Genomic DNA, 461,373 nt, shown 5'->3' with positions numbered 1-461,373 from the left:
ATAATCGATCCATCACAGCGTGTTGTTACTGATTCTAACCGGATTAAATTCTAAATCAATCAATGCGTGCTTTTTCATAATCAAAGAGGATCTATGCATGTTGCTACTTGCTAAATTTGCCGGAATTCTGGTGTTGGTATGGTTTTATCTCAGCGGGAAGAAGATAGGGGAACCGCCCATCAAGTGGGCGATCATCGGTTTGATAGGTTATTGGATAACCTGGTGGCTGGCTAACAAACTGATTCTTTCTTCGTTAACCGGCATGTTCGCCAAAAGTGCGGTAGCGGTTTTTCTAGTCACTCAGATTCCAGTCGTTTTTGCACTAGTGGCAGCTTATTTTATCAGAAAGAAATTGATCGGCAGCGCGGCGGCAAGCGAATAACAGGGCTCCCTCATTAAAAAATACCTGAACCAACACATTGGTTAATATCGCGTCATCCCTCTCGGCGGGGCGGGTTATTTAACCCGCCCCAAACGTTTAACTTACTCTAGTCACGGTTGAATCGTTCAGGACCTCATTGACCTGCATTTCGCATAGCGACATGCGGCTACTTGCGCCGCGGCTCCGCCAAAGTTTGCCCGTAGGAGGCCCGCCCTCGGGCCGAATGGCTCTTTTCGTGCCGGGGGCGGCGCTCCTACACAAAGCAGCGTCTTGCCTTCGGATGTGCTGAACAACGTGAAGTGCATCAAAAACCGTTGCGCTTCCTATCGTCAGCACACCCTCGCACCGTAGGGCGGCTTCGCGAAGCAAGCCGCCAAAAACCGCCACCGGGGCAAAATTGGCCTGTACGCGGGGCGGGTTATTTAACACACCCTAAACGTTTAACTTACTTTAGGCGTATTTATTCAGCAATTCCCACTTTGGCGTTCAAAAAGGGCATGGGGTGTGTTTGGCGAGGATGTCGGCAGCAAGGACGCTGCCGTCAAGCCCCCAGGGATGGGTTTACCCAGCACCTAAATACCATAGACTATTGGCTATGATTTATTATCGTCGTTTATTTAGGTGCTGGGTGAACGGCACTCCTCGACAGACACACCTCATGCCCTAAACCCTGCAAAAATACTTAAACTGAGAATTACTGGTATTTATTGTTAATTTTCTGTTTTGCCACTCATTCATTTAATGAGGTAGCCCTGAAGCGAATAAGTCCAGCGCTTCGCTTGTTAGCGGCTGTTTCTCGGACTACCGAAAGCGATACCCACTTCGAATCGCAGATCTGTTTATGACAGATGGCCGCGTAATAAAAAAGGCGCATTGCCGAAACAATGCGCCTTCTGGCTAAAAACCGACAGCCTAAAAATGCTTACAATTTGTCGGCATTGGCGCCTAGGTATTTAGCGACCCCTTCAGGACTTGCATCCATGCCGCTATCGCCTTTGTTCCAGCCGGCTGGACAAACTTCACCATGTTCTTCGTGGAACTGCAGCGCATCAACCATACGCAACAATTCGTCGATGTTGCGACCTAATGGCAGATCGTTAACGACTTGATGACGCACCATGCCGTTTTGGTCGATCAAGAAGCTGCCACGATAAGCAACCGACGGCGCCTCGGCTTCTACATCGTAATCTTTGCAAATTGTATGGCCGATATCGGCGGCCATCGTATAACGAACCGGACCGATGCCGCCTTCGTTGACAGGGGTATTACGCCACGCATTGTGAGTAAAGTGTGAGTCGACCGATACGGTAATCACTTCAACGCCACGGCTTTTGAACTCATCGAGACGATGGTCCAGCGCAATTAACTCGCTAGGACAAACGAAGGTGAAATCCAAGGGATAGAACACAACTACTGCATATTTTCCTCTGGTGGCGTCAGAAAAATTGAAGGAATCAACAATTTGACCGTCGCCTAATACCGCAGGAACTGTAAAATCAGGTGCTTGTTTGCCTACTAGTACGCTCATCGTTTTTCTCCAGAAAATTTTGCTAAAACAAAAGATTACGTTAAAGATATTGCCACTCGTTCAAGTGGATCTCAACTATTCTACACTAAATTACTCGGAATTTATTCACTATTTATTAAAATTCTACTTGATTTAATTTTTACTTTAGCGATAATTTGTAATCATAAACCTACACAAATAACAACAAGGCTATATCCCTTGTTATGTTAATAACACTATCCACTACCGCGGTAGTCACACCCTTCAGGTTTAAAAATTATGGCAAAAGTAAAACATATTACCGAACCCGATGCATTCGGATATCAAGTACGCATTGTAAGACGGGGGAAGGAGAGCAGTCGTTATTTTTCTCACAAACTTTGGGGAAACAGAAACAAATCCCTGCAAGCCGCCATCACTTGGCGCGACCAGATGTTGGTGGTGCTGAAAGGCAGCAAGACTCGCTTTCTAAAACCGCCTAAAAATAAAACTACAACCGGCGTTACCGGTGTTTCCAGAACGATTAAATACGATCACAGAAAAGATAAAAGCTATCTGTGTTACACCGTGTTCTGGGTCAAAGACGGCAAATCACGCAACAAGACCTTCCAAGTGGGTAATGTCGAAACGGTTAGCGCCGATGACGAATTACACGCTTTCAGAACGGCGCGCTTGTTCCGCAGCTGTTATGAACACGCGATCGATCACGATATTTACTTCGACGACAGTAAATTTGCCGGTTGGAAAAAACGGCGCCTGTATGAAGAGCCGAATCTGAACGCCGCTGTCTAGTACAGCACCATATTCTAAATGGCGGGTAAAGACATTAAAAATACCTAAGAATTCATGCGCTTGCGAAAGGCGATAACTCGTCAGATGAAAATGGATGCTGTACTAGGTTGAAACTGGCGAGTGATGAAAGCCGGTCAGTGTCAGTTGTACGTGATTTTAACTGTCTTGATTACTGATATAATCCAGCCACTGCAACGCCGACTTTTTTTGCTTTTTGTAGGCTTTGGCCTTATTGAAAGCTGAGCGCGCCTGTTTGACATTTCCTAGTTCATAGTAGCTCATGCCCATTAACAGGTAGGCGGTTCCTGGATGTTTCAGTCCGCCTTTGTTGACGGCCTTGTTAAAGGCGTCAATGGCTTTTTGCCATTGCTCCTGTTCCACATAGATCTGTCCCAATTGCTGATACAGGCTGCCTTTTTCGTTCAGTTTTGACGCCGTCTCCAATGCTGAGATCGCCTTGTCGAATTCTTTCGCCTGTAGCCAAGCGTTAGCCAGCGTTTCCCAATTACGAGAATTACTGCGCACCCGTTTATTGGCGATCGTTTCGCTCAGCAACTTCGCGCCTTTGTAAGGCGAACCGACATAGAGAAATAAATTGGTTAACGCCAATATCTCTTTTTCCGAATTCAGTAAACCCTTTTCATAGGCTAGGTGCTGAATGCTGACCGCTTTTTGGTATTGCTTTAATTGCTGGTAAACGGAAGAAAGTTGCTCCCAGTATTCTTTTTTTTGCGGATATCTGTTTAACAGTCGATTCAACAAGGTGGCGGCCGACGCGTAATCGTTCAATTCATAATAGAGCGCCAAATTGAGTTGATACCACGATTCGCTCGGCTTGTTGCTTGCCGCAATCGCTCTCTTGATATGCGGCAAAGCCTGGCGATATTGTTTCAGCTGAGCATAGGCATTAGCCAGCAGAGCACTGAGCTCGGCATCCGGCTTCGGGTTCTTAGCCAGCCAGGGTTGCAGCGTTTTTACCGCCAGGGCGTACTGTTCGCTGGCCATATATAATTGGCCCAGGTTCAGGATGGCCTGTTGTTCCTGCTGTTCCGGCAATACCTGCAAAGCCAGGCACTGCTTCAGCAGCTGAGCCGCTTTGCCATATTGGCCTTGTAAGGCATGGACCGAGGAAAGCGAACGCAGCACGGCGGCCTGTTCATAGCTACCCTGATCCACTTCGCCGAGCAGTTTCTGCAAGTCTCGCTGTGCACTGCTATAGGATTTCTGCTCGATCAGTTTTTCGGCCTTGGTCAGTTTCTTATATAACCAAGGCGAAACGGTGGCGCTCTTTTCTTGATCGGCCGCCAGTAGCGACAGACTGATGACACAGCAAAGGAAAAACAATATTACACGCATCATTTTGACAACTTGAATTGCAGAACCTGAACGGCGCGCTGTTCAAAGGCTTCGCCATCGATAATTTTAGCCTTGAACTTCCATTTGCTAATGGCGCGTAGCGCGGCTTGGTCGAATATGTTTCCCGGCTGCGAGTCGACGACAACCGCGTCCTTGACCGTACCGCTCTCGGTGATGGTGAATTCAACCTTGACCCAGCCTTCGATACGGCGCCGTGCCGCACGCATCGGATAGCGGGGCGGAATACGCACCAACGGGATGACATTGCTGCTGATTTTACCTTTGCCCATTTTCACGCCGCCAACGACGGAGCCGGCAAAGCGACTGCTTTGTAACGGAATGTCCAGGTTCGGCATGTCCATATCCGGTAATTCAGTCTGAGTGACTTGGCTTTGCCGCATCTCAACCTGCGGCGGCGGAGGCGGGCGTTTCTCCGGCGGAGGCTCTTCCGGCATCTTGCGCTCCTTCGTTTTCAGCTGGGCTTCCCGTTTCAGGCGCACGAATTCGGTCATCTGAAGACTGTCTGTTTTCTCGAACGCCTGCTGATTATTGCTGATCATGAATTGCATGAACCAGAACAGCACCAGCGAAACCAATAGGCCGCTCAGCAACGAAATCCCCAGCCGCATCACCGTGATTCGCTCTCGGTGGCGATGGAGGCATTGGTGATGCCGGCCAGACGGATCTGATCCATCACCTGAGTCAACACTTTCACCCTGGTGTCCCGATCGGCGGCGATCACCACCGAACCTAAGGGTTGTTCGGCATGCAGCCTGGCGACATTGGCGCGAACGGCGCGCACATCGACTTGGCGTTTATCGATCCAGATTTCACCGTTGGCTCTAATCGACACGATGATATTGCCTTGCTCCTTACGGGTCGCGGTCTGGGCGGTCGGACGATTGACGTCGATGCCGGATTCCTTGACGAAAGAGGTGGTCACGATGAAAAAAATCAACATGATGAAAACGATGTCCAGCATCGGTGTCATGTCGATGTCGGAACTGTGTTCGGCGGTTGAGCGACTGGATCTTCGGCGCATAAGCAATATTCAATTAATGATTTTGTAACAAATCGCTCAGATGATGGGTTTCATCACTGACGCGTTCTTCTATCAATTTGCTGAAATATAAACCGGCAATGGCGATCACCATGCCGGCCATAGTCGGTATCGTGGCCTGGGAGACGCCGTCGGCCATCGCCCGGGCATTGCCGCTGCCGGTCACCGCCATCACGTCAAACACATGGATCATTCCGGTGACGGTGCCCAGCAAGCCCATCAACGGGCAAATGGACACCAGCATCTTGATCACCGCTATGTTTTTGCTCATCGTGATTTGGGCCTCGGAAATGATGCCCGTGCGAATGTGGCGGGCATGCTGCGAACGTTTATCGGAGCGTTGTCGCCATAGGCCCAGCCAATGCTCCCGCAATTGCGGATAACTGAATCTAAAAAACAACAGCCGTTCGATAATCAAACACCACAAGCCGACCGAAACCAGTAAAATAAACCACAACACCGACCCGCCGGCATGCAGGAAGCGCTGGATCAAATCGAGTTGTGTCGTGATGATATCCATTATTTTCCGGCGCGGCGACTGACGATGCCAGCCGACTGTTCATCCAATATTTGCACCAACATGCGGCTGCGTGAAGCCACCAGGCTGTGTAGAAACAGCAGCGGAATCGCGACGCACAACCCCAGCATCGTCGTGACCAAGGCCTGAGAAATACCGCTGGCCATCAGTTTTGGATCGCCGGTGCCGAACAGGCTGATCGATTGGAACGTCGAAATCATCCCGGTCACCGTGCCCAACAAACCTAACAACGGCGCGACCGCGGCCAACAGCTTGATCATCGACTGGCCTTTTTCCAAGGCCGGGACTTCGCGGGTAATCGCCTCATCGAGCAACAGCTCCAGTGTTTCGTTATCCTCGCTGCCGGCCTGTTCTCCGGCGGCGATGACCCGACCCAGCGGATTGTCTTCGCTAATCTGATCGGAACCGACCTGGTTTTGCATTTTACGCCAGGTCAAGGTCAACATCACCAACCTGACGATCGCATACACTAAACCGAAAGCGCCCAAAAACAGAATGATATAGCCGATGATGCCGCCTTGGTCGATACGTTCGGTGGTGTTAGGCGTCTGGATCAGCATGCTTAAGATCACCCCCCGGGTCGGATCTATGCCGACGGGAACCGGTCCCTGTTTGGCGGTCAGCAGATTTTCGGCCAAATCCAGATATTTGTCTTCCGGTTGCCTGGCCAATTCCGAAAGCTTGCCGGTTTCCGACAAATAACGCAGATATTTACCGTCGGCCAGCGCATTGAAAGAACCGATGCGAACCACCTTGGCCTGACGCGGTTCGCCGGAGGCCGTCTGAATTTTAGTGTCGAAACTGACGACTTTGGCCGATTCGGTCATTTCCTGTTGCAGGGTAAACCACAATTTTTCCAGTTGCTCGATGGTTGGCAACGCCTTGCTGTTGGCGATCTTATCGAGCTGTTCGAGCCGTCCGGGAAATTGCGCGGAAATGATCGAATTGGTCAAATCGGCTTTCAGGTCGCCGGCCGCCTGGCGGGCGACCCCGAATAACTCTCCCAACTCGCCGCTGCGATTTTTCAGTTTCGCCTCCAGCTCCATCAATTCCTGTTCGTTGGCGTCCAGATGAGATTTCAGTTGTTGGCTGAGTTGCTGTTGCTGATTCAACTCGACCTGAGCCTCATGCAACAATTGCTGCTGTTTGTTTTTTTCCGCCAGAAATTCGGCTTCACGGACTCGATTGATCCTAGCTTCCGTTCCCTGGCTTCTTTTAACATCGCGCAGTAATTGATCGAGATCCAGGTGTTCGGCAATCGCGGCAGGCGTGGCCAGCATCAGCGTTATCAAAATCAGTTTTTTCATTGACTTGCCTCCACTGCGGGAATCGGCAGCGTTAACAAATCCGGCGCCGCTTCTTTTCTAGCGATACGCAAACCATTACGAATGGTATTGCGATATTCTGATGACAACACTTGCCATTTTTTTTGTTCTTTATTCCAATAGCCGGTTTCGCTGCCGTCCAGACGTTGGTAATAAAGCGCGAGCCGTCCCAGGCGCAGAAAATCGACCGAACTGGTCACGCCGTTTAACTCCAGCTCGGCGCGATAGGCCTCGATAGTATTGCCGTACTCATTTTCAATTTGATAGGCTTCCATGATGCGACGGTATTTTTCCGCATTGCTGACATCGGCCCTGACCACCATCGCCTTTAATTCCGCCAGGCGTTGTTGGCGCTCTTCGCGCAGAAACGGCATATCCAGTTGAATGAATTTATCCAAGCTATCCAACATGCGCAGCAATAACGGCACAATTTCATGCTGGGTGGTTTCGATTTCCTGTAATTGCCGTTGCAAGGACTCTTTCTCCTGTTGCTGGGAATTCAGCAAGTCCTTTAAATGCTTGTTATAGGTGCGCAGGCTCTTGGTCTGATGAGTTGCAGCCCGGTACTGTTCAAGCATCTTTTGGGTCTTCTCGCTTAACGCGTCAATTTTTTGTTGCGATTTGATGGCGGCTTTATTGGTGGCCGTTTCGACCTGGATCGCTTGAGAGAGAGGATCTGAATGTAGGGTGGCGGAGAAAAGGCCGACGACTGCCGCGATTGTGATCAGCAGCGGCTTTCGATGAGAAAAAGTCATAAATGGTTCCAAAAAAGCGATTATTAAATCCGAATAAGGCCCTTAATATTAATCGCGGACTTTATTTTTAACAAATTTGGCGAACTTTAGCACAACCGATTTCAGCTTGATACTGTTATTCTTCTTCATAGCAATTCCCATCAGTTTGAGCATTTTTGCTGTGTTTAGGGCATGGGGTGTGTCTGTCGAGGAGCGCCGTTCACCCAGCACCTAAATTATCTTGGAATGTAAAATATCGCCCAGTAGCCATGGAATTTAGGTGCTGGGTAAACCCATCCCTGGGGGCTTGACGGCAGCATCCTTGCTGCCGACATCCTCGCCAAACACACCCCATGCCCTTTTTGAACGCCATATATGGGAATTGCTGCCTTCTTCAATTATGTAACATTACAACGGTAAAAACAGTTAAAATAGGGCGTTTACATAAATCCAGCCAAAATTCTGTTTACCGATAACCATGTTAAGTAAATATACCACCGATGATTTAAGAATTAGTGAGACCAAGGAAGTCGTTGCGCCGGTTCAGGTTCATGATGAAATACCGATCACCGACGAAGCCGCCTCGACCACATTGGAGGCCAGGCAGGCTATCCATAACATTTTAACCGGTGAAGATGATCGTTTGCTGGTCGTGATCGGGCCCTGCTCGATCCATGATCCCAAGGCCGCCGTCGAATACGCGCAACGCCTGAAGGAAATGAAAGACAAATTGGCTGACGATTTGCTCATCGTGATGCGGGTCTATTTCGAGAAACCACGCACCACAGTCGGTTGGAAAGGTTTGATCAACGATCCGGAACTAAATTCCAGTTTCAATATCAATAAAGGCTTGAGAATTGCCCGCCAGCTGTTGCTGGACATCAATAACCTGGGCATGCCGGCGGCGACCGAATATCTGGATTTGATTACCCCTCAATATGTCTCGGATCTGATTGCCTGGGGCGCTATCGGCGCCCGAACCACCGAAAGCCAGGTCCATCGCGAATTATCGTCTGGCTTGTCTTGCCCGGTTGGTTTTAAAAATGCCACCGACGGTTCGATCAAAATCGCCATAGACGCGATCGGCGCGGCGATGAGCCCGCACCATTTCTTATCGGTGACTAAAGAAGGGCGTTCGGCGATTTTCTCGACCCGGGGAAACGAAGACGTGCACATCATCTTAAGGGGCGGCAATGACTCGCCGAATTATGATGCGGTCAATGTCGAAAAAGTGTCGGAAGGCTTGGAAGGCGCTGGATTAAGGCCGAATATCATGATCGATTTCAGTCACGCCAACTGCCTGAAACAATTTCAACGACAATTGGTCGTGGCCGAGGATGTCGGTCAACAAATCGCCCGAGGCGACAGCCGCATCATCGGCGCGATGGTGGAAAGTCACCTGAAAGGCGGCCGCCAAGATGTCGTTGAAGGCAAGGAACTGGTTTATGGACAAAGTATCACCGATGGCTGCCTGGGCTGGAACGACAGCGTTAAGCTGCTGAATGATCTTGCCGTCGCCGTGCATAAACGCCGTACCATAGAAAAATAGTTAGAGTTGAATTATGAAAATATCTGTAAATGGAGAGATGCGGGAATACAGTGAAAACAGTTCGGTCTCCGATGTCGTAGCCGACCTGGGTTTGAACGGAAAACGCATTGCCGTCGAGTTGAACAAAGAAATTCTGCCTTTTGATCAATACAACAGCAAAAAGCTGCAGGCGGACGACCGTCTGGAAATCGTTCAAGCGATCGGCGGCGGCCAAGATGACTTCTTTACAATAGCTGGGAAACAATACCATTCCAGATTATTGGTCGGCACCGGTAAATACAAGGACTTGGAAGAAACCCGTCTAGCGATAGAAGCCAGCGGAGCGGAAATCGTCACGGTCGCGATACGTCGCACCAATATCGGTCAGAATGCCGACGAGCCGAATTTGCTGGATGTCATTTCACCGGACAAATACACGATATTGCCGAATACCGCCGGTTGTTTTACCGCCGATGATGCAGTCAGAACCTGCCGTCTGTCCAGGGAACTATTGGGCGGACATAAATTGGTCAAACTGGAAGTATTGGCCGACCAAAAAACCTTGTTCCCCGATGTGGCGGAAACCTATGTCGCCGCCGAACTGCTGGTCAAGGATGGATTCGATGTGATGGTGTATACCAACGACGATCCGATTGCCGCGAAAAGACTGGAAGACATCGGTTGTGTCGCAGTGATGCCATTGGCAGCACCCATCGGTTCCGGTCTGGGCATACGCAACCCGCATAATATTCTGACTATCGTTGAAAACGCCAATGTGCCGATTCTGGTCGACGCCGGCGTCGGCACCGCATCCGACGCGGCGATTGCGATGGAACTGGGTTGTGATGGCGTATTGATGAACACCGCCATCGCCGCTGCCAAAAATCCGGTATTGATGGCGTCGGCAATGAAAAAAGGCATCGAAGCGGGCAGGGAAGCGTTTCTGGCCGGCCGCATGCCAAGAAAACGCTTCGCTTCGGCTTCATCCCCGATAGACGGAATGTTTCTTTAAGCCTACGGTTGGATAGGCACAGGCCGCTGCGCTTAACCCAATCTAAATTGTAACTGCTCGCCCACTTACCGAACGCGGCAGGGCATGTAGGGTGGATAAGCCTGAAGGGCGCATTCACCAAAGATGCCGATCCGGTGGATGCGCTCCGCTTATCCACCCTACGATTGGGGATGAGTCGTTATTCTAAATTAAGTATCGGCGTGGTTTTGCTGAATAGAAACTTTCATGGTTATGACTAATCAGCAATAATCTGCTTTTTAGCGGCAGAACGCGGGTTTCGATGCCGTATGGTTAGCTTTTATTACATAGCTATCAAACAAAACTCAGAATAAAAACCAAATTAGCTTTTCCGGTTTAGATTTCAAGGCTGACGATCGCAAGTCAGATTTGAGATGTGTCAGTTCAGCAAGAAGCAGGAGCTGTTAGTTGCTAGCGATGTCTACGCCATGTCTTGCAGACCAAATTGGAAACAACCAGAAAAAGATCAATAGCTAACTTTATTTGTGATTATGACCCGCCCAGAACGTATCGAGCCGAACCGCATCCGCAGTTATATCCGCCGTCAGGGCCGCGCCACGGCCGGACAAAGACAGGCGCTAGACAATTATTGGGATAAATATTGTCTCGATCCGCAAAAAAATTATGACTACGAGCAGGTCTTTGCCCGCAACGCGCCAGTGATTGTCGAAATCGGTTTTGGCAACGGCGAAAGCCTGGCGGAAATGGCCGAGGCCAATCCTCAACTGAATTATCTGGGCATCGAAGTACACCGCCCCGGCGTCGGTCATCTAATGCTGCTGCTGGAGCAGAAAGGACTGACTAATGTCAGAATCTATCATCACGATGCGATCGAAATTTTGGAACAAAAAATCCCCGATCACAGCCTGGCCGGCGTGCATTTGTTTTTTCCCGATCCCTGGCATAAGAGAAAACATCATAAACGCCGAATCGTTAGGCCCAGCTTCGTCGAATTGTTAATTAAAAAGCTGCATACCGGCGGATACTTTCATGCCGCCACCGACTGGGAACATTACGCTAAAGACATGCTGCCGATCCTCTCCGCAGAATCCGGCCTGATCAATACCAGCGCTAGCAACGATTTTTGTCCCCGCCCGGATTACCGTCCTCTGACCAAGTTCGAAAAACGCGGCCTGCGTCTCGGCCATGGCGTCTGGGATCTGATTTTCAAAAAAGTCTAATATCTTTGCACAACGGCCAATTTTGCCTCCGGTGGCGGGGTTTTGGCGGCTTGCTTCGCGAAGCCGCCCTACGGTGCGGGTAGGGTGAGATGACAAGAGGAAGCGCACCGGTTTTAGATGCGCTTCACGCAGTTCAGCACATCTACGAAGACAAGGCTACATTGGCAGCGACCGTAGGGCGGATTCGCATAAGCGCCAACTTAAGACGCAAGACTTTGATTCACAGTTGAAAAATCAAGGTGTGACCACAACATAGAGTATTTTTACCGACGAAAGTGAAAATCTCTATGAAGCAGCCACAGCTAACAGATACCCTTTTTGATGACTTTTTGCAAGAGCTCCCAGCAGATTTCCAGGAGCAGGCCTATGAATTACAGGCGTTTGCACGGGCACGGAAAATCCGATCACCGTTGCAATTATTGCAGCTACTAGTCCTGTTGTATTGCGGACTGGACTTGTCGTTGCGCAGCTGTGCCGGCGAAGTTGCCAAGCTTCAAGGCTGTTTGAGCGACACGGCGGTGACCAAGCGACTGGTGGCCTGCGTGGTGTGGATCAAGTCGTTACTGAAGCGTGTGTTCGGATTGGATAAACAGATCAACAATGGCTCCTTGAATTTCATTGTGATTGACGGTTCGACCGTGCAAGAACCCGGTGCGAAAGAAACAACGTATCGCTTGCATGTGGCCATCGACCTGTTGAGCTTGACACTCCGCGAGGTCAACGTCACGACCGATAAAGTCGGCGAGAGCTTGGATCACTATCAGTTAGCCGCAGGTGATGTCGCGGTGGTTGATCGAGGCTACAACCAACCGAAGTCTTTAGTCCCGGTCATTGATCGCGGCGGCCACGTTGTGCTGCGCTACAATCCACACAGCATGACCCTTTACGAAAGGCGCAACGAACCGAAAAATGTCAAAATCGATTGGGAACAGCGCATACGCGATTTGAATGGTCAGCCGGGTGCGATACCGGTTTATCTGTGTCATCAAGACAAACGTATTGAAGGCGTGGTGCATGCCATGCCGTTACCGCCGGAACAGGCGGCGCAAGCACGCCGCAAAGCGAAACAACGCGCGCGTGATAAAGGTCGCACGGCGAGCCAAAAGACCTTGATGCTGAGCGGCTGGGTGTTGATTTTTACTTCGCTCCCCGAGTCGCTGCTCGACACGAAATCAATCGCTGAGCTCTACCGGGTTCGTTGGCAAGTGGAGCTGGTCATAAAGCGGCTAAAGAGCTTGCTCGATATCGACCGGCTACGCGCCCGAAAAGACAGCAAGCTGGCGGATTTGTATTTGCACGGCAAGTTACTGTTTGCTGCAGTGACTCAAAAAATAGCGCAACGCCGATTCGGCCGAGCGGCCACCACAATGGACGGCGATCGTTCAATTACCCATTGGCGCTTATGGCGCACGATCGCCGATGAGATCAAGTACGGACTTAAGGCTTGTTTTCCAAAAAATGAGCGCTTTATTGACGACTGCATAAAAAGCCTTTGCGAACGCCCGCGCAAGAGAAAGCTTCAGGGTTTGCCGGATCGAGTTTTGGAGCTCATTACTGAATGTCGGGCTTTAGGTGTTAGCCTTTTTTAATCAATTACTTAGATGCTTAAGTTGGCGCTTATGGGCGGCGCTCCTACTCCACTTTACCTTTGTAGGATGTGCCGAACTGCGTGAAGCGCATCAAAAACCGGTGCGCTTCCTATCGTCAGCACACCCTACCCACATCTTACCGCAATATTTCCCATATATAGACTCCTCCCCAATTGGGCAGCAATTCCCACTTTGGCGTTCAAAAAGGGCATGGGGTGTGTTTGGCGAGGATGTCGGCAGCAAGGATGCTGCCATCAAGCCCCCAGGGATGGGTTTACGGCGCTCCTCGACAGACACACCCCATGCCCTAAACACCGCAAAAATACTCAAACTGGGAATTGCTGGCGCCTACCGAGTAGCCGTCTACATGACTGAGTACTAGGAATTATTGCCGTTTCAGTTTGTTTCCTGGATGGACTGCGGAATCCAGGATAAACGTGGCTGATATTATCTCGGATTCCACTATGTTCCTTTGGTTACTAGCTGAGAGCAGCCAGGCGTTGCCAGGCTTCCGTATCACAAGCCTTTTGCCGTAACGCGCGATGATAAGAGGCGCGGTTTTTAGTGCATATCAACGTATAGGGCCGGCCTTTTTTATCGGTGGCGCAATCTATGTCCAGACGTTCGGTTCTGATATTGGATTCGATATGCGAACGAATATTTTGATTGGCGCACATACGATACTCTTGCGCTTTCGGGTCCCGAACGAATTGATTGATCGTTTGGCAGTCCTTGCATTGGCATGATAGCAAATGCGATTGTCGCCAATCCTTGGGTTCTTCAATAATTACGTCCGCCAATGCCTTGATTTGCTGCAGACATGTAGCCAACAGGGTGGCGAAAGCCGGGTTTGCTCTGTTTTGTTCGCTGAACCAATCGTTCAAATCATGAAGACAAGGTAATAAAACGCCGCGCAACGATAGCACTTGAGTTTGCTGGGTAAGCCAGTCGGCCAGCGTTTGCAGTGCTTCATCCATTTGCAGGCGGTGACAGACGCGAAATAAACCGGTTATCGCGGCTCGTTGTAACGCCTCGTTTTGTCCACGCCAATCGTTGCGGCGGAGTTCGTCCGATTCAATCAATTTTCGCCAGTTGCTCAGGCAATTTTGTGCCGCGGTGCGGCAAAGGCGTTGCCGTTCTTCATTGTCAGACGGAAAGACAGCGTTATCCGCCAAAACATCCAGAATTTTTATGCAGGCGACAATGTTGGCGTTTTGTTGTTGGTGCGACATTGTTTCCAGGGCGCGTTCGGCGCATTGCCAACCATAGTAGCGTAAATTTTCCGCCAACAATCGCCCTTCGCCGCCGGCGAAATTTTGGCAAAGAATCCGATCTAAAAAGTTTTGCAACAGAGTTTGATCTTGCAATTGCAAGAGTGCGGCAAGAAAACTGTTGTGAAGTTCCGAGTCACTATCGCTTCGAGACCAATGATAAGGACTCGAGTCTTTCCAATGCAAGATAATTTCTGCAGCGAACTCGCGGCAAAGCGATGGATCGGCGCCGTTCTGAAGCATGTCTTGTAACCGATAAACCGATGAGCGTTCGCCAAACTGCGTTAAGATTCTTAAATGCCGTTGCTCGGGCCACAGCACAATCGCGGCGCGGCGATACCAGCGGTCGATTGTCGCGCCGGCATTACCGGTCGGTCCCTCGACTTCCTGCTGATCAGGACGGCCTTCCCTCAATGGTCGCCGCGATACAATCTGCTCTTCGGCGATAGACATTTCTCCGAAATCGTGAATGATGCCTGTACTATCCTGCCAATGATCAACAGTCAGGGAGCTGTCGAAAATTTCTCCTATTTCGAATTCCTCATCTTCGTCATCATAATTGTAACCGTATCGGTGATAGTCACCGTAGTAGATTTCCTCCGCATCGCCTGATTCCCACAATGTCAGCAAGGCAAGATAGGCTTTACAACCCGCTTGTTCGGCCGCCTGAATCAAAACCTGCGCCTGTGTTCTATCCAGATTTTTCAGGTTACTCATGCTTATGCCGGCTTGAGTGTATTGATGTTCCAGCAGAATCGCCAGCTTTTCGCTGTCTTCGCGTTGCTTCCAGGATTTAAGGTATTCTTTAAGTTGTCGAGTTACCGCGGAATATTCGGCGGCGACAGGTTGTTCTTTAACATTGGCCAATGCCAAGTTGTAAACCAGACATAAACGGTAACCGTCCGTTAATGGCTTAACCTCATGTTGACAATCGGCGTAAAAAGCCGCGTAGCGGATGTAATACTCGCTTCCATCGCCACCGGAAGCAAAACACTTTTCTTCTCCTGCATGAGAAACAATTAACTCGCCGCCTTGATGCCGGGAAGGCAGGGTCACGATTAGCGTTGCAAACATATTCTCGATCTTTTCAGTATCCCGGTGAGGCACAAAGAAGCTACCGGCCTCATAAAGCAGCAACTTATAAGGATCGCAGATAATCTCGCCCTTACCCACGCCCAGCGTTTTTCTTATCGATTCGATCGTTTCGCTCAAGCGCAGATCCCAGTCGGGATTAGTTAGCCGGAACTGTTCGGGTTGCAATTCCCATACGCGCCTGATATCCGTATCAACCAGGGTTTTGTCGCCCAAACCATAAGGCGCCTGACTGGCTTGCGCGATGATCTGCCGGGCCTGTTCATCGATCAACGGTAATCCAATGGTTCCGACATGTTCAATTTCCAGGCCGGGAAAACATGGCTGCATTTCGTCAATAGCGCAAAATGAGCCGGGTTTGTTAATTTGTTCCAGTATGTCTAATAAGGGTTTCATAGCAGTCTCCAGAAGGATGTGCTATTTTGTCAGATAAGTATTTTTCGGTCATCAGCTACTTTTAATGAACACGCCACACAGTATTTTGTAAGTAGCCTGCAACCAATCGGGGCATCCATTAGCCAGTGTGTAACGAAGGGTCGGGTCTAGAAAAATAGCTCTATCTAAAACTTTGAGTAATTATTCAGCGTAGTTTTACTAAGAGGGAGTAGGTTATTGATTTATCGGGCTGTCTGCAACAGGACGTTGCAGTCAGAGCTTACATGGATGTATTCACGCGTCCCGAGAAATCAATGACCTACTGCCTAAAACCGTAACTTCTCAATAACTCATGGCACGAGCCGAGCGGCCGCGCGTTGACGTATCAGTTCGGGTAGTGGCGGAATCGTATTCGTTCCCTTGGTCCGGTCCAATAGATATTGCCAAAACGAGATACCCAGTTTTCGGCAGGTCTTTTTGAGGCTCAAGAACGTGTCTCGACACTGTCGCCCCAGATCACTGCGGGTACCGCCACTGATTTTCTTCCGAATGACTTGTTCGCGAATATCCCGTTCGCTACCATTGGTGTGGAGCGGTGTCTGCGGATAATCGAGCACTTGCAGCAACTCGGCTTTATTGCGGTAGAGCCGCTTGAGTAGGTTATTTAATGTGGCAAAGTCGGTTTTCTGGGTAAAAATAGCGTCAAACCGGGTGCCCAATGCGCTTTTTTGAGTGGCATCCGGCGCCATGGCATACTGTTTGAGGTCACGGTAAAGTTCCCACAGTTGGCCACGCACTAAGGCTTGGGCTTGGCGGTGCGGCTCGTTGAGCGGAATCAATTTGTGGATCAAGCGCTCGCTATGGACCCAGCATAAGGCATGCAGGAGTCCCGGCACATGGAATTGGCCGGCATCATCGCTGACGATCACCAGTCGCCGCCACAGGTCGTTTTGTAACAGGCAACCGCACTGTATGCCTTCGCTGGCGATCCGTTGGTGGCGTTCTTTGTCGATGCCTAATGCAGCCAGATGCGCTTGCCAAGCTGTTTCATCGGCAAAGTCTTGGACTTCATGCGTTGCTAAACGCTCGATCAGTTCCTGCGGTAAGCCTTGCTGTTGCATGTAGGCCAGGCCTTCCAGGGTGATTGTGCGCTGGGTTTCGCCGGCTCGCAGCAGGGTCAGAAAATTCAGACGGTTTTTATGGGCGGTACTGGCAAACCAGGCAAAATCGTCGTTGCCTATGTGGGTGGTGTAGCCGTTTTGGCCTTGATGGCAGTGCCCTGTGTCATCCACCGTGATGGCCGGCGAGACTTCAAGCCCAGCCCTGAGCAATTCCTCTTTCTCCAACTGGAAACGCGCCTGCTGTCCTGTCAACAGCGCATCGATTTGACCGACCGAAATGTCGATGCCCCATTCCAGCAGCATCTCCCTTAACAGCGGCTGCGGAATGCGACTGTGGTGATGCAGGTATTTGACGGTCGCCTGTAAATGCGGGCCAAAATGCCCGTCTACCTCGGGCGGTAATTGACCGCTCACGAATTGGCCCTCCGGCGTTTGCCAGCATTCGAGTCGGTAACGGGTATTACGGGATTCGAGCAGCAAATCTTGGACGACAGTGTCCCGATAGCCCTTAAAACGCGAGCCGGAGGCCAGATCGGGCGGGCGAATCACTTGTTCTTCATGGATGACCAGCTGTTGCGGCTTACTCCGTTTCTTCGAGAAACGCCCGTTTTTTCTTGTCCTTGCCGGTTTCCGACGTCGGTTTGCCATCGGTTTCTTGCGTCATGCCACTCGGCTTGAATTTTGGACGCGCTTTTTCGCCCTTCAAGATGGCTATTTCGTCTTTCAAGCAGCCGATTTCTTCGTCCTGGCGCTGGACTGTTTCTGACAAAGATTCGATGATGCCCAGCAACGCATCCACTAATGGGGTGCGTTCGGAATCCGGAATCTCTGGGAGGCTTAGACGTTTACTCATAGGGCGCTAGCTTCGCATAATGTTGCTTATTTTGCGAGAAGTTGCCTCGACTTTTTGAGAAGTTACCTAAAACCCGAAAGATACTGAATAGTTACAACTTTGATTTGTAAGCTATAATGAGATTAGCCTCTTTTTTTGATAAAATAACTATAAAATCTTGACCTGCTTCCTCCCGGGTGTTTCTTTGGACACCGTTGCTTTCGCCTAATTCTTCCCTTCTCAAAGGGCAAAGTCTGGACTTTCACCAACTAGCTGACTACCATGCCAGTCACACCGCTACGCTACATCCAGGCTACTGGCTTATAAATCTCATAAAAAATCATCAAGGAGAAAACATGCAAATTTGCAAACCAATGCAAACCAATGGGGTCGGTCTCGAACGTCGGGGTCAGGTCTAGAAAAATAGCGTAACACTTCGATTTGTAAGCGATAATGAGTTTAGCCTCTTTATTTTTTTGACAAAATAGCTATAAATCTAGACCTGACCCTACTCATGTGTGACCCTACTCATGTGCACGCGTCGATGATAACCGCGCCTGGTCGTTAACCGGGTATTACTAGTTAATCATAACTTTGTACGTTAGAATGAATTTCTGGTTAATTTGCCACATTCTAGTTGGAGAAGTTTATGAACAAGCTTAATCCCGTTTACTTTTTATTTATCGGTTTATTAGGATGTGAACCTGCTTATGAACCAACCGATCCCAATGCAGAAATTGCAGCGAATTCCTGCGATGCGGATGATGTCTGTGAAGTTGCTAAAACGCTCTCCACTAGAAAAGGAAGTACTAGCGCATTACGTTTAATGTCCGATGCTGGACCTGTCATCGTTGATGGGCCACTGGCTTCTGAAAGCTTGGTTACGGGCAGAATCACTATTGATGGAAAAATCATTTCAACAAGCCCTGGTACTACCAGCGCCTTAGTATTAGCCTCTGACGTTGATTCAATTATTGTAGAGGGGCGCTTGTCAGTTCCGAAACTGGGCGGAAAAGGTAATGCTTATGCTTGCCTCGATAACAACGGTCTCCTCTTCAGAAGCGAAACTCCATGCAAATGATTTAGCATTGTAGGTTGGGCTGACGATAGGAAGCCCAACAAATATCACTCTCACAAGCAGAAAAATGCAATATTGAAGAGCTAAGCATAAAGGTGGGTGTTATTTTTTTACCGTTAATTTTGCAGAACGGAATCGAAGCCTTTTGATTGACCATGTGAATGAATTAAGAGCTTGCATGAAAAAGGTGCAACAAAAACATCCCTATTTTGTTGAAGCTATTGTTATCTTGCCTGATCATTTACATGCCATTTGGACATTGCCAACGGGTGACGATGATTATGCAACGCGCTGGATTTAATTAAATCTAATTTTTCCAGAGTGTTGCCTGAGAATGAACGAATCAATAGTAGCCGTTTGAATAAGAGAGAACGAGGTGTTTACCCAAAGGGTACAAGTGGCAACGGCGATATTGGGAGCATTTGATTCGTGTCGATTGGAGACATTCAAGCATTCATCGATTCATACAAGAGGGTGTTTTAAATGTTAATTGGTGAGCTGATATGAATTGCGATGGGCAGGGTTCATATTGGGAATTAATATCTTGAGTGGTGGGGGTTTTGTTGGGCTTTCTGGTGTCAGCCCAACGAGGCTTTCTACTTGGTCCCCCGAATAGCTGATTTTGATCGTGTACCACACGATCATCTTGGCGACGTTGAATAGGAATTAAGATAACTTTTACGCTACATTGTAGATAACTGGCCGTTGTCGGGGAGAAAACGAAGACAGCGGGCATTAGATTATCCACCCAGAAAAAGTAGCGAAAATCATGGCGACCATACTCATCGTCGACGACGAGCCGTCGATTGTCGATAACACAACCTTCGCATTGGAAACCGAAGGGTTTAAGGTAAAGGCGGCTTCCACCGGCAGCGAGGCGCTGCAGGAAATGGCGGGCGAAAACTTCGATTTGCTGATTCTCGACATCGGTTTGCCCGACATGAACGGTTTCGATCTAGCGCGTCAAATCCGCGCGTCTTCGACGATACCGTTGATTTTTTTGACCGCGCGCAGCGACGAAATCGACCGGGTCGTAGGTCTGGAACTGGGCGGGGATGATTATGTCACCAAGCCATTTAGTCCGCGCGAACTCAGCGCACGGGTCAAGGCGGTGTTAAGGCGAACAGCGTTGAAAGAACCCGCCGATACCCAATCGTTACTATCGAATTCCGCCTGGTTCGCTATCGACAAGGAACGGTTCCGCATCAGCTATCGCAATACCCCGCTGGAGCTGTCGCGCACCGAATACCGGCTATTGCAGCTGTTGATACAATCGCCGGGCCGCGTCTATAGCCGCGAACAATTGATGGATAACGCCTGGGAACATGGCGGCATCAGCCTGGAGCGCACGGTCGATACCCATATCAAGACCATCCGCCAGAAACTCAAAGCCGTGTGTCCCGACGACGACCCCATCGTGACTCATCGCGGCATCGGCTACTCGCTACGGGACGAGCGATGAGCATCCGCCGACGCATCATCCTGGGTATCGTTCTGCTGATTGGCGGCGGCTTTTATTTTCCGATTTCCTTAGTTGTCGACGATATCGAGCTGCGTTACCGTGAATCGACCGAGGAGCCTTTGGTCGATGCCTCGCGTGTCTTGGCGGCGCTGGCCGCATCCTCCGACATCAACGGCAACATCAATCTGCCGCTGTTTCGGGCCGGTTTTGATCAGGTCCGCTCGCAGGTGTTTTCCGCACAGGTATTCGGCCTGTTGAAAAGCCAGGTGGATTGGCATGTCTACATCACCGACCGCACCGGCGTCGTTATCTTCGATTCCAATGACGGCCGCGACGAAGGCAAGGATTACTCGCAATGGCGCGATGTTCATCGCACGTTGCGCGGAGACTATGGCGCGCGCACGTCGCCGATGGAAAATAACGCAGACAGAAGGATGATGTATATTGCCGCGCCGATTTTGCACCAAGGCGACTTAATCGGCGTGTTGTCGGTGGGCAAGCCGACCTACAGCGCTGATCAATTTACCGAAGCTGCACAGAATAAATTCATCATTGGCGGAACCTTCGTGTGCTTGGCCTTGATCGTTATCGGCCTGTTGCTTAGCGTCTGGGTGACCCGGCCGATTATTCGCCTGACCGATTACGCTCGCGCGGTCCGTGACGGCAAACGGCTGCGACGGCCACGGCTGGGTTCGAGTGAAATGGAAGAACTGGGCGTCGCTTTCGAACAAATGCGCGATGCGCTGGCCGGAAAACGCTATGTCGAAAATTACGTGCAAACGCTGACCCACGAGATTAAAAGTCCGTTGTCGGCGATCAGCGGCGCGGTCGAATTGCTGGAAGAAGACCTAACACCGGCGCAGCGGCAGACGTTTCTACGCAATATCCGGCAAGAGAGCGGGCGCATAGGTCGCATCGTCGATAATCTGCTATTGCTGTCCTCATTGGAGACTCGAAAATACATCAATTCGAAAGAGCGCATCGGCGTGAGCAACCTGCTTGCCGAACTGGAAAAAACACTTGCGCCATTGTTGGCGGTCAAAAATATCGAGTTGGACATACGGGGCGAGCGCGATTTGACGATTCGAGGCGAACCGAACCTGATCCGGCAGGCCTTGCTGAACATCGTGCAAAATGCGATCGATTTTAGCCCGGCCGGTGGCGCGATCGTTGTTCGAGTCTTACGGCAGACGAATGGTGTTTGCTTTGCGGTGCTCGACCAAGGACCGGGTATCCCAGACTATGCGCGTGAGCGGGTTTTCGAACGATTTTATTCATTGAAACGGCCGTCAGACGGCCGCAAGAGTTCCGGCCTCGGTCTCAGTTTGGTCAAGGAAATAGCGGTCTTGCATCAGGGGAATATCACGCTGACGAATCGTCCCGACGGCGGCGCCGAGGCCCGCTTGTTTTTCCCTTCAATGTAGAGCGTGTCCAACAATGACAGCTCGTACACGCTGGCGCTTTGTACGGACGGCCTACAAATGTTGCCTGAAGGCACTCATACAAGTTATTAGCTGCCTTCCAATCTGGAGCTTGGAAGGCCAAACCGGGAAGCTGGAGCTTCCGAGGACTGTAATCCAAGCTGGAGCTTGGAATTACAGGAAATGTGGGCGTTACTAAAAGCCCACTTCACATAGATTTCACAACGACTTCACAAGCCCTTCAACGTCATTTCTTTTCCGTTTCTTACACTGAAATCACGGCAATCCTACCGTCCATTGTAAGAGGAAACGATCATGATCCGAATAGACGCAAACCCCTGGCGCCTGCTGGCGCTGTTCACATTATTGCTATTAGCCGGCGTGGCGGCAGCCAACGAACTCGAAAACGATAAAACCCTGTCGCCTTATTTTCAAATCGTCGGCGACGGTGAGGAGGGCGGCGAAACCCTGCCGTTGCAAGAAACTTCGGCGCAGGTCGATATCGCCGGCGTCATCGCCGACGTGAAAATCCGCCAGGTTTATCAAAATCGCGGCAACAGCCCCATCGAGGCGATCTATGTCTTTCCCGGATCGACCCGGGCCGCGGTGTATGCGATGACGATGACCGTGGGCGAACGTAAAATCGTCGCCAAAATCAAGGAACGGCAAGCGGCCAAAGTCGAATACCGGCAGGCGAAACAAGCCGGTAAACGCGCTTCGCTGCTGGAACAACAACGCCCCAATGTCTTCCAAATGAATGTCGCCAACATCATGCCGGGCGATCGCATCGTCGTCGAACTCGCTTATACCGAAATGATCGTGCCGGAACAGGGCGTGTATGAATTCGTCTACCCGGCGGTGGTTGGCCCACGCTATTCCGAATTGCCGTCGGCCGGGGCCGACGATCACGATTTTTGGATTGCCAACCCTTATCTGCAGCAGGAAGAAAAGCCGCCTTATGCCTTCGACATCAAGGTGTCGTTGGCGGCCGGTTTGCCAATCCAGGCGGTCATGTCGCCTTCGCATGACGTCGATGTCGCTTACGGTCAGCAAGGCTCTGCTGCAATCCGTTTGAAAAAGGCCGGCGCCGACAACGGCAACCGCGATTATGTGTTGCGCTACCAATTGCGCGGCAAAGAGATAGCAACCGGGCTATTGCTGCATGAAGGCGAAGATGAAAACTTTTTTCTGCTGCTGTCGCAACCGCCCGAACGGGTCGCCAATGCCGCGATACCGCCGCGCGAATACATTTTCGTCGTCGATGTCTCGGGTTCTATGCATGGTTTTCCGTTGAACATCAGCAAGAAGCTGATGGTCGAGTTGTTGACGCGACTGCGCCCCAGCGACCGCTTCAATATCTTGTTTTTTTCCGGCGGTTCCTCGCTGCTGGCCGAAAGCCCGCTGCCCGCCACCGAAAGCAACATAGAAAAAGCTGTCTCGATGATGGAAAGCCAGCGCGGTGGCGGCGGCACCCGCCTGCTGCCGGCATTGCAGCGGGCCATGGCGCAACCGGCCAAAAGCGGCGTGTCACGCAGCTTCGTGGTGGTGACGGATGGCTATATTTCGGTCGAAACCGACGTCTTCGATTACGTCAGAGACAACCTGAATAACGCCAACTTTTTCGCTTTCGGCATCGGTTCCAGCGTCAACCGCTTTTTGATCGAGGGGCTGGCCAGAAGCGGGCGGGGCGAGCCTTTCGTCATTACCAAGCTGGAAGAAGCTTTGCCGATTGCACAGCGTTTCAGGAGTTATATCCAGACCCCGGTGTTGACCGACATCGCAATCGATTTCGACGGCTTCGACGTTTACGATGTGGAACCGCAGCAAATGAACGATCTATTCGCGGAACGGCCGTTGGTGGTGTTCGGCAAATGGCGGGGCAAGGCGGAAGGCAACATTAACATCGCCGGCCGCCGCGGTGACGGGGATTATTTTCGTAGCGTGAACGTCGCCGACGCTGAGGCGGGGGCGCATAACGGCGCGCTGCGTTATTTATGGGCGCGGCAACGGATCGCCGAATTGGGCGATTACCAAAAGCTGCGGTCCGATTCCGAGCGCAAGGCGGAAATCACGACACTGGGCCTGACCTATAACCTGCTGACCGCCTACACGTCGTTCATCGCCATCGACGAAGTCGTCGTTAATTCGAGTGGCGAAAACCGGACGGTCAAACAACCGTTGCCGTTGCCGAAGGGCGTCAGCAATCTGGCCGTGGGCGGCGGCATCGTACCGACCACGCCGGAACCCGAAATCATCAGTCTGCTGGCTGTGTTGATGGTGATTGCCTCAATCGCTTGGTTGAAACGGCGCCGCAAGAGCCTTGCCGTATAACAGGAGTTCATCATGACGGCTTCGCATCGCTTCGTTTGTATGCAAATCATCGCTTTTTGGCCGGTCTGGCTCTGGTATGGGCAACGCATGCTGGATCGGTCGGACGAACCGTGGGGCATTCTGGCGCTCGCTACCGTGTTGTTCATCGTGGCGCAAAAACGCACCGGTCATATTGTGTCACGGCGGGCGCTGATAATCGCCACCACGTTAACGCTAATTTATGCCGTCACTTTTGCGCTGTTGCCGCCGTTGCTGCGGGCTATCGTCGCGGTGCTGGCCATAGCCGTGACCTTGTCCGGCATCGGCTACGGCCGAACGCTACAGGCCGGGGTCGCCGGATTGCTGCTGTTGTCGCTGCCGTTGATCGCTTCGCTGCAGTTCTACGGCGGCTTTCCGATCCGGGCGATTACGGCGTTTTTTTCGTCGGGGCTTCTCCAGTTAATCGACTACGACGTACAACCGCAGGGCACCTTATTGTTTTGGCAAGGCGAAGTGATCGCGGTCGACGCTCCCTGCGCCGGCATCAAAATGCTGTGGACCGCGCTGTATCTGAATTTCACGCTGGCAGCCTGGCGTGATCTGGGGTTATTGGCAACCTGGCTGAGCACCAGTGTGACGATGTTTAGCGTGTTCATCGGCAATGTGTTGCGCTCGACCCTGCTGTTTTTCACCGAAAGCGGCATCATTAATGCTCCCGATATAGCCCATTCGTTAATCGGGATCATCGTGTTCGCCCTGGTCGCCTCGGCGGTTTTGGGGTTTCATCAATGCAACGGGAGGGCGACGCCATGCGCAGTTTAATCATTATCGCGATTCATTTATGCGCGGCGTTGACGCCGCTGGCCGTTTGGCACAATAGTTCAGTCCAACAGGAGCGGCCGTTTCCGGGCTGGCCGAACGAATTGCATGGCCGGGAGCTGACGCCTTTGCCGCTGACAGCTCAGGAACAAGGCTTCAGCCGGGGCTTTCCCGGTAAAATCGGCCGCTTCAATGATGGCGGGCGGGACGTGATCATCCGTTATGTCGAACGGCCGACACGAAATCTGCATCCCTCGGCCGATTGCCTGCGCGGCGCCGGTTTTGCCATGTCGAACCAACCCATTTGGCGTGATGCTGAAGACCGGTTATGGGGCTGTGTCCTGGCCGAACGCGGAGGCGAAAGCTACCGCGTCTGCGAACATATCCGCGACGATAGCGGAAACGGTTGGTACGACGTTTCGTCCTGGTTCTGGTCGGCGCTCTTGAATAACGACGAGGGGCCTTGGTGGGCCGTCACGATAGCCGAACGGGTGTGACTAAAAGATTACGATGACTTGGCTTTGTGCCTTTGCGTTTGCAGCGGTTCTTGTTTCAACAAGCCCTTTAGGTACAAGGCGACGGCCTTGTCCGGGGATTTTTCCGAGGTCGTGAAAGGCTTGATGTTGCGTGCTTCGATCCTGCGCGCCAGCCCTTCGCCCATACCCCCGGCAATCAGCAGATCGACGCCATCCAAAGGCGACGCATCATTCGGCGACAGATCGTGAAAGCAATGCGCCTTGTCCAATTCCAGCAGCGACTTTTCCGTGACTTCGGCGTTTTCTATCGTATAGATCCAAAATTTTCGGCAGTGACCGGTATGACCGGTGATCTCGCGCTTATTCTGGCTGGCTACCGCGATTTTCATTCTTGCTCCATCTATGCTTTCGAATTTAGTCGTCGATAGCCAAAATCAATATTCATTGTTGTTTCAACCTATGCGCCTCATGGTTCGGCCCATTATACAAAATACAGTAGGCTGGATAAAACGCAGTGTGTCCAGGGACAACCTTAGCCATGTTTATCCCGGATTCCGCAAGCTCCATCCAGGCTACATTCTTATATGTCTTCGAAGAACTTATCTTCCCGTTCCCCTATCGCCTTTCCCGGCTGCGGCGCGCAACACCGGATAATATTGGATAAATACCTGATCCTTTGCTGCCTTACTTTGATGGCAGGCCATGCAGTTTTCTTCGGGTTGGGCAGCTGCGGATTTATGTAACCGATCGCTGTGTTCTATCGTGTAGCGGAAAAAGCCCCAATGGCCGTCGGCATCGGGGAGATGCTGTTTGCTTCTGACCATCGCTTCCAGGCCGATATAGTCGCCCTGAAAATAGCCGTTGCCGCTGGCGGCCTGTTTGCCGCCGACGCTGACCAGCTCCTTGACGATGATTGTACCGTCGCGGAATTCGCCGGTGGTTTTCCAGTGCGCCCAACTGACCGGGTCGATGTAGACGTTATGAAATTCCGGAAACGCGGCCTTGCCGTTATTCATGTCGTTCGGCGTCAATGGCGCGCCGATGAAAATCCATTCCCGGTAGCCGCTGGGTCTGAGCAGTTGTCCGGCTTCGTTGAAATGGGCGTAAGTTTTTTCCGAGGGACTGTCGCCGGCTGTGGCTGTTGATGTAACGGTTAAAGCGGACAGCAGAAAGCTTAGGGCGAATGCGAGTGTTCTGCGGTTGAAAGTAAACTGAAACATGATAACCTCCTGAAAGATGGAATAAGTAAACCAATCTGTTTACTTGGTTGCAAAGGTAAACCTATCGGTGTACTTTTGTCAAGGCGTTGTATACAAATCGGTTTACTTTTTGCCGTCTGCTGGTAAGCTGTAGGTGTTGAAACTAACAGAAAGCGCTTGCCAGACCCTCATGCGAACTACCATCAAAAAAGACGCGATAGTCGAAACCGCCTATCGGCTGTTCAAGGAAAACGGCTTTTACGCCACCGGCGTCGATTTGATCATGCGCGAGGCCGCCGTATCGAAACGAACCTTGTACAAATACTATCCAACCAAAAATGCGTTGATCCTGGCAGTGTTGGAACATTACCGCGCGTCCTATCAACAACATATCGATGAATTGTTGGAAAATGCACAGGAGGACGCCAGGGATAAAATCCGAGCGATCTTCAACGATGCAGCAGGTTGGTTCGGCGACGTTAATTTTCACGGATGCCTGGCTGTCAACGCGATGGGCGAGTTTGCCGACAAGGATGAGGCTATCGAGAACGCCTGCCGGCAATTCAAGCAATGGGAAGTCGGCGTATTGACGGAACTGTGCACCGCAATGGGCGCGGATCAGGCCGGGCAATTGGCGTATAAGTTGTTCGTATTATTGGAAGGCATGTCGGCCATCGCTCAGGTCAACAAGGGCGTTTGTCCTGTCGATATGATCGCGCTGGCCGAGCAAGTGATCGATGCGCATTTGTCTGCCGATTAATAGCTTTGGCAATGTTTCGATCGTAGCCCGGATGGAGCGTGCGGAATCCTGGGCATTGTGGCGAGGGCTTTCCTGGATTCATCGGGTCAGAGGGAGCCGCAGCTCCCGTCTGCCCACAGAACCGTGCGTACGGGTCCGTACACGGCTCCTCACGTAAGACGAATCCATTGAGATACCTCAAACCAATGCGCTAACTGTCGGTCGGATCGTATTTCCTGTCCCATCAGGTTGATAAACCAACTGTTCGGATAGGCTCTCGTCACCGCTCGGGTTGCGGAAAGCGCCCACCGTTTCTTGTTGGAAAAGACCGTCTGGGCGGCTTGCTTTCGCGGTACGCCCCGTTTGACCAGGTTTCGATACAGATGCTGTTTCCGCTTCTGCTGACTCACCAGCCTCGCTCGTAATCGTCGCCGGATATGGGCTTCGATTTTCCTCAGCTGGGACGGGTATTGGGTCAAGCTGTAGTAGTTGGCCCAGCCCACGTACCACTGATTAAGGTCGGCCAGGGTGTGATTCAGCGTCTGATGGGTGCCTCGCGGCGTTAAGGCTTTGACTTTACTCATGGCCGTTTGCAGGGCTTTGTGCGCAATCGCCACCGTCCCGTCGACCACGGTAAAGCCTAAGAACTTTACCGCATCGGATTTAGCCACTTGGCTTTTCTCCCGGTTCACCTTCAGTTTCAGCTTGTTTTCGATGAATTGGCTGACTTTCTCCATCACTCGCTCCGCCGCCTTTTGCGACCCAACGAAAATGTTGCAGTCATCGGCAAACCGACAAAATTCCAGTCCGCGCTTTTCCAATTCCTGATCCAGTTCGTCCAGAACAATGTTGCTCAGCAAGGGGCTTAACGGTCCGCCCTGCATCGCACCTTCCTTGTTGGGGTTGACGACGCCGTTGATCATCACGCCACTGCGCAGCATCATGCCGATCAAGCGCAAGATGCGTTTGTCGGCGATCCGTTGCCCCATCCGGCCAATCAGCCGGTCGTGGTGAATACGATCGAAGAACTTCGATAAGTCGATGTCCACCACATAGGGTTTACCGCTTTCCACGATCCGTTGCGCCGCTTGCACCGCTTGGTGTTGACTCCGTCCCGGACGAAAGCCATAGCTGTGCCCTGAAAATGCGGATCAAAGATCGGTTCCAGCAACAATTTCAGGGTCGTCTGTACCACACGATCCCGCACCGTCGGTATGCCGAGCAGACGTACGCCCTTGCCGCCAGGCTTAGGTATTTCCACTCGGCGAACCGGCGAGGGTTGGTAAGTCCAATCCTGCAATTCCTGTTGCAGACGACTTAGCTCTTCGTCTAAACGGGCTTCAAAGTCGGCTATCGTGACCCCGTCAATGCCGGGTTTGCCTTTGTTCTTCTTCACCTGTTCAAATCCCGCACTCAAATACAACGTTGAGCACAGTTGGTCAAAGAGTCTTGGTTCCTCAATCAATCGGTCATGTTCGTTCATTTCACTTTTTTTTCTCTCTCTTGCAATGGCCTTTCTTCAATCTCGCGCAATCGATTCGTTCACTGTTTACGACGCGAATAGTCGATTGCTCCTGTCAGGCTGATCTCAGACCCTCAGTTTATAATCAACGGCCATGGCCGCTTACGTGTTCCACCCTTCACCTCCAACTTCCTGTCACTGGTTCGATGTTTTTCCCTCAGCTATGTCACCATAACCTCATCGGCATCGAACTTTACGATTACTACGGCTTCATCTGCAGACCCTCGGTTCATCACGTCAGCATTACTGCTGCGCTTAGGGCTTAAGGTGTCGCAGTTACACCGACCCGAAGCCGACGGCCCTTCACTGGGTAAGATAGTCAACTTTATCTCGGTCCACCTACCTTCAATACAACAGCAAGTTACGGTGAGAATATCGGACTTCGGTGGACGCGGGCACCTCATCCTCTTGCTGCCGCCTTACGAAGGTTCACTCTCGTTTAGGTGACCGATTCGGCTAGAGCTTCTTTCAGATTCCGCATTGGCTCTCGGTAACCGTGCTTCCCTGTTGGGTAGCTACCGGGAGTTTCTTTGGACACCCTTGCTTTCGCCTACTTCTTCCCTTCTCACAGGGCAAAGGCTGGACTTTCACCAGCTAGCTGACTACCATGCCAGTCACACCGCTACGCTGCATCCAGGCTACAAGCTTATAAATCTAAAAATTCATCAAGGAGAAAACATGCAAATTTGGGTCGATGCGGATGCCTGTCCGAAAGCCATCAAGGATATATTGTTTCGAGCGGCGGAGCGCACTCATGTGACCACCACTCTCGTCGCCAACCATTATTTAGCGACGCCGCCTTCTCGCCATATCAAGTTTCTGCAGGTCAGTTCCGGCTTCGATGTCGCCGATAACGAGATCGTCAAAAGGCTGGAAACGAGCGATTTGGTCGTCACCGGTGACATACCGCTGGCGGCGGACGTCATCGGCAAAGGCGGGCATGCGATCAATCCGCGCGGCGAACGTTACACCCGGGAAAATATCAACGAGTGTTTGAACATGCGTGATTTGATGGAGACATTACGCGCCAGCGGCGTCGAAACGGGCGGACCTTCGGCATTGGGGCCGCGCGATATTCAGGCCTTCGCCAATCAATTGGACAAGTTTCTGGCGCAGCAGGGCATCAACAACGTGTGTTGATCATGAGCCGATGTCGATGAACTTGATGATTTTGTCGTGATGGTTGGGATCATGACGGTATTGCCCCTTGTTGTTCTCACAGCCCCAAACAGACAGCAGCACGAATAGCATCAGAATTGATCGTTTCATGGCCCACTCCCAAATCAGATGGTGGTAGGCAATATGATAGCAGACTGTAATAGATATAGGATATGGCGACTTGCCAGGGCTACCTCATTAAAAGTACGTTGAATAATTACGCCTAAAGTAAATTAAACGTTCGGGGCGGGTTGAATAACCCGCCCCGCGTGCATTGAATGCTTTTAGCCGATCCGCTGCGCGTGATCCATCTCACGAATGTGGGTGTGCTGACGATAGGAAGCGCACCGGCTTTTGATGCGCTTCACGCTGTTCAACATCCGAAGGCAAGACGGCGCTTTGCCTAGGAGCGCCGCCCTCGGCGCGAAAAGAGCCATTCGGGGCGAGTGCCCCGCCCAAGTAGCCATGGAATTTAGGTGCTGGGGACTTGACGGCGGCATCCTTGCCAAACACCCCAAGCCCTCTTTGTTATCCAAATTGGGAATTGCTGGAAGTAGGCGCATCATTAGCATTTTGAATCTGGTGAAACGCAATAACAACTGCTTATTAACGGAGAACTTGAAAGTTATTACCCATTAATAAACTGCTTCTAAGGGTTCTTCCTTACTTTGTTGGCTGTAAGCATCGAAATGCATGGCCTTGATTATCGTCATCAATTCCTTACGTTGATTTTTCAGCTGTTGCAACTCTTCTTCCAGATGGGTGATGTTATCGGCGACGCTTTCTTTCGAATCGCTGATTTTACGCAACATCTGTAGTCGACTTTCAATCTGTTTTTTATGATCCTTAATCTGATGCATCAGCGGCGTCAACACACTATTGCTCCAGGTCATCGCATCTTTGTGAGCCTGATGCAATATGTTTCGGGCTTTGGCAATCAGCGTGCTATACAACTTGTTGACGACGATGCTCTGTTCGGTCATCGTCGTTTTGGCGCTACTGCGAAAAACCTCGCCTTCTTCGAAAATCTGCTCTAGTTCGAACTGATATTGTTTAATCGAAAACAATTGCGGTTCTATTTCCTTGAAACCGTATTCATCCTGAAATTTTTTGTGGATCGCTTTGACTAGGCGACGAGTTTCGTTGGTGATATCGACGGAATCCTGCAATAAATCGCGCAGCTCATCAAAAAGTTTGCGGATATTCTGCTTCATGCCGTAAGTCGTCAGGCTTTTGCTCATATCCTGCTTGGTCGTTTTGATGATCTCGTCAATTCTTTCCTTGGCAAAAGAATCGATCAGCATCTTAGCCTGAACCGTAAAGACCTTACGGCTGGCCTGAAAGTTTTCCACATTGGCCATATAGGCATGTTGCCGGTCGCGGGTTTCCGCCATCAGCTTGCCGGTCATTTCCTGATTTTCGAAATCCATTTGCTTGAATTCCTGCAACTGTTTACTGGCATTGGTCAGCTTGGTGTTGATCAGGTTGGAGGATTCGCTGACCAGAAAACCGATGTCTTTGATTATCGTATCCATCAGAATCTGACGGCGCTGTTGCAAGATATCGTTGGATAGGTATTCTTCCAATTTATCCAGTCGGCTTTTCTGTAATAAAGCGTCATCGGATTTGACCTTGGCCAGCAAAGCCTGTTTTGCCGAGACCGGAAAGACCACCTCTTTATTCAATCCTAAAATGGACGCCGAGGTATCGATTTGTTTCAGGATCGATTCTTCATATCCTTGCTCCCCGGACAAATCGTCCCACATCGAGTCGATCTTATTCATCACGACTGCCAGACCTTGCTTGCTGTGACCTCTGGATCCGCAGACATGGTTTTTCCACATCTCCATATCGCTTTTGGTCACGCCGGTATCGGCCGCCAATACGAAAACGATCGCTTGGGCGCTGGGCAACATACTTAGGGTCAATTCAGGCTCGGTTCCCAAAGCATTCAAGCCCGGCGTATCCAGAATGCACAAGCCTTGTTTCAACAAATGATGAGGAAAACTGATCAATGCGTGTCGCCAACAGGGGATCTCGACCTTTTCAGGATTGATGATGCCTTGTTCGGCCGCTTCCCGTTCATTCCACAAGCCCAGTTTGTCCGCGATCTCCCTTGGCACTTCCTTAGTCGCAACCAACTCTTTGAAAGCCTCCTGCATCTGAGTAGGAGAATCGCAATCGAGATCGATCTGAGTCCAACGCTCGGGATTGCGTTTGTATTCCAATAAGGAAATGTCTTCCAGCCGGCTTTCGATATTAAGCAGACGGATATAACTGCCGCCTTCCTCATCCCAGAACAATTCGGTAGGCGACATCGTCGTGCGGCCTGGCGATGAAGGCAATAACCTGACCCCGGTTTCGGCGAAAAAAAGCGCATTAATCAATTCGGTTTTACCGCGCGAAAATTCGGCGGCGAAGGCCAAAGTAATGCGGTCTGATTGCAGTCCGCTAATGATATTGAGCAGGGTATCGGTACTGTGAGGATCACTGAGCTTATAGCGACTGCGCCATTCTCTATACATTTCAATGGCTTGAACCAGTTGTTCGCGCCATTGCGAATATTCATGCAATTGATCTTTAAATTCCAGATTCCTCATGGCAAGCCTTTAGTTGATGACTGTACTCTATAGTGTTACGTAATTCTCTGCAGCAAAACGAAACCGCCGCTTTTGTTTTCACTAAGTGTAGACGAAATATTCAGAACTGTTATTTTTATATGCCATATTGCTGACGGTATTCACGGATTATCCTCAGTTGCTCCGCTGAATTGCCGTCCAACTCAAGAAATTCGATGATATCGGCCAGTGAAATAATCGACAGTACCGGTATATTATAGGTGTCACGGACTTCCTGAATGGCCGATTTTTCATGTTGGCCCTTTTCCTGTCTATCCAATGCAATCAACACTCCCGCGGGTTCGGCGCCGGCATGGGTGATGATTTTCACCGATTCCCGCACCGAGGTGCCGGCGGTGATGACATCGTCCAAAATCAATGTCTTGCCCTGCAACGGCGAACCGACCAATGCGCCGCCTTCGCCATGATCCTTCGCCTCCTTACGGTTAAAGGCAAAAGGAATATCCTGTTTCATACGCGCATAGGCTATGGAGGTGGTGCTGACCAGCGGGATGCCTTTGTAAGCGGGGCCGTATAAAATATCGACCTGCAAGCCGGATTCGATCAAGGCCTGTGCATAAAACTGGCCTAGCTTGTCCAGCTGTCTACCGGTATTAAACAAACCGGTGTTGAAAAAGTAGGGGCTGGTGCGACCGGACTTTAATTGAAAGCTGCCAAATTTGAGAACGCCGCAATCCAGCGCGTATTGAATAAATTCTTTCTGATAATCGAGCATGATGATGTATTGATTAAAAAGGACTGGGATGGATTTGAAAAAAACTTGCTTATTATACTCAGTCGATGAATTTTTCCAGAATACTATCTAGAAAATCCCACCCCTTATCACTACAGCGATAATGACCGTCTTCGTTCAGCAACAAGCCTGCGGCTACGCTGGACGACAGCCCAGGCTCCAGCGTCTCGGCGGACAAGCCGGTAACCGCCCGGTAATGGTCCAGATGGAAACCGCTGCTCAGACGCAAGTGGTTCATGACAAATTCCAACGGCAACTGCTCGGCTGTGATGATGCTGCGAGTGCTAATGTCGATCTGTTTTAGATAGTGTTCTGGCCTTTTGCTTTTTTGGGTGCGAATAATATTATCCGGCAGTGACCGGCTGATTTTACCGTGGGCGCCGGCGCCGATGCCCAGGTAATCGCCGAATCGCCAATAGTTGCGGTTGTGTCGACATTTTTTCCCTTGCTTGGCGTAAGCGGAAACTTCATACTGATGATAACCGTGTTCGGCCAATAATTGCTGACAGACTTTCTGGGCGCGAAAGATATCGTCGTCCGCCGGCAGGGGAGGCGGAAACTTGTGAAAGTAGGTATTGGGCTCCAACGTTAACTGATAAAAAGAAATATGCGTTGGCGCCAAACCGATCGCCGTTTCGACATCTTCGACAACCTCTTGCTGTCGTTGCTCCGGCAGTCCGAACATCAAATCCAAATTGATGTTGTCAAATCCCGAACGAAACGCGATTTCGACGGCGCGCAAAGCCTCGGCGGCATTATGCACCCGACCCAAGGCCTGCAAATGCCGGTCATTGAAACTTTGAATACCGATAGACAGGCGATTAATACCTATATTATGAAAATCGGCGAACTTACTACTCTCAAAGGTGCCGGGGTTGGCCTCTAACGTGATTTCGGCATGATCGGACAAGGTCGCGTATTTCTGCACGCCGTTCAGCAAATACTCTAATGAAGAGGCTGAAAACAGGCTCGGCGTGCCGCCGCCGATGAAGATCGAGTCTATCGGCCGCGGCGTTTCCAACAATGCTAACTCGCCGCGAAGATCATTTAACAAGGCGTCTATATAACGCGATTCCTGCAATGGCTCTTTGACCGCATGAGAGTTGAAGTCACAGTAAGGACACTTTTGTATGCACCAGGGAATGTGTATGTAGAGGCTGAGCGGCGGTATGGATGGGGTTAATGTTCCGTTCATCGCCGTAAGTGTATCATTGTCATCGTTTAGTTTGTCTGATATAGGTAAATAACAGCAATTCTCAGTTTGAGCATTTTGCGGTGTTTAGGGCATGGGGTATGTCTGTCGAGAAACCCAGCACCTAAATTATCCTGGAATGTAAAATATAGTCCAGTAGCCATGGAATTTAGGTGCTGGGTAAATAATGCCAGAATAAAAGCTGCCTATTATAAGGTTAAAGTAACTGTTCACCCACTTATCGAACGCGGCAGGGCATGTAGGGTGGATAAGTCTGAAGGGCGCATCCACCAAAGATGCCGACCCGGTGGATGCGCTCCGCTTATCCACCCTACGAATGGGGGTGAGTAGTTACAGGTTAATACTGTATCCGATGCCCATCTTTGAGGTCTTTTCGCTAATCATATTTGGATTTAATGATGTCCGCTAAACGTATTTGGCAAATAACTGTCGTCGTTATCGTCATCGTGCTGACCTATTTGTATTTGCAACGGCCCAAACCCGTAGCGGCTAAAATCTATCGACTGGCCAAGGGCGAGGTTAAGGAGATTGTCGCCAACACGCGCGTCGGCACCGTCAAGGCGTGCCGCCGCACCTACTTGGCGCCAGCAACCGGCGGCCAAGTGGCAAAACTGCATGTCGATGAAGGTGATGCGGTCAAACAGGATCAACTCCTGCTGGAAGTCTGGAATCAGGATTTAAAAGCCCAGGTCGACTTGCAGCGCGCCCAGATTAAAGTCGACCAGGCCACAGCTAAACAAGCCTGCCTGCTAGCGGCCGGCGCCAAAAGAGAGGCTGTCAGGCTGGCTAGATTACAACTCAGCAAGCAACTGGTTTCCGAAGAACAAGTCGATCTCGCCGTCACCGAAGCCGAGGCCAAACAGGCTTTTTGCCAAGCCTCCAGACAATCGATCACCGTCAGCCAAGCCAGGCTCGATATCGCGGAAGCGGCGGTGCGGCGCACCCTCGTTTTAGCGCCGTTTGACGGCGTCATCGCCGAAATCAATGCCGAACTGGGCGAATTCGTCACGCCGTCGCCACCGGGCATACCGACCCTGCCGCCGATAGACCTATTGGATATCAGCTGTCTATATGTTTCCGCCCCGATCGACGAAGTCGATGCACCGAAAATCAAAACCGGGATGCGCGCATGTGTCTCATTGGATGCTTTTGACGAGAAACGTTGCTCCGGCGCCGTCACTCGCATCGCTCCCTATGTATTAGAAAAAGAAAAACAAGCCCGCACCGTCGAAGTTGAAGTCAAACTCACCGATCCCGAAGACCTCGTTTCCTTGTTGCCCGGTTACAGCGCCGACATCGAGGTGTTGCTGGCCGAAAAAGAGCATGTCTTAAGAATTCCCACCGCAGCGGTGTTGGAAAACAGCCGGGTATTGATGATGAACGCTGAAGGTCGGCTGGTGGAGCGCAGTTTTCAGCCCGGTTTGAGCAACTGGAATTATACCGAAGTGCTATCCGGTTTGGAGGCGGGGGAAAAAATCGTGTTATCGATCGGTCAGGAAGGAATTGAGCCCGGCGCCTATGTGGTTGAACAGCAATGATCGAACTGGAAAATATCAACCGATTTTTTCAAGTGGGCGACCAGACCGTGCACGCACTGGAAAACATCAACCTCACCATTAACGACGGCGAATATGTTTCGGTAATGGGGCCTTCAGGCTCCGGAAAATCGACCTTGCTGAACATCATTTCTTTACTCGACCAGCCCTCATCCGGTATTTATCGGTTAAATCGTCAGGACGTTACCGCCTTCGATGATAATCGTCTGGCGCAAGTGCGCCGCGAAAATATCGGCTTTATTTTTCAGTTTTTTCATCTGATTCCGCGGCTCAGCGCCGCAGAAAATATAGAAATGCCGATGATACTGGCCGGCATCCCGGAACAAGAACGCAAACAGCGGGTCGATGAAGTGCTGGCCTCGGTGGATTTGAGCGCCAGAGCCGGACATCGCCCGGATCAATTATCCGGCGGACAACGTCAACGGGTCGCCATCGCCAGGGCCACTATCATGAATCCTTCGATTTTGTTGGCCGACGAACCGACCGGTAACCTCGATACTCATTCCGGTCTGGAAATTATCGAGCTGATGGAGCGCTTGAACGAACAAGGCGTCACGCTGATCGTCATCACCCACGATCCGGATCTGGGACTACGCGCCAAGCGCAAGATTCGCATTGTCGACGGCAGAATAGTGTAATCATGCGCGTAATTATTCAGCGTATTTTTATCAGAGGGAGTAGGCTATTGATTTATCGGGCTGTCTGCAACAGGCAGATTTTTTGCTCTGACCGCCAAGGAAGGCGGAAATGTAGAAAATGCAGGAGCAATTTTCTACCTGCAAAATCTGCATTTCCATCGTCCCTGACGGTCTACCTCACCGGTTCCCGACCGGTGTGGCATTCCCACCCTCCCTGGCGGTCAGACGTTGCAGTCACCCCTTACGCCGCACAGGGACGTGCAAGTGCCGCGTGAGATAGGACATCGCTAGCGGCCGCCGCACAGGGACGTGCAAGTGCCGCGTGAGATAGGACATCGCTAGCGGCCGCCGCACAGGGACGTGCAAGTGCCGCGTGAGATAGGACATCGCTAGCGGCCGCCGCACAGGGACGTGCAAGTGCCGCGTGAGGCAGGATGCCGTTAGCTGCCATGGAAGTATTAACCCAGCACCTAAATTAACGAAGATTATTAATCATAGCCAATAACCCAGGGTATTTAGGTGCTGGGTGAACCCGTCCCGAGAAATCAATGGTCTACTCCCTAAACCCTGAAAGATACTGAATAGTTACTCATGCGCTTTAAAGACACCGTCAATCAAGCCTTGACCGCAATATTTGCCCAACCGTTACGCGCCTCGCTGATTGTGCTGGCGATGAGCATCGGCATCGGCTCGGTGACGATCCTAACCGCCCTGGGTGAAAGCGCCCGCAGTTACGTCGTCCATGAATTCCAGGCGCTAGGCACGCATTTACTGATCATATTACCGGGCCGTAACGAAACCACCGGCGGGCAGCCGCCTATGTTCGGCGAAACGCCGCGAGATTTGACGCTGCAGGATGCCGAAGCCATCAACTCCAGCCCATATGTTGCCGCCATGGCGCCGATCTCGGTTGGTTCAGCGCCGATCTCGGCACTAGGCCTGGAGCGCGAAGGTACGATTATGGGTTCAACGACGGCGCTGCGACGGATCAGACATCTGAATCTGGCTCAGGGGCGTTTTTTACCGCCGGCCGATATCGAAAAAGCATCCCCCATCTGCGTGATCGGTCAGACCATCAAGAACGAGCTGTTCGCAAACCGGGATGTCTTAGGGCAATGGTTGCGCATCAATGACCGGCGTTTCCAGGTTATCGGCGTACTCGCCTCCGAGGGTCAATCGATCGGCGTCGATTTAGATGATGTCGTCGTCGTACCTGTGGCTTCGGCACAAATTCTTTTTAATAATCATTCATTGTTCAGAATTCTGGCGGAGGCAAAATCGAAACAAGCGATGCACCAAGCCAAGGAACATATTCGTCAAATCATAAAAAACCGGCATGAAGGAGAAGACGATATTACCATCATTACCCAGGACAGCGTCGTCAGTGCTTTTGATGATATTTTAACGGCGCTGACCTTAACGGTCGCTAGCATTGCCAGCATCAGTCTATTGGTCGCCGGTGTTTTGGTGATGAATGTGATGTTGGTCAGCGTCACGCAAAGAACCGCCGAGATCGGTCTGTTAAAGGCATTGGGAGCGACCGGGAATCAGTTGCAATGGCTATTTTTAACCGAAGCGGCCATACTGTCGTTGGCCGGTGCGTTGCTAGGCATGCTGCTGGGCAAAGTCGCACTAATGATACTGCAATGGATATATCAAGATTTTCCCCTGGTTTTACCGCTCTGGGCGTTACTCGCCGCGGTTGCCGTCGCGATTTTTACCGGCTTGCTGTTCGGTGTGCTGCCGGCCAGAAAAGCCGCCGCGTTGAATCCGATCAATGCCTTGGCGAAACGTTAAACCTGCCGTCGCCTGAGTTGTCCTCATTGCCCGTCGCATAAAGCCTTACATAGGGTGATTCAACGTTGATACTGAAGAACCTGTCCACGAAACGGTCGGCTCAGATAATCGACATTGTCAGGCTTGTTTTGACTGTGCGAGTAACCCAAGCCGATCATTTTTTTGCTGAAACGGGCATGGTGGCCACGTCCCGGATCAACCAGTATCACATCGCAGTGCGGTTTGGCGTGATGATCGATAAAACCGGCCAAAAGTTCGACATGTTCGCTCTCATACAACAGATCACTGCCTATCAGCAGATCAAATTCGCCCAGGTCGCTATCCTGATCCCCCCAACCGGTGCGAACGAATGGAATGGCGTTGCCTTTATTCAACCGAACGTTTTCCAACAGAAAGTGTTCTGCTTCGGGATGGTAATCGGTGGCGGTAATATCGGCATGACGATGATTAAGCACTAGACTGGACAGGGCGATGCCGCAACCGACTTCCAAAATTCGCTTGCCGGCGACCTTGTAATCGTACATCAGATGGGCGAGAACTTCGCTCGAATCCCAGACGATCCCGAACAAAGGCCACGTAGCCGACGATATTCCCAGTTTTGCCGCGACACCGTCAACGTCAAGATACTGCTGCCGATCCCGTAAAGTACGTAGATGTATATCCACGTTATCAAACTCGATAGTTTGATAACGAATGCGTAACGGAGACATAAAACCTCATTTGTCAGTGATACGCAGTCCGTCTAGCCAAATTGATTCGCTACGCAATTTTACTACTTTACTCCTATCGACGCCATTTGACCAATTCTAAGTTCAATTCCAGCCATTCCCATATCATCACTTTGGCGTTCAAAAAGGGCATGGGGTGTGTTTGGCGAGGATGTCGGCAGCAAGGATGCTGCCGTCAAGCCCCCAGGGATGGGTTTACCCAGCACCTAAATTAACCTAAATTATCCTGGAATGTAAAATATAGTCCAGTAGCCATGGAATTTAGGTGCTGGGTGAACGGCGCTCCTCGACAGACACACCCCATGCCCTAAACCCCGCAAAAATACTCAAACTGGGAATTGCTGGTTCAATTCCAGCCATTCCTAATTTGGATAACGAAGAGGGCTTGGGGTGTATAACGCCAGCAATGCGCATGATCTCACTAGCCGAATCATGCCGACATGCATATAAGCTGTGGATAAATCGAATCAGGCATATTGATGACGCTTTCACTGCGATCCATTTCCACTGAAACTGGCTGTATCTTCTGCTGTACTTAAATCATCGGCATTATACTTCGGCTGTCGCTTACCATAAACGTCTGTTCAAGATTTCAACATCATTCCTCAATCTCGCGACCAAATTGCCCTGAAAGCTTCGTTTCATTAGTCGAACCGCCATAGATTTATAGCCTTCTGTTGATAAATTGTGATTTAGAGGGGACAAAACATGGGGATATGTTGTGTCGGCAATGTATCTTGGTTTTTTATCCCGACTTAGCAACAGCTTTAACAGCCTCCTGTCAACATTTTTTTAAACATGGCAACACCCTGAATTTATAGTGAAATATAGCTTTATCCACAGATTTTATGCTGCTTAATAGTAATAATAAGATAAAGATATTTATTTAGTTATTATTAACCGACGTAGTCAGAATCGCATCCATCGCCGAATGCCATCGATGCCTAACGACAGGGAGTGGTCTAAGGCCTGATCCACAACTGACTTTGCAAAAAATCGCTTAGCCGGTCACTCCAGAAGGAATGATTCTTGTTGCCGCAAACCGGATCCTAGCGGCAGCAAAAATTTCATGCACTGTCGCTAACAATTTAACCATGCTGTACATCCAGCCAAAATTTACGTCATGCGCCGGCAAGTTTCGCGCACTGATCTGTTTTGACCTCAATTTTCAGCGGACAACCCTCGCTGTTGAAAAAGTGTTAGCTTTGCCGCGCAAAACTTGGGGATAAACTGTGCCGAAATTAGCCCCCCTGTGTTGTCCACGATTTGCAAACAGCTTTGTCTAGCCCTGATCAACATCTTTTTATACAAAACAGAACATTGATTTTTTTATTAAAATTTAAGTTATCCACAGGTTTTGAGTGACTTAATAGTAATAATAAAGATAAAATATCTATTTAGTTAATATTAACTATGCTTCGTTAGTCATAAAATGACTCCCCGTAGTTTTATCCGATTATTGACCCTATTAAATGAGCGCTATCTGGAACAATTGCCTAGACAAACTTGAGCATGAAATCCCTTCAGGTGACTTCAGCACCTGGATCAGACCCTTGCAGGCCGTAGAAACTGACGAAAAATTGAAGCTGTTAGCACCAAACCGATTTATCGTCGAACATGTGAAACAGCATTTCTTAGCTAAAATTGAAGATGCCATCTATGAATTCTCCAATGGCACAATGGGACTGCAATTTGAAATCGGCAGTAAAAAATCACCGGTCGTCAAGGTGCCGCCCAGCATCAATAAGGCGCCTGCGCAAAAAAAGAAACAACCCAATTTTCTGAACAGAGCATTTACCTTCGACAGTTTTGTCGAAGGTAAATCCAATCAGCTGGCCAGAGCGGCTTCGGTACAGGTTTCTGAAAATATCGGTAAGGCTTATAATCCCCTGTTTATTTATGGCAGTTCAGGCTTGGGGAAAACTCACTTGATGCATGCGATCGGCAATGCGGTATTGGAACAGAATCCCTCCGCCAATATTGTCTATCTGCATTCGGAGAAGTTCGTCCAGGATATGGTCAGGGCCTTGCAGCAGAACACGATTAATAATTTCAAGGATTATTACCGCAGTATTGATATTCTATTGATTGACGACATCCAGTTTTTGGCCGGCAAGGAACGTTCTCAGGAGGAATTTTTTCACACCTTCAACAACCTGCTTGATAAGAAACATCAGGTGGTTTTAACGTGTGATAAGTACCCGAAAGAAATCGAAGGTCTGGAAGATAGGCTCAAATCACGTTTTGGCTGGGGATTACCGGTTGCGATCGAACCCCCCGATCTTGAAACACGTGCCGCCATTCTGATGAAAAAGGCTAAGTCCGCGAATGTCGAACTGGACCAGGAAGTCGCTTTTTTTATCGCCAAGCGTATTCCATCCAATGTGCGTGATCTGGAAGGGGCCTTGCGACGAGTGCTGGCCAATTCACAATTCACCGGCCGGGAAATCACCGTCGAATTTACCAAGGAAGCGTTACACGATTTGATTTCATTGCAGGATAAGCTGGTCAACATCGATAACATCCAAAAGACCGTGGCTGAATATTTCAAAATCAGAGTCGCCGATTTGTCCTCGAAAAACCGTAAACAATCGATTACGCGGCCTCGACAGATAGCGATGGCGCTGGCCAGAGAACTGACTTCACACAGTTACCCGGAAATCGGCGATGCGTTTGGAGGCAGGGATCACACGACAGTCATCAACGCCTGTAAAAGAATCGCCGCTTTAAAGGATAGTGATGTTAAGGTTTCCGAGGATTACCAGAACCTGTTGAGAACCTTGTCACATTAAAGGCTTATAAGTTGTGGAAAAGATGTGTGGAAAATGCTTAACCGAGTTTTCCACAGTTTTGCCAACAATTAACAGGGCTAGCCAGCAACATGTTTATAAACACAACAACGCTATGATTTATAAACAAAATTTTAACTTTTCCACAGGCTTTGAGTGGATTAATAGTAGTAATAAATAAAAAAATATATTTTATGAAATTTATTATTAATAGAGATCAGCTTTTAACACCGCTACAGCAAATTGTCAGTGTCATAGAAAAAAGACAAACCATGCCGATACTTTCCAATGTGCTGCTTGATGTCACTGAGAATCAATTGGTGTTAACTGGTACTGATCTTGAAATCCAGATTATCGTAAAAATCAATTTAAACGTGGAACAACCGGGTACGATTACCGTGCCGGCGAGAAAATTTCTCGATATTTGTCGTTTATTGCCGAATGATGCGGAAATCAAGATTGAATACAAGGACGACAAGGTAAAAGTCACTTCCGGACGCGGCCGTTTTTTGTTGACGACGTTGCCGGCTGAAAATTATCCTGAATTTAATGAGTCGGAATTTGAAAATCATTTTACGATCAATGCCGGCAAGTTAAAAAAAGCGTTAGATAAGACAATTTTCTGCATGGCCAATCAGGATGTACGTTACTATCTGAACGGCTTGTTATTACACGTGAGCAACAGTCAGATAAAATTGGTGGCCTCCGACGGTCATCGTTTATCGATATATCAAGATGATATCGGTGTCTCCACCGGTTATGAAGAACGCATCATCGTGCCTAGAAAAGGGGTGCAGGAGTTAAGTCGCTTGTTGTCCGATTCCGATGCGGAACTAAATATTCAATTCTCCAACAATAACATCAGGATCTTTTATCAGGACTTGGTTTTTTCGGCGAAACTGGTCGATGCTAAATATCCTGATTTTGGACGTGTGTTTGATCAACCTTTTCACAATCCGATTTTAATTCAGAAACAAATTCTTAAAGACGCATTGACCCGGGTTGCAGTGTTGTCCAATGAAAAATTCAAAGGCGTCACGTTGGATATTTCGGAAAACCTGCTAAAAATCAGTACTCACAATCCGGAGCATGATGAAGCGGAAGAGGAGTTGGTGATGCAATATCAGGGAGAGAGTTTGACCATTTCCTTTAATTCGCAATATCTATTGGATGCGGTTTCCAATCTCGATTCGGAAATGGCGGTGCTGAGCATCGCCAGCAATGCCAGCAGTTGTTTTATCGAGGAACCTGAGCAGCCGTTATTCAAGTTCATCGTAATGCCAATGCGCTTATAATCAATGATTGCGGCTTTCGGCAACATAAAGTTTCTTTTTACTGTTGGCTGTCAACACGGATTGTTGCAGCAATTCCCATATTTGAGTATTTTTGCTGTGTTTAGGGCATGGGGTGTGTCTGTCGAGGAGCGCCGTAAACTCATCCCTGGGGGCTTGACGGCCGCATCCTTGCTGCCGACATCCTCGCCAAACACACCCCATGCCCTTTTTGAACGCCAAATTGGGAATTGCTGGGATTGTTGCCGAGGGATTTAGACCATGCCTTTTTTAGTCAGCGGTGAACTCTGTTTTTTAATGCCGAAAGTTAATCGGCTGTATTTTTTTAAGCAATTGAATTCATGACCTTGCTGAAGCTGGATATTTTGTCGGTGCGAAATATCCACCGGGCAACACTTTTGCCTTCTCCTTCCGTCAATTTTATTATCGGTCCGAACGCCAGCGGTAAAAGTTCTTTGCTGGAGGCTATTTTTATCTTGGGTCGCGCCCGTTCGTTCCGCGCTGCTCAGATCCGACAGGCGATCGAATTTGATCAAACCGACCTGATAGTTTCCGCACAAGTTCGGCAACAAAATGAACAGTTGTCGCAATTAGGGATACAGATTAATCAACAAAAATACGATATACACATCAATCGTGAAACGAAAAGCAAGTCCGATCTGGCTTATTTTTTGCCGCTACAACTGATACACCCGAAGAGTTACAGATTGCTTGATGCCGGCCCGCAAGTACGTCGAGAATTTATCGATTGGGGGAGTTTTAATGATCAGCCTAATTTTCTTCCGGCTTGGCGTAACTTCAAAAAAGTACTGCAGCAGCGCAATTCGCTATTGAAGCGTGGTTTAGCGAAGGAAGTGCATGTCTGGAATCTAGAACTGGTCAAATATGGCGTTTTGGTCAATGAATATCGCGAAAACTATATACGACGACTGCAACCGGTCTTTCTAGATGTTTGCCGCTATTTTTTAGCCGACGTGGATCTCGAGCTGAATTATTTTTGTGGTTGGGATCGCGAACAAGATTTGCTGCAAGTTTTAGATCGCGATCATGACAAGGACATGCGCTATGGTTACACCCACAGCGGTCCTCACCGAGCCGATTTTAAATTGCTTTTTCATGGCCGCAATGCTCGAGACTATGTTTCCAGAGGGCAATTGAAGTTATTGGTTCTGGGTTTGAAACTCGCCCAGGTCGAGCTATTGCATCTACACAGCGGTCGTCCGGTTTACATTTTGATCGACGATTTATCCGCCGAATTGGATACTGTTAACAGGACAAAATTGGTAAAATATCTGGCCGATCTGAATTGCCAGGTATTCATGTCTTCGACCGAGCTTGCCGATTTCGGCGAAATTAATGACATTGAAAACTACAAGGTGTTCCACGTGGAACATGGCGCGATTGCATCGCCATGATGTTCCACGTGGAACATTAAAAACATAATTGTTCAGCCCGAGAACTCAATGATCTGCTGCCTAAGTCTTGAAAGACACTGAATAATTGCAAAAAACAACCCTGATGATTGTGAAAATTAAACGTCATCATTCCGCCCAACAAATACGGTAAAAACCTTATGAGTGAAAATAACGATCAATATGATAGTTCCAATATTACGGTGCTGAAAGGACTGGACGCTGTAAGAAAACGTCCCGGTATGTATATCGGCGACACCGACGACGGCACCGGGTTACATCATATGGTTTTTGAAGTCGTCGATAATTCGATAGACGAAGCTTTGGCCGGCTACTGCAAAGGGGTGGATGTCACGATACATATCAACGGTTCGGTGACCGTTGCCGATGATGGCCGCGGCATACCCGTCGATATACATCCGGAAGAAGGACGTTCCGCGGCCGAAGTCATCATGACGGTGTTGCATGCCGGCGGGAAGTTCGATGACAACGCCTATAAGGTGTCCGGAGGTTTACACGGAGTAGGGGTGTCGGTGGTGAATGCCTTGTCGGAGGAGATGCTGTTGCAGATCCGCAAGAACGGTAAACTGTACCAGCAAAAATATGCGATGGGAGAGCCGCTAGCGCCGCTAGAAGCGATAGGCGATGCGGAAGGAAGCGGCACACTGATTAACTTTAAACCCAGCACCGAGACGTTTACCAATGTCGAGTTTCATTACGACATACTGGCGAAACGTTTACGGGAATTGTCCTTCCTGAATTCCGGCGTCAGAATTTCATTGAAAGACGAACGCAGCGACAAGGAAGACGTGTTTGAGTTCGAAGGTGGAATCAGCGAATTTGTTCGCCATCTGAACAAGAATAAAACCCCGTTGTTCGAAGATGTTTTTCATTTTGTCGCCGAAAAAGAAGGCGTGACCGTCGAGGTGGCGATGCAATGGAACGACTCCTATCAGGAAAACATCTTTTGTTATACCAATAACATCCCTCAACGTGACGGCGGCACCCATTTGGCCGGTTTCAGAGGAGCCTTGACTCGCACCATCAATCAATATATCGAAGCCAACGGCTTGGCGAAGAAAGAGAAGGTGGCTACGACCGGTGATGATGCCCGAGAAGGCTTGACGGCGGTGTTATCGGTCAAAGTACCGGATCCCAAGTTTTCTTCGCAGACCAAAGAAAAGCTGGTTTCTTCGGAAGTAAAACCCTTGGTCGAATCGACTATGAACGAAAAGCTGCAGGAATTCCTGCTGGAACAGCCGCAAATCGGTAAGACCATCGCTAATAAGATTATCGATGCGGCGCGAGCCAGGGAGGCGGCAAGAAAGGCTCGGGAAATGACCCGACGTAAAACCACGCTGGATATCGCCGGTCTGCCGGGTAAGCTGGCCGATTGTCAGGAAAAGGACCCGGCCTTATCCGAGCTGTTTATCGTGGAAGGGGACTCGGCGGGCGGTTCCGCCAAGCAGGGAAGGGACAGACGCACGCAAGCGATCCTGCCATTGAAGGGTAAGATTCTGAATGTGGAAAAGGCCCGTTTCGACAAGATGATTTCTTCGGAAGAAGTCGGCACATTGATTACCGCATTAGGCTGCGGCATCGGCAAGGATGAATACAATATCGACAAGCTGCGTTATCACCGCATCATCATCATGACCGATGCCGACGTGGATGGTTCGCATATCCGCACCTTGTTGTTGACGTTCTTTTATCGCCAATTGCCGGAACTGGTGGAAAGAGGCTATATCTATATCGCTCAGCCGCCGTTATATAAAATCAAGAAAGGCAAACAAGAGCATTATGTCAAAGACGACGCTCAGCTAAATCAATATCTGATCCAATTGGCGTTGGATAAGGCGCAATTACAAACCGATGCATCGGCTCCGGCGATTCAAGGGGCGGGACTGGAAAAACTGGCCACCGAATACAGCGCCGTGACTTCGGTCATTAACCGTTTGTCCAGACGCTATGACGATTTGTTATTGGAGGAAATGACTTATCTGCCGCGGTTAACTGAGGAGATGAAACAGGATGAGCCACGATTCAATGACTGGCTACAGCAGCTGCTGGAACGGTTGCAACAAGGGGATCATAAGGCGGTGTTTGCAATCGACCTGAATTACCGAAGCGATAAGGACTTTGATGTGACGGTCAGCAAGAGGCTGCATGGCGTCACCAAGACCTTTGTGTTGAACGCCGCATTCTTCGATAGTATCGATTATCAGAAAATAGCCAAATATGCAGAAGATACCATCGGGATGTTTGGCGAGGAATCGGTGATGCGTATGGGAGAAAGGCAACAGCCGGTCAGAAATTTCAAACAAGCCTACGAATGGATGATGCGTGAAGTCAAAAAAGGTCAGCATATTCAACGCTACAAAGGGTTGGGAGAGATGAACCCTGAGCAGTTGTGGGAAACGACGCTGGACGCGAACAGCCGACGCATGCTGCAGGTAACCATCGAAGACGTAATCGCGGCCGATGAGATCTTCACGACATTGATGGGCGATGTGGTCGAACCGAGACGCGATTTCATCGTCAGAAACGCGCTCGACGTAACAAACTTAGACGTATAAGAAGGTAAAAGACTGAAGGGGCAGGGGCGTGACTCACTCCCTGCCGTTTATGTTCAAAAAATATGCAACCGTATCTCGATCTACTGAATAAAATTTTAAACGAAGGTCAACAAAAGGGCGACAGGACCGGCAGCGGCGCCTTGTCGATCTTCGGTCATCAAATGCGTTTCAATCTGCAAGACGGTTTCCCGTTGGTGACGACCAAGAAAGTACATTTGAAGTCGATTATTCATGAATTATTATGGTTCCTGAAAGGGCATACCAATATCGCTTATCTGAATGAAAATGGAGTGACTATTTGGGATGAATGGGCTGACGAGCAGGGCGATTTAGGGCCGATTTACGGATATCAATGGCGCTCGTGGCCGACCCCGGACGGTGGCCATATCGATCAGATCGCCACGATCATCAAGCAATTGCAGGAAACGCCGAACAGCCGGCGCATGATTGTATCGGCCTGGAATGTCGCCGATTTACCGGACGAATCGGTCAATCCGCAGCAGAATGTAGCGGCGGGGAAGATGGCCTTGGCCGCCTGTCACACCTTATTTCAGTTCTATGTCGCCGCCGGCAAGCTGTCTTGTCAGCTTTATCAGCGCAGCTGCGATACTTTTTTAGGTTTGCCGTTCAATATCGCCAGTTACGCCTTGTTGACGCATATGGTCGCGCAGCAGACCGATTTGCAGGTCGGCGAATTTATCTGGACCGGAGGGGATGTGCATTTGTATCTGAATCATCTGGAGCAGGCTAAGCTGCAATTGAGTCGTCGGCCTTATCCATTGCCGGAACTCAAGCTAAAACGGCGGCCGGAGTCGATCTTCGGCTATCGCTACGATGATTTCGAGATTGTTAATTATCAGGCTCATGACCCTATCAGGGCGCCGATTTCGGTTTGAATATATTTGGCTTCGCCGACAACCGGTCATGAGGGCGGGGCGGGTTATATAACCCGCCCCAAACGTTTAACTTACTCTAGTCTCGGTTGAGTCGTTCAGGACCTCGTTGACCTGCATTTCGCATAGCGACATTTCGCGCCGAGGGCGGCGCTCCTACGCAAAGCACCGTCTTGCCTTCGGATGTTGAACAGCGTGAAGCGCATCAAAAACCGGTGCGCTTCCTGTCGTCAGCTCACCCTACCCGCACCGTAGGGCGGCTTCGCGAAGCAAGCCGCCAAAAAACCGCCAAAAACCGCCACCAGGGCAAAATTGGCCGCTGTGCGTATCCAGGCGGATTGCCTGGCGGCGAATCCACCCTACGGTTGCGATGCCAATGTAAAGCCGATCGTCTTGAAACACATCGAAACAAGGTGCGCTTCCTATCGTCAGCTCACCCTACCGCATCGTAGGGCGGATCAAGCGCAGCGGATCCGCCAATGTAGGGCGGCTTCGCGAAGCAAGCCGCCACAACCCGCACCGGGGGCCAAATTGGCATTGTGCGTATCCAGGCGGATTGCCTGGCGGCGAATCCGCCCTACGGTTGCGATGCCAATGTAGTCTTGCTTTCGGATGTGCCGAACTGCGTGAAGCTCATCAAAAACCGGTGCGCTTCCTGTCGTCAGCTCACCCTACTCACATCTGATAACGGGGATCTGCGCTTAGCTTGATGAGTATGGCTTACAATCTCCGGACCGCTCAAGATCCACTACGTTATGATTCATGTCGGACTCCTGTTTTATTCCGTTTAAAAATGACCGCTGTATATGACACCTTGGAAAAAAGAGAAGTCCATATCTTCATCCTGCCTGGCGTATTTGTTGTTAACTTCTGTTTTGCCACTCATTCATTTAATGAGGTAGCCCTGGTCATGAGGGATTTAATTATTAAACTAGTACTCAGTCGTGCTATATATGTCGGATGCTCGGTTGGCGACAGAATGCTATTGATTATGTATTAGGGTTCTATCGATAGGGCGAAATCGGCGAGGATGGAAATGACGTTATGTTGGCAATGCATCGTTAAGACCTTTTTGTTATTGGCTATCGCCAATGGCGCGCCGGTGCTTGCCCGTAAGTTGTTCGGTTCGAGCTTTGGTTGGCCAGTAGATTTCGGTATCGCTTTTTTCGATAAGCGGCCGTTGTTCGGTCATAGTAAAACCTGGCGTGGATTGTTTGCCTCGGTGTTGATGACGATGCTGTTAGCTCCACTAGTCAACATTGAGATGTTTTATGGCGCCTCGTTGAGCGTCATGGCGATGTTGGGCGATCTGCTCGCCAGTTTTTGCAAACGCCGTCTCGGATACCGAGAAAGCAGTCGCTGCAGAATGCTCGATACCATTCCCGAAGCATTGTTGCCGTTGCTGGTGTTGCATCAGCCCCTCGAATTGTCGATGCTGGATGTTATGCTTTGTGTCTTATTGTTTTTTGGTTTGGAAATTTTTTTATCGCCAATGTTATATCGTTTGCATATTCGTAAACGCCCGTACTAAAGCTGTTAAATCAGGGGTTAATTTGCTACATTGAGTAGGTTAAAGTCCTGACTCGAGGTAACAAATTTATGCAGGAAAGCCGGCTGCGTGTACTCACCTATAATATTCATAAAGGTTTCAGTCCCAGTAATCGCCATTTCATTCTGCATCAGATTCGCGACGCCTTGGTTGATGTCAAGGCGGATATTCTTTTTTTTCAGGAAATGCAGGGCGAGCATAAAGAGCACGAGCAAAAACATCATAATTGGCCGGAATGCACGCATTATGAATTTCTCGCCCATGAAGTCTGGCCGCATTACGCTTACGGTAAAAATGCCGTCTATAGCGTCGGTCATCACGGGAACGCGATACTCAGTAAATATCCCCTGCACAGCTGGGAAAATATCAATGTTTCTCCATTTGCCTGGGCCAGCCGAAGTCTGTTGCATGGGGTAATTCAATTGCCGTCCTGGCAACGGGAGCTGCACATCATCTGCATACATCTAGGCTTGATCGGCATGGAGCGACGGCGTCAATTTGGCTTGTTGTGCGAGCGCATCGATGAACATGTGCCGCATGATGCGCCGTTGATAGTCGCCGGCGATTTTAACGACTGGACCGGCCAGGCGGAGAAACGCTTTTATCAGCATTTGGAGTTGAAAGAAGCCTATCGGACATTGCATAACCGTTACGCCAGAACCTTTCCGGTCTGGCTGCCGTTTTTGCAGATGGATAGGATATATTTCAGAGGCATGCAACCGCGGTCTTGCGAACGTCTGACGGGAGCGCCTTGGAATCGTCTGTCCGATCACGCTCCTTTGCTGGCCGAGTTTTCGCTATGAAAACTTATCGGTTTCAGGATTTACTGGCACTGCCGAATTTACTGTCCTGTTTCCGTTTCGTCAGTGCGCCCCTATTGTTGATATTGGCGTGGCATGGCGCAGCCGGGGCTTTCTTGGCTTTGCTGGCCTTTACATTTCTGACCGATGTGTTGGATGGCATGGCGGCGCGTATGCTTGGACAAACCAGCGAGTTAGGGGCATTACTGGACAGCTGGGGAGATTTGACGATATACACGACGATCGCACTGAGCACCTGGTGGTTATGGCCGCAACTGATGCAGCGGGAGCTGATCTATATGGTAATGGTGATACTGAGTTATGTATTGCCGGCCGCGGCCGGTTTGATAAAATTCCATGCCATTACCAGTTATCACACCTGGCTGGTTAAGCTAGCGGTCGCCTGCATGGGATGTTCGTTTTTTTTATTGGTGATGTTTGATATAGCTTGGGCTTTTCGCCTGGCCGCGATCATTTGTGTGCTGGCGGCCAGCGAAGAAATCGCTATTACCTATATGTTGCGGGAGCGGCGCTCCAATGTCCGCTCGCTTTGTCATTTGAAACGCGAACTATCCCGGGCCAAGCGATAATCGCAGCAAATGGTCTGACCCTGTGGCGCAAAAACCGTTCTCGCTGCGATTAGACATGTTCCAATGCAATATCCTGTTGCAGAAATTCGCTGATATCTTGCGGTTGTTTGAAATTCCCATAGCCGAGCAACAGTTTGACATAGGCGGCTTCCAGAGACATATTCCAGATCATTTCCGCACCTAGCCCGATTAATTCCCGTGTGCTTTTGTAGGCATCGGGATGTTGCAACGCTGGCGCCAGATATACCTTGATCCCTAGTTGCCGGCAGTTGTTGATAAAAGCAGGCAGAGCGTGTTGGGAGCCGTATTGATCACTACTACAGGCGGTTCCGGAATGATAGAGATCATGCAATACGGCGTCGACACCGGTTAGGTTGATATGGGAATAATCGAGGCCGGGGTAGGGTTTGAGCAGCAGGATGTTGCTGGAGAAGTCGGGGTTAAGTGGCCTATGAATACAACTAGCGCGATCGATAACATAATATTCGGTGAAATTTCCGTTTTCAAACAGCATGTAGGGGCGTGATTGCACGCTGATGAAGTCACCGCTGAGTTGTAAACATGAAGCGAGTCGTGAGGCGATATGCAGATGTTGAATCTGACCGGGATTTTTATAAGGCACGAAGACGCCGGCCGGTTTGGCCTGAGCGATGTATTCGACCGCACAGATGAAGTTGTCCAGGCCATTGGCTGATTTATGCCACATAGGATAGTTACTAGAAACTAGCAACAACGGAATATTCAGGTAATTGAAATAAAGAGCCAAGGCGGCGGCGCTAAAAGCCAGCGTATCGGTGCCGTGGGTGACGATGATGCCGTCAAATTCAGCCGGATGTTCCGCTTCGATGGCGTCGATCAGTTGCTCCCAGATTGAGGGCTGCAGATTTTCACTTAGTAGCTGAAATGGCTGCAGAATTTTAAAATGGATCTCGTCGCTAGTCGGATAATACTGTTTGAATAACTCAAGCAATTGATAGCGCGCCTGACTGGAGGTATCGATGGTGCCGTTATGGCAGTTAGAGCCGATAGTGCCGCCGGTAAATACAAGGAGGATATTTTTCATAGTATGATGTGCAGTTAAAACCGAATATCGCTATCAACGGAATGTTGATAGTCAGCGAACCTAAATGAACGCATCATAAACAGAAAACATGAAAATATCACTCATCGTGGCGATGGCCAGTAATCGTGTCATCGGCGTGGATAACCGAATGCCATGGCATTTATCGGCGGATTTGAAAAAATTTAAGCAATTAACCATGGGTTCGCCGATTTTAATGGGCAGAAAAACATTTGAATCGATAGGCAGGCCTTTGCCGGGACGGCGCAATATCATCATCAGTCGCAATCCCAGTTATCAACAACCGGGATGTGATGTTTTCAATGATCTGCAGGCAGCCCTAGACAGTTGCCGGAACAATGACGAGATTTTCATCATCGGCGGCGCGAAATTATACAAAACGATGCTGCCGCGCGCCGACTTTTTATATTTGACCGAAATCCAGCAAGACTTTGCCGGGGATACCCGATTTCCCGAATTCGACAGACAGCAGTGGCAGGAAGTCGAACGGCAGGATATCGATGACGATGAATCGGTGGATTTCTGTTATAGCTTTATAAAACTGAAGAAAATCGATGCCGGCGAGGACTATGCGTTTAAAGATGTCGGTTGCTGAAAAGAGGCCGGCGTATAGGGTGGATAAGCCTGAAGAGCGCATCCACCAAAGATGCCGACCCGGTGGATGTGCTCCGCTTATCCACCCGATGCGGTAGGGTGAGCTGACGATAGGAAGCGCACCATGTTTCGATGTGCTTCAAGACGATCGGCTTTACATGGGCATCGCAACCGTAGGGCGGATTCGCCGATAGGCAATCCGCCTTTGATACCAGCAATTCAGTTTGAGTATTTTTGCGGGGTTTAGGGCATGGGGTGTGTCTATCGAGGAGCGCCGTTCACCCAGCACCTAAATAAACGACGATAATAAATCATAGCCAATAGTCTATGGTATTTAGGTGCTGGGTAAACCCATCCCTGGGGGCTTGACGGCAGCATCCTTGCTGCCGACATCCTCGCCAAACACACCCCATGCCCTTTTTGAACGCCAAAGTGATGATATGCTGCTTTGATACGCACAATGCCAATTTTGTCCCCAGCGCGGGTTTTGGCGGCTTGCTTCGCGAAGCCGCCCTACGATGCTGACCATCATGGACGATGGCAAAACCGGCATTTCCGCCATCCATGGCGGTCAGCATGTGGATAAGTCTGAAGAGCGCATCCACCAAAGATGCCGACCCGGTGGATGTGCTCCGCTTATCCACCCGATGCGGTAGGGTGAGCTGACGATAGGAAGCGCACCATGTTTCGATGTGTTTCAAGACGATCGGCTTTACATGGGCATCGCAATCGTAGGGCGGATTCGCCGATAGGCAATCCGCCTTTGATACGCACAGTGCCAATTTTGTCCCCAGCGCGGGTTTTGGCGGCTTGCTTCGCGAAGCCGCCCTACGATGCTGACCATCATGGACGATGGCAAAACCGGCATTTCCGCCATCCATGGCGGTCAGCGTGTGGATAAGCCTGAAGAGCGCATCCACCAAAGATGCCGACCCGGTGGATGCGCTCCGCTTATCCACCCTACGAATGGGGTGAGTAGTTACGAAATATTTTCTCAGTACCAAGCTGAATAGTCACCATCCGCTTAAGCTTTCGCCGATCGCTTTGGTTCCAATTCAACGCCATGAGCGGGGATAGGATTCATCGCATTGGTGCAAAAGCTTTCGCGCAGCCTTACCAACAAGCACTGCTTGGGGAAGAAGCTTTGGTTCCGTTTTGGTCCATCGACATAGACGCGCAGTCGCTATCTCCGGCTTGCAAGCCCCCGGATACAGGAGTTGCCGTAATTGTGTAGGTGTTAGCAGTATTATTGCTGATTGCCAATTCATAATAACCGTCCGGGGAATAACTATTTGGATAGTTCAAGTCGGATAATGTGGCGGTGTAGCTGGGGTTGTTCGCGCGCCATTTCTCTTCGGCAAGTTGCATTTTCAAGATCGCGGATTTAGCGTCCGAGCGGCGGCTCTTGACGATATAGTCGTTATAAGCGGGGTAAGCAATCGCCGCTAGTATCGCCAATATGGTGACAGTAATCATCAGCTCGATAAGGGTAAAACCGTTGTTTTTATGCATTATGCGATACCTGTACTAGAATTAATCAAAATGTATGGAATTTACAAATTAGACTAGATGAACAATTGGATCAGTCAAGGGGAAAGTTTATGAAAGAGGTTTCTCGCTCTATAAGGCATCAGGGAGGGTTTACATTAATAGAAGCAATGATGGTCGTTGCCGTGCTCGGGATTATTTTAATGTTGGCGGTGCCTTCTTTTTCGGGGCTGATAGAAAGAAAAAAAGTGGAGGGCGCCGCGGAAAAACTATATGCCGATCTGCAGTTCGCTAAATCGGAAGCGATAAAAAGAAATACTGATGTCTACGTCACGTTTAATTCCACCGACCAATGTTACGGTATTGCCTTGGCGTCGGGATGTCAATGTCAAGGAGGGTCGCCGTTATGCGAGCTGGATTCGGGAGTCTCGAAAGTCGTGAATATGTCGGAATTCGGCAACACCACGATGAGCAATATAACCTTTTCGGGAGATGAGACTAGATTTGATCCGCGCAGAGGGACGGCTTTCCCCTTGGGTAGGGTGGAATTTCAGTCGCCTTCCGGTAAGGAAGCGCATATCCGTGTCAGTACTCTGCGAGTCAAGCTCTGTTCTCCTTCCGATACCGACAAAAAAATCATCGCCTATGAAGATTGTCCCTGATTGCTGGGTATAAACGACAGGATCCAACTATGAAGATAGGTAACAGAAAAAAAAGCATAAAGGGATTTAGCTTAATCGAATTGATGATCGGCATAGTCGTGGGGGTGGTCGCGATGGCGGCGACCATTTCCGCTTTTAACGGTATTGTCAGGTCGAATTCCGATTATTTGAGTATGATCCGTTTGAATCAGGAACTGAATGCGGTGATGACGTTGATGACTCGCGATCTGAAGCGCGCCGGCTATTCCGGGACCGCGACCGGTGTCACCAGCGTCAATTCCTTCATGAACCCTTACCCAACAACGGTTTCCGGAAACAATATCTATATCGGTTCGGCTTCCAATTATGCGGGTGCGGCGGCAAATGACTGTCTGACCTTCAGCTATGACTCAGATAGCGATGGAAATGTGGATATCGGCAGCGGCGGAACTCCGACCAATGATGCCGATGAGAGATTCGGCTATCGCCATGACAGCGCCAGCAATACCGTTGAAATGCGACAATCCGGCAATACCTGCGCGCAAGGCAACTGGGAGGATGTCACCGACCCTGATCAAGTTAACATCACGTCGGTCGCCTTCGATGATCAGTCGATTTCACTGCCGGGCAGCACTAGCGAGGAAATACGTTATATTTCCATTAGCATTTCCGGACAGTTGGCCGATGATCCGGATGTTAGCCGAACGCTGACCGAACGGGTTCGAGTTCGCAATACCAGACCGTAGGTGGCTATGATGAACAGAAATTTAACGACAAGGTTTTATCAGCAAGGCGCCGCCGCCTTATTCATCGCGGTGATCTTGCTGTTTGCTTCTTCCCTGATTGTCTTGTACGCCGGCAAGATCGGCGTGCAGGATCAACGCATATCCGGTAATGACAGCCGAGCCAAGCAGGCTTTCGCCAATGCCGAGGCGGGGATGGAGGAGGCCGCCAGTCGCCTGATGAGCGGCGGGGTAGCGTACAACACGACGGTCACTTATGTGAACTCGGTAGCCGAACCCTTTTATCAGGCCCAGGTTTACAAGAGCGCCGGCGGCATAGAAGTCAGTTCCCAGGGCTATGCGGATGCCTATAATAGTGATTCCACCGCGACGGTCCGTCAGGATTTCGGCTTTCATAATGTGCTCGGCGAAGGCCCCGATTCGCCGTTGATAGTCGCCGGCAATGTCCCGCCGACCGGTAATATGGAAATCGTCGGCAATCCCAACGGCGCCGGCAAAGGCGTCAATGTCGCGGTATGGACCAGCAATAACGTTTCCGCCAGCGGTAGCGCGACGACTTGCGAGCGCGGTGAATATGAGGCCAACGGTTCGCCGATCGCATCCGACAACGATAAATTCAATGTTTGCTCGGCCAATGACTGCGGCTGCAGCGGCACGATCGACGGCATCATTTCGCAATCCGGCACGGTGGGAGCGGATATCGTCGCCAATGACCCCGACTTCCCGAGCGATGTATTCGCCTACGTGTTCGGGGTGCCCAGCGAAAAATATAACCTCATTAGGGGCATCGCCGAAGTGGTCGGCGACTGCAGCGGCTTCGATGCCAATTCCAATGGCATTTACTGGGTGGAAGGCGAATGCGATTTACCCGGTAACGACATCGGCGGAGCGACCGGCGATAATTGCGGCAAATCGGCGGAACGCCTGTGTACCGTCGTGATTGTCATCGATGACGAGAATCTTAAAAAAACCGGTGGGGACAGCAAGTTATACGGATTGATTTTTATGTTCGAGAATCCGGATCAAACCGGCGATGCGGTGAGCACCATTAACATGGGCGGGTCCACTTCGATATACGGCGCGTTGATCGCCGATCACTCCGTTTGCGCCAGCAGCAGCTGCATCAGTGGCAGTTTTGACCTGGTCTATGAACGGTCGATTTTCGAAGACCTGGCCAGCGATGAAACGAATCAGATTCTGGCGCGTGTGGCGGGAACATGGATAGATCAATAGGTTTATGATGGCGGTGCGAATGATGAAAAATAATAGACAGTCGGGTTCAATATTAATCGAGGCGCTGATCGCGTTGGTGCTATTGGCGCTGGGCGTCGCGGCAATCGCCAAGCTGCAGGGCGGCTTCATCAAGAGCGGGGCGGAGGCGCAAGCGAGAAATGTGGCGCTGCAACTGGCCCAGCAAAGAATCGATGATTTGAGGACTTTTAACACCATCTATCCGACCAGCAATGCCGCGGATTTAGCGTATACGCAAATTCAGGACAATGCCGGCGGCACGATCGCCTGGACATCGACGACGGTCGGCAACACCGCCTATGACATATTCTGGAATGTCGTCAATTACCAGGTGACCGCATCGGGAACGCCGCAGACGTTGGCCGACAGCAATGTCAACGATTCCTCCTATAAAGAGATCACGATGACGGTCAGTTGGACCAATATTGACGGCAATGTCGAACAGGTCAATTTGGATACCTATATTTCCAAACTGGACGTCTATGGGGAAAAATTATTAGGTGGGGGCGGCAGCGGTTCGACCGGGCCGAAGGTAACCTATAACCCGGGACAAGCGCCCGAGGTCATCGCCATCGACACTTCCGGAGAAGCGGTGGAAACGACGTTGCCGGAACCCGCCATCAAGAAAATCGCCAGCGAGGACTATTTTTACAGTCAGTTCGAAACGGTGACGTATATCGGCGACGGTACCGCGCTGCGGGAAGAGGAATTTTTGAATATCCGTTGCGAATGCGAATTTGCCCCAGGCGGTAATCATATCGGTTTGGGCTTTCCGGTTGCCCGTTCGATATGGCATCCGGATCATGACAATGATCCAAAAGTCGATGAGCCTTTCGATCATCCTCACTATGTAGCAAGTTTTTTCCATCCTGCAGTGCATCCGTTTATCGCCCAGGAAGGTTCGGAGCGCGTCGATTTCATCGGCGATATCATCACCAAGGTCATCGGTCAGTCGGCAACCGGCGCCAGTTCACAACACCCTTTTTGCAATACTTGTTGCCGTGATCATCACGATGGCAGCTATGCGTTTCTTACCTCTTCGGATGCTGATGAGAACAATGACGGCATCGCCGACAATACCACCGATGAGGCCAAATCTTATGCCTGCGAAGCCGGCGATGACGATCCGACCGATGATGATGGCAGCACCGACCCCTATGGTCAACGGGCGAACTGCACCGACCCCTGGCGCCCGGTTTCCGATTATGATTCGACGACCGGCGATCATAAACATTATGATGCGAGCGGCGTTGAAGTTGTGCCGGGGAACAACGGCACTTCTTATCTGGAAGCCTGCCGCTTGAAGCGAATCAACGGCAAATTCCGGGTCTTTCAGGACTGGCATCTGCATGGCAGCACCTTCGCCGCCGCGGCCCAGGACGCGTTCACGCCGGGAGCGACCAACAGCGTGATTACTCAGTATCGCACCTATATCAAGGACTATGTCAGTCAGGTGGTGGCGAATAAGAATAATCTGCCGGTGACGACCATTACCAACCCGGCCACCTCCTTTGTCTGGCCGCCGGCCGGCAACACGACCTATCCGATCACGACCCGCTTCATCGCCAGAGGCATCTACATGGATTATATGGATCCCTTTACTTTGGCAAAACTCGATGATGTCAGGATTAATCAACCGAATACCTTTTTTGAAAACGTGCCGTTCAACGAAATCAACCTGACCCGTCTGACCGATTGGCAGCCGGAATGCGTCGATAGTTCGGGCGAAACCGCCAGCACCAATACCGGCAAAAAAGTCATCGATAAGACGACAACCGCCGGAGGTTGCGTGACCAACTTCGGTATCCGCAAGGCGTCAACGACGCCGTCGATCAATCGCGGCGAGGTGCAGGTGTTGTCGGTCAGCGATGTGTTTACCCTCGACGCCAAGATATTGTTGAGCAATACCGGCATCGTCGGCGTCAATGACTATCTGCCCGAATCAACGACGACGACGCTGTATCCGACCTCGAACGACCGGGCTTATGATATCACCGAGGTGAAATACTCATACCAGATCGGCACCGAACCGACCACGGTCATCATTACCGTCACGGTCAATTTGCCGAATAGCTGGAATAACAATTTCAGTGTTTCCGCCGAAATGACGCCTAATGGGTCCTGTCAGGACAACAGCACCACGCTTTCCTGTGTAAGCACGACGAGTAGCTGGAGCGGCGCCATTACGGTGAATGGCGAGCATACGAAAGCCAATGGCACGCTTGAATTCTGTTCGGGCACCATTAATCAGTCAGCGACCTTGTCGGCGGGCGGATATACAAGGGAAGTTGATTGTAATTAATCCTTTGCAACCCCGGTTCCGGTTGAATGCCGGAATCGGCCGGCAAGAGACAGTCTTTTCGGTGCTGGCGTTGTAGCGCCCAACGAAGCATGATGGCCAACGAGCAACATAAAATTTCCTTTCACAGTCATCTGAAGGCATTGGCGCTAAGCCCCGTTATTATCTACAGCCTGATATGCCTGCTGATTATTTCCGCGTATTGGCCGTCCCTCAATGGTCCGTTGGTTTTCGATGACCAGCTCAACATCACCGAAAATCCCGGCGTGGCCATCGAGGATCTGTCCATTGATTCGCTGAAAAAGGCGTTGCTGTCCAATGAAAGCGGACGCTTGAAACGGATATTGCCGGCGCTGTCATTTGGCGTTAACTATTATTTTTCCGGCGGCTTCGCCGAGACCTTTATATTCAAGACGACCAATCTGGTCATACATATAATCAACACCGCGCTGCTGTTCTGGTTGGCCTGGCTGCTAACGCCGAAATTGCTTGCCACTAAAGACGCGGGCAGTCATGGCGTGTTGATGGCCGCGTTGATCGCCAGCGTTTGGGCGTTGCATCCCTTGCAGTTAACGCCGGTGACCTACGTCGTACAGCGCATGACCAGCATGGCGGCGACATTCATGTTGCTGGGCTTATGCGTATTCGTCATCGGCCGCCTGCGTTATCAACGCGGTCAATCGGGCGGAATGGCCTGGATGTATGCCGGGGTGATAGGCGGTACGCTGCTTGGTCTGATGTGCAAGGAAAATGCAGCCTTGCTGCCGTTGTATGTCGTAGCGATCGAAACGACGTTGTTGAGTCACGGAGGGCAGGACCGGCGGCTTGGCGATCGACGCAGCTTGTGGCTTTTTTATGCCATCACCGTAATACTGCCCGTTGTCGCTGGCTTGATTTATTGTTTTGTCTATCCTGGCAATATTTTATCCGGCTATTTAGCGCGGCCTTTCAGTCTTTCCGAACGCCTGTTAACCGAAGCCAGGGTGCTATGGTTTTATTTATCGATGTTGGCTGCGCCGGATATCACCGTGATGGGACTTTTTCATGACGATTTATCGTTGAGTAAAGGCTGGCTATCCCCGTGGACGACGCTGGTTGCGGTAATAGCCTGGCTGGTTGTCGTCCTGTTGGCGCTGCGTTTACGGAAAAGTGCGCCGGTATTTGCATTTGCCGTGTTTTGGTATTTACTCGGCCACAGCATGGAATCGAGCTTCATACCATTGAAGCTGATCTACGAGCACAGAAACTATATGCCGGTTATCGGACCGATCGTTTTGTTCGTGGTCTATGGTGCGAAGTTTGTGAATCAGTTTGGCAATACCAATATCGTCACCGCCGGTTTGACGGGGATATTGATTGCCGGGCTTTATTCGGCAAGCCATGCCAGAGCCGAATTCTGGCGCAGCGAAAACAGTTTCATCGCCAGTATCGCCGCCAATCATCCGTTATCGGCGAATAGTCAGTATTTGTATGGAGAAGTTTTATACAAAAAATTGCGCGACCCTTTCCAGGCTTATCCATACTATTTCAGGGCGGCGCAATTGCAGCCGGATGAGGTCGGTTTTCTAATTAGCGTGGCGATGGTGACCCCGCCCGAGGCGATGGCGGCGTTGAAAAAACAGCAGGCTTCGGAACTGATCGACCCCGACCATATCACCGAAATGTTGAGGCAAAGGCCGATCAGCGCATGGGGTTTGAGAGCGCTGGATGTCGCCGGGCGCTGCATCAAGGCCAAGCATGCATCTTGCGCGTCTCATGTCGATATCGTCCGGCAATGGTTGAATGCGGCCATCATCAATCCACGCCTCGGTAAGGCTAAACGCCATTATTTCACCAATCATTTATTCGATATCGAAATGGGCTATGGGCTTTATCATCAGGCGTTAAAGACCGTACTCAAAGCCAGACAAAAAGCCCCTTCATTCGCTCGTTATGAATTGATGTTGGCGGATGCGCTGGCGGCCACCGCGCACTATCAACAGGCGCTGACCATCCTGACGAATTTGGAAAGGCGTCATGACCGGCAAGGCGATGCCTTGAGAACAAGCGCGCAACGTATGAAAGCCGTCATCGTAAGATTAGCGGCGCAACATGCGGCGCCCGCAAGTTAATGCTTGTTCATTGAGCCGAATCAGGCTGTTGACGGCGCACAATCAATACTGATTCGCTCGGGGGGGTTATCCAGCCTCAATGCCGTCAGCTGCCCGCCCCACAGACAGCCGGTATCGATCGCATAACAGTTATGGCCATGATAATAGCCCAGCGTGGACCAATGTCCGAAGATGATTTTCATATCGGCGCTTTTGCGGCCCGGCACGGCAAACCATGGATACAGCGTCTGAGGTTGCGTGCCTGGCGCCCCCTTATGACTGAAGTCCAATCGGCCCTGGGTATCGCAATAACGCATGCGGGTGAAACAGTTGACGATGAAACGCGCTTGTTCGGTGTTGTTCAGCTCAGTTGACCAGAGTGAGGGTTTGTCGCCATACATGCTTTTGAAAAAACCGGCATAATTCGGACCTTGCAGTATGTTTTCCGCCTTCGCCGCCATTTTTTGGGTCTGGTGAAAATCCCATTGCGGCGGCAGGCCGGCGTGCAATAGACAAAAATTATCCTGGCTATGGAACAATGGCCGATGCCTGAGCCAATGGATTAATTCTTCATGATCCGGCGCCTCCAAGACCTGGCGCAGTGAATCTTTTTTACGCAGCTTTCTTTGCGCCAACGAGATTGCGATTAAATGTAAATCATGATTGCCCAGCACCGTGACGGCGGCATCGCCTAAGGATTTGACGAAGCGCAAAGTTTGCAAAGATTTTGGACCTCGGTTGACCAAGTCGCCGGCAAACCAGAGTTGGTCGCGGTTCTCGTTGAATTCGACGATATCCAGTAATCTTAACAGCTCGTCATAGCAGCCTTGAATATCGCCTATCGCATAAATAGACATCAGTGCAGGGTTCTGGGAATGGATAATGTGAATTTGGCGATCGGCGCCTTGAAGTTTTCGCCGTCATCGGAAATCATCGTATATTTACCTTGCATCACCCCCACCGGTGTTTCGATCATCGCACCGCTGGTATAGCGAAACGACTCGCCCGGTTTCAGATGAGGATGTTCGCCGATGACGCCTTCGCCGCTCACTTCCTGAATTTTGCCGTTGGCATCGGTGATCAACCAATGACGGGTCAATAAGGTAGCGGGAACGGCGCCGATATTGGTAATGGTGATCGTGTAGGAGAATACATAACGATCGTCTTCAGGGGAGGATTGTGCTTCAATGTACTGGGGTATGGCTTCTACGAGTATTTTATTTTTTTCGCTCATGCGGCAAGGGTTTATATGATATGGTTCACACCGCACAAATTAGGTTTAAGGACGCCTGGATTCGGCCTTATTCATCGGGAAATAAGACGCCAAATTTTTGATGTGCGACGAGTTTGACAATGAGTAACTAATTAAAGCTCGGTATTGAGAAAATATTTCCTCTTTCTATCAGTTGCTTGCGGAAGAAGTGTATGCGACAAGTATGTCGCATACAAGCCTATAGGGATATATTCACCCAACGCCTAAATTCCATAGGCTAATGGCTGCGATAAAGCATCTTCGTTTATTTAGGTGCTGGGTGAACGGCGCCTTCCGGAGCAAGCAACTGATAGAAAGCGCATTTTCATACTGAGTAGTTACGACAATTAATGCGGTATTTCATCCTAACTGACCGTTAAACGCAAGAAACTATTTCAAGATGTTAAAAACGCTATTTTTATTATCGTTATTATTGAGTTTGGCTCAGTCCGCTGCCGCGGAAGACGCTAATGACTTGTTCGCCGCCGCGATCGCGGGCAAAAACGAACGATTGCACTCCTTGTTGGCGCAAGGCATCGAGGTAAACGCCAAAACCACCAGTGGTAGGACAGCGCTGATGGGCGCCAGCTTTAACGGGAATGTCAGGGCGGTGAAGATTTTGCTGAATTATGGCGCCGATGTCAATATCGCCGATGATCTAGGCTCGACGGCGTTAATGGATGCGCTGGTGTTTGGCGATCAACAAATCGTATCGCTGTTAATTGCCACCGGCGCCGATGTCAATGCCGTCGATAAACAGAATATCAGCGTGTTGGCGAAGGCGAAAAAAACACCGCACCAACACTTGGTCAAGATGTTGGAACAAGCCGGCGCGAAGGAAGAAGTCGAAATCGTCACGATAGAAGAAAACGAGGCGGGCGGCCAGGACGAAGCACAGGCCGATGCCGAAGATCGACAGCAAGCACCAAACAATGACCCCCAATAAACAATCGATGCATAGGCATATTCTTGAGCAGGCGGGTTGTAACCCCGGCCTGAATCTTTCAACCCTAAGCCAAACTAAAAACCAAAACGTTCGGGGCGGGTTGAATAACCCGCCCCGCGCAGAAATAGAAGAAAACGAGGCGGGCAGCCAGGACGAAGCACAGGCCGACGCCGAAGATCAACAGCAAGCACCAAACAATGACCCCCAATAAACAATCGATGCATATACATATACTCGGAATCTGAGCAGGCCGGGGGTTGTAACCCCGGCCTGAATCTTTCAATCCTAAGCCAAACTAAAAACCAAAACGTTCGGGGCGGGTTGAATAACCCGCCTCGCGCAGAAATAGAAGAAAACGAGGCGGGCAGCCAGGACGAAGCACAGGCCGACGCCGAAGATCAACAGCAAGCACCAAAACAATGATGCCAAAAAAACAATCGATGCATATACATATACTCGGAATCTGCGGCACCTTCATGGGCGGACTGGCCTTGATTGCCAGACAAATGGGCCATCGGGTTAGCGGTTCGGATCAGAACGTTTATCCGCCGATGAGCACTCAATTGGCGGAGCAAGGCATCGAATTGATGTCCGACTATAAGGCCGAAAATCTGGATTGCAAGCCGGACCTGGTGATCATCGGCAACGCCATGTCGAGAGGCAATCCCGAAGTGGAGGCGGTGCTAAACCGCGGTATGGCCTATGTTTCCGGTCCGCAATGGTTGTCCGAACATGTATTGCAGCATAAGTGGGTGCTGGGCGTCGCCGGCACACATGGTAAAACCACCACCACCAGTATGCTCAGTTGGATACTGGAATATCAGGGCTTCAAACCGGGTTTTTTGATTGGCGGCATACCGCTTAATTTCGGTATTTCGGCCAGGCTGGGGGAATCGGATTTTTTCGTCATCGAAGCCGATGAATATGATTCCGCTTTTTTCGACAAGCGTTCGAAATTCGTTCATTACCGCCCCAGAACGGCGATCTTGAATAACCTGGAATTCGATCATGCAGATATTTTCGATGATCTGGACGCGATCAAGAAACAGTTTCATCATTTGGTCCGAACGGTGCCAGGCGAGGGCTTAATTATCGCGCCGCAACATGAAGATAATATTGCCGATGTGTTAGAAATGGGATGCTGGACGCCGGTGCAAAAAACAGCGATCGATGACGATGCCTTATGGCGGGCCGAGTTGATCAAACAGGACGGCAGTGAATTCGAGGTATTGTTTGACCAGATTCCGCAAGGCGTACTGCATTGGCCGCTGACCGGCCGGCATAATGTATATAACGCCTTGGCGGCGATTGCGGCGGCCAGACATATCGGCATACTGCCCGGCGATGCGATCAAGGCGCTGGCGCGGTTTAAAAACGTCAAGCGGCGCATGGAGGTGATTGCCAGAGTCGACGGCATGACTTTATATGACGACTTCGCCCATCATCCGACCGCGATAAAGATGACGCTGGACGGCTTGCGTAAGCAGGTCGGCGACGAAAAAATCATCGCGATCGTCGAGCCGCGATCGAACACGATGCGCATGGGGATACACACGCAATCGTTGGCGCAATCGCTGGCGGAGGCAGATATCGCGATCATCTATCAGCCGGAAAATTTAAATTGGGATTTAAGCGCGTTACAGCAATACGCCGACAATATAGAGATTCATAGCAAGTTGGATGATATTATCGCCAGACTGAAAAAAGAAAAAGCGACCGGCGCGCATGCGGTGTTGATGAGTAACGGCAGTTTCGGCGGGATCTATCAGCGTTTGCGCGATGAGCTTTGAATAACGCAAATGCGACAAGGTCATCGATGGGGTTCACCCAGCACCTAAATTATCCTGGAATGTAAAATATAGTCCTATAGCCATGGAATTTAGGTGCTGGGTTTCTCGACAGACACACCCTGGCCCTAAACACCGCTAAAACGCTCAAATTCGGAATTGCTGAGTGAATAGACATTTTTCCCCATTAGCGGATCAATAGGTCTACAATTAATTCAATTGTTATTGCAATGGGTAAGTCGTTATGCTGCGTTTAGGCCGAATCTTCCTTGTTCTAATCTTTTTTTTCTTGAGTTTCCGGGGCGATGCCATGACGATGGACAAGGTTCCCGAGCCGTTAAAGCCATGGATAGGTTGGGTGTTGGAGGAGGAAAAAGAGTACGGCTGTCCATTTTTGTTCAACAACTACGAGCGAAAGCATTGCAGTTGGCCCGGCCTGTTGACGCTGGATTTACAGGAACGCCAGGGAAAGTTCAGCGCTAGCTGGACGCTGTTTCGGCAAGATTGGGTGATGTTGCCGGGCGGCGATAAACATTGGCCGCAGAATGTAACAGTTAATGATCGGCCGGCGACGGTGATCAAGCGACATGGCAAACCAGCCCTGTTGCTGCCGCAAGGCGACTATCTGATTGACGGCGAATTTCTCTGGGACGCTATACCCGAGAATCTAGCGCTCGCGGACGGCACCGGTTTGCTGAGTCTGATCGTGGCGGGCAAGCAAATCTCCTACCCGACGATCAAACAAGGTTCGGTGTGGTTAAAGGAAAGCGATATCGGTCGGAAAAAGTCCGACAGCGTGCGTAACCGGATCGATCTGCAGGTTTTCAGAAAAGTCTATGATAATGTGCCTCTGCAGCTGATTACCTATCTGGAGCTGGAGGTCTCCGGCGATCAGCGCGAAATTCAATTGCCGCATGCGCTGTTGACGTCTTTCATTCCGATTTCGTTGAACAGTCCGCTGCCGGCCCGAATCGAGGCCGACGGCAGTCTACGGGTACAGGTCAGGCCAGGACGGTGGCATATCGAATTGAATGCCCGCCATCCCGATCATCTGCAAAAATTGACTTTTAATGTCGACGATGAAAGTTGGCCGGCAGCGGAAATCTGGGTGTTTCAAGGTCTGCCGTATCAGCGTTTGGTGGAGATCGAAAATTTGCCCGCTGTCGATCCCAGTCAGACCAATTTACCGGCGCAATGGCGTAATCTGCCGGCTTATCGGGTCAAGCAGGGCGATAGCATGGCGTTTAAGGTGATCAGACGCGGCGATCCGCAACCCGAACCGAATCGTTTGAATTTAACGCGTAAATTATGGCTCGATTTCGACGGCGGCGGTTATAGCGTCGAAGATCATATTAGCGGCAAGATGACCAAGGGATGGCGCTTGAATGTGTTGCCGGAAATGCAATTAGGCCAAGTCAAGTTGAATGGCCGGAATCAGTTGATTACCCGATTGGACGGTTCCACGGAGGGCGTAGAGGTGCGTAAGGGGCAGTTGCAAATCAAGGCCGATAGCCGAATCAATGGCGCGATCGATAGCCTCAGTGCGGTGGGTTGGCAACAGGATTTTCATCAGGTCAATGCGGAATTGAACATACCGCCGGGCTGGCGTTTGCTAGCGGCCGGCGGGGTCGATAATGACCCGAGCAGTTGGATTTCACGCTGGACTTTGTTGGATCTGTTTTTGGTGTTGATTGCCGCGCTGGCGATGAGTCGCTTGTGGAATTATTATTGGGGGTTGTTGGCCTTGCTCACCTTGGTATTGATATGGCATGAAGCCGATGCGCCGCGTTTTGTCTGGCTCAATATCTTGGCGGCGCTGGCATTGATCCGGGTTCTGCCTGCCGGTCGCTTGTTGCACTGGGTTAAAAGCTACAGAAATCTCAGCTGGTTGGGATTGCTGGTCATCGCGATCCCGTTCATGGTCGACCAAGTAAGGGTAGGGTTGTATCCGCAACTGGAAAAACGCTGGCAACCGATTGCCCCGTCGCCTTATGTGTTGACCGATGCCGCACAAAAAAAGGCCGAACCGATGCTGGCCGAACAACAGGCGGCCGGAAGAGCTCTATCGAAGAGTCGGAGCGCCTATCCGATGGCCAGTTATCAGGACAAGTCGGTCGATTTCGATCGCATCGATCCGGATGCCAAGGTGCAGACCGGCCCCGGTTTGCCGCAATGGCAATGGCATAAAGTTCATTTGTCCTGGAACGGCAGAGTGGATCCATCGCAACAGATCGAACTGTGGTATTTGTCGCCGCCGCTGACGATGTTGTTGAATTTTTTACGCGTCGCGCTGGTGTTGGTTTTATCGTTGTTGATGTTCGGTGTGCTGGATAAAAAACTGAAATTATCGATGCCGGTTTGGAGTCTTATGCTGATCATGCCGATGCTGGCCGCGCCGGTGGAAAAGGTCTATGCCGATTTTCCCGATCAGCAAATGCTCGATGAGCTGAAGGGCCGTTTGCTAAAAGCGCCGGACTGTGTCCCGGACTGTGCGCAGATTGCTGCGATGAAGGTGAATATCGGCGTACAGGACATGCGTATTGAGCTGCAAATTCATGCCCGACAGGCTGTCGCCGTGCCTTTGCCGGCCCGATATGAGCAGTGGTTTCCGGCGCAAGTCCGGGTCGATGGAGAGACAACACACGCCTGGCTGAGGCAGGAAGACGGTCGCTTATGGTTGAGCTTGAGTCGCGGACTTCATCAGGTCGAATTGCGGGGTCTGAACCCGCCCGACTATAAATTTACCCTGCCGTTGCCGTTAAAGCCCCATCGCGTCTTGGTGGAGGCGACAGGCTGGAGCGTCGAAGGGGTCTATGAAAACGGTCGGGTCGATGATCAATTGCAATTTACCCGCTTGAAAACGCGGCAACAGCAGAAGGAGATTGCAACGTTGCAGCAAAACGCGCTGCCGCCGTTCATAAGGATAGAAAGAACATTGCAGCTGGGTCTGGATTGGCGCATCAATACACGCATCGTCCGCGTTGAACGCACGAATGCGCCGGTTATGCTGGAATTCCCGTTATTACCAGGTGAATCGGTGACCACCGCGAATGTCCGCGTTAAAGATCAGCGCGTCTTGGTCAATATGCCGGCGGAACAACAGGTCATGCATTGGCAATCGCTGTTAGAAAAGAACGAACGGATCGAGCTGCATGCAGGCGAGACGTCACAGTGGACCGAAGTGTGGCGCGCCGACATCAGTCCCACCTGGCATCTTGAAACCGACGGCATCGCCGTCGTCCATCATCAAGACCGGCAAGGACGATGGTTGCCGGAATGGCGGCCCTGGCCAGGGGAAACGGTGACGTTACGCATAAGCCGTCCCGAAGCCATTGCCGGAGAGACCTTGACGATAGATAAAACCGAACTGGAAATCAAGCCGGGCAAACGTTCCCAGACGGCGAAACTGACACTGCAGATCAGAAGTTCAAAAGGCGTTCAGCATGCCGTGACCCTGCCCGAGCAGGCGGTTTTACAATCGGTGTCGATCGACGGCGTCACCCAGCCTATCCGGCAAAAAGGCAGAGCGGTGACATTACCGGTAAAACCGGGAGAGCAGCAGTTTGTATTGAACTGGCATGAAAACAAGGAACAGCGCAGCTGGTTGACGACATCGGAAATCAACCTCGGCGCCGGCAGCGTCAACAGCCATATCAGGGTGATTTTGGGACGGGATCGCTGGGTTTTGTTCACCCTGGGTCCGAAATTCGGACCGGCCGCGTTGATCTGGGGCGTGTTGATTGTATTGGCGTTGCTGGCCGTCGGCTTGGCTAAAATCGAATTGACGCCGTTAAAGCATTGGCAATGGTTTTTGTTGTTGATCGGCCTCAGTCAAATACCGGTCGCAGCCGGTTTGTTGGTGGTGATCTGGCTGATGGCGCTGGGTATTAGGGCGAAAAAGACAGTGTCGACGCCCGCATACTTTAATTTTTTTCAAGTGTTGTTGGGAGGTTTGACTTTGATTGCGTTGCTATTGTTATTTTATGCAGTGCAGCAGGGTTTGCTGGGTTCGCCGGATATGCAGATCAGCGGTAATCAATCCTCGGCATATCGATTAAATTGGTATCAGGACCGCAATGCAGCATCGTTGCCGACCGCCACGGTGGTTTCGGCGCCGTTGATGATTTATCGGATCCTGATGCTGTTATGGTCTCTATGGTTGGCGGTGGCTTTGCTCGACTGGTTGAAATGGGGGTGGCGCTGTTTTTCCTCCGGCGCGCTATGGAAGCAGCGGACCGTAAAAGAGAGCAAATGAAAGCAAAGAGGGGGTAGCTCAGCAGTTCCCAGCCGCCGACATCCTCGCCAAACACACCCCAGGCCCTAAACACCGGCAAAACGCTCAAACTGATGGGAATTGCTGGGGTATAGCTTGACCCGGATGAAGCGACGTGGAATCCGGGTTAATAACTTCAGCGGTGTTTTTCTTCCACCATCGCGTCGATGTAATTCATCACATCGGCGCTGGCGTCTTCGGTATGTTGCATGTGCGTGAGTATGTTATCCAATAAATCCAAATTCTCTTGCCAGTTTTTCCGGGAAACCTCATAGGCTTCCTGGGTAAATTGGTGAACATCGGCATGTGGCGCTGCCAATTTGGCGTAGGAAGAAGTATGGCGGAATTTATCATAGCCGATGCCGGTGTCATACCATTTACCGAGGCGGCAGTGATGACTGTCCACGGTAATGGCGTCATGCTGCGGACAATCTTCCGGATTTTCGATCGCGATATAGGCGTTTTGTTTGTATATGATATGGTCCAGTTTCGTTAACAGGGCGAAGGATTTGTCCTTGGCGTAGGAAATATAACCGACGGAAGCCTGAGCCGATTCCGACAAACCGGAAAACTGATGACGAAAAGAGCTGACCTGGTCCATGACTTCCTGAGACAGGTTGGCGGAATTTTCCGCTTCCTGATGCATTTGCTCAACGCGTTGGTTGAATGATGTCAGGGTTTGAGAAACCTCCAGCGCGGCATTTTTGGTGTGTTCGGACAGATTCTTAACCTCATCGGCGACCACAGCGAAACCGCGGCCATGTTCGCCGGCTCTGGCCGCCTCTATCGACGCATTCAGAGCCAGCAAATTGGTCTGGTCGGCAATCCCGGTGATCATCGACAGTGATTCGGTCACCTTCTTACTGTCATTGATCAACGCGGTGATGACATCGGTTACGCTATGAATGTTGTCATTGATATTGATCAGAGACGAGCTGATGGTTTCTACCGTCGATAAGCTGGCTTCGGCATTTTGCCCGGTTTCGGTCGCGATATCTTCAACCTTCTGCATTTGCTCGGTCACATTGAGCAGGTCATTTTGATTGGCCTTCAAGTTATCCAGCAAATTACTGGTATTGAGATTATGCAGTCCGGCCGACAATCGGTTTTTGATCATTAGCACTTCATTGTCATTCATATGATGCAGCGCTTGGTTGATGTTTTGGGCCGATTGTTTTAGAACGCCGGGAAATCCATCCGTTAACGCATAACGGTTGTGATTGCCTTTTGCCGCCTGGCTGAAGCAGGTATTTATTTCCTTGAAGTAGGACTCAATGATATCCAATGTTTCATTGAGCTCCCAGGCAACCTTGCCGACTTCTCCCAAGCCTTTGGTTTGCGTGACCCGATGATAGAGTTCGCCTTGATTGGTGTGTGTTAACACGTCCTGCATTTTCGCCAACACAGCTAGATTTTGTTGCGCGGTCCTTTTAATGTAGATGGCTATAATTAATAGGGGCAACGATAACAGCAATATTGGCCATGAAAAGCCAGATAGAAAGGTGCTGTAAGCGAACAAAGCTAAGGTGAGCGCGAAAATGCCGATGACCGCATAATTGACTTTGGTAGCCAAGAATGGAATGTTAGCATTGGAGTTTTTCATAGCACACCGTTCGGTTTATAAAGATCTAGAACGAAACAATCATAATTTTTGGCACCGGTCTGAGCCACCGTATCGAGTAAATAGGCCAATGACTTAGTCGGGGCTTCCTTAGCGGAACAGCCTTTTTCTATCGCCAGCATTTGTTGATAAATCGGAATCAATGCGGACAACGCCGATTGCGGCGGTTTACGTCGAACCGAATAATAGCCTTGCAATTCACCATTTTTGTCATAATCGGGGGTGATATTGGCGAATACCCAATAAAAGCTGCCGTCCGCGCAAAGGTTTTTGGCGAAGCCGAAAAATTCGTCGCCGGCCTTCAACGTGTCCCACATGAAACGAAATACACCGCGCGGCATGTCCGGATGTCGTATCAAATTATGTTGCACGCCCAAGAGATCTTGTTCGGAGTAACCGGCTATTTCCATGAATATACGGTTAGCGTAGGTGATACGGCCACGCGTATCGGTTTTAGAGACGATGAAGTCCTCATCGCCGAGCCGACGCTCGTGATCATTAGGGCTAATATTGGGTTTCATACACTGTCGCTTTGATAGTTAGGTTCCGCTTTCGAAGAAAGACGAATGATGTTCTATATTTTTATAAATTATAAGCTTTTACTTATGTCTTGTAAGTCTAAACTTGGGTATCGGCAGGAACCGAACGGACTTGATAGGGGATTGAAGATAGATTTCTATCCGAAGCACAGGCGACCTGTTCAGTTCCTTTTAGCCGCGATTTATTTCGAATAGAGCGGTGATAAAGCCTGAACAGGTTTTTATTTGGACGCAGAATATTTCAGGAAACCGGGGTCATAGGCTATCAATCAACGACATAATGGCCGCGGTGTCTCATGCAGTTGATGTAAGCTCGTTTATATTGTTCTTCCGATTCAATGCCCTGCTTAGCGCCGCCGCCGATGCCGCCGATTGCTGCGCCATAAGCGGCGCCGGCGCCGGCATCGCCGGAAACGGCGCCTACCGCAGCCCCGGTGGCGGCGCCTAACAAGCCACCGACCGCGGTCCCTTTGGCCGTTTCTTTCACTGTGCCCCCGGAAGAACGCAGGGCCAGTTGTCGGCATTCAGCCATATCCTGTTCCAGGCGATAGGCATTCGGATCACCGTAAGGGTCAACGGTTGGCGTCCAACCGGTTTGGGTGGCGCAACCCGATAACAGCAGGCTGACTGAAATTATATTGATCGGGAATATCTTTTTCATGGTCTACTATGCCTCCTGGAAAAATTAATAATCACAATAACCTATTTTGAGTGAATGATTAATGAATAGTTGCCGCATGCATTGCTTTAAATTTTAGATTAACCTGAGTTTGGGTTAACAAACCAGCCTGTATCAGGCAGCTCTTCCAGAAGACGCCGTTCACCCAGCACCTAAATAAACAAAAATCGGCCATGCCGCGCACACTTCCTCCAGAGCTACCTGATACTGTCTTAACTCTTTGCAATATATGATTCTTTTATCCCGAACTGAGGTTAGATTAATACCGCAGGGTCACGGAGAGGCAAAGGTCTCTTTATAACAGACTCTGCGCCTCGGCGCCTCTGCGGTAATATCAAACATCTAAAGTTCGCGAAAAATCCGCATCGGCGATTTTTTCACGACGCCGCGCACGCCCCAATAACCGGCCAAGGCAATGAAAAAGCTTCCACATGTTAAGGTGACCAGCCATTGGGTGAGGCTGGGCTGATATTCAATATGCAGGACGAAATGGTATAAGGCCAGCAGCAGGCTTTCCGACATGATCAGTGCCAGCACGGCCGATAGCAGGCCCAATGAGACGAATTCCAGCAGATGGGCTTTTCTCAATAAAGTGCGATTGGCGCCCAGCGTGCGCATCAGCGCGCCTTCATAAATGCGGCTGTCCAGCGTTGCGTAAATGGCCGCGAACAAGACGGTAAATCCCGCCAGCAAGGCGAAATACAGCAGATAATTGATTGCCTCGGTCAGTTGCGTCAGGATACTTTTAAATTGCTTTAAGATCAGATCGACCTCGAGTATCGTGATGCCGGGGTGGTTTTTTACCAGCGTGTTCAAATAGTTCTTTTTTTCATCGGGCAGATAGAAGCTGGTGATATAGGTATTGGCGTAATTGTCCAGCGTGCCCGGTGAAAATATCATGTAAAAATTGGGTTTCATCGTATCCCATTGCACTTGCCGGATACTGCTGACGGTTGCGGTCAACTGCCGGCTGCCGATCGTAAAAGTCAGTTCATCTTGCAGGCCGACTTTTAGGCTTTTCGCCAGCTTGGACTCTATCGAAACCAGACCTGTTTTATCGCCAGTCCACCATTGCCCGGCGACCAGTTTGTTGTCCTCGGGCAGCGCGTTGGACCAGGTCAGACTTAAATCACGGTGAGTGGCTCGCTCGCCTTGGGAGTCCTTGGATACTATCCGTTGTACCGGCAAGCCGTTGATCTTGACCAGTCTGCCCCGCACCACCGGATAAAATCGACTGCCGGTGATGCCTTGCTCCACTAATTGCCGACGCAGGTCCTCTTTTTGGTTGGGGAAAATATTCAACGCAAAATGGTTGGGAGCATTTTCGGGTAATTGTCGCTGCCAGTCGTTCAACAGGTCGGTGCGCACCGTCAGGCTCAGAATCATCGCGACCAAGGTGATGCTGAAGGCCAGAATCTGGCTGCTGGTGGTTTGTGCATGGCGAGTCAGGTTTTGTAAGCCGAAACGCCAGCTTAGGCTTAGACTGGGAGGCAGTCTGCGCAATTGTATTAATAAGGTGTAGACCAGCAAGCCCAGCAACAATGTCGTCAGCAAACCGCCGCCGATGATGATGGCGGTCATTTTAAGGTCTTCGGTATAACGCCAGGTCAATACGCCGATCAGCGCCAAAGCCAGGCCGTAAATCAGCCAGGCGCTAGTCGGCAATGGCTCCAGGTCGCGACGGAGGACTCTAAGAGGGGAGACCTTCTTCAGTCTTAACAAAGGCGGTAGCGCGAAGCCGAACAAAATCGCCAGCCCGCTGAGAAAACCGAAAATGACGGCAAAGAAACCTGGGTCGGCGACTCGCGCCGGAAACAGATTTCTCAATAAATGAAACAGGGCCTCTTGCGCCAACCAGCCCAGGATGCAGGCGATGGCGCTGGCAACGACGCCCAGCGCCAGAAACTGGCAGATATATAGCCACAACACTTCATGCTGTTTGCACCCCAGGCAACGAAGGATCGCGGTGGCATTGAAATGGCGTTCGCTATAACGTCGTGTGGTCATCGCGATGGCGACGCCGGCAATGACGATCACGACGATGCTGGATAGGCCCAGATAGCGTTCGGCCCGGTTCAATGCGGCGCCTAGTTCCGGCCTATCCTCATGAATATCCATCAGGCGCTGGGAAGCGTTCAGATGGGGCTTGACCCAGCGGTTAAAGGCGAGCAGCGATGTTTTGTCGCCACTGAACTGGAAAAAATAATGGACATGACTGCCGGGCTGTAAAACATGGGTGGCGGCCAGGTCGGCGCCGTTAATCATGACCCTGGGCGATAAGCTGTAAAGATCGCCGCGCTTGTCCGGTTCGTAAGTGATCAGTTGGCTGATGGTGAGTGGCTGCTCTCCGACCGTTAAGGTATCGCCTAGCGTTAGTTTCAAGGCCGACAGGACGCGTTTTTCAACCCAGGCCTTGCCGATTTCAGGGCCGCTATGGCGCAGGGTTTCCTGTTTGTAGTCATCGGTCATGGTTTTCAGATAACCGCGCAACGGATAATGGGCGCTGACGGCCTTGACGCCGGCTAAAAGCATCTCATCGTTCTCGATCAGTACGCTGGAAAATTCCGCGGTTTTAGCCGTTTGCAGATGCAATTCGCGGGCTTTTTTCAACCAGTGTTGCGGAATTGGAGCAGGGCTGGTGATCACGAGATCGGCGGCGAGAAATTCGGCGGCCTGATTGCTCATCGTGCGATGCAGGCGATCGGCAAACAGGCTGATCGCGGTGGCGCTGGTTACCGCGATGATCAACGCCAGCAATAGAATCGTTAGTTCGCCGGAACGTGCGTCGCGCCATAACAGCCGCAGGGCCAGATTAAAACGGCTCATAGCAGATACCCGGCTTCCAGTTTAACGGTGCGTTGGCAACGGCCGGCTAGCGCGTTATCGTGAGTGACCAGCACCAGTGTCGTGTGTTTTTCCTGATTCAGCTCAAACAGCAGCTCGATAATCTGGGCGCCGGTTTTACTGTCCAGGTTGCCGGTCGGTTCGTCGGCGAACAGAATGGCCGGTTCGGTGACGAAGGCCCTGGCCAAAGCCACTCTTTGCTGTTCGCCGCCGGACAATTGCTTGGGCGTATGCGATAAACGATGACTGAGGCCGACTCTGTCCAGCAATGCCGAGGCCTTGTCCTCGGCGTAATGATCGCCGCCCAGTTCCAGCGGCAGCATGACATTTTCCAGCGCGGTCAGGCCCGGCAGAAGTTGGAATGATTGAAACACAAAACCGATGTAGCGATTGCGGACATCGGCCCGACCATCCTCATCCATCGTCGTCAGTTCCAGGCCGTTCAATTGAACGGCGCCGGTGCTGGGCGTGTCCAATCCAGCCAACAGACTTAACAGCGTGGACTTCCCGGAACCGGATGAGCCGACGATAGCGATGCTGTCTCCGCGTTTGATTGTTAAATCGACAGATGACAAGATATGCAGTGGGCCGTCGGCTGTCGTGACGGTTTTTCCCAGGTTTTCGGTATTAATGATCGGTTGATCGGAGTAAGTTTCAGGCATGTTTAAATTGATATTTGCGGCGGTATTGTGTTTATTTTCGGCTACGGTCACGGCTAAATCAATCGTCGTGTTAGGTGATAGCATTAGTGCCGGCTACGGCATGGAAGTTCAACAAGGCTGGGTGGCCCTGTTGCAAAAACGCTTGGATCAGCATGATAGCGGCTACAATGTCTTTAACGAAAGCATCAGCGGAGACACCACGGCTGGCGGGCTGGCGCGCATCGATCAGGCGTTGGACCGGTATCATCCCAAATTTTTGATCTTGGAATTGGGCGCTAATGACGGCTTACGCGGCTTGTCGCCGAAGCGGATGAAGGCGAATCTGGCCGAAATCATCAAACGCGCTCAAAAAAGCGGAGCCAGCGTGCTGCTGCTGAGCATGCGCATTCCGCCCAATTATGGCAAACGCTATACCGAGATGTTTTATAATGTCTATCCGCAATTGGCAAAGGAAATGCAGGTCATTTATGTGCCCTTCATATTGGAAGATGTCGCGCTGGTTAAGGAATTGATGCAGCACGACGGCCTGCATCCGAACGCCAAGGCTCAAGCGATGATCGCCGACAAGGTTTGGCAATATTTACAGCCGCTGTTGTAAACAACTGTCGTACATGCTTCATTTTAATAGGGGTTTCAGCGTGTCCGCCAACAGCGCCGGCGAAAAAGCAGCGCTGGAGAAGGGATGGGGGGAAAAGTAGCAATGCTCAGACTGGGAATTGCGGGTGGTAATGAATAAAAATTGACAGAATACAGTTATTTACCGTATCATCCGATGTCTTTTTTATCCGTTTTTTGTTAATCACTAATTAGGCTGTAAACAAATGAAAAGAACTTATCAACCAAGCAAAATCAAACGCGCCAGAACTCACGGTTTCCGCGCCAGAATGGCGACCAAAGGCGGTCGCAAAGTGCTGAACGCTCGCAGAGCGAGAGGTCGCGCTGCGCTGACAGTTTAATTGTCGGCGGAAGCATACGGTTTTCCCGTTCAGCTAAGGTTACGGACGCCGGCTGATTATAAAAAAGTCTTTGCAAACCCGGTCAGGTCGACGGATAAATACTTTACCCTGTTGGCCATTCGGAATGATCTCGATCATCCGCGCCTGGGTTTGGCGATTGCGAAAAAAAATATAAAAAAGGCAGTCACAAGGAATCTGATCAAAAGAACTGTCAGGGAAAACTTTCGGTTACGACAACAAGAACTCATTAATATAGATATTGTTGTATTAGCACGAAGGGACGCAGCCGCTGCGCCCCCGGTTGTTTTGAGAAAGTCATTGGAAAGGCATTGGCTTAAACTGGTAAATCGATGCGATTCCTGCTCATAACCCGCACTAAGATTTATAAACACCTTATAAATCGCCGGCCTGGAGGAACTTTACAGTTTTTCCCGGGCTGTTCAAGTTATGGCTTAGAAGCGATTCCGCTTCATGGAGCCGACAAAGATTCTTACCCCGCTCTCAGACGACTGTTAAAATGCCACCTTCTATACCATGGTGGCATTCACCCTGTTCCAAACAATTTGGTAGATAATAATGGATAATCTTAGATTTGTACTCATCATGGCGTTCGTGATGATCTCTTATATGCTTTGGGAAGCCTGGCAGTTCGATTACGGCCCCAAGCCGCAGTTGCCGGTTTCCGACACGCCGGCCGTGGTCAGCGGCGGGGAAGACCTGCCGGCTGCGGACGGCGCACAACAAGACGCTACCAATAAAGAAGCAGTGCCATTGTCGACAGTCACTGCGGAAAAAATTATTCGGGTGAAAACCGATGTCGTTGACTTGGAAATCGATACGCAGGGGGGAACCTTACGCAATCTTGATTTGCTCCAGTATCCCAAGGATAAAAAAAATACCGTCGTCAACAAGCTATATCGCATGGTTGGCCTGGAACATGAAGAAACCGATGTTTCGCCTATCCGCCTGTTCGACAGCAGTCTAGACAATTTATATTTGGCGCAAAGCGGTTTGATTGCAGGGGAAAATTCAAGCGCACCTGATCATCATGCCGTCTATGCTTCCGAAAAAGACAGTTATAAGCTGCAAACCGGTGAAGATACGCTGGTCGTGCCGTTGACTTGGACCGATGAACAGGGTTTGGTGGTTAACAAAGTCTATACTTTTAAGCGCGGCAGCTACGATGTCGAATTGCGTCATGAAGTCATCAATAATACCGGCGTCGTTTGGTCCGGCAGACAATACAACCAGCTGTTAAGAAAACCATTTTCCGAAAGCAATGGCAACAACTTCATCCGTACCTATGCCGGCGGCGTAGTCTATACCGAAGAGGACAAGTACCAAAAAGTCGATTTTGAAGACATGGCCGATGAAAATCTAAATGTGGCTTCCGTCGGCGGTTGGAGCGCGATGATTCAGCATTATTTCGCTGCGGCATGGATTCCACCGCAAGACCAGAAAAATCACTTTTATACCAAGGAGTTGAAAGATTGGCGTTATGTGATCGGGTCATATTCCCCGGCTCGAGAAGTCAGCGCAAACGATAAGACCGTTTTCAGCTCACAATTGTATGCCGGTCCGAAAATACAGCCGGCGATGGAAGAGGTCGCGGAAGGCCTGGAACTGACCGTCGATTACAGTTGGTTGACCATCATCGCCAAGCCGATTTACAAGTTACTGAATATCATTCACGGTTACGTCGGTAACTGGGGGCTGGCGATCATGGGCGTGACGCTGGTGATTAAACTGTTGTTCTTTAAACTGTCTCAGGCCAGTTATCGCTCGATGGCCAAGATGCGCAAGATTCAGCCCAAGCTGAAAGAATTGCAGGAAAAATACAAAGACGACAGACAGCGTTTCAATACCGAAATGATGGCGATGTACAAGCGGGAAAAAGTCAACCCGTTGGGCGGCTGTCTACCGATCATGGTGCAGATCCCGGTATTTATTTCGCTGTATTGGGTGTTGGTGGAAACGGTGGAACTGCGCCAGGCTGATTTCGCCTTGTGGATACAGGATTTGTCCGCGCAGGATCCTTTCTATATCCTGCCGCTCCTGATGGGGATCACGATGAAGATTCAGCAGAGTCTGAATCCGGCGCCTATCGATCCGTTACAGGCCAAAGTCATGAAAATGTTCCCGATCGTTTTCACCGTGTTCTTCCTGTTCTTTCCAGCCGGTTTGGTGCTGTACTGGGTTTGCAATAACACGCTGTCGATTATTCAGCAGTGGTATATCACTCGTCAGATCGAAGCCGAGGGTAATAAATAACGGTGAGCCCACTGGCTAACGATACCATTGCGGCCATCGCAACACCGCCGGGCAACGGCGGTGTCGGTATCGTACGTATCTCCGGTCCGGCGGTGCAGAGCATCGCCGGACAACTCAGCAACAAATCCTTACACCCCCGCTACGCTATTTATAGTCATTTCCTCGATGCCGATCATGTCGTCATCGACTCGGGATTGATGATCTATTTTCCCGGCCCCCATTCCTATACCGGTGAAGACACCCTGGAATTGCAGGGACATGGCGGTAGCGTGGTGTTGGATATGTTATTGAGAAGAGTTCTGTCGCTGGGAGCCCGCCTGGCCAATCCCGGCGAATTCACCGAAAGAGCTTTTCTCAATAATAAACTCGACTTGGCCCAGGCCGAAGCAGTCGCCGACCTGATCGAAAGCAGCACCGAACAATCGGTGCGGTCGGCGCAAAAATCGATGCAGGGCGTCTTTTCCGATCAAATTCATCAACTGGTCGAAGAACTGACCGAGCTGAGAGTTTATGTCGAAGCGGCGATCGATTTTGTCGACGAGGAAATCGACTTCTTAAGCGACGGCCTTGTCGAAAGCAGGATCAGCCGCTTGTTAGAAAAGGTGCGCACAATATTGAAAACCGCGCAGCAGGGCAGGTTGCTGCGCGACGGCATGACCGTCGTATTGGCCGGCAAGCCGAACGCCGGCAAATCCAGTCTGCTCAATGCCTTGGCCGGGCACGAGGCGGCTATCGTCACCGATATCGCCGGCACCACCCGCGATGTGTTGAAGGAGCGCATACAGATCGACGGCATGCCGCTGCATATCATCGATACCGCCGGCCTGCGCGACAGCGACAATGTTGTTGAGCAGGAGGGCGTCCGCCGCGCTCATGCCGAAATCGAAAAGGCCGACAAAATTTTGCTGCTGATCGATTGCAGGGAGCCGGAATCGGAATCGGTGATCAGAACGTTGCCGCCAGGCGTCGACATCACCAAAGTCTACAACAAAATCGACCTGCTCGGCATAGAGCCGGAAATCGTCGAATCGGAACATGGCGCGCAAATCTATTTGTCGATCAGGACTGGCGCCGGCATGGAATTATTGCGCGAACATCTGAAGAAAAGCGTCGGCTATAACGATGCCGCCGGCGATGTCTTTATCGCCAGAAGGCGGCACATCGAAGCCTTGAACAGAGGCGAGCAGAGTATCGAAAGCGCGCTGAGTCAACTAGAACATCGGTCAGGCGAGCTAGTCGCCGAAGACCTGCGCCAGGCCCAAAACAGCTTGTCTGAAATCACCGGTGAATTCACCTCGGACGACCTGCTCGGCAGGATCTTCAGCTCGTTCTGCATAGGGAAGTGAAGTAGTTATTTTATCCCCAACCATTGCAAACTATTGCTAAACATTGCGAACATACATCATTGTTTTAAAACGGTTAATTTAGAAAAAAGAAAAATAGTACTTTGCGGTCGTTCGCCTTGTTTAGCTTTGTTTCTCCAAAAATTGATCCGTATTTGCTCCAAGGTTAGAATCTGGGAGCAATGGGATCAAGATTGGAGCAAACATGAAAGTATCTGTTAACAAGCGGAACCCCAACTCGAAGGGGCTACAGCAGCTTCGCCTGGGAAAAGGGGACAGGCTACTTTTCAGGCTACCTTTACCTCATCGAGAAGGCTAAGCATCGTAATTATCCGGATCTGGTTATCATGCTAAAAATGTATGTTATCCCGTTTAGAACTACAAGGTCTTCAGAAAGAAATTGACTTAAATTGCGGGTCTAGTGTACGAGATATGCAGATCTAGATAATAACTTATGCTGCTTGACACCTGATACGTACCGGGTTACGATCTGCTTCTATGATTCGAAGCTTCAAACATAAAGGTTTAGCCACGTTTTTCAAATCCGGCAGCACTGCTGGTATACAGGCAGCCCATGCTAATAAGCTTCGCCTCATTCTCGGCAGACTCAACGTCTCTATAGCTCCTAAAGACATGGATTTACCAGGGCTTCGATTGCATGAATTGACAGGTAACCGCTCTGGTACATGGTCAGTCACGGTTAGTGGCAATTGGCGTGTTACTTTTCGTTTTGAAGGTGAGGATGTTGAGGTAGTGAATTACGAAGACTATCATTGAGGTGTCACCATGTTAATGCACAATCCGCCGCATCCTGGCGAAATTATCAAAGAGTTTTGCCTTGATCCGCTTAACCTTTCTGTTACTGAGGCTTCTAAGGCCCTTGGCGTCAGCCGGAAAACCCTGAGTGCTGTGCTCAATGGCCGTGCAGGCATCAGTCCTGAAATGGCAATTCGATTGTCCATAGCTTTTAATACGTCATCAGAGAGCTGGCTTATGCAACAGACCCAATACGATCTATGGCATGCTGAGCAGCACCGCAATGAATTACACGTTAAAAAGCTTGTGGCTGCTTGAACCGTCGCATAACGAATAGGTCGACACTGGGGTCAAGCCTTACATTTGACATTTTTTCTATCTGCTTCCGATAAATAAACATGAGTCAATGTTTATTTGAATCGAGTCTGACCCCGAAGAACACCGAAGAACACACTTCTTCCTTGATGATTTGTTTGGCAACATTTTTGGCGTTGTCTTTCGCATCTTCCTTTGCTTGGTTCTTGGCTGCTTGTTTGGCAGCTGCTTTAGCAATCTGTTTAGCGGCATCTTTGGCAGCCTGTTTGGCAGCATCTTTAGCTGAATGTTTGGCGTTGTTTTTTGCCTCATTCTTGGCAGCGTCTTTAGCCGCCTGCTTTGCGACGTTCTTGAATTCGGCCTTCAATTGATCTTTGGAATTAAACCTGTCAATCTTGCTAATGAAGCTGTCTTTCTGAATTTGACTTTTCTCAGACATGCGGTCGGCTTGTCTGAGAAACATATCGTTATCTTTTTCGTCGGCTTTGGCTGCGAACTTATCGGCAAGACTGGTAAATTTTGCTTCTTCTTCGTAAGCCTTAGTGAACATACTGATTTGCTGGAAGTTATAATCGCCATCGATTACCGCTTGTAAGTCTTCCGAGTCAATATCGACAAGTAAATTGCTCGAGACGGCGTTATTCAATTTCTGGTTTAAAGCGGTAATTTGTTCATCGGATAACTGTTCGACCTGTGCGCTAATGGCAGATGTTTCATCTTCCAAGGTCTGTTCTGCTGTAGACAGGTTTGAAATGGCTTGTTCGACTTCGCCTTCAAGAGTGTTTACTTTTTCTTCCAATGCCTGAATTTCTTCTTCGCTGGCGCTGTCTGAATTCTGGAGAGTCTGGAGTTCCTCTTGAGTGCTGGTTAATTCCTCCTGCAATCCGTCGAGTGTTGTCTGAGCGTCTTCTACGTCCTGAGCGTCATCGGCTGATAAGGTTTCGATGAGTAGATCGGAGTCATTAAATTTAGATTCGGAAACTTCTAGATTTTCGCCATCGTCCTCTGTCGCTGCAAACGAGGCCTGGCCGCTCGCTAGTAAAACAGCGCTTAAAAACGCAGGAATAAGGAATTCTACTTTCATGGTTATATACCTCTGATCCGTCAATAATTTTACAAGCTTAGAAGTATAGGATTGAAGTCGCGGGTAAAATGTGATCGAACTTGCATAAATTTTCTTGCTTTATTCGTATCGATGTGCAAGCTATGAGGTGAAGGCCGTCAAGCCCCCCCAAGGATGGGTTTACCCAGCACCTAAATTCCATGGCTACTGGACGATATTTTACACTCCAGGATAATTTAGGTGCTGGGCTCCTCGACAGGCACTCCCCATGTCCTAAGCAACGCAAAAATACTCAAACTGATGGGAATTACTGGAAAATAGACCCTTGTATGCCGTATAGAATAATTGCCGATTTACTGGTTGTGCTCCATTTAGGTTTTATCGTTTTCGTCATGCTAGGCGGCTTATTGTTGTTGAAATATCGCTGGATGGCCTTGTTGCATGTGCCGGCCGTGATCTGGGGGACATTGCTCGAGTTCAGGGGCTGGTATTGTCCGTTGACCGGGTGGGAGAATGATTTTAGGCAGTCAGCCAATCAGGCTGGTTATAGCGGTGGATTTGTCGAGCATTATCTGATCCCACTGATTTATCCTGCGGGATTGACTGCAGACACACAAATTTTGTTGGGTATATTGGTGGTTGCGGTCAATTTGTTGATCTACGCGTATCTTATCTTTTCGATAATAAGACGAGCAAGGCGTTGATTATTTTCTGAAAAAAAAATTTACCAGCAAGGTCAGCAAAAGGCTGATGACGATCATTGAAGTGATCGGTATAAACACGGTGCTGTGTTCGTGTTTGATGTGGATATCACCTGGCAGCTTGCCAAACCAGTTGATCAGCCAGGGTGCGAATTGAATCGACAGGCCAACGAACAATATGAAGGCGCCGGCGGTTATCAAAAACTTGCCAATATCCATGTTGCCTCACCAAGCGATTGTCGTTGTCATAGCGTACTCAGTTTTGCTAAGTGTTGCAACAACGGTCAAATATCCCGATGACTTCCTCGCAGCTCAGCCTGTCTTGCTTGCACTGAAGTATATATTGGGCAAGGTTCAGAATGCATTGCCAATGACTGGAATTATCAATGAAGCGATAAGCTTCATTGAAAAGTTCGAGCATTTTTTTTTCGCGTTGTTTATGGTCGCTAATGAAGGCCGAAAGATAATGGGTCGCGTGTTCGACATCGCTAAGCCCGCCATAATTTTGCAGCGCTTTGGTGTTAACCAGACGTTGATTAAAAATCTCGTCATCTCTGATAGAGACATAACGCGCTTCCGCTAGCGGCCCGACCAGTAGATTGACAACATCGGCCTCGAAGGCGCGTTGTTGATCACGTCGTTCTCGTTCGGACAGGCGAGTGTCGAGAGCGGAAGACAGGTTATGTATTAACAGGCCATCGACGACTTTTGCGGAAAATTGTTGATTCGGCTGAGATGGTTTGTTGATTTGGATTTCAAAATTGACCGGTGCTAGACGCTTTTGTTTGTTGCGGAGGTGGATGGCGGCGGCGTGTCCCGCTTCATGAAAGGCGGTTTGTTTGGCGAGTTCGTAATGGTTGGGCAATTGGCTGGTATCTGTATGATAATTTCTCTGCATCGCGTTATCCCTAAAAGAAAGAGCGGCCTTGCGGCCGCAACAAGGAAGGGTGGCAAACTCTGTTTCCGAGAAGGAAGAATGGAAGAGTTCTAGTAATTCTAGTACCTAAACTAAGTTTATAAAATGCGACATATTGTCGCGGCAGATAAGGCCTTAAAAATTATGTCTCGCTGAGAAAATATCGAGACAGTCGGCATTATCGACTCTAGGGAAGGGCGTGCGGCGCCGGGCTATTTTCAAACCAGGAATATAGTTGTTTGACCGCTCAATATCTTCAGTTACTATAGTACCTGTCATCAGTTGATGGCCTAGTGTACTACATAAGTGGAGGGGATGATGAAAAGGTTAATAGCGATAATGGGTTTGGTTCTTTTCAGTTTGAGTTTACAGGCGCAAGATAAGCCGGGTTCCATGTCAGGAATGCAAGGAATGCAAGGAAAGGGACAGATGCAGATGAGCGAAGAGCAACGCGATGCTCATATGCGCGCCAAACAGGAACAAATGCTCATCATGCATGATTATTATAATAGAATTCTGGCCGAAGAGGATCCGGCAAAGAAACAGAAACTGAAAGATGAGCAATTGGAGTTAATGAAGGCCCATCACAGAAAAATGAGGGAGCATAAGCAGCAAATGAAAAAAATGCATAAAAAAATGATGAATAAATAATCGGCAGGTGGTGTCGGGTGACGAGTCTCTCTGCTGTGAGATCGTCACCCGCCCGACTCAAAACCTTAAATAAAATTTCCATGAGTCGTCACGGCTAATCCCTGACATTCGTTTCCAGTTTCTGTGTCCAGCATCTCTACGATCCCGCTTATGATGATGGACATAACGGTCATTGTTTCGTGACCGGTAAATATTGTCGCTGGCTTTATCCAAGTAGGACATAATTCGCCGTTTTTCAAACTTTGTCAACCAGCGTTTATCGCGCATGCGGGCAATACGCTTGGCCATTTTGCGTTGTTCGCGCTGTAATTTTTTGGCTTCCCTGTGAGTTAAATCACCGTTGATAATGCCGCTGTCAATGCGATGATATTGGCGGTTCAGGCGTCTATCCACTTTTTTCCAATAATGATGAGAATGATAGCCTCTAGAAGGATGAAATTCTCCCCAATCGCCATAACCGGCTAAAGGGAAAGCGATTAAACTGATGATTATAAGAAACTTTTTCATCTCGGCCTCCTGCTGTTTCCAGCGTTGTTTTAGCTTGGTTACAGATTAGCGGAGGCATGCTGAATAAAAAATGAACGTTGTTTAATTAATCGGTGCTTCAAGTCCCCAGCACCTAAATAAAGGAAGATGTATCGCAGCCATTAGCCTATGGAATTTAGGTGCTGGGTAAGCCCATCCTTGCTGCCGACATCCTCGCCAAACACACCCCATGCCCTTTTTGAACGCCAAAGTGGGAATTGCTGCAGTATCAAGCTGAATAAGTGATTGGTAATAAGTATGGTTGTATAAGCCATCATCCATGATAACTGGATTCCGGCAGTCCATGCCGGAATGACGGAGAACCTAAGACCGTCTGACTTTTTTCTAGGCACTTAGTTAGTGCGGCCAAATCAATAAGCTATTGCCGAAAAACGTATAACATTGAATAAATACAAACCGAGTGGTTCAGAACATCATCGTGCTTTCCGGTTCCTCGATTACCGGATTAATCAAGGCGCCTATGCTTTCGATCTCAATTTTCACGGTTTGTCCGGGCTTCAAGTAACCGCGAGGCTTCATTTTGACGCCGACCCCGCTGGGCGTGCCGGTGGCGATGACATCGCCGGGCTCCAAGGTCATCGCCTGACTCAGATAGGCGATCATCTCGAAGCAATTGAAAATCATGTATCGGGTATTGGAGTCCTGCCTCAGTTCGTCGTCGACCCAGGTTTTAATGGCCAGATTATGCGGGTCGCTGATTTGCTCGCGGGTGACCAGCCAAGGACCTAACGGACCATGGGTATCGAAGGATTTTCCCAGCATCCAGGTCGGTGAACGGATTTGCCAATCTCGCACCGAGACGTCATTGGCGATGGTGTAGCCGGCGATGACCTCATGGGCTTTGTCTAAAGGCACATGACGGCAGCGTTTGCCGATCACGAAGGCCAATTCACCCTCGTAATCGACTTTTTCCGAGACTTTCGGTCTATGAATCGCGTCGTTCTGGCCAATGACACAGCTGCTTTGTTTGGTAAAGAAAGTCGGATATTGTGGTTTGTCCAGTCCGGTTTCGCCGATATGGTCTGCGTAATTGAGGCTGATGCCAAGGAATTTACCCGGTCTCGGCACCGGGGCCAGCAATTTGACCTCTGCCAATGGAATGCGGCGGCCGTCGTCGTCTATCAATCGTTGCAGAGCGGCTTTGGCGGTTTCGCCGGCGGCTAGAAAATCGATCATATTGTTGGGAATATCGAGATAGCCTGCGCCATCTACGATGTTGTCGCCGTCAATGGCGCCGATGCCGATATGTTGCTTATAACGAAAAGTGACCAGTTTCATCGCGGATTCGATTGCACAATATAAACTGGCCATTGTATCAACAATTTGCGGTTTGATAGGTTTAGCGTGTTTTAGGACAGCAATTCCCGGTTTGGAGTTCAAAAAGGGCATGGGGTGTGTTTGGCGAGGATGTCGGCAGCAAGAATGCTGTCGTCAAGCCCCTAAGGATGGGTTTACCCAGCACCTAAATTCCATGACTACTGGACTATACTTTACATTCCAGGATAATTTAGGTGCTGGGTGAACGGCGCTCCTCGACAGACACACCTTATGCCCTAGTAACTATTCAGTATCTTTCAGGGTTTAGGGAGTAGACCATTGATTTCTCGGGACGCGTGAATACTTCCATGTAAGCTCTGACTGCAACGTCCTGTTGCAGACAGCCCGATAAATCAATAGCCTACTCCCTCTTATAAAACTACGCTGAATAATTACATGGCCTAAACACAACAAAAATGCTCAAACTGAGACTTGCTGGTTTTAGGAGGCGTCGCCTCGTCACCGATGGGCGCAAGCCGGCCGTCGATTTTTTTCCGCATATCCTGTTTCCCAGCCGATAATGAATACAATTGGCGTTGAACTGTATTCAGTTAACCGCCGCGAAAAGATATAATGAAAGGCTTTTATGAGTATGCTGTCAGTCATGGTGGCAATCGGGCCGCCAAACAACCCTTGAATAACAATAATGACACCAGAGCAATTTAACCAATACGCCCGGCAAGGCTACAACCGCATTCCCGTCAGTCGGGAAGTGTTGGCCGATCTGGATACGCCGTTAAGCGCCTATATGAAACTGGCGGACGGACCCTATTCCTATTTATTCGAGTCGGTACACGGCGGCGAGCAGTGGGGACGTTATTCCATTATCGGATTGCCATGTAAAACGCTGGTCAAGGTTTACGGACATGAAATCACCCTGGAGCAGGAGGGACGGATAACGCAAAGCCTTAATCATCCGCAGCCTCTGCAGTGGATAGAGACATTCCGCCAGCAGTACAAGGTGCCGGATGTCGAAGATCTGCCGCGCTTCAACGGCGGATTGGTCGGTTATTTCGGCTATGAGACTATCGGTTATATCGAAAAACGGTTGCAGTCGACCGGCAAGCCTGATCCGATCGGGAATCCCGATATATTGTTGATGGTGTCGGAAGAAATGTTGGTGTTCGATAACCTGTCCGGCAAGGTGTTGCTGTTGACACATGCGGATCCGGCTCAGCAGGATGCCTATGCCAAGGCCGTGGCTCGACTGGAGGACTTGATCGTCAAGCTGCGCGAGCTGAAGGCCAGACCCGACAGTCATGCTTCGCCTAAGCAGGTGAATGAATCCGATTTCGTCTCCGGCTTTACCCAGGAAGGCTTCGAGAGCGCGGTGTTGAAGGCTAAAGACTATATCGTCGCCGGCGATATCATGCAGGTGGTGTTGTCTCAGCGCCTGTCGATCCCTTATCAAGCCGCGCCGCTGAATCTGTATCGAGCATTGCGTTGTCTGAATCCGTCGCCTTATATGTATTTTCTGAATCTGGGCGATTTTCATATCGTCGGTTCGTCGCCGGAAATTTTGGTTAGGCTGGAAGATGAGCAGATTACCGTCAGACCGATCGCCGGCACCCGTCCGCGCGGAACGACGATGGAAGAGGACCATGAACTGGAGCAGGATTTGCTGGCCGACCCGAAGGAGCTGGCCGAACATTTGATGCTGATCGACCTGGGCCGCAACGATACCGGCCGGGTGGCGAAAATCGGCTCGGTCAAGTTGACCGATAAGATGATTATCGAGCGTTATTCGCATGTCATGCACATCGTCTCGAACGTAACCGGGGAATTGCAGCAAGGCAAAGACGCCTTCGATGTGTTGGCGGCGACGTTTCCGGCCGGCACCGTCAGCGGCGCGCCGAAGATCCGTGCGATGGAAATCATCGACGAGCTGGAGCCGGTCAAACGCGGCGTCTATTCCGGCGCGGTCGGCTATATTTCCTGGTCGGGCAATTTGGATACGGCAATTGCGATCAGAACCGCCGTGATCAAAGATCAAACCTTACACATACAAGCGGGGGCCGGAATCGTCTACGATTCGGTGCCGCGTAACGAATGGGATGAAACGATGAATAAAGGCCGGGCGATTTTCCGCGCTGTCAGTATGGCCGAAGCAGGGCTGGAAGGAGAGAAGTCATGACTGCAGTAAGAGTCGTCATGGTCGATAACTACGATTCATTTACTTACAACCTGGTGCAATATTTCGGTGAATTGGGCGCGGATGTGACCGTGGTGCGTAACGATGAGGTGACAATCGAACAGATCGACGCGATGCGGCCCGACAAGCTAGTGATTTCTCCGGGGCCTTGCACGCCTAAGGAGGCTGGCATCTCGGTCGAAGCCATTATCCGGTTCGCTGGAAAATATCCGATACTGGGCGTCTGTTTGGGTCATCAGAGCATCGGTTATGCCTACGGCGGCCGCATCGTCCATGCCAAAAGCATCATGCACGGCAAAACATCGCCCGTTTATCATCATGATGTCGGGGTGTTCAAGGGCCTCAGTAATCCGTTTACCGCGACGCGTTATCATTCGCTGGTGATCGATCAGGCGACCCTGCCCGATTGCCTGGAAATCACCGCCTGGACCCAGGATGAAGCCGGCAACATCGACGAAATTATGGGTATAAGACATAAGACGCTGGATGTCGAAGGCGTGCAGTTTCATCCGGAATCGATATTGACTGAGCAGGGCCACGATATGCTGCGCAATTTCCTGGAGCGATAAGCATGACGATGCAAGAGGCGATTCAGCGCTTGCTGGACAGACAAAACTTAGGCGCCGAAGAAATGCGGCAGGTGATGCGACTGATCATGACCGGCGGCGCCAGCGACGCCCAGATCGGTGCTTTTCTGATCGCCTTGCGTTGCAAAGGCGAAACGGTCGATGAAATTGCCGCGGCCGCGTCGGTGATGCGTGAATTGGCCGTCAACGTGCCGGTACGCGGCGAACATGTCATCGATACTTGCGGCACCGGCGGCGACGGCGCCAATACCTTCAACATCTCGACGACCTGCGCCTTCGTGGTCGCGGCGGCAGGCGGGCAGGTGGCCAAGCACGGCAACCGTTCGGTATCCAGCAGTTCCGGCAGCGCCGATGTGTTGGAGGCGGCAGGGGTCAATTTGGATTTATCCGCCGAACAAGTCGGCTCATGCGTGGATGAAATCGGTGTCGGCTTTTTGTTCGCGCCGAAACATCATGGTGCGATGAAGCACGCGATCGGCCCGCGCAAGGAAATGGGCGTGAGAACCCTGTTCAATCTGCTAGGCCCACTGTCCAATCCGGCCTCTGCGCCGAATCAGCTGATCGGCGTGTTCGCCAGCCAATGGCTGGAGCCCTTGGCCCAGGTATTGAAAAAATTGGGCAGCAAGCATGTGTTAGTGGTCAACGCCGAAGACGGTCTGGATGAAATCAGTATCGCCGCGCCGACCCATATCGCCGAACTGCACAACGGCGAGATCAAAACTTATACGATCACGCCGGAACAATTCGGTCTGCAAAGGCAAAGCTTGGATAGCTTGGCGGTGGATGGCGCGGAATCCAGTCTGGCGATGGTGAAAACGGTGTTGAATAACGAGCCCGGTCCGGCCAGGGACATCGTGGCGCTGAATGCCGGTGCGGCGATATACGCGGCCAACCTCAGCGCCACGTTGGCTGCCGGCATAGACAAGGCGCAACAGGTGTTGGCTAGTGGCGCGGCACTGCGGAAACTCGATGCTTTGGTGGCCTATTCGAACAAACATTAATTGATGTTGGGTTACGGCTGTCGCCTAACTCAAGCACAAACCTTAATGTAACTATTTAGTATCTTTCGGGTTTTAGGCAATAGGTCATTGATTTCCCAGCACCTAAATACCCTAGGTTATTGGCTATGATTTATAATCTTCGTTAATTTAGGTGCTGGGTGAATGCATCCATGGCAGCTAACGGCATCCTGCCTCACGCGGCACTTGCACTTCCCTGTGCGGCGGCCGCTAGCGATGTCCTATCTCACGCGGCACTTGCACTTCCCTGTGCGGCGGCCGCTAGCGATGTCCTATCTCACGCGGCACTTGCACTTCCCTGTGCGGCGTAAGCTCAGACTGCAACGTCTGACTGCCAGGGAGGGTGGGAATGCCACACCGGTCGGGAACCGGTGAGGTAGACTGCCAGGGAGGGTGGGAATGCCACACCGGTCGGGAACCGGTGAGGTAGACTGCCAGGGAGGGTGGGAATGCCACACCGGTCGGGAACCGGTGAGGTAGACCGCCAGGGAGGGTGGGAATGCCACACCGGTCGGGAACCGGTGAGGTAGACCGCCAGGGAGGGTGGGAATGCCACACCGGTCGGGAACCGGTGAGGTAGACCGTCAGGAACGATGGAAATGCAGATTTTGCAGGTAGAAAATTGCTCCTGCATTTTCTACATTTCCGCCTTCCTTGGCGGTCAGAGCAAAAATCTGCCTGTTGCAGACAGCCCGATAAATCAATAACCTACTCCCTCTTAGTAAAACTACGCTGAATAATTACACTTTAATAAACGTAAGATGGGTAGAACCTCGTGAAACCCATCGATAAAAAATCACTGACTCAATCATGACAGACACTCCCGATATCCTAAAAAAAATCCTCGAAACCAAAGCCGAAGAAGTCGAGCGCCGCAAGGCGAAAAACTCGGTCGAGATGCTACAAGAAATCGCTTCCGGCGTCGAAACGCCGCGTGGCTTCTATCGGGCGTTGAAGGACAAGGCGTTGGCGAAAAAGCCGGCCATCATCGCCGAAATCAAAAAAGCCTCGCCCAGCAAAGGCGTGATTCGCGAGGATTTCCGTCCGGTCGAAATCGCCCAGGATTATGCGATGAACGGCGCGACCTGTCTGTCGGTGTTGACCGACAAGGACTATTTTCAGGGCTCGGAAGTCTATCTGCAATTGGTCCATGACCGCTGCCCGCTGCCGGTGTTGCGCAAGGATTTCATGATCGATCCCTATCAGGTCTACGAGGCGCGCGCTTTAGGCGCCGATTGCATTCTGTTGATCGTCTCCGCGCTGACCGATGCGCAGATGCAAGAGTTGTCTGGATTGGCGAACCAATTGGGCATGGATGTGCTGGTCGAAGTGCATGATGCCAACGAGATGGAAAGGGCATTGCGCTTAGACAGCAAGTTGGTCGGCGTCAATAACCGCAATCTGCGCAGCTTCGAAACCTCGCTGCAAACCACACTGGATTTAATGAAAATGGTGCCGGAAGACCGCTTATTGGTAACCGAAAGCGGCATTCATACGCCGGACGATGTGAAGTTGATGACCGATAACGGCGTCTATGCCTTCCTGGTCGGCGAAGCCTTCATGCGCGCCGAACATCCAGGGCAGAAGATGCGCGAGCTTTTCTTTTAACTAAACCGCCAAGTCGCCGGAACATCGAAAGTGCGATTAAAACACGACGCTCTCGGTGACCTGTCGGGGGATATTAGCTTTGAGACAATTCAAGCTGACCGAAGTATTTTTCCAGATCGATACGGATCGGCATGAAATAGATATTCATGCCGGCTTCGTGGGCCAGTTTTATCGCACGGTTGGCGAAGTCGATATTCCACGGGTAATCGCATCTGAAATCGGCCGGAAACTGGACTTTGTTCTTGACTTCCCAATATTTCATCGAAGCTTCGGTGGTGATTGGGCTCAGGCCGATGAAGGTTTCCAAGCCCTGCATTTGCTCGGCGTAGATTTCGATCATGCGGATGTCGTAAAAGGGCTGTGAGAAGAAGCCGCAGACGCCGGCGTCGGCCTTATGTTTGATATAGTTGCATTCATCCTGTACGCCGTTGCGATGAGAATCGAAGCCGGCGTAGACATTGATATCGGGAAATTGCTGTTTTACCGCACGGATTAAATCCAATACATTGGTCTTATAAAAGCTGCGTTTTAGCCCTTCCGGCGGATCACCGGATACCAGCAGGACATTATCCAGTTGATATTCCTCGATGATTTTGAAAATTTCTCCGGACTTGATATCGAAATCGATCGCTCTTAAATGCGGGATGAACTGATGCCGGCTACGATCGATATGTTTGATGGTTTCCCAGCTGCGGATGGTAAAGCGTTGAATGTCGGGCACATTGATCAGATCGATCGATGGGCCGAGGGACTGAACAAAACGGTATTGTTCCGCAAATGCCTCTTTGCTGCGGGGGACTATCTCGAAAGAAATTTTCATGAATAATGGAGTGCGATGAAATATAAATCTTTACTATTGTATCGAATCCGGGCCGAAATAGGGTAGTATTGGCTATTTTATCCAGCAATTCCCACTTTGGTATTCAAAAAGGGCATGGGGTGTATTTGGCGAGGATGTCGGCAGCAAGGATGCTGCCGTCAAGCCCCCAGGGATGGGTTTACGGCGCTCCTCGACAGACACACCCCATGCCCTAACCCCGCAAAAATACTCAAACTAGGAATTGCTGCTATTTATCATGGATAAAGCTTGATAGCCGCAATCAAACGATGGCGTCACGGGAGGTAAGTACATCATGAGCTTTGCAACATTCGGCAAAATACTGTTGCTGTTAATCTGGCCTTTATTGTTTTTGGTGATTTTGTATTTCAATGACAAGGAAAAGTTCAAGCAACGCTTAAAGCAGTTTAAATGGAAAGACTGGTGATCTTGTGCGTAGTCAATGAAGGCATTATTTTTTTCTGAATAAATGCGTTCGTTTGTGTTTGATCGCGGTGGACGTTGCGAACGGTAAATCAAAAATCAATAAGACAAGCAGTCCTCCCATGCTTGATTTGGAAAAATGAATCTCGGCATCGTGTAGGGTGGCAATGCGTTGCACGATCGACAAGCCAAGACCACTCCCCTCGGTAGTGCTAGCCGTTTCTACGCTGCGGAAAAAACGCCGAGTCAGGCGTTTTCGGTCTTTTTCCTTGATGCCGGGGCCGTTATCTTCGACGCTGAGCCATAATTGGTTTTTTTCTCGCATCGAGCGGATTTTAACCTTGCCGTTTTGCGGTGAATATTTCAATGCGTTTTCGATCAGGTTTCTGATCAGAATGTCGATCAATTGCTGGTTACCGCTGATGTTCAGAGTTTCCGCGGATTGATATTCAATGTCGATATTTTTACGATGAGCCAGTGGTTCGATTTCACTGATGAGATTGACGATTTCCTGATTGATATTGATGACGGCTTGGTCCATTTTTTCGTTTTGGCTTTGGATTCTCGACAGCGTCAATAGCTGTTGCACCATCCGGGTCATGCGTTGCACGGCCTGTTGCGCTTTGTTTAACGCTTGAGTACGTACGCTCTCATCTTGTGTTTTTTGCGCCACCTGAACCTGGGTTAATAAACCGGCTAAGGGGGTGCGTAATTCATGGGAAGCGTCCGAAGTAAAATTGCGCTCGTTTTCGAAAGCCTGTTCGAGTTGCACAAACAGCGTGTTGAGCTCTTTGACGACCGGTATGATTTCTTCCGGCAGATCATTAATCGGCAAGGGTTTAAGATAACCGGCTTCGCGCTTGGCCAGCTGTTTGGTCAGATGATTGAGCGGGGCAAGGGTGTGGCTGACGATGAACCAAATCATCATGCCCAATATCGGCAAACCGATTAAAAAATTCTGCATCAGTTGTCGGGTAACATCATAGGTGATGGATTCGCGGACATCTTCACGTTGGCCGACATGAATAATATATTCGCCATCATGATTGGCGATGCTGAACACATACCAGAGATGTTCGTCCAACGTGGCCTGGCTATAGCCGTTTCGAATTGATGACAAGGCGAATTTGGGGGCGCTGGCAGAGCGGAGTATCAAACCTTCATCCACCGACCACAGTTGGAAAGCGATTTTTCCGGCGTATTGATAAGTGAGATCGTGGGTATGCAGCAGATTAGAGGCGTGCTCCGGGTCCCAGTGTTCCGATAATGAGCCCTCATGCAGCATGCTTTCAACGAAGGCGTGCAAGACCCCGGCCGACTGGGCAAGTTCTTCCCTGAACACCTTGGCGACTTCGCGCTGGGTTTCCTTGAAGCTGATATAGGCGGTGGCTCCCCAGACGATTAAGGTGCAAAACAGCAGATAAAACAGCAGTTGTTTTTTTAACGAATTTGGCAGCACGCGAATGGACATGACGATAAATGCTTGCCGAGTTAATTTTCGTCGATGATATAGCCGACACCGCGGATGGTGCGGATCAGGTTGCTGTCCAGTTTTTTGCGCAAGTGATGGATATGAACCTCGACGGTATTGCTTTCCACTTCGGAATTCCAGGAATACAAGGTTTCTTCCAGACGGGCGCGGGAGGCGACTTGACCGATATGATTCATCAGGAAGCTGAGTATTTCAAATTCTTTCTGCGATAAATCGATCGGTTCGTCGTGGTAAAAAACCTGATGTGAAGCCGGATCCAGTTTGATCCCTTTATGTTCGATCGCCGGCATTTTGCCTGTGCCATAACGGCGGTACAAGGCCCTGAGGCGGGCGCAGATTTCGGCCAGGTCGAAAGGTTTGACGACAAAATCATCGGCGCCGCTGTCCAGGCCATGCACCCTGTCCTTGATGGTATCCTTGGCGGTCAATACCAGCACCGGGGTATGGTCCTTGCGCTTGCGCAGCTCCTTCAGAATGTGGATGCCGTTCATCCTAGGCAAGTTCAGGTCCAAAACCACCAGTTCATAGAGGTTGGTTTTTAACGCTTCATTGGCCAGTTTGCCGTCTGTGACCCAGTCGACGGCATAACCTTCCATAGACAAGCCGGTTTTCAGGCCATCGCCGAGAATTTCATCATCTTCAACCAATAGTAAACGCATGGTATTTGTTTTTTGCTGTGTTCATTAATTAGGGAGGGAGGTTTTCCGCCATGAAGCGGGGCTATTTTGATTGATGCGCGAACGACGATAAATAACTAAGCTTAAGGAATTCTTAAATTACCCATTATTTAATGGCAACTCGGTGGAATTTTCGATGCATAAGGAGCTGGTCGTAGATTGCGACACACGGCCACCCAGCGGCTATTGTGAGTCATAGACTTCGTTATCGGCGGTTCAGTTCATTGAACGGCGCAATTAAAAACGATTGTGTATTGCAAACCGCCAGCCGTCTAATAATAATGTACATTTTTTGTAACTATTCAGTATCTTTCGGGTTTTAGGCAGTAGGTCATTGATTTCTCGGGACGCGTGAATACATCCATGTAAGCTCTGACTGCAACGTCCTGTTGCAGACAGCCCGATAAATCAATAACCTACTCCCTCTTAGTAAAACTACGCTGAATAATTACCATTTTTTTAATTATAAGCTAACAAGGCGACACTCATGATAATAGCGGCTATCAACATACTCATCCTCTCGATTTTAATTCTGATTGTTGGGTTAATTAAACCCAAATGGATATTGTTTTGGATCGATAAGCCAGGCAGAATGCCGATTATCATGATTGCCAGCGTGCTGTTCATGATAGCCGCCACATTGTTCGGTGAAGGCAATAAGCGTAAACAAGAAGCTGAGGCGGCGGCGACTGAACAGAAAGTTGAGCAAAAAGTTGAACAAAAAGTTGAACGTCCGTCCAAAGATATCAAAGATATGCCGACTGCGCAGGAACTGCTAAATACGAAATAAACGAATTTTAACGGCTAGAAACTTTAAAACGCCTGACCTGTTGTTTTAACTGCAACAGGTCCTCGTCACTGCCGTCTGGCTGGTAACGCAGCTTGATAAGCAGCGCGGTAATACGATTGATCCGCTCAGCGAGTTCCGGACGTTGCTTTTCGACTCGTCGAGCAAAACTTAGCGGGCCTTCGCCGGTGCTAATGCGGATACCGGTTTGTTTGGCCAATCTGGCGCAGAATCGTCGGTATAACGCCATGGCCGGATCGGTTTTTACCTGTTTTCGCCTTAATACCAGCCAGGCGAGCAGCGACGAGACCGCGGCAAAACTGGCGACTAGCCAATAGGCGATTTTTGTCAGATTGTCGATCCCCAGCGAGGCCAGAAAGCTGGATTGATTGACGCCGTTATAGTTGATCACCCAACGCTGCCAGCTGTAATCGATACTGTTCCATAGTTGTCGGCCGCGTTTCAGCCAGTCCAGCGCGGCACTAGCTTCATCCGGGGTAAAATTCACCGCGCCGCTGGCGATTTGCAGGTCGATGTTGACATCCTGCTCCACGCGTTGCGGAGCGATGGCGGTAGTCGGATCATAGCGGACCCAGCCCTGGCCTTGCAGCCATACTTCGGCCCATGCATGGGCGTTGGCCTGTCTGACCTCGATAAAACCGCCGACCTCGTTCAATTCTCCGCCCTGGTAGCCGCCGACAACCCTTGCCGGAATGCCCGCTATCCGCATCAGGTAGACAAAGGCGGTCGCATAATGGCTGCAAAAGCCATAACGGTTTTCAAACAAAAAGCTTTCTATCGGATTTTCTTCCATTAAATCGGGCATCAACGTGTAATGGAAGTCTTCGTTGCGAAAATGCCCCAGCAATTGTCTGATAAAGACTTCCGGTTCCGCATCGAAACCTTGCAATCGCTGGACCAACTGCTTCATTCTGGCCGAGGGCTCGTCCGGTAGTTGCAAATTGTCTTTCAGTTCGGTTTTGGTCAGGTAGCCGGTGTTGTAATCTGGAAAGGAGGTCACCTGATATTCGGCGCGATCTTGGGGGTCGCGGCGACTAATCAGCTGATAAAATGCATTTCTGCGCAAGCCATCGCCGTATTCGGCGGCCATATCCAACGCATACACCCAAGGCTGGTCATGCGGTTCCATCATCAAGGTATATTGGTAAGCCTTGCCGTGGTAACGCGGTTGATCCATGTAGCGTTTGAAATAACGGTTCTTGCTTTCTCGCCAGCGCTTGCCGTCGGTATAGGAAAACACCGGGCCGCGCCAGTAACGTTGTTTCGGCGGAGGGAGGTCGCCGTTGAATTTCACCCGGAAGGCCAGTTCGTCCGACAGCCCAAGACGGCTGATCGAACCAGGCTCCAGGGTGTCGCTGAGACCGCTTCTGGCCTGATGTTTATCGTCAAACAACATCCAGCGCGGCGCCTCGACCCGGGGAAACAAGATGAAAAGCACCGCGGCCAGGGGTAAGGCTTGGGCGATGATTTGCGCCGCTGTCCTTAAGGCGGCCAAGGTCTGCGCTTGTCGGCTGTTGATCGCGACCAGTGTGGCCAACAGCACGCAGCAGACGAGCAGGGTATAGCCGGCCATCAGAATGCTTTGTTGATAAAGAAACTGCGAGCTGGCGACGATGAAGGCCAGGTAAGTAATCAGATAAATATCGCGCGGGGAACGGATTTCCAATAACTTAAGGCCCAGTGCGGTGATAAACAAGGCGGTGCCGGCATCCCGGCCCAGTACGCCTTGATGTTGGCCGTACAACAGGCCTATGCCGGCGATAGTCAGTAAAAACACCAGTTTCGGTTTCGGCAACCAGGTGGGTTTCCAGATCCCGGCGAAGCGCCAAGTCAACAACAGCGAAAAAAATGCGAATAATGGCGCCGGAATATGATTAATATGCGGCAGGGCAATCAGGCCTATCGAGACCAGCAGAAAGATCAGGATGCGCTTGTCCAATGCCATGATGTTGATATCCTAAAACAATGCCAGGGTTTCCAGGCATTTCGTATAGTGTTGCCTACCGTGGCTGGGCGCGGTTCGGGTTCCCGGCAATATCAAGCCATAGCGGATTCCCGCCTGTTCGGCATCGACGACCCAGCGACACAATTGGCTCAGACGCTGTTCAAGGTCGTGTCCCGGCGTTGCCTGGTAATCCAGCCAGCATTCGGTGGTCGCTGCGCCGGCGTATTCCTTGCTGAACAGACCTTGACCCTTGGCGAACGCTTTCCAATGGATTTGGCGTATCGGGTCACCGCCTTGATAGCTTTTGATGCCATAAAAGTCATCGCCATCCTTGGGGCCTCGGTCCTGTTCACCGCTTAAGCCGCCCGTTTCCGGAAACGGCAGTTCAGCATTGGCCGGGTGCGGATAGACCAAAGCCTGCAAATTAAAGCGCAGCGGGGACCAGGCGCGGAATAGCCCTAACGGATAACAGCTGGAGACGGTGACGGTATCGCAGGCTAGCCAGCCCCGTTTATGAGCCGCGGCATATAGGGTGACGGTCGTTTGCTCATGGTCGGCCAAGCTTATGTTCTGCTGCGATTGCATCGATAATTGCAGATTAATGCGTGACTGCTGAACAGGATTACTGATATGCAGCGTGAATCCGGCCGCTTCGCCGGCAAAGGCGGCATGACTGTGGCCCGCTTGGATCACCAGGCCAGCCAGCGACTTATAGCTGTGTAATATGGTCACGAAGAACACGCTGGCCAGCAGGAAAGCCAGCAGATAAGCCAGGTTATTGTTATAGACGAAGGCGATCAACAATAACAACGCAATCAACAGGACAAAACCCATGCCCCGCAGGGTCGGCAGAATGAAGATCCGGCGGTGGTTCAGGGTCAAAGGACGGTCGATCGGTTTTTCACCGCTCATGAAACGACTGCGCTGGAATCGTTCCGTTAAGCTTAACGCTGTTTCGCTCAAGGAATCGCCACCTGATTCAGTATGGGCGCGACGATCGCGTCGGAATCGGTGCTGCCGGAACGAATACGGTGGCCGGCGACGGCGGCCAGCACCGCTTGTACGTCCTCCGGAATCACCGCATTGCGTTGATCCATGAAAGCCCAGGCCTTGGCCGCAGTCAGCAGCGCCAAGCCAGCCCTAGGGGACAGGCCGCAATGATATTCACCGGACTGGCGGGTGAAGGCAATGATGGCTTGCAGATAATCGAGCAACGCCGGAGACACGTGGACTTCGCCGACAGCCTGCTGCATTTGGCTCAATTGTTCCGGCGGTAATTTAACCTCCAGCGAATCGATCAAATCATAGCGCCGTCGACCGGTCAGCAGTTCCCGTTCGGCTTGTTGATTAGGGTAACCCAGTTCGATACGCATCAAAAAACGATCCAGTTGCGATTCCGGTAGCGGAAAGGTGCCGATTTGATGAGACGGGTTTTGTGTGGCGACGACGAAAAAAGGCTGAGGCAGTGGATAGGTTTCGCCTTCCACGGTAACTTGATGTTCCTCCATCGCTTCCAGCAATGCGCTTTGGGCTTTCGGAGTGGAACGGTTGATTTCGTCGGCCAGAATCATTTGCTTGAAGATCGGACCGGGATGGAATGTGAAGCGGTGGTTTTCCGCGTCGAATACCGAGGAACCGATGATGTCGGCCGGTAAAATATCGCTGGTGAACTGAATGCGTTGATAGTTAAGGCCGAACAGTTGCGCCAGGGTATGGGAGAGAGTCGTTTTGCCGACGCCGGGAATGTCTTCTATCAGTAGATGACCCTTCGCCAGCAGACAACACACCGCCAGTCGGATTTGTTGCTGTTTGCCGAGGATGATTTGGTTGGCCGAGTCGAGCAGTTGATTGAGAGAATTGTCCATAATCGGGAAGCGTGATTTCCGTTAACTGAAAATTTTATGACGGTCAGGCGTTAAAATAACGATGATTAGTCGGTTAAAACCCAGTATAGTTCAATCTATTGATATGTTAACGAAGACGTAGCGATTCCAGCAATTCCCATCAGTTTGAGTATTTTTGCGGTGTTTAGGGCATGGGGTGTGTCTGTCGAGGAGCGCCGTTCACCCAGCACCTAAATTATGCTGGAATGTAAAATATAGTCCAGTAGCCATGGAATTTAGGTGCTGGGTAAACCCATCCCTGGGGGCTTGACGGCAGCATCCTTGCTGCCGACATCCTCGCCAAACACACCCCATGCCCTTTTTGAACGCCAAAGTGGGAATTGCTGTAGCGATTCGGTGTCTTTCAAGGCAGCAGGTCATTGATTTCGGCGCGAAAAGAGCCATTCGGCCCGAGGGCGGGCCTCCTACGGGCAGACTTTGGCGGAGCAAGCGCACCTTGTTTTGATGCGCTTCACGCTGTTCGACACATCCGAAGGCAAGGCTACATTGGCATGCAACCGTCGGGTGGTTCGCCGATAGACAATGCGCCTGGAAACCACAATGACCAATTTTGCCTCCGGTGGCGGTTTTTGGCGGCTTGCTTCGCGAAGCCGCCCTACGTTGGCGGTCAGAGCAAAAATCCGCTTGTTGCAGACAGCCCGATAAATCAATAACCTAATCCCTCTGATAAAAGTACGCTGAATAATTACACGATGACAAACCATAAAAACCGAGACATTATTGATCGAGGTTGTTAACGAGAAGGCAGGTAACGGTTTTGGCAGAATACAACGACGTACGCAGTAATTTAATCGAAATGCTGGAAGATCTCGACGAGCGGTTGAAAAAAATTACCGATGACGTAAAACATACCGATAAGCCGCTGGACCAGGATTTTTCCGAACAGGCCGTGGAAACGGAAAATGACCAGGTGTTGGATGCGCTGGGCAATGCGGCCCGGGAGGAAATAGCACAGGTGAAACAGGCTATTTCACGAATAGACAGCGGAACTTACGGCATTTGTCTGATTTGCGGTAGCCCGATTAAAAAAGCGCGCCTGAAGGCCATGCCCTATTCCAGCCGATGTATGCATTGCGCCCAAGAGGGGGATAAGCAATAAGGCGGGAACCTTTTCCGATAAAGTCCGCCGACTTGATTGGAAAAGGCTCCCGGCCTTTATGTTTGGCTTGGCGTTGATATTTGCTTTTATCTTTGAAAACCCTCGCCTTATTGAAGCGGTGAGCATATTTCGCCACCGGGTTTCGTTGCTCGGCTATCTGCAAGCCGTTTGATTTCTTACGTTTTTTCATGATTTTTTCGCCGTAAACTATTAAGATACACGTTTTATCAGACCATAGTTTGACTGTGAAATTCCAGAAAATTTTTGATGTAATCGTTGTCGGTGGCGGCCACGCCGGTACCGAAGCGGCTCTTGCCGCGGCACGATGCGGCGCGCAGACTTTATTATTGACCCAGAATATTGAAACTCTCGGACAGATGAGTTGCAATCCGGCGATCGGCGGTATCGGCAAGGGACACCTGGTCAAGGAAATCGACGCGCTGGGCGGCGTGATGGCTAGCGCGATAGACCAAGCCGGCATTCAGTTCCGCATTCTCAATGCCAGCAAGGGACCCGCGGTCCGCGCAACGCGCGCTCAGGCTGATCGCAACCTGTATAAACAGGCGGTCAGAAGTACGCTGGAAAACCAGCCTAATCTGGCCTTGTTTCAACAGACCGTCGCCGACTTGATCGTAGAATCAGGCGAGGCGGTTGGCGTTAAAACCCAGATGGGCTTGGAATTTTATGCTCGCGCAGTGGTGTTGACCACCGGCACCTTCCTGGGCGGCAAGATTCATATCGGTTTGCAGAATTACAGTGGCGGCAGGGCCGGCGATGCGGCGTCGATTGCGCTGGCGGAAAGGCTAAGAGAATTGCCGTTCCGAGTCGATCGCTTGAAGACCGGCACGCCGCCGCGTATAGACGGCAGAACCATCGATTACAGCAAGCTGCAGGTGCAACATGGCGATGATCCTGTGCCGGTATTCTCGTTTCTGGGCAAACGGGAAGATCATCCGCGCCAAATTCCCTGTTACATCACCCGCACAAACAGCGAGACACATGACATCATACGTTCCGGCTTGGATCGTTCGCCGATGTATACCGGCGTCATCGAAGGGGTTGGGCCGCGCTATTGTCCGTCGATCGAAGACAAGGTGATGCGCTTCGCAGAGCGCGATTCTCATCAGATCTTTGTCGAACCGGAAGGCCTGAACACCAATGAGATCTATCCGAACGGCATTTCCACCAGTCTGCCGTTCGAGGTGCAGTATCAATTTGTCCGCTCGATGCTCGGTTTCGAACAGGCCGAGATCATCCGCCCCGGTTATGCGATCGAATATGACTTTTTCGATCCGCGCGATCTGAAATCGTCATTGGAAACGAAACACATGGACGGTCTGTTTTTTGCCGGTCAGATCAACGGCACCACCGGCTATGAGGAAGCGGCGGCGCAAGGTTTGATCGCCGGCCTGAATGCGGCGCGCCGAGTGCTGGGACTGGAAAGCTGGTGTCCTGCGCGCGACGAGGCCTATATCGGCGTGATGATCGACGATCTCATCACCCGCGGCACGCAGGAGCCCTATCGCATGTTCACCAGCCGGGCGGAATATCGGCTGTTGCTTAGAGAGGATAATGCCGATCTGCGTTTGACCGAGAAAGGGCGTGAATTAGGCTTGGTCGACGAGCAGCGCTGGCGGACTTTCAGCGAGAAACGCGAGGCCATCGCCCGCTTGCAAGGCGAACTGGCGAAAAAATGGATCAGGGCCGGCAGCGAACAGGCCGCGCAGGCGGAACAATACTGGGGCAAAAAATTGCAGAAGGAGGCCAGTTTAATGGAATTATTGCGTCGCCCCGAAGTGGATGTCGGCCGCCTGCTCGGTTTCGCAGAGGCCGGAGACGTACCGGAACAGGTGGCCGAGCAGGTGGCGATTCAGGCCAAATATGCCGGTTATATCGACCGTCAGCAAACCGAGATCAACAGAACCCGGCGTTACGATCATCTGCCCCTGCCGGATGATGTCGATTACCGCAATGTTTCGGGATTGTCCAACGAAGTCAGCGAAAAGCTGCGTCAGCAAAGACCGGAGACGCTGGGTCAGGCCTCGCGAATTCCCGGCGTGACTCCGGCCGCGATTTCGCTGCTATTGGTTCATTTGAAGAAGAAAAGCGCCTGATGGATAAATGTCGGCATATACTGCGGCAGGGGCTGCAGCAATTGGCGTTGCCGGTCGATGAGGAGAAAATCGATCGGCTGCTGGCATTCATAAAACTGATCGGCAAATGGAATAAAGCTTATAATTTGACTGCTGTCCGCGACGAGCGGGAAATGGCGACGTTGCACATTCTGGACAGCTTGGCCATCCTCCCCTATGTGCAAGGAAGCAGGGTCGCCGATATCGGCACTGGCGCAGGTTTGCCGGGAATTCCACTGGCGATTTTTTTGCCGCAGGTGGAATTTACGCTGGTGGATTCCAATTCCAAGAAAACGCGTTTCGTACAGCAGGCGATTTTGGAACTGAAACTGAAAAATGTCACGGTAAAACACAGTCGGGTCGAGCAATTCACCCCGTCCGAACGTTTTTCCACCGTGATTATGCGGGCCTTCGCCAGCCTGGAAACTATCATCAATCTGACCCGTCATTTATTGGCCGAAGAGGCTGTGTTATTGGCGATGAAAGGTCAGAATCCTGAGCAGGAATTAATGCAACTAACCGAAAAATATACAGTAATACCGATCGATGTGCCGGGAATAGCGGCGGAAAGGTGTCTGGTGCGAATAGAGAGGCAAAGCAAGCATGGCTAAGATAATTGCCGTTACCAATCAAAAGGGTGGGGTCGGGAAAACGACCACCAGTGTCAATCTGGCGGCATCACTGGCCGCGGCCAAGCGCAAAGTCTTGTTGATCGACATGGACCCACAAGGCAATGCGGCGATGGGCTGCGGCGTCGTCAAAGAAGAAAGCAAATATTCCAGCTGTGAATTGCTGTTGGAAGAAGTGCCGGTGGCGGAAACGATTATCCATAACCAGGAAATCGGCTTCGATATCATTCCCGGCAATGGCGACTTGACTGCGGCGGAAGTGCAGCTGATGGATGCGCCTCATCGCGAACGCCGCCTGGCCGACGCCTTGTTACAGGTTAAAAACAACTACGACTATATTCTGATCGATTGTCCACCTTCCTTGAACATGTTGACCCTGAACGCGATGGTGGCCGCCAACAGCGTATTGATACCGATGCAGTGTGAATATTACGCCTTGGAAGGTTTGTCGGCGCTGATGGCGACGCTGAAAAATATTCGCGAAGCGGTCAATCCGGGTCTGCATCTGGAAGGCATCTTGCGCACGATGTTCGACAACCGCAGTCGTCTGACCAAAGACGTTTCCGATCAGCTGATGGAATACTTTGGCGACAAGGTGTTTAGAACCTGCGTACCGCGCAATATCCGTCTCGCCGAGGCGCCCAGCCATGGAGTGCCTGTGCTGATGTATGATAAGGCTTCGCGCGGCGCAGTCGCTTATATTGCGCTGGCCGGTGAAATGATCAGAAAAGAAAAACAGAGTTAAAGAACGATATGGCCGTAAAAAAACGAGGTTTAGGGCGCGGTTTGGATGCTTTGTTGGGTGAGGTAGCGCCGCCTGCCGGCGAGACGGAACAGAAAAAGCGGCATGATACGCAGACCCTGCCGATCGAACTCTTGCAGCGTGGTAAATATCAGCCGCGCAAGGACATGGACCCGGAAAAACTCAAGGAATTGTCCGATTCCATCGCCGCGCAGGGCATTATTCAACCGATTATCGTGCGTCATCTGGCAGACGAAAAATATGAAATCATCGCCGGCGAACGACGCTGGCGCGCGGCGCAGTTGGCCGAGTTACATGAAGTGCCGGTGATCGTTAAGGATATTGACGACCAATCGGTGATGGCGATCGCGCTGATTGAAAATATCCAGCGGGAAGATCTGAATCCGTTGGAGGAATCGGAAGCCTTGCAAAGGCTGCTGGATGAATTCGGCTTGACTCATCAGCAGATTGCATCCGCGGTCGGTAAATCCAGGGCGACGGTCTCCAATTTGCTCAGATTGTTGGATTTACATGCCGAGGTCAAAAATTTGATGGCCAAGGGCCTGCTGGAAATGGGTCACGCCAGGGCGATGCTCAGTCTGGAGGAAAAACAACAGATCGATGTCGCCTATAAGACGGTAAAACAAGGTCTGTCGGTGCGCGCCGTGGAAAAGCTGGTCAAGGAGTTGCAGCGGGAAGACGATGGCAAGAAAGCGGAGAAGCCGAGAAAAGATCCCGATACTCTCAGGTTGCAGGAAGAATTGAGCGCGAAAACCGGCGCCAAGGTCGAAATCAATCATCAACAGAGCGGCAAAGGCAAGCTGGTGATCAGCTACACCAGCCTGGAAGAACTGGAAGGGATCGTCGGTAAAATCAGCTGAAACCACCTTAAAGGAAATGACTCGCCGGCGTAATCGACGCAAGCCGAATTACGCCGGAGATGGGTTTCCGCCGATGCTGCGCATGGCGTATCAACAAACGACCTCTTTCGGCGCACCCTAATAAAATGGGGTCCTGCAAATTGAAAGTGTTGTTGGCGGGTTTAATCGAAATAATCCCAAGGATACTCGGGCCTTAGTATCGGCTGAAATCCCGCCGGCATCGGAAATGGCGCGCTGACAAATTCATAAACGCCGACTAGTTCCCGGGTGACGGTCATGCCTAAGCCTATGGCGAGCCCAATCGGGACCCCGACAGCGCCTTGCGCCCTGGTTTCGGCGATAATGTTGCCGGGGATTTCGAGAAAACCGCAGGTCATTGCGGCCAGTCCCCTACCGAGTTTTCGAGCGGAAGTTTGTGCTTCTGCGTTTGCAGAGATCGATAATGTGAGGACGGTGATCGCGACAGCGATGTATTGATGCTTTTTGTTCATTTGACCTCCTTCGGGTCTCGGTAGGTAAATAATCCAAACAAAATGGGTAACTATTCAGTATCTTTCAGGGGGTTAGGGAGTAGGTCATTGATTTCCCAGCACCTAAATAAACGACGATTATAAATCATTGCCAATAGTCTATGGTATTTAGGTGCTGGGTGAATACTTCCATGGCAGCTAACAGCATCCTGCTTCACGCGGCACTTGCACTTCCCTGTGCGGCGTAAGCTCTGACTGCAACGTCCTGTTGCAGACAGCCCGATAAATCAATAACCTACTCCCTCTGATAAAAATACGCTGAATAATTACCAAAATGGTAACTACTCACCCCCATTCGTAGGGTGGATGCGCCCTTCAGGCTTATCCACCCGGTGGGGCCATCCGACGGTTGCAATATAACGCGTAGGGCGGCTTCGCGAAGCAAGCCGCCAAAAACCGCCACCGGGGCAAAATTAGCCGTTGTGCGTACCAGGCGGATTACCTGGCGGCGAATCCACATGCCCTGCCGCGTTCGATAAGTGGGGCGAGCAGTTACACAAAATGTATCTATGCTGCAGTAATTATTCACTTAAGGCAGAGTAGATTTTGATTTCTAACGCATAAGCTCCCGGAAGGCTTTCCTTGGCGTTAGATGTTGTCTTCGAGTCTACACGGCCGCGATCGTTCCTACATTCCTACAATGGTTGCGTCTTGCCACTGACGCTCATGGGTCCAATCACTGCAAGTTTTCCTGGCTGGGCAGGTTCTGCAGGTAAAGCGATTGGGTCGGATAGGCGAATTGGATGCCGGCGGCTTGAAAACGCGTGAAGATCTCCAGGTTGATTGCTTGTTGGATATCCATGTAGAGGTTGTAATCGGGATCCAACACGTAATAGACGATTTCGAAGAGCAGGGCGAAATCGTCATAAGCGCTGAAATGGGCGCGATCGAAACGAGTGGGCTGTTGCGCCTCGATGATTTCCCGGATCATGGCGGGGATTTGTTGCAGTTTTTCCGGCGGGGTTTGGTAAACCACGCCGATTTTAAAGGTGACGCGGCGTTCGTTCATGCGCTTGTAATTGCGTATACGGGTGTTGAGCAGGTCGCCGTTGGCGCAAATGATCTGTTCCCCGCTCAGGCTGCGGATGCGGGTGGTTTTGATGCCGATGTGTTCGACACTGCCGAGGAAATCGTCGAAGATGATGAAATCGCCGACGACAAAGGGTTTGTCCAACACGATCGAGAAGGACGAGAACAGGTCGCCGAGTATGCGCTGCAAGGCCAGCGCGATAGCGACGCCGCCGATGCCCAGACCGGCGACCAACGCGGTGACATCGATGCCGAAGTTCTGCAGGATCAGCAATAAGGCGATCGACCAGACTATCACTTGGCTGGAAAAGTTGAAAATCGATAAGGCGCTCATGCTGGCGCCGTCGCCTTTGGTGCGACGAGCGAGAATGCGAAACACCCAGGCGCTGACGAAACTGCTGGCCCATACGGCGACTTGAAACACGGTAGCCACTTTCGTCAAATTGCTGATCGTGGTTTGGGTGGCAGTCGTCAGCGTCAGCAACTGGGAGGCGGCGAAGACGGCGAGCATCAAGAAGAAAAAACTGTTCGCGCGTTGGATGACGGACAAAAAGGCGTTGATCAATGAAGCCTTGCTCGGCTTTTCCAGGCGTTTCAGCCTGAGAATCAGAATCCAGCGGAGAAAATACAGCAGCAGGAAGGTGGTTAGAGCCGTGGCGAAGGCGTAACACCAATCCAGCACCATGTTTTGATAGATCTGGTAATTTAACGCCAACTCGACCCATTCACGCAGGGATCGCTGAGACGTGCGGATATTGATTTCATCGATCAGTTTATTATGCAGTCGGCGACTGTTTTCCAGGGCGTTATGCAAGGCCTGTAACGAGGCGAGAATTTGCTTTACTGCATCGCGTTGTTGTTCGATTCCACGGCTTGTCTGGCCGTCATCGATCTTGTTCAGCAGTGTGATTTGACGGCTTTGCCAGTCGGCAAGCCAAAGTTTCAGGGCGGCCTGTTCCTGGTCAATTTCGGTCAATTTTTGCTTCGCTTGGCTGCGCCATTTTGGCAGCATCGCTTGATTGACAGCCTGATTGAACACATCGTAACGCCGTTGCCAGACTTGCTTCGAATCGTTGAGCAACTCGATGCGGCGGCTGTCGTTGTCTATTTGGGTCTTTAACGCCTCGTATTGCAGTTGCAGGGCGTCGCTGTCCGCTTCAAGGCTGGGGTCGGTGTGTAATTTTTTTCTGCTCTGTTCCAGCAGGGTTTTGACCGTGCTCAGCTGGCTTTTTGCACGCGCCACCTGACGATTCAACGCAAATTGTTCCTTGTCGATGCGCCGCAATTGCTCTTTTAGTTCGTCGGCGCCAAAGGCTGCATGGGTCTGGAGAAACTTGACCTGGCTGCGCAACAAGTCCAGATGAAGCTGGTGAACGGATTTCGCCAGTTGTTCGTTATCCAGTTCAAGCTGGCGTAGTCTTTGGTTTTGTTCCGCCAACGTCAATTGCCAACGCGCCTTTTCCAAGGCGAGCTCCGGTTGTTTCGATTCAGTATCTGCCTGGGCCTGTTCGGCCGCTAGTTCGGAAACCGTTTCTTGTCGTTGTTGCAGCGCTTCGTCAGCCGTCTTCAAGGCTTCTTCGGCTAGTTCGATTCCAGCCGCCAAAGCCGCGTCCCGGCGTGATTCCACATTCAGCTCCTCGCGGGCTTGGTCCAGTTCTATGAAGGAAAAGGGTTGCTTGGGCGCCGTCGATTTTTCCAGCTTGGTTCTTGATATTGTTGTTTTTTGCTAGTCAGTGAATGGTGTCGCTCTAGCGCGATGAGCTGTTGATCATAGCTGGCATTGAGCCGTGCGAGAGTCGTCAGTATCGTTTGCAGTTGTTGGGCTGCATCGCTGCGTTGTTCGTTTTTGGCGACCGACAGGCGGCGGGCAAACGAATCGTTTTGCTTGGTCAAAGCGGCTTGCCGCTGTTTGATCTCGGCCAGCCGTTGCTGGACAGCGGGTTCTTTGCTTGGTTGAGGAGAAGACGGGGAGGGCGGCTCGATAGCGCGGATAGATGCAGATGCTAGCAGCAGTCCGCAAAAGAACAGAAGGTCAAAATAGCGCCTATGATTACTGAAATTTCTGCACATGCTTGCTACCTCCTCCATTATCGGTGGATAGACGGAATGTTCCGCACGCAATCGACGGTTTTCACAGGTTACGCTACGATCAATCTGAAAAGTAATGAGCCGCGCCGATCAAGGCGGTATTTGGGTTCAGAGACAGTTTGACCGATAGGCCGCTGAGCAAGGTTTGGAAGCGACCTTTGTCGCTGAAGGCGCGCAGGAAGTCGCCGTTCTCCAACACGGGACGGATTTTAGGCGCGATGCCGCCGCCGATATAAACGCCGCCGGTCGCCAGACATTTCAGCGCCAAGTTGCCGGCTTCGGCGCCGTATAATTCGACAAACAGGCGCAGCGCTTCCGCGCAACCCCGATCCTCGACGTTAAGGCCCAGACGCGAGATGATGGCGTTCCGGTCATCGCTTAAGGCGTTGACGGAGTTAGCCGCCGGCACTGCCGGGCAGGCCGGCGCATAGTTTATGTCAACGAGGAAATCATAGAGATGACCGAAACCGGCGCCGGAAAGCACGCGTTCCCAGCTCACATGACCGTTAAACTGTTTGCGTAGATAACTCAGTAAGAGATCCTGCTGCTGGGTTTGAGGCGCGAAATCGCAGTGGCCGCCTTCGGTCGCCATCGGGTGATGGCGTTGTCCGTCCCAGTACAGTATCGCTTCGCCCAGACCGGTGCCGGCGGCGATCACGGCAATATTGCCTTGTTGGCGTTGGGCGCTGGGGTTAAGTTCGACCAGGTCTTCGGACGGAATATTCAACATGCCAATCGCCGTCGCTTCGAGGTCGTTCAACAGTTTGACGCGGTTGCAGCGAAGTTTGATGGACAGCTCCGCGGCATCGATAAGCCAGGGCAGATTGGTGATTTGGCAGCGTTGTTCGACGATCGGTCCGGCGATGCCGAAACAGGCGGCGTTGAGCGTTGTATCGGCGGGGATAAAAACCGACAAGATGTCATGGAAATGGGGATATTCGGCGCTGAAATAGGTCTGCTCGAATTCGCATTGCAATTCCCCTTGATTATTGCGGCCGTATAACGCCAACACGGTCTTAGTGCCGCCAATGTCGCCAGCGAGTATCATATGCACACTCCCGGGGTTTCGTTGTCGTTATCCAGCAGATAATTCAATGCGTCGATGATCGCATTTGCAACCTCGTTGGGCGGCAGCTGATAAAATTCCTGCCACGAAAAGGCATGATCCTGTTCGTATTGGTGCGCGCGGTCCGGATGTTTTTGCAGCCAACTGATGCGCACGGCATGATTGATCAGCGTATCGGTCATTAAGGTGTCATCGACATAGAGTTCGGGATCGTCCTTGAAGATCAATGCCAGCGCCTGCAAGGCTTCAACGGTCAATTGTCGATAATCGGGCGACTGAATCTTATCCAGTCGGTGATTAATCAACAATTCGAAACTTTGTTCCTCGGCGGTCATCTGCGCCAGTATATCTTCGCTGTCGAGCAGGCGTTTGCTGTTCAGTTTATCATCGATAACCAACCCCTTACAGTGCTGCAGAATCTCCCAGACGGCGGCGAAGAAGGCAGCCGGTTCTCTTCCGACGCTGCCGAGTTGTTCGCGCCACTCATGCCAGTCCTCGGCGCTGCCGCGATCTTTAGGATTGAGCTGTTCGGAAAAACGGGCGCTGCCCAGATGTTTGTATCGTCCCTCGTAACGAAGCGTTTCCGCCTGATTCAATTCGCTTTCCGAGTTTTGGTAATCGGCCAGCGTCTCTTTGACCAATTGGGCCAGTTGATGAGGCGGCAGCGCCAACAGCGTGTTAAAGGCTACATCCATTTCGCAATCCAGTTTGCGCCGTTGTCGGGCGACAATCAGCTGCATGATATGACCGACCCGCACCGTATGCATATCGGTAAACAATTCCGGATGGGACTTGATCAGAATGCCCAGATAGATGATGAGTTCTTGGATGATAATATGGATGGCGACATCATTGTTGTTGTAAGTGCGTATCGTCGACAGAATTTCCTGGGCATTGGGCGGCCGTTTAAAGGTCGCTCGGTTGCTGTATTCGCGGCCGACGCTCAAGCGCTTCAGGCGCACCAGTATTTCGGCGGCGGCCTGTTCCAGGTCGACATCATATTTACCCAATAAGCCGGCGCTGCGCCGAACCAGCGTCCATTCATGCAAGTCGCCGGCCCGGGCGTAAACCTCTTCGAGCAAATCGCGTAGCCGACAAGGCCGCTGGTCGAAGACGCTTAAAATGACGGCGTGATCCGGGCCATGGCGCGAGTTTAGTAGTGCTAAGATCTCCAGTTGGGCATAGAGATTGGCGTTGCTCGTCAACTGTCCGAGCAAGAAATCGTCGTCCGACTTTTCCCAACGGCTCAAGGTTTCGGCATCGACGGCTATGTTCGCATCCGCGCAAGCCGTCAATAAGCGTCGACCGGGACGCTCGGCTTCTTGCCAGCTGGGCTCGGAAAAACGAAAATCATGCAGATGGTCGATTTGCTCATGGCTGGCGGTGGGGATGAATTCGGCCAGGCGTCCCAGTTGCACCGGTACGCCGAGGATCGAGCCTTGTTGCAATTCCGCCATGAATTCCAGCAATACTCGATAGCCTTCGTTATCCAGCATATTATGTTTGATCACCATGACCACCAGAGGACGGCCGGGACGGTCCCAGTGTTGATAAATATAGGCCAACTCGTGACGCAGGCGTTCAACCAGCAAACGGTTGTCCAAAGCCAGATAAAAGCCGCGTTGGTTCATGAACTGAGGCAAGAAGAGGATGCGATTATTGGCTAGTTTATAGAGCAAGGCCGTGCCCAGAGCGCGAACCTGTCGATTGGGTCTGCCGCTTAATCCGAGACGTTTGTTGCGGCCAACCTGGGTGTAGGCGGCGGCCAATTCACCGGATTCTCTGATCTGGATGGGAGCGATTTCGGCGAAAGTTTGGGTGACGATACCGAATTCATCCAATTGGTTTTGCACCGCCGCATCCTGGGCCAGCAGGGTGAGTTGGATTTTACGACTGCGGCTGCGGCCGATGGATTGGCGGCGTCCTAGCGGGTCGATGTCGCCGATTTCCAGCAAACCGTCCTGGATCATCGCGCCTAAGGTATATAGGCTTTGCGCCCAGACCAGCGGTATATTTTCATTGGGGACGCGCGGCTGGCTGCCGGGATCATTGCGTTCCGCCTCGATCTTGTCCGCCGGAACCCTGTAGAGTTCCGGCAATAACTGGCGACCGTCCCGATTAACGCGCAACTGGTCCAGCTTGCCGCGATAGACGTCTGCTTCGGCCTTCTGGCCGGTGAACAACTTATTGAGCAGTAAATAACAAAAAAACAACGGCCATTCGCATTCGATATCCATGAATTGTTTCAATTCATGCGGTTCATAATACAGCCTATGACTGTCTTCAATCGCAGTCTGGTGTCCATCGAGCAGGAAGCGTTTGCAACCATACTGACCCTGCAGTTTTTCACAAACTCGTTGTTCGGTTCTCTGTAATAAATCCAGGTCTTCAACGGCGAAAGCCGGATACCCGATGACGCCGAGCAGCGCGGAATCCACCTCCTTGGACATCGATTCACGCGGCAGCAGCGATTCCAGCGTGATGCGGGAACGGGCAATTTCATCGCTGATCACATGGATGACCGAGGCTTGACCGCCATTCGCACCGAACAGGTTGAATCCGGACATCGCCTCCAGAGCCGCCTTGGCCATGCCCACCGAACTGGCGTTCAATTCGGCGATGCCGTGATTGCTTTTATTGCCGCGTTCCCAGATGCCGTAATCGGGGGTCCGGTAGGCGCGGGAAATATAATGCACCAGGTTTTGGACGAAATTGACTTCATCGAGGGTGAAGATGATTTTCAGACCGGAGGCGATCATCTGAGCCAGCATCAGTAAAAAAAGCGAAGTCGCATCGAGTTGCAAATGCCCCCATTCATGGTCGCCGACGACGATAGTGCCGCTATGCGTGTCATATTTGGCATGCAAGGCATCCAGCGGGTCCTGGCTGTATTTAAAGCGCTCGACCTTGGCGGCTTGGCGCATCATCGCGGTTAATAGGCCTCGCATCAATTTAACGACGCTTTGCTCCAGGGTATAGGTGCGCCCATCGGTTTCGTCGATGCGGCGATAGGCCAGCGCCAATCCCCAGGCGGCAAGGATGCTATAGACATTATCGCGGACCCAGGCGTCGGTGTAGTTGCCATGGACGTTAACGGCGGTGCTGGCGGGCAGCAGGCCGCTAACCGGGTCTTGCCGGTCCAGAATGATTTCCTGCACCTCTCTGTAATAACTGTCGAGTTTTTGAATGAGGATCATTTCAGACTGCGGCCTAACTATCGTTAATGGGTTCATCTTAGTAGCTGTTCGCGTTTCCTGATTCATCAATGAGTAGGTCTTTAATGAAACTTGAAGGGCGACTCAGCTTATTGCCATAAATCTTCGCTAAGTGGATATGTTCCCATATCCGTCGAATATTCACAGCATTTTTAATGCCATGGCTACTGGACTATATTTTACATCCCAGGATAATAATTTAGGTGCTGGGTGAAGCGCATCAAAAACCGGTGCGCTTCCTATCGTCAGCACACCCTACCGCATCGTAGGGCGGCTTCGCGAAGCAAGCCGCCAAAAACCGCCACCGGAGGCGAAATTGGCCGTTGTGCATATCCAGTCGGATTGCCTGGCGGCGAATCCACCCTACGGTGGTCAACCGACGATTACGACGCCAACGTAGCTAACGTAGGGCGGCTTCGCGAATATATGCTCCATACCCGTCAATATCGTTAACATAACGAAAAATGTAATTATTCAGCGTATTTTTATCAGAGGGAGTAGGCTATTGATTTATCGGGCTGTCTGCAACAGGACGTTGCAGTCAGAGCTTACATGGAAGTATTCACGCGTCCCGAGAAATCAATGGTCTACTCCCTAAATCCTGAAAGATACTGAATAGTTACCGAAAAATAAGACCGCTCGGTAAATATTGGCGCCCCAATCGGGCCAATATGCACCATTGTTGAGCGATTTTTTATGCTGAGCATGACCCGGATATGGTGTGGTCAATATCCGGGATAATGTTCAAACCACGACGTTTCGGTTTACAAGCTGTCGGCAACTTGTCGGCGATAATATGGCCATTTTTTAACATGAAGATGTTTTCTGATCGGTGTTTTGATCACCGAGACGCACAAGGCGATCGAAAACAGGCACCAGACCGCCGCATATTCGTTCGGATCGTTGGTGGTGAGATCGGAAATCAACGGACCAATCAAATAATGAAAACCGACGAAGCGCCATGAACCGTATATAATCGGCATGTAGAAAGCCACCAGGATATAGGCAAAGGCGTGCAGTCCCCAATCAAAACCGGGCAGCCAGCTGACCGGAGAAGATAATAACCCATTGAGGGGAAGTTGCCAGGCAATATGCCAGTCGCCGGATACGGAACAGGTTTGCGCACCGCAGAAGCCTTCCAAACCCGCATTGCAGCTTCCGGCCCAGTCGAATGGGAACATCTTGACCAGTATCGCCAAAGAGCCGATGGCGCAGATGGTATAGACGGTCGTTCTTATTTTGAGTTTGACGCTTTCCGGAATGAAATACATCGCCACCATGTTGACGAAAAATGGCTGGAAAGCAATATGAATATAACCAAACAGGGTTAGGACCTGATTGTTGGGATTATCACAGAGATCGATATAGGCATACGTTGCCGCCTGTAGCAATTCCATTAAGGCAAAATAAGTTAGGGGAATCCACAGTTCCTTAGACTCCCCCTTATAAGCGACATAAGCCGCTGTACTTAACCCGGCGACGGCAAGAACGCCCGACGCTTCGCCACTCCAACACATTGCAAACCTCCTCTTAATTATTATTCTAGTTATATTTGCTCACAACATTAATAAGAGGAAGGTATTATATTATTAGTAAAATTTTCTTTCTAATACATGTAATTGGATTGCTTGACTGACTCAGCGGGAGAGTTAGGGTTTCCGCGTCGGCGCGAGGTGAACTGGATTTTAGTCTGCCGAGTCTGCGTATATTTCGCTGCTGCCATCCATGTCGCCGGTGTCGTTATAGAGCAGCAATGGGCCGTTGTTCAATAAGGCCGCATCTACGACTTCACAGACGGCTAATTTATGATCTCCGGCGTCGGCATAATGGCTGACTCGGCAATCGAAATAAGCAAGGCTTTCCGACAGTACCGGAGCGCCGGTTTCCGCCTGATGCCAGCGAAAACCGGCCATCTTGTCTTTAAGACCGGAGGCGCCGAAGTGCTCGGCGATCGCATACTGATGTTTTCCCAGCACATTGACGCTGCAAATGCCGCCTTCTTGTAACAATTGCCACGAATAATGCTCCGGGTTGATGCTGATGCAAAGCAGCAACGGATCGAAAGACGCCTGCATGACCCAGGCGGCGGTGAAGGCGTTTTGTTTTGTCCCGTTGTTGACGCCGATGACATAGACGCCGAGGGTAATTTGTCTGACTAATTGGTCGATGTGGTCAATCATCACTCATATCCAGCTTGATACGCATCGATAAATCGATCGCGATAATGTTTTTGGTTAACGCGCCGATGGAAATATAATTGACGCCGGTTTCTGCTACCTTGCGTATGCAATCCAGGTCGATGTTGCCGGACGCCTCCAGTTCGACGGCGCCGGCATTGAGGGCGACTGCGGCGCGCATGTCTTCAAGGGAAAAATTATCCAGCATGATGCGATCGGGTTTTTCCGCGATGGCCTGTTTAAATTCAGCCATATTTTCCACTTCCACTTCGACCATCAAATCGTAACGATTTCGGGCGGTTTTTATCGCCTGGGCAATCGAGCCGGCGGCGATGATATGGTTTTCCTTGATCAGCACCGCATCATATAAGCCGATGCGATGATTGAAACAGCCGCCGCAACGAACTGCGTATTTTTGCGCCATGCGCAGGCCCGGCAGGGTTTTGCGGGTATCCAACACCTTGCAGCCGGTGCCGGCGACGGCGTCGGCATAGGTCCTGGCCACGGTCGCCGTCGCCGACAGCGTCTGTAGCAGGTTCAGGGCCGTTCTTTCGCCGCTCAATAAGGCCCGCGCCGGCCCCTGCAAACGACATAACTCGGTATCTTTGTCGACGACTTGTCCTTCATCCGCCAGCCATTCGATCGTGATGGCCGAATCGAGACGATGAAAGATCGCATCGAACCAAGCCCGTCCGCACAGAACGGTCTTTTCACGGCTAAGCACCGTTGCTGTGGCCAGCGTGGTTTCCGGGATGATGCCGGCGGTGACATCGCCGCTGCCGATATCCTCGGCGAGGTAAGCGTTTATTTCTTCAGTAGTAGGTTGTGAAAGCATAAATATCTCGAATGAACGATGTTAACAAGCGTGGCTATTTTTTGCCCAAACCCCAGATCTGGTTTCTGTCCAGTTTTAAATCATCGATTCTAGGGATGACCTTGACGATGCCGTATAAGTCCTGATGTTTAGTGTCCCTGCGTTGCGGATTCTTATAAGGCGCGCCGCGCGGCGACATGATATTCAAGACGATCGGCGCATTGGCCTGTTTAACGCCGCGGCGGATGACGATGGCGATATCGCCGTTTGCCAATTGCACGAAGGTGCCGGGCGGATAAATACCGAGTTCCTTGATCAGTAATTGCGCCAAATCCATGTCCACCGCACCGCCTCGCTGCATGAAGATATCGCGCAGCGCTTTCTTGACGTGGAAACCGTCGCGATACTCGCGAGGCAGCACCATAGCGCTATAGATATCGGTCAATGATAGCGTGCGGGCATAAAGGCTAACGTCGTCGGCTTGCAAGCCGTTAGGATAACCGCGGCCATCGGGACGTTCATGATGATTCTGCACGGTGTCGAGCCATTCATTGTGGGTGATGCCCAGTCCTTGCAGAATCTCTCGGCTTTTGAACGGATGCTGTTCAATGTCTTTTTGCTGCTGTTCCGTTAACGGCGACGATTGTTTATGTAAATGTTCTTGCAAATTCAGCATGCCGATATTTTGCGTTAACGCGGCGGCCAGATAAAGCAGGCGATCTTGCTGGGGAATTTTTTTTCGCCGCAACAATAATTCACTGAGGATCGCGCACATGATCGGGTGGATCTCGGTGTATAGGGCTTGCTGGTCGAGGATGATGGCTCCCAACGCGGCATCGGTATTTTCATAGCAGAGTTTCTGAATCACCGAGGCCACCTTGGTGACTCGTTGATTGTAATCGCTGGTCAGCGATTGATTCATGTCGTTGAGAATGCGAGTCACGTTTTGCCTGATCGCGTCCAGGACATTAAACGGTGAGGCCAGGGAAAATTTTTCCTGCTTTTCCAATTCTTTCGTTTCACCGGCGTTGGCCTCCCGGTAAAGGCCGCGGGTCAGCAAGATGCGTTTTTGTCGTTCACTGCTCAGCAGTTGGCCTCGTTCCAACAACAATTCACCATCATGCGCATAAACAGGCCAAGGCAAGGGGCTGCCGACGCTTAGATCATTTTCCTTTAATTGTATTGTCTTCATGCGGGCAAATGGCCAATTAAATAGTGTCGCACCACCGTTTCACGGCGAGTAGCGCTATTTTACCGATTAGCGGTCGGTCATGTAATGATTCTTAAGCTGCTGATTGCACGTTTGCGGTCAGCAATTCCCATATATCAGTTTGAGCATGCATTAAGCGCATGTGGTGTATCTGTCGAGGAGCGCCGTTCACTCAGCACCTAAATTATCCTGGAATGTAAAATATAGTCCAGAGCGATGGAATTTAGGTCAGGGCTCCCTCATTAAAAAATACCTGAACCAACACATTGGTTAATATCGCGTCATCCCTCTGGGCGGGGCGGGTTATTTACCCGCCCTCGGGCCGAATGGCTCTTTTCGCGCCGAAGGCGAGCACCGTCTTGCCTTCGGATGTGCTGAGCAGCGAGCAACGTATCAAAAACCGGTGCGCTTCCTATCGTCATGGCGCATCGTAGGGCGGCTTCGCGAAGCAAGCCGCCAAAAACCTGCACGCGGGGCGGGTTATTTAACACACCCTAAGCGTTTAACTTACTTTAGGCGTATTTGTCAGCAATTCCCATTTTGGCGTTCAAAAAGGGCATGGGGTGTGTTTGGCGAGGATATCGGCATCAAGCCTTAACTGCGCCCTTCTTATAAATCAAGCGGACGAAGTTTGCTGCACGATAAGCCGGATTTCGATAAATATCAAACATTTTCGATCAACAATAGTAAAATAGCCGTAATTAAAGTTTTTTAGATACGGCAGTGAAAGCAACAGTAGAAGATTTAGTTCAAACACGCATTCCCACCGCGCACGGCGAATTCATGCTGCATTATTTCAGCAACAGCATCGATGATAAAGAACATATCGCGTTTGTAAAAGGCGATGTCCGCGATAAGGAGGATGTCCGGGTTAGGATTCACTCCGAATGTTTTACCGGCGATGTGCTGGGTTCGCGTCGTTGCGATTGTGGCGAACAGTTAGAGATGGCTTTACAGCTGATCGATCAAGCCGGTTTCGGTATTCTGATTTATTTGCGTCAGGAAGGACGCGGCATCGGTTTGCTGAAAAAACTGCAGGCCTATAACCTGCAGGATCAGGGCCTCGATACCGTCGACGCTAATATTCATCTCGGGCATCTGGCCGATGAACGGCAATACGACATAGCCGCTCTGATGTTGGAACATCTGAAGGTGAAGTCGGTTGCGCTGATCACCAATAATCCGCAGAAAATCGATGAGTTGACGCGCCTGGGCATTACCGTCAGCAAACGTATTCCGATTGAGACCGATGTTCATGATGACAACCTGGGTTACTTGAAAACTAAGGTCGAAAAAATGCGCCATATGCTATCCATGCACAAAAAAGATTGAGATGATTGATCATTCACCATTGCCCGCAAACGCACTGAAATTAAACGTCGATGCAGATTCGCTGGAAATACCGGCAATACCGCGTCAGGGCCATGCCATTTTAGGGCAATCGCGAGCCAAGTCCGCCTTGACCTTCGGCGTGGCGATGACGTCGCCCGGTTATAATATCTATGTCATGGGAGAATCCGGCACCGGCCGCCTGTCGATGATTACCGATCACCTGACCAGTCACGCCGAACGGCAGGAGGCGCCGTCTTCTTACGCCTATGTCGATAATTTCGACAACCCCCGGGAACCGGTGTCTATCGAGCTGCCTGCCGGACAAGGGCAAAGCTTCAGCAAAGATATCGAAAAACTGATCGATAACCTGTTGGCGACTTTTCCGGCGGTGTTTGAAAGTCCGACCTATCAACAGAAAAAAACCGCGATCGAACGGCGTTTCAATCAGCGCTATAACGCCGCCATCGATCTGGTCGATCAGAAAGCCCGCGCGATGAATGTGGCGTTATATCGAGATAGCGAAACGATTACTTTTTTGCCGGTGCGCGACAACAAGGCGCTGGATGAGGACCAATTTACCCTGCTGCCGCAACCCGAGCGCGAGGCGTTCCATAAGCATACCGAAGAGCTGGAGGATTATCTAAGCGATGTGCTGCTGGAATTGCCGCAATGGCGCCGCAGCATGGTCGAGGAAATCAAACAACTGAATAAGGATATGATCAGCCAGGCGATCGAGCCGTTATTCGCAGAGCTGAACCGGCAGTACCAGAACATCGACGACGTCATCACCTATCTGGGCGAACTGAAAAAAAACCTGTCCAGCACGATAGGCGATTTTCTGATGCCGTCCAGAACCCAGGACGGCACCGATAGCAGCACTAAGCGGGCAATTTTGACCGAACAGTATCTGCCCAATATCCTGGTCGATTGCAAAAAAGACAGCGGCGCGCCAGTCATCTACGAACCGCATCCGATTTATCAGAATCTGTTCGGCCGCATCGAATATATCAACGAACAGGGCACCTTGATTACCAATTATCGGCGCATCTGTCCGGGTTCTTTGCATCGAGCCAACGGCGGCTATCTAATACTCGATGCGGAAAAAGTGCTGACTTATCCGTTTGTCTGGGAGGGTCTTAAACGCGCGCTGAAAGCCGGACGCATCGAAATCGAGTCGCCGTTTTCCGAGCTGGGCATCAACACGATTACGTTGAAACCTGAGGTGATTCCGCTCAATGTCAAAGTCATTCTGGTCGGCTCGCGAGAAATCTATTATCTGTTGGAAGAGCTGGACAGCGAGTTTAGCGAGATGTTCAGGGTATTGGCCGATTTCGACAACTATATCAAGCGCACCGAGGAGTCGATCGCTCAGTTCAGCGCGCTGATGTGCCGACAAGCAACGGATGCGGGTACGAAATCGTTGACCAAGGGGGCCATCGTACGCCTGATCGAACATAGCTGTCGCTTGGCTGAAAGCCAGAACCGTTTTTCCGCGCGCATCAATGATTCGATTGAAATCATCGGCGAAGCCAATTTGCTGATCGCCGACAGCGACGCCGAGGAAATCGACAAGCAACATATCGAGTTGGCCTTGGCCGCGCGGGAAGCCAGAAACGGACGCATCGCCGAAGAGATACTGGAGGAAATACTGGAAGGCACGATCCTGATCGACACCGAAGGCGAAGCGATGGGCAAGGTTAACGGCCTTACCGTGTTGGAAGTCGGCGGCAGCAACTTCGGCGCGCCGGTCCGAATCAGCGCCACCGTCTATCCCGGTTCGCGCGGCATCGTCGATATCGAGCGCGAGGCTGAATTGGGTCAATCGATTCATTCCAAGGGGGTGATGATCTTGACCGGATATTTAGGTCATAGTTACGCCCAGCAGTTTCCGCTGGCGATATCGGCCAGTATCGCCATCGAGCAATCCTATGGCTATATCGACGGTGACAGCGCCGCGTTGGCCGAGTTTTGTTGTCTGATTTCCGCATTGACCAAAATTCCGATCAAGCAGGCTTTCGCGATGACCGGTTCGATCAATCAGTATGGCCAGGTGCAGGCCATCGGCGGCGTCAACGAGAAAATCGAAGGTTTCTTCAGTCTGTGCCAGGCCAGAGGGCTGAACGGTCAGCAGGCGGTCATCATTCCTGCATCCAACCAGCGCAATCTGATGCTGAAACGGGAAGTGATCGCTGCGGTCGAGCAGGGCTTGTTCGCCATTTATGCCGTTTCCAACGTCAATCAAGCTCTGGAATTGTTAATGGGGCAAAAAGCCGGTGAAATGGATCAGCACGGCAATTATCCCGAAGGCAGCATCAACGAAAAAGTCGTCGCTCGCCTGAAGGAGATATCGGAAATGGCCGAAAAAGAGCACGAGCACGAAGAAGGTTAATGGGTTACGATGATGCGAGCATCAACCCACTGAAAACTGAGTAGGATGCTGCCGACGTTAGCAGGCGCATCGTCCTTATCTGGCGACGGTAACTACAAGGAGGTTGGTGATATCGTTCGGAATCGAACAAGAAGGGGGTTAAGTTGGTGGGTGCTGAGGGGATCGAACCCCCGACCCTCGCCTTGTAAGGGCGATGCTCTCCCAGCTGAGCTAAGCACCCAACTCAACGACCGCAATTATACAGGATTTTCTCACAAAGAAAACCTTCAGGGTGAAAAAAATGGCTGTTCGGGTCAGCAGAGATCCTATCGGTCTTTTTATTCGCCGCTGGTTTTATGATGCAAACTGATTCTGACCAGCGTCCAGCCGAGGAAGATCATATTGATGCCTAATAATAGGCCGAGCACCCATAAACCGGTGCTTGGCCATCCGGCCCAAACGACAATAGCCAGGACTAAGGCGGTGATGCCGCTGAACAACATCGAGCCCCAATGAGCCAATGGCCGCATCATCAGCGCTAGATAGGTTTTTACCAAGCCTTCTATCGCAAAAAAAACGGTTAATAGCAGGGTCAGGGTTAGGCTGCCCTGAGCGGGTTCCATCACTAAAAAATAACCGACTACAGTCTGTAACAGTCCGGTCAAAAACCAAAGGCTGAACCCGGGCATCGTGATGAATCTGACGGCTCGGATGAGCTGAACGATGCCGGCCAGCAACAACAGCCAGCCCAGGAATATCGTGATGCCGATTGTAAAGACATGGGGGACGATCACGGCCAGCGTGCCGAGTATCACGAAAAAGACGCCTTCGGCGAAAAAGATTTTCCAATGCTTTTGCAGATAACTGAGCATCGCCTGTTGCAACTGTTGTAAATCAATCTCGGTCATTTTAGTCATGCTGTCCTCGTCGGCCGTTTAAAGAAGTCATGGTGCATTCATGCTTAGTCATGAAGACAGCATAAAGCATAACAGCCTCGTTTCAATAACCAATTTTTCACTTAGGTCGTCGATGACTCGAATTATCGCTGCCCGTCGCTATTCAGCTTGATACTGAGAAAATATTTCTTTTACTGTAACTGCTCGCCCCACTTATCGAACGCGGCAGGGCGTGTAGGGTGGATAGCCTGAAGGGCGCATCCACCAAAGATGCCGACCCGGTGGATGCGCTCCGCTTATCCACCCTACAAATGGAGGTGAGTAGTTAGTGCGGCCAAAGAATATGAGGGGCTTCCAGCGGGACTGACACGCCATCATGGTAGGGAATGAGGCGTACGGTATAGTCGGAGGCCGGGCGTTGGTCGGAAACGTTCGCGCCGTAGACATAGCCGCAGACCGCGCCGACCAGCTCGCGTATGAGTTGCATCTCCTGGCGCTCCGGGGCGCCGCCGTAGAGTTCGCTGGTGATGCCTTGATGGGCCGGGAAATTGGCTGCATCGTTGCTGTCCAGCAAGTATAAAACGGTGCGTCCGACCCGGACTTGCCAGGCCCGCAGCCAGACATTATAGCCGGGCAGCGCGATTTTAAAACGCAACCATTCGCCGTCGGCATCGCGCACCGGGGTGATCGGCAATTGCCCCGGATCGTTATAAGGATAAAACGCCTGCTGCGAACCGTCTTGATTGATCAGCTGACGAAAATAGCCTTGTTGATAGAGCAGACCCACGCCGACTACCGGCACGCCGAGATCGCTGGCGGCCTTCAACTGATCGCCGGCGACATTGCCCAGGCCGCCGGAATATATCGGCAGTGCTTCGCCCAGCATGAACTCCATGCTGAAATAGGCGACGCAACTCAGCGGTGGGTCAGGATGGTTTTGCTGAAACCAGCCGGGCGATTCCATTAACTGGCGCTTGTTTTGCAGTAGTTCTGCGATGGTTTGGCGGAACTGCGGGTCGGATGCCACTTGTTCTATTCTTTTTCTGGATACCGTTTGTAAAATTCCCCAGGGGTTATGCGTCAGTTCCCATTGTTCGGGGTCTAGCTGACGCCATATTTCGTCGGTTGCATGATTCCAGGCGCAGCGTATGTCCAGGGCCAGTTCGTTCAGAGATTGGAAGCCGTCGACATCGATCAGTTCGGGGCGATAAACGGTATGATTGATAGGTGTTTTAGGTTTCATTGGACGCTTCCCCGGTTTGATAGGCGCGCCGACTGTGGCAACATGTTCTAACGCCGATTATGCGCCATTTTTATTCGTCTTGCATTAATCCTAATTAGCAGCGATAACGGCGCCAAATAAGGAAAGGCTTTGATGTCAGGGCTACCTCATTAAATGAATGAGTGGCAAAACAGAAAATTAACAACAAATACGCAGCAATTCCCATATTTGAGTATTTTTGCAGGGTTTAGGGTCTCATCGTTATACATAAGTCAAAAAAATCAATAAAACCAATGCGATTTCTATATTGCCACAGGATTGATTCATAAGATGTATTCTGATTGGCGTAAAGAGTGAGCGTTCCGCTGGGGATTGATGAGATTCAATGTTTATGGATGTCTTCACAAGCCTTCCTGCGCTCTGTGCCGGAAGGCTTCCGGGAGTGCAAAAGCTTGAGCTTTTGCTTAAAAAAGCTCAAGCTTTTTTACTCCGACGTCATTGCGTATGAGGCTCAACGCGATGTCGAGACAAGATGTGTATAACGATGAGGTTTAGGGTATGGGGTGTGTTAAATAACCCGCCCCGTGTGCTGGTTTTTGGCGGCTTGCTTCGCGAAGCCGCCCTACGATGCGGTAGGGTGTGCTGACGATAGGAAGCGCAGCGGTTTTTGATGCGCTTCACGCTGTTCAGCACATTCGAAGGCAACACGGTGCTTTGCGTAGGAGCGCCGCCCTCCTACGGGCAGCCGCCCTTGGCGCGAAAAGCAAGTAGCCCACATGTCGCTATGCGAAATGCAGGTCAACGAGGTCCTGAACGATTCAACCGTCACTAGAGTAAGTTAAACGTTTGGGGCGGGTTATTCAGCCCGCTCCGAACGTTATTAGTTCGGATTTTTCAGAAAACCATACCAGGTACAAACTGTGCCAGGAAAATATGACTCCTAATTAATCCTCATGCATGGATTCTTGATACTTATTTCAAAGACTAAACCGCCTTTGTGAAATATCCGGGTTAGCTTAGGAATATGCACAAAATAACTCCCCGAAACAGTAGGCTTTGTGGAGGTTGTAAGCCCTGTCCTGCGCAGTCGTTCAGGGGCGCGATAAGAGTGAGTCAACCCTTATTACCCTTCCTGCTCGGTGACAATGACGTCGATGTCGTTTTGTCGTAAGCGTTCCTTGATACTGGAGACGCTCGAGGAACGGGTAAACGGCCCCATTTTAACGCGGTTCCAGGTGGTATTGCCGATCCGCGCCTTTTCCACGCGTGATTCTATGCCCATCAACGCCAGTCTGGCGCGCAGCTTATCAGCTTCGGCGAAATCCCGGAATGAGCCGGCTTGGATCATATAGCGGGTGGCCTTGGCCTTGCCGACCCGTTCCTCGCGGGCGCGGGTTTTGATTTCGTAATCGGGTACGACGACTTCGGCCTCCGGCAATATGGTGTAGAAGTCGTAGCGGGGCTCCTTCGCCTTGTTGTCCTGATGTTTAGGCTTGGGCGGCGGCGTTTTCTTAGCCTTGCTGGTTTCAATCGTCTTTTTTGTCGACGGCTTGGCTGGATGATCCGGCGCCGAATCGCGTAAGTAAGTTAAAAAAACGACAAACAGGGTGATCAGCATAACCACCAGCAGCCATTTCCACCAGGCGACGCTGGCTTTTTTAGCTGCCGGCTTTTTCGGTTGTGCTCGGTGTTTGTAGTCTCTAGCCATTACATCGCTTCAGGCGTGTTGATTTTCAGCAAAGTCAAACCATTGTCCAGCACCTGTCTGACCGCGGCAATCAAATTCAAACGGGCGTCGCGCAAGCCGTCTTCTTCGACCAGGAACTGATGGGCGTTGTAATAGGTGTGAAACTGATTGGCCAATTCACGCAAATAATGAATCAGCTGATGCGGTTCATGTTGGAGCGCAGCGCGTTCCAGCATTTCGGGATATTTGGACAACGTCGTCATCAACGCCGTCTCGTGTTCTTCGTTCAGCAGGTTCAGGTTGGCCATACCCAACAGATGATTGCGTTCCCAGCCTTTTTCATCCAATTGGCGGAACACGCTGCATACCCGGGCGTGTGCATACTGCACATAATAGACCGGGTTCTCATTGCTTCTCGAGGTCGCCAGTTTCAGGTCGAAGTCCATATGTTGTTCGGATTTGCGCATCACATAGAAAAAGCGCGCCGCATCTTTGCCGACTTCGTTGCGTAATTGTCTTAGCGTGATGAATTCGCCGGAACGGGTCGACATCTGCACCTTCTCGGCGCCGCGGTACAATACCGCAAACTGCACCAACAATACCTTCAGTTTCGATTCATCGGCGCCTAGCGCCTGCATCGCCGCTCTGACCCGGGGGATATAGCCATGGTGATCTGCGCCCCAGATATTGATGATTTCATCGAAGCCTCGATCCAGCTTGTTCATGTGATAGGCGATATCGGAGGCAAAATAAGTGGTTTGGCCGTTATCGCGCACCACGACGCGGTCCTTTTCATCGCCGAGTTTGCTGGAGGAGAACCAGGTGGCGCCGTCTTTTTCATAAAGGTGGCCGCCGTCCTCCAGCCTTTTCAAGGCTTTTTTAATAGAGCCGTCATCCATCAGCAGGCGCTCGGAAAACCAGTGCTGATAGCTGACGCCGAACTCCTCCAGGTCGATCTTGATGTCTTCCAGGATTTCATTCAGGCCGGCTTGGAACAGGTCGCGGTATTGGGTATAACCCAACAGGGTCTTGGCGCGTTCGATCAAGCCGTCGATATGTTTTTCCTTGTCGCCGCCTTGAGGTTCGTCGGCCGGAATATCCTCCAGCACCAGTTCCGCCGGGCGACGATATTCGTTCTCGGCGCTTTTGTACAGCTTGAAGGCGATTTCCCGGACGTATTCGCCGCGATAGCCGTTGCTGGGAAACGGCACTATTTCGCCGCATTCTTCCAGGTAACGTAGCCAGATGCTGGTCGCCAGAATATCCATTTGCCGACCGGCGTCGTTGACATAATATTCGCGTTCGACGTCGAAGCCGGCCGCTTCCAGCAAGTCGGCGACCGCCGAACCATAGGCCGCGCCTCGACCATGTCCGACATGCAAGGGACCGGTCGGATTGGCGGAGACAAATTCGACCTGGACCTTCTTGCCGACGCCCACCCGGCTCAGGCCGAATTCGCGGCCGGCATCATGAATTTGCTTGATGATTTCGAACTGGGTGTCGGGATTGATAAAAAAATTAATGAAACCGGGACCGGCAATTTCAATTTTGTTAATGGCGGCATCGGCAGGGATCGCGGCGACAATCTTGTCCGCCAGTTGCCGAGGGTTGGATTTGGCCGCTTTGGCCAGGGTCATCGCCAGGTTGGTGGCGAAATCGCCGTGTTGGGAGTCCCGAGCCCGTTCGATGTTGATTTTAGGTGCTAATTCTCTATCAAGAATGCCTTCTGATTTAAGAACTTCAAGCGCCTGTCCAAGCAGGCCTTCCAGCTTATATTTCATTACTTTAAATGAGTGGAAATGATCAAAATAACCGCGTATTATCCATGAAAATGTACCACTAATAAACCTCAGTTCGATTTTAGCAACCTAGAGTGTATCAGGTTTTGATTGCAGATATGTAGGGCGGCTTCGCGAAGCAAGCCGCCAAACCCCGCGCACGGGGCGAAATTGGCGTTGTGCGTACAAAGGCGGGCGAATCCACCCGACGGTCACGACACCAACGTAGCCAACGTAGGGTGGCTTCGCGAAGCAAGCCACCAAACCTCGCACCGGGGGGCTTGGGTTACGTGATCCCGAATACGGGTTAATAAAGATCGACCGGATCAACGTCCAGCGACCAGCGTACTTTTTTACTCTCCGGTATTTGTTCGATTTCCGCGATCAGTCTATCCAGCAGACTGTGCAGCTCTTTGCGCTGTTCGCTTTGTAATAATAATTGAAAGCGAAATTGTCCCGCTCTTTTCGCCATCGGCGCCGGCACAGGGCCGAGCACCAGCGTCTTTCCGGGGTTGATTGCCGTGAGCACGTTTTTCACTGCATTCAGAAAAACCTGCGGCGCTTCGGCGTTCATCGCATGGACGCGCAACAAGGCCTGATGACTGAACGGCGGCAATAACGCCAATCGACGCTCCTCCAATGCGGTGCGGGCAAAGGCCTGATAACCTTTGCTCAACAGGGTAACGAGCAGAGGGTGGTCGGGCTGCCGGGTCTGCAATATGACCTTGCCCTGTTTTTCCGCCCGTCCGGCCCTTCCGGCCACCTGAACGATCATTTGCGCCAGTTTTTCCGCACTGTGAAAGTCGGTGCTGAACAAACCGCTGTCGACGTCGAGCAGAGCCGCCAGCGTGACATTGGGAAAATGATGGCCTTTGGCCAGCATCTGGGTGCCGAGAATAATATCGGCATCTCCCCGATTGATTCGCTGCAGATAATTTTCCAGAGAACCCTTGCGCTGAGTGGTGTCGCGGTCCAGACGAACGACCTTGTTGGCGGCGAACAATTCGGCCAGCGTTTTTTCGATGCGTTCGGTGCCCAGGCCGATGGAGCGCAATTCGCCGCTTTGACAGGCCGGACATTGCCGAGGCAGGCTTTGCTCGGCGCCGCAATGATGGCAGCGCAGGCGGTTTTCATCATAGTGGATCACCATATTGGCGTCGCAGCGTCGACAGCGAGACACGTAGCCGCAACTGTGACACATCTGCACCGGAGCATAACCGCGGCGATTCAAGAACAGCAAAACCTGTTCCTGCTTCTCCAAGGTTTTTCTGATTTCGCTAATCAACAGATCAGACAAGCCGTCCTGAATTTTCTTGTTGCGGATGTCCAGCAGCTGAAACTTCGGCTCAATGGCGTTGCCGGCCCGTTTCGGCAGATGCAGCAGCCGGTAACGTTTTTGTTTGACGTTATACAGGCTTTCCAGCGATGGCGTCGCCGTACCCAGTACGATGGGGATATGCAGATTTCTGGCTCTGACCACGGCGACATCGCGGGCGGAAAAACGGAAGCCTTCCTGCTGTTTGAACGAGCTGTCGTGCTCTTCATCGAGGATGATCAGGCCAGGATTTTTTAACGGCGTGAACAAGGCCGAGCGGGTGCCGAGCATGATGCTGGCCGTTCCCTGTTGCATCTGCAGCCAGGCATTGAGGCGCTCGTTATCGGTCAGTTTGGAATGGCTGGATACGATGGGCGCGGCGAAGCGCTGGCGGAAACGTTGTTCCAGTTGCGGGGTCAGCGTGATTTCCGGGAGCAGCACCAAAATCTGTAAATCTTGTTGCAGCACCTGATCGATGACCTGCATGTAGACTTCGGTCTTGCCGCTGCCGGTGACGCCTTCCAATAGAAACACGGCGAATTCTCCCCGTGCGGCGCAGATATCGTCGATCGCCTGTTGCTGCTGGGGATTGGCTTTCAGCGTTGGTTGCGCCGGCGTTGGCGGCGCTGGGATGACGGCTAGTCGCGTTTCCGTCACCAATTCTTTGTCGCGCAGTGCTTTCAGCGTGCCGCGCCAGTTGCGCTGCCATGCGCTGAGCGCGGCGGCGTTCAGCGGTGTCGAAGATTGTTGGAACAACGCCAACATCGCTTGTTGTTTAGGCGCTCGTTGCAGCTGTTCCGGTTGCACCAATTCGCCTTTCTCGCTGAGACAGTAGGCTTTTTCATGTTGTCCCTGAGCCGCTTTGCCTTTGCGTAGCGCGACCGGAAAGGCGGTGGCCATCACTTCGCCGAGCGGGTGGTGATAATAGCGACTGGCCCAGTGCAACAGTCGCATGTCCTGTTGCGATAACAGCGGTTGAGCATCGAGGACTTTTTCGATCGCCTTTAGGCGGCGGTTAGGTATCTCGCTGTGCCGACAGATTTCGATCAACACGCCGGTTTTGCAACTTTTGCCGAACGGTACGCTGACGCGGATGCCGGGCTTTAACTGGCTCGAATCGACATCGTCAGGCGGCAGATAATCGAACAGGCGATGCAGGGGCACCGGTATCGCGATTTTGCAGACTTTTACTGAAGCGGATTGTGGTTTAGTCATTTCATGGATAAGGATGCAAGCTTAATGCGCTGAGTCTCACGATTAATCGATAAACAGAGATTAGGCGCAATGCCTGTGGATAACTCTGTGGATTAACTATGCATAATGATGCTGAAGGGCGGTTTTTATTACCTGCCTGTTAAACTATCCAGAAAATGATATGCATATAATGTCTATTAATATCAATGGTCTATGTCTGTTTTGTGGGGCTTGTTCTACGGCCTGTAGGGCGTGGCGGCAGTCTCGATGCAGTAAAACTATATTGTGCATAAAGTGACGCCGAATTATTTTCCGGGCACAAAACTTTGTCGCTATATTTAACCATTTTCAGTCGGCTAAACAGAATTTAATGGTTACCTTGATGCAAAACCCTTATTCAGCGTCATTTTATCAGAGGGAATAGGTTATTGATTTAAATGGTCATGAACTGACTGGAGGAAAAGGGGACAGGCTACTTTTACTGAAGTTTCCCAGTTTGAGCATTTAACCTGAGTTCGGGTTAAGAAACCAGCCGTTATCAGGTAGCGTTTCCAGAAGACGCCGTTCACCCAGCACCTAAATAAACGAAGATGATTTATCGCAGCCATTAACCTACGGGAAATGCCATCAAGGGTCGGGAAACAGGTAGGTCAGGGTGCGCGATAGCGTTCCCTGACAATTCGATGGCGCGCGGGGTTGTCACGTAACCCGCTCCCCCGAGCGTTTTGCGTTTGTCGGTAAATAATGATGCCGGTTAAGTAAAAGCGGTCGTTCAGTCAGTTAAAATAACCGTGATTAATGTGATGTTAATCACATTAATCACGTTAAAACATTGTATTTGCGAGTTGATAACATTGAAAATTAAAAGTTTGTGAGTCGCGTGTATTGCTATCGACTCAATACGATATGCGGGCAAATCCCATTGTTTAGCTAGGGGCTTATATTCAAGGCCTATCAGGTTCGGTATCTTGATGAACCTTTCGAGAGATGCTTGTTGCGCGTAGATATCATTCAGAATCCCGTTCTGCGGCGGGAAAACCATTATGGAGAGGAGGGGAAGAGGTTATGCGCAATATTACATTGTTTGACTCGGCTGAACATAAATTTGTGTTGTTGAACGAAAGCGAGCCCGGCGAGGAAGAGGGCGTGCGTTCAAATCAGTACTTGGTTTTGCATGGAGAAAAAGGCGTGCTGCTCGATCCGGGCGGTTTTGGCGTGATGCCCAGCGTGTTGGCGGAACTAGTCCGCTATGTCGACACCGATAACATCAATGCCATTATTCTTTCTCATCAGGACCCCGATATAGTCGGTGGCTTGACGACCTGGCTGGAATTAACCAACGCCCCGGTTTATGTCTCCAATATTTGGCTGCGCTTTTTGCCGCATTACGGCATAGCCGATATGAAAAAATTTGTCGGCGTGCCTGATGCCGGTATGAGTTGTGAGATTAGCGCGGATTTTTCCTTGCAGCTGTTGCCCGCCCATTTCCTTCATTCGGAAGGTCAGATCAACGCTTACGATCCGGTTTCGCAAATATTGTTTACCGGAGATATCGGCGCGGCGATGTTGCCGCCCGATATTGAATATGAGTTTGTCGACGATTTCGAAGCGCATTTGCCCTATATCGAGGGTTTTCATCGTCGTTATATGGTCTGCAACAAGGCTGCGCGGCTATGGGTGGAAGCGGTGTCGCAGCTGGAAATTACGATGCTGGCGCCGCAGCATGGTCCAGTTTACCGGGGACAGGCGGTGACCGATTTTCTGGAATGGTTTCGGCAGCTGCAATGCGGCGTCGATCTGATGACTCGCAGCGGTCATTTCGCTTGGGAGCAGGCATGAGTTCCAATAAGGCTGGGATATTTCAGCAGCCTCAGTATCTCGATCAGCTACGCGTTCGATTGATGCGACAGCTGTCGACGATGCTGGAAAGTCAAATTCGCACCCGCTCGTTCGCCGCGACCATCAGCACGCTGGTTAAGCGGGTCCATGGTGAAATCTTCGAAGATTTCGTCGGTTCTTTGGAGCATATCGACGATCCGTTGATTGCCGCTAAGCTGCATCAAGCGATGGACCGCTGCCAACATCTGGATCTCGCCTTCGACTCGCTGGTCGACGAACGTCAGCGTCAGTGGCACAAGAACGGCAAATATTTGAAGGAGGTCATGGATGAGTTTAATACGACGACCCGCTTCCTGTCCTCGATCCTGATTGAAAAAGACTTGCTGGAAAAGCAAAGTCAGGTGTTGGAGAAGATCATTTTATCGCATGAAAAAGTGTCCCAGTGGCAGCAGTTCGTACAGGAGATACTGACCGGTTTTCATGCGATTTTCCCGTTTAATTTCTTTTTCATCGCCTTTGCCGAGGAACACGGATTGTCTTTGTATTGTTATTACATGGGCGAATTTTCCGAGAAGGCGAAGCAGAAAGTTCGCGATCACCTATACCAGGAAATCATCAGCAAACTCAAATTGCCGGCCGATGCGCCGCTGGATATAGAGGAGTTCGTGATTGCGGCAAATTCCAATTACGTGTCGCTTAATCAGGTTAAGATGCTGACGGTGGCGGTGCCGGAACACGAACCCGGATTTGCCGGATTGCTGGGTATTGCATTTGCGACCTCGAATGAACTCTCGGTACAGGAAAAAAGCATCATTCGTTCGTTGTTGTCGGTGATGGTGATGGTCGTCGGCTCCAGCAAGGTGTTGAACCGGACGATGTCGGAGTTGGAATATTATTCGGTGCACGATCCCTTGACCGGTATCCATAATCGCCGTTATTTCAATGACATGTTGGAATACGAGGTCGGCCGTTCGGAACGCCATAAGCATGAATTTTCAATTTTGTTGTTGGATCTCGACGATTTCAAGGATATCAACGATTCCTACGGTCATCCGCTGGGCGATGAGGTGCTGAAAACGATCGCCGAGTCGATTTGTCTGTTCATGCGCAAGGGCGATATCGCGACGCGGATGGGCGGCGATGAATTCGCCCTCATCCTGCCGGAAACCGGCGCCAGCGGTGCGAAAGTCGCCGCCGAGAAAATCCGCAGCCATTTACAGCAATTGTCGTTCCTGAGTCCGGAAGGCAAACCGTTTCATATCACGACATCGATCGGCATCATTAGTTATCCTCAGGATGTGCAAAATGTCGAGGAGATGATGTCGGGCGTCGATGTCGCCCTGTACCGCGCCAAGGATCTGGGTAAAAACGAAGTCTGCGAGTTCAACCGGGCCGCGCATTTGAAGAAGATCGTGCGCGATAGCCGCTCTTTGGTCGAAGATTTACGTTGCGCCTTGAACGAAGAGCGCATCAATCCATACTTTCAGCCGATCGTCGATTGCAAGACCGGTGAGATCTTCGCCTATGAATCGGTGGCTAGACTGATCGAAAAGGACGGCACGGCGACGACCGCGGGTAGGTTCATCGAAACCATCGAAAAATACGGCTTGGGTCGACATCTTGACCGCATCATCGTGCGCAAGGTGATCGAGACCAATAAACGCATGATCGACAGTCAGGGAGAGGCGAAGCGCCTGTTTATCAATTTGTCCGCGCAGGAAATACAGGGCAGGGGTATTCTGGGCTATGCCGAGGAATTATGCAATCAACTGGAGGTGCCGCCCAGCAGCATCGTGTTCGAAATCCTGGAGCGGGACGCGATTGGCGACATGAGCAACATGGGCAAATTTTTGTCCAATTTGCGCAAAAAAGGCTTTTCATTCGCGCTGGATGATTTCGGCAGCGGCTATAACTCCTTTCATTATTTGCGCGAACTGCATTTTGAATATGTGAAGATCGACGGCGCCTTCGTGCGGAATCTACCCAATTCCAAAATCGACCGGGCCTTGGTGCGGAATCTCTCCCGCTTGTGCCAGGAACTCGATATTTTGATTATCGGTGAGTTTGTCGAATCCGAGGAAATTTTTACGATTCTACAAGAGATGGGGGTCGATTACGCGCAAGGCTTCCATATCGGCATGCCGCAAAGCAGTCTGGTCAATTAAGCGGCGCTACTGCATGTCGCGACTGCTAATGGTTTCGGTCATGTGGTTTATTGGCCGACTCTTTAGGCGGCACCGGGTCATAGCCATGGCCTCCCCAGGGTTGACAGCGCAACAGCCTTTTCAAGGTCAGCCAGGAACCGTAAAGAGGGCCGTGAACCTCTAGCGCCTCGATCGCATAGCATGAGCAACTGGGGTGATAGCGACAGGATGGCGGCAGGAATGGCGAAATCAACAGTTGATAGAGGCGGACGATTTTAATGAAAAGAAATTTGATCAACATAATAGAGTGTTTGGCGGCAATTCCCATCAATTTGGATCACATAGAGGGCTTGGGGTGTCTTTGGGCTCATAGTCTCGGACGCCTCGGTTCTAAAGGGACAACGGCAATATTTTATTCACCGAGCGCCTGATAAATCGCCGTTGTCAATGTATCCAGCTGTTCGTCGGTGATGATATAAGGCGGCATCGTATAAATCAGTCGTCCGAACGGTCGCAGCCAGACGCCGCGCTTGACTAGCTTTTCCTGCAGGGTCGGAATATCGACCGCTGAGTTCATTTCGACGACGCCTATCGCGCCCAAAACTCTGACATCGGCAACGCCCGGTAAGTTTCTGCAGCGTTCCAGGCCAACGCTCAGCAGTTGTTCAATGCGTTTGATGTTGGCTCGCCAGTCCGATTCCAGCAACAGGTCGATGCTGGCCGCGGCGATGCTGCAAGCCAGCGGGTTGCCCATGAAGGTCGGGCCATGCATGAAGCAGCCGGCTTCACCGCTGGATAGGGTTTGACCGATGTGATCGGTCGTCAGCGTCACCGCCAGGGACAGATAACCGCCGGTCAGCGCCTTGCCCAGACATAAAATGTCGGGGACGATACCGGCATGCTCGCAGGCGAACAGACGCCCGCTGCGGCCGAAACCGGTGGCGATTTCATCGGCGATCAATAGGACCTGGTAATGGTCGCAGAGACGCCGCAACTCGCTCAGATATTGCGGATGATAAAAATACATGCCGCCGGCGCCTTGGACAACAGGCTCCAGTATCACCGCGGCGATTTCTTCGGCATGTTCGGTGAAGATCGCTTCGACGGCGTCGACAGCGCTAGGGTTCCATTCCTCACCGAAGCGGATGCCCGGCCGGGGAGCGAAAAAATGTTGTGGCAGGATCTGGCTGAATAGATGGTGCATGCCGTTGACCGGATCGCAAACGGCCATCGCGCCGAAGGTATCGCCGTGATAGCCGCCGCTCAAGGACAGAAAACGGCTCTTTTCGGCCTTGCCTTGCGCCTGCCAATATTGAATGGCCATTTTCAGCGCCACTTCGACGCTGACCGAGCCGGAATCGCTCAAAAAGGCCAGATTTAAGGGCTCCGGGGTGATGTCCAACAAACGCCGCACCAACTCGGTGGCCGGCTGGTGGGTCAGTCCGCCGAACATCACGTGTGACAGCGTGTCGATTTGCTGATGTGCGGCGGCGTTCAGGCGCGGATGATTATAACCGTGTATCGCCGACCACCACGATGACATGCCGTCGATTAGAGCGCGGCCGTCGGCCAACGTCAGCGTGACTCCGCTGGCGGAAGCGACGGGGTAAACCGGCTGTTGGGCCGGTATCGAGGTATAGGGATGCCAGATATGGCGGCGGTCCAGGTCCAATAATTCTGCAATAGCGTGAGTATTTATATTCATAAACCTTTAATCATTGTCCTCATCCCGATGAGGATGTTTTCTTATTGCTTTGCCGCAAAGAACCGTTGTGGGCGGTTTCTAGGATAGGGCTAAAACCAATTTCCCGAATATGTGTTTGGAGGGGTCGGTTGCCTGCTCCACAGGATGCAGAGTGATCGCCCAATAGTAGACAGGGTGTGCGAGCGTTCCTTGACAATACAGCCCGTGACCCCGAAATGTCACGTAACCGCTAGCGCGGCAACGTGACCATGGTTGCTTGATGGATGCAGGTTGGACGGTTTATCCGATCAGCGCGCCCGAGGCGGTCGCCTTCCTCAAACGGTCGTTGACCGCAAGCCAGCCCTCATCATCGGGCGGTTGTTCGATTAAAATCAGATCCAATTTCATACCATCCAACTCTCGCAACGAAGCATATAAGGCGTGGGCGTAGTCGTCGGCATCGGTTGGCATCATTCGAGCGAAGATTGTTTCGCTGTTCTCGGCTCGTGGGTGCAGCGTCAGTAAGCCGAGCCGTTTGTTCTGCGCCAGTTGCTCGATCTCTGCGGCGAGTCGTTCGGCAGGGCAAAGCCGGGCCGTCGTGGTCGGCGCATAATGGATTTCAAGCATACCCGGCGCCCGGGTTTTGCTCTGTTGCGGGACTTTGACCGGGGTATGCAAGACGGCTTCAAGCTGACGCGGGGTGATATGTCCCGGCCTTAACAGCGCCGGCTGGGTGCCGCTAAGGTCGATGATGGTCGATTCGAGGCCGACGCTGCAAGCCCCGCCGTCGAGTATCATATCGACGGCATCGCCGAGTTCGCTGGCCACATGCTCGGCCAGGGTCGGGCTGACGTGGTTGTAACGATTGGCCGATGGTGCGGCGATGCCGCCGTCGAAAGCCTTTAACAGATTCAAGGCGACCGGATTATCCGGCATGCGCAAGGCAATGGTTTGTTGGCCGCCGGTGACGGTCAGCGGAACCGATGGATGTTTGGACAGCACCATCGCCAAGGGGCCCGGCCAGAATTTCGCCGCCAGATCCCAGGCTATCTGCGGGATGTTTTGCGCCCAGTCGTTTAACTGCCGCGGGTCGCCGATGTGGACGATTAGGGGATGGTCTGCCGGCCGGTTCTTGGCCTTGAAAATTTTTTTGACCGCGTCGGCATTGCCGGCGTCGGCGCCCAGTCCGTAAACCGTTTCGGTCGGAAAGGCGACGAGTCCGCCGCGTCTTAAAATGTCGGCCGCTTTTCGTATGTTTTCAGGATCGGCTTTTTGGGGTTTAATCGTCATGGATGCCATTAAGTTGAGAGGCTTTTGTTAATCGCTCATATCTGCTTGAACCTGGATGATGACGGCGTAACTCGAAACAGTGGTTTTGCCGTTTCCGGACGCAGCCTGGCTATTTTAATCTGTTAGGCGATAAATTTCAGGGACTTGTTTCGTTTGTTTTAATTATTTCTGTATTATTCAGGATTTAGGCGGCAGATCATTGATTCTTTTGCGCGTGATCCGCCCTATCGGTGCGGGTAGGGGGTGCTGACGATAGGAAGCGCACCGGGTTTTGGCGGCTTGCTTCGCGAAGCCGCCCTACGTTAGCTACGTTGGCGTTGTAACCGTCGGGTGGACCCACCGTAGGGCGGATTCGCCGTCAGGCAATCCGCCTGGATACGCACAACGGCCAATTTTGCCCTGGTGGCGTTTTTTGGGGGCTTGCTTCGCGAAGCCGCCCTACGTTAGCTACGTTGGCGTCGTAACCGTCGGGTGGACCCACCGTAGGGTGGATTCGCCGCCAGGCAATCCACCTGGATACTGACGGAGTTTGGCCGTTCGATTGGATAAATTTTCATTTTATTGCTTATAAGGAGCCACCGATGCAGCGGACGACACAGCCATTCGAGTTTCATGGCAAAACAGGCGAGTTTTTTAAAATCTGGATCGTCAATATCATGCTTTCCATTATCACGCTGGGAATCTACTCGGCCTGGGCTAAAGTCAGGACGCGGCGGTATTTTTACGGCAATACCTTTTTAATGAATACGCCATTCGATTATCTGGCCGATCCGGTGAAGATTCTGAAGGGACGCTTGCTGGCGTTCGCGCTGATTTTGCTTTATTCATTTTCGGCGCTGATTTCGCCGATATTGGAGGGTGTATTGGTGCTAATATTCATTCCGCTGTTTCCCTGGATCATCATCAAGTCATTGCAATTCAATCTATATAATTCGACTTACCGCAATATCCGCTTTCATTTCGCCGGAGACTATCTAAAGGCGTTATGGGTGTTTATCGGCTTGCCGGTGGCGGTCGCGTTCTCATTGGGGCTGGCGTATCCTTACTTCGCTAAAGAGCGGAAAAAATTCGTCATCGACCATAGCGCATACGGAACCAGTCAATTCAGCACGGCGGTGACCGCCGGCCAGTTCTACGGCATCTATATGAAAACAGCGGGGGTGACCCTGGCGGTCGTGTTGTTGGGGGCCGGTTTCAATTATGCACTGCAGTTAGTACTGCCGATGAGCAATGCTTCCGAAGCGGCGTTCATCCTGCCGGCGTTGATGGCATTGCTGTTTTTTCCTTTTTTGATGATCGTATATGGTTATATCTACACCACGCTGACCAATTTAGTCATCAACCATACCAGCCTGCAACAATGCCGGTTTCGCAGTAATCTGGAAACGATGAAGATGTGTTGGTTATATTTTTCCAATACCGTTGCCATTATTTTTTCACTAGGATTGTTGATTCCATGGGCGATGATTCGCACGGCCCGCTACCGGATTTCCTGTATGACTTTGATGACCGTTCCAGATCCTGAGGCCTTCATCGCCGCGGAAGCGGAAAAAGCCGACGCGATCGGCGAAGAGTTGGGGGATCTACTGGATATCGATTTCGGCCTGTGATCAAGTTCAGCGCTTATTACTACGACGGTCGTTCCTCAGCGAGGATGCCGGTTTCGGTCAGCTTCGATGAAGCCGGCAAGGTGTCGGTGACCGGTGAACGCTTTGAACTGGAAACCACGCTGGATCAATTGTCGATCTCGGCCAGGCTGGGGAATACCCGGCGTAATATTTTTCTGGCCGATGGCGCCATGCTGGAAACAGCCGATAATGAGGCGCTGGATCGGGTCTGCGATTATTTTGCACAAAACCGTGCTCAGACTCTGCTGCACACTGTGGAAAAAAACGGGCCGTTTGTGTTGTTGGCGTTCGTCTTCACCGTCGGTTTTATCTGGGCCGGCATCGAATACGCCGTACCGGCCGCGGCAGCATGGGTTTCGAAAGGCGTTCCGGGTCATGTCGAACAAGGCATTGGCGAACAAGGTCTGGAGACTCTCGACCAATGGTTGTTTACCGATACGAAAACCGATGTCGTTACGCAGGCCCGTTTACGGCGGCGGTTTCAACAAATGACCAAGAATTTGGATGGCGATTATCGTTATCGCTTGTTGTTCCGCGATAGCCGGCAAATGGGCGCCAATGCACTGGCGCTGCCGGGCGGCATTATCGTGGTCACCGATGCCTTGCTGGCGTTGGCTGAAAATGAAGAGCAAATTATCGCCGTGCTGGCCCATGAAATGGGACATGTCGAATATCAGCATGGTTTAAGGTCGGTCTTACAGGATTCGTTGACCGCGCTGTTCATGGCCGGCCTACTAGGCGATATTAGCTCGGTGTCGTCCTTGTCGGTAACCCTGCCGACGATACTGGTGGAAAGCCGTTATTCCAGGGCGTTTGAGCGGGAGGCCGACCGCTTTGCCGTCGATTTTCTTAATGTTCGACAGGTGGGGGTCGAACCGCTCATCCGCATCTTGACGCTGCTGGAACGGCCTAGCGATCCGGCCGTAGAATTTGATTACCTGTCCAGCCATCCGGCTATCGATAAGCGCATCGCCGCGATCAAATCGCTGCAGAGACAATAGCCGCCAGTATGTCGTAGCTTGGGCTGAGCGCTAGCGAAGCCAGCAATTCGTAGCTTGAGTATTTTTGCGGTGTTTAGGGCATGGGGTGTGTCTGTCGAGGAGCGCCGTAAACCCACGTCCCTGGGGGCTTGACGGCAGCATCCTTGCTGCCGACATCCTCGCCAAACACACCCCATGCCCTTTTGAACGCCAAACTGATGGGAATTGCTGTAGCGAAGCCCAACATTTCCGGCGCGCCTCAATTTGTGTATAACGATGGGTCTGTAACCCCAAACCTGTAAGGCGGCGAGAATGGTTTTTAAATGTCAGGGAATGCTGGCGCAGATCCTGGCATACCGGCGAAGCGTATGACGCTACGAGGTCCGACGATCACGCAGATGCGACCGCGGTGAAGTGACGTTAGCGACTAAAATTTGATCTTGATCGCTCCGCTGAACAATACGTAATTAAAATCGGTCAGCTCGGAGGCGGTTTGTCCGCCCAATTGCAGCGCGGCGGCATGGGCGCTGTATTCAAAACCGGCTTCCAGCTTGATGCTTTCGGTCAGCTTATTGGCGTGTCGCCATTCCCGGCTGAGCTTAATGCCGCCGCTGAGGACGCCGAAGCCGGCCAGTCGGAAATCGCTGGAATAATGATGATCCTTCCGCGGCGTCGTGTAGAAATCGCGATAAAAACGGGCCTGGTTCTGGGAGTAATAGCGTAAGCGCGGAATCAGCATCCAGTCTTCGGCCAGCGGCTGGTGATAGACCGCCTCGAAGGTATGCGAGGCAATATCCCAACTGTCGGTGAAATAACGATAGTCGAGGTGCAGCGCCGAATCCAGCGCGGAAAAATAGCGGATATAGCCTAACGAGACCGACCACTGGTCGCGTTTGTCCGGCCGGTTTTCATAGAAGACATGGTTGAATCCGCCGTCTTGCAAATTATGGTCTGTATCCAAGCCTTGGATAAACACTTTTTTGTAGGGATTGGACAGATAGCCGCTGCCATGAGTGTAGCCGGCGCTCAGCCGAAACAGCGATTTTTTGCCGAGTATCTGGCTTAAACCCAGCTGTATCTGATATTCGTTCTTTTCCTCGCTGAGCGGCCGGGTGGTCGGTTCCACCCGGTCGAAATTTTGTCCGAAGCCCAGCGACAAGGTATTCAGCTTGCGGTTGAAATCCCAGTCAACGCCGACATGGTAGCCATGGGACAGATAATCCGGTTCTTCGGAGCGTTTACCGGAGGCGTGAAAACTCAGATTATCGAGAAAATAACTAAGTCCGATATCGACACCGTAGCGGGTTTCTCGGGTGGACGCGCCGGTCATGACCTGAACCGCTTGCTCGCCGCCGCTGACGGTTTTGTCGCCGTCTACGCCGCTGATGCCGGAAGCGCCGCTGCTGGTTTGCGCGACAGAGGCCGGCAGGGTCAAAACCGGCGTGGCGCCGGAAAAACTATCGATCACCCAACTGCCTTGTAGCTCCAGAGACTGACTGATTGGCAGCACGGTCATGCCCTGATAAATGTCCACCGAAATACGATCATCGCTTTCCCGGTAATGACCGTATTGGATATCGGTTTTCGCCTGATAATCGCTTGCAGCGGCCTTAGCCGACATACCCGGCAATGCCAGTGCCGCGGCGGTTAAGGCGTGCAGCGCATTGGTTTTAGTTGCAGCCACAGCCGCCGCCTCCGCCGCCGTGACCGCCGGAAGAGGCCTCCTTACTAATCAGCATATGTTGGCGCAACGAGGCTTCTATCGCGTTGGGCTGAAACGCCATATGGGGCTTGGCCAATAGGCCGCGTTCCCATGGCATCACGTTCGGCGCGCAGCCCGTCACCAACAAGATCGAGCCCAGGCATAACGCTGGAGTGGTCGAGGGCATAGCGCTTACTCGTCTAGCAAAGACAAGACGCGAGTACGTATCTTGTCGATGCTGTCATCGTCGAAACCGACATGCACATCCCTGATAATGCCGTTTTTATCGATGATGTAGGAGGTCGGCATCGCCATCACGCCGAAGGAGCGGGGGCAATCGCCTTCACCGTCATAAGCAATGGAAAAATCAACCGGGTTGTGATGCAGGAATTTTTCCGCATCGCTTTTTTCTTCATCCACGTTGATGGCGAGAATGGCAAAGTCCCGCTGCTTTAATTCATCATGCAGGCGATTTAGGCTGGGGAAGGATTTTTTACAGGTTGGACACCAGGAGGCCCAAAAATCGACATAAACAACCTTGCCCATGAAATCGGCAAGTTGCAAGGTTCTATTGTCGTTGAAATCCGATGGATGACAGGCCGGAACAAGCTCTCCGGATTCTGCCGCCGATGTTTGCAGAGGGAACAATAGGGCGAGCGATAAGAAGTGAGCTGGTTTAATTATCATGGAATTATTATATATTTATATTGTTAATGATAATGATTGTTATTCGAAGTTTTATGCAATTTCAGGGCCAACCATGCCGCACCATCCGGGATGAGTCTCTGTTTTTCAAGGGAAAAAGTAACTACTCACCCCATTTGTAGGGGGGATAAGCCTGAAGGGCGCATCCAGCAAAGATGCCGACCCGGTGGATGCGCTTCGCTTATCTCCACCCTGTCATGCCCTGCCGCGTTCGATCAGTGGGGCGATCAGTTACGGGGAAAATTGGATAATTTTGCTATGACGGCCCAGGCAGGGGGAAATAGAGGGCGCGAAAAGTGTGTGATATGACGCAGTCGGTATGTCATATCACACACTTTTTCAGGATTTTCGCCGTTGAGAAAAGGGCGGCAGATTGCTGAAGACGATCGCATCAAATATTGGGAGAGCACTGGACCAGAGGCCTACAGGCCTTAGCTAGAGAGGAAAGTTGTGAAAAAAGCGGGCAGTCGCGAAGACATGCGAGATGCTAAAAATTCGTGCTCCGAACCGTTAATGAAGGTAAAAAATAGGTGATATGCCCTATTTTTTCGCTGCGTCCGCCGCTGGCAGAGAATGAGTGTATTGGTTTATAACTATACTCTTAATAAATGATAATGATTATTGTTTAAATTCAGTGGCTTGGCTGGGACTGTTTTCTAACTGTCGGCATGAGGATTGTTTGGCATGGCGATTGCTGGCAGATTACTCGAGTCGTTTGCTTCGACTCTGATGCAGATTCCTGTTCACCTATGCGCGTCAGCCGATTAGTCGCGGCGGAATTTGACAGCTAAGCATGGAATAGACATGGAATACTTAGGTAAACTTATCAATTGAGGAAATAATAATGAAAGACAAGCAACCATTGACGTTGAAAATTGAAGATCTGGAAGAACGCATCGCGCCTCATATCAGCGTATTTCTGCCGGAGGCGGCAAGCGACATGGCGGAGCCAGGCGCACATCCCGAAGCTGGTCTGCATGCTAAGTTAGGCACTAATTTCCCTGAAGGTGTTGAGTTCGATAAGCCTCACTTCTGATTTAGCACCGCCCAGGCCTATCCACAAAGCTTGGAGTTCATTGCTCTCCATGGACGAGGATAGCGCCTGGTTTCTATAAGCGGCGTCTATGGCTATGGCCGCTGATTTTTGTTTGCCTGTTTGAATAAGCAAGAATTTTAATGACCGACTGCCGATCATTTTGCACTCGCCTCCATGCCAGGATGCTCCTGTCCCGTCTCCACTGAATAGTCGTTTAAATGACTCATCACAGTCCCCGCATCAGAGCGGATTTATCCATCAGTCGACAGGAAACCGCCGACGGCCCATGTTATATCGTCAAGATCCCTGAAACGGGACGATTCTTCCGTTTCGGCGAAGTCGAGTATTTCATTATCGAACGCTTGAATGGCGAAAACTCCGCTGCCGAGATTTGCGCCAGCGTCGAAGAAAACTATCACAGCGCCTTGAGCGTCGATGCCTTGCAGGCCTTTGTCGCCAGCTTGGAACAGCGAGGCTTGCTGAATCAGACATCAGAAAGTCCTCGACCAACCTTACTTAAACAAAGACAGTTCAAAGGCAGCTATCTTTATTTGCGTTACAGCTTGTTTGACCCCGACCCGTTGCTGGCGTATCTAAATCATCGCTTGAGTTTTCTGTTCAGCCGTACATTTTTGTGCTTATCGCTAGCGTTGATCCTAGGCGCCTTTGTGCTGTTAATAAGCAACGATGCCGAGATTCAGCGCGATCTCGTCAACCATCTGGCGATAGAAAACCTGCTGGCTGTCGGGGGCGTGTTGTTGGTGACCGTCATTCTGCATGAATTCGCCCACGGCCTGACCTGTAAGCATTTCGGCGGTCAGGTGCATGAAATCGGTTTTTTGTTGATTTTTTTCATGCCGGCGTTTTTTTGCAATATCAGCGACGCCTGGTTGTTTCCGCAAAAATCACGGCGTTTATGGGTTGCGTTTGCCGGCGCCTATTGCGAATTGTTGATCTGGGCGCTAGCGGTGGTCGCCTGGCGGATTTTTGCCCCGGAAACCACGATTCATTATCTGGCCTTAATCATGATCGGTTCATCGGGAGTCAGGATCTTGCTCAATTTCAATCCGCTGATCAAGCTCGATGGTTATTACATGCTCAGCGATTATCTGGATGTCCCTAATCTGCGGGCAAAGGCGCTCGACTATGTTCGAATTAGGTTCAAGGCCTTATTCGGATTGGCGAGGCCGACGGCGATCGATATATCCCGTCGGGAGAAAATCATCTTTGTGACGTATGGCCTGTTCGCCGGTCTTTTTTCCGTTTTCATCCTGGGTTATTTAGCCGCGTTACTGGCCCAATTTCTCGTGCTGCACTTGCAGGGAACAGGCTTTGCCATTTTTGTCGGAATTATCATGATCGCTTTTCATAAAAAATTACAGTCGCTATCGTTGCGACTGCGTAAACACCTTAGCGGCGGCGCAATGAGCGGCAAGCCTTGGCGCAACTATGCGTTGCCGATATTGCTGATCGTCTTGCTTTCTGTCGTCGAAATCGAACTGACAGTCTCGGGTGAATTCGAGATCTATCCGGCGCATAATGCCGATATCCGCGCCGAAGTGGAAGCGATCATCGATGACGTCTATGTTCATGAAGGCGACAGGGTGCGCAAAGGCGACCGCCTAGTCCATTTATCCGATCGTGAATATCGCATGCGCTTGCATAAAATCGAGGCGGAGATCCGTGAATATCAAGCCAAGTTGAAAATACTGACGGCCGGCGCGACCAAAGAGGAAATCGACTCGGCCCGAAGCAAGGTCGATACCGCCAAAACCCGTTATAAACACGCTCTGAAGGCCGATCAGGAAGCGGAACAGATTCATCTCAGGCATCTCAGCAAAGTGAAGGGCGCGATCGACAAGGTGCGGGAACAATTGAATTTCGCCGTGAAAAAATTGCAACGGATCGAGGCGCTGTCGGACAAACGGGTCATTCCTCAGGTGACGCTGGAGCAGGTGCAGGAAGAGGTTTCTGTCAAAAGAAACGAATTGCGGGAGGCCGAGGCCGAACTGAGCATGGTGCAGGCCTATCGGCATGCCGATGTCGTAAAGGAATTGGCGGTCTCTAGGGATGAAGTGGAGCAGGCGGAAGCGGACCTGCGTCAATTATTGGCGGGACATAGGGAAGAGGAAATCGAGTCGCTGGAAGCGGTGATCAATGCCCTGCAGGTTCAGCAACGCTATTTGCAGGATAATCTGCAACGGGTCAAGGTGACAAGCCCGATAGAGGGCGTCGTGACCACGCCGAAAATTAACGAAAAAAAAGGCCAACTGGTCAAAAAAGGCGATTTGATCATGGAAGTCTATCGACTGGATACCGCCAAGGTCGAAATGCTGATTCCGGAAAAGGATATCGGAGACATCGGCGTCGGCCAGCCGGTCACGCTGAAGGCGCGCGCCTATCCGGACCGGCAGTTTAACGGAAAGGTGGCCGCCATCGCGCCGACTGCGATGGATGATGACAGCGGACTGACGCGCAAGGTCGTGCGGGTGACCACCGAAATAGACAATGCCGCCTTGTTGCTTAAACCGGAAATGACCGGTTTCGCGAAAATAGACTGCGGCAAACGGACGCTGTTCGAATTGCTGACCCGGCGCATGCTGCGTTATCTGCGCGTCGAATTCTGGGCCTGGTGGTGAGCGAAAAAAATTCGATGTTCGATTATTTTGTTGTGCCGTTTAACGCGATGGGTTCTCGCTGCGAAATCAAGCTTTATGCGCATGAGCCAAAACACGCGCAACGCGTCGCAGCGCAGGCTATTCAAACCGTAAAGAGGCTGGAACGACGCTACTCGCGTTATCTTGACGACAACCGGTTGTCTGCCATCAATCGGGCCGCCAAAGCCGGCGCCAGCATCGAGGTCGATGAAGAAACGGCGGGGTTGTTGAATTATGCCGAGGCCTGTTATTTAAACAGCGACGGCTTGTTTGATATCAGTTCCGGCATCTTGCGCGTAGCCTGGGATTTCGGCAGCGCCGGTTTGCCCGAACAAAGCCGGATAGAGGCGTTATTGCCAAGGATCGGGTGGGACAAGCTAAGCTGGCGGGCGCCGCTGTTATCATTTTCCCGGCCGGGCATGGAACTGGATTTTGGCGGCATCGTCAAGGAATACGCGGCCGACCAGTGCGCCGTCATTTGCCAGCAGGCCGGCATCGGCCATGGCCTGATCAATCTGGGTGGGGATATACGCATCATCGGGCCGCATCCGGACGGTTCGCCCTGGTCGGTCGGCATACGCCATCCCCGCGATAAAAACCGGCATTATAGCCATATCCGGCTGGAAAGCGGCGCGGTAAGCAGCAGCGGCGATTATGAACGCTGCATCCGCATCGGCGATCGTTATTACAGTCATATACTGGATCCTCGCAGCGGCTGGCCGGTCAGCGGCCTGGCCTCGGTGACGGTGATCGCGGAGCATTGCCTGGTGGCCGGCAGTCTCAGCACGATAGCGATGTTGAAGGCAACGGCGGGGGAAAGTTGGCTGCGGGAAAACGCGGTGCGGGCATTATGGGTCGATATCAACGGCAACTGCGGCGAAAGCCCGTAGTTCGCCGCCAGGCAATCCGCCTGGATACGAGTAACGGCCAATTTTGCTCCGCGCGCCGTGTTTGGCGGCACCGCCCTACATTGGCGTCGCAGCCGTAGGGCGGATCAAGCGCAGCGGATCCGCCAAACACCCATGAGAATCCATGCCGAAACGTGGAACCGCGTTGCTTGTTCTACGCTACAGGACGGGGCAGGACAACAAGGTAGGGCGGATTCGCCGCTAGGCAATCGGTGGAAGGTTGCGGACGGAGTTGCAAACTCCGTCCGGCTTTGGAACGCACAACGGCTAATTTTGTCTCCGGTGGCGTTTTTTGGCGGCTTGCTTCGCGAAGCCGCCTTACGATGGTGGATCCGCTGCGCTTGATCCGTTATTGATGCGCTTCACGCTGTTCAGCACATCCACAAAGGTAAAGGCGTAGGACCGCCGCCCTCGTAGCGAAAAGCAAGTAGCCGCATGTCGCTATGCGAAATGCAGGTCAACGAGGTCCTGAACGATTCAACAGTGACTAGAGTAAGCTAAACGTTTGGGGCGGGTTAAATAACCCGCCCCGCCCAGAGAGCTACCTGATACCGGCTGTGTTTAACCCGAACTCAGGTTAAACACAGTAAAAATGCTCAAACTGGCAATTGTTGGAAATGTGGTTGCCGGATCGCGTAGAGAGGCGCTTTCAAGGTAAAATAAACCGTAACTATTCAGTATCTTTCAGGGTTTAGGGAGTAGGCCATTGATTTCTCGGGACGCGTTCACCCAGCACCTAAATACCCTAGGTTATTGGCTATGATTAATAATCTTCGTTAATTTAGGTGCTGGGTGAATACTTCCCTGTAAGCTCTGACTGCAACGTCCTGTTGCAGACAGCCCGATAAATCAATAACCTACTCCCTCTGATAAAACTACGCTGAATAATTACAATAAATCTGTAATCAATCGTAACCATAAAGATGAAGAATCAATCATTGCAGGATCAGTTGCTGAAAGCGGGCTTGGTCAACGAGACCAAGGCCAAGCAGGCGAGAGCGGAAAAGCGTAAGCAGAGTAAAAAACAGCGCAAGAACAAGGTGGAAGCTAGCGATGAAGCCAAACGGCTTGCCCAGGAAAATAAGGCCAGACAGGCGGAAAAGGACAGGTTACTGAATGAACAGCGCAATAAAGAGGCGGAAAAACAGCAGCTCGTCAACCAGGTTAGGCAGCTGATTGAACGGAACCGCTTGCCCAAGGCGGCCGGCGATGATGGCGTTGCCTATCATTTCAATGACGATAACAAAGTTAAAACCATTTACATTAGCGCCGAGCTGCGCGACAAGATCAGCGCCGGAAAACTGGCCATCGTCGGGCTGGACAGCGTTTATGACGTGGTCGACGTCGAAGTCGCCGATAAAATCGGCGCCCGTCAGCCCGAGGCAGTCATCGTGCGTTTTAGCGATGATGAGCAGCCAGCCGTCGACGATGAATACGCCGAATATCAAATACCCGACGACTTGATGTGGTGAGTCATCGATAGATCGTGCAACGGTTGCGGCCGTTTTCCTTCGATTGGTAGAGCGCCTGGTCGGCGCGGCCAAAAACATCCTCATGTTGCCGGTCGCCGGCGAGGAATTCGCTGATGCCGCAAGACATCGTCATGCCGACTCGTTCCCCATGGTAGTTAAAGTCGGTTTCGGCGATGAGACGACGGATTTTTTCGGCGATCTGTAACGATTGTTCGGCGTCGATGTTTTGCAGCAACATGACGAATTCCTCGCCGCCGTAGCGAGCGATGAAATCCGTTTCCCGGCAACGGTGTTGCAGCAATCGAGCGACCAGCTCCAGCGCCTTGTCGCCGGCCTTATGGCCATAGATGTCATTGATCTTTTTGAAATGGTCGATATCCCAGATGATCAGCGTCAACGGTTTTTGATAGCGTTTCCAATGCTTGAACTCGGCATCGATTTTTTCGTCAAACGCGAGGCGGTTGGGCAGCCCGGTCAACGGATCGTGAAAGGCCAAGGCATGGGCCTGTTTCAGATTGTTGCGCAGAATCGACGTTTCCGTTTCCAAAGCCTGCAGCTTTTCCGACATCTCAGTCAGCTGTTTTTGGCTTTCTTGCAAGCGATGATTTTCGTCCCGTTCGTGCAGCTGAAATTGTGCGGTCAGCTTCTGTAAATGCAGGGTGATGTTATTCTGCAAGGCGCTGAGATCCAGCGCATTCGAGGCGCTGTCTTGGATCGTATCGATCTGGCTCTTAATCGCGGCATTCAACGATTCCCGTTCGGAAAAAGAAGCTAGATTCGAGGCGCTGGCGAGACGAGTTTGCTGATCCAGCAGGTTCAATTGATTGGAAATGCTCTCCAGGAATTTTTCCGTTTCCTGTTGTTCGTTATGCACATGATGGTTGATGTCTAGAATCAGCGCGACTGCGGCGTTGAACAGCCTGGCGAAGGCTTCGTCGTCGGGTTTGCTTTTCAGTTTTTGCCGTATGATCTTGCCGTGCGCCTGAAATTTAGCCGGTATGTTGATGCCGGTCAGCAATTCTTCCAGGCGATTCAGAAATCGCTCCCTCTGCAGACAATCCTCGGGGACCGGCGGAGCAGGCGTTTTCGGCTTCTGCTTCAACACATGATTGATCGTCTTCGACAGGCTCAGCAGGTCCGCCTTCAGTTCGTCGAGACTGGCGCCTTGTTTTAACTGCTGCCTGAGTCCGTTGATGTGTGTATCGAGTAGTCGGTTTTGACCCTGGGAAAGGACCAGGAACTGAACAATCAGCTTGTAGAACAGTTTGTCGTCAATATATTTCAAGTTGGCAGGTTGCGCTATCAATCAGGAAAGTCATGATGCGAGGACGCATCGGTTACGGCCATCTTTTTTGGCCTTGGACAAGGCGGCAGCGGCACGCTTGAATACAGTATCACCGCTGTCAGAGATTGTAAATTGACAGACGCCGCAGGACAGGGTGATGGCGATTTTGTCGCCGCTGGAATTAAAGCCGGCGCCGGCTATCAGCCGGCGTAATTTTTCCGCGATGGCCAAGGCCGTTTGTGCGTCGGTATCGGTCAATAACAGCAAGAATTTTTCATCCTGGTAACGCGCGATGAAATCCGTTTCCCGACAATTTGCCGCCAACAGACGGGCGATGATCTTTAGGGTTTTATCGCCGGCCTTGCGACCATAGCTATCGATGATGTTGTTAAAGCGATCGATATCGCAGATGATCAGGCTCAATGGCGTGTGGTCTTGCTGTAGCCGGGCCATTTCCAGTGTCAGTCTTTGCTGATAGGCTTGATGGTTCGGCAATCCGGTCAGCGGGTCGCGAATCGTTGGGTTGTGGGCGAGGTTGAGTTTGTTATTTAATTCGTTGGATTTCAATTCCAGGCGCTTGATTTTTTCCGTCAGTTGCTGCATCGCCTGTTTATGTTGCTCGTGTTCGCGTTGTTCCTGGCGCTGGTGATCCTGTAATTGGCGGGCGATGCTGGAGAGTTTGGAGTCGACCAATTGCTTCAATACCTCCAGTTGGGTGGATTGCGCCGAATTTTGTTGCAGCTCGAGTATTTGCCGGGAAACGGACTGGTCCAGCACATTTCTTTTTTGTAAGGTTTGCTGAGACGCCGTCGTAGCGCCGACGCTGTGTTGGCCAAGCTCTTCCAAGTGCGCGCCCAGTTTACATAGAAATTCCGCCATATTCTGTTGTTCCGAGCGAAAGTAATCTTTCATTTGCGTCAGCAGGTCGAGGCATTCGCTCAACATGGCCGGCGCCGGAACAGTCTCGTTTTGCAAACGCAGTTGCAGTTGTTCGGCCTGTTCGGTAAGCGTCGCCGGAATTGCGTCGGCGTCCAGCAGCGCGACCAGTTGCGTCCTGATCGCCTCGTCGTCGATGCCGTCTTGATGAATTTCGCTGACCACCGATTGTTCTTCGTCAACCAGTTCGTGCAGGGCCAACAACAGTTCCTGGGAATTTGCCGAATTATTGCGAAATTTCCGGTAAATGCGCTCAAATTCGTCTTGTCGGCGGGGAAAATGACGGCCTAGAAATTCGATCAATAAGCGCGGCTGATCATCGGGTTGCCGTGTCGCCGACTCATCGAAGGTCATCAGCGCATTGCTGAAGTCGTCCAATTCCTGTTTGAGTTTTTCGGTTTTTAAACCGTTTTTCAATTGTTTGCGGATGCGCGTCAGGTAAGGATCCAGTTCCTCGCTGAAACCGGTGGTGGCCAGAGACAGGCGTATGATGGTCTTACACAGCAACGCCTCGTTGTCCTGGTAATATTTTTCCAATGCGTCATGTTCGTCCAGCAGGGAAAAATATTTTTTTTCCCATTTATCGCTAGGGTCATTCAGGTTGAACAAGCTCATAGAGGCGGGGTCATGGAGTCAATGATTTCTGCAGTCAGGCACGGAATATCCGGCTTTCCAGCCGGAGTCGAAGTAAGTAACCTGAGTTCGGGTTAAGAAACCAGCCTGTATCAGCTAGCTCTTCCAGAGCTGTCTTAGCCCTTTGGAATATATGATTCGTAACTACTCACCACCCATTCGTAGGGTGGATAAGCGGAGCGCATCCACCGGATCGGCATCTTTGGTGGATGCGCCCTTCAGGCTTATCCACCCTACATGCCCTGCCGCGGTCGATAAGTGGGGCGAGCAGTTACTATGATTCTTATATCCCGAACTGAGGTTAAGTAAATTCAACCGCATTGTCGTAGGGCGCGCAATGCGCCATTAATGCCAACAAATCCCAGCTTGAGGGTTTAAGCGGTGTTTAGGGCCTGGGGTGTGTCTGTCGAGGAACGCCGTGAACCCATCCTTGGGGGCTTGACGGCGGCATCCCTGCCGCCGACATCCACGCCAAACACACCCCAAGCCCTCTTTGTTATCCAAATTGGGAATCGCTGTAATGATGCGGATTACTGCTCGGATTCCTTCGCGATCAGCTCGTTCATGACCTTGATCATGTTTTTCTGGGACTTGGCCAGCGGACCGTTGGTTTTGTATTTGCCGTTGATGATGATGGCCGGCACGCCGGTGACGCCGTAGCGGGGCGGCATCGATTCTGCCTGGCGCAGCTTGGCGTCGACCAGGAAGGATTTATAGGCGTTGCGGAACTCGGTTTCATCGACGCCGTGTTCGACAAAAAACTTGGCCAAGTCATCTTCGCTGCGTAGCGCCTGTTTTTTATTTTGAATGGCGTCGAACAGATCGGCATGGACCTTATCGACCACGCCCAGCGCCTCGGCGGTGAAATAGGCCTTGGCGTGATCGCCCCACAGCTTGCTGAACACCGCCGGAATGCGAATGAACTCGACGTTATCCGGCTTGTTTTTCAGCCATTCGGCCAGCGTCGGTTCGAAGCTGTAGCAGTGAGGGCAGCCGTACCAGAAAAACTCGATCACTTCGACCTTGTCGGGATTCTGTGTCGGCTGGGCAGGGGTGATTTTTTCATAACCCAAAGGCTCTGCGCTCAGCAGCGAGGAAAAAACGAACAGGACGAAAAACAGGGATTTGTTAAACATATTAAAGTTCTCCATAAGAATGTAATCCGGATAAAAACATATTGACGCCAAGAAAGGCGAACAGGGTGACGAAAAAGCCGATGATCGCCCACCAGGCCATCGTGCTGCCGTTCCAGCCCTTGGTCAGGCGCATGTGCAGCCAGGCCGCGTAATTCAGCCATACGATCAGCGCCCAGGTTTCCTTGGGATCCCAGGACCAGTAACCGCCCCAGGCTTCCGCGGCCCACAAGGCGCCGAGGATCGTGGCCAGCGTGAAAAACGCGAAGCCCAAGGCGATGGCTTTATACATCAGGTCTTCCAGTAAGGATAGCTCAGGGAGACGGGATGAAAAGAAACCGGCCGAATTTTTGCTCTCGGCATGGGATTTGATAATGAAGACCACCCCGATCATCGCGGCCAACGAAAACGCGCCGTAACCGACGAAATTGGCCGGCACATGAATCTTCATCCAGTAACTGTTCAGGGCGGGCACCAGTGGCTGAATGTGATGAGCCTGGCGGTCAAAGGTGTACCAGAGCAGAAAGCCGACCGCGGCGCTGATCACCAACAGCACAAACGCGCCCAGAGAGCGGGTCTTGTAATGCTGCTCATAGTGTAGGTAGAGCAGGGCGGTGATGATCGCGAATAGGATGAACACTTCGTAGAGATTGCTAACCGGGATATGGCCGATATCGACGCCCATCAGATAAGATTCACGCCATCTGACCATCAGTCCGACCATGCCCATCGTCGTCGCCGACCAGGTCATGCCGGCGGCGACCTTGCCGATAAATTCGCGCCCGGAAAACAGATGGGCGAAATAGGTGACGGTCGCCATCACATACAGGGCGCTCATCCACATGATCGCAGACTGGCTGGCGAACAGATATTTGAGCAAGAAATCGCTTTCGGCGGCGTTCAAATCGGCGCCGTAACGGGAGACCGCCAGCAGGCTGAAGATGGCGATGATCAGGCTGAAGTTTTTTAACGCCGACCAGCGCCAGCCCAGCCAGATCAGCAGCGGCGCGGTGGCGGACAGAATCGCGATTTCATAGCCGTCCATCAGGCCGTGATATCGGCTGAATGTATAAACCGCTCCGCACAATACGATCACCGCCCACACCCGGTCGAAAACCGTGCGCTGTTTAAGATAAGAAGGCCGATTGAAGGAATGTTCCAGGGTATTTTCCATAAGCAAATTGGTAAAGGTTGAATAAATCGTTAGGAACGAGGTAACTACTCACCCCCATTCGTAGGGTGGATAAGCGGAGCGCATCCACCGGGTCGGCATCTTTGGTGGATGCGCCCTTCAGGCTTATCCACCCTACATGCCCTGCCGCGCGTTCGATAAGTGACCAGCAGTTACCGAACCTCCACAAAGTCTACTGTTTCGGGAAGTTATTTTGTGCATATTTCTTAGCGACCGCTTGTCGTTTGCAGCTGTTTCACATTCACTCGCTTTGTGTCAGTTGCTTGCGGATAAGTTCAAACTCCCGGTCAAAGTCATAGCGATTGCGCAATGCGCTGCCGGCCAACAGGATATCGTCCTGGCCGACCAGCAGCCACAGCCGCCGCTGCGGCATATAAAACATGAAAAACACGCCCAACACCAGCAACAGACAACCGGGAAAAACCAGCAGCTTGCCCGGCGAACGGGTGATCTGCAGGCCGGTCGCTTCGATATGTTGGAAGCTTTGCAAATCCAGCAGTACCGGCGAATCGTAATAATGGGCGGCATTGACGGCGTTGACGGCGTCCTCGAAGAAACGCTTATCAAAAGCATCGAGCGTCTGGCCGGCGGCCGCGCCTTCTTCGGCCAGGACGGTTCTATAGACGTTTTTCAGCAGTTGCCGCAACACCGCGGCGTACAGCGCGGAAACCTCTTGGCGCTTGTCGGCCGCTACCGCTTGTTCGATCCGTGCGTTAATGTGCTGATAACCGCCTTCGACGAACTGCTGGGTGATCTTCAGCATGAATTCGCTGACGGCCAGTTGATCCTGGCGCGGCAATCGGCGGCTTTTTTCGCTGGAGCGAGCCGTCTCGGCGGCGATCTTCGCCAATCGGTCATCATCGAGCAAGATCCGGTAAAAGTTCATGAAGCGGTCGAGCCGGCGTTCACGGTCGGCCGGCAGATACCAGTATTGGAACGGTTCCGAAGGCTTGCTGCGTATCCCGCAAAGGTAATACCAGGCGCCGTTCTTTTCAACCGCCTGCATATAGTGCAGATATTCGTTGGCGACCCCGGTTGCCTTGCGTAACTTGAACTGGAAGCTGGGGCCGAAATTGACGAATTTTTTCACCCCCAACGGGTCCGGATTCACGTTAAACGGTCGAAAATCGGAGATTTCCAAGGTCAGCGGACCCGCCGTCGTGTCCAGGGCAATCGCTTCCTTGACCGTCGCCTTGATCTCCAAATCGGGCTGTTCTTTGCGCAACGGCCAGGCTTTCAGCCGCAGTTTGGAACCGCCGTCGCCGAAGCTGTTTTGATAAACAGTGTAGCCTCTGTAGCTGAATGGATGGTTAACGGAAATCGTGTTCCGTAACGGTTCCGCCCGCGACTTGTCGATGATCAGCAGATCGCTTTCGAAGGACTTCGGCTGGCCGCTGGGATAATGTTCGATGCGAAAGTCCTCGACCTTGATGATGAAGGGCAACATCTGCACCAGATAGCCGTCCTTGTAATCGATGAAAGCCAGGTTGGTCATCTTGCCTTCCGGAATGTCGACATTGGCGCGGAACGACAGATTGTCTTCGTCCAGCGTGCTGATATCGGGTACGCTGCTGGCCGGTATGCGCCGGGTTTCGACGACGATATTCCCCCACATTTCGGCGACTTTCAGCGGCACGTTGCCGTCCAGCAAGCCGCCGATGCAGATGATGATAATGGCCAGATGGCTGAAGATATAACCGAGCCGGCTGCCGGCGCCTTTTTTCGCGGCGTAGCGGAGGGTGTCGCCGTCTTTGTGCAGTCTGAAGCGATAATGATGATGTTTCAGTAATGCGCTGATGAAACGGATGTTATCGTCGTCGGAGCGATTGTTGGCGACCAGCGCGTGATGGGGCAGGCGCAGCAAGGTTTCGCGTTGACTGTGTTCGCGATAGTCGCGCATATCTCGCAGCATCCGAGGCAGGTTGCGGTAGACGCAGACGCTGGTGGAAACGACCAAAAAGGCCAGGATGGTCAGAAACCAGCCGGCCGAATAGACGTTGAACAGGCCCAGCGTCTTGAAGATTTCAAACCAAAACGGTCCGAATTTCAGCACATAATCGCCGTAGGGCTGGTTTTGTTGGACGACGGTGCCGATCACCGCGGCGATCGCGATCGCGACCAACAGTGTGATCGCCAGGTTCATCGAACCTAAAAAACGCAGCAGAATTTTTAATGAGGAGTGAGGCATCGGTATTGTGACTGGTTAATCTCAGAAATAGAGATCAGGCGATACTCAGTTTGGATAACAAAGAGGGCTTGGGGTGTGTTTGGCGAGGATGTCGGCGGCAGGGATGCCGCCGTCAAGCCCCCAGCACCTAAATTATCCTGGAATGTAAAATATAGTCCAGTAGCCATGGAATTTAGGTGCTGGGTGAACGGCGTTCCTCGACAGACACACCCAGGCCCTAAATACCGCTAAAACGCACAAACTGGGAATTGCTGAGAGTATCGGGGAGCGGATTATTTCATCATCGAGATATGGTAGGAAACCGCCTTGATTTGTTTATCGGTCATCTTCTTGGCGATCATGTGCATCATGTTGTCGGGGTTGTTCTGTCGCTCCCCTTTCTTATAGTCGCTCAGCGACTTGATCAGATAATCGGCATGCTGGGAACGCAGCGCCGGGAAGACGGCCGGTTTGTTGCCTTCGCCGTAAGGACCGTGACAGGCGATGCAGGCGGAGACTTCCCGTTCCAGGTCGCCGTTGCGGTACAGGTCGCTGCCCAGCGCCATCAGTTCGTCGAGTTCGCTTTGTCTTTTTTCCGCGGCGGCTTCTTGTTCGGCCTGATCCAGCTCGTTCTCGTCTTCATCGTCGTCCGTTTCCAGCACCGGCGGCTGATTGGCGCTGATCGATTGTTCGGAATAATAGGCGGCGATATTTTCGATCGCTTTTTCGTTGAGCCCCATCGCTAGAGGCGCCATCATCGGCGCATTGCGAGCGCCCGCCTTGAAAGCCAGCAATTGTTTGATCAGGTAGGATTCATGCTGACCGGCCAGTTTCGGAAAGGTGGGGGCCATGCTGTTTCCGTCTTCACCGTGGCATCCGGCGCATGAAGCGGCCTGTGTTTTACCTTCTTGAGCATTGCCTTCGGCATGAACGACAGCGCTTATGCCGGTTAATGCAAGAGAGATTGAAACAGTCAGCAGTTTTTTGATCATCAGCTTCCCCTTATTAGGAATAAGTAGTCAATATTATGGGCCGTTAGCGGGCTCCGGACGATATAATGGGCTAAATTCTACTCCATTTACTTTCTTGACGCGAGATTACGATGAATCCAGTTTATCAACAGGCCCGGTTTATCGGCAGCGCCACCAAACTCAGCAACGCGCCGGTCGATCAGGGGCTGGAAATCGCCTTTGCCGGGCGTTCCAATGCCGGCAAATCCAGCGCCATCAACACGCTGACGGGACAGAGTTCGCTGGCGCGCATCAGTAAAACGCCGGGCCGCACCCAATTATTGAATTTCTTCGAGATAGATTCGGAACGCAAATTCGTCGACCTTCCCGGCTACGGTTATGCCAAGGTGCCGGTGGCGGTGAAAAAACAATGGCAGCAAATGATGGAGACCTATCTGCAAGAGCGCAAGGCCTTATGCGGCATCGTGCTGGTGATGGATGTGCGCCATCCGTTGACCGATTTCGACTGGCAAATGATCCGTTGGTGCGAGCACGCCGGCCTGCCATTGCATATCCTGCTGACCAAGGCCGACAAATTGAAATTCGGCGCGGCGAAAAACACCTTATTAAAGGTGCAGCGGGAATTGAGTCAGGTCAGCATCGTCATTACGCTGCAATTGTTTTCCTCGTTAAAGAGGACCGGCATCGATGACATCCACCAAATCCTCGATCAGTGGTTTCAATTTGAGGGTTAGGAAGTTGCTCTGCCGACGATCTAAAGCATATATTCGATGCCTTCGCGGGCCATCAAGATGTCGAACGGCGCATCGCGGTTTTCCTGTTGCAGCTGCTGATGAATCCGGTACATGCGGGGCGGGTTATTCAACCCGCCCCGAACGTTTTGATTTTATTGGCATAGGATTGAAAGATTCAGGCCGAAGTTACAAACTTCGGCCTGCTCAGAGATGCGCTGAACCGCGTTAAGCGCATCAAAAACCGGTGCGCTTCCTATCGTCAGCACACCCTACTCGTATCCGTGAGGTGGATCACGCCCAGCGGATCGGCTAAAAGCATTCAATACATGCGGGGCGGGTTGTTTAACCCGCTCCTAACATTCAGCTGGCTTTAGGCACGGTTGAATCGTTCAGGACGGGTTAGGAAGTTGCTCTGCCGACGATCTAAAGCGTATATTCGATGCCTTCGCGGGCCATCAAGATGTCGAACGGCGCATCGCGGTTTTCCTGTTGCAGCTGCTGATGAATCCGGTCCAATTGCCGGTCGCTGCGGCAGGGGTCATGATGGGTCAAAAATAATTTTTTGGCATGGGCTTGGGCGGCCATGCTCAGGGCGGAACGATAGGTGCCGTGACCCCAGCCCTGTTTAGAGCGATATTCCTCGTCGGTATAGGAGGCGTCGACGATCAGCGCGTCGACGTCGCTCATCGCCTGGGCCACTTCGGCCAATTTGGCCTCGACATAGCTCTGATATTCGTCATGATCGGGGTCTTCCGGGCTGTAGATGTTATAAACCGGCTCGTAATCGCCGGTAAAAAACAGCGACTGGCCGTCGCAATCGATGCGATAGCCGAAATTTAACACAGGATGGTTGAGCAGCGTGGGGGTGATGCGGGCCTCGCCCACCGACACCGTCTTGCCGGGCAGCAAGGTGTGGTAATTCAGTTTTGCCTTCAATTCGGCTTCGCGGATCGGAAAGAAACTATATTGCAATTGCACGCCCATCGAACGCTGTATGCCTTCGTTGGTGACCGGGTCGATGCCGCCGTAGATATTGATCAGGTTATTCGGCATGAAGATGGGCATGAAGAAAGGCAGACCCTGGATATGATCCCAGTGAGTGTGGGTGATGAAAATATGGGCGTTCACCGTTTCCCGGGGATTAAGCCGCTGGGCCAGGGCATGTATGCCGGTGCCGGCGTCCAGGATGATCAGCTCGTTTGAGGCGGTTCTGATTTCTATGCAGGTCGTGTTGCCGCCGTATTTGACGGTGCCGGGACCCGGGGTCGGTATGGAGCCTCTGACGCCCCGGAAAATTAATTTCATCGCATGCCGTTGTCAGTGTATGAAGGATAAGGCCTCGGATTTAAGTGTAGACAAATCTCCCAGAGACTCAATCACTTCGTTCAAGTCCATGCCGAAATGGGCGCTGACTGCTTCGGGAAATGCTTCGACAATCGGATTGCCGGCATCGCCGATTCCGAGTTGTTTGCTGACTTGGTTGGCGACAAACAGGCATTGCGTCAGCAGGCTGCTTTGAGGCGGGGTGTGGTGATGATTGATCGCCTCGACCAGGCTGGCGTCGAAGGCCCATTTTTCCGCCAGCAGCGCGCCGGCCTGACTGTGATCGATGCCGATGAATTCGTTTTCGCAGTGGTGCAGCGGCAGCTGTTGTTCGGCGCTCTTTTGCAAGGACTGCTTGAAGGCTTCCGCCTTGAACTCGGCAAACACGACCTTGCCGAAGTCATGCAGCAGGCCGGCGACATAATAATCGCTTAATTCGTTTTGCGGCACGCCCATTGTTTCGCCCAGTTTTTTGCAGATCGCGGCAGTCATCAAGGAATGCAGCAAAAATTTACCGGTGTCGAAGCCGGCTTTATTGTGCGGTTTCAATACGCCGATCGCGGCGACGCTGAGAGCCATGTTTTTAATCGTGTTTATGCCGATATGAACCACCGCTCGCTGTATCGAATTGATTTTTCGCGGCAGGCCGTAAAAGGGCGAGTTAATGGCCTTCAAAATCTTGACCGTCATGACCGGATCGCTTTCGATGACGACGACGATGTCTTTACCGGACGAATTGATGTCCGATGCCAGTTCGACGACACGCTGCACGCTGTTCGGAAACGCGGGCATTTTTTCAACCAAGGTGACGAGTTCGTCGATATGCATGATGGTTATCTTGTGATTAGGTGTCTATATAGCGTAAACGGTGCGTCCGGAGCAATCGCGCTATGTTACATGAGATTGTAGCGTAATCCGCTCCCTTGCGTTTGCTTTCAGTAATTCATCAGTTTGGCGTTCAAAAAGGGCATGGGGTGTGTTTGGCGAGGATGTCGGCAGCAAGGATTGGGCGGGGCGGGTTATTCAACCCGTCCCGAACGTTTTGGTTTTTAATTTTGGCATAGGCTTGAAAGATTCAGGCCGGGGTTACAAACCCCGGCCTGCTCAGTTTGCGGACGGAGTTGCAAACTTCCTGGGCGGGGCGGGTTATTCAACCCGCCCCGAACGTTTTGGTTTTTAATTTTGGCATAGGCTTGAAAGATTCAGGCCGGGGTTACAAACCCCAGCCTGCTCAGGTCGGCAGCAAGGATGCTGCCGTCAAGCCCCCAGCACCTAAATTTCCTGGGCGGGGCGGGTTATTCAACCCGCCCCGAACGTTTTGGTTTTTAATTTTGGCATAGGCTTGAAAGATTCAGGCCGGGGTTACAAACCCCAGCCTGCTCAAGAAACCTCAGGATAAACGCGAAGCCTTAATGCGCTTCGTCCCAGTTGTCGCCGCTGCCGATATCGACAATTAACGGCACGTCCAGTTGCGCCGCCGAACTCATCAGCTCGCGGATTTTTTCGATGCTATCCTGCAACTGTTGTTCGGCGATTTCAAACACCAGTTCGTCATGCACCTGCATGACCATCTTTATATCGCTATCGCTTTGCAAAAGCCAGCGGTCGGTGGCGATCATCGCCCGTTTGATGATGTCGGCGGCGCTGCCCTGCATCGGCGCATTGATCGCGGTGCGTTCGGCGTATTGCCGGCGCGCGCCGTTGCGGGAATTGATTTCCGGCAGATACAGGCGGCGGCCGAACAGGGTTTCCACATAGCCCTGCTGCTTGGCCTGTTCGCGTATCGAGTCCATGTAATGTTTGACGCCGGGATAACGCTCGAAATACAGGTCGATATAGGATTGCGCCTGATTCCGGCCCATGCCCAATTGCTGACCCAGGCCGAACGCGGACATGCCGTAAATCAGGCCGAAGTTGATGGCCTTGGCGGAACGGCGCAGTTCCGTCGTCACCTGGTCGATATCGACGCCGAACACCTCGGCTGCGGTGGCGCTGTGTATGTCGACGCCATCGGAAAAGGCGTTCAAAAGACCTTCATCGCCGGACAAATGCGCCATGATGCGCAGCTCGATCTGCGAATAGTCGGCCGCAACCACCCGATAGCCTTCCGGGGCGATAAAGGCCTGGCGGATCTTGCGGCCCGCCTCGCTGCGGATCGGAATATTCTGCAGATTGGGGTCCGATGACGACAGACGGCCGGTGGCGGCGACGGCCTGATGATAGGAGGTGTGCACGCGTCCCGTTCTGGGGTTTATTTGCTGCGGCAGTTTGTCGGTATAGGTCGATTTCAGCTTGCTCATGCCGCGAAAGTCCAGCAGCAGTTGCGGCAGCGGATAATCGGCGGCCAGTTCCTGCAGCACCGATTCATTGGTCGACGGCTGGCCCTTCGGGGTCTTTTTCAGCACCGGCAGTTCCAGCTTGTCGTAGAGGATTTCCTGTATCTGTTTCGGAGAGCCGAGGTTGAAGGTTTGGCCGGCCAGTTCATGAGCGTGCTGTTCGATCGCGGCAATCTGATTGGCCAGCTCCATGCTCTGTTTAGCCAGCATGTCGCTGTCGATCAACACGCCGTTGCGTTCCATCCGCGACAGCACCGGCACCAGCGGTATTTCGATGTCGCGATAAAGCTTTTCCAGGCTGGGTTGCTGATGCAGTTTGTCGCTGAGGGTCCGATGCAGTCTCAGCGTGATGTCGGCGTCTTCGGCGGCGTAAGGCGTGGCCTGTTCCAGCGCCACCTCCTGAAACGAAATCTGCTTGGCGCCCTTGCCGGCGACGTCCTCGTAATGGATGGTTTCCAGGCCCAGATATTCCTTGGCCAGATCGTCCATGTTGTGTTTGGTGGCGGTGCTGTTCAATACATAGGACTCCAGCATCGTGTCGTGTTCGATGCCTTGCAGTTCGATGCCGTGATTGGCCAGCACGTTGGCGTCGTATTTCAGATTTTGTCCGAGCTTGGCTTTGTCCGGATTTTCCAATAAGGGTTTCAGTCTGTCCAGCGTCGCCTCTCTATCCAGCTGCTCGGGCGCATCGGGATAATCATGCGCCAGCGGCAAATAAGCCGCCTCGCCGGGCTCGACCGCGAAGGACACGCCGACGATTTCGGCGTTGCTGTAGTTGAGGCTGGTGGTTTCGGTATCGAAGGCGAACAGTTCGGCCTTCTCCAGCTTAGCCAGCCACTGCGATAATTGCTGTTCGGTGAGCAGGGTTTGGTAATCGGTTTCGATTTCGCTGGCTTGCGGGGCGGGTTCGTTCGCTTCGCCGCCGGTGTCCTCCAGCATGCGCAGCCATGAGGAAAAGCCGAGTTCGCTAATCTGCCGCTTCAATTCGGCGAGATCCGGTTGGCGGCAGGTGAGCTCGTCGATATGATAGGAAATCGGAATATCGCATTTGATCGTCGTCAGCTCGCGCGACAGGCGCAGTTGCTCCAGGTTGTTGCGCAGATTTTCGCCGATTTTGCCCTTGATCTGGTCGGCGTGGGCGATCAGGTTGTCCAGGTTGTCGTATTCGCACAACCACTTGGCCGCTGTTTTCGGACCGACCTTGGGGATGCCGGGAATGTTGTCGACCGAGTCGCCGACCAGGGCCAGATAGTCGATGATCTGATCGGGTCTGACGCCGAATTTTTCGATCACGCCTTGGACATCCATGCGGCTGTTGGACATCGTGTTTTCCAGTGTGATGTGTTCGTTGACCAGCTGCGCCATATCCTTGTCGCCGGTGGAGATGATCACTTCGAATCCTAGCTTTTCCGCCTGTTGCGCCAGCGCGCCGAGGACGTCATCGGCCTCGACATCGGGTTCGATAATCAGCGGCAGCCCCATCGTCCGGATCAGATTATGCAGCGGCTCGATCTGCACCCGTAAATCATCCGGCATCGGCGGGCGATGAGCCTTGTACTGATCATAAAGTTCGTGGCGGAAGGTTTTGCCGGGCGCGTCGAACACCACGGTGAAATATTCGCTTTGATGATCCGCCATCAGCTTGCGCAGCATGTTGGCGACGCCGTAGATGGCGTTGGTCGGTTCCCCGGCCGGATTCGTTAACGGCGGAATCGCATGATAGGCGCGGAACAGAAAAGACGAACCGTCGACCAGGATCAAGCGTTTTGTGTTTTGATCGGTCATGAATGAGTTAACATGCTCAGTAACAATGAATAAAGCTGAACAATACAGCTTGCCGACACTTGTCGCAACCTGAAAAAGTAGGGTGTGCTGACGACAGGAAGCGCACCAAGTCCACCAAAAGGCGGCAACGCGCCCCGATGCGCCATTGCCGTCGATAAGGTGGAACCGCGCAGCTTGTTCCACCTATGCATAGAAAGGCAATGAGGCTAATGGTATGGTAGGGCGGATCAAGCCCTGCGGATCCGCCAAAATGCTGACGATAGGAAGCGCACCAGAACCAGGTCTCGATGCAGCTAATGCCTGCCATTTTTTTCGAAATCAGCATGTATGCCGAAGAGCTAATAAAAATAATGTTTTTTAAAATCAATTTCTTGCGTCGGTATAATGCGAAAATATTTTGTCGATAAATGTAAATTCCAAGCCATGTCTTGCAATTGTGAATGAAAACCTTACAATCGATAACGAGCAAGTTCAGTGGCTTTTGGTCGGCGATCCGCTGTCTGTTCACTTCACCAACTCTTCGAATGAGGAATAAGTCGATGAAAAAATTACTGATTGTTTTAGCCTTATGTTCCTTCAATGCATACGCCCAGCCGATCAATATCAATAGCGCGGATGCCGATACCATCGCTCAATCCTTGTCCGGCGTCGGACAGAAAAAAGCCGAGGCGATTGTGCAATACCGATCGGAAAACGGGGCATTCGAATCTTTACAAGACGTGGGCAATGTCAAAGGCATCGGCGATAAAACACTGCAGAAAAATGAACAGGATATTCTTTTTTCCGATGCGGCCGCTCAATAACTGAAAAACCAATTAACGGAGGCGGGAGTACGGTTTGCCGTACTCCTTGGCCGCTTACTCTGGGCTCTAGGTTCTGCCATAACTGTCATCGAAACGAATGATATCGTCTTCACCCAGATAGCTGCCTGATTGCACTTCCACCATTTCCAGCGGGATCACGCCCGGATTAGCCAGGCAATGGGTCGTGCCCAGGGGGATATAGGTCGACTCATTCTCGGTCAACAACATGCTTTGCTCGCCCTTGGTGACCTGCGCCGTCCCCTTGACGACAATCCAATGTTCCGCGCGGTGATGATGCTTTTGCAACGACAGCTTCGCACCCGGTTTGACGACGATGCGTTTGGCCTGGAAGCGTTCGCCATTATCGATCAAATGATAGTAACCCCAGGGACGATAGACCTTGCGATGGATATCGGCTTCGCAGCGATTTAGCTCTTTTAGCTGATCGACAATTTTTTTAACGTCCTGCACCCGGTCTTTGGATGCGATCATCACCGCATCATCGGTATCGACCACGATCAGGTTGCTGACCCCGACGCTGGCGATCAGTTTGCTGCCGGAATGCAGGAAGGAATCTTCAGTATCCAGCGTCAACACATCGCCGCTGATGGCGTTGCCATGCTCGTCCTTGCGCGTCACATCCCACAGCGCCGACCATGACCCGACATCGTTCCAGTCGGCGGCCAAGGGGATCACGACGGCCTGGTCGGTTTTTTCCATTACCGCATAATCGATCGAGTCGGCCGGACAGCGGCCAAAGGCTTCTGCATCCAGGCGGACGAAATCGATGTCCTGTTGCGCACCGGCCAAAGCCTCTTTGCAGGCGCTCAGCATTGCCGGTTGAAATTTCTCCAGTTCTTGTAGGTAGCGGCCGGCGGTGAAGGCGAACATGCCGCTGTTCCAATAGAAATCGCCGCTGTCGACATAGCTCTGTGCGGTAGCCTGGTCAGGCTTCTCGACGAATGCCGCGACCTGAAAACTGCCTTCGCTATGGCTATCGCCGGCCTTGATGTAACCGTAACCGGTTTCCGCTGCGGTCGGCACGATGCCGAAGGTCACCAGATGGCCTTGTTGAGCCAGGTGATTGGCTTTATCCACCGCCGCCTGAAAGGCCTGCACATTGGCAATGACATGGTCGGCGGGCAAGATCAGCAACACCTCGTCGGCGGATTCGGCGGACAATGCCGCCAGGGCAACCGCCGGCGCGGTGTTTTTTCCGACCGGCTCCAGGATGATCGCCGAAGGATTGGCGCCGATTTCTCGCAGTTGTTCCGCCATCATGAAGCGGTGATCTTCATTGCAGACCCCGATCGGCGCTTTCATATTGTCCAGACCATGCAGCCTCAGCACGGTTTCCTGCAGCATGGTGTTGTGGGAGACTAACGGCAAAAACTGTTTGGGATGCTGGCTGCGGGACAGGGGCCATAAACGGGTGCCGGAGCCGCCGGATAAGATGACTGGGATCATGGTGTTACTCCTGAAGTTTTTCAGTGGCGTTGATTTGCTTGTAAACAGTATCATACCGCGCTTTCGCTCGTCGTTTATATACCGGTAAAAGGCCCTCTGGGCGGGGCGGGTTATTCAACCCGCTCCGAACGTTTTGGTTTTTAGCCAGTAGCCCGCATGTAGCTATGCGAAATGCGGGTCAACGAGGCCGCGAATCCCGGATTCCGCTACGCTGCATCCGGGCTACAATCTGATACAATTTCCAGCTTTTAACGAGACTTGACGTCAAGGTAAAACGAATATGCGTTTATCCGAGCCGCAACAAAAAACCATACGCCAAGCAGTCCTGGGCGGGGCGGGTTATTCAATCCGCCCCGAACGTTTTGGTTTTTAGCTTGGCATAGGATTGAAAGATTCAGGCCGGGGTTACAAACCCTGGCCTGCTTAAGGGTAGGAGGCCCGCCCTCGGGCCGAATGGCCTTTTTCGAGCCAGTAGCCCGCATGTAGCCATGCGAAATGCGGGTCAACGAGGCCACGAATCCCGGATTCCGCTACGCTGCATCCGGGCTACAATCTGATACAATTTCCAGCTTTTAACGAGACTTGACGTCAAGGTAAAACGAATATGCGATTATCCGAGCCGCAACAAAAAACCATACGCCAAGCAGTCCTGGGCGGGGCGGGTTATTCAATCCGCCCCGAACGTTTTGGTTTTTAGCTTGGCATAGGATTGAAAGATTCAGGCCGGGGTTACAAACCCCGGCCTGCTTAAGTATATTGAAGACATGGCAATCTTGGCCGATGCGTTGCAAACCGCTTATGAGCAGCATGGTTTCATCGTCGATGTCGCCGAGGCGATAGTTCAAGATCTGCAAGATCGTGGTGTTAGCGCAAATCAGTCTGAAGGCGGGGCCTAGAAAGCTAGCTGTTTTGCAATTACCCCATTCGTAGGGTGGATAAGCGGAGCGCATCCACCGGGTCGGCATCTTTTGGTGGATGCGCCCTTCAGGCTTATCCACCCTACATGCTGACCGCCATGGGCCATGGATGGCGGAAATGCCGATTTTGCCATAATGCCAAGGATGGCATGTAGTAGAGCAATGCAGGAGCAAAAATCGGCCCTGCCGCGTTCGATAACTGGGGCGAGCCGTTACCCGGTAGGAGCGCCGCCCCCGGCGCGAAAAGCTTCACTGGACCCAGGAAAGAATGAAAGCCAGACATAAATTAGCAATATTTTAGATGTTAGTTTAGGATTACCCCTTTGCAAAGTGATGATTAAATACGGATCAGATGGAAATCGATGTTTTTAACGGCGACGCCGACGGCATTTGCGCCCTGGTGCAATTGCGCTTGGACAGGCCAGCTCAGACCCAGTTGGTTACCGGCGTCAAAAGGGATATAGAGCTGCTGAAACGGGTCGAGGTGAATGACGGCGACCGGGTGACCGTGCTCGATATTTCGCTGGCGAAAAACCGTCCTTATCTGGAGCAAATTCTGGCGCGCGGCGCCGGCGTTTTCTATGTCGATCATCACCAATCTGGCGAAATTCCACATCATCCAGGTTTGCAGACCATCATCGATACCGATGCCGCGACCTGCACCAGCTTGCTGGTTAATCGATATTTAAAGGGGAAATATCAGGCCTGGGCGGTCGCCGCTGCATTTGGCGATAATCTGCATGACAGCGCGCTGAAGGCCGCTTCCGCTTTAGACTTATCGAGCGATGAAATCGAGCAATTGAAGGATCTGGGGATTTGCATCAACTACAATAGTTACGGCAGCAGTCTCGACGATTTGCATTTCGCCCCGGACCGGCTATACAACGAGCTTTGCCCTTTCGCCTCGCCGTTCGACTTCATCCGGGAAAATGCCGGAATCCATCAACAATTGCTGGACGGCTATGCCGCCGACATGGCTGAGGCCGCGAAAATATCGCCCGAATTTCATAACGAGCAGGTTGCCGTCTATATTCTTCCCGATGCCAGTTGGGCCAGACGGGTCAGCGGCGTTTTCGGCAATCACCTGGCCAATCAAAAGCCGGAACGCGCTCATGCGGTAATAAGTCATAATGATAAGGGCGGTTTCCTGGTCAGCGTCAGGGCGCCGTTAACCAACAAAACCGGCGCCGACGAATTGTGCTCATTATTTGCAACGGGGGGCGGGCGTAAGGCCGCGGCCGGGATCAACCATTTGCCGCAAGCGGAATTGGGTCGGTTTATTCAGGCATTGGCGGAGAAATACGCGTAAGTTTGGCGGACGAGGTCCAAGTTTGATGAGGCTCGATAAAATTCAAAAAAAGGCTTTGAAAAAAGCACTGGAAAATCTCACGAATGTTGATCAGGCTTTTTTATTTGGCTCACGAGTCGATGATACAAAACGGGGGGGAGATATCGATTTATTGATTTTTTCTCAACAGCCTCCGTTCAATCTATCCAGAAAAATCGCTCGAGATTTTTTTAAACTATGCGAAGAAAAGATAGACGTGCTGGTCGTTAACCCGAAAAAGATGACAAAAGAGCAGGCTTTGTTTGTGCAATCCATTGAAAAGATGCCTTTATCAGACTTATGAATCGATTAACTGATCAGCAACTAGTAATTGCCAAGGATAAGTTTCAAAAAACCTTTCAATTGTTAAAAGCCAGTGTTGAAAAAACGGCGCATTAAGTGCCTAGAAAAAAGTCAGATGGTCTTAGGTGCTTCGTCATTCCGGCATGGATTGCCGGAATCCAGTTATCATGGATGATGGCTTATACAACTATACTTATTACCAATCACTTATTGATATTTGGCTGGATATGAGAGATATCAGAAATAAAATAGCACATGATTATGTGCCTGAAAAAATGGCCGAAATGTACCAATTGATTCGAGGTGAATTTTATAGCGAACTGAATTTGTTGAACCAGAAGATAGCACAAATCGTCTTGGAATAAATACGGTTTCGCATTGCTCTACCCATTCTACACAAGAAAGCAAAATTCCCCATGAAAATCAATTTATTGCGAATTCTTAGGATTTTGGTCGTGTACAGAGCAGGCCGCTATAGAACTATAAACACAATAAAATCAAGTTGAACAACTATGACCCAAAAAAGCACTAACACCGTCTGGCATCATGCGGCGGTAAGTAGGCAGGACAGAGAGCGGCTACATAATCATAAAAGCGCGGTGCTATGGTTTACCGGGCTCTCCGGCTCCGGTAAATCGACGCTGGCCCATGCGGTGGAAGATCGACTGCACAAACTGGGGATTTCTACATTCGTGCTGGACGGCGACAATGTCCGTCACGGCTTATGCAGCGATCTCGGCTTTACCGATGCGGACCGGGTGGAAAATATACGCAGGATCAGCGAGGTTGCGAAATTATTGTCCGAAGCCGGCGTGATCACGTTAACCGCCTTTATTTCGCCCTTCAGAGAGGATCGCAATGCCGCCCGAAAATTAATGCCGCATGGCGATTTTCTGGAAATCTATTGCCAATGCCCGCTGGAAACCTGCGAACAACGCGACGTCAAGGGACTTTATAAAAAGGCCAGAGCAGGCGAGATTCCTTTTTTTACCGGTATCGATTCGCCTTATGAAGAGCCGGAGCGGCCTGAGCTGATCGTCAAGACCGGTGAAAATTCGCTGGATGAATGCGTCGATGGCGTGATCCAATTGATGGCGCGGCGAAATATCGTTAATTTATCTAGCGTTAAAACTTGTCAGTGAACACTTATTGCAATAATGCATACGTTAATTTTGTCACCTCAGTGACAACAAGCCAATTACTCGATTCTGTCAATGCGGAATTGGAAAAGCAAAAAAGTTTTATTCAAGACCAAATTATCGGCAAGAGAAAAATCGCGCGGGAGCGCCGTATGGATAGGATTGCGCAGCTTCAGGAAGCGCTGGTGCTGGCGAAGGCAACAGGTATTGTCGAACCTAAGATTGATGAAGCGGCTAATCAATTGAATATGGAGTATATGCGCGGGACTAAGGCAATCGAAGCCGAAATTCAACTGTTAAAAAACCGAAAAAACGACGATTCGTTTATTGATGGGATACGCAATTTGCAGGAACGCATTGCATCGTTGAATGCTATATCTCTTGGCGCCGAAAAAATAAAACCGGCGGCTATCGACCAATTGACGACAATTCCATAAAAACCTATTAAACCGAAAAAAATGCTGATTTTAGCTGTTGCGGTTGTCTTAGGGTTAATGGCGGGAATGTTCGTCGCATTAATCAGAAAAGCAATGCAAAATCGGCGGCAACAAAAACGCGAACACAGGGTGGATTCGCCGTCAGGCAATCCACTAAAGCCCCATGCACCGACAATGTAGCGCGTCACAAATGCATCATTCCCATAGTGGTATGGTCAAATTCCATGCATCCAATAAGCGTGGAGAATAATTCTGCCCCCGCTTATTACCGTGTTAAGATGCTTTTAAAAGTACTATTAAGGATACGGTTATGATTATTACAGCGAGCGAAGTTAAGACAAAGGGCGTTTCTTTTTTTGGGGAAATGCTCCAAAAAGCCGATGAACTCGTCATTAATGTGCGGGGTAAAAATAAATATGTGGTGTTGGATATAGAACGCTACAACGAATTTAGACAAAATGAACTCGATCTTGCCCACATGAAAGCGATGCAAGATATCAAAGACGGCCGCTATAAAGTGCAAACTGCGGCAGAGCATACAAAAGAGTTGATGGATGAGCTATAAAATCATTCGGACCGATGAGTATTTTAAAAAGCTAAAAAAGTTTATTAAAAAGCACCCAGACGCTTTGGAAAGATATGTAAAAACCATTGAGCTGCTTGAGCTTGATCCTTTTCACCCGTCACTGCGTTTGCACAAGCTCCAAGGCAAATTAAACGATTGTCACAGTGTTTCAATCAATATGGAATATCGAATCGTGATTGATTTTATGTTTAAAGAAAAAGAGATTATCCCAATTGATATCGGCGTGCATGACGAAGTCTATTGAATTTAAACCCGAAAGAAAGTCCTCGCGAAAGCCGGAGTAGGTATCTACACAACTTTTGTACCTTTAATACAATGATCTCGGTAGGATGGATTCGCCGCCAGGCAATCCGCCTGGATACGCACAACGGCTAATTTTGCCTTCGGTGGCATTTTTTGGCGGCTTGCTTCGCGAAGCCGCTCTAGATTGGCGGATCGCTGCGCTTGATCCAACCTACCGGTGCGGGTAGGGTGTGCTGAACTGCGTGAAGCGCACCGGTTTTTGATGTGCTTCACGCAGTACAGCACATCCGAAGGCAAGGCTACATTTGCATCGCAATCGGATGGATTCGCCGCCAGGCAATCCACGATGAAGTCTTGGCGAGATGATTACAGTGCCAAAAGGTTGTTTTCTGGAGAGTTTAAATGCGTCCGCCGTATTAGTAAATCAGTTCAGTATCCCCAATCACGATGAAATGTACTATAATATGAAAAGTTTTGCGCTAAGCGCAATCTGAAAAAAGGCTGGCGCATTAAGGATTTTGCTAACAATAACTTCCCGATATGGTTTCCATGCTCTGCGCTCATCGTTATACATAAGTCAAAAAAAATCAATAAAACCAATGCGATTTCTATATTGCCACAGGATTGATTCATAAGATGTATTCTGATTGGCGTAAAGAGTGAGCGTTCCGCTGGGGATTGATGGGATTCAATGTTTATGGATGTCTTCACAAGCATTCCTGCGCTCTGTGCCGGAATGCTTCCGGGAGTGCAAAAGCTTGAGCTTTTGCTTAAAAAAGCTCAAGCTTTTTTACTCCGACGTCATTGCGTATGAGGCTCAACGCGATGTCGAGACAAGATGTGTATAACGATGAGTGCTCTGTGGTTCAGACTTCATCCCCTCGCAGAGCGCGGGAACGATGGAGGGATCTTGGAAGTTATTTACGACCATATCCTAAGTCAGATTAAAAAACGACAGCCATGTTGAATGCGAGAGATATCTCCTAATGCTAAAAACTAAGGCTTATGTATTGAAAAATCTGTTAAGCATGAGCGTAGGGCAGGGCAGCCAGATGGCTATAGCTATCTGGCTTCAGCTATTATAGCCGGGAGCTTATAGCTAAGGTTTACGCACTTGGCAAGCATTATTAGCAACTGATCATGCTTACCAACAAGTCCAGAAGAATTAACTAAAAGGATAGGTTGGTCTATACAATATACGAAGGCAAAAAAGAAATAGATATATCGTCTTGTCGTAGGCGTTATGAATAAAGAAAATTCTATTTTCAATCGAGCCTGACCCCTTTGATACTCCTTTGATACTAACTTTGATACAAATGCAATACCAGATAGCTGTCGAAAAGGTTAAAAACATCTCCGAACTGATCGCTGTGGTAGAGGGATTTAAGCGGCACAATAAGGGTAACCGCGTCTATTTCCGAGGTGAAAACGAAGACCACGGCGCCAACGCGCTGACGCCAAGCATTTACCGTTCGCAAAAAAGGCTCCAAGCCGAAGATAAGATCTACCGTGAGATGCAGCGCTTCAATGATCATGAGTTCGGTGTCGACAAGACAGCATTCGACAAGCTTAGCCGTATGCAGCACCACCGCGCACCAACACGTTTGCTTGACCTCAGCGAAGATATATTGAGTGCGCTGTATTTCGCGCTTGATAAAAAGGGTTGCGACAGCATGGCAGTGGTTTATCTTATCGAAATTGACGAAGCACAGGTCAAATACTACGACTCAGATGCAGTTAGCGTTGTTGCTAACCTGGTTAAGTCACCACTCAATGATGGTGTCACCGGGCACAAATCCAAATGTGCGTTACTCCGTGATGCTACGGATCTGAGAACAGATATCGAGGAGTTTAACCAAACGCGGAGCGCCGGCTTTTTGTTGCATGACATCAAAGAAGAGAAAGGTTACTTCAGTCATAAAATCAACCCCAACCACCTACTTTCGATCCACTTTGTGAAGCCCAAGCTGACCAATAATCGTCTGCACGGACAGAAAGGCGCTTATCTCCTGTTCGGCCTCAACGAGTACGATATTAACAGTGCCATTCCAGTGCTTGACATGCACGATGGTAAACTCAGGTTAAATTCGAGTATTGACCGCTTATTTTATCCGATCGTTAAGATGACCAAGGTGCTGCTGAGCGCCGATATAAGAATGAAGGATCTGGAAAGATTGGGAGTGACCAGACCCTATATCTATCCAGAGATGGAGCGAGTGGCGGAGTATTTTGTGGCACGCTTCGAACAGTGAAAAAAAGACTATTTTGAAAAAAATTTTTACCCAGACCCGGTTTCCGGTTTCCACAAATACTTACAAAGCCTAATATGAAACTTCTTGTCACCGGCGGTGCAGGCTTTATCGGCTCCGCCGTTATCCGCCATATCATCCAGAATACTCAGGATAGCGTCGTTAACGTCGACAAGCTTACCTATGCAGGCAACCTTGAAAACCTGCGTGAAGTTGATAGCTCAAGCCGCTATGCCTTCGAGCAGGTGGATGTCTGCAACCGTGCCGAGCTGGAGAAAGTATTTGTCGCGCATCAGCCGGATGCCATCATGCACCTGGCTGCCGAAAGCCACGTAGATCGCTCCATCGACGGCCCCGCAGCCTTCATCGAAACCAACATCGTTGGCGCCTATACCCTGCTGGAAGCCGCCCGCCAATACTGGCAGAGCCTGGAAGCGACCCGTCGGCAAGGCTTCCGTTTCCATCACATCTCTACGGATGAAGTCTACGGCGACCTCCCGCATCCTGATGAAGCGAATGCTCCCTCTCCCTCGATGGGAGAGGGGCGGGGTGAGGGTGAAAAATTACCCTTATTTACCGAGCAAACCGCCTACGCACCCAGCAGCCCATACTCGGCCAGCAAGGCCAGTTCCGACCATCTGGTCCGTGCCTGGATGCGTACCTACGGCCTGCCGGTACTCATAACCAATTGCTCCAATAACTACGGCCCATATCACTTCCCGGAAAAATTGATCCCGTTGATGATACTCAACGCCCTGGAAGGTAAACCACTGCCAGTGTATGGCAACGGCGATCAAATCCGTGACTGGCTATATGTTGAAGACCATGCTCGTGCTCTCTATAAGGTCGTCACCGAAGGCAAGGTAGGAGAAACCTACAACATCGGTGGCCACAACGAAAAGCAAAACATCGAAGTCGTCAAAACCATTTGCAAAATCCTGGACGAGCTCGTTCCGTTAAGCTCACGTCATAGCGACGCGGCAACCCAGACAACCACCAAAAACCGTCATTGCGAGGAGCATAGCGACACGGCAATCTCTTCATACTCAGATTTGATTACCCATGTCACAGACCGTCCCGGCCACGACCGCCGCTACGCCATCGACGCCAGCAAGATCCAGCGTGAACTGGGTTGGGCGCCACAAGAAACCTTTGAATCCGGCATTCGCAAAACTTTGCAATGGTACCTGGAGAATTCGGCCTGGATAGACAATGTGCAATCAGGTGTATATCGAGATTGGGTCGAAAAGAATTACGCAAACCGCAGTTAATGAAAATTCTATTATTTGGTAAAAATGGTCAAGTTGGCTGGGAGTTGCAACGCAGTTTACAACCACTAGGGCAAGTGATTGCGTTGGGATCGAATAGTTCAGATCTTTGTGGTGATTTTACCGACCTCAAAGGGGTATCGAATACCATCAAACAGGTAAAACCGGATGTGATCGTCAATGCTGCCGCTTACACCGCAGTCGATAAGGCGGAAAGCGAACCGCAGCTGGCGCACAGGATCAATGCCGATGCTCCTGGCGTCTTGGCTCATGAGGCAGCGTTATCGGACGCTTGGTTGATACATTATTCAACCGATTATGTCTTTGACGGCGGAGGCACTAAGCCATGGACGGAAGCCGACGCAACCAGCCCGCTAAATATATATGGAAAAACCAAGCTGGCGGGCGAAGAGGCTATTCGCGACTCGGGCTGCAAACATCTTATCTTTCGCACCAGCTGGGTCTACGCGGCGCGCGGCAATAATTTTGCCAAGACCATGCTGCGCTTGGCCCAAGAGCGAGATGGTCTGTCGGTGATTGATGATCAGGTAGGAGCGCCTACCGGAGGCGAATTGTTAGCGGATGTGACCTCGCATGCGATTCGCGCAGCTCGGAAAAATTCATCTCTACAGGGGATTTATCACTTGGTTGCAGCTGGAGATGTCTCATGGCATGGTTATGCGGCCTTTGTGTTGAATTTCGCCCGTGAAATGGGCATGGATCTTAAGGTGTTGCCTGAGGCGATACGCGCAATACCTTCGAGTGAATTCCCAGCACCGGCTCGACGCCCCAAAAATTCCTGCTTAAATAGCAGTAAATTAGAAAAAAGTTTCAACTTGACTCTTCCTTCCTGGCAATCGGGCGTGGCTCGGATGCTTACTGAAATCCTAGAGAAATAATTCATGACACAGCGCAAAGGCATAATACTGGCGGGCGGTTCGGGGACGCGTTTGTATCCGGTAACTAAAGTGTTATCTAAACAGCTATTACCGATTTACGATAAGCCGATGATTTATTATCCGCTGACGACTCTAATGTTGGCGGGAATTAGGGATATTCTGATTATCAGTACACCGCAAGATATTTCACGATTTGAAGAACTGCTGGGCGATGGCGCTGATTGGGGACTTAATTTGCATTATGCTGTGCAACCGAGCCCAGACGGCCTGGCGCAGGCGTTCATCATTGGGAAGGATTTCATTGGTAATGATCCTTCTACCTTGGTTCTGGGAGACAACATTTTTTATGGTCATGATTTACAAATAGCGCTGCAGCGCGCATCGGACCAAACAAAAGGCGCAACGGTTTTCGCTTATCATGTGCATGATCCGGAACGTTACGGAGTCGTTGCTTTTGACAGCCAAGGAAAGGCAACGTCACTGGAAGAAAAACCGGCCAAACCTAAATCTCATTATGCCGTAACGGGACTTTACTTCTACGATAACCAAGTGGTAGACATCGCCAGCTCGCTAAAACCATCGCCACGAGGTGAGCTGGAAATAACGGATTTGAACCGGATTTATCTGGAAAAGAGTCAATTGAACGTCGAAACGATGGGAAGGGGTTATGCTTGGCTGGATACCGGGACGCACGAGAGTATGAATGAAGCCAGTATGTTCATCGAAACCATAGAGCAGCGGCAAGGTTTAAAAGTAGCTTGCCCTGAAGAAATCTCTTGGCGTAACGGTTGGATCGATGATGAAAAATTGGAATTTTTATCCCAACAACTTGCCAAGAATGGTTACGGACAATATCTTATCGATATCTTAAAGGAGAGGGTAATATAATGGAAATTATGAGACTTGAAATTCCAGATGTTTTTTTGCTCATGCCCAATGTATTTGGCGACGAACGTGGGTTTTTCTTCGAAAGCTTTAATCAGCAATCATTTGAGCAAGCCATAGGATTGAAACGCCAGTTTGTCCAAGACAATCATTCCAAATCGCAAAAAGGAGTGTTAAGAGGGTTGCATTACCAATTGCCGCCTAAATCGCAAGGCAAGCTCGTAAGGGTGGTGCAAGGCGAGGTGTTCGATGTGGCCGTAGATATTCGTAGAGGCTCGCCCACATTCGGCAAATGGGTTGGGGCTACGCTTTCTGCAGAAAACAAAAAGCAACTTTGGGTGCCGGAAGGTTTTGCCCATGGGTTTATTACCTTGTCCGAAACGGCTGAATTTCTTTATAAAACGACAGATTACTATGCCCCGGAATTTGAGAGATGTATTGCTTGGGATGATGTAAGTATAGGGGTTGAGTGGCCCATACAAAATATTATTCCGCAATTGTCTGGCAAGGATCAACAAGGTAAATCTTTTAAAACAGCAGAAGTATTTGAATAATGCAACAGTTTCAAATTTCTCCGCGGGAAATGGTTGCCAGTTTTTGGCGTAATCGCAGTCTTATTTTTGCTTTGACAAAACGAGAAGTCGTTGGCCGCTATCGTGGGTCGATCATGGGAATAGCTTGGTCTTTTTTTAATCCCCTTATAATGTTGGCGATTTATACTTTTGTATTTTCTGTGGTATTTAAAGCGCGCTGGGGTGTTGGAGGTGAGGAAAGCAAAACCGATTTCGCGATATTGCTTTTTGTCGGCATGATTATTCACGGCATGTTCGCCGAGTGTATCAATCGAGCCCCTAGCTTGATTATTTCAAATGTGAATTACGTTAAAAAGGTCATTTTTCCGTTGGAAATCTTGCCGTGGGTCGCTTTGGGTTCGGCATTGTTCCATACATCTATCAGTTTATTAGTATTGCTGTTAGCGCAACTAATATTGGCTCAGCAGTTAATGTGGACGGTATTGTGGTTTCCGGTGGTTTTATTACCGTTAGCCTTAATTACTATGGGACTTGCTTGGTTTTTGGCAGGCCTTGGAGTCTATATTCGTGATGTCGGACAAATTATCGGAATGTTTACGACTATATTATTATTTCTCTCGCCGGTGTTTTATCCTCTCAGTTCTCTTCCAGAAAAATTTCAAGTGTGGCTAAAATTTAATCCGCTGACCTTTATCATTGAGGATGGTCGTAACACTCTGATCTTTGGGGGAAATCCGGATTTTATACAGGTAGGAATTATGTTGGCAGTAGGTATATTGGTCGCATGGCTTGGCTTTGTTTGGTTTCAGAAAACAAGAAAGGGATTTGCTGATGTCCTCTGATATTGCCATTAAAGTAGAAAACCTGAGCAAATGTTATCAAATTTATGACCAACCTCATGATAGATTAAAACAATCTATATTTCCTCGTTTTCAACGCTTGGTAGGCAAACAACCAAAGCAGTATTTTCGTGAATTTTGGGCGTTGAAGGATGTTTCGTTCGAGATAAATAAAGGTGAAACCATTGGTATCATTGGACGTAATGGTAGTGGTAAATCGACTTTATTGCAGTTGATTTGTGGGACGCTTAATCCCACAAGTGGGAGCATTCAAACTAACGGACGTATTGCTGCTCTTTTGGAGCTGGGTTCAGGCTTCAATCCGGAGTTTACAGGACGTGAAAATGTCTACATGAATGCAAGTGTTCTTGGTCTGAGTATGGAAGAAACAAATACTCGTTTCGCTGACATAATTGAATTTGCTGATATTGGCGACTTTATAAATCAGCCCGTCAAGACTTATTCAAGCGGTATGATGGTTCGGTTAGCGTTTGCAGTAATTGCTCATGTTGATGCCGATATTTTGGTGATAGATGAAGCTCTTGCAGTAGGTGATGCAGTATTTACTCAAAAGTGTATGCGCTACATACGGAGGTTTCAGGAAAAGGGTACCTTGTTATTTGTGAGTCATGACATGGGCGCGATTCTGAATTTATGCGAGACTGGTGTATGGATTCACCATGGGATTGTTCAAGAATTAGGAGAGGCAAAAAAAATTGCAGAGGCTTACCTGCAGGATACTTTGCAAGCAACCTATGGCGACACAGCGAAACTGAATAGTACTGAAAAGAGTCAGTCTGAATCCACAGAAGCTCAATCAGATTATCTTGATCAGACAGCCGCGCAAATTGATTATCATGCAACGTTTAGTGTTCAAGACAATATGGATTATGCTAAAGGGTGGAAGACTGAGTCAGCAGAGATAATCGCTATTGACTTTGAGAAACTGGACTCTCAGATTGAAAATGTTTTTCATGGTGGGGAAAGGGTTCGAGTAATAATCCACGCTAAAGCGAATCAAGAATTGATTAAGCCCATTTTAGGTTTTATTGTCCGAGATAGATTGGGACAGGATTTATTTGGTGAAAATACGCTGTCATTTACGGATCTCCACCCTTGTTCCATCCAAGCTGGGCAACACTTTATTGGTGAGTTCGTTTTTCGGCTACCAATGCTGCCTAATGGAGAATATGCGGTTATGGCTTCAGTAGCTGATGGTGATCACCATGAAAATTTACAGCATCATTATCTGCATAACGCCCTAATCCTGAATGTATCCTCAAGTAAGGTTCGATATGGGTTAGTTGGTATTCAATTTGAGGAAGTGATTTTAAAGAGTGCAGAATAATGCAAAAATCGTTAATACAAATTTTTGAAGAACATCAAGGTAAGTTATCCGACAAATGGTCGCTTTATCTTGCTGAGTATGACCGACTTTTTTCGGATTATAGAAATACTCCGATTCGAATGCTAGAAATTGGTGTCCAGAATGGTGGATCTCTAGAGGTATGGCCGCAATATTTTAATAAAATAGAGAAACTAGTTGGTTGTGATATCAACCCTGATTGCCATCATCTCCAATTTGAAGATCCTCATATTGCAATAGTAATTGGTAATGCTAACTTGGATGAGACTGAAACGCTCATTTTAGAACATTCCCCTATTTATGATTTGATTATTGATGATGGTTCACACTGCTCATCTGATATTGTTAAAACCTTTGTTCGTTATTTTTCTCATCTCAATGATGGTGGTTTATTCGTCGTCGAGGATTTACACTGTAGTTATTGGCAGGAATTTGAAGGGGGATTGTTTGACCCATATTCTTCGTTAACTTTTTTTAAGAGATTAGCCGATGTTATTAATTATGAGCATTGGGGAGTAAATAGACCACGTAAAGATTTACTGGCTGGATTTTCTGATCAATATGGTGTTTCATTCGATGATGTACCTCTGTCACATATTCATTCTATTGAGTTCTCTAACTCTATATGTGTGATCCGCAAATCTGTTCCAGCTTTGAATAAACTTGGCAAAAGGATTATTAGCGGACAGGATGCGTTAACTGAAAGTGCTCCAAAAGAGCTTATCGATTATTCGATCAAAGCAGTGCTCCCTGCTCAATCGTCGAATTTTTGGTCAGTACGATCAGTTCCACCCGATGAGGAACTAATTCAACGACTTGAAGAATTAACTAACCTGAATCAAATTTTAGTTGATCGCGATGACCAAATAAAAAAACTAAACCATATTCTTGCCGATCGCGATGAGCAAATAAAAAAACTAAACCATGTTCTTACCGATCGCGATGACCAAATAAAAAAACTAAACCATGTTCTTACCGATCGCGATGACCAAATTAACAAACTAAACAAGGCTCTTACTGATCGTGATAGTCAGATAGTCAGTCTTAATCAAGCAGTAACAGAGCGTAATAGCCAAATTACTTATCTCTTGAACTCAAACTCTTTGAGGGTTACAAAGCCACTAAGGTGGATAAGAAGGCAGATTTATCTGTGTATGCATGTTTTTAGACTTGTCAGGCAGTACGTTAATCAGCGTGGTGGAATTATTAACGGAACCACGAAAATGTTTAGTCGAGCTGTTGAAGTTTTTCGATGTGGTGGCTTAGGTGGTTTTGTTGCTCAACTGAGGGCTTACTCTCATGCATCTGCACAATGGAATCTATCTAAAAGTCCAATCATACCGAGTGTGATTGAGAAATCTTCACAAAAAGGTCAACAAATTATTTCTAATGATTCCGTCGAAGATGTAGCGCCAGTCGATTATCGATTTTGGCAGCATTTTCTCCTCAAAACTGAAGTAGACATTATTGTCTGTGTACACAATGCCTTAGATGATGCTAAACGGTGCTTGAGCTCTGTAATTCGCTATTCCCCAGCTATATGTCGTCTTATTATTGTTGATGATGGTAGTCGTAAGGATACCCAAGCTTACCTTCAGTCTTTTTGCAATTCACAGAATGCTACTCTATTACGTAATGATGTTGCTCTCGGTTATACATTTGCAGCCAATCAGGGGCTTAGAGAATCTATAGGAGGTTATGCCGTACTTCTGAACAGTGATACGATTGTGACACCTGGATGGATTGAAAAGTTGGTTGTTTGCGCTGAATCTTCCTCTAGTATAGGTATTGTAGGGCCTCTGAGTAACACCGCCTCATGGCAGTCAGTTCCGGAAATCGAAGATAATGGTGATTGGGCAACTAATCCGCTACCTGATGGAATTTCTGTTTCGCAGATGAGTGGCTTGATCGCTAAATACTCTTCACATGTATATCCCAGAATGAGTTTCTTAAATGGGTTCTGTTTAATGATTCGTCGTGAAGTTATTGATCAAATTGGGATATTTGATGAAGTAGCTTTCGGGCGTGGTTACGGAGAAGAAAATGATTATTGTCTCCGTGCACGAAAAGCTGGTTGGGAGCTTGCTTTGGCTGATAATGCGTATGTATTTCATGCGCAGTCAAAAAGTTATAGTCACGAAAAGCGTAAGGTATTGGCGGATCGTGCGAATCTTAAACTTGCCGAGAAGCATGGACACGCTATCATCAATAGTGGGGTTGAACAATGCCGTTTGGATCGTGTTCTAACCTCAAATCGTGCACATGCCAAGATAATGTTTGAACGAGAGGCTTTAATCAAAGATGCTCGCACCCGCTGGGAAGGGCGAAGGTTACTGTTTGTCCTACCAGTTATGTATGCCGGTGGTGGTGCGAATGTCGTGATAACTGAATTGCGTGCCATGGCGCGAATGGGGGTTGATGTATCTTTTGTTAATCTATCTGTGCATAGAAAAACGTTTGAACAGAGTTTCCCAAATTTAGATGTGTCTATAATTTATGTTGACTCTCCCGATGAAATTACGGTGATTGCTTCTAATTTTGACGCAGTAATAGCAACTGCAAATCATTCAGTTCAATGGTTACAGCCCATCGTAAATCTTCCTGAATCTCCAGTGTTAGGATATTACATACAGGATTTTGAACCATATTTTTTTGCTGAAGGAACTACTGAATACCAGAAGGCGCTAGAGTCGTACACTCTCATTCCTGGAATGAAGCTGTTTACTAAAACTGAATGGAACCAGCGGGAAGTTAGTTCCCATATAGGCTTGCTTCCTACGCTTGTCGGTCCGAGCTATGATGTGGATCTTTTCAGGCCATGGAAGCAGGACTCTATTCAAAGACAATGTCATCCGATTCGTGTTGTAGCAATGGTTCGTCCTTCTTCACCCCGTAGGAACCCAGAAGGAACCATGCATCTGCTTGAGATGCTTATGTCGCGATTCGCTGATCGCATTGAAATATCAATTTTTGGTGCTGAGAAAGATGGCCCGTCGATGCCTCACTGTGAATACTCTAATGAAATTACAAATTATGGCCAACTTCGGCCCTCGCAGATTGCGAGCCTTTTTAGCGGCACTGACATTTTTATTGATATGTCTCATTTTCAGGCAATGGGGCTTACCGCTATGGAAGCAATGGGGTGCGGTGCTGTAGCGGTTGTTCCTATAGCTGGAGGTGCGAATTCTTTTGCTCGTCATTATGAAAACGCATTAGTTGTTAATACAGAGTCCGTCCAGGAAGTTTTTGATACGTTATGTGAGTTGATTGATGATCACGAACGTTTGCATAAACTTCGACTTGAAGCATTGAGCCAAGTGGTACAGCACCATCCTGAGCGATCTGCGCATGCAATTCTTCAATGCTTACTTGGATAGTACAATTTTATGATGCATATTAATGTCCTTTGCGAGCGAGATATGAACGGTAAGCCTCATGGTTGCTCCAATATCAGACTCCTTCGTCCGTTAAATCATGAATCTCTAGAAAAGCTAGTTCATGTAAACTCGGATATCAAATTATCAGAAAAAACCGCTGACGTTGTTATAGTCGAACGTTGGTGGAAACCGTCTTTGACTGAATCTGATGCCAGGTCTCTTATTCAAGAAATTCGAGCTAGAAATTCAACATTTATTTATACTCTGGATGACAATTTGTTGGATTTAGGAGATGCCGAGGCGAGTATGCCTCCTCCAGAAAATATCAATCGTATTGTTCGATATTTTTTACGAGAGGCGGATGGTGTCATTGTTTCGACTCCAGCGCTCAAAATGCGTTTATCGCGACTGGCTAATAATATTATTGTTATTCCTAACGCGCTTGATGAAACGCTATGGCTCAAAATGAATGCTGTAGAAAAATTGTATTCTAACTTTGAATCTTCTGAATTAGGGAAAATCACGGTTGGTTATATGGGGACGAAAACGCATAGTTCCGACTTCGATATGTTGATCGAACCACTTAGGAGGTTACTCGCGAGGCATCCAAATCGAATTCGTCTTCAAGTCATTGGAGTTTCTTCCGAACAAGAGCGATTTTCAAAAATTTTCGGTAACAAGATTGAATTCTTTGATCCCGGGTACTCAGATCACTATGAAAAGTTTGTGCCGTGGTTTCGCAAAACTGTAAAATGGGATATCGGTCTCGCGCCTTTAACTGAACATCCTTTCAATCTATACAAGTCAGACATCAAACTTCTCGATTATGGTATTGCTGGAATCCCGGGTATATTTTCCTCAATAGGGCCATATTCAGAATCTGTGTTGCACAAAGAAACCGGGATCCTTACAGATAACCATCCAGATTCATGGTTCGAGGCAATGAATATGCTTGTTGAAAATGAGCCTATGCGAAAACGAATCGCGGAGAATGTAAAAGATTATGTATTATCAAAGAGAATACTAAAGGTTTGTGCTGTGGATTGGTATAGTACGATCAAATTAATTCACGATAATCGATTATCAAGCTCTACAAATCAAGTTGTATGAAGTATTACAGATGTTTTGTAAATACAGTAATAATGTTTTGGCCAGAAAATTAAACTTCATTGTATTCTGTAAGCGTAATAATTGTAAATTGGAATAGCGGTGAGCTTCTTAAGAAGTGTTTAGAAAAGTTGATGCATCAAACAATAAAGCCTGAAAGGGTTTTTGTTGTTGATAATGCTAGTACAGATGCCTCTATAGGCGATCTAGATCTGCCAGAAAATGTAACGCTATTACAGATGGAAGCCAATGTTGGTTTTGCCGCAGGCAATAACCAAGCATTGCCACTATGTAGCACTGATTACGTTGCTCTGCTTAACCCTGATGCCTTTCCTGAACCTGATTGGCTGGAAAATTTAATTGTGGCCGCGGAAAATTTCCCAAATATCGCTGTATTTGGATCGCGGCAGTTATGCGCGGATAATCCTCAGATTGTTGATGGGGTGGGAGACGTATATCATATAAGTGGTCTAGCATGGCGTAAAGGTTATAGCCAAAAGATTTCGGACGAACAGTTAAAGTCTGAAGCGATATTTTCATCCTGTGCCGCTGCCGCTCTTTATAGGCGATCCGTATTAGATGATGCGGGTGGGTTTGATGAAGACTATTTTTGTTATATGGAGGATGTCGATTTAGGTTTCCGATTGCGTTTGGCGGGGTATGGAGCAATGTATGTACCTGAAGCGGTGGTTCACCATGTGGGGTCGGCTAGTACAGGGGGGCAGCATAGTGATTTCGGGGTTTATCATGGACATAGAAATTTGGTGTGGACTTTTGTAAAGAACATGCCTGGTATTCTATTTTGGTTATTATTGCCGTTGCATTTGTTGCTTAATGTTGTAACGATAATTGTTTTTTCTGCGCGCGGACAGGGTAAGGTGATATGGCGTGCCAAAATTGATGCGATAAAGGGATTACCGAAAATGTGGGCAAAACGAAGGCAGATACAGAAACAGCGTGTCGCTTCGATTGGCGATATTTGGAGAGTGTTGGATAAAAGCTGGATAAGAAAGTAATTGTTCTATGAATACACTGATTTCGGCGATTATCGTCAATTACAATGCGGGTAATTTGCTAAGAGAATGTGTTGCTTCTTTACTAGCTTGCCCTTTAGATATGGAGATCATTGTTGTTGATAATGCTTCTGCAGACGGTAGCCTAGAGGCTTTGAATGATTTGCCTGAGATAAATATTATACGAAACTCAAAGAATCTCGGTTTCTCGGCGGCATGCAATATCGGCATTAAGGCCTCTGGCGGGCGCTATAAATTGTTTTTGAACCCAGATTGCTCTTTTGTTCCCGGGTCAATCAGTCGATTGTTAAATTGTTTGCAATCTAATGAACAGGCGGGGATGGTCGGTGGTGTTTTGGTTAATCCCGATGGCTCAGAGCAAGCGGGTGCGCGTCGCTCAGTGCCTACCCCATGGCGTTCGTTTGTTCGAGCATTTGGGTTGACTCGCTTTAGAAATCGTTGGCCGCGGTTATTCAATGATTTTTATTTGCATCAACAGCCTATGCCCGATCAACCTATTGAGGTAGAGGCGATTTCCGGCGCTTGCATGTTAGTAAAAAACGAGGCGATTGACGATGTGGGGTTGTGGGACGAGGGCTACTTCTTGCATTGTGAAGACCTCGATTGGTGCATGCGCTTCAGACAAAAAAGCTGGAAAATACTCTTCGATCCTTCGGTTAAGATCGTGCATGCTTTAGGCGTTTGTGGCGAAGGGCGGCCTGTTTTTGTCGAATGGCATAAGCACAAGGGGATGATGCGCTTTTATCGTAAATTTTTCCGCCATCAATATCCTCTGCCTTTGATGATGCTGGTGTTTATTGGCGTATGGCTTCGGTTTGCATTGGTGTTCGGTTGCTTGATCGGCAAACGCATTGTAAACAGGCTGGGTTTGCGGAATGGTTGAACAGCATGTTGGCTTGTTGGGGGCGACAAGCTTGATCGGTGAATGTTTACTGCCTTTATTAACGGCAGAGAATTGGCAAGTCAATGCATTCTCACGAAATGTTATTAGTGATTCGAATAATCATGTTGTCTGGAAACAATTGCGGAATGATCTTTCATCCGTTCGTGACGAGGTAACGGATAATATCCCTTATTGGATATCGGTGATGCCGATTTGGTGTTTGCCAGATTATTTCGATATGCTTCAGGCATACGGCGTACGTCGTATTGTAGTGCTTTCTTCTACCAGTCGTTTCACTAAAGACAAATCATCCGATTTGAGAGAGCAAGCAATTGCGCATAAGCTGGCCTTTGCAGAAAATTCAGTTAAAGAATGGGGCGCTAAGCATGATGTTGACTGGATAATTTTGCGGCCTACGTTAATTTACGGGCTAGGACGGGATAAAAATATCACCGAAATTGCACGGTTTATTAGGCGGTTTAAATTTTTTCCATTGTTTGGCAAAGCTAACGGGTTACGACAGCCGGTGCATTGTCAGGAAGTTGCAGAAGTTTGTGTTTCCGCATTGAAGTCTGCCCATCTGGCTAATCGAGCCTATAATATCGCCGGTGGTGAAACCTTGTCTTATCGAGAGCTGGTAGTCCGCATTTTTAGAACACTGGCTTTGCGGCCGCGCTTTTTTTCTATTCCGTTGTTTTTGTTTAAATTGGCCGTCACAGGCCTGCGATTGTTGCCCAGGTATAGACATTGGTCTTTTGCGATGGCGGAAAGGATGAATTCGGATCTGATTTTTGATCATGCCGATGCGATCCGGGATTTGGAATATCATCCGAAAAAGTTTGAATTAGAGGCTCAAGATGTTTCGGGCGATTAATAGAATGCCAATGTTATGAAAATATTGTTAACAGGGGCTACTGGTTTTGTGGGGCGTGCGTTAACGGCGGAATTACTGCGTTGCCATTATGATGTGGTGGCGGGTGTTCGTAAGGTGTCGACAGATTTGCCAAATGAAATAAGGCAAGAAGCCGTCGGAGATTTTTCGCCCGACACGGAATGGTCGGTAGCGCTGCAAGGTATTGATGTGGTGGTGCATTCCGCGGCTCGTGTACATGTGATTAATGAAAATCATGCCGACTCTTTACCTATATATAGAAGAGTCAATGTCGATGTAACCCTGAATCTGGCTCGCCAAGCGGCCGCTGCAGGAGTCAGGCGATTTATCTTTATTAGTTCGATCAAGGTTAATGGCGAAAAGTCAGCCCCTGGGCAAGCCTTCAAGCCGGATGACCTTGCAGCTAATACTGATCCATATGCACTATCGAAATACGAAGCGGAACAGGAATTGATGGCTTTATCTGAAACAACGGGAATGGAAATCGTGATTATCCGTCCGCCGTTAATATATGGTCCCGGTGTCAGAGCGAATTTTCGAGCGTTGATGAAATGGGTTAACAAAGGAGTGCCTTTGCCTTTCGGTGCAATACATAACAAAAGATCATTGCTCGCTCTGGATAATTTGTTGGATTTTGTGATTTGTTGCATTAACCATCCTAAGGCCGCTAATCAGATTTTTTTGATTTCCGATGACGAGGATGTTTCCACGACAGAGCTTTTGCAAAAGGTGGCGAAGGCTTTGGGTAAACGACTGTTATTATTGCCGGTTCCCGTTAATTTGATGAAATTAGTTGTCAAGTTGATAGGCAAAGAGGATATCGTCACACGTTTGTTTGGTTCGCTTCAAGTCGATAATTCTAAAGCCAAGGAGTTGTTAGGTTGGAAGCCGGTGATTACGATGGATGATCAATTAAGAAAAACAGCTAAGGCTTTTGTGGATGAAAAGGCATAGAGGATGATTTATCTCGTTTTCCGGAACAAGATTATGAAGAAAGAATTAATGCAACTATTCAGCCAGGTCAACGATGTCCTGAACGATTCAACCGTGACTAGGGTAAGGATTTGGCAAAAAATAACTTCCCGATATAGTTACGATGCTCCGCGTGGTCACTCAGACAGGGACGCTCCCGCGTCCCGAACCGCAGAGCGGTTCAGGATGCATTCCCGCGCAGAGCGCAGGAACGATTATGGAGAAATTATTTACGACCAGATCCTAAGTTAAACGTTTGGGGCGGGTTAAATAACCCGCCCCGCCCAGAGGGATGACGCGATATTAATCAATGTGTTGGGTCAGGTATTTTTAATTACTACTATTTCCGGGGGCGAAAAAGAAGGAGTATTGTCTGAATAGCATGCCCAGACTACACTTTGTAGTAAAATGACAGAAACATGATAGCTTGATGCAAAAGACAAGACCTTGACTCCACCTATTCTATTAACTGGCCTATTCTCCTTGATGGCCAGATTTCAATCGACATTTCCTGATTCTCTCTTTTTCTCATATAAAGGTCTATTGGCAAAGGGGATTTTTGCTGATCAACTAAATATTCTAGCCAATACGATAACGGTATCATTGTGAGTACAATCAAGGCGGCCATAGCAATCTCACTATTGTGGATTGGCTCATTAGCGGGGGCGGCGTGAGCATTTTTTACACAAGTTATGCTAGCAAGAGTGCTCGGCCCGCCCCTCTGTAAGGATAGTTGTCGTTCCATTAATATTGGACTCTAAATGAGACCCGATGAGGGTGCAACGAGATAAACAAATGAAATGCCCACAAGAGCGCCATCAAAAACCATTTGTTTGCGGTCATCTGTGGTTATGTGCAATTACAACGATTACACGCCATGGAGTTGATCAGTAATTGCTATCGATTACGGCGGGATTTATTCAATGAAGTCATTGGTACTTTTATGCCCTCAATGGAACATTTCAGACGTCAATGCGTAACTTCTATAATGCTAAACGTTAATAATTCGATGATTTTACATGATAGTAAAAAACACCTTCTATAACTTGTTAGGTTTGGGCTTGCCGCTTGTTGTGGCTATATTTACGATCCCAGTATTGATTGAATCTCTTGGTGTTGCGCGTTTTGGAGTTTTAACACTCATCTGGGCAATTGTAAGTTACATTAGTTTATTAGACATGGGGTTAGGGAGAGCGCTTACTTTAGAGTTAAGTGTTTTGATTGCAAAGCGTAAGTTCTGGCGAATACCCAAAGTATTAGGTACAACCTATTTCTTGATGGCTATTATTGGCTTTGTGCTAGCAGGTCTCACCGCCGTATTTTCAGAAAAGTTAGCGTACTTGCTAAAAGGTTTAGAAAATTATCAAGAGGTTATAAGTGCTCTTTACGTTATGGCTTTCGCTATTCCGTTTGTTATTTTGTCTGCAGGTGCGCGTGGTGTACTTGAAGCAAATGGACGCTTTGATTTAGTTAATATCATTAGGGTGCCTGTTGGCGTTTTTACATTTTTAGGGCCTCTGTTTGTAGTATTGTTTTGGGATACGCGCCTGGATTATATAGCTTTAGTTCTGCTTGCTGTAAGGGTAATGAGCTTGATTGTCTATTATTGGTATGCAAGCAAAACTATTCCAGAAAATTTTAGACGCCTACAAATAGACTTAAGATACGCCAAGCCCCTTGTTTCTAATGGAGGGTGGATGACTGTAAGCAACATTATAAGCCCTTTGATGGGTTACATAGATAGGTTTTTAATTGGCGCGATAGTCAGCGCAAGTGCTGTTGCTTATTATGCGACACCACACGAAGTGGTAACAAAGCTTTGGATTATACCTGGCGCACTAACGGCTGTATTATTTCCTGTTTTTGCATCGGCATTTTTAGAAAAAACAGACCGATCGAGTTTTTTATATGAAAAATCAATAGAAGTAATTTTTGCTGTTATGCTTCCTTTGTGTGGCTTTTTTATACTTTTTGAACAAGAGATATTAAGTTTTTGGATTGGCTCTGATTTTGCAAATGAAAGTCGCTATATTTTTGCGTTATTAGCGCTTGGGATTTTAATAAATAGCTTAGCTCATGTTCCTTTTACTGCAATACAAAGTTCGGGAAATTCGAAAAAAACAGCACTGATTCATCTTGCTGAATTTCCATTCTTCTTACTCTTGTTGGTGTGGTTGGTTAATGTCTATGGCCCACTAGGAGCAGCATTGGCTTGGGTTCTAAGAATGTCTGTAGATACAGTATTGATGTTTTACTTTTCCAGCGTTGCGCCTGCTATACAAAATAATAATCTCACAAGCATAAGCAGCTACATTTTTATTGTTTCTGTAATGCTTCTGTTAATTTTTTTAAATATAGATATTTTTTGGAAAGCGTCAGTAGAGTTATTGATAATTGCATATGCGGCAATAAAATTATACTTTCAGATTAAAAACAGATTAGTAATTTAAAGGCTTGTTGATATGAATTCTGAAGAATTTCCCTTGGTTACAATTGTAACACCAACCTACAATCAGGCAGAATATCTAGCTGAAACGATTGAAAGTATTCTTGCGCAAACCTATCCAAATATTGAATATATTGTAATCAATGATGGTTCTACTGATCATACTGAAGAGGTATTAAACTTATACCGTGAAAGAGTTACCTGTATAACACAAGAAAATATGGGTCAATCAGCTACTCTTAATAAGGGATGGACAATAGCTAAGGGCAAATTTATTGGCTATTTAAGTTCAGATGATATCTTATATCCTGATGCAATATCATGTTTAGTTGATGCTTTAAAAGAAGCTGATCTTAAAAAATTAGGTGTATTTTATGGAAGCTTTAATATCATTACACAATCTGGAAGAATTGTAAAAAAGATTGAGCCGGAGAAATATTCTAAAAGTAGGCTGCAAATTGATCTAATTTGTCAACCTGGTTTGGGTGCCATTTTTGCCAAGGAACTGTTTGAAAAAGTAGGTGGTTGGAATGAAGCCCTACATCAAGTTCCTGATTTTGAATTTTGGTTGAGATTGTCGGCAGTAACAACCTTTTATAAAGTTGATTGTCTTGTAGGTGGTTATAGAATACATGAATCATCAGCATCATTTAAAGTTATGGATAAAATTCGGGCAGAGGAAATTAGTAATGTCATAGAAAGGTTTTGGTTAACTGATTCAAAAGTGTATGCCACCAAGCTTGATATGATGCGATCTAAGTCAACATCATATTTATTGGTTAGTAAGAATCAAGCACAATCAAAACGTTTCCTTTTGTCACTTTTTTTTCTTTTGAAGTCAATTAAGTATGATCCTTTGAAATTATTTAAAAAAGAAACTTGGAGAACTTTAGCTTCAGGTGTGTTAAGACGTTATAAAGATTATTCATGATAGAGATAGCTCTAGGATTCTCCCTAACTATACTATTGCTTATAGTATCCCTGTTTTTTATTAAAAATAAGGGGGAAGTAAGCTGGTTTTTTTTATATATGCTCGCCTTTTTTTTTCTTGGTGTGGTTTTTAAGCCAATTATTCATTATGTATTTAGTTATGATTGGATAGAGCCAACAGGTGGATTTGATTTCTCTCTTACAGATTGGTCTCGTTATTGGCTTTATTCTTCTATGATTATAGCGGGTTTGTTATTGGGGCGGTTGTTTGGGATACCTTTTAAAGGTAACAAGGATAATAAATTTATAATTACAAGGTTGATGCCTATTCATGTTTGGGTAGTCTTAGTGTTTTTTTTATCTATTCCATATGTTTTAAATTTTAAGTTTAATTTTTTTGTAACTGGAGTTCCATCCAAAATTGATCTACCGTTTTATTTAAATGCTCACATAGCCTATTTAATAAAGTTTGGCATTCCATTAATATTAGTAGCATTGTTTTCATATGACGTTCTGTCTAGAAGGATGGTGAGGACTAATTTATTGATTCTCATATTTTTCTTCTCTCTGCTAGCTTCTGTTTCAACAGCTTCTAGAATTTTTGTCGTTTTGGTTTGGCTACCTATTTTAGTATCAATTTTTTATTTGCATAAAAGCCATTTTTTGAAAATAAATCTTAATATTTTTTATTTTTCGTTTTTCGGGTTAGTCCTTTCTTTAATATTTGTTAGTTTGTATAGGATAGAATTGTACTCAATAAACGCTTCAACAATTAGTGGCGTTTACATTGGCTATTTTAGAGAAAGCCTAAGTTTATTTATCAATAGATGGATAGGTGCTGAAGCCCTTATGGTGAGTATCGGTGAAAGCTTGGCATCTATAGATATTTTTTTTAAGCTGTTATTGGAGGATGCAAGCCTAGGAGTGAATTCTTTTTATCAAGTCTCCTCTAATTCTAAATATGTTGCTGATGAAGATTTTGTTTTTTTAACGTTACCAGGTTACTACGGAATTGTTGGTATGTCCGGAACGTATTATATTATATTTTTATCAGTGATATTATTGTCATTAATTGGCTTTGTCATTGAGCGTATTTTAAGCAATCTTTTTTGTAATCCAATATTATCTTCATTTGTTTCGTTTAATATTGCTAATGCTTTTTCTCAAGTAAGTTTTGCATATTTAACTTTTGTTTTTTTAGCATATATTTGTATTTCGATTTTTTTATTATATGTTTTTCTAATGATTTTAAGAAGGATTTAGTTTGCGTGTATATGTCTCAGTTGCTTTTTATTTACCAGGATTTAAAGCCGGAGGGCCAATAAAAACGATTCAAAATATGGTTACGCAATTAGATGGTGATTTAGAGTTTTGGATTGTGACAAGGGACCGTGATCTTGGTGATACTGAGGTCTATCCTTCAGTACAGCCGAATGAATGGATGGAGCTAGATTCTTCTAAAGTTTTGTATTTGTCACCTGACCACTTTAATGTTAAATCTTTTGCAAAAGTTATTAACGATGCCAATTTTGATGTTTTGTACTTGAATAGTTTTTTTGATGTTAATTTTTCCATCAAGCCTTTAATAGCAAGGCGGTTAGGTTTAATTAAGCCTTGTCCGTTAGTGTTAGCGCCACGCGGTGAGTTTTCTAAGGGTGCTTTGGCATTAAAGGCCTTTAAGAAAAAACTGTATATAAATTTGGCCAATTGGTTTGGGCTTTATACAAATATAACGTGGCAAGCTTCTAGTGAACTTGAAAAGATAGATATCTTGAATGCTCTGAATGTTGATCCTGCTTCAATTTTTATAGCCAAGGATTTGCCTGAAAAAAAGTCTAGGGTATCAAACGACCAAAATAACCAAGTGCTTTCTGAAGTTAGACTGGTTTTTTTATCACGTATTTCACCAATGAAGAATTTAAATTTTGCATTGCGAGTGTTATCGAATGTTAAAAGCAGCTTAATTTTTGATATTTATGGTCCTATAGAGGATGAAAATTATTGGCAGTCTTGTTTAAAGTGGATTGATGCTCTTCCCAAGTATATTAAGGTTAATTATTGTGGCGCAGTTAACCCAGCGCAAGTGAGTCACATTTTTTCGCATTACGACTTGTTTTTTTTTCCTACACGTGGTGAAAACTATGGTCATGTTATTGCGGAATCACTATCAGTTGGTACACCGGTTTTGACCAGTGACCAAACGCCTTGGTTAAATTTATCGGACGATAACTTAGGGTGGGATTTGCCCTTAGAGTCCGAGTCTCTATTTATAGAGAAAATTGAGCAGGTCGCTAATATGAGCAGGGATGCGCGTTCTATTTGGCGTAAGCAAGTTATGGAAAGAGCTTCGTCAAGAGTCAATTCTGATGCAGACGTGGCTGACAATAAGGCACTATTTGAGTTTGCTATCAAACGTTTCAAAAATAAGTAATTGGATTGGATATGAAGGTTTTGGTTTTAGGTGTGACGGGGATGCTTGGTAGTGCCGTTTTTAAAACGCTTTCTATGCATCATGATGTGTATGGAACAGTTAGGAACGGCTCCGCAAAGCGCTTTTTTTCAGACTTACTTCAGCAAAAATTGATTGTAGGTATTGATGTACTTGATCAAGATGCACTGGTTGACTTGTTAGTCAATGTGCAGCCAGATGTCGTGGTGAATTGTGTAGGGCTAATTAAGCAGTTGCCCAATTCAAAAAATCCGTTGGTGGCTTTGCCGATTAATGCGATGTTTCCACATCGCTTAGCCAGGTTGTGTGGATTGCAGGGTTGCAGGCTGATTCATATCAGTACCGATTGTGTATTTTCCGGTGATAAGGGTATGTATTTGGAGTCGGATGAGTCTGATGCGAAAGATTTATATGGTAAATCAAAGTACATTGGTGAATTACATGATTATTCGCATTGCGTGACTTTGAGGACTTCTATAATTGGGCATGAATTAAATTCGAATGCGTCTTTGGTAGATTGGTTTTTATCCCAAGAGGGGCAGGTGAAGGGATTCACAAAAGCGATATTTTCCGGTTTGCCAACGGCTGAGTTGGCACAGGTGATTAACTACTTTGTTTTGCCAAGCCCGGGTTTGTCTGGACTTTATCATGTATCCGCAGAGCCGATTGATAAATATTCGTTATTGAATTTTGTTAAACAGGTTTACGGTAAATCTCTTGAGATTTTGCCGGACGATAGTTTGAAAATTGATCGTTCTTTGGATTCCAATCGTTTTAGAATGGCAACGGGTTATGCGCCTAAAAGTTGGCCAGATCTGATTCAATTTATGTATGAAAAGCGTTAGAGAGTGCAGAAATGTTTAAAAATAAAGTGCTGTTAATTACTGGTGGAACAGGATCGTTCGGGAATGCGGTATTGAAACGCTTTTTAGACTCGGATATTGCGGAGATTCGTATCTTCTCGCGGGATGAGAAAAAACAAGATGATATGCGTAAAAAATACGCTAATTCAAAGCTAAAGTTTTATATCGGCGATGTGCGCGATTATCGATCTGTCTTGAATTCGACCCGTGGCGTAGATTTTATTTTTCATGCGGCGGCTTTAAAGCAGGTGCCATCTTGCGAGTTTCACCCCATGCAAGCCGTCAATACGAATGTTCTTGGAACAGAGAATGTGCTTGAAGCGGCAATCCAGAATGAAGTGAAACGAGTGATTTGCTTGAGTACGGATAAAGCGGTTTATCCAATTAATGCGATGGGGATTTCTAAAGCCATGATGGAAAAAGTTATGGTGGCGAAGTCTCGGAATATAGACGAACGTAAAACCGTGATTTGTGGCACTCGCTATGGTAATGTCATGGCTTCACGGGGTTCGGTCATTCCATTATTTATAGAGCAGATTCGGGTAGGCAAGCCTCTGTCGATTACTGACCCACACATGACCCGCTTTATGATGACCTTAGCCGATGCGGTTGATTTGGTTTTATATGCGTTTGAACATGGAAGCAATGGCGATATATTTGTGCAAAAAGCGCCAGCAGCGACGATTGAAACACTCGCAAAGGCATTGCGTGAATTGATGGGATTGCCTGACCATCCTATTAATATTATTGGTACTCGCCATGGCGAAAAATTGTTTGAGGTGTTATTAAGTCGGGAAGAAATGGCTTGTGCGGAAGATTTGGGGGATTACTTTAGGGTGCCCCCTGACTTGCGTGATCTCAATTACGAAAAATTTTTTGATATAGGTGAAGAAAGAATTTCACGCGCCGAAGATTATAATTCTCATAATACGGTGCGCCTGGATGTGGATGGTATGAAACAATTACTGTTAAAACTTGAATTTATGCAGGCGATTGTACGTGGAGAAAATGTCATAAGCGCCAACTTAAGGCGATAAGTCCTTGATTAGCAGTTGAAAGTTGGAGGTGCGGCCACCACATAGGGTATTTTGACCTACGAAAGTGAAAAACCCTATGCAGCAACCGCATTCAATAGATACCCGTTTTGAACAATTTGTGCAAGAACTGCCAGCCGATTACCAACAACAGGCCTATGACTTCAAAGCCTTTGCTCGTGCGCGCAAAATACGCTCACCGTTACAACTGTTACAGCTGGTGATGCTTTACTGTGGTCTGGATTTCTCCTTGCGCGGCTGTGCCGGCGAGGTAGCTCAGTTACAGGGCTACCTGAGTGACACGGCGGTAAAAAAAGACTGGCGGCTTGTGTTCCTTGGGTAAAATCTTTGCTGTCCGGCGTATTTGGGTTGGAACAGGTTGTCGAAAGCGGTTCATTGAGCTTTGTTGTCATTGATGGCTCGACCATCCAGGAACCGGGGGCGACAGAAACCACGTATCGGCTACATATAGCGATAGACTTGATTAACCTGAGGCTGCGTCAGGTCGAAGTGAGTACGGATAAGGTCGGCGAAAGCCTTGATCATTATGCGCTGGCATCGGGCGATGTAGTGTTGATTGATCGTGGCTACAATCAGCCTAAGTCGTTGGTGCCTTTCATCGATCGAGGCGGAGATATTGTTCTGCGCTATAACGCGCACAGCATGAATTTATACGAGGATGACGGCCAAGGTGGCATGATGAAAATCGACTGGGAGAAGCGTTTGCAAAGTCTGGGAAAGCAAACGGGAGCTATACCGGTCTACTTGTGCCATGATAAGAAACGAATAGCCTGCACGCTGCATGCGGTGCCGTTACCGGCGGGAAAAGCCGCACAAGCTCGCCGCAAAGCGAAGCTTAGAGCACAAAATAAGGGTCGTATGGCTCGGGAAAAAACGCTGGTCCTCAGTGAATGGGTCTTGATTTTGACGTCCGTACCGGTTGAATTGCTTGATACAAAAACCGCCGCCGCGCTCTATCGGGTGCGTTGGCAAGTGGAACTCGTGATCAAACGGATGAAAAGTCTGTTAGCGATCGATCAATTACGTGCCCGTAAAGACAGCGCATTGGCCGAACTGTATTTGCATGGCAAACTGCTTTATGCCGCAGTTACGGAGAAGATCGCGCAGCGCTGTTTTGCGCGAGCGCTCACGAAACTGGATGGCCCCCGTGAACTGACGCCGTGGCGATTATATAAAACGATCGCTGAAGACATTAAATCTGGACTGAACGCGTGCTTTCCGAGACAAAAGCGGTTTGACAGAGATTATTTGAGAGCGGTGACTGAACGTCCGCGAAAACGTTCGTTGCAATGCCTGCCTGAACCGATTACGGAACTGATCCAGCAATGCAGAATACTGGAAGTTAGCCGTGTTTAATCAAAGGGTTGTGAGCTTAAGTTGGCGCTTATGGGAGAAAATGTACCCCCCGTAGAATAAGTAAGGATATAGGTCGTGAAAAAATTAAAAGTTATGACAGTGGTGGGGACGCGCCCCGAATTAATTCGATTATCGTTAATTATTAAAAAGCTGGATGAATTTTGTGATCATGTTTTAGTCCATTCCGGGCAGAACTACGATTTTGAACTGAATGAGGTTTTCTTTACCGACTTGGGCATTCGCAAACCCGATTATTTTTTAAATGCGGCGGGTGCTGGGAGCGCAGAAACGATAGGCAATGTGATTATTGCAATTGATAAGGTTTTAGAGGAAGTCAAGCCAGATGCGATGTTGGTATTAGGGGATACCAATAGCGGCATGGCGATAATGCCCGCAAAACGCAGAAAAATACCAACCTTTCACATGGAAGCCGGGAATCGTTGTTTCGATCAGCGTGTGCCTGAAGAAATAAACCGTCGTGTCATCGATCATATGTCTGATGTCAATTTAACCTATAGCACGATTGCGCGAGAATATTTGCTGCGTGAAGGTTTGCCGGCGGATTTGGTGATCAAGACAGGGAGTCCGATGTATGAAGTGCTGGAAGCCTTTAAGAATGAAATTGATAGTTCGGATGTCTTAACTCGGTTAGGTTTGCAGGAACATTCGTTTTTTGTGGTGAGTGCGCACCGGGAAGAAAATATCGACTCGGAGAAGAATTTTTTAAAGTTAGTTGATGCTTTAAATACGGTCGCTGAAACTTATCGAATGCCGGTGATTGTTTCTACGCATCCACGAACTCAAAAGCGAGTAGATGCCATGGGCGTCAATTTTCATCCCGAGGTGCATCTATTAAAGCCTCTTGGCTTCATCGATTACAATCAGTTGCAGGTTTCCGCAAAAGCCGTTTTGTCTGATAGTGGAACGATTAATGAAGAATCCTCCATTCTAAATTTCCCAGCATTAAATCTGCGGGAAGCCTATGAACGACCCGAGGGAATGGAAGAAGGCGCTGTAATGATGGTTGGGTTGAGTTCCGAGAGGTTGTTACAAGCATTGGCGGTATTAGATAAGCAATCTCGAGGCGATAAGCGTTTGTTACGACTGGTCGATGATTATTCAATGCCGAATGTGTCTGACAAAATCGTGAGGATAATTCATAGCTATACCGATTATGTGAACCGAGTCGTTTGGAAGAAGTATTGATAGATGCGTATCCTCGTTGTCACTCAATATTTTTGGCCTGAGAATTTTCGTATCAACGATTTGTGTGCGGAACTGGCTAAGCGGGGTCATGAGGTAACGGTATTAACAGGAAAACCAAACTATCCCGATGGAGAGGTATTCAAAGATTACCGGGAAAATAAATCAGCCTTTATAAGCTATAAAGGCTGCCGGATTGTCCGTGTTCCTATGCTCACAAGAGGTAAAGGCAGTGCAATAAAATTGCTTTCCAATTACATCTCCTATGTGTTTTCGGCGTCTTTATGGGGGGGATGGGAGCTGAGAAACAAGCAATTTGATGTTATTTTTGTTTATCAGCCTTCACCCGTGACCGTTTGCCTGCCGGCTATTTTCATCAAAAAATGCAAACATATTCCAGTCGTCTTCTGGGTTCAGGACTTGTGGCCTGAAACGCTGCAAGCGATTGGCGTCGTGAAGTCCCCAAAGCTTTTAAGCTTGGTTGGATGCTTGGTGCGCTTTATTTACAACCGCTGTGATTTGGTGCTGGGGCAATCCCGCGCTTTTCATCGCGGCATAGCAAAATATTGCGATTATGCAACAAAAATTCATTATTTCCCTAATTGGTCCGAACAAATATTTACACAATCGCATATCGAGCCTGTAAGTAACATTGAGAAATGCCAAGATACATTTAAAGTATTGTTTGCCGGAAATATAGGTGAAGCTCAAGACTTTCCAGCTATTTTAAAGGCGGCTCAGGAATTAAAAAATCAACAAATTAAGGCCAAGATATTGATTGTGGGCGATGGACGGATGCATGATTGGGTTCAGTCTGAGGTTGTAACGCGTGGTCTTGAACAGTACCTCTATTTGTTGGGCCGTCATCCACTTGAGTCTATGCCAAATTTTTACGCATCAGCTGATGCATTGTTGGTTACCTTAAAAAATAGTCCCATCTTTAAAATGACTATTCCAAGTAAAGTACAATCTTACTTGGCGGCCGGGAAACCTATTTTGACAATGTTGTCAGGTGAAGGTTCTCGTGTGATTGAGGAGGCCAAATGTGGCTATATTGCCGATTCTGGTGATTATGAGCAGTTGGCGAGTAATATTGTTCGGATGTCTCGGCTAAGTGATGATGAATTGAAGGGTTTGGGTGAGAATGCCAAGTTTTATGCTGAAAGGGAGTTTGATCGGGATACGTTGATTACTCAATTAGAACATTGGTTTGTTGAGGTCGTGAAAACACGGGATGCACGCTCATGATTTCTCAGTTATTGCTGCAGAAGATGTGTCCCTATTAAGTCACTCTAGAAGACGATCGCAAGCGTTAGCTAAGCTATCGTGTAACTGCTCGCCCACTTATCGAACGCGGCAGGGCATGTGGATAAGCCTGAAGGGTGCATCCACCAAAGATGCCGACCCGGTGGATGCGCTCCGCTTATCCACCCTACGAATGGTGGGGTAGTTACGCTATCGTTATTGATTTCGACGCCTGGCTTTGTGAGTCTTGCAGCTAAACTTATCGAGAAAACAGTGATTACTAATTGTGTGTTTAGTTTATTACAGTTGGATAGTTTTAAAAAGAATGACTACTTAGAATGGAAATCGGTGATTACAATGGAAGCTCAATTACAATAATCAGCGGATGCCTATTTGAATGAAAAGATTGTTTGACTTGATTCTGGCGATGATTGCTTGTTTGGTTTTGATTGTTCCAATTGCCGTCATTGCTCTGCTGGTAAAGCTTACCTCAAAAGGCCCCATTTTTTATTGGTCGGATCGAGTGGGCATTGATAATCAAATTTTCAAGATGCCGAAATTTCGCAGCATGAAGACCGATACGCCAGCGGTGGCGACGCATTTATTGCAGGACCCTCAAAACTTCTTGACGCCGATCGGAAATTTCTTGCGTAAAACCAGTTTGGATGAGTTGCCGCAAATTTGGTCAATTTTGAAAGGGGATATGAGTTTTGTCGGTCCTAGACCGGCTTTATATAATCAGGATGACCTGATTGAATTAAGAACGCGGCATGGCGTGGAAAAATTATTGCCTGGTTTGACAGGTTGGGCTCAAGTGAATGGGAGAGATGAATTGCCGATTCCACAAAAAGTGGCATTTGATGTGGAATATCTGCAACGGCGTTCTTTTCTATTTGATTTAAAGATTCTGTGGCTGACTTTTTTGAAAGTGCTTAAAAGCGATGGGGTTTCCCATTGAATAGTTCATAGGATTTTCAACAAAGTTTTCATCTGTTTGGATGACTGTTTTAGTTTGGGATTCCCGGCAGATATTTTATGAAGTTCGTGCTTCAAAATTCGATTTTTACTCCCTTCTCATTTTGCCATGGGTGAAGTTTTTAGACTCTGAGTTTTGAACTTCATCGGCTATAGTAGATAAAGTGCATGCAACAAAGATTAGCTCATTGGTTTTTAAGTCTTTCCAGGCGCACAAAGGCTTTTATTTTAATCACATTTGATGTCTTATTTGCGGTTATTGCGCTGTGGTCAGCCTTCTCCCTACGTTTGGGCGAGTATTATGTGCCGCAAGGGAATGTGCGTTATTTATTCGTGGTTGCTCCTTTCGTTGCCGTGCCCATTTTTATCAAAATGGGCTTATACCGAGCCATCATCCGTTATATCGGCGGCAGAGCATTTTGGACGATAGTGCAGGCGACAACGTTGTATGGCATAGTCTTTTCCGCGTTGGCCTTCCAGGCCGGCATTGGGATGGTGCCTAGGACAGTGCCGCCGTTGAATTGGTTGATTATGCTATTGCTGGTTTCCAGCAGTCGTTTTTTTGCGCGTTGGTGGCTGAGTGAAAGTTATGCGCGATTTACAGCAAACCAAGGCCAGAGAGCCGCTTGTTGCAAAAAAAATGTGGTGATTTATGGGGCGGGCAGCGCCGGCGTGCAATTGGCTTCGGCGTTGGCGCATGGGCGTGAGTTCAATCCCGTTGCGTTCATCGATGATGATCCTTCTTTGCATAGACAAAAGATTAATAACCTCAGGATCTATCCGCTGTCTTCACTGGATTATTTAATCGAGCGTCATCATTTAACAGATGTGTTATTGGCTATTCCGTCGGCGACTCGAGCACGGCGTAATGAAATCATCCGTTTGCTGGAAATTTATCCGGTTCATGTGCGCTCGATGCCGGGAATGGCGGACATCGCCGAGGGCAGAGTGACTTTCGATACGTTGCAGGAAGTCGATATCGCCGATCTCTTGGGCAGAGACCCCGTGGAACCCGATCAAACCCTGTTGCACGCCAATATCACCGATAAGGTGGTGATGGTGACCGGAGCCGGCGGCTCGATAGGATCGGAGCTTTGCCGGCAAATTATCTCGCTGAAACCCACGGCGCTTGTGTTATATGAATTAAGCGAGTTTGCCCTATATGCGATAGAGAAGGAATTGCTGCAATTGCAGGAGGTAAAAGGGGGTAACCGAGTCGAAGTCGTTGCGGTGATAGGTTCGGTGACGAATAACAACCGCATAAAAAAGTTTTGTCAGGGTTTTCGGGTGCAAACTATATATCATGCGGCCGCCTATAAACATGTGCCGATCATGGAGAGGAATCCCTGCGAGGCGATCGCCAACAATGTGCTCGGCACATTGAGTGCGGCGCAGGCGGCGATAGAGGCGGAAGTCGAGACCTTTGTGTTGATTTCCACCGATAAGGCGGTCAGGCCGACTAATACGATGGGAGCAACCAAGCGTTTCGCCGAATTGATATTGCAGGCGCTGAGCTTGGATGACAGGCATGATAAAACGCGTTTCACGATGGTGCGTTTCGGCAATGTGCTGGGGTCGTCGGGGTCGGTGATTCCGTTGTTTCGCGAGCAGATCGCCAAAAACGGTCCGGTGACGGTGACCGATCCCAGAATTATTCGTTATTTCATGACGATACCGGAAGCGTCGCAGTTGGTGATACAGGCCGGCGCGATGGGGCGGGGCGGCGACGTGTTTGTGTTGGACATGGGCGAGCCGGTGCGTATTATGGATTTGGCCAGGCGTATGATTCACTTGAGCGGTTTGACGGTGAAGGATGAAGTGAATCCGAACGGCGATATAGAGATTGAGTTGACCGGATTGCGACCGGGCGAGAAATTGTATGAGGAGTTGTTGATTGGCGATAATGTCGCCGATACCCAGCATCCGAGGATCATGCGGGCCGAGGAGGAGGTGATTGTCTGGGAGGAGTTGCAGGGTATGATCGCGAGGCTTGAGGCGGCCGTTCAGAACCATGATGTCGCCGAGATCAGGGAAATTTTACAGCAAGGCGTGTCCGGATATACGCCGCAGTGCGATATATGCGATTGGTTGTGGTTGCGGAAGGGGTGAGGTTTCCTGGAGTCGCTGGGTTGATCCAGGCTGCGTGTTTTTAGTTCCCTGGATCCGCAAGGCTTGATCCAGGCTACGTGTTTTTTACATTTCTGTAGGCAAAGCTTCCGCGTCCTGCTTATTCACAAGGACGTGATGTATGCCGGTTTTGCAGGAGCAAAAACCGGTCACGCTCCTTACCTATGACTGCCAAGGAAGGCGGAAATGCCGATATCGCAGGAGCCATTATCGGCCATCCCTGTAGGCAAAGCTTCCGCGTCCTGCTCACGCTCCTTACCTACATCCCTGTAGGCAAAAAAAAGCCTCCCGATGCATGGGCACGGGAGGCTTGAGAAATCAAGCGGAGTGTTATGAGGAGGTTCCACTTGTTATTACAACACCAAGGAGGTAGTTACAACTGTTAGAGCTTAGCTATTCAGCCGGGCTCGCATTGCAATGTTGCTGAACAGGGCAGCACTGCAGAATGAAAGGGTCGAAAAAATGAACAGGCCTGAAATAAAACTCCAGATCCCGATGATGAACATTAAACCGATAAAGATATCTTTGTTTATTTCGTTCATATTTTGTGTGCGTTAAACCTTCTGACTGTTAAAGTGAAGCAACAATTTGTTGCTGAATTGATGCATATGATACAGACATAATAAAAGTTTACAATATGGCTTTTGATAAATAGATTGTATTTATTTAAGAAACAATTAAAATGTCAATAGTTTTTGTTTGTTAGGGTCTGTTTTTATGAGGGTGAATCGGTGGATAAATTAACCAGTATGAATGTGTTCGTGCGCGTGGCCAAGGCCGGCAGTTTTGCCGGCGCGGCGCGGGATTTGGGGATTTCCAGGGCGATGGCGACCAAGCATATCATGCAGTTGGAAAGCGAGCTGAATACCCGTCTGTTTAACCGCACTACACGCAGCATCAGTCTGACCGAGGTCGGCCAGTCATACCTGGAACGCTGTCAGCAGGTCTTGCTCGATGTCGAGGAAATGGAGGCGGCCGTCACCCATCTGCAGCGCGAACCGCGCGGCGTGTTGAAGATCAGCGCTCCGCCGGTCATCGGCGCGACCAATATCGCGCCGGCGCTGACCGAATACTTGAAAGGTTATCCGGACTTGTCGGTGGAGATGGTGTTAAAAGGCGGCCAGGTCGATTTGATCGACGAAGGCGTCGATATCGCCATCTATCTGGGGCCGATCAGCGACACCAGCCTGGTGGCGCGCAAGTTGGCCAGTTCCTCGCTGGTGGTTTGCGGCTCGCCATCCTATCTGGAGGAGCATGGCACGCCGGAGGATCCGGAAGATCTGGAAAAGCACAGCTGCCTGATCAACTGGGCGATCCCCCCGCGCAATAAATGGCGTTTTAAAGGCATACTGGGCGAACGGGAAGTGACCGTGACCGGCAGAATGCAAGCCAACATGGGCGACCCGATCAGGGTGGCGGCGGTTAACGGTCTGGGTTTGGTGATGTTGCCGAAATACATCGTCGGCCGGGATATTGAAAAGGGCAAGCTGGTGCCGATCATGGAGGATTATGCGATCGCGCCGTTGGATATACACGCCGTTTATCCGCATCGCAAGTATTTGTCCGCCAAGGTCCGTTCCTTCGTCGACTTCATTCAGGAATGGTTGCCGCATCGGGTGGGCATGAGTGCATGAGCGCCAACGCTCCAATGAACTGACGTTTGATGGTAACTACTCACCCCCATTCGGATGTGCTGAACAGCGTGAAGCGCATCAACACATGGTGCGATTCCTGTCGTCAGCACACCCTACCGCATCGTAAGGCGGCTTCGCGAAGCAAGCCGCCAAACCTCGTCGCCAGGTGCAAAATTGGTGTTGTGCGTATCAAAGGCGGATTGTCTGGCGGCGAATCCACCCGACGGTTGCGATGCCAATGTAGCCTTGCCTTTGTAGGGTGGATAAGCGGAGCGCATCCACCGGGTCGGCATCTTTGGTGGATGCGCCCTTCAGGCTTATCCACCCTACATGCTGACCGCCATGGATGGCGGAAATGCCGATTTTGCCATAATGCCAAGAATGGCATGTAGTAGAGCAATGCAGGAGCAATTGCCGATAACGCCATGGAGGGCGTGTAGTAGAGCAATGCAGGAGCAATTGCCGAGGAGCAAAAACCGGCCCTGCCGCGTTCGATAAGTGGATGTAGTGATTATTCGTCCGCCTTTGGTTTATGGTCCAAGAGCAAAAGGTAATTTTGCGACTATGGCAAAGTGGGTGCGCAAGGGCATGCCTTTGCTTTAGGGGCGGTACACAATCAACGCTCTTTTGTGGCGTTAGAGAATCTGGTCGATTTTATCGCTTTGTGTGCCGATAGCGCACGTTCTCCCAAAGCGGCGAATCAGATATTTTTAATCTCAGATGGCCATGATGTTTCTACCATCGAGTTATTGCGCAAGGTGGCGCATGCGCAGGGTAGAACGGCTCGATTGATTCCTGTGCCAGTCGGTTTAATGAAATTTTCCGCACGAGTATTGGGCAAGGGTGCGGTGACGGATCGACTGTTTGGTAATTTACAAGTAGATAGCTCCAAAGCGCAAGAGTTGCTAAGCTGGCAGCCGGTGGTGACGATGGATGAGGCGCTTGTTAGAATGTTTAATGTTAAAGCTGATTGACCACGAAAACTCGAAGAAAGACCGTTTAGAAAAATGTCGGCAGGCCTAGTTGTCTGTGTGATCCCTCCGATAAATTACATTTCTAATCAGCTTTGTAAGATTTTATTGTTTTATGCAATAGTTTAACTGGTTTTGTAATATAAAAACTGTTATTGTAATTTATTAATTGAATTTGTAAGCTTGATAGGGCGCGCATGTAATGAATATTTCAGGGATTATTCAGATAACTGCATTTATTATAAGCTTGGTTTAATAAATGTAAAGGTAAGATGAACAAGATGATACCTGTTGGATACACTTGGTTAATTAAACACTACAGCCTGACATTGCCAAAAATGTCCGTTGAATACTATCAAGGTAATCATCACTCTGGAATTAAAACCGTTGAGTTTGGTGATAGCGTTCGAAAGTTGCTCCCTAATCGTTTAAAAGTAGAAGAATCACCTTTTGAACAACTTAAATTGGCGATTAAGTATCAAGGCATTAGGTTGCAAACTCTCTACGTTATTTTTGAAACCATGGATCCTGGAATTCTTGAGGATAAAATCTCTCAAACACCCACTTCTAAAAATGCACGTGTGATTTGGTTCTTATATGAATGGTTATTAGATAAGCGTCTTGATTTGCCAGATTTAACGATAGGCAGTTATGTTGACTTATTTGATAGCCGTTATTACTTCACTCGCCTCAATGGGACGCGCTGCCGGCGTACACGTGTTGTTAATAATGCGTTAGGTAGCCGTGAATTCTGTCCGACTGTTCGCAAAACAAAGGACGTTAAAGCGTTATGTGATATTGATGTCTATGAGTTGGCTTATGGAAAAATGCAGGCCTTTTTAGAGGTTGATGGACTCATTAATGCGAATATTGTCGATCGATGTATTAACTATCTTTATACCAAAGAATCAAAGACCTCTTCTGAAATTGAACGTGAACGACCAGATAAACAACGGTTACGTCGTTTTAACCAGACTTTAAAGAATGCCGGCATGTATCATTTGAGTAAGCAAACTTTAATTCATATTCAGAACCAAATCGTTGCCGATAATTCTAAGGTTGAGGATTATCGCACCGAAGAGATATATGTGGGTGAAACCAAACGGTTTGGCTCTTTTATGGATGAAGAAATTCATTTTGTTGGTCCGAAAGCGGTTCATGTTGAGGGAATGATGCAGGGGCTATTAGATACTCATAATGCATTGATGTCTGATAGCGATATGCCACCCCTTATGCACGCAACGGTGGTTTCTTTTGGATTAGTTTATATTCACCCTTTTGATGACGGTAATGGGCGTACTCATCGCTATCTGCTTCACGATGTTTTCAAGCTACGAGATAAGCGACATGAATTTATCATTCCTATTTCAGCAACGATACTTAAAAACTCTAAGGACTACGATACAGTTTTAAACGTTATTTCTCATCCGTTAATGCTACAACTGGATTATGATTTGGATGAGGACAACGAGTTTCGGATTAAGATCCACAATGATTTGCACTATCTTTACCGTTATCCTGATTTCACTGAGCACGTTAAGTATATCTATGACGTCATGGATAGAAGTACGAAGTTTGAATTGCTGAGTGAGGTGGTTTATTTGGTGACCTTTGACGCCATTAAGCGGCTGCTGAATGAAAATGCAGATATCCCAGAAAATCACCTGAACAACTTGGTCAATATATTAATCAACAATGGCGGTCGAATTTCTCAGAAAAAACGTGACTATGTATTGAAATATTTAGATAACCAAGTACTACAAATGGTTGAAGATAAGGCTGTTAATTTGATGGATGATTTAGAAAAACACTCTGGTGTGGATATTCGCACTCTAGAACTTAATTAAGGGTTATTAATAGTTCAGTTAGGGGTCAAAGTAAGAACGGATGTGCTGAACAGCGTGAAGCGCATCAACACATGGTGCGCTTCCTGTCGTCAGCACACCCTACCGCATCGTAGGGCGGCTTCGCGAAGCAAGCCGCCAAACCTCGTCGCCAGGTGCAAAATTGGTGTTGTGCGTATCAAAGGCGGATTGTCTGGCGGTGAATCCACCCGACGGTTGCGATGCCAATGTAGCCTTGCCTTTGTAGGATGGATAAGCGGTGCGCATCCACCGGATCGGCCTCTTTGGTGGATGCGCCCTTCAGGCTTATCCACCCTGCCGCGTTCGATAAGTGGGGCGAGCAGTTACGTTTGATGAATGATAAGGCGATGCAAAACAAGTGGGATGCGATTTATCGGCAAAATAATCGATTGCCGCGCCCGGCGGAGGTATTGAGCGAAAACGCGTTTTTGTTGCCCAAACAGGGAGCCGCGCTGGATCTGGCATGCGGTCTGGGCGGCAATGCGCTGTTTTTAGCCGAGCGGGGCTTGCGGGTTCAGGGCTGGGATATCTCGCCGATTGCGCTGCAAGTTTTGCAGCGGCAGGCAGAGCTAAAGGGGCTGAATATCCAGACCCAAGCGGTCGATCTGCGGCCCGACAGCTTGCCGGAAAACGCCTTCGATGTCATTGTAATCAGTCGGTTTCTTGACCGCACGCTGTGTGATGCGATAATAGCCAGTTTAAAAAGCGGCGGACTGTTGTTTTATCAAACCTACACGGTAGACAAATTAACCTCCCAAGGCCCCAATAATCCCGCCTATCTGCTGCAACGAAACGAATTGCCCAAGCTGTTTGCCTCTCTGGCGTTGGTCTATTACCGCGAAAATGCCCGCGTTGGCGATTTGGCCGAGGGCGCAAGGGACGAAGCCCGTTTCATCGGACAAAAAATATCTTAAGAGCAAGATTATGATAGAAAATTTGAATCCAAAACAATGCTGGCGGCTGATGCAGGACGATCCCGCAGCGGTCATCGTGGACGTCAGGACCGCCATCGAACATTCATTCGTCGGGCACCCGCTCGGCGCGATACCGATAGCCTGGAAGGAATTTCCGGGGATGCAATTGAACACGGCCTTTGTCGAGCAAGTCAAGCAGGCCGTGCCGGATAAACAAGCGCCGGTATTGTTGCTGTGCCGCAGTGGCCAACGATCCCTGGACGCCGCGAAGGCGCTGGAGGCGGAAGGTTATCAGCATTTGGTCAACATCGTCGAGGGTTTTGAAGGGCCGCTGGACGAGCATAAACATCGCGGCAACCTGGGCGGCTGGCGTTTTCATGGCCTGCCGTGGGAGCAGAGTTAATGCGGTAAACAGGCGCGGAGTTCGTTCATAACGACGAGCATGCTCTCGTCTGGATAAACCGCGCCAGGTATCGGCGCATGCGTTTGGCTGTGAAGACCGACAAAGTGAAGAGCCGCCTCAATGTTGGGCTTCGCTGGCGCTCAGCCCAACCTACGGCTGGCGCGTCCAACGAAAATTGTTTATTCGTAAACTGCCTCAAGAGGGCGAAGCAAGACCAAACAAATTCGGTAACTGCTCGCCCACTTATCGAACGCGGCAGGGCATGTAGGGTGGATAAGCCTGAAGGGCGCATTCACCAAAGAGGCCGACCCGGTGGATGCGCTCCCTCTGATAAAAGTACGCTAAATAACTACACAAATTCAACCATTAAATTAGTAAATCAAGTGATAGAAAAACTCAGAAACATTGCAATCATTGCACACGTCGACCACGGCAAGACCACGCTGGTCGATCAATTATTAAAACAGTCGGGAACCTTTGATTCGCACGAAAAAGTCGATGACCGGGTGATGGACTCCAACGACCTGGAAAAGGAAAGAGGGATTACGATCCTGGCGAAAAACACCGCAATCGATTGGAATGACTATCACATCAACATCGTCGATACTCCGGGACACGCCGACTTCGGCGGCGAGGTCGAGCGGGTGCTGTCGATGGTCGATTCGGTGTTGTTGCTGGTCGATGCGGTCGACGGCCCGATGCCGCAAACCCGCTTCGTGACCCAGAAGGCCTTCGCGCTGGGCTTGAAGCCGATCGTCGTGATCAACAAAATCGATCGTCCAGGCGCCAGGCCGGACTGGGTCATCGAGCAAACCTTCGATTTGTTCGATCGTCTCGGCGCCACCGACGAACAATTGGACTTCCCGATCGTCTACGCCTCGGCATTGAACGGCTATGCCAGCCTGACAGACGATGTCAGCGGCGGCGATATGGTGCCGCTGTTCGAGACGATCGTCGAAAAAGTCAGTCCGCCCGACGTCGATCTGGACGGTTCGTTTCAGATGCAGGTTATTAGCTTGGACTACAACTCCTATGTCGGTGTGATCGGTATCGGCCGGATCAAGCGCGGCGCCGTGAAAACCAACATGCCGTTGACGATCATCGACCGCGAAGGCGCCACCCGCAACGGCCGTATGCTGCAGATCTTCGGCTTCCATGGCCTGGAAAGGGTCGAAGTGCCGGAGGCCAGAGCCGGCGACATCATCGCCTTCACCGGCATCGACAAGTTGCAGATTTCCGATACCCTGTGCCATCCCGAAGCGGTCGAGGCCTTGCCGCCGTTATCGGTCGACGAACCCACCGTGAGCATGGCTTTCCAGGTCAACACCTCGCCGTTCGCCGGCAGGGAAGGCAAATTCGTCACCTCTCGCCAGATTCGCGACCGTTTGCAAAAAGAATTGCAGCATAACGTCGCGTTGCGCGTCGAAGACACCGATGATCCGGACAAATTCAAGGTCTCCGGACGCGGCGAGTTGCATTTGTCGATATTGATCGAAAACATGCGCCGCGAGGGCTTTGAGCTGGGCGTTTCACGCCCGGAAGTGATCATCAAGGAGATCGACGGCGAGAAATGCGAACCGTTCGAGATGGTCACGATCGAGGTCGAGGAACAGCACCAGGGCGCGATCATGGAAAAGCTGGGCGAGCGTAAAGGCGACCTGCAGAACATGGTGCCCGACGGCAAGGGCCGCATACGTCTGGAGTACTTGATGCCGTCGCGCGGCTTGATCGGTTTCCAGACCGAATTCATGACGGCGACCTCCGGTTCGGGCCTGATTTATCATGTATTCGATCATTACGGTCCGATGAAGGCCGGCGGCGTCGGCGCCAGACAACGCGGCGTGTTGGTGTCTATGGTCAAGGGCAAGGCCTTGGCTTACGCCTTGTTCAACCTGCAGGAGCGCGGCGAGCTGTTTATCGAACATGCCGACGAGGTCTATGAAGGCATGCTGATCGGCATTCATTCCCGTTCCAACGATCTGGTCGTCAATCCGACCAAGGCGAAACAGCTGACCAATGTTCGCGCGGCCGGCACCGACGAAAACTTGATTCTGACCCGTATTCAGAAAATGACGTTGGAGCAGGCGCTGGAATTTATCGATGACGATGAGCTGGTGGAGGTCACGCCGGAATCGATTCGATTAAGGAAGAAGTTGTTGACCGAGAACGAAAGAAAGCGGGCTTCGAGAAGCGCGGACTAGCGGCGCCGACTGCCAAAAAAAAGCCCCCGAAACATTCAATGTCTCGGGGGCTTTACTTATCGCCTGTTTCGCTTGGTCGGCATTTTTCCCCATCCCTGGCAACCTCCTATTGATAAGTCCTAAAAAATCCATATTCTGTATCGGCGATGGGTCTATTATTTCAAAGTTCAACAAAAAAGTAAGCCGGCTATCGCTGAAATTTTCGTAAGCTTTAGCTGACAAATGATGGCCGATCGTCTGTCGCCAGGTAGGAATTCATATCTGTCGGCCCTTTTATATCCCAGTCGTAGGGCGGATCAAGCGTAGCGGATCCGCCAATAAGCAAAGGGGTGGAACCCATGCGGGGCGGGTTATTTAACCCGCCCCGAACGTTCCACTTGCTGTGGGCTCGGTTGAAACGTTCAGGACGAGGTTACAAACCCCGTCCTGCTTAGATATCCCCGCCGTAGAGCGGATCAAGCATAGCGGATCCGCCAATAAGCAAAGGATGGAACCGCGTTGCTTGTTCCACCCTACCTAAAACGGCATGATGCAGAATCTTCCGCGCCGAGGCTATAGACGATGCGGCTCGAAGGCATCGCTATCGCTTAAAAATATCAAAAGGTTGGAACGGGATAAATATCCCGTCCCGCCTGATAAATATCCCATGCGGGGCGGGTTATTTAACCCGCCCCGAACGTTCCACTTGCTGTGGGCTCGGTTGAATCGTTCAGGACGAGGTTACAAACCCCGTCCTGCTTAGATATCCCCGCCGTAGGGCGGATCAAGCATAGCGGATCCGCCAATAAGCAAAGGATGGAACCGCGTTGCTTGTTCCACCCTACCTAAAACGGCATGATGCAGAATCTTCCGCGCCGAGGCTATAGACGATGCGGCTCGAAGGCATCGCTATCGCTTAAAAATATCAAAAGGTTGGAACGGGATAAATATCCCGTCCCGCCTGATAAATATCCCATGCGGGGCGGGTTATTTAACCCGCCCCGAACGTTCCACTTGCTGTGGGCTCGGTTGAAACGTTTAGGACGAGGTTACAAACCCCGTCCTGCTTAGATATCCCCGCCGTAGGGCGGATCAAGCGTAGCGGATCCGCCAATAAGCAAAGGATGGAACCGCGTTGCTTGTTCCACCCTACCTAAAACGGCATGATGCAGAATCTTCCGCGCCGAGGCTATAGACGATGCGGCTCGAAGGCATCGCTATCGCTTAAAAATATTAAAAGGTTGGAACGGGATAAATATCCCGTCCCGCCTGATAAATATCCCATGCGGGGCGGGTTATTTAACCCGCCCCGAACGTTCCTCTTGCTATGGGCTCGGTTGAATCGTTCAGGACGAGGTTACAAACCCCGTCCTGCTCAAGAGACGATGTCGCTCGAAGGCATGCTATCGTTTAAAAATATCAAAAGATTGGAACGGGATAAATATCCCGTCCCGCCTGCCATTAAACCCTGGAAAACGCCAAAACAGCGATCAAGTAAAAAATAGCGGCGGCGGGTTTGATTATGCTAATCTGCGATTAAGGATTTGCTATTGGTCGGCGTTCATGAAAAAGAATCTTTTGTTGTTGTTTCTTTTGCTGTTGTTTGGCGGAGCGGTTTTTGCCGGCTTGGGAGGTTATCTGCACTCTCAACAAAAGTTGATTGAGCTGTCAAAACAAAACAACCGGGATAAGGCGGTCGCACTGTTTGACAATTTAATCATGACCCGCGGCTGGAACAACAAATTGGACGGCGTTTACATGCGTCAGCAGGATGGCGTCGAAGCGAATCCGCACCTTAAAAATGGTCAAATTACCACCGATCAAGGCGATAAATTGGTCAAGGTGATTCCGGCTTGGATGAGTCGCGAGAGGATGAGAGAGCTGGGCGCCGGTAAGCCTGGCTATCGTTATAACATTACCAGTCTGATGCCGTTAAGCCCGGAGAACAAACCGGATGCATTCGAAATAGAGGCGCTGCAATTTTTTCGGGAGCATAAAAACCAGCCATATTATTTTCGTTTTGCGAAAAACCTGAAGAGCCTGGACTTCATGGGCGCCTTGCAGGTCACCGAGGAGTGTCTGCAGTGTCACGGACAGCAGGGCTACCGAATTGGCGATAACCATGGCGGTATTCGCATCACGGTGCCCACAGATTTGTTGCACGCCCAGATTCAACAAATAGAACGGCAGACTCGAATCACGATAATCTCTGTTACCGCTATTGCCGTATTGATTTATGCGGCCTTGTACGGCTTGATCAATGCGCTCTGCAAAAGGCAACGAGCCATACAACAACTGAATGAATCATTGAATGTTAAAGTGGCCGAGCGCACCCGCAGTCTTGAACAGACGCAGAAAAAGCTGAGTGATGAACTGCAGTTTCAGCAAATGCGCGCCGAACTTTATAACTTGCTGATCGGCAGCGATTACAGTGTCGATAAACTGAAAAGCAGAATCTTAAGCAACGCCAAGCAATTGACGGCCAGTCCTTGGGCGTTGGCCGGCGAAGTAGATCCGGACAATGCCGACCTGCGCTGCCTGTTTGAGATCGATAGCGCATTAATCGACAATCTTGTCTTGGCGCCCGACGAAGACGGCAGTTATGCGGCGTTATGGGGACACCCGCTGCACACCGGCGAACCCTTCAAAGTCAATCGTCCGGTAAGCGAATGGCTGGCCGGTGATCGAATCAATGAACGGCTTAAGCTGCAGCGAGTGCTCAGTGTGCCGGTGATGTTCAACGACGCATTGGTCGGCCAGCTTGCCGTTGCCAACAAGCAAAGCGATTATGATGAACATGACCAGCAGTTATTGGAAAGGCTGGCCAAATTTTATGCCCTGAGCATGCATTTTTTGAGGACCGAGGCCGATCTTAAGTTAACCCGGGAAAAAGAAAAACGCTATCTGCGTGAAGTGAAGCGACTTTCCATTACCGACCCGTTGACCTCGCTGTATAACCGGCGACATTTCAGGGAGTTGTTTAATAAACGCCTGAATCTGGCGAAACGCTTGAAACTGTTTTTCGGTTTGTTGATCCTGGATATCGATTTTTTCAAGCCTTACAACGATCGTTATGGACACCTGGCCGGCGACCAGGCCTTGGTGACGACCGCAAAGGTCATCAGTCGGCAAATGCGACGGAGCACCGAGCAAGCTTTCCGGGTGGGCGGCGAGGAATTTTGTTGCTTGGTATTGGCGGAAACCAGCGAGGATATCGTGACTCTGGCGGAATCGATACGCCGGGCGGTCAAGGACGAGCAGATCGAACATCGGGATAATCCGCCTCAGAAGGTGTTAACGATTTCGGTCGGCTTGAATATAGTCTCCGATTATGAAGACGCCAGTTACGACAAAATATACAAAGCGGCCGATGATGCGCTCTACGAGGCTAAAAGCCAGGGGCGCGATCAGGTTTGTGTGACATGAAATAAGCGATACACAAACCCGTTCGGCTGTCACGAGGATCATGAATTCCGGTAGGGTGCGCATTGCGCCATTGAGCTTCCGATACGTACAACGGCTAATTTCGCCTCCGGTGCGGGGTCTGGCGGCTTGCTTCGCGAAGCCGCCCTACATTGGCGGATCCGCTGCGCTTGATCCACCCTACGCTAATTTGGCCTCCAGTGTGGGTTTTGGTGGCTTGCTTCGCGAAGCCACCCTACGCGAAGCCGCCTACGCGTTATATCGCAACCGTCGGGTGACCACCGTAGGGTGGATTCGCCGCCAGGCAATCCGCCTGGATATGCACAACGCCAATTTTGCCTCCGGTGGCGTTTTTTGGCGGCTTGCTTCGCGAAGCCGCCCTACATTGGTATCGCAACCGTCCCGTCGGGTGAACACCGTAGGGTGGATTCGCCGCCAGGCAATCCGCCTGGATACGCACAACGGCTAATTTCGCCTCCGGTGCGGGGTTTGGTGGCTTGCTTCGCGAAGCCACCCTACGCGAAGCCGCCTACGCGTTATATCGCAACCGTCGGGTGACCACCGTAGGGTGGATTCGCCGCCAGGCAATCCGCCTGGATATGCACAACGCCAATTTTGCCTCCGGTGGCGTTTTTTGGCGGCTTGCTTCGCGAAGCCGCCCTACGTTGGCGGATCCGCTGCGCTTGATCCACCCTACGCTAATTTGGCCTCCAGTGTGGGTTTTGGTGGCTTGCTTCGCGAAGCCACCCTACATTGGTGGATCCGCTGCGCTTGATCCACCCTACGCTAATTTGGCCTCCGGTGCGGGGTTTGGCGGCTTGCTTCGCGAAGCCACCCTACGCTAATTTGGCCTCCAGTGTGGGTTTTGGTGGCTTGCTTCGCGAAGCCGCCCTACATTGGTGGATCCGCTGCGCTTGATCCACCCTACGCTGGTATCGGGATCAATCTTCGGATTTGCGCATGGTGACAAATTCCTCGGCGGCGGTGGGATGGATGCCGATCGTCGAATCGAACACGGCTTTGCTCGCCCCGGCGCGGATCGCGACGGCTATGCCTTGGATGATTTCGCCGGCGTCGGCGCCGACCATATGGACGCCCAAGACCTGATCGGTGCTGCGCCTGACCACCATCTTCATCAGGCTTTTGTCGTCGAGCCCGGAAAGCGTGTGTTTCATCGGGGTGAATACGGACTTGTAAATATCGATGTCGTGATAACGCTTGCGCGCCTCGGCTTCATTCAAGCCGACGGCGCCGATATTAGGCTGGCCGAAAACGGTGCTGGGTATATGCTCGTAATCGACCGGTGTCGGACGATCGCCGTAGAGATCGTTGACCAGCGCCATAGCCTCGGCGATCGCCACCGGAGTCAGGTTGAGGCTGTGGATCACGTCGCCCAGCGCATAAATGGACGGCACATTGGACTGATAATGCTTATCCACCTTGATTGCGCCGTCATCGGCCAGTTTCACGCCGATCGCTTCCAGACCCAAATCGGCGGTATTCGGACTCCGGCCGGTGGCGTACAGGATCAGCTCGGCCGCCAGCGGCTCGTGTTGACCGATATCGGCGAGGTAGACGTTTCCGTTTTTTTCTATCGCTTGAATATCGGTGTTGAAGAGAATGTCGATGCCTTTTTTGCGCATTTCCTCGGCCGCGAATGTCCTGATCTCTTCATCGAAGCCGCGTAGCAATTTGTCACCCCGGTAACACAATGTTGTCGCTACGCCCAGTCCATGCATGATACCGGCGAATTCGACGGCGATGTAACCGCCGCCGACGATCAGGATACGTTCGGGCAGCTGCTGCAGCGCGAACATGTCGTCCGAGGTCGCTGCCAGTTCTTTGCCGGGCAAATCGGGCACGAAAGGTCGACCGCCGGTGGCGATCAAGATGCGTTCGCAGCGCCATGACTTATCGCCGATGGCGACGGTGTGGGCATCCAGCAAACGGGCTCTGCCTTCGAATACGGTGACGCCGGCATCATTCAGCAAATCGCCGTATACGCCTTGCAGGCGGTCAATTTCCCGGTTTTTTTGCCCCATCAGCACTGACCAGTCGAAGCGCGCATCATCGACCGACCATCCGAAGCCTTTCGCCGCCTCGAAGTCCTCACGGAAATGCGAAGCATAGACGAACAATTTCTTGGGCACGCAGCCGACATTGACGCAGGTGCCGCCGAGGTCGCGATTTTCCGCGATCGCGACCCGGACGCCGAGCCTCGCCGCGATGCGGGCGGCGCGAACGCCTCCGGAGCCGGCGCCAATCACGAACAGATCATAATCGTATCGAGTCATCTGAATGTTTCCGGATAGCAGGGCTGAATCGTAGGGCGCGTCTGATAGTCTCAGGACCGTGGGAACGAGCAATCCCCTGGTCTCGAGTAGGTCAGGGTGCGCGCCCGCGTTCCCTGACATTCCGAAATAATGTCACGACCACAGGCACGGCAGCCATTCCCAGTTAAATAACTTCCGGGATCAGCCCTATCGTTCCCGCGTAGAGCACTCATCTTGAGGCGCGCCGGATTAGCGGTGGGCGATGGGCTTGTCGGTGAACAGATAGTCGCGCAATTCCTTGTCCATCTTCGGGTCCCGGCGGCGTATCCATTCCAGCAGCATGGCCGCATGTTCTTTCTCTTCATCGCGATTATGCGCCAGTATCGCCTTGAGCTCTTCGTCGCGGCAGGCGTCGACTCTCTGGTTGTACCAATCGGCCGCCTCCAGTTCTTCCATCAGCGATGTGATCGCCCGGTGCATGTCGCGGGTTTCGGCGGAAAGCTCGGCGATGGGTTCATGATAACCTTCGTTTGCCATGATCGGCTCCTCTCGTTAAGTGACAAAATAGTAAATTAATCATCCGGGGCCAGCATTAGAGACGGATCGACCAGGCGGTCAAATTCCTCCGCGCTGACATGGCCGCCGGCGACGGCTTCCTCGCGCAGCGTGCGCCGGTTTTTCAGCGCCGAGTTAGCGATCTTGGCGGCGCGGTCATAACCGATATGCGGCGCCAGCGCGGTGACCAGCATCAGCGACTCTTCGACTAATTCGGCAAGCCTTTCTCGATTGGGTTCGATGCCGATGACGCAATGCTCGGTAAAGCTGGCGACGGCGTCGGCAAGCAGTCGGATCGATTGCAGCACATTGAAAACGATCACCGGCTTATAGGTGTTCAGTTCCAATTGCCCCTGGGCGCCGGCGAAAGTGATCGTCGTGTGATTGCCGAACACCTGGGCGCAAACCATCGTCAACGCTTCGCATTGGGTCGGATTGACCTTGCCGGGCATGATCGATGAGCCCGGTTCGTTTGCCGGCAGCGACAGCTCGCCGATACCGGTGCGGGGGCCGGAGCCGAGCAGGCGGATGTCGTTGGCGATTTTATTCAGGCTGACCGCGACGGTATTGAGCGCTCCGGATATTTCGACCAGGGCGTCGTGCGCGGCCTGGGCCTCGAATTTGTTCGCCGCCGAAATAAATGGCAGGCCGGTGAATTTTTCGACTTTTCCGGCGAATGTTTCGGCGAAGCCAGCCTTCGAGTTAAGGCCGGTGCCGACCGCGGTGCCGCCTTGGGCCAAGGGATAAAGGCGCTGCATGCCGTCATGAATGCGATCGAGACCGAGCTGTATTTGCGCGGCGTAGCCGGAAAATTCCTGTCCCAGCGTCAGCGGCGTCGCATCCTGCATATGGGTGCGACCTATCTTGATGATGTCTTGCCATGCCACAGACTTATCCGTCAGCGCTTGTTGCAGGCTTTGCAGGGCGGGGATCAAACGATGATGCAATTGCTCGACGGTGGCGATATGCATCGCGGTGGGAAACACGTCGTTCGAAGACTGGCCGCGATTGCAGTGATCGTTCGGATGCACCGGCTTTTTGCTGCCGATCACGCCGCCGAGCCGGATGATGGCCAGATTGGCGATGACCTCGTTGGCGTTCATGTTGGATTGAGTGCCGGAGCCGGTTTGCCAGACCACGAGCGGAAAATGCTCGTCCATTTTTCCGTCAATGACATCCTGCGCGGCGGCGGCGACGGCTTGGCCGATTTTCGGATCGATGTTACCTAACGCGATATTGCTCAGCGCCGCACAATGCTTGACGATGCCTAATGCGCGAATCAACGGCCGGGGGAGACGTTCTTCGCCGATGGCGAAATGCCGCAAGGCGCGCTGGGTTTGTGCGCCCCAATATTTATCGGCCGGCACGTAGACGGCGCCTAAGGAGTCGCTTTCGCTGCGAAAATCTGCTGTCTGTGCGGTCATCGTAAGCTCCCGGACAAGGTGGAGGTGCTGAGACGCCTTATAAGACGAGCTTTCACTATAACCGTTTTCTTTCGTTTTGAATATACATAAAATACAGCCATTTCCAGATGGTTGTCACGTAACCCGTCCCCTTGCGTTTGGTTTGATCGGCAGGGTTGAAATGTCGTGGCGCAAGGGCACGGGCAACGTGACCTACGATGCTTAGCTTGAGCAGGCCTGGGTTTGTAACCCCGGCCTGAATCTTTCAATCCCATGCCAAACAAAAACCAAAACGTTCGAGGCGGGTTGAATAACCGGCCCAGCCCAGATCCTCCGGTGAGGCAGCCGATGAAAGGTTGCGGACGGAGTTGCAAACTCCGTCCGGCTTGGAAATACAGCCATTTCCAGATGATTGTCACGTAACCCGTGCCCTTGCGTTTGGTTTGATCGGCAGGGTTGAAATGCCGTGGCGCAAGGGCACGGGCAACGTGACCTACGATGCTTAGCTTCCTTGAGCAGGCCTGGGTTTGTAACCCCGGCCTGAATTTTTCAATCCCATGCCAAACAAAAACCAAAACGTTCGGGGCGGGTTGAATAACCCGTCCCGCCCTCGGGCCAAATGGTTTTTTTCGCGCCGAGGGCGGCGCTCCTACGTAAAGCCGTAGAGACTCTGTTCAAATGCCGAAAAATGGAATCCACGAAGGCCGTTGTTGTCACAGTTAAATTCGGGATTGGATTAGGGGGTGGTTATGAACGGTGAAGACTTGTTTGGCGCGCGACGGACCTTGAAACTCGGCAAGGCAGGAGCGGTGGACTATTTTTCCCTGGTCGAGTTGGAAAAAAACGCCGGCGTCGAACTAGGGCGCCTGCCGTTTTCGATCAAGATATTGCTGGAATCATTGTTACGCAACTGCGACGGTTTCGCGATCACCCGGGACCATGTTTTGAGCGTCGCAAACTGGCGGGCGCAGGGAAAACGACAGGAAATTCCCTATAAACCTGCCCGTGTGGTGTTGCAGGATTTTACCGGGGTGCCAGCTCTGGTCGATCTGGCGGCGATGCGCGATGCAATGAATGCCTTAGGGGGCGAGGCGGCCAAGATCAATCCGATGATACCCTGCGATTTGGTTATCGACCATTCGGTGCAGGTAGACCGTTTCGGCGGGAGAGATGCCTTGGCGATGAATGAACGCATCGAATTCCAGCGCAACGCCGAACGCTATCAGTTCCTCAAGTGGGGTCAAGCGGCGTTCAAGAATCTTCGCGTGGTGCCGCCTTCCACCGGCATCGTGCATCAGGTCAATCTTGAATATCTGTCGCAGGTCGTTTTTCACGACAAGGCCAATGGCCTTTGTTATCCCGATAGTTGCGTCGGCACCGATTCGCATACGCCAATGGTCAACGGCCTAGGCGTGATGGCCTGGGGCGTCGGCGGCATCGAAGCCGAGGCGGTGATGCTGGACCAGCCCATCTACATGCTGGTTCCCGAAGTGGTCGGCATCAAGTTGTATGGCAGGCTGCCGCCTGGGACGACTGCGACCGACTTGGTGCTGCGCATCACCGAGCTCTGCCGGGAGTTCAAAGTAGTCGGTCAGTTTGTCGAATTTTACGGCGACGGATTGGCCTCGATGTCGGTGCCGGATCGGGCGACGCTGAGCAACATGGCGCCGGAACAGGGCTCGACGGTCAGTTTCTTTCCGGTCGACGACGAAACTCTGCGCTATATGCGTTTTACCGGACGCAGTCCCGAACAAATCGAACTGACCGAACGCTATCTGAAAGAGCAAGGCCTGTTCCGCACCGAGCAAACACCGGATCCGCAATTCAGCCGCAGCCTGGAACTCGATCTCGACAGTATCGAACCGTCGCTGGCCGGCCCCAAGCGGCCGCAGGATCGCATTCCCCTCAGTCGAGTCGGAAGCGGATACCGGAAGATGCTGACGGCGCCGGCCGGCAATCAAGGCATGGGTTTGGATGACGCCGATCTTAAGCGCAGCGCCGTCGTGACGATGAAGGGACAAAGCGAGACGATCGGCCACGGCGCCGTCGTCATCGCCGCGATTACTTCCTGCACCAACACCAGCAATCCTTCGGTGATGTTGGGTGCGGGGCTGGTCGCGAAGAAGGCGGTGGAAAAAGGCTTAGGCGTCAAAAACTATGTCAAGACATCGTTGGCGCCGGGTTCGCAGGTGGTTACCGAGTATTTGAAAAAATCGGGCCTGCTGCCTTATCTGGAAAGGCTAGGATTCTTCCTGGTCGGCTACGGCTGCACCACCTGCATCGGCAATTCCGGCCCGCTGGACGAGGCGGTCGAGGAGGCGATCAAGGACAACGATCTGGTGGTGTCGGCGGTGCTGTCGGGCAACCGAAACTTCGAGGGCCGCGTGCATCCGTTGACTCGCAGCAATTATCTGGCCTCGCCGCCGCTGGTCGTGGCCTATGCCTTGGCCGGCTCGACCGCGGTGGATATCAGCCGCGAACCGCTGGGCAGCGACCAGGACGGTCGGCCGGTCTTTTTGAACGATATCTGGCCGAGCAACGAGGAGATCGCCGATGCAGTGAGGCAGTTCGTGACTCCGGAGATGTTTCGACAGCGTTATGCCGATGTCTTCACCGGCACGGAGGCCTGGCGCGATATTGCGGTATCCGCTTCCGATTTATATCGGTGGGACCCGAATTCGACCTATATCCGCAAGCCGCCTTTCTTCGAGGGCATCAGCACCGAAGGACAAAACATCGAAGCGTTGAACGGCCTGCGGGTGCTGGCCTTGTTCGGCGATTCGGTCACGACCGATCATATCTCGCCGGCCGGTCAGATCGCTCCGGATTCGCCGGCGGCCATTTACTTGCAAGAGCACGGCGTCGAGCGCAAGGACTGGAATAGTTACGGTTCGCGCCGCGGCAACGATCAGGTGATGTGTCGCGGCACCTTCGCCAATATCCGCATCCGCAACCGGTTGGTGAGCGATTTGGAGGGCAATCTGACCATTCATCATCCCAGCGGCGGGATGATGACCTTTTTCGATGCGGCGATGCGTTATCAACAGGAAGGCATTCCACTGTGCATCATCGCCGGCAAGGAATACGGCTCCGGCTCGTCTCGAGACTGGGCGGCTAAAGGCCCTTATCTGCAAGGCGTCAAGGCGGTGCTTGCCGAGAGCTACGAAAGAATACACCGCAGCAATCTGATCGGCATGGGCATATTGCCGTTGCAGTTCAGCGAAGGCGAATCGGCCGGCAGCCTGGGCTTGAGCGGTAAGGAAAGCATCGATATCGCGATTGATGACGATCTCGAGCCCGGACAACAAATCGAAGTTACGGCAACCGATGAGGATGGAAACCGGAAGACCTTCAAGATGGTGAGCCGCATCGATACGCCGATCGAAATCGATTATTACCGCGACGGCGGCATCTTGCGCACGGTGTTGAATAGGTTGGTCTGAGCACACCCTACCGCATCGTAGGGCGGCTTCGCGAAGCAAGCCGCCAACCCCGCACCGGGGGCAAAATTGGCGTTGTGCGTATCCAGGCGGATTGCCTGGCGGCGAATCCACCCTACGGTGGTCACCCTACGGCTGCGATGCCAATGTAGGGCGGCTTCGCGAAGCAAGCCGCCAACCCCGCACCGGGGGCAAAATTGGCGTTGTGCGTATCCAGGCGGATTGCCTGGCGGCGAATCCACCCTACGGTGGTCACCCTACGGCTGCGATGCCAATGTAGGGCGGCTTCGCGAAGCAAGCCGCCAAAAAACCGCACCGGTGGCGAAATTAGCCGTTGTGCATATCCAGGCGGATTGCCTGGCGGCGAATCCTCCCTGTTGCGATATAAGGTGAGCAGCAGGATTTTCGGCATCGGATGCAACTTTTTGCGATCGATTCGGGGATCGTCCAATTGACCAAAGACATCTAAAAAATCCATTTCTTCTGTTTTCATTCATCAAGTCCGCTAAGGGGGATTATAAATTTGCTATTTTGCCACTAAAATTTTTAATGAGGTAGCCCCGTAAACTCATCCCTGGGGGCTTGACGGCAGCATCCTTGCTGCCGACATCCTCGCCAAACACACCCCATGCCCTTTTTGAACGCCAAACTGATGGGAATTGCTGATGCTGACCTTATTCATCGCGTCGACTATGATTTATTGATAAAGTAAGTCTGATGACTTGAGTGAGAGAGCAATGGCGGTTAACGGGGCGATAGATAAGCGGGTTGTAACGGGCGATGTCGGTTTGACCGCGGTCGATGACGCGACTATGGCGATTCGTTTTAGCGGCAGCTGGGTGCAGGGCGCCGAAATCAAGCCGGTCGAACAAGTGCTGAGCGAACTGACTCAGGCCCCATTGCCGCGCACGCTGGTGTTGCAGGCGGAGGCGCTGGAACAGTGGGACAGCAGGCTGCCGACTTATCTGCTGAAGATCACCGATTTTTGCCGGGCCCGGCATATCGAAGTCGATTCGAGCGGTTTGCCGGAAGGGGTGCGGAGCTTGCTTCAATTGGCCAGGGCGGTGCCTGAAAAAGCTAAGAGCGCGGGTACATCGCGGAAATCGCTGGTCGTTAAAATCGGCAATCTTGTGTTAACGGCGCTGACAGATGGCCGCGAACTGCTGATGTTTGTCGGCAACATGGTGCTGGCCATCTGGTCTCTGCTGCGGGGCAAGGCCAGGTTTCGCGCCGTCGATATGGGGTTATGCATACAGGACGCCGGGCCCGCCGCGTTGGGCATCGTGACGCTGATCAGTCTGTTGGTGGGCATGATACTGGCTTTCGTCGGCGCCGTGCAGTTGGCGATGTTCGGTGCGCAAATCTACATCGCTGATCTGGTGGGGTTGGGCACCGTCAGGGAAATGGGCGCGCTGATGACCGCGGTGATCGTGACCGGGCGCACCGGCGCGGCTTATGCCGCCCAGCTGGGCGCGATGAATGTCAATAACGAGATCGATGCGCTTAAAACGATGGGCATTTCGCCGATGGAGTTTTTGGTGATGCCGCGTATGCTGGCGTTAATCCTGATGATGCCGCTGTTATGTCTTTATGCAGATTTGATCGGCATGCTGGGCGGGGCATTGGTGACCGTCAGCATTTTCGATGTGTCATTGGTGCAATACTATAATGAAACCGGCCGGGCGGTGGATCTGACCGACTTTTTTATCGGCTTGTCGAAAAGCCTGGTGTTTGCGGTGTTGATTGCAACGGCGGGATGTATGCGCGGCTTGCAAAGCGGTCGCAGCGCTTCCGATGTCGGTGATGCGACCACGAAGGCTGTGGTCAACAGTATCGTTTATATCGTCGTGGCCGATTCGGTGATCACGTTGTTATGCAATCATCTGGACATATGAATAGGCCCCATATTACCGTGCAGAATCTGACCATGGCTTATGGCGATTTCCTGGTGCAGCGGGATTTGAATTTCACGATAAACCGCGGCGATGTGTTCATCGTCATGGGCGGCAGCGGTTGCGGCAAAAGCACCTTGCTGAAACATCTGATCGGTTTGAAAAGCCCGGCGCAAGGCGAGGTGCTGTATGACGGACAAAATTTTTGGCGGGCGAGCGAAGCCGAGCGGGTGGCTATTCTGCAGCGTTTGGGGGTGGCCTATCAAAGCGGCGCCTTGTTCAGTTCGATGACGCTGGCCGAGAATGTGGCCTTGCCGCTGGATGAATTCAGCGATTTAAGCCGCGCCGAAACCGCTGACCTGGTTTCGTACAAACTGGCCTTGGTGGGCTTGGCCGGATTCGAGGATTATTATCCGTCCGAACTCAGCGGCGGCATGCAAAAACGCGCGGGCTTGGCGAGGGCGATGGCGCTGGACCCGGAAATCCTTTTCTTCGATGAACCTTCGGCTGGACTGGATCCGCTCAGCGCCAAGATGTTGGACGATCTGATCATCAACCTCAGTGAAACGCTGAAAACGACGATCGTCGTCATCACCCATGAACTGGAAAGCATTTTCGCGATCGGCACCAACTCGGTTTTTCTGGATAACGAATCGAAAACAATGTTGGCGACAGGAAACCCGACGACGATATTACACGAATCGAAAAACGCCAAGGTGATCGAGTTCTTGACCCGTGGGAAGGGTCATGGCCGTCATCAGGCTTAACCATAAAGGCATAGTTTATGAGTAAACCCGTCAGTCCGTTGGCAATCGGCAGCTTTACCATCGGCGCCTTGCTGCTGTTGGTCGCCGGTCTTTTTGTATTTGGCGGCGGCCAGCTCTTCAATGCCGACAGGGTGCGTTATGTGGTATTTTTCGACTCTTCGCTGAATGGCCTGGATATCGGCGCGCCGGTGAAGATGCAGGGCGTCAAAATCGGCGAGGTGACCGATATCGCCTTATTGTTGGATCCGAAGTCCGGCAAAATCTATAAGCCAGTCGTCATCGAAATCGACCGGGAGAGTTTGGCCGGCACCGAGCGCAGCGATGTTCCCGGCATCAAGAGCGATAAGGAGAAGGTGGTTCGGGACCAATTGGTCGAGGCGGGATTTCGGGCGCGCCTGGAAATACAAAGCCTGTTGACGGGTCTGTTGTATGTCGATTTCGATATTTATCCCGATAAGGCGCCTGTTTATGCCGGCCTGGATTATCAGGGACTGCAGGAATTGCCGGGCGTGCCGACCACCACCGAGGAAATCCGCAATATCGCGGAGGAGGTGATTGGAAAAATACGCGATCTGCCGTTGGAACAAATGGTTACTGATTTCAGCGATAGCCTGAGGGAGGTTAAAAAATTGTTGAAGTCGGCCGATGTCAAGGAATCCACGGCGACGTTGAAAAGCACTCTGGCCGGGATGGACCAGACCCTTAAGACCCTGAATGGCAATTTGGACAGGCTACTGAAGGATACCGACCGGACGCTAAACAACACCAATGATTTGGTGGTCAATGTGAATCGGGAAATCAAGCCCTTATTGGCCTCGATGGAACAAGCGATGACGACGGCCAATGTCGCGTTAAAGACGACGCAGCAGTCGATGGAGAATTTCGGCGATGCGGTCGGTCCTGAATCGGCCTTGAATGAAACCCTGCATTCCTTGCAGCAAGCGACGCGTTCGATCAGGGATCTAAGCGATTATCTACAACGTCATCCGGAATCCTTGTTGTCGGGTAAGGAAGATTAATCATGCATCTAAACAGACTCAAGCTGTTGTCGGCATTATTGGCGCTGATGCTGAGCGGCTGCATCGGCGGCGGCACTTCGCCGGCCTCGAATTTTTATTTGTTGGAGCCGGTTACCGAAACCAAGCAGCCGGGGCCTTCGGATGACGCGCGCATTTCGATAGGCTTGCGACCCGTCGGGATACCCGATTATGTCGACAGGCCGCAGCTCGTTACCGCGACCGATAAAAACGCTTATCATCTGAGCGAATTCAACCGCTGGGCGGAAGCGTTGGATTACAACATCACCCGTGTATTGGCGCGCAATTTGACTGTGTTGACGCCGGCCGATGTATGGCTGACCCGCTCGTCCAGGTTCGCGCAACAAGCGGCTTTCCGTCTGGCCGTCGATATTCATCAATTCCATATCGACCCGCAAGGGCAGGCCGTTTTAGCTGCGCAATGGACCGTCAGCAGCGATAGAAAATTGTTATTGAACAGGCAAATGTCTTATCGCGTCGAGGCGTCGAACAGCGATTACCGCCTCATGGTCGCCGCGTTGAACGATTGTTTGGATCGTCTGAGCGAGGATATCGCCCAATCCCTGCGCCAGCTTAACCGATAGCTTTTTGGCGGATCCGCTACGCTTGATCCTCCCTACATGAAGCGGGAGGTTCTTGCTTTATGTTCGTAGGAGCGCCGCCCTCGGCGCGAATGTTCTGTAGGATGGAGCAAGCAACGCACTTCCATCTCTTTGCATTTTGGCGGATCCGCTACGCTTGATCCGCCCTACATGGAAACGGGAGTCTCTTGCCTGATGTTCGTAGCGCTGCCTTTGGCGCGAAAGAAGGTGGACTGCAGCAATTCCCAATTTAAAACCCTGGTAAAATAGTGGCAATTTTAAACCTGTAAATCACCCCCCATAATCCCATAGGTCAATTCAAATGGACTTGGAAATAATTAACCAGATTCGCACTACCTTCGAAAACCTGCCTGACCACCGCAAACCCGGCAACAATCGGAAATATGCGGTGGAAGATGCCGCCCTGAGCGCCTTCTCGGTCTTCTTTACGCAAAGCCCGTCTTTTCTGGACTATCAGCAGCGAATGCAAAAGCTTCACAATCGAAATAATGCGCAATCAATTTTTGGTGTCCATCAAATTCCTTCGACCAGCCAAATCGGCAACCTGCTGGATCCGATTGCACCGGAAACACTCTATCCGGTGTTGGCCGAGGTGGGTGACCAGCTTTACACGCAGGGTTGTCTGAAGCCGTTCATGAGTGTTGGCGGCACCTTGTTGGTGGCGATGGACGGCACCGATTCCTTCAGCTCGGAAAAGATTTCCTGTCCGTGCTGTACTCAACAAACGCTGAAAAACGGCCAAACCTTATACCGTCACACCGTCGTGACACCGGTGATTGTCGCCCCCGGGCAAAGCTGCGTGGTGCCTTTGCCGCCGGAATTTGTTCGCGTCCAAGACGGCGTCGACAAACAAGACTGCGAATTGGCGGCGGCCAAGCGCTGGCTCACCACGTGGGGTGCTCATTACGCTCCTCGAGGCATCACCGTGCTGGGCGATGATTTGTATTGTCACCAGCCGTTTTGTGAGGCCGTGCGTGCGCAGCACCTGGATTTTCTGTTCGTCTGCAAGCCTGATTCCCATGCGTTATTGTACGAATGGCTCGACGATTTTACCCGGACCGGCGAGGTCCAAACGCTCGAAAAAAGCCGTTGGAACGGCAAACAACGCCTGACCGAACGCTACCGTTACCTCAATCAAGTCCCGCTCCGCAACAGCGACGATGCGTTAATGGTCAATTGGTGCGAAATGACGATCCTCAATGCCAAACAAGAAGTGGTCTACCGTAATGCCTGGGCGACATCACACACCCTCGACGAACACAATGTGATCGACATGGTCGCTGCAGGCCGCGCGCGCTGGAAAATAGAGAACGAAAACAACAATGTTCTCAAGAATCACGGCTATCATTTCGAGCATAACTTTGCCCACGGCAAGCAGCATTTGTCCAACTTCTTGGCGACCCTTAACTTATTGGCTTTCCTCGCTCATACCGCGCTTGAATGGTTGGACGAGGCTTACCGGGCCGTCCGCCATGCGGCGCCCTCCAGGCGCACTTTCTTCGAACAATTCCGAACCTTGCTTCAGTTCATGCCTTTTGATAATTGGCAGCATCTGATGCGGTTCATGCTATATGGTGAAAATCTAATACCCAGGAAAACGTAAGGTTTTAAATTGGGAATTGCTGAGGTGGACTGACAGAAACTCAAGGCTCCTCGCGTATCCTGATGAACACGGCAAAACGGGGGATGCCGTTATCGGTGTAGCCTTGATGACGAAAGCTAATAAGGCTGCCCAGAGGCGGCGGATTTTTCCGCTCCCGATGGCTGAAGCCGGTGCCGATGTAAAATTCCTTACCGTTCTCGGTTCGGACTTTAAGCGCGCCCATCTTGCCGGTAAATTGCCCTTTGCCGGGACGATAGCCGATCACGACCGCTTCCGCATCGTGGTAGGGTTTTAATTTAAGCAAGCGATCGCTACGGCCATATTGATAGAGACTGTCTTGGCGATGCAGCATCAGGCCTTCGCCGCCTCCGGCCACGATTTGATCCAGTCTTTGCTTTAATTCGTCGCCGGAAACGACCCGGAATTGTTTGATGAAGCCGAGATAGGGCGCATGTAGCTGTTTTGCCATGCGCCGCATTGCGGAGACCCGTCCCGAAAACGGCTTTGGCTTGTCGGGCAGGTCGAAGACCATCAATTTGACTTTCCGCCAGCCGGAATGAGGGGTCTTGCGGCTGACGATGGAAATGGTTTGCTGATATTGACCTCTCGCCAACCACAGCTCGCCATCCAGCGTCACATCGGGAAAGCCTTCGGTGAACCAGGCGGGAGCATGGAACAGATGACCGTTTTTGGAAATCAGCTGTTTTCCGTTCCAGCGCGCCCGGACCCCATCAAGCTTTTCGCTGACCCAATATTCCGTGACATCGATCGACGGACGGAAAATCTTGGCCTGCATGATGTCCGGTTTTTCTTTGGCCGCAGCGCTTGCAACAAACAAAAATAACAGGATGACCGGCAAGCGGACTAGGCTATGACGATTGGCGTTGTTCATGCTGTTTCCTCGATAGAGTGGTTGGCGACAAGTAAATTGGCGGATCCGCGATGCTTGATCCGCCCTACATGAAACTACGCGAATTTGTGTAGTTCGCAGGCGCCGAACCCTCGGCGCGAAAGTTCTGTAGGATGGAACAAGCAACGCGGTTCCATCTCTTTGCTTTTGAGGGATCCGCTGCGCTTGATCCACCCGACATGGAAGCGGGAGGTTCTTGATTTATGTTCGATGGCGAAAAATCCCGTAATTCGTTATGCTACCCTCGGAAAATGAACGTCATGTAGGATGTGCCGACGAAGGAGGCGCATCAATCTTTAAAGAGACATTGCCTTCCCACACATCCTTGCAAATTATAGGCTGAACAACAAGCCGTCAAATGAACAACGACTTACGCGACATCATAAACCAGGCCACCGGCGCCGACTCATGTTATCAAATCGACGTGATACAGAGCCTGTGGAGCGGTTATGGCGCTATCGTCCGTTATGGGTTGCGCGGCTGTGCAATCGACAGCGTGATTGTCAAGCATGTCGATTTGTCCGGCCAGGGCAGTCATCCCCGGGGCTGGAATACCGATTTATCTCATCGACGAAAAATGCAATCCTATCAGGTCGAAACGGCTTGGTATCGATACTGGAGCAAGCGTTGCGATTCGACTTGCCGGGTGCCGGTTTGTCTAGCCATCGAAACGATGGGCGACGAAGTGTTGATCGTGCTTGAAGACCTCGACGCCAGCGGCTTTCCGCAGCGCAAATCGCAAGTGGGCGAAGCTGAATTACGCGCCTGTTTGTCATGGCTGGCCAATTTTCACGCCGCCTTCATCGGCGAGAATCCGGAGGACTTATGGCCTACCGGCACCTATTGGCATCTGCAAACCCGGCCCGATGAATGGCGGGCATTAGACGATTTTGCGTTGAAAAACGCCGCCATGTCGATCGATCAACGACTGCGCGACAGCCCCTATCAAACCTTCGTCCACGGCGACGCCAAGCTGGCCAATTTCTGCTTTTCCCGCGACGGCAAGACGGTGGCGGCGGTCGACTTTCAATATGTCGGCGGCGGCTGCGGCATCAAGGATGTGGCTTATTTTATCGGCAGCTGTTTGGATGAGGAAGCATGCCAACACCAGGAATCGTCGTTATTGGATTTTTACTTTCAGGCGCTGAAACTTGCACTAAAAACAAGACATAAAGCCGTCGACGCCGAGGCCGTCGAACAGGATTGGCGCGCGCTTTACCCGTTCGCATGGACCGACTTTCATCGCTTCCTGAAAGGCTGGAGTCCCGGTCATTGGAAAATCCACGGTTATAGCGAACGCCTGGCGCGCGAAGTGATCGACCGGTTAAATGATTAAATGGCATCTGTAAATCACAGGTTACCTGAAACAGCCTGCGGTAAGTTAATAGCCATTAATGATTAACAAGGAGAGAGCATGAATTTAACTGTCGATGATTTGTTTTTATTGAGCCAATGCGCCGTCTCGGCCGCCTACCAGGCCGGCCAGATCATTAGCAAACATTCGAAACGTTCGGTCGCCGTGCAAAGCAAGCAGGGCGGGACCAGTCTGGCTGCGCAGGTGGTCACCGAAGTCGATCACTTGAGCCAGGAAATCATCCTGCAGACGCTTCAGCCTACCTGCAAGATATTCGATCTGGCTTTGCTGTCGGAAGAAAGTCCCGATGACCGCGAACGTTTGCGCAAGGATTTCTTCTGGAGCATCGATCCGTTGGACGGCACCTTGCCTTTCATCGAATCGGTGCCTGGGTATTCGGTGTCGATCGCGCTAGTGTCTCGTAACGGCGTTTCGCAGCTAGGGGTGGTCTACGATCCGGTCGAACAAACACTTTATCAGGCGGTTAAAGGCGGCGGCGCTATGCGTAATGGTAAATCTTTAATGCCGTCATCGAAGCCACACACGCTGACCTTCATCACCGATAAAAGCTTTGCCGAGGATCCGCTTTATCGACCGACGCTGAGCGAACTTGAGCATATCGCTAAAGACTTGGGCTACGCGGGATCGCGATTGGTGCTGCAGGGCGGCGCAGCGATGAATGCCTGTCAGGTATTGAACAAACCGCCGGCCTGTTATTTCAAATACCCCAAGGCAAATCAGGGCGGCGGCAGCCTTTGGGATTATGCGGCGACCGCCTGTCTGTTTTCTGAACTCGGCCTGCCGGTCAGCGATATCCACGGTCAACCGCTGGAGTTGAACCGCTCGGACTCGACCTTCATGAATCATCGCGGCGTGTTATACAGCTCCGATGCTGAATTAGCGAGGCGGGTCGGCATGCTTTACGAGAACTTGCAGACGTAACACGGCGCAGGGCCGTCAGTTGCATGTTATCCGCAGCATTTGTTTGGCGCCTGGGCGGGGCGGGTTATTTAACCCGCCCCGAACGTTTAACTTACTCTAGTCACGGTTGAATTGTTTAGGACCTCGTTGACCTGCAGCGGTGCGGACTACTTGCTTTTCGCGCCGAGGGCGGCGCTCCTACGCAAAGCACCGTCTTGCCTTCGGATGTGTCGAACACCGTGAAGCGCATCAAAACCGGTGCGCTTCCTATCGTCAGCACACCCTACCCTACCCGCAGCAGGGCGGATCAAGCACAGCGGATCCGCCAACGTAGGGCGGCTTCGCGAAGCAAGCCGCCAAAAACCGCCACCGGAGGCAAAATTGGTCATTGTGGTATCCAGCGCATTGCCTGTCGGCGAATCACCCTACGGTTGCATGCCAATGTAGCCTTGCCTTCGGATGTGCTGAACCGAAGTCTTCGTGAACACAAGCCTCAGAGTTGGCGATTTTGTCTGTCCGGTCAACTGCGAATGCAGTAATCATCAAATTGGCCCCCGGCATTCCATGGCCGGGGAAAGACGACCAAATCGCTCGTTTAGAAACTATATTGCGATAACGGCAGGCTGCGCACCCGCTGGCCGCTGAGCACAAACAGCGCGTTGCACACCGCCGGGGCGATCGGCGGCGTGCCCGGTTCGCCGATGCCGCCTAGGGCCTCGCCGCTGTTGATGATCTCGACCTCGACTTCGGGCATTTGATCGGGGCGCAGAATCGGATAGGTATCGAAATTGGTTTGCTGGACGCGGCCTTGCTCCAAGGTGATTTCCTCCGCCAGCGCCGCCGACAAACCATAGGCGATGCCGCTTTCCATCTGCATTTTGACGATTGCCGGGTTGACCGCAAAGCCGCAATCGACCGCGCAATGGACGCGGACGACCTGGATATCGCCGTCGTCCAGCGCCACTTCGGCGACCTGGGCGACGATGCTGCCGAACGATTCATGCAGGGCGACGCCCATCGCATGCTTGCGGCCATTTTGCTGCCAGGTTCCGCTCTTCCAGCCCGCCATTGCCACTGCGGTGTCCAAGACCTTTTTAAAACGCGGCTGGTCGGTCAACAGCTTGCGGCGGAATTCGACCGGATCGTCGCCGGCCGCATGCGCCATTTCATCGATGAAGGATTCCTTGAAGAAGCCGTTCTGCGAGTTCGCGACCGAGCGCCAATAACCGATCGGCACCGGGTCGACCGGAACGGCGACGACATCGGCGCGTTTGTTCGGGATCGCATAGGGCTGGTGTGCTGTGCCCTCGAAAATGCTGTCATCCACTTTCGGATCTTTCAGCCACTCCGGGTTTAGTCGTCCCATCGGGCCTTCGGCGGCGGTGGTGATGTGCAGCGCGACGGGTTTGCCGTCGGCATCGAAGCCTGCGCGCAGGCTTGCCGCCGCCATCGGCCGGTAATGGTCGTGTTGAGTGTCTTCCTCGCGAGTCCAGATGACCTTGATCGGCTTACCGCGGTGTTTGTTGGCCAGCGTCACCGCCTGGATGACATAATCCATGATGAAACGGCGGCCGAACCCGCCGCCTAAAAACGGCGTGTTGACCTCGATCGCGTCCAAGTCGTAGCCGGTAATCTTGGCGGCGGCATTGGCGACCAGGTCGGCGCCCTGGTTCGGCGCCCAGACCGTGCAGTGGTCGTCTTCCACCAACGCGGTACAGTTCATCGGCTCCATCGTCGCATGGGCCAGGAAGGGGGCATGGTATTCGGCCTCGATCACCTTGGCGGCGCCGGCCAGGGCCTGATCCACATCCCCGACGTTTTCCGCCGCGGCTCCGCTGTGTTTCAGCGCGGCCTGGAGTTCTTCCCGGTAGGCTTGCGATGAGAAGCCGGCATTATCGCCGGGATCGAAAGTCGTCGGTAGTTGCTCCAGCGCCTTCTTCGCATGCCAGTAATGATCGGCAATGACCGCGACGCCGTTGGGGATTTCCTCGACCGCGACGACGCCGGGCATGTCCAATACGGCGGCTTTATCCACCGAGTTCAGTTTCGCGCCGAACACTGGCGCTTGCTTGACCGCCGCATGAAGCATGCCGTCGACCTGGGTATCGATGCCGAATTCGGCGCTGCCGGTGGCTTTGGCCAGGCTGTCGGTGCGTTTGACCGGCTTGCCGATCAAGCGGAATTGGCTGTTGTCCTTCAGCGGCGCCTCGGCGGGCGGTTCAAGTTTGGCCGCCAGCGGCGCCAGCTGGCCGTAGCCCAGTTTGTTGCCGCTGGCTTTGTGCACGACGGCGCCGGGTTCGGTCGTGCAATCCGACGCCGCGATACCCCATTGCTCGGCGGCGGCGCTGATCAGCATTGCCCGGGCGGTGGCGCCGGCCTTGCGCATCGTCATATAGGACGAGCGTACGCTGAGGCTGCCGCCGGTAAAGCGGGTGGTGTTGTTGAACATGATGCGGTATTCAGGGCCGTGTGGCGCCTGCACGACCTTCAGTCTGGCCATTTCGATGTCCAGTTCCTCGGCCATGATCGCCGGGATCGAGGTGTAGGTGCCCTGACCCATTTCGATGAAGGGATTCTGAAAGGTCACCAGTCCGTCTTCGTCGATGCCGATGAAGGCGTTGATGTCCGAGTCTTCCTGGTCGTCGGAAAAGAAGCGGCCGAACGGCGGCAGCGACATGCCCAGCAGAAAGACGCTGGATGAGGCCACGCCGACACCGAGAAATTTCCGCCGCGTCATCGATAAATTCAGGATCTTGCTCATGACTGACCTCCTTCATGTTGCGCAGCGCGTTTGACCGCCGCGAAGATTTGTTGATAGGTGCCGCAGCGGCAGTAATTGACCATCTTGGCGCGAATTTCCTCGTCGCTGGGATTCGGATTTTCCGCGAGCAGCGCCGCGGCCGCCATGATTTGCCCGGACTGGCAGTAACCGCATTGCGACACCTCCTGGTCGATCCAGGCCTGCTGCACCGGGTGCAATGACTGTTCCGAACCTAGCCCCTCTATCGTCGTGATGGCCTTGCCTTCGGCGGCGGAGACCGGGGTGATGCAGGAACGGGTGACCTGGCCGTCGAGGTGGATGGAACAGGCGCCGCACAAGCCCATGCCGCAACCGAATTTGGTGCCGGTATAGCCGATGACGTCGCGTATCGCCCATAACAGCGGCATGTCGTCCTCGGCTTCTATTTCGTGGCTTTCGCCATTAATCAACAAGGTGGTCATGGTCTACTCCTCGGCATGATAATGCCCGCGTAATTGATTGAAATCATCGGCGCAATCGATATCGAGCGCCGCGGCCTGAAGCGGAATCGCCGCCAGCGTTTGCCGGTGTTGATGCAGCAGCCGTTTGGCGCCCTTATCGCCCTGAAGCTTCAGCAGTTCGCCGAAATAAGCGGCCGGAAACAGCGCCGGTACGCCCGGCGCATCATGATAATGGCTGGCGGCGATTCGGGACGGTTCCCGCCTCCAAGCGTTTATGAGCGTTTCTAGGTGACTCTGTGCGAGCAAGGGTTGGTCGCAAAGCAGCATCAGCGCCGCTTCGGTCGATGCCGGCAGGGCATGGATGCCGGCGCGTATCGATGAAGCGATGCCTTCGCGCCAGTCCGGGTTATAGACGACATGCACGTTAGCCAATGCAGTGTCGGTTTCTATCGCCTCGGCATGCGCCCCCAATACGACGAGGACGCGCCCGGGCAATAGCGATGTGGCGTTTGCTATCGCCTGTTCGAGCAGGGATCGGTTTTGCCAGCGCAGCAATTGCTTGGGCCGGCCCAAGCGGCTGGAGGCGCCGGCGGCGAGGATGATTGCGTAAATATCAGCAGACGAAGCAGTCATCGCTTTGTTGGTCAGCAGCGGCTACAGTTTTGCGGTCGAGCTGACCGCCGTCGCACCGATTCAGCGCGGCATGGATGCCTGACATGATCGACAACGCGATCTCCTCGGGGTTCTGCGCACCTATATCCAGGCCGACCGGGCCGTAGACCCGGTCCCTGATTTTCTCGGCCTCGGTCCCCAGGCTTTTTAGCAGCATGTCGCGGCGTAGTGCAGGTCCCAGCAAGCCGATGAAAGGAATAGAGCTGCCGGCGATCTGCTGCAGATAACGCCGGTCGTAATCGAAATTGTGCGTCATCAACACCATTGCGTCGAAGCGATTCAATGCCAGCTTAGCGTTTAGTTCATGCGGCGTCAGTAACATTAGACGCTGGGCTTCGGAGAAACGTTCGTGCTTGATATGGTTGGGCCGGTAGTCGACCACGCTGACCCGCCAGCCCAACGATGCAGCGTATTGCACCAGCGGCTGGGCATCGGCGCCGGCGCCCACTACCAGCAATCGGGACGGCGGCCGTATCGGGGCGTAAAAGGCCTGGACCCGGTGGCCATCGATTCGATGTGTTTCGTGATGAGGTTTTAGTTGCAACAAGGCTTGTTCGGCAGTCGGCTGGAACCGTGAAGCATCCGTCGTTAATGTCCTAGTATGATCAATGGTTGAGGCGGGCAGGAACACGCTGCTGCCTGCTAGGTAATCGGGGTGACCCGATTCATAGAAGGTCACCAGAACGCCGGTCGCATCGCCATCGGCAGCCTCGACAAACAAATTCAAGGGGCTGAAATCTTGTTCCGGCCTCAGCAATTGCAGCAATATTTTGACTGCGCCGTTGCAGCCTAATCCCAAGCCCCAGATCACGTCATCGGGGGCGCGCATGTCGTAAAACAGCGTTTTGGCCTGGCCGGTCTCGAACACCGACCGGGCCTGTTCCAGCAAATCGTTTTCGAAACAGCCGCCGCCCAGCAGACCGGTCATTTCGCCGTTCCTCGCTATCAGCATCCGGGCGCCGGCCTTTTGATAGGTCGAGCCGCGGGTTTCGATGATGCTGGCCAGTACGAGAGGTTCGGCCTGTTGCCGCAATCGCCGGTAGGCATCGATCAGGTGATTGATTTTATTGGTCGTCATATCATTTGGCAGTGGCGGACGATTGTCATATATTGCGATTATCCGGGTTCTGCCTTAAAACGTCTATGGCAAAACTGAAATGCCTGGAGGGTCAGGCCTTACATTTGACGCTTTTGTTCCCTTTTCCTTCCGCTTCGCTACTGTTCGGTTAAGCAAATTGAATCTCATTCTGCCTGACAGCGCTTGATTGATCCGGTTTTCGTTTGTGCTGCGTTGACCAAGATTCGCGGCAATCAGTCGGGTCGGTTCTTGTAACGAGAGTTGCAGCGTCCTCAGGTTGTTTAGCCGTTTGAGTAACAGGTAAGCGATCATCGCAAATTCCATCTCAGTCACCGCAGGTCACATTGTCCGGCCCTTTGTGGCATCAGCTTACTGGTACGTCATATCACACAATTATGTTGGCTAAATATTATAGTTTAATTTAATCTGGCTGTTGCTTTAACGCAAGTATCTGTTGTTAAAAACAAATTTATTGGAATGATATGTGCTTATTAATCTGGTTTTGGAAAAAGCTTTCTTACTTTAACTGAAGTTTCCTAATAATTCGGAAGTAATCCGTTGTAGCGTCTAGAGCGACATTATTTTTAACAGGGTTTGCGTGAAACATGGCAAATCCATTAAAAAATACCCCTACAAGTCAGGATACCCCCCTAAAAACTGGGAAACTTCAGTTACTTTAATTAAGGCAGAAAATATTAATGAAGCAGATTTTTACAAGCATTTATGTTCCACATCAAACCTCTCAGCAGGAAAGTGGATCTGGTTTTACCAGCTATGTAAGGTGATTCCCTTTGTCTAGTAGCCTCTACTGTGGCGGCAGAAGGAAATGAAGACGCAGCAGGTCAGAGCCAGGATTTGTTGACGTTCGATAAAATGGTGATTTCCAAGGAAAGCGAGGTGATGAAGTCCATCAACTCGATGGATATGGATGCGGCGGAAATTATCAGAATGCGCTCTTCGGTCAGCGATACCGCGAAACTCTACTGGAAGGTATTCCCGGCGTCAGTTTGTATGGCGCAAAAAACAATCGAGTCTGACCCTTTTGATATTTTGATAAGAGTTGCCGCGTTAAGAACATGACGTTATGACTTCATGATTGATCTAGCTCATTCTTCAGCAGAAAATATAATTTGTCAGAGATGATTTCGTTTTCCAGCAATTCTTTTAATTTCTCATCCTGAGCAGAGCGAAAAATCGCCTTTGCGGATTGTTCGTTTAATTCATCCAACAGTCCCTGGTTGGCGCTGAGTTCCTTTTTCATTTCCTGCATTGCCTTGTCTTTTAACGCCTGGTAAATAGCGATGACGCTTTGTAGCGCTTCTTTACTGTCGAAAATCTCGCTTAACGGTGATTTTTCCAAGTAGTTGAGCTTATCGAGCACCAGGCCGATCAGTTTGTTTTGCGTTCGATAATAAAGATAAAGCTCTTGCTTTTCCTCCCGGTTGAATGGCAAGGAAAGCAGCCGATGGTAGAGTTTTTTGATCACTTCGACCCAGGTGACCAAATAGGCGTTGATAGACTTGATCTTGGGTTTATCCTTCTCGACTTTTTCCGTTTGAATTTCCAGAATATCCAAATTTCTTAAATAAACGCTTTCGGTGATTTCACCGCGGCGGAACATTTTTTTCAGTTCGCTTTTTTGCAGCCCCAGCGTATAAATGCGCAATACATTTTCCACGACATGACTGGAATCGACCGTTTTTTCCCGGCATTGTTTACACACTTCGTCATGAAGCCTCTGATAATCCGCTTTAAAGGCTTCGTACTGCTTTTTACTGATCTGATGGTGGTTGAATAGGTTCTCAATGCGATCGCTGATCTCGTGATAAATCATCGCTTTGCTTTTGTAATAACTTAGTTCTTCGTGCGGCAACAGATGATCGATTTGTAACCAGCGCACCATTTTTTTGATGGTCGGTGCCTTGATCAATAAAGAAAAATAAATGCTGCCGATCGTAATCGCGATGATGAATTCCTTGATCGAGAATTCATAGGGCCAACCGGGTAGCGTGATGTCATTCGGAACCAGTAGCGCCATGATGACGGCCAAGGAACCGCGCAGACTACCCCAGGATAATAAATGTTGCCAGCTCAGCGGTATGTGTTCTTCGACGCGAGTCAGATTGCCGACGCCGATCGCTAAGTAAATCGATACCGCTCTGGCGAGCACGACCACGCAGACGATGGCTAAGACCGGAACAATCGGGATGTTTATCGAAACAAACAGGCTGGTAAACAGCAAGCCCATTAAAATAAACACCAAGGAGTTGGCCAGAAAGGCGAAATACTCCCAGAATTTTTCCATATATTGTTCGACATCGGATGACATCTTGTAGCGTCCGTAATTGCCCAGCACCAGCGATGAAAACAAGGTCGCGATGATCGAGGATAGATGAATGGGCTGGCCGGCGATCACCCAAGATTCGGAGATAAGTTCCGTCAGCAAGAAGGTGAAATGAGCCACTAGCAATGTTAGCGTCAGTTCGAGATGGGCATAGCCTTTGACCCATTCGATCAGTTTGGAGAACAGGACGCCCATCAACAGACCGAACACAATGCCTCCCAGGATCATGATGCTGAAATCGCTGACGCCTTCTAAAAGCGTTGGATAACCGTGATAGCCGTGGGCTATGATTTGCAAAAAAACCAGAAACATCGCAAATGCCGTGCCGTCGTTGAATAAACTTTCTCCTTCGAAAATCAGCGTCAAACGATGAGGAGCGCCGCATTCCTTAAATAAGGCCAGAACGGCGACCGGGTCGGTTGCGGAAATAATGGCGCCAAAGAGTAATGTGACCAGAAACGGTATTTCGAATCCCAGCAGTTGAAAAACCCAATGGCCGACAAAGCCGATAAAAAAGGTCGATATCAACAAGCCGAAAATCGCCAGCATGCCGATTGCCAGCTTGTTTTCCTTAATGTTCCGGACATTGATGTGATAAGCCGATTCGAAGATCAGGATCGGCAGGAATACAAAAAATAACAATTCGGGCGTCAATTGAAAACTGGTGACGAACGACAGGGTCTCGAATTCGGAGATCGGAACGAGTAAAGAACCCGCGATCACCAATAAAACCGTATAGGGAAGTCGTGTTTTCTGTGACAGAACATTGATGCCGAGAGCGATCAACAGCAGCGTGAAAATCGATAAGTAGATGTCAAGCGTCATGATGACTCCAGTTATCAAACTAGGACGACTTCATTCTATACCTACGCTGAATAATTACTTCATAAAAAACAGGTCGAGGCAGCTATTGGGCTGAAAATTGGTATATATCGCAAAAAAGTCGGTGACACTCTTGGCCTTAAAGTTGGCGACAGCGGTCGATTAATCGTCATCTTGCACTTTTCCAAGCTATAGACGCGGAAAGCGCCTCGATGACCAATTGCGCCAGGATTTCGCCAAACATGACATGTTTTCCGCAATATGTAACCGGCTGGCCATCATATGCAGAAACAATCGCACAGGAGTCTGTTCCGGTGCCGGTGGCAATTGCGTTTGAAATTGAGCTTTTAATTTCATGCGCATGTAGGACGACTGTTTTGGCTTCCGTTGCCATCATTAAAGCTTCCGCCATGGCCGCTTCGGTTAATGTAGCGGACGTTAGAGCGAGCATATTGATTGTGCCTATCTCATATTCAGCCGTCGACATCAGCTGATATTCGGCCTTGTCACCGGCTCTTCTTGGATTTGATAAACCCGACGTGACCATTACGACAATATCGATGTTTTGATGGCGTTTTTTAGCAATGCGCAAGGAGCTCATCGATGCAGCAGTCATCATGCCGACCGTTGTGCCTTGCCACGCCTGTTGCTGACAATAGCGGGCGAGTGTTTGTGCGGGTGATTCGGTACTGTCTGGGCTTTGGTCTACTTTTAAATTGACGAAGCCATTGGCTGATATTAAACCGCCGTTCAATACCGCAGAACTGAGACTTAAATGGGGACGATTGAAATTCAGGCGAAGATGTCGAGGGGTATGCTGATAAGAAATCTGCTTTGTTAGAAAATGATCCATTAGTGGTGTTTAGTGTTTAGGACCTGAGTAAGCCCATCCTTGGGGCTTGGCGTCGGTATCTCTGCCGCCGACTTCCACGCTATACTCACCCCAAGCCCTCTTTGTTATCCATATTAGGAATTGCAGGCTTCGCGCATATCTTCGTCATTTAAGCGATTAATTACGCCCCATTCATCACATCAATCCCAAAATCCGATAGGTTCCTTTGGTATTTAAAATAACCGTTATCGGGGAGCGGGTGTTATTTTCCCAATACCAGCCGTGAGAACCTTCGAACGGCGCCGTCAATGCGCCGCTGGATTGTTGATCGGTGCTTACCTTAAAGCTTTTGAAGTAACCGGTTTTGTCGCCCTTGGGTTCGCCATGAAAATCGAAATAAAGTTTCGCGCCATCGGTCGCCCAGGAATATTCCAGTGACGCGCCTTTTTTTAGATGAAATTTATATTCCAAACCTTGTTTTGCTGGCACGATGATCTTGACCGTATCCTGCCATTGCGGGGCTGCTGCCGATGCGCTATTTTGCGAAGTTTTTACACTGTTCTGTTCTGAATCGCTGGGTTCAGGGCAGGTGATTTCGGCTGTTTGTTGTGGTTGCAATGAAATCGCCATGGCCTGTACTGGCTCCGGAGCCGTTGTCTGTTTAGCTAATACGGTCAATCCCATTTTTTTGCCGATGCCGGTGGGGTCGATGCCGTATTCGGCGGGCAACACGAAAACGGTCAGCACGAAGCCGGCGATCAGGGTGGCGACGCCGCTGGCGATGAACAGAGAACGTAATGACTGGATGGGGGGATTGCTATCGTTCATGAGATTATCAGGTAACCGGTGATTTGGTAGCCGAACAGGATCAGTCCGCTAGACATTAACAAGGTGTTGGTCGTGGTGGAGAATGAATAATAACTGCGATGCCGGCGCCAGAAATCGAGCGCGATCAGAATAAACATCAAGGCTAAAAACTGTCCCAGTTCCACGCCGATATTGAAGGCCAGCAGGTTTTTCCACAGATCGGTTTGCGGCAGGGAAAATTCCTGCAGCTTGGTGGCCAGTCCGAAGCCGTGAAACAAGCCGAAAATCATCACCGCGACTTTGGTGTTCGGTTGAAAGCCTAACAAACGACGGAAACCGCCCAAGTTGTCGAAACCCTTGTAAACGATCGAAAGGCCGATAATGGCATCGATCAGGTAGGGATTGACCTTGATGTCGCTCAATACCCCGAACAACAAGGTCAGGCTGTGTCCCAATGTGAATAGACTGGCGTAGATCAACACATCGCGGGTGCGGAATAGGAAGAAAATAACGCCGACCAGAAACAGCAAATGATCGTAACCGGTGACCATGTGTTTGGCGCCGATATACAGAAACGGCCCGATGGCCATGCCTTGATTTTCCAGTAAAAAGCGTTCGGTGTTGGCATCGACGCCGTGAGCCTGGACGCTTGGCGCAAAGAGTAATAAAAGCAGCGGCAAAATCATCAGCCATCCGGCTGTTTGTTTGGTTGAAGTCATGTGTTGAACCTAAAAATGATGCGTTATAGTTAACACGCTTATGACGACAATGTCACGGAAAACGATTTGAGTATTTGTGAGAAAAAGGAAAAAGGGGACAGATTTATTTTTTGACACTTTAGCGATAGAGTATTATTCTTCTCTGGAACTCTCTGAATAGACCCTAAAGAGAATGCCAAGACTCGGACGAATAGTACTTGCGAACTATCCCCATCATGTGGTCCAACGAGGGCACAATAGACAAGTTGTGTTTGCGGAAGAGGCCGATTTTCTTTACTACCTCGATACTTTAAAGGAGTTCAAGGATTTCTATGATGTCAAGGTCTATGGCTTCTGTTTGATGACTAATCATGTGCACTTGATTTTGCAGCCAGGGGAAGAAGTTGCTGGTTTGGGGCAACTGATGAAACGTTTGGCTGGAAGACAGACCCGGTTTGTGAATCGTCAGGAGTCAAGGTCGGGTACGCTTTGGGAGGGGCGGTATCGTTCCAGTCCGATCGAAACAGAAACATACTTGTTGGCCTGTTGCCGTTATGTGGAGTTAAATCCTGTTCGAGCTGGGATGGCAGATGATCCGGCGGCTTATCCATGGTCTAGTTTTCAGCGCCATGCAGGACGAAACAGGGAATTTGATTGGTTAGACATCGATCCTTGTTACAACGCGTTGGGAAACACTGAAGCCGAACGAACTTCACGTTACACTGAGTTTGTTTATGGAGCGATACCGGAAGGGGAATGGGCGCTCATCCATGAGGCAGTTCAACGGTAATTATTCAGACACCCTAACAATTGGCAAGGCCGGTACCGGCAAGCCTGACCGCTGACTTGCGATCACTTGTGCCAAATAAATCCACGGTGACTGATTTCTTTTGCGGCAGGTTTCAATGACGCTGATTAAAATAGCGAACACACGCGTCCCATTTTCCGAGCGCGTGCCATAGCAAATGCCGCGTAAAATAACCCAGTGGCGCAACGCTCGCTCCGCTTCATTATTCGTTAAGGGCTGATGCGGTTGATCCAGAACTTGAAAAATAGCTGTCCAGTCATTTAGCATTTCCGTGGCTAATGCTGCTGTTTTCTTATGTTCATGGGTTTTCATTTGTATACACATCTGCTGATAGAGCAGTAATTGCAGGCGATAAGTTTCAGAAAGTGGCGTATCAGGTGGTGTTATTCGCGCTTTGCGTACCGCACCTATCAACACAGCCAGTAAATCGTGCGTTTGTTGACCAAAAAGCTGGGCGTCTCTGTTTAAGCTTTCATTGAGCCCTTTCGCTTTACGCAGAAGATGAGCCCAGCAACGTAACCGACTCAGATATTTGCGATAAACCGTGTAGCCATCGCTCATTAACCAACCATTAAAGTCGTCGCCTAAAGATTTTCCAATAATTCAGCGCTACGCGTAGCAATCCAATAGGCTGTGACGCGATTCGTACTGAACACCCATAACCAAAGAAAAGTCGTGTGCTCCATCCAGGAGGTTTCGTCTACATGCAGCAATTCGCTGTTAATGATTTCTTGTGCAAACTCATCTTCAAGCGGCATAGCCGCTGCGCCACTTCATGCAGGGTATTATTGATGGTGCCAACACTTAATTTAATACCTAACCAGTCATATAAAATTCCTGAATACGCTCACGCGATAGGCGCATACGGTAGGCAAGACAAACAATCATTGCTGCCAGTCCAGGCCCCACTAAACGCCATTCAGTTCGGCTAATACCCGGCAATTGAGCATGACTGCTACGACTGACTTCTTTGCGCGTGATATGTCCATTGGCGCACACTACTTCATAGAGAGTGTGCTTGGTATGGGTGACTAGAATGCCTGGATGCTCAACATCGCCCCATTCGACATTGATTGTTTCATACGCGGCATAGGCGATAGCATGACGCGGCTCTAATGTTTGATGGCAGCAGGCACATATTTCAGGGTAATGATCTTGATAGTGGGTAATGGCTAGCTTTTGTGTTCGGCCAAAGCCTTGTGCGCCTGGTTGTTTGCCGGGTTTGCGGGGTTCTTGATGTTCATTGTTAGGATCAGCGGACTGTTGCTGATCTTTTTTAGAAGGCGACGGGGGGGTGACGGTGTCTTCCGTTTCAGCAGACTTATCGATCTCCGTTTGTTCTTGATCGTTTGTATTATCTGTAGCTGCTTTATCCCAAGGCGCTTCGCTGCTAGGTGGACGAGAGCTGTTGCGCGAATTTTGGCTTAAGCGCTCACGCGCTTCTTTTAGGTCGTTAAGTAACTTAATCGATAGGTAACGTAATTCCTCTTCCGGTAAATTGAGAAGCTCGTCTTCATCGATTTGGCTTAGGTCCTGGTTACTGAGTTGCATGGGATAAATACTAAGGCTTCTTAATGGATTTGTACAATGTTCTTGTGTCGGTTTGTCAATTATTTTGTATTTTCAGCTAGGGTGTGTGAATACTTACGTTCAACGAGGGCAGCTTACCGGCACTAATCATTTTAGCGATCAGATTGAAAAGATCATTGGAAAGAGGATCGAGAACAGGGGGCGGGGAAGGCCGCGAAAAGAAACTGAAGAACATGGAAAATAAATCTGTCCCCTTTTTTCGGTCCCCTTTTTTCGCTCTTGTTGGCCTGTTGCCGTTATGTGGAGTTAAATCCTGTTCGAGCTGGGATAGCAGATGATCCGGCGGCTTATCCATGGTCTAGTTTTCAGCGCCATGCAGGACGAAACAGGGAATTTGATTGGTTAGACATCGACCCTTGTTGCAACGCGTTGGGAAATACTGAAGCCGAACGAACTTCACGTTACACTGAGTTTGTTTATGGAGCGATACCGGAAGGGGAATGGACACTCATCCATGAGGCAGTTCAACGAGGGCAGCTTACCGGCACTAATCGTTTTAGCGATCAGATTGAAAAGATCATTGGAAAGAGGATCGAGAGCAGGGGGCGGGGAAGGCCGCGAAAAGAAACTTAAGAACATGGAAAATAAATCTGTCCCCTTTTTCATTTTTCGGATAGGGCGCAGAGCAAAAATGGCTGTTTGGGGAGTGATGTCGAAATGGCGCGCCCGAGAGGATTCGAACCTCTGACCTCAGCCTCCGGAGGGCTGCGCTCTATCCAGCTGAGCTACGGGCGCTTGGCGATGTGACAGCTGATTATACTGGAAATTGAAAAAAAATGCGCGGGTCAGGTATTTTTTTTGGCCTTTAGTTTAGCCAGCATCTGCTTTTGTTTTTTCAGGCGTTCGGCTTTTTCCTGTTGCTGTTTTTCCAGGCGCCGTTGTTTGGCCTGATGGCGTTTACGGGCGTGGTCCGCGGCTTGATGGTTCCAGGTAAATGGCTGGACCGGGTCCTGCATGATGATGCAATTGACCGGGCAAGGCGCGATGCAGAGTTCGCAGCCGGTGCATTCCGTTTCGATCACGGTATGCATGTGTTTGTTGGCGCCCAGGATGGCGTCGACAGGGCATGGCGGCAGGCATTTGGTGCAACCGATGCAGTCTTGTTCGATGATGAATGCGACTTTGCGGGGTTGTTCGCTGCCATAATCGGGATTGAGCGGTTTCGGTTTGACGCTCAGCAATTCGGCCAGTTTGCGGATGCCGGCCTCGCCGCCCGGCGGGCATTGGTTGATGTCCGCCGCTCCTGTGCTGATCGCTTCCGCATAGGGCCTGCAGCCGGCATAGCCGCATTTTGTGCATTGGGTTTGCGGCAGCAGGGCGTCGATTTTTTCGGCTAAAGACCGGCTGTTCATCGTGTTAATTATTCTCCGGCCATCATCGCGGCGACATCGTTTTCGGGCGTGTCGATGCCTTTCAGGCCATAGCGCCGATCGAGCAAGTCCAGGATGTTAGCGGTGAAGAACGGCGGCAGCGTCGGGCCGACGCGCATGTGTTTGAAATCCAACGCAAACAGCGCCAACATCATCAGAATGGTCGTCTGTTCGTACCAGGCGATGTCGAAGGAGACCGGCAATTGACGCAATTCGCTGAGACCCATTTTTTGTTGCAATGTTTGCAGGAAAGCGATGATGCCGTGAAAGTTGTTGATCTGTCCGGCGTCGAGCAGTCGCGGAATGTCATCGATCATGCCGAAGTCCATGTGCTGAAAGCGGTATTTGGTGTCGCCCGAGGTGATCACCAGGGCGTCCTCCGGCAAAGCCTCGGCCAGCTCGGTGTAGTAACGGCGTTCTTTATGACGGCCGTCGCAACCGGCCAGCACGATGATGCGTTTGATTTTATTCGCTTCGATCGCCGTAGCGATTTGATCGCTGAGCGCGGTCAGGGCTTGTAAGCCATAACCTGTCGTGGTCGCGCCGTCGGTCAGCGGCTCGGGCGGCTCGCATTGTTTGGCCAATTCGATGATCGCGCTGAAGTTCTTGCGCTGTCCAGGTTTGCGGTCCTCGATATGGGGCACGTCGGGCCAGCCGACCATGCCGGTGCTGAACAGTTTTTCCTGGTAGGTTTTTTTCGGTTGTTGGATGCTGTTGGTGGTGACCAGCACCGGGCCGTTGAATTTAGGAAACTGGGTTTTTTGGTCTTGCCAGGCGCCGCCGTAGTTGGCGACTAGATTGAAATACTTCTTCAGCGCCGGATAGGCATGGGCCGCGATCGCTTCGTCGTGGGTGTAAACATCGACACCGGTGCCGGCCGTCTGTGCCAACAAGTCTTCGATATCGTGCAGGTCGTGGCCGCTGACCAGTATGCCGGGTCTATCCCAGGTGTCCAGGTAAACGGTGGTCGGTTCAGGCTCGCCGAATTTGTCGCTGTTGGCTTGGTTCAGTCGGCCCATCGCCGCAAGACCGAGTTCGCCACAACGCAGCAGCATGTTCAGGACTTCATCCTGCGTATTGTTCTTGGACAGTGTGAAGTCCAGCGCTTGCTGCATGAAGCGGTATTGTTCGGTTTCCTCGACGCCCATTTCCAGCGCGTGTACGGCCAGCGAGCCTAGCCCTTTGACGGCATAGAGCAGGCATTCCTGCAAGGCATGGACGTCTTCGTCCAGGCCTTCCTTGTCTTTTTCGACGCCGACTGTTTCGCCTTTGGCGATGAAGTCTTTATCGCTAGCTTCGTCATATTGCCAAGAGGCTTCTTCTGGTAACGTCTCGTCGAATTCCGCGCCATGCTTCAGTTGATAGGCGGCGAGGAATTTTTTCCTGATGGAGTTGCGGCGTCTGACTGCTACGTCGATCAGATTGACGAAATCCGCCGGGTCGAAGTTAACATTAGTGACCATCGAAAACAGCGCCTTGGCCATGAAATGATGGGTTTTGTCACTGACCAAATCAAATGCTTCCGCGCGGGAGCTGTAAAAGGCCAGGCCTTTCAGGCTGAACATCAGCAGATCCTGTAGGCTGGAGACATCGGCTTTCTTGCCGCAAATTCCAGCTGTATCACAGACCTTGTTTTTTTTGGCTTCTTGACAGTGATAGCAAAACATTTTTTATCTCTCTAATGCTTTTTGTTGGCCATGCTTTAGGCGTCGTAGGCTGGGTGAGTGTCGATGTTGGGTTTCGCTGTGCTCTAGCCAACCTACGGCAACTGATTATTTAACCCGCATGCCCGGTTGCGCGCCTTGTTCGGGACTCAGTATCCATAAATCCTCGCCGCCGGGGCCGGCAGCCAATACCATGCCTTCGGACAAGCCGAAACGCATTTTGCGCGGCTTCAGGTTGGCGACGACGACGGTCAGCTTGCCTTCCAGGTCTTCCGGCGCATAGGCCGATTTGATGCCGGCGAAGATGTTGCGCGTTTCATCGCCGATGTCCACGGTCAATTGCAGCAACTTGTCGGCTCCCTTGACGTGTTCGGCCTTGATAATCTTGGCGATGCGCAGGTCGATTTTGGCGAAGTCATCGAATTCGATGGTCTCGGCGATGGGTTCGCATTTTTTCACGGGCTGCGCCGGCGCTTCTTTTTCCAGGTTTTCCCTGGAGGCTTCGATGATGGCGTCAATTTTGTCCGCCTCGACCCGGGTCATCAGCGGCTTGAATTTGTTGATGCCGTGATCCAGCAGCGGCTGAGTCTCCGATGGCCAGGCTTGCGCTTCGATATTCAGGAAGCTCTCGGCATTTGCGGCCAGCTTAGGATTCACCGGTTTCAGATAGGCCACTAACAGGCGAAACAGGTTGATGCCCATCGAACAGATCTCATGCAATTCGGCGTCGCGACCTTCTTCCTTGGCGATGATCCATGGCTTCTTCTCGTCGATATATTGGTTGGCTTTGTCGGCCAATGCCATGATTTCGCGCATGGCCTTGCCGAATTCGCGTTTTTCATAGAGTTCGGCGATTTTGTCGTTGGCGTCGACAAATTGCTGGAATAATTCGGGTTCCGCACAGTTAGACGACAGTTTGCCGTCGAAGCGTTTCTTGATGAAGCCGCTGCAGCGGCTGGCGATATTGACGACTTTGCCGACCAGGTCGGAGTTGACGCGCTGGGTAAAGTCGGCGAAGCTCAGGTCGATGTCCTCGACGCCGGCGCTGAGTTTGGCGGCGAAGTAGTAGCGCAGATATTCCGGGTTCAGGTGGTCGAGATAGGTGCGGGCCTTGATGAAGGTGCCGCGCGATTTGGACATTTTTTCGCCGTTGACGGTCAAGAAACCGTGGGCGAAAATCGCGCTCGGAGTTCTGAACTTGGCGCCGCTCAGCATCGCCGGCCAAAACAGGGCGTGGAAATAGATGATGTCTTTGCCGATGAAATGATAGAGCTCGACATCGCTGTCTTCGCCCCAGAATTCGTCGAAGTTCAGTCCTTGCTTTTCGCACAGATGCTTGAAGCTGGCCATATAGCCGATCGGCGCATCCAGCCAGACATAGAAATATTTGCCTGGCGCATCCGGTATCTCGAAGCCGAAATAAGGCGCATCGCGGGAAATATCCCATTGCTGCAGGCCGTTTTCCAGCCATTCCGCCATCTTGTTATAGACTTCATGTTGCAGATGACCTTCCTGGGTCCAATCCTTCAGCATTTGGGTAAAGTCGTCCAGATTGAAAAAATAATGTTCGGAATCTTTTTCGATCGGTTTCTCGCCCGAGATGACCGAGACGGCGTTTTTCAGATCGGTCGGCGCATATGTGGCGCCGCAGGCCTCGCAGCTGTCGCCGTATTGATCCTGGGCGCCGCATTTCGGACATTCGCCTTTGATGAAACGGTCCGGCAGAAACATGTTTTTGACCGGATCGTAGGCCTGAGTGATGGTTCGTTGGCTGATATGGCCGCCTTCACGCAAGCGGGTATAGATCAAGGCCGATAATTCTTTGTTTTCCGGCGAATGCGTGCTGTGGTAATTATCGAAGTCGACGCCGAATTCGTCGAAATCGGCCCGATGTTGTTGTTCGACATCGGCGATCAGCTGTTCCGGCGTGATGCCTTCGCGATCGGCGCGCAGCATGATCGGAGTGCCGTGGGTGTCGTCGGCGCAAACGTAATAACATTGATTGCCGCGCTGTTTCTGAAAGCGCACCCAGATATCGGTTTGAATATACTCCACCAAATGGCCCAAATGGATGGGGCCGTTAGCATAAGGCAAGGCGCTGGTAACAAGAATTTTTCTATCAGACATGAAGTTCAATGGTTAGCATGACAAAAACGAACCGAGCATTATTGCATATAATGGCATGATTTTCATGATGTCGGACGATAAAATCAGCTGTGTTGTTGATATTATTGAAAGTGGTATTATATCCTGACATAAATACTAGGTTATTATTTTTCTTTAGAACCGGAGTCATAAATGACAGAAATTGCCAAAGCGGATGTGGAAAACCTGCTTAAAACCTTTATCGATCCCAATGTCGGCGCCGATCTGGTGTCATCCAAGGCGGTCAAGAACATCGCCGTGGATGGGGCGGATATCCGCGTCAGTTTGGAACTGGGTTATCCGGCCAAGAGTTATTTGGCGGAGTTACAGACGGCAGTCGAGAAGAAACTGCGGCAACTGGACGGGGTGGGCAAGGTGACTGTCGACGTGACCGTCAATATCGTTGCTCATGCGGTACAACAATCGTTAAAACCGTTGCCGAATGTAAAAAACATCATTGCCGTCGCCTCCGGCAAAGGCGGGGTCGGCAAGTCGACCACTTCGGTCAATTTGGCTTTGGCGCTGGCGGCGGAAGGGGCCAATGTCGGCCTGCTCGATGCCGATATATACGGTCCCAGCGTGCCGACGATGATGGGCTTGTCCGGTTATCCGGCCAGTGAGGACGGCAAGACCATGTTGCCGAAAATATCCTATGGTGTGCAAACCAATTCCATCGGTTATCTGATCGATGAGGATCAGGCGATGATTTGGCGCGGTCCGATGGTGACCAATGCCTTGCAGCAGTTGTTGAAGGACACGAATTGGAGCGATGTCGACTATTTGATCATCGACTTGCCGCCCGGCACCGGCGATATCCAGTTGACCCTGGCGCAGCAGATTCCGGTCAGCGGCGCGATTATCGTCACGACGCCTCAGGACATCGCCTTGCTCGATGCCCAGCGCGGCCTGTCGATGTTCAACAAGGTCAATGTGCCGGTCTTGGGGTTGGTGGAGAACATGAGCATTCACATCTGCAGCAACTGCGGTCATGAGGAGGCGATCTTCGGTGAAGGCGGCGGCGAGGCGATGGCGGCGAAAAACAATGTCGAATTGCTGGGTTCATTGCCGTTGGACATCAACATCCGTAAGTTCGCCGATTCCGGTCGGCCGACGGTCGTTGCCGACCCGGACGGACGCGCGGCCGAGATTTACCGTTCCATCGCCCGCAAGATGGCCGCCAAGCTGGCGCTGAAAAGCAAGGATTACAGCAGTAAATTTCCCAATATCGTCATTCAAAACTCGTAGTCCGCACGGAATCGGAAGGGCGCGGAACATCCGCGCCAGACCCTCTCCGGTTTTCGTTTTTCCGTGGGAGCTCTCATGGCGATCGTGCCGGGTATGGCGCTCCTAGATAAACGGGGTGGTTGTGCTGAATGTCTCACCGCAGAGACACGGAGTTCACTGTCAATACTACGTCAGAGACCTTGCAGTGTCATGTAACCGCTAGCGCGGCAACATGACCTACTGTCTCTCTGGGCGGACTACTTGTTTTTCGCACCGAGGGCGGCGCTCCTACGCAAAGCACCGTCTTGCCTTCGGATGTGTCGAGCACCGTGAAGCCCATCAAAACCGGTGCGCTTCCTATCGTCAGCACACCCTACCCGCACCGGTAGGGCGGATCAAGCGCAGCGGATCCGCCAACGTAGGGCGGCTTCGCGAAGCAAGCCGCCAAAAACCGCCACCGGGGCAAAATTGGCCGTTGTGCGTATCCAGGCGGATTGTTTGGCGGCGAATCCACCCTACGGTTGCGATGCCAATGTAGTCTTGCCTTCGGATGTGCTGAACTGCGTGAAATGCATCAAAAACCGGTGCGCTTCCTCTTGTCAGCGCACCCTACCCACATCCGGTAGTTAATTTTCTGTTTTGCCACTCATTCATTTAATGAGATAGGCCAGCAATACTACTCAGAGACCTTGCAGTGTCATGTAACCGCTAGCGCGGAAACATGACCTACTGCCTTTAGGCGGACCTGCTGCGCTTGATCCGCCCTACGACTGATTATCACGAAGGACCGGAAACCAGTTTCCGGATTCCGCTTTGCTGCAGCGGGTCAGCGGATTAGCGGTCGCCCACCGGTGCGGCATAGGCGTCGCCGACCAGCTCGTCGACGTTGCCGCCGGTCAGAGTTTGCAGAAACGCCAGGATGTCGGTGATTTCATCATCCGTTAATTGCAGCGGTTTGATCAATGGATCGAGGTTTTCGTTGGCGATGCCGCCCTGATTGTAAAAGCGCAGCACTTCTTTCAGGCTCGATAAGGAGCCGTTATGCATATAGGGCGCGGTCAGCGCGATATTGCGCAGGCTTGGCGTCTTGTATTTCCAACTGTCATCCGGATTCTGGCTGATTTCGTAGCGGCCTAAATCGTTAGGCTTGGACTCGGATACGGCCTTGATCGTGTCGCTGTCGACTTCGACGAACACGCCGGGCGCCAACTGGATTTTTTGTTTGGCCGGGGTTTTCTGCATCGCGTCCCGGTAACCGATGCCGGTGTTGTGCAATCGATAATCGCTGAACAAGGCGTGGGATTTTTCCACACGATGGCAAGCGCTGCAGCCGGCTTTGCCGTTGAACAGATCAAAGCCGCGTTTGGCGGCCGCATCGATCGCATTTTGCTGCTTGCCGTAATACCAGCGGTCGAAAGGCGAGTCGGCCGAATTCAACGTGCGTTCGTAGCTGGCGATGGCCTGGCCTATCGTTTCCATGCCCGCTTTCCGGTCAAAAATGCTTTCGAACAGGCCGTCGTAATCCGGCAGCGCGTTGATTTTGTCGATGACGTAGCCTATCGACGGGTTGCCCATTTCGTTGTGCGCCAGCAAGGGGCTCCAGACCTGCTGTTCCAACGTGCTTTCACGGCCGTCGTGAAACAGCAGTGGCGCATAGGCGGCATTATAGAGGGTCGGGCTGTTGCGCCTTACGCTGCGGCCTTCGATGCCGACTGCGGTGGCCATTTCGTTACTGCTGAAGCCTTGTTCGGGGATATGGCACATTGCACAGGAGAAGGTGTCGTTCAACGACAGGCGGCGGTCGTAAAACAGTTTTCTGCCCAAGGCTATTTTTTCTGTCGTGAGCGGATTGTCGGCAGGAACCGGCACGTCTGGCAGGCCTAGCGGCGGGTTTTCAGCGTAGGCGATTAAATCCGTTTCCTGGCCACGACGTTGGTTCAGGGCGATCGATTGAGTTTGATAGTCGGGTTGTTCGTAGCGCTGCTTGTTGTCGCCGGCCTGAAATCTGGCTGGCTGGTCCGTTTGGGGCTTTATTTCATCGCTTTCTGCGAGCAGAGTCTTGATGTCGTTGATCAAGGTGTCGGCATGGAGGAACGAGACGCTGTAGATATTGCGCAGGCGTTTATTTTGGTCGATCAGATAGACGCGCAGGATATGGGAAAAAGTGCCGGTGAATTGGCCGTCGGCATCATAAATTTTCTGGATGCTCTGCTGGTATTGATCCAATATCGGCTGCAACTGCCGTTCCGTCGCGGTGGTCAGGAAACGCCAATCGACCGTGTCATTGGCGAAGCCGGCGCCGTAATGACGCATCGCCTCGGGAGTGTCGTGTTCGGGGTTGAAGCTCAGCGTCAATAGACGCAGCTGTTTTGCCAGGCGCGGTTCTTTTTGCAAGCGCCGGTTGATCTTATGAAACACCGCAGTGGCTAGCGGGCAGCCGCTGACATCGCTGCAGGTCGCATAAATGAAGCTGAGCAAGACGATTCTGTCGCCCATCAGTTCATGCAGTTGTATGCTCTGATTGTCGCTGGTCAGCACCGTGCCGTCGGCGGCCGGGCCGATGACCGGCAAAGCATAACTGCCGGGAGCAGGAGGCTCGAATTGCAGCGGACCGTAGCCGGGTGGCAGGATCTCCTGAGCGGGCGCCGTGTCGGCATTTAGGCTTTGGCTGCACAGCAATCCGGCCATTAACAGGATAATGATCTTTTTCATGATGATGACAGGGGTAGGCTGGGTGGAGGCGTAAGCCGAAACCCAGCATTAGCATAATCAAGCCGGGCTTCGCTGTGCTCCACCCGACCTACGTTTAGCGGCTCAGTTTGGCCAATAAATCCAACGGTTTGTCGGTTTGTTGCCGAGCATACAGGGAATAGGCGCCAAAGCGCATTTGATGGGCTCTGCCCAGTTTTTCCTTGATGAAATCGATGCTGAACTGTTCAGTCAGTTTCTGACCGTCCCAGCTGAACAATTTTAGATATTGTTCGTTGTCCTCGCCTTTTTTATCCCAATTAGCCAACAGCGAAGACGTGTAATAGAGGCGTTTGCCGTCCCAGCTCGATGAGACCATGTTAACCTGGGCGCCGATTTTCTGTTCGAGAACTTGCTTGGGGTTGAACGGGTCGGAAATGTCGAAGGCGCGGGTTTTGCCGTCCATGAAGGTGTTGACCCACAGCATGTTGTCGTCGCTTTGTATAGAGATATCGACCGGCAGCGGAATTTTGCTGGGATCGCCGATGTCCGCGACATCCTTGGCTTGCCATTGGCCTTGCTGGTCTTCATAAATCAACCAGATTTTCGAGGTCAGGGCCGTAGTGGTGAAGCAGTAATTATGATTGGCTCCCCATGCGCAGCGGATTTCCAGTGGTGCACCGGGCACGTCGAGCACTTTTTTCGGCTGGCGAGCATGCAGATCCCACTGCACGACGGTGTTGCCGAAGCGTTTCATCGCTTCCGGATCGTTCAGCATCTTGCCGAAATCCATCATGTAGTTCGACCAGCCGGTGAACGATGAGGAGAACATCGCGTTGCGGCGAGGCAGCACCCGCACGTCGTAACCGTAGCCGTCGGCGTATTTGCCGGTTTTGACGGCGCCTCGTAGGTCGCTATCGGTCGGAGTCCAATGGGTGGCGATATAGTCGCCGCTGTTGCTGTATTCGACCAAGCCTGTGCGGCCGCCGTGGTCCTTGTTATTGGATAGGCCGGTGATCATCATGCGGCCGGGCAGGGCGTAAGTGGTATGCGGGCCGACCACACCGCCGCTTTTGCTGACGAAATCGTCGATGACCTTGGTCAGCTTGGGCTTGGCTGGGTCGCTATGGACATCGAAGATGAAAATCTTGTTGGTGTCCAGGCCGCCGGCCCACAGGTATTTGCGGTCATCGGTAAAGCCGGAGTGATGGGCTTCGTTGCGGCCGCCGACCGACAATGTGTTGACGACCTTACCGTAGTTTTTCGAATTAGGATTGACGTCTACCGTGACTAATTTATCTTGTTCGTCTCCGACGCCTTCCATGCCCAGGGTCCAGACATAGACAAAGTCTTCCTGGCCGACGATTTTAGCCATATAGGGAGACTGGCAGGTTTCGTCGGCGCTGGTCGCGCCGGCGGTCATGAAGAGGGCGCTGGTTAACGCGCAGGCCCGCAAGAATTGCGGCCATTTAAATGCGATTTTGGCGGTGTCGATATTCATTTTTCTTCCTCTCTGATCATTTTTATAAAGCGTAATAACGATTATTCGCCGGTGGTCGGGTCGATGATCGTTTTTATTTTGGCAATGGAATTGGCGGGAAATTCCCCGCGCTCGGCATGTTGTCGTATTGTTTGTTCGTCCGGGGCGATATAGATGCAGTAAACCTTGTCATCGGTGACAAAGCTTTCCAGCCATTGTATTTGGGGTCCCATTTCCTTCAGGATGCAGCAGGATTTCTGGGAAATTTGCTGCAATTGTTCGTCGCCGAGTTGGCCGGCTCCGGGGATTTCTCTCTCGATGATGTATTTAGGCATGTTTAGCCTCCTTTGATATGACCGGTCGTCTTATTGCGGTCGTTAAAAAAATGCTCGGGTGCATCGAATGCTCCCCTATCTGGTTAGGGAAGTGCTGATTAAATCTGCGCTTCCTGCAGTGAATGTGCACTGTCAAAACTGCTGACTGCAACTCATTGATTTTGCGAGTCGGCGGAAAATTTCTGCGAATCCAGGAATGGGTTTCTCAGCGTTTTTCAAGAAAATAATCTTCCAGCAACGTTTCGATGCAGTCCTGTAATGGTTCGACAGACTGCTCGATTTTCATTCGTAACAGCGCTCCCTGCCAGCTGTTAAATAATAAATCCGCCATGCTTTTCGCCGAACGGTCGGTGCGCACGCTGCCGTCACGCTGAGCGCGCGCCAAGGCGGTTTCTTGCAGATGGCTATAGCGGGCGATGGTCGTGATCAAGGCGTGTCTGCAGACTTCGCTGGTGTTGCCGATCTCGCCCATCAGGTTGCCCAATAGGCAGCCACCCTGATAGCCGGATTGCTCCAGTTCGCTAATCAGTTCGCCATAATAACGCTTCAGCGCCGTCAGGCCATCAACTTGCGGATCATGCAGATGACTGTTCAAGCGCAGGATGAAGGGTTCGATATAATGATTGATCGCTTCGGCGGCGAAGTCTTCCTTGCTAGCGAAGTAATTGTAAAACGAGCCTTTCGGGATTTTTACCGTATCGAGGATTTTTTTCAATCCGGTGCCGTGATAACCCTGGTTCATCAGCATTTGCACGCCTTGGTCCAGGAGTTTTTCTCGTTTAATTTGTTTGCTGCTTGCGATTGACATGGGGTTATTATGCGACCGGTCGTCTTACATGGCAAGTCTTTTTTGCCAGAAATTTTCAATTTTGATAACAAAGAAGGCTGGGGGGTTTGTTTGGCGAGGATGTCGGCGGTAGGGATACCGCCGACATCCCCCCCTGGGATGGGTTTACCCAGCACCTAAATTCCATGGCTACAGGACTATATTTTACCATTCCAGGATAATTTAGGTGCTGGGTGAAAAGTGCAAATTCGGGCCAAAAAACGCATAAGGTTTGCTCTAAAAAGAAATTGACGCTTAAAAGGCAAGGCAAAACGTTACCTGATTACCCCTAAGTTTCCGCCAACTATAAAGAATAATGATTAACTGCATTAAGGGTGCTTGCTTAGATAGGTGAAAAACGAGCATTCGGTCACTTGCTCTGCAAGACGCTGTAAATATATCCCTATAAGCTTGGGTTCGGCATCCATGCCTCACACACTTGCAGATCAAGCCACCGAACACTCGCCAAGTAGCTGAGAGTTATGAGTAATCAAGAAACGCTATCAATTGCGGGAGTGGCAATCAGGACAACGGCTTTGCCTGTCCAGGGCGAGATAGCGCGATTGCCCTGTGGCGGCAATCTATTTTGTGCCGGTTTTTGCGGCATTATGGTATCGTATCCGGCTGGTTATGTGGGAAGCGTTATGCTCTCATTGGCTATAACTTTACATTGTTTTGAACCGATAACAAATTATGAGCATTAAGTCAGATAAATGGATACGCCGGATGGCGGAGCAGCAGGGGATGATCGAGCCGTTTGAAGCCGGGCAGGTAAGAGAGTCCGAGCAGGGAAGGATTATTTCCTACGGCACCTCCAGTTATGGTTATGATGTTCGATGTTCTGATGAATTCAAGATTTTTACCAATATCAATTCGGCGATCGTCGACCCCAAGGATTTTGCCGAGGACAGCTTCGTCGATGTGCAGTCCGATGTCTGCATCATCCCGCCCAATTCCTTCGCGTTGGCGCGGACCGTCGAATATTTCCGTATACCGCGTGATGTATTGACGGTTTGTTTGGGCAAGTCGACTTATGCGCGTTGCGGTATCATCGTCAATGTCACGCCGCTGGAGCCGGAGTGGGAAGGGCATGTGACGCTGGAGTTTTCAAACACCACGCCGTTGCCGGCGAAAATATACGCCAACGAGGGCGTTGCGCAAATGCTGTTCTTCGGCGGCGATGAGGTGTGCGAAACTTCTTATAAGGATCGCGGCGGTAAATACCAAGGCCAAAAGGGCGTGACTTTACCCAAGGCGTAATCCGGTTTTGCAATAGCCGACCGGGCGAGTTGAGGCTTTATGGTGCCCATAATTAATGCAACTTGCTGTTCTGGACGGCAAGCGCATCGGGCAGAACGGTCGGCGGCATCTGCACAAAAAAACCCTTGTTGGAGAGGCTGGTCATGACTTTGTTGACATCTTCCCGGGCCAGTTTGCGGTCGGCCGTTAATTCCAATTCCATGACAAACTGCAGGCGTCCGAAGCTTTTAAAAAGGGCTTCCGGAATGTCGGAAAAGTCGTCCTTTTTGTTCAGATAAAGATAGAGTTCGTCTTTTACCAGGCTTTTATAGATATAGCATTGCATGATGGTGGTCTTGTTCGTTTAAGTGTCGCCTATTTTAACTTTTTTTGCATAAAATGGCTTGCTCAGTCTCGCCGTAACCCAAGTCAAGCTTATGGAAGATAAATCGCTTAATCCGCAAAAATTTTTTAAAACGGCCTGTTATTTCGAAGGTTCGTTGATCTTGGTGGCGTTGTTTTTAGGCTGGATTGCCGACATAAACCCCTTCGCCGACCTGCATTTTTCGGAAAACGCCATCTTATATGGTCTGTTGGGCACGTTGCCGTTGTTTGTACTTTTTGTGGCGATGCAGCAGTTACAGATCGAGTCGGTGCAACGGGTTAGAAAATTGTTGCTGGAAACGCTGGGTCCGGCCATGCATGGCTATGGTTGGGCCGACTTGTTCGTATTGGCGGCCATCGCCGGCTTATCGGAGGAGGTCTTGTTTCGCGGCGTATTGCAACCTTGGATGGAGGCTGGCTGGGGCATGAACGCCGGCTTGCTGTTCAGCAACATTATTTTTGGTCTGGTGCATGCGGTCACGCCGTTGTATGCGGCGTTGGCCACCTTGGTCGGCATCTATTTGGGTGTGTTCCTGGATTATGGCGGGGAAAGAAATCTGCTGACGCCGGTGATCATTCATACCTTGTACGATTTTTTGGCTTTTCTGGTCATCATGAGGGCCTATAAGGCCGGTAAGGAGGAGAAATGATGAGCAGCGAGGGCTACGGTCAGGCAAAAAACAGACTTAATATGCACTGGATGATCGTCATTGCAATGCTGTTGACCGTTGTCGTTTATGTTTTCGCCTGTCATTATTATGGACAGCAAATGCAAATCGGCGTCGAAGAATCGCAGCGGGTGTTGATCAGGACGATACTCTATGTGATTGCGATCGTGACCTTTCCGTTCGCCACGCTATTGCGTCATATCCTGTTGCGCTTGAATCAAACCATGCCGGGCGACACGCCGGCCGGCAAACGTTATCTGGTGACCGTGGTCATCACTCAGGCAATGATGGAAACGGTCGCGATTTTTGGTCTGGTGATGTTTATGCTCGGCGATGATTACAACACCTTATATATATTCAGTACGATGGCGGTGTTGGGTGTTTTCTTGCATCGGCCGAAAATGGAGGAATACCGGGGAATAGTTCGGGCGTTGAGCGGCAAAGAGTTACCTGATTACCCATAAGTTTCCGCCAACTATAAAGAATAATGATTAACTGCATTAAGGGTACTTGCTAAGATAGGTAAAAAACGAGCATTCGGTAACTTGCTCTGCAAGACGCTGTTCACCCAGCACCTAAATAAACGAAGATGATTTATCGCAGCCATTAGCCTATGGAATTTAGGTGCTGGGTAAATATATCCCTATAAGCTTGGGTTCGGCATCTGACCGCCAGGGATGGTGGAAATGCAGATTTTGCAAGGAGCAAAAATCTGTCATGCCTCACACACTTGCAGATCAAGCCACCGAACACTCGCCAAGTAGCTGAGAGTTATAAGTAATCAGGAAGAGTTATAAAATCTCCCCGTTAATACGTCATTAACGGGGAATGATGGTTTTTTCGCTACTTCAGTCGCCGATAGGGTAGCTGTTTGGAAGATCTACCGCAATCGTTTCTTCGCCAAAGCCGCAGGTGGGATGGCCAAAACCGCTGGCGCTAGTGAGTTCCGCCAGATTGTCCTGGTTCAAGACCGTTTTGCCCCCCTTGTTGGTCAGGTCGGAATTTGACTGGATGTCGAAAATAATATTGTCGGTGCCGTTGGCTACACCGGCAGGGACATGATCCAAACCCAAGGCGTCGCGGGCTATCCAAGCCTTGATATGATCAGCGCAGGAGGTGTCGCCGCTCATGCCGATCGCGCCGAGTTGGTTGCCATCTGAATCATATAAAGCGAGTCCGCCGCCGAAAACATTGACTCCGCCTATCAATTGATCGACCATGGGATCGCTTGAGCTACCATAGTCAGCGACCGATGCCGCTGGGCCGTAGGCGGCGTCGGTATTGACCGGGTTGCTGAATTGCAAGCCGAACAGGCTGCCGCCTGGCTGGGTCGCGGCCCATAGGTTGGCGGTGGACAGCGCCAGGCCTTGGGTTAGACTGAACAGGTTGGCGGTATTGGCTTTTTGCGCCGAAATGACACGGCTGCCGAGCCATTGGGCGTTAGGCGCTTCGCCTGTGTTCGCTACCGCGCAAACGATGCCGTTGTTATCGACGATAGTTGCCCACATGTTGAATTTCAGACCGGCCGCGCTTGGGGTGCCGGCAATCGCACTTGATAATTTTGCATGGAGATTATCCCCAGCATTAGTTGCGGCGTCAGCAATTGCGTTGCAATCTGCGAAGGCGTTGCCGGCGCCCAGGGCTAAAGTTACTGTTAAAGCCAGTGATGTTTTTTTCATTGTTTTTCCCTATTGTTTATTTTTTTAGTGTGTCAGCATAAGGAAAGTCCGCCCCCCTCTCATGTGCTTTCTTCCATAAACAATGCCGCTTGGGTTATTGCTTCAGATGGTTTCGACTGAAAACAATGCTTCCAGAGTGTATCGACTTGTCTTGTGTTTGAATATTGTACTTTTGTGCTATTGCTAGTTGTTATTCTGTAATTTATTGAAAATAAATAGAAAGTTTAAGTGTGTCGATGTCGATTAGGGTGTTTTATAGGCAATTTAGGTGGCATTGAATGTCTGGTTTTGTAGGCCGGTTCAAGTTATCGATATAAATATATTTATTTATTTTGGTTTTGTCGGCTATAATGCGCGGTTATTTTAAATATTTTGATTAGGTGTGGTCATGCAAGTTATTCAGGAAGCGCTCACGTTTGATGATGTTTTATTAGTGCCTGCGCATTCGACCGTATTGCCGCGTGAAGTTGAAATGAAAACCCAGTTAACCCGGAATATCAGTCTGAATATTCCGCTTGTTTCAGCCGCGATGGATACAGTGACGGAGGCGCGCTTGGCAATTGCCATTGCACAGGAAGGCGGCATCGGCATTATTCATAAGAATATGTCGGCCGAACAGCAGGCGAGGGAAGTTAGCAGGGTCAAGAAGTACGAGAGCGGTGTGATCAAGGACCCGATTACCGTGCCGCCTAGTGTGACTGTGCGTGAAGTGATGGAGTTGACTCGTTCCAAGAGTATTTCCGGCGTGCCGGTGGTCGACGGCGAAGAGCTGGTCGGCATCGTGACCAGCCGCGATTTGCGTTTTGAGACCCGGCTCGATGAATCGGTGACTTCGGTGATGACGCCTAAGGAAAAACTGATTACCGTCAATGAGTCGGATGATCGCAAGCAGGCCATCGCCTTATTGCATAAGCATCGGATCGAAAAGATTCTGGTGGTCAATGATGATTTTCATCTGCGCGGCATGATTACCGTGAAGGATATCCAGAAAGCCAAGGATTATCCACAGGCCTGTAAGGATGAGCAAGAGCGCTTGAGAGTCGGCGCTGCAGTCGGCACCGGTCAAGGCACCGAAGAACGCGTCGACGCCTTGGTCAAAGCCGGCGTCGACGTCATCGTCGTGGATACCGCTCATGGTCATTCTCAGGGCGTATTGGACAGGGTGCGCTGGGTCAAAAGCAACTATCCCGACGTACAGGTGATCGGCGGCAACATCGCAACCGCGGCGGCGGCGAAAGCGCTGGTCGAAGCGGGCGCCGATGGCGTTAAGGTCGGTATCGGTCCGGGCTCCATTTGTACGACCCGGATCATCGCCGGCGTCGGGGTGCCGCAGATTACCGCCGTCAGCAATGTCGCCGACGCCTTGAAAGGCACCGGCGTGCCGTTGATCGCCGATGGCGGGGTTCGTTATTCCGGGGATGTGGCGAAGGCGCTGGCCGCCGGCGCCCATGCCGTGATGTTGGGCAGTCTGTTCGCCGGCACCGAAGAGGCGCCCGGCGATGTCGAATTGTACCAAGGCCGGTCCTATAAATCTTATCGAGGCATGGGGTCGCTGGGTGCGATGTCACAGCAGCAAGGCTCCAGCGATCGCTATTTTCAGGAAGATGCGGACAGCGTCGAAAAGCTGGTGCCGGAAGGCATCGAGGGTCGGGTGCCTTATAAAGGCAGCATGTTGGCGATCATTCATCAATTATTGGGCGGCATCCGCGCCAGCATGGGCTACACCGGCAGTCAGAATATCGGCATCATGCATGAGAAGGCCCAGTTTGTTCGCGTGACCGGCGCCGGCATGCGGGAGAGCCATGTCCATGATGTGACGATTACCAAAGAAGCGCCCAATTACCGGCTGTCCTAATCGTTCATGGGAAGGCCGCTTTGCTTGTGGGGCTCGAATGAGCCCCATTTTGTTTTAGCTTATTAGTTTAGGGATTCCAACGTGGATCAGCAGCAATCAACCAATATTCATTCGCACAAAATTCTCATTCTGGACTTCGGTTCTCAATATACTCAGCTGATTGCCCGCAGAATCCGGGAAATCGGCGTTTATTGCGAGATTTACTCTTGTGAATGCAGCGATGATGAAATCCGGCAGTTTGCGCCCAACGGCATTATTTTGTCCGGCGGTCCGGAGACGGTGACCCGTGGCGAAACGCCGCGTGCGCCGAAGATTGTGTTTGAGCAGGGAATACCGGTTCTGGGCATTTGTTACGGCATGCAGACGATGACCGAGCAAATGGGCGGCAAAGTGGAGGCCTCCGCTCATCGCGAGTTCGGCTATGCGCAGATTCGCGCCAGAGGCCATTCGCGATTGTTGAGCGACATCGAAGATCATACCTCGGCGGAAGGCTATGGTTTGCTCGATGTGTGGATGAGTCACGGCGATCGCGTGGTCGAATTGCCCGAAGGCTTCATGCTGATCGCCAGTTCCGACGGTGCGCCGATCGCTGGCATCGCCAACGAGGACAAGGCGTTTTACGGCCTCCAGTTTCATCCCGAAGTCACTCATACCAAACAGGGCGGCCGCATTCTGAAGCGCTTTGTCATCGAGGTATGTGGTTGCGAGGCCTTATGGACTTCCAGCAACATTATCGAAGAGAGCGTGCAAGCGGTACGCGAACAGGTCGGCAGCGATCAGGTCGTGTTGGGCTTGTCCGGCGGCGTCGACTCGTCGGTGGTTGCGGCCTTGTTGCATAAGGCGATAGGCGACCAGTTGACCTGCGTGTTTGTCGATACCGGCTTGTTGCGCTTGCATGAAGGCGACCAGGTGATGGCGACCTTTGCCGAACACATGGGCGTCAGGGTGATACGAATCGATGCCGAGCAACGTTATCTGGAGGCGCTGGCCGGCGTGACCGATCCGGAAGCCAAGCGTAAGATTATCGGCAATCTGTTTGTCGAAATTTTCGATGAAGAAGCGGGTAAGTTGACCGATGCCAAATGGCTGGCGCAGGGAACCATTTATCCGGATGTGATCGAGTCGGCTGGCTCGAAAAGCGGCAAGGCGCATCTGATCAAGTCGCATCACAATGTCGGCGGTTTGCCGGAAAACATGACGCTGAAATTGGTCGAGCCGCTGCGCGAATTGTTCAAGGACGAAGTGAGAAAGCTGGGCTTGGAATTGGGCTTGCCGGCCGACATGATTCACCGGCATCCTTTTCCGGGCCCCGGATTGGGCGTGCGGATTCTCGGCGAAGTGAAAAAAGACTATGCCGACCTGCTGCGCCAGGCCGATGCAATTTTTATCGAAGAGCTCTATCGTCATGATCTGTACGACAAGGTCAGTCAGGCCTTTGCGGTTTTTTTGCCGGTCAAGTCTGTAGGCGTGATGGGCGATGGCAGGCGCTATGATTATGTCGTCGCGATACGTGCGGTCGAAACGATAGATTTCATGACGGCGCGCTGGGCCCATCTGCCCTACGATTTCCTCGACCTGATTTCGCGGCGAATCATTAATGAGGTCGATGGCATTTCCCGAGTCACTTACGATATTTCCGGCAAGCCGCCGGCAACGATTGAGTGGGAGTGATTGCCGGCGATGAGGCCTGGATGCGCCATGCGATACGCCTGGCGCAGCGGGCCGAGTCTCAGGGGGAGGTGCCGGTCGGCGCGTTATTGGTCGCGAACGATGTCTGCATCGCCGAAGGCTGGAATGAACCGATCGCCCGTCATGATCCCACCGCGCATGCCGAAATCATCGCTTTACGCAAAGCCGGCCAAGTGGTCGAAAATTATCGTCTGATCGATACCACGCTCTATGTCACGCTGGAGCCTTGTGTGATGTGTATGGGGGCGATTGCCCATGCCCGGGTCAAAAGACTGGTGTTTGGCGCCTTCGATCCAAAACGCGGCGCGGTCTGCCATGCCTTGACTCTGGCTGATGCGGATTTTTTAAATCATCGCGTCGATTGGCGAGGCGGAGTATTGGAAAGGCAATGCGCGGAATTGCTGACCGATTTCTTTGCCGCCCGCCGGCAGAAGCCTGCGAGGGCGGCGATCGTTTGAGTCACAGCGCCGGACTGTCGATGCTCAAGGCATTATGGTTGACTGTTTTTTCGTGGTTTTTTCTCGGCATCGTGCTTTTGTGAATCGGGTCTTCTTCGCTTAGCCAGACCAGTAAATCGTAGTAACTACGAATATTTTCAACATAGCGCACCGGTTCCCGTCCTCTGGCATAACCATGTTTGGTTTTTTTGTACCATTTTTTTTTGCTCAACAACGGCAGGCTTTGCTTGACGTCCATCCATTTGTCCGGATTGCCGCCGCGCTCCTGGGTGATGATTCTGGCGTCTTCCAGATGGCCAAAGCCGACGTTGTACGAGGCCAGCGCAAACCAAGTGCGGTCCGGTTCCGGTATGCGTTCAGGTATTTTCTTCAGTCGTTGTTTGAAATAGCGCGCTCCGCCGTTAATGCTTTGTCTCGGATCTGTCCGATTCTTGATGCCCAATTGCCGGGCCGTTCCTCTGGTTAACATCATCAAGCCCTGGACCCCGGTTGGCGATGTGGCTTTTTCTTTCCAATGGGATTCCTGGTAGCCGATCGCGGCCAGCAGGCGCCAGTCGATATTGTGCTTTTCTCCGGCCGCCTTGAAATATTGTCTATAAGCGGGCAAGCGTTTTTTGATGTGCTGCCGGAATTTGCAGTTGCCGACATAGTTCAGGTTATTGGCGTGGCCGTAATGTTTTTCCAGTAAGGCCTGCAGAGTGTTGTCCTGTTTGATTTGCTGGAAAAAAGCCAGGACTTTATCGTATAGGCTGTCGTCGTTGGAAGGGCTCAGAGCCCATGCCAGTTGTCTGGGCTCGGTAATATCGAAGGCGACGTTCAGTTTGGGGTAGAAGCTGCGGACGATGGCGGCCTGTTGTGAGTCGGCGATGGTGTAGTCTATCAATCCCTGGTTGACCAGATATAGTAAACCGTCGCTATCCAGTTCGCTGTTAACATTCCATTCCAGTTGTGGGTGAATCTTCTGCAAAGATTTCAGCGTGGCCTCGTGACTGGTGCCTTTGACGACTTCGATGATGCCGCGGTTTAAGTCGCGGATGCGCTTGGGTCTGCGTGTGCCCGAGCGGTATATGACTTGTTCGGTAATGGTCTGGTAAGGCGGGGCGAAGCGCATGATTTGCTTACGCTGTTTCGTCACGGTCAGTCCGGCTGCGGCGATATCGGCCTCGCCGTGGGAAATTTTGTACAGGATTTCTTCGAAGGTGTTCGGAATAATAAAATGCACCTCGACGCCCAGATAGCGGCCAAACAGCATGATCAGGTCGTATTCGAGTCCTGTGCGGCCGTCGGGTCCCTCGTAATAGGTGGTGGGGTCTTGCCGGGTCAGGACATGGAGGGCGCCTTCATGTTTAATTTGTTCCAGCCTGGAAAAGCCCAGATGAGTTTTTGAGTTGTTATCACAGGATATCAGCAGGGATAGGCAAATACCGCTGATAAGTGTTTTAACAAGGGTGGGCAATGTTTCACCGTATTTTCTTGTAGTAATTGATTAGTGCGCTGGTTGAACTGTCATGACTATTGATTTCATCATTCGCTTTAAGTTCAGGCAGTATCGCTTTGGCGAGAATTTTGCCTAATTCTACGCCCATCTGGTCAAATGAATTTATGTTCCAGATCACACCTTGAACGAAAATTTTATGTTCATAAAAAGCGATCAACGTGCCTAACGTTCTCGGCGTTAGTTTTTTAAACAGAAAGGAATTGGACGGTTTGTTGCCGGGAAAGATTTTGGAGGCGACCAGGGTGTCGTCTTTGTTTTCTTCCGCGCTCAGGTCTTTGCGCACTTCCGCTTCGGATTTGCCTCTCATCAAAGCTTCCGGCTGCGCCAGAAAGTTTGAAATCAGGATGTCGTGATGTTCGGGAAGGTGATAATGGCTTTGCGCAGGAGCGAGAAAATCGCAGGGGATCAGCTTGGTGCCCTGGTGCATCAATTGGTAGAAAGCGTGTTGGCCGTTGGTACCGGGCTGTCCCCAAATGATGGGGCCGGTGCTGTAATCGACCTTTGCGCCGTCCCGGTCGATTGATTTGCCGTTGCTTTCCATGTCGCCCTGCTGGAAATAATCGCTAAAAGAGGAGAGCGACTGGTCGTATGGCAGGATGGCGTGAGAATCCGCTTCAAAGAAGTTGTTATACCAGATGCCCAATAAGGCCATAATGACAGGGATGTTGTCGCTGAAGGGCGTATTGCGGAAATGTTGATCTGCCTCATGGGCGCCTTCCAGCAGTTGCTCGAAATTATCCATGCCGACATAGAGGGCGATGGAAAGGCCAACGGCCGACCAGAGGGAGTAGCGCCCTCCAACCCAGTCCCAAAACTGAAACATGTTTTCCGGGTCGATACCGAAATTGACGACATTGTCCCGGTGCGTGGAAATGGCGACAAAATGTTTTTTTACTGCCGTTTCATCTTTGATTTGTTCCAGGAACCAGTTGCGCGCCGATGTGGCATTGGTCATCGTTTCCTGAGTATTGAAGACTTTTGAGGCCACCAGGAATAGGGTCGTTTCAGGGTCGAGTTTTTCCAGCGTATTGACGATGTCGGCCTGGTCGACATTGGAAACAAAATGAATTCTCAAGTCTGGGCGGGAATAAGGGGCTAAGGCCTTGGTGACCATTTTGGGGCCTAAATCCGACCCCCCGATGCCGATGTTGACGATGTCCGTCATCGCTTTGCCGGTATGGCCTTTCCATTCGCCGGAGCGGACTTTTTCCGAAAAAGCTCGCATTTTCTTTAATTCGCCGTTGATTTGCGGCATGACATCCTTGCCATTGACATAAACGGGCGTGTTGTGGCGGTTTCTCAGTGCGGTGTGTAGTACGGCTCTTTTTTCGGTTTTATTAATGATGGCGCCGTTAAACATGTCTGCTGTCTTCTGTTTCAGATTGGCTTGCTCGGCCAGGCCGATCAACAGCGGCAGGGTTTGATCATCGATCAGGTTTTTGCTGAAATCGAACAGTATGTCGTTAAAAACTCGTGAAAATTTATGGAAGCGCTCTTTGTCTGTATTAAAAGCCTCTAGCATGGAATAATTTGTTGCGATACTTTGATAATGTTGCTTAACAGCGTTCCATTCAATAGAGTTTGTTAATTTGGACATATTTGTTTTTATTCTTTAGAAGAGGTAATTAAAGAAAGTCTTCGAGATGAAAGCTTGGTAGTGTGACACATTATAAAGACTGTTATCGGCTTGTGACAAAAAAATAATCGGCTGACGCTATGCCTAGGTGAAAAACAATAAATCCGGCGTTTAATGATTATCAATGTGCGAGACATATTTGTTGAGGAGCGCCGTAAAGAGCACCGTAGGGGGGCAATCGCTGCCGACATCCTTGTCAGGCAAATCCCTCGCCCTCTTCGATCCTCGATGGGGAGTTGCTGGAAAAAAGCGATTACCTTTCTTTGCTTGGGGTGTTGTGCTAGAGTAAGCAGTTGTTTGGATTGTTGTTTATCTTGAGTGTTAGTTGGATAAATGATGGTTGCTTATAAACGCAAGCTATGATAGAAAATAGCTTAATAAGAAATAATAAATATACTTAAATACTATCAACACAGGAAGGTATCATGAGCAAAAAACATCTTTTAAGAAATGGTTTCCTGGGTCTTCTGGGATTGTTATTTTCAACGGCTCTATGGGCTCACGGCGGCGCTGCGGGTACCGATACAGACCAATGTAAATTTGAATTAGAGCCAGGTCATTGGCTGCACTACACCGCTTACCAGCCCAAAGCTTATCCCGCTGAGGATTTTTGTGGGAATTTGCCGGATTTGAATACCCTGACTCAATTGGTTTTTGATTATCAGGATATCCGTTACCGTAATATGGCCATCGAATTCGAAGTAACCAAAGAGCCGGAAGGCACGCGCGTGTTTTTCGAAGAAGCGAAAAAGCATAAATCCGGCACTGTTGTTCTGACACTGCAAAATGGTGTGGCGGAAAAAGGTAAATACCTGATTCACATCACACTGGTCAAAGACAATGGCGAGAGATTAGATGCGCACATGGGTTTCCAGGCCGGCGCCGGTCAACCCGTAAGTTCTGGCAGCATGGGCCTGTATGCATTAATAGCTCTGGCCGGTCTGTATGTCTTCTATCTGTCAAACGCTGGCTTCAAACGTAAAGTCGACGAAATGCTCGGTAAAGTAAAAGACGCCTAATCACCTTAATATATCAAGGTAAAAGTAAAATGCAGAAACATCCCCTGAGTAATCTTTTGGGAGCTGCTGTCATGCTGACGCCATTACTGGCGTCGGCTGCGGTGGGTTTGCCAAAAACAGCAAAAATTGATCGCGGAGACGTTGAAGCTGTCTGTAGTAAAAGTAATCCGGAATGGCGCAAGGCGCAAACGATCGAGGGTGTAAAAATTCAGGAATCGTTGCGCTGTAGCCCAGATAACCCGGCTGATATCGCTGCCGAAGTAAAGGGTACGAATAATATCTCAATGGAAACATTGATGAAGACTTTTTACGCGACCGATGCTATCACCAAGAAAAATGATATGGATGGGGATGGCGATCCTGATCTGATTATTATTAAATTAGAGGTAGCCGAGCTGAACGGGCATTCGCCTGATTTCGACGGCTTGGTGCCCACTTTCGATATCGCGCCCGGCGTTCAGCCAGGCATGTGGGTGTTTGCGCCAAAGTCGCGCGGCATGGCCACCAGCAGTTTTGTCGGCACAGACGCCAATCCGCTGTTAAGAGCGCCTTCCCCGGTGATTCGAGTTGAGCAGGGCGATATCGTCTGGATTCAATTGGAAAACAGTCACTACTTTCCTCATACAATACATCTGCATGGCGTCGATCACCCCTGGGTGGATAGTTCCGGTGAAGGAAACGACGGCGTGCCGCAAACAAGCGACAAATTTGTTCTGCCAGGACAGAGCCGGACTTATGAAATTCGACCCAGACAGCCGGGGACGTTTGTCTACCACTGTCATGTACAAACTCATGTGCATCTAGCAATGGGTTTGGTCGGCATGTTTGTCGTCGAGGAAAATCGCCCTAATAACTGGGTGCAGACCTTCAATGTCGGGGCCGGACAGGTACGTCAGCCGTCCAAGGCCATACTCGAAAAGTATGATAACGAGTACGATCTGCATTATCATGCGATGGACAAGGAACTACATAATACCATCCAGCAATACAACGATCCCCGTTTGATTGCGAAGAAAATGAATCGCGAATATGACATCACCGATTCAACAGAGGATTATCACACTCTTAATGGCCGGTCGTTTCCCTATACGCTGAGAGAGTCGTTGATCGTTGCCGAACCGAATAAGAACATAAAAATCAGAATGTTCAACAGCACCGGCGAGACCTTGGCGATGCATACGCATGGCCATAAAGGCACGATCACGCATTATGACGGTGTTGAGCATAATCCTAGCGCGCAGATCATGCGCGATGTTTATGACTTAGCGCCGGCTCAGCGCAACGATCTGCTGATCAGCACTAAAGATGATGGCTTGCACAGCTATGGCGAAGGGATATGGATTTTTCATGACCATCGCGAAAAAGGGATTACTACCGACGGTATGAATCCTGGCGGCAACGTCAGCGCGATCGTCTATAAAAAATATTTGAACGAAGCCGGCTTGCCGATGGGCATTGGAGAAAGCGTTGAGTCGATGTTCACCAAGGCTTTTCAACAGCGCAAGCTTCCCGTTTGGCAGGATATCGATGCCTGGAACAGCCTAGGCGAAGTCGATGCGACAAGCTATGTCGCCCCGCCGGCAGCGGTGCCAGTAGCGGTCGAAGAGCCACCAAAATCCTTAGGTCAGCTAAATGACCAGGCTGCAGCCTCTGAAAGCAATTCAGTCCGAAATTTTATTTTCGGCCTGCTGTTGGGCATCGCGGTCTATGTGCTGATCGTAAACCGAGAAAAAGTCATGGCGCTGTTCTCATCGAATAAAGGAGGAAATTGATAATGGATAAATTATTATCAATAGCTGCATTAATAATGGCGTTCTCCGCAACTGATAGCCTTGCCAAGGAATTTCAGGACCATAACCGCATGATGGATCACGGCGGCGGGCATTTGATGGATATGGATGGCGCGATGGTGATGGGGCAGAATACCGATACCTTGCCCGGCGGTTGCGACAGCATCGCGGCGACCAAAGAAATCACCGTTCATGCCGGTCATAAGTATTCCGAGAAATTTCCCGGCACCATGTTCGCCTTCGACAAGCAGGAGTTTCAGTTCGAACCCTGCACCAAATTGACCGTGCATTTTGTTAATGACGACAATATCCGCCATCAATGGATGATGCACGGTTTGCCAAAATATCTGTATCCAAAAGGCATGTTTCACCTGGAAGTGACCGGGCCGGGTAAGGTGTCTGGCACGCTGATTTTTCCACCGGGAGACAAAACGTATCTCGTGCATTGCGATATTTCGCAGCACATGGAAAAAGGCATGAAGGCGCAGCTGAAAATCGGCGATGGTAGCGGTGATTTGCCGAGTATTCCAGGGGTTACCGCTCAAGTTATCCAAGATGATTACAGTGAAAGCATTCCTGATCTGACGCCGACTGCTAAACCAGGTGCGGCTGCTGCGCCGGCGGCGGGAGGCGCGACAGGCGGAGATGGGGCTGGCGCTCAGAAATCGTTTGTCTCCGGGCTCATGGTGCTTGGTTTAGCGGCGGGCTTTTTATTGGCGCCGCTGTTAGCGAACAAATTCAAAGGTATGACTTTTAGCGAAGGGGTTGCCTATGTTTTTGAGCTGCTTTCGCAAGCGATCGGCATGATCATTAAGATAATAAGCGGTCTCGTTAAATCGATTTTATCGAAAAAATCGATTGATCTGCCTGAAAAATAGCGAAGTATAGCTAAAAAGCCCCTGGAACTGTCGGTTTCAGGGGCTTTTTCGTGGGTATAAGAAAATGCAGGAAGATTCATTGGCATTGCTTTTTGGCAGCGCCTTCATTTCATCGACCATTGCGCCGGGTGGCTCGGAGGCAGTGTTGGCTTACATGGTTGCCGCCGGCAAGCAATCGTTGGCGGTGTTGGTGGTTGTCGCGACCATCGGCAACACCTTAGGCGCGATCACGACTTGGGGTTTGGGGGTTTTTGCCGCAAAAAAATATCCTGCAGAAAAGGTGTTGTCTGAAAGAAAGCAAAAATCAATTGTCGTCCTCAGGAAATGGGGGGGGTGGGCGCTGTTGTTTTCATGGCTGCCGGTTATTGGCGATGGTCTCTGTTTCGCCGGTGGCTGGCTGAGAATGTCCATTGTGACATCGATAGCGGCAATTTTAGTAGGTAAGGCAGCCAGATATGCGCTCATTGCCTACGCGTCGACGGCGCTGGTGTAAATCGCCGGCGGATATTCAAGCTTAAATTCCGAGTAGATTAAGATGGCTATATTTGAACTTGCTCATTTTCCCGAACCCGGCGTTCAGGCGGAACATCGAAAAAGGGATTATTTCATCGCCGCTTTCACCTTCGTGACTACCGCAGCATGTTTAATTATCGACTCCTTTGCACCGATTGAAATGCAGACGGCGTTGGCGGTTTGCGGCTGGATGTTCCTGCTCGGCTTCTTGTGGGGCGAATGCAAATATGTCCGCGTGCAAGTATTAATTGCGGTCGCTTTTGCAACGATCGGTGAGAATTTTGCTTCGTTGTTTATGCGGGGTTATATTTATCGCTTCGAAAATCTTCCCGCCTATGTGCCAGCCGGTCACGGACTGGTCTATTTAACCGCAGTCGCCTTGGGACGCTCAGGCCTGTTCCAAAAGCACGCCCGTCAGATCGCCGTTTTGGTCGTGGTCGTCTGCGGCGCCTGGGCGTTATGGGGGATCAGCGGCATGGCGGAACGACAGGATACGATCGGCTTTTTGCTGTTCTGCGTGTTTTTGCTGTATTTGTTTAAAGGTCGCTCGCCTATGGTGTATCTGGCCGCTTTCTTCATCACCAGCTGGTTGGAATTAGTCGGAACGACTGCCGGAACCTGGGCCTGGGCCGAAATAGACCCGGCCTCAGGTCTGACTCAAGGCAATCCGCCCAGCGGCGTTGCGGCCTGGTATTGTTTGGTGGATGCGGTGGCGTTGCAAGGTTCGAGTCTGCTATTTAAAAGCCTTGACGTTTGCAGCTCCTGGTTACAACGACGAATGGACATAAAGTCATAAATCAAGTGTTAAAGCCGCAATTTCCAAGCTGGGAATTGCGGGTGTTAAGGAATAATTGTTATTTGCATGATCATGGGGGCAGTCGATTGGATTTTTCAATAGCCAGGCTGCATAGCCTTTAACTAAGTATTCTGAATTGTCTCGTGATAGAAATTAATGTCGAAAATGATGTAATAGATTTCAAGCGCATTAAACGGATTTTAGTGATTAAATTGCAGCATTTGGGGGACGTGCTGCTTACAACGCCGATATACAGCGTGCTTAAGCAACAATATCCGCATGTAGAAATAGATGCGCTGATCTATCAAGAAACGGCCGTCATGCTCGATAGCAATCCCTATGTTCATCGCGTTTATACAATCGATAGGAAATGGAAGGCTCAAGGGGTGATGATTCAGGCGCATCACGAATATCAATTGTTCAAACAATTGCATGAAAATGAGTATGGCTTGATCATTAATCTGACTGATCGTTGGCGTGGAGCCTGGATAACACGCATCTTGAATCCCACCTATTCCGTATCACTACCTTATCAGCATCGCAGGGGAAAATTTTGGCGCAAAAGCTTTACCCATATATACAGAATATCCAAGTATTATCGGCATACGGTAGAAAAGAATTTAGATGCGATACGACGTTTAGGCTTGCATCCTAAAGAGGATCAGAAAAAATTAACATTTATAACTAGCCGGGCTTCTGAAGAGAAAATTAGACAATTGCTCTCTAAGCAAGCTAGGGATCAACAGGTGATTGTCATTCATCCAACGTCAAGGTGGATGTTTAAGGCGTGGAATCCTGAAGGTTTCGCGCAAGTGATTGATGCTTTGAAGGATGCTGGGCATTGCGTGGTAGTAATATCAGGGCCTGCAGAGAAGGAAGTCGAATATGTGGAGGCGATACTGCATAAAGTGCGTAATTCGGTGATTAACCTATCTGGACAGTTAAGCTTAAATGAAACGGGGGCGCTGATAAAATTTGCCGATTGTTTTCTTGGTTTGGATTCGGTGGCTATGCACGTTGCCGCAGCGGTTAATACGCCCTGTGTTGCTTTGTTCGGACCCACCACAGACAAAGTATGGAGTCCATGGAAGGTCAGCCATAAAGTATTGACGGAAGACTTTACCTGTCGACCCTGCGGGCTAAAAGGTTGTGGGGACAGCATGATAAGCGATTGTCTTCAGGCATTGCGGCCTAAAGACGTTTTTGACGCCGTTCTTCAAACAATGCTGAAACCATAATGTTGCGGATAGGGAGGCATAATGCTGAGAGTTGTTTGGATAAATAAAAGTAAATGGCTGAAACCTGGGCCTATCGTGTATATGGGGCTTCTAAACGCGATGTCATTTGCTCAGCACAAAATAGCGACGGACTATTTTGTCGCTTCAGGAGATGATTCGGAGACGGAACAAGATCTACAGCACTTTTATGGATTGGAGCCATCGTCGTATCTCAGCATTTATAGGGTTAAAGAAACAAGACCTGGCGCGCGTGATGTTTATCAGCAAGCTATCTTAAAGATAGAAGAGTATTTGCACAGCGGCGACCACGTTATAGTGTTAACGCGGGAGCTGGGCGCCCTATCTCGATTGTTGAAAATCAAGAAAAAAAATCCATCCCTAAAAGTCGTTTATGAGTCGCATGATTATTATTTGAATCGTGCGCATCTGCCTAAACAAGGTTTTAGCGCACTGCGCAGGCAATGGGCTGAACGGCTGTTGATTCCTAAAGTCGATGGGTTGATTTGCCTGACTGAACACCAAAGAGCGCTGTACCAACAATTTTGGAATAAGCTGCCTATAGTGGCTTTGTCCCTAGGATGCTTGAAATTTAAACACCAGAATTTAGAGCAGCGCAGATCTAAAAGGCGGGTTGCTTATATCGGCCATCTTCATGGCTACAAAGGGAGTGATTTTATCTATGATGTTGCAAAACTACTGAAGCATAAAAATATTACTCTATCCTGCTATGGCGGACATGAAAAACAAGTGTTGCAGTTAAGAGGCGAGGCGCGAGAACTGGGGCTTGAAGACGTGTTAAAATTCGACGCCTTTGTGAGTCCCGCTGAGTTGCACCGGATTCTCGATCAAGACGTCAGTATCGGTTTAGTTCCATTGCAGGATACATTCTATAGCAGATATCTAACCTGCCCGGTAAAAGCTCTCGATTTTTTGTCGCATGGCTTGCCGGTTGTCGCCAGTGATTTGCCAAGTACGCGAGAAGTTTTACGCGAAACCGGACTCTACTGTTCGAGTAGAAATGCCACTGAATTCGCTGAAGCCATAGAGCAACTCTTAGATCATAGTCAGAACTATCAATCTGCAAGTAAGCTGAGTTATCGGCGCAGCTTGCAATTGCAATGGTATTTGAGAGCTGAAAAAATCCTGAGATTATTGAATTTGCACTAATTTGTAACTATTCAGCTTGGTATTGAGAAAATATTTCCTTCTTTACCAGTCATTTGTGGAATATCTATAGATGCTGGGTAAGCGGCGTCTTCCGAAGCAAGTAACTGATAGAAAAACATTTTTATACTGAATAGTTGCGAAAAAAAATAAATTTAAAAGTATTTGAAATAGAAAAGGTCGTTAAGAATGGGCGTTATTGATAAGAATTTGATCGGACAATATTCAGAGTTGCATGATTCAAAAAAATATGGCTATACAGGACATTATTTTGACACGCATATTCAAGCCTGTATCGTTGATTTGAAGCCAAATTCACTGTTGGAGTATGGGTGCGGACAAAGTGATTTGATTAAAACGCTAGACTATGGGGATGCGGTATATCACCGCTATGATCCGGCAATAACGGAATTCTCGGAAATAAAAACCGATCGTGTTGATTTAATCATCAATACGGACGTATTAGAGCATATACCGGAAGAGGATATAGACGATGTCTTAAGACATATGAAAAGCCTTTCTTCACACGTTTTTTTCAATATATCGACTTGCTTGGCGAAACATATCTTACCGAATGGGCAGAATGCGCATTGTACCGTATGGCGTTCACAAAAATGGCTGGCCAAAATTCAAGAGTTTTTTCCTGATGCCGTTTTATGTTTTGCCGATGAAGAAAAAAAATGCTTGATAATCACCTGGAAATCACCGGCCAGTCAATTAATCAATCAAATTGAACTTTATAAAAGCATAGCGACAGTCGAGAGAGTACATTGGTTGAAAAAATTGGAAAGAAGCATTAGGAAACTCCGGAATTTTCTCATAGGCAAAGAGAGGTTTAGATTGATTAAAAGTAGATTGATAAAAAATGGCTAAAGCCCATATTAGAAAATCGAAGTTTCGTATGCGTATTAAGTTCTGGAATCATTCAGGCGTAAAAATAGAGTTTAGATGAGTTAAGACATGGATTTTATCAAAAAATGGATCGATGATAGATTATGAATACTAAATTGATGTTTTATGTTAAAAAAACTATTGATCAATGGGTTTTAATTACGACGACAGTGTTTCTTTTAGGTTATTTTTTATTCCCTACAACGAGTAAGCAGAATACATTTTTTTATATAGGGGTTTGCCCCGCCGTCGTATTGTTGGCCTTTTTTTATTTTAAGCAGCTTGAAATTCCCAATTGGATTATTGTCAGTACCGTTGTTTTTGCCGCTTATCTTTTTTTAAACAGCACATGGTCGATCCATTATTCGAATGAGCAAACGCTGACCTATCTAAGGTATTTGTTTACGACCTATTGCCTGATAGGTGCGATTTTTTTTGTTCAATATAAAAGGGAAGATTACTCCTCTCTTTTATTTAAAGCATTGATACTGACGGGTTTTTTTTATTATCTGCACGGTATCTGGGAGCATTTCAACACTTACGAAAACCCTTTGGCTATTCGTTATAGTGACCGTCCGATCGATGAGGCGATTTTTGCCGGCATGCTACTTTTAGCCTGCTTTTGGTGGGTGCTTGAGGAAAAATCGCTGTCACATAAGCTGGGTATTTCCGCTTTGTCCATCCCGTTCATTATGATTTTGTTATTGGCGAAATCGCGAGGGCCTCAAATTGCTTTTCTGATCTCTATGCCTCTAGTAGCCTATTGTCAAGGCTTTAGGCTTAAGAAGTTTTTAATATATTTTATTGCATTAGCGATTATTTTGCTGTCGGTGTTATTGTTGAGCGAAACGGCAAAACAGATATTTAGCCGGGGCCTGCATTTTCCATACCGAGGAGAAATCTGGCGCGCTTCTTTTTATGAATCCCTTGAATATTTTTGGTTTGGTCAAGGGGCTAGCCACAGGCCGCCTATATTTATCGACAGTGGTGAAAAATTCAACCATAGTCATAATATTTTATTGGCGGTATTCAGAATGGGAGGGATCGTTGGAGTTTTGTTGTTCTTGATGAATTTATGCTTATGTTTTATTGCTGGGTTCAAACAGCGCGACTCAATCATAGGGCTATGGGGCATTTGCTTGTTTTTTGGCATTCTTTGTTTGATGACCAACGGCCAATATCCCTTAACGAGGCCGACATCCCTATGGTTCGCTTATTGGATACCGGTAGCGTTTATTGGCGCAACGACGACTTGTTTTAAAATCGATCGCGTTAGTCATCGACGCGACGATAAATTGCGAGTTTAGGCCTTGAAGATCGTTAAAGTAATTATTGATAAGGAAGAGAGCATTGCAGACTGAATTTGTTCATTTTAAAGAGCGGCATCAGCGAAGTGAATTTGTTGCCAAGCGGTTTGAGCGATATTTAACCCAGCGCGTGGCTGATATCGGTTGTTTTCAGGCGCCATTAAGGACTTTGTTGCAGAATTGTGATTATGTCGGAGTTGACATGGCGGGTGACCCTGATATTCAACTGAATTTGGACTGCCTGAAGTCCTTGCCTTTTCAGGATAATGAATTTAATTGTGTGTTATGTATAGAGGTCTTGGAGCACCTGGATAACTTGCATTTGCTGTTTGATGAACTGATACGCATTTCACAGCGATATATTATTATTTCGCTTCCAAATTGCTGGCGCGATGCGAGGCGCAAAATAGAAAAAGGCAGTGGCGATTTTTTGCATTATGGATTGCCGGTAGAAAAACCGGCGGATAGACATAAGTGGTTTTTTAATTGCCAGCAGGCCGAAAACTTCTTTACTTATCAGGCGGATAAGCATCGGCTAAATATCGTCGAGAAATTTGTTACCGAAAAACCGAAATCTTTATGGATTCGAGCCATTCGAAAATTAATGTATCCGGGGCAAAAATACAATAATCGTTACGCCAATACAGTTTGGGTTGTCTATGAAAAAGAACAAGCATAGCAAACAAACCGGCGCGCGAATATATAGGCGTCTGCTCGGTTATGTAGTGCCGCATCGTTTGCTTTTCTTCATCAGCGTTATAGGTTTTTTATTTTATTCCAGCACTCAGCCGATGTTTGCGGCGCTAGTCAAACATATCATCGATACCCTGCAGGCCGGCGAGAAACAGAAAATGCTGTATTTGCCGCTTTTTTTTAGCGGCCTGGTTTTTATCCGGGGGATCGGCGCCTATTTAGGCAATTATTTTCTTGCGAAGGTTTCCAGTAATGTAGTGCATGCCTTGAGGTGTGAAGTTTTTAATCAATATACGCGTCTGCCGACGCCTTATTTTGATCAAAATAACAGCGGCTACATGATTTCCAGGATCACCCATAATGTCGGTGAAGTCACCAAGGCGTGCACCGATGCGATCAGAACCTTTGTCAGGGAGGGGTTGACCGTTGTGGGGCTGCTGGCGTATTTATTTTATGTTGAATGGAGATTGACACTGGTTTTTTTTGCGATTGCGCCGGTGATCGCCGTCATGGTCAATTATGTCAGTAAACGATTAAGGCGTTTGGGAAAACGAATTCAGAATTCAGTCGGCGACATGACTCATGTGACTTCGGAATTGGTGAATGGTCATCGCATCGTCAGGAGTTATGGCGGTCAGGAATATGAACGTAACCGCTTTTTAGCCAGTAGCCGGAATAATCGCAATCAATCATTAAAAATGGCTACAACCATGGCCATCCATAACCCACTGATGCAATTTATTATTTCGATCGCATTAGCGGGTTTGATGTATCTGGCCTTGTTTTTTATGCAAGATGTCAGTGCCGGCAGTTTTGTCGGCTACCTGACCGCGGCATTTTTATTGCCTCGTCCAATACGACAGTTAAGCGATGCCAATGGCGCCATTCAAAAAGGCATCGTTGCTGCCGAAAGCATATTTGAAGTGCTGGATCAGCAAACCGAGAAAAAACAAGGGGGCAAACAGTGCCAAGACGTCACGGGAAGATTGGAATTTAAAGATCTTAGTTTTGCTTACGATGAAGCCGCCGGATATGTTTTGAATCATGTCAGTTTTAAGGTTCAGCCAGGACAAACGATAGCTCTAGTCGGTCCATCGGGCGGAGGTAAGAGCTCCATCGTGAATTTGCTGTCCCGGTTTTACGAATATGATAAAGGCGAAATATTATTGGATGGCGTTGATATTAGGGAATACGATTTAGCTAGTTTGAGAAGGCAAATCGCCTTGGTGACTCAAAACATCACGCTGTTCAATGATACGGTCGCCAATAATATCGCTTATGGGGAGTTAAGTACGGCGACGCGAGAACAGATCGTTCAGGCGGCAAGCGATGCCTATGCAACAGAATTTATAGAGAGATTGACCGAGGGTTTTGATACCAATATCGGGGAACAAGGCATTACTTTGTCTGGTGGACAGAAGCAACGACTCGCGTTGGCTAGGGCGCTATTGAAAAATGCGCCTATCTTAATTCTGGATGAAGCGACGTCGGCATTGGATGTGAATTCGGAAAAATGGATACAAGCGGCGCTGGAAAATATCATGAAAGATAGGACAACGCTGGTCATAGCTCATCGTTTATCGACTGTGATCAATGCCGATTTGATTGTTGTAATAGACCAGGGACATATCGTTGAGCAAGGAACACATCAAGAGCTGATGGCTAAGCAGGGCTTCTATTACAGGTTGCAACAAGAATCAGGTTTAGAGGGTTAAATCTGGAAGTCGATTAAGGATATGGAACAACAGCTTTATATAGTGCGCCGCAACAGCGGCATGGGTGGCGCGGAAAGAGTCGCCGAACGGCTGGCGCAGAATTTTAGCGATCGGTATCAAGTACATAGGCTTTGGGCGGGGAATCGCTTTAACGGCCATATCATACCGGGACGCAAGGGGCCGCCATGGTGGCGTTCCTGGTGGTATACGCGATTCATTAATTCTTTGCCTATATACCATCAAAATAGTGTCGTTTACAGTCTGGAGTACGGGCCTAATTGCGATATCTATCGGGCGGGAGACGGCATCCATCGACTCAATGTGTTGCGGCGTTACGGCGCCAGCAAGACTTGGATGGTGAATCCCTGGCACTGGTTGGCGCCTAAGTTGGAGCGAAATAGTTTCGAGTCGGCGCGCTATGTCATCGCAAATTCAGAATTGGTCCGTTCTCATATCGTGCAGACATACCCTAATGTCCAAGATAAAGTCGTCACCATTTATAATGGTTATGATGAGGCTGTTTTTAATGTCGCCGAACTCGATAAGGCCGCCATTAGGCGGCAGTTGGGCTTGCCGGTCGAGGCCGATAAAATTTTATTATTGTCCGGTTCGGGGTTTGAACGCAAGGGTTTGCATCATGCCGTTAAGGTGCTGACAAATTTGCATGAACACGGTTGTAAGGCTTATTTGATCGTGGTCGGTAAAGGCGATAGCGGTTATGTGCAAAATGCGATCAAACAGGCGGGTTTGGTAGGCTATGTTCAATACAAAGGGGTCGTGAACAATGTTGCGCAATACTATCAGGCGGCCGATTTGATGGTATTGTTGACGCGTTACGATCCTTTTTCCAATGCCGCGCTTGAAGCATTGGCCTGCGGCTGTCCTGTTGTAACGACGAGAAATAACGGAGCGGCCGAGGTGATGAAACCATTTTCCGGTTTGGTCGTTGAAAATATCGCTGAAGATCAGGCTATCGAGCAATGTGCGAATTTTATTATGCGGCAATCTTTTGATGCCTCAGCAATAGCGGCAAGTGTTACGCATTTAACATCCAGCAATGAAAAAAAAGCGCATTTGGATGTCATCAATCAAGTATTTGAAGAAAAGAAACGCCAGCGATGAGCGAGCAACAAAAAAAATATAGTCTTTGTGCGGTGATTCCCACCAAGGACAACATACGCACGATCAGAGAGTGCCTGGATAGTGTCAAAGCGGTGACCAATGACATCATCGTTGTCGATTCCGGGTCAACGGATGGCACCATTGATCTGTGTGTACAATACGGCGCCAAAGTGGTGCGCAGGCCATGGCCTGGCATGGTTAAGCAACGGCAATTTTGTTTGGAACAGGCCAAAGACTACGATTGGATCTTGGTTTTGGATTCCGACGAGTCGTTAGACGAAACTCTGCAGAACTCCATTAAAGACCTGACTGAAAAGACAATTGATCCGAACATAGAGGCTTTTACCTTTAACCGGAAGGTTTGGTTTTTGGGAGGGTGGTTGCATCATGTTTTTCAGCCAGAGCATAGGCTGCGTGTCGTACGCGGGGGTGTGGCGACGGTAAAAGGGGTGGGGGTCGATGGCTTAGGCGGTCATGATCAACTGATTGTCAATGGCAATGTGGCGCATTTGCCTGGCACTTGTAAGCACGATTCATGGCAAGACCTTGACGATATGCTGCGTAGCTATATTCGATTAGGACGCCGTGCAGCGCAGTATGACCCCAAACCCAGTAAGCCTTATATGATTTTACTGAATCCGCTGCTGGCGTTTATTAAGCAATACTGCTTCAAAAAAGGTTACAAGGATGGCTGGAGAGGTTTTATCGCGTCAGCCGGAGTGGCTTGCGGCAATATGATCAAGCAGCTGCAAAAAAATGAATATAGAGGAACGACAAAATGAGTCAGGATATGACTGCAAATAACGGCCTTTCTTGCTACATATCGGCTTAGAGCTGGTTCGGTCGCTCGGTTTGCGGGTGACGGCGGCAGGGCGTGTCGATGCAACGTCAAGCAGGAGCGGCTAGTCGCAAGGGAATTACGGTGTCTTGTAAAGTGACCGAATCACTCTGTTTCGAGAAGTTATTGTTAGCAAATCCTCAATGATTTCGAATCGCATCGGCAAAGCTCTTTTTGGGGATCACGCTGTCCGGCAAGCGACTGTTCGGTGATAGATTAAATACCTGAAGAGTCTTGTTTTTACAGAGTTGACTGACGATTTCAAAAGAAGGAAGAATTGACTTGAGGTAGTCTCGGTCTAAATGGGATGGCATGGCCGCTGAGCCTTGTTCGTAAAACCGCGTTTCGCCGCTTGGGCTTCCCAGGTCCATGCCGGCTATGTTAATTGTCCTAAACCCTAAGCCATAAGCGATTTGTAAGGCGAAATAAGGCACAGTATGGGCTGTAAAGACGCCTTTTTCCGGATTCAGGGAGAAGCCTATTTTTCCGTCTTCGGTAATGATCTCGGGGTCGTTGTGCGCCATTTTTACAATGTCCGGGAATTCCAGCGCGGCTTTGCCGTAATCCTTGAAGTGATTGTTGAAAAGCGTGATTTTTTGGTGCCCCTTAAGCAGGTCGACGTCTATTTCGCAAATGGCAGTAATCGCCTGGGGCGTGAAAAAACAGTGGCTCTCGCTGTTTTTTAAAATAAGTCTCAAAAGTTGCGGACGGTTGTAAATAAATTCTTCATCGCTGATCACATAGAAAGTAGGGCTTATGTCCGCATCAACAAACTTAAGGATTGAGCCATTGACGCCAAAAGTGTATTTGTTGGTGAGTGGTTTAATGTCGATAGATTTCAGTGAAGGGCCGGAAGCGACAATGAAGGCGGTTTCTCCGAGTAAGGAATTGTTAATTTGACTGAAAGGGATTAAAGAACATATGTGCTGTTTTTTCCAATAAACGGCCTGTACGTCCATGGAGTCGATTTTAAGATGACGACTGATTTTAGCCATATGACGATATTGATGACGTAATTGCCAGCGTTTAATGCGGGTGATAAATTTTCTGAAACGAGGAAATTTACTGATAAGTAGTGTCATGGTTGCTTAGGTTAAGGAGAAGTTCGCCTATGCTCGACTTGCAAGGGCCGAGCAATTCAGAAAACAACTGCGCCGGTAGGCTGTTTTTTCGTCGGCTTAGTATACAGAAATGATCAGCGCAGTTAAATAATAGGCCGGTAAGGCAATAGGGCTACCTCATTAAATGAATGAGTGGCAAAACAGAAAATTAACAACAAATACGCCTAAAGTAAGTTAAACGTTTAGGATGTGTTAAATAACTCGCCTCGCGCGCAGGCCAATTTTGCCCCGGTGGCGGTTTTTGGCGGCTTGCTTCGCGAAGCCGCCCTACGATGTGGTAGGGTGTGCTGACGATAGGAAGCGCGCCGTTTTTGATGCGCTTCACACCGTTCGGCACATCCGAAGGCAAGACGGTGCTATGCGTAGGAGCGCCGCCCCTGGCGCGAAAAGAGCCATTCGGCCCGAGGGCGGGCCTCCTACGGGCAGCCGCCCTTGGCGCGAAAAGCAAGTAGTCCGCATGTCGCTATGCGAAATGCAGGTCAACGAGGTCCTGAACGATTCAACCGTGGCTAGAGTAAGTTATACGTTTGGGGTGGGTAAATAACCCGCCCGCCCAGAGGGATGAGGCGATATTAACCAATGTGTTGGTTCAGGTATTTTTTAATGAGGGAGCCCTGGGGAAGGCAATAGCCATTAACGATCCGATATTTTTATTGAGGTAAAAAGCTTGACACTTTACGTTGAGGCTGTAAAATACGCCTTCTTTCGTTGATTGGGTTCGACGGAAGGACGCAGGAAGCGGTTGGAGCTGAAAGTTGGCTGGGGTTTTTGAGGGTCGCCGGGAGGCGGTTCGAAAGGGCCGAAAAAAACTTTTGACAAACGGATTTGAGGCTGTATAATGGCCGGCTCTTTCGAGGTGATCGAGACGGAGCTTGCTCTGTCGGATCGTTTCGAAGTCGCCAGGACGGCGGCAAAAAAAGTTGAAACGGAGGTTGACAAGTTGAGATTCTGCTGTAAAATAGGCGAGCTCAACAGGGCTTCGGTCCTCGGCCGGTTGATCCGGTCACGCTCTTTAACAAACAAGTCGAAATAATTTGTGTGGGTACTTGTGGTGGATATTTTAGACTGTATTAAGATATTCGACACAGATATTCGCGTCAATACATGTTTTATGAATTTACGTACAATTCTGCGTCGAGCCAAGATTGGATACTCGTCTTATTGAGTATCAAGCATTATTAAACTGAAGAGTTTGATCATGGCTCAGATTGAACGCTGGCGGTATGCTTAACACATGCAAGTCGAACGGCAGCGCGGAGAGCTTGCTCTCTGGCGGCGAGTGGCGGACGGGTGAGTAATGCGTAGGAATCTGCCTAGTAGTGGGGGACAACTCGGAGAAATCCGAGCTAATACCGCATACGCCCTACGGGGGAAAGCGGGGGCTCTTCGGACCTCGCGCTATTAGATGAGCCTACGTTAGATTAGCTAGTTGGTGGGGTAAAGGCCTACCAAGGCGACGATCTATAGCTGGTCTGAGAGGATGATCAGCCACACTGGGACTGAGACACGGCCCAGACTCCTACGGGAGGCAGCAGTGGGGAATATTGGACAATGGGCGAAAGCCTGATCCAGCAATACCGCGTGTGTGAAGAAGGCCTGAGGGTTGTAAAGCACTTTCAATTGGGAGGAAAAAGCATCGGCCAATACCCGGTGTCTTGACATTACCTTTAGAAGAAGCACCGGCTAACTCCGTGCCAGCAGCCGCGGTAATACGGAGGGTGCGAGCGTTAATCGGAATTACTGGGCGTAAAGCGTGCGTAGGCGGTTGTTTAAGTCAGATGTGAAAGCCCCGGGCTTAACCTGGGAACTGCATTTGAAACTGGGCAACTAGAGTTGAGTAGAGGGGAGTGGAATTTCAGGTGTAGCGGTGAAATGCGTAGAGATCTGAAGGAACACCAGTGGCGAAGGCGACTCCCCTGGACTCAAACTGACGCTGAGGTACGAAAGCGTGGGTAGCAAACAGGATTAGATACCCTGGTAGTCCACGCCGTAAACGATGTCAACTAACCGTTGGGCGCATTAAGTGCTTAGTGGTGGAGCTAACGTATTAAGTTGACCGCCTGGGAGTACGGCCGCAAGGCTAAAACTCAAATGAATTGACGGGGGCCCGCACAAGCGGTGGAGCATGTGGTTTAATTCGATGCAACGCGAAGAACCTTACCTACCCTTGACATCCTCAGAACTTGTTAGAGATAACTTGGTGCCTTCGGGAACTGAGTGACAGGTGCTGCATGGCTGTCGTCAGCTCGTGTCGTGAGATGTTGGGTTAAGTCCCGTAACGAGCGCAACCCTTATCCTTAGTTGCCAACACGTGATGGTGGGAACTCTAGGGAGACTGCCGGTGATAAACCGGAGGAAGGTGGGGACGACGTCAAGTCATCATGGCCCTTATGGGTAGGGCTACACACGTGCTACAATGGCCGGTACAAAGGGCAGCGAACTTGCGAGAGTCAGCAAATCCCAGAAAGCCGGTCTTAGTCCGGATTGCAGTCTGCAACTCGACTGCATGAAGTCGGAATCGCTAGTAATCGCGAATCAGAATGTCGCGGTGAATACGTTCCCGGGCCTTGTACACACCGCCCGTCACACCATGGGAGTGGGTTGCAAAAGAAGTGGGTAGTCTAACCTTCGGGAGGGCGCTCACCACTTTGTGATTCATGACTGGGGTGAAGTCGTAACAAGGTAGCCCTAGGGGAACCTGGGGCTGGATCACCTCCTTACAAAGACAGCTAAAGGCCGTCATGAGTGTCCACAACAAATTATTTCGATTGAGAGTATGAGCCTGGGCCTGTAGCTCAGTTGGTTAGAGCGCACCCCTGATAAGGGTGAGGTCGGAGGTTCAAATCCTCCCAGGCCCACCACTTTTGCGCAGTACGGCGTTCAATGATCACTCGCATACCTAAGTATGCTTCGTCATCATTCGCCTTGTTCTGCACAAAAGCCATTTTGCGTGATTGAGTAGTAATCAGTGCGAATGGACAAAAGCTTGGTTGGATTTTACGCCGGATTTTTTAGGCTAGGCAAGGCGCACGAAGGCGTGAGAGAAGGAGCATACATCAGTATGTGACTGAGCGAGCGACGAGAGCAACGCCGCATAGCGTAAAAAAGACCAGTAAAATGGGGCCATAGCTCAGCTGGGAGAGCGCCTGCCTTGCACGCAGGAGGTCGGGAGTTCGATCCTCCCTGGCTCCACCATTACACAGACTAACTCTATAAGGTTTGAGAAGACTTTATAGAATTAGGCTTTGTAGAAAGTTTAATAGCTCTTTAACAATGTGGAAATCTGTAAACGAATTAAAGTAAAACCGTAAGGTTAAATTTTAATGAGTTCTCAAGCAGAAAAAAAAGCGAAAATGTCAGCTGATTGATATAACACAGCAGACTGGACGCGAAGCGAATCGGGGATTGATCGATTTAGTTTTTAAATTGATTGATCGACGGTAGGCTGAGTGAACAGACTGATTGGGGTTATATGGTCAAGTGAATAAGCGCATACGGTGAATGCCTAGGCAGTAAGAGGCGAAGAAGGACGTTGTAGCATGCGATAAGCTGCGGGGAGTTTGCAAACAAACTTTGATCCGCAGATTTCCGAATGGGGAAACCCAATGGGCACAAGCTCATTATCTTGCTCTGAATACATAGGAGTAAGAGGCGAACCGGGAGAACTGAAACATCTAAGTACCCCGAGGAAAAGAAATCAACCGAGATTCCCTAAGTAGTGGCGAGCGAACGGGGACCAGCCCTTAAGCATTTAGCAAGTTAGTAGAACAGTCTGGAAAGTCTGGCGATACAGCGTGATAGCCGCGTATACGAAAACTTATTAAGTGTGAAATCGAGTAGGTCGGAGCACGTGAAACTTTGACTGAACATGGGGGGACCATCCTCCAAGGCTAAATACTCCTTACTGACCGATAGTGAACCAGTACCGTGAGGGAAAGGCGAAAAGAACCCCGGAGAGGGGAGTGAAATAGATCCTGAAACCGTATGCGTACAAGCAGTGGGAGCCCCTCACCTAGAAATCTTTTAAAAAATGTGAAGCACATTTTTCAAAGAGATTTGTAGGTGAGGGGTGACTGCGTACCTTTTGTATAATGGGTCAGCGACTTACATTTTGTGGCCAGCTTAACCGACTAGGGGAGGCGTAGCGAAAGCGAGTCTTAATAGGGCGTTTAGTCGCAAGGTGTAGACCCGAAACCGGGCGATCTATCCATGGCCAGGTTGAAGATCAGGTAATACTGATTGGAGGACCGAACCCACTTATGTTGAAAAATGAGGGGATGAGCTGTGGATCGGAGTGAAAGGCTAATCAAGCCCGGAGATAGCTGGTTCTCCTCGAAAGCTATTTAGGTAGCGCCTCGTGTATGACTGCTGGGGGTAGAGCACTGTTTCGGCTAGGGGGTCATCCCGACTTACCAACCCGATGCAAACTCCGAATACCAGCAAGTTTGAGCACGGGAGACACACGGCGGGTGATAAGGTCCGTCGTGGAAAGGGAAACAGCCCAGACCGTCAGCTAAGGTCCCCAAATCTATGCTCAGTGGAAAACGATGTGAGAAGGCCCAGACAGCCAGGAGGTTGGCTTAGAAGCAGCCATCCTTAAAGAAAGCGTAATAGCTCACTGGTCGAGTCGGCTTGCGCGGAAGATTTACCGGGGCTAAGCATAGTACCGAAGCTACGGATTCAGACAACGTCTGAGTGGTAGAGGAGCGTTCTGTACGCCTGCGAAGGAAGTTGAGAAGCTTCCTGGAGGTATCAGAAGTGCGAATGCTGACATGAGTAACGATAATGGAGGTGAAAACCTCCACGCCGAAAGCCCAAGGTTTCCTGCGCAACGTTAATCGACGCAGGGTTAGTCGGCACCTAAGGCGAGGCCGAAAGGCGTAGTCGATGGAAAACAGGTTAATATTCCTGTACTTGTTATAACTGCGATGGGGTGACGGAGAAGGCTAGGTCAGCTGCCTGTTGGAATAGGTAGTTTAAGCGTGTAGGAGTGAAATTAGGCAAATCCGGTTTCACAATCCTGAGGCGTGACGACGAGTCTCTTTATAAGGAGACGAAGTGATTGATGCCCTGCTTCCAAGAAAACCCTCTAAGCTTCAGGTTATGACGAGCCGTACCCCAAACCGACACAGGTGGGTGGGATGAGAATTCTAAGGCGCTTGAGAGAACTCGGGTGAAGGAACTAGGCAAAATGGTACCGTAACTTCGGGAGAAGGTACGCCCTTGTTAGGTGAAGGCCCTGCGGCTGGAGCTGAAGAGGTAGCATTAAACTGGTGGCTGCGACTGTTTAGCAAAAACATAGCACTCTGCAAACACGAAAGTGGACGTATAGGTGTGACGCCTGCCCGGTGCCGGAAGGTTAATTGATGGGGTTACCCTCACCTAGATTATTTAGAGCCATGTATTACGTTTACGTGCTGTATAGTCGGACGGAAGATGAATTTTATCTGGGTTCGACGATTGATTTAAAAACGTCTGCGCCAACACAGGCAAGGCGAGAACAAATCGACAAAAAAGCACAGGACTGGATCGTATCTTATTATGAAGCCTACTTAACAGAGCAGGCGGCAAAGGACGGGAAAGTCAGTTAAAACGAAGTGGCAAAGCGTATCACAGCTTAAGACAGCGGATACGGGAAAGCATAGATAATCTAGGTGAGGGAAGCTCTTGATCGAAGCCCCGGTAAACGGCGGCCGTAACTATAACGGTCCTAAGGTAGCGAAATTCCTTGTCGGGTAAGTTCCGACCTGCACGAATGGCGTAACGATGGCCACACTGTCTCCACCCGAGACTCAGTGAAATTGAAATCGCTGTGAAGATGCAGTGTACCCGCGGCTAGACGGAAAGACCCCGTGCACCTTTACTATAGCTTTACACTGGACTTTGAGCCTACTTGTGTAGGATAGGTGGGAGGCTTTGAAGCGGCGACGCCAGTTGTCGTGGAGCCATCCTGAAATACCACCCTGGTATGTTTGAAGTTCTAACCTAGACCCGTTATCCGGGTTGGGGACAGTGTATGGTGGGTAGTTTGACTGGGGCGGTCTCCTCCCAAAGAGTAACGGAGGAGCACGAAGGTACCCTCAGCATGGTCGGAAATCATGCAATGAGTGCAAAGGCATAGGGTGCTTGACTGCGAGACGGACAGGTCGAGCAGGTACGAAAGTAGGTCTTAGTGATCCGGTGGTTCTGAATGGAAGGGCCATCGCTCAACGGATAAAAGGTACGCCGGGGATAACAGGCTGATACCGCCCAAGAGTTCATATCGACGGCGGTGTTTGGCACCTCGATGTCGGCTCATCACATCCTGGGGCTGAAGCAGGTCCCAAGGGTATGGCTGTTCGCCATTTAAAGTGGTACGCGAGCTGGGTTCAGAACGTCGTGAGACAGTTCGGTCCCTATCTGCCGTGGGCGTTTGAGATTTGAGGGAAGCTGCTCCTAGTACGAGAGGACCGGAGTGGACGATCCTCTGGTGTTCCGGTTGTCACGCCAGTGGCATTGCCGGGTAGCTATGATCGGACAGGATAACCGCTGAAAGCATCTAAGCGGGAAGCCCCTCCCAAGATGAGATCTCACTGGGACCATGAGTCCCCTGAAGGGCCCTAAGAGACTATTAGGTTGATAGGTCAGGTGTGGAAGTGCGGTAACGTATGAAGCTAACTGATACTAATTGCCCGTGAGGCTTGACCATATAACACCCAATCGGTTTGATAATCGAGAGCGTGTGATATGGCAGCCTGACAAGACGCTTTTCAATGCACGAGAACGAACGATACAGATTTCCATGGATCAGCGAGAGCTGATCGTGACAGTGGGGAATACAAACGAAACCCACTAAACACCTTTGCTTGGTGAACATAGCGAGAGTGAACCACCCGATCCCATCCCGAACTCGGCAGTGAAACCTCTTAGCGCCGATGATAGTGTGGCAGGTTGCCATGCGAAAGTAGGGAATCGCCAAGCTTTTAATTGAAAAACCCGTTCAGAAGCCTGAACGGGTTTTTTTTTGCCTACAGGGAAGGTGGTAAGGAGCGTGACCGGTTTTTGCTCTGACCGCCAGGGAAGGCGGAAATGTAGAAAATGCAGGAGCAATTTTCTACCTGCAAAACCGGCATACATCACATCCCTGTGAATAAGCAGGAGCGGAAGCGTTGCCTAAAAAAGTAGCCTGGATGCAGCGCAGCGGAATCCGGGAAATGCGGATAGCTTCATCTCCTCCATGTTCACCGGCCGATGCGCCACTTTCCTACAATGCAGGTCGGATAATTGTTTAGATAAATTTGTAACTATTCAGTATCTTTCAAGGTTTAGGCAGTAGGTCATTGATTTCTGGGGACGCATAAATACATTCATGGCAGCTAACATCACGTCCCTGTTAATAAGCAGATGCGACAGCGTAGCCCAACAAACTGATCAATCCTGATTATTAAGCTCAATACCGCTTTTACTTAGCATATAGAGGACTGCGTTACGCAGTTCGGTGTCATTGCAATCCAGGCAGCCTCCTCTTGCCGGCATTAGGGTCCGCTGATAACCGTTAATGGTATGTTCCATTAGCACATCCATTCCTTTTTGCACTCGCTGGCGCCATTCATATTCATCGCCGGGCATCGGTGCGCCTTGCGTATTTCTTGCATGGCAGCTCTTACAACGATAATCGTAGACTTGTTTTCCAGTGCGCGATGGCCCATTGTTAACGGCGACATCGGCGCGCATTTCTTCCCAAAAACCGGTTGTGGTATTGGTATTATTGCTGCAAGCTGCGGTACTCAACAATAAGGCGACGGTTAATAAAGGGTGGATTGTCTTTCTCAAACAAACCGGACATTTTGCAAGCATGGACTTCTTGCCGGAAAGACGGTTGCCACGATAAAGATGCGATAGACTATGATTTGACCGGTTCACCATCATCAACACCATGGTTCATCGTTGTCTGCAAGACGAGCAAAACCATTGTTTTTTAAGGCATCGAGCAAACTGCCTTGATTGGTATCGATCTGGCCGATAACGGTCTGATCGGCGCTGTTAGACATTTCCAAAGCGCTAATGCTGATGCTGGCCGCATCAGTTAAAAATTTCTTGGTAAAGCTGAGCGCTTTTTCGGCTAATTTGCGCTGACATGGCTGCGGAGCATTTAGATTAGGAACCTCGATACTAGGTAAGGAGACCCTGAAATTCCGACTATAACCCGGCCAAGTCTCGGCTTCTACCTCGACGGTAGCGGGAGATACGACATTGACTAAGTTTGCTGGTAATTTGCCGGGATAGGGATTATAACTTTCCGCCGTCACTTGGCTAGCAAGGGATAACGAGGCGGCAACGGCGGTGACTACGGCAGCTTTCTTGAGGATATATATAGACATGATTCGAGCTCTTAGTAGTTTATGATGATTAAAAAAAAGATTACCGATGATTGAAAGCACTGCTTCGTTCTTGCTCAATCAACTGATTCAACACCAACAGCATTTCTTGTCGACTATGGGTGTAAAAGGGGGCTGTCTTGAATTTACCGTTGACAATGATCGCAGGCACTCCCCTTAAACCATATTTGACGGTCATGATGCGTGCATGATCGAGTTTTTCTGCGAGGGCTTTGGAATTATTGGCCTCAATGAACGCCTGACGTTTAACGCCATGATCGATGAAAAATTTCATCAGCATATAATCATTGTTAAATTGTTCTCCCTGTTTGTGGATGGCTTCATAGAGTGCCGGATGCAGCCTGTCCAGCTCCCCCAGTTGTTCGGCAATAAAAAAACCCTTGGCCAATGTTATCCAGGAAGGGGCGACGATAGCGGGCAGGCGACGAAATGAAATCAAGTCCGCATGCTCGTCCGCCCAAGCGTTGATATCCGCTTCCAATGCATAACAATGTCGGCAGCCATAAAAAAACATTTCTATCACCTCCACCCGACCATCGTGAGTATCATGAGGTTGTTCGGGTTGGATACGCTGATAATGGAGCCCTTCCTTGAATTCTTTTTGGACTGAGCATGCGGAAAGGAGGACAAAACAACAGACGAGTAGAAGTCTGAATGGCGATACAATGGAGTGCATTTTAATATCCTAACTATTTTTCTTGTGTAAAAGCTTTCTATGCATTAAATAAAACAAAACAGGAATCAACAGCATCGACACCAGCGGTGCGGTCAACATGCCACCGATGATAGGTGCGGCAATGCGTTTCATAGCCTCCGAACCACTGCCGCTGCCTAATAAGATGGGGAGCAGGCCGGCAAAAATCACGGCGGCGGTCATTGCCTTAGGTCGGATGCGTTGGGCTGCGCCGGCGATCACCGCCTGACGCAATTCAAGGGCGTTTTGCGGCGCCGCGTTGTGGACCGCTTCGCGTAAATAAATGAGCATGACTATACCGAATTCCGTCGCGATGCCGGCCAATGCGATAAATCCAACCCCTACGGCGACAGACAGCTGATAATCAAGTAGCCATAATAACCAGATGCCTCCGACCAGCGCTAACGGAATCGCCAGCATGATCATGAAGGATTCGGTGAAGTTTCTGAAACTCAGGTAAAGCAAGGTAAGAATCAGTATTAATGTAATCGGAATGATATAACGCATTTTTTGTTGCACGCGTTCCATATAGGTGTACTGGCCAGACCAGGAAAGCGTGCAGCCGGTCGGTATTTCCAATTGCTGATTCAGCGCTTGTTGCGCCTCTTCGATGTAAGCGCCTAAATCGTGATGTTTTGTCGTAATATAGACCCAGCCGTTGATGCGGGCATTTTCGCTTTTGATGACCGGTGGACCATTGACGATGCGAATTTCTGCCAGATCCTGTAATTGCACATGAGTGTCTTCGGTGGCGACTAAAGGGAGCTCCTTCAATTTGCTAATCGAATCGCGGAACTCCCGCGGATACCTGAGGTTGACCGGATAGCGCTCTCGTCCTTCTTGGGTGTAAGTAATATCGACTCCGCCAACGGCGATATTGGCGGCTTCTTCGATTTCGGCAATGCTCAGGCCATAGTGTGCGGCGGCATGGCGGTCGATATCGATATCGATATAGCGCGCTCCGGAGGTTCTTTCGGAAAAGACGGTTTTTGTTCCCTCCAGGCGAGCAAGGATCGATTCGACCCGCCTGCCCAACATTTGGATGCTCTCGATATCCGGACCGGAGATCTTTATGCCGATCGGGGTGTTAATCCCAGTGGATTGCATATCGATGCGAGCGCGTATCGGCATCAACCAGGCGTTACGCAAGCTGGGGATTTGAACCCGCTGATCGAGTTGTTGCTTAAGTTTTTGCAAAGTCATTCCGTCTCGCCATTGCGCTTTAGGCTTTAGCTGAATAACCGTTTCCAACATCGTCAACGGCGCGGGATCGGTGGCCGAGTCTGAGCGACCGACCTTGCCGAATACCTGCTTCACTTCAGGAACCGTCTTGATCAGGCGGTCGGTCTGCTGCAACAATTCACGGGCCTTGCCCACCGAGATAGCCGGCAGTGTTGTCGGCATATATAGCAAATCACCTTCATCCATTTCCGGCATGAATTCGCTGCCCAATTGGCTATAGGGCCAATAGGTCGATAGCAATAAACTCAATACCAGAGCTATGGTGCGAAAAGGGTGCAGCAGCGCCGAATTGATCATGGGACGATAAAAAGTCGACAAAGCCCGCGCAATCGGGTTTTCGGTTTCGCGATGGAGCTTGCCACGAATGAAATAAACCATCAAAGCCGGCGTCAACGTGATCGATAAGCCGGAGGCCGCCGCCATCGCGTAAGTTTTGGTATAGGCCAGCGGTGCGAACAATTTAGCTTCCTGTCCCTCAAGAGCAAAGACCGGCAAAAAACTCAAGGTGATGATCAATAATGAATAAAATAGAGCCGGGCCGACTTCCAAGGCGGCATTCTGTATCAGTTGTATGCGGTTCTGTTCATTACTTGGTGAACGTTCCATGTGTTTATGGACGTTCTCGATCATCACGATGGAGGCATCGACCATGGCCCCGATGGCGATAGCGATGCCGCCTAAAGACATGATGTTGGCATTGATCCCTTGCAGGCGCATGATGATGAAGGCGCTCATGATACCGATCGGCAGGCTGACCAAGATGACCAGTGAAGAGCGAAAATGGTAAAGAAACAGCGCGCAAACCAAAAATACGATGCAGAATTCTTCCAGCAAACGATGCTGCAGCGTCGAGACTGAGCGTTCGATCAAGGAGGATCGATTATAGGTTTCGACCAGTTCCACACCGGACGGCAAACTGCGCTGCAGTTCCGCCATTTTCGCTGTCACCTCGTTAATGGTCGCCAGGGCGTTAGCGCCTGAACGCATGACTATGATGCCGCCGACCACTTCACCCTCGCCATCGAGATCGGCGATGCCGCGTCTCATCGCCGGACCGATATGGATGCTGCGGGCGATGTCATCCAATAATACCGATGATATGGAAATACGTCGTCGTAACGTCGGAACGCTGGTCAGGCCGATGTCCTTGATATTCTGCAAATAACCTTTAAAACGCAACATATATTCGGCCTCGGCCTGTTCCAGCACCGAGCCGCTGATTTCTTGATTCGATTCCGCTATCGCCCGTTTTACATTAGCCAGGGTCAGATAGTACCCGCGTAGCTTATGGGGGTCGATTTCGACCTGATATTGTTTGATCATGCCGCCGACGGTCGCGACTTCCGAGACGCCGGGCAAAGTTTGCAATTCGTACTTGACAAACCAGTCCTGCAGGGAACGCAGTTCGGCGAGGTCGTGTTTGCCGGAGCGATCCACCAAGGCATATTGATAGATCCATCCCACCCCGGTGGCGTCAGGGCCTATCTTGGCTTTGGCCGCCGGCGGCAATTGACCTGAAATTTGATTCAGGTATTCCAGGACGCGCGAACGGGCCCAATACAAGTCGGTATCATCGGAGAAAATCACATACACATAGGAGTCGCCGAAGAACGAATAGCCGCGCACGGCCGTTGCTCCCGGCACCGAAAGCATGGCGGTCGATAGCGGGTAGGTGATTTGGTCCTCGACGGTTTGCGGCGTTTGTCCGGCGTAGCTGGTGCGTATGATCACCTGTACATCAGAAAGATCGGGGATCGCATCCAACGGCATTGTGCGGATCGAATATGCGCCCCATAGACTCAATAATAGGGCGGCCAGCAGGATTAGAATGCGATTGTGAATCGACCAGCGTATCAGCGCTCGAATCATCAAATCCTCCTAATCATCAATGGCATTCGGTTGGCGCTGGCCGTTATCGTTCGCGAGGCGGCGAAGACCGGCTTGCAGATTGCTTTCCGAATCGATCAAAAATTGTCCGGATGCGACGACGGCATCGTTATCGTTTAGTCCAGAAAGAATTTCAATCATGCCGGCCGATGCTTCTCCGCAAACGACCGCAACCGGTTGATAGGCGCCATCATCAAGCAACTTGACGACACGATCGCCGTCACCGGTTCTGATCACCGCATCTTTAGGAATTTGGAGAATATTGTTTCTAGATTGCGCATCGATGCTGATATGGGCGAACATGCTTTGCGACAGGCCTGGGTGGTCTGTTTTGAACTTTATTTTGATTTCCAAAGAGCGAGTGGTGTATCCGACCGGAGGTTCAACGCGGACAACTCGGCCTTTGAAATGAACGCCGGGTAGTCCGCGCACCGTCATCCAGGCCTGCTGGTTGGTTTCTACCCAATTCCATTGTCGCTCGAAAATTTCGGCGGTCACTTCGACCGTCTGGGTATTGCCCGACAGGTTGAACACGGTAAAACCGCGGTTCACCGGGTCACCTACCGCGCCGCGCCGGAAAAATACAAAACCGTCTTCTTTGGCAAAGACTTGCGCGGCAAGCCGAGGGGGCTCGCCTTGTTGCAAACGGGAAATTTGTTCAGCGCTTAAGCCGTATTGCTGTAGCCTAGGCAGCATTTGCGTGGCGGATTGCCGGTCGCCGTCCGTAAAGGACTGTTGGAATTCTTGTTGCAGCGCGAGCAGTTCTGGTGACGAGACGGCAAACAATAATTCCCCTTTTTTCACCTGATCACCGGCATCCTTATCGGCCACAAACGACAATTCACCGGAGATCGGCGGCGTTAATATTTGACGGGCGGTAGGATCGATACGGGTGATCTTGCCTATCGTTTCAATTTTGCGCTGCATGGTCCCGGTATGCGCCTGAGCAAGGCGTACGCCGAGATTATGCGCGACGGTCGGAGATATTTTGACCGCCGGAAAAGCGCTGTTCTGTGGTGTATGGGCATGAGTGTGTGCGACCAGAGGCATGCCGCAGATAGGGCAATCGCCGGGCTGATCGGCGACAATTTCGGGATGCATCGGGCAAACATAAGACACGTGTTCGGCCTCGGAAGCGGCCGAAAGGGCAGGTGACGAATGCTGGTTTTTTTTTCCGGCAACAGCGGGCGGGCGATCTGCACTGTAGTGACCGGCAACGAAGCCGATGAGTCCGGAAGATATCACACTCAAGGCCGTTTTTTTCTTAAACAAGCGAAGGTTACGAATTGAAATCATGGCAGACCGTTAAGGCTGTGGAGCGAGAAAATATGGGAGTCAGGCATGGTAAAATTTCATCCGTTAATATCAGATAGTTTAATGGCGTACAGATAAGGCCAATGCTTGCCGGTCACAAAAAAATGTCGCTTTACAGGATCATAGGCGATGCCGTTCAAAACCGTGCGCCAATCGGGGTCAACAATAGGCGAAAGGCTGGACATGTTCAGCCAAGCTAATACTTCTCCGTCGGCCGGATCGATCTTAACGATGCATGGACTCGGCCAAACAATGGCGTAAATCGCCCCCTCGACAAATTCCAATTCGTTGAGTCCGCCGATTGGCTGTCCTTTCGAGTTAACTTTAAGCGTTTTGATAAGCCGTAAGCTCTCAGGGTCGATAAAATGCAATTCCGACGAACCGTTGGAAATGACTAACGAGCCATCGATCGACGTCAGGCCCCAGGCTTCGCCGGGATAATCAAACGTTCTGACGACTTGCAGCGTATCAGGACGATAGATGAACACACGGCCCATTTTCCAGGTCAGTTGAATCAGTTCGTTGTTCAGTGCGGTCAGGCCTTCGGCAAAGAATCTATTCGGTAATGCTAAGCTGTTAATGACCTGTCCGCTTTCGATATCGACCTTGCGTATCGTCGAGGCGCCTAATAAGCCGGTGCTTTCAAATAATTGCCCCTGATGGAAAACAAGTCCTTCGGTGAAGGCTTCGGGGTCATGGGGATATTGAGCAATCAATTGATAGTGGGCTTCCGATCCAGTTTTTGAATCGGATGAACATATCGCGCTTAAATGGGAATCGGCCTGGGCGATGCCGATCTGGCTCAAGCAGATCAGAGGCAGATAAATCAGCCGGCGCAACAATGAAGATGCTTTAATTGCAGTTAGCAAGATAACGTCCGCGATCGGACCAACAAGACGCGGGAGTATGGTTAAAGCAATCATCAACAGGATTCTAGGAATTATGGCTAGTGCGGAGAATATTAAACTGCGAGCGGTGGTCTTGAAAACGTTCAGACCAAATGTCAAAAAACCGGTTTACAGGCAGTTCCCGAATCAGAACTACCCGTTAACCGGCGCATTCCGCGATTAGTGCAGTGAATAAACCGCTACTTCATGATGTAACGGGTCGAATTGATAAATGCGTAACCTACGGCTCGGTTCAAAGTTATAGGTGATATCAACCTTATGCATGCTCAGTGCGCCGTCTTCGCCGACGGGGGGCACCATGATCATGCCCCAGGGACCGCCGGCATTCGGCCAGGCATGGTTGCGGCCGAACGTGAAGAAACAGCCGGAGCCGAATTGCGGTTCCGCATTGATATCCGGGTCACGCGGCGATGCCTGCAGAAACTCCTCGGTGCCGCCGGTGTTCATCGGGAATACCAGGTCGTTAGTCTTGACGTATTCGCCGGTGGACGGGTCGATGGCAAGGCCCTGTTTGGCCGGGTTAGGCGTCGTATCGAGCAGCACATCGTCGACTATAGTCGTTTCGCTGCCTTCGATGACGCTAGGAGCGGCATGCTCATGTTCGGCGAACGCCGTGGTCGGATCGGTTTCCTGGAACTGGTTTTCCCAGCCTCTGGAGCCGCCGAAATCGACATTCATATAGGCATGAGGGAAATGATCGCCATTCAACAGCGTGACTTTATAGTTGTACGGGCGTATCGTCCAATCATGGGCGCATCCATTACAAATCCCCTTGAAGCTGGCGGGGCCTTGACCGCTGCCTTCACCAGACAATCCTTGGCGACTGCCGTAAATGGTATTGTTGGCGTAAAGCAGCGTGATCGTCGCATCTGGATCGGCCTCGACGCCGGCAGGCAGCTTCGTCCGGTCCATCCAGTCCAGATAGGCGGCCCTGAGGTCGGCGACCATATGCTCCAGTGACTTCTTCTTCGCTTGCTTTTTGTTATGATCGGACAGCATCCTCAATATATTCCACATCCGTTTGGCCGGGGCGATATCGCCGATTTTGGCGATCGCGGCTAACTTGGTCTCCTCATTAAGACTAGGGTTGACGCCGAAGACATCAGATTCCCATTGCACCAGGGTTTTGCCCATTGGCGCCTTGGTCGCGTTCTCGATGACCTGCACGCGCGGCGGGTGGATGCGCCATCCCCAGATATAGGTCAGATTATAATACTTGCCCAACGATTCCTTGATCTTGACGGTGTAACGGGTGCCTTCCTCCAGCATCGGGAAATAGGTTTGGTCCATCGACACATGAAAGGGGCCGCGCGTGCCGTCGGGGTTCTGGTCGAAATACATCACCATCGGCGAAAAGTCCTCGATGCCATTGTGCAGGATGTTGACGTGATAGGTGATGGTCCAGGGCACATCCTGGACGGCGCTGGGGTCGACAAAGGCGGTATCGGCTTCGATGCGTTGATCGAAGAAGATCATTTCGACATCGACATTGCCGCCGATGACGGTATCGTTTTCCTGACAAGGGTTGTGTTCCGCGCAGATCGGAATGACGGTTTTGGCTTTTTCCGGGCCTTTGTAATGCAGCACCGGGATGCCGCTGTAGGCTCTATCGGCAATGGGGTTGCCTTCCAGGATATCGAGTCCGAAATGAACCGCATCCTTATCCACTTTGTTTTTTCCAGCGGCATACTCCAGCGCATCGATGACCGCATCCAGGTCGTCGCTGGGTGACGCCTTGTTGACCGCTTGGGTCAATACCGGGCCGTCATGCAACAGGTAACGGCTGTCGCCTGTGCCATAGGCGGAAGGCTGGGTATTGGGCATTTCATCGCCGTTGAAGTCGATCATGTTGCTGTTAACGGTCGGCAGAAAATTACTGCCGGGCGGATTGTCGAAGGGGTCGACTGCTGGGAAGTGGCCTTCCGGTGTCACGACGTAGGTCGTCATGCCGTCGTCCGAAAGCGTTTGCATGGATGGTCCGGGTCTGGGCTGAGGGCCGGGATGGCCGATGATACCGGCGGCCGATGCCGTCGCGCTTAAGTTTGCCGCTGTCAATAAAGCGATGGCGCCGGCCAGTTGTATTTTGCTTGTTTTCTTCATTTTGTTATCTCCCTAAACACTGTGCAAATCAACCAAGAACGGTTTATGGTGCCGGCCTATGCTCAGTCTCGCGACCGCTTCGGCGATAAACAGCGGATGTTGGCGGCTGGCTTTGGACAGCCAGCGTCCGGTTTTTTCGTTGCCGATCCAGGTCAGTCCGTTAATGCTGCCGTGTACGCCAAAAGCATGGAGTATCTCACGGATATCGTCCGGCTGGCCGGTCAGGAATTTCCATTGTGCGCCATGGCTCTCGGCCAGTTGTTGCAGCGCTTCGGGAGTGTCGTGGTAGGGATCGGTAGAAATGGTGTACATATTGACATCATCGCCTAATCGATCCGCCAGCATGTCTTGGACTCTGACCAGATTGCCGATGATCGGATAGCGTTTTTCGCTTTTTACCGAAGTGAAGTTGATCAATACCAGCTTGTTGTTGATCAGCTGTTCGTAAAACCAGGCTTTTTGCTTGTGTTGGTCCTGAACGATCACTTGGGGGAAGCGATGGGCGTTGGGGCCACCGTTAGCGCGCGGGCAGTCTTTGAAAGCCGGATTATTGGCTAGGTTGCCGGCTCCACTCGCCGCGCCGGCTAAGGCTGGCACACTCAGAGCCGCAGTGGCAAGAAATGTTCTTCTACTGTTCATGATGAATTCCTAAATAAATTTGTTGGGTCTGGATCGATGCGTGTCAGTGGAACTAGCCTGGCGTGATATCCCAGCGCAGCATCATGGCGTTGTCTTCATGGACATTGTTGTGACAATGGATGACATAGCGGCCGACGAAATCGTCGAAGCGATAGAACACCTTGGCATGATCGTTTGGCCCTAATGTCGCCACGTCTTTGCGTGAACGCAAGACGCCGGTCGGTTTTTTGCCGTTCCATTCCAAAACCTGAAATTCTTCGAAGTGAACGTGACACGGATGCGCCCAAGAGCTGCCGGCATTGCGGAAATGCCAGATCTCGGCGGTTCCCTGTCTTGGCGCAGCCGAAATGATGGTCGGATCCATGAAGCTGCCGTTGACGGTCCAAAGCCCCATATCATGATCGAACACCCATTCGCGTTCCGCGACGACTTCATTCAGATTGATAGGCGGCAGTTTTCGCATGAAGTCTGGGATTTGGCTGTTATCCTCGACATTGCTGTCGATGATCCTGAATTGCATGACATTCATGCGGCTAGGGCCGTCCAAACGGCGCCCGGAGGGACCTTGACCGTTGATTTGCTCCATGACGTTGAAAAACTCGACCGTTTGTCCGGGACTGTAGCGGGAGAAGTCGATGATGACATCCTGGCGGTTGGCCGGGCCTAAGACGATGCTGGTGGCTTCGACCGGTTCTTCCAGCAGGTTGCCGTCGTTGGAAATGATGAAAAACGGATCGCCGTCGCCCAGTTGCAATTCGTAGAAACGGGAGGGCCCGCCGTCATAGATACGGAAACGATATTTACGACGCTCCACATTCAGATACGGCATGACTTTTCGGTTGACGGTAATCAGGTCGCCCAAGTGGCCGTCGGTGTCGAATACGTTATAAGCCGGATTGCCAGAGCTGTCGAAACGGACGTCATGCAGAATCAATGAAATGTCGTAGCCATTGGCAGAGCCGGGCGCGCCGCCGAAGCGCATGTTGCCGGGCAGTCGCAGCGCGTGGGGATGCTTGTCGTTTTCATCGCCGGAGTCGATATGGTCATAAAAAATGGCCATGCCGGATAAACCCGCATAGACGTTGGTCGCGGTAAAGTCGATCATGTGATCGTGATACCAGAGGCTGGCCAAGGCTTCATTCGGGTCGTTGCGGGCATACATCATCGCATAATGATGGTCCCAGAACTGGCCTGGTTCGGCGAAATCCATCGGATAGCCATCGCTCTCGGAGGCGGTGTGAGCGTTATGCAAATGGGTGCTGATGGCCGGATAACCGATCGGCATCTGGATTTGGTCGGCCGTCGGTAAATCATTGTAGCGACGGACGAAAACCGGTTCGCCATAGCGGGCCACCAAGGTTTCACCCGGGGTGCTGCCGTTGTACATCCAGGCCAAGGAGCCTGATTGATTGGGGGTTAATTGGGTTAGCTCGGAATGATAATTCCAGTAGCCTTCGGTGATGCGTTGCTCGTAATATTTGATCGGTTGAAATTCATCGAAGCGTTGATGACGGTTGGGATCGGGGGGCGTGGTCAAACTGGCCGGATTGACCGGGCTCAAGGCATCGGGAATGAACAAGGGTTCGGTGAAAGGGGTGACCGGCGGACTGTCGGGTTCGGTGCCGGGGCTTCTGATGCCGGTGGGGCGACAAAGTTGGGCTTGAGCCGTTTTCGAGAGCATTGCGCCGCCGAAGATGGCGGGTGTCGTTAATGCCGCGGCGCCGGCTTTTAATATCTGTCTTCTTTTTATTGTCATAATATCATTCCGGCCTTGGCCTGGACCAAGGTTGTTTGGATTAAAAAAAATGCAGGTGAAACTGCAAAATCAGGTCAGTGTTTTTGAGTTTTATGTCGGATAAAGTCGACTACAAGCGCTATAGACGGGATGACAGGCATCATGCCAGATCCGGTCATCGTGAGTGCGCTAGGAATTATCAAATTCCATTTAAAAAATGTGAGATTGATCACGGAAAATGATGAATTAAATGCTGCTTAAGGATACCTTAATCATTCTCGAATTCAAGGGCTGGGGCGGAACTAATTCCCATTTCTTAACAAAAATCAACTGATTGTAGCGCGGATTAGTCATTTGTTAGCGGCATTCAACGCTTTGGATTAAGGGGTTGGGCGGGTTAATGACCCTGCCTGACTGCCATTGATAAAAACATGTTGATCGACTCAGGAAATGTTGGGTCGTCTTGGCAAAATCGCAACAATAGCGGGTCAGAGAGTAAGAATATTCTTACGTATTGGCTCAGTGTCTCGCGACAACAGCGACAAGAACTACAGCGGATCAAGACATGCATGTGGCGGTAACGAGTACTCAGTCATGGTATAGGTGACGGGTACTCGGTAGGCGTCAGCAATTCTCATCAGTTTGAGCATTTTTGCCGTGGTTAATCTGAGTTCGGGTTAAGAAACCAGCCTGTATCAGGTAGCGCTTCCAGAAGGTGCCGTTCACCCAGCACCTAAATAAACGAAGATGATTTATCGCAGCCATTAGCCTATGGAATTTAGGTGCTGGGTGAATACGTCCATGCCGCGATCACTTCTTCCAGAGCGACCTGAGATACAGGCTTAAACCTTTTTAAACGCGAAACCGGGAAATGCCGCGGTAGGTGCGAATTTATCCGCATTGCGCGGCTAAATCCACACCTACATTCACAATTGCCGACAGAATAATATTGACTAGGTGCTAGACGTTTCCGAGGACATAAATAGTCCTTCTATCGGTTGTATAGTTTGGTTATCATGATTGTTTTTTTTTGCATTGTCCCGCCCATGTCCTCCTTCGAAATAGAGTCTTCAGAAATCGCAGCGTTACCGGTCGAGCTCAGAGATGCAACAGCAAGCGCATTGATTGGATTTACTCGGCAAATTCAGTTAGAGGCCATTCCATCAAGCCAACGGCAACGATTTAGACAATCGCTGCCCAAGGTATGGGCCTGCAGTCAGTTTGTCGCCGGGTTTTGCCAGCGAAGTCCGGAGGAGCTGTTAGACCTGCTCGAGTCGGGGCGCTTATTTTCCGACCAGGCTCGGAAACAGTATGGACAAGTCCTGGCCGAGTTCGAACCGCATAACGAGGCGGATCTGGCTAAATTCTTGAGACGCTTCCGCAATAAGGAGATGACGAGAATTGCGTGGCGAGACTTGGCGGGATGGGCGGAGCTGGACGAGACACTGAAAGATCTCACGGCATTAGCCGAGGCCTGTATTCAGCATGCATTGGATTATTTATATCAACAAGCGTGCGAGCGCCGTGGCACGCCTACCCTGCAAGATGGCAAGCCGATCAACATCGTCGTGTTGGGCATGGGCAAGTTAGGGGCTTGGGAGCTGAATTATTCGTCCGATATCGACCTGATTTTCGCCTATGCCGAAGATGGGGTCTTGAGTGATCGCAAAGAAACCACGTATGGCGAGTTCTTTACTCGCATATGCCGCTCGTTGGTGAAGATGCTCGATGAGACGACGGCGGACGGTTTCGTATTTAGAACCGATATCCGCTTGCGTCCTTTTGGCGATAGCGGGCCGTTGATCATGACCTTCGATGGCATGGAAAATTATTACATGACTCAGGCCAGGGAATGGGAACGTTACGCGATGATCAAGGCTCGTCAAGTGGCGGGCGATTTCGACAGCGGCAAGCAATTGGCGGCGATGATCAAGCCATTTGTTTACCGGCGTTATCTGGACTACGGCGCTTTCGAGGAGCTGCGTTCATTGAAATTGCAGATCACCCAGGAACTGCGTCGTAAGGATAGGATGGAAAACGTCAAGTTGGGACCGGGGGGGATTCGGGAAATTGAATTCATCGGTCAGGCGTTTCAACTGATCCGGGGCGGGAATGACGTCGAATTGCAGCAGCGGGAAATCCAGAGCATTCTGCGGATGCTGGAAAGTCTGGGCTTGATGGCCAGAGAGGATGTCGCCACATTAACGAACGCTTACGTCTTTTTGCGTCGTGTGGAAAACCATATTCAGCAATATCAGGATAAGCAGGTCCATGATTTGCCTAAGGACCCGATGGTGCAGAAAATTCTTGCCTTTTCGATGGATTATGACGACTGGGAAAGTTTTAAACAGGTTTTGGATAAGGTAAGAGAGGCGGTGCATGCGATCTTCGATCAGGTATTTTCGTTGTCGGAACAGGAAAAGACCTTGCAAAACTCACATTTGATCTGGGCGGGCGGGCTAGGCCGGGAGCAGAGTCTGGAATATCTGGGCGAATATGGATATTTGCATTGCGCCGATGTATATGATGCCTTACAGAGTTTTAAGAATTCCCATGCGATGAAGCGCTTGACCAGCAAAGGCGCCGGCGTGGTCGACCGATTGATGCCGCAGTTGATCGAAGCGGTGCAAAGCACCGAAAACCGTGATCAAACCTTATTGCGAATCCTGAAGTTGTTGGATGAGGTCGCTGGCCGCAATGTTTATTTAGCGTTGCTGGCGGAAAACCCCGATGCGTTGGCGCAGTTGGTGACCTTATCGTCGGCTAGCCCCTGGATCTGCGAATATCTGGCGCAATATCCGATATTGTTCGATGAATTATTAGATCCCGGCTCTTTGTATGAGCCCTTGAAAAAACAAGCGTTGGCGGAGCAGTTGGCGCAGGAGTTGGAGAAAGTCAATGTGCTCGATGACGAGCAATTGATGACCTTGCTGAGGCAGTTCAAGCATCTGAACGTGTTGCGAGTGGCGGCGGCGGATATCATGGGTGTCATACCGGTGATGGTGGTCAGCGACTATTTGACTTATATAGCCGAGGTGATATTGGAGCAGGTGGTCGAGCGGGCATGGTGCATGTTGACCGCCAAACACGGTTTTCCGCCGGATAGCGATAATTGCGCGAAAAAATTTGCCGTGCTGGGCATGGGCAAGCTGGGCGGCATCGAATTGGGTTACGCTTCCGACCTGGACATGGTGTTTTTATATGACTGCGAAAACGGTCAGGTCATGACCGATGGCGCAAAGCCCTTAAGCTGTTCCCAATTCTACATGCGTTTGGGACAAAAAGTCCGCCATATCCTCGATACCAAAATGTTGTCCGGCGTGCTTTATGAAGTAGATTTGCGTCTCCGGCCCAGCGGGGACTCGGGGTTATTGGTCAGCCATATCAAAACTTATCAAAGCTATATGGAACATGACGCCTGGACCTGGGAGCATCAGGCGCTGGTGCGGGGGCGCTTTATCGCCGGCGATGCGGCATTAAAGCAGCAATACGAAGCCATACGCAGCAGGATCCTGGCTTTGCCCAGGGAAATGAATCGACTGCGGCAGGAAGTCAGGGAGATGCGGGAAAAAATGCGGGAAAACCTGGCGCCTAAAGATGGAGACGTTTTTGATTTAAAACAAAGCAAAGGCGGTATTGCCGACATTGAGTTTATAGTACAATTTGGCGTATTGGCGCATAGTTCGGAAAATGAAACATTGGCCGCCTATACCGACAACATTAGATTGCTCGAAGGGTTGGCGAAACATGGCTTTGTTTCCATGGAAAATGCCGCATTGCTGAAAAAGGCCTATTGCGCCTACCGGGATTACGGGCATCATCAGGTTTTACAGGGCAAACGAGCGGTGGCCGGCGGCGATGAATTCGCCGAAATGCGCAAGCAGGTTGAAAAGATTTGGCGCGATTTGATGGAATAATTAAATGATTTATCGGGCTGTCTGCAACAGGCGGATTTTTGCTCCGACCGCCAAGGAAGGCGGAAATGTAGATAATGCAGGAGCAATTTCTCCCTGCAAAATCTGCAAGTGCCGCGTGAAGCAGGATGCCGTTAGCCGCCAGCAGATTTCACCCAGCACCTAATTACCCTAGGCTATGATTTATAATCTTCGTTTATTTAGGTGCTGGGTGAACGTGTCCGGAAAAATCAATGAACTGCTGCCTAAATTCTGAAAGATACTGAATAATTGCGACAAATATATATTTAAACATACACGGTTTTGTGACTCAAACACTCGATAAATAGGCGGGCTTGAATAAAATGATGACAATGGATGATAGAGACGGCTTAATTTGGCTGGATGGAGAATGGCTGGAATGGCGTGAAGCGAAAGTTCATGTTTTGACTCATACTTTGCACTATGGTGCTGGAGTCTTTGAAGGTCTGCGAGCCTATCATGCCGAACAAGGGACGGCAATCTTCAAATTGCCTGAACATACCGACAGGTTGTATCGTTCGGCTCATATCCTGAACATGAAGATTCCTTTTGCTAAGGACCAAATCAATCAGGCGCATCGTGAAGCGGTGGCTAAAAACAACCTCGACAGTGCTTATATTCGCAGCATGTGTTTTTATGGCTCCGAAGGTATGGGGCTGCGGGCCGATAATCTAAAAGTGCATGTGATGATTGCAGCCTGGGAATGGGGCGCCTATCTGGGCGCGGAAAACATGGAAAAAGGAATCCGCGTCAGAACCTCTTCCTATACGCGCAATCATGTCAACAGCACGATGTGCAAGGCCAAGGCCAACGGTAATTACATCAATTCCATTCTGGCCTTACAGGAAGCGCAATCGACCGGTTATGATGAAGCCTTATTGCTGGATCACGAAGGTTATGCGGCCGAAGGCAGCGGCGAAAACCTGTTTATCGTCCGCAACGGCAAGCTTTATACGCCGGAAGTGACGTCGGCGCTGGAAGGCATTACCCGGGACACCATCATGACCATCGCCAGGGAACAGGGGCTGGAGGTCAGCGAGAAACGGATTTCCAGGGATGAGGTCTATATCGCCGACGAGGCGTTCTTTACCGGTTCCGCCGCCGAAGTGACTCCGATCAGAGAACTGGACGGACGTGTTATCGGCGCCGGCACTCGCGGCCCGATTACCGAAAAACTACAGGCTCTGTATTTCGATTATGTCCATGGCCGCCGCGCAGATCATCAAGAATGGCTGAGCTGCGTTTCCTAAGTGACGGAAGGCGCTAAAAAAATCCTGGTCATCGGCCCGTCTTGGGTCGGTGATATGGTCATGGCGCAAAGCCTGTTCATCACGTTGCGCCGACGCGAGTCTGGCTGCCGGATAGACGTACTGGCGCCGGCCTGGTCGTTTCCGCTGTTGGATAGAATGCCGGAAGTGTCGAAAGCGATCGAGATGCCGTTGACTCATGGCCAGTTCGCGGTGCAAGCGAGGATCAGGCTGGGCAAGCAATTAAGGAACGAACGCTATGACCAGGTCATCGTGCTGCCTAACTCCTGGAAGTCCGCATTGATCCCTTTTTTCGCCGATATCCCGGTGCGCACCGGTTATCTCGGCGAGCTGCGCTGGGGGCTGTTAAACGATGCGCGCAGGCTCGATAAAAAAAAGCTGACGATGACGGTGCAGCGCTTTGTCGCGTTGGCGTTGCCCGCCGACGCTCCGCAGCCGCCTGAATGCCCGGTGCCGTCTCTGGCCATCGATAGCGATCGGCAGCAGGCGGTGCGCGACAAGTTTAACCTGAACGATAAGGCTCCTATTCTCGCCCTCTGTCCCGGCGCCGAGTACGGACCGGCCAAGCGTTGGCCGGCAGAACATTACGCCGAGCTGGCCCAATGCAAGCTGGCGCAAGGCTGGTCGGTGTGGCTGTTCGGTTCGGGCAAGGATCAAGCGGTTGCTGCGAGGATCAATCAATTGAGCGGGGATGCCTGTCGCGACTTCAGCGGTCAAACATCGTTGGCCGAAGCCGTCGATCTGATGTCCCTGGTCGATGTCGTGGTTTCGAACGATTCCGGCTTGATGCATGTCGCCGCGGCATTGGATAAAAAATTGATCGCCCTCTACGGCTCATCGGACCCCGGCTTTACGCCGCCGCTGAACAGCCGGGCCAAGGTGGTGGACCTGCGTCTCGACTGCTCTCCCTGTTTCGCCAGGGAATGTCCGCTGGGGCATACCGACTGCCTGACCCAAATCACACCCGCGCAGGTCTTGGCCGAGATAGGCTGATGGCTATGAGAGTCGCGATCGTCAAGCTTTCCGCGCTAGGGGATATCGTGCATGCGATGGCGGCTTTGCAATTCGTCAAACAGGCATTGCCGGAGATTCATCTGGACTGGGTGGTGGAACAGGGCTTTGCCGGCGTACTGCGGGACAACCCCGATATCGATCAGGTGCTGACCGTCAATCTGAAGTCGTTAAAACAACGCAAACGCAATCTCTTCGGCGAGATCGGCAAAGTCAGGCGTTATGCTCGGAATCATTATGACTGGGTCATCGATGCTCAAGGCTTGATCAAATCGGCGATCACGGCGCGATTGTTGTCGCCTCATACCGCCGGTTTCGATAAACACTCGATCCGCGAAAAACCGGCGGCGCTGTTTTATAAACAGACGGTGGCCATTCCTTATGACGCCAATAGCATCGACAGGAATGCGGCAGTGATCGCGCGCCCTTTAGGGATAAGCATTTCCGAGCAGCAGATTCTGGCTAAAAAACCGTTTCTTTTTTACCAGGCCCCGGACCCGCAGTTAGCGCATTATTTTACCGAGAACAAGGCCAATGTCGTCTTCGTCATCGGCTCGACTTGGCCTAGCCGCAATTATCCGAAACAAAAGTATCTGCAAGTCATCGACGCGCTGGCCGTCAATAGCCTGATTGTTTGGGGCAATGAAGCGGAGCGACAGGCGGCGGAATGGATCGCGCAAAGATCGGCGGCGACGGTATTGCCTCGCATGAATTTGAACGATCTTAAGGCCGTACTGGATCGCGCCGATCTGGTGATCGGCAACGATACCGGGCCGACGCATATGGCCTGGGGGCTTAACAGGCCGTCGATCACGCTGTTCGGGCCGACCCCGGTCAGCCGGGTTTATCAAACGCCGATCAACAGAGTTCTGAAGTCGTCTTCAATCGTCAATCCTTTCAAGTTGGACAAAAATGATTTCTCCATCGCGGAAATTAATGCAAGCGACGTGATAACCATGGCAGAATCATTGCTTGAGACTAAAACCAGCAGGCATCACGATGAATCAGGTAGCGCTCGCCGAGCAGGAAAATAAATATGCCGATTTCCTATCGCAGTTAAAACATCATGGCAAACTGTCCGACAATGAGCTGCATAAGGCCAGACGCATGCAGAAATCGGCGCCGGGTGAGTCCTTGCCGCAATTGCTGATCAAACTGGGGATTTGTTCGGAAAAAGACATCGCCGACAGTTTCGTGCAAAGCCAGCAATTGGACAGAGTCAATGCCGGCGACTACCCGCTGGAATCCCCTTTCGCCGAAACGGTTGCGCAGAGATTTCAAAAACAGTTTCATGTCATCGGCCTCGAACAAGACGAACAGTCCGTGACCGTCGCGGTGATGGACCCTGAAGATGATTTCATCGATCAGGCCTTGCAACTGGCGACCGGCAAGCAGGTTAAGCGCCGAGTTGGCCAATTGTCGGAAATCGATGCGGCGCTGGACGTGCAGTATGGCGAAGACAAGTCGCAAATGAACCAGGCGTTTGAGCATCTCGATAGCGATGACGTCGGCAGCGAGGACCTGGAGCATCTGAAGGACCTGGCCAGCGAGGCGCCGGTGATCAAGATGGTTAATTTGATTCTACAGAAAGCCATCGAAACGCAGGCCTCCGATATCCATATCGAACCGTTTGAAGAAGTGTTAAAGGTCCGTCTACGCATAGATGGGGTGTTACAGGACATCGAAGCGCCGCCGGTGGCGTCGACGGCGGCGGTTTTGTCTCGTATCAAGATCATGGCCAAGCTGAATATCGCCGAACGCCGATTGCCTCAGGATGGCCGCATCAAGTTGCAAATGTTGGGTAAAGAGTTGGATCTCAGGGTATCGACGGTTCCGACCATGTACGGCGAAAGCGTCGTCATTCGTCTGCTGGATAAGGAAGCGGCGGTGCTGGATTTTACCGCGTTGGGATTCACTGGCGAACATGCGCAACAATTTATCGAAGTATTGGCCGAGCCTCATGGCATCATTCTGATTACCGGTCCGACCGGCAGCGGTAAATCGACGACGCTGTATACTGCGCTGAAAAGGCTCAATACCGCCGAACGCAAGATCATCACAGTGGAGGATCCGGTCGAATATCAGTTGGAAGGCATTAACCAGATTCAAGCCAAGCCGCAGATCGGCTTGACGTTCGCCTCGGCGTTACGCTCCATCGTTAGGCAGGATCCCGATGTCATCATGATTGGCGAGATGCGCGACCTGGAAACCGCGAAGATCGCTGTGCAGTCGGCTCTGACCGGCCACCTGGTGTTGTCGACGCTGCACACTAACGACGCCGCCGGCGGCATTACGCGTTTGCTGGATATGGGGGTGGAAGAATATCTGCTGAGTTCGACCGTCAACGGCATCCTGGCGCAACGGCTGGTTAGAAAGCTTTGTCCGCAATGCAAGGAAAAATATCCCGCACCGTCCAAGTTGATCGATGACATGCAACTGAGTAAATATGCCGGGACGGAGAACATTGTTTTATTCAAAGCCAAAGGTTGTCAGGCCTGCGGCGGCATCGGCTATAAGGGGCGTCAGGCCATTATCGAGTTTCTGCCGATGTCGGAAGCGATACGTAAACAAGTCATGAGTCATGAGGACGAAAATGTGATTCAGCAGCAGGCGATAAAGGAGGGCATGCTGACGATGTATGAAGACGGTCTGATCAAGGTGGTCCAAGGCATTACCTCGCTGGAAGAGGTGCTGCGAGTGACGACGGAGTCCTGAGATGCCGTTGTTTTCCTATAAGGTCGTTAACAGTCAGGGCGATACCGAGGAAGGCGTCAGAAACGCCAGCGATCAGCAGAGTCTACTGACGGAGCTGCAGGATCAAGGGCTGATTCCGATTCGCATCGAGCCGGCTCGGGATAAAACTTTTCTTGGCATCAGTTTGAGGCAGGCTGCGCCGCGTCTATCGCACAAGGAAATTGCGATGTTCACCGGCGAACTGGCGACCTTATTGGAGTCCGGCCTACCGCTGGACCGCTCTTTACAGATACTGGCTGAGTTGGCGGAAGAAAATGAAAAACTGAGCAAACTGATTTCCCATGTATTGGAGAAAGTCAAAGGCGGGTCCTCTCTGGCCGACGCCTTGGAGGCGCAGGCCGGGATATTTTCGCGTTTTTATCTGAATATGATCCGCGCCGGCGAGATGGGGGGCAATCTGGGCGATGTGCTGGTGCGATTGGCGGAATATCTGGAGCGAGCCCGGGAATTGAAGGATACCGTGGTTACGGCGTTGATTTATCCGGCCATCTTGCTGATTATGTCGCTGGCTTCGTTATTCGTCATGCTGACTTTTGTCGTGCCGCAGTTCACCGAGATGTTCGCCAGTGCGGGTCAGGCTTTGCCGCTGCCGACACAAATTGTCGTGGCGCTGGCCGAGGGATTACAGTCTTATTGGTGGGTGTTGCTGCTGATCGTCATTGCCGGCAGCAGCTACATGAAGGCGCAACTGGCCGATCCGGCCAGAAAAAAAATCTGGGATGCCCGTTTCCTATCGATGCCGTTGTTTGGCAACATTATATTGAGCATGGAAATCGCGAACCTCACTCGCACGCTGGGAACCTTGTTGGGTAATGGCGTTTCCATTTTGAAGGCCCTGGGTAGCGCCCGGGAAACGGTTTCCAATTCCGTGCTTGCCGATTTGCTGGAGCAAGCCGAACAGCGTCTGAAGGAAGGCGCCAATATGTCGGAAGCCTTGTTGCATAGCGAACGTTTTCCCAAACTGGCCGTGCAAATGATTAAGATGGGCGAGGAAACCGGAAGGCTGGAAGATATGCTGCTGCGGGTCGCCTCCATTTATGACAAGCAATTGCGTACGGCGATTCAGCGTATGCTGGCGTTGCTGGAGCCGGCGCTGATCATCACGCTGGGATTGATGATCGCCGGGATTATCGTGTCGATATTATTGGCTATTTTAAGTGTTAACGATTTGGCTTTTTAAAGGAGTGTTCATTGATGAATTTGACGTACAAGCGTAGACAAGGTTTTACCTTGTTGGAATTATTGGTCGTGCTGGGCATTATCGCCTTGCTGGCCGGCATCGTCGGCCCGCAAGTGATGAAGCACATGGGCGCGTCAAAAACCAAGGCCGCCAGAGTGCAAGTCGAAGACTTATCGACGGCCTTGGATATGTACAAACTCGATGTCGGCCGTTATCCGAGTTCCGAGCAGGGCCTAACGGCGCTGGTGGAAAAACCGGCCGACAGCAAACGCTGGAACGGCCCTTATCTGCGCAAAAATAAGGTGCCTCAGGATCCTTGGTTAGAGGATTATCATTATGTATCGCCCGGCGAGCATGGCGCATTCGATTTATATAGCTACGGCGCCGACGGCAAGGAAGGCGGCGAGGGGGAAGATCAGGATATCAACAGCTGGGAATAACATGACGGCCGAGCGCTCCCGAGGCTTTACCTTGATCGAGCTGACGGTCGTGTTGCTGATCGTCGTGCTCGGTTATGCGGCGATCGGGATCAATATCGGCGCCGGCAATCAAGCTTCGCAACTGCAAGCCGCCGTCCGCGACTTGATGTCGGCGTTGCGCTATGCCCGCGGTCAGGCATTGATTTCCCATCGGGAAGTGGCGGTCGCAGTCAATTTGGCCGAAAACAGCTACCAAATCAGCAATCGCGATAAGGTTTATCAGTTGCCTGATGACATCGAATTGACCCTGGTGATCGCACAGGACGAGTTCAAGGACGAGGAAATCGGTCAGATCCGCTTTTATCCCGACGGTTCTTCCAGCGGCGGCCGCATCACGATGGATTGGGGGGAATTGTCACAGAGGATCGATATCAATTGGTTGAGCGGCAAAATCGACCCCATGGATAGTGATTAAGGCGCCGGCACGTGGAAGCGGTTTGCATATGACCATAGCGTGTAAACGATGACGACAATAGCTCGTAACAAAGGCTTTTCTCTGTTGGAGATTTTGGTGGCCTTCTCGGTGATGGCGATTTCTCTAGGCATTTTGCTGAATATTTTTTCCACCGGCGTTCATACCGCCGTGATCGCCGAAGAATATACCGTGGCGACTCAGATCGCCGAGTCGTTGATGGCTAGAACGGGTGTCGAAACACCGTTGGTCGTTGGGGAAACTTCCGGTAGCGAAGCGGAAAAATATCATTGGCGCGTCAGTATTGCCGAAATCCCAGGCTTGCAGCAGGCGGAATCATCCGCGGCGGCGTTGATGGAGGTGAATGTCATCGTGCAATGGGATGATCAAGCTGCCCGCCGGGTCGAGTTGCACAGCGTTAAAACAGGGACGGCGCTGTGACGGTTCGTCCACCGAAAGCGGTTGGCTTTACCCTGATCGAGGTGATGCTGGCGATGACGCTGCTGAGCATCATGGTCGTGCTGCTATTCAGCAGTTTGCGGATTGGCGCGGAAAGCTGGAACGCCGGGGAAAGTAAGATTGCCAGCGTCAATGAGAAAGCAGTGGTTTATCAGTTTTTTAAACGTCATCTGCCGGGTATTCGACCGCTATGGGATGATTTCTCGGAACAAGAACCGAGCTTTTCTTTTCAGGGGAGGCGGGAGCGGATGCAATTCGTGTCGGTTTTACCGGTCAGCGCCGCTCATAAAGGTCTGCAGTTATTCGAGATCGGCATCGATCCTCGAGACAGAGACGTGATCATGGTCAAGTTGAAACCATTTTATCCGACCGAGGAAGACGCCCAATGGCGACAAGAGGAGGTCGTTTTGCTGGAGCATGTCAGAGAGTTTGAGCTGTCCTATTATAGCCAGGATTTGGGCAATGGCATTTGGCTGGACAGCTGGCAGGACAAAGAAAGTTTGCCGGCGCTGATCAAGATAAAGATTACGCTGGACGATCAAAGTTACTGGCCGGAGATGACCTTTGCTCTCAGGTTGGCTGGCGCAGCAGGAGATAAGCTTTGAGGAAACAGGGCGGGCTGGCCTTGGTGATCGTGATCTGGGTGCTGAGCCTGCTGATGATCATGGCCGGAAGTTTCGCTTTGACCATGCGCAGGGAAACGACGGTGATCAGCGCCGTTAAAGATCAAGCGGAACTGTTGGCGGCAGCCGAAACCGGGCTTGCGGTTGCCGAACAGATGTTAACGCTGGCTGATGAAAACAGCCGTTGGCGCGCCGATGGAAGCATTTATCAAATTTCTTATCGGGATGCCGAGATTCGCGTTCGGGTATTGTCTGAACAAGGTAAAATCGACATCAACGCAGCCAACGAAGAGCTGCTGAGACTGTTGATGCAGTCCATGCCGTTAAGTTTTGCTGAGCAGCAGGCCTTGGTCAGTGCGATCATCGACTGGCGGGATGATGACGACCTGGTTTACATCAACGGTGCGGAAAAGCAGGAATATCAGGAGGCGGGGTTAAGCTATGGTCCGGCCAATAAAGCATTTCAACTGCTCGATGAGCTGCAGTTGGTATTAGGTATGCGTAACGAGATTTATCAGCAATTGCAGCCCCTTGTCACCCTCTATTCGGGACAGGCGCAGGTGAATTTGCAATTGGCGTCGAGAGAAGTGTTGCAGATTGTCGCCAACCTCGGTCAGGCCGAGCTGGAGGCTTATCTGCAGCAGCGCATAGACAATGCCCGCCTACTGTTGCCGCCTCCGCCATTTCCGCAGAGCGATGGCGGTGAAACTCTGCGTGCTGCCGGAAATAATGGCGTCTATACCGTTATTTCACAAGCCCGTATTGCGGGGGACGACCAGGCCGGCATTAAAACCGTCATAACAACGGCTGGCGCCGGTCAGACCTCTTCCTTTCAAATACTGGAATGGCGGCAAACATACCAGGAAGCTTCATTGTTCAGCGATGACATGGAGCCATTATTAGTGACCGTACAAGATGAATCTGGACAGCAATATTGAGTTTGATATAAAGCGATTTTTTCGCTGGTGGGGCCGTGAGTTGGCTATGCTGATGTCGGAAAAACTAAGGCATTGGTTGAGCGACCAGTCCGGATATGTGTTTTTGTCGGTAGAGGATGACACTTTACGGCTCAGCGCCTTGGTCGAAGGTGAAAGGCGAGCGATAGCCGCTGTGCCGTTAAACGATCAAACGACGGCAAAGTATTCGCAACTGAAGGCGGATAATCCCGATCTGGAGAAGGCGCGCTGCATTCTTCGGCTCAATGCCCGACAGGCCATCGGCAGAATATTGTTTTTACCGGCGGCGGCGCAAGAAAACCTGAATCAGGTATTGGTCTTTGAAATGGACAGGTACACGCCATTCACCGCGGAACAAGTTTATTTTGCGGCTAAACTGTTAGGCGCGGAAGAAAACGGTCAAATCCGCGTGTTGTTGGTGGCCACACCCAAGGCTCGGCTTGATAGTCTGTATCATGAATTGACTAATGCCGGCATACATCCGTCCGTAGCGGATTTTGCCGAAGCGCCCAATGATTTTGAACAGGACTGGGAACCTTACAATTTATTACCGCCACAGTTCAGGCCGACCAGCAATAGACTGACCCAGTCGCTGACCTGGACGAGCGCGGCCATTGCCTTGCTGTTGATGATAGCCGTATTGGTTTTTCCTGTTTGGCATGAAGGCCGAATTGTCGCTGACTTGAGGCGGCAAATAAAGCAGTTGGAAAAAGATACCCATATCGTTCAGGCCCGGCAACAGGAAATCGATGGTATCGTCAATGAAACCGAGCGGCTGATCAATATCAAAAACAGCACACCGTCATTGGCTGAATTAATCAATACCCTGAGTCTGTTAATGCCAGACGATACCTGGCTGACGCATTTGCAATATAATAATGACAAGTTGCAGATTCAGGGGCAATCGCCGGCTGCCTCGGCCCTGATCGGGGTATTGGAGGCCTCGCCGCTGTTTAAGAATGCGCGTTTCGTTTCGCCGCTGACCCAGGACAGGCGTACCGGTCTGGAGCGTTTTCAAATCAGCGCCGAAGTGCAGGCAGCGGAGGAATCAGGCGATGTTGAGTGAGATATCCTATCAGCGTTGGATGGCGATCGGTTTATTGCTGTGCGTGGTCATGCTGGTGATATTTGCCGCGATCGTGCCATTGGTGTCAACCGGGCTCGCTTATCATGAAGAAAAGCAGGAGTTGGCTTTCAGATTGCAGCGCTATCGACAGATCGCCGCCAGGAAGGACGATGTCGCGGAATCGATAAAACGAATTAAACAGCAATATCAGGCACAAGGCTATTTCAGTAATCGTGATACGGTGGCGTTGGCCTCGGCCGATCTGCAAAAGTTCATCAAATCGGCGATAGCTCAGGCGGGAGGAGAGCTGACCAGTACTCAGGTGTTGCCCAGCAGTCATCAGGACGGCTTACTCCGCATCAGCGTCAAGGTCAGAATGTCCGGCGACATCGAAGTGTTGCGCAATGTGCTGTACGAGATCGAATCATCGGTTCCGGTTGTGATTATCGATCAGATAGACGTGCGGCCGGTGCGGGGGCGGCGTAACCGCAAAACCCGAAGGATAGAGCCCAGCAACCGGTTGAATGTTAATTTTCAAGCCGTCAGCTTCATGAGGGCGGAACCATCATGAGTCATAATCTAATCAAGTTGCTGCTGTCTTTATGCCTGTTATTATTGGTGATTTTATTGCTTGAATGGTTGTTTATCGGTTCCCCTGATTATTCGCAGCCGCTGGACTCACAGAACGGCAAAGCAGATGGATTAGAGGTGAACTTGCCGGCCATAAAGTTTTCGGCGGCATCGCCGGACAGTTATACGGATATGGTGGAAAGACCGTTGTTTATCGAAGGCCGTCGGCCAGTGATTGAAGATGAAGAGGACGATGCTTCCCAGCAGGTCGATAAAATTGAAGACTTGGTTCTGGTGGGGATTTATACCGTCGAATCCGAGATGACGGCGTTGTTCAGTAAGCAGGGCAGGGATGAAACCTATCTGAAAAAATCACGGGGAGACGATATTTCCGGCTGGTTATTGCAGGAAATCCAGGCCGATCGCGTCATACTCGAGCGGGAAGGCAAGCGGCAAACGCTGATGTTAAGAAAGCCGAAACCAGAGTCGGCAAGCAAGAGAATGCCTAGAACGCCCCGTCCCAAACAATAGAATTTAAATCCTGAGAAACCTAAAGATGAGTAAAAAACAAAAACTGCCTTACCTTTTAGCGCTGCTCTTGGCGACCTCCGGCTGCGAATTGATAAGTCCCCAACAACGGGACAAGCTGTCGTTGGGAGCGATCGGAGAGAGTGAAGATGTTGAGCAGCCAGAAATCATCTATCAGGAACTGAGCAATCTAGACAACCAGAAGAAGGCGGGCGAGCAGGCCCAAATAGAGCTTTATCCGGGAACCGGACGTTTTGTGTCATCGAAACCGCTAGCGGGTAAAGCGGCAGCAAAACCGGAAAAGGGCGAATATAGCCTTAATTTTGACGATGCCGCCTTGGGAGAGGTCACCAAGGTGATCTTGAGCGATATTCTCGGTGAAAATTATCTATTGAGCCCCAAGGTCACTGGCAAGGTGACTTTGCAAACCACCCGACCGCTAAGTAGGGCCGAATTGCTGCCAACCCTGGAAATGCTGCTGCAGATCAATAATGCAGCCTTGACTTATCAAGAAGGTCTTTATCAGATCAAGCCGGCGGCTGAAATTTTGCTCAGCAGTCCGTTCGCCGGCTATGGCGCAGGGGGGGAACTGTCGCCGGGAAATCAGCTTAGGGTGGTGCCGGTCAAAAATGTCGCTGTCGAGGATTTAGCGGAAATCATCAAGCCGGTCATGCAGGAAAAATCCATCTTACATATCGATAGCGACCGTAATCTTATGATGATCGCCGGCTCGGACGGGGAACTGGCTCGGGCGATGGAAATGGTCAATGCCTTCGATGTCGACATGATGAAGGGTCGGTCATTTGGTTTGTTTCCGTTGCGCAACGTGCAGGCCTCGACCATGATCCAAGAGTTGGAGCAATTGTTCAACAGCAAGGGGGGAGAGGGCGATAGTCGTTTGATTCGCTTCATGGAAATCGAACGTCTCAATGCCATCCTGGCGATTACCCACCAGCCTAAATTTTTGACACAAATAGAGAGCTGGGTGTTAAGGTTGGACAAGGCCAATACTTCGGCCGGAGGCGGGGTGATCGTGTACCGGGCGCAACATGTCGATGCGGTGGAATTGGCCGCCACGCTCAATGAAATATTCATGCAGGGCGCGGGAAGCAGTCGGCCTGCATCGGTGGCGGCCGGTCGTCAATCGATAGAAATCAGCAATAAACCGCAAACGGATAGTAAAACGCCTGTCGCCAGCGCGTATCGAAGTCAGGCTTCATTGGATAATATCGGCGATGTCAAAATTATCCCCGATGAAGTCAATAATGCCTTGGTGATTGTTGCGACCGCGCAAGAATATGCGGTGATTCAGCGAGTGATCAAACAGCTCGATGTAATGCCGTTGCAGGTATTGATCGATGCGACGATCGTCGATGTGACGTTAAGAAATGATCTAAAGTACGGGATACAGTGGTTCTTCAGCCATGACAATGGCGGCGCGAACAATATCACCGGGGGGGGCGAGTTATTTAACGACATCGCTTCTTTGGGGGCCGCCGCGGTGACCGGTGGTTTCGGTTATTCCTTCATCAGTAAATCGGCCGATATCAGAGCGGTATTGAGCGCAGAAGCTTCGAATGACAATATCAATGTCATTTCGTCGCCGTCGTTGATGGTCTTGAATAATCAGGAGGCTTCGATCCAAGTCGGTGACGAGGTCTCGTTACGGACTTCGCAAAACACCCCGCTGACCAGTGGCATTGGCGAGGATAATACTCTCGTGCAAACCAGTCAATTGCAGCAGCGCAAGACCGGGGTCAAGCTGAAGATTAAGCCCAGAGTCAACGCCAGCGGCCTGGTAATCATGGAAATTGAACAAAGCGTCGAAGATTTTGCCGGTGGCGTCACGAATGGCAACCCTGACATTCTGACCCGTGAGATCGCCAGTTCCGTCGCGATACAGAGCGGCGAAACCATCGTGTTAGGCGGTTTGATCAAAGAGAACAATAACAATAGAAAAACCGGTGTGCCGTTTTTGCATGAACTGCCGTTAATCGGGCCGTTATTCGGCAGCAAAAGTTATAATAAAGACAAAACGGAATTGGTCGTGTTGATTACGCCTCGCGTGGTCAGGAGCAAGCAGAACGCCCGCTTGGTGACCGACGAATTCAAGCGCAAGTTAACCGGCATTTACGAGGAGCCGGCCGAAACGAGAGAAGAGTTATAAGAATTTGAAAACAGGAACGGCGAGCAGCCGTTCCTGCAATAGCGTTACATTACATCGTTTCGACTTTATCGCCTTTGCCGATCAGCACGATGTCGGCGTCTCTGTGCGCGAACAGGCCGTTGGTGACGACGCCGGTAATATCATTGATGAGGCGTTCCATTTCCATCGGATTGGTGATTTCCATGTTATGGACGTCCAGAATTTCGTTGCCGTTATCGGTATAATAGTCTTCGCGCCAGACGGGTTGGCCGCCTAGTTTGACCATTTCCCGGGCTACATAGCTGCGCGCCATCGGAATCACTTCCACCGGCAACGGGAATTTGCCGAGCACATCGACGCATTTTGATTCATCGACGATACAAACGAATTTTTTACTGGCCGCGGCGATGATTTTTTCACGGGTCAAGGCGCCGCCGCCGCCTTTGATCAATTTTTTGCGCGGATCGACTTCGTCGGCGCCATCGACATAGACTTCGATGTCGCCGGCGCTGTTCAATTCCAGCACCGGAATGCCGATGTTTTTCAATCGTTCGGTGGTCGCTTCCGAACTGGACACAGCGCCTTCGATATCATTTTTATAGTCGGCCAGCATTTCGATAAAGAAATTAACGGTAGATCCGGTTCCCACGCCGACGATCGGCACTCCTTTGATATATTCGATGGCGGCCGCGGCAACTTGTTTTTTTAATTCATCTTGAGTCATTTTTTATCCTAATGATTGCGTTACATATGTTGTCGATGTGATAAAACAGACGGACCTCGAGAAAGCGTCTCGGTCACGGTAAGGAATATGCACAAAATAACTTCCCTAAACAGTAGGCTTTGTGGAGGTTCGGTAACTCGCTTGTCAGGACGCCGTTCACCCAGCGCCTAAATAAACGAAGATGATTTATCGCAGCCATTATCCTATGGAATTTAGGTGCTGGGTGGCAGCTAACAGCTCCTGCTTACCGCGGCACTTGCACATCCTTGTGCGGCGGCCGCTTCCGATTTCCTATCTCACGCGGCACTTGCACATCCTTGTGCGGCGTAGGCTTGACGGCGGCTATTCCTGCCGTCGACACCTGTCAATCGAGTCACCGATTCCTCTTCCGACATTTGGAAAAGTTATTTCATACTCGTTCCTAAATAGGCAAACCCTTGCGCTATTGATCAGGCCCTCTCACTTGGTAATCGTAGATTGTATGGGATAATACCGTATAAAGACCAATTTTTCAGCTGTTTAAGATAATGATACAAAAATACATAGAAAAAATATTAAGAGCCAAGGTATATGATGTGGCGGTGGAAAGTCCGTTGGATTTTGCGCCTTTACTGTCGGAGCGGTTGGCGAATCAGGTTTATCTGAAACGGGAGGATTTACAACCGGTCTTTTCTTTTAAATTACGCGGCGCTTATAACAAAATAGCCTCGCTGAGCGACCAGGAAAGAGCCAACGGCGTGATCGCCGCTTCAGCCGGCAACCATGCCCAGGGGGTGGCGTTGGCGGCGAAAAAACTGGGCATCAAGGCCTTGATCGTGATGCCCAGGACCACGCCGGAAATCAAGGTGAATTCGGTCAAGGCTCGCGGCGCCAAAGCCGTCTTGCACGGCGATTCCTTTGATGAGGCCTATACTTACGCCAAACAGGTGGCGAAAGAAAAAGGCATGACCTTCGTGCATCCCTATGATGACCCCGACGTGATCGCCGGGCAGGGAACCGTTGGCATGGAGATTTTGCGTCAACACAATGGCGAAATCGACGCCATTTTTGTGCCGGTCGGCGGCGGCGGATTGATCGCCGGCATTGCCGCGTATGTCAAATTCGTTCGTCCCGAAATCAAGATTATCGGCGTCGAGCCGGATGATGCCGATTGTCTGAATCGAGCGCTCAAGGCCAAGCGCCGGGTGACGATCAAGCAGGTCGGCCTGTTCGCCGACGGCGTCGCGGTCAAACAGATCGGTAAGGAACCGTTTCGCCTGGCTCATCGTCATGTCGATGAGGTCGTCGTCGTCAACACCGATGAAATCTGCGCCGCGATCAAGGACATTTTCGATGATACCCGCTCGGTCGCCGAGCCGGCCGGCGCCTTGGCCTTGGCCGGCCTGAAAAAATATGTTGAGCAGGGTGAGGTGAGTGGGCAAACGCTGGTCGCGATTGAAAGCGGCGCCAATATTAACTTCGACCGCCTGCGTTATGTCGCCGAACGCACCCAGGTCGGTGAGCATCGGGAAATCCTGTTGGCGGTCGCGATTCCGGAAGTGCCGGGCAGCTTTCTGAAATTCTGCAAGCTGCTCGGCAAGCGCAGTATCACCGAATTTAATTACCGTTATTTCGATAATAGCATGGCCCAGGTTTTTGTCGGCATCAGCAGCGGGGGCGAAGAGGACGACCGCGCCAATGTGATCGCTCAGCTGGAAGGCGAAGGGTTCAAAGTCACCGACATGACCGGCAATGAATTAGCCAAGGACCATATCCGTTATATGGTCGGCGGCCATGGGCCCTGCGAGCTGAATGAGTTGGTGTATAGTTTGCAATTTCCGGAGCGTCCCGGCGCGCTGTTGAAATTTCTGATGTCTTTGGGCAGTCGCTGGAACATCAGTTTGTTCCATTATCGTAATCACGGCGCCGCCTTCGGCAAGGTATTGATGGGGCTGCAAATGCCGAAAGGCGAACGCAAGACCTTTAAGTTGACTCTCGATGCCTTGGGCTTTACCTATCAGGAAGAAACGTCGAATCCCGCCTATCAATTATTTGTCGGCGGCAGAGAATGGAAAAAATAAAGCCTGCCTTGTCGGCCTTATCATCTTGATCAGCCCAGGGCTACCTCATTAAATGAATGAGTAGCAAAACAGAAAATTAGCAACAAATACGCCTAAAGTAAGTTAAACGTTTAGGGTGTATTAAATAGTCCGCCCCGCGCGCATTGAATGCTTTTAGCCGATCCGCTGCGCGTGATCCATCTCACGGATGTGGGTAGGGTGTGCTGACGAGAGGAAGCGCACCATTTTTGATGCGTTTTACGCTGTTCGGCACATCCGAAGGCAAAGCTACATTGGCATGCAACAGGATTCGCCGCCAGGCAATCCGCCTGGATACGCACAACGACTAATTTTGTCCCGGCGGCGGTTTTTTGGCGGCTTGCTTCGCGAAGCCGCCCTACGATGCGCTAGGGTGTGCTGACGAGAGGAAGCGCGCCGGTTTTTGATGCGTTTCACGCTGTTCGGTACATCCGAAGGCAAGTCAGTGCTTTGCGTAGGAGCGTCGCCTTTGGCGCGAGAAGAGCCATTCGGCCCGAGGGCGGGCCTCCTATGGGCAGTCGCCCTTGGCGCGAAAAGTAAGTAGTCCGCTGTCGCTATGCGATATGCAGGTCAACGAGGTCCTGAACGAATTAACCGTGACTAGAGTAAGTTAAACGTTCGGGGCGGGTTAAATAACCCGCCCGGCCCTGAGGGATGGCGCGATATTAACCAATCTGTTGATTCAGGTATTTTTTAATGAGGGAGCCCTGTTGATCAGCCTTAGAGACCGGATTCATGCGATAATAGCCGGTTTTTATACAACAAAGCCATCTGGAAAGACTCATCACTATGAACATCGAACAAACACTAATAGAACGTTGTCATTCAAAATGCGAACTATGTGGCGCCGAGTCCGCGCTGAGCGTCTATGAAGTGCCGCCGGTTAACGATGCCGATGCCGAGCAGTGCATCATGGTCTGCGAAACCTGCCGCGAACAAATTGAGCAGCCGGAGAACATGAATGTCAATCACTGGCGCTGCCTGAACGACAGCATGTGGACGCCGGTCCCCGCCGTTCAGGTCATGGCCTGGCGATTACTGAAACGCTTGGAAAGTGAAAGTTGGGCGCAGGACCTGCTCGCCATGCTCTACCTGGATGAAGAGACTCAACAATGGGCCGAAGCGACCGAGGCCGCCGCTAGCGAAACCGGCGAGCCTTGCCTGGATAGTAATGGCGCTCCGCTGGCGGCCGGCGATAGCGTCACCCTGATTAAAGACCTGGATGTTAAAGGCGCAAACTTCACCGCCAAACGCGGCACTCTGGTCAAGAACATCGCCTTAACCGACAATCCCGACCAAATCGAAGGCCGGGTCAATGGTGTTCGCATCGTGCTGTTGACTCAATTCTTGAAGAAAGCCTAAGGGCTTTTCTAGCCCAGCAAATTAGGTTTGAGCATGTCCTGGCGGCAGGTTAAATGCAACGTTCCTTATCCAGCAGACAGGGGGAGTCGTCTTTGCGCTCCAGCTGTATCGTCGAATGTTCTATGTCGAAGCGCTCGTGCAGCTGTTGTTGCAGGGTCGGCAGAAAGTTCTTTTGCAAACTATCCTCATCGATAATCAAATGAACCGATAGCGCCACTTCAGTCGTGCTCAGCGGCCAAACATGGAGGTCATGCATCTGGCAGACGTTGTCCAGGCCGGTCAAGTAGTCTTTTATCGCCGCGATATCAATGCCTTTCGGCACCGAGTCAAGGGCAAGATTCATCGAATCGCGAAGCAAGGATAAAGTGCTGATCAGGACGACGACGACAATGACCAGGCTGATGATCGGATCAATATACAGCCAACCGGTGTATAGGATGATCGCGCCGGCGATGACGACGCCGAGAGAGACGGCGGCATCGGCGGTCATATGCAGGAAGGCGGCCCTGATGTTCAGGTCATGTTTTTGACCGGAGACAAACAGCAAGGCCGTGATCGCATTGATGACGACACCGATCGCGGCGACCGCGATGACGGTCAGTCCTTCAACCGGCTGCGGGCTCAAGAGGCGATGGTAGGTCTCCCAGCCTATGCCACCCAGCGCCACCAGCAACAGAATGGCGCTAGTCAAAGCCGCCATTACGGTGGCTTTGCGAAAGCCATAGGTTCTCTTGTCTGTCGCGGCTTTCGCCCCTAATAAGCCGGCTCCCCAGGCGATTAGCAGGCTGAGCACGTCGCTGAAATTGTGGCCGGCATCGGCAATCAACGCCAACGATTTTGCCGCGAAGCCATAGCCGATTTCAATCGTGACGAATGCGATATTCAGCGTCACGCCTATGGCGAAGGCCCGGTTATAATGGCTGATATGATGGTTGTGGTGATGTTCATGTGACATGGTGAATCCCGTTGCAGTCAGCGCTTTATTTCGCGCAGTATTTCTTTGGCTAGACGTTCCATGCGATCGAGACTGATATCCGCCTTGTTGATGAAGTCCTCGTCATAATGCGCCGGATCGGACCATTGTTTGCCCTGGATTTGGCATCTTTTCGCCAGTTTGCGTATGCCGAGATCTTCCAGCGCAAAACCCAATTCGGTCCATAATAGCGTAAGATGGCTTTCCATTTTCAGGTCACGAGCGTTATTTTCGTCGATATAACGCATATAAACGGCGGTTTCGCGTGACGCGCAAATAATATCTCTCAGCGCCCTAATCGATTGTTGTTTGCGTTTGTCGCCGGCGCGATGTAAATTCGCCAACCAGGCGCGAACATGTTTGAAAATATCCCAAAGTAGTCGGGCGCTTATCGGCTCCATCGCTAATCGTGATGCCGTTATTCCAACGACAAAATAAAATCCCACTGCTGTTTTGTGACCGGCATAATCGAAAGTCGGTTACCACGTCGGACCAGCGACAGCTCAGTCAGTTCCGGTTGTTGTTTCAGTTCCTTCAGCGAGATCGTTCGCGAGAGCTTTTTGATGAACTTGACGTCCACCATCATCCAGCGAGGTTGCTTGGGGTCGCTTTTCGGATCGAAATGTTTGTCGTCGGGATCGAAGGCGGTAAAGTCGGGGTAGCCCTCTTTGACCACCTCCATGATGCCGACGATGCCGGGCACATCACAATTGGAATGATAAAAGAAAACCCGGTCTCCGATTTTCATCTCATCGCGCATCATGTTTCGGGCCTGATAATTACGCACGCCGTCCCAGTGTTCGGTTTGCGCGGGTTGCTTGATCAAATCATCGATACTGAATTCGTTAGGCTCGGATTTCATTAGCCAGTAGTTCATTTTTCTCCTCGGTTTTCAATGGTCGTCACATAGTTTTATTGCAGTTAAGTTTGCCGCCTCGGGCGGATCTCGTTGGGGCTAATCCAGTCCCAGTTTTTTCAAACGGTAGCGCAACGAGCGGAAAGTAAGGCCCAGTTGTTTAGCGGTAGCGGTTTTGTTCCAGCGGTTTTCCTCCAGGGCTGTGGTCAACGCCTGTTTTTCGATGTCTTCCAGGTATTCTTCCAATGATTGTTTGCCCGGATTGAACCCATCGACGATGGCTAGGTCGGAACCTACCGGCAGATTCAGGTCATCTTGTTCGATGACGTTGCCGTCATATAAAGCCAGTGCTCGTTCCAGAATATTTTCCAGTTCGCGTACGTTGCCGGGAAAATAATAGTTCCTTAGGGCGGTCAACGCCGACTTTGAAATCTTCGGTTGCGGCATTTCATTCGCTTTGGCCAGTTTGGTCAGCAAAAATTCGGTGATTTGCGGGATGTCGGATGACCGCGCCCGTAATGGCGGCAGGTTCAGTTCGATGACGTTGAGCCGATAATAGAGATCTTGGCGGAAATGGCCTTCCTGGACCATCTTGGCCAGATCCTTATGCGTCGCGCTGAGTAGTCTGACATTGACGGAAACTTCGTTATGCTCGCCGACCGGACGGATTTTTTTCTCCTGTATCGCGCGTAATAATTTGACTTGCAAGGACAAGGGCAGGTCGGCGACTTCGTCGAGAAACAGTGTGCCGCCATCGGCCGCCTGGAATAAGCCAGGCTTGTCCGAGACGGCGCCGGTAAAACTGCCTTTTTTATGACCGAAGAATTCGCTTTCCATCAATTCATGCGGTATCGCGCCGCAGTTGACGGCGATAAACGGATTTTCATTTTTCGGGCTCTGTCGATGAATCAGCCGAGCGACCAGCTCTTTACCCGAGCCGGATTCACCGCTGATATAAACCGGGGCCTGGCTGCGCGCGACTTTTTCGATCTTCGAACGAATCTGGCGCATCAGTTCGGACTCGCCCAACAATACATCACGCGTTCGGCGATCACGCTGTTTCTGTTGTGACGTGGACAATTGCAGCGCATTGCTGACCAACTGTCTCAGCGCGGTCAAATCGATCGGTTTGGAGAGGAAGTCGAAAGCGCCTTTCTTCATCGCCTTGACCGCAGTATCCATGCTGCCGTGAGCGGTAATTACCGCACAGGGCGTTTGGACGCCGAGGGTCTGAATATGTTCGAGCAGGTCCAGGCCGTCGCCGTCAGGCAGACGCATATCGGTCAGACACAGGTCGAAACGATTTTTCTCTAATAAACGTCTGGCGCTGTTGATATCCTCGGCGCAAATGGTTTTGATATCCATCCTATTCAGGGTGATTTCGAGCAATTCTCTGATATCGGGTTCGTCATCAACGACCAGGGTTGTCGGCATAGTCATATTTCAATGATGGCTTGGTCTGCATTGGGTAAAGACAAGGAGAAACAATTTCTATCGTCGCTAAAAGCATAGCTTAATTTTGCCTGGTTGAGTTCGGCCAGCTCTCTGGAGATATAAAGGCCAAGGCCGGTGCCGCTGCTGGAGGTGGTGAAAAACGGTTCAAACAGGTGCTTGCGGCTGCTCGCCTCGATGACGGGGCCGTTGTCGATGACCTGTATGCAAGGCCTTTCTCTATCCAATTGAGTGGCAATGGTGATGGTTTCATCGTCCTTACAGCCGTATTTCAAGGCATTCGAACATAAGTTGTGCAGAATTTGTTTTAGATGACCGGCATCCATCAATATATTCAGCGACGGATCGACAAATACGACGTTAAAGCGCTCTTTTCGATAGCCTTGTTCGGCGACCAGGTTATCGATAAATTCTGGCAGCCAGTCGTCCAGCGAGATCTTTTCTTTTTTGGAAGGCTTGCGGCGGGAAAGTTTCAAGATGTCTTCGATGATGTGGTTGACGCGTTGGCTTTGGTGCTGAATGATCTGGGTCAGTCGTTTGTCCTGCGGCGTCAGATCCGGCGCTTCCGATAACAATTGACCGGCATGGCTGATGGCGCCGAGCGGGTTGCGGATTTCATGGGCGATGCTGGCGGTCAGGCGGCCTAACGACGCTAGCTTATTCTGTTGCAAACGCTGGTTATACAAGGCGATGTCTTCGAAAATGATCATGTACAACACTTCGTGCTGTATGTTCAACTGGGTGAAGCGGGTTTGAATTTCACTGCCGCTGTTCAATTGAATAATGGCGAAATCCTGGCTGGCGTCTTGCAGCCAAAGATCTAGCGCCCATTGCAGCTGATCGGAGATGTCGTCCAGTCGGACCGGCGTGGTCGCCAAGTTGAGCAGTCTCCGCGTCGCTCCATTGCAAAGTTGTACGCGTAGCTTCGGGTCGCTGATGATAATGCCGCTTTGCAGATGTTGAATGATATAGCGATTAAGTTCTTCCAGCCTGGAAATGGTTTGTTGTCGCTCGCTGGCCAGCTGTTCGGACTGCTCGGTCCGTTGCGCCATCACATAGGAAAGAAAGGCGATGGTGAAAAACGAGGCGCCAAGCATGCCGGAATAGGTCAATGTAGAATTGTGAAAGGCATCGGTTTGCATCGCATAGATCTGCTCCGCCAACACCGACAGACTGGCTAATGCGGCAAATAACATCGCACAACGACCGCCTATCAGCAGTCCTCCTGCGGCGATGGAAATGGCGAGTAGGATGCCGAGACCGCTGCCGACGCCACCGCAGGCATGCATCAGCAGCGTGATGAAGATGATGTCGGTAAAGATGAATAGTTGCGCCTGTCTGACATAACTGCTGAGACGCCAGAAAATAAAAGGCGCGGCGATCAGCGTCACGATCAAGTAGAGCAGGCTGGCGACGATGTAAAGTTGCTGGTCGTGGGTGCCTAAAATGGAAGGACCGAAAGGGCTGAAAAATAAAATGACAAACAGATTGCTGACGATGAAGCGATAGATAAAGAAAATTTTCAGCAGTAGCCAGGCTTGGCGGACAGGAATACCGTAATTTTTAGAAAACGGACAGGGATAAATGGTATTCGCTTGGACGGGGCGCATAAAGAATCTTGTTTTATCAACGTTTAGCTAGAATAATAGCGGCAATCATAGCATTTTTAGATTACGTGGCTGAACGTAACGAACCGGAGTTGTTAAATGAATATTCATGAATATCAGGCCAAGCAGTTGTTTAGGGAGTTCGGGATTCCGGTTCCTAACGGCGGCTATGCCGAAACGGCGCCGCAGGCAGCTCAGCTCGCCGCCGAGATGGGCGGTGATGGCTGGGTCGTCAAGGCGCAGGTTCATGCCGGCGCCAGGGGCAAGGCCGGCGGCGTTCAGTTTGCCGACAGTGCGGAAGAGGTGCGACAGCAGGCGCAACGAATGTTAGGCACACGGTTGGTGACGGCGCAGACCGGCGCGGAGGGTTTGCCGGTCGAAGCGGTGATGGTTGAAGCAACGAATGCGATCAGCCGGGAGTTTTATCTCAGCCTACTGATCGACAGAGCCACCAACCGGATGATGTTCGTCGCTTCCGTCGCCGGCGGCATGGATATCGAGGCGGTGGCCCGGGAAACGCCGGAAAAAATCATCAGCACCAGTATTCATCCTGCGGCGGGGCTACAGCCTTATCAATGCCGTAAGGTTGCCAAAGCCCTCGGCATAGAGGGACAGCAGGGTAAGACGCTGGCGACGATTATGACCGGAATGTACACGCTGTTTTTGGAAAAAGACGCCAGCCAGATCGAAATCAATCCGCTAGTGGAAACGGCGGCCGGCGATATCATCGCGTTGGACGCCAAGATCAATTTTGACGACAATGCGGTGGCGGCGCATCCGGATATTTTGGCGCTTAGGGACGAAGGTCAGGAAGACGAAAAAGAATGTAAGGCCAAACAGTTCGATCTCAATTACATTACCCTGGAAGGCAATATCGGCTGCATGGTCAATGGCGCCGGTTTGGCGATGGCGACGATGGACCTGGTCAAGTTCAAGGGCGGCGCGCCGGCCAACTTTCTCGATGTCGGCGGCGGCACTAACGCCGACAAGGTGGCCGAGGCGTTCAAGCTGATCCTGTCCGACCGCCATGTCAAGGCGGTGCTGGTCAATATCTTCGGCGGCATCGTGCAGTGCGATGTCATCGCCGAGGGCATACTGGCGGCGGTCAAGGAGATCGACTTGACCGTGCCGGTCGTCATCAGATTGGAGGGCACCAATGCCGATCAGGGCATGGCCTTGCTGAACGAGTCCGGCTTGGGCCTGGTGACCGCCGAAGATTTGAATCACGCCGCGGAACAGGCGGTCGCGCTGGCGGGAGGAGTCGCATGAGCATCTTAGTCAATGAACAAACCAAATTAATCTGCCAGGGTTTTACCGGCAAACAGGGCACTTTTCATTGCCGGCAGACGCTGGAATACGGCACGCAACTGGTCGGCGGGGTGACGCCGGGGCGAGGAGGCCAGACCCATCTCGGCCTGCCGGTTTACGATACCGTTCAGGAGGCGGTGAACGACTCCGGCGCTAACGCCAGCGTGATCTATGTGCCGCCGTTATATGCGGCCGATGCGATTCTGGAAGCGGTCGACGCCGGCATCGGCTTGATCGTGTGCATCACCGAAGGCATTCCCGTGCTGCACATGCTGAGGGTCAAGGCGGCGATGGTTGGAAGCGATGCCTTGTTGGTCGGACCGAACTGTCCTGGGGTGATCACGCCCGAGCAATGTAAAATCGGCATCATGCCCGGCCATATCCATATGCCCGGTAAAATCGGCATCGTTTCCCGTTCCGGCACGCTAACCTATGAAGCGGTGCATCAGACTAGCACCCAGGGTTTGGGACAAAGCACGTGTGTCGGCATCGGCGGCGATCCGATACACGGCATGAATTTTATCGATGTGCTCAGCCGTTTTCAGGAAGATGAACAAACCGAAGGCATCATCATGGTGGGCGAAATCGGCGGCAGTGAAGAAGAAGAGGCGGCCGAGTTCATCAAAAGCAATGTCACCAAGCCGGTGGTTTCCTATATCACCGGCCGCACTGCGCCGCCTGGTAAGCGCATGGGACATGCCGGGGCCATCGTCACCGGCGGCAAGGGTACGGCCGAAGGCAAGGTGGCGGCGCTGAAGGCGGCCGGTGTCGAAGTGGTTGATTCACCGGCCGACCTGGGCCAGGCGATGATGGATTATTTGTGATCGCCTGGCCCAGGTCGGTGTGGTTGCTGATTAACATTTTTGTGTTTTTTAGCAGTAATTCTCAGTTTGAGTATTTTTGCGGGGTTTAGGGCATGGGGTGTGTCTGTCGAGGAGCGCCGTAAACCCATCCCTGGGGGCTTGACGGCAGCATCCTTGCTGCCGACATCCTCGCCAAACACACCCCATGCCCTTTTTGAACGCCAAAGTGGGAATTGCTGGCCTGTATATCAACAACTGACTCTTTTTCTGAAAAAATGATACCGTGTCGTTACTCGGGGTTTTGCTGGCTATTGCCTGAACAACCAGAAAGATCGACAATAGACTCCTTGTTTCATGAAACGAATAGATTATCGAATGTCATTAAAAATTGCGTTAGCTCAAGTCAATCTGACTGTCGGCGATATTGAGTCCAACAAGCATAAAATCATCGCTTCGGCCCGCCATGCTCGCGATAATCTGCAGGCCGATTTGGTGTTGTTTCCGGAGCTGAGCGTGACCGCCTATCCGCCGGAAGACCTGTTGTTCAGGGCCGATTTCATCCGTCATGCTAGGCAAGCGGTCGAAGAGATCGCCGCCGCGGCGCCTGACATCGATATCGTGTTGGGTTATCCCGAACAGGATGGCAAACATTTGTTCAATAGCGCGGCGGTACTGCGCGGCGGTAAGGTCCTGGCCGTTTATCGAAAAAAAGAGTTGCCCAATTATGGCGTGTTCGATGAACATCGCTATTTTACCTCGGCCGATGAGCTCTGTTTGTTTGAGACCAAGGGCCGTGCGCTGGGGATCACGATCTGCGAAGACATCTGGCAGGACGATATCATCGCCAGCAATAAACAAGCGGGCGCTGAGATCATTCTGACGCTGAACGCTTCCCCCTTCCATGCCGGCAAGATACACGAGCGAGAAGACATCGTTCGAACCCAGGCCAAGGCTTCGGCGGTTCCGCTGGTTTATGTCAATCAATATGGCGGTCAGGACGAATTGATTTTCGACGGGGCTTCTTTTGTCGTCGATCAGCAGGGAGAGGTCGTCTTTCGGGCCGCGGAATTCGAAGAACAGATCAGTGTCGTCGAATTCAATGGCAACGTGCCGCTGAAAAGTGAGTGTGCGCCGCTGTATGCGGAGATCTCCAGCGAATACAAGGCCCTGGTTTTAGGGGTTAAGGATTATGTCAGAAAGAACGGTTTTGACGGCGCATTGCTCGGTCTCTCCGGCGGCATCGATTCGGCGCTGGTGTTAGCTATCGCCGTGGATGCGCTGGGGGCCGATAATGTCGAAGCGGTGTTGATGCCGTCCCGTTATACTCAGGATATCAGCGTCGATGATGCCGTCCTGGAAGCCGAGGCGCTGGGCGTGAAGCATCACATCATTCCGATCGAACCGGCGGTAAATGCGTTTAACGAGATGCTGGCCGGCGTGTTCGCAGGTTCGGAGCGGGACACCACCGAAGAGAATATTCAGGCGCGCTCCCGTGGCGTCGTGTTGATGGCGCTGTCGAATAAGCAGGACAAGCTGTTGTTGACGACCGGCAATAAAAGCGAGCTGAGCGTCGGCTATGCCACCTTATACGGCGACATGGCCGGCGGTTTCGCGCCGATCAAGGATGTGCCGAAGTTGCTGGTTTATAAGCTAGCAAGATACCGCAACACCTTGTCGCCGGTGATACCGGAACGGGTCATCGACCGCCCGCCTTCGGCGGAGCTGGCGCCCGACCAGGTCGACGAGGACTCGCTGCCGCCTTATTCGGTGCTGGACCCGATTCTGGAAATGTATGTCGAACAGGATAAATCCGAGCGCGAGATTATCGCGGCCGGCTTTAAGCAGGAAGACGTACACCGGGCTATTTCGCTAGTCGACCGAAATGAATACAAGCGCAGGCAGGCGCCCCCCGGCATCCGCATCACACCCAAGGCCTTCGGGCGCGACCGGCGCTATCCTATTTCCTCGGGGTATCGAGGCGTCCATCGCTTTATTTAAACGCTCTCTCCGAAAATTAATGAACATCACCCCTGAGATTATCGGTTATATCGCCGCGACGTTGACCACTTCATCTTTTTTGCCGCAGGCGATCATGACCATTAGAACGCGCGACACCGAATCTTTGTCGTTGGGCATGTACAGCGCCTTCACGCTGGGAGTGTTGTTATGGCTGGTTTATGGTGTTTATGTGTCCGACAAGGCCATTATTTTCGCCAACGCCATTACCTTTCTGTTGGCCACATCGATCCTGGTATTCAAGATTTACAATACCGTGGTCAAGAAGCACGGGTAGCGGCAGCCATTCCGAATTTGGATAACAACAGGCCCTAAACACCGCTCAAATATGGGAATGGCTGGGGAAGCGTTGTCACCATGCCGTCATCTCGATGTCATGCTAATTTCATAGAACCGTTAACAGGCTGTCATAAACACTTGTTATTTTTTCACCATGAACAATTTTGGGGAAAAATGATGAAGTGTCATTATCGTAGCGTCTGGATTTCCGATACCCACCTTGGCACCAAGGGCTGCAAGGCCGAATACCTGCGCGATTTTCTCGACCATGTCGAATGCGACAACCTTTATCTGGTAGGCGATATCATCGATTTATGGAGCTGGAACGTAAAATCCGGGTTTTATTGGCCGACGCTGCACAGCGACATCGTACAGCGGGTCATCGACAAGGCCAGGCAGGGCACCCGTGTCATCTATATTCCCGGCAATCATGACGAGCAGTTCAGAAAACACGCCGGCATGTTGTTCAACGGCGTCGAAATTCAGCTTAATGCCATACATCGTTGTGCCGACGGCCGCCGTTTTTTGGTCATGCACGGCGATGAATTCGACAGCATCGTCTGCCATAATCGCAGCTTGGCCTATATCGGCGGCGAAGCCTATGAGCTGCTGCTGATGGTGAATCGCTGGTTTAACGTCATTCGCAAGTTGTTAGGCTTCAAGTATTGGTCGCTCTCGGCTTATTTGAAACACAAGGTCAAGAATATTGTGCAGTTCATGGATAACTACCAGCATGTATTGAGTCTGGAGGCGCATAAACAGCAAGTCGACGGCATCATCTGCGGACATATTCATCATGCCGATATCTGCGACATGGAATTTGGCAAAACCTACTGCAACACCGGTGATTGGGTGGAAAGCTGTACGGCGCTGGTGGAAGACGAGGCGGGGCGGCTGACGGTGATCCGTTGGTTGGAAGACGGCTATAAATTATTGGATGCCGCGGAACAGCCGGCTAAAGCGGCCTGAGCATGCTGAAAAAGTCTTTGTTGATGGCTATCGGCGCCAGCATTTTTTGCATTGGCATGATCTTGTTTCCATTGCCGCTTCCGTTAGGCTTACCGACGATGCTGGTCGGCCTGGCGATCATGTTCAAGGCCTCGGACAGCGTTAAACGCAAGGTAATTCGTTGGTCGGATAAAAATCATCATACCCGCAAAGCCTGGCAAAAAGTCAGGGATTACCGGCGACGCAAGAAGGCCTAGGTTGCCGATTGGGCAGCCGATTCAGCGTTGGCCTAAATCTATCTCGGCCACCAGCGGGAGATGATCGGAGGCAATTTTGCTGAGTTCGGTGGAATGGACCTCAAGCGACATCAGCCTCTCTTGAGGGTGCAGCCAAATTCTATCCAATCCCAGCACGGGCCGGTGGGCGGGAAAGGTCGCCAAGGTCGGCGTCGGCTTAAACCGGTGCTGTAATCTGCGGAAGGCCGGGCGCCAAACAAACCATTCGTTAAAATCACCGAGCAGGATGACGACATCGGCCGTATGTTTTTCCACGGTGGACAGAATCTCGTCAATCTGACGCCGCCGTTCCGCGTAAGCCAAACCAAGATGGGTGGCCATCACGGCTACCGTATAACCGTTGATAAACAGCTCCACATCGATAAGACCCCGGGGCTCTCGATTCGCGACGCTGATATCGAGGCGATCGCAACTATTAATTTTAAGGCGGGAAAGCAAAGCATTGCCGTAATGACTGTTTTTATCGAACAAGGTGCGGCCCATGACCGCCCGGCTATTGGTCGCTTCCTCCAGCAGTCTCAAACTATCTTCGGGATGGCCGGGCATGGCGGAGACCTCCTGCAGGGCAATCAGGTCGGCGTCAATTTCCCGCAGTAGCTCGGCGATACGGGCAGGGTTCTCGATGCCGTCCCGGCCGATGCTGCGATGAATGTTGAAGGTGGCGATACGAAGGATCATCAATGCCGGCGGCGCAGCCATAACATTAAGGCGGTCAAGGCGATCCCGACCGTGATCGTTGCGCCTAGCAAGGCGGCAAAATCCGCCGGATCCGGGGCGTGGACGAAACTGGCGATCCATTGGGCGATGATCACGATAACGGTCACACCAGGCAGCAATCCGATGAATGTTGCAAACGCAAAATCTCGCAACCTAATTTTCGATATTCCCGCTATCATGTTGATGACGGCAAAGGGCGCCACCGGAATGATGCGATAGGTCAAGATCCCCTTGAAACCGGATTCGGAAAGATTTAGGCTCAATCGATTGACCAGGTTGCCGGTCAAGCGATCGACGGCATTGCGGCCTAGTCGGCGGCCCAGCAGAAACGTCGATACGGCGCTGGTTTCCGCGCCGACCAGCGTATAGAGCAGGCCTTGCCAAGGGCCAAAAATGATGACGGTTACGATGATCAGCAATGTGACCGGAAAAGCTAACAAACCACCGAGAACAAAGCCTGCCACGACGATCAGCGGCGCATAAGGGGATTGTTTCAGCCCATTAATCGCTGCCGCCGCCGTTTCGCGACCGATTCCATCAGGAAAGGATAGCCAGTGCAGTAATGCCGCCAAACACAACATGCCGGCCACCAGAACTGTTATGGTCAGCATGTGGCGAGAGGCGGAAAGCTGCTGATGGGGGCTGATCAGATAATCGAAAAGTTCTTCCGGTTCGATCGGTTTTTCCGGGTCCAGCAGCTCCGACTCCGGCACCCATTGATCGATTTCCTTAGAGATTTCGGTTTGCAGTGGCCGCAAACAGCGAGCGCCTGAACGCAAGGTTTCTATCGCCTCGATTAGAGAACCCCGTTTCGTCAGCGCCTCGGCAACATCGTGCTCGGCGACCCCTAGATGTTCGGCAATCAAGCGATTGCGAAAGGCGGAGATCGTCGCCGCCTCGGCGGAGTTTTTTTCGCCGAAGATCGCCAAATCGCATTCTGAATCGAGACCGAGGGAACGGTTGCTCAGGTTGGACGAGCCCACGCGGGCAAAACAGTCGTCTATGATCATTACCTTGGCGTGCACCATCAGCTCAACCGCTGGGCTGGCGGCAATTTGGGGATAAAATAGACGCAGGCGCCGGTGTCGGTCGGCTTCGCGCAATTTAGCGATGATTCGTCCCCGCAATACGTCCATCGTGTGCTGTTCCAGCCAGCCGCCGGTTTCCTTGGGTTGGACGATAACGATCTCGGGGCCTTCGGCTTGCTGCAGACTGGCTTGCAAGACTTCGCCGATACGGAAGGAACTGAGATACTGGTTTTCGATATAAATAAAATCTTGCGCCGCCGCCAGACTATCGAGATAGAGGCGCTCGACTTCGCGCACCTCCGGCGCACCTTTATGCAAGGGCAGGGTTCTTGCGATAGCGATGGCGACGTCATTGAAATCGGGTTTGAAGCTGGATGGCCATGGATCGCCGGCGGCGATCGCCTCGTCGATAAAGGGTTCTGATCCGCAAGCCTTCGTCCAGCGCTGCTTGGCCAATTCGGCCAATGCCTTGGAGGCGTCGCCGTCGACGATCATTTGCACGTCGTGGAAGGGCGGATATAACTGTCCATCGGGATCTTCACGCAGAGGATTGTCAGGCTCGTGGGCCGAAGTGTCCCAGCGCCATTTGCTCAGATCGAGACCACCCGAAAACGCGACGACGTCATCGATAACAACGATTTTCTGATGCTGTGAGGCGCCGACCGGATGTTCGCCGTCGAGCAGAAAATGAACGCGTTCGTGAGTCGACCATTTGAGTTTATAACGCGGGAAGAATTCACGCTCCATTGCGTAGATCATCGCAAAATCCCAGCCCAGCAGATAAATATTCAGGTCTTTGCATTTGTCGACCAGGTACTCGAGCAAGTCGCCGAGTTTGTCAGGATAGCCTTCGCATTCGCCATCACGAATCAGCCTCAGTTCGCTGTGCAGATCCCAACCGACGATGATAATGGAGCGGCGGGCCTCGCGCATGGCCTCATGCAGTGCTCGAAAGTAATCTTCGCCGTCTATGATGAAAGCGGCCCGTTGCGCCTGGGCGACTTTCCAGCAATTGCTTGACGGCTTGAAAAGGTTTTTCATGCGAGATCCCGATGAACATGGACAGGCAAGGTGATGCCTGTTGTTGTAAGTGGTTGATCAACCATAAAATTTCGCTGGATCAATGTGTTTAATGTAAAACACTTATCGACTCGCGCCAACTATTTTTAGCGAAAAAGCAGAAAAAGGGGACAGAAAAAGGGGACAGCAGAAAAAGGGGACAGGCTACTTTTATCCATGTTCCACTCTTTTTCTGGGGCTTCCGCGCTGCTTTCCGGCTGACGATGTTACGTATCTTAAACAATTTGTTTTGATATAAAAGTAGCCTGTCCCCTTTTCTTTTTGTCATCAAAACTTCAAAAAAACGTCATCGCGTTGTCACAGTCGCAACCTATTCTTTACGTTAATGAAAAGAAACGCGGAAAGCAATGTAAGCAGAATACAGCTGAATTCTGCAAGAGGGTGACACGATGAAATTGATTTATTCCGTTCATAGATACGACGTATTTATGTTTACCCGCCTGATCAATGCCGGTATTTATCGGCATCTGGTCTTGTTTGCCCGCTCGATCTCCTGGTCCGGTGACGGCTACTTATATTTGTTGTTGGGCGGTTTTCTTTATAAGAGTGAAGGTTGGCAGAGTTTGTTTTTACAAACGGCACTGCTGGCTTTCTTTATCGAACGGCCGCTGTATTTCGTGCTAAAAAACACTTTCAAGCGCAATCGTCCGCAAGCAGCGCTGAAGGGCTATTGCAGCCTGGTGAAGCCTTCCGATCAATTCAGTTTTCCGTCCGGCCATACGTCGGCCGCCTTCATGATGGCCATGCTTGGCGGTTATTTCATGCCTGCCTTGCTGCCGCCGTTACTGCTATGGGCGGTCCTGGTCGGTTTTTCACGGGTGGTGCTGGGCGTGCATTTCCCTACCGACACCTTGGTCGGGATGGGTGTGGGCGTCGGCGTCGCGATGTTGAGTTTAAAGCTAATGGTGTTATGAAAATATTTTACGGAGTTCAGGGGACCGGCAACGGTCATATCACCCGCGCGAGGGTGATGGCCAAGGAATTGTATGCGGCCGGGTTTGATGTGACCTTTCAGTTTACCGGTCGGCCGCCGGACAAGTTTTTTGATATGGAGATTTTTAACGGTTATCAGCATCGCGAGGGTTTGACCTTCAATTCCGATAACGGCAAGGTTTCTTATATCAAAACGGTGCTGCAGTCCAAACCGATATGTTTTATTCGGGATGTGAAGGCGCTGGACCTGTCGGGCTACGATCTTGTGATCAGCGATTTTGAACCGGTCACGGCCTGGGCCGCTAAGGTGCAGAAAAAAAATACCCTGGGCATCGGGCATCAGTATGCCTTCAAGCACGATATTCCCCGGACCCGTTATGAGCCGTTGGCCGAATTGGTGATGAAGTTTTTTGCTCCAGTCGGACAAGGAGTCGGCTTACACTGGCATCATTTCGACCAACCGATCCTGCCGCCGATTATCGAAACCCCCGAATTGCCATCCCGGATTCAGGGTAATAAGGTCGTCGTCTATTTGCCGTTTGAAGACCAACATGCCGTCATCAAACATCTACTTCCGTTTAAAGATTATCAATTTCACCTTTACTCACCGGTCCCTGTCGCCAGCGATCACGAGCATATCGTTTGCAATCCATTGTCTAGAGACGGCTTTCAAAGAGACCTGTACGATTGTGTCGGCATCATCAGCAATGCCGGTTTCGAGCTAGCCAGCGAATCGCTGCAATTGGGCAAGAAGATTCTCGCCAAGCCGCTGCATGCGCAGATGGAACAAATCGCCAATGCCGCGGCATTGGAGCATCTCGGTTATGGACGCACGATGACTGAAATCACTCCGGCGGTGATCGAGGAATGGCTGCATGACAAACAGGCGGTTCAGGTGAGCTATCCGAATATCGCTCGCGTGATCGTCGATTGGATCAAGGACGGCAAGCCGGCGATGGAAAGCGAATTTATCGCTCGGGTATGGGATCGCGTCAAGGTCTCGCCGGTTGACCTTTAACGCGCTGAGTAAGCATCATTGTAATTATTCAGCGTAGTTTTACTAAGAGGGAGTAGGTTATTGATTTATCGGGCTGTCTACAACAGGACGTTGCAGTCAGAGCTTACGCCGCACAGGGAAGTGCAAGTGCCGCGTGAAGCAGGATGCTGTTAGCTGCCATGGAAGTATTCACCCAGCACCTAAATAAACGACGATTATAAATCATTGCCAATAGTCTATGGTATTTAGGTGCTGGGTGAACGCGTCCCGAGAAATCAATGACCTACTGCCTAAAACCCGAAAGATACTGAATACTGAAGTTTCCTAAAAACGCCTCAAGCCACCATGCGTAACAACACCGCGACCAGCGAATTTTTCATGGGATTGGTGGGTTTATGGCAAAGCCTATCAAAATCTTCACTCAGTGAGGCTTCGGCGATGAGGCGCCGGACATCGGAAAAGGCGAAACTCGTCCGCCCCTTGACCTTGTGCCGACGTTGCGGATCCGCTTTGATGCGATCGGCGTACATCCAGGTGACCGTGGTGGCCATCATACAGAAATGCAGGTGGTTTATCACGGCCTGGGCATTCCGGCTCTGGCATTTTTGACTGCCAATGTCTTGCTTGAGTTCTTTAAAGCCGGACTCGATCTTCCAGCGAGCGCCATAATATTCGATGACCTGGGTGACCGACAAGTCGAGATCGGTCGTAAACAAGGCGACCCACTGGGTTTTACGAAACACCCACACGACCTTGATGGGGCATTTTAAGGTCTTCAGCATGACGGTTTTCTCAACCGCCAGTACTTCGCGTACTTTGCCATACAGGTTAACCTGATAGGCAGCAGTTTGCTGCCGGAGCGCGTGCGCTCGGTCGGTCACGGTCCCCAGACGCTGGCCGTATTTACGGGGGCGTCCGCGTGTCTTGGCATCGGCGGACCGGGCGTCGGGGAGCGCATAGAGCACCTGGTTGCTGCGCAATCGGGATAACAGGTGAAAACGTTCGCCTACCGTTTGGCGCACCGGCTTCCATAACCCCTGATTCCCAAACCAGCTGTCGGTGACCGCCAGCATTGGTGTCGAAGCAAAGTGACCGGCGACGGCGATTAGCAATTCCGCCGCTTGCGTGAGTTTGCTTTGAAACGGCGCGACTTGGCCTTTGATTTTGGCGGTTTCCTTTGTTCGGCGATCATGTGACGGGGTAAGTAAAACGAAAGCCCAAAACAAACAGGCCCAACGACCTTTGACCTGCTTCAGTAAGCCGATCGACACCACATTTTGCGCCCAGGGTAACGGCTTTGATTCGCTTTGGCGGCATGATCGAAAATCGACGCGCAGCCGAAAATGTGTTGACCCACTTTGAGGTTGATAAAATCGTCCAAGCCAATCAATAAGCGGCCATCGGTCGTGGGGACGGAATCAATCCCACAGCGTCGTCCAAAGCCTTTCCCAGGGCAGTGTCGACGAAGCCATGAAGGTATAGAACCGCTTTTGCTTAATCTCGATCCCGAACAAAGTCTCCAAGGCCCGCCATAAATTAGACGACATCGATGAGGTAAACGGAACAATCACGGCGAGCAGCGTGTAGACAAACAAAGAAGCTCGCTCCCGTCCCAGATCAGTCTCGGAAAAATGGGCTTGGAGAGGGCGGAGAAGATCGCGTAAAATGAACATGAATGAGGCCCTTTTGTTTGTGTAATCAATGATTTAGAAACCAATATTATACTACAAAAGGCGACCTCATTCACCCATAAGCTATTGTTTTTAATGAGATTCGGCATAGCCTAACAATCAATATTAGAGCCGGCTAATGTTTAAGCTGAATATTAGCATTATCTGATATTCCTTGCCCTCAAAAAATTGGGAAACTTCAGACTGAATAGTTAAGCATCATTTTCCTTTGCCGATTAGCATCGCTGTTGTTTCATCAAGCTGTCATCTATTGGTCATGGCTTTGACATATCGAAGTCTTAAGATCTTCATCGACGCTACGTCATCACCTTTGCTTTTTCAACACAACCCAAAGAGTCACTATGAACAAGACTAAATTGACCTGCTTAATGACCGCTGCGTTTGCAGTCAGCACTCAAGTCTATGCCGATCAAGGCAGCAACACCGGTCCATTCGCGTTTGAACCGATTGCCGAATCTGCGAATCAATTGGATTGGGATCCGACCGCGCCGTGGATCATACCGGAAGGCTTTTCGCAAAAAATCGTTTCCGACGAGACAGCGCTTAATATCTACGACGAAGGTCGCGACGACTGGCACGACATGAATACCGTTAATGAAAGCGGCAAAATGGCGGGCCGTTATCTGTACCGGACCCATGAAGTGCGCGGTGAACCGGAAGGCGGCGCTGTTTCCGTCGTCGACCTGAAAACCGGCGAGAGCAAAATTCTGGCGCAAGATTTAACCTGGAATGCGCTGGACGGGATTCGCTGGACGCCATGGGGCACGGTGCTGTTCGCGGAAGAAACCAGCGGAGGACGTTTGTTCGAAATCATCTTGGATAAGCATGATCCGATGAAGGCGGCTCAGGTCATTGATCGTCCGGCAGTAGGCCGTTTGGCCCATGAAGGCATCGCCGTCGATAGCGAAGGCGCGGTTTATGTCGTCGACGAATTCCGCGGTGTTTCCGCCGGTTTCGGCGGCGGCATCTATAAATTCGTTCCTGACACATACGGCGACTTGTCCAGCGGCAATTTGTATGTATTGGCGGTCAGCGGCGGCGAATTTAACACCGGACAGGGCGTATGGTTAGGTCCGATAGATCCGGCCGATGCCCGTCTCTCCGGAACCGATTTCGGCGGCGCCAGCTTTCAACGTCCGGAAGATCTGGAAATCATCGACAATACCCTGTATGTCGCGGTGACCGAAGGTCCTCGGGATGAAGAAGGCGTAGAATATTTCGAGGGTCGCGTATTGGCGATCAATCTTGAAACGATGGTGGTTACAAACTTCATCATGCCGGGTGAAAATGTGCCGGTTGAGATCGGCAAGCCGGGCGAAGCCGGTCACCAGAGCGGTTGGGACAGTGTCGACAACCTGGCGACGACGCCGGACGGCAAGCTGGTCATTATCGAAGACAATAAACCGTCCGATATCTGGATAGCCGGTAAAGATCATGATGAAGACGGCCAGGCCGATGGCGTCTGGCTGTTCGGTTCTTTGACCGATCCGGGCGCCGAAGGCACCGGCATCTATTTCGGCAAAGATCCTAAGACGCTGTTCGTCAATGTTCAGCACTCCGCCGCTGACGATGGTGATGCAACCTGGGCGATTAGCAAAGACTAATCCTCTTTTTCGTCGCCAAAAAAAGGCGGGGCCTTTAGTTAGGTCCCGCCTTTTTTATTAGGTCGGTTATAGCAATGCCCGCTACTCGCTCTGAGCTGGCATCGACAAGGTTTATTTCTTGTCGTGTTTATGCTTGAATTCGGCGATCAATGCCTCGGGTTTTTGCTCTTTATTGTCCTCGTTCAGTACGTAAACCACCGTCTCGCCAGCGGGGCCTGAACCGATCTGGGTGTAGCGCAGTGGCGCTTCACCGACCTTCAGAAAAGATTGCAGATCCTGCCATGCGCCGAATACATAAATGCGACCGTCTTTGCTGACTTCACCGTAGAAACCTTCGGCGATGCCTTGCGCGTTACCGTCATATAATGCGGTCGAACCGAGGCCGGAACGCAGAGTCTTGTCTTGTTCGGACAAACCGAACACCAAGGTTTCGCCGTGCGGGCCGGCGCCGATCCGGGTCAAGCGAAAAGGCGTTTCGCCAGTGTTGTTGAAGCTGTCATAGGTCGTGAAATCGTCAAAAATATAAATACGGCCTTCCTTATAGACTTGATAGTAATCGTTGACATTATAGTGGGGCTGGCTGATTGCGGTCTGACTCGCTAATACTAAGCTAAGCGCCGATAAACCAAGAGATAGTTTAGTCTGCATAAAAGTTCTCCGAATAATGAGCTGTTATCAATAGGAATGCCTAAGCATCGGCATAAACGGCTTATTATAGGAACGAAAATATGACAGCATTGTGACCGCAGCAAAGGGGGCGCAATTCCCCGTTTGAGCGATTTAGCGGTGTTTAGGGCCTGTGGGGGTGTCGTCGTTCACCCAGCACCTAAATTATCCTGGAATGTAAATGTAGTGCAAAAGTCATGAAATTTAGGTGCTGGGTGGGGCTTGACGGCGGTATTCCGGCCACCGATATCCTCGCGAGACACACGCACTTTTAGATCACCAAATTGGGAATTGCCGGGGCTAAAACTGCTGGCTATGCAACGGCGACAGTGCCTATTGAAGAGAAATATTTCGCGGTTGTCATAAAGTTGTCATATTGACTTCATACTATTGTCATGTTTTATCGGCACAATAGCTGGACCTTGAAAACTATTTAGAGCGTACTATGAAATTATCTTTACCAATCAAATCAATGCTCACGGGCTTGGGCTTCGCCTCCGCCTCCTTGTTAAGCGGTTCCGCTGCGGCTGTGCAAACTGTCGATGCGGGTGTGCCAGAATATCAGAAAGCCAGCGGTGTTTCAGGTAATTTGTCTAGTGTCGGCTCCGATACGCTGGCTAATTTGATGACATTATGGGCGGAAGAGTTTAAAAGAGTTTATCCTAACGTCAATATTCAGATACAAGCGGCGGGTTCATCGACAGCGCCGCCGGCATTAACCGAAGGTACTTCTAACCTGGGGCCTATGAGCCGTAAAATGAAAGACAAGGAACGCGATGCCTTCGAAAAGAAATACGGTTATAAACCCACCGCGATCCCTGTCGCGATCGATGCACTGGCCGTTTTTGTTAACAAGGAAAACCCGATCGAAGGTTTAACGATTCCGCAAGTGGACGCAATCTTTTCTTCGACTCGCAAATGCGGCCATGAGTCCGATATCATCAGTTGGGGACAAGTTGGTCTGGACGGCGCATGGGCGGACAAGTCCATTCAGTTATATGGTCGTAATTCAGTTTCAGGCACTTACGGTTATTTCAAGAAAAAGGCCTTGTGCAAAGGCGATTACAAAAACAATGTCAACGAACAGCCTGGTTCGGCCTCGGTCGTGCAGTCGGTGACCTCTTCGGTAAACGGCATCGGTTATTCCGGCATCGGCTATAAAACATCCGGCGTGAAAGCGGTGCCTTTGGCGAAAGACGCCGGCCATGAATTTATCGAGGCGACGCCAGAAAACGCAGTATCCGGAAAATATCCGCTGGCGCGTTTTCTCTATGTGTATGTCAACAAACAACCTAATGACGCGCTGGCCCCTCTGGAGCAAGAATTCCTGAAGATGGTGCTGTCGAAAAGCGGTCAACAAGTTGTCATCAAAGACGGCTATATTCCGTTACCCGCGGCCGTGATTGAAAAGGCACTGGCCGCCATTCAATAAAGGACGAAACCATGGAGTAGGCAGGGACGCCTGTCAAGGGACTGTATGCCGGATCAAATTTTTGTTCTCCCCCTCAAATATAAGTAAAAGTTGATCAGGCTTGAAGTGAGTCGAGGACTACGCGAGTAGTTCTCGGCTCGCTTTTTTTATTATCTGGCGTGATGCTGCCATAATGCAGAGCCCTTATCGTTGTAAAGAATTCTATGGCTGAAATTAACTCAAATAATCAGGCTAGCTCCATGGGGCTGGCCGGCAACAGTGTTTATCAGAAATGGCGATTATTAAAGGACAGGATGGTCGGGTATGGCGTCGTGGCCGGCGGTTTGGGCGTCATCGTCGCGATCGTGCTGATTTTCTTTTATCTGTTGTATGTCGTGTTTCCGTTGTTTGTTGGCGCCGAGGCTAAAGCCATTACCGAATATCAAGTGCCGGACCGGTCCGTTGGAAAAACGTTGTTTCTGGCGATGGAAGAACATAACGAAATTGCGGTCAGGTTCACCGACAGCGGGACGGCGGTATTCTTTCGGGTCAAAAGTGGCGAAATCATTTCGACGCAAAGGCTTCCCATTCCCGAGCAAAGCGCAATCACGAGTTTTGCTCATGGTAGTTATGACAAAGGCGTGGTCGCCTATGGTTTGTCCGATGGTCGCGTCGTCGTCGCCAAACAGCAATATAAGATCAGCTTCCCCGACGATAAACGGGTGATTACTCCGGCTTTGGAATATCCGTTGGGCGCAGCCCCGATCGTGATGGCGGAAAACGGCAGCGCCATCGACCTGCTCGCGATCAGAACCGGCGAAGACGAAAGCACTTTAGTGGTAAAGACGGCCGAGGGACGGGTGTTGCTGAGCCATTTTAGCCGCGAAGAATCGCTTTTTGGCGATGAGGTAGCGCTAGAACGTAGTGATTCCGAACTGAATATCAAGACCGAACAGACCGACTATCTGTTGCTGGATAAGGAGCAGCGTAATCTTTACCTGGCCAGTCGCAGCGGTTATGTCACCAGTATCGATGTCAGCAATAAGAATAAACCGCGCATCGAAAATAAACTGGATGTGCTGGAGTCGGGCAAAGAGATTACGTCGCTGACTTTCCTGAACGGCGAAATTTCACTGTTGATTGGCGATTCGTCGGGGATTCTGGCGCAATGGAGTATGGTTCGTGATCAGCAAAACCGCTATAGTTTGCGCAAGCTCCGCGCATTCAAAGTCTCCGAGCAGCCCATCGTCACAATCAGTCCGGAACAGCGCCGCAAAGGCATGTTGGTGACCGATCGCGAGGGTTTGGTCGGTATCTATCATTCCACCGCGGAAAGGGAGTTGATACGCGAGCGGATTGGACAGACGAAACCGTTAGCAGTGGCGTTGTCGCCGAGAGCCAACGCCTTCTTGATGCAAACGGCGGACAATAAAATTCATTATTGGCAGGTTAAAAACGAACACCCGGAAGTCTCATGGGCGTCGATTTGGCAAAAAGTTTGGTATGAAAGCTATCCTGAGCCGGCGTATATCTGGCAGTCTTCGTCGGCCAGCAACGACTTCGAGCCGAAGATGAGTTTGACTCCGCTGGTGTTCGGAACGTTGAAGGCGGCTTTTTATGCGATGTTGATCGCGATACCGCTGTCGCTGATGGGCGCGGTCTATACCGCCTATTTCATGGCGCCGCGGATGCGACAATTGGTCAAGCCCAGTATCGAAATCATGGAGGCTCTGCCGACCGTGATTCTGGGTTTTCTCGCCGGTTTGTGGTTGGCGCCCTTTGTCGAGGAGCATCTGGTCGGCATTTTTGCCTTGCTGATGGTGATCCCGTTAGGTGTGATGACATTCGCCTATCTCTGGCAGTTCGCGCCGAAATCGCTGCGTCATAAGGTGCCGGAGGGCTGGGACGCCGCCTTGCTGATACCGGTGATAGTCTTCAGCGCTTGGCTGGCGTTCTTTATCAGTCCTGCGATCGAAGCGCTGTGTTTTAATGGCGATATGCGGGTATGGATGAAAAATGAATTCGGCATCGGTTACGACCAGCGCAACTCGCTGGTGGTTGGTCTTGCGATGGGTTTCGCGGTGATTCCGACGATTTTCTCGATTGCCGAGGACGCCATTTTCAGTGTGCCTGGGCATTTGACCAACGGTTCGCTGGCGCTGGGCGCAACCCCTTGGCAGACGATGACTAAGGTGGTGTTGCTGACCGCCAGTCCGGGCATATTCTCTGGCGTGATGATCGGCCTGGGTCGCGCCGTCGGCGAGACCATGATCGTATTGATGGCGACCGGCAACACGCCGGTGATGGATTTGAGCGTCTTTCAGGGGATGCGTACCCTGTCGGCCAATATTGCCGTGGAAATGCCGGAGTCGGCGGTGAACAGCACCCATTATCGCGTATTGTTTCTCGCCGCGTTGGTCTTGTTTATGTTTACCTTTGTTGTTAATACCCTGGCGGAAATAATTCGTCAGAATCTGCGCCGTAAATATAGTTCGTTATGATTAAAGCATGGTTTAAAAGCGGTTCACCGTGGGTTTGGCTAAATGCCGCAGCCGTCAGCACGAATCTGATCTTGGTATTGGGTTTGTTGATCCTGATTGCGGTTCGCGGTCTGGGACATTTCTGGCCGGCCGATATCGTCGAATATCACTATCAGGATCAGTCCGGAAAAAGCGTTATTATCGGCGAGTTGGTCGACACCAGCTTGATGTCGGCGAATAGGGCCCGGGAAGCCGGGCATCAGGTCTTGAATGACGTCGACTATCTGGAGCAGCGGTTGATCAAGACCGGCAACCGCGATTTGACCGGCATGGACTTCCGCTGGATACAAGCGCAATATATCCAGCAGGCATCCTATCCGGACGAATTGATTGTAATCGAAAGAAGGGAGTGGGGTAATTTTTACGGTCGATTGTTGGCGATCAAGGAAAATGGCCGAGTGATTGCCGAGGGCGGTAAGGCCTATACGGTGATCCAACAAAGGATCGATCGCGCACTGGAGCTCTATGATGAAATCGAGCATTTACAGAAAAACGAAGTTGGCGCAATCAATTATGCGATGGAGCGTCTGAGACTGGAACAACGTCGATTGGAATTGGAGGGGCTATGGACGGAAGCCGCCAAGCGCGACTTTGCCGCACAAAAAGCCGAATATGACCGCGAATACCGCGTATTGCAGCAACAGATTGCCGAATTGAACCAGAAAGCCAGGAGAGACAGTTTGGTCGCCGCTGCCGCCAACGACCGGCAGATAGAAATACCGCTGGAAAATGTGGTGCGCCTGATTCAGCCCAATGCGATGAGCGCCGGCGAGAAAGCGATCGAGTACGTGATTAAATTTGCCGAGTTTGTCAGCGAAGATCCGCGCGAGGCGAACACCGAAGGGGGAATTTTTCCGGCCATTTTCGGCACCGTGATGATGGTGATGCTGATGGCGGTCATCGTGACGCCATTCGGCGTGATCGCCGCGGTTTATCTGCGCGAATATGCAACTCAGGGCTTTGTGACCCGGATCATTCGGATTGCCGTCAATAATTTGGCCGGGGTGCCGTCGATCGTATACGGCGTATTCGGTTTGGGTTTTTTCGTTTACATGCTGGGCGGCAACATCGACCGGCTTTTTTATCCGGAGGCCGCGCCAGCCCCTGTTTTCGGCACGCCGGGACTGCTTTGGGCCTCGTTGACCTTGGCGTTGCTGACCTTGCCGGTCGTGATCGTATCGACCGAAGAAGGCTTGTCGCGGATTCCAAAATCGATTCGAGAAGGCAGTTTGGCGCTGGGTGCGACCAAGGCGGAAACCTTGTGGCGCACCGTGTTGCCGATGGCCAGTCCGGCCATGATGACCGGCTTGATTCTGGCGGTCGCCAGGGCGGCCGGCGAGGTCGCGCCGTTGATGCTGGTCGGGGTGGTCAAGTTGGCCCCGACGTTGCCGCTGGACGGTAACTTTCCGTATTTGCATCTGGATCGTAAATTCATGCACCTGGGTTTTCATATCTACGATGTCGGCTTTCAAAGTCCTAATGTCGAGGCGGCCAGACCCCTGGTTTATGCGACGTCGTTGCTGTTGGTAATGGTGATTATCGGCCTTAATATGTTCGCCATCGGCATCAGAAACCATCTGCGGGAAAAGTATCGCGCCCTTGAAGGTTAATTATAGAAGTTTGGAAAATGACAATGACGACAGAACTGAGACGCACACACGCGATTGATATCGATGCACTGACGCGTGGCGATGAAACGAAACAAGCAGCGGTGGAAACCTGCCTGGCCGTGGAAAATCTGAATTTGTTTTACGGCGAAAAACAGGCGCTGTACGATATCAACATGGAAATTCCGCGCAAGAAGGTCACCGCCTATATCGGTCCTAGCGGTTGCGGCAAATCGACGCTGCTGCGCAGCATCAACCGAATGAACGACTTGGTCGACAGCGTCAGGATCGACGGCAAGATTCTGCTGGATGGTGAGGATGTTTATGACAAGTCGGTCAATGTCGCCGATTTGCGTCGGCGGGTGGGCATGGTGTTTCAGAAACCCAACCCGTTTCCCAAATCGATCTATGAGAATGTCGCCTATGGCCTCAGAATTCAGGGCATCAACGATCGTCGGACGCTGGATGAAACGGTGGAAAGGTCTTTGCGCAGCGCGGCGTTATGGGACGAAGTGAAGGATCGTTTGAACGATAACGCCCTGGGCATGTCCGGGGGACAGCAGCAAAGACTGGTGATCGCGCGCGCCATTGCCATCGAACCGGAAGTGATGTTGCTGGACGAACCGGCGTCGGCGCTGGACCCGATTTCAACACTGAAAATCGAAGAGTTGATTAATGAGTTAAAAGAGCATTACACCATCGTGATCGTGACGCATAATATGCAGCAGGCGGCCAGGGTTTCCGATTACACCGCTTTCATGTATATGGGGGAGCTGGTTGAATTCGGCGAAACCAGCGAACTGTTTACCAATCCCAAGAAAAGACAAACCGAAGATTACATTACCGGCAGGTACGGTTGAGGAATAGACTATGGATACCAAAAAAATAGGCCAACATATCTCCCGCCAATTCAATGATGAAATGGAAGAGATTCGCAACAAGGTGTTGACGATGGGCGGTTTTGTGGAGCAGCAAATTGATCTGGCCGCCCAATCGTTTATCAATTGCGATCAGGAATTGGCCGAAAAAGTCATTCAACAGGATGACATGGTGAATCATCTGGAAATGGATATCGATCATGAATGCACCGAAATTCTGGCGAAAAGACAGCCGGCGGCCTTCGACCTACGCATGCTGATCGCGACGATCAAGGCGATTACCGATCTGGAACGAATTGGCGATGAAGCGGCCAGAATCGCGAAGATGACCATCCGTCTGGAAAACACCGAATATTATCATGAGCAATATCACGAGATTCAGCATTTGCTGGAAATGGTCAAGGACATGCTGAATGGCGCCCTGGACGCGTTCGCCCGCTTGAGTCTCGACGAAGTCGCCAGTATTACATGCCAGGATCAGAAGGTCGACCGCGAATACACCAGTATTGTTCGCCAGCTGATTACCCGGATGATGGAAGATCCCCGTCATATCACCCGTACGCTCGATATATTATGGACGGCGCGGGCGCTGGAAAGAATCGGCGACCATGCCTGCAATATTTGCGAACATGTGATTTATATGGTCAAAGGCGAAGACGTGCGCCACATTAGCCAGGATGAGTTGGAGAAGGTGGTGAGTCGTTAAGCGCTTATATCCGAAAATACTAGGGAGCGTCCTCAATTAATTTTTATACACGGATGAAAGTTTATTATGGTGAAAAGCTTTTCACATACGTCTTGAAGAAACATGGCAAGGATGATTTTAAGAAACGATCAATGGGAACGAATAAAAGAACTTTTGCCGGGTAAAGCCTGCGACCGAGGCGTTACGGGGGTCAATAATCGACTGTTTTTGGAGGACGTAATATGGATTGCCAGAACGGAGCGCCGTGGCGAGACTTACCTGACTGTTTTAGCAATTGGCATGGAGTCTATGTACGCTATAACCGTTGACGCCAAAAGGAACATGGACGAAAGAGCTTGAAGCCGTGAGTAATGATCCTGAAAACTTTTCTAAATGTCCTAACGAAATAATCGCTTCACCGATTTACGATAAATGTACAAATGCGCACCTAGGTTTGCGAGAAATAACCAGCCAGTCGATTGATGCCAAAATCTCCGGAGACTTAGGTTCGGAATTGCAAGTGCGGCAATCGATGTGCCAAAACTCGATAACATGATTATTTTATTAACGCGGTTGAAATTCTTTTTACTCAACGGGGTGTGCGGTTTTGCTAGCATCCCGATGACTGTATCGACTGCGGAATCGATGCTTGATTCGATAGCCGCAAGTTCAATGGCTTTCCGGTCGAAACGAATCAACAGGCTTCCGGTTCGCACATTTTCTTGTAATTCAGTAATCGCTGCGATGTTCGATAACTCGGTTTTCAACTGATCGAGCCTGTCGTGATCACGCAAATTTTTATCGCGAACTCTTATACGCCCCGGTATCGATGAAACTATTTTGCTCATTTTTCTCATATCTTGTGTGGTTTAAGATATAAGTATATTACTATAATATTATATCTAGCAACACTGCTTACAATTTTAAGAGAACCAAACGCGCCACTGTTTGTCGCGAAAGATGACATGGCGGCCGGCCGATGCCTTCGGGTCTATGTGCGCTATAACCGTTGGTGTCATAAGGGCGCCTGGTCGAAAGCCTTAGAAGCCGTGAGTAATGACCCCGATTTTGAGTATTTAATGGAGGATGAAAGTATTATTGTTCGAGTTCCGCTTTTTTAGGCTGTATTGGCGGGTCAACCTGGTCGTTAGGTCTTGCGGTTTAGGTTATCAGACTTGTGTTTTTATCGCTATGAGGCGCATAATTTTGTCGTTCCCATTGAATCAACCGGAGATAGCTCATGGGTAGATATGATGAGCCAACGAGAAAAACTCCATGGCCCTTTTTCATCGGCCTGGTGGCCGTTGTAGTCGCCGTCGTCGCGCTGTTGATGGTTCGCGACGACGGGGAAGACAGGCCGCGCGAAGAAAACCGCGAGTTGGTGTTGCCGGAGGCCGAGATGAAGCCTGAACAGGCGGCGTCCGGCTTGCCTGATGAGCGGCTTTCCGCCGATCGTCGCCCCCCCTTTGAGGCTGCCGATCGGGAGGACGTCGCGATCCCTCCAACGCCGGAAAAGGCTGAAGCTTTGCCGGCGCTGGAGGACAGCGATGCATTGTTTCGCCGGGAAATGTTGGCTTTGTCTGGCGGTTTTGCCGATCAATTGCAGGAAGAGCTGCTGATCCGTAAATATCTATGGGTCATCAATGACTTTTCTCAAGGCCAGCGGCTTGCTAAGCATATGAGCTTTCTAGCGTTGCAGCAGCCGTTCGTCGCGGAAAAAGACGAACAAGGACTGTTCATCGCCGAGCGCAGTTACCGGCGTTATGACCGTTTGGCGCGCGCTTTTGCGGCTATCGACGTTGAAGCCGCGATGAATAGTTATCAGAAATTGCGCCCCCTGTTGCAGCAGGTCTATCAGGAATTCGCCTATCCGCAACACTATCAGTTGGAGGATCTGTTCAAAAAAGCGGCCGCCGAGATGATCGCGGCGCCGGCAATAGATGGACGGGTCGCATTGGTCAGGAAGTCGGTGCGTTATCAATTCGCCGATCAGGACTTGGAAGCATTGAGTCCGGTGCAGAAGCAGATGTTGAGAATGGGGCCCGAAAATACCCGGATCATTCAGCAAAAATTAAGGGAACTGGTTCAGGCGTTGGTTGCTTTGCAAGGCGAATGAGATGGAATGTCGGGTTAGCCTGGGTAACCCGACATATCAGTAGTGACTGAAAGTCGGCGAAGCGCCGGAAATGTTCGCTTATCAGGCCTTCGGCAATTCGCTTTCCGGGGTCGATGTCGTCAATTGTTTGAAGAATTGAACCAGGCCGAACAGGCCTGCGCTATAGATCAAGGTGTATTTCAGATAAGGCGGATAATACATCATCACGCGGCTGCTGTATTCGACCCAGTTGTTATCAGGGTATCTGCCTGACAGCAGATAGAAGCTGCCGTTGGAAATCAAAAACGCCACCGATACCGATGCGACCAGTATGCCGAAATGTAATGCCAGATGGGACGCTTTGCGATCGGAAAATTGTTTGCAGTAGCGGCCGCCAAACCATAGTGCGGCGTAGCATGGAATCAAAAAGACATAAGCGGGCGAGACACAATAGTCGCTGACGCCAAAATGACTGATGGCGACATAATCGAGTAAACCAGCCTCCAACAGCAAGGCGATGAACAGCGTGATGCCGCCGAACCATAAGCCCCCCAGGAAAAACACCGCCAGAGAGGCATCGGGCAGGGATACGGTGTCGCCGAAATGATGAATGCGGGTGGCCGCCATGACGACCATTAGGGCGAAAGCCCCTGGTTTGAGTTGTGCAGGAAGTAGTTTGCTCAGCATGGTGTTTCCTCTGTGATTAGATTAATGAATCCGGGTTAAATTTTTCGCCATCCGTGGCCTGACGGTTCAGTTATTATAATGGATGGAAACAAAAAAGTTTCTATCCGCGGTGTTATAAGTATCGGTCAGTTGATACTGTTTATCCAGCAGATTATTCAGTTTGGCGCTGACTCGCCAGTTCTGGTTGAAATGGTACGCGGCTCTGAGGGCGACGGTGACGAAGCCATGAATCTTCGTATTGTTACGGGTATCGTCGAAACTGTCGCCGCGCGCTAATATCGTTGCGCCGACATCGAGCGCATCGAATGAACGGGATAAATCGTAATTCAGAATTTTTTCGGCTCGGCGCGGCAGTCTCTTGTTGGTGATGCGGTCTTTCGGACTCAAAAGCTGAAAGCCGACTTTGTTATGCCAACCGAAAATCTCCGCGCCTATGTCGGTTTCGATGCCGTCGATTTGCGCCTTATCGATATTTTGCGGCGGCCAGCTGGCGATCAGGTTGTCGATATTGGTGTGGTAGGCGCGCACTTCCCAGGTCAACCAATCGTGGTTTCCCGCCAAACCGACTTCGAACGTCGTCGATTCTTCCGGCTGTAAATTGGGATTGCCGCCGCCGAAGCCGGTATCCGGCCAGAACAACTCATTAAAGGTAGGTGCCTTGAAAGCATTGCCGAAGCTGGCGAAGGCGCTGAGGCCGTGATTCCAGTTGAAACGCCAGCCGAAGCTGCCGGTCACATAGTCTCCGAAGGCTTCGTTTTCGTCCCAGCGCACCGAGGCATTGAGGTAGTGACGGTCGAACAAACGGCTGTGTAGTTCGGCGAACACACCGGCATCATAGCGTTCAGTCTCGGTAAAATGAGTGCTACTGTCGACTTCATCGAAACGGTAATCGGCGCCGATGATTAATTGATGGTCTTCGGCCAATTGCAGTTCATTGAGCCAACTGGCGTTCCAGCGAGTGGAATCGAAATGACTGTAAAAAGAGCCGTCGGGAGCGAAGTTATCGTTGTCATCACGGCTTTGTCCTAGCCGGAACGTTGCATGCCAGATATCGGTGATATCGAGTGCGCCGGACAGGCCGACCAACTGATTGACGAATTCCGTTTTATCGGGGGTGCCGTCGAAGTCGGTTCTGCCCTCGCTGCGCATGTAAAAGGCTTCCACTTCGGCGTTATTGTCGAATCGATAACCGAGTTTGGCGTTCAAGCCGGTGTTGTAGTAACCGTCATCGTCCGGATGATCGATCGCAAAAAAACCCGTCGTAGGTTTGCGGGCATCGAAGCCCTGGGTATTGATATGCGAGGCCGATAAGCTATACCAGGCGTTACGCCATTTGCCGCTGATAGAGCCCGAAGTTTCCAAGGTGGCGTAATTGCCGCCGCCGGCATCCAGTGTGATATTGGGTTTTTCTTGTTGTTTGCCTTGGCGGGTGAATATCTGGATGACGCCGCCGATGGCCTCGGAGCCGTATAAACTGGAATGCGGGCCGCGGATGATTTCCACCCGTTCGATTTGATCGATGGGCAAGTATTGAAACGGAGTTGTTCCCGTGGTCACCGAGCCGACTTTGATGCCGTCTATCAACACCAGGACATGATCGGAATTGGTGCCGCGCATGAAAATACTGGTGTTTTTACCCATCCCGCCATTTTGAACCATATCGATGCCGGTGGCGCGTTGCAATAGTTCCGGCAGGCTGTTGACTTGATATTGTTCGATATCGGCGCGAGTATAAGTCACCGTCGCTGCCGAAAGTTGGTTAACCGGGGTGTCGGTACGCGTGGCCGTGACCACATAGTTGGGAAGGTTGACCGATTCGTCGGCCGTTGCCGGGTTCAATCCGGCCAATAACAACGAGCTGTATACAAATTTATGCATAGAATCCTCTGCGCCGCCCGCGCAAACGAAAGCTGAATGAATTGCAGAGGAAGGAAGTAGGAAAAGACAACAGATGATTGCCCGTTTCGTTAACAGCCCTCCGCTGCACCGAGATACTTTCAGGCAGGTCTCCGGGCTCATAAGTGGCGGAAGCCAGAACAGTCGCCTTCCCATATCATCGATACAGTGGCCTATGACCGCTCTTTTACTTATCTACCGTTGCGGGGGCAGCGCCGGCATTGTTATCGAATAACGCACCGGCTTCCCTTTTAAGCCTTGGCAAAGTCACAAGGCACCAGAAAGCAGGGCGCCGATTATACGGAGTTATTGTTGTTAGTCAACAACAATCGCCACAGGCCAGCAATTCATCAGTTTGAGTATTTTTGCGGGGTTTAGGGCATGGGGTGTGTCTGTCGAGGAGCGCCGTAAACCCATCCATGGGGGCTTGACGGCAGCATCCTTGCTGCCGACATCCTCGCCAAACACACCCCATGCCCTTTTTGAACGCCAAAGTGGGAATTGCTGGCCACAGGCGCTCGTTATCCCCAATAACTGTGGATAACTCTGTTAACAAACGCTGAAGTTTTCATAAAAACCATTGATAATTAAAGCTTGTTGTTAATCCGGCTAAAAATTATACAGATGATTTTTTGCAAAAAACGCGCTTTTTGCTATCTTTCTTTGGGCCGAAAGGCATTAATATTTCATTGATACGAGCTCTGCCCTGGATGAAGGATCGCTCAGGGCAACTTGCTTACTTTTCTTTTGATCCATCGGACCGATCTCTTTGCATTGCTGTTTGTTACCGTTAATGCCCCACGTTAATATAACCGGCGTCGGAACAGCCAGCCGGCCGACGCCAGGCAAAGCAGGCCGATCAGCGCCATCGGCCAATACTGGTTTAGCAGGCTTGCCGTATCGGCGCCTTGCAGGAACACCGCCCTGACGATGACCAGAAAATATCGCAGGGGGTTGATAAGTGTCAGTGTCTGCACCCAAGGCGGCATATTGGCGATCGGGGTGGCGTAACCGGACAAAATGACCGCCGGCACGATGAACAGAAAGCCGCCCAGTAAGCCTTGTTGCTGAGTCACCGCCAATGATGAAATCATCAGGCCGATGCCGATGACGGCGAAGACGAATAAGGTTATTCCCAGATAAAGCGCTGCGATGCTGCCTAATAACGGCACTTCAAACCAAACGACCGTCATGGCGATGATGAACGATGCTTCGAGCAAGCCGATCAGCAAGCCAGGAATCGCTTTACCGATCAATATCTCCAACGGCGTCAACGGAGTCACCAGCAACTGATCGAAGGTTCCCTGTTCGCGTTCCCTAGCGACCGATAACGCCGTGACAATCACGGTGACCACTAGGGTCAACAGGCCGACGATGCCCGGCACGATAAACCAGCGGCTTACAAGATTGGGGTTAAACCAGGCCCTGATTTCCAGCCTAGCCGGCGGCTGCGTTAAGCCATGTTCTCTGATCCAGGATAAATTGAAATCGCTGATTATGCTCTGGACATAGCCCAGGGCAATCTGAGCGGTATTGGAGTTGCGCCCGTCCAACAGCACCTGCACCTTCGCGTTTCGTTGCGCGCTCAGTAAATCACGGCTGAAATGCTCGCCGATATGCACGATTAGTAGCGCTGTCTTATGGTCCAGGGTATCGGCGATTTGGTCATGGCGAGTGATGTACAGCACCTGCTCGAAGGCGGGCGCGCCCTGAAAGCGGGCCACCAGGTCCCGGGAAGCTTCGCCGGAATCTTCGTTATAGATCGCCAGCGGTATTTTATTCAAATCGTAGGTGGCGGCATAGCCGAATACGAACATCTGAATCAGCGGCGGCCCGATCAATACAAAACGGCTTTTCTTGTCCTTGAGCAGATTCAAAAACTCCTTGATTAACAGGGCGCAAATTCGGCTCCACATACTTACTCCAAACGTCTTGGCGCCCGCGATAACGCCAACGCGAAAAATATCATGGCCATCAGCAAGAGCGCCAAGGCATTGGGAAGGATGATGCTCCAGACATTGCCGGCGAGAAAAACCGTCTGCAGGATCGCGACAAAATAACGGGCCGCGACCAAATAAGTAAACGCCTGTATCGGCGCCGGCATGCTGCTGATGTCGAATATAAAACCGGACAGGATGAAGGCCGGCAGGAAGGTCACGATAATCGCCACTTGACCGGCGACAAACTGGTTTTTAGCGGTAATGGAAATCACCAAACCCATGCCCAGCGCCACCAGCAGAAACAGGGTGCCGGTCAATAGCAGCACCCACAGCGAACCCTGCAGCGGCACTCGAAACAACCATACCGCCATTGCGATCGACAACAGCATGCCGCCCATGCCCAGGATATAATAGGGTATCAATTTACCCAACAACACCTCCCTGACGCTGGCTGGAGTTGCGATCAAGGCTTCCATCGTGCCGCGCTCCCATTCTCTGGCGACCACCAGGGCGGTGAGCAAGGCGCCGATCAGGGTCATGATGACGGCGATCAACCCTGGCACCAAAAAACTGCGGCTGCGCAAGGCGCTGTTATACCAGATGCGCTGTTCGACCCATACCGGCAGACTCGCCTGTTGTCCGTGTTGTTCGGCATATTGGGTTAGCCAGTTATTCCAGACCCCCTGTACATAACCTGAAACCAGCCGTGCGGTATTGGCATCGACGCCATCGAGTATCAGTTGAATCGAAGCCGGGGCGCGGCGGCCATGCAACTGGCGGTCGAAATCGGGGCGGATGCGAATGATGGCGTTGATCTTGCGGGTCTGCAGCGCAAGTCGCGCCTGTTTGATATCGGCAAAATAGGTGGCGTTGAAATAATCGGAAGCCTCGAATCCGGAGGTGAAACTGCGGGTTGCCGGCGATATCTTTTCGACGACCAGTCCGATCGGCACATTGCGGGCATCCAGCGATACCCCGTAGCCGAACAGCAACAATAAAAAAACCGGCATCACGAAGGCGATCGCCAGACTACTGGGGTCGCGCCGGATTTGTAGAAATTCCTTCCGAATCAGTCCTGTTAAGCGTAAATAGCGTGCAGACATGGTGTTTAAGCGCTTGCGTTCGTCGCTTCAAGTAAACGGATGAAAGCCTCTTCCATGCTGACGGCAGCCGAACATTCACTCCCGTGACTCTGTTGTTTGATTTCGAGCGGCGTTCCAGACGCCAGGATCTCGCCTTCGCAGAGTATCAACAAGCGGTCGCAATATTCCGCCTCTTCCATGAAATGAGTCGTGACCAGTATCGTCACGCCTTGCGCCGCCAAATCGTTGATGCGATGCCAGAATTCACGCCGAGCCAGCGGGTCGATGCCGGAGGTCGGTTCATCGAGAAACAGTATGTCGGGTTCATGCATCAACGCGCAGGCCAACGCCAAGCGCTGCTGATAACCTAAAGGCAGCTCGCCGCTGCTGGAATCGACGAAGGGGCTCAAGTCGAACTGTTGCAGCGCCCAGTCAATCCGGGCTCGGCGTTTTTGCCGGGATAGACCGTAGGCCTGACTGAAAAAATCGAGATTTTGCCGCACACTGAGTTGGCCGTATAGCGAGAACTTCTGTGACATATAACCCAGCCGCGACCGGGCGCGGGCGGCCGCTCGACGCAAATCGACGCCTGCGACGCGCAATTGACCGCCGCTGGGTGGCAACAGACCGCAAAGCATGCGAAAGGTCGTCGTTTTACCGGCGCCGTTGGCGCCCAGCAGGCCGAAAATTTCGCCCTGACGCACATTGAAAGACAGTTTTTTGACGGCTTGAAAGGAGCCGAACCAGCGATCCGCTGAGACGACGTCGATGACCGCTTCGCCACCATTCTGCGCCACAAAATCGTTTCCGGGATAAGCGCCGCTTGCCGATAATGCGCCGCCATCACGCCGCTGCCGCAACAGCATCACGAACACATCTTCCAGCCTGGGAGGCGCCGGTTCGATCTTTAGCTCAGCCGCGTCGGCGGCAAGCGTCGTTCCAACGGCTTGTGCATCGTCACCGATCACGACTCGAACCCCTTCACCCTGTATCGAGGCATCGATGATGCCGGGTGTTGCGGCCAGTTTGCGTTGAAGCTGTCGTTTGGACTGAGTTTTACTGGTCACGATAAAGCAGCGGCCGGCCGCCTTAGCGTGATACTGCGCCGGCGCCCCTTGCATCAATATCTGTCCTTGATCCAGCAACACCACATCACTGCAGCGCTCCGCCTCGTCCATATAGGCCGTGCTCAACAGCACGGTTGCTCCGGTTGCGCCGATTAATTCATCGATGATATGCCAAAGTTCACGCCGGGAAACCGGGTCGACACCGACCGAAGGTTCGTCCAGCAGCAGTAAACGCGGCCGATTGACCAGCGTACAGGCCAGGCCGAGTTTCTGCTTCATGCCGCCGGAGAGTTGTCCGGCCAGCCGGGAGCCGAATTTCGCCAAGCCGGTCATTTGGGTCAGTTCGGCGAAGCGACTGTCTCGTTCGGCGGCCTCGATACCGTGCAGATCGGCGTAAAGCGTCAGGTTCTCTTGAACGCTGAGATCTTCGTAGAGTCCGAAACGCTGCGGCATATAGCCGCTGAGTTTATGCAACTCGGTCGGGTTGATGGCGCTATCGTGTTCGAAAACCGTAATGTTGCCGGTATCCGGCAGCAATAGGCCGGCGGCCAATCGCAACAGCGTCGTCTTGCCGGCGCCGTCCGGGCCGAGCAAGGCTGTGACGCTGCCTGTTCGTAGTCGTAACGAGATGTCGCGCAAGGCCGGGGGGGCGGCGCCAAACGCCTTGCTGACGCCTTGCAACCTTAACGGCGCTGGCGTTTCGTTCATCGTTACGCCCCCGTACAGTGTTGCCTGCCCGTTACATCGGGCTGTATCAGCTTAATCGACACCGTCACCGGCATACCCAGGCGAAGTTGATGTTTGGGGTTGCAGGCGTACACGCGCACCTGATAGACGAGACTGGTTCTGAGTTCGACGGTTTCGACGGCTTTCGGCGTGAATTCGGCGGTCGGCGAAATATAGCCGACCCAACCTTGATAGGCTTGATCGGGAAAACTGTCCGAACGAATCTCGGCGACCATGCCCGGGCGCAGTTTGCCCAAATCCGTTTCCGAGGCGTAGACCCTGGCCCAAACCGGATCGGTCAGGGCTAAGGTAAACACCGGCGTTTGCGCATCCGCCATGTCGCCCGGCTCGAGCATGCGGTTCTGGATGACGCCGTCGTCCGGCGCATAAAGATGGGCGTCCTGCCAGATTTTTTTGGCCAACTTCAAGGCCGTTTGTTCGACTCTTAACGACGCGCGGGCCGCCTCAATATCTTCCTGGCGCGGACCGATGACGGTGAGCGCATGCAGTTCTCTCAACGCCTGCAGTTTTTCCCGGGCCGAATCCAGTTCCGAACGAGCGCGATCGGCGGCTTCAATCGACGCCAGCTTTTTTCGACTTAGCGTCTGTAGGCGTTTCAGCTCCTTGCCGGCGAAGTCGACTTCCGCTTCAGCCGCCTTGACGTCGGCGCGTGCTTTGGCGATTTCTTCGGGCCGGGAACCGTTGAGCAGCCGGTTCATAACCTGTTGTTGCTGAGCCAGACGCGCGGCGGCGCTGTCGATGGCGTATTGGAAGCGCTGCAGGTCCTGGATCGCCAGTAGTTGTCCCTGCTTGACGCGTTCGCCTTCCTGAACGACGATTTGCTCGATATGCTCCGGGTCGTGAAAGCTTAAATTAACCTGGCGGATATCGATGTTGCCGTACAGGGTCAATCGGTCTGGATCGGGCTGACCCGAGTGACGATAAAACCAGCCGGCCAAGACAGCGGAAATAAACAGCATCGCTGGCGCTATGAGCTTCTTTTTTTTCATAATGGATCGCCGGAAGAATTTCTATCTGGGTTATCTCGCGGACTTAAGCAAAATGTACACGATTTATCGTTAGCGCAGCTGAAATATTTGCTGGCAACGGTCCTGGTTCCGCTTATTTAAGCGAGGCGTTGGCTAAAAAAGCCAATGTTGCGTTGCGAACATTGTAGAATAGGGCGATGTTTAGATGGCGTAGTTTAGCAGGTCTCGGCAAACACGCCATCGCGTTTTTGAATATAGCTGCGGCAGGCATCGACGCATTCCGCCTTAGTGGCATAAGGACCGCTGATCATGTCGACCGTGTAAAACCACCAACCTCGTTCGTTAACGTAATAACGGTCCTGCGGTTTGAACAGTGGATTTACAGGTTTGCGGAATTTTGCTTTCATGATGCTATTTTAACCCGGAAATCTGTTTTGGCTTCTATGCCCGCTTCCTAAGCAGTAATTCCCAGTTTGGCGGTCAAAAAGGGCATGGGGTGTGTTTGGCGAGGATGTCGGCAGCAAGGATGCGGCCGTCAAGCCCCTAGGGATGGGTTTACGGCGCTCCTCGACAGACACACCCCATGCCCTAAACACAGCAAGAATGCTCAAATATGGGAATTGCTACTTCCTAAGGTTCGGCGTTGGCGCGATGTTTGACCGTGGTTTTTTAAGTTTTAACGGATAATATGCTGAATTTTAAAAATATATCCTTGCGTCGCGGTACCCGGGTGCTGTTTCGCGAGGCTTCTTTGATCATCCATAAAGGCCAGAAAGTCGGTTTGACCGGCGCCAATGGCGTCGGCAAGTCCAGTTTATTCGCGATGCTGCGTAATGAACTGCACGCCGATGAAGGTGAATTCTCGATGCCGCCTAATCTGGAAATCGCCCATGTCGCCCAGGAAACGCCGGCGCTGGACTGTGCGGCGATCGATTATGTGATCGATGGAGACCAGGAATTAAGGCGGCTGCAACGGCAATTAAAACAGGCCGAGCTGGACGGCGACGGCATCAAGTTGGCGGAACTGCATGGCGCGTTGGAGCATATCGGCGGCTATACCGCCGAGGCCCGGGCCTCGAGACTGATGAAAGGGCTGGGGTTTTCCGCCGAACAGGAAAATCATCCGGTCAATTCCTTTTCCGGCGGCTGGCGCATGCGTTTGAATTTGGCTCAGGCGCTGATGTGCCGTTCCGATGTGTTGTTATTGGACGAACCGACCAACCACCTGGATCTGGATGCGGTGATTTGGTTGCAGGATTGGTTGACAAAATATCCGGGCACCTTGTTGTTGATCTCTCATGACCGTGACTTTCTCGATGCGATTACCGATCATATCGTGCATATCGAGCAAAACAAGGCCGAGATCTATACCGGCAATTATTCCGCTTTTGAACGCATGCGAGCGGAAAAGCTGGCCCAGCAACAATCCGCTTATCAGCGTCAGCAGCGAGAAATCGCCCATATTCAGAGTTTCGTTAACCGTTTCAAGGCCAAGGCGACCAAGGCTAAACAGGCGCAAAGCCGAATCAAATCGTTGGAACGCATGGAGTTGATTGCGCAGGCCCATGTCGATTCGCCGTTCGGCTTCACCTTTGCCAAACCGGAAAAACTGCCGAATCCGTTGCTGAAAATTGACGAGGCGACCATCGGTTATGGCGACAACATCATTATCAATCAAGCTTCATTGTCGATTTCACCGGGCGACCGGATCGGTCTGCTGGGGCCGAATGGGGCCGGAAAATCCAGCCTAATCAAGGTGCTAGCCGGAGAAATGACGGCGCTTGGCGGAGAGGTGCAGACGGCCGAGGCGCTGAATATCGGCTATTTTGCCCAGCATCAATTGGAGCAGCTGCGGCTGGAGGAAAGTCCATTATGGCACCTGCAAAAACTGGATAACCAGGCGACCGAAAAGGACTTGCGCAATTTCCTCGGCGGCTTCGACTTCAGGGGCGATAAGGTCAACGATCCGGTCGGACCGTTCTCGGGCGGCGAAAAAGCCCGGTTGGTGCTGGCTCTGCTGGTCTATCAGAACCCCAACTTATTATTGCTGGACGAACCGACCAATCACCTAGACCTGGAAATGCGTCATGCATTGAGCGTGGCCTTGCAGGAATACGAAGGGGCGATAGTGCTGGTCTCGCATGATCGCCATTTATTGCGTTCGGTGACGGATCAATTGATACTGGTCGCCGATGGCGCGGCCGAACCGTTTGACGGCGACCTGGACGATTACCGCAATTGGCTGTCGGAACGGAAACGAGAGCCGGACGAAGCGGTCACCGAGACACAGCCCGCCGTTTCTCGCAAGGATCAGCGCAAACAAGAGGCGGAACGCCGTAAACGCCTGAAACCGCTGATGGATGCCTTGAAAAAGGCCGAGCAGCAGGTGGAACGGTATCACCGGCAACAACAACAATTGGAACAGCAACTGGCCGACCCGACGGTTTACGATGATGACAACAAAGAGCGCTTAAAGCAGTTGCTGGCGCAGAAATCGGATGTCGATCGTGACCTGGAGCAGGCCGAAGCGGACTGGATGGAGGCGGAGGAACAACTCGAACAAGCGGAATAGCCATGTATGAATACATCAAATTATTTTATGAAATAGTCATTTTCAGAAAAGGACCGCAGGATATTCCGGCTTCGCAGTGGTTACTGCGCCTTTTGATTCCGGTGTATATGGCGATCAATTTTTTGATTCTTAAATTGAGCGCCGATGCGTCCAGCGCCTTGCAGCAAGTGCTGGTCGAGGTTGTGTTGATCATCGTTTTCTCCTGGGGGCTGCTGAGTCTTTTCGGTAAGCCTGAACGTTTTCGGCAAACCGCCTGTGCGCTGTTGGGCACCGACGCACTGCTGAGTTTATTCGCCTTGCCGGCGATCGCCTCGCTGGTCGGCCAGGGTTCCGCCCCGGCATTCGTCGTCGTGGTGATTTTGATGTTGTGGCACTGGGTCGTGACCGGGCATATCCTCAAATACGCCTTGTCGCAGCCGCTGATTTTCGCCCTGGGGGTGTCGTTTTTATATATACTGGCGTCCTATCAAGTGATGGCGTTGTTGTTTCCAGAACTGGCTAACCCATAGAGGATTATTATGAATGTTTATCGACATATTTTACTGGCGGCCGATTTTTCCGATCATGGCCGGGAAGTAGCCCGCAAGGCCAAGTTCCTGGCCGACCAGAATCAGGCGCAATTGAGCTTAATTCATGTCGTCGACAATTTGCCTATTACCGATGCTTCCTATGGACCAATAATTCCCTTTGACGGAGACTTGACCGAAGAACTGATGGCGTCGGCTAGAAAGCGTTTGGCCCAACTGGGCGCCCAGTTGGAGGTTGCCGCCGAGAGGCAATGGTTGGAAATCGGCAGTCCCAAGCTGGAAATCGTCAGGGTTGCCGAGGAAAAAGAGGTGGATCTGATCGTCGTCGGTTCGCACGGTCGCCATGGTTTGGCGCTGTTGTTGGGATCGACGGCCAACGGGGTCTTGCATTACGCGAAATGCGATGTACTGGCGGTGCGCTTGAGAGATGATTGAGTTGGTGTTGGGAGGCGCCCGTTCCGGTAAGAGCCGTTATGCCGAACGACAGGCGCTGGCCGAGGATAAAGCGGTGATCTATGTTGCCACCGCCGAAGTCGGCGACGATGAAATGCAAAGCCGCATCGCCCGCCACCGGGCGGACAGGCCGGAGCACTGGTTGACGGTGGAAGAGCCGATCCGGTTGGCGGATACGATTAAGCTTTATACGACCGACGACAGTTGCCTGTTGATAGACTGTTTGACCTTATGGCTCAGTAATGTTTTGTTCGATCGGCGAGGGGGCTTGCAATTTGAGCGATTTCAACAGGAAAAGAGCGCGTTATTGTCAGTGTTGCAACGAACCTCCGGACGCATCATCATGGTCAGCAATGAGGTCGGCCACGGTGTGGTGCCGATGCAAAAAAACACCCGTCGCTTTGTCGACGAGGCTGGGCGCCTGCATCAGGATATCGCTCGCATCTGCGATCGGGTGGTGTTGGTGACGGCGGGTCTACCACAGGTGTTGAAATCGCCGTAAAATACTCTGATGTTCCGATGGTGATTTTTTCGTAACTATTCAGTATAAAAATGCTCTTACTATCAGTTACTTGCTCCAGAAGACGCCGTTCACCCAGCACCTAAATAAACGAAGATGATTTATCGCAGCCATTAGTCGATGGAATTTAGGTGCTGGGTGAATATATCCCTATTCCGCAAGCAATTGATAGTAAAAGGAATATTATCTCAGTATCAAGCTGAATAGTTACATTTTTTCAAAGATATTAACGCATAGATAATGAATTGGTTAGCAACGGCGATTCCCTCGTCCGATCGTGATTATTATCAGAAAGCGCGAGACAGACAAGCGCAATTGACCAAGCCCCCCGGGTCGCTGGGCATGTTGGAAGAAATTGCGCTGCGCTTGGCGGCGCTGCAACGCAGCGAAACGCCGTCGGTTGATCATGTTTGGGTATCGGTGTTTGCCGCCGATCATGGCGTCGCCGAGGAATCGGTATCGGCCTTCCCACAAGTGGTGACGACCGAAATGGTCAGAAACTTCGTCAATCAAGGCGCTGCGATCAATGTCCTGTCACGTTATGTGCGAGCGGATTTCGAGGTCATCGATGTCGGCTTGATCGAGGCGATCGACTGTCAGGGAGTCGTCGTCGATCGAGCCGGCAACGGGACCGCTAATTTTAGCGAGCAGGCGGCGATGACCTGCGAACAGCTTGAAAAGGCAATGAATGCCGGCAAAGCGGCCGTAACCAGGGCCTTGCATCAAGACGCGCGGCTTTTTATCGGCGGTGAAATGGGGATTGCCAACACCACCAGCGCCACCGCGCTGGCCGCGGCCTTGCTGGCTATCGATGCCGTTGAAATCACCGGTGCGGGAACCGGCTTGACCGAGGCGCAAGTCGAACACAAGACCGAGGTTGTTCAGTCGTCCCTAGAGAAACATCAATCTGTGCTTGAATCACCGCTTAAGATATTGCAATATCTGGGCGGCTTTGAAATTGCGGCCTTGGTCGGCGCCTACCTCTATGCGGCGCAACAGCGCTTACCAGTGATGGTCGATGGTTTCATCGCCACGGTGGCGGCGTTATCCGCGGTCAGCATCAATCCCCAGGTGAAGGATTGGTTGTTTTTTGCTCATTGCTCCCATGAAAAAGGCCATCGCCTGGTGTTACGGGCCTTGGAAGTGCGGCCGATATTGGATTTGGATATGCGCCTAGGAGAGGGCAGCGGCGCGGTGGCGGCGGTTCCATTGATACAGATGGCTTGCCGGCTGCATAACGAAATGGCGACATTCGCACAGGCTCGGATAACAACAGAATAAATCCTGTGCTTTTAGAAATTAAGGTAAAGAATTAATGATTGGACACATAGAGAGTTACGACGACAACACGCAGACCGGCGTTATCAAGTTTGAAGACAAGTTTTATGAGTTTCATATCGATCAATGGACCTTGGATTCCCCGCCTAAGGTCGGCGATGATGTCGATTTTGATATGGATGATGACGACACGGTAACCGAAGTCGGCCCGGTCGGCGCTTATTTGAAGGATACCAGACCGGTTAAGAGAAGATGGGTCGCCGTGGTATTGGGGTTTCTGTTTGGCGCGATCGGTTTGCACCGGATTTATTTGGGCTTTTATGGTCTGGGGATCGCCCAGATTTTGGTGACGCTGATTACCGGCGGCTACGGCGTGGTCTGGGGCTTTACCGAAGCGGTGTTGTTGTTGACCGGGCATATTTATAAGGACGCGAAAGGGCGTTTTTTGAAGTAAACGACCGCTTACGTGTATTCATTCGCCTTAGCGCTGCAATTTCTCACCCGAATTCCCGTCCCCTTTAGCTTCATTGCCAGTGATCGGCAATTGGGTTTGTCGGTGTTGTATTACCCGCTGATAGGTTTATTGATCGGCGCCATCGTGACCTTATTGGCTGTGCTGACAGAGGGCGCAGGAGAAGGATTGCAGGCCGCGTTACTGCTGACCGTCTGGGTCATGTTGACCGGCGGCCTGCATCTGGATGGCCTGGCCGACTGCGCCGATGCCTGGGCAGGCGGTTTGGGAGACCGGCAGCGCACGCTGGAGATCATGAAGGATCCGGCGGCCGGCCCGATGGCCGTGATCATGTTGGTTTTGCTGTTGTTGTTGAAATGGACGGCCTTAGTGGAAATCCTGGTTGATGGCGACTTGACGGTGTTGTGGTGCGCGCCGTTGTTGGGGCGCGCGGCGTTATTGCAATTGATGCTGAGCGCGCCTTATGTCAGAAAACAGGGTTTGGCCGAGACACTGATACAAAATCTGCCTAGATTGCCGGGAGCTGTGCTGGTGCTGATCATCGTGGCGCTGGTCTTTGCTGTGCTGGGGTTGATTCCGCTATTGGCGGCGGCGTTGATGTCGTTGCTGGTTTATGCGTTGGCGATGCAGCGCTTGGGCGGCATGACCGGCGATGTTTACGGGGCGACGGTGGAATTGGTCGAAATGGCGGTTTTGTTGACAGTGGCGATAGCATGAATGCGCCAGTAATTTCCAGTTTGAGCGTTTTAGCGGTGTTTAGGGCCCCGGGGTGTGCCTGTCGAGGAACACCGTGGGGGCATGACGGCGGAGGTCCTACCGCCGACATCCCCGCCAGACACCCCCCAAGCCCTCTTTGTTATCCAAATTGGAAATTGCTGTGAATAAGCACCGTTTTAGCGACGCTGAGATCGCCGCCGTTTACCGGGCCATAGCCGAGCGCCGGGATATGCGCCATTTTTTGCCCGACCCGGTCGATCCCGAGATTTTGCAACGCTTGTTGCAGGCCGCGCATCAGGCCGGCAGCGTGGGCCTGATGCAGCCCTGGCGTTTTATACGCATTACCGATAAGGCCTTGAGGGGGAAGATCCACGACCTGGTCGAGGATGAGAGGATAAAAACCGCCAAGGCTGTAGGCGAGCGCCATGATGAATTTATGAAGTTAAAGGTCGAGGGCGTACTCGATTGTGCGGAATTGCTAGTCGTGGCGATGCCGGATAAACGCGAACGACATGTTTTTGGTCGTAGAACCTTGCCGGAAATGGATTTGGCTTCGGCCGCCTGCGCCATTCAAAATCTGTGGTTGGCGGCTCGCGCCGAAGGTCTGGGGATGGGGTGGGTGTCGTTGTTCGACCCGCAGGCATTGGCGCGCTTGTTGGCGATGCCGGAAGGCAGTCAGCCGATAGCTATTTTATGTCTGGGACATGTTGCGGAATTTTATTCCAAGCCGATGCTGGAGTTGGAAAACTGGGCCAAAGCACAGTCGCTGGAGGCATTTGTCTCAGAAAATTGCTGGCGCGATTGATTATCGCTCAAATGCCTATAGAAAAAAGGGGACAGGCTACTTTTACTGGAACAAGAATCGGCCATGCCGCGCACACTGTTTGCAGAGCTACCTGATACAGGGTTAACCCTTTTTAAGCGCCAAACTGATGACATGGGAATTGCTGAGGTAGCTGCGAATTTATCCGCATTGCGCGGCTAAATCTGCACCTACCTTCACAATTGCCGACAGAATAATACCGACTATGTGCTCGCCTGAATCACCGATGGCAAGCCGTTGTGCCATCGGCGACCGGTTGAGAAATCCAGCGATGGATTCTTAGGGGTAAACGGAGCTCGCCTGCGGCCCGGGATCGGCTTCTTCTTCGACATAACGGACCTTGCTGCCGACTTCCAATGCATCAAACCCCTTGCCTCTGACGCTGTTGCGGTGAAAATAGAGTTCGTGGCCGTCTTCATTCGCCTCGATGAAGCCATGATCCTCTTCCGGAATCAGTCTTGCGACGACGCCATTGCCTTGTAGGTCATGCGTTTTGACCTCGCCTCGGATGATGCGGGAATAGTCCTCCAACTGCCTTCTCGCGGCTCTGAATGCGTCTCGAACGGCGACATAGACGTCCTCATGCGCATGTTTGTCATGATGCTCGCGACTCACCACCAGTTCCTTCTGCGGGGTCGTGATGTCGATGCGAACATGATAGAGATTGCCTTGATGGCTATGTTGATGGTCGGCCTCCACGGCCACCCGACAACTCATGATATGGGAGTTGAATTGCTCCAGTTTAGCCGCTTTTTCTCGAATGTTGGCCTCTACTGCTTCGGAAGGCGGGATGCCGCGAAAAATGATTTGTAGTGGAATTTGCATGATAATTGACCCTATTTGATGATTGCTTCACAGCAAAGCTGTCGTCGGGAATCGCACGGTCTATCGAGATCTAGGCTCGGCCGGCGATTTTCGGGCGGCTGAATTGTATGCGCCGCTTAGGATTATACTAATAATAATTTCCCGAAATAGTGTGAAACGGTCATTCGCTTTTCAGGGCGCCGTGAATTCATCTCTGGCAACTAATCGCTCCTGCTTGATGTCGGCTGACACCTGTAAATCGAGTGACCGAACCGACCCTAATCAGACATGAAGCAGAAGGCAGTTATTTTCGGCTATACCCTTATTAATGAAAGGTAACTATTCAGTATCTTTCAGGGTTTAGGGAGTAGACCATTGATTTCTCGGGACGCGTTCACCCAGCACCTAAATAAACGACGATAATAAACATAGCCAATAGTCTATGGTATTTAGGTGCTGGGTGAATACATCCATGGCAGCTAACGGCATCCTGCCTCACGCGGCACTTGCACTTCCCTGTGCGGCGTAAGCTCTGGCTGCAACGTCCTGTTGCAGACAGCCCGATAAATCAATAATCTACTCCCTCTGAAAAATACGCTGAATAATTACAATGAAAGTTACTTGATCTCTATGCTTTTGCGTTTGCTTTTTTCCAACTTGGGCAAGCTAATCGCTAAGATGCCGTCTTTGAAGCTCGCTTTTGCTTTGTCGCTGTCGACATTGGCCGGTAACGATAAGGTGCGCTGAAATTCTCCCCGGCTGATTTCCTGACGGTAGTATTGCTTGGTTTCTTCCTTCTCTTCTTTTTGGCTTGATGCTCGGATCGTCACGGTGTTTTCACCGATAGAGACATCGAGATCTTCTTTTTTGACCCCTGGCAAGGCGGCCTGGATTTCAATTTCACTATCGTGATCGATGATGTCGACATTGGGTAAGTTTTCTCCGACGAAAAGATCGCTTTCAGACCACTCCGGAAGCCTCCCCTGAAAAGGCCGCGGCCAGCGTCTCGACAAGAAATCATCAAACCAACGATCCAGGTCGTCAAAAGCCACAAGATTGCTGCTTGGAGAAGTTTCTCGGGTCACGTTTATTTCTTTATCTTTTTTAGCCATGATAGACTCCCTTGTAAATTTGGTCGAAAGAAACGGAAGTAATGCCGCACTAACCCGGATCATTGAAGATGAAAGACACTGCAGCAAATCCGATACTCCGCTCAGATCTTGCTGAAAACTGGTTGGCTGAGGTACCTACAACATCTCTTAAAACCCAGGCAACCTTTAACAAACATCCGGGTTAAAAACCTTATCTCTCATCACCTTTATATCTCATCATCCTTGACATGTAAATTAGAATTTCTTGCGCTAAACAGCGCTAGTTTAGGTCTAGAAACATCGTGAGCCAGCTTTGAATTCCAGCGATCAATTCCAGTGAGATGGGGAGGCCGATGAGCTCATCGAGAGGAGATGCCCCCTTTTTGAAGGAAGGGGGCGTTAATGGGAAAGTTTTGCATTCGCTAATTAGGAATGCCGATAACAAAGACGTTACGATGCCTTATGAAGTTCGCCTTGCCGATAAGCGGACAGCGCTGCTCGGACGTCTTTCCGTAAAAAGCGCTTTAAGCCGCGACCTAATCGTTGAGCCAAGGCGGACAGAGCCTGTTCCTTGTTCATGAATTGGGCCGGTTCGCCGGGGGTGGCGGGCATGTGTCTTCTGCGATATTTGGCCAGGGCATTCCTGACCGTGGAGCAGAGATAGCATTCTGCGCCCCTGGGAAGCGTGGCGTCTAGGTCTCTTAGCATGCGTGGTGTGATTTTATTCATAGTAACCTCCTATCCTCAACGGATACGGAATGTTGGTTGATCTTTAATTGGTGCCTTATCTCTCCGTCATTTTTTTAAAACACAATTATCTAACTATAGTTTTTTTGCTAAAAAGTCAATAAGTTTTTTGTGGTTTACAAGTGTTTTTGCACCAGCGCTGCAGGAAGGCCGCTGCGGCTCTACTTGTTGAGTAATTCCAGGGTTTTGAGTGGCAATAAGTCAGCCGATCCGCTTGCCGGTGCGGAGCGGATATCTTCGTTAATGCTGGTCATGAACTGGATCAATTGCAGCTCGCTGTTGATTTTTTGCTGTAGATCGTCGGCTTCCCACATTTGATTCAGCAAATGCTTGGCATGATGATGGATCGTGAAGGCCAGCGCCTCGGGCAAATGTCGATATTTATGGGTAATCGAAATCTTCAATTGATCCAGCGAATCCAAGTATTCGCGGTAATCACTGATATCTTGTTTATTTTTGATCCTGAGCATGGTCAGTTCGGCCTTATGTTTGGTTTTCAATAAGGCGAGTTCCTGTTCCAGCGCCAGTTGCTGCTTTTGCAATTTTTCTTGCAAGGCTTTTTCGGAAAGCGCGCGAGCCGTTTTCAGGCGCATTTTCTCGTCATGCGTCCGCAATTGCCAATTCAAATGCTGAGTCCTGACTGCTAGGAAACAGTCCATTATTTCTCGGATCCATCTTTTTAAGCGTGACATCGGTGATAATTAACGGAAAGTCATGATTTTTGAGTGCAGTTTAAGTAGGCCTTCGATGTTTTCGGCGCGATAATTTTTTTGCAGCGCCTTTTTCAGGGACTTATAGGCGGGAGCGGGGATCTTGTCTCGCCCCGAAGCAAGGCTTTCGTCGATCGATTTCGATAACAGCCGGATATGTTTCCTGTTATTCAGTCGAAATAACGTATTCCGCCGATGATCGTTGCGGTAATGAATCTGTTGTTTTTCTAGGCGGTGTCGCTGTTCCTGATCCAGCAGTCTGATTTGACTGAAAAGCGCCTTTCTTTTAATCGACTCGGTGCTTGAAAAATAATGGCGGATGCCGGCTATCGTTCTTTTTAGGCCGTAGATCAACAGCGCTAGAAACACGGAACTGTAGGTCGTTATCAAAAAAAAGGTGCCGCCAAGAAAAAACAGACTGGCTAAGTTGTTTAAGGTGCTTTTTTCGCACACATAGCCAGAGATGAAGCTGGCGAAGGTGGCCAAAATTGAAAATGCAAACAGATGAAACAACATGGTTTTGCTTGGTTTCCAGTCAACGAGAAAAATTTTTCGTAATTATTCAGCGTATTTTTATCAGAGGGAGTAGGCTATTGATTTATCGGGCTGTCTGCAACAGGACGTTGCAGTCAGAGCTTACATGGAAGTATTCACGCGTCCCGAGAAATCAATGGTCTACTCCCTAAACCCTGAAAGATACTGAATAGTTACAATTTTTCTTAGTTTACCAGAGAAATGGGGGTAATAAGCTCAACAGTCAAGCTTATTACCCTAACTCAGGCTGGCCAACGCCATTTCCAAAGCCAGCCATTGTCGTTGATGAGCGGGAAGACCAAAGCGTATGCTGGACGGTTGCTCGAACAAGCGGGTTAAAATGCCTTGCTTGGCGAGGCGGTGGTGAATATCGCTCGCCTGTTCCGTTTTGAGCCATTGAAATAATTCGCAGCCGCCCTCGGGAGGCAAACCGTATTTGGATAACAGACGGTGCAAACGTTCCGCCTGTAACGGCAATTTCTCCCGAGTCTGTTGCTGCCAGCGTTTGTCCTGCAACGCGGCGATGGCTATATAGCGGGTCGGGTGACTGATAGGCCAGGGGCCGAATTTTTCGTTCAGTTGCTGCAGCAGGTCGGCGGCGCCGATGACAAAACCGCAGCGTATGCCGGCCAGGCCGAAGAATTTTCCAATGGAGCGCAGAACGATCAGTCCCGGTTGCGCAGGCTCAAGCGCCAGGCTGTTTTGGGGCTGGCAATCGATGAAGGCTTCATCGACAATCAGCCAGCCTCCGCGCCGTTGTAACGATTGATGCCAATGCAGCAGTTGCGTGCGGCTGTAGGCTTGGCCTGTCGGGTTGTTGGGATTGATCAAGATCAGCACATCGAGCTCAGCCAGGCTGGCTTCAATGCGTTTCGGATCGATGACGACGATATGATGGCCGTTTTTCCGCCAGCTTTCGGCATGCTCGGCATAAGCAGGATGCAGGACGCCAACGCGGCAACATGGGCGCAGATGTGGCAGCGTTTGAATCGCGGCCTGCGAGCCTGCGACCGGCAAAATCGACGAGGCTTGATAGTAGTCCTGCGCCGCGCTGACTAGGCCGTCGTCGGTTTCGGGCAGACGTTGCCAGCATTCGACAGGTATCGGCGGAATCGGCCAACCATCGGGATTGATGCCGGTGGAAAGGTCTGTCCACTCGGTCAGGGGAATGTCGTATTGGTTTGCCGCTGCGCGTAAATGACCGCCGTGTTCAAGCAAGGTAATCTCCTATCAAAATAAGCAAGAGCCATAACAGCAACGTTTTGTTGATCAAGCCGGTGGCTCGGGTGATGTCTTCGTTTCGTGTCGGCTTATCGGCGCCGAAGCGAATCTTGTCTTTTAACCGTCCATGATAATAGGCCGGTCCGCCTAGTTGGATGTTCAGCGCGCCGGCGCCGGCACTCATGACCGGACCGGCATTGGGGCTTTCCAGCCGCCCGGCCTGTAGCCGCCAACAGCGCAACGCCAGCCGGCTGTCGCCAAGCAGGGCGTAGCTGAGTGCAGTCAGTCGGGCCGGCAGCCAGTTCAGCAGATCGTCCAAACGCGCCGAGGCGCGGCCGAAATATAAATAGCGCGGATTCTTGTAACCCCACATCGCATCCAGCGTGTTGCATAAACGATGCAGCAAGACGCCGGCGGGACCGGCCAATAGCAGCCAGAACAACGGCGCAAATACCGCGTCGGCGCCGTTTTCCAGCACCGATTCGATAACGGCCTTGCGCACGTCTTCTTCGCTCATTTCTGCGGTTTCCCGGCTGACGAGGTAGCTGACCGCGATACGGGCATTCGCCAGGTCATCGTTGTTGAGATGCAATAATACCGCCTCGGCATGCCGTCTGAGGCTGTGGGCGGCGATGCAGACATACAACAGCAATGGCGCTAAGATCATCTCGATCAGCGACTGTTGTTGCAGCAGCCATATGAACAGGGTGAAGGGGGCCACTAATATCAGCAGCGCGAGCGAGCCATTCAGCATTTGCCGTGCTGAAGAGTTTTCGGCGTGTCTCAGGCGTTTTTCCATTAACCCGGCTAAGTTGCCGAAGGCGACCAGCGGATGATGTTTTTTCGGCTCTCCTAGCCAGTGATCCAGCAGAACCGCTAGAATAATGGTGCTTGATAAGGTCATGGTTTGCGCGATGTTGTCCGGACGCGCACAATGCCATATTCTACCGTTAAATTCAATCAGACAGGAGCCCATGAAAACAAATACCTTGATGGTGCAGGGAACGACCTCGGATGCCGGCAAGAGCGCATTGGTTACGGCCCTATGCCGCTATTATCAACGCCGCGGCATTAAAGTGGCGCCGTTCAAGCCTCAGAACATGGCGTTGAACAGCGCAGTCACGGTGGACGGCGGCGAAATCGGCCGCGCCCAAGCGGTGCAGGCGGCCGCCTGCGGATTAGAGCCTCATACCGATATGAACCCGGTCTTGCTGAAACCTAATTCCGACCAGACCGCTCAGGTGATTGTGCATGGCAAGGCGCTGAAAAATCTTTCCGCTGTGCAATATCATACCTACAAGAAACAGGCGCAGCGCGCGGTGTTGGAGTCCTATCAGCGTCTGATTGGGCAATATCAAAAAGTGATCGTCGAAGGAGCGGGCAGTCCCGCGGAAATCAATCTGCGCGACGGTGATATCGCCAACATGGGCTTCGCCGAGACGGTCGATTGCCCGGTGATTCTAATTGCCGATATCGATCGGGGTGGCGTGTTCGCGCATATCGTCGGTACGCTGGAATTATTGTCGGAGAGCGAGCGGGACAGGGTCGTCGGTTTCGTGATCAATCGTTTCCGCGGTGATCCTGCCTTGTTGCAGCCGGGCTTGGACTGGTTGGAGCAAAAAACCGGCAAGCCGGTGTTGGCGGTGTTGCCGTATCTGCCCGATTTCTATCTGGAAGCCGAGGACTCGCTGGCCGGTAAGTTGCATAACAAGCAAGAGCCGGGGCAATTCAAGATCATCGTGCCGGTATGGCCGAGGATCAGTAACCATACCGACTTTGATCCCTTGTTGCTGCATGCCGGGCTCAGCGTGGAATTGCTTAAACAACCGCCGCCGCAGGGTGGGGCGGATTTGCTGATTCTGCCCGGCAGCAAGTCGGTGCGCGATGACCTGGGCTGGCTGCGTCAAAACGGATGGCAGGATTTTATCAACAGACATCTGCGCTACGGCGGCAAGGTGCTCGGCATTTGCGGCGGCTACCAGATGCTCGGCAAACAAATACATGACCCTCACGGCATGGAAGGGGCGCCCGGCTCCAGCGCAGGCCTGGGGTTGCTGGACATAGAAACGACGTTACTGACGGAAAAATGCTTGAAGCGGACGACGGGGATTTTTCACCTGGATCAATCGGCTGTCTCCGGTTATGAAATCCACATGGGCAGGACTAGCGGCGCGGATACGGGCAGGCCTTTGATGCAATTGGCGGGGCAAGATGAGGGTGCGCGATCCGCGGATGATCAGGTGATCGGTGCTTATTTACATGGATTGTTTGATTTGCCGGAAGCTTGCGACTCGATTTTGACATGGGCTGGATGTCGACAGCGTAATGCGGTAGATTTAAAAAGCTTAAGGGAGCAGGGAATCAATCAGATTACCGATGCGTTAGAGCGGTGTTTTGATTTTTCCATGTTGGAAAAGGCGTTAGAGGGGCGATTTATTAAGCAGGAAAGAACTGTTTGTTAAGAGAATCGAGGTCTTGCAGTTGAATAGGGATAGACGACAATATTTTTTGTAAGTAACTATTCAGTATAAAAATGCTCTTACTATCAGTTACTTGCTCCAGAAGAGGCCGTCACCTAAATACCATAGACTATTGGTATGATTAATAATCTTCGTTAATTTAGGTGCTGGGTGAACGCGTCCCGAGAAATCAATGGCCGACTGCTTAAACCCTGAAAGATACTGAATAGTTACTATTTTTTACAACAGGCTGGGGCTGGAAATATGAATGAAAAAGTTGATTATCTGAATAGGATTAAACAAATTGATTACCTTGAGGCCGCAAAAAAAACGGCTTGTTGGTTGAAGACAAAATTAAAAGAGTCGGAATATTGGAATAAGCGCTTCGATCATTTCGCGCGTTTTGCCTCACGTTTGGCTGGACGGCCGTTGGCGTTCAGTGTCGCGATGTTGGTTATTCTTTCCTGGGTCGTTACCGGGCCATTATTTGGTTTTAGCGACACCTGGCAGTTGATCATCAATACCGCAACGACGATCGTGACGTTTCTGATGGTGTTTCTGATTCAGCATACGCAGAATCGTGACACCGAAGCATTGCAGGTCAAATTGGATGAGTTAATCCGCTCAATCGACGGAGCGAATAACGCGCTGTTGGATTTGGAAGAAATGGAGGAACGGGAATTGACCGTACTGCGCAAGCAATATAGCGAATTAGCCAGTTCGGCCCGGAAGGGGTTGAATCAGGGCCACAAATAGTGGAAGTAAGGGGCGCAGGTGCTTGCTTCCTTCAAGCATAAAAAAGGCCCTTGTCAAAAAGAGCCTTGTTAGCCTAAAGTTCAGCGCTTATTGGGGCTGAACATTCGCCGCTGTGAGGCCTTTGGGACCAGATTCAATGTCAAATACAACCGATTGGCCAGGTGATAGTGTTTTAAAACCATCGCCTAGAATGACCGAATGATGAACGAAGACGTCTTCGTTGCCTTCAGAAGGCTCAATAAAACCAAAACCTTTAGTGTTGTTAAACCACTTTACGGTGCCTGTTGCCATTTGGAAAACTCCTACAAAATAAAACTATAGTTACACAGAGCGACAATATTGATAACCTGGAAACACGAGCGGTATGCCTACTGTGGCTCCTGCTTAGCCGGCAATCCTGCATGCCGCGGTGGTCGAAGGTTTTGTAATTCAACATCTGTTATCTGATCGCGGGGTATTGTACTGCGATTTATCCGGGATTGCTATCGGGGGGATTTAAAAATGACGATTTCCTCCGCTTAAGGAGTCGGCCGGCGGTGGCAGCATGATTTCAGAGGCTTTAGCGCATGATTTAAATGTCAATTAAGAATGCGCTAGTTGGCTTGGGGAAAAGCGTATGTGACATGGCAGACTTTGCTCTTTGCAAAATCTGCCATACCCAATCAGCTACCTGGAACAGCCCGGACTTCCTGTTTAAAGCGGGTCTAACAGAAAATAATCAGCGGCTGACTGCGATGCTTGAACGGATAAAAAAGCCCCTGACGGGGCTTTTGTCGTGGATTAAGGCGAAACGACGACCTCATTAGTGAAGTCGGAAACGCCGTTAGCGTTGCGGGCTCTGACTTTATAATGTACGGCGCCATCGATTAACGGAGTCGTATAGCGAGTTTCGCCGGTGACCGCCAACCAGCTGGAATAGTCGCAGCGGGTGGTTTTGTTTTTACCTCTGCCCGAGGTGATTTCTTCACAACGCCAGACTTCGTATTCGCTGGCGAGTTCCGCTCTGCCCCAGCCCAACAAGACCGTGCCACTGATGGTTTTCCTCCAGCCCCAGCCGCTAACGACTTTATCGACGCTGTAAGACAGCGCGCCGGGAGTGCCCGGCAACATATTGTCAGGATTGTTGACTGTCGTGGTGACGCTGGCGCTGTCGGAAAGCCCTCCTGGGTCGGTGACCGTTAACGTGACATTGTAAGTGCCGGCTGCGCTATAGCTGTGGCTGGGATTGGCGGCCGATGAACCGCTGCCGTCGCCGAAGTTCCACTGATAGCTCAATGCATCGTTAGTATCGGGATCAAAAGAACCGGCGCTGGAAAAGGCGACGGTCAATGTCGCATTATCGGCGGGCGCCGATACGGCGGCAACCGGCGCATCGTTGACCGGACTCACCTCGATCGTCACACTGGCAGCGCTGCTGCCGCCGAAACCGTCATGCACGCTATAAACGAAGCTGTCGGCGCCGTAGAAATCGGCGTTTGGCGTATACATGACGCTACCATTGTTATGGTTGACGACAGAGCCATTAGCCGGCGGCGATTGAATCGTGAAACTGAGCGGGTCGCCATCGTCGTCGGAGGCCAAGGCTGACAGCTCAATGCTGAGACTTTGGTCTTCCGCGGTAGTGATGTTGGCGTCATTGCTTTGCGGATTTGCATTGCTTGCCGTTGCCGCACTGGCGACGATCGATGGTTGAGTTTCGTTGCCATAGGCGTCACGGGCGGTTACCTGAAAACCGTAAGCTGTGCCAGCTTGCAAGTCCATGGCCGTATATTGATTGGATGTTTGCCAACCGCTGTCGCCGCACCCGCCGCTGACACAGCTGAACAGATATTCCACCGCACCGGAATCATCGCTGGCGGGGCTCGCCTGCATGGCGATGCTGGTGCGCGACACGCTGTAAGGCGCGACGCTCCAGCTCATAGGATCGGGATTCGGCGGGGTCGTGTCGTTGTTTGTGCTGAATGGTGTAACGGCGCCGGAAATGAAATATTGTCCCACGCTGCCATAATCGGAATAAGGCGTGACATCGTTGCCGACGCCGCTAACAGCTAGCAAGTATTGTCCATTTTCGACGCTAGCGTTAATCCGGGCATCGGTTTCATCGAGCGGGTCACTGCTGGCGATCACTTGGCCGTCCCAATCATAAAGTGTAGCCTGGATGTCCAGATTGGCGCCGCGGCGGGAACTGCGATAAAAGGAATCCCAGGCCGGTGTGACGGTGATTTCCAACGCGCCCGAGCCGGCGTCGAAGGCAAAGAAATCGACATCGCTGCGGGTCTCTATAATGCCTTTGTTGTAAGGCGCAAGGTTATGCGGGTCGGCCTCCGGCGAGGTGACCGAAATATTGCCTTGTTCATCGATCAATAAGGCCGTCGGGTTGAATAGATCGTCGCCATGATCGTCGGTCCGGACGGTTAGACGTTGACCGATCAGGGCGATGTCATCCTCGGTCTGCGAAGCGTCGTTGTATTCGCCCTTGCTCCATTGGGTCACATTGCCGTAATAACCGACTCCCATGATGGGCCCCCAGGAGACAAAGCCGGTGCCGTGGCCGCCATAATAGGATTGCGTCGAGGTGCCATCGTGCGACAGGCTGAGATTATGTCCCATTTCATGGGAGGCGGCTTCGGCGATATAAGGCGGGAAGGTGGCCAGATTGTTGTAGTAGACCAAGGCCGGCGAATAATAACTGGCGTAATTGCTGCGTCCCCAGACATTGACATAGGCGACGCCGCCGGCACTGGCATAAGGCATGGGGTTTCCGGCTGCATCTTCGTTATGGGTAATCAGGAGGCGGCCGGTAGTCGGCCCGAAACTGCCGGGTTCCTCGGTCGTGACATCGACATCGAATGGGACATAGTCTTCCGCGACCCGGTGCCAAATTTCGGCGATCTCCGCCAGTTCCAAGGCGCTGAAGCCCGTCGTGTCGCCATCGCTATCGTATGGCTGGGCCTGGATGCTGGCCGAACCGCTGTTCCATGCCGTGCCGCTGAGGGTATGGCCGTTTACATCGATGTAGATGATATTGCTGGCGCCGGGTTTGCTGTGCAGTTTGAAGGTGTCGGCGGCGCTGACCGCTAGCGGTTGCTCGACACCGTCGCTGCTCGTTTCGGTCAAGTCGCTTAGATCGAAGACATCGCCATAAAGCACACCGCCATCATCATCGATATGCAGGTGTTTCAAATCACGATCGGTGAAGGCGAAGGAGTGCAGCCAGTTCATCGCTTTCTGCCTTCTGTTGCCGCGCAGGGCCTTGAGTTTGGTTTTGGCCTTGCTGGCCGGCAGATCATCTATCGTGAAAGGGGATTTTTTGCCGAAATGTCTGATCGGGTCGGGTTTCGCCAATACGCCGACTGGTGTCAGCGCCAGCGCCACCGCCGCTACGATTAGGGGGCTGTTGAAAGGAATCATTTTTTCGTGTCCTCAGGGTTGTAAAACAAAGCATTAGAAACTCTAATGGCTTTTTCCATGAGCTTCTGCAGAAGCTATCGCATTTTGGCAAATCCGGATTAAGCCGCGGTTAAAACGTTGGCTATGTTCGTATTCATTAATGCGGGCGAGAGAATTGCCGAAGTCTGCGGTTTTTCTGCAGTTTCTTCCAGATAGCGTAGCGGTAGTTGACAATACTGTGGTCGGCAAAGGCCCGTAAAGCCACTTTGTCGGTGAAAAAAGGAGAGGTTTGTCAAGATGGATGTCACGTTTTCTATGCAGCCTCATCTCTAATTTCGTCGGTTTTCTCCTGTTTTTTATCTGGATTAAGCCATGCTTCGTCGATGGGATTCCTGTTCTTGGTTTCGCCACTCCATCGTTCAGTGCGTTTCTGTTTGGCCGCCTCGTAGACTTCTTTCCGCACCGCCAGAATTTGATGGTCCAAGCCATTGTGGCGTTCTACCGGTGTCACAAAGCGAATCCCTGCTATGCCGATGGATTTCGTTGTTTCAGCGTACAAAGTCATGTCCTCAGTTTCTAGCTTGCTTGTGTTCCTGGGCTTGATACGGCGCGAGGAGCAGGGGATCGCCAAAATCGGCACCGAAAGCGCGGCGATCATCGTTCTGTACGGCATCGGCGTGATCATGATGTTAACTGGGGGTGTTTAGCTAAAAAGCGTTAATTCTCCAGTATTCCTATTTCGATGTAGCGGGCAGTTTCGTACCCGGAAAATTCGGTTTTTACAATTCTTCTCAAGCACGCGTCCGTTACGCCCATTTCATTACCACATCGGATTATGCAGCGTCGGCAGGCGATTATTCAACGCTGGTTGCCAACGACGACGGCAGCTTCACTCGCACCTTAAAGAACGGCACACAAATCCACTTCAACGCCGAAGGGCTGCAAACCGACGTGGTCGACCGTCACGGCAACCGCACCCGCTACGCTTACAACAGCGACCGGCAGTTGTCCACGATCACCGACCCGGCGGATTTGCAAACCGTCTTCACCTATACCGACGGCCGACTCGACAAAGTTACCGACCCGGCAGGTCGGGTGACCCGCTTCCGCTTCGACAACGACAACAACCTGATCCAGGTCACTTTCCCGGACGGCGCTTTCAAGCGTTTCGGCTACGATCACCGGCATTTGATGACCACCGAAGCCAACGAACGCGGCTTTACCGGCGTTCGCGAGTACCGCGGCAATGGCCGGCTCAAACAAGTCACCCGCGCGGACGGCAGTGTCCATCAAGCCGATCATGAACAAACCATCGGCTTGGTCGATGCCGACAGCGCCTTCGGCAGCGCCGACAACCCGGCGCCGGTGGTTCGTCCCGAGGCCGCGATCAGCGTTTTCACCGACGGTGAAGGCCATAGCAAATACAGCAACACCGATTCATTCGGTCGCTTGATCCGACGCACCGACGCCAATCATCTGACGACGGTGATCGACCGTGACGGCGACGGCAACCCCATCAGGACCCACCGCCCGGACCAACTCAGTTATATCGACCGGGTGTTCGACGAGGCCGGCAATCTCGTATCGGTCACCGAATCGTACAACAATGCGACCACCCGCTACAGCTACGATCCGGTCTTTAACCTGCTGACCTCGGTCACCGACCCCAATCAGATGGCGCTGGACGCCAGTCAACGCAAGGCGACCCGATATGTGCGCAATCCGGCTAACGGCAATCTGGAAACGCTGATCAACGCCTTGGGGCACGAAACCCATTTCGACTATAACCATGCCGGCCAAGTCGTCGAAATCGTCGATCCGAACGGTCTGGTGACAAGCTATCACTATAACGCTCAGGGGCTGCCCGATACGATCACCGAAACACCGCCCAGCAGCGGCGGTCTAAATCGCGTGACCACGTTGACCTATCATGCCGATGGTCAGGTGAAAACCCTGACCACACCGGATCATATCACCCTGACGCTGGACTACGATCCGCGCGGCCGCCTGATCAGCGTCAGCGACCCGTTGAATCAACGCATCGACTATCGCTATGACGCCGCCGGCAATCCAACCCGGATCAACAGCGTCAACGGCGATGGTTCGTTGGCGGCGACCGTGGCGCAGCGTTTCGACGCCCTCAGCCGCCTACGCAACACCGTGCAGCCGCATATCAGCGGCCAAGACAGCGTTCAACAAAGCGAATACGATCAGGCCGACAACTTGGCGCTGTTAATCAATGCCAACGGCCAGCCGACCGATTTTGATTACGATCCCGGCAATCGCCTGATAAAACGCATCGATGCGCGCTTGGGCGTCACCGATTACGCCTATGACGACAACGGCCACTTGAACCAGGTGATTGCGCCGAACGGGGCGCAAACCGATTATCAAGTCGACCCGCTCGGCCGTATTCGCCAGGAAATCAGTCCGGATCGCGGGGTTATCGATTATCGCTACGATCTCAACGACAACCTGATCGAAGCGACCGATGCCCGCGGCATTAGCGTCCGCTACGAGTACGACGAGCTGAACCGTTTGATCGCGATCCAGTATCCGGACGCCCGCGAAGACGTCATCTTAACCTATGACACCTGTTCGTTCGGCATCGGGCGTTTGTGTCGAATCAGCGACGAAGCCGGCGATAGCCAACTGGCCTACGACGCCTACGGCAACCTGACAGCGATCACAGAGCATAGAGACGGCACCGATTATAGCCAGTTCTTTCAGTATGACGCCGGGCATCGTCTGATCGCCCAGACCTTGCCGTCCGGCCGCACCCTACATTATGACCGCGACAGCCTGGGCAGAGTGGAACGCATCACCACCACCGTAGCCGGCGTCAGCCAAATCATCCTGGACCATATCGGTTACGACGCCAGTCACCGCATCACCGGGCGCGACTTCGGCAACGGACTCGGCGAGACCCGGCGATACGATCTGCAAGGCCGGCTGGTTTCGCAAACCCTGGGCAGCGGTCAGAACAGCGTGCTCAGCTATGACGCCAACAGCAATCTGCTGACCCTCAACACAACCGGCGACAGTCACGCTTATCAATACGACGAACTGGACCGTCTGCAGAACGAAGTCAACAACGGCGCGGAAATTGGCTATCAATATGATGAAAACGGCAATCGCTTGTTGCGAAACGAAGGTAATCAAAGCTCTGTTTACGACATCACGCTCGGCGGCAATCAACTGGAGGCAATCGACAATCAGCTGCTGACATACGACGCCGCCGGCCACCTGATCCGGGATGCCCAGGGCCGAACCTTCGTCTACAACAACGCCGGACGGCTTACGGCTATCCTGCAAAACGGCGTTACCGTCGCCGAATACCGTTATCACGGCAACGGCCAGCGCAGCCACAAGCTCATCGGCGCCACGGTCATTCATTATCATTACGATCTGTTAGGCAACCTGATCAGCGAAACCAATGCCGACGGCAGTGCGCGGAAAGACTATGTGTGGCTGGGCCGCGAACCGGTCGCCCAGATCGATCACACGGCGAGCGGAGAAACGCTACACTATCTGCACAGCGACCATCTGCACACGCCGCGCCTAGCCACCGACGCCAGCCGGTCCATCACCTGGCGCTGGGAAAGCCAAGCCTTCGGCGACAGCCAGCCGCAAAGCTTCGGCGCCACGGTCAATCTGCGCTTTCCGGGGCAGTATTATGATGCGGAGAGCGGGCTTTACTATAACTGGCATCGGTATTATGATCCGAAGACAGGGCGGTATATCACTTCCGATCCGATAGGATTGAACGGCGGGTTGAATAGTTATGGGTATGTTGGCGGAAATCCGTTAATCTATAGTGATCCTAAAGGCTTGATAATTTGGGATATTCTGGATTTTGGTTTCTTTGCCCAAAGTCTGTATGAATATTATCAATGTTCGAGTACCGATAATGCGATAAACTTAGGGCTTGATGCTATTGGTTTGTTTCCAGGCATACCGGCTTTAGGGACGCTTAGACGGATTGATGATGCGGTTGATGTTACAAACAGAGCGGGCCAGTTAGCAGCAAATAAAGCAGCAGGAAAAGCTGCGGAGGCCCAAGCAGCTAAAGACCTAGTTGCTGAGGGGAATACCATTTTAGGTAGCCAAGTCTCGGTTAGGACTGCTGAAGGTCGACGTGTAATAGATCACTTAGTTCAAGATGCCAACGGTACGATCCGAGCTGTTGAAGTGAAAGCAGGCGGCGCTGTCCGTAACGCTTCTCAGCTCGCTAAAGATAATGCGCTTGCAACCCAGGGGGGGGAACTCTTGTTGGTAAGAATGCCCCGGCAGCTCTTCGTGGCCAAAATATGGTTATTGAGACTGTTGAAAGGCGTTATTAAATAGCTGATCACATTATGAGTATTAAAGAACTACAAAAAAATCTATTGTCGAGTGTTGGTGAAAAGTTGACTGCTTTTGGCTTTGGAAAAAAGGCCAAGCAGCAGTCCTTCTACCGGTCAATTGAAGGCGGCTGGGCCTGTGTTCATCTCTCGTTTATTAATCATGCTGATGACTTTGATGTAACAGTAGATGTCGCCATTCGGTTTGATGAGGTTGAGGATTTGGTGAATTCTAAAAACAACCTGTTGACCAAAAAGGAAAAAGAAAGGACCTGCACTCTAGGTATTGAACTTGGTAATTTATCTGTCGGCGAGCAGAAGCGATGGAGTATTTCCTCGGAAGAGCAAATATCTTTAGTTGCTGATTCAATATTGGAAGATTTTGAGAAGTTTGGAAATCCGTATTTATTGAAATATTCATCTGTGAATTCTGCTTATGAGTTGCTGTCTAGCGATGAAAAGAGTGTATGGAAGCATTGCCCTTTTCATGCAACTAGAGCGAAGAAAGCAATCGCAATTGCGAAACTCTTGGGGCAGTCGGATATTCAGGGTCAAATATCAACTAGAAAAAAGTTTCTTCAAGAAATGAAAGATTTTGGCCTTTCCGATTTTGTAAGCTTTGCGAACAGCTTGTCCTAGTATAAGCCCGCACCCGCGGGCTTTTTAATGTGCGGCTTGCTGGATCACCGTATCCAGCATATCCATCACAAACTTCTGTTTAGACTTGGGTAATTGGCTAATCTGTTCAACCTGCTTTAGCAGCTTAGGAGCTGGCCCTCGCTTCTTGCCGTCGGGTCGCATCGAATCGTGTTTGGTCTCTAGCATATAGTAAGCGGCCCTGGCCAGTTTATGCGCCACCGAGCGAATAGCGACGAAAATATTTGGGGTCAGAGTAAATTTTAGGATGCCTCAGGGTCAGGTCTAGATCACACGATTACCCACAAATTGGAAACATTCGATAAAATAGATGTTTTTGTCTGAATTAACAAATATTTAGGGTCAGAGTAGCATTTATCTTTGAATATTTTACTCTGACCCCCAAATATGTTACTCTGACCCCCAAATATGTCGGTTTGCCGATGACTGCAACATTTTCGTTGGGTCGCAAAAGGCGGCGGAGCGAGTGATGGAGAAAGTCAGCCAATTCATCGAAAACAAGCTGAAACTGAAGGTGAACCGGGAGAAAAGCCAAGTGGCTAAATCCGATGCGGTAAAGTTCTTAGGCTTTACCGTGGTCGACGGGACGGTGGCGATTGCGCACAAAGCCCTGCAAACGGCCATGAGTAAAGTCAAAGCCTTAACGCCGCGAGGCACCCATCAGACGCTGAATCACACCCTGGCCGACCTTAATCAGTGGTACGTGGGCTGGGCCAACTACTACAGCTTGACCCAATACCCGTCCCAGCTGAGGAAAATCGAAGCCCATATCCGGCGACGATTACGAGCGAGGCTGGTGAGTCAGCAGAAGCGGAAACAGCATCTGTATCGAAACCTGGTCAAACGGGGCGTACCGCGAAAGCAAGCCGCCCAGACGGTCTTTTCCAACAAGAAACGGTGGGCGCTTTCCGCAACCCGAGCGGTGACGAGAGCCTATCCGAACAGTTGGTTTATCAACCTGATGGGACAGGAAATACGATCCGACCGACAGTTAGCGCATTGGTTTGAGGTATCTCAATGGATTCGTCTTACGTGAGGAGCCGTGTACGGACCCGTACGCACGGTTCTGTGGGCAGACGGGAGCTGCGGCTCCCTCTGACCCGATGGATCATCGAAGCCACGAACACCCCGGATTCTGAAAGCTACATCCGGGCTACTCGCTGCGGCTGAAGCAGGATTAGCCGCTTGTCCAATCGGTCGAGCAGAGCGGAAAAGGGGACGGATTTATTTTCCATCTCCACCATCCGCTGACTGATAAATAAATCTGTCCCCTTTTCTAATGCTTTTCTAATGGAAGTCTGCGGTTTTTCTGCAGTTTCTTCCAGATAGCGTAGCGGTAGTTCAGGATGCTGTGATCGGCTAAGGAGCGGAACGCCACTTTGTCGGTGAAAAAGGGAATAGGCAATTGGTTGAAGGGATAAAGTAACTGTGCTTTCAGGCTGTCGCGCCGCATGAATGCCGCGCCGGGGGCTTCGCACCAATCACCGGCGGCGTTGAAATATTGCAAGGTCCCGATGTGCCGATAGTCCGTGATGTCTTTGAGCGGCAGACGGGCGACCAGATCGCTGCAATTGACAAAACGCTGGCTATTGGCAGTCTTTAAGCTGGCGCAGAAAGCGCTGTCGCCAACTCGCGGTGAAGCGAAGGTATAGAGGCCGTGAGGATTCAGGTGAGCGGCCGCAATCGTGGCTAGCGCTGCGCCGAGGCTATGGCCGGTGATCCATAACGGTTTGCTTTTTAGGGTGGGAAGGGACAGTATCGATACGATGCGCTCCCAGCTGTGACCGCTTAAAGCGCCGAAGAAGCCGCCATGAACCTTGCCTTTGCCGGGAAATTTAACCGGCTGCAGATAGGCTTCGGCTAACATGTCTTGGTAACGGTCCGGTTCGGTGCCTCTGAACGTCAAAATCACGGCGTTGTCGGTCGAGATAATATAAGCTTGTGTGTCCTGGATCAATTTTTCTCGACCGTCGGCTTCCTTGCGGTCATCGATAAACGCCTCCAGCGTCAGCTCCATGTTGTGCAGGATCGCCAGGCTGTCGTGTTCATCGTAATAGGCCAGATGGGAGAGATTGCAGAGCCACCAGGCATTGGCAAATGACAGTGTCGTCGCTTCGCCGTCAAACTCCCAGGAGTCATCGTGTTCATTAAACACGGGAAGTTTTTCAGGAAAATACAGCGCGTCACGGGTGAAATTCTGTTGCATGCTCGTTCCTCGTCAGTGAATCCGCTCGCAGTTATGACAGTTTAGTTTATATTATCAATATGATCGTCTAACTTGAAAATTATTCGGCTTTTCCCCATGTTAGGATTAAGTTTAAAAATTATTGAGAGGTACGCTTTATGCGCATGGATAAATTAACCAGCAAATTCCAGCAGGCATTGGCCGATGCCCAGAGTCAGGCGCTGGGCAAAGATCATCAGTTCATCGAGCCGGTGCATGTGATGAGCGCCTTGCTGGATCAGGAGGGCGGCAGTATCGGGCCGTTGCTGACTCAGGCGGGCGCCAATGTTAATGCCCTGCGAACCGAAATCCGGCAAGAACTGGAACGCTTGCCCACGGTATCCGGGACTGGGGGAGATGTGCAGCTGTCCAATGAACTGTCCCGGATGTTGAACCTGACCGACAAGATGGCGCAAAAACGCAAAGACGCCTATATTTCCAGCGAATTGTTTTTGCTGGCCGCCTGTGAAACCAGCGGATTTTTGCAGACCTTGTTCAAGCGCCAAGGCATCACCCAAGAACAGTTGGAACAAGCCATCAACAATATTAGAGGGGGACAGGCGGTCGATGACCCGAATGCCGAAGATCAACGGCAGGCCTTGAAAAAATACACGATCAACCTAACCGAACGCGCCGAACAGGGCAAGCTCGACCCGGTGATCGGTCGCGATGACGAAATTCGCCGCACCGTTCAGGTCTTGCAACGCCGCACCAAAAACAATCCGGTGTTGATCGGCGAGCCCGGCGTCGGTAAGACCGCGATCGTCGAGGGACTGGCGCAACGTATCGTCAACGGCGAGGTGCCGGAAGGCATTAAAGGCAAACAATTGTTGGCGCTGGATATGGCCGGTTTGATCGCCGGGGCTAAGTACAGAGGGGAATTCGAAGAGCGTCTGAAGGCGGTGTTAAACGATATTTCCAAGCAGGAAGGTCATATCATCTTATTCATCGATGAGTTGCATACGATGGTCGGCGCCGGCAAAGCGGAAGGGGCGATAGACGCCGGCAATATGCTGAAACCGGCGCTGGCGCGGGGCGAGTTGCATTGCGTCGGGGCTACGACGCTGAACGAATATCGCCAATACATCGAAAAAGATGCGGCGTTGGAACGTCGCTTTCAGAAAGTGTTGGTCGATGAACCCAATGTCGAAGACACCGTCGCGATCTTACGTGGACTGAAAGAGCGCTACGAGGTTCATCACGGCGTCGATATCACCGACCCGGCCATCGTCGCAGCCGCTTCGTTGTCGCATCGTTATATCACCGACCGGCAATTGCCTGACAAAGCCATCGACTTGATCGATGAAGCGGCCAGCCGTATCCGCATGGAAATTGACTCCAAGCCGGAAGCAATGGATAAATTGGAGCGCAAACTGATTCAGTTGAAAATTGAACGGGAAGCGTTAAAGAACGAAACCGATCAGGCTTCTTTGAAGCGATTGGAGTTGCTTGAAGAGGAAATCGCTCATTTGGAAAAGGAGTTCTCCGATCTGGAAGAAATATGGAAGTCGGAGAAGGCCGCGGTGCAGGGCTCGGCGTCGATCAAGGAGAAGTTGGAGCAGGCGCGTCTGGATCTGGAGCAGGCCAGCCGCGCCGGCGATCTGACCCGGATGTCGGAGTTGAAATATTCGACGATTCCGAAGCTGGAGAAGGAACTGGATTTGGCCTCGCAGGCGGAAATGCAAGACATGCGTTTGCTGCGCAACAAGGTCACCGACGAGGAAATCGCCGAAGTCGTCTCGAAATGGACCGGCATCCCGGTGGCCAAGATGATGGAAGGGGAAAAGGACAAGTTATTGCGAATGGAGGAAGAACTGGCGAAACGGGTGGTCGGTCAACAGGAAGCGCTGAAGGCGGTCAGCAATGCGATCCGTCGTTCCCGCGCCGGCTTGGCCGATCCGAACCGGCCTAATGGCTCGTTCATGTTTTTGGGTCCGACCGGGGTCGGTAAGACCGAGCTATGCAAGGCTTTGGCCGAGTTTCTGTTCGACACCGAAGAAGCGATGGTGCGGATCGATATGTCCGAATTCATGGAAAAACATTCGGTCGCCCGTCTGATCGGCGCGCCTCCCGGCTATGTCGGCTACGAAGAAGGCGGTTATCTGACCGAAGCGGTCAGGCGTAAGCCTTATTCGGTGATATTGTTGGACGAGATCGAAAAAGCCCATCCCGATGTGTTCAATGTACTGTTACAAGTGCTGGATGACGGCCGCTTGACTGACGGACATGGCCGAACGGTCGATTTCAGGAACGTGGTCATCGTGATGACCTCGAATCTTGGCTCGGCGCGCATTCAGGAACTGGCAGGCGAGGAACATTATGCGGCGATGAAGGAGGCGGTGATGGAAATCGTCGCGACTCATTTTCGCCCTGAGTTCATCAATAGAGTGGATGACGCCGTGGTCTTCCATCCGTTGGGGCATGAGCAGATTAGGGCGATCGCCAAGGTTCAGATCGATCTGTTGCGCAGCCGCTTGCAAGAGCGCGATATCGAGCTGTCAGTTTCCGAGCAGGCGCTCGATCTGCTGGGCGAGGCCGGTTTCGACCCGGTCTATGGCGCACGGCCGTTGAAAAGAGCCATTCAGCATCAGCTGGAGAATCCGCTCGCCCACGAGATTTTGTCGGGACGTTTTGCCGCCGGCGACGACATCAAGGTGGACGCCGTCGAGGGGCAGCTGACGTTTCACAAATAAGTGAACGACTAGGTCAGCCGTTATCAGGCGGATCAGTAGCGAGAGTCTAGGCGGTTAGCGCATGCTAACCGCCTTTTTTGTGGTAATAAGGCTCAAGTCATGACGTCCGGGCCCGATTTGCCACTGCGTTTTTTTACCTCGCAAAGCTGCTCGGCAATCTCGATCAATGCGGACAGCGCTTGCTGGGCATCCTGGGCATGTTTGTCGGCATCGGGTTCGTATTTTTCCAGGTAGATGCGCAAGGTGGCGCCAACCGTGCCGGTGCCGGACAGGCGGAAGACGATGCGGGAGCCATCGGTAAAGCCGACGCGTATGCCCTGGTTATGGCTGACGCTATGGTCAACGGGGTCGGTATAACTGAATTCGTCGGCGAATTTGACGGTATAGTCGCCAAACGTTTGGTTGGCCAAGCCGTTCAATTGACCGCGCAGATGCTCCATGATGCCGTTGGCGACTGCTGCATCGACCGCTTCGTAGTCATGCCGGCAATAAATGTCGCGGCCGTAATGCTGCCAGTGTTCATGGACGATGTCGGCGACCGATTGACGGCGGCGGGCGATCAGGTTTAACCAAAACAATACCGCCCACAGGCCGTCTTTTTCGCGGACATGATCGGAACCGGTGCCGAAACTTTCTTCGCCGCACAACGTGATCTGACCGTCATCGAGCAGGTTGCCGAAGTATTTCCAGCCGGTCGGCGTTTCGAAGCAAGGCAGTCCTTCGGCCTTGGCGACCCGGTCTACCGCTTGACTGGTCGGCATTGAACGGGCTACGCCGCTGATGCCTTTGCGGTAAGCCGGTATCAGGCCGGCATTGGCCGCCATGATCGCCAGGCTGTCGCTGGGCGTGACAAAGATATTGGCCCCCATGATCATGTTTCGGTCGCCGTCGCCGTCGGAAGCCGCCCCGAAGGTCGGCGCCTGTGGCGAAAACATCAGTTGAGTCAGTTCCTTGGCATGGGCCATGTTGGGGTCGGGATGACCGCCGCCGAAGTCTTCCAACGGCGTGGCGTTGATCACCGAACCGGCCGGCGCGCCCAATATCTCCTCCAGAATGCGTTTCGCATAGGGGCCGGTGATGGCGTGCATGGCGTCGAAGCATAGGTTCAAATAACCGGAGCCTATGCTTTGTTTGAGCAAATCGAAATCGAAAATCTGCGCCATCAACTCGGCGTAATCGGCGACCGGGTCGATAATGTCGATGCTAAGCCCATCAATTTGCTGACGGCCGATGTGATCCAGGTCGATATCGTCGATGCGCGCAAGCCGGTATTCGCCTATGGTCTTACTGTTTTCAAACAAGGCGTCGGTGAATTTCTCCGGCGCCGGCCCGCCGTTGCTGACATTGTATTTGATGCCGAAATCTTCAGTAGGGCCGCCCGGGTTATGACTGGCGGATAACACGATACCGCCAAAAGCTTGATATTTGCGGATGATATGCGAGACGGCAGGTGTCGATAACAGACCGCCCTGGCCGATAATCAGCTCGCCGAAACCATTGGCCGCAGCGATCTTGATGATGGTTTGTATCGCTTGACGGTTGAAATAGCGACCATCCCCGCCTAGCACCAGCGTTGTGCCTTCGATGCCGTTCAGCGAGTTGAATATGGATTGAACGAAATTCTCCAGATAATTTCTTTGTTGGAAGGTCGTTACTTTTTTTCTGAGGCCTGACGTTCCCGGTTTTTGGTCATCATAAGGGCTTGTATCGATGGTTTCTATTTGCATGCTCGATCCTAAATGCGACAATTAACTTTAGCCCGGATATTGGATGAAGGTCGTTTGATTCTTAATGAATTGTCCGGGTTAGCAGTAAAGTACACCAAAATTTTAATAATTTGTAGAGTTTTATGATCAGAAAAGGATTGTTGGCCGGCATTGTTTTATGTTTTTTGTGGCCGCCGCTAGCTATCGCGGAGGATGTGTGGCTTTTAATCGACACTAAAAAGCTGCAGTTGCAGGTTAGACGAGGGGAAAAAACCGTGATGGTCTTTGATAATATCGCTATCGGCCGCAATGGCGCCGGCTTCAAGACCCATAGGGGAGATGACGTGACGCCTCGGGGTCAGTATCGCATCGCCTGGATCAATAATAACAGCGCGTATTATCGGTTTTTCGGTTTCGATTATCCGACCCAATTCAATGCTGTGGAGGGATTGAATTGGGGATTGATCAATCGAGAGACTTATCGCCGCATCATCGCGGCCCATGAGGCCGGAGAGGTGCCGCCACAGAATACCGTGTTGGGCGGACAGATCGGGATTCATGGCCTCGGTAAAGCCGATAAGGCGATACATAAACTAATGAACTGGACGCATGGCTGTATCGCCTTGACTAATGAGCAGATCGATCGTTTAACGCCATGGGTCAAAAAAGGGATACCGGTCAAAGTAAAATAATACTGGAAACCGGACAAAAAACAGGGCAGAATGAAGGCTGTATGCTATGTTATAAATTTCAACTGATAAAAATAAGGAAGATAAAATGATGAAAGCGATAAAATTAGCAGCAGTCGTGGCGGTAGCGGGATTGATGACCGGTTGCGCCAGCACTTCGGACATCGATAATCTGCAATCTCAAATCGATACCTTGAAATCACAAATTTCTTCCGCATCATCCGATGCGGCTAGTGCGCAGGCGGCGGCGGCCGAGGCGGCGGCTAAAGCGGCGGCGGCTGAGGCGGCGGCTAACCGCGCAGCTCAATACGCCCAGGATACGAACAGTAAACTGGATCGTATGTTTAAAAAATCGATGATGAAATAAGCGTTTAGTTTATGCAAAAAAAAGAAGCCCGTTAGCGGAAACGCTGCGGGCTTTTTTTATGATTCGAGGTCGAGCCCGTCAAATACGACGGGACGTTCAAAGATTGCGGTCGGTATGCCATTGCTTTGCTCAAGAGCGTTTCTTAATTTGGCGCCATTGAGTACCGGAAGTTTGCCATTGTTGGCCTGCTCGATTAAATCCAGCGCCGTCTCCAGTCTTTGCCGGTAGTCTTGGTCGGCATCATCCTCCAGGTCGGGATGAACCTCGATGTAGAGGGTCTTCTCGGACCAGCCAACCTTGATGGGTTGGTTGACGATGTACACCGGCGTTCGCACCTTGATTTGCGGATAAAGTTTCTCGATATCCTCGGGATACATGCGAACACAGCCGTGACTGACCCGCATGCCCACGCCATAAGGCTTGTTGGTGCTGTGAATCAGATAACCGGGAATGGCCAGGCGTAAGGCGAACAGTCCCAGCGGATTATCCGGGCCGGACGGGAAAACATCCGGCAGGATTTCACCCTTGGCGGCATGTTCCTCTTTGATCGATTTTGGCGGGATCCAGACTGGATTCTCGGTTTTTGCGCTGATATAGGTCTTACCCAAGGGCGTATTCCAGTCGACCCGGCCGATGCTGATCGGGTGGGTTGTGACCGTGGCGGGCTGATTTTTGCTCGCTGGGCGATAATAATACAGACGGTATTCCGGTAAGTTCAATACCAGGCCTTTATGCGGAGTATCCGGCAGCAGATGACTGGTTGGGATTCTTACCTGGGTGCCGGCGCCGGGCAGCCAACGGTCGACGTTCGGGTTGGCCAGAATGATTTCATTTTGGCCAATATCGTATTCTCTGGCGATATCGAGCAGGGTGTCTTCATGCTTGGCCGTGGCATAGGTCACTTGATGCGGGTAGTCCCCGACTAGGCTATCGCCGGGATTGATCGGCATCTCTAGGGTCACGGCCGGTGCCGACGACACGGCGGCGAGAAGCATGAGGCTAGATAAAATATAACGTCGCCGGGGACTGATGGTCACGCAATGGCTCCTTAGGTCCGGTTTTCGCCGCCAAATAATTCAACGAGGCGCGGCAAGAAGTTAGCCAGTTCCATCGCCATGATGGAAAAGTCGGCATCAAAGCGTTCAATGTCGTTGTCCGCGTCGATATCGGCTACTTGATCTTGAATCAAATCGAGAAATTTCAGGCGTTTGACTGCCAGGTTCTCATCCAGGATGAATGCCAGTCGATCATCCCAGTTTAACGCTAGTTTAATGACCTGTTTGTCGTTGTCCAAGTGATTTTTAATTTCCGGCAAACTCAGGTCATGGCGTTTGCAACGAATGATGCCGCCTTCATCGCTCTGCGCTTTCAATTCACACTCATCCTCGATGCCGATATCGGCTGGGGTATCTTGGTTTAGCAACCAGTCAGTCATGATCGTGGCCGGTTTGTCCACGGTATTCAGCGGCACGACCGGCAGCGAGCCCAGACATTTACGCAAGGCGCTGAGCAAGTCTTCGGCTTTTTTGGCCGACGCGGCATCGACGATTATCCAGCCCCCTTTAGGATCTATATAAGCGAAAGTTTTGCGGGAAAAAGCGAAGGCGCGGGGCAATAACTCGAATATCAATTCATCTTTGATGCGACTGCGTTCTTTTCTGGCGAGTTTGCGTGCTTCCTGTTCTTCAATTTCGCTGACCTTTTCCTGCAGCATTTCATTGATCACGGCCGCGGGAAGGACTTTTTCCTCTTTTTTTGCGCACAACATCAAAAAGCCGTTGCTGGCGTGCACCAATTGTTCAGCGCTTTTCCCCAGCGGCGCAGTCCAGCCAAAACTGCTTTCGTCATGGCTGCCGCAGGGGCGGAAACGATATTGCTCCAGTTTTTGTTCCAGTTTTTCGGTGGACAAGCTGAAGGGTTCGGTAAAACGGTAAACGGCTAGATTCTTAAACCACATGAATGAATTGACTCTGCTAGAAAAAGCTTGGCATTATCGCAAATTTGTAAAAAGGGTTGAATTTATTTTGTTGCCGATGATGAATGATGATTTGACGATTGAAGGTTTTGCACCGATTGCCGACGACAGGGCCGAGGTGTTGATCTTAGGCTCGATGCCCAGTGCCGTATCATTACAAAAACAGCAGTATTACGGCCATCGACGCAACGCATTCTGGCCGATCATGATGGCGCTGTTGTCGGGGGCGTTGGAGGCCGATTATCAACAGCGGAAACGGGTATTGCTGGCCAGCCATGTCGCGGTCTGGGATGTGCTGCGTAGCTGTCGACGCAGTGGCAGCCTGGATGCAGGTATCGATACGGCATCGATGCAAACCAATAACTTTACCGACTTCTATCGCCGCCATCCGGCGATCAAGCAGGTGTTTTTCAATGGCGGATTGGCGGAGCAAGTCTATAAAAAACGGGTATTGCCTCATCTGGGAGCGCCGTTCGCTCATATTAGCTATCGACGTTTGCCTTCCACCAGCCCGGCCCATGCCTCGATGACTTTGCAACAGAAGTGCGAGGCTTGGCGCGTGATTCTCGATTATTTGACATTGTCTTAGCGACTATAACGCAGTTGCCGCGTAGGCCTGGCGGATAGCTATTTAAGTGATTGCTGTTACCGTTCAGACTGAGGCAATCAGCGCCTATAGAGGGTATTAAATGCGCAGATTTGTATACAGATCTTATAAATAACTTTGTGTTAGGTTTTAGCCGGCTATCCTGCTTATACACATGATGCTGGTTTTTCGGCGGTGCTCGTTAAAAAATGCCCGAGTTTCCATGGAACATAGTTGAGTATTTTGTAAATCATTGATATATAATGCTATTTTAGGTTGTGTGGAAAATAGATGATTTGTTCGCTAAGCCGTGGCGACGCTTGCAGAGAGCCGTTTCTGACAGCAAATACACAGAGTTATCCACAGTAATGAAGTGAAACTATTAGGGATGGCGTATGCCTTCCGTCCGCCGCTCTGTTAAAATGATCATTATTACTACATTAGGCGTTAAATATGGAAACGACAGGCTGGGAAAATCTATTACTCGGGGTCTTAGTGTTGTTAGTGATTTTCTGGATGTGGCCGGGCATCAAGGGGTCGCTAGCGATGAGCAAAGAGGCGCCAACCGACTGGTCCGGTTTGTTATTGCCAATTGCCGCGGTCGTGATCTTTGTTATTTTTTTACTCATGATGGTTTGATATGCAAGAAGAATATTACGAGGATGACGAGGCGTTATTCGAATATGCGGAACGTCCTAATAAAACGCAGATAAAAAGAGAAATCGCCGCTATTTCCGCGATGGCGGAGGAGATCTGCGAGTTGACCGAAGCACAAATCGACACCTTGAATTTGCCGGATGAGCTTCAGTTGGCGTTGCTGGAAGCGGCAAAAATGCCCCATAAGGGCGCCAGAAAACGACAGCTTAAATACATCACCGCGCAGCTGCGCAAAATGGATATCGGGGCTTTGCAGGAGAAGTTGGCGCGGCTTAAGAGTCAAAGCGCCCATGCAGTCAGAGAGCATCATCAGGCTGAACGTTGGCGCGATCAGTTATTGGGGGAGAATGGCCATCAGCAATTGACCCAGCTGCTAGACAAGTTTCCTCACGCAGACGGTCAACATCTAAGGCAGTTGATGCGCAATGCCGGCAAAGAGCTAAAAGCCGAGAAAGCTCCTAAATCGGCGAGGCTGTTGTATCGCTATCTGAAGGAGTTGATTGAGAGCGCTAATTGAATAAATCCAGTTGTCGATAAGCTTGCAACGTCGGTTTTTGCAGCGAAGACAAGGTGACTCCCAGTAGGCGAACTTTTTTGACCCCGATATCGGTGTCCTTCAGCAGCTCGGCAAAGATCGGCTCGAGCCCGGAGGCATCGGTGATCGCCGTCGGCAAGGTTCTGCTGCGGGTGATCTGAACAAAGTTCTGATATTTGATCTTGATCGTAACGGTATGCGCCGTCAGCTGTTTGCCGACCAGCTTTTTCAGGGCCTTGTTGAACAGCATCAGTAGCTGCCGCATGATGATGTCTCGGTCTGCTAGGTCGTGCTGAAAAGTCGTTTCCACCCCGACCGATTTGCTGGGGCGGTGATTATTGACTGGCCGTGGGTCTATGCCGCGGGCGATATTGTAATAATGTTGCCCCGATTTTCCGAAATACTGTAATAACAACGCCAGCGGCAGCTTTTTTAAATCATGGCCGGTTTGGATGCCTAAAGCATGCATTTTCTTTTCGGTGGCTTTGCCTATGCCATGAAATTTGCCTATCGGCAGTTGCTCGACAAATGACGGTCCTTGATCTGGAGAAATCAGGTATAGCCCATTCGGTTTATCGATGTCCGAGGCGATTTTGGCCAGAAATTTATTGTAGGAAACTCCGGCCGACGCGGTTAGGCCTGTTTGTTGCTGGATACGTTGTTTGATGTCCATGGCGATCAGCGTCGCCGAACCTTGGCAACGGGAGACGTCGCTGACATCCAGATAGGCTTCATCGAGCGATAGCGGCTCAAACAACTCGGTATAGTCGGCGAAAATGCTGCGGATAATGCTGGAGGCTTCCTTATAGGCTTCGAAACGGGGTTTGATGAAAATAGCTTGCGGACAAAGCCGATAGGCCTGTGACGACGGCATCGCCGAATGGATGCCATATTTTCTGGCTTCATAGCTGCATGTCGCCACGACGCCTCGGGCATCCGGCTTGCCGCCGACGATGATCGGTTTGTTGCGGTATTGTGGGTTATCGCGTTGTTCCACCGCGGCAAAAAAAGCATCCATATCGATGTGAACGATTTTTCGGGGGGAGTTGCTTGCTGTCATGCTTAAGAGTTAACGGTTCACAAATATTGTAATGATAAATGCCGCTATTGAACAAAATTGATAGCATATTAGACCAATGATTATCGGGATTTGGAAGAGGCGACAGGGAGGCGCTGTATTGTTTGAGTGGTGGCAGAGTAGATAATGAACAATAAATTGATGGCGCTGATTATTCGAGGCAAATTATTGTTGATATGTTGTCTGTTGATATCCACGCAAACTTTAGCTTTGTCTAGGCCGAAGATTCAACAGGCTAGATTGGCCTTGGATGAGGCGGTGCAGGTCGTGTTAGCCGGTACGGGACATCCCTATTTGTCTAGACCCGATTTCAATATATTGCGACAGCCCTTGAAAGAGCTTTATTTTTTGGCTCCCTATTCCTTGTTATGGCTCAAAGCCGATGACTTTGAGGGGCATGTGCCTGAAGTATTGAAGTTGCTAGAAACAGCGCCGGAGAGCGGCTTAAGGATGGCGGATTACGATGTCGACAGGCTGAAAAAAGAATGGTTGGCATTACGCGGGCAAAAGGTCGTTAACGCCGATGACTTGGCGTTGTTTGACACCGCGCTTAGCATTGCGACCATGCGTTACCTGGACGACCTGCAGCGGGGTCGTATTGGCGAGCAGAGCATTCGGTTCGGGTTTAAGCCGAGCAGCGATGTTGAAACGCTGGTTTCCTTGCTTATCAAAGCCGTACAGAGTCGACAAATCCATCAATTGGCGGAGTGGATCGAGCCCGATTACAAAAACTACCGTCAACTGAAGAAGGCGTTGGCGCGCTATCGTGCGCTGGCCCGTCAATATCGTTTTCCCACCCTGTTGTTTCAAGGTTCTTTGCGGGAGGGCGATCGCGACCCTCAGCTGCCGCTGTTAAGGCGTAAATTGGCTGTATTAGGACTGTTGGGCGAGGAAGTGCATGAGGACTCGCAGGGCGAAAGCTACGATCGACGATTGCTGATGGCGGTCAAACATTTTCAGCGTCTGCACGGTTTGACTGACGATGGCGTTATTGGCGCAAAAACCCTAGCGGCGTTGAATACGCCATTGATTGAGCGGGTGCGGCAAATAGAATTGGCCTTGGAAAGGATGCGTTGGCTGCCAAGATTGAACAAGGAGCAGGCGCTGATTTTGGTGAATATTCCCGCCTTTCGCTTATGCGCTTACCGACCTGGCAATGTGTTGGACCATTGTGATTTATCGATGAAGGTCGTGGTTGGCATCGCCAGTAAAAATCAAACGCCAGTATTCATGGCTGATCTGCTCTATCTAGAGTTCAGACCTTATTGGAATGTGCCCAAAAACATTACCGCCAAAGAAATTTTGCCTAAGGTGCGGGAAAACCCCGATTATCTGCTGAAACAGAATATGGAGTTAGTGCAATATTTCGGTAAGCATGCCCAGCCGCAGGCATTCAGTCAAGCCAGCTTGACTTTATTGGAGGACGGTAAGCTGAAAGTTCGTCAGCGTCCGGGGCCGAAAAATGCATTGGGCTTGATTAAGTTTATTTTTCCCAATCGCTATTCGGTGTATTTGCACGATACGCCGGCGAAAAAACTATTCACTTACCAGCGCCGCGACTTCAGCCATGGTTGTATCCGGGTAGAACAGCCTAAGGCGCTTGCCGAGTTTGTGTTGGGTTCGCATCAAGAGTGGCAAGCCAAACATATTGGGGCGGCGATGCTAAATGACGAAAGCCAGCGGGTGATCGTCAACGACTCGATTGCCGTGCTGGTTTTTTATAGTACTGCCCAGGTTATTGGCGATGAGGTGTATTTTTTTGACGATATCTACGGTTACGATCAACAGTTGATCCTAGCGCTTCGTGATTAACAGGGAAGCCGGTCGATTACCAGGAGCGTACGCGGCCGGTATCGATATGGACAAAATTGGAGGTGGGGTAATAGCCGACGCCGCCTCTGCGCATCGTCATCGCAACTCTTCTGATTGTGGCTGAATCTACGCCTTCCATGCGGATGTCGATGGCCTTGCCCCGCATGTGCAGGCTCTTGGTAGCGACACCGCTGGTGGCCTTTTGTAGTTTTGCATTGGTGGTCGGAGAGCGGTAGCCGGAAATTACCTGGAATGGTCTGTGGCTCCCCAGTCGCGTTTGCATGTCAAATAACAGGTCGAACAGCGCCGGGTCCATTGCAAACATTTCGCCGGATCGGTGGTCGCGGAGCAGGTGGTTGATTTCTTGCAAGGCCTCATCGATATAGTGGCCTTGCTCGAAATAAGTCAACGTCAATTTTTCGCCGGTATGCAGATTATCGAAGGCTAGGCGTCTAACCTGGCGCGGTTTTTCGACCGCGGCCGTCGCGAGACTGGGGAGAGCCAGTGCGGCGGTGGTGCAAGATAATTGCTGTAGAAAGCGGCGGCGGGATGAGTTGATGTTATAGTCCATAAATGAAGCAGCCTGATTGTCGTCTGTGAAATAATACTAGCAAAACGCTTACATTCTACTGTGAACTAGCTTAAATTTTTATTAAGGCGGGGTGGCTAACGGGGCAATCGCGCTATTCGCCCATTACCTAGTACTCAGTCATGTTATATATGATGGGGCTCGGTAGGCATCAACAATTCCCGGTTTGAGCATTTTTGAACGCCAAACTGATGACATGGGAATTGCTGCGGTAGATGCGAATTCATTCGCATTGCGCGGCTAAATGCACCTACATTCACAATTACCGACAGAATAAGATTGACCATGTACTAGAGTGGCATTGTTTTTAACAGGGGTTGGGTGAAACATGGCGCACCCATTAAAAACACCCCCTATGAGTCAGGATCCCCCTAAAAACTGGAAAACTTCAGTAAAAGTAGCCTGTCCCCTTTTTCATCAAACTGATGACATGGGAATTGCTGCGGTAGATGCGAATTCATTCGCATTGCGCGGCTAAATGCACCTACATTTACAATTACCGACAGAATAAAATTGACTATGTACTAGAGCGGCATTGTTTTTAACAGGGGTTGGGTGAAACATGGCGCACCCATTAAAAAAACCCTATGAGTCAGGATCCCCCTAAAAACTGGAAAACTTCAGTAAAAGTAGCCTGTCCCCTTTTTCCTGCAGTAAAAGTAGCCTGTCCCCTTTTTCAGTGCCAAGTTATTCCTTTTTTTTATCAAGACTGGGGCGTTCAAACTCTTCGGTCAAACTCCAGTCGGAAAAAGGGAAGGGTAGTTGATCGGTATTGAAGGTCAGGAACATTAGGATATGATACAAATAGGTCGATAAATCGCTGCCGAAGCCGAGGATGTTTTTGTTGCACTTGCCTGTCAGCAAGGTCGATGCAACCTGCAATAAGATGACAGCCCAAAGCAGGATTCTGACCAGGCCAACGATGACCGTATAAATCAGCATGAAGAAGATGCGTTTCCAGGTGCTGTGTTTTTTCAGGTTTTCGTTGATTTCTTCCTGCATATTATTAACCTCTGTTCATGATGTCGCGCAAGTCCAGCGCGGAAGCATTGGCGCGGGCGATGTAGTTGGCCATCGCCAATGAATAGTTGGCGAACAGACCGAAACCGCCGCCGTTCAGAATCATTGGACTTAGCACGGGGGTTAAGGCTTGTTCCATCGAATGGATCATGATGTCCACCGTGTTCATTGCGCGTTTATCGAGTAGAATATCGGCGAAATCATGTTTGACCGCCTTCAGGATATGTAATAACGCCCAGCACGCGCCGCGAGCCTCATAAAATACATCATCGATTTCCAGCCAAGGGGTCTTGCCCAGTGTGCTGGTCATCAGATCTTCCGGGTCGGTTGGAGGGCCGTGCGCGGCGCCGGAAAATTCGTCGGTGCTGGCGCCAAGGCGGGTGGATAAGCCGCCCAGGCGCTTAATGACGATTTCAACGTATTGCCACAGGTTGTCGGCGCGGGAATAAAACTGCGCGGGGTTTTTAGCGTTAGGGTCCTGCAGTCTCAGCATGTAATCGTGCAAAGACTCGATGCCTTTTTCGTATTCGGATTCGGTTGATGGCAGCGCCCAGGAATTGCGCTCGTAATAGAAGTAAGGTTCGGCTTTGGCGAGGTCCTTGTCTTCGGCAGACTGGGATTGATCCCGGGAAAAATGGTTGCGCAAGGCCGTGGTGGCGTCCCGTAGCATGATCAAGGCGCCGTGTTCCCAATTTTGGATGTTATCGATTAATACCCCGGGCGGCGCGACGTCATTGGATATATAGCCGCCGGGTTTATACATTAACACTTCAGCGATATGAGCCAGGGTGTTGGCATACACATAGCCGACCGGCATCTGGTCGGTATGAGTGACTTCCATGCGTTTTATCGCCTCTTCCTGAACATTGAACGGGCCAGGCTCACTTCCCCACCATTCCCCCAGAATGATAAGTATAAGAGCAACAATACCTAAAAAACTGCCAAAGCCCCATAGTATGCCTTTCGACTTTGCGTCCTCATGAGCTGATGTACTGTCTGACATTTTTAGTTAATCCCGCGCTGGAAGTGGATGAGCAAAAAGAAAAAAGTATTAAGTTTTTTCTAAGAAAATTACCGTTATGGTAGCATGTTTTTAAATTGTTCCGCCATATGAAAACATTAGCGTGCAGGGCAGTCGCGCTATCTCGCCCTCGACAGGTGAAGCCGTCGCTCTGATTTACGTGACAGGCCATCACAATCACCGGCAACATGGCGCGATTGCCCGGCGTTAGCGCACTTTCTTGCGCGCGCGCGGATGAGCTTGATCATAAATCTCGGCTAAATGTTGAAAATCGAGATGGGTGTATATTTGCGTGGTGCTGAGATTGCTGTGTCCCAATAGCTCCTGTACAGCCCTGATATCTTGGCTGGCCTCCAGCAGGTGGCTGGCGAAGGAATGCCTCAGCATATGCGGGTGGACATGTTCCGGGAGACCTATTTTTCGACACCAGCGTTCCAGCCTCAGTTGTATGCTGCGTTGACCTAGCCGCGTTCCCCGCTTGGACAGGAACAGCGCCGGGTCGGCGCTTTCCGGACGGTGGCGCCGCCATTTTTCGATGGCGTGTATGGCTTTGTCGCCGATCGGTAGGTCGCGTTGTTTGCCGCCTTTGCCGTGTTGCACCCGTAACGTCTTATTCGTTAAGGAGAGGTCGCTTAGATTCAAAGCCGCTAATTCGCTGAGACGCAGGCCGGAGGAATAGAATAGTTCGAAAATGGCTAGATCGCGTATTTCCAGCATCGAATCGGCGGGAGTATCGAGCAGGCCGCTGACCTGGTCGACATCCAATGTCTTAGGCAGTGTCCGAGATTGCTTGGGAGCCTGGATATGTTTGGCCGGGTTTTGCGACGCCAGTTTCTTTTTCAACAAATAGTTGAAAAAGCTGCGCATCGATGACAGTTCTCGTTGTAAGGTACGGCTGCCGATGCCATGACGATGGCGGGCGGCGACATGTTGACGGATGTCGTTGGCTTGCAGATCCCCCCATTGCGTCAGTTGTTGGTCGTCACAGAATGCCTGCAAGCGCAGCAAATCGCGTCGATAACTGCTGACGGTATGTTGAGAGGCGCGTTTTTCAACCTGTAAAGACTGCAGGAACGATTGCAATGCGGAGTTGGCGTCTGCATCCATGATCTTCAGTCGAGTATGGAGATTAACCGGGTGCCGACGATTTCGCTCATTTGGGTCAGGAACAGATGCCCCATGCTGTAGTGAAAGCGAGTGTCGTCACGGCTGCCGATTGCCAGCAAGCCTTCCAGTTCGGTGAAGGCCATCGGAATGATCGCGCAGGATTTGACTTCCATTGCCGCATCGGCGAATAAAAAGCGCGCCTGCGCCAATGTCAGGCGACCGCACTTTGGCTGATTGTTGGCCAGTTCCTGGCTGAAATGTTTCAGATTGTCGTCGTCGGCGGCGACAAAGAGGGGATTGTCATCGCTATGTTCGCGTATGACCTTGACCGAGACAAAGTCGGTTAGGAAACAGTCCGACAACACCTGTTTCAGATTGCTCATCACTTGGTCCAGCGTTTTTGCTTCCAGCATCGATAGCGTCAGTTCGTGCATGCGATTGAAGGCCGTGTCGTTTTCCCGAGCAATTTCAATCAGCGCATTGAGCTGGTTTTCCAAGTCCTGGTGTTTGCTGCGAAAAATTTCCAATTGCTTGGAGATCAATGACACAGCCTCCCCGCTGGGGTGGGGAATGCTCAAGTCCTCCAGTAGGCCTAGATGGTCGTGAAAAAACTCCGGATGTTGTTGCAAATAAGCTTCTACCTGATCGGCGCTTAATGGCGCTTGTGCGTCTGTCATAGTTCAATTTTTCCTTCGAATACCGAGACTGCGGGACCGGTCATCAGTACCGGATGGCCACGGCCTGACCAGTGGATTTTCAAAGCTCCACCCGGTAGCTCGACGCTGACATCGTGATCCAGCAGGTTTTGTTCTATGCCTATCACCACCGCGGCGCAGGCTCCGCTGCCGCAGGCCATAGTTTCCGCGGCCCCGCGTTCATAGACGCGGAGCTTGATATGCTGTCTGTCGATAATTTGCATAAACCCAATATTAGCTCGTTCTGGAAAAAATGCATGATTTTCCAAGGCGGCGCCTAGTTCGGCGACCGGAGCGGTGCGTACGTCATTGACTTGCAATACCGCATGCGGATTGCCCATCGACACGGCGCCGAAGGCTTTTTCGTTGTCGTTGACTTCGACGCTGTAAAAGCGCGACTCCTCGGTTGCGCGTAGGGGAATTTGGGCGGGGGCGTGACGGGGTATGCCCATGTTGACGGTCACCAGACCCTGTTCGTCTAGTCGAAGCACTAATTGTCCGGCATCGGTGTCAACGGTAATGTCCTGTTTGGCGGTCAGTTTTTTGTCATGCACGAAACGGGCAAAACATCGGGCGCCGTTGCCGCACTGAGCGACTTCGCTGCCGTCGGCATTGAAAATGCGATACTTGAAGTCGGCATTGGCGCTGACCGGTTTTTCCACCAGTAACAGCTGATCGAAGCCGATGCCGAAATGGCGGTCGGACATGAAACGGATATGATCAGGTGTTAAGGCTATCTGTTGACTGATGGCGTCGATGACGACGAAATCATTTCCGAGGCCGTGCATTTTAGTGAAGTGGATCATAAGATAGCTATCAATTTGAATTATGGCAGTAGGTGTTCACCGGCCCAAAGTTGTTGTATCGACTCGCGTTCGCGGATTAGATGTGTTTGTGCGCCGTCGACCATGACCTCGGCGGCGCGCGGCCGAGAATTGTAGTTGGAGCTCATCGTGAAGCCGTAGGCGCCGGATGAGCGAACGGCCAGCAGGTCGTTCTGACTTAATGACAGACTGCGATTCTTGCCGAGAAAGTCACCGGTTTCGCAGACCGGACCGACGATGTCCCAGTTCGTAGGTTCGACGGCAGAGTCTTGCCGTACTGGAATGATATTCTGCCAGGCGCTATATAACGAGGGGCGCACGAGGTCGTTCATCGCGGCATCGACGATGGCGAAATTTTTTTCCTCGGTCGGTTTCAGATATTCCACCCGAGTCACCAGAATTCCTGCATTGCCGGCGATGGCGCGGCCCGGTTCCAACAGTATGTCGATGTTGCGTTCCGCCAGCTTTTCCAGGACCGCAGAGACATACTCGTCCGGTTGCGGCGGTTGCTCATCCTTATAACAAATACCCAGGCCGCCGCCTAGGTCGAGGTGATGCAGGTTGATGCCTTCAGCATGGAGTTCGTCAACCACGGCCAGCACTCTGTCCAAAGCATCCAGGAACGGTCGGGTTTCGGTGAGTTGAGAGCCGATGTGGCAGTCGATGCCGGCGATTTCAATATGGTCCATTTTTGCGGCGCGACGATATTCCTGCAGCGCCTGTTGAATGCCGATGCCGAATTTGTTTTCTTTCAGACCGGTGGAGATATAGGGATGGGTCTTGGCGTCGACATCGGGATTGACCCGGAATGAGACCGGCGCGATCACGCCTAGGCTGGCTGCCAGGGCATTGATGCGGTCCAGTTCGCCGCTGACCTCGATATTGAAGCAACGGATGCCGGCTTTTAGCGCCGCCAGAATTTCATCTTCCCGTTTGCCGACGCCGGAGAACACGATCTTATCGGCGCTGCCGCCGGCGGCCAGCACTCGCTCCATCTCTCCTAAGGAAACGATATCGAAGCCGGAGCCGAGGCGGGCTAGGATATTGAGAATGGCGATGTTGGAATTGGCCTTGACCGCGTAGCAAATCAGGTGGGGATGGTCGGCAAAGGCTTGATCGAAAGCCTGCCAGTGCCGCTCCAGCGTGGCGCGGGAATAGATATAGCAGGGCGTGCCGTATTGGCCGGCGATATCGGCAACGGCGACGTCCTCGGCGAATAACTGCTGGTCGCGATAATTAAAATAATCCATTGCTATTGGTCTTCTTCGTCAGGTACATAAATGGGCGGCTCTTCATCGGGCAGATAAAGCGGGCCGGTTTGTCCGCAGGCCTGCAGCAGCAGGCTCAGCATCAAGAGAGGCATAACAGTTTTCAGGTTCATAAGCCTTCGCCGTATAGAGTGCTTGGCAGCCAGGTCGCCAGTTGAGGCCAGAACGCCAGGATGGCAAGCATCAGCAACTGAATGAAAATAAACGGCATGACGCCTTTATAAATCTGGCCGCTGCTGATTTCCGCCGGGGCCACGCCGCGCAGATAGAACAGGGCGAAGCCGAAGGGCGGGGTTAAAAAAGAGGTCTGTAGGTTGATCGCGATCATGATTCCCAGCCAGACAGGATCCAGTCCCATCGCCAACAGCACCGGGCCGACGATGGGCACGATGACAAAGGTGATTTCGATAAAGTCCAGCACAAAACCCAGCAGAAACATCACCAACATGACGCTGAACATCGCGCCGAACTGGCCGCCGGGCAAGTCGGATAATATGTCGATAATCAGTTCTTCGCCTTCAAAGCCTCGAAACACCAAAGAAAACAGCGCGGCGCCGATCAAGATCATGAACACCATGCTGGTTACTCGCGTCGTGTTCTGCATCACATCCAGCAGTTTTTCCAGCGATAATTGTTGCTTGGCCAACGCCAGGATGAGAGCGCCGGTCGCTCCCACCGACGCCGCTTCGGTCGGGGTCGCCAAACCGCCCATGATCGAGCCCAATACTGAGAAAATCAGCAGCAACGGCGCGGCGAGGCTTTTCGTTACGCGCAGATAAAAACCTTGCTCTCTGGTTTTTTGCTCAGGCGCCGGCATCGTCGTCGGCGATAGCCAGGCGGTGATGGTGATATAAAGCAAATAAAGCGCCACCAAACCCAGACCGGGCAGCAGGGCGCCGGCGAACAGATCCCCAACCGAGACCGTTTCAGGGGCGAAAATGCCCATTTCCAATTGCGCCTGTTGATAAGCGGTGGAAATGACGTCGCCGAGTAACACCAGTACGATCGACGGTGGAATGATTTGCCCCAGCGTTCCGGAAGCGCAAATTGTGCCGCAGGCGATCGCCGGATTGTATTGGTTGCGCAGCATCGTCGGCAGGGATAGCAACCCCATCGTGACAACGGTCGCGCCGACGATGCCGGTGCTGGCCGCCATCAGCATGCCGACCAGGGTGACCGCGATGCCCAGTCCGCCGCGCAGCGAGCCGAACAATTCCACCATCGTCTCCAACAAGTCCTCGGCGATGCGCGCACGCTCGAGCATCACGCCCATGAATACAAACAGCGGCACCGCGATCAGCGTCTGGTTGTTCATGATGCCGAACAGACGGTTGGGCAGGGCCTGCAAAAAGGCGACATCGAATAACTCGAACTGTACGCCGATGCCAGCGAATAACAAGGCCGTGCCGCTGAGCGCGAAAGCGACCGGAAAGCCCGATAACAACACGATGAACACCGCCGCGAACATCCATAGCGCCATGCCGTTGTCCATTATTGCGTCTCCTCTTGATAGCCGATTGCTGTCAGCAAATTGCGCAGAAACAGCGCAAAACCCTGTAGTATCAGCAAAAAGGCCATGACGATGATGCTGCTTTTCAATAGATATAAACCGGGCAGACCTCCCGAGTTGCGTGATCCTTCCTGAATATGCCAGGAGTCCGCGACATAGTCCCAGCTGCTCCAGATGATGAAGACGCTGACAGGCAGTAGCAGCAGCAGGGCGCCCAGGCAGTCTACCCAGGCTTTGGTTTTGACGCTGCAACGCTGGTAAAAAATATCGACTCGGACGTGACCATCATGTTTCAGTGTGTAGCCGGCGCCGAGCATGAAAACCAGCGCATGCATGTAGGCAACCGATTCCTGCACGGCGATCCAGCCAATATCGAAGGTATAGCGTAGGATGACGATGGCGAAGGTCGTCAGAACCATGGCCAGGGTCAACCAAGCGACACTTTTTCCGGTCCATTCGTTGATTTGTTCGATCAGATAGATGAGGCGTTTGCTAATAGCTAGACTGCTGCTCATAGGTTATTCGGGCGGATAAATTAAGCAATTTTACCTGAAAACCGGATTAAGCAGAATTTTCCTGTATCGTATCGCCGTTTTCATCGTCTGTCTCATTCGTCAATGGTTGTTTTTTCGCGGGAGCTATATTGCGATCCAGCAAGAGGATCGGAATCATCAACAACAACATTACGGCGACTGCATGAAACCCCGGATTGATGATGTAAGCCAGCCACCAGGCCGCCAGGCTGCCCCAGGCCGTACGTATTGGTTTGGGCGGTGTTATTAGTTGCATAAATGTCGCTAAGCGCAGTCATTGAACAGGACAGGCAACGGGACGAAAATTAACGCTTGATCGCAATTACCTTATTTCGGCCGTTTTTTTTCGCCTGGTACATGGCTTTATCGGCGGCGGCAATCCAATCTTGATAGTTTGTGTAGGTGGGCTGATACATCGCGAGACCGATGCTGGCCGTGATGACGTGACCATTGAAGCGGTGTTTCAGCACATGACCTTTGGCCTCGATGTCGGCGCGCACTCTTTCCGCATATTGAAAGGCGCCGGCAGCCGTGCAGTCCAGCAGCACAAATAAAAACTCTTCTCCGCCGTAGCGGCCGACGAAGTCGCCGCTACGACTTAATTCTTGCAGGATATGCGCAACGATCCTCAAGGCCGTATCGCCTCTTTGATGACCACAATCGTCATTCAGGCTTTTGAAATGGTCGATGTCGAGAAACCCTAAAGCCATCTTGACCGGCGTCTTCTGGCCGTCTTCAAACAGGCATTGCAGATAATCGGTCAGCATTCTTTTGTTCGATAATCCGGTCAACGGGTCGATTTTTGCCTTGCTTCTTTCTTGTTCGAAGCGTTTGGCATTATGCAAGGCCGACCCCAATTCGTTGGCGATGGGGGTGATTTTGTTCAGAATGTCGGCTGGAATAGCGCGCCTGGATAATTTATTGTCGGCGTATAACACCGCACTGAGGCGATTGTTGCGCAGTATCGGGACCGAAACGAATTCACTGACGCCAACTTCTTTTAGCAGCTTATGATTTCTGTTGTATCGGTCGGAAATAATCGACGCCTGTTGAGTTCTCAGGCAGGTCAAAAGATCGCCGCTGAGACTATCGATTTTTATTGGCGTCAATTCGGCGTTATCGCCTTGCAGAGAATCGGGAAAGTAATATTTGGCGACCAGGCAGCGCTGTTTGGCCGTCATGCTCAGCATATAGATACGGTCCAGCTTAAAGATGTCGCCGATCGCTTTTAGGGTTTGCGGGACGAAGGTGTCCGGGTCCAGGCTCTGGTGAGGAATGGTCAGACTGGAGAGAAAATTGATCGATTCCTCCGCTGCCTGGGGCTCGGCTGAGTCGGGACCCGACGGTGATGATCGACTCAAGGCAATCGATGAGTGCACCAGGTTGGCGCGCAGTTGCTTAGTGCCGGGAAATTCGATGCCATAAAACACGCCAATCTCTTGCATGTCCTGGTCGACTTGAACCAATAAGGATTCCAAGTCTAGTTTTTGTAGTGCGATATATTCGAACACTATCGAAGGCAGGTTGAGCGGCATGTTGGCGGCAAAGGAGCCGATGCCGTGAATCCAAGCCAGATAGTTGGCGAAGGAGACGATGGCGATTTCTTGAACATATTTTTCGGACAACATTTCATCGATGTCCGTGGCATGATGATAGGCCACGACGGCGGTAATAATGTCCGGTAATTGCCAATCATTGCATAAGAGATAACCGACTTGCTGGTGGGTCACGCCATAAAAGTTGAGTTCGCTTGTCAAGAGCGAGTAGCCGTTTTCGACATAAGTCGCGATGAACTCGCTGTAGCTGAGCTTGCCATGATTTTCCAGCACCAGTTTGCCGATGTCGTGAAGCAATCCGGCGGTGTAGATCAGATCTGAATGTGGATAGTCTAATTTGATCGCGATCGCCTTGCTGAGAGAGGCGACGAACAGGCAATGTTGCCAGAAGAAACTCGAATCAAAATACTTGGACGCTTGGCCTCCGTGCAATTGACTGTAGAACAGCTGCCTAATCGCAATGTCGCGGATATTGGCGTAGCCCAGCATCGCAATTGCCTGTCGTATCGAGTTGATCGGTTGGGAGACATTGTAATGCGAGGAGTTGATGGTCTTGAGTATTTGCATGGCCAGCGACGGTTCTGTGTCGATGACCTTGCTCAGGTCGCCTATGTTGGTGTTTTCGTCTGTGGTCAGTTGCAACAGTTTGATCACGGCAGCAGGAATCAGCCGTAACTGATCGGTGTTGCGATTGAGAGCCTGTTGGACATTGCTCCTGAGGGCGTTGAGTTCGTGAGGCGTTATGCTCATAGGAAATTATGATGTTTTTATTGCTATTCAGCGCCGTTTTCACCGAATTATCTGTGAATCCTCTAGCATATCTGACAAAAAACTTAAGGCTATCACGGTGCAACCAGCCATTCCCATATTTGGGCATTTTTGCTGTGTTTAACCTGGTGCCGTCTTGACCCTTTGGATTGTATAATTCTTATATCCCGAACTGACGTTATGTTTAGGGCATATCCTGAGGCTTGACGGCAGCCTCCTCGCCAGACACAGCTCATGCACTGTTAGATCTTCAAATTGGGAATTGCTACGCTCAGAGACTGGATATATTGCAGGTCGCTGTGAATTGTCATAATTGTTTTATTAACGCCATGATAGGATGGAGCAAGTCTATAGACAAGGTTCAGGCGACGTCCTAACCTTGTCGGTTTTTAACCCCATTCGGAATCAGCCGTAGCAGGCTCAGACATGTCAGAGATTAATTTACATTTTCAGCTGCCTGGAAATCAGAAGATAGACAAGTTTCTCGCTAAGATCAGCAAAAAAAAAGATTTACAGATCGCTTCGCAGCAATATTCCCTGAAAACTTTTTATGACAGTTTCGATTGGCGACTCTTTAATGCCGGCGTGTTGTGTGAGTTAAACCAGTCCAAGTCGGACTCTAGGCTCACTTTAGTCGACCTGCAGAGTGGGCAACCGATCGCTGCGGCGGAAATGGATCAAGCGCCTAGATTCGCTGAAGAGTTTGCCGATGCAAGGCTCCAATCGATACTGGCGCCGCTGTTGAAAATGCGCGCCTTACTGTCGTTAACCTCATTGTCTTATCAGGCCTATCGTATCAATATCCTCAATAAAGACGGCAAGACGACATTGCGTTTGTTGATCGAAGATTATGAATTGTTGCCGGCCAGGGTGTATCTGCAGCCCATCAAAGGCTACGATAAGACGGCCAAGCGCATCAGCGCGCTGCTGGAAAAAAAGCTGGGTCTTAAGATGGCTAAAAAACCGGTAATCTATGCGGCCTTGGAATTACAGGGTCGTAAGCCGGCGGACTATTCAGCCAAGTTGGCTATTCAGCTCGATCCCAAGATGCGCGCCGATCTTTCTTGTAAATACATTTACAGTCATTTGTTGCAGGCCATCAAGGTCAATGAAGCCGGGACCATTGACGCCATCGACAGCGAGTTCCTGCATGATTTCAGGGTGGCGGTGAGAAGAACGCGGGCGGGGCTTAGCCAGTTAAAGCGAGTACTGCCGGCCGCGGTGGTCGGCAGAAACGCCGAATTTTTTGCTTGGCTGGGTCAGATTAGTGGACCGGCCCGAGATATGGATGTCTATCTATTGAATTTTGCCAGCTATCAACACAGCCTGCCGGAAGACATGCAGGGTGATCTTCAGCCCTTGTATGAGCTGATCAAAGTCAAACAGCATCAATCTCACCGAGAACTGGCGGCCAAGCTGAAGTCGGTCGAATATATCGGCAAGCTGCAGGCGTGGGAGGATTACCTGAAGGAGTCGGTCGTAAAAAGGCCGGCGGAGGCCGATGCTTTGCTGTCGATCAAACAGCTCGCCGATAAGCGCCTCTGGAGGGTTTACCGGCGCGTTTTGAATCAAGGCAACGCGATTAGCGATCAGACGCCGCCTAAGGCTTTGCATCGCTTGCGAAAAACATGCAAGAAATTGCGCTATCTGATGGAATTTTTTCAAAGTTTGTATCCGGAAAAGAAAATTAAGCGGCAGATCAAAGCATTGAAGGAACTCCAGGATATTTTGGGTGATTTTCAGGACTATCAAGTGCAGGAATCTACGCTGAAAAGATTTGCCAATGAAATGATGGCGGAGCAAACATCGGCCGATACCTTGATCGCGATGGGCGTCTTGGTGCAAAACCTGCGTCAACAACGCCTACGGGCGCGCCAGGCGTTTGCCGGGTGTTTCGACAAATTCAAGCGACCCGAAAACCAGGCGTCATTCCAGGCCCTGTTCTCAGGCAAGCTTTAGGTGGGGCTATGACAGTTATTGCCGCATACAATATCAAGGGTGGGGTGGGTAAGACATCGACCGCGGTCAATCTGGCCTATTGCGCCGCCCAACAAGGACATCAAACCCTGATTTGGGATTTGGACCCGCAGGGCGCCAGTAGCTATTATTTTCGCATCAAAGCCAAGGTCAAGGGAGGCGGCAAGTCCTTGGTCGCCGGCGATCGTGATCTCGACGCGCTGATCAAAGGGACCGATTTCGAAAACCTGGACATGCTGCCGGCGGATTTTTCCTTTCGCAATTTGGATCTGAGACTCGATGAACGTAAAAAACCCACTCGGCGTCTGCAAAAATTGCTCAAACCCTTGCGCGAGGAATATCAGCTGATTTTTCTCGATTGCCCGCCGAATATTTCTTTGCTATCGGAAGCAGTTTTTGAGGCGGCTGATATCCTGTTGTCGCCGGTCATTCCGACCAGCCTGTCGATTAGAAGCTTGGCGCAGTTGAAGCGTTTCCTCGAAGAACATAAGTTGAAAAACCTGAAATTGATGCCTTTTTTGTCGATGGCGGACCGACGTAAAAAAATGCATCGTGAGGTCATGGCCCATCTGGTGGAAGATTATCCGGAGTTGTTGGAGACGGTGATTCCTTGCGCCAGCGATATCGAGCGCATGGGACTGGAGCGCATGCCGGTTGCCGTTTTCGCCGGAAAAAGCCGCGCCAGCGAGGCCTATAGGGCCCTATGGCGGGAGGTCGAGCAGGCGATCAGATGACGGAAGCCATGACGAGGGAGGATTTATACACGGCGCCGCAGTGTCTTACTGAACCGGCTCGTTTTCCAGATCCTGATAAACGTCTTTGCTGAATCGAGGACTGCAAATGGCCAGGAATATCAAATCCTCGGCCCCGGTATTGCTGATGCGTTGCCGGCACAGCGGAGGAATCAGCACGATATCGCCGGCTTTTACGTGTTGTGCAGGCAAGTCCCCAATCTCTACGCGGCCGACGCCGTTGAGGATGCAGTAACGCTCCGCGGTATCTCGAAGCCGGTGCCAGTGGGTCGTGACGCCAGGCTCGACCCTGGCGCGGGCGATCGATACATCGGGGTCGTCATCGCTATTCGATAATTCGGTGATGAAGCATTGCTCGGCGATATAGTATTCTGCCTCCAGATTTTGTCGTTTAATCACGGCTTTCATGTTCGGAACCTCTTTCCTGTTGTTGGATTGTCACCGACTCGTCTTCAGGACAGCCATAATGTCGCCCGGTATAGGACAATAACAGCACGGCTCCGCTCAGAATCGCGATCGAAACGGTGATGCCCAGCAGCAGGTAAAGATGGAAATCGTTCGAGACCTTTTGCACATCGATGACCAAATGTCGGGACAGCGCGGTGATCGCAATATAAATCAGAAATTGCACCGGCAGTCGATGGGTCTTGAAATAGGTGCCGACCATTGCGCCCAGTTCCAGATAAATGAATAGCAGTAGTATGTCTTCCAGCGTCGCGTGGCCAGATTTCATCATTTGCAGGTAATCATAGACCGCCGACCAGACGATGGTTGCGCCGATGCCGAACAAGGCCAGGTAATGAAAGCCGTCGACCAGCAGGTCGCCGGTTTTGCGGATAGTGTTGAGCTTGTCATTCATGTCTTTGCCGTGAACTCTGACGGGAGGAAGGTCATAAATAACAGTCGGTATAAAAAAAGCAAACTATTTTTTAATGGGGAAACTGCCGTAACGTAGCAAAATGGTCGGTAGCAATAATAAATTTAGCAAGGTAGACGAGGCCAGGCCGCCGATGATGATAGCGGCCATCGGTCCCATGATTTCCCGCCCCGGATTGTCGCTGTTGAAGGCGATCGGAAACATCGCCAATGCGGTGACCAGCGCGGTCATCAGTATCGAGGGCAGTCGCTCCTGAGCACCCTGAATCATTGTGTCGATATTCCACGGTTTGCCGTCTATTTCGACCAAATGACGATAATGAGAAATCAGCATGATGCTGTTGCGCACGGTAATGCCGAATAGAGTGACGAAGCCGACGATGGAGCCGACCGATAATGCGGCGTCGCTGACGATGACGGCGGCGACGCCGCCGATCAGCGAGAATGGCAGGTTGACCAGCGTCAACAGCATGTGACGGATGCTGCCGATCGCGATATAAATAAAAATCAGCACGCCACAACCGGCTAGCAGCGAGTGCAGGATCAGATCACGGCGGGCATGGGACTGCTCCAACGCGGCGCCGGTAAATTCCGGATAGCTGCCGTTCGCAAAGCTTACCTCATCGAGCACTCGCGTTTTCAATTCCTTCATGAACGCCTCCATATCACGATCGATGATATCGGCGGTTACCGTCTGTTTGCGTTGCGCGCCTTGATGAAGGATGTTGTAACGACCTTCGCTATGGCGAATATCGGCGAGTTGGCCCAGCGTCAATAACCGACCTTCTTCGTTTCTGATCGGCAGTTGGCGCAATGAGTCGGGATTGCGACGCAGTTCGGGCGTCAACGCCACGGCGACATTATAGAGCCGGTTGCCTTGAATGTTCTTGCCGACGATACGGCCTTGATAAGCAGTCTGCAACGTCGCCATGACCTTAGCGGGTTTGACGCCGTAAAAGCGCATGCGCTCCTGATTCAAGACAATTTTCAGCATTGGCGTCGCGGGCGGCGAGCGCAATTGCACATCGGCGGCCCCAGGCAGGCTGCGTATGATGGCCGCGACTTCTCGCGCCTTGCGGTCAAGCGGGTTCAGGTCATGGCCGTATATATTGACGACGACCGGCGACGTGTAGCCGGAGATGGTTTCATCGACCCGTTCGGTCAGGAAGGTGTTGGCCTCGAACAGAATGCCGGGAAAATCACCTAATATGACGCGCAACTGCTCCAGCACCCGCTGCTGTTCGGCGCCGGACATCGGCTGCAGGCGCACTTCATATTCGCTGTAGTGACTGCCGTAGGTATCGGCGCCGCGTTCGGCCCGTCCAGCCCATTGCGAGACCGATTCGACGCCGTCTATGGTCAGGAACTGTTGCGTTAATTGTGTACCGATGCGGATCGATTCCTGCAGCGAGGTGCCGGGGATACTGGTGGTATGGACGATGTAATGACCTTCGCGCAGCTCCGGCAGGAAATTATGATCCAGGCGAAAAAAACCGGACAGGCACAGCACAAACAGCAAGACGCTGCCCAACAGCGCGATGCGGAAATGCCGGCTGACTCCGCGTAACAGGCGTTGATAAATCGGCTTGATGACTTTGATCAGCGGCGGATCTCGATCATCGCTCAGCGTGTCGCCGAGCAGCAGATAACAGAGCGCCGGAGTCAGCGTCAGTGCGACCAGCAGCGACATCAGGATGGCCAGGATATAGGAATAGCCCAGCGGCGAAAACAGGCGTCCGGCGACTCCGGTCAAGGTTAGCAGCGGCACGAACACCAAGGCGACGATGAAACTGGCGTAGACCACCGAGCTTCTAACCTCCATCGAGGCCTTATAAACCACAGTGGTTGTTTTTTCCGGCCTAGCGCTGAAACGGTTTTCTCGCAGCCGACGGAAGATGTTTTCGGTATCGATGATCGCGTCGTCCACCACTTCTCCGAGGGCAATAGCCAGACCGCCGAGCACCATGATGTTCAGGTTGACGCCCACTTCCAACAGCACGATGATCGCGCTGATCAGCGACAGCGGGATCGCCAGCGCCGAAATGAATGCGCTGCGCAAGTTGAACAGGAACAGGTAAAGGATCAACAAGACGAAGAATGCACCCAGTAGTAGATGTCCGCCCAGATTGGCGACCGAAGTCTCGATGTAATCGGCCGGTCGGAACAGATGCGGATAAAAATGGACATCCTGTTTCTGGAACAGAGGGTCGAATTCCGTTAGCGCGGCTTCCACTTGCCTCGATACTGACAGCGTATTGGCGCCGTATTGGCCTATGACCATCATCACAATGCCCGGCTGTCCCATGATTTGAGCGGCGCCGATCGGCGGTTCGGGGGCATAGGCGATGCGGCAGACATCGCCCAGCGTGATGTTGTTGCCGCCCAGGCGCTTGACGATGACCTGCTCGAATTGTTCTGGGGTGGCAGGTTGTCCGGTTAATTGCAGCGTAAAGCGTTGATTGCTGTTTTCGATGAAGCCGCCGCCGCTGAGAGCGCCGGCCTGTTGCGCGGCCGCGGCGATGTCGTCGACGGCGAGGTTGTAGCGGCGCAATTTCAGCGGGTCGATTTGTATCTGCAATTGCCGGATTTCGCCGCCGAAGACATTGACATCGGCGACGCCTGGCACCGCCAGCAGGCGTGGCACGATGCTCCAGTCGACTAGACTGCGCAATTCCATCAGGTTCTTGCTGTCGGAATTCAGGCCGATGGTCAACACCGTGGCCGAGGAGGACGATAGCGGCACTGGGACCGGGATGACGCCGGCGGGTAACTGATCACTGAGCCCAGCCAGTCGTTCACTGATTAGTTGTCGGTTGCGATAGATATCGCTGTCTTCCTCGAAGGTGGCGATGATGATGGACAGCCCCTGTATCGATTCGGAGCGCACCGATTGCAGGCCGATCAAACCGCCGATCGAGCTTTCTATCGCTTGCGTGACCAATAGTTCGACCTGTTCCGCTGGCAAGCCGGGGGCTTCCGTTTGAATCACGACTTGTTTCGGGGAAAATTCCGGAAAAATATCCAGGCCGGCGGCAGAAAAGCGGTAGCCTCCGTAACACAGCAACAGAACGGCTAACGCGATGACGACGCCGGCATGGCGGATGGAAAAGCGAACCAGGGTAGCTAGCATGAGAGGTTGAATTTTTGCATATGAATTTATTTGACCTGAGTTCGGGTTAAGAAACCAACTATGTAACTATTCAGTATCTTTCGGGTTTTAGGCAGTAGGTCATTGATTTCTCGGGACGCGTGAATACTTCCCTGTAAGCTCTGACTGCAACGTCCTGTTGCAGACAGCCCGATAAATCAATAACCTACTCCCTCTTAGTAAAACTACGCTGAATAATTACCCAACTATTAGGTAGCGCTTCCAGAAGACGACGTGTATACGTCCGCCTTCCTTGGGCGGTCAACAAAAATCGGCCATGCCGCGCACGCTTCTTCCAGAGCGACCTGATGCTGTCTTAATCCATTGTCGTATATGATTCCTTTATCCCGAACTGAGGTTGTGTTTAGGAAGCGTCTGTCGAGGGGCGGTGTTCACCCAGCCGATAAATTATTCTGAAATGTAAATGCAGCTCAAAAGCTATGGATTTGGGTGCTGGGAAAATCTCCCCGGGCGCTAGCAACTTTTGCTTTACGCTGCAAAGGTTTTCCATTAATCGTCGTCATCCTCGTCCGGGATCTGCGCGCGCAATTGCTGGGACAACAGCATTTGCGCGCCGCTGCTGACGACACGTTCACCGGCGGCAATGGTGTCGGCAATAAAGTAGCCCTCGGCCACCTCCTGGTAATGATCGATCGCACGGCGACTGAATCGCTCATCACTCAGTTTAATAAAGACAAAGGATTGCCCCAGATGCCATAGCAAGGCGCTGCGAGGAATGATAACGCCCTTCAGGCGTTCTTTCTGGCGGGGTATCCAGGCCATCAACTGCAAGCCGGCCGGCAGGTCGGCCTGCTCTATCAGGAAAAAATATTGCCGGCCTTGGCTAAAAGGCTCAACTCGCGGTGCGGCGGCGAGCAGCCGGGCGGCAAGGGCATCCCGCCTTTTGCCGCTGGCCGAGATGCGGATGCTATCGACGCTTGCAGGCAGAAGATAACCGGCCGGTAGGGTGATTTGTAATAATTGTGTCCGATGCTCGATGATATCATCGGCTTCAGGGCTAGTAGGCCGGGTGAACCAATCCGTCAGCGTGTCGCCCCATTGTTGACGGCTAGAGGCGATAATCATCCGGCGTTGCAGCGCGGCTTCTTCGGTCAACGCCTTGGCGGTTTGCCATTGCGACTGCTGTTCCTGCAGTTGTCGGGTGGAAACGGCTTCATGTCGGTGTAGGTTCCGCAAGCGGTCCATGCCGTTGCGAGACAGATTGGATTTGGCCGTGGCGCTGTTGTAGCGGGCCGCGGTGCTTAAATAGTTTTGGCGTAAGGTCAGCAAGGGCGAAATGTCCAGCACCTTGCCGTAGGCGGTGAATTCTGCGCGATAATCAGTGGGTTTTGCGCTGACGATCGCGATACCGCTTATTTGCTGAGCCTGATGGTTTAGTTGCAGCCGTAACGGGCTGTCTAGGGTCTCGCTGTCCGCGTGAGCAAAAGCGCTGACGGCTAAGCTGAAAACCAGAATAAACCAAGGTTGGCGACAAACCTGCATGCAACGGCCTCAATACAGTGAAAACTAGCGGTGAATTATACGGATAGTCAGCCTAGGAATTAAATTTTTGTTGTTTTTAATAATTAGCGCGTTATCCTTTTTGATATCCTATCCCGTTTGCAACTGAGAGAGAAAATATGACTGAGATGCCGGAAAATCTGAAATACGCGAAGACCCATGAATGGGCTAGACTGGAAACAGACAATATCGTCCGTGTCGGGATCACCGACTTCGCCCAGTCTGAATTGGGCGACCTGGTTTTTGTCGAGTTGCCCGAACTGGGCCGGCACTTAAAGCAAGGGGAGCAATGCGCGGTGGTGGAATCGGTCAAAACCGCCTCGGACTTGTATAGTCCGGTCGCAGGTGAGGTAGTGGAGATCAACGAAACAGTTAACGACGAACCGGAACAGGTCAATGAAGATGCTTTCCAGACGTGGTTGTTCGCGATCAAGGCGAGTGATCCGGCCGAACTCGAGCAGCTGATGAATGCCGAGGCCTACAGTCAGATGCTGGAAGAATAAGTTAAATAATTCACAGTCGTCAGGGGAGGCGTCTGTCCGAATAAACGATGATACAGAACATGGCAAATCATAATACGAAGGGAATTAAACGAATCTTCAATGCGTTCTTTTTTTCCCTGGCCGGATTCAAGGCGAGCTGGCAGCATGAAGAAGCATTTAGGCAAGAAGTGTTATTATTCCTGGTAACGGCGCCGCTAGCCGTGTGGCTAGGTGAAAACAATATTGAAAGGCTGCTGCTGATAGGCAGCATGATTTTGGTGTTGGTGACCGAGCTGTTGAATTCCGCGGTGGAATCGGTAGTGGATCGGGTAGGCTTGGAGCATCATGAATTATCGGGACGCGCCAAAGATATCGGTTCGGCCGCGGTTTTCTTGACGTTGGCCTGGGCGGCGGTGACTTGGATAATGATTTTAGTTTAAGGGGAATATAGATGAGTGCATTAATTTGTGGGTCCATGGCATATGACACGATCATGGTCTTTCATGACAAGTTCAAAAATCACATTCTGCCGGAAAAAGTCCACATTCTAAACGTCTCATTTCTGGTGCCGGTGATGCGTAGGGAATATGGCGGCTGTGCGGGTAATATCGCCTATAACATGAAGTTGCTGGGAGAGGAGCCGGTGATTATGGCGACCGTAGGTCATGACTTTGAACCTTATGCGCAATGGCTAAGTCAGTGTGGAATTTCCAGTGAATATATCAAAATCCTGGATGATAATTACACAGGTCAGGCTTATATCACCACCGACGAGGAAGATAATCAGATTACCGCCTTTCACCCGGGGGCGATGAACGACTCGCATGTGAATTCGGTGCCTGAAGATGCCGGTATCTGCCTCGGTATCGTCTCGCCGGACGGCAAGGAAGGCATGCAGTTGCACGCCGAACAATTCGCCGAACAGGGCATTCCCTTCATCTTCGATCCCGGTCAAGGCATGCCGATGTTCAATGACGTCGAATTGTTGCGCTTCATGGACCTGGCCAGTTACGCCACCTTCAACGATTATGAATCGGAATTGATGCAGGAGCGGACCGGTCTGACACTGGAGCAATTGGCGGAAAAAGTCGACGCCTTGATTATCACGCTGGGTGGCAAAGGTTCTAAAATCTATACCGACGGTCGTTGTCTCGATATTCCGGCCGCGAAGCCGAAGGCGTTAATGGACCCGACCGGTTGTGGCGATGCCTTTCGCGCCGGTCTATTGTATGGTTTGATCAATGAATATGACTGGGAGACTACCGGACGCATTGCTTCTCTGCTGGGCGCGATTAAGATCGAACATAACGGCACGCAGAACCATTTTTTCTCGCTGGAATCCTTTAAGGAACGTTATATCGAAAACTTCGGAACGTCATTTTGAGTTTAACGCATACCGAAAAACTGTTGGCGATCATGGCGCGGCTGCGCCATCCGCAAGAGGGGTGTCCGTGGGATCTGAAACAGGATTTTTATAGTTTGATCCCCTATACCATCGAGGAAGCCTACGAGGTCGCCGATGCGATCGAACGAAACGATCTGGATGATCTGTGCGCGGAACTAGGTGACTTGTTGTTACAAGTGGTTTTTCATGCCCGTCTCGCCGAAGAACGAGGGCTGTTCGATTTTGAGCAAGTGGCGGCGGCGATCGGCGCGAAGCTGGTCCGTCGCCATCCCCATGTTTTCGCCGATGCTTCATACGACAGCGACGAGCAGCGGCAGCAGGCCTGGGAAGAGGCCAAGGCCGAAGAAAGAAAGGCGAAAAACAAGCCCGAAGGCAATGATAGCGTGCTGGATGGCGTTGCGAAAACGTTGCCGGCCTTGGTGCAATGTGAAAAAATACAGAATCGCGCCGCCAGTCACGGTTTCGACTGGCCGGAAACCGCGCCGGTGTTCGATAAGGTCCTTGAAGAGCTGGATGAAGTCAAGGAAGCCTGGCAGTCAGGCGATCAGGGGCATATTCAGGAGGAGGTAGGTGATTTATTGCTGATCTCTGTCAACTTGGCTCGCCATCTGAAAGTGAATCCGGAAATCGCGCTGAAGGAGGCGACGAAAAAGTTTTCTCGTCGTTTTCATTATATCGAACGTCAGGTGCAGTCTTCGGACCGCGAGCTGCGCGATTGTAAGCTGGAAGAGCTCGATAGCCTGTGGCATGAGGCGAAACTCAAGACGAAGCGAAGCAGCTAAACTTCGGTTGGGTCTGGGGAAAAGCGTTAGGCAATCGACACGATGAAGATTCGGTCTATGCCGGAATCCGATTATCCGAACGAGAGGGGTATACGATGAAACGAGTATTGAATAAGGCCGGCTTGCGCCGGAGCTGGATGCTAGTTTTTTTAATGGTTCTGTTGCCGATATCGGTCGAGGCCGAGGAGGACGGCCGTTATCACGCAATAGTCCTCCATGAAGGAGGCCGCACCGGGCAGTCCGGCAGTTTCATGCCGAAGGTTTTCATTATCGATTCAAAACAGGGCCACATGTGGACCTGGGAACAGAAAACGAAGCTGCAGACTCCCAAGGGCGAGTTCGCGCTGGGAACGGTGCTGACTTATCAAGGCCAAGTCAGGCCGGGCAAACAAATAGGGGACATGGTCGATCAGGCGGTTGGCCGTTGAGAGCTTAGGGGCGTTATTCCCTGACCGGCCGCTTATCCAGCTTTCTCTGCAAGGTTCTACGATGCATATTCAGTGCTCTCGCCGCAGCGGAGATATTGCCGTCGTGCTGCATCAGCACCCTTTGTAAGTGCTCCCATTCCAGGCGCTTGATTGACAGCGGGTTTTCGCTGATGGCCACCGAGGAGTCGCCTTCATTTTTGAATAGGGCGTTGACGATTTCGTCGGCATTGGCGGGCTTGGTCAAATAGTGTATGGCACCGAGTTTGATCGCTTCGACGGCGGTGGCGATGCTGGCGAAGCCGGTCAGGATGACGACTTGGGTGTTGCTGTCCAATGAAATCAGTTTCTTGACCATTTCCAGGCCGGAATCGTGGCCGATACGCAAATCGATCACCGCATATTCAGGCTCGGTTTGCTCGGCCAACAGGATGCCGCTTTTAACGTCATGGGCGACGCTGACTTGGAAATTTCTCTTCTCCAATGCTGGTTTTAGTACCGAACAAAATGTTTCGTCGTCATCGACTAATAATAATTGTGGTTTATCCGACTCCAATGTCGTCATCTTGAGTCTCCGTCGCTAGTATTGGCAGGGCGATTTCAATGCAGGCTCCGCCGGCTTCGAGGTTGCTGAACTGTATTGTACCGCCTAGGCGTTTGATTGTGGAGTAGGTTAAGAACAGTCCTACGCCCATGCCTTGTTTTTTACTGATGACCGGTTGCTGGCCGACCAGGTCTAGATATTCGGACGGTAAGCCTGGGCCGAAGTCGCGGATTTTAAGATGCAGTAATTCTCGGTCCCAGTTGGCGTGGAATTCGATGCCTTCATGGTCCGGCGTGGCTTGGGCGGCATTGTTGAGGATGTTAATGATGGAATGAGTCAGGGTGCGTTCGGCGATAATCCTGGCCTCCATATAATTATCCGGGGAAACGAACAGGTTCAGTTTTGTCGAGGGGTTATGGGCGCGCCATTGATTGAGCACTTCGTCGATATATTGAGTTAACAGCATGATTTTACCCGATTCGGCGCGCATTTCGCCGGCCGTGGCGGACATCACCGATAACGCCTCTTTGCAACGGTCGATTTGTTGTTGCATGATAGTCATTTTCTGTTGTAGATCCGGGTATCGATGCTCGGGAAATTCCTGTTGTATCTCATGAGTCAGGATCGCGATAGTGCCTAATGGCGTCCCCATGTCGTGCGCGGCGCTGGCGGCTAGCGTACCTAACGAAACGACTCGTTCGTCGCGCAACGCGCTTTCGCGGGCATCGGCCAGATTGCGCTCCCTTTCCTTTAGCGTGTTGGATAATTCAACGACGAAGAAGGCGACCAGACCGGCGCTGAAAACAAAACCGAACCACATGCCGAAAATATGCAGGTTAAAATAATTCTTATCGCTCATCATATGCAGTTGATGACTCATTTCCGGCGTCAGGAACTTGGGGTCGGGGACATGCGGTTCGATTGCCGGCAACGGAATATTGAAGCCGATCAGCACGGTGTAAATGGATGAGGTCAGTATCACCATATTCCAGACATAAGCCTGTGGCAACATGATCGCGGTGATGATCAGCGGTAACAGAAACACCCAGATGATCGGGTTGGAAGCGCCACCGGTCAGATAAAGCAGAGAGGCGATGGCAAGCACATCGATCGATATCTGGGAAAAAATTTCCAGGTCGGTGACTACCTCCTCAGTTTGCAGGCGCATCCAGGTGTAAAGATTTACGGCGGCAATCGACAATATCACTAGCCATAATTGTTCCTGCGGCAGCTTGATGCCCAGTCCATAAGTGGCCAGAAAAATTAATAGCGCTTCCGCGGAAATCATAAGATTCCTTAGAATAAACAACCACTTGAGGTTTTCTCGTATGGAGATTTCGGATTTGGGCAGGACTTGTGAAAACATTAATTTAAGTTTAATTGCGGGTAACTATTCAGTATCTTTCAGGGTTTAGGGAGTAGACCATTGATTTCTCGGGACGCGTGAATACTTCCATGTAAGCTCTGACTGCAACGTCCTGTTGCAGACAGCCCGATAAATCAATAGCCTACTCCTTCTGATAAAAATACGCTGAATAATAACAATTGCGGATTATTTAAAACAGGCGATATTAATATAATATATAAAGAGGGGACAGATGCGACAATATGTCACATTTTAATTTGCCTGATGCGTTGCTACTATTTACTATAACTTTTAGGGTCTTACAGTTAAAAGTTGCGCTATATTTTCCTAATTTTTATAGGCAGTTATTTTTAGCTGCCTTTTTTTTGTCCGCTTAGCTGGTTTTCACCATTATACGCTGTTTTTTGATATGCCTGATTAGTCGGTAAGCCAGGAGTATCAATACGATATCCGCATAGATCAACGGCTCATTTAAATCCGATTTAACGAGCAGGATATAGTGTAGCACTGCCGTTATCGCCGCCGGATAAATAAGGCTATGCAGTCTTTTCCAGTTTTTCCCCAGGCGTCTTTGCATGTTTTTGCTGGAGGTCATCGCCATCGGCAACAATAGGACGAAGGTAATCAGGCCGAACAATATATAGGGGCTTTCCCGGATTTCATCGAGCAATGCTTGTGATGATAAAGACAGATCCAGAACGATATACACCAGTAGATGCATGAAAGCATAGAAAAAACAATAGAGTCCCAGCATGCGACGAAACCGGTTGACCCAATGTTGTCCGGTCAGATGTTTATAAGGGCTTAAAAACAGATTGAGGCATAAAAATCGCAAAGCCCAGTCGCCCAGCCTAATGTGCAGGGCTTCGATCGGGTTGGCGCCGAGATTATCCTGCCAGGTGTCCAGGCACAACAGCAGGAACGGCGTTAGGCAGACAATAAAAACGGCAAGTTTGATCAGGCCCCATGCTTGTTTGCTAGGTTGCATCAGAAAAATTTTTTCAGATCCATGCCGCGGTAGAGTGCTGCGACTTGTTCGCCGTAGCCGTTGAATTTTTCGGTCCTGCGTTTTGGGGTGAAAATACTGGCGCCGAGCATTCGTTCACGAGCCTGGCTCCAGCGCGGATGAGGGACTTCGGGATTGACGTTGGCGTAAAAACCGTACTCCCCCGGCGCGCGTTGATTCCATGCCGTTGCCGGCATACTTTCCAATAGTCTTATTCTGACGATGGCTTTGATGCTTTTAAAGCCGTATTTCCAGGGGACGACCAGGCGTAGCGGCGCGCCGTTTTGTTTGGGGAGTTCTTGGTCATACATGCCGGTCGCCAGCAAAGTCAGCGGATGCATCGCTTCGTCGATACGCAGACCTTCGCGATAAGGCCAGGGCAGAGAGTCGCCGCCCTGGCCAATCATGACCCTTGGATTGTATAAGGTGGTGAATTCTACGAATTTGGCGCGCGAGGTCGGTTGAAATTTTTTCAGCAATTCGCCTAGCGGAAAGCCTATCCAAGGCACGACCATAGACCAGGCTTCCACGCAGCGAAAGCGGTAGATTCTTTGTTGTAGTGGATTGTCTTTTAGGATGTCCTCCAGATTATAAATACCTGGTTTATCCACTTCGCCGTCTATTTTTACTTGCCAAGGCGAGGTTTGCAGACCCTGAGCCAATACCGTGGCGTCGGTCTTGTTGGTGGTGAACTCGTAATAATTGGTGTAATGACTGACATCTTCAAAGTCGGTGACCTGCAAATCTTGCGAATAAGGACCGACAGGAATGTTTTGATAACGTTTGTCCGTCGCGCTTACTGAGTTTGGCAACATGCTGGCGACACTGATGCCCATCGCAGCCTTGATAATCTGTCGGCGGGCCTTAAAAACGGACTGATCGGTTATCTCACTGCTGGCGATGTTCGGCGATTCCTTGATTAGCATGATGGGGCCCTATCGATTGTTGGATATATCGGGATAACGAGATGATGCAGGCTAAATACTTACTATTAGTAAACATGACTGGCGAAGAGTTCACAACAAAGACGTATCGATAATGCAGCGAAGGCGATCGCGGCAACATAGCAAGTGCTTATTTTTGGGTCTAGCAAATTTTGTCTAAGTTGAATTGTTTTACGAAAGTGATTAAAGTTCAGGTCGAGGAGTGAACTAAGACTATAGAGGCTGATTATGAAAATTACAAAAAGCTTGCAAACGATAATTGTGTTGGGGATGGCGCTGCTGGCCGGCAATGTTTTTGCCTACAGTTCGGAAAGCGAAGACAAGAAATGTAAGAAACCGAGATTCAGAACCTTCGAACCGGCTCATTTGTCCGAAGTCGAGCCGGAAACGAAGATATCCTTCCATGTGTCCAACTGGGCCGACCCCGCGACAATCAAGGCCGAGGCTAGAAAAGTGCCGATGGAGGTTGACGTGGTCGATAAGATGAACTTTTTTGTCGTGACCGCTAAATTGCCGTCTTCGGTCAGCGGCAAATATGCGCGTATCCATATCGAGGCGAAGGCAAAAGACGGCGGCTGCCGTGGACAGGATGGCTGGTTGTTGAAAGTGAAAAAAGCAACGGCTACCAGCGAGCCTTCTGCGGCCGAAGCGGCGGCGGAAACGGCGGAGAAATAGTCGTCAATTCCCCCCTCCTAGGCAATCTCAGTATGGCAGCTTGTCCTGTTGAGCGCGCCACAGTTCGAAGGGTCTGCGCGCATTGCCGATCGTCAATTGACGCATCGCAATTTTTCTTTGTTCGGGGTGTTTTTCCAATTCGTCATAAATGAAGCAGTCGTCAAAGCCTGCGGCTGCGGCATCCAAACGGTTGCTAGCATAGTAGACTTCCTTCAATCTGGCCCAATAAATGGCGCCCAGACACATGGGGCAGGGTTCGCAGCTGGCGTAGAGTATACAGTCGGTCAGTTGGAAATCCTGAAGAAATTGACAGGCGGCCCTGATCGTCATGATTTCGGCATGCGCCGTCGGATCGAGATCATGGGTGACCCTATTGCCGCTGCTGGCGATAACACGGCCATCATGGACGATGACGGCGCCATAAGGGCCGCCGCTGTTGGCGACGACATTTTGACAAGCCAGTTCTATCGCTTGCTGTAGAAATTGCTGATGCATTTACAGGTTTAACGGATTATTCGGGTCGATGCCTTCCATGAAAGGCAGGCGTCTGGCTTGGTTGGTGATTTGATAGACCTTGCCCAGCCAGTTGTTGAAGACGGCCTTGGCCGAGTCTCTCCAGGTATTGTCCAGATATTCGATGATCGCCGCTTCGGGGAATGGCGGCATCTCATGTTCGGAGGCTTTAGCCGTCTTGATTTGTAACTCATATTCGGCGAAGACATGACGGACCGTCTCGTTGAAATAGTGTTCCGGGTAGGGGGGATAATCCTTGCGTTCGCCGTGATAATAACGAATCACTTCGCGTTTGTATTCTTTTAGCAGGCTGATGTCGTCGTATTCAGGATGGCCCTGGAAAAATACGATGCGAAAACCATCCGGACTGACGGCTAGATGCACGCCGGCTTCCAGACTGACGACCAGCACCTTCAGCCCGTGTTGCTCCATGTCGTTTTGGAAAATTTCGTTGAAGCGCGAGTGGGGCACATCGAAGCGGGTATTGATTTCGGCAACCAGCGGGTGTTTGCGATCCAAGACCTTGTGCGAAAAAACGCCCCAGCGCTTAGCGGGCAGGCGCGTGCGTTCTATGCCATAACAATATTGAATCAACGCATGGGTGGCAAGACAGGAACAGAGTATGGACGTGACATTTTCCTTGGCCCAGGCAAAAACTTCGGTCAGAGGCTGCCAGAAATCCTCGTCTTGCAAGTGATTATGGGTGACGTTGGCGCCGCTGATGATCAGCGCGTCCAGGCCCTCTTGCTTGATTTGTGCGAACGATTCGTAATAAGTGTCTATATGGGCCTGGGCCTGAGGGCTGCGAGCCAGGCCGTTGATGGTGAATAGGTGTACATGGAATTGGGCGATTTGATTGCAGGCGCCGACCAGACGAAGAAACTGTCTTTCGGTGGCTTCCAGCGCTGCGTCCGGCATGATGTTAAGCAAGCCGATATGCAATTCGCGTATATGTTGGTGACTGGCGCGGTCGGGCGTGAGGATGTCTTCGCCTTCTTCTTTTAGGCGCTGAAACGTTGGCAGGGCTGTATGGGCAACCAGAGGCATAGTATGACCTGTTAGGACTGTTTGGCGATAGCATCTGCGATAATCTGCAGAAAATCCTGTTCGCCGGTTACATGAGCGATATCGTCTGCCGAAACCGTGTAGCCGTATCGGTCGGCAATTGCTTCATAGCGCGGCAGTCTGGACTTGAATAGCTCGGGAAAGACCCAGCTGGCAAAGTCATCGGGTTGAATGCGGTCGGTACAGTCATAGCTATGCAGGGCCATGTACTCAGCCAATTTTTCGTCCAAAAAGGCTTCACGGTAATAAAGCGGTTTAGGGTCGCTCTTGGCGCGCTCGATAATGGTTTTTTCCATCGCCGGAGGAATCTTGATATAAACAATAAGCGTGTGTTCGGCCAGCTCTTCGATCACCTCCGGGCAGTCCAGTTCGCAGACGCTGCCGCCGGCATCGTTCAGAAAGTGTTTGTAACCATAGATGTCTTCGGCTTTCTGTATGAAATCAGGCACATCCCGCATCGCCGCGATTTCAGCTTGGCGATGCAGGGCTTGGCGGCGCTTGAACTCGGTCAGGGATAAGCCCCCTTGCGCAGGGTCTCCCAGTTTGCCGAGAAAGCTGGAAACCGGGGCCAGGTTGTCGACGGTAATGTTATTGCAGATATAAATAGAGTCGGTAAGCAGCAGGTTTCTCAGGAACGGAACTTCCATGGCCTGGCGTTTGATGTTGTCCAGGATGGGTTCAGAGAGATATTTGGTGCCGATCCGGTAATCGCCGGAATAATGGAACCATTTGTCCTTGGGAAGTTTGTTGGCCAATGTGGTTTTGCCGGCGCCGGACATGGCCAGCAGGGTGATGCTTTTGGATTCCCAGTCAAGGAATTGCCGGGGACTCATTTTCATGTCTTCAATATCCTAGTCGTAATAGTCGGAAAGATCGATGTCTTCTTGGCCCGGAGAGTTATGATTGTCCGTGTCGGAATAACCTAGGTCGTCGCGTTCGATCTCGCCATAGGGTGCGCTCCAATCCTCCGGTTCCTCGATATAATCGAAAGTCGAATTGTACCATGTCTCGTTGTCGTATTCGCCAATGTCGCCATCGAGATATTGAACTTCGATCAGGTCGCTATCTTCTTCTATGGCTACGACGGTGAAGGTCAAATTGTTTTCAACATCCTTATACCAACGGCCAATTACTGGGTCTGTGATAGTAGTCATTGTTGTACTCCAATTTTCGAATAGTTGACATGCTCATCATATCGTAACTATTCCGCATATTTCTGATTTTTAGCCCGGATTTTTCAGAAAACCATTCACGCATAAACTGTACCAGTAAAGTATGCCCATCCCCATTAATCCTCAGGCATGGGGTTTTAATACTTCTTTCAAAAGAGCAAGGCCGCTAAAATGCGCAAGCTGGAAATTGCTGATCATGCGCAGTGCTTATACAGCCTTTTCTGGATATGCATAGCATGCTTGTATTGGCTGAGATCTGAGGGCATGCGGAGGTGAGATAATCAATGAGCGATTCTCAACCGCATTTGGGAACGATGTCGGCGGCTGCGTGTTCAATCAGCTGCACCGCTTTCATAACACCCTGGCTGCCGCTGATTGTTGCGCCTATCGATGAGGCGCGCTCGCTGAATGCTTGGTTGCTGAGTACGACGTCGATGCGCGAGGCAAGCCCGGCGGCTGTCGCGCGTTTTGCCGACAATGATTTCGGCGCGATACCCAGTTTTTCCAATGTTTGTCCCCAGAATAGTTGTTCGTCCATAAAAGGGATGACGATGGAGGGGCGGCCGCAGAGAGAGGCGGAGTGCGTTGTTCCTGCGCCGCCATGATGGACCACGGCGGCGCAGTGGGGGAACAGGCGCTGGTGGGGGTGTTTGCCGATGAAATAAATATTGTCTAGTTCGCTGTTCTCTGGATATCGTTCGGCGCTGGTTTGGATGATGGCGCGGCAGCCGACAAGACGGCAGGCGTCGATAAAGAGCTGCATGCTCCAATCCGGAACGGCTTGCTGCAAGCTGCCGAAGGTCATATAAACAGGCGCCGGACCTGAATCCAAAAACAGGCGTAACTTGTCATCGATGCGCCAGTCATCGGCGTCGGCGGGTAAATTGAGAAATCCGCAGGCATGATGATGCGGCGGCCAATCTAGATAGCCAGGACAGAGGGCAGGGTCGACGGCGACTAGATCAAGGCGGTCAGAGCTCAATAGATCGGATAATACCGATTTTATATCGGGCATTCCTTCCGCTCGCCAAAGACGCGTCAACTTTTCTTTCAGCATCAGATTAAACGCAAAATCGAGGATTCGCCACTGCCAGGGATTGAGTAGCGGGCCCAGGTCGGGGAATCTAATGGGTGCTTGGCTGCGGGTCGGTATAATGCCGTGACAGAATGTAACGCTGTAGAAGGTTTTGTCCTGTTTCAATGCGGCGAGTTTCAGCGGATAGAGAAAATGATGGCCGATGACCAGGTCGTTATCGGAGACCAAATGTTTGGCGGCCTGGTAGATCTCTGCCTCATAGGGGAAAAAAGCGGTTTCCAACAAGGCGACCAGCCATTGTGCGCTGTTCATGCGAAATGTCAGTTGCGCAAATGCCTCTAGATCAAAGTTGAATCGTTCGGGAGTCTGCAGGTAGTCGATGTTGAGCCGTTCGCACACTGCATGGTAATTTCTGTTGTCGAGGCTGCTGACGACCAGAGTGACCTTATGGCCGGCTTGTTGTAATCCGTTTGCCAATGCAATCATCGGTCTGATGTCGCCATTAGAGCCCCAGGTTTGAATGCCTATCTTCATAAGTATCGTAATTGCGTCATGGAGGCAAGACTATAGCAATGTTTGCTTCATCGAACAAAAAGCTTGACACTTTGCGTTGAGGCTGTAAAATACGCCTTCTTTCGTTGATTGGGTTCGACGGAAGGGCGCAGGAAGCGGTTGGAGCTGAAAGTTGGCTGGGGTTTTTGAGGGTCGCCGGGAGGCGGTTCGAAAGGGCCGAAAAAACTTTTGACAAACGGATTTGAGGCTGTATAATGGCCGGCTCTTTCGAGGTGATCGAGACGGAGCTTGCTCTGTCGGATCGTTTCGAAGTCGCCAGGACGGCGGCAAAAAAAGTTGAAACGGAGGTTGACAAGTTGAGATTCTGCTGTAAAATAGGCGAGCTCAACAGGGCTTCGGTCCTCGGCCGGTTGATCCGGTCACGCTCTTTAACAAACAAGTCGAAATAATTTGTGTGGGTACTTGTGGTGGATATTTTAGACTGTATTAAGATATTCGACACAGATATTCGCGTCAATACATGTTTTATGAATTTACGTACAATTCTGCGTCGAGCCAAGATTGGATACTCGTCTTATTGAGTATCAAGCATTATTAAACTGAAGAGTTTGATCATGGCTCAGATTGAACGCTGGCGGTATGCTTAACACATGCAAGTCGAACGGCAGCGCGGAGAGCTTGCTCTCTGGCGGCGAGTGGCGGACGGGTGAGTAATGCGTAGGAATCTGCCTAGTAGTGGGGGACAACTCGGAGAAATCCGAGCTAATACCGCATACGCCCTACGGGGGAAAGCGGGGGCTCTTCGGACCTCGCGCTATTAGATGAGCCTACGTTAGATTAGCTAGTTGGTGGGGTAAAGGCCTACCAAGGCGACGATCTATAGCTGGTCTGAGAGGATGATCAGCCACACTGGGACTGAGACACGGCCCAGACTCCTACGGGAGGCAGCAGTGGGGAATATTGGACAATGGGCGAAAGCCTGATCCAGCAATACCGCGTGTGTGAAGAAGGCCTGAGGGTTGTAAAGCACTTTCAATTGGGAGGAAAAAGCATCGGCCAATACCCGGTGTCTTGACATTACCTTTAGAAGAAGCACCGGCTAACTCCGTGCCAGCAGCCGCGGTAATACGGAGGTGCGAGCGTTAATCGGAATTACTGGGCGTAAAGCGTGCGTAGGCGGTTGTTTAAGTCAGATGTGAAAGCCCCGGGCTTAACCTGGGAACTGCATTTGAAACTGGGCAACTAGAGTTGAGTAGAGGGGAGTGGAATTTCAGGTGTAGCGGTGAAATGCGTAGAGATCTGAAGGAACACCAGTGGCGAAGGCGACTCCCTGGACTCAAACTGACGCTGAGGTACGAAAGCGTGGGTAGCAAACAGGATTAGATACCCTGGTAGTCCACGCCGTAAACGATGTCAACTAACCGTTGGGCGCATTAAGTGCTTAGTGGTGGAGCTAACGTATTAAGTTGACCGCCTGGGGAGTACGGCCGCAAGGCTAAAACTCAAATGAATTGACGGGGGCCCGCACAAGCGGTGGAGCATGTGGTTTAATTCGATGCAACGCGAAGAACCTTACCTACCCTTGACATCCTCAGAACTTGTTAGAGATAACTTGGTGCCTTCGGGAACTGAGTGACAGGTGCTGCATGGCTGTCGTCAGCTCGTGTCGTGAGATGTTGGGTTAAGTCCCGTAACGAGCGCAACCCTTATCCTTAGTTGCCAACACGTGATGGTGGGAACTCTAGGGAGACTGCCGGTGATAAACCGGAGGAAGGTGGGGACGACGTCAAGTCATCATGGCCCTTATGGGTAGGGCTACACACGTGCTACAATGGCCGGTACAAAGGGCAGCGAACTTGCGAGAGTCAGCAAATCCCAGAAAGCCGGTCTTAGTCCGGATTGCAGTCTGCAACTCGACTGCATGAAGTCGGAATCGCTAGTAATCGCGAATCAGAATGTCGCGGTGAATACGTTCCCGGGCCTTGTACACACCGCCCGTCACACCATGGGAGTGGGTTGCAAAAGAAGTGGGTAGTCTAACCTTCGGGAGGGCGCTCACCACTTTGTGATTCATGACTGGGGTGAAGTCGTAACAAGGTAGCCCTAGGGGAACCTGGGGCTGGATCACCTCCTTACAAAGACAGCTAAAGGCCGTCATGAGTGTCCACAACAAATTATTTCGATTGAGAGTATGAGCCTGGGCCTGTAGCTCAGTTGGTTAGAGCGCACCCCTGATAAGGGTGAGGTCGGAGGTTCAAATCCTCCCAGGCCCACCAATTTTGCGCATAACGGCGTTAAAGCTTCGCTCATGTGCTGACGCACACTACGCGAACCTTTGCCTTGTTCTGCACAAAATTCCTGCGAAGGAAATATTGGTTCTGGGGTTATATTGGATTTGAAGTTAAGCCAGGCGCTTAATGAGAATAACCAGTAAAAGGGGCCATAGCTCAGCTGGGAGAGCGCCTGCCTTGCACGCAGGAGGTCGGGAGTTCGATCCTCCCTGGCTCCACCATTACACAGACTAACTCTATAAGGTTTGAGAAGACTTTATAGAATTAGGCTTTGTAGGAAGTTTAATAGCTCTTTAACAATGTGGAAATCTGTAAACGAATTAAAGTAAAACCGTAAGGTTAAATTTTAATGAGTTCTCAAGCAGAAAAAAAGCGAAAATGTCAGCTGATTGATATAACACAGCAGACTGGACGCAAAGCGAATCGGGGATTGATCGATTTAGTTTTTAAATTGATTGATCGACGGTAGGCTGAGTGAACAGACTGATTGGGGTTATATGGTCAAGTGAATAAGCGCATACGGTGAATGCCTAGGCAGTAAGAGGCGAAGAAGGACGTTGTAGCATGCGATAAGCTGCGGGGAGTTTGCAAACAAACTTTGATCCGCAGATTTCCGAATGGGGAAACCCAATGGGCACAAGCTCATTATCTTATCCTGAATACATAGGGGTAAGAGGCGAACCGGGAGAACTGAAACATCTAAGTACCCCGAGGAAAAGAAATCAACCGAGATTCCCTAAGTAGTGGCGAGCGAACGGGGACCAGCCCTTAAGCATTTAGCAAGTTAGTAGAACAGTCTGGAAAGTCTGGCGATACAGCGTGATAGCCGCGTATACGAAAACTTATTAAGTGTGAAATCGAGTAGGTCGGAGCACGTGAAACTTTGACTGAACATGGGGGGACCATCCTCCAAGGCTAAATACTCCTTACTGACCGATAGTGAACCAGTACCGTGAGGGAAAGGCGAAAAGAACCCCGGAGAGGGGAGTGAAATAGATCCTGAAACCGTATGCGTACAAGCAGTGGGAGCCCCGCACCTAAATTGTTTTGGGCGGAGACTCTTCAGCGTTAACTTAACGTCATCGAACACTGAGCGATAGTGCCTAAATAAGGAATTTAGGTGCGGGGCAGGCCCCGCTATGATGACAAAAAATAACAAAGAAGAGACTTGAGATCGAATGTATTATGCTTATGTGCTTCAATCGGAAGCAGAAGATGATAGGTTTTACCTGGGAAGTACGACGGATTTAAAACGTCGTAGGCAAGAACATAACCAAGGTAAAAATAAGTCCACGAGAGGATATCAATGGAAATTGGTGTACTACGAAGCTTATCTATCTGAAGCCGAATCTAGAGAACGAGAACATAAACTCAAGCAAGACGGTCGAGCCAAACGGTTCTTAATGCAGCGCATTAAGACGAGTTTAAAAACAACTTAGGGGCTTGCCCCGCACCTAAATTCCCAATTAGATGCGAGGTAAGTCAATGAATCACAGTGCTCAATAAAGCATTGTAGATATCCGTGCCAGAATAATTTAGGTGCGGGGTGACTGCGTACCTTTTGTATAATGGGTCAGCGACTTACATTTTGTGGCCAGCTTAACCGACTAGGGGAGGCGTAGCGAAAGCGAGTCTTAATAGGGCGTTTAGTCGCAAGGTGTAGACCCGAAACCGGGCGATCTATCCATGGCCAGGTTGAAGATCAGGTAATACTGATTGGAGGACCGAACCCACTTATGTTGAAAAATGAGGGGATGAGCTGTGGATCGGAGTGAAAGGCTAATCAAGCCCGGAGATAGCTGGTTCTCCTCGAAAGCTATTTAGGTAGCGCCTCGTGTATGACTGCTGGGGGTAGAGCACTGTTTCGGCTAGGGGGTCATCCCGACTTACCAACCCGATGCAAACTCCGAATACCAGCAAGTTTGAGCACGGGAGACACACGGCGGGTGATAAGGTCCGTCGTGGAAAGGGAAACAGCCCAGACCGTCAGCTAAGGTCCCCAAATCTATGCTCAGTGGAAAACGATGTGAGAAGGCCCAGACAGCCAGGAGGTTGGCTTAGAAGCAGCCATCCTTTAAAGAAAGCGTAATAGCTCACTGGTCGAGTCGGCTTGCGCGGAAGATTTACCGGGGCTAAGCATAGTACCGAAGCTACGGATCAGCACATTCCACTTTAGCTTATTTGAGAGACGATTGTGAGCGCGGTAGCGCGAACAAAGCGCCCATCACGATGAGGCGAGCCGTCAGAGAGTAAGTTAAAGGGAATGTGCTGGTGGTAGAGGAGCGTTCTGTACGCCTGCGAAGGGAAGTTGAGAAGCTTCCTGGAGGTATCAGAAGTGCGAATGCTGACATGAGTAACGATAATGGAGGTGAAAAACCTCCACGCCGAAAGCCCAAGGTTTCCTGCGCAACGTTAATCGACGCAGGGTTAGTCGGCACCTAAGGCGAGGCCGAAAGGCGTAGTCGATGGAAAACAGGTTAATATTCCTGTACTTGTTATAACTGCGATGGGGTGACGGAGAAGGCTAGGTCAGCTGCCTGTTGGAATAGGTAGTTTAAGCGTGTAGGGAGTGAAATTAGGCAAATCCGGTTTCACAATCCTGAGGCGTGACGACGAGTCTCTTTATAAGGAGACGAAGTGATTGATGCCCTGCTTCCAAGAAAACCCTCTAAGCTTCAGGTTATGACGAGCCGTACCCCAAACCGACACAGGTGGGTGGGATGAGAATTCTAAGGCGCTTGAGAGAACTCGGGTGAAGGAACTAGGCAAAATGGTACCGTAACTTCGGGAGAAGGTACGCCCTTGTTAGGTGAAGGCCCTGCGGCTGGAGCTGAAGAGGGTAGCATTAAACTGGTGGCTGCGACTGTTTAGCAAAAACATAGCACTCTGCAAACACGAAAGTGGACGTATAGGTGTGACGCCTGCCCGGTGCCGGAAGGTTAATTGATGGGGTTACCCCTCACCTAGATTATTTAGAGCCATGTATTACGTTTACGTGCTGTATAGTCGGACGGAAGATGAATTTTATCTGGGTTCGACGATTGATTTAAAAAAACGTCTGCGCCAACACAGGCAAGGCGAGAACAAATCGACAAAAAAAGCACAGGACTGGATCGTATCTTATTATGAAGCCTACTTAACAGAGCAGGCGGCAAAAGGACGGGAAAGTCAGTTAAAACGAAGTGGCAAAGCGTATCACAGCTTAAGACAGCGGATACGGGAAAGCATAGATAATCTAGGTGAGGGGGAAGCTCTTGATCGAAGCCCCGGTAAACGGCGGCCGTAACTATAACGGTCCTAAGGTAGCGAAATTCCTTGTCGGGTAAGTTCCGACCTGCACGAATGGCGTAACGATGGCCACACTGTCTCCACCCGAGACTCAGTGAAATTGAAATCGCTGTGAAGATGCAGTGTACCCGCGGCTAGACGGAAAGACCCCGTGCACCTTTACTATAGCTTTACACTGGACTTTGAGCCTACTTGTGTAGGATAGGTGGGAGGCTTTGAAGCGGCGACGCCAGTTGTCGTGGAGCCATCCTTGAAATACCACCCTGGTATGTTTGAAGTTCTAACCTAGACCCGTTATCCGGGTTGGGGACAGTGTATGGTGGGTAGTTTGACTGGGGCGGTCTCCTCCCAAAGAGTAACGGAGGAGCACGAAGGTACCCTCAGCATGGTCGGAAATCATGCAATGAGTGCAAAGGCATAAGGGTGCTTGACTGCGAGACGGACAGGTCGAGCAGGTACGAAAGTAGGTCTTAGTGATCCGGTGGTTCTGAATGGAAGGGCCATCGCTCAACGGATAAAAGGTACGCCGGGGATAACAGGCTGATACCGCCCAAGAGTTCATATCGACGGCGGTGTTTGGCACCTCGATGTCGGCTCATCACATCCTGGGGCTGAAGCAGGTCCCAAGGGTATGGCTGTTCGCCATTTAAAGTGGTACGCGAGCTGGGTTCAGAACGTCGTGAGACAGTTCGGTCCCTATCTGCCGTGGGCGTTTGAGATTTGAGGGAAGCTGCTCCTAGTACGAGAGGACCGGAGTGGACGATCCTCTGGTGTTCCGGTTGTCACGCCAGTGGCATTGCCGGGTAGCTATGATCGGACAGGATAACCGCTGAAAGCATCTAAGCGGGAAGCCCCTCCCAAGATGAGATCTCACTGGGACCATGAGTCCCCTGAAGGGCCCTAAGAGACTATTAGGTTGATAGGTCAGGTGTGGAAGTGCAGTAATGTATGAAGCTAACTGATACTAATTGCCCGTGAGGCTTGACCATATAACACCCAATCGGTTTGATAATCGAGAGCGTGTGATATGGCAGCCTGACAAGACGCTTTTCAATGCACGAGAACGAACGATACAGATTTCCATGGATCAACCTAGACGTTGATCATGACAGTTGGTAAGACGACCCGTCGAAACCAGCTAAACACCTTTGCTTGGTGAACATAGCGAGAGTGAACCACCCGATCCCATCCCGAACTCGGCAGTGAAACCTCTTAGCGCCGATGATAGTGTGGCAGGTTGCCATGCGAAAGTAGGGAATCGCCAAGCTTTTAATTGAAAAACCCGTTCAGAAGCCTGAACGGGTTTTTTTTTGCCTACAGGGAAGGTGGTAAGGAGCGTGAGCAGGAGCGGAAGCTTTGCCTAAAAAAGTAGCCTGGATGCAGCGCAGCGGAATCCGGGAAAAGGGATGGCCTTATCCCTCACAATCTCTCATTGGGGAAAATATGAATCGCCAGCCAGATCGTTTCGCTGTCGTCCGGCGTCCATGCGACCCGATGTTTGACATGGGCCGGAATCAATAGATAATCTCCCTCCATTAGTCGCTGAATCGAGCTCGGTTCGCTGAACTCGAGTTCGGCCTGGCCTTTCAGTAACAGCACCCATTCGTCCTGAGGCTGGTCATACCATTCATGTTTCGGAGTATGCTGTCCTTTTGATATGATGCGTTCGACTTGTATGTTGCCTTGCCGATGCAGGGTTTCAAATAACTCTTCGGGTAACTCTGTCGGGATATTGCTGAAAATATTTTGTGGTACTGATATAGTCACGGTTCTTCCTGGAGTTAGATCAGTCGATTTAATGATAACTAAAGATAGCGGGTTTGTAGCATGAATAAACAAGTTGTTTCCGTTGCATTAGAAAAAGCACCCGGAATTATTTTATGGTTGCTGAAATGGCTTGATAAAGCCAGATTGCTAGATTTTCTCGCTCCGTTGGCGCTGCGTCTCTATTTAGTGCCGGTATTATGGATGGCGGGCAGCAAGAAATTTGTCAATTTCACCAGCACCGCGGACTGGTTTGGCAACAGCGAATGGGGGCTGGGTTTGCCGATGCCCTATCTGCTGGTGTTTCTAGTCGCGTTGATCGAGATACTCGGTGCATTATTCTTGCTGTTTGGTTTCGGCGTGCGTTTGATATCTATTCCGCTGATGATGGTGATGCTGGTCGCCGGAATTATCGTGCATTTGCAAAACGGCTGGCTGGCCATTGCGACAGGCAGCGGTATATTCGCAACGGATAGAACAGTCGGGGCGATTGAGCGCCTGGATATGGCAAAAACGATCCTGAAGGATTACGGCAATTATCAATGGCTGACCGAAAATGGCGAATTTGTCGTGTTGAACAACGGTATCGAGTTCGCAGCGACCTATTTCATTATGCTGCTGGTGTTGTTCTTTCTCGGAGGAGGGCGCTACGTCAGTGTCGATTATTGGCTGGCCAAAAAATATAGTGGGGTGTAGGAAGGAGAATATTCGGTCTTGTACTTTATTAAGGTACAAGTCGTAGGTTGGGCTGAGCGATAGCGAAGCCCAACATTTCCGGCGCGCCTCAATTTGTGTATAACGATGAGCTTTTAAGGCTACGAAATACCTGACTGTGAAAATCTGGAGTTTTAAATCAAATGACCGTCAAATGAAATTCCAAGACGACCAGTCGATCATTTTGGCTTATAGCTCTTTTTTCAAGAACAATCTTGCGAGAAAAATCAAATACTTAATCAAATGAAGGTTTTTTTTAAGCAGTTGTTTTTAAATACAGATCGTTTGTAAAAATGCAAAATTAATTGCGTCTGTCAAATGAAAAAGCTGTCATGCCCAGAATGGCACATAGCGATAAGCCTTTCTATTTGCCTTAGGGTCGTATAAACGAATCAGACCCGCATCAACGGTTTGCTTGATGACACGGCTTGCAATAGCGCTGTTGCTTTCATCAATATTCAACCGCTCTCTCAACGAAGTATTGTTCATTGGCTCTCGATTAACATACTTTAAGCAGCAATGTTGATAGCAGGCTCGAATTCGATCTTCGGTATCCATTTCCTTATGTTCTTTGTGTGCGAACAGCACGACTCGCGTATGGTTATCAGTTTGCTCAAAAATAGGAGCCGGCAACTGATTCCGTCAATACCCGATGTTCATGTATTTCAATTAAGTAGCTAGCTGGTGATTTCGTTTCCAGCTTAATTAGTGCCTGACCGAAAATTGATTATCCCTAAAATAATCAATGGGATATAATGAATTCCGGGAAATGAGTTTTCAGCCCAAAATCACGATTGTTGCGTTGCTCAATCCGTAAGGTACTGATTTTAGGTGAGCGCCGCCATAAAAATTTACGAAAACCAGAAATCTTCGTCCGTTGAAATCCTATGCGCACCGTCAAGAATCCGCAAATGAGCCTCGGTCAGGTCGATATTGCCGACATCGAGATTAACCTCAAATCCAGAGACGACATCCCGCAACTGCTGCTAGGGTTGCAGTACATCTATACCACGCCCGAACTGCGCGACCGTGTGTTCGCCATCCTCGAGCAGGTTATTCCCTACCGAAGCGGTCAGGGCCTTAGCGAAGCAGAGCGTCAGCAACCCGCTGACCCAAGGCGCGGTCGGCCCGGCCTGGAACAATGGAAAATTCTAGTGCTGGGCGTTTTGCGTCTGGGCCTGAATACCGACTACGACCGCATCCATGAACTGGCCAACCACCACAATACCATTCGACAGATGCTGGGCCATAGCGACTGGTGTGACGACACGAAGTATTCTCTCCAGCGCATCAAAGACAATCTAAGGCTGTTCACCCCGGAACTGTTCGATCAAATCAACCAGGAAGTGGTCAGAGCCGGCCATGCCCTGGTAAAAAAAAAAAGCCAAACGCTGGGCCAACCGTCCGCAGTGACTCGACTGCCGCCGCGACGGTCGACCACAGCGATAAACTGAGAGGGCGGTGCGATTCCTTTGTGGTCGAAACCGACGTCCATTTTCCGACCGACATCAACCTGCTGTATGATGCGATCCGCAAAGCTATTGAAGAGAGTCATACGCTGGCGAAACACCATGACCTGCCGGACTGGCGCCAATACCGGCACAACATCCGGCGACTCAAACAACAGTACCGAAGAGCTCAACAGCTCAAACGCTCCACCAGCCAGGATGAAAACAAACAAGCCGTACGGGAACAAGCCATCCAACAGGCTCATCAGACCTACCTGGACCTGGCGAGCGCCTACCTGGGCAAATCCGAGCGCACCTTAAAACAAGCCCTGGACCGTGGCGCCCTGGCCGATGAAACGCAGCCGTTGCAATCCTACCAGGCCTATGCCCGCCTGCTGCTGGACCAAATTGAGCGCCGCGTCATACGCAGCGAAACCATCCCTCATGCCGAAAAGATCTTCTCCGTGTTTGAACCGCACACCGAATGGATCAGCAAAGGCAAAGCAGGCGTCCCGGTTGAGTTGGGTTTAAGGGTCTGCGTGATGGAGGACCACCATCGCTTCGTTCTTCACCACCTAGTGATGGAAAAGCAAACCGATGACAAAGTCGCCGTCGACATGGTCACCGAAACGCGCCGGCGCTTCCCCGAACTGACCGTGACCAGCTTCGACAAAGGCTTTCACAGCCCGGCTAACCAAAAGGAACTGAAAAATCATCTGGAACAGGTGGTTTTGCCCAAAAAAGGCCGACTCAGCGCCGCGGATCAAGCGCGGGAAGGCAGCAATGCTTTTAAACAACTACGCCACCAACACTCCGCCGTGGAATCGGCCATCAATGCCCTGGAGCATAACGGCTTGGATATCTGCCCCGACCACGGCCTCGATGGCTTCAAACGCTATGTCGCACTGGCGGTCGTCTCGCGCAATATCAAACGGTTGGGCGCCATCCTGCGTCAGCAGGCGCAGGCGAAAGAAAAACGCAAGCGCGGCCCCTACCAACAAGCGGCCTGAACAATACCATCGGAGTGAGAAAAGGCTCACTACAGGATAGTTGCGCCCGCAGACCGGTGAATGGCCCGCTAATGAAGAAATCAGACGAGACAGCGATGGATTTTTTCCGGAAAATGGCCTGGGCTGATCAAAATGAGTGTGGCAAAAGTTGGGTATCGGTTGAAAAAAAAGCTTTTTCTGTCAGACACTAGGGGCTGTTGCCGTTTCACATAGGTAACCATAAAAAAGCGCAAGCCAAGGCCACAGAAGCTTCAAAATTTCGTTTGAGCTTGTCATATCGTGTAGCAATAGCTCTGAAATGTTTCAGTCTTGCAAACACATTTTCAACGAGGTGACGATATTTGTAGAGACACCAATCCATATCATCATTCCCTACGTTTGAATTCTTTTTTCTTGGAATGACAGGAACAGTTCCTTTGTCTTGAATCTGAACACGTAGTGGTTCACTGTCATAGCCTTTGTCAGCAACGATATAGTCAGCTTTAGGCAGTTCAGCGACCAAGGTTGGCGCTTCTTTACAATCATGAACTTCGCCACCCGTCACTGTAAAGTGGATGGGAAGACCACAGGCATCAACAGCCATATGAATTTTGGTTGTATTACCCGCAACAGATTTACCAATCGCCGATTCTTGCCCATAGGCCGCACCGCTACTATGCTGATGAGCTTTCACAATACTTCCATCAATAAATTCCCATTCCAAGTCAGGCTCAACTATCAGTTCGTTAAAAATACCCATCAGTTTTTCTTTACGAGACCATTCATTGAAGCGTTTATAAACAGCATTCCAGTTACCAAAGGCACTGGGTAGATCTCGCCAGGGACAACCTACGCGCAAACGATAAAAAATCCCTTCGGTTGTTTGCCGAAGAAAGGGTTTGTCATATATCCCCATTTTCAACATAATCATCTTCAATTTTCCCCAGTGTTCATCCGTAAACATTTGTCGCGGCATAGTTTGCTTGTTTTTGGCTCAAAATAAACAAGTTATGAGGCGGAATTATTGAAATTCAAGGGTAAGTTACAAAACGGCAACAGCCCCTAATTAGGCTGCAAGGCTCGTTTATGAACCTTGCAGTTTGATAGCACTTAGCGCTTCAGTTTTTCCTTCAACATTTTATTGACTTCGCCGGGGTTGGCCTTGCCTTGAGTCTCCTTCATGACTTGGCCGACGAAGAAGCCGAACACCTTGTCCTTACCGCCCAGATATTGTTCGACCTGGGCCGGGTTGTTGGCGATGATCGTATCTATGATCGTCTCGATCGCGCCGCTATCGGTGATTTGCTTCAGGCCCTTCGCTTCGATGATCTCATCGGCGCTGGCTTCGCTGTTCCACAGCTCGTCGAACACCTGCTTGGCGATCTTGCCTGAGATCGTGTTGTCGGCGATGCGTTTCAACAATCCGGCCAGGCGACCGTGATCGATTGGGCATTGCGTAACTTCCAAACCGGCTTTGTTCAATGCGCCGATCAAGTCGCCACTGATCCAGTTAGTCGATAATTTGGCTTCGCCGCCCGATTCCTTCATGACAGCTTCGTAATAATCGGCCAGTTCGCGGGATGAGGTCAGCGTCGCGGCGCTTTCGTTATCCATGCCGTATTGCTCGATAAAGCGGGCTTTCTTGGCATCGGGCAGTTCCGGTAATTCCGTCTTGATCTGGTCTTTCAGCGATTCTTCGATATGGACCGGCAGCAGATCCGGATCCGGGAAGTAGCGGTAATCGTTGGCTTCTTCCTTGCTGCGCATCGAGCGGGTCTCGTCCTTGTTGGCGTCATAAAGGCGCGTTTCCTGCACGACCTTGCCGCCGCCTTCGAGTAGGTCGATTTGACGCTCGATCTCGTAATTGATCGCCTTCTCGACGAATTTGAACGAGTTGATGTTCTTGATTTCGGCGCGGGTGCCGAATTCTTGCTGGCTTTTCAAGCGCACAGAGACATTGGCGTCACAGCGAAACGAGCCTTCCTGCATGTTGCCGTCGCAAACGCCCAGATAACGGACCAGTTCATGCAGTTTGCGCATATAGGCGACGGCTTCCTTGGCCGATCGCATGTCCGGTTCTGAGACGATTTCCAGCAACGGCGTGCCGGCGCGGTTCAGGTCGATGCCGGTCAGGCCGTGAAAATCTTCATGCAGAGACTTGCCGGCGTCTTCTTCCAGATGTGCGCGGGTGACGCCGATGCGCTTAGTCATGCCGTCGACCTCGATATCCAGATGGCCATTGCCGACGATCGGCAGTTCGAACTGACTGATTTGATAGCCTTTCGGCAGATCGGGGTAGAAATAGTTTTTACGCGCGAATATCGAATACGGCGCGATTTCCGCGTCGATGGCCAATCCGAATTTGACCGCCATGCGCACGGCTTCCCGGTTCAGTACCGGCAGTACGCCGGGCAGCCCTAAATCGACCGCACAGGCCTGAGTGTTCGGCTCCGCGCCATAAGCGGTTGACGCGGCAGAGAAAATTTTGGATTTGGTCGCTAATTGAGCGTGAATTTCAAGACCGATTACTGTTTCCCATTCCATCATACGACTCCTTATTCAAAACCTTTGGGTGCTTGCTTGTGCCAGTCGCTGACTTGCTGATATTGGTGAGCGATATTCAACAAGCGCGCTTCTGCGAAGTAATTGCCGATGATTTGCAGTCCGACTGGTTTGGCGTCGGCAAAGCCCGCCGGGATCGACATCGCCGGCAGACCGGCTAAGTTGATCGCGATGGTATAGATATCGGATAAATACATCTGAATCGGATCGCCGGATTTTTCGCCGATGGCGAAGGCGGTCGATGGCGAAACCGGGCCCATCAATACATCGACTTCGGATAAGGCCTTGTTGAAGTCATCGCTGATCAAGCGGCGCACTTGTTGCGCCTTCAGGTAATAGGCGTCGTAATAGCCGGCCGACAAGGCATAGGTGCCCATCAGGATGCGGCGTTTGACTTCAGGGCCGAAGGCTTCGCCGCGCGAGCGGGTATACATATCGGTCAAATCGGCCGGTTTGTCGCAGCGATAACCGAAACGAACGCCGTCGAAACGGGACAGGTTGGCCGAACATTCCGCCGAGGCGATGACGTAGTAGGACGGGATCGCCAACTTCAGGTTGGGCATCGAGACTTCTTTGACTTCGGCGCCTAGCTTTTTGTATTCGTTGACGGTCGCTTCGATCACCGCGGCGATGTCGCCGTTCAAATCTTCGCTGAAGAACTCCTTGGGCAGGCCGATTTTTAAGCCTTCTATGCTGTCGTTCAACGTTGCGCTGTAATCCGGCACTTCGCTATCGACGCTGGTCGAATCTTTCGGGTCGAAGCCGGCCATCGTTTGCAATAACAATGCGGCATCCTCGGCGCTGCGAGCCATCGGTCCACCTTGGTCGAGACTGGAAGCATAGGCGATCATGCCATAACGAGACACTCTGCCGTAAGTCGGTTTCAAACCGGTGATGCCGCATAAGGAAGCGGGTTGACGGATCGAGCCGCCGGTGTCGGTGCCGGTCGCGGCCGGCACGAGCCGGGCGGAGATGGCGGCTGCGGTGCCGCCGGACGAGCCGCCGGGTACGATATCGAGATTCCAAGGGTTTTTGACCGGACCGTAATAACTGGTTTCATTGGACGAGCCCATCGCAAATTCATCCATGTTCAGTTTGCCCGGCATTACGGCGCCGGCCTGGTTGAATTTTTCGATGACGGTGGCGTCATAAGGGGCAATGAAATTATCCAGCATCTTAGAGCCGCAACTGGTTTTGATGCCCTGAGTGCAAAAAATGTCTTTTTGCGCGACCGGAATGCCGGTCAAGGCTGTGGCTTCGCCTTTCGCCAGCTTGATATCGGCGGCTTTGGCCTGTTTCAGCGCGCTTTCTTCGCTGACGCTGATGAAACAGTTGAGAGCTTGATGTTGATTGATACGGTCTAAAAAAAACTGGGTCAATTCTACGCTAGAGTATTTCTTAGCGCGCAGATCCTTGGCGAGCTCGGTGATAGTCTTGTTGTGCATAATAACCTATTAATCGATAACTTTGGGAACCAGATAGAGTCCGTTTTCCACCTGCGGGGCAATGGCTTGAAAATGTTCGCGCTGATTGTCTTCTTTCACTTCGTCAGGACGCAACCTCTGGACCTGGTCCAGCGGGTGAGCCATCGGCTGAACCCCTTCGGTGTCCAGTTCACCCATTTGCGTCATCAGATTTAAGATGTTGGAAAGGTCTTTGGCATAATTTTCAATATCTTGCGTGTCGATGCCCAGGCGTGCGAGATGGGCGATTTTGGTTACGTCATCGGCCGTTAACGACATTTTAAAACTCCAAGTTACATTTAATGTAAATATGATACTTTATATCTTGCCCAAATACCTACTTGATTGATAAAGTAGCACAATTTTATATTCGCTAAGGATACCGTAAAGATGTTCAAAAGAATTCGCGGCCTATTTTCTAATGATTTGTCGATCGATTTAGGGACTGCAAACACCTTGATTTATATACCAGGCCAAGGAATTGTTCTGAATGAGCCATCTGTCGTGGCAATAAAGGAAGATCGCATACGCGGCGCGAAAACCATCGCCGCCGTCGGTATCGACGCCAAAAACATGCTGGGTCGCACGCCGGGGAATATCACTGCAATCCGGCCGCTGAAGGATGGCGTCATCGCCGATTTCGCCGTGACCGAACGCATGTTGCGTTTTTTTATCGAAAAGGTTCATGAAAGCAAATTGCTTCGTCCCAGCCCTCGCATACTGATTTGTGTGCCGTGTGGGTCGACCCAGGTGGAAAGACGTGCGATTCGTGAGTCGGCGGCGATGGCCGGCGCGCGCGAGGTTTATCTGATCGAGGAGCCGATGTCAGCGGCGGTCGGCGCCGGTCTCCCGGTCGACGAAGCGCATGGTTCGATGGTGCTGGACATCGGTGGAGGAACTTCCGAGGTCGCGGTGATTTCGTTGAACGGCATCGTTTATTCGGCGTCGGTGCGGATCGGCGGCGACCGTTTCGATGAGGCGATTATCAATTATGTACGCAGAAATTACGGCACGCTGATCGGCGAGGCGACCGCTGAAAAAATCAAACACGAAGTCGGCGCCGCTTATCCCGGCAGCGAGGTCAAGGAAATTCAGGTGACCGGCCGCAACTTGGCGGAAGGGGTGCCGCGCAGCTTTTCGTTGAACAGCAACGAGATCTTGGAAGCCTTGCAGGAGCCGCTGTCCGGCATCGTCGGTTCGGTGAAGGTGGCGCTGGAGCAGACGCCTCCGGAATTGGGCGCCGATGTCGCCAGCCGCGGCATCGTGTTGACCGGCGGCGGGGCGCTGTTGAAAGACATCGATCGTTTGATCGCCGAAGAAACCGGGTTGCCGGTTTATATCGCCGATGATCCATTGACCTGTGTCGCGCGTGGCGGCGGCATGGTGCTGGAAATGCTCGATGATAAAGGGGTTTCGGCGTTTTCGTTGGAATAGCGATTTTTTGTCAACAGCGATTTAGTCGACGAGCAACGGTTCGGGTTACGCTGGGCGAACAAAAAAATGGTAGTGAGCCGGGACTCAATTAGTCAATGACGTTGCTATTCCACGTCATTTTCAGAAAATACAGAATCGTTATTAAGTTACTTTCTTCGTCAGAGGTTTTGTCATAAAGCTTTTATTTGCAACAGGCCCTTCGTTGAATACCCGCTTGTTGGTCGCGGTTTTGCTGTCGGTGGCGCTGCTGGTTGTCGATCAGCGCAGTACTGGCTTGCATTCTTTAAGGTCGGCGTTATCGCTGCTGGTGTATCCGGTGCAGCTGCTGGTCAGTTTGCCGGTTGATATGGCGGAATATGTCAATGACACCTTTGTTTCCTATCGGACATTACAAACAGAAAACAGCGAACTGAAAGAGAGGCAATTGGTTAATGATGCCAAGTTGTTGAAGCTGGCGGCGCTGGAAAAAGAAAATATTCGTTTACGGGCATTACTGGAAAATTCATTCAAGCTCGGCGAACAGGTGTTGGTGGCGGAATTACTTTCGGTCAATCTGGCGCCCTATGAGCATATCGTCGTCGTCAACAAAGGCAGCCGCTTCGGAGTGTATAGTAAACAGCCGGTATTGGATGCCCAAGGTGTGGTCGGTCAAGTGGTCAGGACTTTGCCGGCCAGTTCGGAGATCATGCTGATTACCGATCCGAATCACGCCATTCCCGTGCAAGTCAATCGCAACGGTCTTCGCACCATCGCGATCGGCAGCGGTCGGATCAATCAGCTAAAATTGCCGTTTTTACCGAATAATGCCGATATCTTGCCTGGCGATCTGTTGGTGACATCCGGTTTGGGAGGCACCTTTCCGCAAGGTTATCCAGTCGCCGTCGTCGATGAATTCAAGGTTCGGCCTAATAAGCCATTCGCCAGCATATCGGCGACGCCGAAGGCGGAGCTGGATAAAAGCCGGGAATTTCTGATCGTCTGGAGTGATGCGACGCCGGTGCCGTTGACCGATAAACAAATGGAATCCAGTCAGGAACCAGGCGATGCCACAGAATAGTCATTCCGGGATGTTGATCTATGCTTTGTCCATCGTGACGGCAATGATGTTGAGAATAATGCCGTTCCCGCCGACATTGGAAAACTTCAATCCTGACTGGGTCTTGCTGGTATTGATTTATTGGTCTTTGGCGATACCGGAACGATTTGGCGTCTTCAATGCTTGGTCGGTGGGCTTATTGGTCGACGTGTTGACCGGCAGGCTGCTGGGACAATTTGCGCTGATTTATTCGCTGGTTTGTTATTTCGCCGTCAAGCTGCATAAACGCATACGCCATTATCCGATTCCTCAGCAAAGTCTTTTTGTGTTCTTCTGTTTGTTGTTGGGGCAGTTGATTATCTTCTGGATCGAAAGCATGCAGGGAACCAATCAATTAACGTCGGCGTTCTGGTTTCCGGTTATTTCAGGCACTTTGCTGTGGCCCGCCGTTTATTATGTGCTGCGCCTTATTCGTGCATTGCTGCACATCGCTTAACGCACCATGTACAACAAATATGTCGTTAAGGATTCGTTGGCGGAAAACCGGGTTTTTTTAAGCCGTGTCGTCGCCACATTCGCCTTCATTCTGTTGTTAACATTGGGGCTGGTGGCCAGACTGATTTATCTGCAAGTCGTCGGGCACGAACATTATGCGATGCTGGCCAAGGATAACCGCATCAAGATTGCTCCACTGCCGCCGACCCGAGGCATACTCTATGATCGCCACGGTAGGATTTTGGCGGAAAACCTGCCTTCCTATAGCCTGGAGCTGATTCCAGAACAAATTAAAGATCTCGACGAAACGTTGGCAAGGTTGCAGCAACTGCTGGATATTCCCGATGAGCAGATAGAGCAATATCAAAAACAAAGCGAGCGACGAAAGTCTTTTAGCAGCACGCCGTTATTGCTGCGTATGAGCGACGAGGAAGTCGCGAAGTTTGCCGCGGTCAGGCCCTATTTTCCGGGCGTCGATATCCATGCGCGTTTAGTGCGTTATTACCCCTATGGAGAATTGACCGCCCACGTGGTCGGTTATGTCGGCCGTATCAATGAGCGGGAGCTGAAATCGTTGCCGGTGTCCGAATACCGTGGAACGAATCATATCGGTAAGATTGGCATCGAAAAAACCTATGAAGACTATTTGCATGGCTCCACCGGTTATGCGGAGATCGAGACTAATGCCCAGGGACGAGCGGTCAATTCGGTCGATGCGGTCGATCCGGTGCCGGGCTCCAATATTTATCTAACGCTGGATATCGATTTGCAAAAAACCGCGTATGACGCGCTCGGCGACTATAACGGCGCGGCGGTGGCGATCGAGATCCAAACGGGAGACGTGTTGGTGTTCGCCAGCCGCCCGGGCTTCGATCCCAACCCTTTTGTCTATGGCATCAGCCGCAAAGCTTATCGGGCATTACAACAATCCGATGATCAGCCGCTATTCAATCGCGCCTTGCGTGGGCAATATCCGCCCGGTTCGACGATTAAGCCGTTTATCGGTCTGGCCGGACTGGAATACAATGCGACCGACTTTCAACATAAATTGTTCTGTCCCGGATATTATCAACTCCCTAATCTCAGTCATCGTTATCGCGACTGGAAAAGGTGGGGGCATGGTTGGATGGATTTGAAGGACGCGATCATTCAATCCTGTGACGTTTACTTTTACGATCTGGCTTTGACTCTGGGCATCGACAATATGCACGAGTTTCTGGATAAATTTGGCTTTGGCCGTAAGTCGGGCATCGACCTGGTCGGCGAACAGTCAGGATTGTTGCCTTCCAGGGAATGGAAAAGGGACAAACGCAACCAGCCTTGGTATCCCGGAGAAACGTTGATTACCGGCATCGGTCAGGGCTTCACGCAAGTGACGCCGCTGCAATTAGCCAGGGCCACGGCGACATTGGCTAATTATGGTAAAGTCGTCACTCCCTATCTGGTCGACCGGATTATCAGCAGCAACTATACTATTCCGGGCCCCGCGCAAAGCGGCAAAAAGATTAAGCTGAAGCGGCGCAATATCAATGACATCATGAAGGCGATGATCAGTGTCGTGCATGGCGCGCGCGGCACGGCGAAAAGAATCGCCCAGGAGGATTATCAAATTGCTGGCAAGACGGGAACCGCGCAGGTTTTCAGCGTGAAGCAGGAAGAAAAGTACGACGAAGAGGAAATTGAATTCAAATTACGCGATCACGCCTTGTTTATCGCCTTCGCACCGGCCCATGATCCCAAGATTGCGGTCGCTGTGGTCGTCGAAAATGGCGGTCATGGCGGCTCGGTCGCCGCGCCGATCGCGGGCGAGATCATCACGCAGTACCTAGGTGAAGTAAAGGAGGGGGGCGACGATGAAGAATGAAACGCGCGGCGAACAGTTCATGCCGCCTTCGTTATTGGGCAACTTACTGAGAAAACTGCATATCGACATTCCTTTGTTCATCGCCTTGTTGCTGATATGCGCGCTGAGCTTTTTGGTGTTATATAGCGCCGGCGGTCAGGAACCGGCGATTTTGACTCGCCAGGCTGCGAGGATGGGGATTGCGTTCGCCTTCATGACGGTGCTGGCCCATGTCAATCCCTATCAGTTCAAGCGTCACTCGGCATTATTGTTTGTCATCGGCGTGTTGTTACTGATCGCGGTGCTGGTGATGGGCGAAATAGGCAAAGGCGCACAGCGCTGGCTGGATCTAGGCTTTTTCCGCTTTCAGCCATCGGAAATGATTAAAATTACCACGCCGATGGTGATCGCGTGGTATCTGTCCGAATTTCCGCTGCCGCCCAAGCGTAAGCAGCTAATTTTTTCCGGCGTGTTGATACTGATTCCGACACTGTTGATCGCCAAGCAGCCGGATCTAGGGACTTCGATCCTGGTCGCCAGTTCCGGGGCCGCCGTTTTGTTTTTTGCCGGACTGTCCTGGCGCTTCATGTTGTCGACCGTCGTGGCCTTGGCGGCGTTGACGCCGGTTTTGTGGCATTTTATGCGTGATTATCAGCGCGGCAGGGTACTGACGTTGCTGAATCCCGAGGCCGACCCGATGGGGCGAGGCTACCATATTATTCAGTCTAAAATCGCGATCGGCTCGGGCGGCTTACACGGCAAGGGCTGGTTGGGCAGCACCCAGGCCAAACTGGATTTTCTGCCGGAAAGTTCCACCGATTTTATTTTTGCCGTTTTCGCCGAGGAATTCGGCCTGTCCGGATGTCTCGGCTTGTTGATACTCTATTTGCTGATTATCAGTCGCTGTCTTTATATCGCGGTGCAGGCGCAGGATACCTACAGTCGTTTATTGGCGGGCAGTTTAACCTTTACGTTTTTTGTCTATGTGTTTGTCAATATCGGCATGGTCATCGGCATTCTGCCGGTCGTCGGCGTGCCTTTGCCATTGATTAGTTATGGCGGCACATCGATGGTGACATTGATGGCCGGCTTCGGTATCTTGATGTCCATACACACCCACAGAAAATTCTTACCTACCTAGTCGAAATGAAAAGCAGAAAAACCTTCACCGCGTTAGCCTATGCCTTATTGTTGTCGCTGGCCGTGCCAGGATATGGGGCGATCGAGGACAGCGACTTGCTGAACGATTTTGTCAACAACATGGCTACCAAACACCAGTTCGATGCAGCGGAATTGAAACAACTGTTTCAGTCGGTCGAGATTAAGCAAAATATCGTGGAGACGATATCTTCGCCGGCGGAGGCGATGCCTTGGTATCGATACCGTAAAATCTTTATGACCGATTCGCGTGTTAATGAAGGCTTAAGATTCTGGCAGGAGAATGAAGCGGTATTGGCCCGTGTCGAACAGCAATATGGCGTACCGGCCGAGATTATTACCGCGGTCATCGGGGTCGAAACCCGTTACGGCGCTCATACCGGGACTTACCGGGTCATCGATGCGCTGGCGACCCTGGCTTTTGCCTATCCCAAGCGCAGCCCATTTTTTACCAGCGAACTGGAGCATTTCTTGCTGCTGTGTCGGGAGGAGCAATTGAACCCGCTAGAGCCGTTAGGGTCTTACGCGGGGGCGATGGGAATGCCCCAGTTCATGCCTAGCAGTTACCGGGCTTATGCAGCGGATTTCGATCGGGATGAAAAACGCGACATCTGGCATAACGAGGCCGATGTGATCGCCAGCGTCGCCAATTATTTTGCCCGTCACCATTGGCAAAAAGGCGCCGCGATCGCCTTTCCCGTGACTGCGGAAGGCGAAGCTTATCAGCACGGTTTGAGTAAAGGCTTGCAACCTGATGTCAGCGTCGCTAAATTAAAGCAATGGCAGGTGACTGTTCCGGAACAGCTAGAGCCAGACGAAACGGTTAAATTGCTGGAATTCGAACAGGAGCAAGATCATCAGTTGTGGGCGGGCTTGCATAATTTTTATGTCATTACCCGTTATAACCACAGTCCCTTGTATGCAATGGCGGTTTACCAGTTGAGCCTAGCCATCGCTGATAAGAAAAAAACGAACGATGAACAATAAAGTATTTTTGCCGGTACTGTTTTTGCTCAGCGCTTGCACGATAGACCCATCCGTCAAGGACAGCGCTCCGGCTGTCGTGCCGATCGATGTCATGGCGGTGCCGGACGCCGTGCCGCGCCATGAAAAACGCACTCGGGCAGGCAATCCCGGCATCTATGAAGTGCTGGGTCAGCGTTATCAGGTGTTGGCCGACAGTAAGGGCTATCGTCAGCGTGGTATTGCCTCTTGGTACGGCACCAAGTTTCATGGCAAAAAAACCTCCAATGGTGAAGTCTATGACATGTATGCGATGACGGCCGCCCATAAAACCTTGCCAATCCCCAGTTATGTTCGGGTGACTAATCTGCGCAACCGGCGCAGTGTCGTCGTGCGCATCAATGATCGTGGTCCGTTTCATGAAAACCGAATCATCGATTTGTCCTATACCGCGGCGGTCAAATTGGGCATACAGCAAGCCGGCACTGGTTTTGTCGAGGTTCAGACGCTGGAGCCTGGGGAGCAGCCCGCCAAGCTCGCGGTGCAACAGCCTAAGACGAGTGACGATGCTAAGCTGTATTTACAGGTCGGCGCGTTCAGTAATGAGTTCAATGCCCACCAATTAAAACAAAAAGTTGCCGCGATACCATTGGCGGCTACGCGCTTGAAAGTCGCTCAACACCAAGGCGATACCTTGTACAAGGTGCAGGTGGGGCCGGTCTCGTCGGTGGAACTGGCTGATCGCTTAAATGAGCAGTTGGCGGCGATAGGCGTGATCGGCAGCACCCTGGTTAGTGACAATTGAATGTCCGTTTCTAGCGCTTCCTATGCGAAACTGACTGACGGCAGTGATACAATAAACCCGTTTTCCTAGAGCTATTCCTAACGATGACTATGATTAATTTTTTCCGTAAAACCGCTGTCTTGTTTATCGGACTTGTGTTGGCAAGCTGGTTGCCAACGACGCTTGCGGCCAGCAAGATACTGATTCCTGCGGCGCCCCGAGTGGCCGCCAGCAGTTATTTCCTGATGGATTTTAACAGTGGTCGGGTATTGGTGGAAAAAAATGCCGATAAAAAACTGCCGCCCGCCAGTCTAACTAAAATAATGACGGTTTATGTGGTATTCCGTGAATTAAGCAATGGTCACTTGACGCTGGACGAAAAAGTGACGATCAGTAAAAAAGCCTGGCAGACGCCCGGCTCCAGAATGTTTATCGAAGTCAACAAACAAGTGGCCATCAAAGATCTGTTGAAAGGGGTGATCATTCAATCCGGAAACGATGCCAGCGTCGCCTTGGCCGAGCATGTGGCCGGAGATGAATCCACGTTTGCGGCGCTGATGAATCAGCATGCTCAGCGACTGGGTATGACCAACACCCATTTTGAGAACAGCATGGGCTTGCCGCATGACAATCACTATACCACCGCCCGCGATTTGGCCAAATTGACTCAGGCGCTGATTCGTGAATTCCCTGATTATTATAAATGGGATGCGGAAAAGGAATTTACCTATAACAATATTACCCAGCACAATCGCAACAAATTGCTGTGGCGCGATGAGTCGGTCGATGGCGTCAAGACTGGCTATACCGAGGAGGCCGGCTATTGCATGGTGGCCTCGGCCAGGCGCAATGATATGCGATTGATTTCGGTGGTGATGGGCACGGCCAGCGAAAACGCCCGGGCCAATGAAAGCCAGACACTGCTGAATTACGGCTTTCGTTTTTTTGAGACGCATAAACTCTATGACGCCATGGCGTCGTTAACGGAAGCCCGAGTGTGGAAAGGGGACAGCAAAAAATTGCAGTTAGGTTTGCCCAACGACCTCTTCGTCACCATTCCGCGCCGCCACTTTAATGACCTGAAAGCGGAAACCCAGGTTGATAACCGCATCACCGCGCCGGTTAAAGAAGGGGAGGCCGTCGGGACGCTGAATGTCACGTTGGCCGGTGATGTAATCATCAATAAGCCTTTGATCGCCTTGACTACGGTGGCCAAGGGTAGCTTAATTCAGCGTCTCTATGATGAGGCGTTATTGCTGATGGAGCATTAATGGAGCATAAGGTTTATTTGAACGGCGAATATCTGCCACTGTCTAAAGCCAGGGTATCGGTTTTAGACCGCGGTTTTTTGTTCGGCGATGGCGTTTACGAGGTGATCCCCGCCTATCATGGCAAGTTGTTTCGCCTGGAGGCGCACCTGCAACGCTTGGAGAACAGCCTGAGCAATATTCGGTTGGGCTTGTCATACAGTGTGGAGAAATGGCGGGAAATCTTGCTGCCCTTGGTGGATGAGACCAAGGACCAGTATATTTATTTGCAGATCACTCGCGGCGTCGCGCCTAAGCGGGATCATGCTTTTCCGACCAGCGCCGTGCCCACCGTCTTTGCGATGTGTTCCGATATTCAGTACTTTGAAGGTCGGGAGGTCGGCGTCAAGGCGGTGACGATGGATGACAATCGTTGGGAAATGTGCCATGTCAAGGCGACGACCTTGCTGGCCAACATCCTGCTTAGGCAGCAGGCCATAGAGCAAGGCTGCGCCGAGGCTATCCTGGTCAAGAACGGCTATGTCACCGAAGGCGCCGCCAGCAATCTGTTCGTGGTGATTGACGGGGAGTTGATGACGCCAGCCAAAAGCGCCGATATCCTGCCCGGCATCACCCGGGATGTCATCATCGAATTGGCGCAGGCCAATGACATCAAAGTCAACGAGAATGTCATTTCCTTGGAGGCGCTGCAAGCCGCAGACGAGATCTGGGTGACCAGCTCCACCCGAGAAATCATTCCGGTGGTCGAGCTCGATGGTCAGCCCGTCGCCGATGGTCACCCTGGTCCGCTATGGCGGAAAATTAATGAACTTTTTCAACAGTATAAACAGTCCGTATCATGAGCGAACAAGAAACGCTTTTAGAATTTCCCTGTCAATTTCCGGTTAAGGCGATGGGGAAAAGCAGCGCCCATTTTGACGTCACTGTCGTCGAAATCGTGCGCCGCCATGTCAGTGATATCAGGGAAGGGGCCGTCACCAGCAAACCCAGTAGGGGCGGCAAGTATACCTCGGTGACCGTAGTCGTCGATGCAAGCAACAGAGCACAGCTGGACGCCATCTACCAGGATTTGACCGATCATCCCGAAGTGTTAATGGCGCTATAAGCGATTGTCGCGCAACGACATCGATTGTTTGGATCGGTAAAAAGAAGGGGGGGGGCGATGCTGAAAAAATTACTAGCGGCATGTTTAGTGGGCCATGCGGCACTCGCCGTCGCCGATAGCGAACAGCTGATCGGAGAAAGCCGGCAGATGATCAAGGCATACGCCGAGCGCTTACAAATGGAGTTGCAGCTCAGTTTAAAAGAAGAAGGCGCGCTTGCGGCGATCGAGCACTGTCATGGTGTGGCGCCGGATATCGATCGTGAATTGGATCATGACCCTGACTGGGGGATCGGACGCACCGCGTTGCGCATCCGCAATCCGCAAAACCGTCCGGATGATTGGGAGCGTTCGGTGTTGCAGCAGTTTCAACGGCGTCAGCAACAAGGCGAGGCGATCACCGACCTGGAATATGCTCAAATCGTCGAGCGCAACGGACAACGCTATTTTCGTTATATGAAAGCAATTCCAACCCAAGCGCTGTGTTTGACCTGTCATGGCGAGCAATTGAATGAACAACTTACCGACAAGATTGAGCGACTTTATCCGCAAGACCGGGCGACCGGTTTCGCCATCGGCGACATAAGAGGCGCCTTCACGATCAGCCGCAGACTGGATTGATGCAGACCGTCCTAAACAATTTGGGTAGGCAGGATTATTTGACTGTCTGGCGGCAAATGCAGCGGTTCACCGAGAGTAGAACGGCGGAGACGGCCGATCAAATTTGGTTGGTCGAACACCCGCCGGTCTATACCCTGGGCTTGAACGGCAAGCGTGAGCATCTGATCTGTCCTAACGAGATACCGGTGGTCGAATGCGACCGCGGCGGCCAGGTGACTTATCACGGTCCGGGGCAGTTAATCGTCTATTTGTTGACCGACCTAAGGCGGCTGAAACTGGGACCACGGCAACTGGTCAGCATCCTGGAAAATGCGATGATTCATGCCCTGGAGCAATACGGCATTCAGGCGGCGGCGAAAGCCGAAGCGCCGGGCGTTTATGTCGGCGAGAAAAAAATCGGGTCGGTGGGGCTGCGCATTAAAAACGGTTGCAGTTACCATGGTCTGAGCCTTAACAATCAGATGGATTTGACGCCGTTTCAGTATATCAACCCTTGCGGTTATGCCGGTCTTGCCGTGACTCAGCTGGCCGATCAAGGCGTCGATATTTTTACTCATGAACTGGCAGTGCCGGTTGTTCACGACATCATCAAGGCTATCGAAACATGAAGCTGAATGCACCCTCAAGATCGACCCCCGAAACCCATCAGCGCAACGCCGATAAATTGGCGAGAATCCCGGTCAAGGTCGAAAAACCGGATACCCTGCTGCGCAAACCGGAGTGGATACGCATACGGGTGCCGTCCGGCGACAAGGTCGCGAAAATCAAGCGCTCGCTGCGAGAAAACAGCCTGCATACGGTCTGCGAGGAAGCCGCCTGCCCCAATCTGGGCGAATGTTTCAGTCATGGCACCGCGACTTTCATGATCATGGGCGATTTATGCACTCGCCGTTGTCCGTTCTGCGATGTCGCTCATGGCCGGCCGCAGGCGCTGGATCGTGATGAACCGGTTCACCTTGCCAACACCGTCGCGCAGATGGCGCTGAACTATGTCGTGATCACCTCGGTCAACCGCGATGACCTGAAGGACGGCGGCGCCGGCCATTTCGCCGCTTGCATCGAGGCGATACGGCAACAGACGCCGACGACCAAGATCGAGGTGTTGGTCCCCGATTTTCGCGGTCGTCAGCAAATTGCGTTGGATATATTGGCTGAGCAGCCTTGTGACGTATTCAACCACAACCTGGAAACGGTGCCGCGGCTCTATCGCCAGGCCAGGCCGGGCGCCGATTATCAAGAATCATTGCGATTGCTGCAAGGGTTCAAGGAAAAACAGCCGCAGATCCCGACTAAATCGGGCTTGATGGTCGGTATCGGCGAAAGCGAAGCCGAGGTGATCGAGGTGATGAAGGATTTGCTGACACATGGCTGCAGCATGCTGACGATAGGCCAATATCTGCAGCCGAGTCAGGACCATTTGCCGGTGCAGGAATTCATCACGCCGGCGCAGTTCGAGCGCTACGCGGAAATCGCCAAGGAGCTGGGCTTTCAACAAGTCGCCAGCGCGCCGCTGGTGCGCTCCTCCTATCATGCCGACTTGCAGGCCAGGAATATCGTCGGCTCTTAATCGCCCACCGGTGTCATTCGGGAAATATGTTCGGGGCATCTCCTGGCAGCCATGGCGCGTATTTGTTCATGACGCTGACGAATAAAGCGGAATCCAGGGACGTAGGGCGTTTTCGCGCTAGCAAAACGCCTATGTTTTCCGAAGTCTTGGCGGATTGCCTGTCGGCGAATCCGCCTTACGGGTTTCGGCTCTCTCGACCGGCCCGGTTTTCTAGCGGTCACTCTTCTCTTGGTTATCGCTACAATTTACGGGGCAAATCGCTCGATGCCTACCACCCACCCGCCAAGAAATTCGCGGTAATGAGGTGGTTGCTCATCTGTTACAACGTAATTCTATCGAGTAAATTTTACTCTGACCCCAAATATCCCTCTAAGACGGGGAGCGTGTCGGTCATATGCTAATTGGCAGATTCTGGTTTCAGCCAGTTGATTTCCTGTGCGGTTTTTTCACCGATGATGCATTGCTTTAAACTGTCGGCCATGCGCGAGCTGTTGTTGGACAGGGGAATGCGGGCGGCCATGATTTCGGCGCGCGATTGTGGATAAAGCGGTTGGTGTTCGGGACCGGCATAGCCGTGCGGAAAGATAGGTTCGCCGTTTTTATCGTATTTATCGGTGGCGCCGACGGTATGCAGCAGTTCATGGGCGATGACAATGTTGTTTTGTGCTTGTTGACGCTCCGACGCGAAGGCATGAACGATCGCTAATAGCCCCTTATCCAAGCCTAGCGAATGCTGTAGTTTTTTCTCCGGCTGTACTTCATGATAATGGGTGAAAATGCGGATACGCCGCAAATTCGATTCATCGTCGGGGGTGTGGCGGTAAGCCCAGTAGCGGAATCTCAGTCCCCACCAGGCGATGGCGAGGATATTGGCGTCCGGTTTCGGTGATACCGGAGGATGTTCGTTCAGTTTCGGACCCAGGCTGATCTTGATTGGGGGCGAGGCGCTGACGTTGTAATATTCGCCTTCGCGGCGGAAAAACTCATCGATCTCGGCAAAAACCTCATCGTCCAGCGAGTCGATATAGCGTTCGATCAACGGGCTGCCTTCACCGTTGATCGGATAAACGACGGCTTCCAGCGGTTCGCTCCAGGACCGTGATTTAAGTCTTTGAGTCTTGCTATAAAAAGCCACGCCGACAAAAATCAACAGCAGCAGGGTGATGCGAACAACCCGAAACCAGGGCATTATTCGCTCATGCGCAGCGTGACTTCTTGAACCTGCTTATCGACAATGTTGAAGCCGCGCATTTCCAATATCCCCTTGGTGTTCAGCGAAATCACCAAGTATATCGCCTCGGGATAATTCGCCATGTCGATGTCGGTCGCCGAAGGCTCGGCAGGGGCGTGGGGATGCGAATGATAAATGGCGAACAAGTCCTCGCCATTCTCGCGCATTTGAGCGACCGCGGCGATATGCTGCTGCGGATCCAGCTCGAATCGACTGTCCGGTCGGGCGGCAATGTTGTCTATCGGATAGCAGCGGGTCGGTTGGCCGTCACGAGCGCCGATCAGTCCGCAGATTTCCGCCTCGGGGGAGATCTGCGCCAAGTGCAGCAATTCGGTCGTCAGTTTTCTCGATAACTGAATTTCATGTCTTTTCATCATTAAGGGTTCCATATCCCGGTGGTGACTCTGGGGTTGCCGGACAAGTCGGCGGCGGTGCTGACCTGCTGGTAATGGCAGGTCTTGAAAATGGCTTGAACCGCCTGTTGTTGATTATAGCCGTGTTCGAGCAATAAATGGCCACAGGCGTTCAAATGCTGGCTGGCCTGTTCGGCCAGGATTCTGATATCGCGCAGGCCTTGTTCGGCCGCAATCAGCGCCTCGTCCGGTTCGTGTCTGACGTCGCCCCGATCGAGGTGCGGATCTTCGGCGGCAATATAGGGCGGGTTGCTGATCACCAAATCAAAGTCGGAATCGGTGATGGCGCTGAACCAGTCGGACTCCACAAAGCGAATGTTGTCGACCCGATGACGTTGCGCATTGTCCTTGGCGATCTTCAGGGCGGCCGCGCTGCGGTCGGTCGCGGTCACTTGCGCCAACGGCCTTTCCGCAGCCAGCGTGACCGCGATGATGCCGGAACCGGTGCCCAGGTCGATCAGCTTGATGGCCCGGTCGGCAGGCATCAGCCTAAGACTCAGCTCTATCAGTAACTCGGTGTCGGGTCTTGGGATCAGCACTTCCGGCGAGACTTTAAACTCCCTGGACCAGAATTCCCGGCTGCCGGTGATATAGGCGATCGGCAGGCCTTGCAGGCGTTGCGCCAATGCCGTTTGAAAGGCTGCTAGCGCAGCTTGGTCCAGCCGTTTTTCCGGCCAGGCGCGGAGGAAGGTGCGGGGCTTGTTTAGGCATAGGCACAACAGGATTTCGGCGTCCAGCAGCGGCGAATCGGAAACGGCCGCCAGCTTTTCCTCGGCGGCCACCAGTAGCGATTGAATATCGGCGTCAGTCATTACTCAATTGGGTCAGCAGTTCCGCCTGATGTTCATGAATCAGTGGCTGGATCACATGCTCTAAACCGCCTTGCATGATTTCTTCCAGTTTATACAGGGTTAGGTTGATTCTGTGGTCGGTCATTCGTCCCTGTGGGTAATTGTAGGTTCGGATGCGCTCGGAACGGTCGCCGCTGCCGACTTGCAACTTGCGGTTTTGCGCCTGTTCGGATTGGAGTTTTTCCTGTTCGGCGGCTAATAAACGCGATTGCAGCAACGACATCGCGCGGGCCCGGTTCTTGTGCTGCGAGCGCTCATCCTGGCATTCGACGACGACGCCGGTCGGCAGATGGGTGATGCGAATGGCCGAATCGGTTTTGTTGACATGCTGTCCGCCGGCGCCGGAAGCGCGAAAGGTATCGACTTTCAAATCGGCCGGATTGATGTCGATTTCCTCGACGCCCTCGACTTCCGGCATCACTGCGACGGTGCAGGCCGACGTGTGGACGCGGCCCTGGGATTCGGTTTCCGGCACCCGCTGCACGCGATGGGCGCCGGATTCAAACTTTAGTTGTGAATAGACGTTCTGGCCGCTGACGCGTAGGATGATTTCTTTATAACCGCCGTGGTCGCCGCGGTTTTCGGCAATGATCTCGATTTGCCAGCCCTGTTTTTCGGCATAGCGTTGATACATCTTGGCCAGGTCGCCGGAAAAAATCGCCGCCTCGTCGCCGCCGGTGCCGGCGCGAATTTCCAGGAATATGTTGCGATTGTCGTTGGGGTCTTTGGGCAGCAGCAAGATCTGTAACTGGTGTTCCAGTGCCTCTTTTTGCTGTTCTGCTTGTTCGATTTCCTCCTGCGCCATGGCGCGCAGCTCAGGATCGGAGTCCTTGACCATGTCTCGCGCCCCTTCCAGGTTGTGTTCATTTTCCAGATATTTTTGATAACAGCCGACAATCGGGTCTATTTGCGCGTATTCCTGACTGAGCGAGCGAAACTTGTTCTGGTCGGCCTGAACCTCGGGCTGAGCCAGTAATGCCGCGATTTCATCAAAACGTTCGCTCAGATTGTCCAGTTTGAGTTTTATAGAAGCTTTCATTGAATGATTGTTACAATTTGAAAAGTTCCCGGGCGGCGGCAATCAAGTCCGGCCTTTCGTTGGCGCCGGCCTCTCTTAATTGGGTGCTGGGGGTGTGAATCAGTTTATTGGTCAATGTATGCGCCAGCCGGTTGAGCACTTGCTCCGCATCCGCTCCGTTGCGAAGTTGGTTTAAGGCCTTTTGCAGCACTTCGTCCCGGGCCAGTTCGGCTTGGCTGCGGTAATCGCGGATGGTCGTTTGCGCCCCTTGCGCGCGCATCCAGGCGAGAAAGTGTTCGACCTCGGTGTCGATGATTTCTTCTGCCTGCTCGGCGGCGCGGCGGCGCGAGTCCATGTTTTCGTTGATGGTGTTTTGTAAATCATCAACGCTGTATAAATAGACGTCGTTCAGCTGCTCGACTTCGGATTCTATATCCCGGGGCACGGCCAAGTCGACCATAAACATCGGTTTGTGTCTGCGTTTTTTGATCGCACTTTCGACCATGCCCTTGCCGAGGATCGGCAGTTGGCTGGCCGTCGATGACACGACGATATCGGCTTCCGCCAGATGCGAGGGCAGTTCGGACAAGGCGATCGCATAACCGTCGAATTGGCTGGCTAAGGCATGGGCCTTGTCGAAGGTGCGATTAGCGATGACGATGCGGCCGATGCCGTGTTGGTGCAGATGGCGGGCGGTCAGTTCGATGGTTTCTCCGGCGCCGATCAATAATGCGGTTTGTTCGCTGAGTTTGTCGAAAATCTGCTGCGCTAATTGGACCGCGGCGAATGCCACCGACACCGGACTGGAGCCGATCGCGGTGTCGGTGCGGACTTTCTTGGCCGCAGAAAATGTATGCTGAAATAATTTGCCCAAGTTTTTGCCCAGGGTTCCGGCCTCGTTGGCCGCCTGGTAGGCGGTCTTCATCTGGCCGAGAATCTGCGGCTCTCCTAACACCATCGAGTCCAAGCCACAGGCGACCCGGAACATATGGCGGATGGACTGGCTGTTCTTATGGCTGTAAAGAAACGGTCTGAAATCAGCTGGCTTGAGTTTTTTTTGCTCTGCAATCCAGTTGATCAAGGGCTCCTGATTGTCCGAGTCGGTATGGTAATAGAATTCGGTGCGATTGCAGGTGGATAGAATCGCCGCCTCGGATATCGCTTGTTGATTCCACAGACTTTTCAATGCTGAGCCTAGAATTTCAGCAGGGAATGCCAGGCGCTCACGAATGGCGACCGGCGCTGTGTTGTAATTGATCCCTACCGCAATAAATGTCATTGACTGTTAAACAAAGTATAATAAAACTCGCATATTCTAAGGAATATAATGGGTTTGTCCAAATGGAATCAATCATCAGTCTGAAACAAAACGTTTTTCTGCTACTCTATAGCAGTTATTTTTCAAAACCAGGTGGTTTGTGTCGATGAAAAAATGGATAGAAATAATAATGGCCTGTGCGCTGACGGGATGCGCCGCTTCTTCCGAGCAACCCCCCGGCCAAGAGGCCGCGCCGGTGGTCGAAAAGCAATCGCCGGCGGCAGAGGAGGCTGAGCGGGAGACGGCGATAGATCCTAAGGTTCTCTATTTGTTGATGGCGGCGGAATTGGCCGGTCAACGCAATCAGTATGACGTGGCGCTAGACGGGTATCTGCAGGCGGCCGAGCTGACGGATGATTCGCGTGTCGCGGAGCGAGCGGCGAAAATAGGCTTGTTCGTAAAGGATGAGAGGCGGACCGAGGAGGCGGTTAATTTATGGTTGGAAAGAGATAAGGAAAATTTGACCGCCAGAAAGATCGCCATTTTATCGGCATTGCGCAGGGCCAATAAAGCGGAAGCGGTCGATCATTTAAATGCCTTGTTGGCGTTGGATCCGGGCGGTTTCGAGTCGACCTTGGTTGAAATGATCAAGCTGATGGAGAAGGACGGCAAGGACGACTTCATTTATGGTGTGCTGGAAGAGCTTGCCGTACAGCATCCTGATCAGGCGGAGATCTATTTTGTGCAGGCCTTGCTGGCCTCGAAAATGCAGCAATATCCACAGGCCCTGCAGAAAAACAGTCGAGCCTTGGCGCTGCAGTCGGATTGGCATAAGGCATTGTTGCTGCAGGCGCAGTTGTCCAGTCAGACGGGTGACTTGGAGGCGGCGAGAGGCTATTTGGAACAGGCGCTGGAACAAACCCCGGAGGATGAGCGCATCAGGAAAATGCTGGCGCAGGTGTTGGTGGAGAGCAAGGCCTATGATGATGCGGTGGATCTGTATCGGGAGGTGCTCGATGATAAGCCCGATGACGGTGAAAGCCAGTTTGCCATTGCGCTGATTTATTTGCAGCAGCAGGAGCTTGGTCAAGCGGAAAACTACCTGGAAAAGTTGCTGCATGATCCGGCCTGGGAGGCCCAGGCCAGCTTTTATCTGGGGCGCATCGCCTATAATCGGGAGAAATACGACAAGGCGCTGGTTTGGTTTGATAAGGTGAGCCAAGGGCCCCTAGCGTTCAATGCGAAGATGGCGGCGGTGTCATTGCTGTTGAGTCAAAAGCGTTACGATGAGGCGGCCGAGCGTATCGGCGCGATGGAAACGAAATATCCTCGTCAACGAGTGAGAATTTTGCTGGTCAAGGCCGAGCTGTATAGCGAGACCGGTCAATATCAGCAGGCGTTTGATATCTTGACCGATGCCTTACAGTCTTATCCCGACAGTAGGGAGCTGTTATACACCCGGGCGTTGATTGCCGAACAGCTCGATAAGCTGGATGTGTTGGAAGCCGATTTGCTGAAGATACTGGCGCAAAACCCAGATGATGCCGGCGCCTTGAACGCCCTCGGCTATACCTTGGTGGACAGAACCGAGCGTTATCAAGAGGCGGAAGCCTATTTACAAAAGGCGTTGCGTTTGCAGCCGGACGAGGCGGTCATCATTGACAGTTACGGCTGGCTGCAATTTAAGCTGGGCCATACCGATGAGGCGTTGCGGTATTTGCAGCGCGCCTATGACCTGCAGCCGGAAAATGAGATTGCTGCGCATCTGGCGGAGCTTTTATGGGTGACCGGAGAAAAAGAAAAGGCCCGACGCTTGATCGAAGAGGCGCTGGAGAAAACGCCGGAGGATCGTTATTTATTGGATTTTAAAAAACGTTTTTTACAGAGTGATGAATGAGGTATAGTGCGTCGCGGCTATTAGTTATGGCGCTGTTGCTGGGCGGCTGTGCGCAACAGCACATCGTCGAGACCGGCGGGGCTTATCAAATGCGGCAAATGCAGCATTGGTATGAGCAAGAGAGCTGGCAGTTCGCCGGGCGACTAGGGGTCGTTGCCGAGCAGGATTCGTTTTCGGCTGATATCGATTGGCGTCACGAGCGGTCCAGCGACGTCATAGAAATGGCGGGGCCGTTTGGGCAGGGGCGGCTGCGATTGGTCGTGACCCAGCGCGAGGTTGTCGTCGATGACGGCGATCAGGTTCGCATCTATCGGCAGGCTGCCGAACGAGTCATGGCCAAGCACTTCGGGGTGGAAATTCCGGTTCAGGCCTTCAGATACTGGATGTTGGGTTTGGTGGAGCCGGGCGTGGCCTATCAAGAAAGTGAGCAGGGCTTTATTCAGCATGGCTGGCGGGTCAGGTATCGGCAGATGCAGGTGTTTGGCGAGTATTCGCTGCCCCATAAGATCAATTTGGAAAAGGCGGCCACCAAGGTTAAATTAATTGTAGATCAATGGAAAATGTCGTGACAGAAGCGCGGGCAGCGAATGCGCTGTGGAAAGAAAAATGGCCGGCGCCGGCTAAGTTGAATTTGATGCTGAGGATTACCGGGCGTAGGGATGACGGTTATCATTTGTTGCAAACGGTCTTCCAGATGCTCGATTTATGTGACTGGTTGACTTTTCATCCGTTGGAGCAGGATCGTGTCTGTCTGCAAGAACCGATACCGGGGGTTGCGGAAGCCGATGACTTGACGGTGCGTGCGGCGAACTTATTAAAGGAAATAAGCGGATGCCGGCAAGGTGTTCGTATCGAGGTGGAAAAAAATTTACCGATGGGCGGCGGTCTGGGCGGAGGCAGTTCCGATGCGGCTACGACCCTGGTGGTTTTGAATCAGTTATGGAGCTTGGGGTTGTCTACCGAAGAGTTGATGAGGCTCGGCTTGCGCTTAGGCGCCGATGTGCCCGTTTTTGTCTTTGGTTGCGCCGCTTGGGGAGAGGGTGTCGGTGAGGAGTTGCAAGAGATTGTCGTTCCAGAACAATGGGTTGTTGTTATAAAACCGAATGTTCATGTCGATACCGGGAAAATTTTTACACACGAAGGCTTGACAAGAGATAGTAAAGCGATCAAAATAGCGGACTTTCTTGCAGGGGATCAGCGGAACGATTGTTTCGAAGTGGTCTGCAAGTTATATCGGTCTGTAGAAAAAGCATGGGAAGCTTTGTCCGGTTACGCCGAGGCAAGGTTGACCGGGACAGGCGCCTGTGTATTTGCGCAGTTTGCATCGGAGCGGGAGGCTCGGCAAGCGTATGCGGAATTACAAGGCGATTGGCAGGTTTATTTGGCCAAGGGTCAAAATAGGTCGCCACTGTATCAAAAGCTTAGTCACTATTAAAGGCTGAATTCAATTTTTTGGGCTGTCGCCAAGCGGTAAGGCACGGGGTTTTGATCCCCGCATACCCAGGTTCGAATCCTGGCAGCCCAGCCATTTTATCTCCATGAATAAAATCTCTTTAGGAGTGCTTTAATGAGTGATGCCTCGATGATGGTATTCTCGGGTAATGCTAATAAGGCTTTATCTGAAGGTATTGTCAGGAAGCTAAATTTGCGCCTTGGGATGGCGACGGTGGGTCGCTTTAGTGATGGAGAGATAGTCGTTGAGATCGAGGAAAATGTACGGGGTCGGGATGTGTTTGTTATTCAGCCGACCTGCTCGCCAACGAACGAAAATTTGATGGAACTGCTGGTGATGATCGATGCTTTAAAGAGAGCGTCGGCGTCACGGATAACGGCGGTTATTCCCTATTATGGTTACGCCAGGCAGGATCGGCGATCTAGGTCGGCCCGGGTGCCGATTACC

The 461,373-nt window shown here is 51.0% G+C and carries 399 protein-coding genes, 7 tRNA genes, 6 rRNA genes, 3 pseudogenes and 1 riboswitch (1 of these 416 cut by a window edge); of the genes and pseudogenes, 234 read left to right on the top strand and 181 right to left on the bottom strand.

Going from position 1 to position 461,373, the window contains the following annotated elements:
• The first annotated feature begins 97 nt into the window (after positions 1-97).
• Entirely contained in the window at positions 98-382 is a 285-nt protein-coding gene (locus Q9L42_RS03775; RefSeq protein WP_305910301.1) for a hypothetical protein, read from the top strand.
• A 922-nt stretch (positions 383-1,304) separates the two neighbouring features.
• Here Q9L42_RS03775 and Q9L42_RS03770 read toward each other — a convergent pair.
• A complete protein-coding gene (locus Q9L42_RS03770; protein ID WP_305909760.1) occupies positions 1,305-1,910 on the bottom strand; it encodes a peroxiredoxin in 606 nt (201 codons plus the stop codon).
• A 258-nt stretch (positions 1,911-2,168) separates the two neighbouring features.
• Between Q9L42_RS03770 and Q9L42_RS03765 the strand changes: the two genes are divergently transcribed.
• Entirely contained in the window at positions 2,169-2,681 is a 513-nt protein-coding gene (locus tag Q9L42_RS03765; RefSeq protein ID WP_305909761.1) for a hypothetical protein, read from the top strand.
• 156 nt (positions 2,682-2,837) lie between these two features.
• Here the strand turns inward: Q9L42_RS03765 and Q9L42_RS03760 are convergent, their stop codons facing one another.
• The 6 genes from Q9L42_RS03760 to Q9L42_RS03735 are packed head-to-tail and all read right to left on the bottom strand — an operon-like array spanning position 2,838 to position 7,715.
• Complete coding sequence (locus tag Q9L42_RS03760; RefSeq protein WP_349431962.1) at positions 2,838-4,040, bottom strand: tetratricopeptide repeat protein; 1,203 nt, start codon at positions 4,038-4,040, stop codon at positions 2,838-2,840.
• Entirely contained in the window at positions 4,037-4,666 is a 630-nt protein-coding gene (locus Q9L42_RS03755; protein ID WP_305910302.1) for an energy transducer TonB, read from the bottom strand. The genes Q9L42_RS03760 and Q9L42_RS03755 overlap by 4 nt, the downstream gene beginning before the upstream one ends.
• On the bottom strand, positions 4,666-5,079 hold the full coding sequence (locus tag Q9L42_RS03750; protein ID WP_305909764.1) for an ExbD/TolR family protein: 414 nt from the start codon (positions 5,077-5,079) through the stop codon (positions 4,666-4,668). The genes Q9L42_RS03755 and Q9L42_RS03750 overlap by 1 nt, the downstream gene beginning before the upstream one ends.
• Positions 5,080-5,092: 13 nt before the next feature.
• A complete protein-coding gene (locus Q9L42_RS03745; RefSeq protein WP_305909765.1) occupies positions 5,093-5,617 on the bottom strand; it encodes a MotA/TolQ/ExbB proton channel family protein in 525 nt (174 codons plus the stop codon).
• Entirely contained in the window at positions 5,617-6,942 is a 1,326-nt protein-coding gene (locus Q9L42_RS03740) for a MotA/TolQ/ExbB proton channel family protein (RefSeq protein WP_349431959.1), read from the bottom strand. The genes Q9L42_RS03745 and Q9L42_RS03740 overlap by 1 nt, the downstream gene beginning before the upstream one ends.
• Positions 6,939-7,715 (bottom strand): DUF3450 domain-containing protein, encoded by a 777-nt coding sequence (locus tag Q9L42_RS03735; protein ID WP_349431957.1) that lies wholly within the window; start codon positions 7,713-7,715, stop codon positions 6,939-6,941. The genes Q9L42_RS03740 and Q9L42_RS03735 overlap by 4 nt, the downstream gene beginning before the upstream one ends.
• 457 nt (positions 7,716-8,172) lie before the next feature.
• Between Q9L42_RS03735 and aroG the strand changes: the two genes are divergently transcribed.
• From aroG to Q9L42_RS03715, 4 genes are all read left to right on the top strand, one after another.
• Positions 8,173-9,243: a 3-deoxy-7-phosphoheptulonate synthase AroG gene (aroG, locus tag Q9L42_RS03730; protein WP_349431955.1), complete on the top strand. Its 1,071-nt coding sequence runs from the start codon at positions 8,173-8,175 to the stop codon at positions 9,241-9,243.
• 13 nt (positions 9,244-9,256) lie between these two features.
• On the top strand, positions 9,257-10,234 hold the full coding sequence (gene thiS / locus Q9L42_RS03725) for a sulfur carrier protein ThiS (RefSeq protein ID WP_349431953.1): 978 nt from the start codon (positions 9,257-9,259) through the stop codon (positions 10,232-10,234).
• 509 nt (positions 10,235-10,743) lie between these two features.
• Positions 10,744-11,433 (top strand): tRNA (guanosine(46)-N7)-methyltransferase TrmB, encoded by a 690-nt coding sequence (gene trmB, locus Q9L42_RS03720; RefSeq protein WP_349431951.1) that lies wholly within the window; start codon positions 10,744-10,746, stop codon positions 11,431-11,433.
• Between the two features lie 287 nt (positions 11,434-11,720).
• Entirely contained in the window at positions 11,721-13,022 is a 1,302-nt protein-coding gene (locus tag Q9L42_RS03715; RefSeq protein WP_349431949.1) for a transposase, read from the top strand.
• A 479-nt stretch (positions 13,023-13,501) separates the two neighbouring features.
• On the opposite strand, the gene Q9L42_RS03710 is transcribed toward Q9L42_RS03715, so the two are convergent.
• From Q9L42_RS03710 to Q9L42_RS03700, 3 genes are all read right to left on the bottom strand, one after another.
• Positions 13,502-15,781 (bottom strand): 2OG-Fe(II) oxygenase, encoded by a 2,280-nt coding sequence (locus Q9L42_RS03710; protein WP_305909772.1) that lies wholly within the window; start codon positions 15,779-15,781, stop codon positions 13,502-13,504.
• Between the two features lie 329 nt (positions 15,782-16,110).
• A complete protein-coding gene (locus tag Q9L42_RS03705) occupies positions 16,111-17,529 on the bottom strand; it encodes an IS66 family transposase (protein ID WP_305909773.1) in 1,419 nt (472 codons plus the stop codon).
• On the bottom strand, positions 17,462-17,734 hold the full coding sequence (locus Q9L42_RS03700) for a hypothetical protein (protein WP_305909774.1): 273 nt from the start codon (positions 17,732-17,734) through the stop codon (positions 17,462-17,464). Before Q9L42_RS03700 ends, Q9L42_RS03705 begins: the two co-directional genes overlap by 68 nt.
• A 628-nt stretch (positions 17,735-18,362) precedes the next feature.
• Here Q9L42_RS03700 and Q9L42_RS03695 point away from each other — a divergent pair.
• The 7 genes and pseudogenes from Q9L42_RS03695 to Q9L42_RS03665 all read left to right on the top strand — a co-directional run bounded on the left by Q9L42_RS03695 (position 18,363) and on the right by Q9L42_RS03665 (position 25,300).
• Positions 18,363-18,794, top strand: coding sequence for a hypothetical protein (locus tag Q9L42_RS03695; RefSeq protein ID WP_305909775.1), 432 nt, complete (start codon positions 18,363-18,365; stop codon positions 18,792-18,794).
• 136 nt (positions 18,795-18,930) lie between these two features.
• Positions 18,931-19,092: pseudogene (locus tag Q9L42_RS03690) on the top strand (REP-associated tyrosine transposase); the annotation flags it as partial.
• Positions 19,093-19,560: 468 nt separating this feature from the next.
• Positions 19,561-20,253: a two-component system response regulator CreB gene (creB, locus tag Q9L42_RS03685; RefSeq protein WP_305909777.1), complete on the top strand. Its 693-nt coding sequence runs from the start codon at positions 19,561-19,563 to the stop codon at positions 20,251-20,253.
• Positions 20,250-21,677, top strand: a complete 1,428-nt coding sequence (gene creC / locus Q9L42_RS03680; RefSeq protein ID WP_305909778.1) for a two-component system sensor histidine kinase CreC — start codon at positions 20,250-20,252, stop codon at positions 21,675-21,677. Before creB ends, creC begins: the two co-directional genes overlap by 4 nt.
• Positions 21,678-21,989: 312 nt before the next feature.
• The gene (locus Q9L42_RS03675; RefSeq protein WP_349431944.1) at positions 21,990-24,005 is read left to right on the top strand and encodes a VIT domain-containing protein; all 2,016 of its coding nucleotides are present in this window, start codon (positions 21,990-21,992) and stop codon (positions 24,003-24,005) included.
• Between the two features lie 12 nt (positions 24,006-24,017).
• Entirely contained in the window at positions 24,018-24,806 is a 789-nt protein-coding gene (locus Q9L42_RS03670) for an archaeosortase/exosortase family protein (RefSeq protein ID WP_305909782.1), read from the top strand.
• Positions 24,794-25,300: a hypothetical protein gene (locus tag Q9L42_RS03665; protein ID WP_305909783.1), complete on the top strand. Its 507-nt coding sequence runs from the start codon at positions 24,794-24,796 to the stop codon at positions 25,298-25,300. Before Q9L42_RS03670 ends, Q9L42_RS03665 begins: the two co-directional genes overlap by 13 nt.
• 8 nt (positions 25,301-25,308) lie before the next feature.
• Here Q9L42_RS03665 and Q9L42_RS03660 read toward each other — a convergent pair whose 3' ends face one another.
• Positions 25,309-25,668, bottom strand: coding sequence for a NifB/NifX family molybdenum-iron cluster-binding protein (locus tag Q9L42_RS03660; protein WP_305909784.1), 360 nt, complete (start codon positions 25,666-25,668; stop codon positions 25,309-25,311).
• 210 nt (positions 25,669-25,878) lie between these two features.
• A complete protein-coding gene (locus tag Q9L42_RS03655; RefSeq protein ID WP_305909785.1) occupies positions 25,879-26,499 on the bottom strand; it encodes a cytochrome P460 family protein in 621 nt (206 codons plus the stop codon).
• Positions 26,500-26,668: 169 nt separating this feature from the next.
• Between Q9L42_RS03655 and Q9L42_RS03650 the strand changes: the two genes are divergently transcribed.
• Positions 26,669-27,238 (top strand): TetR/AcrR family transcriptional regulator, encoded by a 570-nt coding sequence (locus tag Q9L42_RS03650; protein WP_305909786.1) that lies wholly within the window; start codon positions 26,669-26,671, stop codon positions 27,236-27,238.
• Between the two features lie 149 nt (positions 27,239-27,387).
• Here Q9L42_RS03650 and Q9L42_RS03645 read toward each other — a convergent pair whose 3' ends face one another.
• Complete coding sequence (locus tag Q9L42_RS03645) at positions 27,388-28,311, bottom strand: reverse transcriptase domain-containing protein (RefSeq protein WP_349431940.1); 924 nt, start codon at positions 28,309-28,311, stop codon at positions 27,388-27,390.
• Positions 28,215-28,700 (bottom strand): hypothetical protein, encoded by a 486-nt coding sequence (locus Q9L42_RS03640; protein ID WP_349431455.1) that lies wholly within the window; start codon positions 28,698-28,700, stop codon positions 28,215-28,217. Before Q9L42_RS03640 ends, Q9L42_RS03645 begins: the two co-directional genes overlap by 97 nt.
• 717 nt (positions 28,701-29,417) lie before the next feature.
• On the opposite strand from Q9L42_RS03640, the gene Q9L42_RS03635 reads away from it, so the two are divergent.
• A complete protein-coding gene (locus Q9L42_RS03635) occupies positions 29,418-29,879 on the top strand; it encodes a YaiI/YqxD family protein (protein ID WP_305909787.1) in 462 nt (153 codons plus the stop codon).
• Here the strand turns inward: Q9L42_RS03635 and Q9L42_RS03630 are convergent, their stop codons facing one another.
• From Q9L42_RS03630 to hemW, 4 genes are all read right to left on the bottom strand, one after another.
• Entirely contained in the window at positions 29,880-30,008 is a 129-nt protein-coding gene (locus Q9L42_RS03630) for a hypothetical protein (protein WP_305909788.1), read from the bottom strand. It lies immediately after the preceding gene.
• A gap of 524 nt (positions 30,009-30,532) precedes the next feature.
• The gene (locus Q9L42_RS03625; RefSeq protein WP_349431938.1) at positions 30,533-32,497 is read right to left on the bottom strand and encodes a dynamin family protein; all 1,965 of its coding nucleotides are present in this window, start codon (positions 32,495-32,497) and stop codon (positions 30,533-30,535) included.
• A gap of 115 nt (positions 32,498-32,612) precedes the next feature.
• A complete protein-coding gene (gene pyrE, locus Q9L42_RS03620) occupies positions 32,613-33,251 on the bottom strand; it encodes an orotate phosphoribosyltransferase (RefSeq protein WP_305909790.1) in 639 nt (212 codons plus the stop codon).
• A 58-nt stretch (positions 33,252-33,309) separates the two neighbouring features.
• Positions 33,310-34,464 carry a radical SAM family heme chaperone HemW gene (hemW, locus tag Q9L42_RS03615; protein ID WP_305909791.1) on the bottom strand — a complete coding sequence of 385 codons (1,155 nt, stop codon included), beginning with the start codon at positions 34,462-34,464 and terminating at the stop codon, positions 33,310-33,312.
• Between the two features lie 416 nt (positions 34,465-34,880).
• Between hemW and Q9L42_RS03610 the strand changes: the two genes are divergently transcribed.
• The 3 genes from Q9L42_RS03610 (at position 34,881) to Q9L42_RS03600 (ending at position 38,473) form a co-directional block, all read left to right on the top strand.
• On the top strand, positions 34,881-36,020 hold the full coding sequence (locus tag Q9L42_RS03610) for an efflux RND transporter periplasmic adaptor subunit (RefSeq protein WP_349431935.1): 1,140 nt from the start codon (positions 34,881-34,883) through the stop codon (positions 36,018-36,020).
• Positions 36,017-36,676 carry an ABC transporter ATP-binding protein gene (locus Q9L42_RS03605; RefSeq protein ID WP_305909792.1) on the top strand — a complete coding sequence of 220 codons (660 nt, stop codon included), beginning with the start codon at positions 36,017-36,019 and terminating at the stop codon, positions 36,674-36,676. Before Q9L42_RS03610 ends, Q9L42_RS03605 begins: the two co-directional genes overlap by 4 nt.
• A gap of 591 nt (positions 36,677-37,267) precedes the next feature.
• Positions 37,268-38,473 (top strand): ABC transporter permease, encoded by a 1,206-nt coding sequence (locus Q9L42_RS03600; protein WP_305909793.1) that lies wholly within the window; start codon positions 37,268-37,270, stop codon positions 38,471-38,473.
• Between the two features lie 59 nt (positions 38,474-38,532).
• On the opposite strand, the gene Q9L42_RS03595 is transcribed toward Q9L42_RS03600, so the two are convergent.
• Positions 38,533-39,183, bottom strand: a complete 651-nt coding sequence (locus tag Q9L42_RS03595) for a class I SAM-dependent methyltransferase (protein ID WP_305909794.1) — start codon at positions 39,181-39,183, stop codon at positions 38,533-38,535.
• 1,490 nt (positions 39,184-40,673) lie between these two features.
• Here Q9L42_RS03595 and dnaA point away from each other — a divergent pair.
• The 8 genes from dnaA (at position 40,674) to Q9L42_RS03555 (ending at position 51,102) form a co-directional block, all read left to right on the top strand.
• On the top strand, positions 40,674-41,993 hold the full coding sequence (gene dnaA, locus Q9L42_RS03590; RefSeq protein WP_349431932.1) for a chromosomal replication initiator protein DnaA: 1,320 nt from the start codon (positions 40,674-40,676) through the stop codon (positions 41,991-41,993).
• A gap of 191 nt (positions 41,994-42,184) precedes the next feature.
• Entirely contained in the window at positions 42,185-43,285 is a 1,101-nt protein-coding gene (gene dnaN / locus Q9L42_RS03585) for a DNA polymerase III subunit beta (RefSeq protein ID WP_349431930.1), read from the top strand.
• 338 nt (positions 43,286-43,623) lie between these two features.
• On the top strand, positions 43,624-44,697 hold the full coding sequence (recF, locus tag Q9L42_RS03580; RefSeq protein ID WP_305909795.1) for a DNA replication/repair protein RecF: 1,074 nt from the start codon (positions 43,624-43,626) through the stop codon (positions 44,695-44,697).
• A gap of 158 nt (positions 44,698-44,855) precedes the next feature.
• Positions 44,856-47,270 (top strand): DNA topoisomerase (ATP-hydrolyzing) subunit B, encoded by a 2,415-nt coding sequence (gene gyrB / locus Q9L42_RS03575; RefSeq protein WP_305909796.1) that lies wholly within the window; start codon positions 44,856-44,858, stop codon positions 47,268-47,270.
• Between the two features lie 62 nt (positions 47,271-47,332).
• A complete protein-coding gene (gene thyA / locus Q9L42_RS03570) occupies positions 47,333-48,166 on the top strand; it encodes a thymidylate synthase (RefSeq protein ID WP_349431927.1) in 834 nt (277 codons plus the stop codon).
• Positions 48,167-49,199: 1,033 nt separating this feature from the next.
• Positions 49,200-49,694, top strand: a complete 495-nt coding sequence (locus tag Q9L42_RS03565) for a CDP-archaeol synthase (protein ID WP_305909798.1) — start codon at positions 49,200-49,202, stop codon at positions 49,692-49,694.
• 68 nt (positions 49,695-49,762) lie between these two features.
• Positions 49,763-50,515: an endonuclease/exonuclease/phosphatase family protein gene (locus tag Q9L42_RS03560; protein ID WP_349431925.1), complete on the top strand. Its 753-nt coding sequence runs from the start codon at positions 49,763-49,765 to the stop codon at positions 50,513-50,515.
• The gene (locus tag Q9L42_RS03555) at positions 50,512-51,102 is read left to right on the top strand and encodes a CDP-alcohol phosphatidyltransferase family protein (RefSeq protein WP_349431923.1); all 591 of its coding nucleotides are present in this window, start codon (positions 50,512-50,514) and stop codon (positions 51,100-51,102) included. Before Q9L42_RS03560 ends, Q9L42_RS03555 begins: the two co-directional genes overlap by 4 nt.
• Positions 51,103-51,151: 49 nt before the next feature.
• Here the strand turns inward: Q9L42_RS03555 and Q9L42_RS03550 are convergent, their stop codons facing one another.
• Complete coding sequence (locus Q9L42_RS03550; RefSeq protein ID WP_305909802.1) at positions 51,152-52,165, bottom strand: asparaginase domain-containing protein; 1,014 nt, start codon at positions 52,163-52,165, stop codon at positions 51,152-51,154.
• Between the two features lie 88 nt (positions 52,166-52,253).
• On the opposite strand from Q9L42_RS03550, the gene folA reads away from it, so the two are divergent.
• Positions 52,254-52,778 carry a type 3 dihydrofolate reductase gene (gene folA, locus Q9L42_RS03545; RefSeq protein ID WP_305909803.1) on the top strand — a complete coding sequence of 175 codons (525 nt, stop codon included), beginning with the start codon at positions 52,254-52,256 and terminating at the stop codon, positions 52,776-52,778.
• Positions 52,779-53,088: 310 nt separating this feature from the next.
• On the opposite strand, the gene Q9L42_RS03540 is transcribed toward folA, so the two are convergent.
• Together Q9L42_RS03540 and Q9L42_RS03535 are read right to left on the bottom strand one after the other, a co-directional pair.
• Positions 53,089-53,658, bottom strand: a complete 570-nt coding sequence (locus tag Q9L42_RS03540) for a hypothetical protein (RefSeq protein ID WP_305909804.1) — start codon at positions 53,656-53,658, stop codon at positions 53,089-53,091.
• Between the two features lie 232 nt (positions 53,659-53,890).
• Positions 53,891-54,289 (bottom strand): type IV pilin protein, encoded by a 399-nt coding sequence (locus Q9L42_RS03535; RefSeq protein WP_305909805.1) that lies wholly within the window; start codon positions 54,287-54,289, stop codon positions 53,891-53,893.
• Positions 54,290-54,378: 89 nt separating this feature from the next.
• Here Q9L42_RS03535 and Q9L42_RS03530 point away from each other — a divergent pair, with 89 nt between their 5' ends.
• From Q9L42_RS03530 to Q9L42_RS03510, 5 genes are all read left to right on the top strand, one after another.
• Positions 54,379-54,927: a GspH/FimT family pseudopilin gene (locus Q9L42_RS03530; RefSeq protein WP_349431920.1), complete on the top strand. Its 549-nt coding sequence runs from the start codon at positions 54,379-54,381 to the stop codon at positions 54,925-54,927.
• A gap of 29 nt (positions 54,928-54,956) precedes the next feature.
• A complete protein-coding gene (locus tag Q9L42_RS03525; RefSeq protein WP_349431918.1) occupies positions 54,957-55,652 on the top strand; it encodes a prepilin-type N-terminal cleavage/methylation domain-containing protein in 696 nt (231 codons plus the stop codon).
• 9 nt (positions 55,653-55,661) lie between these two features.
• On the top strand, positions 55,662-56,882 hold the full coding sequence (locus tag Q9L42_RS03520; RefSeq protein ID WP_305909807.1) for a pilus assembly PilX family protein: 1,221 nt from the start codon (positions 55,662-55,664) through the stop codon (positions 56,880-56,882).
• Positions 56,883-56,904: 22 nt separating this feature from the next.
• Positions 56,905-59,202, top strand: a complete 2,298-nt coding sequence (locus Q9L42_RS03515) for a hypothetical protein (protein ID WP_349431915.1) — start codon at positions 56,905-56,907, stop codon at positions 59,200-59,202.
• Positions 59,203-59,294: 92 nt separating this feature from the next.
• Positions 59,295-61,310 (top strand): hypothetical protein, encoded by a 2,016-nt coding sequence (locus Q9L42_RS03510; protein WP_349431914.1) that lies wholly within the window; start codon positions 59,295-59,297, stop codon positions 61,308-61,310.
• Positions 61,311-61,330: 20 nt separating this feature from the next.
• On the opposite strand, the gene Q9L42_RS03505 is transcribed toward Q9L42_RS03510, so the two are convergent.
• Together Q9L42_RS03505 and apaG are read right to left on the bottom strand one after the other, a co-directional pair.
• Complete coding sequence (locus tag Q9L42_RS03505) at positions 61,331-62,146, bottom strand: symmetrical bis(5'-nucleosyl)-tetraphosphatase (RefSeq protein WP_349431912.1); 816 nt, start codon at positions 62,144-62,146, stop codon at positions 61,331-61,333.
• Complete coding sequence (apaG, locus tag Q9L42_RS03500) at positions 62,146-62,559, bottom strand: Co2+/Mg2+ efflux protein ApaG (RefSeq protein WP_432648874.1); 414 nt, start codon at positions 62,557-62,559, stop codon at positions 62,146-62,148. Before apaG ends, Q9L42_RS03505 begins: the two co-directional genes overlap by 1 nt.
• A gap of 382 nt (positions 62,560-62,941) precedes the next feature.
• On the opposite strand from apaG, the gene Q9L42_RS03495 reads away from it, so the two are divergent.
• From Q9L42_RS03495 to Q9L42_RS03480, 4 genes are all read left to right on the top strand, one after another.
• Positions 62,942-63,487: an ankyrin repeat domain-containing protein gene (locus tag Q9L42_RS03495; protein WP_349431910.1), complete on the top strand. Its 546-nt coding sequence runs from the start codon at positions 62,942-62,944 to the stop codon at positions 63,485-63,487.
• Entirely contained in the window at positions 63,444-63,698 is a 255-nt protein-coding gene (locus Q9L42_RS03490; protein ID WP_305909814.1) for a hypothetical protein, read from the top strand. The genes Q9L42_RS03495 and Q9L42_RS03490 overlap by 44 nt, the downstream gene beginning before the upstream one ends.
• 229 nt (positions 63,699-63,927) lie before the next feature.
• Positions 63,928-65,277: a UDP-N-acetylmuramate:L-alanyl-gamma-D-glutamyl-meso-diaminopimelate ligase gene (gene mpl, locus Q9L42_RS03485; protein ID WP_349432731.1), complete on the top strand. Its 1,350-nt coding sequence runs from the start codon at positions 63,928-63,930 to the stop codon at positions 65,275-65,277.
• Between the two features lie 307 nt (positions 65,278-65,584).
• Entirely contained in the window at positions 65,585-69,529 is a 3,945-nt protein-coding gene (locus Q9L42_RS03480; RefSeq protein WP_349431907.1) for a hypothetical protein, read from the top strand.
• A 154-nt stretch (positions 69,530-69,683) separates the two neighbouring features.
• Here Q9L42_RS03480 and Q9L42_RS03475 read toward each other — a convergent pair whose 3' ends face one another.
• From Q9L42_RS03475 to Q9L42_RS03455, 5 genes are all read right to left on the bottom strand, one after another.
• The gene (locus tag Q9L42_RS03475) at positions 69,684-71,150 is read right to left on the bottom strand and encodes a methyl-accepting chemotaxis protein (protein WP_432648873.1); all 1,467 of its coding nucleotides are present in this window, start codon (positions 71,148-71,150) and stop codon (positions 69,684-69,686) included.
• Positions 71,147-71,689, bottom strand: coding sequence for a PAS domain-containing protein (locus Q9L42_RS03470; RefSeq protein ID WP_305909818.1), 543 nt, complete (start codon positions 71,687-71,689; stop codon positions 71,147-71,149). The genes Q9L42_RS03475 and Q9L42_RS03470 overlap by 4 nt, the downstream gene beginning before the upstream one ends.
• A gap of 283 nt (positions 71,690-71,972) precedes the next feature.
• The gene (locus Q9L42_RS03465) at positions 71,973-72,368 is read right to left on the bottom strand and encodes a glycine zipper family protein (protein WP_305909819.1); all 396 of its coding nucleotides are present in this window, start codon (positions 72,366-72,368) and stop codon (positions 71,973-71,975) included.
• Positions 72,369-72,728: 360 nt separating this feature from the next.
• Positions 72,729-75,212: an ABC transporter permease gene (locus Q9L42_RS03460; RefSeq protein ID WP_305909820.1), complete on the bottom strand. Its 2,484-nt coding sequence runs from the start codon at positions 75,210-75,212 to the stop codon at positions 72,729-72,731.
• Complete coding sequence (locus Q9L42_RS03455; protein ID WP_305909821.1) at positions 75,209-75,892, bottom strand: ABC transporter ATP-binding protein; 684 nt, start codon at positions 75,890-75,892, stop codon at positions 75,209-75,211. Before Q9L42_RS03455 ends, Q9L42_RS03460 begins: the two co-directional genes overlap by 4 nt.
• Between Q9L42_RS03455 and Q9L42_RS03450 the strand changes: the two genes are divergently transcribed.
• The 8 genes from Q9L42_RS03450 (at position 75,891) to Q9L42_RS03415 (ending at position 81,536) form a co-directional block, all read left to right on the top strand.
• Positions 75,891-76,490, top strand: coding sequence for an arylesterase (locus Q9L42_RS03450; RefSeq protein WP_349431904.1), 600 nt, complete (start codon positions 75,891-75,893; stop codon positions 76,488-76,490). The two genes, Q9L42_RS03455 and Q9L42_RS03450, sit on opposite strands and share 2 nt — an antisense overlap.
• A gap of 223 nt (positions 76,491-76,713) precedes the next feature.
• Positions 76,714-76,848 carry a 50S ribosomal protein L34 gene (gene rpmH, locus Q9L42_RS03445; RefSeq protein ID WP_305909822.1) on the top strand — a complete coding sequence of 45 codons (135 nt, stop codon included), beginning with the start codon at positions 76,714-76,716 and terminating at the stop codon, positions 76,846-76,848.
• Positions 76,849-77,217, top strand: a complete 369-nt coding sequence (gene rnpA / locus Q9L42_RS03440; RefSeq protein ID WP_349431901.1) for a ribonuclease P protein component — start codon at positions 76,849-76,851, stop codon at positions 77,215-77,217.
• A complete protein-coding gene (gene yidD, locus Q9L42_RS03435; protein ID WP_305909823.1) occupies positions 77,199-77,432 on the top strand; it encodes a membrane protein insertion efficiency factor YidD in 234 nt (77 codons plus the stop codon). The genes rnpA and yidD (Q9L42_RS03435) overlap by 19 nt, the downstream gene beginning before the upstream one ends.
• A complete protein-coding gene (yidC, locus tag Q9L42_RS03430) occupies positions 77,425-79,119 on the top strand; it encodes a membrane protein insertase YidC (RefSeq protein WP_349431899.1) in 1,695 nt (564 codons plus the stop codon). Before yidD (Q9L42_RS03435) ends, yidC begins: the two co-directional genes overlap by 8 nt.
• 2 nt (positions 79,120-79,121) lie before the next feature.
• Entirely contained in the window at positions 79,122-80,465 is a 1,344-nt protein-coding gene (gene mnmE, locus Q9L42_RS03425; protein WP_305909824.1) for a tRNA uridine-5-carboxymethylaminomethyl(34) synthesis GTPase MnmE, read from the top strand.
• A gap of 495 nt (positions 80,466-80,960) precedes the next feature.
• The gene (locus Q9L42_RS03420) at positions 80,961-81,239 is read left to right on the top strand and encodes a type II toxin-antitoxin system RelE/ParE family toxin (protein ID WP_305909825.1); all 279 of its coding nucleotides are present in this window, start codon (positions 80,961-80,963) and stop codon (positions 81,237-81,239) included.
• Positions 81,240-81,248: 9 nt separating this feature from the next.
• Positions 81,249-81,536 carry a HigA family addiction module antitoxin gene (locus tag Q9L42_RS03415; RefSeq protein ID WP_305909826.1) on the top strand — a complete coding sequence of 96 codons (288 nt, stop codon included), beginning with the start codon at positions 81,249-81,251 and terminating at the stop codon, positions 81,534-81,536.
• 85 nt (positions 81,537-81,621) lie between these two features.
• Here Q9L42_RS03415 and Q9L42_RS03410 read toward each other — a convergent pair whose 3' ends face one another.
• Positions 81,622-82,617: a hypothetical protein gene (locus tag Q9L42_RS03410; protein WP_305909827.1), complete on the bottom strand. Its 996-nt coding sequence runs from the start codon at positions 82,615-82,617 to the stop codon at positions 81,622-81,624.
• Positions 82,618-82,925: 308 nt separating this feature from the next.
• Between Q9L42_RS03410 and Q9L42_RS03405 the strand changes: the two genes are divergently transcribed.
• Positions 82,926-83,300 (top strand): DUF2784 domain-containing protein, encoded by a 375-nt coding sequence (locus Q9L42_RS03405; protein ID WP_305909828.1) that lies wholly within the window; start codon positions 82,926-82,928, stop codon positions 83,298-83,300.
• Here Q9L42_RS03405 and Q9L42_RS03400 read toward each other — a convergent pair whose 3' ends face one another.
• Together Q9L42_RS03400 and Q9L42_RS03395 are read right to left on the bottom strand one after the other, a co-directional pair.
• Positions 83,301-83,516: a DUF2905 domain-containing protein gene (locus Q9L42_RS03400; RefSeq protein WP_349431896.1), complete on the bottom strand. Its 216-nt coding sequence runs from the start codon at positions 83,514-83,516 to the stop codon at positions 83,301-83,303.
• 46 nt (positions 83,517-83,562) lie between these two features.
• Positions 83,563-84,195: a hypothetical protein gene (locus Q9L42_RS03395; RefSeq protein ID WP_349431894.1), complete on the bottom strand. Its 633-nt coding sequence runs from the start codon at positions 84,193-84,195 to the stop codon at positions 83,563-83,565.
• Positions 84,196-84,531: 336 nt separating this feature from the next.
• On the opposite strand from Q9L42_RS03395, the gene Q9L42_RS03390 reads away from it, so the two are divergent.
• Entirely contained in the window at positions 84,532-84,864 is a 333-nt protein-coding gene (locus Q9L42_RS03390) for a hypothetical protein (RefSeq protein WP_305909830.1), read from the top strand.
• A 57-nt stretch (positions 84,865-84,921) separates the two neighbouring features.
• Here Q9L42_RS03390 and Q9L42_RS03385 read toward each other — a convergent pair whose 3' ends face one another.
• Together Q9L42_RS03385 and Q9L42_RS03380 are read right to left on the bottom strand one after the other, a co-directional pair.
• A complete protein-coding gene (locus tag Q9L42_RS03385) occupies positions 84,922-85,371 on the bottom strand; it encodes a hypothetical protein (protein WP_305909831.1) in 450 nt (149 codons plus the stop codon).
• 444 nt (positions 85,372-85,815) lie between these two features.
• Positions 85,816-86,688 (bottom strand): fumarylacetoacetate hydrolase family protein, encoded by an 873-nt coding sequence (locus tag Q9L42_RS03380; RefSeq protein ID WP_305909832.1) that lies wholly within the window; start codon positions 86,686-86,688, stop codon positions 85,816-85,818.
• 685 nt (positions 86,689-87,373) lie between these two features.
• On the opposite strand from Q9L42_RS03380, the gene trpE reads away from it, so the two are divergent.
• The 4 genes from trpE to trpC all read left to right on the top strand — a co-directional run bounded on the left by trpE (position 87,374) and on the right by trpC (position 92,093).
• Complete coding sequence (gene trpE, locus Q9L42_RS03375; RefSeq protein ID WP_305909833.1) at positions 87,374-88,861, top strand: anthranilate synthase component I; 1,488 nt, start codon at positions 87,374-87,376, stop codon at positions 88,859-88,861.
• A complete protein-coding gene (locus Q9L42_RS03370) occupies positions 88,858-89,448 on the top strand; it encodes an anthranilate synthase component II (protein ID WP_305909834.1) in 591 nt (196 codons plus the stop codon). The genes trpE and Q9L42_RS03370 overlap by 4 nt, the downstream gene beginning before the upstream one ends.
• Positions 89,449-89,450: 2 nt before the next feature.
• On the top strand, positions 89,451-90,467 hold the full coding sequence (gene trpD / locus Q9L42_RS03365; protein ID WP_305909835.1) for an anthranilate phosphoribosyltransferase: 1,017 nt from the start codon (positions 89,451-89,453) through the stop codon (positions 90,465-90,467).
• Between the two features lie 828 nt (positions 90,468-91,295).
• Entirely contained in the window at positions 91,296-92,093 is a 798-nt protein-coding gene (trpC, locus tag Q9L42_RS03360) for an indole-3-glycerol phosphate synthase TrpC (RefSeq protein WP_349431890.1), read from the top strand.
• Positions 92,094-92,166: 73 nt separating this feature from the next.
• Here the strand turns inward: trpC and Q9L42_RS03355 are convergent, their stop codons facing one another.
• On the bottom strand, positions 92,167-92,913 hold the full coding sequence (locus tag Q9L42_RS03355) for a methylenetetrahydrofolate reductase (protein ID WP_305909836.1): 747 nt from the start codon (positions 92,911-92,913) through the stop codon (positions 92,167-92,169).
• Between the two features lie 313 nt (positions 92,914-93,226).
• Here Q9L42_RS03355 and Q9L42_RS03350 point away from each other — a divergent pair, with 313 nt between their 5' ends.
• On the top strand, positions 93,227-93,358 hold the full coding sequence (locus Q9L42_RS03350) for a hypothetical protein (protein WP_305909837.1): 132 nt from the start codon (positions 93,227-93,229) through the stop codon (positions 93,356-93,358).
• A gap of 24 nt (positions 93,359-93,382) precedes the next feature.
• On the opposite strand, the gene Q9L42_RS03345 is transcribed toward Q9L42_RS03350, so the two are convergent.
• Together Q9L42_RS03345 and Q9L42_RS03340 are read right to left on the bottom strand one after the other, a co-directional pair.
• The gene (locus Q9L42_RS03345; RefSeq protein ID WP_349431887.1) at positions 93,383-94,825 is read right to left on the bottom strand and encodes an ATP-binding protein; all 1,443 of its coding nucleotides are present in this window, start codon (positions 94,823-94,825) and stop codon (positions 93,383-93,385) included.
• Between the two features lie 20 nt (positions 94,826-94,845).
• The gene (locus Q9L42_RS03340) at positions 94,846-95,505 is read right to left on the bottom strand and encodes a response regulator (protein ID WP_305909840.1); all 660 of its coding nucleotides are present in this window, start codon (positions 95,503-95,505) and stop codon (positions 94,846-94,848) included.
• Between the two features lie 505 nt (positions 95,506-96,010).
• Here Q9L42_RS03340 and Q9L42_RS03335 point away from each other — a divergent pair.
• Positions 96,011-96,313 (top strand): hypothetical protein, encoded by a 303-nt coding sequence (locus Q9L42_RS03335; protein WP_305909841.1) that lies wholly within the window; start codon positions 96,011-96,013, stop codon positions 96,311-96,313.
• 7 nt (positions 96,314-96,320) lie between these two features.
• Here Q9L42_RS03335 and Q9L42_RS03330 read toward each other — a convergent pair whose 3' ends face one another.
• The 3 genes from Q9L42_RS03330 to Q9L42_RS03320 are packed head-to-tail and all read right to left on the bottom strand — an operon-like array spanning position 96,321 to position 100,141.
• On the bottom strand, positions 96,321-98,276 hold the full coding sequence (locus Q9L42_RS03330; RefSeq protein ID WP_305909842.1) for a transglutaminase TgpA family protein: 1,956 nt from the start codon (positions 98,274-98,276) through the stop codon (positions 96,321-96,323).
• A gap of 12 nt (positions 98,277-98,288) precedes the next feature.
• Entirely contained in the window at positions 98,289-99,239 is a 951-nt protein-coding gene (locus tag Q9L42_RS03325) for a DUF58 domain-containing protein (RefSeq protein ID WP_305909843.1), read from the bottom strand.
• Positions 99,236-100,141 carry an AAA family ATPase gene (locus Q9L42_RS03320; RefSeq protein ID WP_305909844.1) on the bottom strand — a complete coding sequence of 302 codons (906 nt, stop codon included), beginning with the start codon at positions 100,139-100,141 and terminating at the stop codon, positions 99,236-99,238. The genes Q9L42_RS03325 and Q9L42_RS03320 overlap by 4 nt, the downstream gene beginning before the upstream one ends.
• Before the next feature lie 796 nt (positions 100,142-100,937).
• Between Q9L42_RS03320 and Q9L42_RS03315 the strand changes: the two genes are divergently transcribed.
• Positions 100,938-101,279: a TraR/DksA family transcriptional regulator gene (locus Q9L42_RS03315; protein WP_349431882.1), complete on the top strand. Its 342-nt coding sequence runs from the start codon at positions 100,938-100,940 to the stop codon at positions 101,277-101,279.
• Here the strand turns inward: Q9L42_RS03315 and Q9L42_RS21425 are convergent.
• On the bottom strand, positions 101,203-101,469 hold the full coding sequence (locus Q9L42_RS21425; protein ID WP_305909846.1) for a DUF7230 family protein: 267 nt from the start codon (positions 101,467-101,469) through the stop codon (positions 101,203-101,205). The two genes, Q9L42_RS03315 and Q9L42_RS21425, sit on opposite strands and share 77 nt — an antisense overlap.
• A gap of 55 nt (positions 101,470-101,524) precedes the next feature.
• On the opposite strand from Q9L42_RS21425, the gene mnmG reads away from it, so the two are divergent.
• Genes mnmG through Q9L42_RS03295 form a run of 4 tightly spaced genes read left to right on the top strand, consistent with a single transcriptional unit; the run spans position 101,525 to position 105,663 of the window.
• Positions 101,525-103,393, top strand: coding sequence for a tRNA uridine-5-carboxymethylaminomethyl(34) synthesis enzyme MnmG (gene mnmG, locus Q9L42_RS03310; RefSeq protein WP_305910304.1), 1,869 nt, complete (start codon positions 101,525-101,527; stop codon positions 103,391-103,393).
• The gene (gene rsmG / locus Q9L42_RS03305; RefSeq protein WP_305909847.1) at positions 103,393-104,022 is read left to right on the top strand and encodes a 16S rRNA (guanine(527)-N(7))-methyltransferase RsmG; all 630 of its coding nucleotides are present in this window, start codon (positions 103,393-103,395) and stop codon (positions 104,020-104,022) included. Before mnmG ends, rsmG begins: the two co-directional genes overlap by 1 nt.
• Positions 104,015-104,785 (top strand): ParA family protein, encoded by a 771-nt coding sequence (locus tag Q9L42_RS03300; protein ID WP_305909848.1) that lies wholly within the window; start codon positions 104,015-104,017, stop codon positions 104,783-104,785. The genes rsmG and Q9L42_RS03300 overlap by 8 nt, the downstream gene beginning before the upstream one ends.
• 8 nt (positions 104,786-104,793) lie before the next feature.
• The gene (locus Q9L42_RS03295; RefSeq protein WP_305909849.1) at positions 104,794-105,663 is read left to right on the top strand and encodes a ParB/RepB/Spo0J family partition protein; all 870 of its coding nucleotides are present in this window, start codon (positions 104,794-104,796) and stop codon (positions 105,661-105,663) included.
• A gap of 161 nt (positions 105,664-105,824) precedes the next feature.
• Here the strand turns inward: Q9L42_RS03295 and Q9L42_RS03290 are convergent, their stop codons facing one another.
• From Q9L42_RS03290 to Q9L42_RS03250, 9 genes are all read right to left on the bottom strand, one after another.
• Entirely contained in the window at positions 105,825-106,154 is a 330-nt protein-coding gene (locus tag Q9L42_RS03290; RefSeq protein WP_305909850.1) for an exosortase system-associated protein, TIGR04073 family, read from the bottom strand.
• Between the two features lie 715 nt (positions 106,155-106,869).
• Positions 106,870-108,849, bottom strand: coding sequence for a mechanosensitive ion channel domain-containing protein (locus tag Q9L42_RS03285; protein WP_349431881.1), 1,980 nt, complete (start codon positions 108,847-108,849; stop codon positions 106,870-106,872).
• 29 nt (positions 108,850-108,878) lie between these two features.
• The gene (locus Q9L42_RS03280) at positions 108,879-109,292 is read right to left on the bottom strand and encodes a hypothetical protein (protein ID WP_349431880.1); all 414 of its coding nucleotides are present in this window, start codon (positions 109,290-109,292) and stop codon (positions 108,879-108,881) included.
• Positions 109,293-109,371: 79 nt separating this feature from the next.
• Positions 109,372-110,358 (bottom strand): glucokinase, encoded by a 987-nt coding sequence (gene glk / locus Q9L42_RS03275; RefSeq protein ID WP_305909854.1) that lies wholly within the window; start codon positions 110,356-110,358, stop codon positions 109,372-109,374.
• Positions 110,355-113,573: a glycoside hydrolase family 15 protein gene (locus tag Q9L42_RS03270; protein WP_305909855.1), complete on the bottom strand. Its 3,219-nt coding sequence runs from the start codon at positions 113,571-113,573 to the stop codon at positions 110,355-110,357. The genes glk and Q9L42_RS03270 overlap by 4 nt, the downstream gene beginning before the upstream one ends.
• Before the next feature lie 782 nt (positions 113,574-114,355).
• The gene (locus Q9L42_RS03265; protein ID WP_305909857.1) at positions 114,356-115,108 is read right to left on the bottom strand and encodes a DUF5765 domain-containing protein; all 753 of its coding nucleotides are present in this window, start codon (positions 115,106-115,108) and stop codon (positions 114,356-114,358) included.
• A gap of 168 nt (positions 115,109-115,276) precedes the next feature.
• Complete coding sequence (locus tag Q9L42_RS03260; protein ID WP_305909858.1) at positions 115,277-115,771, bottom strand: flavin reductase family protein; 495 nt, start codon at positions 115,769-115,771, stop codon at positions 115,277-115,279.
• Positions 115,764-116,603, bottom strand: coding sequence for a carboxylating nicotinate-nucleotide diphosphorylase (gene nadC / locus Q9L42_RS03255; protein ID WP_305909859.1), 840 nt, complete (start codon positions 116,601-116,603; stop codon positions 115,764-115,766). Before nadC ends, Q9L42_RS03260 begins: the two co-directional genes overlap by 8 nt.
• Before the next feature lie 34 nt (positions 116,604-116,637).
• Positions 116,638-117,774: an HD-GYP domain-containing protein gene (locus Q9L42_RS03250; RefSeq protein WP_349431879.1), complete on the bottom strand. Its 1,137-nt coding sequence runs from the start codon at positions 117,772-117,774 to the stop codon at positions 116,638-116,640.
• A gap of 741 nt (positions 117,775-118,515) precedes the next feature.
• On the opposite strand from Q9L42_RS03250, the gene ribA reads away from it, so the two are divergent.
• Both ribA and Q9L42_RS03240 read left to right on the top strand, forming a co-directional pair.
• The gene (gene ribA, locus Q9L42_RS03245; RefSeq protein WP_305909862.1) at positions 118,516-119,124 is read left to right on the top strand and encodes a GTP cyclohydrolase II; all 609 of its coding nucleotides are present in this window, start codon (positions 118,516-118,518) and stop codon (positions 119,122-119,124) included.
• 1 nt (position 119,125) lies between these two features.
• Positions 119,126-121,513, top strand: a complete 2,388-nt coding sequence (locus tag Q9L42_RS03240; RefSeq protein ID WP_349431878.1) for a Lon protease family protein — start codon at positions 119,126-119,128, stop codon at positions 121,511-121,513.
• 144 nt (positions 121,514-121,657) lie between these two features.
• Here the strand turns inward: Q9L42_RS03240 and Q9L42_RS03235 are convergent.
• The 6 genes from Q9L42_RS03235 to Q9L42_RS03210 all read right to left on the bottom strand — a co-directional run bounded on the left by Q9L42_RS03235 (position 121,658) and on the right by Q9L42_RS03210 (position 129,605).
• Positions 121,658-121,733 (bottom strand) — tRNA-Val (locus Q9L42_RS03235).
• A gap of 97 nt (positions 121,734-121,830) precedes the next feature.
• On the bottom strand, positions 121,831-122,409 hold the full coding sequence (locus Q9L42_RS03230; RefSeq protein WP_349431877.1) for an HdeD family acid-resistance protein: 579 nt from the start codon (positions 122,407-122,409) through the stop codon (positions 121,831-121,833).
• 304 nt (positions 122,410-122,713) lie between these two features.
• A complete protein-coding gene (locus Q9L42_RS03225) occupies positions 122,714-123,631 on the bottom strand; it encodes a DUF3417 domain-containing protein (protein ID WP_305909865.1) in 918 nt (305 codons plus the stop codon).
• Positions 123,632-124,733: 1,102 nt separating this feature from the next.
• On the bottom strand, positions 124,734-125,318 hold the full coding sequence (locus Q9L42_RS03220; protein WP_305909867.1) for an SPOR domain-containing protein: 585 nt from the start codon (positions 125,316-125,318) through the stop codon (positions 124,734-124,736).
• Positions 125,318-127,078 carry an arginine--tRNA ligase gene (gene argS / locus Q9L42_RS03215; RefSeq protein ID WP_349431876.1) on the bottom strand — a complete coding sequence of 587 codons (1,761 nt, stop codon included), beginning with the start codon at positions 127,076-127,078 and terminating at the stop codon, positions 125,318-125,320. Before argS ends, Q9L42_RS03220 begins: the two co-directional genes overlap by 1 nt.
• A gap of 304 nt (positions 127,079-127,382) precedes the next feature.
• Entirely contained in the window at positions 127,383-129,605 is a 2,223-nt protein-coding gene (locus tag Q9L42_RS03210; RefSeq protein WP_349431875.1) for a primosomal protein N', read from the bottom strand.
• A gap of 1,044 nt (positions 129,606-130,649) precedes the next feature.
• Here Q9L42_RS03210 and Q9L42_RS03205 point away from each other — a divergent pair.
• Entirely contained in the window at positions 130,650-131,423 is a 774-nt protein-coding gene (locus tag Q9L42_RS03205; protein WP_305909868.1) for an MBL fold metallo-hydrolase, read from the top strand.
• Positions 131,420-133,588 carry a putative bifunctional diguanylate cyclase/phosphodiesterase gene (locus tag Q9L42_RS03200; RefSeq protein WP_305909869.1) on the top strand — a complete coding sequence of 723 codons (2,169 nt, stop codon included), beginning with the start codon at positions 131,420-131,422 and terminating at the stop codon, positions 133,586-133,588. Before Q9L42_RS03205 ends, Q9L42_RS03200 begins: the two co-directional genes overlap by 4 nt.
• 25 nt (positions 133,589-133,613) lie before the next feature.
• Here the strand turns inward: Q9L42_RS03200 and yidD (Q9L42_RS03195) are convergent, their stop codons facing one another.
• The 3 genes from yidD (Q9L42_RS03195) to Q9L42_RS03185 all read right to left on the bottom strand — a co-directional run bounded on the left by yidD (Q9L42_RS03195) (position 133,614) and on the right by Q9L42_RS03185 (position 136,541).
• The gene (gene yidD / locus Q9L42_RS03195) at positions 133,614-133,868 is read right to left on the bottom strand and encodes a membrane protein insertion efficiency factor YidD (RefSeq protein WP_305909870.1); all 255 of its coding nucleotides are present in this window, start codon (positions 133,866-133,868) and stop codon (positions 133,614-133,616) included.
• Positions 133,869-133,979: 111 nt separating this feature from the next.
• Positions 133,980-135,272, bottom strand: a complete 1,293-nt coding sequence (gene bioA, locus Q9L42_RS03190; protein ID WP_305909871.1) for an adenosylmethionine--8-amino-7-oxononanoate transaminase — start codon at positions 135,270-135,272, stop codon at positions 133,980-133,982.
• 279 nt (positions 135,273-135,551) lie between these two features.
• The gene (locus tag Q9L42_RS03185; RefSeq protein WP_349431874.1) at positions 135,552-136,541 is read right to left on the bottom strand and encodes an L-threonylcarbamoyladenylate synthase; all 990 of its coding nucleotides are present in this window, start codon (positions 136,539-136,541) and stop codon (positions 135,552-135,554) included.
• Between the two features lie 581 nt (positions 136,542-137,122).
• Between Q9L42_RS03185 and Q9L42_RS03180 the strand changes: the two genes are divergently transcribed.
• The gene (locus tag Q9L42_RS03180; RefSeq protein WP_349431873.1) at positions 137,123-138,151 is read left to right on the top strand and encodes a YjgN family protein; all 1,029 of its coding nucleotides are present in this window, start codon (positions 137,123-137,125) and stop codon (positions 138,149-138,151) included.
• Positions 138,148-139,170 (top strand): M48 family metallopeptidase, encoded by a 1,023-nt coding sequence (locus tag Q9L42_RS03175; RefSeq protein ID WP_305909873.1) that lies wholly within the window; start codon positions 138,148-138,150, stop codon positions 139,168-139,170. Before Q9L42_RS03180 ends, Q9L42_RS03175 begins: the two co-directional genes overlap by 4 nt.
• A gap of 406 nt (positions 139,171-139,576) precedes the next feature.
• Here Q9L42_RS03175 and Q9L42_RS03170 read toward each other — a convergent pair whose 3' ends face one another.
• The 3 genes from Q9L42_RS03170 to Q9L42_RS03160 are packed head-to-tail and all read right to left on the bottom strand — an operon-like array spanning position 139,577 to position 141,538.
• Positions 139,577-140,833: a DUF3570 domain-containing protein gene (locus tag Q9L42_RS03170; RefSeq protein WP_305909874.1), complete on the bottom strand. Its 1,257-nt coding sequence runs from the start codon at positions 140,831-140,833 to the stop codon at positions 139,577-139,579.
• A complete protein-coding gene (locus Q9L42_RS03165) occupies positions 140,820-141,038 on the bottom strand; it encodes a DUF4266 domain-containing protein (protein WP_305909875.1) in 219 nt (72 codons plus the stop codon). The genes Q9L42_RS03170 and Q9L42_RS03165 overlap by 14 nt, the downstream gene beginning before the upstream one ends.
• Positions 141,039-141,043: 5 nt before the next feature.
• Entirely contained in the window at positions 141,044-141,538 is a 495-nt protein-coding gene (locus Q9L42_RS03160; RefSeq protein ID WP_305909876.1) for a TlpA family protein disulfide reductase, read from the bottom strand.
• An 862-nt stretch (positions 141,539-142,400) separates the two neighbouring features.
• Between Q9L42_RS03160 and Q9L42_RS03155 the strand changes: the two genes are divergently transcribed.
• The 4 genes from Q9L42_RS03155 (at position 142,401) to Q9L42_RS03140 (ending at position 147,629) form a co-directional block, all read left to right on the top strand.
• A complete protein-coding gene (locus tag Q9L42_RS03155; RefSeq protein ID WP_305909877.1) occupies positions 142,401-142,592 on the top strand; it encodes a hypothetical protein in 192 nt (63 codons plus the stop codon).
• A gap of 218 nt (positions 142,593-142,810) precedes the next feature.
• The gene (locus tag Q9L42_RS03150; RefSeq protein WP_349431872.1) at positions 142,811-145,231 is read left to right on the top strand and encodes an efflux RND transporter periplasmic adaptor subunit; all 2,421 of its coding nucleotides are present in this window, start codon (positions 142,811-142,813) and stop codon (positions 145,229-145,231) included.
• Complete coding sequence (locus Q9L42_RS03145) at positions 145,228-146,139, top strand: FAD:protein FMN transferase (protein ID WP_349431871.1); 912 nt, start codon at positions 145,228-145,230, stop codon at positions 146,137-146,139. Before Q9L42_RS03150 ends, Q9L42_RS03145 begins: the two co-directional genes overlap by 4 nt.
• Positions 146,140-147,080: 941 nt before the next feature.
• Positions 147,081-147,629 carry a DUF2058 domain-containing protein gene (locus tag Q9L42_RS03140; protein WP_305909882.1) on the top strand — a complete coding sequence of 183 codons (549 nt, stop codon included), beginning with the start codon at positions 147,081-147,083 and terminating at the stop codon, positions 147,627-147,629.
• 1 nt (position 147,630) lies between these two features.
• On the opposite strand, the gene Q9L42_RS03135 is transcribed toward Q9L42_RS03140, so the two are convergent.
• From Q9L42_RS03135 to Q9L42_RS03110, 6 genes are all read right to left on the bottom strand, one after another.
• Positions 147,631-148,914 (bottom strand): GGDEF domain-containing protein, encoded by a 1,284-nt coding sequence (locus Q9L42_RS03135; protein WP_305909883.1) that lies wholly within the window; start codon positions 148,912-148,914, stop codon positions 147,631-147,633.
• 30 nt (positions 148,915-148,944) lie between these two features.
• A complete protein-coding gene (locus Q9L42_RS03130; RefSeq protein ID WP_349431870.1) occupies positions 148,945-150,465 on the bottom strand; it encodes a sensor domain-containing diguanylate cyclase in 1,521 nt (506 codons plus the stop codon).
• Positions 150,466-151,013: 548 nt separating this feature from the next.
• On the bottom strand, positions 151,014-151,619 hold the full coding sequence (locus Q9L42_RS03125; RefSeq protein WP_305909885.1) for a thiol:disulfide interchange protein DsbA/DsbL: 606 nt from the start codon (positions 151,617-151,619) through the stop codon (positions 151,014-151,016).
• A 1-nt stretch (position 151,620) separates the two neighbouring features.
• On the bottom strand, positions 151,621-152,790 hold the full coding sequence (ccsB, locus tag Q9L42_RS03120) for a c-type cytochrome biogenesis protein CcsB (protein WP_305909886.1): 1,170 nt from the start codon (positions 152,788-152,790) through the stop codon (positions 151,621-151,623).
• Positions 152,791-153,049: 259 nt separating this feature from the next.
• A complete protein-coding gene (locus tag Q9L42_RS03115; protein WP_305909887.1) occupies positions 153,050-154,996 on the bottom strand; it encodes a cytochrome c biogenesis protein ResB in 1,947 nt (648 codons plus the stop codon).
• A 272-nt stretch (positions 154,997-155,268) separates the two neighbouring features.
• A complete protein-coding gene (locus Q9L42_RS03110) occupies positions 155,269-155,967 on the bottom strand; it encodes a c-type cytochrome (protein ID WP_305909888.1) in 699 nt (232 codons plus the stop codon).
• A gap of 110 nt (positions 155,968-156,077) precedes the next feature.
• Between Q9L42_RS03110 and yihA the strand changes: the two genes are divergently transcribed.
• A complete protein-coding gene (yihA, locus tag Q9L42_RS03105) occupies positions 156,078-156,680 on the top strand; it encodes a ribosome biogenesis GTP-binding protein YihA/YsxC (protein ID WP_305909889.1) in 603 nt (200 codons plus the stop codon).
• Positions 156,681-157,103: 423 nt separating this feature from the next.
• On the opposite strand, the gene Q9L42_RS03100 is transcribed toward yihA, so the two are convergent.
• From Q9L42_RS03100 to polA, 3 genes are all read right to left on the bottom strand, one after another.
• Positions 157,104-157,985, bottom strand: coding sequence for an MBL fold metallo-hydrolase (locus Q9L42_RS03100; RefSeq protein WP_305909890.1), 882 nt, complete (start codon positions 157,983-157,985; stop codon positions 157,104-157,106).
• A 12-nt stretch (positions 157,986-157,997) separates the two neighbouring features.
• Positions 157,998-158,831 (bottom strand): HDOD domain-containing protein, encoded by an 834-nt coding sequence (locus Q9L42_RS03095; protein WP_305909891.1) that lies wholly within the window; start codon positions 158,829-158,831, stop codon positions 157,998-158,000.
• A 581-nt stretch (positions 158,832-159,412) separates the two neighbouring features.
• On the bottom strand, positions 159,413-162,124 hold the full coding sequence (polA, locus tag Q9L42_RS03090; RefSeq protein WP_305909893.1) for a DNA polymerase I: 2,712 nt from the start codon (positions 162,122-162,124) through the stop codon (positions 159,413-159,415).
• A gap of 539 nt (positions 162,125-162,663) precedes the next feature.
• Here polA and Q9L42_RS03085 point away from each other — a divergent pair.
• Positions 162,664-162,927, top strand: a complete 264-nt coding sequence (locus Q9L42_RS03085) for a ComEA family DNA-binding protein (protein WP_305909895.1) — start codon at positions 162,664-162,666, stop codon at positions 162,925-162,927.
• 66 nt (positions 162,928-162,993) lie between these two features.
• Here the strand turns inward: Q9L42_RS03085 and Q9L42_RS03080 are convergent, their stop codons facing one another.
• Complete coding sequence (locus Q9L42_RS03080) at positions 162,994-164,394, bottom strand: mannose-1-phosphate guanylyltransferase/mannose-6-phosphate isomerase (protein WP_305909896.1); 1,401 nt, start codon at positions 164,392-164,394, stop codon at positions 162,994-162,996.
• Positions 164,395-165,158: 764 nt separating this feature from the next.
• On the opposite strand from Q9L42_RS03080, the gene Q9L42_RS03075 reads away from it, so the two are divergent.
• The 41 genes from Q9L42_RS03075 to Q9L42_RS02880 all read left to right on the top strand — a co-directional run bounded on the left by Q9L42_RS03075 (position 165,159) and on the right by Q9L42_RS02880 (position 211,692).
• Complete coding sequence (locus tag Q9L42_RS03075) at positions 165,159-165,290, top strand: hypothetical protein (protein WP_305909897.1); 132 nt, start codon at positions 165,159-165,161, stop codon at positions 165,288-165,290.
• Between the two features lie 373 nt (positions 165,291-165,663).
• Positions 165,664-166,620 carry a DHH family phosphoesterase gene (locus tag Q9L42_RS03070; RefSeq protein ID WP_305909898.1) on the top strand — a complete coding sequence of 319 codons (957 nt, stop codon included), beginning with the start codon at positions 165,664-165,666 and terminating at the stop codon, positions 166,618-166,620.
• Between the two features lie 25 nt (positions 166,621-166,645).
• A complete protein-coding gene (locus Q9L42_RS03065; protein ID WP_349431869.1) occupies positions 166,646-166,942 on the top strand; it encodes a nucleotidyltransferase domain-containing protein in 297 nt (98 codons plus the stop codon).
• A gap of 166 nt (positions 166,943-167,108) precedes the next feature.
• Complete coding sequence (locus tag Q9L42_RS03060; RefSeq protein WP_305909899.1) at positions 167,109-167,306, top strand: hypothetical protein; 198 nt, start codon at positions 167,109-167,111, stop codon at positions 167,304-167,306.
• Between the two features lie 147 nt (positions 167,307-167,453).
• Positions 167,454-168,083, top strand: a complete 630-nt coding sequence (gene cysC / locus Q9L42_RS03055) for an adenylyl-sulfate kinase (protein ID WP_349431868.1) — start codon at positions 167,454-167,456, stop codon at positions 168,081-168,083.
• Positions 168,084-168,124: 41 nt separating this feature from the next.
• On the top strand, positions 168,125-168,517 hold the full coding sequence (locus Q9L42_RS03050) for a hypothetical protein (protein WP_305909900.1): 393 nt from the start codon (positions 168,125-168,127) through the stop codon (positions 168,515-168,517).
• A 6-nt stretch (positions 168,518-168,523) separates the two neighbouring features.
• On the top strand, positions 168,524-168,697 hold the full coding sequence (locus Q9L42_RS21420) for a hypothetical protein (RefSeq protein WP_432648891.1): 174 nt from the start codon (positions 168,524-168,526) through the stop codon (positions 168,695-168,697).
• Between the two features lie 130 nt (positions 168,698-168,827).
• A complete protein-coding gene (locus tag Q9L42_RS03045; protein ID WP_349431867.1) occupies positions 168,828-169,082 on the top strand; it encodes a type II toxin-antitoxin system Phd/YefM family antitoxin in 255 nt (84 codons plus the stop codon).
• Entirely contained in the window at positions 169,072-169,347 is a 276-nt protein-coding gene (locus Q9L42_RS03040) for a type II toxin-antitoxin system RelE/ParE family toxin (protein ID WP_305909902.1), read from the top strand. The genes Q9L42_RS03045 and Q9L42_RS03040 overlap by 11 nt, the downstream gene beginning before the upstream one ends.
• 1,315 nt (positions 169,348-170,662) lie before the next feature.
• On the top strand, positions 170,663-171,598 hold the full coding sequence (locus Q9L42_RS03035; protein ID WP_305909904.1) for an FRG domain-containing protein: 936 nt from the start codon (positions 170,663-170,665) through the stop codon (positions 171,596-171,598).
• A 74-nt stretch (positions 171,599-171,672) separates the two neighbouring features.
• Entirely contained in the window at positions 171,673-172,866 is a 1,194-nt protein-coding gene (rfbB, locus tag Q9L42_RS03030; protein ID WP_305909905.1) for a dTDP-glucose 4,6-dehydratase, read from the top strand.
• Positions 172,866-173,762 carry a dTDP-4-dehydrorhamnose reductase gene (rfbD, locus tag Q9L42_RS03025; RefSeq protein WP_305909906.1) on the top strand — a complete coding sequence of 299 codons (897 nt, stop codon included), beginning with the start codon at positions 172,866-172,868 and terminating at the stop codon, positions 173,760-173,762. Before rfbB ends, rfbD begins: the two co-directional genes overlap by 1 nt.
• A 3-nt stretch (positions 173,763-173,765) precedes the next feature.
• Entirely contained in the window at positions 173,766-174,650 is an 885-nt protein-coding gene (gene rfbA, locus Q9L42_RS03020; protein ID WP_305909907.1) for a glucose-1-phosphate thymidylyltransferase RfbA, read from the top strand.
• Positions 174,650-175,201 carry a dTDP-4-dehydrorhamnose 3,5-epimerase gene (gene rfbC / locus Q9L42_RS03015; protein ID WP_305909908.1) on the top strand — a complete coding sequence of 184 codons (552 nt, stop codon included), beginning with the start codon at positions 174,650-174,652 and terminating at the stop codon, positions 175,199-175,201. The genes rfbA and rfbC overlap by 1 nt, the downstream gene beginning before the upstream one ends.
• A complete protein-coding gene (locus Q9L42_RS03010) occupies positions 175,201-176,022 on the top strand; it encodes an ABC transporter permease (protein ID WP_305909909.1) in 822 nt (273 codons plus the stop codon). Before rfbC ends, Q9L42_RS03010 begins: the two co-directional genes overlap by 1 nt.
• A complete protein-coding gene (locus Q9L42_RS03005) occupies positions 176,012-177,367 on the top strand; it encodes an ABC transporter ATP-binding protein (protein WP_349431866.1) in 1,356 nt (451 codons plus the stop codon). The genes Q9L42_RS03010 and Q9L42_RS03005 overlap by 11 nt, the downstream gene beginning before the upstream one ends.
• Positions 177,367-180,762, top strand: a complete 3,396-nt coding sequence (locus tag Q9L42_RS03000) for a glycosyltransferase (protein ID WP_349431865.1) — start codon at positions 177,367-177,369, stop codon at positions 180,760-180,762. Before Q9L42_RS03005 ends, Q9L42_RS03000 begins: the two co-directional genes overlap by 1 nt.
• A gap of 9 nt (positions 180,763-180,771) precedes the next feature.
• Entirely contained in the window at positions 180,772-181,872 is a 1,101-nt protein-coding gene (locus tag Q9L42_RS02995) for a glycosyltransferase (RefSeq protein WP_349431864.1), read from the top strand.
• 59 nt (positions 181,873-181,931) lie between these two features.
• Positions 181,932-182,885 carry a glycosyltransferase family 2 protein gene (locus Q9L42_RS02990; RefSeq protein WP_349431863.1) on the top strand — a complete coding sequence of 318 codons (954 nt, stop codon included), beginning with the start codon at positions 181,932-181,934 and terminating at the stop codon, positions 182,883-182,885.
• Positions 182,886-182,892: 7 nt separating this feature from the next.
• A complete protein-coding gene (locus tag Q9L42_RS02985) occupies positions 182,893-183,786 on the top strand; it encodes a glycosyltransferase family 2 protein (RefSeq protein WP_305909916.1) in 894 nt (297 codons plus the stop codon).
• Positions 183,779-184,660, top strand: coding sequence for an NAD-dependent epimerase/dehydratase family protein (locus tag Q9L42_RS02980; RefSeq protein ID WP_349431862.1), 882 nt, complete (start codon positions 183,779-183,781; stop codon positions 184,658-184,660). Before Q9L42_RS02985 ends, Q9L42_RS02980 begins: the two co-directional genes overlap by 8 nt.
• 15 nt (positions 184,661-184,675) lie before the next feature.
• Positions 184,676-185,632 (top strand): UDP-glucose 4-epimerase family protein, encoded by a 957-nt coding sequence (locus Q9L42_RS02975; RefSeq protein WP_349431861.1) that lies wholly within the window; start codon positions 184,676-184,678, stop codon positions 185,630-185,632.
• Positions 185,633-186,669: 1,037 nt separating this feature from the next.
• Complete coding sequence (locus Q9L42_RS02970) at positions 186,670-188,100, top strand: flippase (protein WP_305909920.1); 1,431 nt, start codon at positions 186,670-186,672, stop codon at positions 188,098-188,100.
• A gap of 12 nt (positions 188,101-188,112) precedes the next feature.
• Positions 188,113-189,027 (top strand): glycosyltransferase, encoded by a 915-nt coding sequence (locus Q9L42_RS02965; protein ID WP_349431860.1) that lies wholly within the window; start codon positions 188,113-188,115, stop codon positions 189,025-189,027.
• A complete protein-coding gene (locus Q9L42_RS02960; RefSeq protein ID WP_349431859.1) occupies positions 189,024-190,289 on the top strand; it encodes a hypothetical protein in 1,266 nt (421 codons plus the stop codon). The genes Q9L42_RS02965 and Q9L42_RS02960 overlap by 4 nt, the downstream gene beginning before the upstream one ends.
• Before the next feature lies 1 nt (position 190,290).
• Positions 190,291-191,457 carry a glycosyltransferase gene (locus Q9L42_RS02955; protein ID WP_349431858.1) on the top strand — a complete coding sequence of 389 codons (1,167 nt, stop codon included), beginning with the start codon at positions 190,291-190,293 and terminating at the stop codon, positions 191,455-191,457.
• An 11-nt stretch (positions 191,458-191,468) separates the two neighbouring features.
• Positions 191,469-192,320 (top strand): dTDP-4-dehydrorhamnose reductase family protein, encoded by an 852-nt coding sequence (locus tag Q9L42_RS02950; RefSeq protein WP_349431857.1) that lies wholly within the window; start codon positions 191,469-191,471, stop codon positions 192,318-192,320.
• Positions 192,321-192,331: 11 nt separating this feature from the next.
• Complete coding sequence (locus Q9L42_RS02945; protein ID WP_305909927.1) at positions 192,332-193,375, top strand: polysaccharide biosynthesis protein; 1,044 nt, start codon at positions 192,332-192,334, stop codon at positions 193,373-193,375.
• Positions 193,376-193,451: 76 nt separating this feature from the next.
• On the top strand, positions 193,452-193,715 hold the full coding sequence (locus tag Q9L42_RS02940; protein WP_305908710.1) for a hypothetical protein: 264 nt from the start codon (positions 193,452-193,454) through the stop codon (positions 193,713-193,715).
• 5 nt (positions 193,716-193,720) lie between these two features.
• Positions 193,721-194,749: a transposase gene (locus Q9L42_RS02935; RefSeq protein ID WP_305908711.1), complete on the top strand. Its 1,029-nt coding sequence runs from the start codon at positions 193,721-193,723 to the stop codon at positions 194,747-194,749.
• Between the two features lie 75 nt (positions 194,750-194,824).
• The gene (gene wecB, locus Q9L42_RS02930) at positions 194,825-195,955 is read left to right on the top strand and encodes a non-hydrolyzing UDP-N-acetylglucosamine 2-epimerase (protein ID WP_349431856.1); all 1,131 of its coding nucleotides are present in this window, start codon (positions 194,825-194,827) and stop codon (positions 195,953-195,955) included.
• Positions 195,956-195,958: 3 nt separating this feature from the next.
• On the top strand, positions 195,959-197,200 hold the full coding sequence (locus Q9L42_RS02925) for a glycosyltransferase family 4 protein (RefSeq protein WP_349431855.1): 1,242 nt from the start codon (positions 195,959-195,961) through the stop codon (positions 197,198-197,200).
• Between the two features lie 394 nt (positions 197,201-197,594).
• Positions 197,595-198,155 (top strand): sugar transferase, encoded by a 561-nt coding sequence (locus Q9L42_RS02920; RefSeq protein WP_305909931.1) that lies wholly within the window; start codon positions 197,595-197,597, stop codon positions 198,153-198,155.
• A 185-nt stretch (positions 198,156-198,340) separates the two neighbouring features.
• Positions 198,341-200,281 (top strand): polysaccharide biosynthesis protein, encoded by a 1,941-nt coding sequence (locus Q9L42_RS02915; RefSeq protein WP_349431854.1) that lies wholly within the window; start codon positions 198,341-198,343, stop codon positions 200,279-200,281.
• A gap of 749 nt (positions 200,282-201,030) precedes the next feature.
• A complete protein-coding gene (locus Q9L42_RS02910) occupies positions 201,031-201,933 on the top strand; it encodes a LysR family transcriptional regulator (protein ID WP_305909933.1) in 903 nt (300 codons plus the stop codon).
• Positions 201,934-202,505: 572 nt separating this feature from the next.
• The gene (locus tag Q9L42_RS02905) at positions 202,506-202,907 is read left to right on the top strand and encodes a hypothetical protein (protein ID WP_349431853.1); all 402 of its coding nucleotides are present in this window, start codon (positions 202,506-202,508) and stop codon (positions 202,905-202,907) included.
• Positions 202,908-203,176: 269 nt separating this feature from the next.
• Positions 203,177-204,751, top strand: coding sequence for a Fic family protein (locus Q9L42_RS02900; protein ID WP_349431852.1), 1,575 nt, complete (start codon positions 203,177-203,179; stop codon positions 204,749-204,751).
• A gap of 350 nt (positions 204,752-205,101) precedes the next feature.
• Positions 205,102-205,683 carry a class I SAM-dependent methyltransferase gene (locus Q9L42_RS02895; protein ID WP_305909939.1) on the top strand — a complete coding sequence of 194 codons (582 nt, stop codon included), beginning with the start codon at positions 205,102-205,104 and terminating at the stop codon, positions 205,681-205,683.
• 10 nt (positions 205,684-205,693) lie between these two features.
• Positions 205,694-206,086: a rhodanese-like domain-containing protein gene (locus Q9L42_RS02890; RefSeq protein ID WP_305909940.1), complete on the top strand. Its 393-nt coding sequence runs from the start codon at positions 205,694-205,696 to the stop codon at positions 206,084-206,086.
• Between the two features lie 383 nt (positions 206,087-206,469).
• Positions 206,470-208,287, top strand: a complete 1,818-nt coding sequence (gene typA / locus Q9L42_RS02885; RefSeq protein ID WP_305909941.1) for a translational GTPase TypA — start codon at positions 206,470-206,472, stop codon at positions 208,285-208,287.
• 1,542 nt (positions 208,288-209,829) lie between these two features.
• Positions 209,830-211,692: a diguanylate cyclase gene (locus Q9L42_RS02880; protein ID WP_305909942.1), complete on the top strand. Its 1,863-nt coding sequence runs from the start codon at positions 209,830-209,832 to the stop codon at positions 211,690-211,692.
• 938 nt (positions 211,693-212,630) lie between these two features.
• Here the strand turns inward: Q9L42_RS02880 and gor are convergent.
• From gor to fumC, 3 genes are all read right to left on the bottom strand, one after another.
• Complete coding sequence (gor, locus tag Q9L42_RS02875) at positions 212,631-213,983, bottom strand: glutathione-disulfide reductase (RefSeq protein ID WP_305909945.1); 1,353 nt, start codon at positions 213,981-213,983, stop codon at positions 212,631-212,633.
• A 228-nt stretch (positions 213,984-214,211) separates the two neighbouring features.
• Positions 214,212-214,499 carry a ferritin-like domain-containing protein gene (locus tag Q9L42_RS02870; protein ID WP_305909946.1) on the bottom strand — a complete coding sequence of 96 codons (288 nt, stop codon included), beginning with the start codon at positions 214,497-214,499 and terminating at the stop codon, positions 214,212-214,214.
• 35 nt (positions 214,500-214,534) lie between these two features.
• On the bottom strand, positions 214,535-215,941 hold the full coding sequence (gene fumC / locus Q9L42_RS02865) for a class II fumarate hydratase (RefSeq protein ID WP_305909947.1): 1,407 nt from the start codon (positions 215,939-215,941) through the stop codon (positions 214,535-214,537).
• A 728-nt stretch (positions 215,942-216,669) separates the two neighbouring features.
• Between fumC and acnA the strand changes: the two genes are divergently transcribed.
• Positions 216,670-219,363 carry an aconitate hydratase AcnA gene (gene acnA / locus Q9L42_RS02860; RefSeq protein ID WP_305909948.1) on the top strand — a complete coding sequence of 898 codons (2,694 nt, stop codon included), beginning with the start codon at positions 216,670-216,672 and terminating at the stop codon, positions 219,361-219,363.
• A gap of 121 nt (positions 219,364-219,484) precedes the next feature.
• Here acnA and Q9L42_RS02855 read toward each other — a convergent pair whose 3' ends face one another.
• Positions 219,485-219,853, bottom strand: a complete 369-nt coding sequence (locus tag Q9L42_RS02855; RefSeq protein WP_305909949.1) for a hypothetical protein — start codon at positions 219,851-219,853, stop codon at positions 219,485-219,487.
• 244 nt (positions 219,854-220,097) lie between these two features.
• Between Q9L42_RS02855 and Q9L42_RS02850 the strand changes: the two genes are divergently transcribed.
• From Q9L42_RS02850 to Q9L42_RS02830, 5 genes are all read left to right on the top strand, one after another.
• Positions 220,098-221,255 carry an MlaE family ABC transporter permease gene (locus Q9L42_RS02850; RefSeq protein WP_305909950.1) on the top strand — a complete coding sequence of 386 codons (1,158 nt, stop codon included), beginning with the start codon at positions 220,098-220,100 and terminating at the stop codon, positions 221,253-221,255.
• Entirely contained in the window at positions 221,252-222,019 is a 768-nt protein-coding gene (locus Q9L42_RS02845; protein ID WP_305909951.1) for an ABC transporter ATP-binding protein, read from the top strand. The genes Q9L42_RS02850 and Q9L42_RS02845 overlap by 4 nt, the downstream gene beginning before the upstream one ends.
• 17 nt (positions 222,020-222,036) lie before the next feature.
• Positions 222,037-223,038, top strand: coding sequence for an MlaD family protein (locus tag Q9L42_RS02840; protein WP_305909952.1), 1,002 nt, complete (start codon positions 222,037-222,039; stop codon positions 223,036-223,038).
• Between the two features lie 2 nt (positions 223,039-223,040).
• The gene (locus Q9L42_RS02835) at positions 223,041-223,640 is read left to right on the top strand and encodes a PqiC family protein (RefSeq protein ID WP_305909953.1); all 600 of its coding nucleotides are present in this window, start codon (positions 223,041-223,043) and stop codon (positions 223,638-223,640) included.
• A 331-nt stretch (positions 223,641-223,971) separates the two neighbouring features.
• Positions 223,972-225,261: a transposase gene (locus tag Q9L42_RS02830; RefSeq protein WP_432648890.1), complete on the top strand. Its 1,290-nt coding sequence runs from the start codon at positions 223,972-223,974 to the stop codon at positions 225,259-225,261.
• A 40-nt stretch (positions 225,262-225,301) separates the two neighbouring features.
• Here the strand turns inward: Q9L42_RS02830 and Q9L42_RS02825 are convergent, their stop codons facing one another.
• Positions 225,302-226,153 carry a DNA ligase gene (locus Q9L42_RS02825; RefSeq protein ID WP_305909955.1) on the bottom strand — a complete coding sequence of 284 codons (852 nt, stop codon included), beginning with the start codon at positions 226,151-226,153 and terminating at the stop codon, positions 225,302-225,304.
• 376 nt (positions 226,154-226,529) lie between these two features.
• On the opposite strand from Q9L42_RS02825, the gene Q9L42_RS02820 reads away from it, so the two are divergent.
• The gene (locus tag Q9L42_RS02820) at positions 226,530-227,507 is read left to right on the top strand and encodes a phosphotransferase (RefSeq protein WP_305909956.1); all 978 of its coding nucleotides are present in this window, start codon (positions 226,530-226,532) and stop codon (positions 227,505-227,507) included.
• A 78-nt stretch (positions 227,508-227,585) separates the two neighbouring features.
• A complete protein-coding gene (locus tag Q9L42_RS02815; protein WP_305909957.1) occupies positions 227,586-228,467 on the top strand; it encodes a 3'(2'),5'-bisphosphate nucleotidase CysQ family protein in 882 nt (293 codons plus the stop codon).
• 574 nt (positions 228,468-229,041) lie between these two features.
• Here Q9L42_RS02815 and Q9L42_RS02810 read toward each other — a convergent pair.
• From Q9L42_RS02810 to Q9L42_RS02795, 4 genes are read right to left on the bottom strand one after another with little or no spacing between them, the layout of a single operon-like run.
• Entirely contained in the window at positions 229,042-231,207 is a 2,166-nt protein-coding gene (locus Q9L42_RS02810) for a xanthine dehydrogenase family protein molybdopterin-binding subunit (RefSeq protein WP_305909959.1), read from the bottom strand.
• Positions 231,204-231,668 carry a (2Fe-2S)-binding protein gene (locus tag Q9L42_RS02805; RefSeq protein WP_305909960.1) on the bottom strand — a complete coding sequence of 155 codons (465 nt, stop codon included), beginning with the start codon at positions 231,666-231,668 and terminating at the stop codon, positions 231,204-231,206. Before Q9L42_RS02805 ends, Q9L42_RS02810 begins: the two co-directional genes overlap by 4 nt.
• Before the next feature lie 3 nt (positions 231,669-231,671).
• Complete coding sequence (locus tag Q9L42_RS02800; protein ID WP_305909961.1) at positions 231,672-232,280, bottom strand: nucleotidyltransferase family protein; 609 nt, start codon at positions 232,278-232,280, stop codon at positions 231,672-231,674.
• Positions 232,261-233,397, bottom strand: coding sequence for an XdhC family protein (locus tag Q9L42_RS02795; RefSeq protein WP_305909962.1), 1,137 nt, complete (start codon positions 233,395-233,397; stop codon positions 232,261-232,263). Before Q9L42_RS02795 ends, Q9L42_RS02800 begins: the two co-directional genes overlap by 20 nt.
• Positions 233,398-234,207: 810 nt before the next feature.
• Between Q9L42_RS02795 and Q9L42_RS02790 the strand changes: the two genes are divergently transcribed.
• On the top strand, positions 234,208-234,477 hold the full coding sequence (locus tag Q9L42_RS02790; RefSeq protein ID WP_305909963.1) for a hypothetical protein: 270 nt from the start codon (positions 234,208-234,210) through the stop codon (positions 234,475-234,477).
• A 10-nt stretch (positions 234,478-234,487) separates the two neighbouring features.
• On the opposite strand, the gene Q9L42_RS02785 is transcribed toward Q9L42_RS02790, so the two are convergent.
• The 4 genes from Q9L42_RS02785 to Q9L42_RS02770 form a co-directional block, all read right to left on the bottom strand.
• Positions 234,488-236,566 carry a cation:proton antiporter gene (locus Q9L42_RS02785; protein ID WP_349431851.1) on the bottom strand — a complete coding sequence of 693 codons (2,079 nt, stop codon included), beginning with the start codon at positions 236,564-236,566 and terminating at the stop codon, positions 234,488-234,490.
• Between the two features lie 166 nt (positions 236,567-236,732).
• Complete coding sequence (locus Q9L42_RS02780; protein WP_305909966.1) at positions 236,733-237,416, bottom strand: adenosylcobinamide amidohydrolase; 684 nt, start codon at positions 237,414-237,416, stop codon at positions 236,733-236,735.
• 174 nt (positions 237,417-237,590) lie between these two features.
• Positions 237,591-238,223, bottom strand: a complete 633-nt coding sequence (locus Q9L42_RS02775) for a hypothetical protein (RefSeq protein ID WP_305909967.1) — start codon at positions 238,221-238,223, stop codon at positions 237,591-237,593.
• Entirely contained in the window at positions 238,220-238,921 is a 702-nt protein-coding gene (locus Q9L42_RS02770; RefSeq protein ID WP_432648871.1) for a HupE/UreJ family protein, read from the bottom strand. The genes Q9L42_RS02775 and Q9L42_RS02770 overlap by 4 nt, the downstream gene beginning before the upstream one ends.
• 172 nt (positions 238,922-239,093) lie before the next feature.
• Between Q9L42_RS02770 and Q9L42_RS02765 the strand changes: the two genes are divergently transcribed.
• The gene (locus Q9L42_RS02765) at positions 239,094-239,690 is read left to right on the top strand and encodes a transposase (protein WP_305909968.1); all 597 of its coding nucleotides are present in this window, start codon (positions 239,094-239,096) and stop codon (positions 239,688-239,690) included.
• On the opposite strand, the gene Q9L42_RS02760 is transcribed toward Q9L42_RS02765, so the two are convergent.
• From Q9L42_RS02760 to metG, 8 genes are all read right to left on the bottom strand, one after another.
• Positions 239,691-240,269 (bottom strand): IS66 family transposase, encoded by a 579-nt coding sequence (locus Q9L42_RS02760; protein ID WP_432648870.1) that lies wholly within the window; start codon positions 240,267-240,269, stop codon positions 239,691-239,693.
• 23 nt (positions 240,270-240,292) lie between these two features.
• The gene (locus Q9L42_RS02755; RefSeq protein WP_349431850.1) at positions 240,293-240,466 is read right to left on the bottom strand and encodes an IS66 family transposase; all 174 of its coding nucleotides are present in this window, start codon (positions 240,464-240,466) and stop codon (positions 240,293-240,295) included.
• 58 nt (positions 240,467-240,524) lie between these two features.
• Positions 240,525-241,259: a DUF6444 domain-containing protein gene (locus Q9L42_RS02750; RefSeq protein WP_349431491.1), complete on the bottom strand. Its 735-nt coding sequence runs from the start codon at positions 241,257-241,259 to the stop codon at positions 240,525-240,527.
• 76 nt (positions 241,260-241,335) lie between these two features.
• Positions 241,336-241,593 carry a hypothetical protein gene (locus Q9L42_RS02745; protein ID WP_305909969.1) on the bottom strand — a complete coding sequence of 86 codons (258 nt, stop codon included), beginning with the start codon at positions 241,591-241,593 and terminating at the stop codon, positions 241,336-241,338.
• A 363-nt stretch (positions 241,594-241,956) separates the two neighbouring features.
• Positions 241,957-242,033: transfer RNA gene (locus Q9L42_RS02740), tRNA-Arg, on the bottom strand.
• Between the two features lie 50 nt (positions 242,034-242,083).
• Positions 242,084-242,650 carry an electron transport complex subunit RsxB gene (gene rsxB, locus Q9L42_RS02735; protein ID WP_349431849.1) on the bottom strand — a complete coding sequence of 189 codons (567 nt, stop codon included), beginning with the start codon at positions 242,648-242,650 and terminating at the stop codon, positions 242,084-242,086.
• An 8-nt stretch (positions 242,651-242,658) separates the two neighbouring features.
• On the bottom strand, positions 242,659-244,335 hold the full coding sequence (gene hcp / locus Q9L42_RS02730) for a hydroxylamine reductase (RefSeq protein ID WP_349431848.1): 1,677 nt from the start codon (positions 244,333-244,335) through the stop codon (positions 242,659-242,661).
• Positions 244,336-244,440: 105 nt separating this feature from the next.
• Positions 244,441-246,459, bottom strand: a complete 2,019-nt coding sequence (metG, locus tag Q9L42_RS02725) for a methionine--tRNA ligase (protein ID WP_305909972.1) — start codon at positions 246,457-246,459, stop codon at positions 244,441-244,443.
• Positions 246,460-246,630: 171 nt separating this feature from the next.
• On the opposite strand from metG, the gene apbC reads away from it, so the two are divergent.
• Positions 246,631-247,722, top strand: a complete 1,092-nt coding sequence (apbC, locus tag Q9L42_RS02720) for an iron-sulfur cluster carrier protein ApbC (RefSeq protein ID WP_305909973.1) — start codon at positions 246,631-246,633, stop codon at positions 247,720-247,722.
• Between the two features lie 813 nt (positions 247,723-248,535).
• Here the strand turns inward: apbC and Q9L42_RS02715 are convergent.
• The 4 genes from Q9L42_RS02715 to Q9L42_RS02700 form a co-directional block, all read right to left on the bottom strand.
• Positions 248,536-250,413 (bottom strand): cytochrome c peroxidase, encoded by a 1,878-nt coding sequence (locus Q9L42_RS02715; RefSeq protein ID WP_349431847.1) that lies wholly within the window; start codon positions 250,411-250,413, stop codon positions 248,536-248,538.
• 94 nt (positions 250,414-250,507) lie between these two features.
• Positions 250,508-251,890, bottom strand: a complete 1,383-nt coding sequence (locus Q9L42_RS02710; RefSeq protein WP_432648869.1) for a selenium-binding protein SBP56-related protein — start codon at positions 251,888-251,890, stop codon at positions 250,508-250,510.
• Positions 251,891-251,931: 41 nt separating this feature from the next.
• Positions 251,932-252,204, bottom strand: coding sequence for a DUF4242 domain-containing protein (locus Q9L42_RS02705; RefSeq protein ID WP_305909975.1), 273 nt, complete (start codon positions 252,202-252,204; stop codon positions 251,932-251,934).
• A 205-nt stretch (positions 252,205-252,409) separates the two neighbouring features.
• The gene (locus tag Q9L42_RS02700; protein ID WP_349431846.1) at positions 252,410-253,012 is read right to left on the bottom strand and encodes a TetR/AcrR family transcriptional regulator; all 603 of its coding nucleotides are present in this window, start codon (positions 253,010-253,012) and stop codon (positions 252,410-252,412) included.
• Between the two features lie 711 nt (positions 253,013-253,723).
• Here Q9L42_RS02700 and dcd point away from each other — a divergent pair.
• Complete coding sequence (gene dcd / locus Q9L42_RS02695; protein WP_305909976.1) at positions 253,724-254,290, top strand: dCTP deaminase; 567 nt, start codon at positions 253,724-253,726, stop codon at positions 254,288-254,290.
• A 52-nt stretch (positions 254,291-254,342) separates the two neighbouring features.
• On the opposite strand, the gene Q9L42_RS02690 is transcribed toward dcd, so the two are convergent.
• Positions 254,343-254,615, bottom strand: coding sequence for a YcgL domain-containing protein (locus tag Q9L42_RS02690; protein WP_349431845.1), 273 nt, complete (start codon positions 254,613-254,615; stop codon positions 254,343-254,345).
• A 91-nt stretch (positions 254,616-254,706) separates the two neighbouring features.
• On the opposite strand from Q9L42_RS02690, the gene Q9L42_RS02685 reads away from it, so the two are divergent.
• Together Q9L42_RS02685 and Q9L42_RS02680 are read left to right on the top strand one after the other, a co-directional pair.
• Entirely contained in the window at positions 254,707-255,303 is a 597-nt protein-coding gene (locus tag Q9L42_RS02685) for a CPBP family intramembrane glutamic endopeptidase (protein WP_305909977.1), read from the top strand.
• Entirely contained in the window at positions 255,303-255,785 is a 483-nt protein-coding gene (locus tag Q9L42_RS02680) for a hypothetical protein (protein WP_349431844.1), read from the top strand. The genes Q9L42_RS02685 and Q9L42_RS02680 overlap by 1 nt, the downstream gene beginning before the upstream one ends.
• Before the next feature lie 384 nt (positions 255,786-256,169).
• On the opposite strand, the gene Q9L42_RS02675 is transcribed toward Q9L42_RS02680, so the two are convergent.
• On the bottom strand, positions 256,170-257,000 hold the full coding sequence (locus Q9L42_RS02675; RefSeq protein ID WP_305909979.1) for a GlcG/HbpS family heme-binding protein: 831 nt from the start codon (positions 256,998-257,000) through the stop codon (positions 256,170-256,172).
• A gap of 388 nt (positions 257,001-257,388) precedes the next feature.
• On the opposite strand from Q9L42_RS02675, the gene guaB reads away from it, so the two are divergent.
• The 3 genes from guaB (at position 257,389) to tadA (ending at position 261,002) form a co-directional block, all read left to right on the top strand.
• Positions 257,389-258,855, top strand: coding sequence for an IMP dehydrogenase (gene guaB / locus Q9L42_RS02670; RefSeq protein ID WP_305909980.1), 1,467 nt, complete (start codon positions 257,389-257,391; stop codon positions 258,853-258,855).
• Between the two features lie 81 nt (positions 258,856-258,936).
• Complete coding sequence (gene guaA, locus Q9L42_RS02665; protein WP_305909981.1) at positions 258,937-260,526, top strand: glutamine-hydrolyzing GMP synthase; 1,590 nt, start codon at positions 258,937-258,939, stop codon at positions 260,524-260,526.
• On the top strand, positions 260,517-261,002 hold the full coding sequence (tadA, locus tag Q9L42_RS02660; protein WP_305909982.1) for a tRNA adenosine(34) deaminase TadA: 486 nt from the start codon (positions 260,517-260,519) through the stop codon (positions 261,000-261,002). Before guaA ends, tadA begins: the two co-directional genes overlap by 10 nt.
• Position 261,003: 1 nt before the next feature.
• Here the strand turns inward: tadA and mltF are convergent, their stop codons facing one another.
• On the bottom strand, positions 261,004-262,458 hold the full coding sequence (gene mltF / locus Q9L42_RS02655; protein ID WP_349431843.1) for a membrane-bound lytic murein transglycosylase MltF: 1,455 nt from the start codon (positions 262,456-262,458) through the stop codon (positions 261,004-261,006).
• A gap of 4 nt (positions 262,459-262,462) precedes the next feature.
• Positions 262,463-264,097, bottom strand: coding sequence for a glucose-6-phosphate isomerase (pgi, locus tag Q9L42_RS02650; RefSeq protein ID WP_305909985.1), 1,635 nt, complete (start codon positions 264,095-264,097; stop codon positions 262,463-262,465).
• A 464-nt stretch (positions 264,098-264,561) separates the two neighbouring features.
• Between pgi and Q9L42_RS02645 the strand changes: the two genes are divergently transcribed.
• The 13 genes from Q9L42_RS02645 (at position 264,562) to Q9L42_RS02585 (ending at position 278,044) form a co-directional block, all read left to right on the top strand.
• A complete protein-coding gene (locus Q9L42_RS02645; RefSeq protein ID WP_305909986.1) occupies positions 264,562-265,155 on the top strand; it encodes a hypothetical protein in 594 nt (197 codons plus the stop codon).
• A 29-nt stretch (positions 265,156-265,184) separates the two neighbouring features.
• The gene (locus Q9L42_RS02640; RefSeq protein WP_349431842.1) at positions 265,185-266,927 is read left to right on the top strand and encodes a multicopper oxidase domain-containing protein; all 1,743 of its coding nucleotides are present in this window, start codon (positions 265,185-265,187) and stop codon (positions 266,925-266,927) included.
• A 2-nt stretch (positions 266,928-266,929) separates the two neighbouring features.
• On the top strand, positions 266,930-267,823 hold the full coding sequence (locus Q9L42_RS02635) for a copper oxidase (RefSeq protein ID WP_305909988.1): 894 nt from the start codon (positions 266,930-266,932) through the stop codon (positions 267,821-267,823).
• A 64-nt stretch (positions 267,824-267,887) separates the two neighbouring features.
• A complete protein-coding gene (locus tag Q9L42_RS02630) occupies positions 267,888-268,316 on the top strand; it encodes a YqaA family protein (protein WP_349431841.1) in 429 nt (142 codons plus the stop codon).
• A gap of 42 nt (positions 268,317-268,358) precedes the next feature.
• On the top strand, positions 268,359-269,132 hold the full coding sequence (locus Q9L42_RS02625) for a hypothetical protein (RefSeq protein ID WP_305909989.1): 774 nt from the start codon (positions 268,359-268,361) through the stop codon (positions 269,130-269,132).
• Between the two features lie 143 nt (positions 269,133-269,275).
• Entirely contained in the window at positions 269,276-270,370 is a 1,095-nt protein-coding gene (rfaQ, locus tag Q9L42_RS02620; RefSeq protein ID WP_305909990.1) for a putative lipopolysaccharide heptosyltransferase III, read from the top strand.
• A 21-nt stretch (positions 270,371-270,391) separates the two neighbouring features.
• Positions 270,392-271,537, top strand: a complete 1,146-nt coding sequence (locus tag Q9L42_RS02615) for a glycosyltransferase (protein WP_349431840.1) — start codon at positions 270,392-270,394, stop codon at positions 271,535-271,537.
• 186 nt (positions 271,538-271,723) lie between these two features.
• Positions 271,724-272,407, top strand: coding sequence for a methyltransferase domain-containing protein (locus Q9L42_RS02610; RefSeq protein WP_349431839.1), 684 nt, complete (start codon positions 271,724-271,726; stop codon positions 272,405-272,407).
• Positions 272,408-272,529: 122 nt separating this feature from the next.
• Positions 272,530-273,732 (top strand): O-antigen ligase family protein, encoded by a 1,203-nt coding sequence (locus Q9L42_RS02605; protein ID WP_349431838.1) that lies wholly within the window; start codon positions 272,530-272,532, stop codon positions 273,730-273,732.
• A 43-nt stretch (positions 273,733-273,775) separates the two neighbouring features.
• Positions 273,776-274,411 carry a class I SAM-dependent methyltransferase gene (locus Q9L42_RS02600; RefSeq protein WP_305909996.1) on the top strand — a complete coding sequence of 212 codons (636 nt, stop codon included), beginning with the start codon at positions 273,776-273,778 and terminating at the stop codon, positions 274,409-274,411.
• Positions 274,392-276,140, top strand: a complete 1,749-nt coding sequence (gene msbA / locus Q9L42_RS02595) for a lipid A export permease/ATP-binding protein MsbA (RefSeq protein WP_349431837.1) — start codon at positions 274,392-274,394, stop codon at positions 276,138-276,140. Before Q9L42_RS02600 ends, msbA begins: the two co-directional genes overlap by 20 nt.
• A gap of 21 nt (positions 276,141-276,161) precedes the next feature.
• A complete protein-coding gene (locus Q9L42_RS02590; RefSeq protein ID WP_349431836.1) occupies positions 276,162-277,262 on the top strand; it encodes a glycosyltransferase family 4 protein in 1,101 nt (366 codons plus the stop codon).
• Positions 277,259-278,044 (top strand): glycosyltransferase family 2 protein, encoded by a 786-nt coding sequence (locus tag Q9L42_RS02585; RefSeq protein ID WP_349431835.1) that lies wholly within the window; start codon positions 277,259-277,261, stop codon positions 278,042-278,044. Before Q9L42_RS02590 ends, Q9L42_RS02585 begins: the two co-directional genes overlap by 4 nt.
• 196 nt (positions 278,045-278,240) lie before the next feature.
• On the opposite strand, the gene Q9L42_RS02580 is transcribed toward Q9L42_RS02585, so the two are convergent.
• Positions 278,241-279,182 carry a 6-hydroxymethylpterin diphosphokinase MptE-like protein gene (locus Q9L42_RS02580; protein ID WP_305909999.1) on the bottom strand — a complete coding sequence of 314 codons (942 nt, stop codon included), beginning with the start codon at positions 279,180-279,182 and terminating at the stop codon, positions 278,241-278,243.
• An 877-nt stretch (positions 279,183-280,059) separates the two neighbouring features.
• On the opposite strand from Q9L42_RS02580, the gene Q9L42_RS02575 reads away from it, so the two are divergent.
• From Q9L42_RS02575 to rrf (Q9L42_RS02550), 6 genes are all read left to right on the top strand, one after another.
• Positions 280,060-280,254, top strand: a complete 195-nt coding sequence (locus Q9L42_RS02575) for a hypothetical protein (protein WP_349431794.1) — start codon at positions 280,060-280,062, stop codon at positions 280,252-280,254.
• Positions 280,255-280,401: 147 nt separating this feature from the next.
• Positions 280,402-281,941, top strand: a 16S ribosomal RNA gene (locus Q9L42_RS02570).
• 64 nt (positions 281,942-282,005) lie between these two features.
• A tRNA-Ile gene (locus Q9L42_RS02565) sits at positions 282,006-282,082 on the top strand.
• Positions 282,083-282,340: 258 nt separating this feature from the next.
• Positions 282,341-282,416: transfer RNA gene (locus Q9L42_RS02560), tRNA-Ala, on the top strand.
• Between the two features lie 279 nt (positions 282,417-282,695).
• Positions 282,696-285,909: ribosomal RNA gene (locus Q9L42_RS02555) — 23S ribosomal RNA — on the top strand.
• A 156-nt stretch (positions 285,910-286,065) separates the two neighbouring features.
• Positions 286,066-286,181, top strand: a 5S ribosomal RNA gene (gene rrf / locus Q9L42_RS02550).
• Together the 16S, 23S and 5S rRNA genes with 2 tRNA genes alongside form the textbook arrangement of a ribosomal RNA operon.
• Positions 286,182-286,631: 450 nt before the next feature.
• Here the strand turns inward: rrf (Q9L42_RS02550) and Q9L42_RS02545 are convergent.
• From Q9L42_RS02545 to Q9L42_RS02505, 9 genes are all read right to left on the bottom strand, one after another.
• The gene (locus Q9L42_RS02545) at positions 286,632-287,057 is read right to left on the bottom strand and encodes a c-type cytochrome (RefSeq protein ID WP_349431834.1); all 426 of its coding nucleotides are present in this window, start codon (positions 287,055-287,057) and stop codon (positions 286,632-286,634) included.
• 71 nt (positions 287,058-287,128) lie between these two features.
• Positions 287,129-287,581 (bottom strand): hypothetical protein, encoded by a 453-nt coding sequence (locus tag Q9L42_RS02540; RefSeq protein WP_305910001.1) that lies wholly within the window; start codon positions 287,579-287,581, stop codon positions 287,129-287,131.
• A gap of 40 nt (positions 287,582-287,621) precedes the next feature.
• Positions 287,622-288,113 carry a thiol:disulfide interchange protein DsbA/DsbL gene (locus tag Q9L42_RS02535; protein WP_349431833.1) on the bottom strand — a complete coding sequence of 164 codons (492 nt, stop codon included), beginning with the start codon at positions 288,111-288,113 and terminating at the stop codon, positions 287,622-287,624.
• 171 nt (positions 288,114-288,284) lie between these two features.
• Positions 288,285-291,404 carry an efflux RND transporter permease subunit gene (locus Q9L42_RS02530; RefSeq protein ID WP_305910003.1) on the bottom strand — a complete coding sequence of 1,040 codons (3,120 nt, stop codon included), beginning with the start codon at positions 291,402-291,404 and terminating at the stop codon, positions 288,285-288,287.
• A gap of 9 nt (positions 291,405-291,413) precedes the next feature.
• A complete protein-coding gene (locus Q9L42_RS02525) occupies positions 291,414-292,667 on the bottom strand; it encodes an efflux RND transporter periplasmic adaptor subunit (RefSeq protein ID WP_349432730.1) in 1,254 nt (417 codons plus the stop codon).
• Positions 292,668-292,774: 107 nt separating this feature from the next.
• On the bottom strand, positions 292,775-293,605 hold the full coding sequence (locus tag Q9L42_RS02520; RefSeq protein WP_305910005.1) for a glutaminyl-peptide cyclotransferase: 831 nt from the start codon (positions 293,603-293,605) through the stop codon (positions 292,775-292,777).
• 198 nt (positions 293,606-293,803) lie between these two features.
• Positions 293,804-295,744, bottom strand: a complete 1,941-nt coding sequence (locus Q9L42_RS02515) for a hypothetical protein (protein WP_349431832.1) — start codon at positions 295,742-295,744, stop codon at positions 293,804-293,806.
• A 12-nt stretch (positions 295,745-295,756) separates the two neighbouring features.
• Positions 295,757-296,383: an SCO family protein gene (locus tag Q9L42_RS02510; protein WP_305910007.1), complete on the bottom strand. Its 627-nt coding sequence runs from the start codon at positions 296,381-296,383 to the stop codon at positions 295,757-295,759.
• A 52-nt stretch (positions 296,384-296,435) separates the two neighbouring features.
• Complete coding sequence (locus Q9L42_RS02505; protein WP_305910008.1) at positions 296,436-298,139, bottom strand: multicopper oxidase family protein; 1,704 nt, start codon at positions 298,137-298,139, stop codon at positions 296,436-296,438.
• A 1,025-nt stretch (positions 298,140-299,164) separates the two neighbouring features.
• Here Q9L42_RS02505 and glnE point away from each other — a divergent pair.
• The 15 genes from glnE to gspD all read left to right on the top strand — a co-directional run bounded on the left by glnE (position 299,165) and on the right by gspD (position 315,526).
• Positions 299,165-302,035 (top strand): bifunctional [glutamate--ammonia ligase]-adenylyl-L-tyrosine phosphorylase/[glutamate--ammonia-ligase] adenylyltransferase, encoded by a 2,871-nt coding sequence (gene glnE / locus Q9L42_RS02500; protein ID WP_349431831.1) that lies wholly within the window; start codon positions 299,165-299,167, stop codon positions 302,033-302,035.
• Positions 302,036-302,379: 344 nt separating this feature from the next.
• On the top strand, positions 302,380-303,303 hold the full coding sequence (locus tag Q9L42_RS02495; RefSeq protein ID WP_305910310.1) for a branched-chain amino acid transaminase: 924 nt from the start codon (positions 302,380-302,382) through the stop codon (positions 303,301-303,303).
• Positions 303,304-304,314: a lipopolysaccharide heptosyltransferase II gene (gene waaF / locus Q9L42_RS02490; RefSeq protein WP_349431830.1), complete on the top strand. Its 1,011-nt coding sequence runs from the start codon at positions 303,304-303,306 to the stop codon at positions 304,312-304,314.
• Entirely contained in the window at positions 304,314-305,366 is a 1,053-nt protein-coding gene (gene waaC, locus Q9L42_RS02485; protein WP_349431829.1) for a lipopolysaccharide heptosyltransferase I, read from the top strand. Before waaF ends, waaC begins: the two co-directional genes overlap by 1 nt.
• Entirely contained in the window at positions 305,332-307,047 is a 1,716-nt protein-coding gene (gene gspE, locus Q9L42_RS02480; RefSeq protein WP_305910009.1) for a type II secretion system ATPase GspE, read from the top strand. Before waaC ends, gspE begins: the two co-directional genes overlap by 35 nt.
• 1 nt (position 307,048) lies before the next feature.
• A complete protein-coding gene (locus Q9L42_RS02475) occupies positions 307,049-308,266 on the top strand; it encodes a type II secretion system F family protein (RefSeq protein ID WP_349431828.1) in 1,218 nt (405 codons plus the stop codon).
• A gap of 14 nt (positions 308,267-308,280) precedes the next feature.
• Positions 308,281-308,706 (top strand): type II secretion system major pseudopilin GspG, encoded by a 426-nt coding sequence (gspG, locus tag Q9L42_RS02470; protein WP_305910311.1) that lies wholly within the window; start codon positions 308,281-308,283, stop codon positions 308,704-308,706.
• Position 308,707: 1 nt separating this feature from the next.
• Positions 308,708-309,160 carry a GspH/FimT family pseudopilin gene (locus tag Q9L42_RS02465; protein ID WP_349431827.1) on the top strand — a complete coding sequence of 151 codons (453 nt, stop codon included), beginning with the start codon at positions 308,708-308,710 and terminating at the stop codon, positions 309,158-309,160.
• 48 nt (positions 309,161-309,208) lie between these two features.
• Positions 309,209-309,598 (top strand): type IV pilus modification PilV family protein, encoded by a 390-nt coding sequence (locus Q9L42_RS02460; protein ID WP_305910011.1) that lies wholly within the window; start codon positions 309,209-309,211, stop codon positions 309,596-309,598.
• Positions 309,595-310,221 carry a prepilin-type N-terminal cleavage/methylation domain-containing protein gene (locus tag Q9L42_RS02455; protein ID WP_305910012.1) on the top strand — a complete coding sequence of 209 codons (627 nt, stop codon included), beginning with the start codon at positions 309,595-309,597 and terminating at the stop codon, positions 310,219-310,221. The genes Q9L42_RS02460 and Q9L42_RS02455 overlap by 4 nt, the downstream gene beginning before the upstream one ends.
• Positions 310,218-311,177, top strand: a complete 960-nt coding sequence (locus Q9L42_RS02450; RefSeq protein ID WP_305910013.1) for a general secretion pathway protein GspK — start codon at positions 310,218-310,220, stop codon at positions 311,175-311,177. Before Q9L42_RS02455 ends, Q9L42_RS02450 begins: the two co-directional genes overlap by 4 nt.
• The gene (locus Q9L42_RS02445; protein WP_305910014.1) at positions 311,155-312,261 is read left to right on the top strand and encodes a PilN domain-containing protein; all 1,107 of its coding nucleotides are present in this window, start codon (positions 311,155-311,157) and stop codon (positions 312,259-312,261) included. Before Q9L42_RS02450 ends, Q9L42_RS02445 begins: the two co-directional genes overlap by 23 nt.
• Complete coding sequence (gene gspM / locus Q9L42_RS02440; protein ID WP_305910015.1) at positions 312,251-312,832, top strand: type II secretion system protein GspM; 582 nt, start codon at positions 312,251-312,253, stop codon at positions 312,830-312,832. Before Q9L42_RS02445 ends, gspM begins: the two co-directional genes overlap by 11 nt.
• Positions 312,829-313,362, top strand: a complete 534-nt coding sequence (locus tag Q9L42_RS02435; protein ID WP_305910016.1) for a type II secretion system protein N — start codon at positions 312,829-312,831, stop codon at positions 313,360-313,362. The genes gspM and Q9L42_RS02435 overlap by 4 nt, the downstream gene beginning before the upstream one ends.
• Before the next feature lie 25 nt (positions 313,363-313,387).
• Positions 313,388-315,526: a type II secretion system secretin GspD gene (gspD, locus tag Q9L42_RS02430; protein WP_349431826.1), complete on the top strand. Its 2,139-nt coding sequence runs from the start codon at positions 313,388-313,390 to the stop codon at positions 315,524-315,526.
• Positions 315,527-315,575: 49 nt separating this feature from the next.
• On the opposite strand, the gene rpiA is transcribed toward gspD, so the two are convergent.
• The gene (gene rpiA, locus Q9L42_RS02425; RefSeq protein ID WP_305910021.1) at positions 315,576-316,229 is read right to left on the bottom strand and encodes a ribose-5-phosphate isomerase RpiA; all 654 of its coding nucleotides are present in this window, start codon (positions 316,227-316,229) and stop codon (positions 315,576-315,578) included.
• 527 nt (positions 316,230-316,756) lie between these two features.
• Between rpiA and ilvA the strand changes: the two genes are divergently transcribed.
• Positions 316,757-318,289 (top strand): threonine ammonia-lyase, biosynthetic, encoded by a 1,533-nt coding sequence (gene ilvA, locus Q9L42_RS02420; protein ID WP_305910022.1) that lies wholly within the window; start codon positions 316,757-316,759, stop codon positions 318,287-318,289.
• 807 nt (positions 318,290-319,096) lie between these two features.
• Complete coding sequence (locus Q9L42_RS02415) at positions 319,097-319,669, top strand: PhnA domain-containing protein (protein ID WP_305910024.1); 573 nt, start codon at positions 319,097-319,099, stop codon at positions 319,667-319,669.
• Between the two features lie 49 nt (positions 319,670-319,718).
• Here Q9L42_RS02415 and Q9L42_RS02410 read toward each other — a convergent pair whose 3' ends face one another.
• The 5 genes from Q9L42_RS02410 to Q9L42_RS02390 form a co-directional block, all read right to left on the bottom strand.
• Positions 319,719-320,624 carry a cation diffusion facilitator family transporter gene (locus Q9L42_RS02410; protein WP_305910025.1) on the bottom strand — a complete coding sequence of 302 codons (906 nt, stop codon included), beginning with the start codon at positions 320,622-320,624 and terminating at the stop codon, positions 319,719-319,721.
• 17 nt (positions 320,625-320,641) lie between these two features.
• Positions 320,642-321,043, bottom strand: coding sequence for a hypothetical protein (locus tag Q9L42_RS02405; protein ID WP_305910026.1), 402 nt, complete (start codon positions 321,041-321,043; stop codon positions 320,642-320,644).
• A 17-nt stretch (positions 321,044-321,060) separates the two neighbouring features.
• Positions 321,061-321,519 (bottom strand): EVE domain-containing protein, encoded by a 459-nt coding sequence (locus tag Q9L42_RS02400; RefSeq protein ID WP_305910027.1) that lies wholly within the window; start codon positions 321,517-321,519, stop codon positions 321,061-321,063.
• A gap of 78 nt (positions 321,520-321,597) precedes the next feature.
• Positions 321,598-322,938 carry a sigma-54-dependent transcriptional regulator gene (locus Q9L42_RS02395; protein WP_349431825.1) on the bottom strand — a complete coding sequence of 447 codons (1,341 nt, stop codon included), beginning with the start codon at positions 322,936-322,938 and terminating at the stop codon, positions 321,598-321,600.
• Positions 322,935-324,560 carry a sensor histidine kinase gene (locus Q9L42_RS02390; protein WP_305910028.1) on the bottom strand — a complete coding sequence of 542 codons (1,626 nt, stop codon included), beginning with the start codon at positions 324,558-324,560 and terminating at the stop codon, positions 322,935-322,937. Before Q9L42_RS02390 ends, Q9L42_RS02395 begins: the two co-directional genes overlap by 4 nt.
• A gap of 96 nt (positions 324,561-324,656) precedes the next feature.
• On the opposite strand from Q9L42_RS02390, the gene sucC reads away from it, so the two are divergent.
• The 6 genes from sucC (at position 324,657) to Q9L42_RS02360 (ending at position 330,168) form a co-directional block, all read left to right on the top strand.
• Positions 324,657-325,826: an ADP-forming succinate--CoA ligase subunit beta gene (gene sucC, locus Q9L42_RS02385; protein ID WP_305910029.1), complete on the top strand. Its 1,170-nt coding sequence runs from the start codon at positions 324,657-324,659 to the stop codon at positions 325,824-325,826.
• Positions 325,823-326,689: a succinate--CoA ligase subunit alpha gene (gene sucD / locus Q9L42_RS02380; RefSeq protein ID WP_305910030.1), complete on the top strand. Its 867-nt coding sequence runs from the start codon at positions 325,823-325,825 to the stop codon at positions 326,687-326,689. Before sucC ends, sucD begins: the two co-directional genes overlap by 4 nt.
• 354 nt (positions 326,690-327,043) lie before the next feature.
• Positions 327,044-328,666, top strand: a complete 1,623-nt coding sequence (locus Q9L42_RS02375) for an NAD+ synthase (RefSeq protein ID WP_349431824.1) — start codon at positions 327,044-327,046, stop codon at positions 328,664-328,666.
• Between the two features lie 19 nt (positions 328,667-328,685).
• Positions 328,686-328,961, top strand: a complete 276-nt coding sequence (locus Q9L42_RS02370) for a SemiSWEET transporter (RefSeq protein ID WP_305910031.1) — start codon at positions 328,686-328,688, stop codon at positions 328,959-328,961.
• 176 nt (positions 328,962-329,137) lie between these two features.
• Positions 329,138-329,932: a UDP-2,3-diacylglucosamine diphosphatase gene (locus Q9L42_RS02365; protein WP_305910032.1), complete on the top strand. Its 795-nt coding sequence runs from the start codon at positions 329,138-329,140 to the stop codon at positions 329,930-329,932.
• Positions 329,933-329,934: 2 nt separating this feature from the next.
• Entirely contained in the window at positions 329,935-330,168 is a 234-nt protein-coding gene (locus Q9L42_RS02360; RefSeq protein WP_305910033.1) for a hypothetical protein, read from the top strand.
• A gap of 21 nt (positions 330,169-330,189) precedes the next feature.
• Here Q9L42_RS02360 and Q9L42_RS02355 read toward each other — a convergent pair whose 3' ends face one another.
• A complete protein-coding gene (locus Q9L42_RS02355) occupies positions 330,190-330,906 on the bottom strand; it encodes an endonuclease/exonuclease/phosphatase family protein (protein WP_305910034.1) in 717 nt (238 codons plus the stop codon).
• A complete protein-coding gene (locus Q9L42_RS02350; protein ID WP_349431823.1) occupies positions 330,885-332,993 on the bottom strand; it encodes a VTT domain-containing protein in 2,109 nt (702 codons plus the stop codon). Before Q9L42_RS02350 ends, Q9L42_RS02355 begins: the two co-directional genes overlap by 22 nt.
• 428 nt (positions 332,994-333,421) lie before the next feature.
• Here Q9L42_RS02350 and Q9L42_RS02345 point away from each other — a divergent pair, with 428 nt between their 5' ends.
• Both Q9L42_RS02345 and Q9L42_RS02340 read left to right on the top strand, forming a co-directional pair.
• A complete protein-coding gene (locus tag Q9L42_RS02345) occupies positions 333,422-333,946 on the top strand; it encodes a phosphatase PAP2 family protein (RefSeq protein WP_305910037.1) in 525 nt (174 codons plus the stop codon).
• Entirely contained in the window at positions 333,943-334,983 is a 1,041-nt protein-coding gene (locus Q9L42_RS02340; RefSeq protein ID WP_349431822.1) for an MJ1255/VC2487 family glycosyltransferase, read from the top strand. The genes Q9L42_RS02345 and Q9L42_RS02340 overlap by 4 nt, the downstream gene beginning before the upstream one ends.
• A 314-nt stretch (positions 334,984-335,297) precedes the next feature.
• On the opposite strand, the gene Q9L42_RS02335 is transcribed toward Q9L42_RS02340, so the two are convergent.
• Complete coding sequence (locus Q9L42_RS02335) at positions 335,298-336,353, bottom strand: IS701 family transposase (protein ID WP_432648889.1); 1,056 nt, start codon at positions 336,351-336,353, stop codon at positions 335,298-335,300.
• 27 nt (positions 336,354-336,380) lie between these two features.
• Complete coding sequence (locus Q9L42_RS02330) at positions 336,381-336,635, bottom strand: hypothetical protein (RefSeq protein WP_349431002.1); 255 nt, start codon at positions 336,633-336,635, stop codon at positions 336,381-336,383.
• A 359-nt stretch (positions 336,636-336,994) separates the two neighbouring features.
• Between Q9L42_RS02330 and Q9L42_RS02325 the strand changes: the two genes are divergently transcribed.
• Complete coding sequence (locus tag Q9L42_RS02325) at positions 336,995-338,257, top strand: alkaline phosphatase PhoX (protein WP_305910038.1); 1,263 nt, start codon at positions 336,995-336,997, stop codon at positions 338,255-338,257.
• A 111-nt stretch (positions 338,258-338,368) separates the two neighbouring features.
• Here Q9L42_RS02325 and Q9L42_RS02320 read toward each other — a convergent pair whose 3' ends face one another.
• Complete coding sequence (locus Q9L42_RS02320; protein WP_305910039.1) at positions 338,369-338,905, bottom strand: hypothetical protein; 537 nt, start codon at positions 338,903-338,905, stop codon at positions 338,369-338,371.
• A gap of 463 nt (positions 338,906-339,368) precedes the next feature.
• Here Q9L42_RS02320 and Q9L42_RS02315 point away from each other — a divergent pair, with 463 nt between their 5' ends.
• The 6 genes and pseudogenes from Q9L42_RS02315 to Q9L42_RS02290 form a co-directional block, all read left to right on the top strand.
• Positions 339,369-340,355, top strand: a complete 987-nt coding sequence (locus Q9L42_RS02315; RefSeq protein WP_305910040.1) for a PstS family phosphate ABC transporter substrate-binding protein — start codon at positions 339,369-339,371, stop codon at positions 340,353-340,355.
• Between the two features lie 203 nt (positions 340,356-340,558).
• A complete protein-coding gene (locus tag Q9L42_RS02310; RefSeq protein ID WP_349431820.1) occupies positions 340,559-342,835 on the top strand; it encodes an ABC transporter permease subunit in 2,277 nt (758 codons plus the stop codon).
• Positions 342,832-344,484 (top strand): phosphate ABC transporter permease PstA, encoded by a 1,653-nt coding sequence (pstA, locus tag Q9L42_RS02305; RefSeq protein WP_305910041.1) that lies wholly within the window; start codon positions 342,832-342,834, stop codon positions 344,482-344,484. Before Q9L42_RS02310 ends, pstA begins: the two co-directional genes overlap by 4 nt.
• A gap of 23 nt (positions 344,485-344,507) precedes the next feature.
• Positions 344,508-345,341: a phosphate ABC transporter ATP-binding protein PstB gene (gene pstB / locus Q9L42_RS02300; RefSeq protein ID WP_305910042.1), complete on the top strand. Its 834-nt coding sequence runs from the start codon at positions 344,508-344,510 to the stop codon at positions 345,339-345,341.
• 10 nt (positions 345,342-345,351) lie between these two features.
• The gene (phoU, locus tag Q9L42_RS02295; protein ID WP_305910043.1) at positions 345,352-346,065 is read left to right on the top strand and encodes a phosphate signaling complex protein PhoU; all 714 of its coding nucleotides are present in this window, start codon (positions 345,352-345,354) and stop codon (positions 346,063-346,065) included.
• A 102-nt stretch (positions 346,066-346,167) separates the two neighbouring features.
• A pseudogene (locus Q9L42_RS02290) lies at positions 346,168-346,370 on the top strand (transposase); the annotation flags it as partial.
• Between the two features lie 72 nt (positions 346,371-346,442).
• On the opposite strand, the gene Q9L42_RS02285 reads toward Q9L42_RS02290, so the two are convergent.
• The gene (locus tag Q9L42_RS02285; RefSeq protein ID WP_349431819.1) at positions 346,443-346,892 is read right to left on the bottom strand and encodes an HMA2 domain-containing protein; all 450 of its coding nucleotides are present in this window, start codon (positions 346,890-346,892) and stop codon (positions 346,443-346,445) included.
• 392 nt (positions 346,893-347,284) lie between these two features.
• Here Q9L42_RS02285 and Q9L42_RS02280 point away from each other — a divergent pair, with 392 nt between their 5' ends.
• The gene (locus Q9L42_RS02280; protein ID WP_349431818.1) at positions 347,285-348,160 is read left to right on the top strand and encodes a DUF3014 domain-containing protein; all 876 of its coding nucleotides are present in this window, start codon (positions 347,285-347,287) and stop codon (positions 348,158-348,160) included.
• A gap of 81 nt (positions 348,161-348,241) precedes the next feature.
• Here Q9L42_RS02280 and Q9L42_RS02275 read toward each other — a convergent pair whose 3' ends face one another.
• The 7 genes from Q9L42_RS02275 to Q9L42_RS02245 all read right to left on the bottom strand — a co-directional run bounded on the left by Q9L42_RS02275 (position 348,242) and on the right by Q9L42_RS02245 (position 356,933).
• On the bottom strand, positions 348,242-348,826 hold the full coding sequence (locus tag Q9L42_RS02275; protein WP_305910047.1) for a hypothetical protein: 585 nt from the start codon (positions 348,824-348,826) through the stop codon (positions 348,242-348,244).
• Between the two features lie 66 nt (positions 348,827-348,892).
• Positions 348,893-350,704, bottom strand: coding sequence for a TonB-dependent receptor domain-containing protein (locus Q9L42_RS02270; protein WP_305910048.1), 1,812 nt, complete (start codon positions 350,702-350,704; stop codon positions 348,893-348,895).
• Between the two features lie 105 nt (positions 350,705-350,809).
• Positions 350,810-351,019, bottom strand: a riboswitch (cobalamin riboswitch).
• Between the two features lie 506 nt (positions 351,020-351,525).
• Entirely contained in the window at positions 351,526-352,638 is a 1,113-nt protein-coding gene (locus tag Q9L42_RS02265; RefSeq protein ID WP_305910049.1) for an ABC transporter permease, read from the bottom strand.
• A 2-nt stretch (positions 352,639-352,640) separates the two neighbouring features.
• Positions 352,641-353,765 (bottom strand): ABC transporter permease, encoded by a 1,125-nt coding sequence (locus tag Q9L42_RS02260; protein ID WP_349431817.1) that lies wholly within the window; start codon positions 353,763-353,765, stop codon positions 352,641-352,643.
• Between the two features lie 5 nt (positions 353,766-353,770).
• A complete protein-coding gene (locus Q9L42_RS02255; protein WP_349431816.1) occupies positions 353,771-355,519 on the bottom strand; it encodes an ATP-binding cassette domain-containing protein in 1,749 nt (582 codons plus the stop codon).
• 2 nt (positions 355,520-355,521) lie between these two features.
• The gene (locus tag Q9L42_RS02250) at positions 355,522-356,547 is read right to left on the bottom strand and encodes an efflux RND transporter periplasmic adaptor subunit (RefSeq protein WP_349431815.1); all 1,026 of its coding nucleotides are present in this window, start codon (positions 356,545-356,547) and stop codon (positions 355,522-355,524) included.
• Between the two features lie 194 nt (positions 356,548-356,741).
• Positions 356,742-356,933 (bottom strand): hypothetical protein, encoded by a 192-nt coding sequence (locus Q9L42_RS02245; RefSeq protein ID WP_305910054.1) that lies wholly within the window; start codon positions 356,931-356,933, stop codon positions 356,742-356,744.
• A 281-nt stretch (positions 356,934-357,214) separates the two neighbouring features.
• On the opposite strand from Q9L42_RS02245, the gene Q9L42_RS02240 reads away from it, so the two are divergent.
• From Q9L42_RS02240 to bluB, 8 genes are all read left to right on the top strand, one after another.
• Positions 357,215-359,098, top strand: a complete 1,884-nt coding sequence (locus Q9L42_RS02240; RefSeq protein ID WP_305910055.1) for an ATP-binding cassette domain-containing protein — start codon at positions 357,215-357,217, stop codon at positions 359,096-359,098.
• A gap of 2 nt (positions 359,099-359,100) precedes the next feature.
• A complete protein-coding gene (locus Q9L42_RS02235) occupies positions 359,101-359,607 on the top strand; it encodes a hypothetical protein (RefSeq protein WP_305910056.1) in 507 nt (168 codons plus the stop codon).
• 9 nt (positions 359,608-359,616) lie between these two features.
• Positions 359,617-360,060 (top strand): universal stress protein, encoded by a 444-nt coding sequence (locus tag Q9L42_RS02230; RefSeq protein ID WP_305910057.1) that lies wholly within the window; start codon positions 359,617-359,619, stop codon positions 360,058-360,060.
• Positions 360,053-360,580, top strand: coding sequence for a bifunctional adenosylcobinamide kinase/adenosylcobinamide-phosphate guanylyltransferase (gene cobU, locus Q9L42_RS02225; RefSeq protein WP_349431814.1), 528 nt, complete (start codon positions 360,053-360,055; stop codon positions 360,578-360,580). The genes Q9L42_RS02230 and cobU overlap by 8 nt, the downstream gene beginning before the upstream one ends.
• 258 nt (positions 360,581-360,838) lie before the next feature.
• Entirely contained in the window at positions 360,839-361,879 is a 1,041-nt protein-coding gene (gene cobT, locus Q9L42_RS02220; protein WP_349431813.1) for a nicotinate-nucleotide--dimethylbenzimidazole phosphoribosyltransferase, read from the top strand.
• 34 nt (positions 361,880-361,913) lie between these two features.
• Entirely contained in the window at positions 361,914-362,330 is a 417-nt protein-coding gene (locus tag Q9L42_RS02215) for a TM2 domain-containing protein (protein ID WP_305910059.1), read from the top strand.
• Between the two features lie 12 nt (positions 362,331-362,342).
• The gene (locus tag Q9L42_RS02210) at positions 362,343-363,065 is read left to right on the top strand and encodes an adenosylcobinamide-GDP ribazoletransferase (RefSeq protein ID WP_305910060.1); all 723 of its coding nucleotides are present in this window, start codon (positions 362,343-362,345) and stop codon (positions 363,063-363,065) included.
• Positions 363,066-363,225: 160 nt separating this feature from the next.
• A complete protein-coding gene (bluB, locus tag Q9L42_RS02205; RefSeq protein WP_305910061.1) occupies positions 363,226-363,870 on the top strand; it encodes a 5,6-dimethylbenzimidazole synthase in 645 nt (214 codons plus the stop codon).
• Positions 363,871-364,167: 297 nt separating this feature from the next.
• Here bluB and Q9L42_RS02200 read toward each other — a convergent pair whose 3' ends face one another.
• From Q9L42_RS02200 to cbiB, 7 genes are all read right to left on the bottom strand, one after another.
• Positions 364,168-364,713 (bottom strand): HPF/RaiA family ribosome-associated protein, encoded by a 546-nt coding sequence (locus tag Q9L42_RS02200; RefSeq protein ID WP_305910062.1) that lies wholly within the window; start codon positions 364,711-364,713, stop codon positions 364,168-364,170.
• Between the two features lie 596 nt (positions 364,714-365,309).
• Positions 365,310-365,804 (bottom strand): Hsp20/alpha crystallin family protein, encoded by a 495-nt coding sequence (locus tag Q9L42_RS02195; RefSeq protein WP_349431812.1) that lies wholly within the window; start codon positions 365,802-365,804, stop codon positions 365,310-365,312.
• A gap of 429 nt (positions 365,805-366,233) precedes the next feature.
• Positions 366,234-366,512: a hypothetical protein gene (locus tag Q9L42_RS02190; protein ID WP_305910065.1), complete on the bottom strand. Its 279-nt coding sequence runs from the start codon at positions 366,510-366,512 to the stop codon at positions 366,234-366,236.
• A gap of 179 nt (positions 366,513-366,691) precedes the next feature.
• Complete coding sequence (locus tag Q9L42_RS02185; RefSeq protein ID WP_349431811.1) at positions 366,692-367,189, bottom strand: hypothetical protein; 498 nt, start codon at positions 367,187-367,189, stop codon at positions 366,692-366,694.
• A gap of 42 nt (positions 367,190-367,231) precedes the next feature.
• Positions 367,232-367,756, bottom strand: coding sequence for a hypothetical protein (locus tag Q9L42_RS02180; protein ID WP_349431810.1), 525 nt, complete (start codon positions 367,754-367,756; stop codon positions 367,232-367,234).
• 255 nt (positions 367,757-368,011) lie between these two features.
• The gene (gene cobD, locus Q9L42_RS02175) at positions 368,012-368,992 is read right to left on the bottom strand and encodes a threonine-phosphate decarboxylase CobD (RefSeq protein WP_305910068.1); all 981 of its coding nucleotides are present in this window, start codon (positions 368,990-368,992) and stop codon (positions 368,012-368,014) included.
• Positions 368,985-369,899, bottom strand: coding sequence for an adenosylcobinamide-phosphate synthase CbiB (cbiB, locus tag Q9L42_RS02170; RefSeq protein ID WP_305910069.1), 915 nt, complete (start codon positions 369,897-369,899; stop codon positions 368,985-368,987). Before cbiB ends, cobD begins: the two co-directional genes overlap by 8 nt.
• Positions 369,900-369,969: 70 nt before the next feature.
• On the opposite strand from cbiB, the gene Q9L42_RS02165 reads away from it, so the two are divergent.
• On the top strand, positions 369,970-371,457 hold the full coding sequence (locus Q9L42_RS02165; RefSeq protein ID WP_305910070.1) for a cobyric acid synthase: 1,488 nt from the start codon (positions 369,970-369,972) through the stop codon (positions 371,455-371,457).
• A gap of 261 nt (positions 371,458-371,718) precedes the next feature.
• Positions 371,719-372,210 carry a low affinity iron permease family protein gene (locus tag Q9L42_RS02160; RefSeq protein WP_305910071.1) on the top strand — a complete coding sequence of 164 codons (492 nt, stop codon included), beginning with the start codon at positions 371,719-371,721 and terminating at the stop codon, positions 372,208-372,210.
• An 87-nt stretch (positions 372,211-372,297) separates the two neighbouring features.
• Here the strand turns inward: Q9L42_RS02160 and Q9L42_RS02155 are convergent, their stop codons facing one another.
• From Q9L42_RS02155 to Q9L42_RS02145, 3 genes and pseudogenes are all read right to left on the bottom strand, one after another.
• The gene (locus Q9L42_RS02155; RefSeq protein WP_305910072.1) at positions 372,298-372,501 is read right to left on the bottom strand and encodes a cold-shock protein; all 204 of its coding nucleotides are present in this window, start codon (positions 372,499-372,501) and stop codon (positions 372,298-372,300) included.
• Positions 372,502-372,990: 489 nt separating this feature from the next.
• On the bottom strand, positions 372,991-375,621 hold the full coding sequence (locus Q9L42_RS02150; protein WP_305910073.1) for an Ig-like domain-containing protein: 2,631 nt from the start codon (positions 375,619-375,621) through the stop codon (positions 372,991-372,993).
• A 292-nt stretch (positions 375,622-375,913) separates the two neighbouring features.
• A pseudogene (locus Q9L42_RS02145) lies at positions 375,914-376,148 on the bottom strand (hypothetical protein); the annotation flags it as partial.
• Here Q9L42_RS02145 and Q9L42_RS02140 point away from each other — a divergent pair.
• The 4 genes from Q9L42_RS02140 to Q9L42_RS02125 all read left to right on the top strand — a co-directional run bounded on the left by Q9L42_RS02140 (position 376,128) and on the right by Q9L42_RS02125 (position 381,636).
• A complete protein-coding gene (locus tag Q9L42_RS02140; RefSeq protein WP_432648868.1) occupies positions 376,128-376,307 on the top strand; it encodes a hypothetical protein in 180 nt (59 codons plus the stop codon). The pseudogene Q9L42_RS02145 and the gene Q9L42_RS02140 sit on opposite strands and share 21 nt — an antisense overlap.
• A 244-nt stretch (positions 376,308-376,551) precedes the next feature.
• Positions 376,552-379,947 (top strand): RHS repeat-associated core domain-containing protein, encoded by a 3,396-nt coding sequence (locus Q9L42_RS02135; RefSeq protein WP_432648867.1) that lies wholly within the window; start codon positions 376,552-376,554, stop codon positions 379,945-379,947.
• Positions 379,948-379,958: 11 nt separating this feature from the next.
• Positions 379,959-380,582, top strand: a complete 624-nt coding sequence (locus Q9L42_RS02130; protein ID WP_305910075.1) for a DUF4304 domain-containing protein — start codon at positions 379,959-379,961, stop codon at positions 380,580-380,582.
• A gap of 382 nt (positions 380,583-380,964) precedes the next feature.
• The gene (locus Q9L42_RS02125; protein WP_349432728.1) at positions 380,965-381,636 is read left to right on the top strand and encodes a group II intron maturase-specific domain-containing protein; all 672 of its coding nucleotides are present in this window, start codon (positions 380,965-380,967) and stop codon (positions 381,634-381,636) included.
• Positions 381,637-381,876: 240 nt separating this feature from the next.
• Here the strand turns inward: Q9L42_RS02125 and Q9L42_RS02120 are convergent, their stop codons facing one another.
• Positions 381,877-382,806: a lipase family protein gene (locus Q9L42_RS02120; protein WP_305910077.1), complete on the bottom strand. Its 930-nt coding sequence runs from the start codon at positions 382,804-382,806 to the stop codon at positions 381,877-381,879.
• Between the two features lie 137 nt (positions 382,807-382,943).
• On the opposite strand from Q9L42_RS02120, the gene clpB reads away from it, so the two are divergent.
• Complete coding sequence (gene clpB, locus Q9L42_RS02115) at positions 382,944-385,517, top strand: ATP-dependent chaperone ClpB (protein ID WP_305910078.1); 2,574 nt, start codon at positions 382,944-382,946, stop codon at positions 385,515-385,517.
• 92 nt (positions 385,518-385,609) lie between these two features.
• Here clpB and Q9L42_RS02110 read toward each other — a convergent pair whose 3' ends face one another.
• Positions 385,610-387,244: an alpha-D-glucose phosphate-specific phosphoglucomutase gene (locus Q9L42_RS02110; protein ID WP_349431808.1), complete on the bottom strand. Its 1,635-nt coding sequence runs from the start codon at positions 387,242-387,244 to the stop codon at positions 385,610-385,612.
• Between the two features lie 122 nt (positions 387,245-387,366).
• On the opposite strand from Q9L42_RS02110, the gene Q9L42_RS02105 reads away from it, so the two are divergent.
• Positions 387,367-387,915 (top strand): L,D-transpeptidase family protein, encoded by a 549-nt coding sequence (locus tag Q9L42_RS02105; protein ID WP_305910079.1) that lies wholly within the window; start codon positions 387,367-387,369, stop codon positions 387,913-387,915.
• 85 nt (positions 387,916-388,000) lie between these two features.
• Entirely contained in the window at positions 388,001-388,279 is a 279-nt protein-coding gene (locus Q9L42_RS02100; RefSeq protein ID WP_305910080.1) for an Lpp/OprI family alanine-zipper lipoprotein, read from the top strand.
• Positions 388,280-388,335: 56 nt separating this feature from the next.
• Here Q9L42_RS02100 and Q9L42_RS02095 read toward each other — a convergent pair whose 3' ends face one another.
• Together Q9L42_RS02095 and rdgC are read right to left on the bottom strand one after the other, a co-directional pair.
• A complete protein-coding gene (locus Q9L42_RS02095; protein WP_349431807.1) occupies positions 388,336-389,316 on the bottom strand; it encodes a L,D-transpeptidase family protein in 981 nt (326 codons plus the stop codon).
• A gap of 11 nt (positions 389,317-389,327) precedes the next feature.
• Positions 389,328-390,236 carry a recombination-associated protein RdgC gene (gene rdgC, locus Q9L42_RS02090; protein WP_305910082.1) on the bottom strand — a complete coding sequence of 303 codons (909 nt, stop codon included), beginning with the start codon at positions 390,234-390,236 and terminating at the stop codon, positions 389,328-389,330.
• Between rdgC and Q9L42_RS02085 the strand changes: the two genes are divergently transcribed.
• The 3 genes from Q9L42_RS02085 to yjgA all read left to right on the top strand — a co-directional run bounded on the left by Q9L42_RS02085 (position 390,235) and on the right by yjgA (position 392,014).
• Positions 390,235-390,843, top strand: coding sequence for a DNA-deoxyinosine glycosylase (locus Q9L42_RS02085; protein ID WP_305910083.1), 609 nt, complete (start codon positions 390,235-390,237; stop codon positions 390,841-390,843). The genes rdgC and Q9L42_RS02085 overlap by 2 nt on opposite strands.
• Positions 390,844-391,293: 450 nt before the next feature.
• The gene (locus Q9L42_RS02080) at positions 391,294-391,479 is read left to right on the top strand and encodes a hypothetical protein (protein WP_305910084.1); all 186 of its coding nucleotides are present in this window, start codon (positions 391,294-391,296) and stop codon (positions 391,477-391,479) included.
• Position 391,480: 1 nt separating this feature from the next.
• Positions 391,481-392,014, top strand: coding sequence for a ribosome biogenesis factor YjgA (yjgA, locus tag Q9L42_RS02075; RefSeq protein WP_305910085.1), 534 nt, complete (start codon positions 391,481-391,483; stop codon positions 392,012-392,014).
• On the opposite strand, the gene dinB is transcribed toward yjgA, so the two are convergent.
• A complete protein-coding gene (gene dinB, locus Q9L42_RS02070) occupies positions 392,007-393,092 on the bottom strand; it encodes a DNA polymerase IV (RefSeq protein WP_349431806.1) in 1,086 nt (361 codons plus the stop codon). The two genes, yjgA and dinB, sit on opposite strands and share 8 nt — an antisense overlap.
• A 144-nt stretch (positions 393,093-393,236) precedes the next feature.
• Between dinB and Q9L42_RS02065 the strand changes: the two genes are divergently transcribed.
• A complete protein-coding gene (locus Q9L42_RS02065) occupies positions 393,237-394,922 on the top strand; it encodes a L,D-transpeptidase family protein (RefSeq protein WP_305910086.1) in 1,686 nt (561 codons plus the stop codon).
• A 16-nt stretch (positions 394,923-394,938) separates the two neighbouring features.
• On the opposite strand, the gene Q9L42_RS02060 is transcribed toward Q9L42_RS02065, so the two are convergent.
• The 12 genes from Q9L42_RS02060 to Q9L42_RS02005 all read right to left on the bottom strand — a co-directional run bounded on the left by Q9L42_RS02060 (position 394,939) and on the right by Q9L42_RS02005 (position 405,795).
• A complete protein-coding gene (locus tag Q9L42_RS02060) occupies positions 394,939-395,493 on the bottom strand; it encodes a DUF882 domain-containing protein (protein ID WP_305910087.1) in 555 nt (184 codons plus the stop codon).
• Positions 395,494-396,198: 705 nt separating this feature from the next.
• The gene (locus Q9L42_RS02055) at positions 396,199-396,513 is read right to left on the bottom strand and encodes a DUF4389 domain-containing protein (protein WP_349431805.1); all 315 of its coding nucleotides are present in this window, start codon (positions 396,511-396,513) and stop codon (positions 396,199-396,201) included.
• 4 nt (positions 396,514-396,517) lie between these two features.
• Positions 396,518-397,534, bottom strand: a complete 1,017-nt coding sequence (locus Q9L42_RS02050) for a DUF2333 family protein (RefSeq protein WP_305910088.1) — start codon at positions 397,532-397,534, stop codon at positions 396,518-396,520.
• Positions 397,535-397,759: 225 nt separating this feature from the next.
• A complete protein-coding gene (gene xerC / locus Q9L42_RS02045) occupies positions 397,760-398,659 on the bottom strand; it encodes a tyrosine recombinase XerC (RefSeq protein WP_305910089.1) in 900 nt (299 codons plus the stop codon).
• 5 nt (positions 398,660-398,664) lie between these two features.
• Positions 398,665-399,336, bottom strand: coding sequence for a DUF484 family protein (locus Q9L42_RS02040; RefSeq protein WP_305910090.1), 672 nt, complete (start codon positions 399,334-399,336; stop codon positions 398,665-398,667).
• Complete coding sequence (dapF, locus tag Q9L42_RS02035) at positions 399,333-400,160, bottom strand: diaminopimelate epimerase (RefSeq protein WP_349431804.1); 828 nt, start codon at positions 400,158-400,160, stop codon at positions 399,333-399,335. The genes Q9L42_RS02040 and dapF overlap by 4 nt, the downstream gene beginning before the upstream one ends.
• A 20-nt stretch (positions 400,161-400,180) precedes the next feature.
• A complete protein-coding gene (lysA, locus tag Q9L42_RS02030) occupies positions 400,181-401,428 on the bottom strand; it encodes a diaminopimelate decarboxylase (RefSeq protein WP_349431803.1) in 1,248 nt (415 codons plus the stop codon).
• A 2-nt stretch (positions 401,429-401,430) separates the two neighbouring features.
• Entirely contained in the window at positions 401,431-401,541 is a 111-nt protein-coding gene (lptM, locus tag Q9L42_RS02025) for an LPS translocon maturation chaperone LptM (protein WP_349431802.1), read from the bottom strand.
• 14 nt (positions 401,542-401,555) lie between these two features.
• Complete coding sequence (locus Q9L42_RS02020; protein WP_305910092.1) at positions 401,556-402,938, bottom strand: TRAP transporter large permease; 1,383 nt, start codon at positions 402,936-402,938, stop codon at positions 401,556-401,558.
• Positions 402,938-403,471 (bottom strand): TRAP transporter small permease subunit, encoded by a 534-nt coding sequence (locus Q9L42_RS02015; protein ID WP_305910093.1) that lies wholly within the window; start codon positions 403,469-403,471, stop codon positions 402,938-402,940. Before Q9L42_RS02015 ends, Q9L42_RS02020 begins: the two co-directional genes overlap by 1 nt.
• Positions 403,472-403,517: 46 nt before the next feature.
• A complete protein-coding gene (locus Q9L42_RS02010; RefSeq protein WP_305910094.1) occupies positions 403,518-403,745 on the bottom strand; it encodes a hypothetical protein in 228 nt (75 codons plus the stop codon).
• Between the two features lie 49 nt (positions 403,746-403,794).
• Entirely contained in the window at positions 403,795-405,795 is a 2,001-nt protein-coding gene (locus tag Q9L42_RS02005; protein WP_349431801.1) for an HDOD domain-containing protein, read from the bottom strand.
• 444 nt (positions 405,796-406,239) lie between these two features.
• Between Q9L42_RS02005 and Q9L42_RS02000 the strand changes: the two genes are divergently transcribed.
• Positions 406,240-407,772 carry a CHAD domain-containing protein gene (locus tag Q9L42_RS02000; protein ID WP_349431800.1) on the top strand — a complete coding sequence of 511 codons (1,533 nt, stop codon included), beginning with the start codon at positions 406,240-406,242 and terminating at the stop codon, positions 407,770-407,772.
• 8 nt (positions 407,773-407,780) lie between these two features.
• Positions 407,781-408,524 carry a ParA family protein gene (locus Q9L42_RS01995; RefSeq protein ID WP_305910098.1) on the top strand — a complete coding sequence of 248 codons (744 nt, stop codon included), beginning with the start codon at positions 407,781-407,783 and terminating at the stop codon, positions 408,522-408,524.
• A gap of 45 nt (positions 408,525-408,569) precedes the next feature.
• On the opposite strand, the gene Q9L42_RS01990 is transcribed toward Q9L42_RS01995, so the two are convergent.
• The 4 genes from Q9L42_RS01990 to Q9L42_RS01975 all read right to left on the bottom strand — a co-directional run bounded on the left by Q9L42_RS01990 (position 408,570) and on the right by Q9L42_RS01975 (position 414,069).
• Positions 408,570-408,950, bottom strand: a complete 381-nt coding sequence (locus tag Q9L42_RS01990) for a cupin domain-containing protein (protein ID WP_305910099.1) — start codon at positions 408,948-408,950, stop codon at positions 408,570-408,572.
• A complete protein-coding gene (locus tag Q9L42_RS01985; RefSeq protein ID WP_305910100.1) occupies positions 408,934-409,401 on the bottom strand; it encodes a phosphate-starvation-inducible protein PsiE in 468 nt (155 codons plus the stop codon). The genes Q9L42_RS01990 and Q9L42_RS01985 overlap by 17 nt, the downstream gene beginning before the upstream one ends.
• Positions 409,402-409,464: 63 nt before the next feature.
• A complete protein-coding gene (locus tag Q9L42_RS01980; RefSeq protein WP_349431799.1) occupies positions 409,465-412,548 on the bottom strand; it encodes an efflux RND transporter permease subunit in 3,084 nt (1,027 codons plus the stop codon).
• Between the two features lie 528 nt (positions 412,549-413,076).
• The gene (locus Q9L42_RS01975) at positions 413,077-414,069 is read right to left on the bottom strand and encodes a hypothetical protein (RefSeq protein WP_305910101.1); all 993 of its coding nucleotides are present in this window, start codon (positions 414,067-414,069) and stop codon (positions 413,077-413,079) included.
• A 137-nt stretch (positions 414,070-414,206) separates the two neighbouring features.
• Here Q9L42_RS01975 and gcvH point away from each other — a divergent pair, with 137 nt between their 5' ends.
• From gcvH to Q9L42_RS01950, 5 genes are all read left to right on the top strand, one after another.
• The gene (gene gcvH, locus Q9L42_RS01970) at positions 414,207-414,590 is read left to right on the top strand and encodes a glycine cleavage system protein GcvH (protein WP_305910102.1); all 384 of its coding nucleotides are present in this window, start codon (positions 414,207-414,209) and stop codon (positions 414,588-414,590) included.
• Positions 414,591-414,649: 59 nt separating this feature from the next.
• On the top strand, positions 414,650-415,009 hold the full coding sequence (locus tag Q9L42_RS01965; protein ID WP_349431798.1) for a diacylglycerol kinase: 360 nt from the start codon (positions 414,650-414,652) through the stop codon (positions 415,007-415,009).
• An 11-nt stretch (positions 415,010-415,020) separates the two neighbouring features.
• Positions 415,021-415,953: a carbohydrate kinase family protein gene (locus Q9L42_RS01960; protein WP_305910104.1), complete on the top strand. Its 933-nt coding sequence runs from the start codon at positions 415,021-415,023 to the stop codon at positions 415,951-415,953.
• Positions 415,950-416,756, top strand: coding sequence for a nucleoside triphosphate pyrophosphohydrolase (gene mazG / locus Q9L42_RS01955; RefSeq protein WP_305910105.1), 807 nt, complete (start codon positions 415,950-415,952; stop codon positions 416,754-416,756). Before Q9L42_RS01960 ends, mazG begins: the two co-directional genes overlap by 4 nt.
• 95 nt (positions 416,757-416,851) lie before the next feature.
• Entirely contained in the window at positions 416,852-417,184 is a 333-nt protein-coding gene (locus Q9L42_RS01950; protein WP_305910106.1) for a hypothetical protein, read from the top strand.
• A 13-nt stretch (positions 417,185-417,197) separates the two neighbouring features.
• On the opposite strand, the gene Q9L42_RS01945 is transcribed toward Q9L42_RS01950, so the two are convergent.
• The 4 genes from Q9L42_RS01945 to msrP form a co-directional block, all read right to left on the bottom strand.
• A complete protein-coding gene (locus Q9L42_RS01945; RefSeq protein WP_305910107.1) occupies positions 417,198-417,746 on the bottom strand; it encodes a response regulator transcription factor in 549 nt (182 codons plus the stop codon).
• Complete coding sequence (locus Q9L42_RS01940; RefSeq protein ID WP_349431797.1) at positions 417,724-419,091, bottom strand: ATP-binding protein; 1,368 nt, start codon at positions 419,089-419,091, stop codon at positions 417,724-417,726. Before Q9L42_RS01940 ends, Q9L42_RS01945 begins: the two co-directional genes overlap by 23 nt.
• Before the next feature lie 373 nt (positions 419,092-419,464).
• Positions 419,465-420,079 (bottom strand): sulfite oxidase heme-binding subunit YedZ, encoded by a 615-nt coding sequence (locus tag Q9L42_RS01935; RefSeq protein ID WP_305910108.1) that lies wholly within the window; start codon positions 420,077-420,079, stop codon positions 419,465-419,467.
• The gene (msrP, locus tag Q9L42_RS01930; RefSeq protein WP_349431796.1) at positions 420,079-421,023 is read right to left on the bottom strand and encodes a protein-methionine-sulfoxide reductase catalytic subunit MsrP; all 945 of its coding nucleotides are present in this window, start codon (positions 421,021-421,023) and stop codon (positions 420,079-420,081) included. The genes Q9L42_RS01935 and msrP overlap by 1 nt, the downstream gene beginning before the upstream one ends.
• A 246-nt stretch (positions 421,024-421,269) precedes the next feature.
• On the opposite strand from msrP, the gene Q9L42_RS01925 reads away from it, so the two are divergent.
• Complete coding sequence (locus Q9L42_RS01925) at positions 421,270-421,716, top strand: hypothetical protein (protein ID WP_305910109.1); 447 nt, start codon at positions 421,270-421,272, stop codon at positions 421,714-421,716.
• A gap of 27 nt (positions 421,717-421,743) precedes the next feature.
• Here Q9L42_RS01925 and Q9L42_RS01920 read toward each other — a convergent pair whose 3' ends face one another.
• The 5 genes from Q9L42_RS01920 to Q9L42_RS01900 form a co-directional block, all read right to left on the bottom strand.
• Complete coding sequence (locus tag Q9L42_RS01920) at positions 421,744-422,211, bottom strand: nucleoside deaminase (protein ID WP_305910110.1); 468 nt, start codon at positions 422,209-422,211, stop codon at positions 421,744-421,746.
• Entirely contained in the window at positions 422,212-423,276 is a 1,065-nt protein-coding gene (metA, locus tag Q9L42_RS01915) for a homoserine O-succinyltransferase MetA (protein WP_349431795.1), read from the bottom strand.
• An 11-nt stretch (positions 423,277-423,287) separates the two neighbouring features.
• Complete coding sequence (locus Q9L42_RS01910) at positions 423,288-424,133, bottom strand: ATPase (RefSeq protein WP_305910112.1); 846 nt, start codon at positions 424,131-424,133, stop codon at positions 423,288-423,290.
• Positions 424,134-424,145: 12 nt separating this feature from the next.
• Positions 424,146-424,448, bottom strand: a complete 303-nt coding sequence (locus tag Q9L42_RS01905) for a DUF6763 family protein (protein ID WP_305910113.1) — start codon at positions 424,446-424,448, stop codon at positions 424,146-424,148.
• Positions 424,449-424,761: 313 nt separating this feature from the next.
• Positions 424,762-426,036 carry a glycosyltransferase gene (locus Q9L42_RS01900; protein WP_305910114.1) on the bottom strand — a complete coding sequence of 425 codons (1,275 nt, stop codon included), beginning with the start codon at positions 426,034-426,036 and terminating at the stop codon, positions 424,762-424,764.
• 233 nt (positions 426,037-426,269) lie between these two features.
• Between Q9L42_RS01900 and Q9L42_RS01895 the strand changes: the two genes are divergently transcribed.
• The 6 genes from Q9L42_RS01895 to rrf (Q9L42_RS01870) all read left to right on the top strand — a co-directional run bounded on the left by Q9L42_RS01895 (position 426,270) and on the right by rrf (Q9L42_RS01870) (position 432,861).
• Entirely contained in the window at positions 426,270-426,464 is a 195-nt protein-coding gene (locus Q9L42_RS01895; protein WP_349431794.1) for a hypothetical protein, read from the top strand.
• A gap of 147 nt (positions 426,465-426,611) precedes the next feature.
• Positions 426,612-428,150 (top strand): 16S ribosomal RNA (locus Q9L42_RS01890).
• 64 nt (positions 428,151-428,214) lie between these two features.
• A tRNA-Ile gene (locus Q9L42_RS01885) sits at positions 428,215-428,291 on the top strand.
• Between the two features lie 160 nt (positions 428,292-428,451).
• Positions 428,452-428,527 (top strand) — tRNA-Ala (locus Q9L42_RS01880).
• Between the two features lie 278 nt (positions 428,528-428,805).
• A 23S ribosomal RNA gene (locus tag Q9L42_RS01875) occupies positions 428,806-432,583 on the top strand.
• 162 nt (positions 432,584-432,745) lie between these two features.
• Positions 432,746-432,861: ribosomal RNA gene (gene rrf / locus Q9L42_RS01870) — 5S ribosomal RNA — on the top strand.
• Positions 432,862-433,013: 152 nt separating this feature from the next.
• On the opposite strand, the gene Q9L42_RS01865 is transcribed toward rrf (Q9L42_RS01870), so the two are convergent.
• Complete coding sequence (locus Q9L42_RS01865; RefSeq protein WP_349431793.1) at positions 433,014-433,361, bottom strand: cupin domain-containing protein; 348 nt, start codon at positions 433,359-433,361, stop codon at positions 433,014-433,016.
• A gap of 60 nt (positions 433,362-433,421) precedes the next feature.
• Here Q9L42_RS01865 and Q9L42_RS01860 point away from each other — a divergent pair, with 60 nt between their 5' ends.
• On the top strand, positions 433,422-434,054 hold the full coding sequence (locus Q9L42_RS01860; protein WP_305906340.1) for an HvfX family Cu-binding RiPP maturation protein: 633 nt from the start codon (positions 433,422-433,424) through the stop codon (positions 434,052-434,054).
• Positions 434,055-434,402: 348 nt separating this feature from the next.
• Here Q9L42_RS01860 and Q9L42_RS01855 read toward each other — a convergent pair whose 3' ends face one another.
• Complete coding sequence (locus tag Q9L42_RS01855; RefSeq protein ID WP_305906341.1) at positions 434,403-434,630, bottom strand: hypothetical protein; 228 nt, start codon at positions 434,628-434,630, stop codon at positions 434,403-434,405.
• A 329-nt stretch (positions 434,631-434,959) separates the two neighbouring features.
• On the opposite strand from Q9L42_RS01855, the gene Q9L42_RS01850 reads away from it, so the two are divergent.
• A protein-coding gene (locus tag Q9L42_RS01850; protein WP_432648866.1) for an ISNCY family transposase occupies positions 434,960-436,530 on the top strand; the annotation gives its coding sequence in 2 pieces (ribosomal slippage) (positions 434,960-435,520 and positions 435,523-436,530; 1,569 coding nt in all).
• Positions 436,531-436,735: 205 nt separating this feature from the next.
• Here Q9L42_RS01850 and Q9L42_RS01845 read toward each other — a convergent pair.
• From Q9L42_RS01845 to gatC, 4 genes are all read right to left on the bottom strand, one after another.
• Positions 436,736-437,485, bottom strand: a complete 750-nt coding sequence (locus Q9L42_RS01845) for an IS5 family transposase (protein WP_305906342.1) — start codon at positions 437,483-437,485, stop codon at positions 436,736-436,738.
• Positions 437,486-437,619: 134 nt separating this feature from the next.
• The gene (gatB, locus tag Q9L42_RS01840) at positions 437,620-439,053 is read right to left on the bottom strand and encodes an Asp-tRNA(Asn)/Glu-tRNA(Gln) amidotransferase subunit GatB (RefSeq protein WP_349431792.1); all 1,434 of its coding nucleotides are present in this window, start codon (positions 439,051-439,053) and stop codon (positions 437,620-437,622) included.
• 11 nt (positions 439,054-439,064) lie between these two features.
• Positions 439,065-440,516 (bottom strand): Asp-tRNA(Asn)/Glu-tRNA(Gln) amidotransferase subunit GatA, encoded by a 1,452-nt coding sequence (gene gatA, locus Q9L42_RS01835; RefSeq protein ID WP_349431791.1) that lies wholly within the window; start codon positions 440,514-440,516, stop codon positions 439,065-439,067.
• A 9-nt stretch (positions 440,517-440,525) separates the two neighbouring features.
• Positions 440,526-440,813 (bottom strand): Asp-tRNA(Asn)/Glu-tRNA(Gln) amidotransferase subunit GatC, encoded by a 288-nt coding sequence (gatC, locus tag Q9L42_RS01830; protein ID WP_305906343.1) that lies wholly within the window; start codon positions 440,811-440,813, stop codon positions 440,526-440,528.
• 111 nt (positions 440,814-440,924) lie between these two features.
• Between gatC and Q9L42_RS01825 the strand changes: the two genes are divergently transcribed.
• From Q9L42_RS01825 to lipA, 13 genes are all read left to right on the top strand, one after another.
• The gene (locus Q9L42_RS01825; RefSeq protein ID WP_305906344.1) at positions 440,925-441,968 is read left to right on the top strand and encodes a rod shape-determining protein; all 1,044 of its coding nucleotides are present in this window, start codon (positions 440,925-440,927) and stop codon (positions 441,966-441,968) included.
• A gap of 172 nt (positions 441,969-442,140) precedes the next feature.
• On the top strand, positions 442,141-443,025 hold the full coding sequence (mreC, locus tag Q9L42_RS01820; RefSeq protein WP_305910116.1) for a rod shape-determining protein MreC: 885 nt from the start codon (positions 442,141-442,143) through the stop codon (positions 443,023-443,025).
• Positions 443,012-443,500, top strand: coding sequence for a rod shape-determining protein MreD (mreD, locus tag Q9L42_RS01815; protein WP_305906345.1), 489 nt, complete (start codon positions 443,012-443,014; stop codon positions 443,498-443,500). Before mreC ends, mreD begins: the two co-directional genes overlap by 14 nt.
• Positions 443,501-443,506: 6 nt before the next feature.
• A complete protein-coding gene (gene mrdA / locus Q9L42_RS01810) occupies positions 443,507-445,363 on the top strand; it encodes a penicillin-binding protein 2 (protein ID WP_349431790.1) in 1,857 nt (618 codons plus the stop codon).
• A complete protein-coding gene (gene rodA, locus Q9L42_RS01805) occupies positions 445,353-446,483 on the top strand; it encodes a rod shape-determining protein RodA (RefSeq protein WP_305910117.1) in 1,131 nt (376 codons plus the stop codon). Before mrdA ends, rodA begins: the two co-directional genes overlap by 11 nt.
• A gap of 5 nt (positions 446,484-446,488) precedes the next feature.
• Positions 446,489-447,487 carry a lytic murein transglycosylase B gene (gene mltB / locus Q9L42_RS01800; RefSeq protein ID WP_349431789.1) on the top strand — a complete coding sequence of 333 codons (999 nt, stop codon included), beginning with the start codon at positions 446,489-446,491 and terminating at the stop codon, positions 447,485-447,487.
• Positions 447,477-448,268 (top strand): septal ring lytic transglycosylase RlpA family protein, encoded by a 792-nt coding sequence (locus Q9L42_RS01795; protein WP_349431788.1) that lies wholly within the window; start codon positions 447,477-447,479, stop codon positions 448,266-448,268. The genes mltB and Q9L42_RS01795 overlap by 11 nt, the downstream gene beginning before the upstream one ends.
• A gap of 89 nt (positions 448,269-448,357) precedes the next feature.
• Positions 448,358-449,518 (top strand): D-alanyl-D-alanine carboxypeptidase family protein, encoded by a 1,161-nt coding sequence (locus Q9L42_RS01790; protein ID WP_305906346.1) that lies wholly within the window; start codon positions 448,358-448,360, stop codon positions 449,516-449,518.
• The gene (locus tag Q9L42_RS01785) at positions 449,518-450,357 is read left to right on the top strand and encodes a D-amino acid aminotransferase (protein WP_305906347.1); all 840 of its coding nucleotides are present in this window, start codon (positions 449,518-449,520) and stop codon (positions 450,355-450,357) included. Before Q9L42_RS01790 ends, Q9L42_RS01785 begins: the two co-directional genes overlap by 1 nt.
• The gene (locus Q9L42_RS01780) at positions 450,354-450,620 is read left to right on the top strand and encodes a YbeD family protein (RefSeq protein WP_305906348.1); all 267 of its coding nucleotides are present in this window, start codon (positions 450,354-450,356) and stop codon (positions 450,618-450,620) included. Before Q9L42_RS01785 ends, Q9L42_RS01780 begins: the two co-directional genes overlap by 4 nt.
• A gap of 57 nt (positions 450,621-450,677) precedes the next feature.
• Entirely contained in the window at positions 450,678-451,238 is a 561-nt protein-coding gene (locus tag Q9L42_RS01775; RefSeq protein ID WP_305906349.1) for a Tll0287-like domain-containing protein, read from the top strand.
• Positions 451,238-451,846: a lipoyl(octanoyl) transferase LipB gene (gene lipB / locus Q9L42_RS01770; RefSeq protein ID WP_349431787.1), complete on the top strand. Its 609-nt coding sequence runs from the start codon at positions 451,238-451,240 to the stop codon at positions 451,844-451,846. The genes Q9L42_RS01775 and lipB overlap by 1 nt, the downstream gene beginning before the upstream one ends.
• The gene (gene lipA, locus Q9L42_RS01765; protein ID WP_305906350.1) at positions 451,843-452,805 is read left to right on the top strand and encodes a lipoyl synthase; all 963 of its coding nucleotides are present in this window, start codon (positions 451,843-451,845) and stop codon (positions 452,803-452,805) included. Before lipB ends, lipA begins: the two co-directional genes overlap by 4 nt.
• A gap of 397 nt (positions 452,806-453,202) precedes the next feature.
• Here lipA and Q9L42_RS01760 read toward each other — a convergent pair whose 3' ends face one another.
• Genes Q9L42_RS01760 through hemA form a run of 5 tightly spaced genes read right to left on the bottom strand, consistent with a single transcriptional unit; the run spans position 453,203 to position 457,597 of the window.
• Positions 453,203-453,994: a hypothetical protein gene (locus Q9L42_RS01760; RefSeq protein WP_305906351.1), complete on the bottom strand. Its 792-nt coding sequence runs from the start codon at positions 453,992-453,994 to the stop codon at positions 453,203-453,205.
• Positions 453,994-454,410, bottom strand: a complete 417-nt coding sequence (locus tag Q9L42_RS01755; RefSeq protein ID WP_305910119.1) for a M67 family metallopeptidase — start codon at positions 454,408-454,410, stop codon at positions 453,994-453,996. Before Q9L42_RS01755 ends, Q9L42_RS01760 begins: the two co-directional genes overlap by 1 nt.
• Positions 454,411-454,412: 2 nt before the next feature.
• Positions 454,413-455,261, bottom strand: a complete 849-nt coding sequence (gene prmC / locus Q9L42_RS01750; RefSeq protein WP_349431786.1) for a peptide chain release factor N(5)-glutamine methyltransferase — start codon at positions 455,259-455,261, stop codon at positions 454,413-454,415.
• Positions 455,254-456,339 (bottom strand): peptide chain release factor 1, encoded by a 1,086-nt coding sequence (gene prfA / locus Q9L42_RS01745; RefSeq protein ID WP_305906352.1) that lies wholly within the window; start codon positions 456,337-456,339, stop codon positions 455,254-455,256. Before prfA ends, prmC begins: the two co-directional genes overlap by 8 nt.
• A 10-nt stretch (positions 456,340-456,349) precedes the next feature.
• A complete protein-coding gene (gene hemA, locus Q9L42_RS01740; protein WP_349431785.1) occupies positions 456,350-457,597 on the bottom strand; it encodes a glutamyl-tRNA reductase in 1,248 nt (415 codons plus the stop codon).
• A 145-nt stretch (positions 457,598-457,742) separates the two neighbouring features.
• On the opposite strand from hemA, the gene Q9L42_RS01735 reads away from it, so the two are divergent.
• The 5 genes from Q9L42_RS01735 to Q9L42_RS01715 all read left to right on the top strand — a co-directional run.
• Positions 457,743-459,473 (top strand): tetratricopeptide repeat protein, encoded by a 1,731-nt coding sequence (locus Q9L42_RS01735; RefSeq protein ID WP_349431784.1) that lies wholly within the window; start codon positions 457,743-457,745, stop codon positions 459,471-459,473.
• A complete protein-coding gene (gene lolB, locus Q9L42_RS01730) occupies positions 459,470-460,042 on the top strand; it encodes a lipoprotein insertase outer membrane protein LolB (RefSeq protein WP_349431783.1) in 573 nt (190 codons plus the stop codon). Before Q9L42_RS01735 ends, lolB begins: the two co-directional genes overlap by 4 nt.
• Entirely contained in the window at positions 460,027-460,908 is an 882-nt protein-coding gene (gene ispE, locus Q9L42_RS01725) for a 4-(cytidine 5'-diphospho)-2-C-methyl-D-erythritol kinase (protein ID WP_349431782.1), read from the top strand. Before lolB ends, ispE begins: the two co-directional genes overlap by 16 nt.
• 18 nt (positions 460,909-460,926) lie before the next feature.
• Positions 460,927-461,001: transfer RNA gene (locus Q9L42_RS01720), tRNA-Gln, on the top strand.
• A gap of 39 nt (positions 461,002-461,040) precedes the next feature.
• Positions 461,041-461,373: the 5' portion of a ribose-phosphate diphosphokinase gene (locus Q9L42_RS01715; RefSeq protein WP_305906356.1), read on the top strand. Its footprint extends 621 nt past the window's final position; the window shows 333 of its 954 coding nt (coding positions 1-333); its start codon is at positions 461,041-461,043; its stop codon lies beyond the right edge, outside the window.

This window comes from Methylomarinum sp. Ch1-1 (assembly GCF_030717995.2).
GTDB classification, from domain to species: domain Bacteria; phylum Pseudomonadota; class Gammaproteobacteria; order Methylococcales; family Methylomonadaceae; genus Methylomarinum; species Methylomarinum roseum.
Note: the sequence above shows the minus strand (reverse complement) of the source record. Positions and strands in the feature narration are given on the sequence as shown.

What these genes read in the sequence shown, in the direction of transcription:
- Q9L42_RS03775 (WP_305910301.1), top strand. Translation starts at nt 98, where the DNA reads ATGTTGCTACTTGCTAAATTTGCCGGAATTCTGGTGTTGGTATGGTTT.
- Q9L42_RS03770 (WP_305909760.1), bottom strand. Translation starts at nt 1,910, where the DNA reads ATGAGCGTACTAGTAGGCAAACAAGCACCTGATTTTACAGTTCCTGCG.
- Q9L42_RS03765 (WP_305909761.1), top strand. Translation starts at nt 2,169, where the DNA reads ATGGCAAAAGTAAAACATATTACCGAACCCGATGCATTCGGATATCAA.
- Q9L42_RS03760 (WP_349431962.1), bottom strand. Translation starts at nt 4,040, where the DNA reads ATGATGCGTGTAATATTGTTTTTCCTTTGCTGTGTCATCAGTCTGTCG.
- Q9L42_RS03755 (WP_305910302.1), bottom strand. Translation starts at nt 4,666, where the DNA reads ATGCGGCTGGGGATTTCGTTGCTGAGCGGCCTATTGGTTTCGCTGGTG.
- Q9L42_RS03750 (WP_305909764.1), bottom strand. Translation starts at nt 5,079, where the DNA reads ATGCGCCGAAGATCCAGTCGCTCAACCGCCGAACACAGTTCCGACATC.
- Q9L42_RS03745 (WP_305909765.1), bottom strand. Translation starts at nt 5,617, where the DNA reads ATGGATATCATCACGACACAACTCGATTTGATCCAGCGCTTCCTGCAT.
- Q9L42_RS03740 (WP_349431959.1), bottom strand. Translation starts at nt 6,942, where the DNA reads ATGAAAAAACTGATTTTGATAACGCTGATGCTGGCCACGCCTGCCGCG.
- Q9L42_RS03735 (WP_349431957.1), bottom strand. Translation starts at nt 7,715, where the DNA reads ATGACTTTTTCTCATCGAAAGCCGCTGCTGATCACAATCGCGGCAGTC.
- aroG (WP_349431955.1), top strand. Translation starts at nt 8,173, where the DNA reads ATGTTAAGTAAATATACCACCGATGATTTAAGAATTAGTGAGACCAAG.
- thiS (WP_349431953.1), top strand. Translation starts at nt 9,257, where the DNA reads ATGAAAATATCTGTAAATGGAGAGATGCGGGAATACAGTGAAAACAGT.
- trmB (WP_349431951.1), top strand. Translation starts at nt 10,744, where the DNA reads ATGACCCGCCCAGAACGTATCGAGCCGAACCGCATCCGCAGTTATATC.
- Q9L42_RS03715 (WP_349431949.1), top strand. Translation starts at nt 11,721, where the DNA reads ATGAAGCAGCCACAGCTAACAGATACCCTTTTTGATGACTTTTTGCAA.
- Q9L42_RS03710 (WP_305909772.1), bottom strand. Translation starts at nt 15,781, where the DNA reads ATGAAACCCTTATTAGACATACTGGAACAAATTAACAAACCCGGCTCA.
- Q9L42_RS03705 (WP_305909773.1), bottom strand. Translation starts at nt 17,529, where the DNA reads ATGGCAAACCGACGTCGGAAACCGGCAAGGACAAGAAAAAACGGGCGT.
- Q9L42_RS03700 (WP_305909774.1), bottom strand. Translation starts at nt 17,734, where the DNA reads ATGAGTAAACGTCTAAGCCTCCCAGAGATTCCGGATTCCGAACGCACC.
- Q9L42_RS03695 (WP_305909775.1), top strand. Translation starts at nt 18,363, where the DNA reads ATGAACAAGCTTAATCCCGTTTACTTTTTATTTATCGGTTTATTAGGA.
- creB (WP_305909777.1), top strand. Translation starts at nt 19,561, where the DNA reads ATGGCGACCATACTCATCGTCGACGACGAGCCGTCGATTGTCGATAAC.
- creC (WP_305909778.1), top strand. Translation starts at nt 20,250, where the DNA reads ATGAGCATCCGCCGACGCATCATCCTGGGTATCGTTCTGCTGATTGGC.
- Q9L42_RS03675 (WP_349431944.1), top strand. Translation starts at nt 21,990, where the DNA reads ATGATCCGAATAGACGCAAACCCCTGGCGCCTGCTGGCGCTGTTCACA.
- Q9L42_RS03670 (WP_305909782.1), top strand. Translation starts at nt 24,018, where the DNA reads ATGACGGCTTCGCATCGCTTCGTTTGTATGCAAATCATCGCTTTTTGG.
- Q9L42_RS03665 (WP_305909783.1), top strand. Translation starts at nt 24,794, where the DNA reads ATGCGCAGTTTAATCATTATCGCGATTCATTTATGCGCGGCGTTGACG.
- Q9L42_RS03660 (WP_305909784.1), bottom strand. Translation starts at nt 25,668, where the DNA reads ATGAAAATCGCGGTAGCCAGCCAGAATAAGCGCGAGATCACCGGTCAT.
- Q9L42_RS03655 (WP_305909785.1), bottom strand. Translation starts at nt 26,499, where the DNA reads ATGTTTCAGTTTACTTTCAACCGCAGAACACTCGCATTCGCCCTAAGC.
- Q9L42_RS03650 (WP_305909786.1), top strand. Translation starts at nt 26,669, where the DNA reads ATGCGAACTACCATCAAAAAAGACGCGATAGTCGAAACCGCCTATCGG.
- Q9L42_RS03640 (WP_349431455.1), bottom strand. Translation starts at nt 28,700, where the DNA reads ATGAACGAACATGACCGATTGATTGAGGAACCAAGACTCTTTGACCAA.
- Q9L42_RS03635 (WP_305909787.1), top strand. Translation starts at nt 29,418, where the DNA reads ATGCAAATTTGGGTCGATGCGGATGCCTGTCCGAAAGCCATCAAGGAT.
- Q9L42_RS03630 (WP_305909788.1), bottom strand. Translation starts at nt 30,008, where the DNA reads ATGAAACGATCAATTCTGATGCTATTCGTGCTGCTGTCTGTTTGGGGC.
- Q9L42_RS03625 (WP_349431938.1), bottom strand. Translation starts at nt 32,497, where the DNA reads ATGAGGAATCTGGAATTTAAAGATCAATTGCATGAATATTCGCAATGG.
- pyrE (WP_305909790.1), bottom strand. Translation starts at nt 33,251, where the DNA reads ATGCTCGATTATCAGAAAGAATTTATTCAATACGCGCTGGATTGCGGC.
- hemW (WP_305909791.1), bottom strand. Translation starts at nt 34,464, where the DNA reads ATGAACGGAACATTAACCCCATCCATACCGCCGCTCAGCCTCTACATA.
- Q9L42_RS03610 (WP_349431935.1), top strand. Translation starts at nt 34,881, where the DNA reads ATGTCCGCTAAACGTATTTGGCAAATAACTGTCGTCGTTATCGTCATC.
- Q9L42_RS03605 (WP_305909792.1), top strand. Translation starts at nt 36,017, where the DNA reads ATGATCGAACTGGAAAATATCAACCGATTTTTTCAAGTGGGCGACCAG.
- Q9L42_RS03600 (WP_305909793.1), top strand. Translation starts at nt 37,268, where the DNA reads ATGCGCTTTAAAGACACCGTCAATCAAGCCTTGACCGCAATATTTGCC.
- Q9L42_RS03595 (WP_305909794.1), bottom strand. Translation starts at nt 39,183, where the DNA reads ATGTCTCCGTTACGCATTCGTTATCAAACTATCGAGTTTGATAACGTG.
- dnaA (WP_349431932.1), top strand. Translation starts at nt 40,674, where the DNA reads ATGAGCGCTATCTGGAACAATTGCCTAGACAAACTTGAGCATGAAATC.
- dnaN (WP_349431930.1), top strand. Translation starts at nt 42,185, where the DNA reads ATGAAATTTATTATTAATAGAGATCAGCTTTTAACACCGCTACAGCAA.
- recF (WP_305909795.1), top strand. Translation starts at nt 43,624, where the DNA reads ATGACCTTGCTGAAGCTGGATATTTTGTCGGTGCGAAATATCCACCGG.
- gyrB (WP_305909796.1), top strand. Translation starts at nt 44,856, where the DNA reads ATGAGTGAAAATAACGATCAATATGATAGTTCCAATATTACGGTGCTG.
- thyA (WP_349431927.1), top strand. Translation starts at nt 47,333, where the DNA reads ATGCAACCGTATCTCGATCTACTGAATAAAATTTTAAACGAAGGTCAA.
- Q9L42_RS03565 (WP_305909798.1), top strand. Translation starts at nt 49,200, where the DNA reads ATGACGTTATGTTGGCAATGCATCGTTAAGACCTTTTTGTTATTGGCT.
- Q9L42_RS03560 (WP_349431925.1), top strand. Translation starts at nt 49,763, where the DNA reads ATGCAGGAAAGCCGGCTGCGTGTACTCACCTATAATATTCATAAAGGT.
- Q9L42_RS03555 (WP_349431923.1), top strand. Translation starts at nt 50,512, where the DNA reads ATGAAAACTTATCGGTTTCAGGATTTACTGGCACTGCCGAATTTACTG.
- Q9L42_RS03550 (WP_305909802.1), bottom strand. Translation starts at nt 52,165, where the DNA reads ATGAAAAATATCCTCCTTGTATTTACCGGCGGCACTATCGGCTCTAAC.
- folA (WP_305909803.1), top strand. Translation starts at nt 52,254, where the DNA reads ATGAAAATATCACTCATCGTGGCGATGGCCAGTAATCGTGTCATCGGC.
- Q9L42_RS03540 (WP_305909804.1), bottom strand. Translation starts at nt 53,658, where the DNA reads ATGGATGGCGGAAATGCCGGTTTTGCCATCGTCCATGATGGTCAGCAT.
- Q9L42_RS03535 (WP_305909805.1), bottom strand. Translation starts at nt 54,289, where the DNA reads ATGCATAAAAACAACGGTTTTACCCTTATCGAGCTGATGATTACTGTC.
- Q9L42_RS03530 (WP_349431920.1), top strand. Translation starts at nt 54,379, where the DNA reads ATGAAAGAGGTTTCTCGCTCTATAAGGCATCAGGGAGGGTTTACATTA.
- Q9L42_RS03525 (WP_349431918.1), top strand. Translation starts at nt 54,957, where the DNA reads ATGAAGATAGGTAACAGAAAAAAAAGCATAAAGGGATTTAGCTTAATC.
- Q9L42_RS03520 (WP_305909807.1), top strand. Translation starts at nt 55,662, where the DNA reads ATGAACAGAAATTTAACGACAAGGTTTTATCAGCAAGGCGCCGCCGCC.
- Q9L42_RS03515 (WP_349431915.1), top strand. Translation starts at nt 56,905, where the DNA reads ATGAAAAATAATAGACAGTCGGGTTCAATATTAATCGAGGCGCTGATC.
- Q9L42_RS03510 (WP_349431914.1), top strand. Translation starts at nt 59,295, where the DNA reads ATGGCCAACGAGCAACATAAAATTTCCTTTCACAGTCATCTGAAGGCA.
- Q9L42_RS03505 (WP_349431912.1), bottom strand. Translation starts at nt 62,146, where the DNA reads ATGTCTATTTATGCGATAGGCGATATTCAAGGCTGCTATGACGAGCTG.
- Q9L42_RS03495 (WP_349431910.1), top strand. Translation starts at nt 62,942, where the DNA reads ATGTTAAAAACGCTATTTTTATTATCGTTATTATTGAGTTTGGCTCAG.
- Q9L42_RS03490 (WP_305909814.1), top strand. Translation starts at nt 63,444, where the DNA reads ATGCCGAAGATCGACAGCAAGCACCAAACAATGACCCCCAATAAACAA.
- mpl (WP_349432731.1), top strand. Translation starts at nt 63,928, where the DNA reads ATGCATATACATATACTCGGAATCTGCGGCACCTTCATGGGCGGACTG.
- Q9L42_RS03480 (WP_349431907.1), top strand. Translation starts at nt 65,585, where the DNA reads ATGACGATGGACAAGGTTCCCGAGCCGTTAAAGCCATGGATAGGTTGG.
- Q9L42_RS03475 (WP_432648873.1), bottom strand. Translation starts at nt 71,150, where the DNA reads ATGAAAAACTCCAATGCTAACATTCCATTCTTGGCTACCAAAGTCAAT.
- Q9L42_RS03470 (WP_305909818.1), bottom strand. Translation starts at nt 71,689, where the DNA reads ATGAAACCCAATATTAGCCCTAATGATCACGAGCGTCGGCTCGGCGAT.
- Q9L42_RS03465 (WP_305909819.1), bottom strand. Translation starts at nt 72,368, where the DNA reads ATGAAAAAGATATTCCCGATCAATATAATTTCAGTCAGCCTGCTGTTA.
- Q9L42_RS03460 (WP_305909820.1), bottom strand. Translation starts at nt 75,212, where the DNA reads ATGAGCCGTTTTAATCTGGCCCTGCGGCTGTTATGGCGCGACGCACGT.
- Q9L42_RS03450 (WP_349431904.1), top strand. Translation starts at nt 75,891, where the DNA reads ATGTTTAAATTGATATTTGCGGCGGTATTGTGTTTATTTTCGGCTACG.
- Q9L42_RS03455 (WP_305909821.1), bottom strand. Translation starts at nt 75,892, where the DNA reads ATGCCTGAAACTTACTCCGATCAACCGATCATTAATACCGAAAACCTG.
- rpmH (WP_305909822.1), top strand. Translation starts at nt 76,714, where the DNA reads ATGAAAAGAACTTATCAACCAAGCAAAATCAAACGCGCCAGAACTCAC.
- yidD (WP_305909823.1), top strand. Translation starts at nt 77,199, where the DNA reads ATGCGATTCCTGCTCATAACCCGCACTAAGATTTATAAACACCTTATA.
- yidC (WP_349431899.1), top strand. Translation starts at nt 77,425, where the DNA reads ATGGATAATCTTAGATTTGTACTCATCATGGCGTTCGTGATGATCTCT.
- Q9L42_RS03420 (WP_305909825.1), top strand. Translation starts at nt 80,961, where the DNA reads ATGATTCGAAGCTTCAAACATAAAGGTTTAGCCACGTTTTTCAAATCC.
- Q9L42_RS03415 (WP_305909826.1), top strand. Translation starts at nt 81,249, where the DNA reads ATGTTAATGCACAATCCGCCGCATCCTGGCGAAATTATCAAAGAGTTT.
- Q9L42_RS03410 (WP_305909827.1), bottom strand. Translation starts at nt 82,617, where the DNA reads ATGAAAGTAGAATTCCTTATTCCTGCGTTTTTAAGCGCTGTTTTACTA.
- Q9L42_RS03405 (WP_305909828.1), top strand. Translation starts at nt 82,926, where the DNA reads ATGCCGTATAGAATAATTGCCGATTTACTGGTTGTGCTCCATTTAGGT.
- Q9L42_RS03400 (WP_349431896.1), bottom strand. Translation starts at nt 83,516, where the DNA reads ATGGATATTGGCAAGTTTTTGATAACCGCCGGCGCCTTCATATTGTTC.
- Q9L42_RS03395 (WP_349431894.1), bottom strand. Translation starts at nt 84,195, where the DNA reads ATGCAGAGAAATTATCATACAGATACCAGCCAATTGCCCAACCATTAC.
- Q9L42_RS03390 (WP_305909830.1), top strand. Translation starts at nt 84,532, where the DNA reads ATGAAAAGGTTAATAGCGATAATGGGTTTGGTTCTTTTCAGTTTGAGT.
- Q9L42_RS03385 (WP_305909831.1), bottom strand. Translation starts at nt 85,371, where the DNA reads ATGAAAAAGTTTCTTATAATCATCAGTTTAATCGCTTTCCCTTTAGCC.
- Q9L42_RS03380 (WP_305909832.1), bottom strand. Translation starts at nt 86,688, where the DNA reads ATGAAACTGGTCACTTTTCGTTATAAGCAACATATCGGCATCGGCGCC.
- trpE (WP_305909833.1), top strand. Translation starts at nt 87,374, where the DNA reads ATGACACCAGAGCAATTTAACCAATACGCCCGGCAAGGCTACAACCGC.
- Q9L42_RS03370 (WP_305909834.1), top strand. Translation starts at nt 88,858, where the DNA reads ATGACTGCAGTAAGAGTCGTCATGGTCGATAACTACGATTCATTTACT.
- trpD (WP_305909835.1), top strand. Translation starts at nt 89,451, where the DNA reads ATGACGATGCAAGAGGCGATTCAGCGCTTGCTGGACAGACAAAACTTA.
- trpC (WP_349431890.1), top strand. Translation starts at nt 91,296, where the DNA reads ATGACAGACACTCCCGATATCCTAAAAAAAATCCTCGAAACCAAAGCC.
- Q9L42_RS03355 (WP_305909836.1), bottom strand. Translation starts at nt 92,913, where the DNA reads ATGAAAATTTCTTTCGAGATAGTCCCCCGCAGCAAAGAGGCATTTGCG.
- Q9L42_RS03350 (WP_305909837.1), top strand. Translation starts at nt 93,227, where the DNA reads ATGAGCTTTGCAACATTCGGCAAAATACTGTTGCTGTTAATCTGGCCT.
- Q9L42_RS03345 (WP_349431887.1), bottom strand. Translation starts at nt 94,825, where the DNA reads ATGTCCATTCGCGTGCTGCCAAATTCGTTAAAAAAACAACTGCTGTTT.
- Q9L42_RS03340 (WP_305909840.1), bottom strand. Translation starts at nt 95,505, where the DNA reads ATGCGTTTACTATTGGTTGAAGATGATGAAATTCTCGGCGATGGCCTG.
- Q9L42_RS03335 (WP_305909841.1), top strand. Translation starts at nt 96,011, where the DNA reads ATGATAATAGCGGCTATCAACATACTCATCCTCTCGATTTTAATTCTG.
- Q9L42_RS03330 (WP_305909842.1), bottom strand. Translation starts at nt 98,276, where the DNA reads ATGGCATTGGACAAGCGCATCCTGATCTTTCTGCTGGTCTCGATAGGC.
- Q9L42_RS03320 (WP_305909844.1), bottom strand. Translation starts at nt 100,141, where the DNA reads ATGGACAATTCTCTCAATCAACTGCTCGACTCGGCCAACCAAATCATC.
- Q9L42_RS21425 (WP_305909846.1), bottom strand. Translation starts at nt 101,469, where the DNA reads ATGAAAAAACGTAAGAAATCAAACGGCTTGCAGATAGCCGAGCAACGA.
- rsmG (WP_305909847.1), top strand. Translation starts at nt 103,393, where the DNA reads ATGGATAAATGTCGGCATATACTGCGGCAGGGGCTGCAGCAATTGGCG.
- Q9L42_RS03300 (WP_305909848.1), top strand. Translation starts at nt 104,015, where the DNA reads ATGGCTAAGATAATTGCCGTTACCAATCAAAAGGGTGGGGTCGGGAAA.
- Q9L42_RS03295 (WP_305909849.1), top strand. Translation starts at nt 104,794, where the DNA reads ATGGCCGTAAAAAAACGAGGTTTAGGGCGCGGTTTGGATGCTTTGTTG.
- Q9L42_RS03290 (WP_305909850.1), bottom strand. Translation starts at nt 106,154, where the DNA reads ATGAACAAAAAGCATCAATACATCGCTGTCGCGATCACCGTCCTCACA.
- Q9L42_RS03280 (WP_349431880.1), bottom strand. Translation starts at nt 109,292, where the DNA reads ATGTGCAGAAATTTCAGTAATCATAGGCGCTATTTTGACCTTCTGTTC.
- glk (WP_305909854.1), bottom strand. Translation starts at nt 110,358, where the DNA reads ATGATACTCGCTGGCGACATTGGCGGCACTAAGACCGTGTTGGCGTTA.
- Q9L42_RS03270 (WP_305909855.1), bottom strand. Translation starts at nt 113,573, where the DNA reads ATGATCCTCATTCAAAAACTCGACAGTTATTACAGAGAGGTGCAGGAA.
- Q9L42_RS03265 (WP_305909857.1), bottom strand. Translation starts at nt 115,108, where the DNA reads ATGTGTTGGAGTGGCGAAGCGTCGGGCGTTCTTGCCGTCGCCGGGTTA.
- Q9L42_RS03260 (WP_305909858.1), bottom strand. Translation starts at nt 115,771, where the DNA reads ATGATTGACCACATCGACCAATTAGTCAGACAAATTACCCTCGGCGTC.
- nadC (WP_305909859.1), bottom strand. Translation starts at nt 116,603, where the DNA reads ATGCTTTCACAACCTACTACTGAAGAAATAAACGCTTACCTCGCCGAG.
- Q9L42_RS03250 (WP_349431879.1), bottom strand. Translation starts at nt 117,774, where the DNA reads ATGAAGACAATACAATTAAAGGAAAATGATCTAAGCGTCGGCAGCCCC.
- Q9L42_RS03240 (WP_349431878.1), top strand. Translation starts at nt 119,126, where the DNA reads ATGATTGATCATTCACCATTGCCCGCAAACGCACTGAAATTAAACGTC.
- Q9L42_RS03230 (WP_349431877.1), bottom strand. Translation starts at nt 122,409, where the DNA reads ATGACTAAAATGACCGAGATTGATTTACAACAGTTGCAACAGGCGATG.
- Q9L42_RS03225 (WP_305909865.1), bottom strand. Translation starts at nt 123,631, where the DNA reads ATGAAACCTAAAACACCTATCAATCATACCGTTTATCGCCCCGAACTG.
- Q9L42_RS03220 (WP_305909867.1), bottom strand. Translation starts at nt 125,318, where the DNA reads ATGGCTAGAGACTACAAACACCGAGCACAACCGAAAAAGCCGGCAGCT.
- argS (WP_349431876.1), bottom strand. Translation starts at nt 127,078, where the DNA reads ATGAAATATAAGCTGGAAGGCCTGCTTGGACAGGCGCTTGAAGTTCTT.
- Q9L42_RS03210 (WP_349431875.1), bottom strand. Translation starts at nt 129,605, where the DNA reads ATGACTAAACCACAATCCGCTTCAGTAAAAGTCTGCAAAATCGCGATA.
- Q9L42_RS03205 (WP_305909868.1), top strand. Translation starts at nt 130,650, where the DNA reads ATGCGCAATATTACATTGTTTGACTCGGCTGAACATAAATTTGTGTTG.
- Q9L42_RS03200 (WP_305909869.1), top strand. Translation starts at nt 131,420, where the DNA reads ATGAGTTCCAATAAGGCTGGGATATTTCAGCAGCCTCAGTATCTCGAT.
- yidD (WP_305909870.1), bottom strand. Translation starts at nt 133,868, where the DNA reads ATGTTGATCAAATTTCTTTTCATTAAAATCGTCCGCCTCTATCAACTG.
- bioA (WP_305909871.1), bottom strand. Translation starts at nt 135,272, where the DNA reads ATGAATATAAATACTCACGCTATTGCAGAATTATTGGACCTGGACCGC.
- Q9L42_RS03185 (WP_349431874.1), bottom strand. Translation starts at nt 136,541, where the DNA reads ATGACGATTAAACCCCAAAAAGCCGATCCTGAAAACATACGAAAAGCG.
- Q9L42_RS03180 (WP_349431873.1), top strand. Translation starts at nt 137,123, where the DNA reads ATGCAGCGGACGACACAGCCATTCGAGTTTCATGGCAAAACAGGCGAG.
- Q9L42_RS03165 (WP_305909875.1), bottom strand. Translation starts at nt 141,038, where the DNA reads ATGCCCTCGACCACTCCAGCGTTATGCCTGGGCTCGATCTTGTTGGTG.
- Q9L42_RS03160 (WP_305909876.1), bottom strand. Translation starts at nt 141,538, where the DNA reads ATGATAATTAAACCAGCTCACTTCTTATCGCTCGCCCTATTGTTCCCT.
- Q9L42_RS03155 (WP_305909877.1), top strand. Translation starts at nt 142,401, where the DNA reads ATGAAAGACAAGCAACCATTGACGTTGAAAATTGAAGATCTGGAAGAA.
- Q9L42_RS03150 (WP_349431872.1), top strand. Translation starts at nt 142,811, where the DNA reads ATGACTCATCACAGTCCCCGCATCAGAGCGGATTTATCCATCAGTCGA.
- Q9L42_RS03140 (WP_305909882.1), top strand. Translation starts at nt 147,081, where the DNA reads ATGAAGAATCAATCATTGCAGGATCAGTTGCTGAAAGCGGGCTTGGTC.
- Q9L42_RS03130 (WP_349431870.1), bottom strand. Translation starts at nt 150,465, where the DNA reads ATGAGCTTGTTCAACCTGAATGACCCTAGCGATAAATGGGAAAAAAAA.
- Q9L42_RS03125 (WP_305909885.1), bottom strand. Translation starts at nt 151,619, where the DNA reads ATGTTTAACAAATCCCTGTTTTTCGTCCTGTTCGTTTTTTCCTCGCTG.
- ccsB (WP_305909886.1), bottom strand. Translation starts at nt 152,790, where the DNA reads ATGGAAAATACCCTGGAACATTCCTTCAATCGGCCTTCTTATCTTAAA.
- Q9L42_RS03115 (WP_305909887.1), bottom strand. Translation starts at nt 154,996, where the DNA reads ATGCCTCACTCCTCATTAAAAATTCTGCTGCGTTTTTTAGGTTCGATG.
- Q9L42_RS03110 (WP_305909888.1), bottom strand. Translation starts at nt 155,967, where the DNA reads ATGATCAAAAAACTGCTGACTGTTTCAATCTCTCTTGCATTAACCGGC.
- yihA (WP_305909889.1), top strand. Translation starts at nt 156,078, where the DNA reads ATGAATCCAGTTTATCAACAGGCCCGGTTTATCGGCAGCGCCACCAAA.
- Q9L42_RS03100 (WP_305909890.1), bottom strand. Translation starts at nt 157,985, where the DNA reads ATGAAATTAATTTTCCGGGGCGTCAGAGGCTCCATACCGACCCCGGGT.
- Q9L42_RS03095 (WP_305909891.1), bottom strand. Translation starts at nt 158,831, where the DNA reads ATGCATATCGACGAACTCGTCACCTTGGTTGAAAAAATGCCCGCGTTT.
- polA (WP_305909893.1), bottom strand. Translation starts at nt 162,124, where the DNA reads ATGACCGATCAAAACACAAAACGCTTGATCCTGGTCGACGGTTCGTCT.
- Q9L42_RS03085 (WP_305909895.1), top strand. Translation starts at nt 162,664, where the DNA reads ATGAAAAAATTACTGATTGTTTTAGCCTTATGTTCCTTCAATGCATAC.
- Q9L42_RS03080 (WP_305909896.1), bottom strand. Translation starts at nt 164,394, where the DNA reads ATGATCCCAGTCATCTTATCCGGCGGCTCCGGCACCCGTTTATGGCCC.
- Q9L42_RS03075 (WP_305909897.1), top strand. Translation starts at nt 165,159, where the DNA reads ATGGCAATCTTGGCCGATGCGTTGCAAACCGCTTATGAGCAGCATGGT.
- Q9L42_RS03070 (WP_305909898.1), top strand. Translation starts at nt 165,664, where the DNA reads ATGGAAATCGATGTTTTTAACGGCGACGCCGACGGCATTTGCGCCCTG.
- Q9L42_RS03065 (WP_349431869.1), top strand. Translation starts at nt 166,646, where the DNA reads ATGAGGCTCGATAAAATTCAAAAAAAGGCTTTGAAAAAAGCACTGGAA.
- Q9L42_RS03060 (WP_305909899.1), top strand. Translation starts at nt 167,109, where the DNA reads ATGGATGATGGCTTATACAACTATACTTATTACCAATCACTTATTGAT.
- cysC (WP_349431868.1), top strand. Translation starts at nt 167,454, where the DNA reads ATGACCCAAAAAAGCACTAACACCGTCTGGCATCATGCGGCGGTAAGT.
- Q9L42_RS03045 (WP_349431867.1), top strand. Translation starts at nt 168,828, where the DNA reads ATGATTATTACAGCGAGCGAAGTTAAGACAAAGGGCGTTTCTTTTTTT.
- Q9L42_RS03040 (WP_305909902.1), top strand. Translation starts at nt 169,072, where the DNA reads ATGAGCTATAAAATCATTCGGACCGATGAGTATTTTAAAAAGCTAAAA.
- Q9L42_RS03035 (WP_305909904.1), top strand. Translation starts at nt 170,663, where the DNA reads ATGCAATACCAGATAGCTGTCGAAAAGGTTAAAAACATCTCCGAACTG.
- rfbB (WP_305909905.1), top strand. Translation starts at nt 171,673, where the DNA reads ATGAAACTTCTTGTCACCGGCGGTGCAGGCTTTATCGGCTCCGCCGTT.
- rfbD (WP_305909906.1), top strand. Translation starts at nt 172,866, where the DNA reads ATGAAAATTCTATTATTTGGTAAAAATGGTCAAGTTGGCTGGGAGTTG.
- rfbA (WP_305909907.1), top strand. Translation starts at nt 173,766, where the DNA reads ATGACACAGCGCAAAGGCATAATACTGGCGGGCGGTTCGGGGACGCGT.
- rfbC (WP_305909908.1), top strand. Translation starts at nt 174,650, where the DNA reads ATGGAAATTATGAGACTTGAAATTCCAGATGTTTTTTTGCTCATGCCC.
- Q9L42_RS03010 (WP_305909909.1), top strand. Translation starts at nt 175,201, where the DNA reads ATGCAACAGTTTCAAATTTCTCCGCGGGAAATGGTTGCCAGTTTTTGG.
- Q9L42_RS03005 (WP_349431866.1), top strand. Translation starts at nt 176,012, where the DNA reads ATGTCCTCTGATATTGCCATTAAAGTAGAAAACCTGAGCAAATGTTAT.
- Q9L42_RS03000 (WP_349431865.1), top strand. Translation starts at nt 177,367, where the DNA reads ATGCAAAAATCGTTAATACAAATTTTTGAAGAACATCAAGGTAAGTTA.
- Q9L42_RS02995 (WP_349431864.1), top strand. Translation starts at nt 180,772, where the DNA reads ATGATGCATATTAATGTCCTTTGCGAGCGAGATATGAACGGTAAGCCT.
- Q9L42_RS02985 (WP_305909916.1), top strand. Translation starts at nt 182,893, where the DNA reads ATGAATACACTGATTTCGGCGATTATCGTCAATTACAATGCGGGTAAT.
- Q9L42_RS02980 (WP_349431862.1), top strand. Translation starts at nt 183,779, where the DNA reads ATGGTTGAACAGCATGTTGGCTTGTTGGGGGCGACAAGCTTGATCGGT.
- Q9L42_RS02975 (WP_349431861.1), top strand. Translation starts at nt 184,676, where the DNA reads ATGAAAATATTGTTAACAGGGGCTACTGGTTTTGTGGGGCGTGCGTTA.
- Q9L42_RS02970 (WP_305909920.1), top strand. Translation starts at nt 186,670, where the DNA reads ATGATAGTAAAAAACACCTTCTATAACTTGTTAGGTTTGGGCTTGCCG.
- Q9L42_RS02965 (WP_349431860.1), top strand. Translation starts at nt 188,113, where the DNA reads ATGAATTCTGAAGAATTTCCCTTGGTTACAATTGTAACACCAACCTAC.
- Q9L42_RS02960 (WP_349431859.1), top strand. Translation starts at nt 189,024, where the DNA reads ATGATAGAGATAGCTCTAGGATTCTCCCTAACTATACTATTGCTTATA.
- Q9L42_RS02950 (WP_349431857.1), top strand. Translation starts at nt 191,469, where the DNA reads ATGAAGGTTTTGGTTTTAGGTGTGACGGGGATGCTTGGTAGTGCCGTT.
- Q9L42_RS02945 (WP_305909927.1), top strand. Translation starts at nt 192,332, where the DNA reads ATGTTTAAAAATAAAGTGCTGTTAATTACTGGTGGAACAGGATCGTTC.
- Q9L42_RS02940 (WP_305908710.1), top strand. Translation starts at nt 193,452, where the DNA reads ATGCAGCAACCGCATTCAATAGATACCCGTTTTGAACAATTTGTGCAA.
- Q9L42_RS02925 (WP_349431855.1), top strand. Translation starts at nt 195,959, where the DNA reads ATGCGTATCCTCGTTGTCACTCAATATTTTTGGCCTGAGAATTTTCGT.
- Q9L42_RS02920 (WP_305909931.1), top strand. Translation starts at nt 197,595, where the DNA reads ATGAAAAGATTGTTTGACTTGATTCTGGCGATGATTGCTTGTTTGGTT.
- Q9L42_RS02915 (WP_349431854.1), top strand. Translation starts at nt 198,341, where the DNA reads ATGCAACAAAGATTAGCTCATTGGTTTTTAAGTCTTTCCAGGCGCACA.
- Q9L42_RS02900 (WP_349431852.1), top strand. Translation starts at nt 203,177, where the DNA reads ATGAACAAGATGATACCTGTTGGATACACTTGGTTAATTAAACACTAC.
- Q9L42_RS02895 (WP_305909939.1), top strand. Translation starts at nt 205,102, where the DNA reads ATGAATGATAAGGCGATGCAAAACAAGTGGGATGCGATTTATCGGCAA.
- Q9L42_RS02890 (WP_305909940.1), top strand. Translation starts at nt 205,694, where the DNA reads ATGATAGAAAATTTGAATCCAAAACAATGCTGGCGGCTGATGCAGGAC.
- Q9L42_RS02880 (WP_305909942.1), top strand. Translation starts at nt 209,830, where the DNA reads ATGAAAAAGAATCTTTTGTTGTTGTTTCTTTTGCTGTTGTTTGGCGGA.
- gor (WP_305909945.1), bottom strand. Translation starts at nt 213,983, where the DNA reads ATGACTCGATACGATTATGATCTGTTCGTGATTGGCGCCGGCTCCGGA.
- Q9L42_RS02870 (WP_305909946.1), bottom strand. Translation starts at nt 214,499, where the DNA reads ATGGCAAACGAAGGTTATCATGAACCCATCGCCGAGCTTTCCGCCGAA.
- fumC (WP_305909947.1), bottom strand. Translation starts at nt 215,941, where the DNA reads ATGACCGCACAGACAGCAGATTTTCGCAGCGAAAGCGACTCCTTAGGC.
- acnA (WP_305909948.1), top strand. Translation starts at nt 216,670, where the DNA reads ATGAACGGTGAAGACTTGTTTGGCGCGCGACGGACCTTGAAACTCGGC.
- Q9L42_RS02855 (WP_305909949.1), bottom strand. Translation starts at nt 219,853, where the DNA reads ATGAAAACAGAAGAAATGGATTTTTTAGATGTCTTTGGTCAATTGGAC.
- Q9L42_RS02850 (WP_305909950.1), top strand. Translation starts at nt 220,098, where the DNA reads ATGGCGGTTAACGGGGCGATAGATAAGCGGGTTGTAACGGGCGATGTC.
- Q9L42_RS02845 (WP_305909951.1), top strand. Translation starts at nt 221,252, where the DNA reads ATGAATAGGCCCCATATTACCGTGCAGAATCTGACCATGGCTTATGGC.
- Q9L42_RS02840 (WP_305909952.1), top strand. Translation starts at nt 222,037, where the DNA reads ATGAGTAAACCCGTCAGTCCGTTGGCAATCGGCAGCTTTACCATCGGC.
- Q9L42_RS02835 (WP_305909953.1), top strand. Translation starts at nt 223,041, where the DNA reads ATGCATCTAAACAGACTCAAGCTGTTGTCGGCATTATTGGCGCTGATG.
- Q9L42_RS02825 (WP_305909955.1), bottom strand. Translation starts at nt 226,153, where the DNA reads ATGAACAACGCCAATCGTCATAGCCTAGTCCGCTTGCCGGTCATCCTG.
- Q9L42_RS02820 (WP_305909956.1), top strand. Translation starts at nt 226,530, where the DNA reads ATGAACAACGACTTACGCGACATCATAAACCAGGCCACCGGCGCCGAC.
- Q9L42_RS02815 (WP_305909957.1), top strand. Translation starts at nt 227,586, where the DNA reads ATGAATTTAACTGTCGATGATTTGTTTTTATTGAGCCAATGCGCCGTC.
- Q9L42_RS02810 (WP_305909959.1), bottom strand. Translation starts at nt 231,207, where the DNA reads ATGAGCAAGATCCTGAATTTATCGATGACGCGGCGGAAATTTCTCGGT.
- Q9L42_RS02805 (WP_305909960.1), bottom strand. Translation starts at nt 231,668, where the DNA reads ATGACCACCTTGTTGATTAATGGCGAAAGCCACGAAATAGAAGCCGAG.
- Q9L42_RS02800 (WP_305909961.1), bottom strand. Translation starts at nt 232,280, where the DNA reads ATGACTGCTTCGTCTGCTGATATTTACGCAATCATCCTCGCCGCCGGC.
- Q9L42_RS02795 (WP_305909962.1), bottom strand. Translation starts at nt 233,397, where the DNA reads ATGACGACCAATAAAATCAATCACCTGATCGATGCCTACCGGCGATTG.
- Q9L42_RS02785 (WP_349431851.1), bottom strand. Translation starts at nt 236,566, where the DNA reads ATGACGCTTGACATCTACTTATCGATTTTCACGCTGCTGTTGATCGCT.
- Q9L42_RS02780 (WP_305909966.1), bottom strand. Translation starts at nt 237,416, where the DNA reads ATGGATCATTTTCTAACAAAGCAGATTTCTTATCAGCATACCCCTCGA.
- Q9L42_RS02775 (WP_305909967.1), bottom strand. Translation starts at nt 238,223, where the DNA reads ATGAACGATAGCAATCCCCCCATCCAGTCATTACGTTCTCTGTTCATC.
- Q9L42_RS02770 (WP_432648871.1), bottom strand. Translation starts at nt 238,921, where the DNA reads ATGACTTCAACCAAACAAACAGCCGGATGGCTGATGATTTTGCCGCTG.
- Q9L42_RS02765 (WP_305909968.1), top strand. Translation starts at nt 239,094, where the DNA reads ATGCCAAGACTCGGACGAATAGTACTTGCGAACTATCCCCATCATGTG.
- Q9L42_RS02760 (WP_432648870.1), bottom strand. Translation starts at nt 240,269, where the DNA reads ATGAGCGATGGCTACACGGTTTATCGCAAATATCTGAGTCGGTTACGT.
- Q9L42_RS02755 (WP_349431850.1), bottom strand. Translation starts at nt 240,466, where the DNA reads ATGCCGCTTGAAGATGAGTTTGCACAAGAAATCATTAACAGCGAATTG.
- Q9L42_RS02750 (WP_349431491.1), bottom strand. Translation starts at nt 241,259, where the DNA reads ATGCAACTCAGTAACCAGGACCTAAGCCAAATCGATGAAGACGAGCTT.
- Q9L42_RS02745 (WP_305909969.1), bottom strand. Translation starts at nt 241,593, where the DNA reads ATGGATAAGCCGCCGGATCATCTGCTATCCCAGCTCGAACAGGATTTA.
- rsxB (WP_349431849.1), bottom strand. Translation starts at nt 242,650, where the DNA reads ATGAACAGCCGGTCTTTAGCCGAAAAAATCGACGCCCTGCTGCCGCAA.
- hcp (WP_349431848.1), bottom strand. Translation starts at nt 244,335, where the DNA reads ATGTTTTGCTATCACTGTCAAGAAGCCAAAAAAAACAAGGTCTGTGAT.
- metG (WP_305909972.1), bottom strand. Translation starts at nt 246,459, where the DNA reads ATGTCTGATAGAAAAATTCTTGTTACCAGCGCCTTGCCTTATGCTAAC.
- apbC (WP_305909973.1), top strand. Translation starts at nt 246,631, where the DNA reads ATGACAGAAATTGCCAAAGCGGATGTGGAAAACCTGCTTAAAACCTTT.
- Q9L42_RS02715 (WP_349431847.1), bottom strand. Translation starts at nt 250,413, where the DNA reads ATGAAAAAGATCATTATCCTGTTAATGGCCGGATTGCTGTGCAGCCAA.
- Q9L42_RS02710 (WP_432648869.1), bottom strand. Translation starts at nt 251,890, where the DNA reads ATGAATATCGACACCGCCAAAATCGCATTTAAATGGCCGCAATTCTTG.
- Q9L42_RS02705 (WP_305909975.1), bottom strand. Translation starts at nt 252,204, where the DNA reads ATGCCTAAATACATCATCGAGAGAGAAATCCCCGGAGCCGGCCAACTC.
- Q9L42_RS02700 (WP_349431846.1), bottom strand. Translation starts at nt 253,012, where the DNA reads ATGTCAATCGCAAGCAGCAAACAAATTAAACGAGAAAAACTCCTGGAC.
- dcd (WP_305909976.1), top strand. Translation starts at nt 253,724, where the DNA reads ATGAGCATTAAGTCAGATAAATGGATACGCCGGATGGCGGAGCAGCAG.
- Q9L42_RS02690 (WP_349431845.1), bottom strand. Translation starts at nt 254,615, where the DNA reads ATGCAATGCTATATCTATAAAAGCCTGGTAAAAGACGAACTCTATCTT.
- Q9L42_RS02685 (WP_305909977.1), top strand. Translation starts at nt 254,707, where the DNA reads ATGGAAGATAAATCGCTTAATCCGCAAAAATTTTTTAAAACGGCCTGT.
- Q9L42_RS02680 (WP_349431844.1), top strand. Translation starts at nt 255,303, where the DNA reads ATGAGCAGCGAGGGCTACGGTCAGGCAAAAAACAGACTTAATATGCAC.
- Q9L42_RS02675 (WP_305909979.1), bottom strand. Translation starts at nt 257,000, where the DNA reads ATGAAAAAAACATCACTGGCTTTAACAGTAACTTTAGCCCTGGGCGCC.
- guaB (WP_305909980.1), top strand. Translation starts at nt 257,389, where the DNA reads ATGCAAGTTATTCAGGAAGCGCTCACGTTTGATGATGTTTTATTAGTG.
- pgi (WP_305909985.1), bottom strand. Translation starts at nt 264,097, where the DNA reads ATGTCCAAATTAACAAACTCTATTGAATGGAACGCTGTTAAGCAACAT.
- Q9L42_RS02645 (WP_305909986.1), top strand. Translation starts at nt 264,562, where the DNA reads ATGAGCAAAAAACATCTTTTAAGAAATGGTTTCCTGGGTCTTCTGGGA.
- Q9L42_RS02640 (WP_349431842.1), top strand. Translation starts at nt 265,185, where the DNA reads ATGCAGAAACATCCCCTGAGTAATCTTTTGGGAGCTGCTGTCATGCTG.
- Q9L42_RS02635 (WP_305909988.1), top strand. Translation starts at nt 266,930, where the DNA reads ATGGATAAATTATTATCAATAGCTGCATTAATAATGGCGTTCTCCGCA.
- Q9L42_RS02630 (WP_349431841.1), top strand. Translation starts at nt 267,888, where the DNA reads ATGCAGGAAGATTCATTGGCATTGCTTTTTGGCAGCGCCTTCATTTCA.
- Q9L42_RS02625 (WP_305909989.1), top strand. Translation starts at nt 268,359, where the DNA reads ATGGCTATATTTGAACTTGCTCATTTTCCCGAACCCGGCGTTCAGGCG.
- Q9L42_RS02615 (WP_349431840.1), top strand. Translation starts at nt 270,392, where the DNA reads ATGCTGAGAGTTGTTTGGATAAATAAAAGTAAATGGCTGAAACCTGGG.
- Q9L42_RS02610 (WP_349431839.1), top strand. Translation starts at nt 271,724, where the DNA reads ATGGGCGTTATTGATAAGAATTTGATCGGACAATATTCAGAGTTGCAT.
- Q9L42_RS02605 (WP_349431838.1), top strand. Translation starts at nt 272,530, where the DNA reads ATGAATACTAAATTGATGTTTTATGTTAAAAAAACTATTGATCAATGG.
- msbA (WP_349431837.1), top strand. Translation starts at nt 274,392, where the DNA reads ATGAAAAAGAACAAGCATAGCAAACAAACCGGCGCGCGAATATATAGG.
- Q9L42_RS02590 (WP_349431836.1), top strand. Translation starts at nt 276,162, where the DNA reads ATGGAACAACAGCTTTATATAGTGCGCCGCAACAGCGGCATGGGTGGC.
- Q9L42_RS02585 (WP_349431835.1), top strand. Translation starts at nt 277,259, where the DNA reads ATGAGCGAGCAACAAAAAAAATATAGTCTTTGTGCGGTGATTCCCACC.
- Q9L42_RS02580 (WP_305909999.1), bottom strand. Translation starts at nt 279,182, where the DNA reads ATGACACTACTTATCAGTAAATTTCCTCGTTTCAGAAAATTTATCACC.
- Q9L42_RS02575 (WP_349431794.1), top strand. Translation starts at nt 280,060, where the DNA reads ATGGCCGGCTCTTTCGAGGTGATCGAGACGGAGCTTGCTCTGTCGGAT.
- Q9L42_RS02545 (WP_349431834.1), bottom strand. Translation starts at nt 287,057, where the DNA reads ATGCTTGCAAAATGTCCGGTTTGTTTGAGAAAGACAATCCACCCTTTA.
- Q9L42_RS02540 (WP_305910001.1), bottom strand. Translation starts at nt 287,581, where the DNA reads ATGTCTATATATATCCTCAAGAAAGCTGCCGTAGTCACCGCCGTTGCC.
- Q9L42_RS02535 (WP_349431833.1), bottom strand. Translation starts at nt 288,113, where the DNA reads ATGTTTTTTTATGGCTGCCGACATTGTTATGCATTGGAAGCGGATATC.
- Q9L42_RS02530 (WP_305910003.1), bottom strand. Translation starts at nt 291,404, where the DNA reads ATGATTCGAGCGCTGATACGCTGGTCGATTCACAATCGCATTCTAATC.
- Q9L42_RS02515 (WP_349431832.1), bottom strand. Translation starts at nt 295,744, where the DNA reads ATGAAGAAAACAAGCAAAATACAACTGGCCGGCGCCATCGCTTTATTG.
- Q9L42_RS02510 (WP_305910007.1), bottom strand. Translation starts at nt 296,383, where the DNA reads ATGAACAGTAGAAGAACATTTCTTGCCACTGCGGCTCTGAGTGTGCCA.
- Q9L42_RS02505 (WP_305910008.1), bottom strand. Translation starts at nt 298,139, where the DNA reads ATGACAATAAAAAGAAGACAGATATTAAAAGCCGGCGCCGCGGCATTA.
- glnE (WP_349431831.1), top strand. Translation starts at nt 299,165, where the DNA reads ATGTCCTCCTTCGAAATAGAGTCTTCAGAAATCGCAGCGTTACCGGTC.
- Q9L42_RS02495 (WP_305910310.1), top strand. Translation starts at nt 302,380, where the DNA reads ATGACAATGGATGATAGAGACGGCTTAATTTGGCTGGATGGAGAATGG.
- waaC (WP_349431829.1), top strand. Translation starts at nt 304,314, where the DNA reads ATGGCTATGAGAGTCGCGATCGTCAAGCTTTCCGCGCTAGGGGATATC.
- gspE (WP_305910009.1), top strand. Translation starts at nt 305,332, where the DNA reads ATGAATCAGGTAGCGCTCGCCGAGCAGGAAAATAAATATGCCGATTTC.
- Q9L42_RS02475 (WP_349431828.1), top strand. Translation starts at nt 307,049, where the DNA reads ATGCCGTTGTTTTCCTATAAGGTCGTTAACAGTCAGGGCGATACCGAG.
- gspG (WP_305910311.1), top strand. Translation starts at nt 308,281, where the DNA reads ATGAATTTGACGTACAAGCGTAGACAAGGTTTTACCTTGTTGGAATTA.
- Q9L42_RS02465 (WP_349431827.1), top strand. Translation starts at nt 308,708, where the DNA reads ATGACGGCCGAGCGCTCCCGAGGCTTTACCTTGATCGAGCTGACGGTC.
- Q9L42_RS02460 (WP_305910011.1), top strand. Translation starts at nt 309,209, where the DNA reads ATGACGACAATAGCTCGTAACAAAGGCTTTTCTCTGTTGGAGATTTTG.
- Q9L42_RS02445 (WP_305910014.1), top strand. Translation starts at nt 311,155, where the DNA reads ATGAATCTGGACAGCAATATTGAGTTTGATATAAAGCGATTTTTTCGC.
- gspM (WP_305910015.1), top strand. Translation starts at nt 312,251, where the DNA reads ATGTTGAGTGAGATATCCTATCAGCGTTGGATGGCGATCGGTTTATTG.
- Q9L42_RS02435 (WP_305910016.1), top strand. Translation starts at nt 312,829, where the DNA reads ATGAGTCATAATCTAATCAAGTTGCTGCTGTCTTTATGCCTGTTATTA.
- gspD (WP_349431826.1), top strand. Translation starts at nt 313,388, where the DNA reads ATGAGTAAAAAACAAAAACTGCCTTACCTTTTAGCGCTGCTCTTGGCG.
- rpiA (WP_305910021.1), bottom strand. Translation starts at nt 316,229, where the DNA reads ATGACTCAAGATGAATTAAAAAAACAAGTTGCCGCGGCCGCCATCGAA.
- ilvA (WP_305910022.1), top strand. Translation starts at nt 316,757, where the DNA reads ATGATACAAAAATACATAGAAAAAATATTAAGAGCCAAGGTATATGAT.
- Q9L42_RS02415 (WP_305910024.1), top strand. Translation starts at nt 319,097, where the DNA reads ATGAACATCGAACAAACACTAATAGAACGTTGTCATTCAAAATGCGAA.
- Q9L42_RS02410 (WP_305910025.1), bottom strand. Translation starts at nt 320,624, where the DNA reads ATGTCACATGAACATCACCACAACCATCATATCAGCCATTATAACCGG.
- Q9L42_RS02405 (WP_305910026.1), bottom strand. Translation starts at nt 321,043, where the DNA reads ATGGAGCCGATAAGCGCCCGACTACTTTGGGATATTTTCAAACATGTT.
- Q9L42_RS02400 (WP_305910027.1), bottom strand. Translation starts at nt 321,519, where the DNA reads ATGAACTACTGGCTAATGAAATCCGAGCCTAACGAATTCAGTATCGAT.
- Q9L42_RS02395 (WP_349431825.1), bottom strand. Translation starts at nt 322,938, where the DNA reads ATGACTATGCCGACAACCCTGGTCGTTGATGACGAACCCGATATCAGA.
- Q9L42_RS02390 (WP_305910028.1), bottom strand. Translation starts at nt 324,560, where the DNA reads ATGCGCCCCGTCCAAGCGAATACCATTTATCCCTGTCCGTTTTCTAAA.
- sucC (WP_305910029.1), top strand. Translation starts at nt 324,657, where the DNA reads ATGAATATTCATGAATATCAGGCCAAGCAGTTGTTTAGGGAGTTCGGG.
- sucD (WP_305910030.1), top strand. Translation starts at nt 325,823, where the DNA reads ATGAGCATCTTAGTCAATGAACAAACCAAATTAATCTGCCAGGGTTTT.
- Q9L42_RS02375 (WP_349431824.1), top strand. Translation starts at nt 327,044, where the DNA reads ATGTCATTAAAAATTGCGTTAGCTCAAGTCAATCTGACTGTCGGCGAT.
- Q9L42_RS02370 (WP_305910031.1), top strand. Translation starts at nt 328,686, where the DNA reads ATGAACATCACCCCTGAGATTATCGGTTATATCGCCGCGACGTTGACC.
- Q9L42_RS02365 (WP_305910032.1), top strand. Translation starts at nt 329,138, where the DNA reads ATGATGAAGTGTCATTATCGTAGCGTCTGGATTTCCGATACCCACCTT.
- Q9L42_RS02360 (WP_305910033.1), top strand. Translation starts at nt 329,935, where the DNA reads ATGCTGAAAAAGTCTTTGTTGATGGCTATCGGCGCCAGCATTTTTTGC.
- Q9L42_RS02355 (WP_305910034.1), bottom strand. Translation starts at nt 330,906, where the DNA reads ATGGCTGCGCCGCCGGCATTGATGATCCTTCGTATCGCCACCTTCAAC.
- Q9L42_RS02350 (WP_349431823.1), bottom strand. Translation starts at nt 332,993, where the DNA reads ATGAAAAACCTTTTCAAGCCGTCAAGCAATTGCTGGAAAGTCGCCCAG.
- Q9L42_RS02345 (WP_305910037.1), top strand. Translation starts at nt 333,422, where the DNA reads ATGAAATTGATTTATTCCGTTCATAGATACGACGTATTTATGTTTACC.
- Q9L42_RS02340 (WP_349431822.1), top strand. Translation starts at nt 333,943, where the DNA reads ATGAAAATATTTTACGGAGTTCAGGGGACCGGCAACGGTCATATCACC.
- Q9L42_RS02330 (WP_349431002.1), bottom strand. Translation starts at nt 336,635, where the DNA reads ATGTTCATTTTACGCGATCTTCTCCGCCCTCTCCAAGCCCATTTTTCC.
- Q9L42_RS02325 (WP_305910038.1), top strand. Translation starts at nt 336,995, where the DNA reads ATGAACAAGACTAAATTGACCTGCTTAATGACCGCTGCGTTTGCAGTC.
- Q9L42_RS02320 (WP_305910039.1), bottom strand. Translation starts at nt 338,905, where the DNA reads ATGCAGACTAAACTATCTCTTGGTTTATCGGCGCTTAGCTTAGTATTA.
- Q9L42_RS02315 (WP_305910040.1), top strand. Translation starts at nt 339,369, where the DNA reads ATGAAATTATCTTTACCAATCAAATCAATGCTCACGGGCTTGGGCTTC.
- Q9L42_RS02310 (WP_349431820.1), top strand. Translation starts at nt 340,559, where the DNA reads ATGGCTGAAATTAACTCAAATAATCAGGCTAGCTCCATGGGGCTGGCC.
- pstA (WP_305910041.1), top strand. Translation starts at nt 342,832, where the DNA reads ATGATTAAAGCATGGTTTAAAAGCGGTTCACCGTGGGTTTGGCTAAAT.
- pstB (WP_305910042.1), top strand. Translation starts at nt 344,508, where the DNA reads ATGACGACAGAACTGAGACGCACACACGCGATTGATATCGATGCACTG.
- phoU (WP_305910043.1), top strand. Translation starts at nt 345,352, where the DNA reads ATGGATACCAAAAAAATAGGCCAACATATCTCCCGCCAATTCAATGAT.
- Q9L42_RS02285 (WP_349431819.1), bottom strand. Translation starts at nt 346,892, where the DNA reads ATGAGCAAAATAGTTTCATCGATACCGGGGCGTATAAGAGTTCGCGAT.
- Q9L42_RS02280 (WP_349431818.1), top strand. Translation starts at nt 347,285, where the DNA reads ATGGGTAGATATGATGAGCCAACGAGAAAAACTCCATGGCCCTTTTTC.
- Q9L42_RS02275 (WP_305910047.1), bottom strand. Translation starts at nt 348,826, where the DNA reads ATGCTGAGCAAACTACTTCCTGCACAACTCAAACCAGGGGCTTTCGCC.
- Q9L42_RS02270 (WP_305910048.1), bottom strand. Translation starts at nt 350,704, where the DNA reads ATGCATAAATTTGTATACAGCTCGTTGTTATTGGCCGGATTGAACCCG.
- Q9L42_RS02265 (WP_305910049.1), bottom strand. Translation starts at nt 352,638, where the DNA reads ATGTGGAGCCGAATTTGCGCCCTGTTAATCAAGGAGTTTTTGAATCTG.
- Q9L42_RS02260 (WP_349431817.1), bottom strand. Translation starts at nt 353,765, where the DNA reads ATGTCTGCACGCTATTTACGCTTAACAGGACTGATTCGGAAGGAATTT.
- Q9L42_RS02255 (WP_349431816.1), bottom strand. Translation starts at nt 355,519, where the DNA reads ATGAACGAAACGCCAGCGCCGTTAAGGTTGCAAGGCGTCAGCAAGGCG.
- Q9L42_RS02250 (WP_349431815.1), bottom strand. Translation starts at nt 356,547, where the DNA reads ATGAAAAAAAAGAAGCTCATAGCGCCAGCGATGCTGTTTATTTCCGCT.
- Q9L42_RS02245 (WP_305910054.1), bottom strand. Translation starts at nt 356,933, where the DNA reads ATGAAAGCAAAATTCCGCAAACCTGTAAATCCACTGTTCAAACCGCAG.
- Q9L42_RS02240 (WP_305910055.1), top strand. Translation starts at nt 357,215, where the DNA reads ATGCTGAATTTTAAAAATATATCCTTGCGTCGCGGTACCCGGGTGCTG.
- Q9L42_RS02235 (WP_305910056.1), top strand. Translation starts at nt 359,101, where the DNA reads ATGTATGAATACATCAAATTATTTTATGAAATAGTCATTTTCAGAAAA.
- Q9L42_RS02230 (WP_305910057.1), top strand. Translation starts at nt 359,617, where the DNA reads ATGAATGTTTATCGACATATTTTACTGGCGGCCGATTTTTCCGATCAT.
- cobU (WP_349431814.1), top strand. Translation starts at nt 360,053, where the DNA reads ATGATTGAGTTGGTGTTGGGAGGCGCCCGTTCCGGTAAGAGCCGTTAT.
- cobT (WP_349431813.1), top strand. Translation starts at nt 360,839, where the DNA reads ATGAATTGGTTAGCAACGGCGATTCCCTCGTCCGATCGTGATTATTAT.
- Q9L42_RS02215 (WP_305910059.1), top strand. Translation starts at nt 361,914, where the DNA reads ATGATTGGACACATAGAGAGTTACGACGACAACACGCAGACCGGCGTT.
- Q9L42_RS02200 (WP_305910062.1), bottom strand. Translation starts at nt 364,713, where the DNA reads ATGCAAATTCCACTACAAATCATTTTTCGCGGCATCCCGCCTTCCGAA.
- Q9L42_RS02195 (WP_349431812.1), bottom strand. Translation starts at nt 365,804, where the DNA reads ATGGCTAAAAAAGATAAAGAAATAAACGTGACCCGAGAAACTTCTCCA.
- Q9L42_RS02190 (WP_305910065.1), bottom strand. Translation starts at nt 366,512, where the DNA reads ATGAATAAAATCACACCACGCATGCTAAGAGACCTAGACGCCACGCTT.
- Q9L42_RS02185 (WP_349431811.1), bottom strand. Translation starts at nt 367,189, where the DNA reads ATGGACTGTTTCCTAGCAGTCAGGACTCAGCATTTGAATTGGCAATTG.
- Q9L42_RS02180 (WP_349431810.1), bottom strand. Translation starts at nt 367,756, where the DNA reads ATGTTGTTTCATCTGTTTGCATTTTCAATTTTGGCCACCTTCGCCAGC.
- cbiB (WP_305910069.1), bottom strand. Translation starts at nt 369,899, where the DNA reads ATGACCTTATCAAGCACCATTATTCTAGCGGTTCTGCTGGATCACTGG.
- Q9L42_RS02165 (WP_305910070.1), top strand. Translation starts at nt 369,970, where the DNA reads ATGAAAACAAATACCTTGATGGTGCAGGGAACGACCTCGGATGCCGGC.
- Q9L42_RS02160 (WP_305910071.1), top strand. Translation starts at nt 371,719, where the DNA reads ATGAATGAAAAAGTTGATTATCTGAATAGGATTAAACAAATTGATTAC.
- Q9L42_RS02155 (WP_305910072.1), bottom strand. Translation starts at nt 372,501, where the DNA reads ATGGCAACAGGCACCGTAAAGTGGTTTAACAACACTAAAGGTTTTGGT.
- Q9L42_RS02150 (WP_305910073.1), bottom strand. Translation starts at nt 375,621, where the DNA reads ATGATTCCTTTCAACAGCCCCCTAATCGTAGCGGCGGTGGCGCTGGCG.
- Q9L42_RS02140 (WP_432648868.1), top strand. Translation starts at nt 376,128, where the DNA reads ATGCCGATGGATTTCGTTGTTTCAGCGTACAAAGTCATGTCCTCAGTT.
- Q9L42_RS02130 (WP_305910075.1), top strand. Translation starts at nt 379,959, where the DNA reads ATGAGTATTAAAGAACTACAAAAAAATCTATTGTCGAGTGTTGGTGAA.
- Q9L42_RS02120 (WP_305910077.1), bottom strand. Translation starts at nt 382,806, where the DNA reads ATGCAACAGAATTTCACCCGTGACGCGCTGTATTTTCCTGAAAAACTT.
- clpB (WP_305910078.1), top strand. Translation starts at nt 382,944, where the DNA reads ATGCGCATGGATAAATTAACCAGCAAATTCCAGCAGGCATTGGCCGAT.
- Q9L42_RS02110 (WP_349431808.1), bottom strand. Translation starts at nt 387,244, where the DNA reads ATGCAAATAGAAACCATCGATACAAGCCCTTATGATGACCAAAAACCG.
- Q9L42_RS02105 (WP_305910079.1), top strand. Translation starts at nt 387,367, where the DNA reads ATGATCAGAAAAGGATTGTTGGCCGGCATTGTTTTATGTTTTTTGTGG.
- Q9L42_RS02100 (WP_305910080.1), top strand. Translation starts at nt 388,001, where the DNA reads ATGATGAAAGCGATAAAATTAGCAGCAGTCGTGGCGGTAGCGGGATTG.
- Q9L42_RS02085 (WP_305910083.1), top strand. Translation starts at nt 390,235, where the DNA reads ATGAATGAATTGACTCTGCTAGAAAAAGCTTGGCATTATCGCAAATTT.
- rdgC (WP_305910082.1), bottom strand. Translation starts at nt 390,236, where the DNA reads ATGTGGTTTAAGAATCTAGCCGTTTACCGTTTTACCGAACCCTTCAGC.
- Q9L42_RS02080 (WP_305910084.1), top strand. Translation starts at nt 391,294, where the DNA reads ATGGAAACGACAGGCTGGGAAAATCTATTACTCGGGGTCTTAGTGTTG.
- yjgA (WP_305910085.1), top strand. Translation starts at nt 391,481, where the DNA reads ATGCAAGAAGAATATTACGAGGATGACGAGGCGTTATTCGAATATGCG.
- dinB (WP_349431806.1), bottom strand. Translation starts at nt 393,092, where the DNA reads ATGACAGCAAGCAACTCCCCCCGAAAAATCGTTCACATCGATATGGAT.
- Q9L42_RS02065 (WP_305910086.1), top strand. Translation starts at nt 393,237, where the DNA reads ATGAACAATAAATTGATGGCGCTGATTATTCGAGGCAAATTATTGTTG.
- Q9L42_RS02060 (WP_305910087.1), bottom strand. Translation starts at nt 395,493, where the DNA reads ATGGACTATAACATCAACTCATCCCGCCGCCGCTTTCTACAGCAATTA.
- Q9L42_RS02055 (WP_349431805.1), bottom strand. Translation starts at nt 396,513, where the DNA reads ATGCAGGAAGAAATCAACGAAAACCTGAAAAAACACAGCACCTGGAAA.
- Q9L42_RS02050 (WP_305910088.1), bottom strand. Translation starts at nt 397,534, where the DNA reads ATGTCAGACAGTACATCAGCTCATGAGGACGCAAAGTCGAAAGGCATA.
- xerC (WP_305910089.1), bottom strand. Translation starts at nt 398,659, where the DNA reads ATGGATGCAGACGCCAACTCCGCATTGCAATCGTTCCTGCAGTCTTTA.
- Q9L42_RS02040 (WP_305910090.1), bottom strand. Translation starts at nt 399,336, where the DNA reads ATGACAGACGCACAAGCGCCATTAAGCGCCGATCAGGTAGAAGCTTAT.
- dapF (WP_349431804.1), bottom strand. Translation starts at nt 400,160, where the DNA reads ATGATCCACTTCACTAAAATGCACGGCCTCGGAAATGATTTCGTCGTC.
- lysA (WP_349431803.1), bottom strand. Translation starts at nt 401,428, where the DNA reads ATGGATTATTTTAATTATCGCGACCAGCAGTTATTCGCCGAGGACGTC.
- lptM (WP_349431802.1), bottom strand. Translation starts at nt 401,541, where the DNA reads ATGCCTCTCTTGATGCTGAGCCTGCTGCTGCAGGCCTGCGGACAAACC.
- Q9L42_RS02020 (WP_305910092.1), bottom strand. Translation starts at nt 402,938, where the DNA reads ATGGACAACGGCATGGCGCTATGGATGTTCGCGGCGGTGTTCATCGTG.
- Q9L42_RS02015 (WP_305910093.1), bottom strand. Translation starts at nt 403,471, where the DNA reads ATGAGCAGCAGTCTAGCTATTAGCAAACGCCTCATCTATCTGATCGAA.
- Q9L42_RS02010 (WP_305910094.1), bottom strand. Translation starts at nt 403,745, where the DNA reads ATGCAACTAATAACACCGCCCAAACCAATACGTACGGCCTGGGGCAGC.
- Q9L42_RS02005 (WP_349431801.1), bottom strand. Translation starts at nt 405,795, where the DNA reads ATGAGCATAACGCCTCACGAACTCAACGCCCTCAGGAGCAATGTCCAA.
- Q9L42_RS02000 (WP_349431800.1), top strand. Translation starts at nt 406,240, where the DNA reads ATGTCAGAGATTAATTTACATTTTCAGCTGCCTGGAAATCAGAAGATA.
- Q9L42_RS01995 (WP_305910098.1), top strand. Translation starts at nt 407,781, where the DNA reads ATGACAGTTATTGCCGCATACAATATCAAGGGTGGGGTGGGTAAGACA.
- Q9L42_RS01990 (WP_305910099.1), bottom strand. Translation starts at nt 408,950, where the DNA reads ATGAAAGCCGTGATTAAACGACAAAATCTGGAGGCAGAATACTATATC.
- Q9L42_RS01985 (WP_305910100.1), bottom strand. Translation starts at nt 409,401, where the DNA reads ATGAATGACAAGCTCAACACTATCCGCAAAACCGGCGACCTGCTGGTC.
- Q9L42_RS01980 (WP_349431799.1), bottom strand. Translation starts at nt 412,548, where the DNA reads ATGCTAGCTACCCTGGTTCGCTTTTCCATCCGCCATGCCGGCGTCGTC.
- Q9L42_RS01975 (WP_305910101.1), bottom strand. Translation starts at nt 414,069, where the DNA reads ATGCAGGTTTGTCGCCAACCTTGGTTTATTCTGGTTTTCAGCTTAGCC.
- gcvH (WP_305910102.1), top strand. Translation starts at nt 414,207, where the DNA reads ATGACTGAGATGCCGGAAAATCTGAAATACGCGAAGACCCATGAATGG.
- Q9L42_RS01965 (WP_349431798.1), top strand. Translation starts at nt 414,650, where the DNA reads ATGGCAAATCATAATACGAAGGGAATTAAACGAATCTTCAATGCGTTC.
- Q9L42_RS01960 (WP_305910104.1), top strand. Translation starts at nt 415,021, where the DNA reads ATGAGTGCATTAATTTGTGGGTCCATGGCATATGACACGATCATGGTC.
- Q9L42_RS01950 (WP_305910106.1), top strand. Translation starts at nt 416,852, where the DNA reads ATGAAACGAGTATTGAATAAGGCCGGCTTGCGCCGGAGCTGGATGCTA.
- Q9L42_RS01945 (WP_305910107.1), bottom strand. Translation starts at nt 417,746, where the DNA reads ATGACGACATTGGAGTCGGATAAACCACAATTATTATTAGTCGATGAC.
- Q9L42_RS01940 (WP_349431797.1), bottom strand. Translation starts at nt 419,091, where the DNA reads ATGTTTTCACAAGTCCTGCCCAAATCCGAAATCTCCATACGAGAAAAC.
- Q9L42_RS01935 (WP_305910108.1), bottom strand. Translation starts at nt 420,079, where the DNA reads ATGCAACCTAGCAAACAAGCATGGGGCCTGATCAAACTTGCCGTTTTT.
- msrP (WP_349431796.1), bottom strand. Translation starts at nt 421,023, where the DNA reads ATGCTAATCAAGGAATCGCCGAACATCGCCAGCAGTGAGATAACCGAT.
- Q9L42_RS01925 (WP_305910109.1), top strand. Translation starts at nt 421,270, where the DNA reads ATGAAAATTACAAAAAGCTTGCAAACGATAATTGTGTTGGGGATGGCG.
- Q9L42_RS01920 (WP_305910110.1), bottom strand. Translation starts at nt 422,211, where the DNA reads ATGCATCAGCAATTTCTACAGCAAGCGATAGAACTGGCTTGTCAAAAT.
- metA (WP_349431795.1), bottom strand. Translation starts at nt 423,276, where the DNA reads ATGCCTCTGGTTGCCCATACAGCCCTGCCAACGTTTCAGCGCCTAAAA.
- Q9L42_RS01910 (WP_305910112.1), bottom strand. Translation starts at nt 424,133, where the DNA reads ATGAAAATGAGTCCCCGGCAATTCCTTGACTGGGAATCCAAAAGCATC.
- Q9L42_RS01905 (WP_305910113.1), bottom strand. Translation starts at nt 424,448, where the DNA reads ATGACTACTATCACAGACCCAGTAATTGGCCGTTGGTATAAGGATGTT.
- Q9L42_RS01900 (WP_305910114.1), bottom strand. Translation starts at nt 426,036, where the DNA reads ATGAAGATAGGCATTCAAACCTGGGGCTCTAATGGCGACATCAGACCG.
- Q9L42_RS01895 (WP_349431794.1), top strand. Translation starts at nt 426,270, where the DNA reads ATGGCCGGCTCTTTCGAGGTGATCGAGACGGAGCTTGCTCTGTCGGAT.
- Q9L42_RS01860 (WP_305906340.1), top strand. Translation starts at nt 433,422, where the DNA reads ATGAATAAACAAGTTGTTTCCGTTGCATTAGAAAAAGCACCCGGAATT.
- Q9L42_RS01855 (WP_305906341.1), bottom strand. Translation starts at nt 434,630, where the DNA reads ATGGATACCGAAGATCGAATTCGAGCCTGCTATCAACATTGCTGCTTA.
- Q9L42_RS01845 (WP_305906342.1), bottom strand. Translation starts at nt 437,485, where the DNA reads ATGCCGCGACAAATGTTTACGGATGAACACTGGGGAAAATTGAAGATG.
- gatB (WP_349431792.1), bottom strand. Translation starts at nt 439,053, where the DNA reads ATGGAATGGGAAACAGTAATCGGTCTTGAAATTCACGCTCAATTAGCG.
- gatA (WP_349431791.1), bottom strand. Translation starts at nt 440,516, where the DNA reads ATGCACAACAAGACTATCACCGAGCTCGCCAAGGATCTGCGCGCTAAG.
- gatC (WP_305906343.1), bottom strand. Translation starts at nt 440,813, where the DNA reads ATGTCGTTAACGGCCGATGACGTAACCAAAATCGCCCATCTCGCACGC.
- Q9L42_RS01825 (WP_305906344.1), top strand. Translation starts at nt 440,925, where the DNA reads ATGTTCAAAAGAATTCGCGGCCTATTTTCTAATGATTTGTCGATCGAT.
- mreD (WP_305906345.1), top strand. Translation starts at nt 443,012, where the DNA reads ATGCCACAGAATAGTCATTCCGGGATGTTGATCTATGCTTTGTCCATC.
- mrdA (WP_349431790.1), top strand. Translation starts at nt 443,507, where the DNA reads ATGTACAACAAATATGTCGTTAAGGATTCGTTGGCGGAAAACCGGGTT.
- rodA (WP_305910117.1), top strand. Translation starts at nt 445,353, where the DNA reads ATGAAGAATGAAACGCGCGGCGAACAGTTCATGCCGCCTTCGTTATTG.
- mltB (WP_349431789.1), top strand. Translation starts at nt 446,489, where the DNA reads ATGAAAAGCAGAAAAACCTTCACCGCGTTAGCCTATGCCTTATTGTTG.
- Q9L42_RS01795 (WP_349431788.1), top strand. Translation starts at nt 447,477, where the DNA reads ATGAACAATAAAGTATTTTTGCCGGTACTGTTTTTGCTCAGCGCTTGC.
- Q9L42_RS01790 (WP_305906346.1), top strand. Translation starts at nt 448,358, where the DNA reads ATGATTAATTTTTTCCGTAAAACCGCTGTCTTGTTTATCGGACTTGTG.
- Q9L42_RS01785 (WP_305906347.1), top strand. Translation starts at nt 449,518, where the DNA reads ATGGAGCATAAGGTTTATTTGAACGGCGAATATCTGCCACTGTCTAAA.
- Q9L42_RS01780 (WP_305906348.1), top strand. Translation starts at nt 450,354, where the DNA reads ATGAGCGAACAAGAAACGCTTTTAGAATTTCCCTGTCAATTTCCGGTT.
- Q9L42_RS01775 (WP_305906349.1), top strand. Translation starts at nt 450,678, where the DNA reads ATGCTGAAAAAATTACTAGCGGCATGTTTAGTGGGCCATGCGGCACTC.
- lipB (WP_349431787.1), top strand. Translation starts at nt 451,238, where the DNA reads ATGCAGACCGTCCTAAACAATTTGGGTAGGCAGGATTATTTGACTGTC.
- lipA (WP_305906350.1), top strand. Translation starts at nt 451,843, where the DNA reads ATGAAGCTGAATGCACCCTCAAGATCGACCCCCGAAACCCATCAGCGC.
- Q9L42_RS01760 (WP_305906351.1), bottom strand. Translation starts at nt 453,994, where the DNA reads ATGCCCTGGTTTCGGGTTGTTCGCATCACCCTGCTGCTGTTGATTTTT.
- Q9L42_RS01755 (WP_305910119.1), bottom strand. Translation starts at nt 454,410, where the DNA reads ATGAAAAGACATGAAATTCAGTTATCGAGAAAACTGACGACCGAATTG.
- prmC (WP_349431786.1), bottom strand. Translation starts at nt 455,261, where the DNA reads ATGACTGACGCCGATATTCAATCGCTACTGGTGGCCGCCGAGGAAAAG.
- prfA (WP_305906352.1), bottom strand. Translation starts at nt 456,339, where the DNA reads ATGAAAGCTTCTATAAAACTCAAACTGGACAATCTGAGCGAACGTTTT.
- hemA (WP_349431785.1), bottom strand. Translation starts at nt 457,597, where the DNA reads ATGACATTTATTGCGGTAGGGATCAATTACAACACAGCGCCGGTCGCC.
- Q9L42_RS01735 (WP_349431784.1), top strand. Translation starts at nt 457,743, where the DNA reads ATGAAAAAATGGATAGAAATAATAATGGCCTGTGCGCTGACGGGATGC.
- lolB (WP_349431783.1), top strand. Translation starts at nt 459,470, where the DNA reads ATGAGGTATAGTGCGTCGCGGCTATTAGTTATGGCGCTGTTGCTGGGC.
- ispE (WP_349431782.1), top strand. Translation starts at nt 460,027, where the DNA reads ATGGAAAATGTCGTGACAGAAGCGCGGGCAGCGAATGCGCTGTGGAAA.